Source organism: Williamsia sp. Leaf354, from assembly GCF_001424365.1.
Lineage (GTDB): Bacteria > Actinomycetota > Actinomycetes > Mycobacteriales > Mycobacteriaceae > Williamsia_A.
Map to the genome: position 1 here is coordinate 1 of NZ_LMPL01000005.1, position 461,373 is coordinate 461,373.

A 461,373-nucleotide genomic window follows, 5' to 3' on the forward strand; every position below is an offset into this window, starting at 1 on the left:
ATTCTCGCGGTCGAGAACGAGGTCGGTGCGTTCGACGATCAACCGCACATACCGCGGTGCGAGTTTCCCGTCCCGGAGACACTCGGCCACCTTCGGGAGCCGGTCACGTAACGCGATGGCGGTGTCGACGATCCGCTCCGCCGCGCCCTGCGAGATCGAGTGGGTGACCGCGATCCGGGCCGCGCACTGCATCGTCGCGTCGAACGTCCGACGGTCCGACGTCTCGTGGGGCACCACCAACTGGCGGTGCAGTTCACCGGCATCGCGGTAACGCATCCACTCCAGAAAAGCTTGACCGGCGGCGGCATGAACCATGTTGCCCAACAACGCGTTCACCGGCGCAGCAACGTGATCGGTGAGCAACCCCACCGACCCCGCATCCACCCCAGCCCAACCCCCATCGCGCATGAAACAACCCTAGAACAGGGGTACGACAGAGCCGTTCTCCCCTGAGTCACCCTGTATGCCGGTTTCGTCTTTGTAGAGCGTCGTTGCCTGTCAGGAGTCGGCATCGGTGGCGACATCCCACGACACCGGGGTCTCGGCGACCGTTCGCCGCACATGGTCTCCCTGAACCGAATATGCCGGTCTCAGCGACGTCGAGCGGTTTCTGACTGAGGCGGCCTGCAAACCGTCTCAACCTGGGTCCACGCATCCACGTTGCACTGACCGTCACCGTTCTCGCCGGCACTGACCACAGTTCCGTCGGCACGGAGCCCCAGGGTGTGCTTAGACCCAGCGGCGACGGCTACGAGGCCACTCCATTTGCCTACATCGCATTGACCGTGGCTGTTATCGCCGGCAGCGACAGCACGCCCATCGACGGTGAGACCAACGCAGTGGTGGCTACCTGCGTCCAACTGGAAGATGTCTGTCCATCGGTCAACACTGCGGACGCCCGCGTCTGGTGATCCTGTGGCGAGAACGCAGCCGTCGGCGCGCAGACCGATTGTGTGCATATAGCCGGCTGCCACCGCTGTGACGTTGCTCCAATGGCCGACCGCGCACTGACCTCGCCGATTGGCACCCGCGGCGACAACAGTTCCGTCGACCCGCACTGCGACAGAGTGCCAATCGCCACATGAAAGGGCGGTTATTCCGTGCCACGCGTCCACCTGGCACTGGCCCTCGTCACGTCGACCGGTCGCCAGGACTGTTCCATCGGAGCGGAGCCCGAGAGTTGTTCGCCAGCCTGCCGCCACCGCGACGATGCCTCGCCAGTCATTCGCGCTGCACTGTCCGTTGCCGTTCCAGCCTGACGTGACAACAGAGCCGTCCGACCGCAGGCCCACCGTGTGCGACCGCCCGGTGTTCTTTGCTGAGTGCACGTTCCCCACCGCGACCGACACCACGTCGCGCCAGCCGCTGACATCGCACTCGCCTGCGGCACCGTTGCCGACCGCTACAACCGTTCCGTCCGAATGCCGCCCGACAGAATGGCGTCGACCAGCCGCTATCGCCGTTCCGGCGCGCTCGAGATCGGAAGCGTACATACGTCCATCGTGGAACACCGCGAACAAGCAGTCCAATGGTCGCCGGAGCTACAGCCGCCACCATTCCGTACAAGGCAAATATCGGCCGACTTCCCGATTCACGGCAGTTCAGCCGATGTGGAACACGTACCCGCCGATGAGGATCGCGATGCCTGCGGCGATCGCTCCGATGGCACCGATGCCGATGAACGGCGCTGCGATGATCTGCGCGATGGTGGTGGCGACACTTCCCATGACCGACTCCTCTCGATGAATCGGCACCATGCCGGTTCGGTACCATAGCGTACCAAGATCCTTACCTCTCCGCACGACCGAATCCGGATCGAGGCCTCGCGAGCGGCGCCGTCGAGGTGCGATGGTGGACCCATGGACACCGACATAGTCACGGACACCACCGATCACGCAACGATCGTCACCGATTTCCTCCACGCTCTCCGCGATGAGGACTTCGACGCCGCCGCAGCGCTTCTCGCCGACGACCTCGTGTACGAGAACGTCGGGTTGCCCACCATCCGCGGCGCCCGCCGGGCGATGGCCCTCTTCCGACGGATGGAGGGCCGGGTCGCGTTCGACGTGATCGTGCACCGTTCGACGTCGAACGGGTCGACGGTGATGAACGAGCGCACCGATGCGTTGACCTTCGGGCCGGTGCGGCTGCAGTTCTGGGTGTGCGGCGTCTTCGAGGTGACCGGCGGACGAATCACGCTGTGGCGCGACTACTTCGACCTGGCCGACATGACCAAGGGGCTGGTACGCGGCGTCCTCGGCGCAGCCGTGCCAGCCCTCGGCCGGCCGTATCGGGGGACCCGGCGCCCATCCTGACCGTGCCCCTGCGACAAACACCGTCCCTAGAATGAGCTGATGCGAGCCCTCCCCTTCCTGACCTTCCAACCGTCGTCCGACAGTGTGGCGGCCGCCGCCATGTCCGCCTACGTCCACATCTTCGATGGTCGGGTCATCTCGGATCGTCGCCGAGGCGCGGATGAGCCCGGGGGCGAGGGCACGGTGTTCCTCGCAGAGTTCGAGGTCGCCGGGCTCCGGATCCGGTGCAGCGACTCGGCGATCACGCACGCATGGGATGTCACGCCGGCGATGTCGATCTGGGTCGACTGCGACACCGAGGACGATCAGCGTCGCGTGTTCACCGCGCTGTCAGAGGATGGCCAGGAGTTCATGCCACTGGGCGACTACGGTTTCGGACCGTTCGGCTGGGTACAGGACCGCTTCGGCGTCAGCTGGCAGATCGGGGTCACCGCGGACTGACCGAGACCACCGATCACACAAACAAAAGAGGCCCTCGGAGATGTCCGAGAGCCTCTTCTGCGTAGTAGCGGGGACAGGATTTGAACCTGCGACCTCTGGGTTATGAGCCCAGCGAGCTACCGAGCTGCTCCACCCCGCGTCGGGTGAACACAACGTTACACAGCGGCTCGCGCAGACTGCAAATCGCGCCCTGAGCTGCGGCATCAGCGGTGATGATCGTCCCACCAGGCCATAACTCGGGTCCCGATGAGCGTCAGCCAGCGGGACGGTTCGCCGTGCGGAACGTCGGTCTCGAACCACACCGCGCCGGGATGCCGGCCACCCTGCAGCCACGTCCCGTCAGCGCGACGGGCGGCACGGATGAGAGCGATCGCGTCGGCCATCCGCGGATCGGGACCGACGCCGTCCACAGAGGCGGCCATCCGGAGGTGATCGGCGGCGCCGAGCACGCTGTAGACCCACCGCGCCGGGTACACGAACCGGGTCGCCCACGGGCCGACGACCTCGCCGGCACTGGCCGGCGGAACAGGTTGCGCGACAACAGGTACTCCTCGCCTGCTCGACGGATCGACGCGACGCGGATGTCGCCGGTCGCGATCTCGTAGGACAGCAGACCGCGCAGCGAGTTCAGGGTCGAGTGGAACGAGGAACGCCGCGCGCCCTCAACCCATTCGCAGTTCCATCCCCCGTCGGCAAGCTGGTGTTCGGCGAACCAGTCGACGAGCGCTGCGACGTCGGCCCCGAGCCACTGTCCGTTGGCGAGTGTCATGGCGTTGATGCACGCATCCACCTCACCACCCCAGTACGGCACATCGTCGTACTCCCACCGTGCGTTCGCCACGAGGAGCTCTGCGGGCCCGTGTCGCCTCCCAGACGGCACTCGGCGCACCGACGACGTCGCGCTCGACCTGCCATCGCAGCGTGGGATCGGCGTCGAGCAGCCAGTCGACGGAGACGTCGGGCATCGCCATCGCAGGAACGCTAGTTCCCGGCCGCCGTGTGATCAACGACGACCGGGAAGGCGGTCACTTGGGGAGTGCTTCGTACCTCTCGGTCGCCGCACGGAGGCGATCGAGCGCCTGCCCGTACTGGGTGAAGTTGCCCGAGTTCTGCGCCTGCTGCAGCGCGTCGATGGCGCCGTTCAGCTCGGCGACCGCGGCATCACGGTCGGCGTTCGAGCCGCCGCTGGGTGCGGCGCTCGATGACGGCGGTGTCGAACTCGGGGCCGTGGTGGGCACCTGAGCCTGGCCGTTCTGACCTGTCTGGCCGTTCTGACCCGTCTGGCCCGTCTGGCCGTTCTGCTCCCCGGTGTCCTGACCGTCCGGGACCGAGCTGGGATCGGTCGCGTTGGCGCGGCTGATACCGGCCTGGGCGAGCGCCTCACCGATCGTCGGCGCGTAGCCGATGGTGATCGGCTGGTTGCTCGAGGCGCGGTAGCGGACGATCACGCGGTACAGGCGTGGGAACGTCGCGTCGTTCTTCGCCTGGGCGTAGAGCGGCACCACGTTCAGGATCCCGTTCTGCCCCACCGGGAGTGTGAGCAGATTGCCGAACCGGACGTTGGCCGAGCTCTGCAGGTTACGCAGATCCTCGTTGACCTGACCGAACGTCGACATCGCCGAGAACGCCTGCTTCGGACCCTCGCGCTGCGGGTTGAGCGGGACCTCCCGCACGGTCATCTGCCCGTAGCTGTCCGGGTTCGACGACACCGTCATGTACGACGCCAGGAAGTCCCGGTTGAGGGCGTTGAGCACGCTCGTCAGCTGGAAGGTCGCGTTGCCCGTCCGGGGGTCGGCCGCCACGAAGTAGTACGGCGGCTGATCGAGCCCCTGGGTGACGGCGTTCGGATCGGTCGGATCGGTCGGGACCGACCAGAAGGCGTTGCCCTGGAAGAACGTCTGCGGATCCTTCACGTGGTACTTCTCGAGCAGCGTCCGCTGGATCTTGAACAGGTCCTCCGGATACCGCACGTGCTCCACGAGGCTGGTGTTCTTGTCGAAGTCCGAGCGCGACTTGACCGAACCCGGGAACACCTTCATCCAGGTCTTGAGAACCGGATCCTTGTCGTCGAACTGGTACAGCGTCACCTTGCCGGTGTAGGCGTCGACCGTGGCCTTCACCGAGTTGCGGACGTAGGCGATCTGCTTGTTGATCTGCGTACGACCGGTCTGGCCCTGGTTCAGTTCCTGGGCGTCGGTGGTGGCGTCCTGCAGCGACGTCTTCTGCGCGTACGGGTAGTTGTCGAGCGTGGTGTACCCGTCGACGATCCACTGGATCGACCCGTCGCTCATCACGGCCGGGTAGGTCTTCGAATCGACCGTGAGCCACGGCGCCGCCTTCTTCACGCGATCGCGGGGGTCGCGGTTGTAGATGATCTTCGAGTTCTTGTTGATCGCACCCGAGAGCAGGATGTTCCGCTCGGTGTACTTGATGGAGTACGCGAGGCGGTTGAAGATGTTGCCCAGCGAGACGCCGGCGTCGCCGGTGTAGGTGTAGCGCGGCGAGTTGGCGGTGTCGTACTCGACGCCCTGGCCGCCGTCCGACCCGACGATCGCGTAGTCGGGGTTGACCTTGGAGATCAACTCGCCGAAGTAGATTCGCGGCTGCGTGACCTTGATGGGCGCGTTGGCCTTGTAGTCGGCGCTGTTGATGTTCTCCAGGTCGCTGACGTCGAACTCCGGCTGTCCGCCGTTGTTGACGTCGGTGCCCGAGGACGCCGCCTGCGCGGTCCGGTTCGCCGGCGAGGCGACGAACCCGTTGCCGTGGGTGTAGACGGTGTGCTTGTTGATCCAGTTCTGCTGGTTCTCGGCGAACCGGCTCGGATCGAGCTCACGCACCGCGACGATGTAGTCGCGCAGTTCGTTGTTCACGCGGTAGCGGTCGATCGCCAGCTGCGACGGGAACCCGTAGAAGTTCGCGCCCTGCTGCAGCTGCGTGAACGCCTCGGAGATCACGTTCGGATCGAGCAGACGGATGTTCGACAGTGTCGCGCGGTCGTTGTCGACGGCCTGCTGCACCGCGGGCTGCTGGGTCCAGTCGGTCTGGTACTTGACGTTGTCGTCGCCGATCTTGTACGCCGCCTCGGTGGCACTGATGTTGCGCCCGATGAACTCCGATTCCTTCTGCGCGGCGTTGGGCTTGACGGAGAACTGCTCCATCACCAACGGCCACCCGACACCGATCACCAACGCCGACAACAGCATCAACGCCGTCGCGAGAGCGGGGACACGGAGGTCGCGGAGCACGATGCCACCGAAGAACGCCGCGGCACAGATGACCGCGATGGCCAGCAGGATCAGCTTCGAGGGCAACACCGCGTTGATGTCGGTGTAGCTCGCACCGGTGAAGATCTCCTGCTTACGGGTGCTCGAGAGCAGCGTGTACCGGTCGAACCAGTAGGCAACGGCCTTGAGCAGCAGGAAGAGTCCCGCGATGACGGCCAGCTGGATACGCGCGGCCTTCGTGAGCGTGCCGTTGCGCCCGTTGAGCGCGATGCCACCGAAGATGTAGTGCGTCACCAGACTCGCGATGAACGCGACGACCAGCAGCACGAACAGGAAGTTCAGCACGAACCGGAAGAACGGCAGATCGAACGCGTAGAAGCTGACGTCGTAGTTGAACTGCGGGTCCTTCACGCCGAACGACTCGCCGTGCAGGAACGTCTGGACCGTCGCCCACGACCCCTGCGCCACCAGACCCGACAGCAGACCGATGATGAGCGCGGGCACGATCGCGAACCAGCGGATGCGGGTCATCACCACGGCGCGATACCGCGCGATCGGATCGCCCGGGCCGCTCGTGGGCACGAAGACCGGCCGCGACCGGTACGCCAGCGCCAGCCCCGTGAACACGATCGCCCCGGCGACGAACCCGACGATGAAGAACAACGCCACCCGCGTCCAGATGATGGTGGAGAAGACATTGCTGTAACCGAGATCGTCGAACCACAGCAGATCGGTGTAGAGCCCGATCAGACGCGGACCCACCAGCAGGATGACCAGGAGGGCGACGGCGACCCCGATCAGAACCTTGCTCCGCCTCGACAGTGTCGGCATTCCTGCCGGACCCCGTACGTTCACGTCTCACACTCCCACTCATGGTCCCGCGCCAGACGGCCACGGAGCTGCTTTGCCAACACTTTACTGACGGCCACCTCGGCGAGGAGGCCTCGTGCTCGCGACCGCCGGTGACGGACCCGCCGCGTTCGCGGTGACAGGATGGGTCGGTGACCGACCACAGTCTGCCGCCACTGTCATCTGACGCCCTCGGCGTCGCCGTACGCGAGGTCGTCGAGTTCGTCGACGCCAACGGATGGGGACAGCCTCCCGTGCTGTTCGCGCTCGTGCCCACCGCGCTGGTGATGCAGGCACAGCCCGACCTCGTCGACTCCCTCGACGAGACCGAGTTGACCCTCGTCGAGCAGGACCCGCTGCCGATCTCCGAGGACAGCGGCATGACCGAGCTCGAACACGTCCTGGGCACCACGAGCTGGCCGGGCACCGTCGCGGGATGCGTGCTCGTGCAGGAGATCATCGTGTTGCCACCCGAGGCCGAGACCGACCTCGACGAGGCGCTCGTGCCGCTGCTCGCCGACCGCGACGCCGCCGACGAGGCCGCCCGGCAGACCGCGCTCGAACACCCCGAGGCGAACGAGGCGCGACTGGTGGCCGCGGTCCTGCGCGGTGGTCAGAACCTGTGCCTGCTGCAGCTGCGGCCGCCGCTCGGCGAGGAGGACGCGCCCGTCGAGCTGCTCGCCCACCCCGAACTCGCGCCCAACCTCATCGCCGCGCTCACGACCACCCTCGAGAACGACCCCGAGGACTTCTGAACCCGGCATCCGCGGTGTGCTCAGCACCGGGTGACGTTCTTTCCGTCGCGGATCGCGGCGAGTTCGCCGATCGCGTCGGACAGGGTGTCGACCCGCACCAGGCGTAGGCCGTCGGGGACGTCGGATCGCGCCTCGGCGCAGTTGCCCGCCGGCACGAGGAAGGCGGTGGCGCCGGCCTCGCGCGCGGCGAGGGTCTTGTGGGTGATGCCGCCGATCTCGCCCACCTCGCCGGAATCGCTGATGGTGCCGGTGCCGGCGATGAACTTGCCGCCGGTGAGATCGGTGGTGCCGAGCTTGTCGATGACGGCCAGGGTGAGCATCAGCCCGGCCGAGGGGCCGCCGATGTCGCCGACGTTGAAGTCGATCCGCAGCGACGGGTCGGCGTTGACGACCTCGGGGGTGACGCCCAGATAGCCCTTGCCGGTGTCGCCGGGGCGCGCACCGAGGGTGACGCGGCGTTGCTCGACCGGCGCCGGCGTTCCCGCGGGCACGCTCGCGGCGGGGTTCGGCACACCGAGGGTGACCACGGCGCCGGGCTTGAGCTTCGACACCGCGTCACGCAGTTCGTCCGAGGTGGAGACCGCCGCGCCGTTCACGCTCACGACCCGGTCGCCGGTCTTCAGGCTCGCCGCCGCCGGACCCTTGGGGTCCACGGTCACCGTGAGCTCCGTCGGCCGCTTCAGGTAGCGCAACGCGGCGATGGTGGCCGAATCCTCCGAACCGCCCATCTGTTGCTGATCCTGGCGACGGGTCTCCTCGGTGCTCTGCCCCGGGGGGAAGACCTCTTCCCGCGGCTGCAGCGAGTCGCGGCCCGAGAACCACATCCCGATGGCCTGGAACAGGGTCAGCTGATCGGTCACCGACACCGTCGTGAGATTGAGGTTGCCGTCGGTGGGGCGCACGGGGGCGCCCGAGATCTTCACGACGGGGGTCTGCCCGACGGCACCGAGGGTGTTCACGGTGGGACCCGGTCCGAGGCTGACGTAGGGCACCCGGACAAACGCGCCGACGACGACCAACACCACCAGCAGCACCAGGGTGACGGCCAGCGTCACCATTCGCCGATTCGCCGGGACAACTCTCACGTCGACCACAGTAGAGGTTGCGCGGGACCCGCCCCTCAGCGTCGAGGTCCGAGGGTGACCACGCGCCCCGGGTGCGCCAGCGACGGCGCCGTGACCCGGTTCCCCTTCGCCGCGCGGATCAGCTGCCCCTCGAAGGCGGTGAGGCAGGCTGCGGCCGGCGACTGGTAAGCCGAGGCGAGCGCCGGGGCGACGGCCGCGGCCCATCGCCCCTCGGCGGCGATGAACTGATCGCGGTAGGGACCGTAGAACGGCAGGATCGCCTGCAGCACCACCGTTCCGGCGCCGGCGATCTGGTTCAGGATGGGGGTGAGCCACGGCAGGTTCTGGTGGATCACCGGTTCGAGTTCGGCGAGGAACGGGCCGGCGAGCTGCATGAGCGGCTGGATCGCGGGACCCATCGCGAAGACCTCGGAGGCGAACGGCCCGAACATCGGTGAGAGCTCGACGATCGACGACAGACCGCCGGTCTTGTCGGGTTTCGGCAGTCCGATGGGGCACGCGGCCTGCTCGGTGATCGGTGCGACCGACAGCCCCGCCCCGCCCGCGCCGAGTTGCGTCGACGATCCCGGGACCCCGGCGCCGGGGGCGATGGGGGTGGTGGGGTTCGCGCCGGCGCCGGGCGTGATCGCGGTGGCACCGGGCAGTGTCGCGCCACCCCCGCCGGGGGTGATGGCCACCGCGGCGGCCGGGGCGTTCGCGGCGGGTGCCGCCGATGCGGGCTTCGGCGCTGTCGGTGCCGCGGTCCTCGGGGCAGTGCTGCCCGACGGTGATGCGGGCGCCACCACGGCCGCCTGCTGTGCGACCGCCGGTGTCGTGACCACCACCCGCCGACCGGCGTCGGCGTACCAAGTGGCCGAGGCCAGTACGGCGAGGACCGTGATCCCCGACAGCGCGCGCACCACCGTCGGCGTCGACGGGCGGCGGCGGGTCGCGGGCTGGGCCGGGATCTCCTCGGTGATCGGATCGTCGTGGCTCACTTCAAGGCTCTCTCTCGAGTGTTGGGCGGCGGCATCCACCTGATCGGCGGAGCTCACGCGGACGGCGGTGCGGTCGACGGGGCGGCTGCCTGCGGTTCGTAGACACCCTCGAGGTGCCAGACGCCGGTGAAGCCGTTGAACGGACCGCCGACGATGAGGCTTGTCCACTCCAATGTGTATGCGCGCGTATCGCTGTCGTAGGTGCCGGTGGCCGGGGGGCCGTCACCGGCCGACACCGCGCTCTGCCCGAACCACTTCTGCGACACCCAGTCCCAGGCGCGGGTGGCCTGCGCGACGCCGGGTACGGCCGGGCCGGCTTTCGCCGGCGCCTTCGGGGCGCCCTGATTGAACTCCTGGTTGTTCCACGACGCCGACCACGCGGTGAGGTTCGCCGTGAGCTTTCCGCCCTCGTTGCGCACCGAGGGCGCCACCACCGCGTTGCGGGTCTGGGGGTCGATCGGATTGGTCGAGGCACCGAACTGGACGCCGAAGAACTTGGTGGGCGCCATGATCGACCCGGCCAGGGCGTTGCCGTCACGGAACGCGGGTGTCGGTTCGGACTGATAGCCACCGACGCGCAGGCCGCCCTCGCTCCCCGGGGACAGGAGGGTGACGGTGCCGCCCTTCGCCGGCGAGTCCCCGTTGGGCATGAACGGTCCCTTCTCGGGCGTACCGCCGGGTTGCACCATCGAGAACCACGATCCTGTGACCGTGTCGCCCGACACCGCGCCGGGCGTCAGCCGAAGCAGGCCCACGAGGTCACCGGATTGTGCGGCCGCACCGGAATTCGATCCACATCCGGCGAGCAGACCGGCGCCGAGCGCGAGCGCCACCACGACCGCGGGCAGTGATCGCCGTCGATGGTGCGTCCGCGCCGAACGCGGTCGCACCCGGGTGAGAAGGGAGAGGGTCATCGTGCTCCTGTCGTGCGCCGTGCGGTGCGCCCGAGCGCGCCCACCGCACCGAGAAGGCCGGCGAGCACGCCTGATCCGATGAGGAACCAGGGCAGCAGGGCGAATGCGCCGACGCCCAGGGCGTCGGTGCGGTGGTCGAGCCGGGCGACTCCGGCGTAGTTCTTCACGTTGTCGTTCAGGGTCCCGATCAGACGGGCGAAATCCGACGACATCCGTTGCCACGAGGCGCTGAGCTCGTCGACGCCGGTGAGGTCGGCGCGCGACGAGACGGGGGTGTCGACCGCGGCGCGATAGCTGCTGTCGATCTGTCCGACCGCCCCGACGAGGACGACGAAGTAGCCCTGGACGTCGCGGACCTTCTCGGCGGTGACGACGCCGTCGAAGCGATCGAGCAACGGACTCGCGGCCCGCGAGTGCGACACCATCGACGTGGCCACCGGGTAGGCGACGAGACCGACGGCGACCGCGAGGACGAGAGCGGCCGCGCCGATCCGCCCGGGCACGGTGTGCCTACGACGCAGTCCCCACACCCCGGCCCCGATCAGCAGCAGTCCCGCGCCGACCGGCACGAACGGGATGACATCCAACGGACGCATAGCCGCCAGGTCCCCGAAATCGCGACGCGCGGAATCGATCCGATCGAGCAGTCCGGTCATGTCGGCATCGATGTCGCCGTATCGCGTCTGGAAACCGGCGATCTGCGGGAACCGTCCGGCATCGATCCGGTTGGCCGTGTCGAGACGCACCGTGGCCGCGCGTGCGGCGGCGAGTCGGTCGAGGTCTGCGCGGAAGCCGTCGAGACGATCGGTCGTCATGTACGGCTCGAAGGCGCCGATCATGGCCTGGCCCTGGGCTGCCGGGTAGAACATGCCCCCGGCGAGCGGCGCGACGGTCAGCACCGCACCGAGCAGCAGCACGAGAACCCATGGCCACCGGCGCAACCGTGCCCCCGCGTCGCCGGGGACCGGCGTCGGCACCGACTCCGCGTCGCCGCGCCCCTCCCCCGGGTACGACGGCAGGACGGCGTCGTGCCGTTCGGTCACGCTCACCGCGGGTGGGCGGTCATCGGGCGCTGCGCGCGAGCGCTCATCGGGCACTGCGCCGGCGGAACAGACGGTCGGCGTTGGTGAGCAGCGCGGTCGCGATCGCGGTCACCACGACCAGCAGCGGCAACAGCCATCGGGGGCTCGACGAGTCCGACACCTCGATCGTCTTCGCGGCCAACGCGGGGTCACCACTCACCGCCGCGGGTGCGGCTGCGGCTGCGGCCGGCGCGGCCGCCGGAGTGGCCCCGCCCGCCGCCGGTGCCGGCTGCCCGGGTGCCGGTGCAGCGGGTGCCGACGATGTCGCCGGGGCGCCGGGGACAGGTGCGGAAGCGGGTGCGGCCGCCGCCGGCGCGCCACCGAGGCCCGAGCCCCGATAGGTGCCGGCGAGGTGCCACAGGCCGGTGAAGTTGTTGAAGGGGCCTCCGACGATCTGGCTCGTCCACTCGATCACGAACGCACCGGTGGTGCGGTCGATGGTTCCGCGGACCGCGGAGGTCTTGCCCGGCAGTCCGCCGCCCGGCTTCGGTGCGCCCTGGTTGAACACCTGCTTGTTCCATGTGACGCCGAAGCTGCTCAGGTCACCGGTGAGGCTGGTGCCGTCCGCCCGAAGCTGCGGGAGCGCGGCGGCCGAGCCGGTCTGCGGATCGGTCGGGTTGGTGGCCGTCGCGAACCCGACGCCGTAGAACTTCACCGGCCGGGTGACGCGGCCCGACACGGCGTTGCCGCTGCCGTCGAACGCCTGCGCCGGCTGCGCCTGGTAGGCGCCCGAGGTCAGACCGCCGTCGGTGCCCGCGGCGAGCGGGGTCACCGTCTTGTCGGAGCATCCCGAGTCGCTGTTGGACAGGAACGGACCGCTGGTCGATCCGGCGGGCAGGATCATGCGGAAGAAGGAGCCGGTCACCGAACCGCCCGAGCACACGCCGCCGTCGAGGGCGAACAGGCCGTCGAGGGCGACCGGTTGCGCCGATGCCGCCGGGGCGAACAGTCCGGCCGAGGCCGCGACGATGGCCATCGCGGCGGCGAGCGCCGTCAGACGGCCTCCCCGTCGGCCACGGGGGAGGTCGAAAAGGGTCTTCACGTGTGGTTCTCCGCCTATCGAGGCCGTCGAGGGCGACGGCCGGGTGCACTTCGGCGCTGAAACTACGGACGCGTGCAGCCGTGCAGAACGGTTACGGTCAGCCCGCGCCGAAGGTGACCACCGGCCCGCGGGCGTCATCTCCGCTGACAGCGAAACCCCCGATTGCCGCCTGCTCGTGACCTCGATGGCGGCGTTTCCGCCGGTACCGTGGACGGCATGAATGACCTGCCCTTCGGTTTCAGATCGTCCAGCGACGACGGTGACGACGACGCCGCGCGCAAACGCGGCGACTCCTCGTCGGGCGGCGCGCCGGGATCGGACCCGTTCGGGTTCGGCGGAGCCGGCGGTGGCGCGGGCGGTTTCGACCCGAATGCGCTGGGGCAGATGCTGTCTCAACTCGGGTCGATGATCAGCGGCATGGGCGCGGGATCGGGCTCGGGCGGCGGTGGACCGGTCAACTACCAGGTGGCCACCAGCCTCGCCCGACAGCAGATCGGCGACTTCACCCCGATCGACGCGGGTCAGGAGTCGGCGGTCACCGACGCCGTCCGTCTCGTCGAGGTCTGGCTCGACGGCGCCACCACCCTGCCCGCCGGTGTCACGACATCGGTCGCCTGGACGCCCGTGCAGTGGCTCGAGGAGACGCTTCCCACATGGAAGGTGCTGTGTGACCCGGTCGCCACACAGATCGCGGGCACGTTGAGTGCGGGTCTCCCCGCCGAGGCCCAGCAGTTCGCCGGCCCGATGATGGGCATGCTGAACCAGATGGGCGGGATGGCGTTCGGCACGCAGCTCGGCCAGGGCCTCGGCCAGCTGGCCAAAGAGGTGCTCACGTCGTCGGATGTGGGCCTGCCGCTCGCGCCGACCGGCACCGCGGTGCTGCTGCCCGAGGCGATCGCCGCGTTCGCCGACGGGCTCGAGCAGCCGGCGCAGGAGATCATCGTCTTCTTCGCCGCGCGAGAGGCCGCACACGTCCGCCTGTTCGCGCATGTGCCGTGGTTGCGCCAGCGTCTACTCGCGACCGTCGAGGAGTACGCCCGCGGCATCACCGTCGATTTCTCTGGCATCCAGGAGGCCGCGAACGGCATCGACCCGACCGAACTGCTGTCGAACCCCTCCAAGATCGAGGAGTTGATGGCGTCGGGCACCTCGTTCGAACCCACGACCACGCCGGAGCAGAAGGCAGCCCTGGCACGGCTCGAGACCATGCTGGCGCTCATCGAGGGCTGGGTGGAACACGTCGTCGCCCACGCCCTCGCCGACCGCATCCCCGCCGCGGGAGCACTCGCCGAGACCGTGCGCCGTCGGCGTGCGAGCGGCGGGCCCGCCGAGCAGACCTTCGCGACGCTCGTCGGTCTCGAACTGCGCCCCCGCAAGCTCCGGGAGGCGGCCGATCTGTGGGAGAAGCTACTCACCAGCAGCGACGTCGCCACCCGCGACGGCATCTGGGCCCACCCCGACCTGATGCCCGACGGCGACGACATCGACTCCCCCGCCGGGTTCATCGACCGCGTCATCGGCGGCGACGTCAGCTCGTTCGACGACCCGATGGCCGAGCTCGAGAAGACGATGGCCGACGAGGCCGCTGCTCGCGAGGCGAAGAACTCCGAGTCGACGGACCCCGAGAAGAAGGACCCCGACACCGACGGGGACGATTCGACGGGCTCGGGCGACACCGGCCGCTAGGCCATCCACACCACCTGTCGGCGACATCGACCTGTGGATAACCCGTGCAGGTCGCGACGTCGGGTCCTGCGGCGGTGACATCGTCTGCCCATGGCACGACACGACACCCTCACCGCGCTGCGGACGGGGACCCCGGTGGTCCACCGCGGAAACGGATGTATCCAGGTCGGCTGCGACCCCGACCGGGGCCTGGTGATCCAGCTGCCCACCACCCTGCGCGCCGACGACGTCGTCGGGTTCCTGCGTTTCCTCACCACTGCGCGCACCCCCGCCGAGATCCGTCGGACCGCCGGCCGGTGGGGACTCGACGAGGAGGTCGCGGGCGACCTGCTCGACCGCCTGCGCGACGCCGGGATGGTCGCCGAACCCGATGCCACCGAGCACGCCCGTTCGCTGCGGGTCCGGTTGCACGGCCGCGGCCCACTCACCACGCGTCTGACGACACTGCTGCGTGAGGCGTCCATCCCGGTGACGGTGTCCGCGCAACGTCCGCGTACGGCCCAGGGGGCGGCCGACGCCCCGTTGGCGTCGTGGGACGAGGGACTCGTCGTGCTCACCGACCACCTCTCCCACGACCCCGCCATCGTCGGCGGCCTGATGTCACGCGGCATCGCCCACATGCCCGTCCGTCTTCGCGACGGCAGCGGGGTGATCGGTCCGCTGGTCCTGCCCGGGCGCACCAGCTGTCTGCGGTGTGCTGATCACCATCGGGCCGACCGCGATCCCGGGTGGCCCCTCGTCGCGGGTCAGATGATCGGGCAGGTGGGGCACGCGAGCGCGGCGACGGTCGCGGCGACCGCGGCCCTGGCGATGGAGCAGATCGAACAGGTCGGGCACGGCCTGCAGCGGTCACCGCGCACACCGGACGGCTCCCGCGGCGGGTCCACGGCACCGCAGATCATCGACCACACCCTCGAATACCTGCCGCAGCCTGCGCGGTTGCGGGTCCGACGCTGGGAGCCGCACCCGCTGTGCAGTTGCTTGTTTCGCCGGTGAACTATCCTGGTGATCAGTCGGAAGGGATAGGTGCATGGCTGACATCACCGAGGGGCGCGGGCGGCGTAACGCCAAACTCGCGACGCTCCCGCTGGGCATGGCGGGTCGGGCCGCGGCCGGGTTCGGCAAGCGCCTCGCCGGCGGCGACAAGGACGAGATCAACCAGGAATTCATGGAGAAGGCCGCCGAACAGTTGTTCACGGTCCTCGGTGAACTCAAGGGCGGCGCCATGAAGGTGGGCCAGGCCCTGTCGGTGATGGAGGCCGCGGTCCCCGACGAGTACGGCGAGCCGTTTCGCGAGGCGCTGACGAAGCTCCAGGCCGAGGCGCCCCCGATGCCCGTCAAGAAGGTGCACCAGGTTCTCGACGCCCAGCTCGGGACCGGGTGGCGCAAGCGCTTCACCGAGTTCTCCGACACACCGGCCGCCTCGGCGAGCATCGGTCAGGTCCACCGCGGCACCTGGTCCGACGGCCGCGAGGTGGCGGTGAAGATCCAGTACCCCGGCGCCGATCACGCGTTGCGCGCGGACCTGAAGACGTTGTCGCGCATGTCGAGTCTGATGCAGCGGATGACGCCGGGCACTGACGTGCGGGCGCTGGTCGACGAGCTGATCGCCCGTACCGAGGACGAACTCGACTACGTGGGTGAGGCGAACAACCAGCGGGCGTTCGCCGCCGAGTTCGACGGCGACCCCGACTTCGTGATCCCGAAGATCGTCGCGAGCGCCCCGAAGGTGGTCGTGAGCGAATGGGTCACGGGAACGCCTCTGGCGCAGATCATCTCCTCGGGCACCAAACAGCAGCGCGACGATGTCGCGGCGAAGCTCGCGGAGTTTGAGATCTCCTCCCCGGCGCGGGTGGGGTTGTTGCACGGCGATCCGCATCCGGGAAACTTCCAGATCCTCGACGACGGACGTCTCGCGGTCTTCGATTTCGGTGCGGTGGGCCATTATCCGAACGGATTGCCCGCGGAGACGGGGAAGATCCTGCGTCTGGCGCGTGATCAGGAGTTCGACGGTCTCGTGCAGGCGATGATCGACGCGAAGTTCATCCTCGGCAGCAACCGCGACAAGGTGACGCCGCAGGACATCGAGCGCTACCTGAAGGCGTATGTCGATCCGCTGATGGCGGATTCGTTCCACTTCACGCGAAAGTGGTTGCAGCGCGCGGTCGGCAAGGCGACCGATCTGCGTGGAGATGTGTACAAGACCTCGCGGCATCTGAACGTGCCGCCGGAGTACGTCATGGTGTTCCGTGTGCTGGGTGGCTGCGTCGGCATCGCCGCGCAGCTCGACGCCGAGGCGCCGTATCGCCGGATCATGGAGAAGTGGGTGCCCGGCCTGTCGGCCTGAGACCGTCTCAGCCTGTCGGCCTGACACCCACTTCTCTGATCTCTCATGCGGCGACCGGGTGCTTGCGCGGCCGCCCACGCGGGCGCTTGCGGGCGATGACGACACCTTCGGAGAAGATCTCGCCACCCCATACGCCCCACGGCTCGCCCCGGTCGAGCGCCGAGTTGAGGCACTCACGCCGCAACGGGCACTCGGCGCAGAGGGCCTTCGCCTGCTCGAGATCGCTGGGGCTCTCGGCGAACCAGAGATCGGGGTCGGCCACCCGGCAGGGCAGACGGGTCTCGGTGACGATCGCGGCGCGGGCCACGGCGAGATCGCCGATCGGGTAGGTGCTGGTCGGATCGGTCGACGGGGTTGTCGGCGCGGTCATCGGTGTGTCCTCCACTGTGTGTGACGTGGTCGTTCGGTTGGTTGTGGATTGCCAACCCGGGCGTCACTTGTGGGGTGTTCTCACCGGTTCACAAGAAAGGCCACGGGGTTCGCATCTGCGATTCGCCGTGGCCTCGTGTTCTCGGTCGAGCTGTGCTCAGCTCGTGAGAGGTGGTCGAGGTACGGGAAGCGCGGGGCGCTCGGCTCGTGCGTCGTGGGCTGCGCGATTGCCTGCTGCCAGGGCGAAGCGCGGAGCGCCTGCGACGGCGTATGCCGCCGCGCGAGGCACGGACACCCAGGAGTAGACGTGACGATGACGCGTGCCTGCGATGCAGGGTTGTGCCGACGCGGTCGATGCCGCGGTGGTGACGATTGCGTTGTTCACTGATCCACTCCCTTCTGTGTGTTCGCTTCTACGCTCGACATCGCTGATGCAACCTCTCCCGTACTGATGTGAGAAAGACTAGAAGATCGTTCGCCGATCGCACAACCTTTTTTTGACCTGCGGTTTCGCCGGTCAACCGGTACTGGCGACCAACCCGAGCAACATCTCGCCGTACTGATCGAGCTTCTTCGCCCCGATGCCCGGGATGGCGACGAGGGCCGCCACATCGGCCGGGCGCTGTTCGGCGATGGCGATGAGGGTGTTGTCGGAGAACACCACGAACGCGGGCACCTTCTGTTCCTTGGCCTGTTCGCTGCGCCACTCCTTGAGCGCGATGAACAGGTCCTCGTCGAGGTTGCTCGGACAGCTCTCGCATCGACCGAGCAGCGACGCGGTCTTGCCGAGCAGCTGTTTGCCGCACACCCGGCACTGGGGACGTTTGCGCTGTCGCACGGGTTCGGCGATGCGTGAGGCCGGCGAGTCGTCGGGGACGAGGTCGACCAGGAATCGGGACCGGCGGCGGCTCTTGCGCCCTCCCTCGGCACGCGACAGCGCCCAGGAGATGTGCAGATGTTCACGCGCACGGGTGATCCCGACGTAGAACAGGCGTCGTTCCTCCTCGACGTCCTCGTCGGCGCCGTTGATCGCCTGGTTGATCGGCAGCGAGCCGTCGGTGACGTTGACGAGGAACACCGCGTCCCACTCGAGGCCCTTCGCCGCGTGCAACGACGACAGCGTCACGCCCTGGACAGTGGGCGGTTGCCGGGCCTGGGAGCGTGCGGCGAGCTCGGTGGCCAGGCCGGCGATGTCGATGTCGGGCACGTCGGCGCGGAGGTCCTCGGCGAGGGTCACCAACGCGCGCAACGATTCCCATCGCTGACGCGCCTGGGTGCCGGTCGGCTCGGCGTCGGTGAGACCCAACGGCACCAGCACCGCACGGACCAGCGTGACGAGGTCGGCGTCCTCGGGCAGGTCATCGCGGGCCGCAGCGGAGGAGATCGCCCGCATCGCCTGTCGGATCTCGGCCCGCTGGAAGAACGCCTCGCCGCCGCGCACCTGGTAGGCGATCCCTGCCGCCGTCAGCGCGTCCTCATGGGCCTGCGACTGCGCGTTCACGCGATAGAGGATGGCGATCTCCGCGGCCGGGACCCCCTGCGCCAGAAGCTTCTTGATCCGCGCCGTGACGCCGGCGGCCTCGGCCGGCTCGTCGTCGTACTCGGCGAACTCGGGATCGGGTCCCGGCGGGCGCTGACCGACCAGGGCCAGTCGCGTGCCCGCCACCCGACCGCGCGCCGCGCCGATCGCACGGTTGGCCAACCCGACCACCTGCGGGGTGGAGCGGTAATCGCGTTCGAGGCGCACCATCTCGGCGTCGGGGAACCGACGGGTGAAGTCGAGGAGGTACTTCGGGCTGGCCCCGGTGAATGTGTAGATGGTCTGGTTGGCGTCGCCGACGACGGTGAGGTCGTCGCGTGCGCCGAGCCATGCGTCGAGCAGGCCCTGCTGCGCGGGGGTGACGTCCTGGTACTCGTCGACGACGAAGCAGCGGTAGCGGTCGCGGAACTCCTCGGCGACACCGTCGTTCTCGCGCAGGATCGCGGTCGTCATCAACAGAAGGTCGTCGAAGTCGAGCAGGCGGTCACCGTCGTGGGAGATCTTCGCCTCCTCGTAGGCCTCGTAGACGGCGGCCACCTTCTCCGGCGCCTGGGGCGTCTCGCGGCGGCGCGCTGCGACCGCCGAGGCGTACTCCTCGTAACCGATGAGCGAGGCCTTGGCCCACTCGATCTCCGAGGACAGGTCGCGCAGCGTCTCGGTGGAGGTGTCGAGTCCCGCGCGACGGGCGGCGCGGGAGACCACCGGGAACTTGTTGTCGAGCAGTTCCCAGCGGGTGTCGCCGATGGCCTGGGGCCAGAAGTAGCGCAGTTGTCGCATCGCCGCGGCGTGGAAGGTCATCGCCTGCACGGTGTTGCCCGATTCGGCCAGGCCCAGCGACCGCAGACGGCCGCGCATCTCCCCCGCTGCACGTGCGGTGAACGTCACCGCGAGGACCTGACCACCGCGCACGTGTCCCTCGGTCACCAGGTGGGCGATGCGCCGGGTGATGGTGCGGGTCTTGCCGGTCCCCGCGCCGGCCAGCACGCAGACCGGTCCGCGCGGTGCGAGGACTGCGGCCTGTTGTTCGGGATCGAGGCCGTCGAGCGTGCTCATGGCTCCCAGTATCGCAACGAGGTGCGACAGCGGGCAGCGGGCACCGCGCGAGACGACACCGCCCATCCGGGAACAAGGACACCGTGCCGAGACGTTGGACGGGCCATGAGCAGCGAGAACTCCGCCCTGACCATGTACACGACCTCGTGGTGCGGCTTCTGCGCCCGGTTGAAGACCGGCCTGCGCAGCGAGGGTATCGAATGGACCGAGATCGACATCGAGGCCGATCCCTCGGCCGCCGAGTTCGTCGGCAGCGTCAACAACGGCAACCACGTGGTGCCGACGCTGAAGTTCGCCGACGGCTCCACCGCCACCAACCCCTCGGTGCGCGAGGTGAAGGCCAAGCTCGGCGTCTGAGCGCGACACGAGTCGGGCGTGGGGACGATCAGTCCTTGTCGTGCGCCCAGGCGGTGACCAGCTGGCGGGCGATCGAGATCGATCCGGGGAGACGCAAGCGCGGGGACTCGGTCCCCTCGGCGGGCTCGGGATCGCTGCGCAGCCATTCGTCGCCGGTGGCGAGTGCGGCCAGCACCTCGTCGCGCGGGAACCAGATCGCCTCGGTGATCTCACCGTCGAGGAAGTTCAACGGCTGGTCGCGGTCGGCGCGGGCCTCGAAGCCCAGCATGAGCGACCGCGGGAACGGCCAGGGCTGGCTGCCGAGGTACCGCGGCTCGAAGACGTCGAGGCCGGTCTCCTCGTGCAGCTCGCGGACCACGCACTGCTCGAGGGACTCACCCGGTTCGACAAAGCCCGCGAACGTGGAGAACCACTTCTCGGGCCACCCCGACTGACGGCCCAGCAGGACGTGGTCGGCGCCGTCGTGGACGACGGTGATGATGGCGGCATCGGTGCGGGGGAACTCCTCGCGGCCGGTGACGGTGTTCCGTCGGGTCCAACCCGCCTTGATCGGTTCGGTCGGATTGCCGTCGACTGGCGAGAAGGCCGCGGCGTCATGCCAGTTCAGCATGCCCAACGCGGTGCTGACCAGGCCCGCCTCGTCACCGCTGAGCCTGCCCGCGCTGCGCCGTGCGTCGGCGGTGCGCCCCTCGATGGAGGGGACCCGGATCGCCCACAGGTACACGCCGTCGTCGATGCCCAACAGGACGGCGGTCGCGGGGATCTCGGGGGCGACGTCGGGCGCGGGACGCCAGCGGAGTCCGTTCTCCCCCACGCCGTAGCGGCCCTCGGGGTCGATCTCCAGAACCTTCGCCTGCGGCCACGCGCCGGCCAACAACTCGGTGTCGTGCCGGATCTCGTCGGCCCTGTCGATCGTCGATCGGGACAGCAGAGGGGACTCGACGAACTCGAATGTGGCCACGCCGAGAGCTTAGTGATCGGAGATCGCGGCGGCATCGGCGGCCGAGCGCGGACGCGCGTACCGATCCACGTAGGACACACCGGCAGCTGTCGCGATCGTCTGCATGAGCGCGTCGGTTCTGGCGCGCACGTCGTCGGTGGGGGCCACCCGGATCGGGGGCAGCACACGGATCGTCACGTGCCGTCGTCCCCACGTGCTGCCGACGGTGCCGGAGATCGCCACGGGCACGATCGGGGCGCCGGTGAGCGCGGCGACACGGGCGGCCCCGGTCCGGCCGCGGTGCACCCGGCCGTCGGGCGACCGCGTCCCCTCGGGATGGATCGCCCAGGCGTCGCCGGCCGCGAGCACCTCCTGCGCCGCGGCGAGCGCCGGCGCCGCACCCGATCCACCGGAACGATCGACGGGGATCTGTCCGACCGCGAGGAAGAATCTGCGGCGCAGCGCGCCACCCGTGCCCGGCTGATCGAAGTAGTCGCTCTTGGCCAGGAAGAACACCGGTCGGCGCGCGGCGAGGGCGAGGTGGAACGAGTCGCAGACGGCGAGGTGATTTGCCGCGACGATCACCGCACCCCGTCGCGGGAGGTGTTCGCCCCCGATCACCCGCGGGCGGTGCCACATCCGGAGCGCGGGCCCGATGACGACGTGCCGACACCACCACTGAGCAGCATGCATAGACAGTGTCTACCAAAGGTGGTGGACACTGTCTACGTGGAGTCGACACGGGACCGCCTGATGCGGGTGGGCGTGGAACTGATGGAGGAGAGCGGGTCGGTCGACATCGGCCTGCGCGAGATCGCTCGACGAGCCGGGGTCTCGCACGGCGCGCCCCGGCGGTGGTTCCCGACCCACCGCGCACTGCTGTCGGCAATCGCGGCCGCGGGACTGTCCGATCTCGCGTCGGCGATCGAGACGGCGGGACGGGAACCCGAAGGCCGCGCGAGGATCGATGCGGCGGCGCACGCCTACGTCGACTTCGCCGTCCGTCGGCCCGCCATGTTCGCGCTGATGTTCCGACACGATCTGCTCGTGAGCGGCGGCGAGGATCTCCGGGCCACATCCCGACCGCTGTTCACGTGGCTACGCCGACAACTCGACGACCTGGGCTTCGACGACACCGAGCGTCGCGCGGCCTCGCTGTGGACCGGCGTCCACGGGGTGGCGATGGTGCACTCGACCGGCGCGATGGGGGTCGTCGCGCCGGGGGTCGATCACCGACTCGTCGTGCGCGACATCATCGATTCCGCCTGTCAGGCAGGACCTTTGCGGACGTAGAGCAGGCGGTCGCCCGCCTCGATGGCGTCGACCTCGCTGTCGTCCACACGATGCAGACGTCCCGAACGCACGACCCCGAGGACGATGTCGACGAGGTGCTGCGGCGAGGCGCCGAGCTCGTCGTGCTCGACGTCGCGTTCGGCGATCGCGTAGCCCGCGTCGGGGGTCAGCAGATCCTCGATGACCTCGACGACCGCGGGGGTCGAGGTGGCCAGACCGAGGAGACGGCCGGCGGTCTCCGACGACACCACGACCGAGTTCGCACCGGACTGGCGGATGAGATGGGTGTTCTCCGCCTCGCGGATCGAGGCGACGATCTTCGCCCGCGGCGCCAGCTCGCGCGCGGTGAGCGTGGCCAGGACGGCGGTGTCGTCGCGATTGGTGGCGATGACGATGGCCGAGGCGTGCTGCGCTCCGGCCAGGCGCAACACATCCGAGCGGGTGGCGTCGCCGCGCACGGTGACCAGTCCGTTGGACGCCGCTGAGTCGAGGACGGTCTGATTGGAGTCGACGACGACGATCTCCGACGGCTTGGTGCCGTCGCCGATCATCGCGTTCACCGCGGTCTTGCCCTTCGTGCCGTAGCCGACGACGACGGTGTGGTTGCGCACCTTGCTCCTCCAACGCTGGATCTTCAGGGCCTGCCGCGAACGTTCGGTGAGCACCTCGAGGGTCGTGCCGACCAAGACGATCAGGAACATCACCCGCAGGGGGGTGATGACGAGCACGTTGATCAGTCGCGCCTCGGGGGCGAACGGCGTGATGTCGCCGTAGCCCGTCGTCGACAACGACACCGTCGCGTAGTAGAGGCAGTCGAGGAACGACAGCTCGTTGTCCTGCACGTCGCGGTAGCCGTCGCGGTCGAGGTAGACGATGAAGACCGCCGCGAACAGGGCACCGAGTGCGAACAGGACTCGTCGGCTGATCGCCCTGACCGGGCTCTGCTGCATCTCGGGGATGCGCACCACGCCGACGAGAGCGTGATCGGGTTTACCGGTGAGGTCGTCGGACCGCAGACGGCGACGTAGTGGACCAGGCATCACGGCGACCATATATCGCGGCGGGGCCGACCGTGACCGCTCGTGTCCACATGGTCTGCGGACGCGTCATCGGCCACCGCGGCCGAGCGTTGTGCGACAGTGGTCGGCATGGCGACACTCCTCGACAGACTCCCCCACCGCCGCGACGCCGTCCGCCGCGACGCCACCGTGATGGGCAGCGCGCTGATCGGCATGGGGACCCTGCATTTCGTGGTCCCGGGCCCCTTCGATTCGATCGTCCCGCAGGAGATCCCCGGCAACCCGCGCACCCTGACCTACGCCTCGGGTGTCGCCGAGGCCGCGATCGGTGTCGGGCTGCTCATCCCCCGCACCCGTAAGCGTGCGGCGCTCGCCGCGGTGGCCCTCTACGTCGCGGTGTTCCCGGCAAACATCAACTCGGTGCGCGTCCTGTGGAAGAAGCCCTTGCTGCGCTACGGCGCGATCGCGCGCCTGCCGCTGCAGGTGCCGATGATCACCCGCGCGCTGAAGATCTACCGCGCGACCCCCTGAGTCGGTTCGGGGACAACCACTCTCACACCATCGGCGGCGACAGCCGCGCGAACCCCTCCTGCCGTCGGTACGGAAAGTACGGATACGGCGCCTCGACGGCACTGACGTCGTCGAGCCGGCGGATCTGTTCGGCGTCGAGTTCCCATCCGACCGCGCCCAGGTTGTCGACGAGCTGAGCCTCGGTGCGGGCCCCGACGATGACGCTCGAGACCGTCGGGCGCCGCAGCAGCCAGTTCAGGGCGATCTGCGGGACGGTTCGGCCGGTCTCGGCCGCGATGTCGGTGAGGGTGGCGACGACCTCGTGGAGCAGGTCGTCGTTCACGGGAGGTCCGGCGTCTGCGGTGGTGTGCAGTCGACTCCTGGGCGGGATCGGTTGTCCCGCTGTGATTTTTCCCGTGAGGCGCCCCCACCCCAGCGGACTCCACACGATGGCGCCGACGCCCTCGGCCGCACCCAGCGGCATCAGTTCCCATTCGTAGTCCCGACCCACCAGCGAGTAGTAGACCTGGTGGGCGATGTGTCGCGGCCGGTGGTCGCGATCGGCGTGGGCCAGCGACTGCATCACCTGCCACCCCGAGAAGTTGGACACCCCGGTGTACCGGATCTTGCCCGCGGCGACGAGCGAGTCCAGCGTCGCGAGGACCTCGTCGACCGGCGTGGAGGCGTCGAACCCGTGGAGCGAGAAGAGATCGATGTGGTCGGTCCCGAGGCGTCGGAGTGCGTCGTCGACGACCCGGAGCAGTCGCGATCTCGACACGCCGACGTCGCCAGGGCGATCCGACATCGGCAGTGCCGCTTTCGTGGACAGCACGAAGTCGTCGCGCCGACCGCGGATCGCCGCGCCCAGCACCTCCTCCGATCGGCCCTGTGAATACACGTCGGCGGTGTCGAGAAGGGTGACCCCGGCGTCGCGACAGATGTCGATCAGGCGTCGGGCCTCGGTGACGTCGGTGGCACCCCATGCGCCGAAGAAGTCGCCCACTCCCCCGAACGTGGCTGTCCCGAAGGCCAGTTCGGAGACCACCAGACCCGAGTCGCCCACACGTCGGTAGTCCATGATTCTCCTTAACGGGTCGCTGGTTCCATTACTATCGGGCCGAAGGTATCACCGTTAAAGGAACTGTGAACCCGTTAAGATCGGGGGCGTGACCGACCCAGGAACCGTTCGGCCCGGTGGGCGTACCGCACAGGTCCGCGAGTCCGTTCTCCGCACGGTCGGCGACATGGTGGCCGACCGCGGCTTCGACGCCCTCGAGCTCCCCGTCGTGGCCGAGCGCGCCGGCGTCGGCAAGACGACCCTCTACCGGCGGTGGGGATCGGCGTCTGCGCTGGTGTCGGATCTCCTGGTGGAGATGGCCGCGTCGTCCCGTCCACGCGCCGACACCGGATCACTGCGAGGCGACCTCACCGCCAACGCCGCACTGGTCGTCGACACCCTGGGGTACGCCCGACAGGGCCGACTGTTCCGCGCCATGTTCGCCGCCGCCGCCGCGGACCCGACCACGGCCGAGGCGCTCGCCACCTTCTACGCGGTCCGGGTCACCGAATGGGCGCCGTGCGTCGACGATGCGATCCTCCGTGGCGAGGCCCCGGCCGGGACCGACGCCCACGAGGTCATCCGAGCGGTCTCGGCGCCGCTCTACTACCGGTTCCTGACGACGCTCACTCCGCCGGACGGCGATGACGCCGACCGAGCCGTCGCGGTCGTCCTCGCCGCGGTGGCGGCCGGCGCCTTCACCGCATGACATCTCGTCACCGGTCACCACCGTCGATCATCTGCGCGAGCCGCCGGCGGTCGGGGAGGTCGTCGGGTTCGACCGTGACACCCGAGCGGACGTAGTGGAACGCCGCACGCACCCGCTCGACCGGGATGCCGCTCAGCTCGGCCCACGCGATGCGGTAGGCGGCGAGCTGGATCTGCACCGATGTCGCCTGTGCCGCATCGGGTTGCGCACCGGTCTTCCAGTCGACGACCACGGCGCCGCCGTCGGGTTCGGCGAACACCGCGTCGATACGTCCGCGGATCACGGTGTCGCCGATGACCGTCTCGAACGGGACCTCGACCTCGACGGGGTTGCGCGCCGCCCAGCCCGAGGCGAGGAACGCGTCGCGCAGGGTCGCGAGATCGGCGTCGGTGTCGGAGGTTTCGTCGGCGGCACCGGGCAGCTCGTCCATGTCGAGCAAGCGTGTCGCACCGTAGCGGCGCTCCACCCACGCGTGGAACGCGGTGCCTCGACGGGCCAGACGGTTGGGTTTGAAGGGCATCGGTCGCCGCAGCCTGCGGGCGAACGCCGCCTCGTCACGGTCGAGTTCGACCAGATCGCTCACCGAGAGGTGATGCGGGAGCACCACCTCGAGGTCGATCGAGTTCGCCGCCGCGCGCTCGGCCAGCAGCGCATCGACCTCACGGCGCAGCACATCGCCGTCGAGCTCGTCGGCATCGGTGTCGCTCGTGGCCGGATCACCCGCGGACACGTCGGTGTCCGCAGCGGCACCGGTCGGTTCGAGGCCGGCGTCGAACAGCGTCGGCTGACCGCGGGTGCGCAACGCCTCGAGCACGAGGTCGGCCCCGGCGCGCACCTGCGCACGCCGGTCGCCGAGCGGATCGGGCGGCCACGATGCGGTCACCGCGTGCGCCGAGAGCGGGTTCTCCGCGCCGTCGGCGGGGTCGGGAGCCCACTCGACGAGGTGCATCCCGACCATCGCAGGGTGGGCGTCGTCGGTGTCGGTCTGGCCGAGGTCGGTGACGATCTCGCCGATCTCGGTGAGGAACACCGATGGACCCTTGGGCTTGTCGTGCTTGGCCGTCCAGTGGTGTCCCGAGATGAGCAGCCGCCGTTGGGTTCTGGTCAGCGCCACGTACAGCAGTCGCCGATCCTCTTCCAGTTTGCGGTCACGCAGGGCCTGTTTGTGGTCGGCGATGACCGTCTCGAGTTCCTTGCGGTCGGTGACCGCGGAGGTGTCGAACCGGGGGAACCCCACGCCGGAGGCATCGGCGAGGTCACCACGCAGCGCCGCGGGCAGCTCCCGCGCACTGCCGATCCACGTGCCGTCGGACCGACCACCCGGGAAGATGTCGGTGCACAGATGCGGCACGGCGATCACCTCCCACTCGAGGCCTTTCGCCGCGTGCACGGTGAGGATCTGCACCCGGTCCTCGGCGATCTCGACGGCGCCGGGTTCGAGTCCCTTCTCGATGGCGACGGCGGATTCGAGGAACGCGAGAAGGCCGGGCAGTGTCGCGGCCGATCGCTCGGCGTAGGCCGACACGTGTTCGGCGAAGGCGTCGAGATGCTCACGCCCGGTGATGGTCCCGCGCATCCGGCGCGCCCGGATCTGGGTCTCGATCCCGACACCGAGCGTCGCCTCGACATCGGCCACGACATCGGGCAGTGACTGGCCGATGCGCCGTCGCAGCCCGTCGAGCATCGCGGCGAACTCGACGATCCGCCGGTGGCCCTCGGCGCTGTACTGGGCCTTGTCACCCGGATCGGCGATGGCGTCGCCCAGCCCGGCCTGATCGACCGCGTCGGTCGGCAACGCCGAGTCCAGCGCGTCGTCGAGCGCGGCGAGATCGGCGACAACGCCGGTGACCGCGGCGAACTCGACCGCGGCGAGGTGGCGGGCACGCCGCCACAGAGCCGCGAGGTCGGCCGCCCCGAGCCGCCAGCGCGCCCCGGTCAGCAGTCGCATCGCCGCCGTGCCCGCCATCGGATCGGCCATGAGCCGCAACATCGCAACGACGTCGCAGATCTCGGGAACGAACAACAACCCACCGATGCCGACGACCTCGACGGGGATCCCGCGGCTCTCGAGTTCGGCGGCCAACGGGGCCGAGTCCTCGTTGCGACGCACCAGGATCGCGGTCGTCGGCGGGGCCTCACCCGCCTCCTCGGCCCGGGCGTATTCCGCGGAGATCTCCTCGGCCAGCCAGGTGCGCTCGTCGACCACGGTCGGATGCAACGCCACGTCCACCGCTCCGTCGGGGGCGTCGTCGCGGGGCCGCAGCACGCTGACCGGAATCCCGACCGCGCGTAGATCTTCCGAGATCCGATTGGCCAGCTCCAGCGCCGTCCGTGGGTTGCGCCAGCTCGTCAGCAGCTCCATCTGCTGCGCCGGTGCCCCCGACGAATCCGGGAAGTCGGTGGCGAAACGGGGCAGGTTGGCCGCCGACGCACCGCGCCAGCCGTAGATGGACTGGATCGGGTCGCCGACCGCGGTGACCGCGATCGACACCGGCTCATCCTCGGTCGAGGCCGTGTCGGACGGAGCCTGCAGAGGCCGCCCGAACAGGGTGGAGAGCAGCACGCGCTGGGAGTGTCCGGTGTCCTGGTACTCGTCGAGCAGCACCGCGCGCACGGCCTGTCGCTCCGCGCGCGCCACCTCGGGATGATCGCGAACCAATCTGGCGGCCAACGACATCTGACTGCCGAAGTCGAGGACGTTCTGTTCACGCATGGTCGCCGCGAGGCGTTCGACGAGCGGGACGAAGCGATGGCGTTCGAGGATGACCTCCTGGATCCCGCGCAGCTCCTTCGACGGATCGGCGCGTTGGCGCGGACCCGGCGGCAGTGTGTCGATGAGCTGGTGCAGATCCATGCCGAAGCCGTCGATGTCGCTCGGATCGACGAGATGCTCGGCGGCATCGGAGTACAGCTTGAGCACCGATTCGGTGACCCCCAGCGGCGTCTTGGGGGTCTCGAGGTCGTCGGACCAGCCGGTCACGACCCCGAACGCGAGCTGCCACAGTTCGGTCTCCGACAGCAGGGTCGCGGCCGGTTCCACCGGCAGCAGCAGACCGTAGTCGGCGATGAGGCGACCGGCGTAGGCGTGATAGGTGCTGACCTCGGGATCGGCGCTGCGCAGCAGCGTGCGCATCGACCCGTCGGGATCCCAGCCGATCATCGCCGACGACGCGGCGAGCATCGCGAGACGACGACGGATCCGCGCCGCGAGTTCGGCCGCCGCCTTGCGCGTGAAGGTGAGCCCGATGATCTCGTCGGGGGTCACCATGCGGTTGGCCACCAGCCAAACCACCCGCGCCGCCATGGTCTCGGTCTTGCCCGCGCCCGCACCGGCCACCACCAGCAGCGGTTCCATCGGTGACTCGATGACCGCCACCTGCTCGTCGGTCGGTGCCGGCAACCCCAGCGCCGCCGACAGCGACCGCGCCGAGATGCGCGTGGAGATCGGTGACACGGTCCCGTCAGTCATCGGTCACCGCCTTCCCCGCGATCGACGCCGGACACGACGCGGTGAGCGGGCATCGTACGCATCCGCTGTTCACCGTCGCGACGAAACGCGGGCCGACACTCGCCCTCGCCGCCGAGCGGACGAGTCCGATCCACTCCTCGATCTGATCGCCTGTGAGCGGCGGCTGGACCCGTTCGGTGGCACCGGTTTTCGTCGACGCACTGTTCACGTAGACCAGGCGTCCACCGCCGGGCTCGGCCGGACCGATCTCGGGGGCGCCCCCGAGATGGAGGGCGAGCTGATACGCCGCGAGCTGCGGGTGGACCTGCGCGTCGTCGCGGCTCACGATGGTCTTGCCGGTCTTGACGTCGACCACCACCGGCCGCCCCTGCCCGTCACGTTCGAGTCGGTCGATCCGGCCCCGCAGTCGCACGGCGGGCTCGTCGACGGTGTCGTCGGCGGGGATGACCGCGTCGACATCGACCTCGACCGCGACCTCGTCGAGCTCGGTGCGTGAGCGGGCGAGCCAGTCGGCGAAGTGGGTCAACATGCCTTCGACGCGATCGAGTTCGTGGGCCGAGAACCACTGCGCGCCCACGTCGACCTGATCCCACACGCGGTGCAGGGCCTCGGTGACGTGCGTCGGATCGATCTGCCCGGCGAGCGCCTGGACGAGGGTGTGCACCAGCGTCCCCGCGACCGCGGGCGCCGAATCGCCGTCGCGGCCTCCGTTGCGTTCGAGCATCCAGCGCAACGAACACCGTTGCAGCGCCTCGATCGACGACGGCGACAAGGTCACCGGTCCCCGTTCGGGATCCCACAGCCCGACGTCGCTGCTCGCCTCGGGCAGTCCGAACCACTCGACCGGATGAGCGCCGGGGACACCGGCGTCGGCGAGGCGGGCGAGCAGTTCGGCGGCGTGGGTCTTCTGGTCGGCGTCCACGGCGCCGGGTGTCTCGGGCGCGCACACCTGGGCGCGCAGGGTGGCCACCAAAGACGGCAGCGACAGGACGCGACGGACCGCGGGTGCGACCTCGAGCAGTCCGTCGGCGGACACGGCGGTGTCGGGGTCGAGACCGTCTGCATTGGCGGCCATCTCGATGACGAACCGCGACGGGGCGGAGTCGCCGCTGCCGTCGTCGACCGCCGACACCATCAGGCGCCGACGGGCCCGGGAACACGCCACGAGGAACAGTCGGCGCTCCTCGGCGAGGGCCGACGCCGTCCGGGAGACGGTGTCGAGCGCCTCGGTCGCGACACCGTCGAGCAGGTCGACCAGCTGTGGGGTGGCGAGGATGCTGCCGCGGCTGCGCAGGCTGGGCCACAACCCGTCGAGAACCCCCGCCACCGCGACGACGTCCCACTCCCGCCCGGCCGAGGCGTGCGCGGAGACGATGGTGACCGCCTCGGCGACGACCGCGCGCCGCGACTGCTCCCCCGGGATCTGCAGTTTGGAGACGTGCTCGACGAAGGCCCCGACGGTGGCGGCGGGCAGGTTGTCGGTGAAGCTCGCCGCCACATCGAACACTGCGACGACCGCGTCGAGATCACGGTCGGCCTGATCGGCGGCGGGGCCACCCCGCAGGGCGGTCGCCGCCCAGCGTCGAGCTGCGCCGGTCGACTGCCACGCCGCCCACAACACGTCCTCGACGCCACCGCCGCGTGCGCGTTCCGTGCGCGCGGCCGCCAGCGCCTCGAGAACCCGGGTGAGCGGTGTCCGTTCGGTGGTGGTCAGCGCGTCGGTGTGCGCGCCGGTGTCGGACAACGGCCGGGCCAGGAGGTCGACGACGATGTCGAGGGAATCACGTTGGGCGGCAGGGTCTCCTGATGCGTCCTCGGTGGCACCGGCCGCGTCGCTGAGCGCGGCGTCCACCCGCCGCAGGCCGCGGCGGAGCCGACGCAGCGCGGTCGGGTCGGCGCCGCCGATCGGCCCCGACAGCAGCATCAACGCGTCGTCGGCGGTGAGGATGTCGTCGACTCCGCGCATCACCGTCAGCAGGGCCGCGACCGCTCGCTGCCTGTGCAGCGGGATCTCGTTCGCGGGCGTCGCGACGGGTACGCCCGCTGACCGCAGAGCGCGCCGTAGCGGTGCGATCGCCCGCGGGACCGATCGGACGATGACGGCCATGTCCGACCACGCGACACCGTCGAAGAGGTGGGCTCGGCGCAGGGTGTCGGCGATCGCCGTCGCCTCCTTCGCCGCCGACGAGTACGCGGTGACGCTCACCGCGCCGGTGCCGGTGCCGGCCCCCACCGTCGGCCGCGGCGACCGTGTGCGCGGGAGCCGTGCGGCGATGTCGGCTGCAGCCGTGGCGATCTCGTCGATACTGCGGTGGTTGACCCGCAGCACGATGTCGCGGCGGTCGTCGCCGGCGGGCACCAGCTCGTCGAGGAATCGTGAGCTGGCGCCACGGAACCCGAAGACGGACTGGTCACCGTCGCCCGCGACGACGGTCTCGACCGTGCCGGTGCCGACGAGCCGGATGAGCGCCGCGGCGTGCGGGTCGAGGTGTTGGGCGTCGTCGACCAGGAGATGTCGGATCCGGGCCCGTTCGCGGTCGAGCAGCACGTCGTCGGTCGAGAGCGCGGTGAGTGCCGAGCCGATGAGTTCGGCGGCGTCGACCGCGGGTGCCGACGCCTGCGGCGCCTCGACGCCGACCGCACCGCGCAGCAGCGTCGTCTGCTCGTACTGCCGGTAGGCGATCCCGGCCGACACCCACTCGTCGCGACCGTGTTCTCGCCCCAGTGCGATGAGCTGTTCGGGTCCCACTCCACGTTCGGCCGCCCGCATCATGAGGTCGCGCAGCGCCTGCGCGAAGCCGTCGGTGCCCAGGGCCGGGCGCAGTCGTGCGGGCCAGTTGCGGGCGCCGTCGGCGATGTCACCGGACAGCAGTTCGCGGAGCACGGCGTCCTGTTCGGACCCGGTGATCAGTCGCGGCGGCGGGTTGCCCTGCGCCGAGGCCTGCAACCGCAGGACGGCGAACGCATACGAATGCACGGTGCGCACCAACGGTTCCCGCGTGGAACGTCGCAGCCCGCTGCCGTCGGTGTCGGATGCGCGCAGCACACGTCCGCTGATCTCCTCGCGCAGACGTGCCGCGGCACGACGATCCGATGCGATGACGAGAACCGACTCGGGATCCACACCGGGGTCGGTGAGACGGGCCACGGCGATGTCGACCAGCAACGACGACTTACCCGTGCCCGGGCCACCGGTGATCCGCACCGGCCGCCAGCCATCGCCGCTTCCGGCCTCCTGCCCGGAGGGTCCGGCCACCAGCGTGGCCGCGGCGGGTTCCCACTCGTGGACGACCGTCGGGGTCGGCGGTGCGGCGATGAGCGACGCACGGACCTCGGTCCGCTGTCGAGCCCGCGTCGCCTGCTCGGCCATTCCGCTTCCCTCCCCCGGTTCGTCGCCACCCATGCGTGTGTCGCGTCGGGTCGATCAGATCATCCGACCCCGACACCGCCCGGCGCGACCCGACCGTGAGAACCGGTGCGGGCAGACGGGGCGCGGCGAACAGGAGCTGGGCATCTCGGGCAAGATCGCGGGTATGAGCGAGATGGCGGTCACGATCTTCGGTCCGGCCGACGGGGCAGCCGTTCTGGCGGTGCACGGCATCACCGGACACGGTCGGCGATGGCGCGACCTGGCGACCGGACACCTCCCCGAACTGCGGATCGTGGCGCCCGATCTCCTGGGGCACGGGCATGCGTCGTGGGCGGCGCCGTGGACCATCGAACGACAGGTGGGCGCGCTGATCGAGGTGCTCGACGAGGCGACCGAGGAACCGGTCGTCGTCGTCGGACACTCCTTCGGCGGGGCACTCGCGGTCCATCTCGCCCGGACCGCGCCCGAACGGGTACGGGGACTGGTGCTCCTCGATCCCGCCATCGGCCTCGACGGTGACGTCATGTCGGAGGTCGCCGCGAGCAGTCTCGACAGCTGGTACCTGCGGGACCGACAGGACGCATGGGATCGCAAACGTGCCGAGGCCTGGTGGGAGGTCCCCGACGACCTGTTGACCACCGAGATCGCCGAGCACCTCACCACCGATGACCGGGGGCGTGTCACGTGGCGGGTGCATCCCAGCGCTGTCGCGGCGACATGGAGCGAACTGGCGCGCCCGTTCGTGGTGCCGGCGGTCGCCGTTCCCACGCATCTGGTGATCGCCGACCGCGTGCAACCGCCGTACGTCCGGCCCGAGTTCCTCGACGCGCTGCACGACGTGCTGGGTGACGACCTCACCGTGACCCATGAGGACTGCGACCACATGGTCCCGTTGTCCCGTCCGGAACTCACCGCACGACTCGTCCGCGACATCGTCGCCCGCACCACGCCCTGACCCCACCCCGCGACCGCGCACCCAACCCCGCCGACCGTGCACTTCTTTGCATCGATCGGGCAGGTAACTGCGTCGATCGGGCAGCTAACCGCGTCGAGTGGGCAGGTAACGGCGTCGAGTGGGCATTTCGACGGATCGAACGGGCAGACAGCCGCGTCGATCACGGTGCCGCCAACGGTCAGGCGAACCGGTGCCCGATCGACGTCGTCATCTGCCCAGTCGACGCCAATTACTGCCCAGTCGATGCACCTAAGTGCCCGATCGACGGCGTTACGTGCCCGATCGACGCAGTTAGGTGCCCGATCGATGGCGTTAGGTGCCCGATCGACGCGGTTAGGTGCCCGATCGATGGCGTTAGGTGCCCGATCGACGCATTTAGCCGCCCAGTCGACGCAGTTAAGTGCCCGATGGACGCAGTTAGGTGCCCGATGGACGCGGGGGTCAGTGCACGGTTACGGGGAGGGCCGCCGCGACGAGGCGGGCCACGACGAGGTCGGCGATCGCGGGATCGGCACCGAGGGGTTCGGCCACCCCGTCGGCGCCGTAGCCGGCGAGCCGGGTGTGGAACAGGCCGGGCGCCAGCAGATACGACGCGATGATCACCCTTCGCGCGCCACGACCCCGTGCGGCGGCGACCGCCTCGGGCACCGAGGGCGATGCGGTCGTGACGTACCCGACATCGACGCGGCCACCGGTGAGGTCGCCGAGCATGTCCGCCGCGCGTCGCACGTCGGCACACGCGTCGGGGTCCGACGATCCCGCGGCCGCGAGCACGACGGCGTCGCCGGGTCGCCACCCCGCCTCCCGCAACCGGGCCAGCAGCACCCCGGCGATCACCGGATCAGGACCCAGAGCCTGTGCGACGGAGACGTTCTCCCGTCCCACGTCACGAATGTGTTCGGGGAGGTCGACGCGCACGTGGTACCCCGACGCGAGGAACGCCGGGACCACGACCGCGGGCCCGTCGAGATCACGCAGGACGTCGCTGGGGCTCGGTCCGAGGACGTCGACGAACGCGACGCGGGTGGGGCCGATGCGCTGCGCCACCAGGTCGGCGATGGCGGCCACGGTGGCCACACCCACCGACGACCGCGTGCCGTGGGCGACGACGATCGGTGTCATACCGTCCGGTAGGTGTTGCGGGAGAACGGCTTCGGTCACCGGACGTCCTCGTCCTCGAGATCGACCGACAGCCGGTAACCACGCTTGACCACCGTCTGCACCATCTTCGAGTCGCCGAGCGCGGTGCGCAGTCGGGCCATCGCGGTCTCGACGGCATGGGTGTCGTCACCCCCACCGGGTAGTTCGGCCAGCAGCGCCTGCCGCGACACCACCCGACCGGGCGTGCGCGACAATCCCTTCAGCAGGGCGAGCCCGGCGGCGGTCAGGGTGCGGACCTCGCCGTCGACGACGACGCTGCGGCTGAGGATGGTGACGTCGTGTCCGGCGACTCGTAGCACCGTCGCGCGGCGCGGGAGCTCGTCGGCGATCAGACGGGCGAGGGCGCCGAGCCGGAAACGGTTGGGCTGCACCGTCGGGACCTGCAGCGCGTGAAGCGGCCCCGCGGTGACCGCACCCACGCACATCGGCACCACCGACGTCCGCAGCGCGTGCAGAAGCGGTTCGAGGAGCCCCGTGTCGTGCGCACGTCCCAGCATCGAGGCGACCGCGGGGGCGCTGGTGAAGGTGATGGCGTCGATGCCGCAGCCGATGGCGGCGGCGATCATCTGGTCCATCGGTCCGGTGTCGGCGGGCGGTGTCCAGCGGTAGACGGGGATCGGCACCACGACGGCACCGGCCTCGCGCAACACCTCGCAGAGGTCGGGCAGCGGCTCCCATTCGGTGGTGGCGCCGTGCAGCTGCACACCGATCCGCTTGCCCTCCACATCGCCGGCGAGCAGGTGATCGAGCACCTCGCTCGACGACTCGTTGGGCGGCGACCACTCCTCACGCAACCCGGCGGCGCGGATCGACCCCTTCGCCTTCGGGCCGCGCGCCAGCACGGTGGATCGCGTCAGCGACTCGACGAGGTCCTCGGCCATGCCCCAGCCGTCGGCGGCCTCCATCCACCCACGGAAGCCGATCCCGGTGGTGGCGATCACGACATCGGGTGGGTCGGCGACGATCTCGGCGGTGACGCGCTGCAGTTCGGCGTCGTCGGCGAGCGGGATGATGCGGATCGCCGGCGCGTGCACCACCTCGGCGCCACGACGCACGAGCAGCGCCTCGAACTCGTCGGCACGACGCGCCGCGGTGATCCCGATGGTGAACCCGGCCAGTGGTCGCTCGGCGACGGCGGGCGCCGCGGGAACGGGGATCGAGGGGCCGGGATCTGCGGTCACGTCGGGGCCGGAGGTCAACACGAACACACGTCGACGACGCCGTCGACGACGCGGACCGCATGGGTACCGAGGCCGACACCCTCGTCATCGAGGCACCGACCGGTACGCAGTGAGAACACCTGCTTGAGCAGCGGGCTCGCGACGGTGGGCTCACCGCCACGATCACCGACGAGACCCCGACTCATGACCGCGGCGCGACCGTACGGGTCGATGTTGCCCACGGCGTACAACTCGTCGTCGTGCATGCGGAACAGGGCCACCTGCGTGGCATCGGGCAGCAGCACCGCGACACCTCGGCCGGGGACGAGGTCGGTCAGCGCGCACGCACGTGTCCAGGTGTGGGTGGCGATGTCGGGGCTCTGATGGTCGATGACGGTCATGGGGACGCTCCTGCTCGACTGTCGGATGGCCGGGTACCAGTGTGGTCAGGTCATGTGAATGCCGTGTTTCGGCGGTGTCGGTCGCCGGTAAACCCGCAGCTCGCGGGGATGCCAGGGTGCCGACCACCTCTCAGCTCCGCGCCGGCACGGTCGGCGAACCGAGCAGCACCGGCACCTTCCGACCGGTCGAGGAGTCGAAATCGATGGTCGGATCGGCCTCGGCGGGCGCGTTGACGAACGACACGAACCGCTTGAGTTTCTCCGAGTCCTCGAGCACCGCCGACCACTCGTCGCGGTAGCCGCTGACGTGCGCGTGCATCGCGGCCTCGAGCTGGTCGCAGATGCCGAGGCTGTCGTCGACGACCACCTCGCGGAGGTGGTCGAGACCGCCCTCGAGCGATTCGAGCCACGGCGCGGTGCGCTGCAGCCGGTCGGCCGTGCGGATGTAGAACATCAGGTAGCGGTCGATGTAGGCGACCAACGTGGCGTCGTCGAGTCCGGACGCCAGCAACTGCGCGTGCACCGGACTCTGTCCGCCGTTGCCGGCGACGTAGAGGTTCCAGCCCGACTCGGTGGCGATCACACCGACATCCTTGCCGCGGGCCTCCGCGCACTCGCGGGCACACCCCGACACCCCGAACTTGATCTTGTGAGGTGATCGCAGTCCGCGGTAGCGCTTCTCGAGATCGACGGCCATGCCGACCGAGTCCTGGACCCCGTACCGGCACCACGTGCTGCCGACACAGCTCTTCACCGTGCGCAGGCTCTTGCCGTAGGCCTGTCCCGACTCCATCCCGGCGTCGACGAGCCGGCGCCAGATCTCGGGGAGCTGCTCCACGCGTGCGCCGAACATGTCGATGCGCTGGCCGCCGGTGATCTTGGTGTACAAACCGAAGTCCTTGGCCACCTGGCCGATCACGATCAGCTGATCGGCGGTCACCTCGCCACCGGGCATGCGTGGGACCACCGAGTAGGAGCCGTTGCGCTGCAGGTTGGCGAGGAAGTGGTCGTTGGTGTCCTGCAGGGCGGCCTGCTCACCGTCGAGGATGTGGTCGCTGGAGGTCGACGCGAGGATCGACGCCACGGTGGGCTTGCAGATGTCGCAGCCGGTCCCGGTGCCGTACTGCGCGATGAGCCCGGAGAACGTGCGGATACCGGTCGCGGAGACGATCTCGAACAGTTCCGAGCGGGACTGGGCGAAGTGCTCGCACAGCGACTTGCTCAGCACCACGCCGGATTCGGCGAGGAGCTTCTTGATGCTCGGCAGACACCCGCCGCAGGTTGTGCCCGCGCAGGTCTGCGCCTTCACCGCCGGCACGTCGCAGGCGCCGTCGGCGATCGCCGAACAGATCGCGCCCTTCGACACCGCATTGCACGAACAGATCTCGGCGGCGTCGGGCAGCGCGCCGAGACCGATCGCGGGTCCACCCGACGGTGCGATGAGATCGGACGGATCGCCCGGGATCGCCGACCCCACCATCGGTTTGAGCATCGCGTAGGCGTCGGCGTCACCGACGAGGATGCCGCCGAGAAGGGTGCGCGCGTCGTCGGAGACCACCACCTTGGCGTAGGTGCCGGCGACGGGGTCGCTGAACACCACCTCGAGTGCCCCCTCGGTGGCGGCCATCGCGTCACCGAAGCTGGCCACGTCGACGCCGAGCAATTTCAGCTTGGTCGACATGTCGGCACCACCGAAGGTCGTCGAACCCCCGAGCAGTTGATCGACGACGACATCGGCGGTGCTGTATCCCGGCGCCACTAGTCCGTAACAGCGACCCTCGACCGCGGCGACCTCACCGATGGCGAAGATCTCCGGATCCTCGGTGCGACAACCACTGTCGACCAGAACGCCGCCACGCTCGGCCACGGGGAGTCCGACCTCGCGCGCGATCTCGTCGCGTGGACGCACACCGGCGGAGAACACGACGAGTGCGGCGTCGATGTGCGAGTCGTCGCTGAGCGTGACGCGCAGCGCCTCGGCCTCGGACGCCTCGGCGCGTTCGGCGATCGACGTGGTCGCGACACCGGTGTGCACCGTGAGACCGAGCTCGGTGACGAGGCTCGCGAGCAGGGCTCCACCGCCGTCGTCGACCTGCAGCGGCATCAGCCGCGGCGCGAACTCGACGACGTGGGGGGTGAGTCCCATGAGCTTCAGGGCGTTGGCGGCCTCGAGGCCCAGCAGCCCACCGCCGACGACGACACCGACGGCGCCGGTTCCCGCGCGGTCGGCGGTGGTCCGGATGGCGTCGAGGTCCGACAGGGTCCGATAGACGAAGCAGCGGTCGCCGTCGTGACCGTCGACCGGTGGGACGAACGGGTATGAACCGGTGGCCAGCACCACCGCGTCGTAGGCGACCCGGGCACCGTCGGTGGCGACGACGACGTGGGCGTCCCGGTCGATCGAGGCGGCACCCACGCCGAGCCGGAGGTCGACGTGGGTGTCGCCGGCATAGTCGTTGCCGGCCAGCGCCAGTGACGATCGATCCCAGGCGCCGACGTAGGACGACAACCCGACCCGGTCGTAGGCGGCGTCCTGTTCCTCGCCGAGGACGACGATGCGCCACTGGTCGGTGACGTCACGCTCCCGCAGGCCCTGGACGAATCGGTGGCCGACCATGCCGTGTCCGATGACGACGACGGTTTTGCTGCTCATCTTCGCGTTCTCCTCACGCACTGCTGTTCGACGGCCCGGCGACGCCCGGGATCAGGCGACGACCGCCGAGCCCGAGGCCGCCTCATCGGTCTCGTCCGCCGAATCGGGCTCCGCGGCAAGGGCGTTGGTCGCCTTCTCGTTGCGGGCGTAGAACCACCAGGTGACGACACCGGCGATCACGTAGAAGATCAGGAACACCCAGAAGGCGGTGGTGGCCGACTTGTGCGACTTGTAGCTCGCTCGGAGGACGAGGTTGATGGCGACGCCGCCGAGTCCGCCGAACGCGCCGGCGATGCCGATGAGCGCACCCGACATCGACCGCGACCAGGTGATCTTGCCCAGCGCGTTGAGTCCCTTGTTGGCCTTGGCCTTCGCCTCGAAGACGGCCGGGATGATCTTGTAGACCGAGCCGTTGGCGACACCCGAGATCAGGAACAGCAGGATGAAGCCGACGATGAACCCGGTGAGCTGCGCGCCGCCGATCTTGTGGTTGTTCGCATCGGCCGACATGCCGGCGACCACGAGGATCGACGAGGCCGCGACCATGGCCGCGAAGCAGTACATCGTGACGCGACCGCCACCGACCTTGTCGGCGAGCTTGCCACCGATCGGTCGGGCCAGCGAGCCGAGAAGCGGTCCCAGCCAGGCGATCTGGGCAGCGGCGAGTGCCGGCTTGGCCTCTCCCGACGCCGTGAAGCTGATGTTGAGGACCTGGCTGAAGGCGAACCCGAAGCCGATGAACGAACCGAAGGTGCCGATGTAGAGGAGCGAGATCAGCCAGGTGTCGCGGTACTTGAGGCAGTCGATCATCGCCTTGCCGCTGGAGGTCTGGTGGTCGAGGTTGTCCATGTAGATCGCCGCGCCGACGCCGGCCAGGGCCAACAACACGAGGTAGATCGCACACACGATCTCGGGGCGGTCGGAGGCGATGGAGATGACGGCGAGTCCGACGAGCTGCACGGCGGGGACGCCGATGTTGCCGCCGCCCGCGTTGAGCCCGAGGGCCCAGCCCTTGAGTCGCTGCGGGAAGAAGGCGTTGATGTTGGTCATCGACGACGCGAAGTTTCCGCCGCCGAGACCGGTGAGGGCCGCGACCGTGAGGAACCAGCCGAACCCGAAGTCACCCGGGTTCAGCATCAGCATCATGGTGAGTCCGGTGGGTATCAGCAGCACGATGGCGCTGAAGATGGCCCAGTTGCGACCGCCGAAGCGGGCCGTGGCCTGGGTGTACGGGATGCGCAGACACGCGCCGAAGAAGGTGGCCGTGGCGGCGATGACGAACTTCTGGTCGAGCGAGATGCCGTACGCCGGTCCCATGAACAGGGCCAGCACGGAGAACAGCGACCACACCGAGAAGCCGACGTGCTCGCAGATCACCGACCAGATGAGGTTGCGGTTGGCGATCTTCGCGTTGCCGTTGTCCCAGGCCTCGCGGTCCTCGGGATCCCAATCGGTGATGTGGTGCGAACGTTGACGGGCCGGTGCGGTCACGACGTGGGTCCTCCCTACGGATTCCGACGGGGTGTCGGCTGTTGGTCGGAACAGTAGGAAGCCGGTGTTGCCGGGACTTGTCAGCGCGTGACCCGGCGATCACAGTGTGCTCACGTCCGGGCGGGAGGCCGTGTGAGACGGGTCAGCGGTGGGCCCGGACGGGCGAGAGCCCAGGTCGCGGATCGTTCGGGGCGGGCAAACGAGCGGAAATGCCGGGCGCGCTCGTGCGACATCGTAGAGTCACCGCGAGAGGCTTTGCCGGCACGCGAGGGAGAAACACGTAGATGTTCAGTCGTAGGCGGTTGTCGATGATCGCGGCCGGGATGGCGGCCCTGGCGGCCACGATCGTGACCGCGCCCAGCGCGTCGGCGGCCCCGCTGCCCCGCAACTGCACCCAGGCCCTGTTCCAGTCGACGGTGCTGTGCACCTGGAGCTACACGGGCGCCCAGCAGGTCTTCGTCGTGCCGCGCGGCCTGCGCTCGGTCCTGGTGACCGCGGTCGGGGCCGGCGGCGCCGACACCCGGGCATCGGGCAACTACAAGACCCGCGCACTGCAGATCAGCGCGTACGCACCCGTGGTCGGCGGGCAGCGCCTCTACATCTATGTCGGCGGCAACGGTCAGCACAACGCGCCCGGCAGTCGCTTCGGCGCGGGCGGTTACAACGGCGGTGGCCGCGGCATCCCGAACGGTGGAGGTGGCGCCAGCGACGTCCGCACGGTCGGCGGTCCGGCCCTCTCACCCGCGGGGCTGAACTCGCGACTGGTCGTGGCGGGTGGCGCCGGCGGCTCGTCGACGACCCGCGGTGGCGACGGCGGTCGCCCGGGCGAGAGCAACGGGCTCATGGGCGGCGGCGGCGCGGGCAGCTCCGCACGCGGCGGCACCCCCAGCGGTGACGCCTCGCCCGGCGGACTCGGCGTCGGTGGCAGCGCCTCGGTGTCGACATCCGGCGGCGGCGGTGGCGGCGGCTACTTCGGTGGCGCAGGCGGATTCCGCGCCGGCGGCGGCGGTGGCGGCTCGGCGTTCCCGAGTGATGTCCCACCCACGATCACACCGGGTGGCGCACGCGTCACCATCCGCTACAACGGACCCTGCAACGTCTTCTGCCTCGGCAGCTGATCGTCGCCCGGAGCGCGACGTCCCGACCGGGGCTCACGCCACGAGTCCGCCGCGGAGGGCCTCCATCGCCGCCTCGACTCTCGTGGTGACGCGCAGCTTCGTGTAGATGTGCGAGACATGGGTTTTCACCGTGGTCTCGCTCAGATAGAGATCGCCGGCGATGACGGCGTTCGTGGCACCCGAGGCCAGCGCCCGGAGGATCTCCGACTCCCTGCTCGACAGGGTGCCGACCGCGCGCTCGGCGTCCGATCGCGACGCGGGCGGATGCCCGGTGAGAGGGTGCGCATCGGCGGCCGCGACGATCTCGCGCAGCGACTGCTCGCTGAACAGCGTCGTTCCCGCGGCGACGGCGCGGACGGCCATCCCGAACGTCTGCGGCGGCTCGTCCTTCCGCAGGAAGCTGTGTGCGCCTGCGCGGATCGCCTCGAGGACCAGGTCGTCGACGTCGAGGGCGGTCATCGCCACGACTCGCGGGGGATCGGGCTGCGACATCAGCGCGGTGATGGCCTCGACACCGCCGACGCGGCGCATCTTCAGGTCCATGAGGACGACGCGCGGCCGGTGCCGCGCGACCTTCGACGGCACCTCATCCCCGTCGTCGGCCTCGGCGACGACACGGATGTCCCCCGCCGCGGTGAGGATGTCGAAGAGTCCGCGGCGGACGAAGGGATCGTCGTCGACGACGAGGACGTCGATGGGTGTGGTCATGATGAGGAGATCGTAGGCACCGACCCCGACACGCTCCTGCGACGTCGACGTCGACGTCGACGAGTCAGGAGTACCAGGGCAGCCAGGCGTGCACGACGAACTCGTCGCCGATGTGCTGCGCGCCGAAGGTGCCTCCGGCACCGCTGACCATCTCGTCGATCCCCTGCAGTCCGGTCCCCGTCCCGCTCGGTGTGGGGGCCGCCGCGGTCCGGCGGGTGCGGATCTCGACACGCAGCCCGCGGTCGGGCGTCCCGTGGACCGACAGGTGAACAGGTGACCCGAAGGCGTGCCGTGAGGCGTTGGTGAGCGCTTCGCGCACCACCCGGTAGGCGACGTGTCCCGCCAGCGGGCCCAACGGTTCCGGGGGCACGTCGACGAGCATGGTCACGTGGGCCCCGGCCGATCGGGCCGCCGCGACGAGGTCGGTGACGCCGTCAAGATCCTGTGCGCCCGAACCCATGTCGGCCACGGTGCCACCGCGGAGCACGCCGATGATCCGTTTGAGCTCGTCGAGGCCGTCGTGAGCGGTCTTCTGGATCAGCGACGCGGTGTTCGCGACCCGTTCGGGACCCTCGGTGCTGTTGACCTGTAGTCCCCCGGCGGTCAGCGAGATCCGGCTCAGCGTCGCGGCCAAGGTGTCGTGCATGTCGCGGGCGATGCGGGCGCGGTCGGCGGCCACCGCCATCTCTGCGCGCATCACCTCCGATTCACGCGTGCGGTCGTCGAGAGCCGTTGCGACCACGGTCAACTGACTGCTGGTACGACGCAGGAGTGACACCACGACCACCAGGGTCACCAGCACAGCCGCGACGAGCGGGGCCACCCACAGCGGCAGATTCCAGTCCGGCACCGGCTCGCCCTGGCGGATTCGCACGCCCATCGTGAGCGCCGAGTAGTCACGGCGGCGGAAAGCGTCATAGGTCAACGACACCGTGCAGGCCGCCCACACGACACCGATCGCGACAACGAGTCGCCGATCGCGGATCCGGGTGACGACCGTGAAGAGCGCGACGAGCGCCGCGGTGGCGTCGGTGGGGAAGAACAACGGCCCGGCGACGGCGACCGTGAGGACGAGCATCGGGTGTTCGTGCCGCCGCACGAGTGCCGCCGCCGCGACGACGTTGAGGATCAGGCCGCAGAAGATCAACCCGTCGGGGGTGCCAGCGCCGGCCGCGAGGCCCACGGTCATCAGGGTCGCGAACAGGCTGATGGTGACCAGCGCGATGGTCGTGAGACGGCGTCGGAGATGACCCGGCGACCCGCCCGGCGCCTGCAGCAGCCACGGCGGCAGCTGCGGTGGCGTCACCGGGATCGTGGGCATCATGGCGCCGACGGTACGGGCGGCCACCGACAGGACACCATCGGGCGATCGGGCCTCCCGGTGAGCACCGATCCGACCGATGGGGTGAGGGTGACCGACCGATCGGAGGATGCGGCGGGCCGGATGGACACGCTGGAGTGGTCGGGTACATCGACAACCGAAAGGCCCTGCCATGAGCCAGAACTCGCCCGATCACCCCCAGCCGACGCCCTACGGGTCGCCCTACCCGCCGCCGGCCCCGAAGAAGAACGTCTTCGCGCGGCACAAGGTGCTCACCGGCCTCGGCGTGCTCGTGTTGGCTGTCGTCGTGATCTCGGTCGCGTCGGGCGGGGGCGGGTCGTCGGACTCCTCGGACACCGCCGGGAGCACGACCACGGCCGCCGCGACGGGGTCCGCACCCGGGGGATCGACCGCGGCAGAACGGCCGTCGGCCGCGGCGCCTCGGCCCGGGATCGGCGCCCCCGCGCGTGACGGCAAGTTCGAGTTCGTCGTACGCGGGGTCCGCGACGGCGGGACGACCATCGGTCCCGACTTCATGGCCGAGCGGGCACAGGGCCGCTTCGTGCTGGTCGACCTGACCGTCCGCAACATCGGGGACCGGGCGCAGAGCCTCGACGTCTCGTCGCAGAAGGTGCTCTCGACGCAGGGGACGCAGTTCTCCCCCAACACGACGGCCACTATCTCCGTGGACGACGCCGCGGTGTTCTACGAACAGATCAACCCGGGCAACGCCCTGCAGCTCACGATCGCCTACGACCTGCCCGTCGGCGTCGACCCCGCCGAGATCGAGCTGCACGATTCGATCTTCTCCGGCGGGGTCACGGTCGCCCTGCGCTGACCCGCGGCTCGGCGACCGCGGGACACGCCCGGCATCCGGCGGGGACTAGAGCAGCAGCCGCACCACGTCGACGACGTGGGACAGTCCGGCGAGCGCGCCCGACGACGACCGCGGGTGCAGGGCGTGTACCGCGAGCCGGAACATGACCGCCCGCAACATCATCTGCGGCCACTCGGGCTGATCCGACCAGCGGGAGACGAGGTCCTCGTCGGCCCCACCCCAGGCCAACGCGTCGACGACCACGACGGCCGCGGCCCATGGGGCGGGTCGCCAGTACGGCACGAGATCGGTGATGCCGGGCGCGGCCGCGCCGGCGAACAGCACGGTGCCGAAGAGGTCGCCGTGCACCAGCTGTGACGGCGACTCGATGGGCTTGCGGAGGGTGGCAAGGGTTTTGAGCATCTCGATGCTCTTCACCCCGTCCGGCGACGTCGGCTCGCCGAAGCCGGCCGCACGGGCCGAGCGCAGCGGGGTGTCCTCCCACGCGGCCCGGTCGGCGGCGTTGAACACGTCGACGTCGGTGTAGGGCGGTGCCGGTGGTTGCAGCAGGAAACGCGGACGCTCGAGATCGGCGGTCACCTGGTGCAGGCGGTTGGCCAGCGACACGACCTCGTCGTGACGGGGCTCGGGCGATCCGGCGATGTAGGTGTCGGCACGCCAGCCCGACACCACGTAGCGACCGTCGGTGCCGCGCAGCGGACGGGCGACGCGCACACCGTCGACGTAGAGGTCTTCGCGGATCTTCGCCGACCACGCCGCGCGGGCGTGGTCGGGCACCAGCGACAGCACCACCTCGCCGATGCGCCAGCCGCCCTCCCACTCGCGGGTGAGGGCGATGGGGGTCGATCCGGCGAGACCGAACGTCGCGATGACGTGTTCGGGCGGATCGGGGGCATTCACACCGCTGAGATTACCGACCTCGCGCCTGCTAACCGGGGAGGTGCGGGTCGGCCGTGTTACCGGTCGCGGCGGTCGCTCGCCCGGCGCGTCGTGGCCGCCCCACCGCGGAGCTCGCAGGACGGAGGCCGACGAAGGCCAACACCGCGGCGATGACGAGGGCACCGGCGAACACAGGTACCGCGCGGTCGAAGGTGTCGTCGAAGGCCGGTCCGAGGCCGGCATCGGCCGGGGTCCCGGTGATCAGCGGGATCGCGGCGACCGACAGCAGACCCGCGGCGCGGGCCACGGCGTTGTTCACCCCGCTCGCCAGACCGGCGTGGTCATCGGCCACCGCGGCCAGCACCGTCGAGGTCAGAGGGGCCACGAGCAACACCATCCCGACACCGAGGACCGCGGCGCCGGGCAACACGTCGGTCGGGTAGAAGGCATGCGGACCGATCCGCAACATCAACAGCAGCCCGGTCGCGCACAGAAGGGCTCCGACGGTGAGCGGCCCGCGCGCGCCGACCCGTGCCGCCAACGCGCTCGACCGCGCCGAGAACAGCAGCATCAGCAGGGTCCCCGGAGTGAGCGCGGCGCCGGCCCAGAACGCCGAGTAGCCGGCGACGACCTGCAGCTGCAACGCAACGATGAAGAAGTAGCCGCCGAACGCGGCGTACACCGCGAACGTCATGACGTTGATGACGGTGAACGGACGCGACGCGAACAGGGTCGGCGGCACCATCGGTTCGGGTTGTCGACGCTCCACCATCACGAACGCGACACCCGCCGCGACCGCGACGACCCCCACCACCGCGACCTCGACCGCGCGGCCCCCCTCCGCGGCCCGGATCAGGGCCCACGTCGCGCCGGCGAGGGCGACCGCACCCAACACGGCCCCGACGATGTCGAAGTGCTTCGACGCGTGCGGATCTCGCGTCTCGGGCACGTGCCGTACGGCCACGGCGACGCACACCGCGGCGACCGGGACGTTGATGAGGAACGCCCACCGCCAGCCGGGACCGTCGGCCAACCACCCTCCGAGGAACGGGCCGAGGGCCGCGGCGACGCCCCCGAGCCCCGACCAGGTACCGATCGCCCGGGCCCTGTCGCCGGGGCGCAGCGACGACTGGATCATCGCGAGCGACCCGGGTGTCAGCAGCGCACCGCCGATCCCCTGCAGGCCGCGCGCACCGACCAACACCTCGACGTTCGGCGCCAGACCGCACAGCAGCGAGGCAGCGGCGAAACCGATCACGCCGACGACGAACACCCGTCGACGACCGAGTCGGTCGCCGAGCGATCCGCCGAGCAGGATGAGCGCCGACAGCGTCAGCATGTAGGCGGTGACTGTCCACTGCAGGGGCGCGAGCCCCACGTCGAAATCGTCGGCGATGCGCGGCAGCGCGACGTTGACCACCGTCGAGTCGAGCAACACCATCGACGACCCGAGTACGGCACACGCCACCACCCAGCGCCCACGCGACGACGAGAACTCCACCGACGCACCGGCCGAGGGGGCACCGGCCGGAGGGGAGCCCTCGGGCGTGGGGGTGGTCACGATCAGTAGACCGGCATCGACGGGTCGGTCTGACGCGCCCACTCCACGATCCCGCCGCGCAGGTGGCGCGCGTCGGCGAACCCGGCGCGCCGCAACACCGCCAGCGCCTCGGCCGATCGGATACCGGTCTTGCAGTAGAGCACGGTCGGCCGGTCCTGCGGCACCGCGGCCAGCGCCTCGCCGGAGACCAACTCCCCCAGCGGGATCAGGGTCGCACCGTCGATGTGGACGATGTCCCACTCGACGGGCTCGCGGACGTCGATGAGGGCGAGCGGCTCACCCGCGTCGAGGAGCCGCCGGAGCTCCGCGGCGTCGATGTCCGACCCGGTGGTGGTCGCGCCCTCGTCGGCGACGATGCCGCAGAACGCCTCGTAGTCGACCAGTTCGGTGATCGGCTCGGCCTCGGGATCCTTGCGGATGCGGATCGTCCGGTACTCCATGGCGAGGGCGTCGTACATCATCAGCCGACCCAGAAGCGTCTGCCCGACGCCCGTGATGAGCTTGACCGCCTCGGTCCCCATGATGGAACCGACGGAGGCACACAGGATCCCGAGGACGCCGCCCTCGGCACACGACGGCACCGTTCCCGGCGGCGGGGCCTGCGGGTAGAGGTCGCGGTAGTTCAGTCCGCGCCCGTCGGGGGCGTCCTCCCAGAACACCGACGCCTGTCCCTCGAAGCGGTAGATCGACCCCCACACATACGGTTTGCGCGCCAGCACGGCGGCGTCGTTCACGAGATAGCGCGTCGCGAAGTTGTCGGTGCCGTCGACGATCAGGTCGTAGCGCTCGAACAGGGCCACCGCGTGGTCGGCCTCGAGGCGGTGCTCGTGGAGTTCGACGGTGACGAAGGGGTTGATCTCGGCGATCGAGCCACGGGCACTCGCCGCCTTCGACCGCCCGACATCGGACTGGCCGTGGATGACCTGCCGCTGCAGGTTCGATTCCTCGACGTCGTCGAACTCGACGATCCCGAGCGTGCCGACGCCCGCGGCGGCGAGGTAGAGCAGCGCCGGCGAACCGAGTCCGCCCGCTCCGATGACCAGAACCCGGGCGTTCTTCAACCGCCGCTGCCCGGTCATCCCGATGTCGGGGATGATCAGGTGCCTGCTGTACCGCGCGACCTCGGCGCGCGTCAGTTCCGCGGCCGGTTCGACGAGCGGCGGCAGAGTGGTCTGCCCGGGGGGCATCTGGGGGGTTCCGGTGGTCGCCATGATCACCGCAGACGCTACGCCGCTCAGCTACCGGGGAACGGCCAGGGATTGGCCCGGCACACCAGATCACGGTCGGCCTGCATGTCCGGGTCGATCGCCATGATGTCGCTGTTGGCGACGCCGAAGCTCTGCTGCATCATCACCGGGGCCAACGCGCCCTCCTGGCCACACGGTTGATGCTTCTCGAAGCCGATCGCGTGCCCGATCTCGTGGTTGATCGCGTACTGGCGGTACAGCAGATCGTCACCCTGATACGACACCGCGCCACGCACCCATCGCGCCTCGTTGAGGGTCACGCGCGCCTCGGGCGGGTAGTAGCAGGAGGACTCGAGCTTGATCTGGTAGCCGCACAGCTCGCGGGTCGTGCCGGTCGAGGTCAACGACACCCGGAAGTCGGGGGTGCCGGTCTCGATGCGTCGGAACGACACCTTGCCGCCACCGATCCAGCTCTTCGGGTTGGCCAGCGTGGTGTCGACGAGTTTCGCGAAGATCGCGTCGCTGCCGTAATCGGCGGGCGCGAGACCGTTCTCGACCTCGACGGTGTAGGTGTACACCCGCGGTGCGGTACCCACCGCCCCGGTGGTGCCGGGCACCACACGCCACGATTTCGCGCCGTTCGTCGTGAACGATCCGCCGTCGGGCAACTGCCCCGCGGGCAGCGTGGCCGCGGCGGCGTTGCCGGTCGGCGCGCCGATCGGCGAGGTCTCGGAGTTGACGTCGGTGTTGCGCGACGCGGCGTCGGGTGCCGGTGCGGCCGGGGTCGGCGACGACGAGGTGCCGGTGAGGGTCACCGCCACGAGCACCACGGTGAGTATCGCGAGGACGGGCAGTGCGTAGGCCCGCCAGCCGTAGGTCGCGACGAAGGCACCGATCCGCGTGCGTTTGCGGCGCTCCGGACGCGGACCCCGCCGGCCCCGCGGGTCCTCGGCCGTCGGATCCCAGTGCGCGCGCAACGGCTGATCGTCGCCGGGCCGACCGCGTTCGGCGACCTGGCGCGCGATCGGTCGCCGATCGGGGCGAGGGGCCGTGGGGCGGTCGTGCGGGGCGTCGCCGAGCAGATCGTGGTCCACGTCGCGTTGCGGACGGCCCCGCCCATTCGAACCCCGACCACTCGCAGTACGCGAGGAGCGTTCCCGCGACGACGGGCGGATCGGCGGCGACGCGTTCCCGGGGGGCGCGTACTGCGGCGGCATGCGCCCCGCGGGCAGAGGGCCGGACGGATGCGGCGCAAAGGAGTCGGGTGCAGGTGGGTACGGGGGGTGACCGGGACCCGGGGCGCCGGTCATGGGCGCATCGCGCGGGTCGGGTCCACCGAATCCCGCTCCGGATCTGGGCGGTCCTCCCCCGCCTGGCGCACTCACGTGTTTCACCATCTCACAGCTCGTCGGGCGTTCCGGGGACGCGCGGCCACGTGCACACGTCCACGTTCACCCAGGTGTCCCCGATGTCAGCAGGCCACCAGCGACGCGGGATCGGCGATCTCGACGTGGCGGGCGATCTCTCGCGCCGTCTCCAGCGGGATCTCCATCTGACACACGTGTCCGACGGCACCGAACATCACCAACCGCGACCCCTCGATGGTGCGGATGACGCGCGGTGCGATGGCCGCGCTCACGAGCTTGTCGCGGCCGCCCCACATCACCAGCGTCGGCGAGGTGATCATGCGGGCGCGCCGCCAATGGTCCCGACCCGACATCCACAGCCAACTCGCGACCAGGGCGTTGAGGCTGCCCGACAACGCCGCCGGCGCCCACGGGAGCTCGGCGCGATCGACCGCGTGCTCGACGGCCTGCGCTATCCGGGTGGGCCCGAGGACCTGCGGACGCACCATGATCTCGCGCAGCGTCTGTGCCACCTGCCGTTCGGCGTGCACCCGACCCAGGTAGCCGAACACCGCGGGCCCGACCCGCGGAACCGTCGCCAGGGTCAGCGGGACGAACGACAGGCGCTTGATCCGGGGCCGCAGATCCGGGAACGCCGGCGAGATGAGGGTGAGGGTGGTGACGAGGTCGGGCCGCTGCGCCGCGACACGGGAGGCGATCGCCCCGCCGAGGGAGTTGCCGACCAGGTGGGCGCCGCCGAGGTGTTCGAGCACGGCGATCACCGCGTCGGTCATCGCCGTGAGCGAGTAGTCGCCTCCCGGCGGCGGGTCGGAGAACCCGAAGCCGGGCAGGTCCATCGCGTACCCGTCGAGCACCGGGGCCAGCACCTCACCGAGGTCGGTCCAGTTCAACGACGACCCGCCGAGTCCGTGCACGTACAGGGCCCGACCGACCGGAGCGTCGACATCCGCGGTGCCGGAGTCCGTGTGCACCGGCTCGGGACGGGGTACGTGCCGCACGTGGATGCGCCATCCCGATGCCCTCACCTGCTCCCCCGGCCACAGCGGGGTCGTGCGATCGAGCGGTGCGAGCAGGTCGCGCAGCGAGCGCGGTACGGACGGTGTCCGATCGGTGGTCGACACCGCTACAGCATGCCTCACCTCGAGGGTGTGACGCGTAGGGTCTACCCATGCCAGGCGCCGCTGATCGTGTACCCGTCGACTCGTCGGTGCACGCTGCCCCCGGCCGCACCCGTGGCGACGCCGGTCGCCGCAACACCCGTATGCCGCGCAGCGCCCGGCGCGTGCAACTGCTCGACGCCGCCAGCGAGATCTTCGTCGAACGCGGTTACCACTCGGCGGGCATGGACGAGATCGCGGTCCACGCCGGGGTCAGCAAACCCGTTCTCTACCAACACTTCCCCGGAAAACTCGATCTGTACCTCGCGGTGCTCGAGGAACACGCGGAATCGCTGGTCTCCGAGGTGCGCAAGGCTCTCGAGACGACGACCGACAACAAGCAGCGTGTGCGGTCGGCCGTCGGGGCGTTCTTCGACTTCATCGACCAGGACCACCAGGGCTACCGCTTGATCTTCGAGTCCGACGCCCTCGACCCCGCCGCGATCCGTCGCGTGGAGAGCGCCACCGAGGCCTGCGTCGACGCGGTCTACGGACTCGTCATGCACGACTCGGGGCTCGACCCCTACCGGTCGCGGATGCTCGCCGCCGGGCTCGTCGGTGCCAGCCAGGTGAACGCCCGCTACTGGCTCGACGCCAAACGCCCCATCAGCAAGCGCGACGCCGTGGAGACGACGGTCGAACTGCTGTGGGGCGGGCTGTCACACGTGCCGCTTCTCGAAGGCGGCCTCACCGAGTCCTGACGTCAGCTGTTCTTGGCGCCGAATCCGACGCGCGGACGCTCGGAGGTGCCGACCTCGACGTAGGCGATCTTGGTGACCGGCACCAGGAATCGCGCACCCTTCTCGTCGGTGAGACGCAGCAGCGCCTCCTTACCCGACAGCGCGGCCTCGACGGCGGCATGGACGTCGTCACTGGTCTGCTCGGTCTGCACCACCAGCTCACGCGGGCTGTCGGTGATGCCGATCTTCACGTCAACCGTCACGGTTGTCCTCCTGCTGTCGATGTCGGGCGCCTTCGACGCCAAGGCTAGTGGAGCGCCGACCCCGCACCGCAGGCGCTCCGCTGTGGGCGGAACAGGGGGTGACAGGGCGGGAGTGGGGGCAGACCTCAGCCCAACCCCAGTTCCTGCATGCGGGCGGCGTGGCGGTCCTGGATCGACTCGAAGAACGTGGAGATGCGCGTGAAGTCCGACGCCTCGCTGAACAGCAACCCCGTCAGGTCCTCCTCGGAGGCCAACACGTGCTGGGCCTGCGTGATCGCCTCGCCCAGCAGCCGCCGCCCCCACAGGCGCAGCGGAGAGGTGAGCGACGGATCGGCGGCGACGGCCGCACGCACCTCCGCGCACGCGAACTCGGAGTGACCGGTCTCGGCCATCACGTCCTGCACGATGCCCTCCGCGTCACCGGGCAGAGTGTGGGCGACCTCGAGGTAGAAGTCCGCGGCCAGGCCGTCACCGATGTACGCCTTCACCATCGACTCCAGCCAGGAATTGGGCGTCGTCGACCCGTGGTACTGGTCGAGCACCGGCGCGTAGTGCGCCACCGTGTCGACCACGTCGCGGCCCCGGCGCACGAGTTCGGCGGCCAGCACCTCGAAGTGGGCCATCTCGGCGCCGGCCATCTGTGCCATCGCCACCCGCCCGCGAATGTCAGGCGCCATCTGCGATTCGGCGGTCAAGCGGTAGAACGCCGCGATCTCACCTGCGAGCAGCACCCCGAACAACGACGTGATCCCGGGGTGGTCGTCGGGCAGCGGCGGAAGCTGCGCGTCGTCGTCGATGTGGGTAGGCGCGAGGTCTGCGGTCGACCGGGGCAGGCCGTCCGGAGCGGGTGTCGTGGGGGTGGGTGTCACAGTGGTCTGGGTCACGGGATGGTCGGCCATGCGGCGATCGTACCGACGCCGTCCACCCTGCAACCGGCCCCCGTGACCGGCACCGATGCGTGGTCGACACCCCTCACCACGTACCATCGGGGACGACGTGCAGTGCAGGCGCTGCCACTCGGTGCCGCCCGGCCCGCGCGTCCCCAGTAATGTGCGCGCACTTCTTGCCCGATCTCGAGCCGTCAGACACTTTTCGGCTCCCGCCCACCGCGTTCGAACGCCTGTGGCGGTGTGAAGCCTTTCGTGCGTGCTCCGCGACATCGGAAGGCACCCATCATCAGTACCGACAGCCATACCCACAGCGAGACCACGGCACCCACCGACCCGGTCGTCGTCATCGCCGAGAACCCCGACGACGACAGCCCCCAGACCACCGTCGTCGACACCGAGACCCACGTGGCACCCACCTTCGCCGAGCTCGGTGTGAGCGACGAGATCGTCGCCGCGCTGGCCGCCGACGGCAAGACCCACACCTTCGCCATCCAGGAGCTGACCCTGCCCCTGGCGCTCGCCGGTGACGACCTCATCGGGCAGGCCCGCACGGGCATGGGCAAGACGTTCGGCTTCGGCGTCCCGCTGATCCACCGCATCACCCAGGTCGCCCCCGGGTCGACCGGACCGCTGCGCCCCCTCGACGGCACGCCGCGCGCGCTGATCATCGTCCCCACCCGCGAGCTGTGCATCCAAGTGACCGGTGACCTGCAGGTGGCCGGCGCGAACATCGACGTCGATCCGCAGCCCAACCCGCCGCGGAAGCTGTCGATCGCCTCGATATACGGCGGGCGTCCCTACGAGTCGCAGATCGCCGAGCTGCAGGCCGGCGTCGACGTCGTCGTCGGCACCCCCGGCCGTCTGCTCGACCTCGCCCAGCAGGGCCACCTCATCCTCGGCAAGGTGCAGATCCTCGTTCTCGACGAGGCCGACGAGATGCTCGATCTCGGGTTCCTCCCGGACATCGAACGCATCATGCGGGCCCTGCCCGACGCCCGTCAGACGATGCTGTTCTCGGCGACCATGCCGGGCCCGATCGTCACCCTGGCCCGCACGTTCCTCAACCGGCCGACACACATCCGCGCCGAGCACGCCGGCGACTCGGCGGTGCACGAACGCACCACCCAGCACGCCTACCGTGCCCATGCCCTCGACAAGGCCGAGGTGGTCGCGCGCATCCTGCAGGCGCAGGGTCGCGGCGCCACGATGATCTTCACGCGCACCAAGCGCACGGCGCAGAAGGTGGCCGACGATCTGGGCGAGCGTGGCTTCAAGGTCGGAGCCGTGCACGGCGACCTCGGTCAGGTCGCCCGTGAGAAGGCCCTCGGACGGTTCCGGGACGGCAGCATCGACGTCATCGTGGCGACCGACGTCGCCGCCCGTGGCATCGACATCGACGACGTCACCCACGTCATCAACTACCAGTGCCCCGAGGACGAGAAGGCCTACGTCCACCGCATCGGCCGTACCGGCCGCGCGGGACGCACCGGCATCGCGGTGACGCTCGTCGACTGGGACGAACTGCACAAGTGGGCGGCCATCGACAAGGCGCTCGGACTCGGCATGCCCGAGCCCGTCGAGACCTACTCGAGCTCCGAGCACCTCCGCACCGATCTCGACATCCCCGCCGACGCCACCGGCCGTGTCCCCGGCGCCAAGCCCTCCGAGGACGAGCGGGCCGCGCGCGGTGAGAAGCGTGAGCCGCGGGAGAAGCGCGAGCCTCGCGCCGACCGTCAGCGCCGCCGGACCCGTTCGGGCGGCGCGGCCATGGCCTCGGCCACCGCACAGGCCGAGACCGAGTCGTCCGAGGCGGCCTCGTCGAGTGCCTCGGCCTCCTCGAGCGCGTCGGCGGACGGTGACACCGCCGGCGGCACCAAGCCGCGTCGTCGGCGTCGCCGCGGGCGCGGTGGTTCGGGTTCGTCGAACGTCGCGGCCGGCGAGTCGACGTCTGCGGGTTCCGCCGAGCAGTGAGCGACGCCCGGACGGACACCACGACACCCTCGGGTGGGCCCGCGCGGCCACCCCTCCGACCTGAGCGGCGCACTCGCCTCGACCTGGTGATCAGCGCGCTGATCGTCGTCGTGGTGATCGTCGTCGCCGCGGTCGTCTGGTACGTCAGTCCGTCCCGGCACACCACCTCCGACCCGGCGGGGGTCCCGCTGACCGCGGTCACCCCGGCCGCGGCCGTACCGGCCGGCTTCACGCAGGGGTGGTCGGCGCCCTCGGGGGCGAGCACCACCGCGATCGTGACCGACAGTGCGGTCGTCACCGCCGACCGCGGCACGGTCGAGGCCCACGACCCGGCCACCGGGACGGTGCGGTGGAGCTATCGCCGCAACCTCGACCTGTGCGGCGCGATCGCCGGCTGGGAGGCCTCCCCCGGTGTCGTGGCGGTGTACCGCAACAGCCGTGGGTGCGGTGAGGTCACCTCACTCGACCCCGACGACGGCCACCGCTCCGACACCCGCAGCAGTGACGCCGACGACGAGATCAGACTGTCCGCGAACGCGGATTACGTCGTCTCGCAGGGTCCGACCCGACTCGAGTCCTGGGGGTCGACCCTGGTGCGCGGCGTCGAGTACGGCCGCGTCTCGGCACCGGTGAAGCCGGGCACCCAACCCCGGGCGGGGTGCCGGATGTCCTCCAGCGCCACCGGAGCCGACCAGATCGCCGTCATCGAACGGTGCGGCGACGAACCGGGATATCGCCTGTCGATCTTCTCCGCCGCGCAGGACAAGGACGAGAAGGTCAAACAGCTCGGATCGCGGATCATCACCAGCGGCACCGCGTCACCGCCGCCTCGCGTGGTCGCGGTGTCGTCGTCGTCGGTCGCGGTGTACCTCGGTTCCGGTGGCGCCATCTCCGGCGGCACCGGTGGCCCACAGATCCAGGTGTTCACCACCGGTGCGGTGCTGAGCAGTTCGCACGAGGTGCTCGGTGACGCCCAGGCGCCCGCCGATTCGGTCCCCGTCCGCAGCGACGGTCTGCTGTCGTTCTTCACGGGCAAGGGCACCGTGATCCTCGACGCCTCGGCTCTCACCCCGCGCTACCAGGTGCCGGGCACCCTCGGCCCGGCCGCGGCCATGGGCACCGACCTCATCGTGCCCGGACCGTCGGGGATCACCGTGCTCGAGGCGGCCACGGGACGGCAGTCCCGCACGATCGCGCTGGCACGACCGGGATACAGCGGTGGCACCGTCACGCTCTCGCCCATCGGCGACGACATCGCGATGTTCTACGGCGGGACCGTGCACATGCTGATCGGGAGCTAGGCGCTACACCGCGGTCTCGAGGGTGGCGAGCGCCTTGCCGCCGTCCCAGTGCTGCCACAGGTTGTCGGCGAGTTCGCGGTAGGCCTGCGACCCCTTGTTCTTGCGACCGGTCATCACCGTCGCGCCCGACGCCGACGCCTCCGCGAATCGCACGGTGCGCGGGATCGGTGGGCTCAACACCGGCATCTCGTACCGGTCGGAGACGTCGGCCAGCACGTCACGACTGTGTGTGGTGCGCGAGTCGTAGAGCGTGGGGATCACACCGAGCAGCGTGAGCGCCGGGTTGGTGATCTGCTGGACCTCGGTGACCGTGCGCAGCAGCTGACCCACACCGCGGTGGGCGAGGGTCTCGCACTGCAGCGGCACGGCGACCTCGTCGGCGGCGGTCAGACCGTTGAGGGTGAGCACCCCGAGCGACGGCGGGCAGTCGAGCAGGATGACGTCGTAGTCCTGCGTGACCTGCGCCAGCGCGCGCTTGAGCGCGTACTCGCGTCCAGGCCGCATCAGCAGCAGGGCCTCGGCGCCGGCGAGATCGATCGTCGCGGGCAGCAGGGTCATGCCGTCGTCGGTGGACACCAGCGCGTCGACGATGTCGCTCTCGCCGAGCAGCACCTCGTGCACCGAGACCTCGAGGTGGTCGGGGTCGTGACCGAGGGAGAAGGTGAGACATCCCTGCGGATCGAGGTCGACCACCAGCACCGACAGGTCCATCGCGGCGAGAGCGGCGCCGATGGAGGCGACGGTGGTGGTCTTCGCGACGCCACCCTTCTGATTGGCGACGGCGAGGATCTTGCTCATCGGAGGGCCCGATCGGTGTGCAGGATGATCATGACTGTCCCATTCCCCTCGGTGGCCTCGTGGCGACGGCCGTGTGTGCGCACCGCGCACGTTCTCTGCGGCGGCTCGTGAGATGAGGATATGCCCCCGACGTCGCGACGCGGCGGCGGTGGGAGGATGACGGCGTGGCCACAGCGACGCATCGACTCATCGTCATCCGACACGGCGAGACCGAGTGGTCCAAGAGCGGTAAGCACACCGGTTCCAGCGACATCGACCTCACCGACACCGGCATCGAGCAGGCCCGCAGCCTGGCCGGTCGGGTCGAGGAGTTGTCGCTCACCGACCCGCAGGTCTTCAGCTCCCCGCGGTTGCGCGCCCGCCGCACCGCCGAGCTCGCCGGCCTTCAGGTCGACACGGTCGAACCGCTGCTCGTGGAGTGGGACTACGGCGACTACGAGGGACTCACCAGCCCGCAGATCCACGAGACCGACCCCGGCTGGACGGTGTTCGCCGACGGCGGCCCCGACGGCGAGTCGCCCGACGAGATGAGCGATCGTGTCGACACCGTCATCGAGAAACTCACCCCGTTGCTCGACCGCGGTGACGTCGTGGTGGTGACACACGGACACTTCTCGCGGTCGTTGCTGGCGCGATGGATCGGCTCGCCGATCGCGCGCGGGCGCCACTTCACGATGCTGCCCGCGTCGATCGCCGTCCTCGGGTTCGACGGCGAGTCCCGTCAGCTCACCGCGCTGGGTATCACCGGCTACCGCAGCGCCGATTATGTCGACGCGGGTCGGCCGACGCGTCCCCTGAGCTGACTCACGCCGCGTCGAAGACCACGTCCCGCGGCCAGGTGATGTCGATGCGTGGCGCACGCGGGTGTTCGACATCGATGACCGGTGGCGGCGGTTGGTCGACGTCTGGCGGTTCGACCCACGGGTCACTGTTCGTCGAATGCTGGTGGAGCAGTTCGTCGATGCGGTGGAGGTGGTTGGCGCGGAGCTTCTCGGGTGGGTCGGTGTTGCGTCGCCACCCGTAGCGGCCCTTGTCGGGGCCGTCGGCGATCTTCTCGGTGACCCATTGGTGGGGTTCAGAACCGACGGCCCGGTTGTGGCGTCTACAGGCGGGGGCCATGTGGGACGAGTCGGTGAGTCCGCCGGCGGCCCAATCTTGTTCGGCGTGATGCATTTCGGTGTGCCCGAACGGTGTCGTGCAGTCGTCTTTGCTACAGCCCCGCGGCTGAAGAACAGGGGGCCCGTGACGTCGTCGAACACCGCGAGGTGGGGCTGGGCGTCGGCGGCCAGCTCGATCACGTCATTGGTTCTGGAAAACCGCTGACCGTGCCGAAAAGCGGCATCGAGCGTGCTTCGAACACACGCAGGTCACCTCCGAACAGAGCACGCTCGATCGCGCTTTTCGGCACGGTCAGCGCATCGTCGCGCACCTGGCCAGGTGTGAATGTGAATAGTGTTGAACGTGAGTGTATTTCGGGTGGGTGGTTGGGTTCTACTGCCGCTGACGGTGCGGAAGCCGGCCGTCGAGTGTGCGTTGTTTCGTCGTTGGCGTGCGGTGTGTTGTCAGCACACTCGACGACCGTTTCCACACAGTCAGCAAACGCAGGTCACGCACTCGACGACCGTTTCCGCACAGTCAGCAACCGCGGGTCACGCACTCGGCGACCTTTTCCGCACAGTCAGCACGAGCGCACACTCGACGACCGTTTCCGCACAGTCAGCATCTCTGGACGCATCGTCGGCTGTGTCAGTCCTTCGGGGGCTCCGCGTCGGGGGCGTAGTCGTCGGCGAGCCAGCGGACCGACTTCGGCGAGAACAGCAGGCCCAGCACGATGACCACCACCACGAGCAGCGGCGCACCCAGCCAGGGCTGACCACTGTCGGTGAGCAACGCGAAGGCGACGGGGATCAGCAGGATCTGCGCGACCACGGCGATGGCGCGACCCCAGCGTCGGCCGGTGAACAGCGCGACACCGCCGGCCACCACACCCGAGCCGAGGATCGCGAACCATCCGGCCGTTCCGTAACTGCTGATGAAGCTCTCGTCGGCCCCGGTGGCGCCGTGCACGGCGAGCACGACCGCGATCACCACGGCCACGATGCCCTCGAGCGCGACCACCACGCCGGCCCGACGCACGGCGGTGGGAGGACCGGTGTCCGGACGGCGCTCGGCAGGTGTACGACTCACCGGTCCAGCGTAGTTCGTCGGGCGCCCACGCCGAGAGGCCGCCGATCGGCGGCGGTGTCGCGGCCCCCCGACGATTGTGTCCCCCCTCGCGGCACCCTCTAGGCTCTGCAGATCGTGCGTGCCCTGCTGATCGTCAACCCGTTCGCGACGTCGACCACCGACGCGGGGCGCGACGCGCTGGCCGACACCCTCTCGGCGAAGATCGACCTCACGGTCGAACTGACCACCCATCGCGGTCACGCCGGGGAGATCGCAGCCCGCGCCCGTGCGCAGGGCTGCCCGATCGTGATCGTCCACGGCGGCGACGGCACGGTGAACGAGGTCGTCAACGGTCTGCTCGACGCCCCCGGCGACCCCATCGGCCCGAACCCCGCCCCGGCCCTGGCCGTCATCCCCGGCGGCAGCGCGAACGTGTTCGCGCGGTCGCTGGGCATCGATCCCGACCCCATGAAGGCGACGGCGCAGTTGCTGACGTTGCTCGCCGAGCGGTCACGGCGCCGGATCAGCCTCGGTCACCTCTCCGCCGAGGCCCCGAAGCGCCCGGGGGCCACGCCCTCCCCCGCCGCCGCGTCGGGCCGGTGGTTCCTGTTCAACGCGGGGATGGGTGTCGACGCGGAGGTCGTGGCCTCGATCGAGGACCAGCGCAACGCGGGGAAACCTGCCAGCGACGCCCGCTACATCGCGACCACGGTGCGCCGTTTCATCAGCGCGTCCCGTCGCCCACCGCAGCTGTCGGTGTCGCTGCCCGGTCGCGACACCATCGACGACGTCCACTTCGTCTTCGTCTGCAACGCCAACCCGTGGACCTTCATCGGCCCGCGGCCGGTGTGGACCAATCCCGACACCACCTACGAGTGCGGTCTCGGCGTCTTCGCGTCGTCGTCGATGAGCGTCACACGCAACCTCGGCATCTTCACCCAGCTGCTCACCGGCCGAAAGCCGCACGCGCGGCACGTCCTGACCGACGACGACGTCGCGTCGGTGCGCCTGACGGCGCGCGCCCCGATGGACGTGCAGATGGACGGCGACTACGTCGGCAAGGCGACGACCGCGGCGTTCGGGTGTGTGCGCGACCGACTCGAGGTCGTCGCACCACCGCTGTCCGCCTGAGCCGACACGGGTGCCGACCGGCACGGTTCGTGGGTGTGAGTTTCTGCATGAATGTCGTGAAGACAGCGCAGGATGTTCCCGACAGTAGTACAACGGTGCAGGGAGTTCGCCACGGACCCCCGTTGTCGCAGTGACATTGCCCACGTGTTAACGCGACACCATTGACTTCATCGTGATTCGTGAAAGCATTCACAAGCAACAGTGCGGAAACATTGAGTACGCACAGATGAACGACAAGTGACAACCGGCGCGATCACACACGCGCGAAATCGAAGGAGCACGCACATGGACTGGCGTCACAATGCAATCTGTCGCGATGAGGACCCGGAGCTGTTCTTCCCCGTGGGGACCAGCGGACCGGCCATCGCCCAGATCGCCGACGCGAAGCTCGTCTGCAACCGCTGCCCGGTGACCGCCGACTGCCTCTCGTGGGCACTCGAGTCGGGCCAGGACGCAGGGGTCTGGGGCGGCATGAGCGAGGACGAGCGTCGCGCACTGAAGCGTCGCAACGCGCGCAACCGGACGCGCAGCACCACGGTCTGACGCGTTCACCACGCACCAGGGCCCGGCGGGAAACCGCCGGGCCCTGTGCTGTGTGGGGGCACCCGGCATCCGGCGGTCTCAGCGCAGCGGCACCGTGAGGATCGCCGCCGTACCGCCGCCGTCGGCGGGCGCGAGATCGAGTGTGCCGCCGAGTTCTATACGGACCAGCGTGTGCACGATCTGCAGTCCGAGACGTTCCGAGGCACGGATGTCGAAGCCGGGTGGTAACCCGACCCCGTTGTCGCGCACGGTGACCACGAGTCGACGGGTGTTGCGGTCGGCGTCGATCACCACCTCACCGTCGCGGTGCTCGTCGGTCCCGAAGCCGTGCTCGACGGCGTTCTGGATCAACTCGGTCAGCACCATCACCATCGGCATCGCGAGATCCGACGGCAGCACCCCGAGGGTGCCGCCTCGACGGACCACGGCGTCGCTGTCCCCGGACGCGACGTCGGCCATCACCGGCACCAGCTGATCGACGACGACGTCGAGATCGACCTCCTCGTCGACACTGCCCGACAGCAGTTCGTGCACCAGGGCGATCGCGGCCACCCGGCGGACCGCCTCGGTGAGCGCCCCGCGCGCCTCCGGGTTCTCGGTACGACGGGCCTGCAGTCGCAGCAGCGCCGAGACGCTCTGCAGGTTGTTCTTCACCCGGTGGTGGATCTCGCGGATCGTCGCGTCCTTGCTGATGAGCGCCCGGTCCCGGCGTTTGACCTCGGTGACGTCACGCACGAGGACCGCCGCTCCCGAGGGTTGACCCCGCGGACGCAGCGGGACGGTGCGGATCAGGACGCTCGCCCGCCGCGCGTCGGCCTCGATCCGGCGCCCCGAGCCGCCGGCGACGGCCTCGCGGATCATCGCGATCGTGTCGTCGGCCTCGAAACGATCGGTGAGCAGCTCACCGAGAACGTCGGTCAGGTGGTTGCCGGTGAGGTCGGTCGTCCACCCCATCCGGTGCACCGCCGACAGGGCGTTGGGACTCGCGAACACCACGACACCCTCGTCGTCGACTCGGATGAAGCCGTCGCCGGCGCGCGGCGTCGACAGCCCGCGGGAGTTGCCCTCGTTCTGCGGGTACGCGCCGTCGGACATCATCTGACACAGGTCGTTCGCGCAGTCCTGGTAGGCGAGCTCGAGGTGCGAGGGCATCCTCAGCTGCGCGAGGTTCGCGGTCCGACTGATCGCGGCCACCACCTCGCCCGCGAACCGGACGGGCACGGCCTCGCGGCGGATCGCGGTGTGCCCCAACCACGTCGGGTCCTCCTCGCGGAGGATGCGACCGCTGGTGAAGGCCCTGCGGACCTGCGGGTTGGCGTCGGGCGACCGGTCGTCATCCTCGACGACGACGCGACCGACCTGATCGAAGGGGAACACCGTGGGTGCTGTGTTCGGACGGCACTGGGCGACGCAGATCAGGTCACCGGACTCGGTGGGGACGTACATCAGCAGGTCGGCGAACGACAGATCTGCCATGAGCTGCCACTCGGCGACCACACGCTGTAGGTGCCCGGCATCGGCACCCGACAGCGACGTGTGTTCGGCGAGGAGATCGGTGAGCGTCGACATCTACCGGGGTCCCGCGGCGCGGGAGGGCACCGACACGTGGCGGTGGATCAGTCGATGGTGGCGATGAGGTGGCCGGCCTGGATCACGTCGCCGACGGCGACCTTCACGTCGGTGACCGTGCCCGCCTCCTCGGCGAGGACGGGGATCTCCATCTTCATCGACTCGAGCAACACGATGGTGTCGCCGACCTCGATCTTCTGACCCGGCGACACGACCACCTCGAGCACGCTCGCGACGATCTCGGCCACGACCTCTTCTGCCATGACGACCTCCAGTGCTCTCGGCTCTCCGGTGGCGGCGACTGGGCTTCGCTCGCTGCCGAGGACAACCTATCGCAGACCACGGCGGCACGATTGGAGCCGGGCATCCCCGTCGCGCGTCCGCGCGATTGGGGTCTCACGTGGTGGTCGTGGGAGAATCGATCCCCTGTACCCACCGACGCGGGTCGCGCCGCTCGGATGCCATCACATCGCAGTGCACGGGAAGGAGAACACCATGGGAAAACGTGGACGCAAGAAGCGCGCGCGCAAGAAGAATGCCGCCAACCACGGCAAGCGCCCCAACGCCTGAGAAGTTCGCACAAGAACAGGGCCGGACGTCCACCTCGCGGTGGTGTCCGGCCCTGTTCGTGTCTGCGGTGCTGTCGGGTGTGGTCGATCAGCCCTCGACCGCACGTCCGATCACGGTCTTGCGGATCTCGAGGGTGAGTCGATCGCGCAACCCGCTGGGTGCCTGGTCGCCACCGCACTTGCGGCTGATCAGGCTCTTGAGCTGCGACTCGATGCCGTAGTGCTCCAGGCAGCTCGAGCACCCGTCGATGTGGGACTGCAGGCGACCACGCACCTGCTGGTCACATTCGTTGTCGAGCAACAGCCACACATCGGCGATGACCGCCGAGCAGTCGAGTTGCTCGAACTCGGCCGCCTCGTCTGCTGTCTGCTCGTCGGGGCGGGCCCGTCCGGTGTCACTCATCGGGTCGCCTCCTTCGCTGCGTCGGTGCCCACGGGGTCGGCACGCCGGAATCCGCGCTCGAGGGCGACATCGGCCAACAGCTCACGCAGCTGCTTGCGGCCGCGATGCAGGCGCGACATGACGGTCCCGATCGGGGTGTCCATGATCTGCGCGATCTCCTTGTAGGGCAGGCCTTCCACGTCGGCGTAGTAGACCGCCATCCGGAAGTCCTCGGGCAGTGCCTGTAGCGCCGACTTGATGTCGTCGTCGGGCAGGGCGTCGAGGGCTTCGATCTCCGCCGAGCGCAGACCGGTCGAGGTGTGCTCGGCGCTGGCCGCGAGCTGCCAGTCGGTGATCTCGTCGGTCGGGTACTGCGCAGGCTGACGCTGACGTTTGCGGTAGCCGTTGATGTAGGTGTTCGTGAGGATCCGGTACAGCCACGCCTTGAGGTTGGTGCCCGCCTTGAAGGAATGGAAGGCCGAGAACGCCTTCACGTACGTCTCCTGGACGAGGTCCTCGGCGTCGGCGGGGTTGCGCGTCATCCGCAGGGCAGCGCCGTACATCTGATCCAGCAGCGGCAGCGCGTCACGCTCGAAACGGGCACCGCGCTCCTCGGCGGTCTCCGCCCGCTCGGGTTCGGCCACGGTCGACTCGCCGTCTGCCACCACCGATCGATCGGATTCGGTCACGAGGGTCCCTCCGCGCTCTGCCCCGTAGCGGGACGTCCGAGGCGCCATGGTGTGCGGGCGCCCGTCGTCCGAGCCTACCGATGGGCTCGTCTCGACGAACATCAGCACCGGCGCACCCCCGCCCACAGGCCGGTCCAACACCTGCGTACTCATATGCTCCCTTTCGCGTCGACACGGTCACACATCTCGATTCGATGACGGCGCGGTGAACGGATCGTCCGCGTTCGCCTCGAAACGGTGTCGATGGCTTCAACCCGTGCCCGCGCACGATTGTTCCGTTTCGGTTCACCCCGCGTGTAACCCCGGCGCTAGCGTTGCCGACCATGAGCGCGATGACCCCGGCGGTGGCCGCCGCCCGACGGGCCGGCGTCGAGCACCGGATCCACCGCTACCGAGCCGATCCGCGGGCCACGTCGTACGGCGACGAGGCCGTCGAGCACCTCGCCGACACACTCGGGGTCGACGCCGGTCAGATCCTCAAGACCCTCGTGCTGTCACTGTCGGGTGGTGGGGACGCGGCCGGGTCGCGCGCACGGTTCGCGGTCGCGGTGCTGCCCGTCCCACGGCGACTGTCGCCGAGAGCGGTCGTCGCCGCACTGTCGGATCCGTCGATCTCCCGTGCCGAACTGGCCGAGCCCGCCGCGGCGCAGCGGGTGACGGGCTACGTGCTGGGCGGTGTGTCGCCCCTGGGGCAGCGCACGGCGCTGCCCACCGTGATCGACTCCTCGGCACTGGCGTGGCCGACGGTGCTGTGCAGCGCGGGACGCCGGGGACTCGAGATCGAACTCGCTCCCGCCGACCTGCGACGACTCACCGACGCGGTGGTCGCCGACATCTGTTCCTGACAGGGCCCGCTAGAGCAGCGTCCCCTGCTCGGGGAGCTGCTCCGCCGAGCTGTCGACGGGGTCGAGGAGTTCGGGACCGTTGTTGGCCACCCGGTTGACCAGCGGAGCCACCTCGCGGAGGTCGATCGCATCGACCAGTTGCTCCGACGGCGGCGCCAACAGCGTGTCCGGCGGCGGGTTGTCCGGGTCGAGCCAGGCGTCCCAGTGATCGCTGGGCATCACCAGCGGCATGCGGTCGTGGATGTCGCGGAGCGGTCCGACCGCGTCGGTGGTGATGATGGTGCAGCTCATCAGCGGGGTTGCGTCGCGGTCGGCGTCCTTCGGTCGCCACGTGGTCCAGAGCCCGGCCATGAAGAGACGGGTCCCGTCCACCGGGGACATGAAATACGGCGTCTTCGTGGGCTTGCCGTCGGGTCCGGTCCCCTTGCGCCACTCGTACCAGCCGTCCATCGGCACCAGGCACCGCCGACCTTTCAGCGAGGTCCTGAACGACGCCTTCTCGGCGACGCTCTCCGCGCGGGCGTTGAACAGCAAGGGGCTCTTCGCGAGATCCTTCGTCCACGCCGGGACGAGACCCCATCGCATCGCGCGCACACGCAACGCGGGATCCCCAGAGGAATCCCCACCGTCGGGGTTGTCGTGATCATGACGCCGGACCACCGTCATCACCGTGGTGGTGGGCGCCACGTTGTAGTTCACCCCGGGACGCGAGGGGCCGCGCGCCTCGCCCGTCGTTCCGGTGTCGGGCCGGTTCGGGGTGACCTCGTCGATGGCATCGAGTTCGGCCGCGAGCAACGCGGGATCGGTGGTCACCGCATAACGTCCACACATGACCTCCATGGTGTCACCACGACCGGGGAGACTGCGCCGCAGATTCGTCGACCGCGCGGGGGGTCCGTTGCCCCCGGAACGGGCCTCGGCGCGATTGTCGGCGTACATCTACGGGACCCTGCTGGCCTTGGCCGCGGTCGTGGTCGTCGATCCCGCGGCCGTCGAGAACGGCTCGGCGGTGCTCGTCGTCCTGGGCACCACCGCGACGACCTTCCTGGCGCATGTGTTCGCCGAGATCGTCGCGGGTCACAGCATCCCCGAGGCGACAGCCCACCTCGAGGAGCCGGTACGTCGCCGCGTCGCCCTCGAGGAATTGCGCGACGCGGTGCCGATCGCCTCGGCCGGCGCGTTCCCCGCGTTCTTCCTGGCGCTGGGGTGGCTCGACGTGCTCGACCCGACCTGGGCCGTCGTGCTCGCCGGGGCCGGGCCGGTCCTGCGGATGGCGCTGGTGGAGGTCATGATCACGCGGATCCGTGGCCGGCGACCGACCCTGCGCGTCCTCCTCGGCGGCATCGGCATCGCAGTGGTCGCCGCGGCGATCGTCGCGGCGAAGGTGCTGCTCACGCACTGACGTAACGTTGCGCCGATGCCGGACATCGCATCGCAACCACCGCCCGCACACCCCGGGCCGGTGGCGTTCCTGCGCTACCTCGCGGGCCGGCCGCTGCCGGAACCGATGCGGGCCTGGGTGCGGCGCGATGTGGTGGGACCGGGTCACGTGCGGCGCTACATCACGCGCGGTCTGCTCCCGTTCGTCCCCATCTTCATCGCGTTCGCCTTCGTGCCCGGACCGGTCATCTACCGCCTCGGCATGATCGGCATCCTGCTGTTCCCGCTGGTGTACTTCCAGATCGCACTGACACCGTTCTACCGCCGACACCTGTTGCGCAGCAACGGACTCGACCCCGAGCTCGTCGGCGCCCGTGCGCAACGCCGACGAGACGCCACGCGCGCGGACTACGACGCCATCTACCGCGACCGTCGCGCGCCCTGACCCGCCCCGATCAGCCGTGGGTCAGGCGATGCCGACCGGGAAGTTCAGGGGCAGACCGGTCTCGCCGACACCGACCTCGATGAGCTCGTAGAGGTTGGGCAGCGGGGTGAAGTTCGCGTGGTTGGTGACGATCAACGAGGTCCCGCGGAACGCCGCGGACGCCGGTGTGGAGAACGGTGTCGACCGCAGGTACCGCTGCGGCAGCGGCGGCAGTGCGTCGAGGGTGGCGCCGGTGTTCGGGTCGACCACGGTGACCGAATTGTCCAGCGGGTTCGAGATGGGCAGGTAGATCTTGCCGCTGCGCCCGATGACGAGCCCGTCCCCCAGTCCGGTGATCGCCACACGGTCGAGTCGTCCCGGCCCGCCGGAGGCGGTTACGGGAAGTCGGTACACCACGCCGTGGCCCGCGGTCTGGAGACTCGACACCGACAGCGTGTTGACGAACACCAGGCGGCCCTGGGCATCGAACTGCATGCCGTTGAGGCTGTAGATCGACGCGAAATCGGGGTTCTGGTACCAGATCTGAGCCGCGCCGCCGCCGGCCGGGACCTTCCAGATGGTCGCCTGGTTCAGGTCTGAGACGTACATCGTGCCGTCGGCGGCGAAGGTCGCCCAGTTGGGCCACGCCTGACGGTCGAGAATGCCGGGCTCGCACGGCCGGCCCCGCGCCGCCGAGCAGAGCGGGAGGTCGGCGAAGGTGGCGTACACCTTCTGCGCGCCCGTGGCCGGATCGATCCGCACCGCCCGCGCGCCGCTGTAGTCCAGGGCGTAGACACGACCGTCGCCGTCGAGGGTGATGCCGTTGACACCGTGCTCGGCGGGGCGGTGACCGACGAGGCTGTAGGTCTTGAGGAGCTTGCCCGCGGCGTCGTAGTGCCAGACGTCGGCCGAGGAGTTCGGCCGGTTCGATCCGGTCCACACGCTGCCGTCGTTGGGGTCGATCGCGATGCCCTCGGGTTGCCCCGGCGCCGGCACGCGGGCGAAGTCGCGGGCCTGACCGTAGGCCAGCGGCGGGCCGGGCTCGGGCGCCGCGGCCGCGGGTCCCGCTCCGACAGCGAGCGACGCCACGACGGAGATCGCGGCCGCGACAAGACAAGTGGTGATCGAACCGACGGTTCGCTGGGTGCCCCGGAGAATCATGAGCGCTGACGCTACCCCGGGTCGCACGTGGCAGTCTCTGCGCCGACGCCCAGACATCGAGAGACCGTGTTGTGGTCTTTGACAGGATTTCTCAACATCTGTCACGTATCTGGCACAGTGACCCGGACCACTGTCCGTAGTGAACGTCGGGAGAGAAGAACATGAGATCGCTGTCGCGCGCCGTCGTCGTGGCGTTGTCCGTCATCACCATCGCTGGATCGGTGACCACAACCGCCGCCGCCGGCCCCTCCGTGGCCCCGGCAACCGTGTTGGGCTCGATCTCCGACGGGCCGGGCAGCTTCAACGTCTACCGCACCGTCGACTCCGGCAAGCAGGCCACCACCGTCGACGACGACGCGTGCAACGCCTATTTCGGCTTCCCCCGCCGGTTCACCGTCCTGCAGCGCCTCGACGCCCGGCTCTACACCTTCACCAACAGCGCCACCACCGGCTTCCTGACCGATCCGACGAAGTCCGACGTCGGTCCGATCTACGTCTGCGGCACGCTCGGACTCGACGGGCAGTCGATCTACGAGCAGTACTCGCGGGCAACCGCGCCCGGTATCGGGCCGCTGACCATGAGCGGGCCCTGCGGTCTCACGCCCTACATCGCCGAGGGTCGCGGCGGTGCCGACTGCGTGCAGCGCATCAACCCCAACGCCAACGGCGTGACCGGCGGTGTCGCGAGCAGCAACTCCGTCACCAACCCGATCCGGTTGCCCGGCGGCACCACCGGGTCGCTGTGGACCTTCTACACCACGGGCACCCCCAAGGCGCCGGTGAACGCCCCCACCACACCGCAGGCCCCGGACACCGGATCGGTGAAGTATTCGGTTGGCCGCGAGGTCAACTCGATCTCGAACGGAGCCAAGGCGGGCTGCCCCGGCGGTGTCCGCACCACGAAGATCCACGCGATCTCGGTCGATGCCGCCACCGGCGCCATCGCCGGTGAGCCGTCGGCGACCACCGCCGCCGACGCCTCGATCTGCTACCAGAAGGCGGGACTCCCCGACTTCGGCGCGACGCTCACCATCTCCATCCGCGGTATCGCCCTGACCACCACGAACGGCGGCCACTGCCGACAGAGCGCGTTGCCCGGCACCGCGTCGCGCCAGCAGACCTGCGGCTTCGCCCTCCCGGCGAACTACGGCCGCGGCCTCACCGGCGGTCTCGTGACCCTCAACGGTGTGGTGCCGCCGAACGATCCGGCCGGTTCGGTCAACTCCGCGGTCTGGACCGTCAGCGTGTTGGGATCGATCAAGCCCGCGTTCTAGACCGACGGGTCCGCGACCCCTCGACGATCGGGCCCCAGCGGGTCGAACACCCGCTGGGGCCCGATCGCGTTCTGCCCCAGTCGATCCCCGGGGTTGGCCAGGGCGCAGGTGCTCAGCGACAGACATCCGCAACCGATGCAGTCGGTGAGGTTGTCGCGCAGGCGGGTCATCTCGTCGATCCGCGCCGTCAGATCCGACTCCCACGACCGCGACAGGCGAGCCCAGTCACGCTTCGTCGGCGACCGACCCGACGGCAGTTCGTCGAGCGCGGACCGGATCATCGCCAACGGGATACCGACGCGTGCCGAGATCCGGATGAACGCGATGCGCCGCAACGTGTCGCGGCTGTAGCGGCGCTGGTTACCCGAGGTGCGCCGGCTGGCGATGAGGCCCTCACGCTCGTAGAAGTGCAGCGCCGACACCGCCACACCACTGCGGGCGGCGAGTTGCCCGACCGTGAATTCCTTGCTCTGCGCAGGTGTGCTCATCGGCGACGATGCTACGACTTCTCCCCCACCCGCGCGTGGGACAATCGGATCGTGATCTCGACGAACCCAAGCGCCCCGTACGCCGCACCGATGGCCTCCCGCCCGGTCGACGCCACGGTGAGCGTGCCCGGTTCGAAGTCGATCACCAACCGTGCGATCGTCATCGCCTCGCTCGCCGACACCCCGAGCACCCTGACCGGCGTCCTGCGCAGCCGCGACACCGACCTCATGCTCGACGCGGTCGCCACGCTCGGCGTCACGGTCTCCCCCGATCCGGCCGACCCGACCACCGTCACCATCACTCCCGGCACGCTGACCGGCGGACACGTCGACTGCGGGTTGGCCGGGACCGTCATGCGTTTCGTGCCGCCGATGGCCGCGCTCGCCCACGGCACCGTGACCGTCGACGGCGACGAGCAGATGCGCGCCCGACCGGTCGACACCATCCTGTCGGCGTTGCGCGACCTCGGCGTGGCCGTGGACGGCCGCGCACTGCCCTTCGGTATCGCAGGCACCGGCTCGGTACGCGGCGGCGAGGTGACCATCGACGCGTCGTCGTCGTCGCAGTTCGTCTCCGGGCTGCTGATCTCGGCGGCCCGGTTCGACGCGGGCATCACCATCCACCACGTCGGGAAACCGGTTCCCTCCCAACCGCACATCGACATGACCATCGAGATGCTGCGGACGGCCGGGGTCACCGTCGACGACAGTGTGGCGAACACGTGGCGCGTGGTCCCCGGAACCGTGGCGGCCGTCGACTGGCGGATCGAGCCCGACCTCTCCAACGCGGCGGCGTTCCTCGCCGCGGCAGGCGCCACCGGGGGCAAGGTCTCCATCCCGCTCTGGCCCGACCACACGACCCAACCGGGCGCGCAGATCGTCGATGTCCTCGTGGAGATGGGCGCCACCGCGCACATCGACGACGGCGTGCTGACCATCCGCGGCCCGCGACAGCTGTCGGGTCTCACCGCCGACCTGCGCGACATCGGTGAACTGACCCCGACCATCGCAGCCCTGTGCGCACTCGCCGACTCGACCTCGGTGCTGTCGGGGATCGCGCATCTGCGGGGTCACGAGACCGATCGACTGACCGCCCTCGCCACCGAGATCACCCGTCTGGGCGGTCGGTGCACCGAGACCTCCGACGGGCTGCGCATCGAACCCGCACCCCTGCACGGCGGTCTGTGGCACGCCTACGCCGATCACCGCATGGCCACCGCGGGCGCCCTGCTCGGCCTCGTCGTCGACGGCGTGGCGGTCGACGACATCGCCTGCACGGCCAAGACCATGCCGGACTTCCCCGCGATGTGGCAGCGGATGCTCGCCGGGACGGATCAGTCCTGAGCGGGCGCCAGCTCGACGAGACCGACGTCCGGATACGTCCGGGCAAGGGCAGCCGACCGCGCACCAAGACGCGGCCGGCGCACGACGACGCCCTCGAGGGGATGGTCATCTCCGTCGACCGCGGGCGATGGGGCTGCGTCCTCGACGGTCCCGACGCGACGCGCGTCGTCTGCATGCGCGCCCGCGAACTGGGCCGTACCCCGATCGTCGTCGGCGACCGCGTCGGGGTGGTCGGCGACCTCAGCGGAACCGTCGACACCCTCGCGCGGATAGTGCGCGTCGACGAACGCTCGTCGGTCCTGCGACGCACCGCCGACGACACCGACCCCTACGAGCGGGTCGTGGTCGCCAACGCATCCCAACTGCTGATCGTCACCGCACTCGCCGACCCGCCGCCGCGGACCGGCTTCGTCGAGCGCGCCCTCGTCGCGGCCTACGTCGGCGGGCTGTCGCCCATCCTGTGCCTCACCAAGTCCGACCTCGCCGACGCCGACGAGTTCCGCGCGGCGTTCGCCGACCTCGAGCTGCCCGTCCTCATCGCCGGACGCGACGATCCGCTCGAACCGGTCCTCGACACGCTGCGGGGCCACGTCAGCGCACTCATCGGCCACTCCGGGGTCGGCAAGTCGACGCTGGTCAACCGCGTGGTGCCGGACGCGTACCGCGCGGTCGGGGTGGTGTCGGGGGTCGGCAAGGGACGGCACACCTCGACGCAGTCGGTCGCGCTGGAACTGCCCGGGCGACAGGGCTGGGTGATCGACACCCCCGGCATCCGATCGTTCGGACTGGCCAACGTCGCGCCCGACGACCTCGTGAACGCGTTCGGTGACCTGCGCGACGCCATCGACGAATGTCCGCGCGGCTGTACGCATCTGGGACCGCCGACCGATCCCGAGTGCGCGCTCGACTCGTTGACCGGCGAGGCCGCACGGCGGGTCACCGCGGTGCGCGCGCTGCTCTCGGCGGTGGTGCACACCGACGGGCACGATTCGCCGCGCGGTTAGACCCGACGGTCACCGGCGGTGGTGCCGCGGGACGTCGTCAGGCCGAGGCGGCGACGGCGCGACGGCTTCGACGCGCATCGGCGATGGCCGTCTTGAGGCCACGGCGCAGGGTGCCGCCGCGCTCACCGACCGCCGCCGTCACGGCGGGCACGGCGAAGCGCCGCTCCGATGCGGTCTCGGGCGCGTCGTCGGCGGTGGCCGTGAGGAATCGGTCGGGCAGCGCCAGCTTCCAGATGGTGCGCAGCGACAGCCAGTACTGCCGCGGCAGCGAACCCGTCGTGTAGGGCAGGTCGTAGCGGGCGCAGATCTCACGGATCTCGCGACTCATCTCCGCGTACCGGTTGCTCGGCAGGTCGGGGAAGAGATGGTGCTCGATCTGGTAGCAGAGGTTGCCGCTCATGAACGCCATGGCCTTGCCGGCCTTGAAGTTGGCCGTCCCCAACATCTGTCGGAGATACCACTGGCCCGGCGTCTCGTTCTCGATCGACTCGAGGGTGAACTTCTCCGCACCGTCGGGGAAGTGGCCGCAGAAGATCACGACGTAGGTCCACAGGTTGCGCGCGAGGTTGGCGGTGAGGTTCGCCGAGAGGGTACGTCCGGCACGCTTGCCCGACAGCGCGGGGAACAGGACGTAGTCCTTGGTGAGCTGACGACGGACCTTGTGGAGGAACGGCATCACCTGGGGCTTCGCGTCGGCCCACGAGCGCTTGCCCGACACGACGTCCTTGAGCGCGAGATCGTGCAGCGCGATGCCCCACTCGAACGTCGCGGCGAGGAAGACGTTGATGAACGGCCCGCCGAGGTGCTTGGCACGCCACGGCTCGTCACGGGTGATGCGCATGACGCCGTACCCGAGGTCCTCGTCCATGCCGATCACGTTCGTGTACTTGTGATGGACGACGTTGTGCGAGTGCTTCCAGTCCGGCGCGGCGCACACCATGTCCCACTCCCAGGACGACGAATGCACCTCGGGATCGTTCATCCAATCCCACTGCCCGTGCATGACGTTGTGCCCGAGCTCCATGTTCTCGATCATCTTCGCGACCGCGAGCAGTGCGGTGCCCACAACCCATTCCGACCGGGTCTTGTTGTTCCACAACACGAGTCGGCCCGCGGCCTCCACGAGGCGCTGCGCGGTGATGGTCCGACGCAGATACCGGGCATCGCGCTCGCCGCGGTCGGCCTCGATGCGGCGACGCATCGCGTCGAGCTCACGTCCAAGCTCGGCGACGTCGGCCTCGGAGAGGTGGGCGTAGGTGTTGATGTCGGTGATGGCCATGGGCCGGGCTACTCCTTGTGGCGTGCTCCGCACTGTGTGCTCGCACGCGGATCGGGTGCTCGCTTCATTGTCCACATCGCGCAGTCGTTACGCCACCGTGACCTCGAGACGGCCGTGTCAGCCTGCGGTGTGTTCGGGCGTGTCGCGGCGTCGGTCAGGCGGCGCGGTCGGTGCCCCGGGCCGCCGGGACCAGACGTGACACCTTCGCGAGTGCGCCGTCGCGTCGACGCGCCCGTGCGGTCGCCATGGCGCTGCGCAGACCCCGTCGCTTACCGGTGACCGGGTCGATGGTGGCGACCAGACGGACGGCGGAGTCCTCGCGGAAGCGCTCCTCCGATGCGGTCTCCGGTGCGTCGTCGCGGGTGTCGCGCAGGTACTTGTTCGGCAGCGACAGCTTCGCGATGGTGCGCCACGACTTGGCGTACTGCACCGGGAACGGGCCGATCGTGTACGGCAGGTCGTACTCCTCGCACAGCGCCTTGACCTCGTGGGAGATCTCGCGCAGACGGTTGCTCGGCAGGTCCGGGAACAGGTGGTGCTCGATCTGGAACGACAGGTTGCCGCTCATGAACGCCAGCACCGGGCCACAGTGGAAGTTGGCGCTGCCCAGCATCTGCCGCAGGTACCACTCGCCCTGGGTCTCGGAGTCGACATCCTGCTTGACGAACTTCTCGGCGCCGTCGGGGAAGTGACCGCAGAAGATGATCGCGTTCGACCACACGTTGCGGATCGCGTTGCCCATCAGGTTCGCCGTGAGGGCGGCGCGCCATCCCGACCTCGACCGGGTGACCGCACCGGCGAGCGCCGGGTACACCACGTAGTCCTTGAGGATCTGACGACCCACCTTCTCGCCGACCTCGCCGAGCTTGCGATCGAGCTCGGCGCGGTCGAAGTCCTTGCGACCGATCTTGCCGAGCTCGAGGTGCTGCAGCGCCACGCCGTATTCGAAGCCGAGCGCCAGGACGGTGTTCGACAGGATGTTGGCGAGGTAGATCGGGTGCCACCGCTGGTCGCGGGTGACGCGCAGCAGGCCGTAGCCCACGTCGTCGTCCATGCCCAGCACGTTCGTGTACTTGTGATGCAGGTAATTGTGGGTCTGCTTCCAGTGCTCAGACGGACCCGCGTTGTCCCACTCCCAGCCGGTCGAGTGGATCTCCGGATCGTTCATCCAGTCCCACTGGCCGTGCATGACGTTGTGGCCGATCTCCATGTTCTCGACGATCTTGGCGACACCGAGCGCCGAGGCGCCCAGCCACCACAGCGGCCGGCGTCGCGCGCCGACGGTCAGCGCGCGACCGGTGACCTCGAGGGCGCGCTGGAACCGGATGGTGTTGCGGATGTACTTCGCATCACGCTCTCCGCGGACCTCTTCGATGCGGGCACGGACGGCGTCGAGACGGCGTCCGAGTTCGGCGACGTCGCTTTCGCTGAGGTGCGCGTACTCGGGGACGTTCTTGACTGCCACGATGACTCCTTCGGCGCCGGAACTGCTGACCTACGAAAGCGTAGGTTACGGAACCGTAGGCGTCCAGGGGTCGTCGTAGATGTGTACGAGGACACATCTCGGACTAGTAGTTCCTGGCGTCGAGCCCAACCCGGTCGGGCGCGCACCGGCGCAGCACAGATGCCCTGGTGCTCTGCCGTCAGAGCAGTTCGAGCAGGAACGGGAGCTCCTGCGTGGCATACCAGGCGAGGTCGAAATCGTCGACGTCGCCGATCGCGAGCTCGGCGTCCTCGTCGCCCAGGTCGGCGTCGTCGATCACCTCGATGGCCGCGGCGACGGCGGTCTGGGCCTCGGCCACGTCGACGTGCACCGACGCGATCGCCGAGCGTGGCACCGAGGGGTCGATCTTGACCACCGCGACGTCGAGGTCGGGGCGCAGGGTGACCGGTTCGATGTCGGCGGCGACGACCACCCGCCGCAGCGGCAGGGCCGGCTCGTCGGGGGCACGCGTGTCCGCCTCGGCGGCCATCAGCCGCAACGACGCCCGCGCGGCCTCCCGCATGGCGGCCTCGGCGAGTTCCTCGTCGTCACCGGAGGTGTAGGACTCCCGCAGGCCCGGGGTGAGGGCGAAGGCGGTGCCGCCGACGGAGTCGAATTGCCCCGATGACTCGATCGTGGCCAACATCGCCAACGTGGCCGGTAGGTACACCCTCACTCGACTGCTCTCCTCGCATCTGGTTGATCGATCACCGGGTCGTCACCGGCAGCTCGTCGAACGACTCGGCGAGGAACTCGGTCATGGCACCGAGATCCCACATGATGTCGCGGTCGGCGTTGAAGGCGAAGAACACCTCGCCGTTGTAGGAGTTCAACCCGATCGCGAGTGCGCGCTGCGGCACCAGTGCCGGAACCGGATAGATCTCGGTGATGCGGTTGCCCGCCAGGTACTGCGGGGCGCCGGGTCCGCGCGCGATGCTGACGGGGACGTTGAACGACCGCCCCGACATCGACGCAGCGGCACGCGAGCTCATCGCGTGGAACGTCGCCGGTCCCACGCGCTGGGTCGCGGCGACGGTGAACTCGGGCAGCCAGGCGCGTGTCCCCATCGACATCCGGCGGGTGGAGTGGGAGTGCCGCTCGGTGAGATGGGCGATCTGCGACAGGCGCACGGTCGGATTGGGCTCGCCGACGGGCAGATCGGTGACGAAGCCGCGCAGGCCCTCCGCCATCCACTCGGCGTCGCTGCTCAGTTCGTCGGACTTCGTCGATCCGGCCTCGACCCCGGCGGTGTAGGCACTGAGCGGGACCATCACCCGGACGGTGGCGTGGGCGTCGACGGCGAGATCGCGCGACAGCAGCCAGCGACGCAGGGCGCCGGCGATGGCCGCGAGCACCACGTCGTTCACGGCGCAGTCGTGCGCACGGGCGATCTGCAGACACCGCACCGCGGGTACCGACGCCACGGTGAACCGCCGGGTGCCGGTGGTCGCGCCGTTGAGCGGACTGTCCGGCGCGGGATCGGTGGCGAGCTGCATCACCGAGCCGATGCGGCGCAGCGAACCGGTCACCACCGAGGTGACCGTCGAGACCGGAGCGGAGGCGACCCGCGCGACCGGCGCCGACCGCACCGTCTCGATCAGCTCCCACGGCCGCGTGACCACATCGGCGATCGCGTGGACGACCAGTGCGCCGCTGCTGGGTTCGGCGTCGGGCAGCCACAGGTCCTGCGGGGTCTCGGGGTGCACCGGTTCGTCGTCGACGATGACCTGGTTGATCTCCAGGGCGTCGCGACCGTCGACGAGGGCGCGGTGGGTCTTGGTCAGCACCGCCATCCGGTTGTCGGCGAGCCCTTCTACGAGATACATCTCCCACAGCGGACGGTGCCGGTCGAGCGGCCGCGACATGAGTCGCGCGACGAGGTCGTGGAGCTGGTCGTCGGTCCCCGGGGTCGGCAGCGCCGAACGCCGCACGTGATAGGTGATGTCGAAGTCGTTGTCGTCCACCCACACCGGGCGGGCGAGGCCGAAGGTCACCTCGCGCACACGCTGCCGGTACCGCGGTACCGAGCCCAGACGGCTCTCCACGGTGGCCAGCAGTCGGTGGTATTCGAGGTGGGTTGCACTGCGTTCGAGGACGAGCAGCGATCCGAGATGGGTCGTCGACCCCTCTTCGTCGCGGTAGTAGAAGGTGGCGTCCTGCGGGGAGAGTCGGTTCACCGGGGTCCACACCGCCTTCCTGATCCTTGTGCGACCCCATCCTCCCAGATCGACCGCCCGGCTCAGACGGTGGTGATGTTGACCAACGTCCACCGCAGCTCGGTGACGCGCGGACCGCCCGGGACCGTCGGACGGATCCGCGTGGGCACCCGCGCCACCCGCGCGGCGACGGCGTGGACCCGGTTCCCGCGGCTGTAGCTCGCGGTCACCTCGGCAGCATCGGGACCCGACCACTGCAGGTGAACCCGCAGCAACGACGCTGTCGGCGGGCGGCGACCACCCGTCACCGAGGACGGTGCGGATCGGTGCATCAGGGCCGTCACCTGATCGACGATGTGGGGCGCGGCCACCGCCCCGAGGTGTGCCACCGGGCGGCGTCGGTCGATGACCTCGAGCACGCGGGTGAGTGCGGAGACGGCGAACGCACGCGCCGAGGGATCCACCCGGTCGGCGACCGGGGCGCCCACGGCGGGCGCAGGCGGCCGCTGCCGCGATGTCGCGGGCCCGACCACGCGCGCCACGCCCCTCGGCCCCGTCGCCGGTGTCACCGACAAGGGCTCGGGTTCACACTGCGGAATGGGTCCGATCAGCCAGCCCGTGTCGACGCCGCCCTCCCGGTCGCGCACCGCGACCGTGCCTGTGTCCGTCATGAGCCCCACCCATCGTCCGTGGCGAGCCGACCGGCTGGGTGTCTCCCGCCGACGAGTCGAGTTCGCGCACCTCTTTCGACGCGGCCGCGGGCCGAACGGTTCCGCCGTCGCCCGTCGCAAAGCGCTTAGCATGGCTCAGGTGATCCGCAAGAGTGTCTGTGCCCTCGTCGCGACGATCGGTCTCGCGGCCGCCACGGCCGCATGTTCATCGGGATCCGACACCCCGGCGACGACCACGACCGTCACCGTCATGTCGAACGCCGACACCCGCCCGGTGTCGCCCGACCAGGGCGTTCCCGGGTCTCCGACCGCCGACCCGGGATCGGTGGGCACGTCACCGGCCGACGCGACGGGTGTCGCACGGTGCCGCGCCGCCGACCTGGTGGGCACCGTGACGAATCGGGGCGGCGGAACGGCGGGACCGGAGTACGGGACGCTCGCACTGACGAACACCGGATCAACCGCGTGCACCGTGACGGGTTACCCGGGGGTCTCGTTCGTCGGCGACGGCAACGGCAAGCAACTCGGTGCGGCAGCGGTCCGCGACGGCTCGACGGTGGTGACGTCGTCCATCGCTCCACGCGGCGTGGCCACCGCACGACTCGAGATCGCCGAGGCCGGGGACTTCCCCGGCTGTGACCAGGTCCGCGCGGACGGGCTGAGGATCTATCCGCCCGGTGACCGTGACGCGCTCTTCGTACGGACGACGTATTTCACCGCCTGCCGATCGATGTCCGCCCACCTCCTCACAGTCGGCCCCTTGCGCTGAACCGTCCCGGCTCACGCCGGGAACGTTCCGAAGAGACGAATCCGCCCCCGCGACGATGGTGTCTGTCGCGGGAGCGGATCGGTGATGCGGGAGGGCGTCAGCGCTTCTTGCGCGCCTTCGGCGGCTTGGTACCGGCCGTGCGGGTCCCCGACCGTGCCGCGGCACGACGCTCGCGACGACTCGCCGAGACGCCCGCGGTGTCGGCGCCGTCCGCGATCTGACGGGTGCTGCCGTCCTCGGCGGGACCGGTGTAGACCAGGTCCTGCTGCTCGTCGTCGAAGCCGCGTGCCCGCAGCGCCGTGGGAGCCGCCGACTTGGTCATGGCGACCGCGCTCTGCGCCTCCTCGGTGGGCAGGGGTCGCGGGGCGACCGGCGGGGCGACGGGCGCGGCGGCCGGCGCCGGGGCCTGCTCGGACGGCGCGGCCTCGACCGCGACGTTGAACAGGAAGCCCACCGACTCCTCCTTGAGGCCCTCGAGCATCCCGGAGAACATGTCGAAGCCTTCGCGCTGGTACTCCACGACCGGGTCGCGCTGGGCCATCGACCGCAGGTGGATGCCCTCGCGCAGGTAGTCCATCTCGTACAGGTGGTCGCGCCACTTGCGATCGAGGACGCTGAGCAGGATGGTCCGCTCGAGCTGACGCATCGCACCCTCGCCGGCCATCGCGTCGATCTCGGCCTCACGCTTGGCGTACGCCTCACGCGCGTCGGCGACCAGCTTCTCGGTCAGCTCCTCGGCCGAGACGTCCTCGCGCTCCCCGAACTCGTTCTCGCCGACGATCTCCTTGTAGTCGAGCTCGATCGGGTACAGCGTGCGCATCGCGGTCCACAGCTGCTCGAGATCCCAGTCCTCGACGTATCCGACGGCGGTGGCGCCGGCGACATACGCCGAGACCACGTCGTCGATCATCCGCAGCACCTGCTCACGGTGGTCCTCGCCCTCGAGGATGGTGCGACGCTCGCCGTAGATGACCTTGCGCTGCTCGTTCATCACCTCGTCGTACTTGAGGACGTTCTTGCGGACCTCGAAGTTCTGCTGCTCGACCTGGGTCTGGGCGCTGCGGATGGCCTTGCTGACCATCTTCGCCTCGATCGGCACGTCGTCGGGCAGGTTGACGCGGTTCATGATCGACTCGAGCGCCGCACCGTTGAACCGACGCATCAGCTCGTCGCCGAGGGACAGGTAGAACCGCGACTCACCCGGGTCACCCTGACGACCCGAACGGCCGCGCAGCTGGTTGTCGATGCGGCGCGACTCGTGACGCTCGGTGCCCAGCACGTACAGGCCTCCGGCCTCACGGACCTTCTCGGCGTCGGCGGACACCTCGGCCTTCACCGATTCGATGACCTCGTCCCACGCCGCCTCGTACTCCTCCGGTGTCTCCACCGGGTCGAGACGCTGCTTGCGCAGACGCACGTCGGCGATGACGTCGGGGTTGCCGCCGAGCACGACGTCGGTGCCACGACCGGCCATGTTGGTGGCGACGGTGACCGCGCCGGACCGACCGGCCTCGGCGATGATCTGCGCCTCCTGCTCGTGGAACTTCGCGTTGAGGACCGTGTGCGGGATGCCGCGCTTGGTGAGCTGGCGCGCCAGGTACTCCGACCGCTCGACGCTGGTGGTGCCGATCAGGACCGGCTGGCCCTTCTCGTGCCGCTCGGTGATGTCGTCGACGACCGCGGCGAACTTCGCCTCCTCGGTCTTGTAGATGAGGTCGGTCTGGTCGGCGCGGATCATCGGCTTGTTGGTCGGGATCGGCAGCACGCCCAACTTGTAGATCTGGTCGAGTTCGGCGGCCTCGGTCTGCGCCGTACCGGTCATGCCGGCCAACTTCTCGTACATGCGGAAGTAGTTCTGCAGCGTGATGGTCGCCAGGGTCTGGTTCTCGGCCTTGATCTCGACGCCCTCTTTGGCCTCGATCGCCTGGTGCAGACCCTCGTTGAACCGGCGTCCGTCGAGCACACGGCCGGTGAACTCGTCGACGATGAGGACCTCGCCGTTGCGGACGATGTAGTCCTTGTCGCGCTCGAACAGCTCCTGGACCTTGATCGCGTTGTTCAGGTAGCTGACGAGCAGCGAGTTCGACGCGTCGTAGAGGTTCTCGATGCCGAGCTGGTCCTCGACGAACTCCACCCCGGCCTCGTGCACACCGATGGTCTTCTTGCGGATGTCGACCTCGTAGTGCACGTCCTTCTTGAGGTGCGGCGCGATCCGGGCGAACTCGGTGTACCACTTGCTCGAGCCGTCGGCCGGGCCCGAGATGATCAGCGGGGTACGGGCCTCGTCGATGAGGATCGAGTCGACCTCGTCGACGATGGCGTAGGCGTGGCCGCGCTGCACCAGGTCGGCCAGCGAGTGCGCCATGTTGTCGCGCAGGTAGTCGAACCCGAACTCGTTGTTGGTGCCGTAGGTGATGTCGGCGGCGTAGGCCTCGCGACGCTGGTCGGGCGTCATGCCGGTGAGGATGACCTCGGTCTGCAGGCCGAGGAAGCGGTGCACGCGTCCCATCCACTCGGCGTGGAACTTCGCGAGGTAGTCGTTGGTGGTGACGACGTGGACGCCCGCACCGGTCAGCGCGTTGAGGTAGGCCGGGAGGACACAGGTCAGGGTCTTGCCCTCACCGGTCTTCATCTCGGCGATGTTGCCGAAGTGCAGGGCCGCGCCGCCCATGATCTGGACATGGAACGGCTTCTGACCGAGGACGCGCCAGGCGGCCTCACGGGCGACGGCGAACGCCTCGGAGAGCATGTCGTCGAGCGCCTCGCCCTCGCTGTACCGCTCGGTGAACTCGGCGGTCTTGGCGCGCAGCTCGGCGTCGGTGAGCGCCTCGATCTCGTCGGACAGCGACTCGACGTGTGTCGCGATCGCGTCCAGACGTTTGACCATCCGGCCCTCGCCGACTCGCAGCATCCTGTTGAGCACTGTTGATCCCTCTGTCCGAATTTTCGTGGCTGTGTGGCTTGTGGGTTGCGCGCGCACCCCGATGGGTACGGCCGCAGATCCCCACCATGGTACTGACGGGGTCCCGACACGACGCAGCCGCGACGGTTCTCACCGCCGCGGCTGCGTGTCAGGGGTGCTCAGGCCAGACGGACCGACACGGAGGCCGGAGGCCGCTAGGCGAGACGAATGAGTCCGTAGTCGAAGGCGTGGCGGCGGTAGACCACCGAGGGTCGGTCGCTCTCCTTGTCGTGGAACAGGAAGAAGTCGTGGCCGACGAGTTCCATCTCGTAGAGCGCGTCGTCGACGGTCATCGGGACCGCCTCGTGTTCCTTCACGCGCACGACCTGTCCCGGGGCGTGGTCGTCGAAGGCATCGGCGGGGTCGGTGGAGACGGCGGCAGCGGTGTCGGTGAGATCGAGTGTCTCGATGTCGGCGGTCGCCTCGGCCACCGACACCGGGGTGCGCAGGCCGTGGTGGACGCGGCGTCGGTCCTTGGTGCGTCGCAGTCGCGACTGCAGCCGGTCGACCGCGGATTCGAGGGCGGCGTAGAAGTTCTCCGAGCACGCCTCGGCACGCACCACGGGGCCCTTGCCCCGCACGGTGATCTCCACGCGCTGGCAGACCTTGGCCTGACGGCGGTTGCGCTCGTGGTGCAGTTCGACGTCGAAGGCGTAGATCGTGGGGTCGAACCGCTCGACGCGGGAGAGCTTGTCGCCGACGTGCACACGGAAGTGGTCGGGTACCTCGACGTTGCGGCCGGTGACGGTGACGGTCGCGACCGGCTGACCGGGGATGTGGTCAGGGTCGGCGGACACGAAGGCCGAGCTGCGGTCGAAGGGATCGGGGGCCGCGGGCGCCTGATCGGCGCGGGGCGGGGTGTGCGGGGTGGACGGCTCACGGGGGGTCGGTACAGGGCGCTGGGCGGGGTTGCTCGCCCGGGGCGCCGCATCGGTTCCTGCGCGGGGGGTCGTGTTCAACACGGTCGACACTCGGTTACCTCCTGGTCTGGGGTGTTCCGCGGGCGTCGCGACTCGGGCGAACGAGATGTCGCACGAAAGGGATCGCGGCCGGCCACGGTCGGGGTCGGTGCCGCTGCTCGGCGGGGGCCGGTGTCCGACCTCCGTTGTCGCGCAGACGTCTCACGAACGGGCGTGAGATCGATTGCATCGCAACGACACTTCTGGGGGGAGCGGCCTCACCTCCACAGGTCGGGCGATGGTGTTCGATCACCGCCGACGTGCACCACGCCGTCAGCGCGGGCTGGTCGTCATCACCGGCCGGCACGATGCGTGACGTCGACGAGTGTGTCCCTCAACGTAGTCGCTGCGACATGGCGTCGCCATGATTTGCGGGTCAACATTTCATCGAGTTTTCATGTCGATCCGTTGACCTCACCGCGTGTCGTGCGGTGTGTCGCGCCGGACATGTCGCGTTCGGGCGCTGTCGCCGATCGGCTCGGGACCCGGCTCAGGCACCGGCGACCACGAGGACCGCGTGGACCCCGACGCCGGCCGCCGCGAGCACCCGCAGTGACTCGGTCGCGGTGGCTCCGGTGGTGAGGACATCGTCGAGCAGGACGACGGTGGTGTCGGGCGCCCGCAGCCGCGCCAGCGAGGAGGATCGCGCGGTGAGCGAGATCGCGTGCGCGAGGTTGTCCACACGCGCCCGCGCGGACAGCCCGGCCGAGTCCTGCGCCCACATCGACGTGCGGAGCGCACCGACGACGCCGACCCGCGGGCCGAGGAGGTCGGCGGCGGACCGCGCGATGGCGGTCACCGGGTCGCCACCGCGGCGACGTGCCGCCCACCAGCGGGTCGGTGCGGGGACCAGGATCAGGGAACCGGTCGTGTGCGGCAGCTCCGACCACGCCGCGAGTCGGACGAGGTCGCGCGCCACGGCCGCCCCGAGGATCGGCACCAGGTCACCCCGGCCGTGCTCCTTGAGCGCCAGCACCGCGCCCCGGCACGGTCCGACGTAGCGGCCGACGGCCCAGGTGCTCACCGGCGGCGGCACGCGCGGGCTCAATTCGACGGGGTCGTCGCGCAGGGTCGCGTCGCACCTGTCGCACCAGCGCGTCCCCGGGCGCGCACATCCGCCGCAGTGCAGCGGTACCGCCAGGTCGGCGGCGGCGTGGGCGACCTCCCGGACACCGTCGAGCCACAGGGGCCATCGCGCCATGCCGCGATCATCGCCGGGACGGCCTGCCGCCTCGCTCCCATCCGCCGGTACGGGCGGGGTTGTGCACAGGTGCCCGTTCCCGCGGAGGTTTCAGGGCGGGGGTGTCACTGCGGCAGGACCGGGATGGCCTGCGTCCCCATCGTCGGGGCGACCTCGTTCCAGTACTGGTCGGGTTGACCGTCGGTGCTGCCGAGTCGCAGGACCCCACGACTGTCGGCGGCGTAGAGCGTCGAGCGGTCCCCCACCACCGCGGTGACCGGCGGGGTCAGGTTGCCGCTGAGCAGACCGACCGCCGGCGTCCCGTCCACGCTCACCTGCACGATCGGCGAGTCGGTGGTGCCCCGTGCCACGACGACGGTGTCGCCGGACACCCAGTCGAGTGAGACGGCCTGGCCCCCGATGTTGAACGCGGCGTCGCGCGCGCCGGTCAGCGCTTGGGTGTCGGCGCCGGTGGTCGAGATGACGGCGAGAATCGGTGTGCCGCCGACGATCACGGCGGCGCGCGCACCGTCGCGTGACACCTGGACCTCGGTGATGTCGCCGCGCGCCACGAGCGACAGTGCGCCGGTGTCGACGACCTTCGGCGCCTGCAGGGCACCGGTGGCGTCACGCGACCACCGCTGCAGGCGGCCGTCGACGACGGCCCACACCGTGTCGTCGTCGGGACCGATCGACGGCCGCGAGATCGTGCGTCCCGACGCCACCGTCACCGGCGTCCCCCCGAGATCGCCGAGTTGCAGCTGCATCGCCGGCCCGCCCGCGGGGCCGCGGGTGACGGCCGCGACGCGCTTGCCGTCCGACGACACCGACGCCGAGAGCACGGCGCCGGAGGTCCCGAGCGGCCCGTCGACCGGGGTGAGGCCGGTGGCCGTCACGCGGTCGAGCGACCCCGAGCGGATGACCATGAGCGCAGGCGACGACTGCGCGGTGCCCGAGGGATCCAGCGACGCGACGTCGCCGGTGGTCCAGCCCGACGAGTACCGCTCGTTGAGGGGCGCGCCGTCGGCGTCGATGACGTAGGGACCCGGCACGTCGGCGCGGTCGAGGGTCCAGACGACCTGCGCGGCGAGCAGGGTGCGGTCGCGGTCGGACAGCGAGCTGATCCCGGTCAGCTGCAACCGCTTTCCGCCCGATCCGAGTGATTCGATCGATCCCCGCAGCGCCGCCGCCGATCCGAAGGCCGATGTCACCGCGCGGGAGAGTTCCTCGGAGGGACCGGAGATCAGCATGTCGACCAGCTGGTCGCTGACGTCGTTGCCGGTGGAGTACAGCCACCGCGGATCGGCGACGAGGCGGTCGCCCGACACCGACGGGAAGTAGACGTTGCGGGCGCGGTAGCTCGACACGAACTGGGTGCGGTCGACCATCGCCCCGGCGGGAAGCTGACCGTCGATCCGCCACTGCCCGTTGACCAGTCGCATCGTCAGACGCGACTCCACCTTGCCGGTGGCGGGGATGAGATGTCCGTTGGGCTGCAGGACGCCGGTGTTGTCGGCGATCAGTCGCGCGGTGAAGGTGTCGTCGGTGCGGCCGTCGGTGAGCACGCTGATCGAGTCGAGGATCAGCGAGCCGCCGCGGTCGTCCCAGTTGTCCGACGCCGACGCCGTCAGGTACTGCCGCGCCGCGAGGTGACCCGAACCCGGATTCGCCGAGGCCTTGAGGAAGTCGCGGACCAGCGCCTCGGGGCTCATCCCGGGCACCGGGCTCGGCACCGACACCGCCGGTGCCCGGCTGGGCAGCGTGCCGATCGGCTGCGGGCTCGAACTGGTCGGGATCGATACGCACCCGGCGCTCACGGTCACCGCGACGCAGATCGCGGCCAGCGCGGCGACCGGCGTGCGACGCCGTCGTCGTGGGGTGTCACTCACGACCGGTGGCCTTCCGTGCGCCGAGCGGCTTGAGCGGCAACGGACTTCCCAGCACCTTGTGCCCGCGCACCAACGGCAGCGTCAGCCGGAAGCTGGCGCCCGCGCCGGGTTCGCCCCACGCCTCGAGACGACCGTTGTGCAGGCGCGCGTCCTCGATGCTGATGGCCAGGCCCAGCCCGGTACCGCCGGATCGACGGAAACGTGAGGGATCCGAACGCCAGAACCGGTTGAAGACGAGCTTCTCCTCACCGGGCCGCAGGCCGATGCCGCGGTCGCGCACGGTGATCGCCACCGCGTCGCCGTCGCTGCGCATCGTCAGCGTCACGGGCTTCTGTTCGCCGTGGTCGATGGCGTTGGCCAGCAGGTTGCGCAGGATGCGTTCCACGCGGCGCGGATCGATCTCGGCGATCACCGGTTCGGTGGGCAGATCGAGGACCAACGGGGTGTCGGTGTCGGCGGCGAGGTGTCGGACGGTGGCGAGAGCACCGTCGATGGGGATGCTCATGGGGATCTTCTCGGCGGCCAGTTCGGCGACGCCGGCGTCGTGGCGGGAGATCTCGAGGAGTTCACCGAGCAGCGTCTCGAAGCGGTCGAGTTCGCTGTTCATCAGCTCCACCGACCGCTTGTTCACCGGGTCGAGGTCGTCGCGCGACTCGTAGAGGACGTCGGCGGCCATCCGCACGGTGGTGAGCGGGGTGCGCAGTTCGTGGCTCACGTCGGAGGTGAACTGCCGTTGCAGTCCGCCGAACTCCTCGAGGCTGCTGATCTGTTTGGACAGGCTCTCGGCCATGTCGTTGAACGACATCGCCAACCGGGCCATGTCGTCCTCGCCGCGCACCGGCATGCGTTCCTTCAGTCGGCCGTCGGCGAACCGCACCGCGATCCGCGAGGCCGACCGGACCGGGATCACCACCTGCCGCGACACCAGCATGGCGATGGCCGCCAGCAACAGGATGAGCACCAGACCGCCGGTGAACAGGGTGCCGCGGACCAGCGAGACGGTGCTCTCCTCGTTCGTCAGGGGGAACACCAGGTACAGCTCGAGCCCGGCCACACCGGTCGCCGTCGGTGTGCCGATGATGAGCGCGGGTGACCGTTTGCCGCCGTTCTCGGCGACCGAGGAGTACCGATAGGCGATGCGACCGCCGCGGACCATGGCGCGCAGGTTGTCGGGGATCTCGTCGGCCGGACCCACCGACGCCGAGTCCTGCGGACCGGCGGGCACCAGCAGGACGGTGTCGAAGGTGCCGACCACACCCGACGCCGGGGTGGTCCCGACGTCGCGGTCGGTGAGGATCGATCGGGTCTGCTGCAGCCGGTTGGTGATCGAGGCGTTGGTGTCGCCGCCGGCGAGGTCGCGTTCGACCGAGGTGCGGGCCCGGTCGATCTCCTCGGTGGCCGCCCGCAGCTTCTGTTCGAGCAGCCGGTCGGTGATCTGGCTGGTCAGCACGAAACCCAGGATCAGCAGCACGACGAGCGAGAGCACCATGGTCGACACGACCACCCGCAGCTGCAGCGATCGACGCCAGAGGCGACCGGTGACCCGGCCGGCTGCCGACCACCGGCGCAGGAAACGCGGGAAGGTCGGGTTGATGCGGCGACGGCCGCGCCCCATGCGGGCCGATCGGGAGGGGTTCGTACGGATCACGGCGGGCCGGCCTTGTAGCCGACCCCCCTCACCGTGAGCACGACCTCGGGGTTCTCCGGGTCGAGCTCGACCTTGGCGCGCAGGCGCTGGACGTGGACGTTGACCAACCGGGTGTCGGCGGGATGCCGGTAGCCCCAGACCTGCTCGAGGAGTACGTCGCGGGTGAACACCTGGCGGGGTTTGCGGGCGAGCGCGACCAGCAGGTCGAACTCCAACGGCGTCAGCGAGATCGGGTTGCCGTCGCGGGTCACCTTGTGTGCGGGGACGTCGATCTCGATCGGGCCGATGGACAGCAGCTCGGCGGGTTCGTCGTCGGTGCGGCGCAACCGGGCGCGTACGCGGGCGACGAGTTCCTTCGGCTTGAACGGCTTCACCATGTAGTCGTCGGCGCCGGATTCGAGGCCGAGGACGACGTCGACGGTGTCGCTCTTCGCGGTGAGCATCACGATGGGGACGCCGGAATCGGCGCGCAGGACGCGGCACACGTCGATGCCGTTCATCCCCGGCAACATCAGGTCGAGCAGCACCAGATCGGGTCGGATCTCGCGAACCGCGGCCAGCGCCTGGGTGCCGTCACCGACGACGAACGGTTCGAAGCCCTCACCGCGCAGCACGATCGTGAGCATCTCGGCGAGCGCCGCGTCGTCGTCGACGACAAGAATCCTGGGCTTCATGTCACCCATGGTGACATTGCGACCGGTGAACAGGCGGGTGGCGCGCCGACGCCCGCCGGTCCTCTGACCGGCACATCGCCACACGTCGCCGACGGCGCGCCCGTGTGCAGATGAGCGCAATTGCCGTGTGCGGCTGGCTAGCATCGGCGGTGTGGGAGTTCTCATCGCGGTGGAAGGGCTCGACGGCGCCGGCAAGCGCACGCTGGTCGACGGGTTGACCCAGCGGTGGACCGCCACGGGGCACCGCGTGGCGACGATGGCGTTCCCCCGCTACGGGGAGTCGGTCCACGCCGACATCGCGGCGGAGGCGTTGCACGGCGAGCACGGCGATCTCCGGTCGAGTCCGTACGCGATGGCGATGCTGTTCGCCCTCGACCGACGCGGCGCCGCCGGGCTGATCCGGGAACGTCTCGCCGGGTGCGACGTCCTTCTCCTCGACCGTTATGTCGCCTCGAACGCCGCCTACACCGCCGCGCGGTGCGAGCAGGACGCTGACGGCGAGGCCGTCGCCTGGGTGGCCGAGCTCGAGTACCACCGGTTCGGTCTGCCCGTCCCCGACCACCATCTGCTCATCGACGTCACCGCCGAAGTCGCGATGGGTCGCGCACGCTCACGCGCCGACCTCGACTCGTCGCGCGCCCGCGATGCCTACGAACGCGACGGCTCACTGCAGAACCGCGTCGACGAGCTGTATCGCGCTCTGGCACAGCGTGACTGGATGTCGCCGTGGACGGTGGTCGACAACGCGGGCGCGCTCGCCATCGCCGACGATCTGCTCACCGAGTAGACGTCGCCTCCTGCTCGGCACCCCGCATGAGGAACGGGTAGCGCTCGGAGACCGACGCTGAGAGCAGCGCCTTCGCGGTCACACTCGTGTCGTCGGCGAACACCTCATCGTCGCCCGCCTCGATGGCCCGGAGAACGGCCTCCGCGACGTCGGCCGGGTCGTTCATGGGGATGTCGTAGCCGGCCATCATGTCGGTGTCGGTGGCGCCGAGGAACGCCGTGAGCACCCCGGTGCCTTGAGACGCCAGCTCGATCCGCAGGCCGTCCGCGGTGGACCAGGCCGCCGCCTTCGACGCCGAGTACGAGCCCGCGCCGGGGTAGGTAGCCAGCGCCAGGGCCGAGGTGAGGGTGACCACGACGCCACCCCCGCGTCGGGCCAGGGTGGGCGCGAACGCGCGGGTGACGATCAACGGGCCCCAGTGGTTGGTGTCCATCTCGCGACGCATGACGTCGAGGTCTCCGGTGAGCAGTGACTGGCCGCTGGTGACGCCCGCGTTGTTCACGACGATGTCGACGTCGTCGGCGACCCTCGCGGCCGCCTCCACCGACGCGGGATCGGTGACGTCGAGGACCAGCGCGACGACGCGGTCGTCGTCGACCGGTACCTCGCCCGATCGAGACGTCGCGTAGACGCGGGGCGCACCGGCGTCGAGGAAAGCGCGGACGAGGGATCGTCCGATCCCTCGGTTCGAACCGGTGACGAGGACTGTGGCGGTGGTGAGTTCCATGTTTCGACCGTACGATCTGACATCGATGTGAGGTTCAAGGCCTCGCGTGGAGATGTACGTCACAGGAGGCGACGATGCGGATCGGTGAACTGGCTGCGACGACGGGCGCGTCCGTGCGGTCACTGCGGTATTACGAGGAACAGCAGTTGATCTGCTCGCGGCGCACCGACGGTGGGCATCGGGTGTTCGCCGCCGACACGACACCGCGGGTCGCCATGATCCGCTGCCTCATCGACGCCGGTGTGCCCACGCGCGACATCGGCGCGATGTTGCCGTGCGTCCACTCGGGCACCACCACCCCGACCACGCTGTCGCTGCTCACGGCGGCCCATGCGCGGCTGTCGGCCGAGATCGACGAACGCCTCGCGACCCGCGACCGCCTGGAGGCCATCATCGCGGGCGTGCGCGACAACACCTGTACGACGGCCACGACACCGGCCTGAACTCTGGTGTTGCGATGGGTCGCGCGATGCGCTCTATCGCGCACTGGCGCAGCGCAATTGGATGACACTGCGGTCGGTGGTCGACACCGCGGGCGCACTCGCCGTCGCCGACGACCTGCTCGCCGCAGTAGGTCCCATCCGACGGAAATCTCTTCGCCATCCGCCGTCGGCCCGCAGTAACGTCAGGCCCATGGATCCCGGCAGTCGCTCTCTGGCCGACGGCATGGTGTGGGTCCGGCGGGCGCAGCGGTGAGATGCGCTCCCGCTACCGAAAAACGCTCCCGCGACCATAATTTCGGTCGCGGGAGCGTCTTGTGGTCGCGGGAGCGGTCAGATCAGACCGCGCCGCAGATCAGTACCGCGTCGGCGGGCCGACTCAGTATCGGTAGTGATCGGGCTTGTACGGGCCCTCGACGTCGACGTTGATGTACTCGGCCTGCTCCTTGGTGAGCTTGGTGAGCGTGCCACCGAGTGCCTCGACGTGGATCTTGGCGACCTTCTCGTCGAGGTGCTTCGGGAGGCGGTAGACCTCGTTGTCGTACTGGTCGTTCTTGGTCCAGACCTCGATCTGCGCGATGACCTGGTTCGAGAAGCTGTTGCTCATCACGAACGACGGGTGACCGGTGGCGTTGCCGAGGTTCAGCAGACGACCCTCCGAGAGGACGATGATCGACTTGCCGCTGTCGAAGATCCACTGGTCGACCTGCGGCTTGACGACGACGCGCTTGGCACCGGAGCTCTCGAGGCCGGCCATGTCGATCTCGTTGTCGAAGTGACCGATGTTGCCGAGGATGGCCTTGTCCTTCATCGCCTTCATGTGCTCGAGGGTGATGATGCCGAGGTTGCCGGTCGAGGTGATCACGATGTCGGCCTTGCCGATCGCGTCCTCGACGGTGACGACGTCGAAGCCGTCCATGAGCGCCTGCAGCGCGTTGATCGGGTCGATCTCGGTGACCTGGACGCGGGCGCCCTGGCCGGCGAGCGACTCGGCGCAGCCCTTGCCCACGTCGCCGTAACCGGCGATGAGGACCTTCTTGCCGCCGATGAGGACGTCGGTGGCGCGGTTGATGCCGTCGATCAGCGAGTGGCGGGTGCCGTACTTGTTGTCGAACTTGCTCTTGGTGACCGAGTCGTTGACGTTGATGGCCGGGAAGGTCAGCTCACCGGCGGCGGCGAACTGGTACAGGCGCAGCACGCCGGTGGTGGTCTCCTCGGTGACACCCTTGACCGACTCCGCGATGGTCGACCACTTGGTCTTGTCGGTCTCGAAGCGCTCACGGAGCTGGTTGAGGAAGATCGTGTACTCGGCCGAGTCGTTGTCCTCGACCGGCGGGACGACGCCCGCCTTCTCGAACTGCGCGCCGCGCAGCACCATCATGGTGGCGTCGCCGCCGTCGTCGAGGATCATGTTGCAGGGCTCGCCGGGCCAGGTGAGCATCTGCTCGGCGCACCACCAGTACTCCTCGAGGCTCTCGCCCTTCCACGCGAACACCGGGATGCCCTTGGGCTCCTCCGGGGTGCCGTGCGGGCCGACGACGATGGCCGCGGCGGCGTGATCCTGGGTGGAGAAGATGTTGCACGACGCCCAGCGCACCTCGGCGCCGAGCGAGGTCAGCGTCTCGATCAGGACCGCGGTCTGCGTGGTCATGTGCAGCGACCCGGAGATGCGGGCCCCCTTGAGGGGCTGCACATCGGCGTATTCACGACGCAGCTCCATCAGACCCGGCATCTCGGCCTCGGCCAGGTCGATCTCCAGCCGGCCGTACGCGGCGAGGGACAGGTCCGCGACCTTGAAGTCGATCCCGCCGAGGTTGTCCGCACTGAGGCTTGTCTGCACCGATGTCATCTATCACTCCTGGTTGGCGATCGGACCGGTCAGGCCCGAGTGTCACGTATGAGGCTAACGAACTCGCCGCTCAAGCGCGAAAAACGGCCGGTGAACGACCGGTTTCACCGGTGATGGTGACCGCGGACCGCCGACGGCCCTGTGAACCCCCACAACCGCAGGCCGCTGTTGCGCGATCACGCACGACGGCCCCGGAACACGGTCGGATCAGCTCGGAGGTGACTTCGACAGCGAGGGCGCATCGACCGACGCCACCTCTCCCCGTTCACGCCGACCGACCATCGAATGCCTTCGGCTGTACAGGAAGTAGAACGCGACACCGATCACCATCCAGATGACGAAGCGGATCCAGGTGAGCGCCGAGAGGTTCAGCATCAGCCACACGCACGACACGATCGCCAGGATCGGGATGACCGGCATCCACGGCACGGTGAAGCCACGCGACAGGTCCGGGCGTGTGCGACGCAGCACCAGGACGCCCGCGGCGACGACGACGAACGCGAACAGCGTGCCGACGTTGACCATCTCCTCGAGCTTGTCGATCGGGAAGAATCCGGCGACCACCGCGACGACGGCGCCGACGAGGATCTGGATGCGTGCCGGTGTCCCGCGCTTGCTGGTCTTGCCCAGGCCGCGGGGCAGCAGACCGTCGCGGCTCATCGCGAACAGGACGCGGGCCTGCCCGAGCATGAGGACCATCACGACCGTCGTGAGGCCGGCGAGGGCACCGATGGAGATGGCCTTCTCGGCCCAGGTGATGCCGTTGAGACCGAACGCGTACGCGAGGTTCTTCGGCTCGCCGTTGCCGGCCGATGTCGCGAGGTCCTTGTAGTTGACCATTCCGGTGACGACGATCGTGACCAGCACGTAGAGCACCGTGACGATGGCGAGCGAGGTGAGGATGCCGCGCGGGACGTCACGCTTGGGGTTCTTGGTCTCCTCGGCCGTCGTCGCCACCACGTCGAAGCCGATGAACGCGAAGAACACGATCGACGCCGCGGCGAGCAGGCCGTACCAGCCGTAGTTCGAGTCGCCGCCACCGGTGATGAGCGAGAACAGCGTCGACTCGACCGACTTGCCGCCGCTCTCCGACGGCTCGGAGTCGGGGATGAAGTTCGAGTAGTTCGACGACTTCACATAGAAGAACCCGACGACGATGACCAGGAGCACCACGGTCACCTTGATCGCGGTGATGACCGCACTCACCCGCGACGACAACTTCGTGCCCAACACCAGCAGGACGGTGATGGCGACGACGATGAGCAGCGCACCCCAGTCGACGTCGAGCCCACCGATCTCGGCGGTGCCGCCGGAGAAGCCGAACACCGTGCCGAGGTAACTCGACCAGCCCTTCGACACCACCGCGGCGCCGACCGCGAACTCGAGGATCAGGTCCCAGCCGAGGATCCAGGCGAGGAACTCACCGAACGTCGCGTAGCCGAAGGTGTAGGCCGAACCGGCGACCGGGACGGTCGAGGCGAACTCGGCGTAGCAGAGCGCGGCGAGTCCACAGGCGATCGCGGCCATCACGAACGAGATGGAGATCGCGGGCCCGGCGAGGTTGCCCGCGGTCGACGCGGTGATGGTGAAGATGCCGGCGCCGATCACGACCGACACACCGAAGACCGTGAGATCGACCCAGGTCAGGCTCTTCTTGAGTTGCGAACCGGGCTCGTCGGTGTCGGCCATCGACTGCTCGACCGACTTCGTTCGGGTGAGGGAGTGCCGCAGTGACCGCGACGGTTGGGAGGACTGCGATCGCGTCACGACGATCTCCTGACGGTAGTGCGAGCGAGAAGGGTACGAAACGGACGGCACATGGTGTCGACGACATTGCCATGCCGAGCCGTCGCGGTGTCAGTTTCCGCGGTCCCCGGTGTTTTCTCGATAGATGTCGGGTTCCAGATAGATGACGCGCGCGATCGGCAGCGACGAACGGATGCGCGCTTCCGCGGAGTTGATGGTGTCGGCGATGGTCACCGCGGTCGCCCCGGCGGGGATGCCCAGCTTGGCCGCGACGAGCAACTCGTCAGGCCCGAGGTACTGGGTCTTCATGTGGATGACGCGGTCGATGCCGGGTTCGGCCTCCAGCGCCGCGAACAGCGCGGTCTCGTCGGCGGCGGTCGCCCCCTCGCCGATGAGCAGGCTGTGCATCTCGACGATGAGGATGACCGCGATGACGCCCAGCAGGATGCCGATGGCGAGCGTCCCGATGCCGTCCCAGACCGGGTCACCGGTCAGCGTCGCCAGCCCGACACCACCGAGGGCGAACGCGAGGCCGATGAGCGCGCCGGTGTCCTCGAGCAACACCACCGGCAGCTCGGGGTTGCGGGAGTTGCGGATGAACCGCCACCACGAGGCCGAGCCCTTCAGCGGCTTCGATTCACCGAACGCGGTCCGAAAGCTGTAGCCCTCCAGGCAGATCGCGACCGCCAGGATGACCACGGCCACGATCGGCGACTCGAGTTCGTGCGGGTGCACGATCTTCTCGTACCCCTCGTATATCGCGAACAACGAGCCGAGTGTGAACAGCACCATCGCCACGACGAACGAGTAGAAGTAGCGACTACGGCCGTATCCGAAGGGATGCAGCCGGTCGGCTTTCTTGGCGGCCTCGCGCTGGCCGAGCAGGAGGAGTCCCTGGTTGGACGTGTCCGCCACGGAGTGCACCGCCTCGGCGAGCATCGACGACGAGCCGGTGACGGCGAATCCCACGAACTTGGCGACCGCGATCCCGGCGTTGGCGGCCAGCGCCGCCACGATCGCCTTCTTCGAACCCTCTGCCGACATCGACGTCCCTCCTGCTCACAGCGGACGCGGACGCCCGTTGTGGCCGCCGCGACATGGGATGACCCTACTGCCGCGCGACGACTCCACTTCCTGCACCGAGGGTGTGCGGTAGTAAACTGGCGATCGCCTGTGCGTGAAGCATGCTTCGCGTCGCAGGCAGGGGAGGAACCGTGCGACGCGGTCGTCGAGCCGACGGCGGCGTCGCCGATGACCGCACGACTTAGGGGATGTCCGTTGAGCTACGACAAGAGTGCTATCTCGTCGACCCCGCCGTGGCTGCAGCAGCCGCCGCGGGACGACACCGCCGGTACCGACGACTCGGCCGCACGCGCCGCCGGGCGCCACACCGATCACGAACCGAACGACGACGCCGACGCGGCGGCCGCGGTGGGGCGCGGCACCGGTCACCGACCCCCGCCGCCCTCGTGGCTGGCCGGGTCGCCCGACCCCGCACCCACCCAGGACGCGAGCGACGACGACGTCGCCGACGCGACGCGGTGGGTCACCACCCCGGCGCCCGAACCGCAGGTTCCCGACAGCCACGAACGGGGCCTCGACGAGGTCACTGCTCCCCCGCAGCCCGATCCGGTTGCTCCCGCGCAGGGCTTCGGCCCCCCGCCGGGCGCGCCGACCCAGCCGCCCTCGACCCCGCCGCCGTGGGCCGCACCCGACGCCGAGAGGGGACCCACGCAGGCGCCGCCCGCTCCCTGGGGTCAGCCCTCGGCACCTCAGCCCTCGGCGCCCCCGCAGTTCCAGGGCCCGCCGCAGCAGTTCGACGGACCCCCGCATCACGACGGGCCGGCACCGTTCCAGGGACCCCCCGCGCAGTTCGCTGATCCGCAGCAGTTCGCTGATCCGCAGCAGTTCGAGTCGCCACAGCAGTTCGGGGCACCGGCGCAGTTCGACGGGCCGCCGCAATTCCAGGGTGCGCCTGCGCAGTTCGGTGGGCAGCCCCGGTTCGACCCGGCCCCGCCCCACGGTGCGCAGCAGTTCGACGGCCCTGCGCCGTACCAGGGCCCGCCGCAGCAGTTCGATCACCAGCCACAGTCCGGGCCGCCACAGCAGTTCCAGGCGCCCCAGCAGTTCGAGGCACCCCAGCAGGGTCAGTCCGGACCGCCCGCCGGGTTCGAGCCGGGACCGGCGCCCGAGCAGCCGGTGAACCCGTGGCCCGCACCGCCGGTCGCCCCCGGTGGTCCGCCGCCGATCAGCCCGGCGTCGGATCCCTTCACCGCACCGGGAGCGTTCGCGCCCGCCGGGCCGCCGCCCGGATACGCCCCGCAGGGTTACGCACCGAACGGATACGGGACGCCCACCCAGCCCGGTTACGGCCAGCCGGGTCCTGCCCCGTCCGGTTACACCCAGCCCGGCTTCACCCACACCACGCCCGGTGGCGGCGACGGCCCGTATCCGCCCGCGAACGGCACCGCGTCACTCGATCAGGTCGCGCTCCTGCGCAAGGCACGACGGGCCCCGAACAGTGGGTGGCGTCGAGCGGTGCACCGGATGTCGGCGGGTGCGATCAATCCGGGCGACTCCCCCGATGATCTCGTCCACAACCAGCTCATCGAGCGGGTCAACCGCCCGGTGCGGGGCGACTACCGGATCGCGGTGCTGTCGCTCAAGGGCGGTGTCGGCAAGACGACGACCACCGTGGGCCTCGGTTCGGTGTTCGCGTCGCTGCGCGGCGACCGCGTGATCGCCGTCGACGCCAACCCCGATCTGGGAACGCTGGCACAGCGCATCCCCCAGCAGACGCGGTCGACGGTGCGCGATCTCCTCGCCGACAACTCGATCTACCGCTACAGCGACGTGCGTGCGCACACCTCGCAGGCGCCGAGTCGTCTCGAGGTGCTCGCCTCCGAACGCGACCCCGCGGTCGCCGAGGCGTTCAGCGAGGAGGACTACCGCGGCGTCATGAAGGTGTTGCAGCGCTTCTACAACATCATCATCACCGATTGCGGTACGGGACTGAGTCATTCGGCCATGAACGGGGTCCTCGACCTCGCCAATGCGCTGATCCTGGTGAGTTCGCCGGCCATCGACGGTGCGCGCAGCGCCGGGGCGACCCTCGACTGGTTGCAGGCCCACGGCTACGGCCATCTCGTCAGCCGCGCCGTCGTGGTGCTGAGTTCGTCGCGCTCGGGTGCGTCGACGATCGACACCAATCAGCTGAGCCAGCACTTCCTCACCCGCTGCCGGGCGGTGCAGTCGATCCCCTTCGACGACCATCTGGCCGAGGGTGCCGAGGTCGATCTGGATCTGCTGGGCAAGGGCGCACACCGGTCGTTCGTCGAGTTGGCCGCCACGGTGGCCGACGATTTCTCGGCGACCAACCTGCGTCGCGCCGAGCCCTATCTGCGATAGCGCCTCGAACGGGAGGTCAGCGGCCGGCGTCGATGGTGACGTCGGCCGTCTCCCCGGGTGCCGACTGTGTCGTGAGGGCGTCGGCACGGCGTTCGCGGCGGCGCACCGCGGCGCGGCGGACGAGATGCGCCGACAGCGGGATGATCACGGTGCAGGCCGAGGCCAGGATCATCCAGTCGATGTTGTCGGCGATGAACGAGACGTTGCCGAGCAGGTAGCCGAGCACGATGATGCCCGCACCCCAGAACGCGCTGCCGAGCACGCTGAACACGGTGAACGCCGCCCACCGCATACCGGTGAACCCGGCCAGGAGGGGAACGAGAGTGCGCACGACGCCGATGAAGCGGCCGAAGAAGACGGTCAGTGCGCCGTATCGGTCGAAGAAGCGGCGGGTGCGGTCGACGGGTTCGGGCCCGATGAGCCGCATGACCCGGCCCTGCATCACGCCCTCGCCGAGCCGGCGGCCGATGAAGAAGCCGCACTGATCACCGAGCGCCGCCGAGATCGGCACCACGACGCACGGCAGCCACAGCGGGGCGTAGGGATCGGGTGCGGCGGCGAGGATGCCGGCGGTGAACAGCAGGGAGTCGCCGGGGAAGACGAACCCGATGAGCAACCCGGTCTCGAAGAACACCAGGATGCACAGGCCGATCAGGCCACCCGTCGCCAGGAAAGAGTCCACGTCGAACGGGTTCACGTCCACCGACGATACGCACGCCCACACGCCCTCCCCGCCCTGCGAGAGCGGTTTCACCGCCCGACCATCGGGAGTTCACCGGGCGGCCATCCGAGCCGAAACGCCGCATGGGTCGGCGAAGTGACCGAACCTGCGGTTTACTCGAAACACCCCGCCGCACACACCGCGCTCCGCGCCCGAACACCATGTGCTCCACACCCGAGAGGTCGTCGATGCAGCCCAGGAACCGAATCGTGACGCGCAAGCGGCGGTCGCCGCTGCGTCCGGTCCCGACGCGGGCACAGACACAGCGGGTCGAATACCGCACGATCCACGGGTACCGCCGTGCCTACCGCACCGCGGGCAGCGGTCCGGCGGTCCTGCTCATCCACGGCATCGGCGACAACTCCTCGGCCTGGACCGAGGTGATCGACCTGCTCGCCCCGCACTTCACCGTCATCGCACCCGACCTGCTCGGACACGGCCTGTCGGACAAGCCCCGCGCCGACTACTCGGTCGCCGCCTACGCCAACGGCATGCGCGATCTGATGTCGGTGCTCGGGGTGCGGCGGGTGACGGTGATCGGCCACTCGCTCGGCGGCGGTGTCGCGATGCAGTTCTGCTACCAGTTCCCGGAATTGGTGGAACGGCTCGTCCTGGTGGCCGCGGGCGGTGTCACCCGTGACGTGAGTCCCCTGCTGCGGGTGCTGGCCCTGCCCGGCGTGCACCAGGTGATCGCCGGGCTACGGATGCCGGGCCTGCTGCCCGCGGCGCAGGCGGTCGGACGCCTCGCGGTGCTCGGAACCGTCGTCGCCCGCGTGCAGTCGCTCCCGGCGCCCACCGCGGTGCGTTCGCAACTGCACGACGCGACCGAGGTGATGCGGATCGTCAACGGTCTCATCGACCCGACCGCGCACGCCGCGTTCATGCGGACGCTGCGCGCGGTGGTCGACTGGCGCGGGCAGGTCGTCACCATGCTCGACCGGTGCTACCTCACCGAGCGATTGCCGGTGCTCCTGGTGTGGGGTACCGCCGACACCGTGATCCCCTACGAGCACGCACTCCTCGCGCACTCGGCGATGCCACACTCGATGCTCGAGACCTTCGAGGGCGCAGGGCATTTCCCGTACCACGACGATCCCGATCGGTTCGTCTCCGCGGTGGAGGGCTTCATCGCCGGGACCACGCCGATGGTGCACGACTCGAACGAATGGAGCCGTCTGCTGGCGCAGGGTCCGGTCGGCGACGACCTCACCGGCGGCGCGGCGGTACAGATGGCCGTCCTCGACGCCATGGCCGACGAGCGCAGCGCCACATGACCGGACGACGCGCCACATGAGCGACCGCGACGCCGACAGGGACGAGATCGACTGGGATCCGTGGTGGGACAGCCCGGAGTTCCGACCGCGCGCGCCGCGGGGCTCGAGCGGGTATTCGCTCCCCGGGATGGCCGGGGTCGACGACCCCTGGGCCCCGTGGGGACGGGATCCGGCGACCGGCACGCCGCTGTCGTCGCGGTCGAAGCGCACCGCGGGCCTCCTACAGCTCACGCTCGGCGGCTTCGGCGCCGGGCGGTTCTACCTGGGACACATGGTGATCGGGCTCGCGCAGCTGCTCAGCCTGATCCTGGCCTGGTACCTCGCCCTGACCTACCCGCTGGGCGTCTACGCCCTCCTGGGGCTGGCCACCTGGACGCTCGTCGACTCCATCACGATGCTCTCCGGCGGCACCCGCGACGCCCACGGCCTGGTGCTACGCCCCTGACCGGGTCACTCTGACCGGACGTCGTCGCCTCGCGCATCGCCGCAACAGCCGACGGTGTCGCGGACGTCACGGGTGACCGCGCCGCGCGCCGCCCACTGGTCCGGCGGCGGGTAGTCGACCCCGACCAGCGTGAGACCGCACGCCGGAGCCACCGGCACAGCGCTCGCACGGGAGATCTCCGCCAGCAGGCCGGCACACCAGTCCACCGATCGCCTGCCCTCACCGACGGTGGCGACGGCCCCGACGAGTGAACGCACCATCGACCAGCAGAAGGCGTCGGCGCTGACCTCGGCCACGGCGATGCCGGCGGCGTCCCGTGTCCACGAGAACCGTTGCAGGTCACGGACAGTGGTGGCGCCGTCGCGGCGTTTGCAGAACGCGGCGAAATCGTGCAGGCCGATCAGCGTCGCGCTCGCCTCGTTCATCGCCGACACGTCGAGCCGACGCGACCACGTGGCGGTGTCGCGCGCAGCCACCGGCTCGGCGCCCCACGCGGCATCGGTCAGTCGGTACCGGTAGTGCCGGCGTAGCGCCGCGAACCGGGCGTCGAAATCGGTCGACACCACGGTTGCCGCCTTGATGCGGACGTCGGCGGGCAGCATGCGGGCGGTGCGTCGCACCAGCTGTGCCGGATTGTTCTGCAGAGACCGGGTGTCGAGTGCGGCCGCCGCGACGTCGCAGTGCGCGACCTGTCCGGTCGCGTGGACGCCGGCGTCGGTGCGACCGGCCACCGTCAGCACGACGGGTTCGCGCAGGATCACCGACAGCACCGCCTCGATCTCACCGCACACCGTGCGCTGACCGGGCTGACGCGCCCACCCTACGAAATCGGTTCCGTCGTAGCCGATGTCGAATCGCAGTCGGACGCGGTCGACTGCAGCGCCGACGACGAACCCGCCGCTGACCAGGTCAACGGCGGGTTCGTCGGGATACATCATGTGCGAGCGATCAGCTCACTTGTCGTCGGCAGACTTCTCGTCCGACTTCTCGTCAGCAGCCTTGCCGTCCTGGATCTCCGCGGCGCTCTCGGCCCACGACTCCTCGGTGGTGCCCTCGGCGACGGCGTCGGCGTTCTCGACCGCCGCGTCGTCGGCGTCGGCCTCGACCTGTGCCACCACGTTGTTGTCGTCGGCGGCAGCGGCCTCGGCGGCCTCGGCAGCCGGGGTCGCGGCCTTCTGCGACGCGGCCACACGGGTCGCGCGGCTGGCCTCACTCGACGCGGTGGCGCCGGTGACGAGCTCGATCACGGCCATGGGGGCGTTGTCGCCCTTGCGCGGCAGTGTCTTGATGATGCGGGTGTACCCGCCCTCACGCTCGGCGAACGACGGACCGATCTCGGCGAACAGCTTGTGAACGACGTCCTTGTCACGGATGTCCTTGAGCACCTCGCGACGGTGGGCCAGGTTGCCCGCCTTCGCGTGGGTGATCAGCTTCTCCGCGTACGGACGCAGACGCTTGGCCTTCGACTCCGTGGTGGTGATCCGCTCGTGCTCGAAGAGCGACGTGGCCAGGTTGGCCAGCATCGCCTTCTGGTGCGAGGCCGAACCGCCGAGGCGGCGCCCCTTTGTGGGCTTGGGCATTGATATCTCCTGTAGGTCCGGTCTCCGCGCGTCACGCGCAGACCGAGAAAAGTGGGTTAGAGCTGCTCGGTCTCTGCGTAGTCCTCGCCGGAGTCCGCGTCGCCGAAGGCGGCGGGATCCGACCAGGTGCCGGTGGCGGCGTCGTATCCGGCGACCTGCGACGGATCGAAGCTGGCCGGGCTGTCCTTGAGTGCGAGGCCGAGCGCGTGCAGCTTGACCTTCACCTCGTCGATCGATTTCTGACCGAAGTTGCGGATGTCCAGGAGGTCGGACTCGGTGCGGGCGACGAGCTCGCCCACGGTGTGCACACCCTCACGCTTGAGGCAGTTGTACGACCGGACGGTCAGCTCCAGATCCTCGATCGGGAGGCTGAACGACGCGATGTGGTCGGCCTCGGCGGGCGACGGGCCGATCTCGATGCCCTCCGCCTCGACGTTGAGCTCACGAGCCAGACCGAACAGCTCCACCAGGGTCTTGCCGGCCGAGGCCAGCGCATCCCGTGCGGTGATGGAGTTCTTGGTCTCCACGTCGAGCACCAGACGGTCGAAGTCGGTGCGCTGCTCGACGCGGGTGGCCTCGACCTTGTAGGTCACCTTGAGGACCGGCGAGTAGATCGAGTCGACCGGGATACGGCCGATCTCGGCGCCGGACGCCTTGTTCTGCACGGCGGGGACGTAGCCACGACCACGCTCGACGACGAGCTCGACCTCGAGCTTGCCCTTGTCGTTCAGGGTCGCGATGTGCAGATCGGGGTTGTGCACGGTGACACCGGCCGGGGGGACGATGTCGGCACCGGTGACAGCACCCGGTCCCTGCTTGCGCACGTACATGGTGACCGGCTCGTCCTCCTCGGAGCTCACCACGAGGCCCTTGAGGTTGAGGATGATGTCGGTGACATCCTCCTTGACCCCGGGGACGGTGGTGAACTCGTGGAGCACACCGTCGATGCGGATGCTGGTGACCGCTGCGCCGGGGATCGACGACAGCAGCGTGCGCCGCAGCGAGTTACCGAGGGTGTAGCCGAAACCGGGCTCGAGGGGCTCGATGACGAACTTCGAGCGATCCTCGGCGACGATCTCCTCGGAGAGTGTGGGTCGCTGTGAGATGAGCATGGGTGTTTCCTCCTGTGTGGACGACCGCTATATGACGCCCTCGCGGATGCCGGGCGGCGGTGTGCCGCCCGGCGGGTCAGGTCGAACAGACCTGTTGCAAACGGTGAGGTCTCCGACCTCGTGTTACTTCGAGTAGTACTCGACGATGAGCTGCTCGGTGAGCGGCACGTCGATCTGCGCACGCGACGGAACCGAGTGCACCAGGATGCGCAGGGTCGACGGGACGACCTGCAGCCAGCCCGGCACCACCCGATCGCCCTGGATCTCGCGGGCGATCTGGAACGGCACGGTCTGCAGCGACTTCGGGCGGACGTCGACGATGTCGTACTGCGACACCCGGTAGCTGGGCACGTCGACCTTCACACCGTTGACGGTGAGGTGGCCGTGGGTGACCATCTGACGCGCCTGACGACGGGTCCGCGCGAGGCCCGCGCGGTACACGACGTTGTCGAGACGGGTCTCGAGGATGGCGAGCAACTCGTCACCGGTCTTGCCGTTGCGACGGTTGGCCTCTTCGTAGTAGCGACGGAACTGCTTCTCCATCACGCCGTAGGTGAAGCGGGCCTTCTGCTTCTCCTGCAGCTGCATCAGGTATTCGCTCTCCTTGATGCGCGCGCGGCCGTGCTGGCCCGGCGGGTAGGGGCGACGTTCGAATGCCTGGTCTCCGCCGATGAGGTCGACGCGCAGACGGCGCGACTTCTTGGTTGCGGGTCCGGTATAGCGAGCCATTGTTTTTCCTTAACCTTTCCCGCTTAGACGCGGCGCCGCTTGGGCGGGCGGCAGCCGTTGTGGGGGGCGGGGGTGACGTCGGAGATCGTGCCCACCTCGAGGCCGGCGGCCTGAAGCGAACGGATCGCGGTCTCTCGGCCCGAACCCGGGCCCTTCACGAAGACGTCGACCTTCTTGACGCCGTTCTCCTGGGCCTTGCGGGCGGCGTTCTCGGCAGCGAGCTGCGCGGCGAACGGGGTGCTCTTACGCGAACCCTTGAAGCCGACGTGGCCCGAGGACGCCCATGAGATGACGTTTCCGGCCGGGTCGGTGATCGACACGATCGTGTTGTTGAACGTGGACTTGATGTGCGCCTGCCCGAGCGGGACGTTCTTCTTCTCGCGGCGACGCGACGTGCCCTTCTTGGGGCCCGCAGTACGTGACTTGGGGGGCATTACTTCTTCTTCCCGGCGATGGTCTTCTTGGGTCCCTTACGGGTGCGGGCGTTGGTCTTGGTGCGCTGTCCACGGACGGGCAGACCGCGGCGATGCCGGATCCCCTGGTAGCAGCCGATCTCGATCTTGCGACGGATATCGCCCTGCACCTCGCGACGCAGGTCACCCTCGACCTTCACCGAGGCCTCGATGTACTCGCGAAGCTTCGCGACATCGGCGTCGGTCAGGTCCTTGGCGCGCAGGTCCGGGCTGAGCCCGGTGCCGGCCAAGATCTCCTTGGAAGTGGTACGACCCACCCCGTAGATGTAGGTCAGTGCGATCTCCAAGCGCTTCTCACGCGGGAGATCGACACCAGAAACACGTGCCATCTGGCATTCCTTTTCGTTTCGAAGGTCTGCTCCCAGTCCGTCCCCGCGAGTCGAGATTCGGGGCTCCGGCCTTCGTTCCGGAGGTGGGCGAGGGCGCATGTGCCCTTGCTGGTGCTGGAAGTTTCATGGTGGTGCTCGATATTCAGTTGTTCGTACTCAAGCGATCTGTGATGCGACGCGATGGTCGTATCGAGTGCAGATCAGCCCTGACGCTGCTTGTGGCGCAGGTTGTCGCAGATCACCATGACCCGGCCGTTGCGGCGGATCACCTTGCACTTCTCACAGATCGGCTTGACGCTCGGGTTGACCTTCACGTCGTTGTGCCTCTCGGTGGTGGGGTTCCTCGGGCACGCCGGAGCGCGCCGTCGGGGGTGGTGCCACCCGGGTGGATACCCGGGAAGTCGCTACTTGTAGCGGTAAACGATCCGACCGCGGGCGAGGTCGTAGGGCGAGAGCTCCACGACCACGCGGTCCTCGGGCAGGATGCGGATGTAGTGCTGCCGCATCTTGCCGCTGATGTGCGCGAGCACCTTGTGACCGTTCTCCAGCTCGATGCGGAACATCGCATTCGGCAGGGGCTCGACCACGCGGCCTTCGACCTCGATGGCGCCGTCTTTCTTGGCCATGTCCTCCACAATCTCTGCCGCCGCACGAGGCGACGACATCTCGTTTACCGTGTCGGTACGCACGTCGGCCGGCGATGTGAGCGAGACTGCTGATCACCGAGCCGATTCGCCGGAACCGAGTCCACGATCGACAACCTGTGGACACGGCAGTACCGGCGCGAAGCGCACCAGCGATCCACTTTACGCTCTCTGCGCGCGCCCCTCCAAATCGCAGGTCAGCCCGCGGGCAGCATCTCCAGGACATCGGTGATGTCTGCCTTCTCCCCCGGGGCACCGAGCACCTGGATCGCGACATGGTCGGCGCCGGCCGCGAGGTGCGCGTCGACCTTGGCGCGCACGGTGTCGGCGTCGCCGTGGGCGACCAGGTCGTCGATGAGGGCGTCGCTGCCACCGTTGTCGATGTCGGCGTCGGTGTAGCCGAGTCGCTTGAGGTTGGCCACGTAGTTGCGCAGGTGCAGATAGGGGTTCTCCACCGGCGGGCGGCCGATCTCGCGGGCGGTGACCGCGTCGGTCTCGAGCACGATCTTCTGTTCGGGTGCGAGGAACGCGGCGGCGCCAATCTGCTCGCGCGCGTACCGCGTGTGGTCGGGGGTCGTCAGGTACGGGTGGGCGCCCAGCGACCGGTCGGCGGCCAGGCGCAGCATCTTCGGTCCCAGCGCGGCGAGCACTCGACGCTCGACGGGCAGACCGTTCGCGTCGAGGACGTCGAGGTAGTCGACCATCGAGTCGTACGGCGAGGCGTACTCCTGCGTGGCCTCGCGGTGACCGACACCCACACCCAGGTAGAACCGGCCCGGGAAGTCCTTGTCGAGGTCGGCGAACTCCCCGGCGATGGCCGCGGGGTCGGTGTTCCAGATGTTGGTGATACCGGTGGCCACCCGGATGCCCGACGTCGCCTCGAGCAGGCGCCGAGCGGGGGTCAGCGACGTCGGCGACCCGCCCAGCCAGATGGTGCCGTAGCCGAGTTGCTCGATACGCCCGGCCTGATCGCCGGTGACCCCGGAGAAGGGGGCCCAGATGCCATGGGTGCCGAACGCGTGTCTGCCCGTCGCTGTGGTCATGTCATCACTCAACCCCGGGTCCGGTCGTTTGCTTCCGCCGCCGGCGTCGGATCAGCCGACGTGCAGGTGGGCGACGAGCACCTTCGGCGACGTGACCAGTGCGGCGTCGAGCGCGGTGGCCAGATCTGTCGACACCGCGTGGGCGTCGCCGGCCTCGGCGCCGTCGGCGAGGACGACCAACAGATCGTCGACCGAGCTCATCACCTCCACCCAGTCGGCGATGAGGGTCGCGGACCTCTCGTGGGATCGGGCGTCGATGATCACCAGGTCGACGAGCGGGTGCGCGGTCTGCCAGCACCGCCGCAGCTCCTGGTGATCGGCACCGGCGGGACACACGTGCACCGCACGGACCATCCGACCGAAGCATCGTGCGCGCACGATGGCCTCGTGGCACGGCGCCGCGACGTCGTCGACGGGGACGACGACCACCCCGCGCGCCGACAGCGCGATGTCGGAGGTACAGGTCGGACGGATGCGCTGCGCGGTGGTCACGGTCTCACCATCACCCCCGGCCCCGGGCGGGCGCCAGGATCTGAACGCGATCCTGACGCGGAGCCGCGCGATCTTGACGCGATCGGAGATGTCGGCACGGTCGGCGACACTTTTCGGCACAGTCGACGGCGACTGAAGGCGCGGTCGGCGGGGTAGCGGGTCTCCCCCGCCGACCGTGCCACAACCTTCCACCGAGCGTGCCGAAGATGCTCCACGGGCTAGCGTCGGTTCCCATGCGCGCAGTGGTGACACGGGTGACGGCGGCACACGTCGAGATCGACGACGAGATCGTCGGACGGCTCGACCTCCGGGACGGCGCGCAGGGGCTGGTGGTGCTGGTGGGCGTCACCCACGACGACACCGACGACACCGCGATCGCGCTGGCCGACAAGGTCTGGCGGCTGCGCATCCTCGACGGCGAACGGTCGGCGGCCGACCTCGACGCCCCGATACTCGTGATCAGTCAGTTCACCCTCTACGCGAACGTGGCGAAGGGGCGTCGACCGTCGTGGAACGCGGCGGCCCCGGGCGCGGTGGCCGAGCCCGTCGTCGAACGATTCGCGACCGCTTTGTCCGATCTCGGCGCTACGGTGGCCACCGGCCGGTTCGGTGCCCACATGCGCGTGCACAGCGTCAACGACGGACCGGTGACCATCCAGATCGAGATGTGAGGTCCCGTGTGTCGACGATCTACTACACCGCATCGAGCCTCGACGGCTTCATCGTCGACGACGACGGCAGCCTCGACTGGCTGACCTCGCGCGACATCGACACCGACGGGTTCGGCGGCTACACGCCGTTCATCGCCGGCATCGGCGCGATCGTGATGGGTGCGACGACGTACGAGTGGGTCGTCGAGCACGAGGACGGCGCCTGGCCGTATGAGATGCCTGCGTGGGTCGTGACGCACCGACCCGAGATCGTCCGCCGCGATCACGATGGCGTGCAGGCGTTCTCCGGCGCGGTCACCGACCTGCATCCCCGACTACTCGAGGCCGCGGGCGCGAACCACGTGTGGGTGGTCGGCGGCGGCGACCTCGCCGCGCAGTACGTCGCGGCGGGTCTCATCGACGAGATGTGGGTGCACTTCGCGCCCTGCACGCTGGGCTCCGGACGCCCGGTGTTGCCGGTGCGGTCGGAGTGGACGCTGGCCGACACCGGGCGCAACCGCGACTTCGTCGGGGCGCGATGGCTGCGGGCCTGAGCGCGCAGACCGAGATCTACGCGGCGGGGACTACGAAGTGGGGTCGGGCCGCGGCGTGAGGATGCGGGGGCCGTCGGCGGTGACCGCGACGGTGTGCTCCCAGTGGGCGGCCCGCGAGCCGTCGTCGGTGACGATGGTCCAGTCGTCGTCGAGGACCGAGGTCTCGACGGTGCCGAGGGTCAGCATCGGTTCGATGGCCAGCGTGCTGCCGACCACGAGCCCGGGTCCACGGTTGGGCTTGCCCTCGTTGGCGAGGAACGGCTCCATGTGCATCTGCGTGCCGATGCCGTGTCCGCCGTAGCCGGCCACGATGCCGAACGGACGGCCGTGGGTCTTCTCGGCCTCACGCGTGGCGACCTCGATCGCGTGGGAGACGTCGGTGAGCTTGTTGCCCGCGATCATCGCGGCGACACCGGCGAGCATCGACGTCCGCGTCGCCTCGCTGAGCGCCGCATCGGCCTCGCTGAGGTCGCCGACGCCGAACGTCCACGCCGAATCGCCGTGCCAGCCATCGAGGATCGCGCCGCAGTCGATCGACACCAGGTCACCCTCGGCGAGCACGATGTCCTTCGAGGGGATGCCGTGCACGACGACGTCGTTCACGGAGCTGCAGATCGATCCGGGGAACCCGTGATAGCCCTTGAACGACGGGACCGCGTTCGCCTCGCGGATCACGGTCTCGGCGATCTCGTCGAGCTCGAGCGTGCTGACGCCGACCTTGGCGGCCTCGCGGACCGCGACGAGCGCCTGTCCGACGATCCGGCCGGCCGCCTCCATGGCGTCGAGCTCACCGGCGGACTTGAACGGGACGACCTTCTGTTTGCGCAGACCCATGTCAGTCGAACTCAGGGGTTGAGCGCGCGCAGCACACGCTGGTGGACCTCGCCCACGTCACCGATCGCGTCGATGACGGTGACCTGCTCGCCGTAGTAGTCGAGCAGCGGCGAGGTCTCCTTGATGTAGACCTGCATGCGGTTGCGGATGACGTCCTCGGTGTCGTCGGCGCGTCCACGGGCGAGCATGCGCTCGACCACGACGTCCTCGTCGACCTCGAACGACAGCACGGCGTCGAGCTTGCCGCCCAGGTCGGACAGGATGTGCTCCAACGCATCGGCCTGCTCGGTCGAGCGGGGGAACCCGTCGAGGATGAAGCCCTCCGTGGCGTCGGGCTCGGCGACCCGGGCGCGCACCATGTCGACGGTGATCTCCGACGGCACCAGGTTGCCGGCGTCGAGGTACTTCTTGGCCTCGATGCCGACCGGCGTGCCCTCGGTGATGTTCGCGCGGAACAGGTCACCGGTGGAGATGTGTGGGATGCCGAGGCTCTCCGAGAGCATCTCGGCCTGCGTTCCCTTGCCGGCGCCGGGAGGGCCCAGGATCACGAGTCTCACTTCAGGAACCCTTCGTACTTGCGCTGCATCAGCTGGCTGTTGATCTGCTTCACGGTGTCGAGTCCGACACCGACCATGATCAACACCGCGGTGCCACCGAACGGCAGGTTCTGCACACCGCCGCTGTTGCCGATCTCGAGGAACAGGTTGGGCAGGACCGCGATGACGCCGAGGTAGATGGAGCCGGGCAGCGTGATGCGACTGAGCACGTAGCCGAGGTAATCGGCCGTCGGCTGGCCCGGACGGATGCCGGGGATGAAGCCGCCGTACTTCTTCATCTCGTCGGCACGTTCCTGCGGGTTGAACGTCACCGCCACGTAGAAGTACGTGAAGAAGATGATCATCAGGAAGTACACGGCGATGTAGACGCCGTTGCTGGGGTTCACCAGGTAGGTCTGGATCAGCCGCTGCCACGTGGGCTGCTCACCGGTGCTGCTCTGCGTGAGCTGCACGATGAGGTTGGGCAGGTACAGCAGCGACGACGCGAAGATGACGGGGATGACGCCGGCCTGGTTGACCTTCAACGGTAGATAGGTCGAGGACCCGCCGTACATCTTCCTGCCGACCATGCGTTTGGCGTACTGCACGGGTATTCGGCGTTGGCCCTGCTCGATGAACACGACGCCGGCGATGATGGCCAGGGCCGCGACGAGCACCAGCGCGAACACGAGGCCTCCGCGGGTGTCGAGGATCTGCTTGCCCTCGGCCGGGATCCGGGCGGCGATGCCGGCGAAGATCATCAGCGACATGCCGTTGCCGATGCCGCGCTCGGTGATCAGCTCGCCGAACCACATGACGACACAGGCGCCGGCGGTCATGACGAGCACGATGATGATGAGGCCGAAGATCGACTTGTCGCGGAGGATCTCGCTGCCGGTGGAGCAGTCACGCAGCAGGTCGCCACGATCGGCCAGGGCCACGATGCCGGTCGACTGCAGCAATGCCAGCGCCACCGTCAGGTAGCGGGTGTACTGCGTCATCTTGGCCTGGCCGGACTGGCCTTCCTTGCGCAGCTGCTCGAACCGGGGGATCACCACGGTGAGGAGCTGCACGATGATGCTGGCGGTGATGTACGGCATGATGCCGATCGCGAACACCGACAGCTGCAGGAGAGCGCCGCCGGAGAACATGTTGATCAGCGAGTAGATGCCGGCCGAATCGCCGCGCGAGACCTCGTCGAGGCAGGAACGCACCTGGCGGTAGTCGACACCGGGTGAGGGGATGGTCGCGCCCAGGCGGTACAGGATGATGATCCCGATGACGAAGAGGATCTTCCGTCTCAGGTCCTGTGTCCGGATGGCCGAGACAAAGGCGGAACGCACTAATTCCTCCTGCCGAACGAGCACGCGCCTGCCTGCGGCATCACGCCGGACCCACGGGAAACCGTGGTCGACGCAGTCGCACAGGGGTGATCAGTCGTTATGGTCGGCCGAAACTCCTTGCGCGGGGCGCGAGGACGATCGGCGGTGATCACGGTGGTCTCCGTTCCGGCCCCGAGCGACTCGGGTGTCGGGCGGTGACCGGACAACTCTTGAACTCTAACAGTGGTCCCCGTGGTGCCCGTCTGAACGTCGGACACCACGGGAGACCTCGGTGTCACAGCACCGTGGTGCTGCCACCTGCTGCGCTGATCTTCTCGGTTGCCGAGGAGGAGAACTTGTTGGCGGTGACCTGCACGGCAACCGACAGGTCGCCGTCGCCGAGGACCTTGACCAACTCGTTCTTGCGGACCGCACCCTTGGCGACGAGGTCGTCGACGCCGATGGTGCCCCCCTCGGGGAACAGCCGCGCGATGTCGCCCAGGTTCACGACCTGGTACTCGACGCGGTTGCGGTTGGTGAAGCCCTTGAGCTTGGGCAGTCGCATGTGGATCGGCATCTGCCCGCCCTCGAAGGCGGCCGGGACGTTCTTGCGCGCTTTGGTGCCCTTGGTGCCGCGACCGGCGGTCTTACCCTTGGATCCCTCACCGCGACCGACGCGTGTCTTCTCGGTCTTCGCACCCGGTGCGGGGCGAAGGTGGTGGAGCTTGATGGTCATGACTAAACCTCTTCGACTGTCACGAGGTGGCGCACCACGTTGATGAGGCCGCGGTTGGCCGGGGTGTCCTCGCGGGTGACGGTCTGACGGATCTTCCTCAGTCCGAGGGTCCGCAGGCTGTCACGCTGGTTGCTCTTGGTTCCGACCGTGCCCTTGATCTGGGTGATCTTCAGCTCTGCCATGTCGGTCACACTCCCTGTCCGGCGCGCGCCCGCAGCATGCCCGCGGGTGCGACGTCTTCGATGGGCAGGCCGCGGCGGGCCGCGACCTCTTCGGGACGCTGCAGCATCTTCAGTGCGGCCACGGTGGCGTGGACGACGTTGATGGCGTTGTCACTGCCGAGGCTCTTGGCGAGGACGTCGTGGACGCCCGCGCACTCGAGCACGGCACGCACCGCGCCGCCGGCGATCACACCGGTACCGGGCGAGGCCGGACGCAGCATGACGACACCGGCAGCCGCCTCACCCTGGACCGGGTGGGTGACGGTGGAGCCGATCAGCGGGACGCGGAAGAAGTTCTTCTGAGCCTCTTCGACGCCCTTCTGGATGGCGGCCGGGACCTCTTTGGCCTTGCCGTAGCCGACGCCGACCATGCCCTGGCCGTCACCGACGACCACGAGGGCGGTGAAGGAGAACCGACGTCCACCCTTCACGACCTTGGAGACGCGGTTGATGGCGACGACGCGCTCGAGCCGGTTCTTGTCCTGCTCGCGTCCGCCGCGCTGGCCGTCGCGGCCACCGCCACGACGGTCGCCGCCGCCACCGCGACGGTCGCCGCCGCCTCGGTTGTCGGCTGCGCCCGCGGTCGCGGGTGCGTTCGGATCGGTGCTGGTGGCGGGTCCGGTTCCGCCGTCACGCCGTTGACGTCCCGGCATCAGATGGTCCTTCCGTGTGCACTGAGAGTGCTGGTGTATGTGGTGGTCATCAGAACTGCAGGCCTCCCTCGCGGGCGGCGTCGGCGAGTGCCGCGATCCGTCCGTGGTAGTCGTGCCCGCCACGGTCGAAGACGACCGTCTCGACACCCGCGGCCTTGGCGCGGGCGGCGATCAGCTCGCCGACCTTGCGGCTCTGCGCCGACTTGTCGCCGCCGGCACTGCGCACGTCGGCCTCGATCGTCGACGCGGCGGCAAGGGTGTTGCCGGCCAGGTCGTCGATCAGCTGGACGTGGATGTGCCGCGACGACCGCTTGACCACGAGACGCGGTCGCTGCGGGGTGCCGCTGATCTTCTTGCGCAGCCGGAAGTGGCGACGGCTCGTGGACCGACGGCGGCGGGTCGACACATCTTTGCCGACCGGCACGCGCTTGGTGGTGGTGCTGGTTTCAGTCATGTCACTTACCCGTCTTTCCGACCTTGCGGCGGATCTGCTCACCCTCGTAGCGGATGCCCTTGCCCTTGTAGGGGTCCGGACGCCGCAGGCGGCGAATGTTGGCCGAGATCTGCCCGACCTGCTGCTTGTCGATGCCCGAAACCGAGAACTTGGTCGGGGACTCCACCGCGAAGGTGATGCCCTCGGGGGCCTCGATCGGCACCGGATGGCTGTAACCGAGGGCGAACTCGAGGTCCTTGCCCTTGAGCTGCACGCGGTAACCGACACCGAAGATCTCCATCTTCGTGGTGTAGCCCTGGGTCACACCGGTGACCAGGTTCGCCACCAGGGTGCGGCTCAGTCCGTGCAGCGAGCGGTTGCGGCGCTCGTCGTTGGGGCGGGTCACCACGATGGTGCCGTCCTCGTTGGCGATCGTGATGGGCTCGGCCACGGTCAGCGAGAGCTCACCCTTGGGGCCCTTGACCGAGACGGCCTGCCCGTCGATCTTCACGTCGACTCCGGCCGGGATGGCGACCGGGTTCTTTCCAATACGCGACATTGTGTTGGCCCCTTACCAGACGTAGGCGAGGACTTCGCCGCCGACGCCCTGGTTGGCTGCCTGGCGATCGGTCAGCAGGCCCGAGGACGTGGAGATGATGGCCACGCCGAGGCCGCCGAGCACCTTCGGCATGTTGGTGGACTTTGCGTAGACCCGCAGTCCGGGCTTGGAGACGCGGCGCAGGCCGGCGATGCTCCGCTCACGGCTGGGGCCGTACTTGAGGGTGACGACGAGGCTCTTGCCCACCGCCGCGTCCTCGGTACGGAACTCGGTGATGTAGCCCTCGCGCTTGAGGATCTCGGCGATGTTCACCTTGATCTTCGACGACGGCAGGGTCACCTCGTCATGGAACGCCGAGTTGGCGTTACGCAGACGTGTCAAGAAGTCTGCGATCGGATCAGTCATGGTCATGAGTGACCGTCAACCTTTCTCGTGGCGGTTCCCATGCAGCACGCGCGTGTCGGTTCCGTCGTCGCCCTCAAAGGGCGGCCGGCGGCCTCTCACGTCACGTCGTGGGCCTGCTACGAAGCGTGTTGTGCATGTCCTCACCGACGATCGCCGGTGAGGGGTGGTACCCCGGTGATGCGTGAGCACCACCGGCAATTTCGAGCTGTGACGTTCGAAAATTGTGTGGTCACCTCGAGAGACGGAAGGCACGCGACAGCGCGCCCGAGTCCGGGCAACCGTTCTAGTGTAGGGATCGGCGCCGACCACGCCAAATCGCACGTCAGGACTCGAACACGGTGCGCCGGGTCGGCACGACGTCGATGTTCTCGTGGGCGCCGATCCGGACGACGCTGTCGAGCATCGCGGTCATACGGCGGGTGAGCTCGGCGTCGTCTCCCCCGCTGCCGTAGAACGCGTGGAGGTCGCGGGCCGCGGCGAGGGGGAACAGTTCCTCCACGACGGCGTCGACCTGTTCGGTGTCGGCGGTGACCGATCGCACCACGATGTTCTGGATGTAGCCGGAGGTGGCCTGGGTGGCGATCGCGACCGGCGTGTGGTCGTCGAGCCAGCGGCGGAGCCACTCGTCGCGGTCGATCGACGCCGGTCGTCGCAGGAAGGCGACGTTCGCCATCGCGTCGGCCGGTTCCCCGTCGGGTGTCGGCGGCGGTTCGATCGGCCGACGTTCGACGACCTCCCACCCGACGACGCGGTCGGTGCGGTCGACGAGAACGTCGGCCACCGGTGTCGGGTCGGAGTCGGTCCACACGCTCACCACGGCGTCGATCGGCGGCGTGAGGGTCGACAGCGTCATCGCGCCGTCGAGTTCCGGCGTGCCCCCGATGTTGATCTGCAGCCGCGTCGCACCCGCCACCCGCAGCGCGGCGCGGGTGTCGGGATCGGTCAGGAGCCCACCGAGTCCGCTGCCCCACACCACGTAGATCAGCTTGGCCATGGCCTGAACCTACGGAGATCGTCCGAGCAGCGGGCCGTTGTGGGCAACACAACCACGGTGTCGCACCGTTCGGACGATCTCCGCGCTGGATGCCGACAACAGCCGATCTGTGGACAACCCGATCCGAACCGGCTGCCGGACGGTTCGATTCGTCGGTGGCCGATGGTCCGCTCGAGCTCCCCGAACGAAGGAGACCGACATGACCGACCCGCAACCGAGCTTGCCCGGAATGCCCCGCTGGCACGACGATCCCGTGGTGCGCGACACGATCAGCCGCATCCGGAACTTCGGCCTGGCGGTCACCGTGGTCGAAGATCTGTGTGCAACGCACGCGAAGGATCCGGACGCTCGCGCCGCCGCGTGTCCGTGTGCGTACACCAGTGGCCGGTCGCTCATCGGCGAGCCGGAACTCGCGGTGTACGGCCTCGGCGCCGAGGACGCCGTCGAGGTGCTCTGCGATGTCACCGAAGAACTCGACGTGCGGTCGTGGAAGCGCCTGGTGGCCGAGAAGACCGAGATCTACACCGAGAGCGTCGACCTCGCGGTGACACTCGTCGAGGCCGTCGACACCACCGATCTCCGCGTGCATCGTGCGCTCTTCCCGAACAGCCCTGTGCTGCAGGTGGTGTGGCCCGACGATCACGGGTTCTATCCCTGGGAGCAGCTGTATTCGCTGCGGCCGGCCGACCAGTACCTGAAGGGGGTCGAGGGATTCGCGCGTGACGTCGGCCCACGCGTCATCTCGAGGGCGACCGGTCCCAACCGCGCGCAGCGGCGCAAGAAGAATCGCCGATGACGCGCGGAGGCTGCTGAGATCGTCCGACCAGGGTCCCGCCTCCGGCATGGCGCCGGAACCGGGCCTGTGGACGGACGATCTCCGTCACCGACACCGGTTGACGGGACGCGGAAACGACGAAGGCCCGAGTCCGTACGGACTCGGGCCCTCGCCGTCAGATCAGTAACGCGGTGTCACCAGCTCGACTTCTGCACACCGGGCAGCTCGCCGGCGTGCGCCATCTCGCGCAGGCAGATTCGGCACAGGCCGAACTTGCGGTACACCGAGTGCGGGCGGCCGCAGCGGTTGCACCGGGTGTAGCCGCGGACCTTGAACTTCGGCTTCGCGTTGGCCTTGTTGACCAGAGCCTTCTTTGCCATGTCAGTTGTCCTTCACGCTGTTGTCTTTGAACGGGAACCCGAGGTGACGGAGCAGCGCGCGGCCTTCGTCGTCGAGGGTTGCCGTGGTGACCACCGTGATGTCCATACCGCGGGGCCGGTCGATGTTGTCGATGTTGATCTCGTGGAACATCGACTGCTCGTTGAGACCGAACGTGTAGTTGCCGTTGCCGTCGAACTGACGGTCCGACAGGCCACGGAAGTCGCGGATACGGGGAAGCGCGATCGACACGAGCCGGTCGAGGAACTCCCACATGCGGTCGCCACGCAGGGTGACGCGCGCGCCGATGGGCATGCCCTCGCGCAGCTTGAACTGTGCGATCGACTTGCGGGCCTTGCGGATCTCCGGCTTCTGGCCGGTGATCAGCTCGAGGTCCTTGACCGCGCCGTTGATCAGCTTGGCGTCACGGGCGGCGTCACCGACACCCATGTTCACCACGACCTTGACCACGCCGGGGATCTGCATGACGTTGTCGTACTTGAACTCTTCGTTCAGCGCGTCCTTGATCTCGGCGCGGTAGCGCGCCTTGAGACGGGGCTGCACCTTGTTCTCGGTGGTGGTCATGTCAGATGTCCTTCCCGTTCTTGCGGGAAATGCGCACGCGCTTGCCGGTCTCGTCGTCCGTGCGGTAGCCGATGCGTGTCGGGGTCCCGTCGGCGTCGACGACCATCACGTTCGAGACGTGGATGGGGGCCTCGGTCACGACGATGCCGCCGGACGAGGCGCCGCGCTCGGACTGCGCTGCGGAGGTGTGCTTCTTGATGCGGTTGACGCCCTCGACGAGGACCTTGCTGCGCGTGGGGTAGGACTCGATGACCTTGCCCTTCGCGCCCTTGTCCTTGCCCGAGATGACGATCACGGTGTCGCCCTTGTGAACCTTCATGTCAGAGCACCTCCGGGGCCAGCGAGACGATCTTCATGAAGCGCTTGTCACGCAGCTCGCGGCCCACGGGGCCGAAGATGCGGGTTCCACGCGGATCGCTCTCGTTCTTGAGAATGACGGCGGCGTTCTCGTCGAAGCGGATGTAGGAGCCATCCGCGCGACGGCGCTCCTTGGTGGTGCGCACGATGACGGCCTTGACGACCTCGCCGCGCTTGACGTTGCCGCCGGGGATCGCGTCCTTGACGGTGGCGACGATGACGTCGCCGATGCCGGCGTACCGGCGAGACGAGCCTCCGAGCACACGGATGCACAAGATTTCCTTGGCACCGGTGTTGTCGGCGACCCGCAGGCGTGACTCCTGCTGGATCACTGTTTGATCTCCTCAGACCTGGTGGGTGTGTACGCCGGATTCCGACCCGACGCACGCGGTCCGCTGCCACCGTTCGCACGCCTGACCACGGCCGATGAGGGCCGCGAAGGGTTCGCGCTCGGGTTCGCGACACAACCGTGCCGCAGGCAACCGGTCAAGTGTAGGTGAACCCGCAGGTCGCGAACAAATCCCTCTCGGCACGCCCACTCTGGTCGACACATATGATTCGCCCAGCGAAAGATTCCGGTACGTCGACCGAGAGGCCCTCTGTGTACCCCGATCATCCCCGCACCCCCGACGCGGCCGATGGCTCCGCGACTGCGGTCCCGGCGCTCGAGACCCGCGAACTCACCAAGGTCTACGGCGGCGCGACCGCGATGTACGACGGACAGGTCGCGGTGTCCGGGGTGAGCCTGGTCATCCCTCGCGGATCGCTCTACGGGCTGGTCGGTGCGAACGGCGCGGGGAAGACGACGTGGCTGTCGATGGCCACCGGGCTGCTGCGTCCGTCGCACGGGTCGGCGTTCCTCGACGGCCACGACGTGTGGGCCGATCCGGTCGCCGCCCGCGGACGCGTCGGACTGCTCCCCGACGGCCCCACGATGTCCGAGGCGCTGCCCGGCCATGTGGCCCTGCGCCACGTCGGGGTGTTGCAGGGACTCGCGACCGATGTCGCCGACGCCCGCGCGGCCGACCTGATGGCCGTCTTCGACATCGCAGGCAGCGCCGACAAACCCGTCAGCTCGTACTCGGCGGGCATGAAGAAGAAGATCGGCCTCGCCGCCGCGCTCATCCACTCCCCCCGGCTGCTGGTCCTCGACGAACCGCTCGAGGCGGTCGACCCGGTCTCGGCGGTCACGATCCGCGAGATCCTGCAACGCTTCACCGCCACCGGCGGCACGGTGGTGCTCTCGAGCCACTCGATGACTCTGATCGAACAGATCTGCACGCACGTCGCGATCCTCGACAAGGGGCGACTGGTCACCGCGGGCGAGACCGCCGCCGTACGTGCGGGCACGAGCCTCGAATCGATCCTCGTCGACACGGTGAACAAATCCGCAGCGGACGGCGCTGACACCGCCGCGCCCGGACTCGACTGGCTCGACGGCGGGAACGGCGCCCGATGAGCACCGACACGTCGCGGCCGGCCCCGGACCCGGCGTCGCGCGCGACCCGCGACACCGTCGCCGCGCTGCTCGATCTCGACCGCGCCATCCGTGGCGCCTCGCCCACGCCCGTCGCGCTGCGGATCCTGGTGGGCGCGTTCGCCTTCCTACTACTTGTCGCGATGGCGGGTCTCACGATGGCCACCGACGCCGGCGCGCCTCGCCGCACCACCGCGGCCCTGTGTGCACTCGTCGTGATCGGGGCGCTCGCGATCGCACCGCTCATCGCGAGTCGACCCGCCGGTGTCGCGCCGACCGATGTCCGACATCTGCCGGTGTCCGCGGACGCGCTGCGCACCGCGTCGGGACGGGCGATGCTGCGCGGCCCCGGGCTCTGGTTCGCGATCGTCGCGCTGCTGCTCGTGCCTCTCGCGCTCGCCACCGGACCCGACCTCGACGTGGCCGCGATCGTCGTCGCCGTCGTCGCGATCCCACCCACCGCGGCGATCGGGGTGATCGGTTCGCGCGTGGTGGGACTGACCTACGCGCAGGCCATGCGGTCGCAGACCGGACGCATCGTGGCCACCGTGACCAGTGTCGTGGCGGTGGCGGCGATCTACGTCGTGTACCTGCTGCTGTCGCAGGGCGTCATCGATCCGCGCAACCAGGCGCTGCAGGTGGCCGCGCGCGTGCTCCCGACCGGTTGGCCCGTCGTCGCCGGCGAGTCGGTCCCCTCGGGTCGGTGGTGGCTCGCGGTGCTGGTCGTCGGAGGCCTGGTCCTCCTGGCCGGCGGCCTCTACGTGACGTGGTCACGCCGGATCGATCAGGCGATGTACTCCGACGCGGTCTCGGCGGCCACGAGCACGCGGCGTGGTGAGAGCCCTCGGCGGGTCACCGCATCACCGACGCTGCTCGTGTTGCGCACCGAGGCCCGCATGCTCGTCACCGATCCCCAGCGACTCGGCCTCGCCATCCTGCCGTTGGCGTTCATCGTGATCGGTGTGGTGCTGATGCTCTCGGGCACCGACGCCTATGGCATGCAGTTCGGCGCACCGCTCGTGGTGTTCATGTGCGGGTCGATGCTGGCCAACACCTTCGGGCTCGACCGGTGGGCGTTCGCGGTGTTGATCACGGCCCCCTCCGCCGCGGCCCTCGTCATCCGCGCCCGCATGACACTGGCGGCATCGCTGGCCCTGACCGTCGGCGTCGTCGGCACCGTCGTCGCGCGCCTCGTGCGGCACACCGACCCGGCCACCTGGCCGGTCGCGGTGTCGGTCATCGTCGGCGGCGCGGCGACCGCGGCATCGGTCGCGGCGTTGCTCCCCGCCCTCGCTCCCTACCGGGTGCCACCGGGTTCGTCGATCTCGTCGATGAACTCGCGCGGCTCGATGTCGGGGGCCAGCGTCCGCTGGTCCCTGGCCGCGATCCCGGCGATGGCTCTGATCTGCGCCCCCGGCATCGCGATCGGACTGCTGCTCCCGACCCCGCTGTCGTACCTCGCCGTGGTGGTCGAGGTGGTCATCGCGATACCGATGCTCGCCTGGGCACACCGGCGTGCGGTCAGGCTCGTCGCCGAACGCGGCCCGGAGATCCTCGCCGCGGTCACCGCCACCGCCCCGGTCGCCGCCGACGCCTGAGCGTCAGCCGATCACACGAAAGGCGCACGAATCGGACATCGCCGCCGTCACCTGAGCGCTACGGTCACCTCTCGCGTGGTGACGCCACGCCTGACGAGAAGTGAGCGCGCCGATGACCTTCACCCGCACCATCCGTGTCGTCCTCATCGCCGGCGTCCTCGCCCTCGGCGGCGTGATGGGCGTGGCCCCCGCCTCGGCGCAGACGTACTCCAATTGCGCCGCGCTCAATGCCGACTACCCGCACGGCGTCGGCAAACCCGGCGCCGTCGATTCCACCTCGGGCAGGCCGGTGACGAACTTCGAGATCGACGCGTCCGTGTACTCCGACAACACCAGTCGCGACCGCGACAACGACGGCATCGCCTGCGAGAAGAAGTAGCGCGACAGCCGTCGCCGATTCACCCGACCCACCGGGTGGGGATTCTGTAAGACTGGTCGCCGTGATGGGGAACCGATCGTGACCGCGCTCGCCCGCGGTGAGAACCGTCCGCTGCCGGCCGCGGCGGTGGCCGTGACCGTTACGTCGGCGAACTCCGTCGACGTCTCGGCCCTGCTGCTCGGCGAGAACGGGAAGGTCCGCTCCGACGGCGATCTCGTGTTCTTCAACAACCCCGTCGGGCCGGGCGTCGAGTACCGCCACGGTCGCGGCGCGGGCGACATCGTCGCCGTCGACACCGCCGCGCTGCCCGCCGACGTGAGCACCGTCGTCGTGACCGCGAGCCTCGACGGTTCGGGTCCGGCCACCTTCGCCGGCGCCGGAGAGATCACCGCGACGGTGATCTCGGGCGGCGAACCGCTCACCTTCGCGATGTCGGGCCTCACCACCGAGGCCGCACTGGTCTGCGTCGAGATCTACCGCCGCAACGACGCCTGGAAGGTCCGCGCCGTGGGCCAGGGTTACGACGACGGACTGGCGGGAATCGCGACCGCCTTCGGCATCGACATCGACGACGAGCCGGCGCCGCCCCCGACCCAACCGGTGGCCGCACCGACTCCCCCACCCGCCGCACCGAGCGCGCCCACGTACTCGACACCACCGCAACCGCATTCGACACCTACGCCCGCACCGCAGAACCAGGGAGTACAACCCATGCAGAGCGAACTGTTCGCACCCCAGTACGCCGAGGCGAGCGCGCCGGGCATCCAGAAGCAGGGCAGCAAGATGTGCAAGGTCGCCCTCAACGGGGACGTCATGGCACGGACCGGATCGATGGTCGCCTACCAGGGCGACCTGAAGTTCGAGGCCCTCGGATCGGGCGGCATCGGCAACATGATCCGACAGCGGCTCTCCGGCGAGGGCGTGCCGCTGATGAAGGTCGTCGGACGCGGAGATCTGTTCCTCGCCAACGCATCCACCGATGTCCACCTCATCGATCTCGACGGCACCGACGGCCTCACCATCAACGGGGCCAACGTCCTCGCCTTCGAGTCGACGCTGACGTACAACATCGCACGGGTGCAGGGCGCGGCGATGGCCAGCAACGCGGGCCTGTTCAACTGCGTGTTCACCGGCCGAGGACGCATCGCGATCACCACGGACGGGACGCCGGTGGTGCTCAACGTCGACCAGCCGACCTACGCCGATCCCCAGGCCGCGGTGGCGTGGTCGTCGAGCCTGCGCACCGGGGTCAAGCAGAACGACTCGTTCAACCTCGGCACGCTCATCGGTCGGAGCACCGGCGAGCGGTTCACGCTCTCGTTCTCCGGTCAGGGCTTCGTGATCGTGCAACCCTCGGAGCTCCCGCCGGGCGGGATGATCGGCGGCACGGGCGCCGGTGAGCAGTCGGGGGTCGGCGGCGCACTCGGCGGACTGCTCGGCCGCTGAGGCGCAGCACCGCAACGAGGCCGGGCACCCGACAGGCACCCGGCCCCGCGCACGGAGGATGCGAGACCTAGAGGGCCAGCGGCACCCAGAAGCCGAAGAACCAGAAGCCCCAGCCGTGGTGGTCGGCGCGGAACTGCGGCGTCACACGCTGGCCGCGGAACTCGAACGGTCGGGTGTCGGGCCGGCGGACCGGTCCCGGGGCCACCGTCGGCCGTGACGGCGACGCGTAGCCGATCTGCTCGTGGTTCTGTGTCGATTGATGGCTCGCGACCGCGGTCGGTGCCGCCGACGCGACCCCTGCACCGGCACCCAACGACGCCAGTCCGATACCGCCCGCGGCCACCGTGCCGATCAGGATCTTCTTGATACGCATCGCGTTCCACCCACCTTCGTAGTCGTGTCGCGTCGTCCGGCGTTCTCGCCGGGCGACAACCACAAAGCTAGGAATCGACGCTGGCAGTTCCCTGGCGTAGGACCTGCCGATTGCCTGTGCGCCGGTGTCGCCCGCGACGCGACGCGACGCCACGAAGCGTCGAACTCCCCCGAACCGTCGATTAATTCGCGATGATGAACAGCGAATGTAGATCGGTCCGGCGGAGAGGTGGTTCGCGGTGCGTCTCGTCGCCTACGGTGCCGCCGCGGTCGTCGCCCTCGTGGTGGCCGTGTTCGTGGTCCGATTCATCTGGCAGCGACCCCAGCGTGGGCTACTGCTGCTCGCCGCGCTCACCCCGTTGAGCGGGTTGCTCGTGATCGCGCCGGTGCCCGGCGTCGCGGCCGCATGGAAAGAGGGGCTCCTCGCGGTGACCCTGGTGTGCGCGTTCGCCCGGCGCGGCGTCCGCCGCACCTCACCGCCGGTACATATCCCCTACTGGCCGGCGATCGTCGTGTTCGTCGCCTTCGGACTGGTCTCGGCGCTCGCGGTGTACGGACCGATCGGACTGGTCGGCGCCAAGGTGACGTTCTTCTATCTGCTGGTCCTGGTGGTGCTGTGGTGGGCGCCGTTCGACGCCCGCGACCGCGACCACCTCGTCACCGTCCTGATGGTCATGTGCGTGGTGACCTGCGCGGTCGGCATTTTCCAACAGATCGTCGGACCGGCCCGGCTCGTGGCGTTCGGCTACGACTTCGGCACCCAGGTGCGCACCAGCGGGCCCCTGTTCCGGACGTTCAGCACGTTCAACCAGCCGTTCGGGTTCGGGCTGTACGTGATGGTCGGGCTGCTGGTCGGTGGCGCAGTGGCGCTGGCCGAACCCCATCGACGCCGCAACCGGATCTTCCTCTGGCTCGCGCCGGTGATGGCGGTGGTGATGGCGACATCGGTCGTCCGCGCGGCGATCCTCGGCCTTCTCGTCGGGATCATCTGGCTCGCCGTGATCCGATTCCGTCACCTGTTCGCACCCCTCGGGGCACTGCTCGTGGTGGCGGTGGCGGCGTTCCCGTTCCTGCCGTCGTCGGCGACCTCGGTGTTCTTCTCCTCCAGCAGCCTCGGTCAACGCGGCGCCGGGTGGAGCGAGATCATCTCGAGCATCCTGGTGCACCCGCTGGGTCGCGGCCTGGGCTCGAGCGGTGCCGCCGCCGACCGCATCTCGACAGCCCAAGGACAGTCGCCGGAGACCGTCACGGCGTCGGCAGGCGGACTGACGCAGTCGACGTCGGCGAACTATCAGCCCGACAACTACTACATCAAGACGCTGCTCGAACTCGGACCGATCGGGCTGTGGGCCTTCCTCGCGGTGATCCTCACCGCGCTGGTGTGGTGCGTGCAGTCCGCGCGCCGCCTGCCCGGCCGCGACGGGGCGTTGGCGCTCGGGGTCAGCGCGTCGATCGTGGCGGCGATGGCCGCGAGCCTCGTCGCGACCTACTTCGAGATCTTTCCGCTCGACCTTCATTTTTGGCTTCTCTTGGGAGTGGTGGGATGCGCAACAGCACAGCAGGATTCACGTTCGGCGCGCTCGCACTCCGACCGGGCGGAAGCGGAGTACAGACCTACATCCGCGAGCTCCTGAGGCACATGCCCGACCTGCTCGCACCGACACCGACCACCGCACTCGTCCAGTCCGACGCGGTGGCCGAGCTGCCCCGCGGGATGGCGGCGGTCACGCGCCCGGTGTCCGACGGTGCGCGCCGCGCCGTCTACGGTGCCGTCCCGATGCGGGCGTCGGTCTTCCATGGTCTCGACGTCGACCTCCCCATCGCCGGACCGTCGACGACCGTCGCCACGGTGCACGACCTGTCGGTCATCGACATGCCGTCGGCGTCGAGCCGGTTCCGCGCCGCCGGCGAGAACGTGTTGGTCCGCCGCTCGCTGCGCCGTGCCGACGTCCTCATCGCGGTGTCGGCGTTCACCGCCGAGCGCATCCACGCGGTCACCGGCCGCGACGCGCACGTGGTGGAACTCGCCCCCGCGGGCTGGGCCCGACCGCCGTCGCAGGCCGACGTGGACCGTGTGCGTGCGGCGCATCGGCTGCCCGGGGAGTTCGTCCTGCAGGTGGGCACGGTCGAGCCGCGCAAGAACGTGGCCCTGGTCGCGGCGGCGGCCGACGAACTGGGGATCCCCTGCGTCCTCGCGGGCGCCGGGTCGACCGGACCCGACGCCCCCGCCTCGGCGATCGGGCTCGGATACGTCGACGTCGCCGATCTCCCCGCGCTGTACGCCGCGGCGACGGTGACCGCGTACGCGTCGTACTACGAGGGATACGGCCTGCCACCGGTCGAGGCCATGGCGTGCGGAGGCGCGGTCGTCGCGAGCGCGGTCGGCGCGCTCCCCGAGGTGGTCGGCGACGGCGCGCGCCTCGTGGCCACCGACGACGTCGCCGACTGGGTCGCCGCCATGGCGCCACTGGTGCACGACCCCTCGGCCCGCGCCGAGCTGTGCCGCGCCGCGATATCGGTGATGGCGACGGTGACATGGGAACGCACCGCCCGCGCGACGGTGGACGTGTACCGGGCGGCGGGGATCTGTCCATGAGAACGAGATCCCGGTGAGCACGGAATCGGCCGACCGGGTGGCGACCCCGCCGCCCGATCCCGGTGCCGTCACACCGGAGCCGACGAAACCCGGCTCGGCGCAGGGCGCGGCATCGGACGGTCGGGCCGCGGCGAAGGCGACGGGCGCGATGCTCGCCAGCCGTGTCGTGGTCGCCGCCCTCGGGTGGACCGGCAGCGTGATCATCGCCCGCATCCTGTCGCCGGAGGCGTGGGGTCACTACACCTTCGTCTTCGCCCTGCTCGGACTGATGGCGATCTTCACCGATCTCGGCGTGGGGCGCGCGGTGATGGCGCGGCTCATCGTCGACGACCCCGAGGAGGTGGCGCGCACCGCATCGGCCTTCATCGCCCTGCGCCTGCTGCTCGGCCTCGGCGGGTACGCCATCGCCCTGATCTACGTGGTCGCGCTGGGCTACCCGGGCGAGGTCATCCGCGCGACCGCGGTCGCGGGCCTCGTCGTCGTGGTCGCCACCCCCGGTCACGCCCTGACCGTCGTGTTCCAGAGTCGCCACCGCCTCCTGCTCTCGGCGATGGCCGAGAGCCTCGGGCAGACGGTGCAACTGGCCCTCACCATCGCCGCCGCCCTGTTCGCCCCTTACCTGCTGCTGTTCGTGTTGGCTCCGGTCGTCAACGAGGTCCTCGCCCTGGTGATCAAGGCGGTGGGGATCAGCCGGCGCGACGGCGGGCTGCGACCGTCACGCCATGTGGAATTCGCGCGCTGGCGGCCGATGCTGCTCGACGCCGCGCCGCTCGCCATCGGTTTCGCCCTCACTGTGGCCTTGCAGAAGGTGGACATGGTGCTGCTGAGCCTCCTCGACACGTTCGACGCGGTCGGCGTGTACGGCATCGGCTACAAGTTCTCCGACATCCTCGACACCTTCGTGCTGGCCGCCGCCGGTCCGGTCGCGACGTTGTTGGTGGCGGCGTGGCCGCACGAACCCGGGGTGTTCCGGCGCCGCTGCCGCGGGGCGGCCGCGGCATTCGGTGCGGGCGGTGCGGTCGCGGTGGCGGCGTTCTGGCCGTCGGCGCCACAGGCGATCGGTCTGCTCTACGGCGAGCGCTTCGTGGTCGGCGCGTTCGCCGCGCGCATGCTCGTGCTCGGGGCCACCTTCACCGCGCTGATCGTGCTCGGCATCTACCTGCTGGCCTCGGCGGGTCGGGCGCGCAGCTACCCCCTGGTCGCGCTCGGTGGCCTGGTGCTCAACGTCGTGATGAACGTGATCCTCATCCCGCGCATGTCCTACGACGGCGCCGCGATCGCGACCGTCGCGACACTGGGATCGGTTCTCGTGGTGCTGTGGATCGTCATCGTGCGGACGTTGCCGATCGTCGGGCTGTTCCCGCTGGGGTCGGTGGTGACCCTCGCCGCGGTGACGGCCGTCGCGTGCGCCGTCGGGACGCCGGCTGCACGGATCATCCCGTGGCCGGTGGTGTCGGTGTCGACCGCGCTCGTCGTCGCCCTCGTGGCACTTCCCCTGGTCCGCGCGTCCGCGCGAGCACCGGGCCGACACGCCAAGGTGCAGGAGGTGACGTCATGACCGAGTCGGCGACGGGCCCGTCGGTGGGACGCGTCGTCTTCGTCGCGCACTCCGGGCAGGTGTCGGGGGCCGAGAAGGTGATGCTCGACCTCGCCCGAGCGGCCCTGTCCGACGGCCACGCCGTCACCGTGGCGTGCCCCGCCGGACCGCTCGCGGACCGCCTGCCACCGACGGTCGCGCACCTGGAGATCGATCACCTCGGACTCACCGGTGAGAGCGGCGCGGCGCGGATCGCCGGTGGCGCGCGACTGATCGCCCGCTGGTTCCGCACCGGCCGTCGACTGCGCGCGGCGGCCGCCGAGCCGGGTGTCGCCGTCGTCGTGAACTCCCTCAACGCGTTGCCGGCGGCGCGAATCGCCGCCGGCACGCGTGGGGTGTCGTGGCTGGTCCACGACACCGTCATCACCGCGCGCCAGCGGGCCGTCATCCGCCTCGCCCGCCCCGGGATCCGTCGCGCCGTGGCGGTGTCCGACGCGACGGCGCAACCGCTGCGGGCACTGGGCGTCCCGGTCGTCGTCCGGCACAACGGCGTCGCGTGGCCCGTCGACGCCCTGCCCGAGGTCCTGCACACCCCGCCCGTGGTGGGGATGTTGGCTCTGCTCACCCCGTGGAAGGGACACCGCGTGCTGCTCGACGCCGTCGCCGAGCTGCCCGGGGTCCGGGTCGAGTTCGCGGGCGGCCACTTCCCCGGCGATGTCGAGCACGTCGCCGCGCTGCATGCGCGTGCCGCCGAACCCGATCTCGACGGCCGCGTGGAGTTCCTCGGCCACCGCGACCTGTGCGAGGCGTTGAGCCGATTCGACATCCTCGTCTCGGCGAGCGTCGAGCCCGAGGCCGGGCCGCTGTCGGTGCTCGAGGCGATGGCCTACGGCAGGCCGGTGATCGGGACCGATCACGGCGGCACCACCGAGTTCCTCACCGACGGGGCCGGTGTGCTCGTCCCGCCGGGCGACCCCGTCGCGATGGCCCGCGCGATCTCGCGGGTCCTCTCCGATGCCGGGCTGCGGGCCGACGTCGTGGCCGGCGCGCGTCGTCGGGTGGCGCAACGTCACGACCTGTCGGTCACGGTGCCGGCGATGCTCGGGGCGCTGATCGGGTGACCACCCATGAGGTTCACCTCCGGCCGCGGTGTGTCGGTTCGGCGTTCTCCGGCGTCGAGCATCGTTATGCTTGGCAAACTTTCGGTTTGAAATACTGCACCGCGCGACGACCTGAAGGAGTCCAACGGTGACCGTCGAGTCCGCGACGACCCATCGCGACGCACCACCGCCCATCGACCTCGCCGGGCACTTCCGCGACCTGGCCCGTGTCCTGCTGCCGGCCCTCGTGATCGGCGCCCTCGTCGGCGCCGGGGTGTTCGTCGCCCGGTCGACCCTGGTCGACAAGGAGTACTCGGCGTCGGTCGTCACGCAGATCACGACGTCGGGGGAGATCGTCGCCGGTGACGCGTTCGTGGAGCAGCTACGGGCACCGTTCGAGGAGCTGGCAAGCGACGACGGCGTCCTCACGCAGGCGCTCACCACGGTCGACACCGGCTGGGACACGGGCACGTTGCGCAGTCACCTCACCCTGACCCCCGGCACCTCCCCTGCACTGCTGACCTTCGCCGTCACCGCGGGGAACCCCCGCACGGCCCAGCAGGTGGCGCGGGCCGTGGTCGACGCCGTCGCGCAGGCCAACCAGAGCAACGCCGAGCGCGACGTCTCGCGCCGGGTCGGTCAGATCGACACCTCCATCGACAGCGAGCAGGCCCGCAACGCTCGACTGCCCGCCAACAGCAGCGCCCGCACCGCCTCCGACGTCCGGCTGGCCGAACTGCGAGCCCAGCGCGACCAGGCCGCCGCCGCGGGCGGCAACCAGCTGACGGTGCTGTCGGTGCCCGACGCGTCGTCGACACCCATCTCGCCCAAGCCGGTGTCGGAGGCGCTGGTGGCCGCGGTGGTGGCGTTCATCGTGGCCGCCGAACTGCTCGTCCTCGCCCGGGGGCGACTCGGGCGGCGTAACAACCGCATCTGGGCTCGGCGGGTCGCCCACCGGCACGGCGCCCGGCTGCAGGTCGTCGGCGGTGGTCGGTTCGACCCGTCGAAGGTCCTCTACGGCGAACTGGCGCACCGCCATCGCCGCGGGCGGTCGGCGATCATCCTGCTGGGCGAACAGACCGACGTCGCGTCGGTCGCCGTGCCCGCCGGGCCCGCCGAGCAGAGCGCACAGGACATCGACCACCACGACCTGCACGACGAGTGGTGGCGGACCGCCGATCTCGGGGATCTCGTCGTCGCCGTCGTGGTCCTGTCGACACGCGGGCGCGATCGTGCCGCCACCGAGGCCGCGCTGGCCCAACTCGCCGACCTGGGCGTCAGCCGCCACGTCGTCCTGCAGGGGAGACGGCCGCGACGCGGGTCGGCGGGGGCCTCCGATGCCGACTGAGCGCGTAGCCGTCGTCCACGAACGGCTCACCGAGATCGCGGGTTCGGAACACGTGGTCGAACAGCTCGCCCTCGAATGGCCGCGCGGCGGCGTCCACACGCCGATCGCCCGCGCGCAGGGCATCCCCCGCGACCTGCCCAGCCCACCGCACACCACCTGGCTCAACGGTCTCTACCGCGCCCTCGGCCACCGCTCGTACGCCCCGACGTTGCCGTTCATGCCGATCGCGTTCCGCGGCATGGACCTCCGCGGGCCCGGCGGCGAACCCGAGGTCGTCGTGACCAGCCACCATGCGTTTGCCACCCAGGTGGTGTTCGCCACCGAGGCACCGGTGATCGCGTACGTGCACAGTCCAGCGCGGTGGGCGTGGGACGCCAGCCTGCGCGCAGGTGAGGGGGGCGGTGCGGTCGGTGCGGGCATCCTCACCGCACTGTCGGTGGTGGCACGCCGCTGCGAGGTGGCGGCCGCTCCCCGACTGCACACGGTCGTCGCGAACTCGTCGGCCGTGGCCGACCGCATCCATTCCTGGTGGGGCCGCGACGCCGTCGTGGTGCACCCACCGGTCGACACCGGGGGCTTCACCCCCGACCCGTCGGTCGAGCGCGAGGACTTCTTCCTGCTCGCCGGGCGCCTGGTGCCCTACAAGCGCCCCGACATCGCCATCCGCGCCGCCGCCGAGGCCGACGTCCCCCTCGTCGTCGCCGGCGACGGACGCGCGATGGAGGCGTGCCGCGCGATCGCCGGACCGCGCACGACGTTCCTCGGGCGCGTCCCGCACGCGGAACTCCTCGACCTGCACCGCCGCACCCGCGCGCTGCTCATGCCCGGCATCGAGGACTTCGGCATCGTGCCGGTCGAGTCGATGGCCACCGGCACCCCGGTCATCGCGCTCGGAGAGGGCGGGGCGCTCGACTCGGTGCGACCGGGCGAGACGGGGCTGCTCGTGGAACCCGGCACCGACGACGAGATCGTCGACCGCTTCGCCGCCGCGATGCGCGGGTTCGACCCGGCGGACTTCGATCGCGACGCCATCCGTCGATGGGCGGAGGGGTTCTCCCGCAGCGAGTTTCGACGCCGCATGCGGGAGGTCGTCGATGGGGCGATCTGACCGATCACCGTCGAGGCCCGATCGCCGAGCCGTCCGCCCCGACACCGAGATCGCCGCACACCGGCCGAGTGCCCTCGACCGCGCACTCGCGAACTCGCGCAACGTCGCGATCTTCGGACCGCTCCCCGCACTCGACCGGGACCTGCTGACCGTCCGTCTGCGATCGGTCGCCGCGCAGGTGCCGCGCCTGCGGCTGGACCCCTTCGCCGCGGACGGGGCGTGGACGCGACGGACCGACACCCTGCTCGTCGAGGACCTCGCACCACCGACGGCGACGCGCGATCTCCCCGACACCCCCGGCGGGTACCTGGGCGTGATCGCCACCCATGTGCGACAGCTGGATCCGGTGCCGCTGCGCGTCGCCGTTTGTGACGACCATCTCGTCGTCGACCACTCGCACGGTCTCGGCGACGGTCGACTCGCGCCCGCGCTGCAGGCGGTCCTCCTCGACTCCGCACCGCCCGCCGTGCAGGCCGCGCTCGCCCATGACGCACCGGCCGGCTCGGTCCGACGCGCGCTCGCCGACCAGATCCTCCGCCATCCCCGCCGGCTCGGGGAGGTCCACCGATTGCGCTCCGAGAACGCCCGCACCGACACCGTCGCCGAGCCGGTGGCCGTCGATCCGCGACAGGTACGGACCGTGTCGGCGACGATGCCGCCCGACCGCGTCGCGGCACTGCGCGAGCGTGTCTCGGCGGTGCAGGGTGCGTCCGACGCGTCGGCGACGGTCGCGATGTGGGTGTCGGCGCTGCACCGCGCGGGTGTCGCCAACGACGACCTCGTGCAAGTCCTCATCGACTGCCGGCGCTACCTGCGCCGCGACGACGCCGGCATGGGCAACCTGGCCATCGCGCTCCCCATCCGGATGCCCGACCCGGTGACGGCGGCGTCGGTGCGACAGCGCGTCCGGGCGGCCACCGAATCCGCCTGGCCGCTGGCCGTTCTCGGCATCAACGCCACGCGGGCACGATTGCATCGCGGGACCCCCGATCCCGGTGCGGACACGGCGGTGTCGGTCCGCACGTCGTCGCGGATCCGGCTGTCGGTGAGCGACATCGGTCGGCTCCCGCTCTACGACGGCGTCCTGCCCGGCCCGTCGGGACCGATCCCCCAACTCGGCGCCGGTATCGACCCCGACGGCCCCGAGGCGCTCACCCTGCTCGTCAGCGAGATCGGTGGTGCGCGAACCCTGTCGGCGACGTTCCATCCCGAGGTCGTCGCACCCACTGCGGTCCACGCGGCGCTGGTCGACATCTGTCGCGACCCGATCGCCGTCCTCGAGGCGTCGGAGTCGTGAGCGGGCGCCGGGTACGGACCCCGCGTCGATACGCGACCGACGCACTCGCCACCAGGTCCGATTCGCTATCGTGAAGCCCATGTCCGGTATCTCGCCCACGGTCGACCCGACGATCACCGAGGTGCTGTCGCACGCCGCGCGATCGGCGGGTGAGGGTGTCGACGTCTACATCGGGCGGGCCGTCGCCGCCCGCCTCGCCGCCGACCTCCTCGGGTCCGACGTCCCCGGTCTCGCCGCCGCCGTCACGGCGCTGAAGCGTGACGGGCTCGCCGTCGTCGGTGATGCGGCATCGGATGACGCTGCACCAGACGGCCTGTTTCCCGACGGCCAACCCACCTCCACTCCGCCCGCCATCGCGACCGACCCCGTCATCCGCGACCCGGACCGGTTGCGGGCGCTCTCCGACACCGGCCTCATGGACACCCGAGCCGACGCGGCCTACGACCGCATCGCCCAGATGGCCGTCGACGCGCTGGACGTGCCGAGCGCGGGCGTCTCGCTGGTCTCCGACGAGAAGCAGTGGTTCTGCAGTGCAGCGGGCCTGTCCGGCGACCTCGCCGAGACACGCACCGTCCCGCTGGATCGCTCGCTGTGTCAGTACGCCGTGTCCGCCGGGTCCCCACTCGTCATCGACGATGCCCGCACCCACCCGACGTTGAAGGACCATCCGATCGTGGCCGACGGCACGGTGGTCGCCTACGCGGGTGTCCCCCTGACCGACGCGGCAGGCAATGCCATCGGCACATTGTGTGCCTGGGACGGGAAACCGAAACCGTGGACGGCGGGGCACGTGCAGATCCTCGAGGACCTCGCCACCATCGTGCGCGAGCAGACCTTCGGACCCATCGACCTCGGTGACATGTCCTGAATGTTGCGCAGCAAAACTGTTAATTCACTACAGTGAATCGCATGACAGGCACTCGGTACTGAGCGGCCTGCCATGGCCCTCCAGACCTCCCCGACGACGATCCCGATCTCCGAACCGGCGGTGACCACACAACCGTCGGCGTTCCTCCGCAGCATCCGCAGGGATCCCGGGCATTCCATCGTCACGGTCGTCGTCGACGTCCTCGCCGCCTCGGCCGCCGTGGCCCTCGGCTCGCTGTGGGCCGACGCCACACAGGATCAGCACCCCCCGCTGTGGTCGGTGTGGCTGTTCGTCCCGACGATGATCATGACGTTCGCGCTGCAGCAGATGTATCGCAAACAGTTGCGCCGCAACTTCCTCGACGAACTCCCCCGCGTGCAGACAACATTGGCCGTCGCCGCGGTGCTCACGCTCGGCTTCATCGTCACATTCCTCACCCAGGCCTCCCAGACCGGCGTCACGACGACGAAGGTGTGGGCCTGCGCGGTCGTACTCGTCACCGGCGGTCGTTTCGCGCGGGTCGTGATCCAACGCACTCTGCGCATCCGGCACGGGTCCCTCGCACCGACTCTCGTCGTCGGTGACGGCCTGATCGCACACCAACTCATCCTCCGCATGCGCGAGATGCCCGAGTACGGGCTGCGGCCGGTGGGCATCCTCGCCGCGACTCCGTTGCGGCTCACCGAAGACGTCGCGACGGATGAACCCGACTCCTACGGCGTGCCCCGACTCGGCCCTCCGCAGGCCATCGCCGATGCTATCGCGGCGACGCATGCCGAGGAGGTCGTCGTCGCGGCCGAGGACATCGACGACGCAGAACTCGCCCGCGTCGTCCGCGCGGCGCATCGACGTGGCATCCGGGCGTGGGTGCTGCCCCGCGCGCACGACGCCGTCGGGGCCCGGGCACGCATCGATCATCTCGGCGGCGTGCCACTGCTGATCCTTCCCCGCGTCAACCCGCGCAGTTGGCAGTTCGCGGTGAAGCACACCGTCGATCGCGTGGCCGCGACACTCGGACTCCTCCTCATCTCCCCGCTCTTCCTCACCCTGATGCTGCTGGTCAAGCTGAGCTCACCCGGACCGATCTTCTTCTCGCAGGACCGCGTGGGGCGCAACGGAAAGGTGTTCGGCTGCCTCAAGTTTCGATCGATGCGCCCACCGACCGAGGCCGACGCCGCGTTCGAGCTCACCGCCGGTGCCGCGCCGGGCGGGGTCGAGGGCGTGGACCGTCGGACCAAGATCGGCAAGATCATGCGGTCGACGTCGATGGACGAACTGCCCCAGCTGATCAACGTCGCGCGCGGGGACATGAGCCTCGTCGGTCCCCGTCCCGAACGCCCCGAGTTCGTCGAACTGTTCGACATGCAGATCCGCCGCTACGGTGAACGCCACCGCGTGAAGGCCGGCGTCACCGGATGGGCTCAGGTCCACGGCCTGCGGGGCCAGACCTCGATCGCCGACCGCGCCGAGTGGGACAACTACTACATCGAGAACTGGTCGGTCCTGCTCGACCTCAAGATCCTCGCCCTCACCGTGTTGACCTTCCTGCATCGCGCGGAGTGACAACGCCCGGGCCGGACGGGAACGGCGGCGGTCGGTCCGGTCGCACCCCGTAGGCTCGGCAATCGTGAGTGTGCGCGCAGGAATCGTGGTGACCGGGACCGAGGTGCTGACCGGACGGGTGGCCGACGCGAACGGCCCGTGGCTGGCCGGACGATTGGGCGACGCGGGAATCGAGCTGGCCCACATCACCGTCTGCGGCGACCGACCCGCCGACATGGAGGCGCAGCTGAGGTTCCTCGCCGACGACGGTGTCGACCTGATCCTCACCAGCGGCGGACTCGGTCCCACCGCCGACGACCTGACCGTCGAGATCGTCGCCCGCTTCACCGGCCGCGAACTCGTCCTCGACACCGCGCTCGAGGAGACCATCGGCGCCATCGTGAACCGCTGGATGGCGGCGCGCGGCGACACGACCGGACTCGACTCCGTCGCCGCGGCGACGCGCAAACAGGCGATGATCCCCGCCGGCGCGCAGTGGGTCACCCCGACCGGCACCGCTCCCGGTGTCGTCGTGTCCGGCACCGACTCCCTCCCGACCGTGGTGGTGCTGCCCGGTCCGCCGCCGGAACTGCAGGCGATGTGGCCCGCAGTCGTCGAGGTGCCCGCGGTGGCCGCGATCCTGGCCTCGGCCCCGCAGCAGCGCCAGGAGACCGTCCGCATGATCGGCCTCCCCGAGTCCGAGCTCGCCGTCACGTTGCGGACCGCCGAGTCGACCATCTCCGGGTTCGACCGCCTCGAGATCACCACGTGCCTGCGCCGCGCCGAACTCGAGATCGTCACCCGCATCGACACCGGCGCCGACGACGCCTACGCCGCGCTGCTCGAGCTCCTGCAGGCCGAACACGGTCGCGCGATCTTCTCCGTCGACGGGTCCACCGTCGACGACCAGGTCGCCGCGCTGCTCTCGGGCCGACTCGTCGCCACGGCCGAATCGTGCACCGCGGGACTGGTCGCCGGCCGCCTCACCGACCGGGCCGGGTCGTCGGCGTACGTGGTCGGCGGCGCCGTCGCCTACTCGAACGAGATCAAGACCGAGGTCCTCGGCGTCGACGCAGACCTCATCGCCGCACACGGGGCGGTGTCCGAACAGGTCGCCGCGGCCATGGCGACCGGCGCGCTACGGCGCTTCGGCGCCGACACCGCGATCTCGACCACCGGCATCGCCGGGCCCGGGGGCGGGACACCCGAGAAGCCGGTCGGCACCGTGTGTTTCGGGATCGCGCTCGGCGACGGCACCGTCATGACCCGCACCCTCGTGCTGCCGGGGTCGCGAGCCGACGTCCGCGACCGCTCCACCAGCGTCGCCCTCCATCTCCTCCGCCAGGTCCTCACCGCACAGCCCTGATCAGGCTTGACGGCAGGGTGGTTAGTATTGCCTTACTCGAGTAGGGAACAGGGAGTGGAACACATGCAGATCCGCAGATTCGCCGTCGGCGCCGTCCTCGCAGGAGCGGTGGTGATCGGTGCGACCGCATGCGGTAGCGACGACTCGTCGGACACCTCGGCGAGCAGCGTCGCCGCGAGCGCATCGTCGACCGGCACGGCATCCTCGACGACCGCGCCCGCGCCGGCCGATCTCGACGCCGCCGCCGCACAACAGATCCTGCGCACCGTCGTCGATCCGGCGAGCTCCCCCGAACAGGTTGCCGGACTGGTCGATTCGACCGATCCCGCGATCGGGCAGAAGCTCAACGGATTCGCCCAGGGCGCCAGCGCCGGCGGCTACACCCCGAGCGTGTTCACCGTGGATTCCGTTGCCGCCGACGGCACCGACAAGGCCACGGCGAAGGTGTCGGTCGCCAGCCCGCACACCCCGGCTCCGGTCACGATCCCCTACGGCTACACCAAGTCCGGCGGCAGCTGGAAGCTCTCGTCGTCTGCGGTGACCGCACTGCTGAGCATGGCGAGCGGGCCACGCTGACAACGCTGTCGACGCGGGCCGCCGCGCCGATCCTCGCGCTCGCGGTCGTCGTCACGACGGCCGTCGGGGCGTGCTCCACCGCACCGCTCGACGTCGGGTCCTCGGGGGCGTCGCCGTCGTCGGTGTCGTTGCCCGACGGTCCGCGTACCGCGCGGCTTCCCTCGGCCGATCCGGTGCCGGTGTCGCCCACGCCGGTCCCGCAACTGCCCGTGACGGTGACCACCGCCGACAACCGGCGCGTGACAGTCATCGACGTCAGTCGGATCGTGGCCCTCGATCGCTACGGGACGTACGGCACGGCGGTGTTCGCGCTCGGGCTCGGCCGCAACCTGGTGGGCCGCGACATCGCGACGAAGTTCCCTGCGGCCGCATCGATCCCGGTGGTGACGACCGGCGGCACCGACGCGAACGCCGAGGCGATCATCGCCCTGCGACCCACCGTGGTGCTCACCGACGCGTCGCTGCCGTCGGCGAACGTGTTGACCGATCAGCTCACCGCCGCGGGCATCCCCGTGGTCACCGGCACCGCCGAACGCACCGTCGCCGGAACCGACGCACAGTTGCGAGCGGTCGCGACCGCGCTCGGGATCCCCGCGGCCGGCGACGCCCTCGTCGCCCGCACCGACTCCCAGATCGCCGCGGCCCGCGCGCTGGTCCCCCGCGACGCCGACCGACCACGGATCGCGTTCGTCTACGCCCGCGGTACGGGCCTGCTCATCCTGGGCGGCCCGGGCTCGGGCGCGGACTCCCTCATCGACACCGTCGGCGGACAGGACGCGGGCACCGCGGCGGGGCTCACCGACGCCTTCACCTCGCTCACGTCCGAGGGACTCATCAAGTCCCGGCCCGATGTGCTGCTGATGATGACCGACGGACTGGCGTCGGTCGGAGGTGTCGACGGCCTCGAGAAGATCCCCGGGGTGAGCGAGACACCGGCCGGACGCGATCGACGCATCATCGACATGGACGACGGCGAACTGCTGTCGTTCGGGGCCCGCACGGGCGATGTGGCGGTGGCGCTCGCGCGCACCCTCTACGGACGCCCGTGAGTCCCGCCCTCGCCGAGCGGCTGCGGACGATCCGCGGCGGGGACCGCTCCCCGAGGCTGCGGCGGGTACCGCTGGTCGTCGTGGCACCGGTCGGTCTGGCGATCCTCGCCGTCGCGGTCGTCGTCGCTGCGGGCATCGGGCAGAACCACATCCCGCCGCTCCAGGTACTCGGCTCGCTGCTGCACCACCTGCACATCACCCTCGGCCCGCTGCCCGACCAGGTCGGCGAGAACACGCTGTGGAACGTCCGCCTTCCGCGAGTGGTGTTGGCGCTGGTTGTCGGCGCCGCGCTCGGGTGTGCGGGCGCGGTCCTGCAGGGTGTGTTCGCCAACCCGCTCGCCGAACCAGGGGTGATCGGGGTGTCGTCGGGCGCCGCCGCCGGCGCGTCGGGTGTCATCGCCGTCGGCGGTCTCGGTGTCGCCGGGTACGCGGTGGCCGGCGGTGCCTTCGCGGCCGGACTGCTCACGACCGGCATCGTGTATCTGCTGTCGCGATCCGCGGGACGGACCGAGGTCGTCACCCTGGTGCTGACGGGTATCGCGGTCAACGCCTTCGCCGGCGGGTTGATCGCGTTCTTCACCTTCTCCGCAAGCCCCACCGCGCGCGACCAGATCGTGTTCTGGCAGTTGGGAAGCCTGAACCGGGCGACGTGGGATCAGGTGTACCTGGTGGTCGGGCTCGTCGTGGTCGGCATCATCGCGTCGATGACCATCGCTCGCCGGATGGACCTGCTGGCCCTGGGCGAGTATTCGGCCCGACACCTCGGTGTCGACGTCGAGGGGCTCCGGAGGGTCGCCGTCGTGATCGTTGCGGTGCTGACCGCGGCGGCGGTGTCGTTCTGCGGCATCATCCTGTTCGTCGGCCTCGTGATCCCGCACCTGATGCGCATCGTCGTCGGACCCGCGCACCGCGTGCTGGTGCCGGCGAGCGCTCTGGCCGGCGCGATCCTGCTGGTGCTCGCCGACCTCGCCGCGCGCACCCTCGTGGACTACGCAGATCTCCCGATCGGCATGCTGACCGCTCTCGTCGGCGGCCCGGTGTTCCTGCTGCTGTTGCGCCGCACCCGTTCCCGTCAGGGCGGGTGGGCATGACGGGCGCTGCGCCGGTCCGTCGACCGCTGATCAGCGCGGAGTCGGTGTCGGCGAGCCGCTCCGGACGGCCGGTCCTGCACGGTGTGGATCTCGCGGTCGAGGCGGGCGAGGTGCTGTGCATCGTCGGCCCCAACGGGGCGGGGAAGTCGACCCTGCTCTCGGCGCTGGCCGGGTCGGTGGTCCTCGACTCGGGACACGTTGCGCTGCAGGGCGACCCGATCGACAGTCTGTCGACCCTCGAACAGGCGCGCCGTCGTGCCGTGTTACCGCAGGACCACGTGGTGGGAGGCTCGTTCAGCTGTCGCGAGGTGGTGCAGATGGCACGGCACCCGTGGAACCGCACGCCGGCCAACGCCGACGACGAGACCGTGGTCGCCGAGGCCATGGCCCAGTGCGACGTCGTCGATTTCGCCGATCGGCCCTTCGCCACCCTGTCGGGCGGTGAACGCGCACGTGTCGCGCTGGCGCGGGTCCTCGCCCAGCAGACGCCGGTACTGCTGCTCGACGAACCGACCGCGGCGCTCGACCCGCACTTCCAGGAGACTGTGATGGCCCTGGTCACCGCGCGCGCTGCCCGCGGAGATGCCGTCGTCGCGGTGGTCCACGACCTCACCATGGCCGCGGCCTACAGCGACACCGTCGTGGTGATCGCCGACGGCAAGGTCGTCGCGAGCGGCCCACCCCGCGCCACTCTCACCGCCGAACTCCTCACCACCACATACGGTCTCCCGATGACGGTCTCCCACATCGACGACCACCAAGTGATCCTCCCCCACCGTCCCCCGAAGACGTAGCGCTTCGGCTGACTGAGTGGAAAAGGCCGCCGAGAAGGTGCTGGTTGGGCTGATTGTGACGAAAGTCGAGTCGAGTGTGCAGACTGCGCAGCGCTCGCCGACAGCGAAACGACGCACACTCGGCGAAGAGTTTCGGCACAGTCAGCGGCACTAGAAGATGGCCGCGGCGGGAGTATGCCGACAAGGCTGACTGTGTGGAAACGGCCGTCGAGTGTGCTGACAACACACCGCATGCCAACGACGAAACAATGCACACTCGGCGTCCGGCTTCCGCACCGTCAGCGGCACTAGAACCCAACCACCCACCGAAATACACTCACGTTCAACACTATTCGCTGAAATCAATCCCCCACACCTCGAACACGCGTGCTAGAATAGACGTACAGTCACACCTGGGGAGGGGGCGTACCGTGAGCGATCTCGTAGCGAAATACGCTGCCCTGCAAGCCCTGGTGAAGGAGATCGCCGAAGAGACCTCAGACGCCTGCGACGACGAGACCGTCGCGCAACTGGCGATCGACNTGAGCGATCTCGTAGCGAAATACGCTGCCCTGCAAGCCCTGGTGAAGGAGATCGCCGAAGAGACCTCAGACGCCTGCGACGACGAGACCGTCGCGCAACTGGCGATCGACCACCACACCGTTGTCCGCCAATTCGAATCCATCGGCAACCAGCGGATCCTCGAGGTATCCGACCGCGACGCCCACCGGACCGTGGGATGCGTGACCGTCACCGAGTTCCTGCAGACCAAACTCCGGATCACCCACCCCAAGAAACGCCTGCAGGCCATCCAGGCGCTGGAACCCATGCACGCGATGACCGGTGAGAAGCTTCCGCCGGCGCGTGCCCACATCGCGCTCACGTCGGTGATGGGAATCGTGACCGCCGCGGCCGTCATCGTCGGAGCGGAGTTCCTGCAGACCAAACTCCGGATCACCCACCCCAAGAAACGCCTGCAGGCCATCCAGGCGCTGGAACCCATGCACGCGATGACCGGTGAGAAGCTTCCGCCGGTGTGCCCGAACACCGCTCGCGAGTTGGCCGCCGGAACGATCGGCCCCGATCACGTTCACGCGGTCCTCGACGTGATGAAGAAGATCCCCTCGGCAGTCGATGTGGAACAGCGAGCGCGGGCCGAGGAAGTCCTGGCCGAATTCGCCACCACACTCACGCCCAAAGAGATCGGCGCCGCCGGGGTGCGGATCCTCGCCCACCTCGATCCCGACGGACAACTGACCGACGACCGCGATCGGGCACGCAACCGGAAACTGAACCTCGGTTGCCAGGACTCCCAGTTGATGTCGACACTCACCGCCACGTTGGATCCGGTCACGCGCGCTATGTTCGATGTGGTCCTCGCCAAATGGGCCGCGCCGGGGATGAACAATCCCGATGATGATCAGTCACCCCAGGGTGATCACGGCGATGCCGACCCGCAGTTGCTGAAAGAGGCAGCTGACCGGGACCATCGATCGCAGAGTCAGCGGAACCACGACGCGTTGAAGGCCCTCTTGGATGCCGCGGTCAACGGTGGCCTGCTCGGTGGGTCGCATCGAGGGTTGCCGCCCCAGATCATCGTCTCCATCACCGACGCACAGCTCCGTGAGCATGCCGGTGTCGCACGGACAGCTACCGGTACCGATCTACCGATCAGCGATGTGATCAAGCTCGCTGTCGAAGCACAGCCCCACCTCGCGGTGTTCGACGACGTCACCGGCGAACCCTTGTTCTTTGGCCGCGGCCGGCGATTGGCGTCGCAGGCGCAGCGGTTGATGGCGTTCACCCAGTACGGCGGCTGCAGCAAAGACGACTGTCGTGTCCCGTTCGCGCATACCGAAATGCATCACGCCGAAGCCGATTGGGCCGACGGCGGACTGACCGACTCCACCCACATGGCACCGGCGTGCGGACGCCACAACCGGGCCGTCGGATCCGAACCGCACCAGTGGACCACCGAGAAGATCACGGATGGCCCCGACAAGGGCCTCTACGGCTGGCGTCGCAACACCGACCCACTTGACATACTCCGCGCCAATCACATACATCGCATCGACGAACTGCTTCAACAGCATTCGACGAGCGACGGCCCGTGCACGGACCCGCCGGACATCGACGAGCCACCGACAGTCCTCGGCATCGAACACCAACTCGATCGTATCGCGGTCGAGCGGCTACCTCGTGCCCCGGGTTCCGCTCAGCGATTCGACATCACCTGGCCACGGGACATGGTCATCGACGCAGCCTGAACGCTGGTTCGCGCTCCGATCGCGCGTGGTCGAGGTAACGAAACGCTCTCGGATCGGCTCAGCTTTGGTCACTGACACGGTGATGTCGTGTGACTGGTGTGACTATTGCGTTCGTTCGAGAAGGTTGTGGCCTGTGTGTTCGGGGGGACTGCGCCACAGCCTCTGCAGTAGACGCCCATGCAGCCGCACCGGAGAGGTCCCCCCAATGTCCACTGCACGACCCGCTCGTTCTCGCCGCTCTCTCCTCGCCCGCGCCGCCGCCGTCGTGGCGTTGACCGTCGGCGCCGCAACCGTTCTCGTGCCCACCGCGCACACCGCCGCTCCCGCGGCATGCCAGGGATCGGCCGCCAAGGGCCGCGTCGGGGTGTCACCCGGCGCAGGCATCCTCGGCCTCAACGACTCCGATCTCACCCGTGAACTCACCGCCGCCCGCGACGCCGGCGTCGGACTGGTGCGCGTCGACATCGACTGGTCGGTGATCGAACCCCAGCGCGGCACCCGGACGTGGACGGCCGCCGACCGCGTCGTCAACAAGATCACCAGTCTCGGAATGTGCCCCACAGGTGTTGTCGCCTACACGCCGCGGTGGGCGCAGAACTCTGCCGACAACCCCACCGACAGCCATTTCCGGCCCGCCGACCCGGCAACCTTCGCCGCGTTCGCCAAAGACGCCGCCATCCACTACCAGAGCTCCATCGGGATCTGGGAGATCTGGAATGAGCCGAACCTCAACATCTTCTACAAGCCCGCACCGGACACCGCCGGCTACGGACGAATGCTGGCCGCGGCCTCGGCGGCGATCCGGACCCTGTCCCCGGCGCCCACGGTGATCAGCGGCGGCCTCGCGCCGGCAGTCGACAACGGCCGGGACATCGCACCACTGACCTTCCTCAAGGCGCTCTACGCCGCGAACCTGAAGAACACGTTCGACGCGGTCGCGGTCCACCCCTACACCTTCCCCGCGTTGCCCAACGATCCGTCCACGCGCTCCTACAGCACTTTCCAGCGCATGTGGGACATGCACGACTTCATGACCGCCAACGGCGACGGCGGCAAACTCCTGTGGATGACCGAATCGGGCGCCCCCACCGGCACCAATTCGGTTGCGGTGAGCGAGGACGTGCAGGCGCAAACGATCCAGATCCTGCTCGCCTCGGCACGCGACACCGCCTGGGTCGGCCCCGCCTTCATCTACAACATCCGCGACACCGGGACGAACACGAACGACATCGAACAGAACTTCGGGCTCCTGCGGAACAACTTCACGCCGAAGAAGTCCTATCAGACGGTGAAGGACTTCACGGCCGCGAGCACTCCCCCGTCCACCTCGACACCCCCGTCCACCTCCACCCCGCCGAGCACATCGACGCCACCGAGTACCTCCACCCCGCCGAGCACGTCGACCCCGCCCACCACGGCGCCGCAACCGACCACACCGGTCGCCTCGACGCCCACCACGGCACCGAAGTTCGGGAGCAGCTGACCCCGCGACCCTTTCCGGCACGAAGCCACGGGGTGGCTCAGTCGGTCCCGGCGTCGAGTCGGCGGGCGACCTCGGGTCCGATCACGCGCAACGAGGCGGCGTCGGCCATGCCGAGGTGATGGGTGTCGACATCGACCGTGGTGACCGTCCCGGCGACGTACGATCGCCAACTCTCTCCGACCGCGCCCGGATCGTCCTTGTCGGCGGTCGCGACGAAGACCAGCATCGAACCGTCGAACACCTCGGGCCGATGCGCCGCGACGACCCGCGCGGAGGTGTCGAAGCTCGACATGATGCGGTCGACCTGGTCGCTCGACAGCAGACCCAACCCGGCGATCTGGTCGCGGACCACGGTGGCCACCTGATCGGTGTCCGCGGCCGAGATCGACTCGTCGATGTCGAACAACGTGCGCCATCCGCCCAGCAGGTCCGCGACACCCGACGTCGACGGGGCGTCGGAGACCGACGTATCGGGGGCAGGCGCATCCGGATCGTCGACAGCCGCGTCCATCACCCCGAGGAATGCGACATCGTCTCCCGCGGAACGGAGTTGGGTCGCCATCGCCTGGGCGATGTATCCCCCGACCGACCACCCCAGCAGGTGGTAGGGACCGGTGGGCGCGACCCGTCGGACCTCGGCGACGTAGCGCGTCGCGAGGTCGGCGACCGACGCCGCGGACGGCTCACCGCCGACCACATGCGGGTCCTGCAGGCCGAAGATCGGACGGTCGGCCAGGTACGGCGCGAGGCCACCGTAGAACCAGGCGAGGCCGCCCGCAGGGTGGACGCAGAACAGCGGCGGACGGGATCCGCTCGCGCGCAATGCGATGAGAACCTCATCGGTCAGCCGCGGCCCCGCGGTGTCGGCCATCCGTGCGGCCAGACCACGACTGGTCGGGTCGGCGAACATCCACGGCAACTCCACCTCGAGACCGGTGCGCCGCCGGATCAGAGCGGCGGCACGAGCGGCGGCCAGGGAGTTGCCACCGAGGTCGAAGAAACTGTCGGTCGCACCGACCCGCGCCGCACCGGTCACCTCGGCCATGACACCCGCGATCAGCTCCTCCAGATGCCCTGCGGGCCGGATGAACTGGGTGTGCGTCTCCGACCGAACCGGTGTCGTCGTCACCGTGTCGCGGTGCGCGTCGACCGGGACGTCCGGAACGTCCGGAACGTCCGGGGTCAGCATCGCGTCCGGATCCGCGGTCATCGTGTCGATCGTCGCCGTCAGGGCGTCGGCGAGATCGCGCACCGTCGTCTCGTCGAACAGTGCGGTGGCGTAGGTGATGGAGCCGTCGATCTCGGTGACGCCGTCCGCGGCGCGCTGTGCGAAGCCGACTGCCAGGTCGACCTTGGCGGGCTCGGATCCGGAGTCGACCGGGACCACGGTCAGACCAGCCTCGCCCGATCCGACCCCGGCGAGATCGTCACTGCCCGCACCGTTCTCGACGAGGAAGTTCAGTGCGATCTGGTAGATCGGGGCGTGCGCGGTCGACCGTGTCGGCGTCACCAGGTCGACGAGCACCTCGAACGGCAGATCCGCGTGGGCGAAGGCGTCGACGTCGTCGCGACGCACCCGCGCGAGCAGGGTCGTCGCGGTGTCGTCGCGGCGGTGCTCGGTGCGCAGAGCGAGGGTGTTGACGAACATGCCGACCACGTCGGCGGTCGCGACGTGACCGCGTCCGGCGACCGGTGTGCCGATGACGACGTCGGACACATCGGCGCGGGCGGCGATGGTCGCCGACAACGCCGCGTGCGCCACCATGAACGTCGTCGTGCCGGTCCGACGCGCGAGGTCGACCATGCGGGCGCTGCGATCGGCCCCCAACCGCAACGGGATCCGGCCGCCGGTCGTGTCCATCACCGGAGGGCGGGGACGGTCGGCGGGGAGGTCGATGCGGTCGGCGATCCCTGCCAATCGCCGTGACCAGTAGTGCGCCTGGGCCGCGAGGACCGATGTGGGGTCGTCGAGGTCACCGAGCGTGTCGTGTTGCCACAGTGTGTGATCGGCGTATCCGATCGAGGTCGGCTCCGCGGGCGGGGCCCCGGCGATGCGTCGACGGTAGGCGTCGAAGACGTCGTGGGCGAGAATCTGCAGCGACACCGCATCGCCGGCGATGTGGTGGATCACGACGACCAGTCGATGCGTGTCGGTGTCGGTGCGGACCACCGCGCCGCGGATCGGGAGATCGGTGGTGACGTCGAAACCGCGGTGACACAGCGCCATCGCACGGTCGACGGCCGACCGACTCTCCCCCGGTGCCGGGTCGAGTGCGGTCCACTCGAACACCCGCTCGGCCTCCTCCGGTGACGCGATCCGCTGTACCGGCCGTCCATCGTCGGTGAGCGGGTAGGTGGTCCGCAGGGCCTCGTGTCGCCCGAGGACGTCGATCACCGCGCGCCGCAACGTCTCCGGGTCGAGCGCGCCGTGGACATCGAGCACGACCGGCATGGTGTAGACGTCGGAGGTGACGTCGAACTGGTTGATGAACCAGATGCGGCGTTGGGCGAACGACAGCGGGATGTCGTCGGGGCGAGGACCGCGACGTAGGTCTCCGACCGCCGGACGCGAGGTCTGCAGACGCGGCGCGAGCTCGCGCACGGTGGGGTGGTCGAAGATCTCGCGCACACCGAGATCGGTGCCGAACATCTCGTCGATGCGCGCGATCACACGCATCGCGGCCAGCGAGTTCCCGCCGAGGTCGAAGAAGCTGTCGGTCACCGACACCGGGGGGAGCCCGAGGACGTCACCGACGATGGTGGCGACGGCCTGCTCGACGGCGTCGGCGGGTGGGGTGGGCGCCGAATCGACCGCTGCGGGTGCGGGAAGAGCGCGGCGGTCGACCTTGCCCGAGCTGGTCAGCGGGAACTCGTCGAGATGCACCCACCGCGTGGGCCGCATGTACCCGGGCAGCAGACGGGCCACCTCGTCGGTGACCGAGGAGAGGTCGGCGGTGCCGGCGACATAACCGACCAGCGTGTCCCCCGCCGTGGTGGTGGCCACCGCGGCGGCGGCGTGGGTGACGCCGGCGACCCCGGCGAGCACGGCCTCGATCTCACCGAGCTCGAGCCTCTGCCCGCGCAGCTTCACCTGGAAGTCGCTGCGACCCAGGTACTCCAGCTCACCGTCGCGGTTCCATCGGACGAGGTCGCCGGTGCGGTAGAGCCGTTCCCCGCTTCGGCCGAACGGGTGCGCGATGAAGCGGTCGGCGGTGAGGTCGGGGCGGCCGGCGTATCCGCGGGCGAGCTGTACGCCACCGAGGTAGAGCTCGCCGGTGACACCGATCGGGACCGGTCGGAGGCGCGCGTCGAGCACCCAGGTGCTCGTCGCGGCGACCGGGGTGCCGATGGGCGTGGACATCTCGCCGTCGATGACGGTGTGTCGGGTGACGTCGACGGCGGCCTCGGTGGGGCCGTAGAGGTTGTGCACGCGGGCGTGCGGGGTCACCGCGGCCATCGCGTGCGCCGTGGCCGACGGTAGTGCCTCCCCCGAGGCGAACACCTGACGCAACGAGCCGAGCTCCGTCGCCGCGCTCTCGGCGCCGTGCGGGGCCGGCAGCACGTCGACGAACAGGGCCATCATCGACGGCACGAAGTGCAGCGTGGTCACCCGGTGCCGGGCCACCAGATGAGAGATGTGAGCGGGATCGCCGTGTCGGCCGGGTTCGGCGAGCACGAGGTGCGCGCCGGTGACCAGGGGCCAGAACAGTTCCCACACCGACACGTCGAAGGTGATCGGCGTCTTCTGCAGCACCACGTCGCCGCCGTCGATCGGATGGTCGGACTGCATCCACCGCAGCCGGTTCACGATCGCCCGGTGCGACACCGTGACACCCTTGGGGCGACCTGTCGAGCCGGAGGTGAACAGTGTGTAGGCGCCGCTGTCGGCGGCAACACGACCGAAGGGGGTGTGCGGTCGCGATGCGGCGACACCGACGCCGCACTCGATCGCGAGCACCGTCACCTCGTCGGACACCTCGACCGCGGGCATCGTGGCGCCCTCGGCGACGACCAGGGCCACCACCGCCGCGGTGTCGAGCATCGACCGGACCCGCTCCGCAGGGGTCGCGACGTCGATCGGCACGTACTGCGCACCTGCGGTCACCACGGCGTGGATCGCCACCATCATCTCCACCGACCGGTCGATACAGACGGCGACGGCGTCGTCACGCCGCACGCCGTGTGCCCACAGGCGCGCACGCAGCGCGTCGACGTGGACGGCGAACTCGGCGTAGGTGAGTGTCCGGTCACCGAGGGTGACGGCGGGCGCATCGGGGGTGGCGGTGCGCTGCGCGGCGAGCAGGTCGATCAGTGTGTCGCCCGAACCCTCGTCCGGGGCGCTCGGGCCGGTCGAGAACTCCGCGATGCGCGACCGTTCGTCGGCGTCGAGCAGGTCGATGTCACCGACCGCGACGTGGGTGTGTGACGGCGCGGTCATCACCGCGAGGACGGCCAGGAAGCGATCGGCCATCGCACGCACGGTGTCGTGGTCGAACAGGTCGGTGGCGTAGAGCATCTCGCCGGTCCACGTGCCGCCGTCGGGGGCGGTGGTCAGTACCACCGAGAGGTCGAGTCGCGCGGCGGGATCGCCGGGGTCGACCTCCTCGATCACGAGTCCGCCGGTCGATACGGGTTCGTGCATACCGGGACCGACAGGCTGGGTGAGCGACAGCATGACCTGCGCGAGGGGGGCGAACGCCTCCGACCGGGTCGGGGCGAGCCGGTCGACGAGGAGCTCGAACGGGACGTCGGCGTGGGCGAACGCATCGATGTCGTTCTCGCGCAGCGACTCGAGGAGTTCCGACGGGGTGACCGACGGATCGACGTGCGTGCGCAGCACGAGGGTGTTCACGAACATGCCGACCAGTGCGTCGAGTTCGGCATGCCCGCGGCCCGCGACCGGCGTGGCCACCACGACGTCGTCGGTGGCCGCGAGGCGAGCGATCAGCACCGTCAGCGCTGCGTGGACCACCATGAACTCGGTGGCGCGGTGCGCGCGAGCGGTGCGACGGACCGCGTCGGCGAGTGCGGCCGGCACGGTGAAGGCGACCCGCCGACCGCGGTGGGTCGCGACCGGCGGGCGCGGTCGGTCGGCCGGGAGCTCGATGCTGTCGGCGACGCCCGCGAGACGCCGGGTCCACCAGTCGATCTGGCGCGCGAGGGTCGACTGCGGGTCGTCCGCGGCGCCGAGCACCCGCTGCTGCCACACCGCGTGATCGGCGAACTGGACCGGCAACCGCTCCCACATGGGTGGGGTCCCCGCCACCCGCGCCGTGTACGCGGCGACGAGGTCGGCCACGAGCGGTCGGATCGATTCGCCGTCGACCGCGATGTGGTGCATTGCGAGCGCGACGAGGTGCTCGTCGGCGTCGGGGTCCGCGTGGCCGGTTCCGACAGCCACCACCCGGGCGCGAACAGGAAGCTCGGTCGTGACGTCGAATCCGCGTGCGACGAGTGCGCTGACGGCGGTCTCGTCGTCGGTGACCTGCCAGTCGAGACGCTCGGTGGCGGTGACGATGTCGAGGATCTGCTGACGCGGCGACCCCCCGCTCGCCGGGTAGATCGTCCGCAACACCTCGTGGCGTCCGACGACGTCGAGCAACGCCCTGCGCAGGGCATCGGTATCCAGCGGGCCGCGCAGTCGCAGCACCACGGGGATCGTGTAGGCCGTCGACGCGGAATCGAACCGGTTGAGGAACCAGATCCGCTGCTGCGCATTCGACAGCGGGATGTGGTCGGGTCGCGGCTCGGCGACCAGCGGCATCGCGATCGCGCCGGTGCGGTGGTCGGAACGGATGACGCCGAGCAGCCCGCGGACGTCGGGGTACTCGAACAAGTCGCGGACACCGACGGCGGTGCCGAACGCCTCGGAGGCGCGTGCCGTGACGCGGGTCGCCGACAGGGAGTTGCCGCCCAGGTCGAAGAAGGCTGTGGTGACGCCGATCTCGGCGACCGGCCTGCCGAGCACGTCGGCGACGATGCCGGCGAGCAGACGTTCGTCGCCGTCGGCAGGCGGTTCGAGGGGCAGGTCGTGAGCGCGACCGACGTCGAGGGCTGCGAGCGCCGATCGGTCGAGTTTCCCGACCGGCGTGCGGGGTAGCACGTCGAGGATCGTCAGCGTCGCCGGCACCAGGTGGCCGGGCAGTCGCTCGGCGAGATGGGCACGCAACGTCTCGGCGGTGACAGCGGGATCGGCCGTCTCCACGAATCCGGCGAGTGCGGTCACCGGGTCGCCTACGCCGACGACGCCCGCGGTCCGCACCGCCCGGTGCGATCTCAGGGCCTCCTCGATCTCGCCGAGTTCGATCCGCAGGCCGCGCATCGCGATCTGGAAGTCGCTGCGGCCCGCGTAGATCAGCTCTCCGGAGCGGGTACGACGCACCAGGTCACCGGTGCGGTACATCCGCGCGCCGAGGCGGTCGTCGAACGGGTCCGGCACGAACCGCTCGGCGGTGAGATCGGGACGTCCGGCGTAACCGCGGGCCAATGCCGCACCGCGGACGTACAGCTCGCCCACGACACCGACGGGGACCGGGCGTAGCGCGTCGTCGAGCACCACGACCGCCGATCCCGGCATCGGATGACCGAGGGGCACGGTGTCCTCCGGCGCGATCGGATACGAGGTGAGACACGCCATCGTGGTCTCGGTCGGACCGTACGAGTCGTAGAACGCCCGCGTCGACGCCCACCGTCGCATCTCCGCGTCGGGGACACCCTCGCCGCCGGCGAGGACGTGCCGCAGCGACACCCGCGCGGGGTCGGGCATCGAGGCGAGCACACTGGTGACGATGGCGGTGTGCGTGACGTCGTGGTCGGTGATCCACTGTGCCAGTTCGGTTCCACCGATGATGTCGGGCGGGGTGACCACGAGCGTGCCGCCACCACCGAAGGCGCCGAGCACCTCGAGCATGGCGACGTCGAAGCTCGGTGAGCTGATACCGAGCCACCGCGCGTCGGTGTCACTGTGGTGGCGATCGCGCAGTGTGGCGGCCATACCGGCGATCCCGGTGTGGGTCACGCACACACCCTTGGGCACGCCGGTCGAACCGGAGGTGAAGACGAGGTAGGCGGCGTTGTGTTCGCGCAGCGGCGCGCGGCGATGGGCGTCGGTCAGGGGTGCCGCGATCGACGGATCCTGCGCGGCTCGCGCCCGCAGGTTCTCGATCATGCTGTCGTCGAGCGTGATCCACTCGACGCCCGCCTGCTCCACCGGGAGCGGCTCGGTGCACAGCGCGAGGGTGGCCCCACTGTCGGCGAGGGTGCGCGCGATCCGCGCCGCCGGGTATCGCGGATCGATCGGGCAGTACACGGCGCCGGTTTTGGCGATGGCCCACAACGACACCTGCACCAGTGCGGTGCGGGGCAGCACACTCGCCACGACGTCCTCGGGTCCGATGCCCCGCGCGATGAGGTCACGCGCGAGGACCGAACTCACGGCGTCGAGCTCGGCGTAGGTCATCGACCGCTGTGCGTCGAGGACGGCGACCGCCTCGGGTCGCCGCGCGGCGGCCGAGGCGAGCAGGTCGGGCAGCAGCACCGGGTGGGCTGCCGGTTCCCGTGCCGCGACGAGGCCGGGCATCTCCTCGGGGCGCAGGATGTCGAGGGCGCCGACACGAGTGGTCGGATCGGCGACGATGCCTGCGAGAACCCGCACGAGGCGGTCGGCGAAGGCGGCGACGGTCGACTCGTCGAACAGATCGGTCGCGTAGACGATCGTCCCCCGCCACGGCCCGGCGTCACCCGTGGTGATGCCGACGGTGAGATCGACCTTGGCGCTGGTGGTCTCGGTGGTGACGACCTCGACCTCGACGCCGGTCGACGCAGACAGCCGCTCGGCATCGGAGGGGCCGTCACCCGCGGCGACGGTGAGCAGCACCTGCGCGAGAGGCGCGAACGCACCCGAACGGACCGCACCGACGCGAGAGCCCTCGACCCGGTCGACGAGGTCCTCGAAGGGGACGTCGGCGTGGGCGATCGCGTCGAGGTCGGTGCGGCGGACGTCGGCGAACAGATCGCTGATCCGTGCGGATCCGACGACCGGGGTGCGCAGCACCAGGGTGTTGACGAACATGCCGACGATGTCGTCGAGTTCGCGCCGACCGCGGCCGGCGACCGCGGTGCCCACCACGACGTCGTCGGTGCCGCTCAGGCGCGACAGCAGTACGGCGAGCGCGGTGTGCAGCAGCATGAACGGTGTGAGCCCGTACCGTCGCGCGACGACCCGGGCTGCGTGCGACACCTCGGACGGGATCGTGACCTCGACCTGGGCACCGCGCATCGACGCCGTCGCCGGGCGTGGACGGTCGGTGGGCAGTTCCAGCAGCGGCGGGATCCCGGCGAGCTGGGTGTCCCAGTAGTCCACCTGTGCCGCCACGGATTCCGCGGCCGATCCGTCCTCGTGGCCGAGTATCCGGTTCTGCCAGATGGCGTGGTCGGCGTATTGGAGCGGCAGCGGCGGCCACTGCGGTGCGCGACCGGCGCGACGGGAGGCGTACGCGGCGAACAGGTCACGCGCGAGAACGGGGGTCGACTCGCCGTCGGCGGCGATGTGGTGGACGGTGACGACGAGCAGCGACTCCTGCTCGGTCGTCCGCGCGAGACGGGCGCGCAGCGGCAACTCGGTCCGGGTGTCGACGCCCTGCCCGGTGATGGCGAGCGCATCGGCATCGTCGGCGACCACGGCCCAGTCGATCGCCGACATCGCACGGCCGACAGGCCAGATCTCCTGCCACACCGCGCCGTCGGGACCCTGCGGGTAGGTGGTGCGCAGGGTTTCGTGCCGGGACACGAGGTCACCGACGGCGGCGGCGAGCGCGTCGACGTCGAGCGTTCCGCGCAGCCGCAGCACGAACGGGATGAGGTACACCGGCGACGTCGGGTCGAAGACGTTGATGAACCACATGCGTCGTTGGGCGTCCGAGAGCGGGATGCGGTCGGGGCGCGGGCCGGCCATTAACGGCTCCCCGAGCCGCGACGACCCCGCCGACGCCCGGGCCCGGCGGGCGAGGTCACGCACCGTGGGTGCCTCGAACACGTCGCGCACGCCGATGTCGGCCCCCAGCGCGTCGGCGACGCGTGCGGCCACGCGGGTCGCGGACAGCGAGTTGCCGCCGAGGTCGAAGAAGGAGGCGGTCACCGACACGGATTCGTGCCCCACCACGTCGGCGAACACCTGCGCGACCACGGCCTCGGTCGCGTCCCCGGGGGCGATCTCCTCGGCGTCGCGCACGACGGGTGCCGGGAGGCGACGGCGGTCGACCTTGCCCGACTCGGTCAGCGGCAACGCGTCGAGCACCACCCAGTCGGCGGGACGCATCACGGCGGGCAACAGCCTCGCGACCTGCGCACGTAGGTCGTCGAGATCGACGGCGCCGGCGATGTGGGCGACGAGCCGGTCGTCGCGGACCGAGGCGACCGCACCGGTGACCCCCGGTAGCGCTGCGAGTACCGCCTCGATCTCGCCGAGTTCGATGCGCTGACCGCGGACCTTGGTCTGCGAGTCGTTGCGGCCGAGGTAGTCGAGGTCGCCGTCGCGGGTCCATCGGACGCGGTCGCCGGTGCGGTAGAGACGGGCGCCGGGGGCGCCGAACGGGTCGGCGACGAATCGTTCGGCGGTCAGGTCGGGACGGCCGGCGTATCCGCGGGCGAGTTGCACACCGCCGAGATAGAGCTCGCCGACGACACCGGGACCGACCGGACGCAGCCGGGAGTCGAGGACGCGGGTGTCGGTGTTCCACACGGGGCGCCCGATCGGGATGACCGGCGCGCCGTCGCGGACCTCGTGCCAGGTGACGTCGACGGCCGCCTCGGTCGGCCCGTAGAGGTTGTGCAGCAACGTCCGTGGCATGAGCTCGATGGCCGCGGCCGCGGTCGCCGCCGGCAGGGCCTCGCCCGAGGCGAACACGGCGCGCACCGAGGTGAGGTCCGCACCCGTCGCCGGTCCCGCGATGCCGAGCGACTCGGTGAACGCGGCGAGCATCGACGGCACGAAATGCGTGACCGACACCCGCTCGCGCGCCATCAGGTCGGCGAGATAGCGCGGATCTCGGTGACCATCCGGCCGTGCGACGACCAGGGTCGCGCCGGACATGATGGGCCAGAACAGTTCCCACACCGAGACGTCGAACGTGGTGGGTGTCTTGTGCAGCACCACATCGGATCCGGTCAGCATGAAGGTTGCCTGCATCCACGACAGACGGTTGACGATCGCGGCGTGAGAGACCGTCACCCCCTTGGGACGTCCGGTCGAGCCGGAGGTGAACAGCGTGTAGGCGGCCGAGTCGGGTGTGACGACGCCGAGTCGTTCCATCGGCGACAGCGGTCGGGTGTCCCCCACCGGCACCGCGCAGTCGACGGCGAGCCGCGGAACGCGGCTGTCCCGCAGCGCCGTCGGCTCGGCACCCGCGGCGACGAGGACCAGCGACACCGCGGCGGTGTCGGTCATGTCGGCGACGCGCTGGGGCGGGGCGTCGGTGTCGATCGGGACGAACCGGCCACTGGCGGCGATCACCGCGTGCACGGCGACGATCGACTCCACCGACCGGTCGATGCAGATCGCCACGCCCACATCGGTTCCCACACCGCGGGCGATCAACTCCCGGGCCACCGTGGCGACGTGGGCGGCGAGGTCACGGCGGGTGAGGCGCCGGTCGCCGACGACCAGAGCCACCCGGTCGGGAGACTCGGCGCCCGCACCGAGCACGATGTCGGAGAGCGTCTCGCGCGGTACCGACACCCGCGCACCGCGCGACCAGACCTCCACCGCGGCGCGTTGTGCCGGCGACACCGGATCGATGTCACCGATCGCGGTCCGGGTGTCGGTCGCCATGGCGCGCAGGACCTCGACGTAGGCGCGCGCGATCACGGTCGCGGTGGCGGCGTCGAAGAGGTCGGTGGCGTAGACCAATCGGCCGTCGAGCGTGGTGAGTGTTCCGTCGGCGGCCCGCGTGGTCGACAGTCCGACGGTGAGATCGAACCGGGCGGGTGGCGCGCCGGGGTTCTCGGCCGTCACGGTGAGCCCGGGGACCTCGATCGTGTCGTCGCCGCGCTGAGCGAGGGTCAGCATGACCTGTGCGAGCGGCGCGAACGATTCCGAGCGCACCGGGGACAGGGCGTCGACAAGGTGCTCGAACGGGACGTCGGCCGCGGCGAACGCGTCGAGATCGACCTCGCGGCACCGGGAGATGAGCGCGGCGAGGTCGTCGGTGGGCGCGACGGCGGTGCGGAGCACCAGCGTGTTGACGAACATGCCGATGAGGCCGTCGAGTTCGGCGCGGCCACGCCCCGCGACCGGTGTCGCGACGGCGATGTCGTCGGATCCGCTCAGCGTCGCCAGCATCGCGGCGAGTGCGGCGTGGGCGACCATGAACAGGGTCGCGTCGTGGTCGCGGGCCAGGCGGTCGAGGGCGGAGGCGAGCTCGTCGTCGACGGTGATCGGGACGTCGGCACCCCGGAGCGACGCGACGGCGGGACGGCGTCGGTCGGTCGGCAGGTCGAGGACGTCGGGCAGTCCGGCGAGCCGCTCGCGCCAGTGCTCGGTCTGCGCACCGAGCACCGACGTCGGGTCGTCGGCCGCGCCGAGCACCTCGCGCTGCCACAGGGCCACGTCGGCGTACTGCACGGGCAGTGGGTCCCACTCCGGCGCCGTACCCGCGACCCGCGCCGCGTAGGCGGCGAGCAGATCGGTGACGAGCGGGGTGATCGACTCGCCGTCGGAGGCGATGTGGTGGGCCACCACCACCAGCAGGTGCTCCCCCGCGCCGGTCGCGACGACGCCGGCACGGATCGGTGTCTCGCGGGTGACGTCGAACGGCTCCGACGGCAGGTCCGCGACACCCTCGGTGCGCCAGACGAGGTCGTCAGTGACGTCGACGGGGTCGAGGATCCGCTGGTACGCGACACCCTCGGCGTCGGCCGGGAAGACGGTGCGCAGTGTCTCGTGGCGGGCGATCACGTCGTGCACCGCGGCCCGCAGGGCGTCCACGTCGAGGGCGCCGCGCAGACGCAGCGCGAACGGGATGTTGTAGGCCGGCGACGTCGGGTCGAAGACGTTGATGAACCACATCCGCTGCTGCGCCGGCGACAGGGGTATCCGATCGGGACGGATCCTTGCGACCAACGGCACTGCGTCGACCGTGGTTGTATCCGAGGCGGATTCGGTCCGAGTGGCGTCGATGCGGTGGCCGAGCGTGCGCACCGACGCGTGGTCGAAGAGATCGCGCACACCGACGCGCACACCGAGGGCGTCGGACACCCGCGCCACCACCCGGGTCGCCGACAGCGAGTTGCCGCCGACGTCGAAGAAGCTCGCGGTCACCGACACGCGGTCGACGTCGAGGACGTCGGCCACGATCCCCGCGATCACCGTCTCCGTCGGTGTGGCCGGCGCGTTGTCGACCGACCCGCCGTCGGGGCCCGAGGTGGGGTCGGGTGCCGGGAGGGCCCGACGATCGATCTTGCCCGCCGCACTGCGCGGCATCTCGTCGACGACGACGTAGGTGTCCGGGCACATGTAGGCCGGGAGCTCGGCGCGCACATGCCGTTCCACCGCGGCGAGGTCGATGTCGCCTGCGAGGTATCCGACGAGGCGTTCGTCCCCGCCCGTGCCGACGACCGTCGCTGCGGCGACCGACATACCCGGCACCGCGGCCAGGACGGCCTCCACCTCGCCGAGTTCGAGCCGCTGCCCGCGGATCTTCACCTGGAAGTCACTGCGTCCCAGATAGTCCAGTTCACCGTCAGGTGTCCAGCGCACGAGATCCCCGGTGCGGTAGAGCCGTTCGCCGGGCCCGCCGATCGGGTCGGCGACGAAGCGGTCGGCGGTGAGGTCGGGGCGCGAGGCGTAGCCCCGGGCGAGCTGAGTTCCCCCGAGGTAGAGCTCGCCGACGATGCCCGGCGCCACCGGTCGCAGACGGGCGTCGAGCACCCGGGTCACGGTGTTCCAGCCGGGACGCCCGATCGGGACGGTGGCGTCGTCGGCCGACACCTCGTGATGGGTGACGTCGACGGCGGCCTCGGTCGGTCCGTACAGGTTGTGCAGCCGCGCATTCGGCGTGATCGCCCGCATGGCGTGGGCGGTGGCCGGGGTCAGCGCCTCGCCGGAGGCGAACACCTGCCGCACCGACACCAGGGATGTCGCGCCTCGATGGACATCGACGAACGCCGCCATCATCGATGGCACGAAGTGCGCCGTGGTGATGCGTTCCCGGTCGATCAGGTCGGCGAGGTAGCGGGGATCGCGATGCCCGTCGGGGTCGGCGATCACCATGGTCGCCCCGGTGACTAACGGCCAGAACAGTTCCCACACCGAGACGTCGAAGGTGACCGGTGTCTTGAGCAGGACGGCGTCGTCGCCGCCGATCGGGTAGCGGTCCTGCATCCACGCCAGACGGTTGGCGATCGCGGCATGGGACACCGTGACCCCCTTGGGGCGTCCCGTCGATCCGGAGGTGAAGAGGGTGTACGCCGCCTCTGCTCCGTCCACCGCAGTCCCGTCGAGGCCGTCGGAGTCTCCCGACTCGTGACCGGCCGCGTCGACGTCGACGGGTGTGGTCGCATCGACGACGAGCGCGTCGCCCGACACCCCGATCGCGGCCGGGGCGCCGCCCGGCCCGACCAGGACGATCGAGCTGCCGGCGGTGTCGCGCATGTACGCGATGCGATCGTGCGGGGCGTCGGTGTCGAGGGGGACGTAGTGGCCGCCGGCGGCGACGACGGCGTGCACGGCGACGACCATCTCGATCGACCGCGGGATGGCCACGGCCACTGCGTCTCCAGCACCCACCCCGCGGGTGCGCAGGGTCGCGGCCAGTGTGCCGACGCGCGCCCCGAACTCGGCGTAGGTGACCGCGCGTCCGTCGGCGCGCAGCGCGATCGCGTCGGGGGTGTCGCGGATCTGCCGCCGCAGACCGGCGACCACCGAGGCGGTCGCCATCGACGGAAGCGGGGTGATCGGCCCCGTCGACCAGGCGTCGACGCGGGCGGCGAGGTCGGGGGTCATCAGGTCGAGGTCGGCGATGAGCGCGGTGGGGCGGTGGGCGACGGCGTCGACGAGCGTCGCGACCGCGTCGGTGATCTGTGCGATGCGCGCGTCGTCGAACACCGACGGGAGGTACTTGACCCGGACGACCATCTCGTCGCCGTCGGGCACGGCCACGAGGGTCAGCGGGTAGTGCGTGGCGTCGGCGGAGGTGACACCTCGGATGACGAGTCCCGATGTGGCTGCCCCGGACCCGGCGACCGCGGCGCGGTCCACCGGGAACGATTCGTAGACGACGAGGGTGTCGAACACCGCGGCGTCGCCGGTGGCCGAGGCGATCTCGGCCAGTCCGACGTGCTGGTGGTCGAGGAGCCGCGCCTTCGACTGCTGCAGCGCGCCGAGGAGATCGCCCACGGTGTCATCGGCGCCGACCGTCACCGGGACGGGCAGGGTGTTGATGAACAGACCGATCATCGACTCGACGCCGTCGATCTCCGGCGGGCGGCCCGACACGGTCTCGCCGAACACGACGGTCTCGCGGCCCGTCATGCGCGCGAGGAGGATCGCCCAGACCGCCTGCAGCACCGTCGAGGTGGTGGCGCCGGCGCGTCGACCCGCCGCGCTCAGGCCGCGCACGGTCTCCGCGGTGAGGTGCAGGGACCGTTCCGCGGGCGGCACATCGGTGCGCGGTCGGGCACCGGGGGCGACGAGGGTGGACCCCTCGACCGGCGTGAGGGCGTCGCGCCACGCCGTGAGTGCTGCGTCGCGGTCACGGCGGGACAACCAGTCGAGGAACACGCCGAAGTCACGCCCACCCGCGCGGCGGGTGTCGACGCCGTGGCGCGCGGCGAGAAGTTCGCTGAGCACCAGGGGCGCCGACCACCCGTCGAGCAGGAGGTGGTGGGCCGAGATGATCAGCGATGCGCCCGTCTCCGGTGTGGTCGTGTCGGAAAGCCCGTCGCCGAGGCGATGGCGGACCCACACGAAACGCATCAGTCCCGGCACGGCGAGGTCGAAACGGGTGGCCTGCTCCGCGCGGGCGATGCGCGCCACCTCGTCGGCTGCATCGTCGGGTGTGCGATCGGTGAGATCGACCACCCGCCAGTCCGGTTCGACGGTGGTCGGCACGACGGCGACGACGTGTCCGGCCGGGGTGCGGCGGAACGACGAGCGCAGGACGCGGTGGCGGTCCAGCAGGAGTCGGGCGGCCGCGTGCATCGCCTCGTCGGCGTCGTCGGCAGCCGCGTCCGGGCCGCCGAAGGTGATGACCGACTGCGTGACGTAGACGTCGACCTCGTCGTGCGGGGAGTCGGCGAGGTGCGCGCCGGCGGCGATCTCGGCCTGGAAGTACAGGCCCTGCTGCAGCGGGGTGAGCGGCCAGAGCGTCGCACCGGGTTCGCTCGCACGCAGGGTGTCGATCTCGGACTGCGTCATCGCGGTCGCGGCGAGGTCGGTCTCGCTGGGCCCGGGATCGCCGACGGCGCGGACGTGCGCGGCAATCGCCGTGAGCGCCGACGACCACCGCGCGGCGATCCCGGCGACATCGTCGCGGCCGAGGACGCCTGCGGGGTGGGCGAAGTCGGCGTGCAGCACGCGTCCGTGGGCGGTGGCGATCGTGCTGACCGACACGGTGAGCGCAGCCGTCGCCACCATCGCGCCCGTGACCGACGGCGGCAGGGACGGGCCGTCCGCCACCGGCGTGAAGTCGACGACACCGTTCTTCGCGGTGTCGGTTCCCGTGTTGCCGAAGTAGTTCAGCGTCACCGGGGGCAGGGCCGCGGTACGCAGCGGTGACCCGGGACGCAGGTATCGCAGGGGTCCGAAGGCGATGCCGCGGTCGGGCATCCGTGCCAGCGCGTCCTTGACCGCCTTGACGGTGAGGTCGACCGAACCAGCGTGTCCCGACACCGACACCGGCGCGAACGCCGTGAACCAGCCGACCGTGCCCGCGAGATCGGCACCGGGAGCGACCTGCTCCTCGCGTCCGTGGTTCTCCAGCAGCACCGAGACGCCTGCCTCGTCGGGGAACGCCTCCGTCAGCGCGTCGACCAGCGCGGCCACGAGGACGGCGTCGACGCCCGTGCGGTAGGCGTCGGCGACCGCCCCGAGAATCGCGTCGGTCACGTCGACGGGGACGTCGACAGCCGTCGAGATGACGGTCGACTGTCGGTCGCGTCGGCGATCGAGCGCGAGGCGACCGTTCGAGCGGGCTGCCACGGCCAGATGCTCTGCCCACAGGGGGATCTCGCCGTCCCGCTCGGCCAGGTCGGTCAGCACGCCTGTCCACCGCCGCATCGAGGTGGCCGGCGGGGTCAACCGGATCGGCGCGCCGGATGTGCGCTGCCACCACGCCGTCGCCACCCCGGTCAGCACCGTCGTCCACGAGACGGCGTCGACGCCGATGTGGTGGACGGCCAGCACCAGCCGCCCGGGACGCGACGGATCGGCGTCACGTACGCCCACGGCGGCGACGAGCCGACCCACCTCGGGATCGAGTGCGGTGAGGGCGATCTCGTGCGCCGTGCGGACGGCGCCGGAGAGGTCGGCGTTGGCGAGATGGGGGTCGGGCCCCTCGAGGATGCGGACCACCACGTCATCGGCCGATCCGGCGCCCGCGGTGAGCTGCCACTCCCCCGCGACGCGCCGCAGGCTCGCCGAGAGCATGGCGTGCGTCGCCACGAGCGCGGTGACGATGGCGCGGACGTCGGCCTCGGTCGCCTCGGTGGGCAGCGACAGAACTGCCGACTGCGAGAAGTCGACGTGGTCACGGGAGCCGTCGACGAGGTCGAGCATCCATGCGATCGCCGGCCCGACGGGCATCGGACCGACCGCACCGCCGGGGAGTTCGTCGAGGAGTGCCGAGGCGGCCGTCGCCGCGGCGAGCGCACGGACGGTGCGGTGTTCGAAGATCATGCGGGGACTGATCGCGAAACCGGCTGCGCGCAGCATCGACGACAGGCGGATCGACATGATCGAGTCGCCGCCGAGGGCGAAGAACGACGCGGTGACCGAGACCCGCTCGGCGCCGAGGGTGGCGGCGACGATCTCGCCGATCACCCGTTCGTCGGGTGTCACCGGCGGCACGTGATCGGCGTCGGTGTCGGTGAACTGCGGTCGCGGGAGCGCGCGACGGTCCAGCTTGCCTGCGGTGTTCAGCACGACGTCGTCGAGCGGCACCCACATCGACGGCCACATGTATTCGGGCAGAGCCGCTTCGACGGCGGTACGCACCGCGTCGACGTCGATCGGCGTCCCCGGGGTGCCCGCGACGTGCGCCACGAGGTGCTGGGTCGCGTTCTCGCCTGTCGGGCTCACGGTGTCGCCGGTGACGACGGATGCGGCGGCGTGCACGACCCCGGGCACCGCGGTCATCACCGCCTCGATCTCGCCGAGTTCGATGCGCTGGCCGCGGAGCTTCACCTGGAAGTCGGTGCGCCCGAGGTATTCCAGTGCCCCGTCTCCTCGCCACCGGACGAGGTCGCCGGTGCGGTAGAGGCGGGTACCGGCCGGGCCCTGCGGGTCGGCGACGAACCGTTCGGAGGTGAGGTCGGGACGGGCGGCGTATCCCCGCGCCACCTGCACACCACCGAGATACAGCTCGCCGGGGACGCCGACCGGCAGCGGACGCAACCGGTCGTCGAGGACACGGGTGACGGTGTTGTCGATGGGGCGCCCGATGGGGACGACCGGACCGACGGTGTCGAGGGCCTGGTGGGCGACCTCCACGGCCGCCTCCGTCGGTCCGAAGAGATCGTGCAGGCCGGCCCACGGGAGCCGGTCGCGCACCTGAGCGGCCACACCCGGTGACAGCGCCTCGCCCGAGGCGAACACGAACCGCAGCGCGGTGAGGCGCGCGAGCCGGTGTGCGTCGACCACGTCGAGGAACACCGACAGCATCGAGGGCACGAAGTGCACCGACGTCACGCGGTGGCGGGCGAGGACGTCGGCGAGGTGATCGGGGTCGGTGTGGCCGCCGGGCCGGGTGACGAGCAGTCGCGCGCCGGCCATCAGCGGCGCGAACAGTTCGGGCACCGAGACGTCGAAGGTGGTGGGCGTCTTGAGGATCACCGTGTCGGTCGCGTCGAGCGGGAAGGTCGCGAGCCCCCACCGCAGGCGGTTGAGCACCGCCCGGTGCGACACCGTGACGCCCTTGGGGCGGCCGGTGGATCCCGAGGTGAAGAGCGTGTAGGCGGCGTGGTCGGGCCGCAGCGGTGCGCGGCGCTCGGTGTCGGTGACCGGCCCGGCGATCATGGCTTCGGCCGTGTCGTCGAGGTCCACCGTCATCGTCGGGACACCGGCGACCGACGGCGCGGGCGCATCGGTGAGGACGAGACGGACCAAGGCGGTGTCGATCATGTATCCGACGCGGTCGGCGGGCGCGTCGGGGTCGATCGGCACGTACTGGCCGCCGGCCGCGATCACCGCGTGGACGGCGACGACCATCGCCGGTGTCCGGTCCATCCGGATGGCCACGGCCGTCTCCGGGCCGATCCCGGCGGCGATGAGATGACGGGCCAACCGGTACACGTGGCCACCGAAGGTCGTGTAGTCCATGGCGTCGCCGACGTGGTCGTCGTCGGGAACCAGGGCGACCGCGGCGGGGGTCGCGGTGATCCGGCGTGCGACGACGTCGGCCAGCGTCTCCGCGGGCAGCGCGACATCGGGACCGACGCTGCGCGCGGCGATCATGTGGCGTTCGGTGTCGGTCAGCAGATCGATGTCGCCGACCGCGACGTCGGGGCGGGCCACGGCCTGCAGCGTTCGCACGAACCGACCGGCCAGGGTCTCCACGGTCGTCGCGTCGAACAGGTCGGTGGCGTAGACGATCTCGCCCTGCCAGTCCGATCCGGTCGGGCCGGTGCCGACGCTGACCGCCAGATCGAGTCGGGCGGGCGGTGTTCCAGTATCGGCCAGGTCGATACGCAGCCCACCGGCCGTGATGCCGTCCGACCGGTCACCGGCGGCCGCGACCGACAGCATCACCTGGCTCAGCGGCGCGAACGCCTCCGAGCGGGTGGGAGACAGTCGCTCCACGAGGTACTCGAAGGAGACGTCGGAGCGGGCGAACGCGTCGAGATCGGTGGCACGGATCTCGTCCAGCACCGCACCGATCGTCTCGTGGCCGCGAATGCGGTTGCGCAGCACCAGCGTGTTGACGAACATGCCGACCATCGGGTCGAGGGCGGCCTGCCCCCGTCCGGCGACGGGTGTGGTGACGGCGATGTCGTCGGTCGCCGACAACCGTGCGAGGAGGACCGCGAGCGCGGCGTGCACGGCCATGAAGTCGGTCGCGCCGCGGGCGCGGGAGGCCGCACGGACGGCGTCGGCGGTATCGGCGGGGATCGAGAACCTGATGCGCCCACCGTCGTGCGAGGCCACCGCCGGTCGCGGCCGATCCGCGGGGAGGGTGAGCACGTCGGGCAGGTCGGCGAGGTGGGTCAGCCAGTATCCGACCTGCTGCCCCAGAGCCGACGTCGGGTCGTCGGCCGACCCCAGTACCGCCTGCTGCCACAGGGCCACGTCGGCGAACTGCACCGGCAACGGGGGCAGGGTCGGGCGACGCCCGGCCGCGCGTGCCGCGTAGGCCGCGGCGAGATCACCGACGAGCGGGGGCAGCGACTCGCCGTCGACGGCGATGTGGTGCAGCGACAACACCAGCAGATGGTGATCGGGATCGATGCGCACCAGACGCGCCCGGACGGGCAGATCGATCGTGACGTCGAACCCGGCCGGCAGGAACTCGGCTGGGAGGAACTCGGCTGGGAGGAACCCGTCGACCTCGACGTGGGCGTCGGTCTCCGTCCATTCGAGCATCGACGCAGCGGTGTCGAGGTCGTGGATCCGTTGTCCCGGGCGGCCGTTCGTCTCCGGGTAGGTGGTGCGCAGCACCTCGTGACGGTCGAGCACGTCGAGCAGTGACTGCCGCAGTGCGGCGGCGTCCAGCGGGCCGTGGAGGTGGGCGAGCACCGGGATGACGTACGCCGTCGACGTCGGTTCGAAGCGGTTGAGGAACCAGATGCGCTGCTGCGCGATGGACAGCGGGATGTGCGCCGGGCGGGACATCGGCTGCAGCGGTGACGCGGTCACCCCCGCCCCGGCCATGGTCGTCGATGCGCGCAGCCGCTGCACGAGCCCGCGCACCGTCGGCGCCTCGAACAGATCCCGCACGCCGATGCGAACCCCGAGGGCGTCGGCGACGCGCGCGGTGACCCGCGTGGCCGACAGCGAGTTGCCGCCCAGGGCGAAGAAGTCAGCGGTCACGCCGGTGGCGTCTGCGTCGATACCCAGGACCTCGGCCACGACGGCACGGACGGCGACCTCGTCGTCTCCGCGCGGCGGTTCGGCGTCCTCGTCGGCGGCGCTGCGGGGTTCGGGGGCGGGCAGTGCGGCGCGGTCGATCTTGCCGACCGGTGTCAGCGGCATCGCGTCGAGGACGGTGATGGTGCTCGGCACCATGTGGGCGGGTAGCGACTCGGCCAGATGCGCGCGGATGTCGGCGGCGTCGGGTGCCGGGCCGTCGTGCTCGACGTAGCCCGCCAGCGCCGTGATCGCGCCCCCGTCGGGGTCGGTGGCACCGACGACGACCGCGCGTCGTACCCGCGGGTGCGTCAGCAGCACCGACTCGATCTCGCCGAGCTCGATCCGCTGGCCACGCAGCTTCACCTGGAAATCCAACCGCCCGGCGTAGGACAGTTCGCCGGTCGCGCTGCGGCGCACCAGGTCTCCGGTGCGGTACATCCGGCTGCCCGGTGTCCCGAACGGCGCCGCGACGAACCGCTCCGCCGACAGACCCGGGCGCCGGTGATAACCGCGGGCGAGCGAGGGTCCCATCAGGTACAGCTCTCCCAGGACCCCGGTCGGCACCGGCCGCAGGCGTGCGTCGAGCACGACCGCGTGGGTTCCGGGCATCGGCAGACCCAGCGGCACCGGCGATCCCGGGGTCAACGGCGCCGAGGTGACGCAGATGATCGTGGCCTCGGTGGGACCGTAGGCGTCGAAGAAGTCGCGGGTGCCGGCCCAGCGGGCCATCTCGGCGTCGGTGACGGCCTCGCCGCCGGCGAGCAGGTGGGTCAACGACACCCGCGTGGGGTCGGGAAGCGACGCGGCGACCGACGGGACGAGGAACGCGTGCGTGGCCCCGTGCGCGGTGATCCAGTCGGCGAGTTCGACACCGCCGACGATGTCGGGCGGGGTCACCACCATGGTCGCACCGGCGATGTAGGTGCCGAGCACCTCCAGCATCGCCGCGTCGAAGGCCGGGGAACTGATGCCGAGCCACCTCGACGACGGCTCGCTGCGGTGGTGATCCCGCAGGGTCTGTGCGACGCCGGCGAGGCCGGTGTGGGTGACGAGCACACCCTTCGGCACGCCGGTCGATCCGGACGTGAAGATCATGTAGGCGCCGTTGTCGGGTCGCAGCGGCGCGATCCGGTCGGCGTCGACGACCGGTTCGGCCGAGACCCGACCGGCATCGATCCGGTCGCCGGTCGCGGCGATCATGGTGTCGTCGAGGGTGATCCACCGCGGACCCGTCGGCATCGGCTCGGCGCCCGAGGCGACGTCGGCGCCGACGAACCCGATGGTCGCGGAGCTGTCGGTGACGACCTGGCGGATGCGGTCGGCGGGGTAGCGCGGATCGATCGGGCAGTACACCGCACCGGCTTTGGCAACCGCCCACAGCGCGATCTGCACCGCGGCGGATCGGCGGATGGCGCTGACGACCACGTCGTCGGGGCCGACGCCGGCGGCGATGAGGTCGCGGGCGACGGCCGAGCTCAGCCGGTCGAGCTCGGCGTAGGTCAGCGACATCCGGTCGTCGACGACCGCGATCGCGTGCGGTTCGCGAGCGGCGGCGCGGGCGAGTATGTCGGGCAGCAGCATCGGTGCGGGTACCGGGCCGATGCCGCGCACCGCCAGATGCTCGGCCTCGGTGAGGATGTCGACCTCACCTGTCGGTGTGTGCGGGGCGTCGAGAACGACAGCGAGCAGGCGCATCCACCGGTCGGCGAGTGCGCGCACCGTCGTCTCGTCGAACAGCGCGGTGGCGTAGGCGATGGTCCCTCTCCACGCCCGAGCACCATCGGTCCCCGCGGGTGTCGCCTGCACGCCGATGGTGAGATCGACCTTGGCCGTGGTGATCTCGAGGTCGACCGGTTCCACGATGATGCCATCCGTGTGGAGGGCGGCGGGGTGGAGGGTGCCCGGATCGTCCGGCGTGGTGCCGTCGCCGACGGTGAACAGGACCTGCACCAGGGGGGCGAACGCCTCCGAGCGCACGATATCGAGTCGGTCGACGATGTCGTCGAAGTCGACGTCGGCGTGGGCGAGTGCGTCGAGGTCGATGCGGCGCACTCGGGCCAGCAGGTCGGTGAACGGCGCGGTCGGGTCGACGGGCGTGCGCAGCACCACGGTGTTGACGAACATGCCGATGAGGTCGTCGAGTTCGGCGCGGCCCCGACCGGCCACCGGCGTACCGACGACCACGTCGTCGGTGGCGGCCAGGCGCGCCAGCACCGCGGCCAGGGATGCGTGGAGCAGCATGAACACCGTCACGCCGTGCTCACGCGCGAACCGCGTTGCCGCCGCGGCGATGTCGGCGGGGATGTCGAGGTCGACGCTCGCACCGTCGGTCGAGGCGACCGCGGGTCGGGTGCGGTCGGTGGGGAGGTCGATGACGGGCGCGACGCCGGTGAGCACCTGCGCCCAGTGGTCGAGGCGTGTGCGGTGGGGTCCGTCGACGTTTGCGGCGTCGAGGGTGTCGCGTTCGAGCTGCCACAGGGTGTGGTCGGCGTACTGCACCGACAGCGGCGCCCAGTCGGGTGCGGCACCGCGGCGACGGGCCGCGTAGGCGGTCATCAGGTCGCGGGCCACCACGGGCATCGACTCGCCGTCGGCGGCGATGTGGTGCAACGCGATCACCAGCAGGGCCTGCTGCCCCACCGGCGCGAGGCGCGCCCGCAGCGGGAGGTCGACGGTGAGGTCGAATCCGCTCCGCGCGATCGCCATGGCCTCGTCGTCGGTGTCGACGATCCGCACGTCGAGGGCGCGTGCCCCGTCGGTGACCGCGTCGGGGGTGAGGATCTCCTGGCGTACGACACCGTCGGCGCCGATCGGATAGAGGGTGCGCAGCACCTCGTGGCGGGTGACGAGGTCGGTGAACGCCGCACGGAGGGCGTCGATGTCGAGATCTCCGTGCAGGCGAAGCGCCAGCGGGATCGTGTAGGTGGGTTGCGACGGGTCCCAGGAGTTGATGAACCACATCCGCTGTTGCGCGGCCGACAGCGGGATCGGATCGGGCCGGACCATCGGCCGTAGCGGCGCCGCCGAGCGACCCTCGTGACGGGCACTGTCGGCCACGCGCTGCGCGAGCTCCCGCACCGACGGTGCCTCGAACACGTCGCGGACCCCGACCTCGGTACCGAGCGCATCGGCCACCCGGGCGGCGACCCGTGTCGCCGACAGCGAGGTGCCGCCGAGATCGAAGAACCCGTCGGTCACCGACACCCTGTCCAGACCCAGCACCGTGGCCACGACCGCGGCGACGATCTCCTCGGTCGCGTCGACCGGCGGTGTGTACTCCCCCGCGTCCGGGAGGAGGTCGGGGGCCGGCAGCGCCCGGCGGTCGACCTTGCCGCTCGACGTCAGCGGCAGCGTGTCGAGGACGACCCACCGGGTGGGCCGCATGTGTGCGGGCAGCGCCCGGACCGCGTCGAGGACGGCCGTCGGCGCCCCCGTGGCAGGGTCGAGCGCCGCACCGTCGACATGGCCGGCGATGTGGGCGACGAGGTGGGCGTCACCGGTGGTGTCGGTCAGCACCGACACCACCGCACCACGCACACCGGACGCGGCGGCGAGGACCGCCTCGATCTCGCCCAACTCGATGCGTTGGCCGCGCAGCTTCACCTGGAAATCGCTGCGCCCGAGGTACTCCAGGTCACCGGCGCGGTTCCACCGGACGCGATCGCCGGTCCGGTAGAGCCGTTTCCCGGTGCCGTGGGGGTCGGCCACGAAGCGTTCCGCGGTGAGATCGGGCCGCGATTGGTAGCCGCGGGCGAGCTGCACGCCGCCGAGGTACAACTCGCCGGCGACGCCGACGGGTACGGGCCGCAGCCGGTCGTCGAGGACCACCGTCGTGGTGCCGGGCACCGGGCGGCCGATCGGCATCGGGGTCTCGGTGCCGGTGACCGCGTGGTGGGTGACGTCGACGGCGGCCTCGGTGGGTCCGTACAGGTTGTGCAGGGTCGCGGCGGGAAGGGCGGCCATCGTCGCGCGCGCGGTGGACGCGGCGAGCGCCTCGCCGGAGGTGACCACCAGACGCAGGCTCGCCGGCGCCGCGGTGCCGGAGGTCGCGAGGACGTCGAGGAACGCCGAGAGCATCGACGGCACGAAGTGGGCGACGGTGACCGACCAGCGGTCGGCGATCTCGCACAGGTGGACGGGATCGCCGTGTCGTCCGGGCTCGGCGAGTACGAGTCGCGCGCCGGTCATCAACGGCCAGAACAGTTCCCACACCGAGACATCGAAGGTGACCGGGGTCTTCTGGACCACGGTGTCGTCGGTGGTGAGCGCGAAGCGGTCCTGCATCCATGCCAGCCGCGCCACGATCGCACGATGGGAGACGGTGACGCCCTTGGGTTCTCCGGTCGATCCTGACGTGAACAGGGTGTAGGCGGCGTCGTCGGGATGCAGGGGTGCACGTCGGTCGCTGTCGCGAACGGGGTGGCTGTCGCCGTCGATCGACCCGGAGCAGTCCACGACGAGACGCGCGACGGGGTGCTCGACGAGCGCCTCGGGCGTGTTCCCCGCGGCCACGACGGCGAGCGACACTCCTCCGGTGGAGAGCATCGACGCCGTGCGCGCGACCGGCGCATCGGGATCGACCGGGACCCAGCGTGCGCCCGCGGCGACGATCGCGTGCACCGCGACGAGCATCTCCGCCGAGCGCGGGAGGCAGATCGCCACGGCGGCGCCGGGCCCGATCCCCCGGGCGATCAGAGCGCGCGCGAGACCGGAGACGCGGGCGCCGAATTCGCCGTAGGAGATCTCGCGGTCGCCGTCGATGATGGCCGTGGCCGTCGGCGTCGCCGCGATCTGCCACGCCACCGCCGAGGCGAGATCCGTTGCCTCGGGGAGGATCCGGGGTCCGGGCCCACCGTCGGAGAACTCCGCGACCCGACGGGCCTCGGCGGGATCGACAAGGTCGATGTCACCGACCGGGACCGTGGGTGTCGCGACACCGGCGACGAGGACCGCGCGCAGGCGGTCGGCGAGACGTCGGGCGGTGTCCTCGGTGAACAGGTCGGTCGCGTAGATGAGCCTGCCGCTCAACGAGGTCAGGGCGCCCCGGTCGTCGCGGGCGGCGGTGAACCCGACGGTGAGGTCGTAACGCGCGGGTGGGTCGCCGGGGTCGACGGGCGTGATCTCCACGCCGGCGACGTCGATGGCGGTGGTGGCAGACTGCTCGAGGGTCAGCAGCACCTGTGCGAGCGGCGCGAACGCCTCCGACCGTGTGGGCGCGAGGACGTCCACGAGGTGTTCGAAGGGGACGTCGGCGTGCGCGAACGCGTCGAGGTCGACGTCGCGGACGGCGTCGAGGAGATCGGCGAACGTCGCCGCGGGATCGATCTCGGTCCGCAGCACCAGGGTGTTGACGAACATCCCCACGAGCGGGTCGAGTTCGGCCCGGCCGCGTCCGGCGACCGGAGTCCCCACGGCGATGTCGGTGCTCGCCGACGACCGCGCGAGAACCACCGCGAGGGCGGCGTGCAGCACCATGAACAGCGTGACGCGGCGCCGCGCGGCGAGCGCCTCGAGGGCGGAGAGCATCGCAGAGCCGGGGAGCATCTCGACACCGGGGAGCACCTCGGAGCCGAGGGGGATGTCCACCGCGGCACCGCGCATCGACGCCGCCGGCGGACGCGGGGTGTCGGTCGGCAGGTCACCGACGTCGGGCAGGCCCGCGAGGCGTTCGCGCCAGTGATCGACCTGGGCGCCCAGCGGTGAGGTCGGGTCGTCGACCGCGCCGAGAACGCGCTGCTGCCACAGGGTGACGTCGGCGTACTGCACGCTCAGCGGCTCGAACGCCGGGGCCGTGCCGGTCACGCGGGCCGCGTACGCGGTCACGAGGTCGGCGACGAGGGGCGCGATGGACTCACCGTCGGAGGCGATGTGGTGTATCACCACGTACAGCAGATGGTCACCGTGGCCGTCGTTGCTCGCGGTGTCCGCCGGGACGAGGCCCACCCGGATGGGCACCTCGACGGCGAGATCGAAGGGGCGCGAGGGCAGAGCGGCGACCTCGTCGTCACACCACCACCGGTCGTCGTCGATCGATCTGGGGTCGCCGATCACCTGGTGGGCGGTGCCGTCGGCGTCCTGGGCGTAGGTGGTCCGCAGTGTCTCGTGGCGCCCGATCACGTCCCGCACCGCGGCACGCAGCGCGGCGGTGTCGAGCGTGCCGCGCAACCGGAGCGCGAAGGCGATGTTGTAGGCGGGCGACGTCGGATCGAACCGGTTGATGAACCACATCCGCTGCTGCGCCGGCGACAGCGGGATGCGATCCGGACGGACCTGCGGGACAAGCGGTGCCACGTCCGCACCCGCGGTGCCGCCTCGCCTCTCACCGACGAGCGCGGCCAGTGCGCGGATGGTGGGCGCGGAGAACACGTCACGGACCCCGACCCGCGTCGCGAGGGCGTCGGACACGCGCGCCGAGACCCGCGTCGCCGACAGCGAGTTGCCACCGATGTCGAAGAAGCTGTCGGTCACTGACACCGCGTCGACACCGAGGACGTCGGCGTACACCTCGGCCACGATCGCCTCGAGATCGTCGGCGGGCGCGACGATCTCGTGGTCGGCTCCGGCGCCGGGGAAGGCCGGCTCAGGCAGGGCGCGACGGTCGATCTTGCCCGAGGCGGTGGTCGGCAACGTCTCGGACACCGCGAACAGGGTGGGGCGCATGAACGCCGGGAGGGACTGCGCGACATGGGCGATGACCGCGTCGAGGTCACCCTGGGCGGCCACCGATCCCGCGAGGTGGGCGACGAGGTGGTCGCCGCCGTCGGGACCTCCTGCGACGGTGACCGCGGCGGCCACCACACCGGGCGCGGCGGCGAGAACGGCCTCGATCTCCCCGAGTTCGATCCGCTGACCGCGCAGCTTGATCTGCGTGTCCGCGCGTCCGACGTAGTCGATCTCGCCGTGTGCGGTCCAGCGGACGAGGTCACCGGTGCGGTAGAGACGCGCCCCCGCCGGGCCGTACGGGTCGGCGACGAAACGTTCGGCGGTGAGGTCGGGGCGGGAGGCGTACCCGCGGGCGAGTTGCACACCGCCCAGGTGCAGTTCGCCGACGACACCCGGGGCCACGGGACGCAGCCGGTCGTCGAGGATCCGGGTGACGGTGCCCGCGATGGGTGTTCCGATGGGCACGGTGCGCTCACCGCGCAGCACCTCGTGCCAGGTGACGTCGACCGCCGCCTCGGTGGGTCCGTACAGGTTGTGCAGACGGGCGTTCGGCAGCACGGCGAGCGCGGAGGCGGCCACCGCGGGCGCCAACGCCTCACCGGAGGCGAACACCGCACGCAGGTGGTGGAGATCGACCGCCGACGGGCCGGAGTCGAGGAGGTCGGCGAAGGTCGACAGCATCGACGGCACAAAGTGCGCCACCGTCACCCGTTCCGCGGCCATCAGGTCGGCGAGATGTCGGGGGTCGCGGTGGCCGTCGGGATCGACCACGACGAGGGTGGCGCCGGTCATCAGCGGCCAGAACAGTTCCCACACCGACACGTCGAAGGTGACGGGGGTCTTCTGCACGGCGACATCGGTGTCGGTGAGCGCGAACTCCTCCTGCATCCACAGCAGACGGTTGATTATGGCGGCGTGGGAGACCGTGACCCCCTTGGGGCGTCCGGTCGATCCCGACGTGAACAGGGTGTAGGCCGAGTGGTCGGGTCGCAGGCCGCGACGGTGCTCGGCGACGGTCCGCGACACCGCCGGGTCCGGGCCGGCTGTGGTGGCGCAGTCGATCTCGACGATCGTGCGGCCGACCGCGTCCACCGGTCGCCCCCCGTGCGCGAGCAGCACGATCTGCGCACCGGCGGTGGTGAGCATGTGATCGATGCGATCGGCGGGCGCATCGGGGTCGAGGGGTACGTACTGCCCGCCCGCGGCGACGATCGCGTGGATCGCGACGAGCAGCTCCGTCGACCGCGCGATGGCCACGGCGACCGGCACATCGGGACCGACCCCGCGCTCGATGAGATTGGCGGCGACGCGGTCGACGTGGGCACCGAACTCGCCGTAGGTCACCGACGCGCCCTCGACGCGCAGCGCGACCGCGTCCGGTGTCCGGGCCACCTGCGCGGCGACGAGATCCGGTAGCAGGGCGGAGGCCGGGGATCCCGGGAGCAACGGGGCACCCGTCGACCACCCCTGCATCCGGTCGATCACCGCGGGCGAGCGCAGGTCGATGTCGCCGACACGGATCTGCGGGTCGTGCGCGATCGCGGAGAGCAGCACCACCACGGCGTCGGCGACCACGGCGATCATGTCCTCGTCGAACGCCGACGGCAGGTACTTCAGGGTCAGGGTCAGACCGTCATCGGAGTCCTCGGGGCCGGGTGCGGCGACGAGGTTCAGCGGGTAATGCGTGGCGTCGGTGGACGACACCGCGCGCACGGGCCCCTCTCCCCCGCCGGCCGCGGCGGCGACGGCCGCGTCGACCGGATACGACTCGTAGACCGTCAGGGTGTCGAACAGGACCGGTTGCCCGATCGCATCGGCGATGTCGGCCAGTCCGACGTACTGGTGGTCGAGGACCGCCGCCTTCGAGCGGTGCAGGGCGGCGACGAGCTCGGCCGCCGTCGTACCGGGATCGACACGCGCGGCGACCGGCAGCGTGTTGATGAACAGCCCGATCATCCCGCTCGCGCCGGGCTCGTCGGGCGACCGCCCCGACACCGTCTCACCGAACACCACCGACGTGCGTCCGGTCATGCGGCTCAGCAGGATCGACCACGCGGCCTGCAGGACCGTCGCCATCGTGGCGTCGAGGTCACGCACCCGTCCGGTCAACGCCGACGTGAGATCGGCGCCGAGATGCACCTGCAGATCCCGCGGCGGGGCGTCCGCACTCGGCGTGTGCCCCGGCGCCACCAGCGTCGGACCGTCGACCCCGGCGAGAGCCTCGCGCCAGACGTCGAGTGCGCCCGCGTGATCACGGGTCGCGAGCCAGTCGAGGTGGTCGCCGAAATCGGGACGCACCGGCTCGCTCGTCTCGGGGGGACCGCCGAACAGCGGGGCCAGCAACTCGCCCAGCAGGATCGGCGCCGACCAGCCGTCGATGACGAGGTGATGGGCGGTGACGACGAGCGACACCGCGGGACGGGCCTCGGCGTCGAGATGACGGACGTGCACGAACCGGATGGGCTCGCCGTCGGCGAGGTCGAACCCCGCGACCCGCTCGTCGTGGGCGATCCGCTCGAGACCCCGGGCCGCATCCCCGGGCGCGAGGTCGCCGAGGTCGACGGTCTGCCACCGGGGCGTCACGTCTGGCGCGACGACGCCGACCGCGCGACCAGACGTGCTGCGCACGAACGCGGTCCGCAGCACACGATGCCGAGCGACGAGCGCCTGCGCGGCACGGCGGGCGGTGTCGGCCTCGAAGGCGTCGGTCACGGTGATCGTCGACTGCGTGATGTAGACGTCGGCGCCGCCGGCGAACTCCGACTCGAAGAACAGGCCCTGCTGCAGCGGGGTGAGAGGCCAGAGTTCGGCCCCGGGATGCGCGGAGAGCACCGCGTCGATCTCGGACTGGGTGAGCCCGGTCGACGCGAGGTCGGTCTCGCTGGGTCCCACGGGACCCTCACGCAGTGTCTCGACGACGGTCTGCAGGTGCGTCGCCCATCGGTCGGCGATCGCGGCGACCTGCGCGCGGTCGATCGCTCCCGGCGCGAAGGTGAACTCCGCCTGCAGTTCTCGATCCCCGACGGTCGGGATGACCGCGCCGATGGTGACGGTGAGGGCGGCGAGCGCCGCCATGTCACCGCGCACCGACGGGGGCAGGGTCGGTGTGCCCGCGACCGGCGCGAACGACGACTCGGTCCGGACCGGACCGGACCGTGCGCCCAGATAGTTGACGCTCACCGACGGCAGGGGGCGCTCGCGCAGCGGCGACCCGGGTCGCAGATACCGCAGCGGTCCGAACGCGATACCGCCGTCGGGCATCCGCGCGACGGCGTCCTTGACCGCCTTCACCGTCGCGATGACCGATGTGCCGTGTTCTGCGTCGGGGCCCGCGGGCGACACCTGCAGCGTGAGCGGGACGAAGCTGGTGAACCACCCCACGGTCTCCGACAGGTCCGCTCCGGGGGCGAGATGTTCCTCGCGCCCGTGGTTCTCGATGAGCACCGACACACCCGGATCGGATCTGTCGGGGGTGTTCGGTGACAACACATCGGCGACCGACTGCATCAAAGCCGCGATGAGTGCGGTGTCGACGCGGGTGCGCAGCGCCTCGGGGACCGAGGTGAGGATCGGGTCGGCGATCGCGGCGGGGACGGTCACGCCGATGGTCTCGACCGACGCGAGACGGTCACGGTCGTGGTCGGTCGTGATCGTCGTCGACACACCGTGCGCGGGCAGGTGTCGATCCCACAGGGCCAGTTCCGATGCGCGCTCGGCGAGGTCGGCGAGGACGCCGGCCCACCGGCGGAACGAGGTGCCGGCGGCGGACACGGTCGGCGGCTCGCCGGAGCGCACCTGCCACCACGCCGTACCGATCCCCGACACGATGGTCGGCCACGACACGGCGTCGACGCCGAGGTGGTGGATGACGACGACGAGACGACCGATCCCCGTCGCGTCGCGGACACCGACCGCGGCGACGAGACGACCGCTCGACGGGTCGAGGCCGTCGGAGGCCCGACGGTGTGCGTCGAGGATTGCGCCATCGGTCGCTGCATCGGCGGTGTGGAGGATCTCGATATGCATGTCATCGATGCGACCGGCCCCCGCGATGACCGTGGGTACTCCGTCGTCGACGGTGAGCGACGCGGTGAGCATCGGATGGGCGGTGGCGACCGCGCCGATCACCGCGCGTAGCTCGGCGACCTCGGCGTCGGGCGGGAGCACCAGGACCGCGGACTGGGAGAATTCGGCGATCTGCTCGGGATCGTCGACGAGGTCGAGCATCCATCCGACGCCCGGGGTCGGTGCGACCGGTCCGACTGCGCCGCCCTCGTATTCGGTGAGTGCGTCGGCGGTGTCGCGGACTGCGTTGTGTGCCAACGCTCGGACGGTGCGGTGGGTGAAGATGTCGCGCGGGCTGATCGCGTAGCCGACGCCGCGGAGCAGCGACGTCAGCCGGATCGAGAGGATCGAGTCGCCACCGAGCGCGAAGAACGAGTCGGTCACCGAGACGCGGTCCGCGCCGAGCACGGCGGCGACGATGTCGGCGATGACGCGTTCGTCGTCGGTGCCCGGTGCGACGTGATCGGCCACGGCCGCACCGAAATCGGGGGCGGGCAGCGCCCGTCGGTCGAGCTTGCCCGCGGCGCTGCGCGGGATGTCGTCGAGGGTGATCCAGATGCCGGGCCGCATGTATTCGGCGAGCGAGGAGTCGGCCTCCGCGCGGGCCGCGGCCACCATCGCGTCGCCGTCGCGTCCGGCGAGGTAGGCGACGAGATGTCGGGATCCGCCCGGTGCGGTCACGACCGACGCGGCGGCGTGGACGACGCCGGGCGCGGCGGCCAGTACGGCCTCGATCTCGCCGAGCTCGATGCGCTGCCCGCGCAGCTTCACCTGGAAGTCGCTGCGCCCCAGGTATTCCAGCTCACCGGCGCGGTTGCGGCGGACGAGATCGCCGGTCCGGTACAGCCGCTCGCCCCCGCCCGCGGGGTCGGCGACAAACCGTTCGGCGGTGAGGTCGGGGCGTGCGGCGTATCCGCGTGCGAGTTGCGGTCCGCCGAGGTACAGCTCGCCGACGACACCCGGACCGACCACCTGCAGCCGCGTGTCGAGGACTGTCGTGCGCGTGTTCCACACCGGTCGTCCGATCGGGACGACCTCGCCCACGACGTCGATGTGATGGTGGGCGACCTCGACGGCGGCCTCGGTGGGGCCGAAGAGGTCGTGGAGTCCGGCCCGCGGCAGCGCTGCGCGTGCGGCGCGCGCGAGACCCGGTGACAACGCCTCGCCGGAACAGAACAGGTATCGGACCGACGACATCCAGGCCAGGTCCGCCGGGTCGACGACGTCGAGGAACACCGACAGCATCGACGGCACGAAGTGCACCGACGTCACCGCGTGGGTCGTCAGCACGTCGGCGAGGTGCTCGGGGTCGGTGTGCCCGCCGTCGGCGGCGATCACCATCCGGGCCCCGGACATCAGGGGGGCGAACAACTCCGGGACCGAGACGTCGAAGGTGCACGGCGTCTTGAGCAGGACGGCGTCGTCGGACCCCAGGGGGAACGTCGCCAGTCCCCACCGCAGCCGGTTGAGCACGGCGCGGTGTGACACCGCCACACCCTTGGGGCGGCCGGTCGAGCCCGAGGTGAACAGCGTGTAGGCGGCGTGGTCGGGGCGCAGCGGGTGCCGTCGGTCGGCATCGGTGACCGGCGCGGCGCGATCGGCGACATCGCCTGCCCCGATCACCATCTCGGCCGTGGTGTCGACGATCAGCACCGTGAGACGGTCATTGGTCGCCACCTGCGATATCCAGTCGGGCCGTCGGTCGCGGTCGACGAGCACGACGGCGGCGCCGGAGGTGGCGATCATGTACCCGGCGCGGTCGGCGGGGGTCGCGATGTCGAGGGGCACGTACTGGCCGCCGGCGGCGAGGACGGCGTGGACGGCGACGACCAGTTCCGGCGAGCGCGGCAGGCACAGCGCGACAGCGACGTCGGGACCGACACCGGCGTCGATGAGGTCGCGGGCCAGCACCGACACCCGCGCCCAGAACTCACCGTGGGTCAGGGTGCGCCCGGACCCGTCGGTCGTCACCAGGGCGATCGCGTCGGGGTGGGCGTCCCCGTGGCGACGGCTCTCGTCGACGAGCGTGGTCGCCGGCAGCATCACCTCCGGTCCGCACGATGCGGCCACCTGCTCGGCGATCGCCGTATCGGGGAGGATCGCGATGTCGCCCACCGGACGCGCCGGGTCGGCTGCGAACGCGGTCAGGAGGCGACGGAATCCGTCGGCGACGCGTGCGACGGTGTCGTGGTCGAACAGTGCTGCGGCGTAGATGAACACACCCGTCAGCGCCGTGTCGTTGTCGGTGACGCCGACGGTGAGGTCGAACTTGGCGACGTCGTCGCCGACCCGCTCGAGGTCCATCGTGACGTCGCCGAGGTCGGCCGACACCGGGCGGTCGGTGTCGTGCACGAAGAGCACCGAGGCCAACGGTTCGAAGGCCTCCGACCGCACCGGGTCCACGGCGTCGACCACGCGCTCGAACGGCACCTCGGCGTGTGCGAACGCGTCGAGGTCGACGCGACGGACGTCTCCGAGCAGGTCGGTGACGTCGGCGGCGGGGTCAACCTCGGTCCGGAGCACCAGGGTGTTGACGAACATGCCCACGAGCGGGTCGAGTTCGGCGTGGCCTCGACCGGCCACCGGGATGGCGACGGCGATGTCGGTCGACGACGACAGGCGCGCGAGCAAAGCCGCCAGGGCCGCGTGCACCACCATGAACGTGGTGACGCCGGCGTCGGACGCGAGCTGTCGCACCGCGCGGGTGGTCTCGGCGTCGAGGGCGACCTCGACGGCGCCGCTCACGCCGTCGGGTGCGGGGGGACGCGGCCGGTCGGTGGGCAGTCCGAGCACCTCGGGCAACCCGCCGAGGGTGGAGCGCCACCAGGCGAGGTCGCGTGCCATCGGCGACCCAGGATCGTCGACCGACCCGAGCCGGTCACGTTGCCACAGTGCGTAATCGGCGTACTGGACGTGCAGAGGGGTCCACTGCGGCGCAGCTCCACCGACCCGCGCGGTGTAGGCGAGTGCGATGTCGCGGGCGAGGACCGGCGCGGACTGACCGTCGGCCGCGATGTGGTGGACGACGACCACCAGCAGGTGGTGTGTGGCGTCCACGCTGTGGAGTCGCACCCGCAGCGGCAGCTCCGTCGCGACGTCGAACCCCCGACCGATGATCGATCGGGCCTCGTCGTCGGACGAGGCGACCGTCCAGTCGAGTCGGTCGCGCGCGTGGTCGGGTGTGTCGATGACCTGGACCGGTGCGCCGTCGCCGCCGGTCGGATAGGTGGTGCGCAGCACCTCGTGCCGGGCGACCACGTCGCCGACGGCGGCGCGCAGCGCGTCGACGTCGAGGGGTCCGCGCAGGACGGCGACGACAGGGATGTTGTAGGCGGCCGACGTCGGGTCGAACTGGTTGATGAACCACATGCGGCGCTGGGCGTAGGACAGGGGGATCTCGGTCGGGCGTTCCCGGGGCGTCGGGGGTGTCGCGGTCGCGGGGTCGTCCGTACCCAAATCGGTGGTACCGGAGTCGATCGCTGCCGCCCACCCGCGCGGGGTGGGGTGGTCGAACAGGTCGCGGACACGCAGGTCACGACCCAGACCCTGTCCGACCCGGGCCACCACACGGGTCGCGGCGAGAGAGTTCCCGCCCAGGCCGAAGAAATCCGCCGTCACCGACACCTCGTCGAGCCCGAGGACCTCGGCGTACACGCCACTGATGAGTCGTTCGGTGTCGGTGGCCGGTGCCACGACATCGCCGCTGTCGACGACGGGCGCAGGCAGCGCGCGGCGGTCGAGTTTGCCGGTGGGCGACAGCGGTACCGACGCGAGCACCATGATCGACGACGGCACGAGGTGGCGCGGGAGGCGATGGGCGACACGGGCCCCGAGATCGGCGGTGTCGAGCGCACACCCGGGCCTCGGGTGCACGTACGACACCAGCATCGTCTGCCCGGACTGCGGATGCGTGCGGGCCAGCGTGGTCGCGAACGCTACGTCGGGATGGGCGCCAAGGACGGCGTCGACCTCACCGGGCTCGATGCGGAAACCGCGGATCTTCACCTGGAAGTCGTTGCGACCCCGGAACTCCAGTTCGTGCGACGACGCACCGTCGACCTCGGAAGCGCCGCGGCGCAGACGCACGAGGTCGCCGGTGCGGTACAGGCGGCCACCGGGCGGACCGAAGGGGTCGGCGACGAAGCGTTCGGAGGTCTGCCCCGGCCGACCGAGGTAGCCGCGGGCCAGCGCGGGACCGGAGAGGTAGAGCTCGCCGGCGACCCCGAGCGGAACCGGGCGCAGTCGGTCGTCGAGGACATGGGCGCGTACCCCGGTGACAGAGACGCCGATGGGGACGGTCCGCGGCGCCCCCGGGGGCCGATCGTCGGTGTCCACCGCGCGGAGCGGAGTGGTCGACGTCGACCAGATCGTCGCCTCCGACGGGCCGTAGAGGTTGAACATCGCCCGGCCCGGCGCCCACCGCTGCACCAGTTCGGGCGGGCAGGTGTCGCCGGCGACGCAGAGGACGGCCAGCTCGTCGAGCCCGTCGGCGGGGACGGTCGCGAGCGCGGCGGGTGTGACGAAGGCGTGGGTGATGCGTTCGGCGGCGAGGAAACTCGCCAGCTCGTCGCCTCCGACGATGTCGGTCGGCGCGATCACCTGGGTCGAGGCGGCGGTGACCGCGAGGAGCGTCTCGAAGACGGACGCGTCGAAACTCGGTGAGGCGAACGCCAACACCCGCGCGGTCGGGGTGAGGGCGAACCGACCGCGCATCTCGGCCACGACGTTCGCGAGTCCACAATGGGTGACCGCGACGCCCTTGGGTCGCCCGGTCGATCCCGAGGTGAAGATGACGTACGCGATGTCGTCGATGCGGGCCGCGGTCGGCGCCTCGCCGTCGGCGGGGGCCGACTGTGCCAGGGCCTCGAGGTCGAGCCAGTCGACATGCGGGGGCAGCGCACTCGCCGTGCCACCGGACACCGTCACACCGATACGCGCGTCGCTGTCGGCGAGCATCTGCGTGATGCGGTCGGCGGGGTGATCGCGGTCGATCGGTAGCACCGCACCGCCCGCGCGGACCACGCCCCACAGCGCGAGTGTCGCCTCCGGGGATCGCGGTATCGCACACGCCACCACGTCTCCCGGACGCACCCCGCGGCGATGTAGCTGGGCGGCAACGTGATCGGCGCGCGTGGCGAGCTCGCGATACGTCCAGCGTGTCGTGGCGTCGGAGACCGCGATGCCGTCGGGATTCGAGGCGACGGCGGCGTCGAGGATCTCGGCGAACGTCCGCGGCGTGACGTCCCCGCCCCCGTCGAGCGCTGCTGTGTCCTGCAGGTCGGATCCGGCCAGGTCGAGGTCGCCGACGGGTCGGCCGGGGTCGGCGACCGCGGCGGCGGCCAGGGCCACGAACCGGTCCGCGAAATCGGCGATGGTGGCCTCGTCGAAGAGGTCGGTGGCATAGGTGAACACCATCCGCGGACTGCCTACCGCGTCCCCGTCGCCGGTGGACACGGTGAGCGACAGGTCGAATTGCGTTGTCGTGACCGGTGGGTCGACGGCGCGGACGTCGACACCGGGTAGCGAGAAGGCGGACCGGTCGGCGTCGACGAGGTTGAGGGCGACCTGGAACAGCGGCGAGTGGGCGGAGCTGCGGTCGGGCGACAGTTCCTCGACGAGCCGCTCGAACGGGAGGTCGGTGTGGGTGAGCGCCGCGACGTCGGTGGCCCGCACGTGCTCGAGCAGGGTGGCGAAGTCCGCCGACCGGTCGACGCGGGTGCGCAGCACCAGGGTGTTGACGAACATCCCGATGAGGTCGTCGAGAGCGGCGTCGCCTCGGCCGGCGACGGCGGTGCCGATCGCGATGTCGTCGTCGGTGCCCGACCGCGCGAGCAGGGCCGCGAACACCGCGTGCACCGCCATGAACGGCGTCGCGCCCCGGGCCTGCGCCAGGCCGAACAGACCGTCGACGACGTCCGGGGCGGGGTCGAGGTGGTACTGCGCCCCGCGTCCCGATGCCACCGCCGGGCGGGGCCGGTCGACGGGGAGGTCGGTCACCTCGGGCAGGTCGGCGAGCTGCTCGCGCCAGTAGTGCCACTGCCGTGCCGCCGTCGACGTCGGATCGTCGATGTCGCCGAGCAGTGTGTGCTGCCACACGGTGTAGTCGGCGTACTGCACCGGCAGCGGGGCGAGGTCGGGTGCGCCTCCCTCGACCCGAGCGGCGTAGGCCGCCATCAGGTCTCGTGCGAGCGGTGCGAGTGACGCCGCGTCGGCGATCACGTGGTGGGCGACGAGGACGAACACGAACTCGTCTCCCCCGCCCACAGCGGCCCCGGTGGTGTCGGGCGCGACGCGCAGCAGCCGGGCGCGCACCGGTGGGTGCGCCTCGAGATCGAAGGGTGCGGTGACGATCTCGGTGATCTCGCGCTCGACGGACTGCGCGTCGACGGCGGTGAGATCGCGTGGCGGGTCGATGAGCGTGTCACTGCGATGTCCCGCGGCAGGGACCACGACCTGTGCGGGAACACCGTCGGTGGTGACGAACCGCGTGCGCAGGGACTCGTGGCGGGCGATCACGTCATCGACGGCGGCGGCGAGGGCCGCCGGTCGCAGATCACCGGAGAAGCGCAGCACCAACGGGATCGCGTAGGCGGCGCTGTCGGGATCGAGCCGGGACAGGAACCAGATCCGGCGCTGGGCGTCGGACAGTCCGACCGTGTCGTGGCGTTCCACCGGCAGCAGCACGGGCCGGTCGGCAGCGCCGCGATCGGTCACCACGCCGGCGAGACCGCGCACGGTCGGCTGGGCGAAGACGTCGCGCACGGTGATGTCGACGTCGAGCTGCCGCGCCACCTGGGCGGCGATCCGAGCGACCGCCAGCGACGTCCCACCGAGATCGAACAACGATGTGGTGACACCTATCCCGTCGAGTCCGAGCACCTCGGCGACGACCGCGGCGATCACCCGTTCGGTGTCGGTGGCGGGTGGTTCGGTGCGGCCGACCTCGACCGGCGCATCCGGGGTCGGCAGTGCGTCGCGGTCGATCTTGCCGTTGACGGTCAGCGGAAGCGCGTCGACAACCATGACCACCGACGGCACCATGTACTCCGGCACCCGTGCCGCGACCGCTGCCCGTGCCGCGGCGGCCACCGCGGCATCCCGGTCGACGTCGCTCGGATCCTGTTCGGCCACAGCGCCCTCGCGGTCGGGGCCGGTACCCGCGACGATGTAGCCGACGAGCTGTTCGGGCTGGTCGTCGCGGGCACGGACGGCGGCCGCGGCGGCGTCGACACCGTCGACGGCGGCGAGCGCGGCCTCGATCTCGCCCAGTTCGATGCGGAAGCCACGCAGTTTGACCTGGTCGTCACCCCGGCCGAGGAACTCCAGCGATCCGTTGCGCTCGAGCACGAGATCACCGGTGCGGTACATCCGCGCACCCGGCGGACCGAACGGGTCGGCCACGAACCGGCCCGCGGTGAGATCACCGCGGCCCAGATAGCCGCGGGCGACCTGGGGCCCGGACACGTAGAGCTCGCCGGGCACACCCTCGGGCACCGCGGCCAGGCGCGCGTCGAGGACGACCGTCCTGGTCCCGGGGAACGGTCCCCCGATGTCGGACACGGTTGTCGCCTCGGCGAACTCGGGTGTCGCGGCCCGTCGCGTCATGTACACGGTGGTCTCGGTGGGCCCGTACATGTTGTTCAGTGCGGGACCGGTGCGACCGTCGACGGCGACGCGATCGCGATACCAGCGGCGTACCTGGTCGAAGTCGAGTCGCTCCCCTGCGAACATGATCTCGCGCACCGACTCCGACAGCCGGGGTGTGCTCGCGTCGTCTCGCCCGCCACCGCGCAGCGCGGCGGCGAGCTGGTAGAACGCCGACGGGGTCAGGTTGAGAATGGTCACCTGTTCCCGCATCAGGACCGCGACCATGTCGTCGGGTGATCGCGTGGTCAGGTGGTCGAGGACGACGAGGCGCCCTCCCGCGGCGAGTGCGGGCCAGATCTCACCGACCGACACGTCGAAGGCGTAGGAGGCGAACATCGTCCACACGTCGTCGGCGGAGGTCTCGTAGAGCTCGTCGAGGGCGTTCAGCATCGCCACAATCTGCTCGTGGGTGATCACGACACCCTTGGGCACACCGGTCGATCCCGACGTGAAGATCACGTAGGCGGCGTTGCGACTGTCGATGACCTCGGGCAGCGTCGGCGCCGATTCGTCTGTACCGCTGGCGATCTCGGTGACCGTGGCGGTGGGCGCGCCGATCTCCTCGCGCCACTGCGACGCGGTGTCGTCGGCGGTGAGGATGATCAATGGGCGCGCCGCGGCGACGATGGTCTGCGAGCGGCGTACCGGGTGGGTGCGGTCCAGCGGGAGGTAGGCGGCACCGGATTTCAGCACGCCGAGCAGGGCGACGATGAGGTCGACGTCGCGCGGCAGGGCCACACCGATGAGTGTCTCGGGTCCCGCGCCCGCCCGGATCAGGCCACGGGCCAGCCGGTCGGACCGTTCATCGAGTTCGGGATAGGTCAGCGCCACGCCACGCAGGTCCGACACCGCCACCCGGCCCGCCCCGTGCACCCCGCCCCCGTGCGTGTGCATCGCCGATCGGCGCACCGCGGCGCGGAAGCGGCCGGGGACCGAGCCCCAGTCGGAGGTGCCGGCGACCTCGTCGACGGTGGCGGCGATCCGCGCGAGAGTCTCGGCGGTCGCCGAACCGATCTGGGCCGGCGACAGGCCCGCTCGCGGGAGCAGCCCGGTGACCGTGGCACTCACCGCCGCCTCGGTGCCGATGCCCCGTGCGGTCAACATCGGGACCGTCGCCGCGATCTTGGCCGAGAGCACGGCCAGCGTGACCGGTCCGGTCGCACCGACGAACACCACCCGATCGGGCGCGAGATCTGCGGCGAGCGCCACGAGGTGCGGCGTCGACGGGCGGGCCGTCGTGCGGTGGGCGACACGACGAGGTGGCGAGGCGCCGGGCACGCCTGGTCCGGTGGTCGTCACTCCCGGCCGGTTCCGTCCGACGGTTGCGTCTGCGCGGGCGGGCCGGACGCGGCGGGCGTGCCGGCGACTCCGGCGACGCGGCGGGCGTTGGACTGCAACTGATCGAGCGCCTCGTCGAGGATCCTGACGTCACCGTCGCCGAGAACCGGCACCACCGTCGTCAGCGCCACGGTGAGTGCGGTGTAGGCGTCCCCGTCGGGCAGCGTGATCTGCATGGCCGCCGCCATGGAGTCGATCTCCCCGAAACTGACCGTGGTCCCGTCGAGGTCGACGGCGACCGCATCGGGGTCGACCGACGACGCGACGGCCACCAGATCGGGCAGCGCGCCGATCTCGGAGACCGGTTCGGGCGTGGGTGCGTCCTCGAGCACGAGGTCACCGACGACCCGGTCGGGATGCGACGCGATGTCGGCGAGCAGACGCACCCAGCGGTCGACGAGACGCCGCACCGTCTCGGCGTCGAAGAGGTCGGTCGCGTAGATCATGCGACCGGCCATCGCGCCGTCGGCGGTGCGTCCGGTGGGGTCGGTCGGGAACAGGATGAGCTCGAGATCGACCTTCGCCGAGACGGTGTCGGCGACGCGTGGCGTGATGCGCAGTCCCTCGACCTCCACCACCGGGAACTCGAGGTTCTGGAACGCGAGCATGACCGAGAACAGCGGGTTGTGCGTGCCCGCCCCCGATCCCGTTCCCGACACCCGGGCGACGACGTCGTCGAACGCGACGTCGGCGTGGGCCATGTCGGCGAGGTCGTCGGCGCGGACGCGTCCGAGGAGATCGGTGAACCGCTCCCCCGGCTCCACCGCCGTGCGCAGGGCGAGGGTGTTGACGAACATGCCGACGACGTCGTCGAGCGCCTCGTCCCCGCGACCGTGCAGTGGTGTACCGATGACGATGTCGCCGCGTCCGCTCAACCGGGACAACAGCACCGCGTAGGCGGCGTGGACGACCATGAACAGCGTGGTGCCCGTCGAGCGTGCGACGGTCGAGAGCGCCGCGACGACGTCGGCCGGGATCGCGAGGTCGACCGCCGCGGCGGACGACGTCGGTACGGGCGGACGCGGACGATCGGTCGGCAGCGCGACCGGTCCGGGAGCGCCCCGCAGACGTCGCGCCCAGTGGTCGAGTTGGCGCTGCGCCCGCGTCACCCCGTCGGCGTCGGGTGCGGCGAGTCGCTCGCGGTGCCACGACGCGTAGTCGGCGTACTGCAGCGACAACGCCGGCCAACGCGGCGGTGTCCCGTCGCGGCGGGCGAGGTAGGCGTGCACCAGATCCCGTCCGAGCGGACGCAGCGACACACCGTCGGCGCTGATGTGGTGCACCACGAACACGAGCTCGTGGTCGTCGGTTTCCCGGCGCACGACCGCCGCCCGCACCGGCAACTCGGCGGTCAGATCGAATCCCCCGGCGCACAACTCGGCCACCGCGACGTCACCGGCCGAGTCGTCGGCGGCACCGTCGGACGGGTCGATCACCGACACCTCGAACTGGGATGCGACGAGCTCGGCGGGCAGGATCACCTGTGCCGGTTCCGATCCCACGAGCGGGTAGATCGTGCGCAGCGTCTCGTGTCGGGCGACGAGGTCGACGACGGCCGCGCGCAGCGCATCGACGTCGAGCGCGCCCGCGAGGTGCAGCGACAACGAGATGTTGTGCGCCCCGGACGTGGGATCGGCGCCGTTGACCAGCCACATGCCCCGCTGAGCGCCGGAGACCGGAACCACCTCGGAGCGACGCCGGGTGGTCAGCGGCGCCTCGTCTCCCGCGACCGACGCCCCCGACCCGGGTGCGTCCGACCCCAACGCACCGACGAGTGTTGCGACGCTCGGGTTCTCGAACAGGACCCGCAGCGCCAGGCGGCGATCGAGCAGTCGCTCGAGGCGCGAGATCACCTTGGTCGCCGACAACGAGTTGCCCCCGATGGCGAAGAAGTCGTCGTGGACACCCACCTGGTCGACGCCGACGACCGACGCGAACACGCCGGCCACGATCGTCTCGAGTTCGCTGCGGGGAGCGACGAAGTCGTGCCCGGAGTGCAGCTCCACCGGGGGCAGCGCCGACCGGTCGACCTTGCCGGAGCGGTTGCGCGGCAGGTCGTCGATCACCATCACGGTGTGCGGCACGAGGTGCGCGGGGAGGTGTCGACGGGCGTGCTCGACGATCTGCTCGGGGACCAGAACCGCGCCGGCACGCGGCGTGACGTAGGTGACGAGCACGGTGTCTCCGTGACCGGTCGTGGCACCGACGCTCACCGCACGGTCGATGCCCGGGTGGCGACGCAGGACGCCGTCGACCTCGCCGGGCTCGATCCGCATGCCGCGTAGCTTGATCTGGAAGTCGTTGCGGCCGTGGTAGACGAGGGCGCCGTCGCGGTTGCGGGAGACGAGGTCGCCGGTGCGGTACATCCGCGCGCCGGCCAGGAACGGGTGCGCGACGAAGCGCGTCGCGGTCAGCGCCGGGCGCTCGTGGTAGCCGCGTCCCACACCGGCGCCCGCGAGGTAGAGCTCGCCGATCACCCCGGTGGCCACGGGGCGCAGCCAGTCGTCGAGGACGAGGGCGGCGAACCCGGGGACCGGGCGGCCGATGGTGACGGGGGCGTCGGGACGCAGACGGGCCACCGTGGTCCAGATGGTGGCCTCACTCGGCCCGTACATGTTGAACAGCGACCGGTGCGGGGCGTCGAAGGTCTCGACCAGTTCCGGCGGGACCTTCTCGCCCGCGAAACCCATCAGGGTCAGCTCGGTGAGCGCGGCCGGGTCGAGGGTCGCGGCGACCAGTGGTGTCACCACCGCGTGGGTCACCCGATGCCGGACGAGCAGTGCGGTCAGCTCGTCGCCGGCGAACACCTCGGGCGGACTGATCACGAGTTCGCCACCGGCACACAGGGCCATGAGGATCTCATACACCGACACGTCGAAACTCGGCGACGCCACGTGCAGATACCGGCCGCCCGGGTGCGCGCCCATGATGGAGCGCTGTCCGTCGACCATCGCGGTGAGTCCGGCGTGGGTGATGGCGGCGGCCTTGGGCCGCCCGGTGGATCCGGAGGTGTAGAGCAGGTACGCGAGGTCGTCGATGTGGACCGGGCGTCGGATCTCGTCGTCGCCGACCGGTGTGCCGCTGTAGCCCGCGAGCGCCAGCTCGAAGGCGACGTCGTCGATCGCGACCCACGGCACGGTGTCGTCCCCCGGTGCCTCCGCGAGAGCGGCCCGCACCGACAGACCGAGTACCGCCGCGCTGTCGGCCACGAGCTGGGTCCGCCGGGCCGGCGGGTGGGCGGGGTCGATCGTGACGAACGCGGCCCCGGTCTTGGCCACCGCGACGAGTGCGGCGACCGAGTGCGCCGAGCGCCCGATGCTGATGGCGACGACATCGCCGGGTCCGATGCCGCGGGCGATGAGTTCCCGGGCCATCTGGTTGGTCCACGCCTCGAACACCGACCACGCCATGGTGATCTCTCCCGACACCGCGGGCGCGTCGTCGTCGGCGACGCGCGCACCGGTCGCGAGGAGTCGGCGGAGCGGTTGGGGAGACGGCGACACCAGGGGCGGCGCGGCGAGCGCACCGATGCGATCCGGTGCGACGAGATCGATGCGTCCGACCGGACCGGTGGGCGCGTCGACCATGGTCTGCAGCACCCGGTGCAGCTGCCGGCCGAGCTCGACGGCGGTCGTGCGGTCGAACAGGTCGGTGGCGTAGGCGATCTCGAGGCGGTAGGCGGCGTCGGATCGTCGGTCCGCCGACTCGGTCAGCGTGAGCGTCAGATCGTATTTCGCGGCGCGGACGCGTGATTGCGCCGTGAGCGGGATCGCGCCGGACTCGGCGAGCGCGGCCAGCGGGTCGACCTGCATCGTCAGGGCGACGCCGACGAGCGGCGGATGCGCGGATCCGCGTCGCTGGGCGACGGCGTCGACGACGCGCTCGAACGGGATGTCGCCGTGGGCGATCGCCCGTGCCGCGGTGCGGTGCGAGGCGGCGATGTGGTCGGCGATCGAGACCGACGGATCGATCCGGCTGCGCAACACGACGGTGTTGACGAACATGCCGATCAGTCCGGCGGTGGCCGGATCGTCACGACCGGCGACGGCGGTGCCGATGCACACGTCTTCGGTGCCCGCGAGACGGCCGAGGACGACGGCCAGCGCGCTGTGCACCACGGCGAACGGCGTCACCGACAGGTCCCGAGCCAGGTCACGGACGGCGGTGGCGAGCTCGGCGGGGATGACGGCATCGACGTGATCGCCGTTGCCGCTGGGGATCTGCGGTCGCGGGCGGTCGGTCGGCAGGGTGAGGATCTCGGGGGCGCCGTCGAGTTCGGCACGCCAGAATTCCAGCGCAGCGCGCGCCGCGGGCGTCGGGTGGTCCGCGTCACCGAGACGTGCACGGGCACGCAGGGTGACGTCGGCGTACTGCCACGCGAGCGGCGCGAACTCCGGAGCGCGGTGGGCACGGCGCGCGGTGTACGCGGCCATCAGGTCGGCCAACAGCGGCGGCAGCGACTGGCCGTCGGCCGCGATGTGGTGCACCACGAGGACCACGACGAGATCCGCGGCGGTGGAAGAACTCTCGTCGGAGATCGTGGTGGCGATGTCGGCGACGCCGGGGTGGTCGACGACGCTGGGGGCGGGGACACGCAGCAGCCGCGCACGGACGGGCAACTCACGGGTGAGATCGAAACCACGGGCCACGATCTCGCCGATCGCGTGGTCGAGCCGGTGAGCCGCGACGGTCACGACCTCGCCGATGTCGGCCGTGACGGCGGCAACCGCGTCCGTGCTGGCGGCGATCTCCTGCGTCGGCTCGCCGTCGACCGACGGGAACCGGGTACGCAGGATCTCGTGACGCGCCAGGACATCTCCGACCGCGGCGACGATCGCATCGGCGTCGGTGTCACCGGGCAGGCGCAGTGCACCGGGCATGTTGTAGGTCGGCTCGTGCGGCGCCATCCGGTTGATGAACCAGAGGCGGGTCTGCGCCGGCGACAACGGCAGGACCGCGGGCCGGGTCGCCACGGCCGCCACCTCGGACTCGTTCGCGCCGGGGGCCGCGTCGGTGACACGCAGGGTCCTCTCGGCCAGTTCGCCGATGGTCGCGGCGTCGAAGACGTCGGTGAGCGCGAGATCGAGACCGTGGCGGGACCGCATCGTCGACACCAGTCGTGCGGCGACCAGCGAATCGGCGCCGAGCGTGAACAGGTTGTCGCGCATACCCACCCGCTCGCGGCAGAGCAGTTCGGCGATCGTCGCGGCGAGGGCGATCTCGGTCTCCGTCCGGGCCTCGGCGTGCTCGACTCCGGTCCGGACGGTCGGCTCGGGCAGCGCGCGACGATCGACCTTGCCCGAGGAGGTGACCGGGAACTCGTCGAGCACGACCACCGCACCGGGCACCATGTGGGCGGGCAGTCTGCGCCGGGCCAGGGCCATCACCCGGTGGTCGTCCTCGTCGAGTGCGCAGCCGCGCAGGTAGGCGACCAGCACGGGCGCGGGCCCGAGGTCGGTGCGCGCGACGACCGTCGCCGCATCGACCCCCTCGACGGACTCGAGCACCGACTCGATCTCGCCGAGCTCGACGCGTTGGCCGCGGATCTTCACCTGGTGATCGCCCCGGCCGAGGTACTCCAGCTCACCGGAGTCGTTCCAGCGCACCAGATCACCGGTCCGGTACATGCGATCACCGGGTGCGCCGTAGGGGTCGGCGACGAAGCGTTCGGCGGTGCGGTCCGGGGCGGCGACGTAGCCGAGGGCGAGTTGGCGGCCGGCGATGTGCAGTTCGCCGACGACGCCGACCGGGACCACCCGCAGCGCGGGGTCGAGGACGTAGACGTCGGTGCCGGTGACGGGCCGACCGATGGGCACGGTGTCGGCGGGCGCGTCCACGGCGTGGGCGGTGACGTCGACGGCGGCCTCGGTGGGGCCGTAGAGATTCGTCAGCGTGGCCGACGAGCCCATGAGCAGGCGCCGCGCCGCTGTGACCGACAGGGCCTCACCGGAGGTGAAGACCTGACGCACCGAGGCCGGTAGGGCCGGCTCGGCGTCGAGATACACGTCGAGCATGGCGGGGACGAAGTGGACGGTGGTGACACCGTGGCGGGTCATGGCGTCGTGCAGGTACCGCGGGTCGCGGTGGCCCCCGGGTCGGGCGATGACCATGCGGGCTCCGGTCATCAGGGGCCAGAACAGTTCCCAGATGGAGACGTCGAACGTGGTCGGCGTCTTGTGCAGGATCGCGTCCGCCGTCGACACCGGGTGGTCGTCCTGCATCCACCGCAGCCGCGTGAGAACCGCGTCGTGGTCGACCACGACACCCTTGGGGGTCCCGGTCGATCCCGAGGTGAAGATGACGTACGCGGGCCCGACGGCGACGAGTCGATCCGCCACTCGGCGCGCGTGATCGGTGGGTGTGCGGCCCGACGTCGACGCGTCCGCGGTCCACGCGCGATCGACGATCACCCGGGGCGCGACGATCCCGGCGATCGCGGCCCGGCGATCGGCGGCCTCGTCGGGATCGACCGGGACGTACACCGCCCCCAGTCCGAGCACCGCGTAGACCGCGCACACCTGGTCGACGCCGCGGTCGAGTGCGATGACCACGCGGTCACCCGGCACGACACCGGAGTCGACGAGCAGGGCGGCCAGTGCGCGCCGCCTGTCGTCGACGTCGCGGTAGGTCAGCACGGCGTCGTCGGTCTCCAGCGCCGGGGCATCCGGGGTGCGCTCGACCTGATGGAGGAACGGCGCGAGCAGATGTGTGTCGATGGGCCGATCATGCTGCGACGCAGCGTCGGTGCGTCCGAGTGAGAGAACCGCGTCGCGTTCCCCGGGCAGCAGCAGCTCGACGTCACGCACCGGCCGGTCGAGATCGGCGAGCAGACGCTCGACGACGACGAGCAGACGCGTGAGATGGTCGTCGAGTTCACTGCGGGAGTACAGATTCGGGTTGCCGTGCAGGTCGACGACGAGCCGCTCGCCGGGTCCGGCCGAGTACAGATTGACCCGGAGGTCGTCGAGGATCCCCGACGACAGGATCTGGTACTCGGTGCGCGCCCCGTCGATCGCGATCGGTCGGTCGAAGAACACGAGGTTCACGATCGGACCGAAGGAGGCCGCGCTCGCGTCGGTGAGTCCGGCGTGGCCGCGGATGTCCTCGTAGCGGTAGCGCTGATGGCGGAGCACGCCGGTCAGTTCGGTCTGCACGTCGCGGATCAACGCCCGCCCGGAGATGGTGCCGAGGTCGCGGGCGCGGACGGGCAGCATGTTCGACACCATGCTGCTGGCACGTTTCATCTTCGCCGCGGCCCGGCCGGTGACGGGCAGGCTCAGCACGACGTCGTCGGTGCCGGTGACCGCGGCGAGGTAGGCCGCGAAGGCCGCGGTGAGCACGGTCGCCACGGAACTCGAGGTCTGCGCCGCCGCGGCCTCGAGGGCCTCCTGCGCATGAGGTGTCAGGCGGGTACTGGCCACCACGTTCGCCGGGGAGAGTCGGGCCGATGTCGCGCGACGGGCCAGGGTGACCCGTTCGGGCAGGTCCGCCGCGCGGTCGACCCAGTACGCGCGATCACCGGCGCGACGGCTGCTGTCGGCGTAGGCGGCGTCGTCCGCGGCGACCTCGGCCAGCGATGCACGGGGCGGGTGGACGTACTCCTCCCCGCGGGACATCGCGTTGTAGCGGTGGACCGCCTCGTGGAGGCTGTTCAGCGCCGAGTAGCCGTCGAAGGCGATGTGATGGCCGCGGAGGTACCACAACGCCCGGTCGTCGGCGACGCGGATGAGGACCGAGATCGCGATCGGGTCGCGCAGGAGATCCATCGGCCGGCGGTGGTCGTCGGCCATCCACGCCTGCGCGGCGGCCATCGGGTCGGGCTCGGCACGCAGATCCATCTCGGTGACGTCGAAATCGATGTCGGGGTCGACGACCACCATCGGCACGTCGTCGACGAGGTCGATGCGGGTGAACGCCGACTCCAGCGAACGGGCGGCGTCACGGACGGCGCGGCGGAACAGGTCGCGGTCGAGCGGGCGGTCGACGTCGACGATGTCGAGGTAGTGGGCCACGGTGACCGAGTAGTCCCGTTGCAGGCTCTCGGCGAACCACATCCCACGCTGCGCCGCGGTCAACGGGATGCGGTCACCTCGACCGCTGGTGCCGGGGCTCACACCCCCATCGCTGTACGCACACATGGTTTGTTCATCGTTTCTGTCGGGACCTACGTAACCGATTGCTCGGGTCGATTTCTCTACGCATGCCCCCGCCTGCGCTTTCTGGCACGGTCAGCATACCGAGCGCGACTGTGCAGTTGTCCAAGGTTCACTCGTTCGCAGGACGTGTTCACGGCGAAAATGGTGTGATCAGTTCCTACCCCTTCGCGGGGCGAAACATATTGCGCCACATGCGTGTCTCCAGCCCCAGCACCCCCGTGCGCACCGAGCATTCGATCTGTGCACATGGGTGTTCTCAGGCAATCCGGGCCGGTGCGATTGACAGGTGACTCTCAGCGGACGGTCAGCCCGCCGCTGATCATCGACCCGATGGCGGCGATCGGATCGCCGGGGCGGGCGAGGAACTCGTCGAGAAACACCAGGAAGGCGTCGAGGTGCGCGGCGATCTCGGCCTGGGAGTACATGGTCGAGTTGCCGTGCAGGTCCACGCGGATCGGCAGACCCGCACCCGCCTGGTAGAGATTGATCCGCAGGTCCTCGAGGATCCCGGAGGACACGATGTGGTAGCTCACGCGGGCACCGTGCAGTTCCAGCGGCTTCTCGAAGAACACGAGGTTCACGATCGGGCCGAACGTCACGCGGCGCTCGTCCAGACCGGCGATCCTGGCGATGTCGGCGAACCGGTACCGCTGGTGGCGCAGGCAGCCGGTCAGCTCCGAACCGACCGCGGCGACCAGGGATTCGGGCGTGTGGCGGGCGACGGCGTCGACTCGCACCGGCAGCATGTTGGCCACCATCCCGCCCGCACGTTTGATCTTCGCCGTGACCCGCCCGGTGATGGGCAGCGTCAGCACGACGTCGTCGCGGCCGGTCACCAGGGCGAGATGCGCGCCGAACGCCGACGCGAGCAGCCCCGCGGCCGACCCGCCGAACTGCTCGGCGCGCGCGTCGAGAATGGTGCGGGTGTCGGCCGAGAGCTCGCGGCCGGCGATCGCGTGGTCGGGATGGAGCCGACCGGATTGCGCGGGTGCCAACGACACCGGCGCCGGGAGATCGGTCACCCGTTCCGACCAGTAGGCCCCGTCGGCGTCGCGTCGCGACCCCGATCGGTACCGCTCGTCGTCGGCGGTCACCTCGGCCAGGGTAGCCCGCGGCGCCACCTCGTAGGTCTCTCCCGACATGGCGGCGTTGTAGCGGTCGACGCCCTCGTGCAGGCAGGTCAGTGCCGCGAACCCGTCGAAGGCGATGTGATGTCCGCGTAGGTACCAGAAGGTCCGGTCGTCGGCCACGCGGATGAAGGCCGACACCGCCATCGGGTCGGCGGTGAGGTCCATCGTCGCGGTGTGGTCGGCGCGCATCCACTCGTGCGCCGCGGCGAGCGGATCGGGCTCGGAGCGCAGATCGACCGTCGTGACGTCGAAGGCGACGTCGGGGTCGACGAACTGTCGTGGTGCGCCGTCGACGAGCACGAACCGGGAGTACGCCGTCTCGAGCAGCCGCGCGCCCTCGATGACACCGCGGCGGAACACCTCGGGATCGAAGGGGTGGCCGTCCTCGCCCACGACATCGGTGATGTCGAGGTAGTGGGCGACGGTGACCGAGTAGTCGTCCTGCAACTGCTCGGCGGCCCACATCTCCTCCTGGGCGGCCGTCAATCCGAAGGTCTTCTGCTCGACCACGCCGGGCTCGCCCGGTCCGTCCACGACCTCGGTCACAGCCATCCCCTCCTGCGCCGACTCCCCCGTCGGCACGAGGAACGATGGTAACCGACGACGCTCCGGCGGAACCGGTGTCGGTCATCTGTCCTGTGGTACAACGCTTCGATGAGCACACCCCACGAGCCCTGGTCGAACGGCGACGAGAAGCCCGACCTCCAGAAATCCACTCCGCCGCCGTATCCCGGTGCCTCCGACCCGAGTTACCCGCCGCCGCCCGGCCCGGGACCGTATCCCGGCGCAGGATACGGCGAGACCCCCTACGGGCAACCCCAGTATGAGCAGCCCCAGTACGGACAGCAGCCACCCTTCGGACAGCCCCAGTACGGACAGCAGCCGCCGTATGGCCAACCCCCGTACGGCCAGGCCCCCTACGGTCAGGCGCAGTTCGGTGCGCCCGCTTTCGGTGCACCACAGAACAACACGCTCGCGGTGGTCTCGCTGGTCACGGGCATCCTGTCGATCCCCGCGCTGCTGCTCTGCTACCTCGGGGTGCCGCTGGCGATCGCAGCGCTCATCACCGGTTTCCTCGCTCGAGGTCAGATCACCCGTGAGCCCGCGCGCTTCCGCGGTACCGGTCAGGCGACGGCCGGGATCATCTGCGGCGCCATCAGTCTCGTGTTGCTGGTACTGCTGATCGTCCTCATCGTCGCGGTCGGTCTGAGCTCACCCACCGACTTCTGAGGTCGGTCGCGACACCGTTTCGTACATACAGAACGACCCGCCACCGTGATCCGGTGGCGGGTCGTTCTGCTCTACGTGGGTCGTGATGCGAGAGGGCTTACTTGGCCTTCTCGAGGACCTCGACGAGGCGCCAGCGCTTGGTGGCGCTCAGCGGGCGGGTCTCCATGAGGCGCACGCGGTCGCCGATGCCGGCGATCTCCTGCTCGTCATGGGCCTTCACCTTCGAGGTGGTGCGGATGATCTTGCCGTAGAGGGGATGCTTCACGCGGTCCTCGAGCTCGACCACGATCGTCTTCTGCATCTTGTCGCTCACGACATAACCGACGCGCACCTTGCGCTGTGCGCGCGGCTTCGTTTCGGGTGTTGTCACAGTGGTGTCCTTCTCGCTCATGCGTCGTCACCGACCGTCGCGTCGGAGTCCGGGCCGCCGGCGAGTCCGAGCTCGCGCTCACGCATCACGGTGTAGACGCGTGCGATCTCACGACGGACCAGCCGCAGACGGCGGTTGTTGTCGAGCTGTCCGGTCGCCATCTGGAAGCGCAGGTTGAACAGCTCTTCCTTCGACTCGCGCAGACGCTCGAGGAGTTCTGTGTCACCGAGCTCGCGGAGCTCGGCGGCAGCGATACCGAGTGCCATCAGAACGACTCCTCTCGTGTCACGATGCGGGTCTTGATGGGCAGCTTGTGCTGCGCGCGGCGCAGGGCCTCGCGAGCGGTGTGCTCATCGGGGTAGCTCATCTCGAACAGCACGCGACCGGGCTTGACCGGCGCGACCCACCACTCGGGCGAACCCTTACCGGAACCCATGCGGGTCTCGGCGGGCTTCTTGGTCAGCGGGCGGTCGGGGAAGATGTTGATCCACACCTTGCCGCCACGCTTGATGTGCCGGTTGATGGCGATACGCGCGGACTCGATCTGACGGTTGGTGATGTACGCGCTCTCCAGTGCCTGGATGCCGTAGTCACCGAACGTCACCTTGGTGCCGCCCTTGGCCTGCCCCTTGAGGCTGGGGTGGTGCTGCTTGCGGTGCTTGACCCGGCGTGGGATCAGCATGGGTCAGCCCTCCTGGTTCTCTGTCGGCGCCGTGGCGGTGTCGACCGCGACCGGGGCCTCGGTGGCGACCGCGGTGGCGGTGTCGGCCGCTGCGCGGCCGGCCTCGGTGCTGGTCGCGGTGGTGCCCGAGGCACCGCTGCGACGCGGACGGGCCGGACGCTCACGACGGGGACGGTCGCCGGCCGGGGCCGACGCGGCGGTGAGCTCGCGCTTGCCGCCGACGATGTCGCCCTTGTAGATCCAGACCTTCACGCCGATACGGCCGAAGGTGGTCTTGGCCTCGTACAGCCCGTAGTCGATGTCGGCACGCAGCGTGTGCAGGGGCACGCGGCCCTCGCGGTAGAACTCGCTGCGGCTCATCTCGGCACCGCCCAGACGACCCGAGCACTGCACCCGGATCCCCTTGACGTTGGGCTGGCGCATGGCCGACTGGATCGCCTTGCGCATGGCGCGACGGAACGCGACACGGTTCGAGAGCTGCTCGGCGACACCCTGCGCCACCAGCTGCGCCTCGGACTCGGCGTTCTTGACCTCGAGGATGTTGAGCTGCACCTGCTTGCCGGTCAGCTTCTCCAGGTCGCCACGGATCCGGTCGGCCTCGGCGCCGCGGCGACCGATGACGATGCCCGGACGGGCGGTGTGGATGTCGACGCGGACGCGGTCACGCGTGCGCTCGATCTCCACCTTGGCGATGCCGGCGCGCTCGAGGCCGGTGGCCAGGAGCTTGCGGATGGCGACATCCTCTTTCACGTAGTCCGCGTACTGCTTGTCGGCGTACCACCGCGACTTCCAGTCGGTGGTGATACCCAGACGGAAGCCGTGCGGGTTGATCTTCTGGCCCACTACTGAGCTCCCTTGCTTGTCTTCGCGGCGGCCTTCTTGGGTGTCTTCGACCGGCTGCGACCCGACGGGGCCGAGGCGGTGACGCTCTCGACGACCACGGTGATGTGGCTGGTGCGCTTGCGGATCCGGAACGCGCGCCCCTGGGCACGCGGACGGAAACGCTTCATCGTGGGGCCCTCGTCGGCGAACGCCTGCGAGACGACCAGCGTGCGCCGGTCGAGTCCCAGGTTGTTCTCCGCGTTGGCCGCGGCACTCGCGACGACCTTGGCGACGGGCTCGCTCGCGGCCTGCGGCGCGAACAGCAGGATGTCGAGCGCCTCGTCGACGTTCTTGCCACGGACGAGATCGATGACGCGGCGAGCCTTCATCGGCGTGACGCGAACGAACTTCGCGGTGGCCTTGGCCGTCGGGTTCAGAGTCTCCGGGCTCTTGGCTGCACTCATCGCCTCTTCGCCTTCCGGTCGTCCTTGATGTGTCCCTTGAACGTGCGCGTCGGTGCGAACTCACCGAGCTTGTGTCCGACCATCGAATCCGAGACGAACACCGGCACGTGCTTGCGACCGTCGTGGACGGCGAAGGTGTGACCGATGAAGTCGGGGATGATCGTCGAGCGGCGCGACCAGGTCTTGATGACCTGCTTGGTGCCCTTCTCGTTCTGGACGTCCACCTTCTTCAGGAGGTGGTCGTCGACGAACGGGCCTTTCTTCAGACTGCGTGGCATCTGCTACTCCCTCCTGCTTATCGCTTGTTCTTGCCGGTACGGCGGCGGCGGACGATCAACTGATCACTGGGCTTGTTGCGGCGGGTGCGGCCTTCCGGCTGTCCCCACGGGCTGACCGGGTGGCGACCACCGGAGGTCTTGCCCTCACCACCACCGTGCGGGTGGTCGACCGGGTTCATGACGACACCACGGACGGTGGGGCGCTTGCCCTTCCAGCGCATGCGGCCGGCCTTGCCCCAGTTGATGTTGCTCTGCTCGGCGTTGCCGACCTCGCCGACGGTGGCGCGGCAGCGCACGTCGACGCGGCGGATCTCACCCGAGGGCATGCGCAGGGTGGCGTGTGCACCCTCCTTGCCCAGCAGCTGGATCGAGGCGCCGGCACTGCGGGCCATCTTCGCGCCACCACCGGGACGCAGTTCCACGGCGTGGATCTGGGTACCGGTCGGGATGTTGCGGAGCGGCAGGTTGTTGCCGGGCTTGATGTCGGCGGTTGCCCCCGACTCCACGACGTCGCCCTGGTTGAGCCCCTTCGGCGCGATGATGTAGCGCTTCTCGCCGTCGAGGTAGTGCAGGAGCGCGATGCGCGCGGTGCGGTTGGGGTCGTACTCGATGTGAGCGACCTTGGCGTTGACGCCGTCCTTGTCGTTGCGACGGAAGTCGATCAGTCGGTAGGCGCGCTTGTGCCCGCCACCCTTGTGCCGGGTGGTGATGCGTCCGTGCGCGTTACGACCGCCGCGACCGTGCAGCGGGCGGACGAGCGACTTCTCCGGGTGGTCACGGGTGACCTCGGCGAAGTCGGCGCCACTGGCGCCGCGGCGGCCCGGTGTCGTCGGCTTGTACTTACGAATGGCCATGAGTCTTCTTGTCCTCTACTTCTTCCCAGGGGTACCGGCGGCGTCAGCCGACCGGCCCTCCGAAGATCTCGATGGGCTTGCTGTCTGCGGTCAGCGTGACGATGGCGCGCTTGGTGTCCTTGCGCTTGCCGTAGCCCGACCGGGTGCGCTTGCGCTTGCCCTGACGGTTGGCGGTGTTCACGCTCACGACCGAGACATCGAAGATCTTCTCGATGGCGATCTTGATCTGGGTCTTGTTGGACTCCGGGTGCACGATGAACGTGTACACGTTGTCCTCGATCAGTCCGTAGGACTTCTCCGAGATCACCGGCGCGAGGATGATGTCGCGCGGATCTGCCTCAACAGTCATCTCAGGCCTCCTTCTCGTCTGTCTTCACCGCGCGCGAGACGAACGCGTTGAGCGCCTCGACGCTGAACACGACCTCGTCGGAATCGAGCACGTCGTAGGTGTTGAGCTGATCGGGCGTGATCGGCAGCACGTACTGCAGGTTCGCGACCGACTTCCATGCCGCGGTGTCCTCGCGGCCGATGACGACCAGGAACTTGCGGCGATCCGACAGCGCCTCGAGGAACGTCCGCGCGGCCTTCGTCGACGGGTCCTGCCCGGCTACGAGTTCGGTGATCACGTGGATGCGCTCGTTGCGCGCCCGGTCCGAGAGGGCTCCGCGCAGGGCGGCGGCCTTCATCTTCTTGGGCGTGCGCTGGCTGTAGTCGCGCGGCTTCGGGCCGTGCACGACGCCACCACCGGTGAACTGCGGGGCGCGGGTCGAGCCCTGACGGGCGCGACCGGTTCCCTTCTGGCGGTACGGCTTCGCGCCACCGCCGGAGACCTCGGCGCGGGTCTTGGCCGAATGCGTGCCCTGCCGTGCGGCGGCCTGCTGCGCGATGACCACCTGGTGCATCAGCGCGATGTTGGCCGGCGCGTCGAAGATCTCGGCGGGGAGCTCGACGGTGCCGTCGGTCTTGCCGTCGGCGGTCTTGACGTCGAGGGTCAGCTTGGTGGCTGCGTCGCCCGTCGACTTCGTGGTGTTGACGCTCATACGGTCACACCGCCTTTCACTGCGTCGCGGACGATCACGACGCCGCCCTTGCGACCCGGGATCGCTCCCTTGATCAGCAGGAGGCCGGCCTCGGCATCGACCTTGTGCACGGTCAGGTTCTGGGTGGTGACGCGCTCGTTGCCCATGCGTCCGGCCATCCGCATGCCCTTGAACACGCGACCCGGGGTGGCGCAGCCACCGATCGAGCCGGGTGCGCGGTGCACGCGGTGGGCACCGTGGCTCGCGCCCAGGCCCTTGAAGCCGTGGCGCTTCATGACGCCCGCGAAGCCCTTGCCCTTCGAGGTGCCGGTCACGTCGACGACGGCTCCGTCGGCGAAGATCTCGGCGGTGAGCTCCTGGCCCACGGTGAAGGAGGACGCGTCGTCGACGCGGAGCTCGGCCAGGTGGCGGCGCGGCGTGACGCCGGCCTTGGCGAACTGTCCTGCGACCGGCTTGGTCACCTTCCGCGGATCGATCGCACCGAAGGCGAGCTGGACGGCGACGTAGCCGTCGGTCTCCTTCGTGCGGATCTGCGTGATCACGTTCGGTCCGGCCTTCACGACGGTCACCGGCACGACCCGGTTGTTCTCGTCGAAGACCTGGGTCATCCCGAGCTTGGTGCCCAGGATTCCCTTTCCGTTCTTCTGTGTCATATCTGTGTCAGTCCCTCTTCGGCGCTCTGGCTCGTCTACTGGATGTTGACGTCGACGCTGGCCGGCAGATCGATGCGCATCAGAGCGTCAACGGTCTTGGGCGTGGGGTCGAGGATGTCGATCAGACGCTTGTGCGTCCGCATCTCGAAGTGCTCGCGAGAGTCCTTGTACTTGTGCGGCGAACGAATCACGCAGTACACGTTCTTCTCGGTGGGCAACGGCACCGGGCCGACCACGCGAGCCCCGGTACGGGTCACGGTCTCCACGATCTTGCGCGCCGAAGCGTCGATCGCCTCATGGTCATAGGCCTTGAGCCTGATGCGGATCTTTTGTCCCGCCACGCTGTGTCCTCTTCCGTCTGGTGTCTAGTCGGCAGATCGCCGCGCGAGCGCGGCCACAGATGACCACCGCACGCAGGCGTCCTGCGCGCTACCGGCGAACCCTCGCCGGAGGTGATCGACACTGTTCATCTGTCGTTGTGCGTTCGACCCGTCACGACGTGCGTCGATACGGGCCTGGTCGAGCTGGCCGGGTGCGGATCTCTCCGACACCCGAGGTCGGGCGTGTCGTTTGCTCGAACACATCTGTGGCGACATGTCCGGGCCATTGCGTCATCTGCCGTGAACCTCACCGATCCGGCCACTTGGTGGCGCCGAGATCGGAAATCCGTGCTTGTCGAACGAGTGCGGTCCGATGCCCCGAGCAGTTCGTCTCCGCTTGCTCCGTCAGCCACACTCGTACCCGATCGAGGCCGCACGAGAGCGCGTACCCGATCAGGGCAACCCGAACAGTATGCAACAGATGCCGGGCGGGGCCAAATTGCCTCCCGTGGGCGGACCACCCGGCGACAGCGGGGTCTTCACAGAGTCTGCACATGATCTGCGCGGCATGTGGACAACCGGTCACTACCGTCTCAGCCATGGAGCCAGCGGAGAACGGGACAGGCGAGATCGGGGCGGGCCCGTCGGTGCTCGTGGTCGACGACGAACCGGTCATCCGGACGTCCATCGCCGAGCGGATGCGCGCGGAGGGGTTCGTCGTCCGCACCGCCGACACCGGCCCCGACGCCCTCGACCGCCACCGCGAGTCGGTGCCCGACGTGGTGATCCTCGACCTGATGCTCCCCGGGATCGACGGCCTCGAGGTGTGCCGGCAGATGCAGGCCCACACCCCGACCCCGGTGTTGATGCTGACCGCGCGATCCGAGGAGACCGACCTCGTCATCGGACTGGGGGTCGGCGCCGACGACTACCTGGCGAAGCCGTTCTCCATGCGCGAGCTCGTCGCCCGCACTCGCGCGCTGCTGCGTCGGGTGGAGCGTTACCCCTCCCCCGACACCACCGCATCGGCCGAGGCGGACGTCGCGACGTTCGGGGATCTGCGCATCGACCACAGCGCCCGACAGGTCACAGTCGCCGCCGCGGCCGTGCATCTCACGCGCACCGAGTTCGACCTGCTCGCCACACTCGCGCGCCATCCCGGTGCGGTCCTCAGTCGTGGGCAGCTGCTGGAGACGGTGTGGGGGTGGGCCGAGGCCGGCGAGACACGCACCGTCGACTCCCACATCCGCTCGCTGCGCCAGAAGGTGGGCGCACATCGCATCCGGACCGTGCACGGGGTCGGCTACGCGCTCGACGCCCGCCCCGACGCGACCGACCGGCCGTGACGCCCGGCCTTCCGCGACCGCTCGACGCGATGCGGTCGTTCAAGTTCAAGACCGCCGTCGTGGTCGGCACCGCACTGTTCACCTCGAGCGTGTCGTTCTGGGTGACCGCGCAGTGGCAGTTCCGGTACGCGTTGCTGATGGCCCTGGCCGTCGCGTTCGTGGTGACGTGGGTGCTGGCCCACGGCATGACCTCACCGCTGCGGGAGATGACCGGCGCGGTGCGGCGGATGTCGCAGGGCGACTACACCGGTCGCGTACGGGCCACCTCACGCGACGAGATCGGCACCCTCGCCACGGCGTTCAACCAGATGGCCGCCGACCTCGCCGAGACCGACACCTACCGCCGGGAGGTCATCGGCAACGTCGCCCACGAGCTGCGCACCCCGGTCGCGGCGCTGCACGCCGTGTTGGAGAACCTCGTCGACGGCGTGGCGACCCCCGACCGCGAGACCCTCGACCTGGCACTGAACCAGACCGAGCGGCTAGGGCGACTCATCACCGACCTCCTCGACCTCTCCCGTGTCGAGGGCGGCGCGGTCGCCCTGCACCGGGGTCCGGTCCACCTGCACGGCTTCGCCTCCGACGCCGTCGCCGAGTGCCGCCTGCGCAACCGCAGCAGCGGATCCCGCACCGACGTCACCTTCCACAACGCCGTCCCCGTCGACCTCACGGTCGAGGCCGACGAGGCGCGGCTGCACCAGGTGTTCGCCAACCTCCTCGACAACGCGACCCGCCATTCCCCACCGGGCGGCACCGTCGCGATCGCGGCGCGGTCCGAACCGACGGCCACGGTCATCGAGGTGGCCGACCAGGGTCCCGGCGTCGCACCCGCCGAGCGCAGCCGCATCTTCGAGCGGTTCACCCGCGGCGGTTCGCGCGACGGCCAGACCGGGTTGGGACTGGCCATCGCACGCTGGGCGATCGCCCTCCACGACGGCGAGATCGAGGTCGTCGACGACCCCGACGGCTGCCGGATCCGCGTGCGACTCCCGGCCGCCCGCTGACCGCACTCCCCTGATCTGGCTCACCTCCTCCGGAGACCGCGCCGCCCGGCGCACACCACACCCGTTCGACGAGAGGCGATACCCCCATGCCCGAATCAGTCCAGCCCGACACGACGCCGCCCTCGCCGGGCCTGCCGTGGGGAGACGAACCGTACGACGACACGCGGTGGTGGATGGTCGACACCGAGCCCGACACCCCGGCCGCCGCCCCACGCCGCGTGCTCGTCGTGGTGGTCCTCACCGCGATCGCGGCAGCGGTGTCGATGCCGTCGCAGGCCTCGGGGATCGGGATGACGCTCATCGGCATCGCCGTCATCGCCGCGGTGCTGGTCGGATCGCCGCGTCGCCCCTCGATCGCCGGCATCCTCGCCGTCGTCGCGGTCGTGGCCCTGCTGTCGGTGACGGCGTGGCGCAGCGCCGGGTGGGTGAGCGCGACGTGCCTCGCGCTCGCCGTCGTCACCGCTCTCGCGGTGGTGGTCGACGCGCGGTCTGCGCGGGAGACGGCGCTCGGAGCGGTCCTGCCGATCGTGTTCGCGCCGCAGGCCGTGCGGTGGGTGTCGCGCACCGTGGCCGACGCCCGGGCCGGGCGACGCATCGACAACGTCCGCGGTGTCGCGGCCGTCGCCGCACTGACGGTCGTGCTGGCCGTGGTCTTCGGCGCCCTGTTCGCGACCGCCGACACGCGGTTCGCCGACCTCCTCGACGACGTCACCCCCGACCTCGGCCCGGTGAGCGTCGGGCCGCAGGTCGTGGTGGGGCTCGCGGCGGCGCTCGTGGTCACCGTCGGTGTCCACCTGCGCTGGGTGCGGCCGCGGTCGCCGCATCGGCCGGCCGCACCGCGCCCGCTGGGCGACACCTGGATGTGGGCCGTCCCCGCGGGCACGGTCCTGGGAATCAGCGTCGCCTTCCTCCTCACCCAGGCCCCGACGCTGTTCGGGGGCGACGACTACGTCCAGACCACCGCCGGACTCACCTACGCCGACTACGCCCGCTCGGGCTTCTGGCAGCTGTTCGTCGTCACGGCCCTCACCATCGTCGTGGTCTCGGTCGCGTGGCGCCGCAGCGCCCGCGACACCCGCACCGAACGGGCCCTCGCCCGGGGGATCCTCGGTGGCCTCTGCCTCGCGACGCTGGCCGTCGTCGCCTCGGCACTGCACCGCATGGACCTCTACACCGGGGCGTTCGGTGCAACCCGGCTGCGAGTCGGGGCGAGCGCCGTCGAATGGTGGTTCGCGGCCGTGGTGGTCGTACTCATGGCCGCGGGCGTCGGGCTCCGGACCCGACACCTGCCCCGGATCATCGCTGCGGTGACGATCGGCGCCGCCCTGGCCTTCGCGGTGTCGAACCCCGATGCCCGCATCGCCGCGACGAACGTCGACCGCTTCGCCGACACCGGCCGCATCGACATCGACTACCTCGCCGGACTGTCACCCGACGCGACCGAGGAACTGCTGGACCTGCCGCGACCGATCCGCGACTGCGCGCTCGCCGCGATCGCCGCCGACGTCGCCGACACCGGGCGGTGGACCGACCTCGACCTCGGACGGGCTCACGCGCGCACCGCCCTCGACGGCGCCGGCATCGCACCGACGGCCACGTGCCCTCCGCGGTGAGCGGTACCGTGTCGGCCATGACCGAGGCCTCCACCACCCCCGTCCGCCCCGCGAGCACGAACCCGACCTACGCGCTGTGGCGCCGACTGCCGCAGAACGCGATCGGCGCCGCCGTGTTCTCGCTCGGCATGGTCGCCCGCGTCCCCTACTTCGGCACCATCGTTCCGTCGGTGAAGGAGCTGTCCCCGGGACGCTGCGTCGTCACCGCACCCAAGTGGTTCGGCGTGCACAACCACATCGGCACCTTCCACGCCATCGCCGCCTGCAACCTCGCCGAGTGCGCCATGGGCATGCTGATGGAGGCCACCGTGCCCGACGGTCTGCGCTGGCTGCCCAAGGGCATGCAGTCGCAGTACCTCGCGAAGGCGACCACCGGACTGCGTGCCGTGGCCACGCTCGACGAGCCGATCGATCCCGCGACCATCGGCAGCGGAGCCGACGTCGTGGTCGCCATCGCCATCACCGACAAAGCCGGCCTCGAGGTCGTGCATTGTGACATCACCTGCTGGGTGACGCCGACGTAGAGTCCGGCGCCCACCTCACGAGCACGAGCGGCATCTCCAGCGGAGATCACCTGCTGGGTGACCCCGAAGTAGCACCCGCTTCACCCGGCGACCGACGGCGGGAGTTGCGACAATCGTCGCGTGTGCGGCGGGGTGGTCGTCGCGACGGGAGGAGCGCAGATGCTGCCGGGACGAGGGCGCCACATCGTGTTGCTCGATGCTCTGTCGGCCATCCCGACGGGGCCCTCGCAGGCGAGCGTCCTCGACGGGTTGCGGCGGGTCATCCTCGACGGTGTCGCGGTGCCCGGGTCACCGATCCCGGTCGGTGAGGTCGCGGGAGTCTTCGGGGTCAGCCCCATCCCGGTCCGCGAGGCGCTCAAGACGCTCGTCGGCGAGGGCCTGGTGGGACACGAGACGAACGGCGGATACTTCGTCGCCCAGCTGACCGGTGACGAGCTCCGCGAGATCTATTACGTACGAGGCGTTCTCGAGCGGGCGGCACTGGGGCGGGCGATCGAGCGGGTGACCGCCGACGACCTCGACGCCGCACGCGCGGCCAACGATGCCCTCCTCGAGGCGACAATGACCGCGGATCTTCGTGCCTACCAGGTCAATTCACGCCGCTTCCACCAGGCGCTGATCGCGCCGTGCGGAATGCACCGCCTCATCAACATGTTCGAGTCGACCTGGAACATCACCGAACCGTTCCAACTCATGCGGACCGCGACCCCGCAGATGCAGACACGTCTGCACGCCGACCACGAGGCCATGATGACGGCGATGGCGCAGCGGGACACCGCCTCGTTGCTCGCCGCCGCCGGCGACCACCACGCACGACTGGAGACGATGATCGTCGGTACCGCAGGCGATCCGGACACCGCCGACCAGCGATGACACCGGCCTGACGCGGCCGGCGAAAATATACTCTCGAAGTAACCCGTCAGAAATAACGCGGCCCTAATCTCAGTGGAATTCCACGAATCCAGGAGATGCCATGACCGACGTCGGGACAACGAATGCGGTGGTCGAACCGACGCGCACCAGCGCGGCCGGTGAGAGCGTCATCAAGATCTGCTACCACCAGAACCTCACCAACGAAGACCTCGCGCCGCTGAAGAAGCAGCACTGGACCTCCTACAACATCTTCGCGTTCTGGATGTCGGACGTGCACAGCGTCGGCGGCTACGTGTTCGCGGGAAGCCTGTTCGCACTGGGCATCTCGGCGTGGCAGGTGCTCATCGCACTGCTCGTCGGCATCTTCATGGTGTATTTCCTGTGCAACCTCGTGGCCCGCCCCTCCCAGCAGGCAGGTGTGCCCTACCCGGTGACCACCCGCATCGCCTTCGGCGTACGCGGCGCCAACCTCCCCGCCATCCTGCGCGGCCTCATCGCCGTCGCCTGGTACGGCATCCAGACCTACCTCGCGTCGGTCGCGTTCGGCCTGCTGGCCCTGAAGTTCTGGCCGTCGCTGGCGAAGTTCGACTCGGTCGACGACTACGGCTTCCTCGGCCTGTCGCTGCTCGGTTGGGGCGGGTTCGTCCTGATGTGGGTGCTGCAGGCGATCGTGTTCTGGAACGGCATGGAGACCATCCGCAAGTTCATCGACTTCTGCGGACCCGCCGTCTACGTCGTGATGGTGATCCTCGCCGGCTATCTGATCTACAAGGCGGGCTGGAGCAACGTGCACTTCGATCTCTCGTCGGGCCCGAACAAGAGCGGTTGGGCGTCGATCACGGCGCTGATCAGTGCGATCGCCCTGGTGGTGTCGTACTTCTCCGGACCGATGCTGAACTTCGGCGACTTCTCCCGCTACGGACGCACCTTCGCCGACGTGAAGAAGGGCAACTTCCTCGGCCTGCCGGTGAACTTCCTGTTCTTCTCGATCCTCGTGGTCTGCACGGTCTCCGCCGGCGCCACGGTCATCGGCCGCGACACCGACGGCAACATCATCACCGACCCGGTGCACATCGTCGATCGCATCGACAACACCACGGCCGCGGTCCTGGGCGTGCTCACCTTCGCCATCGCGACCATCGGCATCAACATCGTCGCGAACTTCGTCTCCCCCGCGTTCGACTTCTCCAACGTGGCACCGACGAAGATCACCTGGCGTATGGGCGGCATGATCGCCGCGATCGGTTCGGTGCTGATCACCCCGTGGAACCTGTTCAACAACCCCTCGGCGATCCACTACACACTCGACACCCTCGGCGCCGTCATCGGACCGCTGTTCGGCGTGCTCATCGCCGATTTCTACCTGGTGAAGAAGAAGCAGATCGTCGTCGACGACCTGTTCAGCATGTCGCCGACCGGGCGATACTGGTTCCGCAGCGGCGTGAACCCGGTGGCCGTGATCGCCACCGTCGTGGCCGCGGCCGCGGGCATCGCGATCGTCATCGAGGGCACCACCTACATGGCGAGCTACACCTGGTTCGTCGGTGCCGGGCTCGGCTTCGCGATCTACTCGCTGGGGATGCGTCTGCTGCCACCGAGCTTCATCCACGACAACCCGCCCACGCCGGCGGCGTCGGTCGCACCCGCCGCCGACGTGTCGGCCTGAGAGGAACAGACTCCAGTACATGCGGATCTGCCTGATCAACCCGAACACCACGACCTCGATGACCGACCTGATGGTCCGCGCCGCGCAGGCGGCCGCCGGATCGGGCACCGAGATCGTCGGGGTCACCTCCTCGATGGGCCCGGCGTCGATCGAGAGCCACTACGACGAGGCCCTCGCGGTGCCGGGTGTGCTCGCGGCCATCACCGCCGACCGCGCCGCCGAGACCCCGTGTGACGCCTACGTGTTGGCGTGTTTCGGGGACCCGGGCCTCGACGCGGCCCGCGAGATCGCCGACGCGCCGGTGCTGGGCATCGCGCAGGCCGCCATGGCCCTCGCCGCCCTGGTCGGCGGCGGTTTCTCGGTGGTGACCACGCTGTCGCGGACCATCGGTCGCGCCGACGAACTGACCCACCGCTACGGGGTCGCCGGCCTGTGCCGCGGCCTGCACGCGTGCGACATCCCGGTGCTCGAACTCGAGACCGACCCCGACACCGAGGCCGTCCTCACCGATGCCTGCGCGCGTGCTCTCGCCGACGACGGTGCGGAGTCGGTCGTCCTGGGGTGCGGCGGGATGGCCGACCTGGCCGCGCGCATCTCGGCGAAGATCGGGGCGCCGGTGATCGACGGCGTCGCGGCCGCCGTCCGCCTGGCCGAGGCCCTCGTCCCGGTCGCCGGATACCCCGGACCGGCCAGTGGCGAGTACTCGCGTCCCCCTGCGAAGCGCTACACCGGGATGCTCGCGGGCTTCGAACGACTGTGACAAGTCAAGGATTCTTCGTCTGTTCAGATGAACATTGCTAATTTGCAACACTTACGGTGCGTATGTGCGAAAGACTGTGCAATATGTCGAAGTCTCTCCTTGTGACCGTTCCCGTATACGGCCAGATCGAGTACACCCACGCTCTGGTGGGCGACCTCGAGCAGGAGAAGGTCGACTATCTGATCGTCGACAACAAGGGTGACTACGAACCGATCGGTGACGAGCGGGTGGTCACGCCGGGTCAGAACACCGGCTGGGCCGGCGGTTCCAACCTCGGACTCCGCACCGCGTTCGTCGAGGGCTACGACGCGGCGATGACGCTCAACAACGACGTCCGGCTGTCGCACGGCTACTTCACGGGGCTGCTGGACGACCGTCTCCCCTCCGACGCGGGCGCGATCGTGGGCCTCTACGACGACGCTGGCGCCCATCCGGCCCTGCTCGCCGACTACGAGGGTCCGGCTGCCGACTACACACCGCGCGACGCCTACCGCCGACTGCCCGCCGTCGACGGCACGGCGCTGCTGCTCACCCGCGACGCGTTCGTGGCGACCGGCGGGCTCGACGAGCGCAGCTTCGGACGCTTCGGATGGGGCGCCGATCTCGACCTGTGCATGCGGCTGCGCGCGGCGGGGTTCGGCATCTACGCGACCGAGCGGAGCTTCCTCAACCACTTCGGCCGCAAGACCGCCGATGCCGTCGCCGGTCGCCGTCGCTACCAGTTCTTCGGCGGCAAGGAGATGGCCCGAGGCCTCAAGAAGCTCTACGGCAACAAGTGGCGCAACGACGTCGTCACCCAGCGCTTCGAGGTCCGCAGTCTCGCCGACCACTCGGTCCTGCGCACCGAGACCCCGCGCATGGTGTTCAAGGCCGACCCGGTTCCCGCCGGCGCCCACTGACCGGCACGACGCCTCCGTTCCCGGCGCGCGAGCCCATGCCGCCACATCACGCGTCGGCAACCATCCGATAGCGAATCGATGCACCACCGTGCTCGTGGTGGGCAGCCCTCCCCCGCATCGGTAGCCTCGGTCTCGGTTGGGGCTGATGTTGCTGGAGGTACTGATGAGGCGTGTGAGACTCGTGTTCGATCGTGCGCGCGTAGCCCGACTCCTCGTGATCGCCCTGCTGTCGATAGCCGGACCACTCGGTGCGATCGGCTCCGCCGGCGCGGCACCGGCCCCGGCGACGCCCGCGACCGGCGGATACAACTCCTCCTCGTGTCGACCCGCACCCGCGCATCCGCGCCCGGTGATCCTGGTGCACGGGACCTGGACCGATTCGGCACAGACCTGGCAGGCCCTCGCGCCGGCGCTCGCCGGTCAGGGCTACTGCGTGTTCGCGATCGATTACGGCCGACGTGCGGCCGGCAGCACCGAGAACCTGATGGACCTCGCCGGCGGTGACACCATCACCCGCTCGGCCACCACGTTGGCGCGCTTCGTCGACCGCGTGCGCCGCGAGACCGGCAGCGCGCGGGTCGACATGGTCGGCCACTCACAGGGCGCCCTGGTCATCCGGCAGTACCTGAAGTTCGACGGCGGCGCCCCGGGCGATCCCGCGCGCAACGCCGTGAACACCGTCGTCACGTTGGCGGGCACCAACCACGGCACCACGTTCGACCTGAACCAGACCATCGGCGCCATCGGCGAGATGCTCGGTATCCCCGTGGTCCGCCTCGCCGCCACCACCGTCGGCCCGTCCTACGTCGAGCAGATGGTGGGGTCGCCGTTCCTCGATCGGCTCAACGCCGGCGGCGACACCCGGCCCGGGATCCGCTACGTCGTGGTCGGCACCCGCGACGACACGGTGGTCACACCGCCCGAACGCACCTTCCTGCGGGCCGGGCCGGGCGCGACGGTCCGCAACACCTGGGTGCAGGACGGCTGCGGGACGCGCCAGGTCGATCACATGCAGATGACGAGCGACGCGCGTGCGGTGTGGATCGTGCTCGACGCACTCGACCCGACCTATCGGGCCACGCACCCCGCGCCCTGTCGCTGACGTACCCACGCACCTCGGGGCGGTGGACGCGCCGACGATCTGAGCCGACTGTCAGCTCCGGTCGGCGTCGGGTCGGTCGCCCGCGGCGCGATCGGCGATGGCGCGCAGGGCCAGCATCCAGTGCTCGAACAGCTCGTCGAGGTCGCCGCGGTCGATGGCGTCGTCGAGGTAGGTCACCAACGCCCGCACGATCGGACCGTCGGAGGTGACGGTCGACAGCGACTGGATGTCGATCTCGGCCTGCGCGGGCATGCGGTTGCCGCGGGCCAGGGCCTCGGGATCGTGCACGTCGAGCAGTTCCGGCCCGCGCATGTCGGGGAACCACGGCACCTCGTCGACGTCTGCTGTGACGCCAGATCCGGGGACATCGGATCCGGGAATCGCGCCGATGTAGTTGAAGACGATCTGCGAATCGGCGAACCCACCGAGTCGCTCGCGACCCTCGGGATCGAGGTGGCGCAGCATGCCGTACCCGATGCCGCGGTCGGGATGCGCGGTCATCGCGGCGCGGGTGCGTGCGACGACCTCGTCGGCGACCTCGGGGCGATCGAAGATCTCCGGCAGGGCCAGCCCGTCGAGGTCGACACGCGTGGGGAACATCGACGTGAACCAGCCGACGGTCCGCGACAGGTCGGCGCCGTCGACGACGGCCTCCTCCCGGCCGTGGCCCTCGAGGGTCAGCAGCGTCGAGGTGACGTCGTATCCGCGGTCACGACGCCAGCCGACGACCGCGGTGGCGAGACCCGCGACGAGCAGGTCGGCCATCGTGGTGCCCTCCTGACCCGGTTTCCCCTGTGCTGCCGGGAGACTCGCGGCCAGCGGGCCCACGATCTCGGCGGGCAACACCAGCTCGGCGCGAGCGAGGCGGTCGACGCGGTCGGTCGTGAGGTCGAGGCGCCGGGTGCCCAACGCCGGGTCGGGTCCGTCGAGAACGGAGACCCAGTGGTCGAGTTCGGTGCGCCGCCCGGCGGCCGCGGCCTGCTGGCCCGCGCTCCACGCGATCCAGCTCGTACCCGCGTCGGGGAGATCGACGGTGTGACCCGCCGACACCTGGCTGCCCGCGACGGCGATGTCGGACTGCAGGATCCGCCACGACACCGCGTCGACGACGAGGTGGTGGGCGACCACGGCCAGACGTCCCGTCTGCCCCTCCGACGCGGGGGCCAGCCACACGAGCCGGAGCATCGCACCGGCCTCGGGATCGAGCTCGTCGATCGCGTCGGCCACGGCGGTGCGCAACCGCGCGGTATGGGCGTCACTGCCCGGCCCCTCACCGGCGGCCAGGTCGATCCGGGTGAGCGCGTCCGACAGGTCGACGGTGCCCGGGGCGCCGATCTCCAGTGTCCGCGATGCGATGTCGAGCCGTGAGCGCATCACGTCGTGTCGGTCGACGACGGCGGTCATCGCCGCGACGATCTGCTCGGAGGTCACCTCGGCGGGAACGGTGAACACCATCGGCATCACGAAGCGGCTGATGTCACCGCCGCGCTCGAGGAGCTTCTCGATGACCGGCGTCAACGGCGCCGAACCGGCATGCGCGTCAGCACGATCGGTAGCCGTGCCCGATCCGTGCGTGGACGCGACGGCTGCGAGCGCGGAGATGGTGCGCTTCTCGAGCACGTCGCGTGCGGTGAAGCGGATCCCGGCCGACCGCGCCCGGGTGACCAGCTGCATCGCACCGATGCTGTCGCCACCGATGTCGAAGAACGAATCGTCGGCCCCGACGTCGGTGCCCAGCAGATCGGCGACGATCCCGCACAGGATCGCCTCGGACTCGGTGGCCGGTGCCCGCCGTTGCGCGTGCTCGATCTGCGGCAGCGGCAGTTCACGGCGCGCGATCTTGCCCGAGCGGCCGCGCGGGAACTCGTCGAGCACGACGATCACGTCGGGAACCATGTACGGCGGCAGCACCCGACCGGCGTGGTCGCGGACACCGACCGCGTCGACCTCGGCGTCGCCGTGACCGATCACGTACCCGATGAGTCGGGTACGCCCCTCGGTCTCGTGGGCGATGACGGCCGATTGCGCGACCGAATCGTGCTGCGCGAGAACGGTCTCGATCTCCTCGAGCTCGATGCGCAACCCGCGGACCTTCACCTGGAAGTCGACGCGTCCGACGTAGTCGAGCGTCCCGTCGGGCAGTCGGCGGACGAGATCGCCGGTCCGGTACATCTGTGCGCCGGCCGGCCCGAACACGCTGGGCACGAACCGTTCCGCGGTGAGGTCGGCGCGTCCGAGGTACCCACGGGCCAACTGGTCACCGGAGAGGTACAGCTCACCGACGGCGCCGAGCACACACGGGCGCAGCCACCGGTCGAGGACCCAGCCGCGGGTGTTCCACACCGGCCGGCCGATCGGCACCACGTCGGTGGCCCCCGCCGTCGCGACACTCGCCGTCGTGGCACCGGCGGCCGCGACGACCACCGCCGACGTCGCGTCGACGGTGACCTCGGTGGGCCCGTAGAGGTTGACCACCTGGGCACCCGACGTCGATGCCACCTGCTGGGCCAGCGAGATCGGCAGGGCCTCACCGCCGGAGAAGACCGTGCGCAGCGAGTCGAGGGAGTCGGGTCCCGCGGATTCGGCGAACACCGCGAGCACCGACGGGACGAACTGCACCACGGTGACGGCGTGGGCCTCGACGAGCGCGACGAGTTCGGTGGCGTCGGTGTGCGCGCGCGGACCGGCGATGACCGTGCGTGCACCGGCCAGTGCCGGCGCGAACATCTCCCACACCGAGGCGTCGAAGGTGAACGGCGTCTTGAGGAGGACGACGTCGTCGCGGCCGAGTCGGTATTCCTCGGCGATCCACCGCACCTGGTTGGCCAGGGCGCGCTGGGTGATCGCGACCCCCTTGGGGCGACCGGTCGATCCCGAGGTGAACAGCACGTAGGCCAGCGATGCGGCGCGGACGCGACCCCGCATCTCGGTCGGTTGGATCGGCGCGTCGGAGATGTGGCGCAGACCCGGTGCCGCGAGGTCGAGACACGCGATCGGCGCCACGAGTGTGCGGATGGCGGCGAGGCGACCGGCGTCGGTGACGACGCAGCGCACACCGGCCTCGGCCACCAGCGTGGTCATGCGGTCGGCGGGGGCGTCGACGTCGATGGGCAGGTACGCCGCGCCGGCCTTGCCGACGCCGTAGACGGTGGCGACCTGCTCCAGCGACCGCGGCATCGCGACGGCGACGAGGTCGTCGGGGCCGACGCCGTAGGCGATCAGCACGCGGGCACGGCGGTTGGCCATGGCGTCGAACTCGGCGAAGGTCACCGTCCGGGCGCCGTCGGTGAACGCGACGTCGTCGGGCGTCTCGCGGACGCGGCGGGCGAACATCTCGGTCACCGTCGCGTCGCCGACCGTGACGGAGGTGTCGTTCCACGACTCGAGTTGTCCGGCGACCTCGTCGGCATCGAGCAGGTGGAGGTCGCGCACCGGTGTCGCACCGGCGCGGGCGAAGGCGCGCAGCACCCGGAGCACGCGCTGTCCGAGGTCGTCGGCGCGGTCGTGGCCGATGAGGGCCGGGACGTATTTCAGGGAGATCGACAGGTGCGGATCCGACTGCGCGAGAACGGTCATCGGGTAGTGCGAGGCGTCGTTGATCTGGGCACCGTCGACCGACATGCCGTCGATCTGCGAGCCGCTCTCCAGCGCCTCGCGGTCCACCGGGTACGACTCGAACACCACGAGGGTGTCGAACAGGGCGGGCACCCCGAGGTCGCGCTGGATGGTGGGGAGACCGATGTGGTGGGCCTCGAGGAGTCCGGCCTGCTCGGACTGCACGCGCTCGAGGAGCCCGATCACCGTCTCGCGCTGGTCGAGACGGACACGTGCCGGGATGGTGTTGATGAACAGACCGAGCATCCCGGAGATGCCTGGCAGCTCGGGCGGTCGACCTGAGACGGTGACACCGAACACGACGTCGTCGGCGCCGGTGGATCGGGCCAACACGAGCCCCCACGCGGTCTGCACCATCGTGTTCATGGTGAGCCCGCGTTCGCGGGACAGCTCGGCGAGGCCGGCCGCGGTCTCGGGGTCGATGGCGAGCGCGTACTCCACCGGCACGATGTCGTCGGGCCGCATCTGCGCGGGGTCGGCAGGGCGTTCGACGAGCAGGGTCGGGCTCTCGAGGTCGGCCAGGGCGTGGCGCCACGAGGTCATCGCGGCCTCGGGGTCGCGACGCGACAACCATCGCAGGAAGTCGCGGTAGTCGTTGTCGGCCACCGGCAGATGGTCGACTCCGCCCATCGCGTAGAGCGCGAACAGCTGCTGCAGCAGGATCGGACCCGACCAGCCGTCGAGCAGGATGTGGTGGTTGGTCATCGACAGCCGCGCCACCGGGATCCCGTCGTCGCCGGCCGGCACGTGCAGCATGAGGAACCGCATCAGCGGCGGCGCCGACATGTCGAACCGGTCGAGTCGGTGGGCGCGGAGGAGTCGGTCGACCTCGGCGTCGGCATCGCGGTGCGCGGTGAGATCGACGACGCGCCAGGGCACCTCGACCGCGTCCGCGATCGCGGTCACCGGGGTGCCGTCGCCGGCGGTGTGGAAGGCGCTGCGCAACACCGGGTTGTGGGCGACGAGGGCGGTGACCGCCGCACGCATCCGGTCGTCGTCGACCGGGCCACGCAGTTCCAACACGACCTGCGCGGTGTAGATGTCGACGGCATCGTCGCCGGCGAGTTGGGAGTGGTAGAGCAGACCGGCCTGCAGTGGGGCGAGCGGCCAGATGTCCTCGACACCGCCGTGCGCGGCCTCGATGACGTCGATGTCGTTCTGCGACACCGGTACCAACGGGACGTCGGACGGGGTCAGTCCCCCGGCGTCGGCGCTGGTGCCATGCGCCGCGAGACCCGCGGCCGCGCGCTGCCACTCGTGCGCCAGCGCCACGACGTCGTCGTGGTCGAGGAGGTCGCCGGCGTAGGCGAACGAGGCCGACAACCGTGGGCCGTCGGGGGTCTCGTCGGTGACGGCGTTGATCGTCAGCACCGCCGGGACCACCATGGCGTCGTCCATCGCACCGCCGAGGGGTCCACCGTCGTCGGCGGCCTGCCACCCGAAGTCGGCGTCGTCGGCCGCGGCATCGGTGGTCCCGGATTCGTTGCGGCCCAGATAGTTGAACGCGATCTGCGGTTCGGGGCGGGTGCGCAGGACATCGGCCTCGGGGCCGCCGAACGCGGTGAGCAATCCGAACCCGATGCCGTTGTCCGGGACCGATGCCAGTTGCTCCTTGACGGCCTTGAAGGCCGTGCCCGCGGCGGGGCCGCCGGCGAGGGCGTCGTCGACGTCGATGCCGTCGAGATCGATCCGCACCGGGTACTTCGAGGTGAACCACCCGACGGTTCGGTACAGGTCGGCGCGTGCGCCGTCGGCCGCGTCGGCGACGACGTCCTCCTCACGCCCGTGGCCCTCGAGCTCGACCACCAGAGACGAGGTGTCGGTGCCGCGCGTCTGTCGCCACCGCCGCACGGCCAACGCCAGCGCGGTGAGCAGTGCGTCGTCGGTGCCGGCCCGGTACGTCGCGCTCACGCCGCTGAGCAGCGACTGCGTGACGTCGACGTCGAACGCGACCTCCACTCGACGCAGAGTCGCAGCGACGTCGCGTGCGGGATCCATGGGCCGGTCGCCGAGATCGGGATCGTCGGCGCCCACCACCGCGGTCCAGTGGACCAGCTCGTCGTGACGGGAGCGCACGGCGTCGGGCAGGGCGTGGGCCCAGGTCCGCAACGACGTCCCGATCGGGCGGACGGCGTCCGATGGCGTACCGTCCGGTCCCGTCAGTCCCCACGCCACAGCGAGGTCGGGCAGCAGGATCCGCCACGAGACACCGTCGACGACGAGGTGGTGGATCACGACGTAGAGACGTCCGCGCGCACCCGCGCCTAGTTCGGCGGCGGGGTCGAACCAGACGACGGAAATCATCCGGCCGGCCGCCGGGTCGAGGCGATCGATCGCCTCGGCCGCCGCGGCCTGCACCGTCGCGGTGAACGCGTCGGAGCCGGGCAGGTCGTCCACCACGACACGGGTGAGCACGTCACGCGCGACAACCGCACCCGCAGGCGGGATCTCGAGACGCCCCGCAAGCGCGGCATCGTCCCCGTCGAGGACCAGACGGGCCCGCAGCGCGTCGTGGCGCTCGAGAACCGCGTCGAGCGCCGCGACGAGTCGGTCGTGACCGGGATCGGCGGGCAGGGTCAGGAACGTCGCCTGGGAGAAGGTGCGGTACTCCCCGCGGGTGTCGACGAGCCACCGCATGATCGGCGTCAACGGCATCGATCCGACGCCGCCACCGTCGAGTTCGGGCAGCACCGCGTCGGCGGCCCCGCCCTCGGTGTCGACGATCGGCGCGAGTTCGGCGACCGTACGGCGGTCGAACACGTCGCGCGGGGCGAAGGTGAGGCCGGCGTCGCGAGCCCGCGACACCAGTCCGATGGCCATGATCGAGTCGCCGCCGAGCGCGAAGAAGGAGTCGTCGACCCCGACCTCGGGCACCCCGAGCGTCTCGGCGAACAGCGCACACAGACGTTCCTCGATCTCCGAGACCGGCGCCCGGGAGGGACGGTCGGCCGCGACGAACGTCGGCGCGGGCAACGCCTTGCGGTCGAACTTGCCCGCCGGGGTCAGCGGCACGGTGTCGAGGACGACGATCGCCGTCGGCACCATGTGCGACGGGAGACGCTGCGCGATCCGCGCGGTGAGGTCGGCGGTGTCGACCTCACGCCCGTCGTGACCGTGGACGTAGGACACGAGCATCGTCTGACCCGACACCGGGTGCGGCACACCGAGCGTCGTGGTGAACCCGATGTCGGGCTGGCGACCGATGACGGCGTCGATCTCACCGAGTTCGATGCGGAATCCGCGCACCTTGACCTGGAAGTCGTTGCGTCCGTTGAATTCCAACTCCCAGCGTCCGTCGGCGCCGATGCGCCAGCGGACGAGGTCGCCGGTGCGGTACATCCGCGAGCCGGGCGGACCGAACGGGTCGGCGACGAACGCCGTCGAGGTCTGCGCGGTCCGGGTGAGGTACCCCAGGGCCACGGCGGGACCCGACACGTACAGCTCGCCGGGGACGCCGGGCGGCACCAACTGCAGGCGCTCGTCGAGCACGGTGGCCCGCACGCCACTGATGGGCCCGCCGATGGTCAGCGGCAGCGCCGGGTCCATCGCGGCGCTGCGGGTCGACCAGATCGTCGCCTCCGACGGGCCGTACAGGTTGTACATCGAGCGGCCGACGGCCCAGCGCCGCACCAGGTCCGGCGGGCAGGCGTCGCCGCCGACGCAGATGACCCGCAGCGCGTCGACGCCGTCGGTGGGCACGGTGGCCAGCGCCGCCGGTGTGACGAACGCGTGGGTGACGTGACGGTCGATGAGCAGTCGGGCCAGTTCGTCACCGCCGAACATGTCGGCGGGGGCGATCACCTGGGTCGACGCCGCGGCCACCGCCAGCAGCATCTCGAGAACCGACGCGTCGAAGCTCGGCGAGGCGAAGTGCAGCACCGTCGAGTCCGGACCGAGGTCGAAGGTGTTCGTCATCTCCGCCACGACGTCGGCCAGCCCGCGATGGGGCACCGCGACACCCTTCGGGCGACCGGTGGACCCGGAGGTGAAGATGACGTACGCGGTCGCGTCCAGATGCGCGACGGGCACCGGCGGACGCTGTGCGGCAAGGGTGTCGGTGTCGACTCCGTCAGCGCCACCGATGTCGACTCCGTCGAGCGCGAGCCACTGCGCGGCGTCGGGCAGGCGGTCCCGCAACGCGTCGACCGTGAGGCCGATCCGGATGGCCGCGTCGTCGACCATGAAGCCGATGCGGTCGGCCGGATAGTTCGGGTCGATGGGCACCACGGCACCACCGGCCCGCACGATCGACCAGAACCCGACGACCGACTCGATCGACCGTCCGATCGCCAACCCCACCGGCGAGCCCGTGCGAACTCCCCGATCGTGGAGCACGGCAGCCAGATCGGTGATGTGACGGTCGAGTTCGCGATAGGTGAGCATCCGACCGCCGGCGACGACGGCGGTGCCGTCGGGGTTGGCGGCGATCGCTTCGTCGAGGATCTCACCGAACGTGCGCGACGTCGCCGCGGGAGTCCCCGTCATCGACGACAGCTGCGCGGTCCGCGCCGGCGACAGCAGGGCGATGTCGCCCACCGGCACGGTCGGGTCGCTCACCGCGGCCCGCAGGACCGCGACGAACCGCTCCGCCATCGCCTCGATGGTCTCGCGTTCGAACAGCGCTGTGGCGTAGGTGAACACCGCATCCAGCCCGCCGGGGGCGTCAGCGGTCGGCGCGACCGTCAGCTGCAGGTCGAATTTGGTCGTCGTGATGTCGGTGTCGAGTCCCGACACGGTGAGCCCGGGCAGCTCGAACTCGGCGTCGCTCGCGGTGTTGCCGAAGGCCAGGACCACCTGGAACAGCGGCGAATACGCCGTGGTGCGTTCGGGTGCGAGCTTCTCCACCAGTCGCTCGAAGGGGATCTCGGTGTGGGTGAACGCCGCGATGTCGGTGCTACGGATCCGGTCGAGCAGATCCCCGAATCCCTCGGCCGGGTCGATCTCGCTGCGCAGCACCAACGTGTTGACGAACATGCCGACGAGGTCGTCGAGATCGGCGTCGCCCCGACCGGCGATCGCGGTGCCGATGGCGACGTCGTCGGTGGTGCCCGATCGCGCGAGCAGCACCGCCAATGCGGCGTGCACCACCATGAACAGCGTCGCACCGTGCGCTCCGGCCAACCGCGTCAGACCGGCGTGGGTCTCCGGGTCGACGGAGAACTCGACGTTCGCGCCGGCGGTGGAGGCGACCGCGGGCCGCGGGTGGTCGGTCGGCAGGTCGATCACGTCGGGCAGACCGTCGAGATGCGTGGTCCAGTAGTCGATCTGGCGCGAGGCGAGGGATTCGGGATCGTCCTCCGAACCGAGCAGCTCGCGCTGCCACAGCGCGTAGTCGGCGTACTGGACGGGCAGCGGAGGCCACCCGGGCGCCTCGCCGCCGCGACGCGCGCTGTAGGCGGTCATCACGTCGCGCGCCAGCGGCGTGACCGATGACCCGTCGCCGCTGATGTGGTGCACGACGACCACGAGGACGTGTTCCTCGCGACGGGGGACGTCGGCGTCGTCGACGGAGGCGGCATCCGCGCCGGGGCCGGAGCCGACCGACAGCAACGCCATCCGCAGCGGCACCTGGGCGGCGACGTCGAAACCGGTCGACACGAGACGGATCAGCTCGGCGTGCAGCGCGTCGTGGTCGGCGACCGCCCCCACCGACAGCAGGGCCCGGGCGGCCGCGTCGTCGTGGTCGGCGATCGACTGGCGCGGGGCGCGATCGTTGCCACCGATCTGCGCGTCGGCCGGGTAGTGCGTGCGCAGGATCTCGTGTCGGGCCACGACATCGGCCACCGCGGCCCGCAGCGCGTCGACGTCGAGATCGCCGACGAGCCGGATGATCGACGGGATGTTGTAGGCCGGCGACGACGTGTCGAACTGGTTGATGAACCACATCCGACTCTGCGCCGGCGACAACGGGATCTGCGTCGGCCGCGGGCCGGCGACGAGGCGCGGACGGTTCGACGAGGCGCTGCGTTCGGCGGCAGCGGCGACCCCGGCGACGGTCGGGTCGGTGAACAGGTCGCGCACCGTGAGGTCGGTTCCCAGCGCCGCGTTGATGCGTGCGATCGCCCGCGTCGCCGACAGCGAGTTGCCGCCGATGGCGAAGAAGCTGTCGTGGGCACCCACGGTCTCGACGCCGGTGAGGTCGGCGTAGAGACCGGCGACGATCTCCTCGACAGGCCCGCTCGGCGGCGTGTGGTCGGCGCCCCCACGGAGCTCCGGCTCGGGCAGTGCACGGCGGTCGAGCTTGCCGTTGATGTTGAGCGGCAACGACTCCAGGACCATCGTGACGGTCGGGACCATGTACGACGGCAGGTCGGCGGCGGCGGCGTCGAGGACGGCGCGCTCGTCGATGCTCGCCCCGGGTGCGGGCACGAGGTAGGCGACGAGGTGTTCGCCCGAACGTGCGTCGCGGTGCACGGTGACGACGGCGCTGCGCACCGACGGCGCGGTGCCGAGCACCCGTTCGATCTCCTCGAGCTCGATACGCAATCCACGGACCTTGACCTGGAAGTCGCTGCGTCCCATGTAGACCAGGGTCGGGACGGTGTCGTCGCCGACGCGCGCCCATCGCACGAGGTCACCGGTGCGGTACATGCGTGTGCCCGCCGGTCCGAACGGATCGGCGACGAAGCGGTCGGCCGACAGGTCCGGGCGGGCGAGGTATCCGCGGGCCAGCTGATCGCCCGCGAGGTACAGCTCACCGGTCACGCCGTCGGGGACCGGGTGCAGGCGGTCGTCGAGGACGTGCACGCGGGTGTTCCACTCGGGTCGACCGATTCCCACGACGGACTCGACGTGTGCGGGCACCGGTTGGTGGGTGACGCTGACCGCCGCCTCGGTCGGGCCGTAGAGGTTGTGCACGTGCGCCGACGACACCGCGCGGAGCCGGTAGACGACATCGGCGGTCAACGCCTCACCGATACAGAGGATCTGGCGCAGTCCGGCGACCTGTTCGGGCCGCACGTCGGCGAGGAACGCCGCGAGCAGCGACGGCACGAAGGTCGTCACGGTGACGCGGCGCCGCTCAATGAGGTCGGCGAGGACGGCGGGATCGCGGTGCGCGGTCGGCCCGGCCACCACCAGGCGGACACCCGCGGTGACGGCCCACCAGAACTCCCAGACCGACAGGTCGAAGGTGGCCTGGGTACGCAGGAGCAGCGCGTCGTCGGAGGCGAGCCGGAACTCCACCGACAGCCAGTTGAGCTGGTTGACGATCGCCGAGTGGGGCACGGCCACGCCCTTGGGCCGCCCGGTGGAGCCCGACGTGTAGATCACGTACGCGGTGTTCCACGGCCGCAGCGTCTGCAGTCGCTCGGAGTCGTCGACCTCGGTCGCGGCGTAGGCCCCGAGATCGACCTCGGCGAGGTCGATGACGTCGACGTGCCCTGCGACCACCTCGGGGGTGCCGTCGGAGACCAGCACCACCGACGGAGCGGCGTGGTCGAGGATGTACGCCACGCGGTCGGCGGGGTGGTCGGGATCGATGGGCAGGTATGCGCCACCGGCCACGGTGACGGCGTACATCGCGACGACCAGGTCGATCGACCGGTGCATGGCCAGTCCGACGACGACCTCGGGACCGACCCCGTGATCGATGAGCGCACGGGCGAGGCGGTTGACGCGGGCGGCGAGCGCGGCGTGGTCGAGCGACCCGTTCTCGGAGTCCAGCGCGACGCGCGTCGGGTAGGCGGCGAACGAGGACGCGAGGATGTCGGCGAGGGTGGTGGGCGCCAACACGACCGCGGTGTTGTTGCGGCCGTGCACGACATCCTCGATCTCGGTCGGCGACATCAGCGGCAGATCGCCGACCGGGGTGCTCGGCGCGGCGAGGAGCGAGTCGAGCAGGGTCGTGAACCGTTGTGCCACGGCGACCACGGTGTCGCGGTCGAAGAGATCGTCGGCGTAGGTGAACACCGCCTCGACCTCGGCCGGGGCGCCGTGCTCGTCGAACTCCGGCGACAGGATCAGGTGCAGGTCGAACTGCGCCACGCCGTCGGGCAGTTCGACGGGTTCGATGCGCAGGCCGGCGAGGTCGAGGGCGGCGCGGTCGATGTTCTGGAACGACAGGCCCACCTGGAAGATCGGGTGGCGCGCGGTGGACCGCGCCGGGTTGATGACCTCCACGAGCCGCTCGAACGGGACGTCGGAGTGGCTGAACGCCTCGGCGTCGCGATCGCGGGTCGTCGCGAGAAGGCCGTCGAACGGCGCGGCGGGATCGACGTCGACCCGGAGCGCGAGGGTGTTGACGAACATGCCGATGACGCCGTCGAGTTCGCGTTCGGTGCGCCCGGCCATCGGTGTGCCGACGATGATGTCGCGACTGCGCGAGAGCCGTCCGAGCAGCACCGCGAACGCGGTGTGGAACGCCATGAACGTGCTCGCGTTGTGGGTGCGGGCGAGGTCGGCCATGCGACGGTGGACGTCGGCGGGGACGGTGAACGCGTGCTGGCTGCCGCGCAGCGACTGCACGGGCGGGCGCGGTCGGTCGACGGGCAGCTCGAGCTGATCGGGCAGCGCCGCGAGAGTCGTCTTCCAGAAGGCGATCTGGGCGCTGAGCAGGCTGGTCGGGTCGTCCTCGTCCCCGAGGAGCTCGCGCTGCCAGATGGCGAAGTCGGCGTACTGCACCGGGAGTCGGTGCCACGCCGGTTCGGTCGCCTCGACGCGCGCGGCGTAGGCCAGGGCCAGGTCGGTCACGAACGGCACCATCGACTCGCCGTCGGCGACCACGTGGTGCACGGCCATCGCCAGCACGTGCTGGTCGGCGGCGACGCGGAGCACGGTGATCCGCACGGGAACCGAGTCGGTGACGGTGAATCCGGCCGACAGGAACGCCCGCAGGCTCTCCGGCACGTCGGCGACGGCCACGTCGATGACCGACACCTCCGGCGTCGCCTGGTCGACGGGCAGGATCACCTGGTGTGGACCGGCCGCGGAGTCGGGGTACACCGTCCGCAGCGACTCGTGCCGTGCGATGACGTCGCCGATCGCCGCCCGCAGGGCATCGAGGTCGAGGGGGCCGCGCAGCGTGACCGCGGCCGGGATGTTGTAGGCCGCCGACTCGGGGTCGAACTGGTTGAGGAACCACATGCGGGTCTGCGCCAGCGACAACGGGATCCGGTCGGGACGGGGCCGCGCGACGAGCGGCGGGCGGGCACGACGACCGACCTCGCCGGCGGCGAGGCGCGCGGCGAGTCCGGCGACGGTGGGCGCGGCGAAGAGCTCACGGACCCCGATGGCGGTGTCGAGTGCGGCCGATGCGCGACCGACGACCTTCGTCGCGCTCAGCGAGTTCCCGCCGAGATCGAAGAAGCTGTCGTCGACACCCACGTTCTCGACGCCGAGGACCTCGGCGAACACCTCCGCCAGGGCCTGCTCGACCGCGGTCCGCGGCGCCCGGTACTCGCGTTCGACGACGACGAACTCCGGCGCGGGCAGCGCGCGTCGGTCGAGTTTGCCGATCGGGGTGAGCGGGATCTCGTCGAGCACCGTGATCACCGCGGGCACCATGTGCTGCGGCAGACGGGCCGCGACGGCCTCGCGCAGGGCGTCGGGATCCGGTGTCGCACCGGGTGATCCGAGGACGTAGGACGCCAGCGCCGTCTGACCGTCCGGTCCGGTGGCGCCGATCGTGACCGCGTACTCGACGTCGGCGGAGTCGGCGAGCGCGCGGTCGATCTCGCCGAGTTCGACGCGGAAACCGCGCACCTTCACCTGGAAGTCGCCGCGGCCCACGTACTCCAGCGAGTTGGCCGGCAGCGCGGGATCGATGCTGACCCGCACGAGGTCGCCGGTCCGGTACATCCGGGCCCCGGGGGCGCCGAAGGGATCGGCGACGAAACGTTCGGCGGTGACGCCGGGGCGCTCGTGGTAGGCGCGGGCCAGTCCGGGGCCGGCGAGGTAGAGGTCACCGACGATGCCCTTGGGCACCAGGCGCATGCGGGCGTCGAGGACGCGCACGCTCACCCCGCGCAGCGGTGACCCGATGGTCACCCGTTCCCCGGGGTGCAGGCCGGGGGTGATCGTGGTGATGACGGTGGTCTCGGTGGGGCCGTAGGCGTTGCGCAGGCGACCGGTCCACCGGGCGGCGAGTTCGGGCGGACACACGTCGCCACCGACGACGACGGAGGTGACCGTGTCGAGCCCGCTCGGGTCGACCGTCATCAATGCGGTGGGGGTCATGACGACGGTGGTGACCGATTCCGCGGCGATGAGTGTCGCGAGTTCGTCGCCGCCGAACACGTCCTGCGGCGCGACGACGAGCGTTGCGCCGGCGGAGAACGCCGCGAGCAGTTCGCCGACGGAGGTGTCGAAGCTCGGCGACGCGACGTGCAGCACCCGCGAACGCTCGGTGGTGTCGTAGTGCTCGCGGACGTCGGCGGCGAGGTTCGCGAGACCGGCATGGGTGACGACGACGGCCTTGGGTGTCCCCGTCGATCCCGAGGTGTAGATCAGGTAGGCGGCATGGTCGGGTCGCAGGACCGTGGTGCGCTCGACATCGGTGACCGGCGCGGGGTCCAGATCGGCCGTCGCCGAGGCGATCTCGTCGAGATCGGCCCAGGCGACGGTGTCGGGGAGATCGACGAGGTCGGTGGCGACGGTGACCCCGAACAGGGCGCGGGAGTCGGTGAGCATGCCCGCGATGCGCTCGGCGGGGTATTCGGGGTTGATCGGCAGGTAGGCCGCGCCGGTCTTGGCGATCGCGATCGTGCCCACCACCGACGACAGGCTGCGGCGCATCCCCAGCGCCACCACGGAATCGGGTCCCGCTCCGCGCGAGATCAGATCGCGGGCAACGCGATTGCACAGCTCGTCGAGCTCGCGGTGGGTCAACGACCGCCCGTCGAAGGTGATCGCGACGCGATCGGGGTCGATGCCCGTGCCACGGGTCAGCAGGTCGGGCAACAGCGCGTCGGCGACGGGTTCGCCGCCGGTGATGCCGAGCAGGTCGCGTCGTTCCGATGCGCCGAGGATGTCGATCGCGCCGATGGTGGTCGTCGTGTCGTCGGCGATCGCGGTGAGGATCCGCAGGAACCGGTCGGCGAAGGTCGCGACGGTCGACTGGTCGAACAGGTCGGTGGCGTAGGTGAACGTCGCCGGCGCCGCCTCGTCGGGCGGGGCGGTGTCGCCGACGGACAGTTGCAGGTCGAACTTGGCGACCTCGAACTCCGCCTCGACGACCTGCACGCGCAGATCGGGCAGCGTGAGGTCGGGGGCCTCGTTGTTGTCGAACGACAGCGCCACGGTGAACAGCGGGTGGTGCGCCGTGGAGCGGGGGACGTCGAGCACCTCGACGAGGCGCTCGAACGGGATGTCGGCGTGCGCCATCGCGTCGACGTCGGCGGCGCGCACCGCGGCGAGCAACTCGGTGGCGCCGGCCTCGGGATCGACCTCGGTGCGCAACACGACGGTGTTGACGAACATGCCCACGAGGTCGTCGAGGGCCTCCTCACCGCGACCGGCGACCGGGGTGCCGACCACGATGTCGCGCGACCCGGACAGCCGTTCGAGCAGGATCGCCAGCGCGGCGTGCAGGACCATGAACAGGCTGACGTCGTGGATACGGGCCACGGTCGCCAGGCGGGCCCGCAGCTCGGCGTCGATCTCGAACCGCACCATGTCGCCGCGCAGCGACTGCACCGCCGGACGTGGCCGGTCGGTCGGCAGGTCGAGCGACTCCCCCACCCCGGCCAGGGTGGTGCGCCAGTGCTCGATCTGGTGCGCCGCAACCGATGTCGGGTCGGATTCGTCACCGAGCAGATCGCGCTGCCACAGCGAGAAGTCGGCGTACTGCACCGGCAGCGGCGGTCGCGGTGCGACCGCGCCGGACCGTCGGGACTCGTACGCCACCACCAGATCCCGGAAGAGCGGGGCGAGCGACGACCCGTCGGCGCTGATGTGGTGGGCGACCACCATCAGCAGGTGCTCGTCGGCGGCGTCCACCGAGGACGCCTCGCCGCGCCCGATGGTCATCAGCACGATGCGTACGGGGAAACCGGTGGTGACATCGAACCCGGCGATCGCCATGCGGGTGACCTCGTCGGTGACCGACTCGGGGGCGACGGTGGTCTCGGAGAAGATCTGCGGCAACGCGGAATCGGTCGGGTGGATGACCTGACACGGGCCGTCGGCGGAGTCGGGATGGGTGGTGCGCAGCGACTCGTGCCGTTCGAGGACGTCGCCGACCGCCGCACGCAACGCGGCGAGATCGAGGGTTCCGGTCAGACGCAGGGGCAGCGGCAGGTTGTAGGCCGGTGACGAGGTGTCGAACTGGTTGATGAACCACATGCGGGCCTGTGCCGGCGACAGCGGGATGTGATCGGGGCGGGGGCGGGCGACGAGCGCCGGACGCGTGACATCGGAGTCGCGGCCGCCGATCGCGGCGGCGAGTTCGGCGACGGTCGGGTGATCGAAGACGTCGCGCACGCCGACCGACACACCGAGCGCGGCCTGCACCCGTGCCGCCACCCGGGTGGCGCCGAGCGAGGTGCCGCCGATGTCGAAGAACGAGTCGTTCGCCCCGACGCGGTCGCGGCGGGCGATGTCGGCGAACACCTGCGCCACGGCGCGCTGCGCGTCGGTGCTCGGCTCGACGTAGGCGACCTCGGTGGAGGCGAAGTCGGGTACCGGGAGCGCACGGCGGTCGAGTTTGCCGTTGGGGGTGAGCGGGAAGTGCGGCAGCACGATGATCGCCGCGGGCACCATGTACGCGGGCAGGCGTCTGCGCAGGGCCGCGGAGACCTCCGCCACGTCCGGCTGCGCTCCCCCGGATCCGACGACGTAGGCCACGAGTTGCTGGTCGCCGGCCGCGTCCACCACCACCGCGACGGCGTCGGAGATCTGCAGGTCGTCGAGGAGGGCCGCCTCGATCTCGGTCAGCTCGATACGGAGTCCGCGCAGCTTCACCTGGAAGTCGGTGCGGCCGATGTAATCGATCTCGCCGTCGGGACGTCGACGCACGAGATCGCCGGTGCGGTACATCCGTTCGCCGGTCGCCGAGGTGATGTCGGCGACGAAGCGGTCGGCGGTGAGGTCGGGGCGGCCGACGTAGGCGCGGGCCAGTTGCACACCGGTGATGTACAGCTCGCCGGCGACGCTGGGCGGGACCGGGCGCAGACGTTCGTCGAGGACGTGGACGCCGGTGTTGGCGACCGGACGGCCGATCGGGACGGTCTCGACGTCGGCCGCGGAGTAATGGTGGTAGGTGACGTCGACCGCCGCCTCGGTCGGTCCGTAGAGGTTGTCGACCGAGATCGAGGTGAGTGCGGCGAGCCGGGCCGCGACGGTCGGGGGCAGCGCCTCGCCACTGGCGAACACGCGGCGCAACGACGCGAGCCTGCGGTCACCACGCTCGCGGTCACCGAGAGCGGCGGTGAACGCCGACAGCATCGACGGCACGAAATGCGCCACGGTGACGTCGTTCTCGGCGATGATGCGGGCGACCTCGGCGGGATCGCGGTGGGCGTCGGGTGCGGCGATGACGAGTCGGGCGCCGACCTGCAGCGGCCAGAAGAACTCCCACACCGACACGTCGAAGGTAGCCGGCGTCTTCTGCAGGACGGCGTCGGTGGCGTCCATCGGGTACTCGGCCTGCATCCACCGCAGCCGGTTCACGATGGCGCGGTGGGTGATCGCGACGCCCTTGGGCCGCCCGGTGGACCCGCTGGTGTAGATCACGTATGCGGTGTTGTCGGCGTGCAACGGTCGGCGGCGGTCGGCATCGGTGACCACCGCGCCGGACACCCCGGACAGGTCGAGGGTGTCGACGGCGAGAACGGTCCGCCCGTCGACACCGTCGCCCATCATCTCCGCGACTCCGTCGGCGGTGGTGGTGAGCACCATCAGCGGGTCGGCGCTGTCGAGGATGTAGGCGATCCGGTCGGCGGGGTGGTCGAGATCGATCGGCACGTAGGCACCACCGGCATCGACGATCGCGTACATCCCCACCAGGAGGTCGATCGATCGTCGCATCGCCAGTGCCACATGGACGTCGGGGCCGACGCCGGCGTCGATGAGATGACGCGTCAGCCGGTGCACACGGTCGGCGAACTCGGCGTAGGTGAGTTCCTGCGGCGCGGACCCGACGGGCGCGAAACGCAGGGCGGGTGCATCGGGCGTACGGCCGACCTGTTCGACGAACAGGTCGACGAGGGTCAGGTTGTCCTCGGCCGGGGCCTGCCCCGACTCGGCGATGACCGCGGCGAGCATGCCGGAGAACCGCTGCGCGAAGGCGCCACCGGAGCCGTCGTCGAGCAGCCCGGGCAGCAGCGTCGACAGCGCCACGGTGACCGCGGCCTCGGGTCCGATCCCGACCGAGCCCAGCGTCGCCGCCATCTCGGCCGACTTCGCCTGCAGTGCCCCGTAGGTGACGTCGACACCGTTGTGCGACAGCGCGATCCCGTCGGGGTTGATGCGCGCGGCGGTCGCCAGCAGCTGGTCGAGGGAACGGGCATCGGTGTCGACGGGCCGGAGGTCGGTCGACACCGGCTCACCGGTGCTGGAATCCGCGAGCTGGTTGCGTTCGGTCTCGGTGAGGATGTCGATGTCACCGATGACGACGTTCTCGTCGTCGGCGACGGCGGCGAGGATGGTGAGGAACCGCTCGGCCATGGCCTCCACGGTCGCGTGGTCGAAGATGTCGACGGTGAAGTCGAGGACCGCGTCGATACCGCGGCCACGACCGTCGGCGCCGAAACTCTCCGAGATGGTCAGGCCGAGATCGGACTTGGCGACCCGGATCGGCAGGTCGAGCGCACTGACCTCGAGGCCGGGGAGGGTGACGGTCGGGACCTCGATGTTCTGCATCGTCAGTGTCGCCTGCACCAGCGGGGCGTACTTGCGCGACCGGGCGGGGGCGAGGACCTCCACCACCTGTTCGAACGGCAGGTCGGCGTTGCCGAACGCGGCGAGGTCGGACTGTCGTGACGCAGCGAGGGATTCGACGAAGGTCGCCGAGCTCGGCACCGTCGTGCGCAACACCAGCGTGTTGACGAACATGCCGACGAGTCCCTCGGTCGCCGAGGCGGTGCGACCGGCGATGGGTGTGCCGACGGCGACGTCGCCGGTGCCCGACATCCTCGACAGCAGGGCCGCGTACGCGGCGTGCAGGACCATGAACATGGTGGCATCGTGCTCGCGCGCGAGCTGCGAGAGCCGTTGCTGGAGTTCGGCACCGACGGTGAAGGTGACCTCGCCGCCCTCGATGGAACGGCGGTCGGTGCGGGGCCGATCGGTGGGGATCGCCAGCAGCTCCGGCAGGCCGGCGAGATGCTCGCGCCAGAACGCGATCTGCCTGCTCGCCGACGATTCCGGGTCGTTCTCGTCACCCATCACCGCGCGCTGCCAGATGGCGTAGTCGGCGTACTGCACCGACAGCGGGCGCAGGTGCGGACGGTCCCCGGCGGCCCGAGCGGTGTAGGCCGACATCAGATCGGTCGCCAGCGGCACCAGCGACGATCCGTCGGCGGCGATGTGGTGGATCACCAGGAGCAGCACGTGGTCGTCGTCGGACAGGCGGAACAGGCAGGCGCGCAACGGCGGTGCCGCGGTGACGTCGAACCCGGCCGAGGCGGTCGCGAGTGCCGCGGCGAGCAGGTCGTCCTCGCCGGCGACGTCGATGATCTCCAGGTCGGGGGTGTACTCGTCGACACCGAGGACCCGCTGGAACGGTTCGTCGTCGGAGTCGGGGTAGACCGTCCGCAGGATCTCCTGACGGGCCAGCAGATCGGCCAGCGCGGCGTGCAACGCGTCGAGGTCGAGCGTGCCGCGCAGCCGGAGTCCGAGGGGGATGTTGTAGTCGGCGACATCGGGGTTGAGGCGGTTGAGGAACCACATCCGCTGCTGCGCGAGCGACAGCGGGACCCGGTCGGGGCGGGGGCCCGCGGTGAGCGGGAGGGCGGTGATGCCGTCGGCGGTGTCCAGTGCGGCGACCGCGGCGGCGAGGTCGGCGACCGTCGACGACTCGAAGAGGACACGCACGCCCAGACGCACGTCGAGGTTCTCGTTGATGCGCGCGATGACACGGGTGGCGGCCAGCGAGTTGCCGCCGAGGTCGAAGAACGAGTCGTCGGCGCCGACGCGGTCGAGGTCGAGGACCTCGGCGAAGGCGTGGGCGATCGCGCGTTCCAGCGGCGTCTCGGGGTCACGGGCCGAGGTGGCGGCCGCGATGAACTCCGGCGTCGGGAGGACCCGTCGGTCGAGCTTCCCGGTCGGCGTCAGCGGGACCTCGTCGAGAACGGTCACCGCGCTGGGCACCATGTACTGCGGCAGGAACCGCGCGGCGTACGACGTCAGGTCGCTCGGTCCGACCGTCGAACCCGCCACGAGCGTCACGTAACTCGCCAGCGCCGTGCCACCGCCCGGTCCGTCGACGCCGAGCGTGGCGGCGAACTCGACCGCCGGGTGCGCGGCGAGGACGGAGTCGATCTCGCCGAGCTCGATGCGGAACCCGCGGACCTTCACCTGGTGATCCGACCGCGACAGATAGACGATCTCGAGCCCACGGTCGGCCGTGCGCACCCACCGCACGACGTCGCCGGTGCGGTACATCCGCTCACCCGGTTCGGCCGGGTTGGCCACGAATCGCTCGGCGGTGAGTCCGGGGCGGTCGTGGTAGGCGCGGGCGACTCCCGGTCCGCTGACGTAGAGCTCGCCCGGGACACCGACGGGCACCGGCTGCAACCGTGCGTCGAGCACCAGTGCGCTGACGCCGGTGATCGGACCGCCGATGGTGATCTGCTCGCCGGGGACCACCGGCGCGCTGATGTTGGTCATGATGGTGGCCTCGGTCGGACCGTAGCCGTTGTAGACGTTGCGGCCGGGTGCCCAGCGCGCGAACAACTCCGCAGGCACGGCCTCACCGCCGACGGCGATCTCGGTGAAGTCGGGCAACCCCTCGGGGTTCACCGACGCCAGCGCGGCCGGGGTGATGAAGGCGTGCGTGACGCGCTCGCGGGCCAACAGGTCGTGGAGTTCCTCGCCGCCGTAGACCGTGGTGGGGACGATGACCATCGTCGCCCCGACAGAGGTGGCCAGCAGCAGCTCGAGAACCGAGGCGTCGAAGCTCGGCGACGCGACGTGCAGGGTCCGCGAGGCGGGGGTGATGCGGTACCGGTCGGCGATCTCGGCGGCGTACGGCGCCATCCCCCGGTGGGTGAGCTCGGCGCCCTTGGGCTTCCCGGTGGTCCCCGAGGTGTAGATGATGTACGCGCAGTTCTCCGGCCGCGGGGTGCGCAGCAGTTCCTCGGGTCGGATCGGCGCATCGTCGTGCCGGTCGACGGCGGGGTCGTCGATGTCGATCGACGCGACACCGTCGGGGAGCACGAGGCCACCGTCGGCGGCCCTCGTGATCACCAGTCGCGCACCGGAATCGGTGAGCATGTGGGCGACGCGGTCGGCCGGGTAGTTCGGGTCGACGGGCACGAACGCGGCGCCGCTGCGCACCACACCCCACACGCCGAGCACCGAGGAGATGCTGCGCCCGATGGCCAGGGCCACCACGTCCTCGGTTCCGAGGCCACGATCGATGAGCTCGCGGGCGATCCGGTTGGAGCGCTCGTCGAGTTCGCGATAGGACATCGACTCCTCGCCGCACACCAGTGCCGTGGCGTCGGGGTCGACACGCGCGGCGTCGTCGAGGATCTCCGAGAGCAGGCGCAGCGGCGGTGCGGGCCGGCCGCGTACGGGGGTGACCTCCGCGCGCTCGACACCGGTCATGATCGGCATCTCCCCGACCGGTCGATCCGCGGCGTCGGCATCGACGAAGCCCGTGAGGATGGCGGTGAGACGCGCGCCCAACGTGGCGGCGGTGTCCGCGTCGAAGATGTCGGTCGCGTAGCCCACGAAGCCGGTGACCCCGGCGGGGGCGCCGTCGTCGGTGAACTGTTCGCCGAGATCGATCGTGAGGTCGAACTTGCTGTACTCGGTGTCGATCGAGCCCAGCGCCACCCCGAGGCCGTCGATGTCGAGAGTGGTTGCCGCGGCACCATTCACGCCGATCACGACCTGGAAGATCGGCGTGTGCGAGGCGGTCCGCGTCGGGGCGAGGGCATCGACGACACGCTCGAACGGGACGTCGCTGTGCCCGAACGCGTCGAGGTCGGTGTCACGCGCCGCGATCAACAGGTCGGCGACCGTCATCGCCGGGTCGACCTCGAGCCGTAGCGCCAGGGTGTTGACGAACATGCCGACCAGTGCGTCGAGTTCCGGGCTGCCACGACCGCCGATCGGTGCGCCGACCACGATGTCGGTGTCGCCGCTGTGGCGCGCGAGCAGCGCGGCGAGGGCGGCGTGGAACACCATGAACCGCGAGACCCCGTGGGAGTTGGCGGTCGCGACGATCGCGCGGTGCAGTTCCGGCGACAGCTCGAACACCTCGGTGGCGCCGATACCGGTGCGGCTCTGGCCTCGTGGGCGGTCGGTGGGGATGCCGGTGATCTCGGGGGCGTCGGCGAGCACGGTGCGCCAGTGCTCGAGTTGCCGCGCGGCGATCGAGTCGGGGTCGGTCTCGTCGCCGAACGTCGCGGACTGCCAGATCGCGAAGTCGGTGTAGTGCGCGGACAGCGGGGCGAGCAAGGGCCGTTCGCCGTGCAGCCGGGCCTCGTAGGAGCCCAGCAGGTCGGCCGCGAGCGGTTGCATCGACAACCCGTCGGCAGCGATGTGGTGGATGACGAACACCAGGATGTGCTCGGGCGCCTCGTCGGGCCGGTCCTCGTTGAGGCGCCACAGCGCGGTCCGCACCGGGACGGTGGTCGTCACGTCGAAACCCGGTCCTGCGAACTCGCGTAGACGAGCCCACAGCTCGTCGCGGCGGATCGAGTCGAGCCGCACCGGCGGCAGGGCGTCGATGGTGGGGACGACGACCTGGTGCGGACCGTCGGCCGTGGAGGGGTAGATCGTGCGCAGCACACGCTGACGGTCGACGAGGTCGACGAGCGCGGCGCTCAGTGCGTCGATGTCGAGGTCACCGGTGAACACGAACGTCAACGGGATGTTGTAGGCGCCCGAGGTCGGGTCGTAGGTGTTGATGAACCACAGTCGCTGCTGCGCCAACGACAGTGGCACGGGCAGGGACTCGTCACGAACGATCGGCCGGAAGCGGGCGACCATCGCCGACCCGGACTCACCCGAGTCGCGTCGCTGCGTGATCAGGCGGGCGAGCTGCGCGACGGTCTGGGCCTCGAACAGGTCGCGGATGCCGATGGCGACACCGAGGGTGTCGTGGACGCGCACCGAGAGCTGCGCGGCCATCAGGGAGTTGCCGCCCAGTTCGAAGAACGAGCGCACGGTGCTGACGCGGTCGACGCCGAGCATGTCGCCGAACAGTCCGGCGACGATCTCCTCGACCGGGTCGGTCGGCGCCACGTACTCGGCGTCGTCAGTGTCGGGGATCTCGATCTGCGCGAGTGCCGTCCGGTCGAGCTTGCCGTTGGCGTTGACCGGCATCTCGGGTACGGACACGAGGACCGCGGGCACCATGTACTCCGGGAGCACGGTCGCCAGCGCGTCGCGGGTCGCCTCGACGTCGACGACCGTGCCCGGGGCGGGGACGACGTATCCGACGAGCCGGGCGCCGACACGGTGTTCGACCACGAGGACCGCGGCGGACGTGACGGAGTCGAGCGCGGTCAACGCCGTCTCGATCTCCCCGAGCTCGATGCGCAGGCCGTGCAGCTTCACCTGGAAATCGGTGCGTCCCAGGTAGTCCAGCTCGCCGTCGGACCGCATCCGCACGAGGTCGCCGGTGCGGTACATGCGTTCGCCGGACGCCGCGGCGATCGCGGCGGGCGCGGCCAGGAACCTGTCTGCGGACAGGTCGGCGCGGCCGAGATACCCACGCGCCAGCTGCGCGCCGAGCAGGTACAGCTCACCGGCCACCCCCGCCGGTACCGGACGCAGACGGCGGTCGAGGACCGCGACGCGGGTGTTGGCGACGGGCACGCCGATCGGGACGGTGACCTCGTCGGCGGGAACCCACTGGTGGTGGGTGACGTCCACGGCGGCCTCGGTGGGGCCATAGAGATTGTGGATCTCGGCCGACGAGGTCTCGCTCATAACGCGCGCGACGTCGGCTCCCAGTGCCTCACCGCTGGTGAAGACCAGCCGCAGCGACCCCAGCGACGCGGGGTCGGTCCCGGCGACGAAGACCCCCAGCATCGAGGGCACGAAGTGGATGGTGGTGATCGACTCGGCGGCGATCAGACCGGTCAGGTAGGCGACGTCGCGGTGGCCGCCGGGTTCGGCGACGACCAGACGCGCACCGATCTGCAACGGCCAGAAGAACTCCCACACCGACACGTCGAAGGTCGCGGGGGTCTTTTGCACGACGACGTCGTCGGTGGTGAGCCGGTAGCGGTCCTGCATCCAGCGCAGGCGGTTGACGATCGCGCGATGGCTGACCGCCACACCCTTGGGCATGCCGGTCGAACCGGAGGTGAAGATGACGTACGCGACGTTGTCGGCGCGCAGCGGCGATGTGCGCTCGGCGTCGGCGATCGGCGTGGCCGGCAGCGACCCCAGATCGATTGTGTCGAGCGTGATCGCGGGGATCTCGAACGCCGGTGCGTCGACGTCGAGAGCGAGCGCCTCGGCGGGCAGCGGCGCGTCGGAGACGGTCAGCACACACGCCGGACGTGCGGTGCGCAGGATGTGCGCGATGCGGGCCGAGGGGTGCTCGAGATCGATGGGCACGTAGGCACCGCCGGCGGCGACCACGGCGTACATGCCCACGAGCAGGTCGACACTGCGGCCGATCGCGAGTCCGACGGTGACGTCGGGGCCCACACCGATCGAGATCAGGTGCCGCGCCAGTTGATTCGACCGGGCCGCGAGGTCGGCGTAGCTGAGCGACTGAGCACCCACGGTCTGGGCACCCACGGTCTGGGCACCCACGGTCTGGGCACCCACGGTCAGGGCGATCGCGTCGGGTGTCTCCCGGACGCGATCGGCGAAGATCGATGCGAGCGTGTCCGCCGAGTCCGGGGACCACGTCGACTCCTGCGTCGCGGGCGCGGTGGCACCTCCTGCGGCCCTGCGTGCGGCGGTGTGCACCTCGTCGATCAGCTCGACGAGGCTGCCGCCCGATCCCGGAGCGGCAGCGGCGGCCGCCGGGATCATCGTCGACAGCGCCACCGACAGCACCGCGTCGGGGCTCAGCCCGCCCGCGGCCATCGGCGCCAGCGGCACGAGGCGCTCGGCGATGTCGGCGAAGGTGTAGCGGCCCGACTCGTGCTCGACGGCGACCGTGGCCGGCTCGGCGCTCGCCGCGCGGCCGATGAGGTCGAGCAGGTCGCCGCGATCGGGCGTGACCGCGACCGGCGGTGCAGGAGTGAAGATCTCGAGGGCGGGTGCCTCGATCGCGGGCGCGCTCACGCCCCAGATGTCGATGTCGGCGACGGTTGCCTCGGTGTCGGCGACCATCGACCGCAGGGTCGAGGTGAACCGGTCGGCGAGGGTCCGGGCGGTCGACGTGTCGAACAGGTCGGTCGCGAAGGTGAGGGATCCGGCCAGGGCGGCCACACCCGACCCGTCGGCGGCCTCCACCTCGGAGAGGTTGACCGCGAGGTCGAACTGCGCTGTGCCGGTGAGGCTGTCGGCGTTGATCTCGGCGTCGAGACCGGCGAGGGAGAACCGCACCGGTTCGGTGTTCTGGAACGACAGCAGCACCTGGAAAACCGGGGAGTACGCGGCGGTCCGAGGACGACCGAGCGCGTCGACGACGGCCTCGAAGGGCAGCTCGGCGTGGTCGAGGGCATCGAGGTCGACGGTGCGGACGCGGGTGAGGAAGTCCCCCACCGTCGCGGCCTCGTCGACGATGACCCGCAGCGGCACGCTGTTGACGAAGACGCCGACGACGTCGGCGATCTCGGGGACACCGCGACCGGCGACGGGGGTGCCGATGACGACGTCGTCGCTGCCGGTGGTGCGCGCCAACATCGCCGTGAGCGCCGCATGGACGACCATGAACACCGATGTGCCGGTGTCGCGGGCGACCGCGGCGACCCGGGTGTACGTCGCCTCGTCGATGTCGAAGTGCACGATGTCGCCGCGCAGGCTCCGCGTCGGCGGCCGCGGGCGGTCGAGCGGGAGGTCGATGATCTCGGGGCTGCCCGCCAAGGTGGTGCGCCAGAACTCGATCGAGCGTGCCGCCGTCGACCCGGGGTCGCCGGTGTCACCGAGTGACGCGCGGAACCACGCCGCGTAATCGACGTACTGCACCGGCAGAGCCGCCCAGGCAGGCTCGTCGCCGTCGGCGCGCGCGGCGTAGGCCGTCATCACGTCGCGTGCGAGCGGTGCCATCGAGGAGCCGTCGGCGCTGATGTGGTGGACGACCACGACCACGTGGACGTCGTCGGGCGCGACCTCGAACAGCGCGAACCGCACCGGGAACTCGCAGGTGAGATCGAATCCGGTTGTCGCGGCACCGGTGACGGCGGCCTCGACCGAGTCGGCGGTGACCGGCTGGGCGGTCAGGTCGATCTCGACCTCGTCGGCGTCGCGCACGTCCTGGTACGGCCCGGTGGCGGTCTCGGGGAAGATGGTGCGCAGCGTGCTGTGCCGTCCGACGACGTCGCGCGCGGCCGCGGTCAACGCCGGTCGGTCCAGGGGTCCACGCAGGTGCACCACCATGGCGATGTTGTAGGCGGCGCTGCGCGGATCGATCCGGTTCAGCAGCCACATCTGTTGCTGGGTCGGCGACAGGACCGGGCGTGCCGACGCGAGACCGGGACGCAGGGCCGGGAGCCCCTCGGATGCCGGGGAACCCGATCCCGGGGTCGCGACGGTCGCACCCTCGTCGCCGAGATGGTCGGCGAGCGCGGCGACGGTCGGGTGGTCGAACAGTTCGCGGACCGCGACCCGACGACCGACCGCCGATCCGATCCGCGCGGCGGCCTTGGTCGCCAGCAGCGAGTTGCCGCCGACGTCGAAGAACGAGTCGGTGACACCGACCGCGGGCAACCCGACGACGTCGGCGACGATCTCGGCCAGCGTCCGCTCGAGATCGGTTCGGGGCTCGACCGATTCGGCGGCCATCTCGGTCAGGTCGGGTGCGGGCAGGGCCGCGCGGTCGAGTTTGCCGGTGCGGGTGAGCGGGATGGTGTCGAGGGTGACGATGATCGACGGGACCATGTGCGGCGCGAGCCGGCCGGCCACGAAGTCCTTCAGCGAGGCGGCGGTGACACCCTCGGCGCCGGCCGCGGGGACGACGTAGGAGACGAGAGCGGTTGCGCCCGAGGGCAGCGCGGTGCCGACGGTGGTGGCGAACGTGATGTCGGGGTGTGCGGCCAGCGCGGCGTCGATCTCGCCCAGCTCGATGCGGAACCCGCGGATCTTGACCTGGAAGTCGCGGCGGCCCACGTAGAACACCTCGAGGCCGGCGTCGGTGCGTACCCACCGCACGACGTCGCCGGTGCGGTACATCCGGTCGCCGGGGCCGCCGTGCGGGTTCGCGACGAACCGGTCGGCGGTCAGTCCCGGGCGCCGATGGTAACCGCGTGCGACGGCGGGACCCGAGAGGTAGAGCTCACCGTCGACCCCTTCGGCGACCGGCTGCAGTCGACGGTCGAGCACGAGCGAGGTGAGGCCGCGGACGGGACGTCCGATGGTGATGTCGCGACCGGGCACCATCGGCCCGGCGATGTCGGCGAAACACGTTGCCTCGGTGGGTCCGTAGCCGTTGAACATGCGTCGACCCGGAGCCCACCGCGCCACGAGCTCGGGCGGGCAGGCCTCGCCGCCGACGACGACGGTCTCGAACTCGTCGAGGCCGCCGGGGTCGACCGACGCCAGGGCGGCCGGGGTGACGAAACCGTGGGTGACGCCGTATTCGGCGAGCAGGTCGTGCAGTTCCTCGCCGCCGTAGATCTCCGACGGCGCGATCACCATGGTCGATCCGTGGGCCAGGGCCAGCAGCATCTCCAGCACCGAGGCGTCGAAGCTCGGTGACGCGAAGTGGAGGGTGCGCGACGACGGTGTGAGGACGAAGCGTTCGGACTGTTCGGCCATCAGCGCGGCCAGTCCACCGTGGGTGACCGCGACGCCCTTCGGCAGTCCGGTGGTGCCCGACGTGTAGATCATGTAGGCGAGGTTGCCGACCGACACCGGACGCAGACGGTCGGCATCGCGCACAGGTGCCGACGCACTCGCGTCCGTGACGCCGGGGACGTCGATGTCGAGCCACTCCACCGTCGTCGGGCGCACGTCGTGCCACGTCGAGGTCGACAGGCCGTACACCGCACCGGAATCGGTGAGCATGTGTTCGATGCGCGCCGTCGGGTAGCGCATGTCGACGGGCAGGTACGCGGCGCCGGTCTTGGCGACCGCCCACAGTCCCAGGACGAACTCGACCGAGCGGTTCATGCCGAGCGCCACGATCTGCTCGGTGCCGATCCCCTGCGAGATCAGGTGACGCGCGAGCGCATCGGAGCGACGGTCCAGCTCGGCGTAGGTGATCGAGCCCGCCGGGGACACGACGGCATCGCGGTCACCACCGGCGGAGGCCGCGGCGGCCAGGAGGTCGGGCAGCGGGGTGGGCGCGGGGAGGCGATCGACGTTGCCGGCCTGCTGCAGGAGTCGGGTACGGGTGTCACCGTCGAGGACGTCGACGTCGACCACCCGCATCTCGCGGTCGTGGGCGATCTGCTCGAGCACCGAGGTGAGCATCGCGAGGATCTCCGACGCGCGCTCGGCGTCGATCATCGACGGCAGGTACTTCACCGACAGCCGTAGATCCGGGTCGGTGATCGCGATGACGGTCAGCGGGTAGTGCGTCGCGTCGACGACGTCGGCGTCGGTGACGGTCATCCCGTCCACCGATGCCGCGGCGGCCAGCGCCTCGCGGTCGAGAGGATACGACTCGTAGACCATCATCGTGTCGAAGAGGACGTCGAGATCGGCGGCGGCGGTGATGTCGGCGAGCCCGGCGGTGTGGTGGTCGAGGAGGTCGGCCTGCTCGTGGGCGACCCGCTTGCACAGGGCGGCGACGTCGTCGGAGTCGTGCATCGTGACGCGCACGGGGACGGTGTTGATGAACAGTCCGAGCATGGTCTCGACGCCGGGCACCTCGGGCGGACGGCCGGAGACCGTGGTGCCGAACACGATGTCGTCGCGTCCCACCAGTCGGGCAAGGACGATCGCCCAGCTCACCTGGAGCATGGTGTTGAAGGTGATGCCGGTCTCGCGGGCGTGTTCGGTGAGGCGATCGGTGACCTCGGCGGCGACGAGAACCTCGACGCGCCCGGGGATCTCGGACACCTCGGTACCGTGCACACCGCGGTCGCCGTCGCCGACGAGCAATGTCGGTTCGTCGAGACCGCCGAGCGCCGTCGACCACGCCGCGATCGACGCCGCGGTGTCCTGCGCCGCCAGCCACGACAGGTAGGTGCGGTAGGCCGGCGGTGCGGGCAGGGTCGTCGCCTCGCCACCCGCGGCGTAGAGGGTGAACAGATCGCTCATGAACACCGGCATCGACCAGCCGTCGAGCAGGATGTGGTGGTTCGTCGCGATCATGCGGAAACGGTTGTCGCCGAAGGCGATCAACGCGAACCGCAGCAGCGGCGGCGCCGACATGTCGAAGGCGGTGACCCGATCGGTGTGCGCGACCTCGGCGGCGCGGGACGGGGCGTCGTCGCCGGCGGCGGAGAGGTCGTGGACGGCGAACGCGACCGGCGCCGAGGCGACGACCACCGAGACCGGGGTCCCGTCGGCGGCGGTGACGAACGCGGTGCGCAGTGTGGGATGACGATCGACGAGTGCCTGTGCGCTGCGGCGCATCCGGTCGACGTCGACGCCGGTGAGCTCGAGAACCATCTGCGCGGTGTAGAGGTCGACCGAACCGACCGACAGCTCCGAGTGGAACAGGAGTCCGGTCTGCAGGGGCGCCAACGGCCACACGTCGACGACGTCGTAGTGCGCCTCGACCGAATCGACGTCGGCCTGGGTGAGCGAGACGAGATCGAGGTCCGACGGTGTGAACCCGCCCGCGTCTGCCGACGCCGCGTGACGTGCGACGGCCTCGAGTGCGCGGTGCCAGAGGTCGGCGAGCTCATCGGCCTCCTCGTCGGTCAGCACACCGTCGGGGTGGTCGAGGGTGGCGCGCAGCTGGGGTCCTGCGGCGGTCTCGACGACCGATGCGTTGATGTCGAGCGCATGGCGCACGGGCACGTTCGCGCCGCGGCATCCGCGCAACGCCTGATCGCCCTCGGGTGTCCATGGGCCCGCCGCGCCTGTCCCGGCGAGGCGGCCGAGGTAGTTGACGCTGATGGAGGGTTCGGGCGCTGCCGCGAGCACCTGCGCACCCTCCGCGTCGAGGTGACGCAGCACGCCGTACCCGACCCCGCGGCGCGGAACGGAGGCGAGCTGTTCCTTGACCGTCTTGACGGCCACCCCGGCGGCCTGGCCACCGGAGAGCGCGGCCGCGACGTCGACCCCGGTGAGGTCCAGCGCGACGGGATAGACGGTGGTGAACCAGCCGACGGTGCGCGACAGGTCCGAGCCGGCCAGCAGCTCCTCCTCGCGGCCGTGCGCCTCCATGCTGACGAGGAATCGTCGCCCGGCGGCGGAATCGGGGTCCCGCCACGCGGAGACCGCCAACGCCAGCGCCGCCAGCAGGCCGTCGTTCACACCGGCATGGAAGGCCTGTGGGACCCGCGTCAGCAGGGTCTCGGTGAGTTCCGGGGTCAGGTGGAGTTCGCGCCGCTGCAGCGTGGCGACGACATGCTGTCGCGGATCCAGCGGCAGCTGTACCGCGTTGGGGCCCGCGGTGACCTCACGCCAGTGCGCGAGCTCGGCCCGGATCGCCGGTGTCGCGGCGAGGTCGGTCATCCCGCGCGCCCACCGTCGCATGGAGGTGCCCACCGGCGCGAGGTCGACGACCGCCCCCGCGCTGTGCTGGGCCCACGCGGTCGCGAGGTCGGGCAGCAGGATGCGCCACGACACGCCGTCGACGACGAGGTGGTGCAGCACGATGACCAGACGCCGTGCGCCCGTGTCGGATCCGGCCGTGTGGGACTGCATCAGGATGAACTGCGCGACCCGCCCGGCCGCCGGGTCGAGGGCCTCGGTCGCCGCACGGACGGCCGCATCGACGCCCGCGGCGAACGCGGCACCACCGGGCTCGGCCATCACGTCGACGGTGGTGATGTCGGGCATCTCGGACCGGTCGGTCGCCTCGTCGACGACGTGGTGCCATCGACCCTCGTCGTCGACCGACAACCGTGACCGCAGGATGTCGTGCCGGTCGATGACCGCGCGCACCGCCACCTGCAGGGTGTCGGGATCGTACGGCTCGGGCAGCGGCACCTCGACCGACTGGGCGAAGGGGCCGACCGATTCCGGGATCTCGATCATCGACCGCACGATCGGTGTCAGGTCGACCTCGCCGACCGCCCCGCCGGGAAGTTCCACGGCCGTGACGGCATCGTCGTCGGTCCGGACGACCGCGGCGAGATCACCGATCGTCTTGTGCTCGAACACCTGTCGGGAGGTGAAGTGCAGTCCGGCGGCACGGGCGCGCGAGACGAGCTGGATCGACATGATGCTGTCGCCGCCGAGCCCGAAGAACGAGTCATCGAGGCCGACCCCGTCACGTCCCAGCAGGTCTTCGACGAGACCCACCACCGCGCGCTCGACGTCGGTGGTCGGCGCCCGGAACGGCGCCGCGTGCGCCGAGAAGTCGGGTTCGGGCAACGCTTTCCGGTCGACCTTGCCACTGGCGCCCAGTGGCATCTCGTCGAGCGTGACGACGGCGTCGGGGACCATGTAGGCGGGCACGCGGGCACGGACGGCCCCGACGACGGTCGCGGTGTCGACGGTCTGTCCCACCGCGGGGACCACGTAGGCGACCAGACGCTGTCCCTGGGCGCTCTGGTGGACCGTCACGACGGTCTCGCGGACCCCGGGGGCGCCGAGCACGGCCGACTCGATCTCGCCCAGTTCGATCCGCAGACCGCGGACCTTCACCTGGAAGTCGCTGCGGCCCACGTAGTCCAGTGAACCGTCGGGTGTCCAGCGGACGAGGTCGCCGGTCCGGTACATCCGCGCGGGACCCGGCTCGAACGGGCACGCCACGAATCGTCCGGAGGTCTGCACCGGGTCACCGACGTATCCCCGGGCCAGTTGCACGCCACCGAGATACAACTCCCCGACCGCACCGACGGGCACCGGACGCAGCGCGCGGTCGAGCACCCACACCCGGGTGTTCCACACGGGTCGGCCGATGGGGACCGAGTCGACGTCGTCGGCGGTGTGTCGGTGGTAGGTGACGTCGACGGCGGCCTCGGTGGGGCCGTAGAGATTGTGCAGCGCGGCATCGGTGATGGCCGCGAGTCGCCCGGCGATCGACGGCGTGAGCGCCTCGCCGCTCGCGAACACCGCGCGCAGACTCCTCAGCGACTGCGCGGGCGCCGACTCGACGAACAACGCCAGCATCGACGGCACGAAGTGCAGCGCGGTGACACCACGGTCGGCGATGAGACCGGCGAGGTACTCGGGGTCGCGGTGCCCGTCGGGCACGGCGATCGCCACCGAGGCACCGACCTGTAGGGCCCACAACAGTTCCCACACCGACACGTCGAAGGTGACCGGCGTCTTGTGCAGGACGACGTCGTCGGCGGTGAGCGGGTACTCCCCCTGCATCCACCGCAGTCGGTTCACGATCGCCCGGTGGCTCACCGCGACACCCTTCGGTGCGCCGGTGGAACCGGAGGTGTAGATGACGTAGGCGGTGTTGTCGGGGTGCAGCACGCCGTTGCGCTCGTCGGGTGACAGCGGCGTGCCGGCGTGATCGTCGAGATCGACCGCGTCGACCTCGACGACGGTCGGGATCTCCGACAGACCGTCAGGGAGGACGAAATCATCTGTGCGCGTGGTGAGCACGACCGATGCCGCGCTCCCGCGCAGGACCGCGGCCTGTCGCCCGCCGGGGCTGTCGAGATCGAGCGGGACGTACGCGCCGCCGGCCTCGAGCACCGCGTGGACCGCGACGAAGAGGTCGAAGGATCGTCGCATGGCGATCGCGACGTGGCGGTCGGGGCCGATTCCCAGCGTGATCAGGTGACGGGCGAGGCGGGCGACGTCGGCGCCGAACTCGGCGTACGACCGTGTCCGCTCACCGAAGTGCAGGGCCGGTGCGTCGGGGGTCGTCTGCGCCTGACGGCGCCAGATGTCGCCGAGCACGTCGGACTCGACCGGATGGTCGGTCGCATTCCACTCGTCGGTGATCATCGCGATCTCGCCCGCCGAGCCGACGGTGATCTCGCCGACCGGCGTCGCGCGGTCGCTGCCGAGCATCCGCTCGACGAGGTCGACGAACCGGTCGAGGTGGCGTCGCAGGTCGTCGTCGGAGTACAGGCGGGGGTTGGCCTCGAGATCGAGGCGCAGGGCGTTGCCGTCGGCACCGGGGTAGATGTTGACCGCGAGGTCCTCGACCGGCCCGGTCGTGAGGACGTGCATCTGTCCGACGGTGTCGCCGAGGGCGACCTCGGACTGGAACATCATGAGGTTGACCGACGGTCCGAAGAGTCCCCGTTCACCGGTGCCCTGACCGATGTCGCGGCGCATGTCCTCATGGCGGTACAGCTGACGGCGCAGTGCGCCGGTCAGCGCGGTCTGGGCGTCGGTGATCAACCGACCGACGGACACCTCGTCGGACACCCCGATGCGCAGCGGCACGACGTTGGAGACCATGCCCGCCGCCAGCCGCAGCTTCGCGGTGTTGCGCGCCGACACCGGCAGGCTCAGCACCACGTCGTCGGTGTCGGTCATCCGCGACAGGTAGGTCGCGAACGCGGCGATGACGGCCGGCGCCGCGCTCCCCGAGGACTCCGCCGCCGCGGCGTCGACGAGCTCACCGACACGGCCCCGGAGCTCGACCGACGCCAGGCGGGAGAAGGCTCCGGGCGGTTCACGACGCGCCGCCAGCGACACCGCGCCCGGGAGTCCCTCGTTGCGTTCGGCCCAGTACGCGCGATCGTTGTCGAAACGTGAGGAGTCGCGATAGGTCCGCTCCCCCTCGACCAGGTCGGTCAACGATGCGCCGCGCCAGGCCGGTGGCTCGCCACCACCGAGCCGCGCGGAGTAGATGGCGGCCACCCTGGAGAGCATCGCGGTGGCGGCGAACCCGTCGGTGGCGATGTGGTGGGCGCGCCAGTACCAGAAGTGACGATCGGGACCGACACGGATGAGGGCGCTGACGGTCAGCCGGTCGGTGAGGACGTCGATCGGGCGGCTGTACTCGGCGCGCATCCACTCCAGCGCACGGTCGACCGCATCGGGATGATCGGAGAAGTCGAGCCAGGATATCGAGTCGTCGTGGTCGGACTCGACGACCTGCATCGGTACGTCGCCGGTGTCGACGAGACGGAGGAACCCGGATCCGGCCTCGCGGCCGGCGACATTGGACGCCGCGGTCAGGGCCTCGGCATCGACCGGACCGAAGAGGTCCACGTATTCGGCGATGTTGATCGGGATGGAGCCGAGTGCCTGCTGGGCGAACCAGATCCCCCGCTGGGCCGCCGAGAGCTCGAACGCGCCTGCCGGCACCTGCGCCCGACCGTCGGAGCCACCCGCAACCAAGATTCTCGTGCTCCGATCCCGTCCGAAGTCCGCCGTGACATCCACCGGCGATGACTGCGGACCTTCATCCGCATCACCTCACGATGGTTTCACCAACGCACCTCGCCGGGCATGGTGACACGCCTGACGCGGACGGGCGATTTCGCCGACTTCTCGACCTCACATCGCGGGTCGTGATGCCAACATTCACGATGACAAAACGACTTCCGATGCTACACGAGCATGAACGGACGATGGAGTACAGGCGACCCCGGAACGGAGCCGCGAAAGGGGCCGGGCGCTCAGGCGCCGGCAAGCCTGCTGGCAATACCCCGCAGGTCGATCTCACTGGTCCGCATGGTGCGGACGGGCGTTGCGGCGGCAGCGATCTCGAGCTCGGCGAGATCCTGCATGATGCGGGCGAAGGTACCGTCGACGACGGAGGCGACGGTGGCGGGATCGCGCTCGGTGGACAGGGCGGGCATACCGGCGAAGACAGCGGCCACGACGGCGGCACGGTCGTCCATCTGCTGGCTGCGCGTGACCGGCACCATCAGTTCGATGGCGGCGTCGAGTTCCCGGTAGTTCAGCGACCGGTAGTTGTAGCGGCACACGACCCGAGTGGGGGCGGACTCCGCGATCCGACGAACCGTGCCGATCAGATCCGAGGCTGCGACGCCGCGCGCCTCGTCGAGATCATGTTCCATGGTCGTTCCCCCCGACCGAACTGCTGCGAATGCCATGCTGAACCCCTGATTCCCGGTCACCGTGCTTGGTGTAGAGACACAGTAACGGGTGGTAGGGGTCGTTTGGGTATCCGTTTCGTTACAGAGTGGAACGGTGAACGCTGGTGGTTCTCCACAAAAGGTGCTCTCAGCAGCGCTTTCGTGTCCGAGATCGATGTCGATCTCGTTACATTGACAGGTGATCCGTGTCACATTCGACGGTGAATCGTGTCCTTGGGCGGGCGTGTCGACCCCCCGCGAGGGGTGCCGGCACCTCAGATCACCGGGCGGAATCGGCCTCCATGGCCTCGATCAGGCTCTTGGGGCGCAGATCGGTCCAGTGTTCGTTGACGTAGTCGAGGCACTCCGCGCGCGAGGCCTCGCCGAACACCTTGTCCCAGCCCGCGGGGATGTCGACGAAGGTGGGCCACAGGGAGTGCTGGTTCTCCGCGTTCACCAGCACGAAGAAGCGGCCGTTCTCGTCGTCGAAGGGATTGCTCATCGGTGCGGTCCCACTCTCTGTCTGGTCTCGACCCGCGCACCGGGCGCGGTGAAAGGTTCGTGGATCGGGCGGTGTCGGGTGACCCCGGTCGGGCTCAGGCGCGCTCGGCACCCGCGAGGGCCACCGACGCCTGCACACGCAACGAGATCAATGTAGCGGCCAGGCCGGTCGGACCCGACAGGGCGAGGCCGGGCACGTTCATCATGAGGGCGACGGTCAGGGCGGAGTCGTCGATGACGTCCCCACCCGACATCGCGCCGACGGCGCCGAACGCCGAGGTGGCCAGCTGACCGAAGGTGATGGTGAGACCGGGCTTGCAGATCGCCGGCTGTCCCGGGGCGATCGCGGCGGCTGCGCCGACGAGCTGGCCCAGGGTGCGCGTGTCGTCGATCTGGCCCACACGGACGCGGCCGCTGGTACTCGTCTTCTGCGAACGAAGCTGCATCGCCACGTTGCTCTCCCATTCCTCCGCCGCGAGTCCGATCACCGGTCGTCGGTGCTCACACATCACGGTCGTCGATCTCCGTGCGCGGGCCGATAAAAGCGTACCGGTAATCCCACGACCCAAAACTAATCGGTCAACACTTTCTTTTTCCGATTTCGATATCGGCGAAATGTCACGGAGCGTTACACACCGCGCCGAACGCACGGACCACGTTCGCCGGACGAATACACTCGCCACCGGGTCGGCGGGTGGCCGGCCCACGGGACGCCGTCGACCCCGCGTTCCCCACTCCCCCGACGACAGGACCACAGATGCAGGGCAGCCAGTCCGGTGGATGGATCGCGGCCGGCGGCACGGATCACTCGGGGACGCGGCCCAGTGTCGTCGCCGACGGTCTCGTGAAGCGGTTCGGCGACTTCACCGCCGTGGACGGCGTGTCGTTCGAGGTCGCCCCGGGGACGGTGCTCGGACTGCTCGGACCCAACGGTGCGGGCAAGACCACGACGGTGAACATGCTGGCCACCCTGCTGATCCCCGACGCCGGGTCGGCGCGCATCGCCGGTCACGACGTGGTGCACGACCGCGCCCAGGTACGTCGATCGATCATGTTGACCGGCCAGTTCGCGGCCCTCGACGAGTCCCTGACCGGCCAGGAGAACCTCGTGCTCTTCGGGAGGCTGATGGGCCTGGACAAGAAGGCGGCACGACTGCGCGCGGCGGAACTGCTCGAGGCGTTCAACCTCACCGAGGCGGCCGGGCGGCGGGTCGGCAAGTTCTCCGGCGGCATGCGCCGACGCATCGACATCGCCTGCGGACTCGTCGTGCGACCCGAGGTGGTGTTCCTCGACGAACCGACCACCGGACTCGACCCGCGCAGCCGTCAGGACGTGTGGAACATCGTCACCAACCTCCGTGACCTGGGCATCACCACGCTGCTGACCACCCAGTACCTCGAGGAGGCCGACCTCCTCAGCGACAACATCGTGGTGATCGACAAAGGACGGGTGATCGCCGAGGGCACCGCCGACGAGCTGAAGGAACGCGTCAGCGGGACCTTCTGCGAGGTCATCCCCAGCTATCCCGACGACATCGAGAAGATCACCGAACTGCTCGCCGATCTCGTCCCCCGCGACCAGATCCGCAGCGCCTCGGGTGGCACCGCGTTGACCGTCCCCGCGGTCCGCGGCACCTCGACGCTCGTCGAGATCGTCCGGCGGCTCGACGACGCCGAGATCGAGTTGTCGGATGTCGGGCTGCGGCGTCCGTCCCTCGACGACGTCTTCCTCAAGCTCACCGCCCCGACCGACACCGACGCCCCGACACCCGCGGGGGTCGCCTCGGAACACGAGGAGGCGCGGTGACGACCACGGCCCCACGGCCGCTGGTGATCGGGGGGCTCGCGGCCGGGACGATCAACCCGGTGGGCCAGACGCTCGCCCTCACCGAACGATCACTGCGCGGGATGCTCCGTCAGGGCGAGTTCGTGCTGGGAATCGTCGCCCCGGTGATGTTGACCATTTGTTTCTACGTGCCGTTGCGCAGCATTTTCGACGCTTTTCCCGGCGTCAACTATGCACAGTTCCTGATGCCGGTCATCCTTTTGCAATCGGTGGGTTTCGTGGCGACGTCGGCGGCGATGCGCGCCGCCACCGACGGCAGCGCCGGCATCACCGACCGACTGCGCAGCATGCCGGTCAACGCGGTGATCCCGATGTTGGCGCGCCTGGTCGCCAACGCGATCCTGTTGGTCATCTCGTTGTTCTGGGCGGTCGTCTCGGGACTCGTCATCGGGTGGCGACCCGAACACGGGCTGATCTACATGGCCGGTTTCCTCGGCGTCGCGTTCGTCGTCGGCCTGTTGCTCGCGCTCGGGGCCGACGCGATCGGCGTCGTCGCCAGCAACCCGGAGGCCACAAGTCAGGCGCTGGCACTCCCCCAGCTCATCCTCGGCATGCTCTCGACCGGATTCGTGCCCGAGGCGTCGTTCCCCGAGTGGATCCGTCCGTTCGCGCGCAACCAGCCGATCTCGCAGTTCACCGAGTTGATGCGGGCATTCGACAACGGCCGCGTCACCTGGGATGTCGCGCAGGCACCGCTCATCTGGGCCGGCAGTGTCGCGGTCCTCGCCGTCGCGGGCGGCGCCTACGTGATCGTGCGGGGTGCGCGCCGATGAACTGGGAGATCACCGGTACGCCGTCGGGCGACGAACCCACCACCCGTCTCCCGCGTCGGCCGCGTCACCGATCGCCGGGACAGACCGACCACGACCACTGGTGGCGGTCGGAGAACCGACCGGTCTCGCGCAGGTCGGTCGACCCCGACGACACCGAGACCCGCCGTACCGACATGACGCCGGGACGGCAGGTGCTCTTCCCGGGCACCGGGTCGATCCGTGCGGTCGTGGGTCCGTGGACCGTTCTCGCACCGGATCACGCCGATCGGCCGACCACCAGGATCCCCGTGCGCGACCGCGGCGCGACCGCCGTCGACGATGCGCCCACGACCCGCCTGCATCCGATGCGTCCCGACGCCGAGCCGGTCGATCGGACCGACGTCGCCGTCGTCAAGCGAACGTCGGGCACGGGCACGGGCGACCTGATGGTCACGCGCTTCCCCGAGGTGGGCCGCCACAGCGAACGCGGGCTGCGCGCGTGGTTCACCCACACCGGCATCCTCACCGGGCGACAGACCCTCGTCGTCCTGCGGGACCGGGTCACCCTCTTGCAGACCCTGCTGTTCCCGGCCCTGAGCATGATCATGTTCAAGGTCGTCCTCGGCGACGCCATCGGTCAGGCGACCGGCCAGAACAGTGCGTTCGGCACCGTGCCTCTGGTGGTGCTCGTCGGAGCGATGTTCGGTTCCATGGCCGGCGGTGTGCGGCTGACGACCGAGCGCAAGTCCGGCCTGCTGACCCGGCTCTATGTCCTGCCCGTCCACCGCGGGGCCGATTTCAGCTCCCGGATCGCGGCCGAGCTCATGCGCATTCTGGTCGGAACGGTGATCCTGACCCTGTTCGGGATGATCATCGGGTGGCGGTTCAACCAGGGCGTCGTGCCCGCGCTGGGCATCTTCGCGGTGGCGCTTCTCTACGGGGCCGCGTTCTTCACGATCGTGCTCGCACTCGCTCTGTCGTCGTCGAACATCCCGCTCGTACCGATCCTCTCGCTGGTCGCGAGCCTGTTCATGTTCTTCAACTCCGGGTTCTCCCCGGTCAGCGCCTACCCCGGGGTCCTGCAGCCGCTCGTCGCGAATCAGCCGATGACGTGCGCGATCGACACCATGCGCGCCCTGGCGATCGGCGGTCCGGTGACCGACAGCCTCGTCAAGACGGTGCTGTGGGCCGTCGGCGGTCTCGTCGTGTTCGGCTATCCGGCGCTCCGCGCCTACCGCCGCGCCGCCGTGTCACGGGACTGATGACATTGACCTATCCGTTCGACTGGGTAAACATGCGTCTGTGCTGACTTCGGCGATCTCGGTGATCATCCCCGCCTACAACGAGGAGTCCGACATCGCGGCCTGCCTCGATGCGCTCCTCGGCCTGGACGAGCCCGTCCACGAGGTGCTCGTCATCGACAACAACTCGACCGACGGCACCGCCGCCATCGCGGAGTCGTATGCGCGGCAGTCGCCGACCGTCCGTCTGATCACCGAGCGACAGCAGGGTGCGCTGCATGCCGCGGCCAGGGGAGTCCGGGAGGCCACCGGGGACCTGATCGCGAAGATCGACGCGGACACCGTCGTCAGCCCGCAGTGGACCGCGGCGATCCGCCGCTTCTTCGACGCGGTGCCGCCCGACGTCGCCGGCGGCAGCGGCCTGTGCTCCATGCACGACATGCCCGCCCAGTGGCTGTTCCGCTCCGCACAGGCCCGGTTCACCGCGAAACTCCAGGCGGGGATGCGGGAGGGGTCGATCACCGAGATGGCCGACACCTTCGGCGCCAACTGTGTGATGCGGGCGTCGGTGTGGGCCGACATCGCGCCGCACACCAGCACCCGCGACGACATCCAGGACGACCTCGACATCGGCATCACCGTGGTGGACCAGGGGTGGAGGCTCGCGTGGGTGCCGGGCATGGACGCCCGCATCTCCGGGCGTCGACTCTGCACGACGCCGGTCAGCTACTGGAAGTACACCGCCCGCACGCCACGCACCTTCCGCATGCACGGCAGGCGCAGGCAGTGGTTCGGGTCGTTGGTCGGCATCCAGTTCGCACGACTCGCGCAGGCCTTGGCGTGGCCCGTGCTGGCGTTCTGGGATCCGCGCGACCGCAGCTTCGCCATCAGTCCGCGTCGCGAGGAGCAGCGCGTCCTCCCCTGACCGCGGGCGGTGCGGCTGCGGCGTCAGGCGCTGACGTCGAGGGAGGCGATCACCTTCGTCGGTTCGATCCACAACACCAGTTCGCCCGGGACCCCGTTGCGCGCACCGAACTCCTCGGCACGGTCGGCACCCATGTAGCGCCCGCCCGCCGCCGTGGCGATGCGTCGCACCTGGTCGAGGTCGTCGCTGATGTGCACACGCCCCTGGACCTGGACGAAGCCGTACGGCGGCTCGGGCAGGTCGACACAGAGCACCACCCGCGGATCGCGCCGCAGCGCGCGCCCTTTCGCGGTGTCGGCACCGGTGTTGAAGGCGATGCGAGGATCGGCCCCACCGCCGCCGGGTGCGTGTTCGTCGAGCACGAACCAGACCGGGGCGATGAGCGGACGCCCGTCGGACGCGGTGAAACCCAGCATGCCCGTGCGGGTTCCGGTGGACAAGAACTCCCGGACCGCCGGGTCGCCGAGTGAGGTCACGATCCGACGATACCGCTGCGCGCCGAGAGCGGTTCGGCAATGGCGTCGGCGATCCGCGCCGCCATCATCATCGTCGTCGCGTGCGGCCCGCTCGACAGCGCGCCCGGGAGGATCGATCCGTCGACGACACGCAGACCCTCGACACCGATCACCCCGCCGAGCGGGTCGGTCGCCGCCCCCATCGGCAGCGTGCCCCAGGCGTGGTGCGACGTCGCGAGCACCGGATCGATCCACACGCTGCCCGGCTCGACGAGATCGGCGTGGTCGGGTCCCTCGAGCATCTCGACCACCCGGTGTGACCACCGATCCATGGTGTCGGTGATCGCCGCGGCATCGCCCACACCGATCGTCACGGCGCCGTCGGTGGCGACGCTCAGATGCCCGGTCGCACCCGGCACCATGCCCGCTATCCCGACAGCCGGGCCCGACGGTGGTACGCCGGCGATGTGGTCGGCGAAATCTGCGTTGTAGCAGCGGATCTCGACACCGTCCTCGGTGTGCAGAACCGTCGGCAACAGCGGGATCCCGCGGCCGGCCCGGGGAGCCCGGTCGGTGGGGCGGTAGCGGACGAGGATCTCGCGGTGTTCGCCCAGCGGGAAGGTCGACGATCCGCCGCCCGCCGACCGCGCGAGGAGCGTCGCGCTCGCCAGGGTGCCCGCGCAGAGGATCACCTCGTCGCCGGGGATCGTCTGTCCGCCTGCGCGCACACCGGTCGCCACACCGTCGGACACGAGCACCTCGTCGACCGTGGTGTCGGCGAGGAGGCGCAACGAGGGGCGGGCGCGGACCGCGTCGGTGAGGAACGCCCGACCGGCGGACACCCGCCGGACACCGTCGGCGTTGACGCGTACGCGGTTGACGCCGACGGCCGGCCACTCGCCGTCCACGTTGTCGCATCCTGCTGCCCTCCAATGGTTCTCGAAGGCCGCTGCACGTGGATGGAGCTCCGTGTCGGCGACGCGACGCACACCCATCATCCCGCCCGACCCTCCACCGTCGAGGGCGCGATGAAACCGCTCGACGGTGTCGGCATCCCACCAGTCCTGATCCCAGCCGTCGAGGTCGGTGCGATGACCGCGCAGGAAATAACCGCCGTTGACCACCGACGACCCGCCCACCCCGGATCCGCGGACGAGGTCGAGGCCGTCGATCGTGCGATGTCGCCGTACCCGCGTCGCGTCGGGGCCGACCGGGAGTCGGGCGAGGAGCAGATCTTCATCGGTCGGCGCGTCCACGCCCGCCTCGACGAGGGTCACGACGACGTCGTCGCCGCGCGAGAGACGTTCGGCCACCACGCAACCGCAACTACCGGCACCGACCACCACGACGCGGCGGGTGTTCACGACCACCCGTTCACGAATGCGACGGGGCGGTCCGCTCGGTGACCGCGCGTCGGTCCACGATTCGTCCCGACACCGCGTGCCGCTCCGCGGCGTGGACCGATCCGATGACCGGACGCAGCGCGCCCCCAGCACGCGCGGCGAGAACGCCCTCCCAGAGACCGGCGCCGTAGGCGAGGTCGTCGAGGCGTTTGAGGACCACGAACCGGGCGACGCCCAGGCGTTGCACCGGGTCGGGGTTGAGCATCTCCGAGCGCACCCATTCGACGAGGCCGTCGGCGAGGGCGACGGCGAGCAGCACCTGCCGGAACCGCGCCGAGAACACCGCGAGCACGACCGACAGCGGCCAGTAGTGCCGACACAGCGCCGAGGCGAACTGCAGGAACCCGAAACCCATCGACTGCGCGGTCAGCTTGGCCGCCACGGAGAACGCGTCGGGGACATGCGAGACCCGGCCGTGCAGACGTCGTCCGATGATCGCGACCATCGCCACCAGCAGGCCCAGCCCCCACCGCGATCGGGTCAGGACGCCGAGTGCCGCCACCGCCATGGGGACCGTCATCACGATCGGGGCCGCGAGGGTGGGATGGCGATCGCTCAACAGTGCCGCGCCGGTCCCGTAGAAACGTCGGCGTCGCAACGCCGGTCCGAGTCGGTCCCGGTGATCGTGTGCGGCGACCGCGATGGGGTCGTACCGGATGACCCAGCCTGCGGACGTGATGCGCCAACACAGGTCGACATCCTCGGCCACGTGCAGCGACTCGTCGAAACCGCCCTCGGTGACCTCGCGGAACACACTGCGGCGCAGGATGATCGCGGCACTGGGGACGTACGGCACCCGTGTGCCCGGCGCCACCGCACTCTCGCGACGGCCCATGTCGAGGGAGGAACACAGCGCCTCGTAGCGGGCCATGGGGCCGCCGTCGGGGGTCATCGCCACGATGCGCGGCGCCACCATCGCGACGCGGTCGTCGGAGAAATGGGCGAGAAGCTTGAACAGCCAACCGGATTCGGGGACGACATCGGAATCGACGAAGGCGATGAGCTCGGTCTCGACGTGGCGGGCCCCGAGGTTGCGCGCCGCCGCCGGTCCGACACTGCGATCGAGGCGGATGAGCTCGACACCCCCCGTACACCCGGCGTCCCCGACGACGACCGGTGTCACCGATCCGTCGTCGACCACGACGACACGGACGCCGATCAATGCCCGCAGCAGACGATCGATCCCGGATTGGTTGTCGCGCACCGGGATCACGACGGTCACGTCGTCGGCGTCGGGTCCGAACATGGGTCGCGGATGGGCCACCCCGGCATCGAGCAACCGCCGACCCAGCGTGGCCGAGGCGGGACCCGAGATCACCAACCGACCGTCGGCGTCGATCATGTCGACCGCCGCGGGCGACAGGGTCAGCAGACGCATCGGGGATCCCCCGAGGAGGTGCCTCCGCGAGGCCGGGTTGACGACGGTGGCCATGTCGAGCTGCACCTGGAACCCGTCGGGCAGCTCCTGCGGCGCCCGCACCGGCGTGTCCTCCGCCGTCTCCTCGGTATCGCCCTCGGTGCCGCCGTCGGTCGCGGTCGCCGCGTCGGTCGGGTCGACGTCGGTGCGATCGGCTCGACGGGTCATCGCAGGACGCCGTGTTCGTCGGGCGACCATCGACGCACCGCGTCGGCCAGTCGCGTCGCCATCGCGTCGAGGTGAGCGCGCCCGTCGTCGAGATGTCCGCTGCGCGGATCCCCGAGGACCCCGTTCGGGCTCACCGCACGCACACCCGAGGAGCGCAGTGCCGGCATGAGGTCGGCGACGGCACCGGTGTTACCGACGGCGACCGCGTCCGGACGGACCGATTCCGGCGAGATGTGCAGCAGCAGTGACGTTTCGGTGGCACCGGCGTGCGCGTCGGCGCCGGCCACCGCGCAGGGGAACCAGGCCGCGTCGCGCCCCTCGACACGGAGCAGGCCGACCGCGTCGATCAGGGTGGCGACGTTGCCGCCGTGGCCGTTGACGAAGACGATGCGCGCGGCCCACCGACAGGCGCTGCGGCCGTACTCGACGAGGACCTGTCGTAACGCCTCGTGTCCGATGGAGATCGTCCCCGGGAAGTCCTCGTGCTCGCCGCTGGCACCGTAGGCGAGCGCCGGGGCGATCAACATCTGCGTGTCGTCGGACCCGAGCGCGGCGCGGGCGCCGTCGGCCACGGCACCGGCGATCCGTGTGTCGGTGTCCAACGGGAGATGGGGGCCGTGCTGCTCGACCGAACCCACGGGGACCACGAGCGTGACCTGTCGGTCGTCGAGTTCGGTCCAGGTCGCCGCGCCGAGCCCACCGGAGCAGATCATTCGGACAATGCTAGCCACCGCAAGCGCTTCTGAACACATGAAGCGGCGAACGCTTTTCACCCTTCTCGGCGTTTCGCGGACCGGCGCGCCGCACCGGGCGGCAAACCACCCGGTGACAGCGATCACCACGGTCGCATGCGATGCTGGAAGCGACGGAGCGAGCGCTCGGTCAATCCATCGGCAACCGACGACGAGGTACTTCGATGAGTTCGAGTGAGCAGCCGCGCGAGGAGCGACGCCAGGGCCCGCTGACGGGCATCCGGGTCGTGGAGTTCGCCGGCATCGGGCCCGGTCCGCACGCAGCGATGATGCTGGCCGATCTCGGGGCCGACGTGGTGCGTGTCCAACGGGCCGGGACACTGCCCGCGGCGGGGCGCAACGCCGATCAGCTCCTGCGCGGGCGGTCGGCGGTCGTGGAGGCCGATCTCAAATCGGCCGAGGACAAGGCCGAGGTGATCCGGCTCGTGGAGCGTGCCGACGTCCTCCTCGAAGGGTTCCGACCCGGGGTGATGGAGCGGCTCGGCCTCGGGCCCGACGACCTGCTCGCGGCGAACCCTCGACTGGTCTACGGGCGCATGACCGGCTGGGGCCAGGACGGCCCGATGGCCGACCGCGCCGGGCACGACATCAACTACATCTCGATGACCGGCATGCTGCACGCGATCGGCCGGGCCGGTGAGCGGCCGGTGCCGCCGCTCAACCTCGTCGGCGACTTCGGCGGCGGGTCGATGTTCCTCGTGCAGGGCGTGCTGGCCGCGCTCGTCGAGCGGGCGGTCTCGGGCACCGGACAGGTCGTCGACGCGGCCATGGTCGACGGCGCTTCGGTTCTGGGACAGATGATGTGGGCGTTCCGCGGCACCGGCCTGTGGCGCGACGAGCGCGGCGTGAACATGCTCGACACCGGCGCGCCCTGGTACGAGGTCTATGAGACCTCCGACGGGAAGTACATGGCCGTGGGCGCGATCGAACCCCAGTTCTACGCGCAGTTGATCACCGGTCTCGGTCTCGAGGGGGCCGACATCCCCGACCAGAACGACATCGCCCGCTGGGACGAGCTGCGCGCGGTGTTCACCGAGACGTTCGCCTCGCGCACCCGCGACGAGTGGGCCGCGGTCTTCGCCGGCACCGATGCCTGCACCACCCCGGTACTGACCTTCGCCGAGGCCCCGACCGACCCGCACATGGCCGCACGCGCGAACCTGCAGGAGTGGGACGGCGTGACGCAAGCCGCTCCGGCACCGCGCTTCTCGCGTACCGGGACCGGCGCGCCGGTGCCCCCCGCGCGGGCCGCGACCGATCTCGCGAGCGTCTGGACCGCCTGACCCGACCGGGTCGGGGGTCTAGACCTTCACACTCCCCTGGTCCATCGAGAAGGTGGATGCGGTGATGGTGCGCGCGTCGTCGCTGCACAGGTACATCACCAGCGAGGTCACCTCGTCGCGGGTGGAGAAGAACGGCTCGTTGAGGATCGGCGCGAAATGCGGTTGGTACTTCTCGATGGTGAAGGCGTGCTGGGCGGAGGTGTCCTCGAACGCCATCGGGGTGTCGACCGCGTAGGGGTGGATGGTGTTGACGCGGATCTTGTACTCCCCCACCTCTTTCGCCACCGTCTGCGCCATACCCGTGATCGCGAACTTCGAGGCGGTGTACGAGGCCTGCAGCGGCATGGCCTTCAGGCCCGCCGACGAGCTGACCACCACTATCGATCCACCGTTGCCCGCGGCGATCATCGTCGGCAGGGTCGCCCGGAGCGTCTTCCAGGTGCCGCCGACATTGACGTCGATGACATCGGAGAACTGCGCCTCGGTGAGCTCCCACGATTGGCCCCAGGTGAGGACGCCGGCGTTCGCGATGACGAGATCGATGGCCCCGAACTGCTCCACACCGTCGGCCACCAGCTGCTCCTGGAACGCGAGATCGCGTGTGTCGCCCTGGCGCGCAAGGATCTTGCCGCCCACCCCCTCGACCGCGGCGATGGTCTCGGCGAGGTCGGCTGCGGTCGCGTGCGGGTAGGTCGTGTGATCGGCCACCGGCCCGGCGATGTCGAGACCGACAACGGCGGCACCCTGCTCGGCGAAGCGGATCGCGTGGTTTCGACCCTGCCCACGGGCGATACCGGTGATGTAGACGACCTTGCCGTCGAAACGTCCCATCGCGTCAGACTACCCCAAACTGAAACGTGTTCTAGTTTCTTTCCGCGGAGACGTCGGCGGTCTCCCGGTCGGTGGTGTCGCCGAAACGACGCTCGAATCCCTCGGGGATGATGATGTCGCCGCGGGTGAGCTCGTGGATGCTCTTGCGACCCAGTCCCATCAGGGCGGAATCGATGCCGCCGCGCAGGATGTCGAGGACGTTCTCGACGCCGGTCTGACCGTTGGCGGCCAGACCCCACAGATAGGCCCGGCCGATCATCACCGCGTCGGCACCCAGGGCGAGGGCCTTGACGACGTCGCTGCCGCGACGGATGCCGCCGTCGAGCAGGACCTGCATGTCGCCGCCCACCGCGTCGGCGATGGGCCCCAGCATGCGGATGGTGGCCGGCGTGCCGTCGAGGTTGTTGCCACCGTGATTCGACACCGACAACGCCGTGGCACCGATGTCGCGGGCCCGTTTCGCGTCGTCGAGACGGGTGATGCCCTTGACCATGAACGGCCCACCCCACTGCTCACGCAGCCACGCGAGGTCCTCCCACGACGGTGGCGCGGTCGCCATCCACTGTCCGTAGGCACCGAAGAAGGTGGGGCCGGTCTGCCCCTTGTCGACGACGTTGGGGGCGGTGAGATCGGGGATGATGGGCTTGCCCCTGTTGAACCAGTCCCACGCGTAGCGCGGACGCATCGCGATCTCGGGCGCCAACTTCAGCAGCGCCTTGAGGTCGACCTTCTCGGGGATCTCCGGCGAACCCCAGTCGCGTCCCATCGAGAACGACCAGTCTGTCGTCACGATCAGCCCCTTCGCGCCGGCCGCGCGAGCGCGTTCGGCGCGTTTGAGGATGTCCTCCCGCGAGTTCAGCCAGTAGGCCTGGAAGAAGATCTTGTCGTTGACCGCGGTCACGTCCTCGATGGGCTTGCTGGCGAAGCTCGACAGCCCCATCGCGGTACCGCGGGCCGCCGCGGCACGGGCGACGGCCACCTCGCCCTCCTTGTCGACGGCCTGCACTCCCGTCGGCGAGATGAGGACCGGCATCGAGATCTCCTGGCCCATGATCGACGTCGCCTGCTCACGCTCGGCGTGCGCGCCGACGACGTGCGGGGCGAAACCGATCTCGCCGAACGCCTCGACGTTGTCGTGCAGCGTGATGCCCTTCTCGCTACCGGCCACCAGCGATGAGTACACCGACTTCGGTAGCCGCTTCTTCGCGCGACGCTGCGCCTCGAGGACGGTCTCGAACCAGGGATTGACCATGTGGATCAACTACTTTCGTGTACGGCGGAGTCAGACGGGCGCGAAACCGGCGAGCGGATTCTCGTCGCAGTCGCGCGACGGCGGCCGGGTCATGAGGGTGAGTGGCACCCCACGGGAGTGGTCCTTGTTCGCCGTCGGGGCCGTGCGGTCGCCGGCCAGCAACTGCTCGCCGAAGCCCTGCACGCACTCGGGGTCCGGACCGGCGAGCGGCAGGCCGGTGAAGAACTTCGCCGCCATGCACCCACCGCGGCAGGCATCGAAGTGCGCACACTTGGTGCACGCGCCCGCGTTCTGCGGTTCCCGGAGCTCGAGGAACAGATCCGACTGCTGCCAGATGGTCTGGAAACCGCCGTCGGACAGGATGTTCCCGGCCAGGAAGTTCTCGTGGATCGCGAACGGGCAGGCGTACACATCCCCGATCGGGTCGATCAGACACACCACCCGGCCCGCGCCGCAGAGATTCAGACCGGGAAGTCCACCCTGCCCGGGCTCGGCGAACGCCGCGAGGTGGAAGAACGAGTCGCCGGTCAGGACACCGTCACCGCGGGCGACGAGCCAGTCGTAGAGCTCACGCTGCTGCGACGGCAACGGGTGCAGGTCGTCCCACACATCGGCGCCCCGACCCGACGGACGCAGGCGCGTGATCCGCAGCGTTGCACCGAACCGGTCGGCCAGATCCTTGAACTCGTCGAGCTGTGAGACGTTGTGGCGGGTCACCACGACGCTGATCTTCGCATCCTTGAATCCGGCCTCGGCGAGGTTCTCCAGTGCGCGGATCGCCATGTCGAACGACCCCGGCCCTCGTACAGCGTCATTGACCTCGGCGGTCGCACCGTCGAGCGAGATCTGCACATCGACATAGTCCGACGCCGCGAGCCGCGCGGCGACGGCCTTGTCGATCTTCAGACCGTTGGTGGAGAACTTCACCCCCACCTGGTGCGACGTCGCGTAGTCGACGAGCTCCCAGAAATCCGAACGGACCGTCGGCTCACCGCCGCCGATGTTCACGTAGAACACCTGCATCCGCTGCAACTCGTCGATGATCGCCTTGCACTGCGCGGTGTCGAGCTCGCGGGGATCACGCTTTCCCGACGACGACAGACAGTGCACACACGACAGGTTGCAGGCGTAGGTCAGTTCCCACGTCAGGCAGATCGGGGCGTCGAGGCCCTTCTCGAACTGATCGACGAGACGACCCACCGGAGCCGGTGCGGGACGGTCGAGCATGGCGGTCATACGGACTCCCGGGGACGGTCGGCGGGCACGATCGTCGCGGACGCCGCGAGCGAGGTGAGCGCCTGGAGATAGAGGGGGCGATCGGCGTCGGCGATCGGCGCCGCGGCGAGCGCCGACTCGGCACTCGGGTGGTCGGCGAGCGACCGCACGAGGTCGACGACGACCAGGTTCTTCAGGAACGACAGCTTGCGCGTCCCGAAGTGGTACAGCAACGCCCCGAACGGCTCCGGTCGCAGCGCCACACTGGGATTCAGCATCCAGGGGGCACTCAGATCGAACCGGTCGGTCGTGACGGCGGCCGTCATGTCAGTAGACGCCGCACATGCCGTCGATCGAGACCTCTTCGACGAGACTCTCGGTCACCAGTTCAGCGTCGTCGGTGACGGGCGCGGTGACGTCGGCGGTCGGGACGGTGGTGTTCTCGCTCATGATGTCCTCTCGATGGTGACGTGGGTCACGTCGGACTATAATGGCACCGAGTGCAGAAAAGCTAGACCCGAGCGATCACTCGCACGGATTCGGACGCGGCGAAAGGTGTGGGCGTGGTGTCACCGCAGCTCGGACGTCGTCCGAGTACGACGCGCGCGGTGATCAGCGAGGTCGCGATCGATCTGTTCACCCGACACGGATTCGACGAGACGAGCGTCGACGACGTCGCCGAGGCCGCGGGGATCGCCCGCCGCACCCTCTTCCGCTACTACCCGTCGAAGAACGCGATCCCCTGGGGAGACTTCGACGTCCACCTCGAGGCGATGCGCTCCCACCTCGACGCGCTCGGGGACGACCTGCCCGTCGCGGTCGCCCTGCAGACGGCGCTGGTCGAGTTCAACCGTGTCGACGCCGACCACCTGGACAGCCACCGGCGTCGCATGCGGTTGCTCCTGGAGGTCCCGGCGCTGCAGGCACATTCGATGCTGATGTACACCGGCTGGCGCGACGTGATCGCCGATTTCGTGGCCCGACGCACCGGGGTGTCGCGCGACGAGCACCTCCCACAGACCGCCGGGTGGCTGATGCTCGGGGTGGCGCTCGCCGCCTACGAGCAGTGGCTGACCGATCCCGCGGCCGACCTCGCAGCCCTCCTCACCGATGGCAGCCGTATTCTCGATCGGGGTCTTCGGGCGCTGTAGTCGACGGTGCTCCCGCGGCTGCCGGCGCTCCGGCCGACCGGGTCCGCGCACCACCGGTGGCGGATGGCACCGCACGGTGGGTACCCTCAAAACTAGAACGTGTTCTCATTTTGCGAGAGAGGTGGCCGATGACGGCGATCACGCCCCACAGCACCAGGAGCGTCGTCCTCACGATCGCCGAGGTGATCGAGGAGACCGCCGACGCCCGGTCGCTCGTCTTCGACGTGCCCGCCGAACACACCGACCGCTTCGGCTACAAGCCCGGCCAGTTCCTCACACTGCGGATCCCCAGCGACCGGACCGGATCGGTCGCCCGGTGCTACTCGCTGGCGTCGTCGCCGTCGACCGACGCCAAGCCGAAGGTGACCGTCAAACGCACCGCGGACGGATACGGGTCGAACTGGTTGTGCGACAACGCCTCACCCGGCGACGAGGTGGAGGTGCTCCCACCGTCGGGCGTGTTCACCCCCGCCGACCTCGACGCACCCCTCCTGCTGCTGGCCGCGGGCAGCGGCATCACACCGATCATGTCGATCCTCAAGGCCGCGCTCGCGACCGGCTCGGGATCGGTGGTGCTGTTCTACGCCAACCGCAGCCAGGACGACGTCATCTTCGCCGACGAGATCCGGACCCTGCACGCAGCGCACCCGGAGCGCCTCTCGGTCATCCACTGGCTCGAGACCGTCCAGGGGCTGCCCGGAGTCGCCGCGCTGACCGCGCTGCTGCGGCCCTACGCCGCCCACCACGCGTACATGTGCGGACCCGGACCGTTCATGGACGCCGTGCACACCGCGCTCGCCGACGCCGGGTTCGGCCACAAGCAGGTGCACGCCGAGGTGTTCACCTCGCTGTCCGGAGACCCGTTCGACGACCCCGACGTCGCGGTCGTCAGTGCCGAGGAGACCGCCGACGCCGCGTCGGTGTCGGTGGCCCTCGACGGCACCGTCCACGAACTCTCGTGGCCCCGCAGCCAGACACTCGTCGACATCATGATGGCCGCCGGACTCGACGTCCCGTACTCGTGCCGTGAGGGCGAATGTGGTTCCTGCGCATGCACCGTCGTCGACGGCACCGTCGAGATGGCGAACGTCGGTGCCCTCGATCAGGAGGACATCGACGACGGCTACATCCTGGGCTGCCAGGCCCGCCCCACCTCCGACCACCTCACGATCGAATTCTGAGCCGGCCCGCCGGCGTGAATTCTGAGCCGGCCCGCCGGCGTGAATTCTGAGCCGGCCCGCCGGCGCGAATTCTGAGCCGGCCCGCCGGCGCGAATTTCAGCGGGTAGTGAGCCAGGTCAGCACGGACTGCGCGGCCTTCGGGTCGCCGTACTGCGTGCCGATCGCGCCGGCCACGGTCGCACCGATCGCGGCTCCGGCCGCGGCTGCGGGGATGATCAGGAGGCAGGCGCCGAGAATCGAGCAACCGACGACGAGTCCCACCGCGGCGCCCACGACCGTCCCGACACCCGCACCGGCGGCCGCCGACACGGTGCCCGCACGGTTCAGTCCGTTCGCGACGTGGAACAGCATCGCGTAGTAGGCGCGATCCTTGCGCGCCGAGACCGGGTGGGCACCACGCTTGATCGCGGCACTCACCGCCGGTGTCAGTTCCGGAGCGATCGTGGCGGAGCGACCGTCCGCGGCGACCGTCGTCCGCATCGGGACATCGACACCGTCGAGAGGCATCGCCGCGGGGACACGGTCGATCGCACGACCACGGTCGTCGACGACGACGAGGCCGTCGGCGGTTCGCGTGAACGCGGCGCCGGACAGAGTGGACGTCATCGCGCCGTCCTGGCCGACCGTCACCGTGTAGCTCGGAACCGGAGCGGCGTTCGCCACCGCCGTCGTGGCCCCGGACACCGTCACGACCGCGGTGACCACCAGCGCGGCGATCGACCCCGCCCGCCCGGTCGCATGCACGAGTCCACCCCGCATGATCCCCCCTCAGACTTGCCGTCGGTTCGGATGCTAGCCGACGCGACGACCGTCGGAGGGCACGCGGCGCGAACTACCGCTTCGCCCGCAGCGCGGCGCGGTGATCGGCGTCGAGGTGCTCGGTCGCGTACGACAGGGCCGTGCGACCCATCTCGGCGGCGTGGGTCTCGAGAAAACGCACCAGTTCGTCTCGATCGCACCGCTTCCCGGCCTCCCGCAGCATCCAGCCGAACGCCTTCTGGATGAGGTCGCGGCGATCGGCGACGACCAGCGGCGCGATCTCGTACAGCGCCGAGGGGTCACCGCGCCGGATGAACGCGAACGTGGCGACGATGCCGACGCGTCGACACCACAGGTCGTCGTCGGAGGCGAACCGCGTCAGCAGGTCCCGCGGACGATCGAGGAGCCACATGCCGAGGATCGGATCGGCGGAACTGTCCACGAGATCCCAGTTGTTCACCCGGCCGCGTGTGACGGCGTCGAGATAGAGCTCGACCCAGTCCCGCCGCGCGGCCTCGGTGTCGCTGCGCTCGAAGCCGTCGCGCAGCAGGAACAGGCCCATCAGTCGGTGTTCGTGCATCGGACTGTCGAGCAGGTCGACGACCCCGCGCGCATCGAGGCCCCGGAACGACGCCACCAGGGAGCGCAACCGTGGCACCGGTACCCCGACGAATCGATCCCCCTCGCCGTACTGTCCGGGACCGGACTTGAAGAACCGCGACGACCCGGCGGCCCGCTCGGGGTCGGCGAGGGCATCGACCGCGGCCATCACCGATGGCGCGTCCACCCGATCGGCGACCACCGCTGCGGTCCTAGGAGATGAGGTCGGCGATCGGGGTGTCGGCGGCGACGGTGGCGCGCATCTTCATGACCGCGCCCGCCCGGCCCGCACCCACGACGCCGGTGAGCACGCCGTCGCGGCTGAAGTAGGCGAGGAACTTGTCACCGTCGGAGTCGACCATGTGCACGTCGTCGTCGGCGGAGGGGGTACCGAGGCACTGGATCTTGATGTCGAACTGGTCGGTCCAGAAGTAGTGCACCACCGGTGTCGTCGAGGCCCGCTCGCCCCCGACGAGGGTGTCGGCGAGCACCTTCGCCTGCTCCACCACGTGATTCCAGTGCTCGACCCGGTGGCCGAACACGCCCGACTCGTCGGACCAGATGGCGACGTCGCCGAGCGCGTAGATCCCGTCGACCGACGTCGCCCCCCGTGCGTCGCAGGCGATCCCACCACCGTGCGCGCGATCGGCGAGATCGAGACCGATCGACTCCGCGAGTCCCGTCATCGGGGTGGACCCGATGCCCAAGACCACGATGTCGGTCTCGATCCGGGTGCCGTCGTCGAGCGCGACCGCGGTCACGCGACCGGACTCGGCGACGATCTCGTCGACACCCACCCCGGTGCGCACGGTGACGCCGCGGTCGGTGTGCAGCTTCTCCACCCGCTTGCCGATCACCGGTCCCAGCGCCGCGTTCAGCGCGGTCTCGGCGGGTTCGACGATGGTCACCGACGCACCCGCGGTCGACAGGCTCGCGGCGACCTCGCACCCGATGAAGCCGGCCCCGACGACCACCACGCGCGCGCCGTCGGTCGCCGCGGCGCGCAGGGCGACGGCGTCGTCGTAGGTGCGCAGCACGTGCACGCCCGTCAGATCCGCGGTCCCCGGCAGCATGCGCGGGTCGAGACCTGTTGCCAACACCAGGGAGTCGTAGTCGACGGTGACGCCGTCACCCACCGACACCGTGCGGGCCTCGGGATCCACGTCGGTCACCTCGACGCCCAGGGTGAGGGTGACGTGGTTGTCGGCGTACCACTGCTCGGGCTTGAGTTCCACGAGGTCACGGTCACCGCGCAACACGGCCTTCGAGAGCGGCGGACGGTCGTACGGGATGTGCTCCTCGCGACCGATCAGCGTGATGGCGTCGGAGAATCCCGCCTGCCGAAGGTTTTCCGCGAGACGGGCACCCGCGAGTCCCGCACCGACAACGACCACTCCACCGCTCATGCGCGTCTCCTCGAATCGAGGGCGTGCGCACCACTCACCCGTCTATCGGGTCATCCCTCGACACCGACGGGGTACAGATCGGCCATGCGCCACCCGTCTCCGACTCTACGCATCACGACCCACCGCGCGATCGGCACCGTGGCGCGAGACGGGGCGGCCGTGGGGATGTCGATCGTCTGGGTGGCGAACACCAGCAACCGCACGGTCTCGCCACCGGTGGTGGTCGGGGCGACACCGACCCCGGTCACCGCGATCGACGACGCGGCGCCGGTCTCGACGGCCGAGGCCAGCGCGACGTTCGGTCCCTGACTGCGGTAGTCGGCGAGCAACCGGCCCGTCAGCAGCGGCGTGATCCGTGCGGCGCGGCGGGTGGCGGGGTCGGCGGCGAAATCGGCCGGGGTGAAGTCGAACAGCGCGGTCATCGTCGACCGTGTCGTGTCGAGCAGGGTCGGATCGGGTCCGGTGTCGTCGCGGGTGGGGCGCAGCGATGCGCCCGCGAGGGTGGTCACCAGCGCCGCCAGCGCGACGGCCGTGACCACCGCATCGCGTCGGTGGACGGGGCCCTGATCTGAGGGGTCCTGATCGGAGGCGCGCCACCGGACGACACCGGTCCACAGGTGCGCGACCACCCCGAGCGCGACGGCGACCGCGGGCGGCCACACCCAGGTCGGCGCGCCGAGGACGACCAGCGCGGAGACGATGCCCGCGACCGCGGACAGGCAGATCACGCCGCGGGCGGCGCGGGTCGGGGCCGACACCGGTGTCGCGGCGGTCATCGCAGCTGCGCCCGGTCGATGGTCCACCCGCGCGCGCCGTGGATCATGCGGACGTCGAGCACGAGTCGTCCGTCGGTCGCCGATCCACCGAGCAGCGCGGGGTTGGTGGCCTCGGCGACGACGAGCAGGTCGACCGAAGAGCGGGCCGCATCGCCGACGACGCCGGCCGCGACGACCTGTCCGGTTCCCGGTAGCCGTTGTGCCGCAACCGCCGCGGTGATCTCGGCGGCCGCACCGTCGATCCGGCGGAGGAAATCCCCGCTGCTCACCCGGCGGACCGATGCCAGGTACCGCTCGGGGTCGCGGGGGTCGGCGGTGAGCACGGTGGTCACCGCCGCACGCGTCGCGGCGACGACGGACTCGGCTCGGCCGCGTCGGTCGTCAGCCCGGACCGAGACGACGGTGAGGACGACCCCGGCGACGGCCACGGTGACCATCACGACGATGGCGATCACCGCCGCGACACGGGGAATGCGCGGAGTGCCACCACCGCCGCTGGAGTGCCCCGCCTCCGTGTCGGCGGTTGTCGCCGCCACCGCGGCCTCGGCTCGTCCCACGCGTTCGCGCGCGGCGGTGACGCGGGCCGATTCGGATGCGCTCACCGCAGCACCTCCAGCGTCGCGACCCGCCAGCGATCGTCCACGCGGCGAAGGTGGGCGGCGAGAACCCTTCCCACCGTGGCCGTGTCGGCACCCTGTCGCTCGGTGACGTTCACCGCGACCACCACATCCGCGCCCTCACCGGACACGGCGGCGACACCGGCCTCGACGGGCACGCACCCGGCGGTGACGTCGGCACCGGACGACTGCGGCCCGTCGAGGGCGCCCGCGCCCGACCGCAGCCGGTCGGCCAGATCGGCGGTCGCGGCATCGATGGCCGTGGCGCGGGCGGCGGCGGTTCCGCGGTCGACGACCCGGCACACCAGCGGCCCGGCGTCGCGCGCAGCGGTGGCGGCCGCGTGGTCGACCGACCGACGATCGACCAGGTGCGTCGCGCTCACCGCGACGACCGCGCCGAGGGTCATCGCGAGCACGAGAGTCGTTGCCGCGAGCAGGTTCCGGCGCCGGCGGGACACCGGCCCCACCCCGCCGACGACGACTGCGACGAGGAGCAGGACCACCACGACGGTCACCACCGACGACACCCACCACAGGGCCCACCCGACCAACGCCCCGAGCCACACCGCCGCCGCACCCGCCCCGATCACCGCGCCGGGCAGCGACAGCCGGGATCCGACGGCGGTCACGGGAGGAACTCCACGCGCGACAGCTTCAGCTCACCCGAATCGGGTTCGATGCGCACCATGAGTCGGAAGCGGTTCGGCGCCGCCGCTGCCGTGTCCGCCTCTCCCGGCGTGGATTCGCCTGTCCCCGAACGGGTGAGGACGACGGCGGTGACCAGGACCTCGGCGGTGTCGCCGTCACGACCGGCCACGGCGACACCGTCGACACTGCCGGTCGCGACGGTGCCCAGGCGGGTCACCAGGGTGCGGTAGGCACCGGTCGACTGGGCGAACTCGTCGCGGAACGATCCGGTCGAGGAGTCCAGGATCTGCCGCGCGCGGTCGGGGTCACGGGCGTCGGGCAGCAGCAGCGCCGACACGGTGGTCTGCGCGGCGGCCGTGAAGTCGGTGTCGCGGTACACGGTCTGTGTTCCCCGCACCATCAGGACGACGACCGTGGCGACGACGAGCGCGACCACGACGACACCCGCGGCGAGAAACCATCGGGGGGTGCGGGCGTGCGGATCGCCGGTGCCGAGGAGTCGGTCGAGGTCTCGACGTGCCGCCGACAACTCGCGTCGTGCCTCTCGGCGGGCAGAACGAGCCGAGCGCGCCACGATCACCTCCACGCCCACCTGCGGTACCGACCCCGCGCCAAGAGTAGCGGCGCGGTCTGCATCCACTGTCGCATCCACACCGCGCGGACGTCCCCGTGATGCTTTGATGGTCTCTCGACCGTCGTCGAGCGTCCCGTCGGAGGAGTCGCAGTGGCCACACGATCACCCCACCCCGCGCCCCTCACGCGCGCGACGCTGCTGCGCCGCAAACCGATCCCCACCGGATGGAAGGCCGAGGCCGACACCGGTCTCAAACGCAACATCACCACCGTGCAACTCGCGAGCTTCGGCATCGGCTCCACCATCGGCACCGGCATCTTCTTCGTGATGGCCGAGGCCGTCCCCGAGGCCGGTCCCTCGGTCATCATCTCGCTCGTGTTCGCGGGCATCGCCGCCGGACTCGCCGCGCTCTGCTACGCCGAGATGGCGTCGTCGGTGCCGGTGTCGGGGTCGACGTACTCCTACGCCTACGCGACCCTCGGCGAGTTCGCCGGCATGGCCGTCGCCGGGTGCCTGCTCCTCGAGTACGGGGTGTCGACGGCGGCGGTGTCGGTCGGCTGGAGCGGCTATCTGAACGAACTCCTCGGCGACCTCCACATACCGCAGATCCCGCACGCCCTGACCGCGGCGCCCTTCGACGACGATCCCGGCGCGATCAACCTCCCGGCGATGATCCTCGTCGGGATGTGTGCGATCCTGCTGATCCGCGGGGCCAGCGAATCGGCCCGCGCCAACGCGATCATGGTGTTCATCAAGATCGGTGTCCTCGCGATGTTCGCGGTCATCGCCTTCACCGCGTTCAACGACGACAACCTGACGCCGTTCTTCGCCGACGGGGCGCACGGGGTGACGCTCGCGGCGGGCACCATCTTCTTCTCCTTCATCGGCCTCGACACCATCTCGACCGCCGGCGAGGAGGTGAAGGATCCGCAGAGGACGATGCCGCGTGCACTGATCGCGGCGCTGATCACCGTCGTGCTGGTCTACGTGCTGGTGTCACTGGCCGCCGTCGCGGCCCAGCCGTCGAGCGAGTTCGCCGCCCAGCAGGACGCGGGCCTCGCCCAGATCCTGAACAACGTCACCGGGGCGACATGGCCGTCGCTGGTCCTCTCCGCGGGTGCGGTCATCTCGATCTTCTCGGTGACCCTCGTGACGCTGTACGGCCAGACCCGCATCCTGTTCGCGATGGGTCGCGACGGCATGCTTCCGGCCTTCTTCACCCGCGTGAACCCTCGGACCCTGACCCCGGTGAACAACACCATCGTCGTCGCGGTCGTCGTGGCGATCCTCGCCGGCTTCATCCCGCTGGACTACCTCGCCGACATGGTGTCGATCGGTACCCTCGTCGCCTTCATCGTGGTGAGCCTCGGCGTGATCATCCTGCGCCGTCGCGAACCGGATCTCGAACGACCGTTCCGGGTGCCGCTCTACCCATTCACCCCGATCCTCGCCATCGCCGCGTGCGGTTACATCCTCTACGGATTGCACTGGTACACCTTCGTGTTCTTCGGACTCTGGGTGTCGGCGGTGCTCGTGTTCTACCTGGTGTGGGGACGCCACCACTCCGCGCTCAACACCGGCGATCCCGATCCCCTGCGGGCCGCGCCGTGACGGTCGTCGTCGGGTACCGGCCCGGGGTCGGCGGCGAGGCCGGCCTCGCACTGGCGACCGAGCTGTGCCGGTCACTGCGGCGCGACCTCGCCGTCGTCATCGCGCTCCCCCGCCCCTGGTCGGTGCCGTCGATGGCCAAGGTCGACGCCGAGTTCGCCGCGTACGCGCAACGTCTGGGCGACGACGCCGAATCGTCGGCACGCGCCGCCCTCGAACGGCACCCGGTCCCGACGGCGGTGACGGTGTACCGCGTCGCCGACCGGTCGGTGAGCGCGGCGCTGGCGACCGCCACCCGCCGACTCGGCGCGACGATGCTCGTCATGGGCACCCGACGCCAGACCGGCGGCCACATCACGCTCGGCTCGACGACGGGGCGGATGGTGCACTCCAGCGAGATCCCGCTCGCCCTCGCCCCGCCCGGACACGAGGTGGCTCCCGATCGGCCGGGTATCGCCGGGATCACGTGCGCCTACTCGGCGACGTCGGAGGGCGACTCGGCCGTCGCGCGCGCCGCGGAGATGGCGGCCGACGCCGGGGTTCGCCTGCGGGTGGCCAGCTTCGGCGTCGCACCGACCGACATGTATCCGCCCGAGGTCGGTCTCGGTGCCGAGCGGGGCGTGCTCGCCGCATGGCGAGAACAGGCGGGTGTCGCTCTGGCGCGGCTGGTCTCGTCGGGCGTCGTCGACGCCGACACCGACACCGTCGTCGCCACCGGCACCGACTATGCGGCCGCCCTCGCCGCCGTCGACTGGCCCGCCGGAGAGGTGCTCGCGCTGGGCACCACCCCGCGTAGCGGCGTCAAGCGGGTCTTCCTCGGATCGACCGCGACCCGGATCCTCGGCGGTGCAACGGTTCCCACGATCGTGCTGCCCGGCTGACGTGCGGCAGTGCCCGTCAGCGACAGGTCGGTCGGTAGGTGTCGACCGGGAGGAACCGTGACCACTCGGCCTCGGTGATCGGCGCTGTGCCCGACGCGCAGACCTGCTCCACGATGGCGTCGGGGTCCATACCCCAGGCCTGGATGATCCCGCGTGCGCCGGTGGCGAGGACCGTGCGGTCGTCGGGACCGAACATCACGTCGTAGATCCGTCCCGGGTAGGCCTGCAGCTGCGCCCGCACCTGCGCGTGCCCCGGTCGGCGCACATCCCAGATCCACACCTTCCCGTCGGCGCCACCGGCGGCGACCAGCGTCCCGTCGCGGGAGAAGGCGCCACCGTAGATGGTGCTGCTGGGCCCGGTCATGGTGTCGGTGACCACCGGCTTCCGGGGGTCGGCGAGGTCGAGGACCTTCACCTCCTTCGTCGAGGAGGTGACCACCAGACGACGCTGGTCGGGACTGAACCGTGCGGCGAGTGCGTAGGAGGCGAACAGTCGGGTGCTCGACAGGATGCTCGGCCTCGCCGGGTCGGTGAGGTCGACGAGGACCGCATCGCCGCTCGTGGTGGACACCACCGCGCGGCGACCGTCGGGGGCGAAGGCCGTCCACGCGACCGCCGACCCGACGTCGACCGCGGAGACACGACGTGGGCGGGCGCGATCGGCGACGTCGATGACGACCAGCGAATTCGACGCCAGCGTCCCGACGAGCGCCAGGCGCGACCGGTCGCTGACATCGACGGTCTCGGTGAGACCGCCGAGCGCGGGCGCGGTCGCACCGACGATGCGCGGACGAGCGGGATCGGAGTAGTCACCGAGATAGAACTGTCCGTCCCCGGAACCGATGGCGGCCGTGGCGCCGTCGGCGGTGTACGACAGCGACGTGAACTTCTGGCCGGGCGGCGCGGCGAGGAGCGGCCCCCGGCGGGTGATGGTCACGCCGGGACCGACCGTCCACTGGCTGACCGAGCCGTCGACGGCGGCGTTGGTGGTGACGAAGTGCGACCCGTCGGCGTCGAAGGCGAACTGGAATGTCGAGTCGACGCCCGCCTGCACAGACGGGTGACCGGGCGGCCACACCTTCACCGTCCCGTCCTCCGACGCCGCGACCACCGTGTTACCCACGAACACCGCGGAGTCGACCACGGCCCCGCTGCGCAGCACCCGGGGGTCCTCACCACCGGTGAGGTCGAAGACGCGGGTGGTGTTGTCCGAGCTGGCGCCGAGCACGTATCGGCCGTCGGCGCTGAAATCGACCCCGTTGACGTAACTCTCGAACGACGTCAGATCCCGGGTCAGGCCGGGGCGGGTGGGATCGGCGAGAGAGTAGATCTTGACGTCACGGCTGTTGACCCCGACCGCGAGGTCGCCCGAGGGCGAGAACGCGAGGTCGGTGGCGGTGACGTTGATCGCCCCCGGCAGGACCACCGAGGCAACACTTCTCACGCTCGGGGTGTCGAGGGAGTAGATGTCGAACCGGTTCTTGCCGCTGGCGGCGGCGAGGAGACGACCGTCGGGCGAGAACGCGACCGTGGTCCCGTCCCCGACGACGCTGTCGGGCAGCGTCACCGGGTCCCAGCGCGTCCGCGAGACCATCGCGGCCGGCGTCGAGCTCGCCGGGATGGCCGCCGAGAGCCGGAACAGGAGCACCCCCGCACCGTCGACGGCGACCGCGAGGAGGTTTCCCCGGCGGTTGACCGCGATGTCGCGGATGACACCGCTGACCGACGGGGCGTCGGTGGTGAGCCGCGGAGCGGTCGGGTTCGACAGGTCCCACAGCGACAGGGTGTCGCTGCCCCCGACGAACAGCTGGCGGGAATCGGCGCCGAAGGCGACGCCGTAGAGCGGCTTGTCCTTCTGCGCACCGCCGAACATCGCGATCTGCCGGTCGATCCCCCGGGAGCCGGTGCGGTAGAGCCGGATGCGGTCGTCGGAGCCGACGACCGCGACCAGTGATCCGTCGGGAGAGGCCGCGACCTTGGCGGGCCCCTCGGCGGTGAGCAGTCGGGTCGGGATGGGCGCTGCGGTGTTGTCGATCAGTGCCGATCGCGCCTCGACCGTCGGCGATATCCGATAGGCGACCATGGCCAGCTGCATCGACAACGCTGGGTCGATGAGGCGCTGCTGGTCGGACTGCACCGCGAGGCGCGTCGACAATGCGTCCTGCCGCAGCGTCTCGGCGGTCTCCTTCTGGTCGACGGCGTCGGTGCGGGCGACGACCGCCAGCACCGCGGCCAGCAGCGCGACGACGGCGAACACCGTCGCGGCCCCGGCGACGGTGCGGAGCTGTCGGATCCGGCGACGGTCGACCGACTGCAGGCGGGCGCTACGGGCGTTGGCGAGATCGAGGAAGCGTTGTTCGTCGGCACTGATTCGCGCACCGTTCTCGGGTGACTGTGCGAACTCGTTGAACAGGTCCAGACGACCGCCGTACGGGAGCAGCTCGGGGGCCTCGTCGGTGTCGGACCACACCGCCAGCTGTGCCTGCAGACGCCGGTGCTCGAGCAGGTTGTCGCGATCCTCCGAGATCCACTGGCGCAGGCGCGGCCACGCCGACAGCAGCGCCTCGTGGGTGACCTCGGCGTAGGTGTCGCCCACGGTGACCAGTCGGGCGGCGGCGAACCGGTCGAGAACAGCGGCCGCGCGTCGTTCTCGGACGTCTCGGCGCGTCTCGGGCAATTCGACGTTCGGCGGGAACCCCAGCTCGGAGAGAGGCGCCCGCCTCCGTGACGCGGAGTCCTCGTCGACGTGGGCCATGGCGAGCAGCTGACGTCGTGCGACGCCCTTCTCGGCGTAGTCGAGTTCGGCGTACACCCGCTCTGCGGTCTGCTCCACGGCGCCGCTGATCCGACCGGTGGCGAGGTAGTCGCCAACGGTCAGGGTGCGTTTGTCCGACCGCGTCCAGGTCGACAGCAGCGCGTGCGACAGCAGCGGCAGTGACCCCGCGCCGATCCCCGCGGCCCCGGGACGCACATCGCTCAGCAGGAGATCCACGAGGTCGTCGGCGACCTGGAGTCCGGCCACACGCGCAGGCTCGAGGATGACCTCGCGAACCTGGCTCTCGGCGAGGGCGGGCACCAGGATGTGGGCGTTCTGCAGCGGGCGGGTGAACCGGGGCAGGGAGGCCAGGACGCCGTAGAAATCGGCGCGCATCGTGGCGACCACCACGAGTACCTCGCACTGCGTGCTGAGCTCGACCAGACCCGCCTCGAAGCGGTCGCGGCGGGCGACGTCGTCGGAGAGCGTCCACACCTCTTCGGCCTGGTCGAGGGCGAGCAGCACCGGACCGTCGCCCGGCGGCAGCTGCGCGATCGCGGCGTCGAGGGACCCGACGGGGTCGGTGCCGGGGGTCATCAGGATGCTCCGCCAGCCGGCGAAACCGCTCTCGGTCTCCATCTGGGCGAGCAGCCCCGCCCGCAGCACCGACGACTTGCCCGCCCCCGACGGCCCGATCAGCGTGACGATCGGCATGCGGTCGGCGCCCGGCATGGTCGCCGTCGGGTGGTCGGCCTGCTCGAGGACGGTGCCGATCACGAGATCGGTGATGTCCTCGCGCCCGAAGAACCAGTCGTGGTCCTCCACGCCGAAGGCGGCGAACCCCAGATACGGGGTGCGGGGTGAGGCTGCCCGTCGTCCGCCCGGTCGGCGGGCGCGTTCGGCGGCGGCGATCCACGGCGCCTGGTCCTCGGCCCCCTCGACACCGCAGGCCTCCAGCACCTTGCGCAGGACGGGCTCACTCGACGCGGTGGGGGCGTGCTGGCCCGAGAACCAGCCGCCCACCGTGGGGGTCAGCGCCCCCGCCCGCGCGGCAGTCTCACGGATCGAGAGACCGGCCGCCGAGCGGATCTCGGTGAGGGCGCGGGCGAGGTCCTCGCGTGTACGGACATCGTCTGGTCTCACGACCCACCCTCCCCTGACGTGCAGCGTTCCCGCAGGAAACGTATGGACCTTCGTATGGACTTGGCGTGAAGCAAGCGTCCAGCTGGCGCCTCGAACGACCGCGAAGGATCATTTCTGCATCGCACATGTGTGCAGCAGTTCAATCGGGAGGATCGTACCCATGTCCGTCGCCCACGACTTCGACGACTCGGATTCCAGCGCGCAGCCGCATCGGCCCCAGCGCACCCTGCGCGTCGTCTCCGACGACCGCCCGGCGCTCTCACGCCGTGAGATCGAGGTGCTCCTCGGCTGGCTGGCCGCGGACTCGAAGGCCGAGGCCGCCGAGCGCCTCTACATCACCGCCTCGACGGTCAACACCCACCTGACGCGTATCCGCGCGAAGTACACCGCCGCCGGTCGTCCGGCGCGCTCGAAGGCGAACCTGTTCGCCCGCGCGATCCAGGACGGGTACACCACCCTCGATCAGTGGTGACCCACCGGCGCTGACGCAACACGCAGACGAGGCCCCCTCCCGATGTCCGGGAGGGGGCCTCGTCTGTCGCGGTGGTGCGTGCGGTCAGGACTTGCCGGGGGCGGCCGGGACGCCGTTGACCCGCTTGAGGTACTCGGCCCGCTCGACGTCGTCGTAGCTGAGGAACATGCGGTCCATGCCGGTCAGTTTGCTCGAGGAGCGCTTCATCGCCGGCGGCATCACCGCGTTGGCGTGGACCCACGCCATCGACCGCGGGACGGTCAGGTGGGTCTTGGTGCCCTCGATGCTGTTGACGACCTGTTCGGCGACCTGCTCGGGTCCCACGGTCTGGACGAAGCGGTTCGTGGTGATCCCGGAGATCAGTGCGGTACGGGTGAACGTCGGGTTGACGGTCTTCACCCGGACGCCCTGCGGCGACAGCTCGTTGTCGCACGCCTCGGAGAACACGATGACGCCCGCCTTCGCGGCGTTGTAGATGGTGAGTCCGGGCACGGGCAGCCGGCCGGCCACCGAGCCGATGTTGATGATCTGACCGCCGCCGCGCGCGATCATCCGCTTGGCCGCCTCCTGGGTGCCGATGACGACACCGAGCAGGTCGATGTCGAAGTTGCGCTTGACGACGTTGAGGTCGTAGCTCAGGAGCGGACCGGTCGGCATGATGCCCGCGTTGTTGATGAGGACATCGATGGGTCCCGCGGCGGCCTCGGCGGAGTCGAGGAACGCGGCGAACGAGGCCGGGTCGGTGACGTCGAGGGAGAAACCGTCGTGACCGAGATCGGCGGCCGCCTTGCCCACGGCCTCCTCGTCGATGTCGCCGATGACGACGGTCGCGCCGAGGTCGCGCAGCCGGGTCGCGGTCTCGAACCCGATGCCGCGGGCGGCGCCGGTGATCGCGATGACGAGGCCGCGTACGTCGGTCGTCTTCTTGTTCCTACGTGCCATGGGTGACTCCTAGTTCGGCGCGCGACGACGCGTCGCGCGCGGTGGGGTGGGTGCGGTCGTTCGGTGGGACCGGTGGGTCAGGTTCGGCAGGTCACCAGATCATCGGGGCGAGGTGCGTGGCCGCGAAGGCACGGACCCATTCGGGCTCCTGCTTCATCGGGTCCGACGCCGGGACCTCGAGTTGCGAGATCACCAGACGCACCACGATCTCGACCGCGTCGCGCAGGTCGGGATCGGGGCGGGTCGCGCCGACGCTGCGCAATGCGCGGACGGTGCGGTCGGTGACCGCGTCGATGAACATCGACGTCACCGACGACGACGTGATGCCCTTCATGTCGGCGTCCTCGATCACGAGGCGATGCATCAGCGGATCCTTCTGGATCAGCTGCGCCCCGACCGAGAACGCCTCGGCGATGGCCTCTTTCGGCGACAGACCGGTGATCGACAGTTCCAGCGCGTGCATCCCGTCCTGATAGAGACGCGTGGCGACCGCGAGCAGCAGCGACTCCTTGTTCGGGAACCGCCGGTACAGCGTGCTGCGACTGACGCCGGCGCGTTTGGCGATCTCGTCGACCGAGGCGCGGCGCACACCGGTCTCGGTGAACTCCGCGGCCGCGGCGGAGAGGATCGCGTCCTCCTGGTCGCCGGGACTGTCGGTGTTGCGGGTCTTGCGACCGGACGCCGAGACGTCCGAGCTCACCGGCGGCGCAGGGTGACGGGGAGCCGATCCTTCGGGATCGGCAGCGAGCTGTAGTCCATCGGCATCTCGTAGTCGGCGGGGACCGACCACTCGAAGTCGCGGACCAGCTGATGCATGATCGTCTTGATCTCCATCTGCCCGAAGTAGAGGCCGATGCACTTGTGCACGCCACCGCCGAAGGGGCTCCAGCCCATACGGAACTTCTTGTCCTCGGCGCGGTCGGGTCCGAAGCGCTCCGGATCGAAGGTCCACGGGTCGGTGTAGATGCGCTCGTCGTAGTGGTTGAACAGCGACGGCACGGTCACCATCGACCCCTCGGGCACGAAGTAGCCCTGGATCTCGGTGTCGGCCACGGCCATCCGCGGATGCGCGGGCACCGGGGTGCACATGCGCAGCGACTCCTTGAACACCGCGTCGAGCACGGTCAGCGATCCGAGGTCGTCGTAGGTGAGTTCGGAGTCGAGGGTCATCGACTGCTCATGCGCCTTCTCCTGCCACTCCGGCGATTTCGCCATGCGATAGCACATCTGGGTCATCGAGATCGTCGAGGTGTCGTGCGCGGCCATGAGGATGAAGATCATGTGGTTCACGATGTCCTCATCGGAGAACGTCGCGCCCTCTTCGCTTTCCGCGTGACACAGCACCGAGAACAGGTCGGGGGTCGCGGTGGCCCGCTTGGCGGGGATGTGGGAGTAGAAGAACTCCTCGAGGATCTTGCGCGAACGGATCCCCTTCCACCACCGCGTGCCGGGGACCGGCTTGCGGATCACGGCGACACCGGCCTGCACGGTGTCGAGGAAGGCACCGTTGATGCGGTCGGCCTCGGCCTTGGGCAGTTCGAGTCCGAGGAACACCTCGAGCGCGACGTCGAGGGTGAGGGCCTTGAACTCCTTGAACAGCAGGATCTTCCCGGTGGGGAAATCCTGCATCCGCTTGGCGATCATCGGCTGCATGAGATCCATGTACTGCCGGATCGCGACCGGGCTGAAACCCTGCTGCAGGATGAGCCGGTGGCTGCGGTGCTCCTCGAAGTCCATCAGCATCACGCCACGGTTGAAGAACGGGCCGATGAGGTACGACCACGCCGGCGCGTTGGCGAAGGAGCGCTTCTTGTTCATCAGCACCTCCTCGGCCGCCTCGGGACCCGACGCGACGACCCACTTGCGACCGAACGCGCTCATGCCGGACACCTCGCCGAACTCGGCGACACGCTTCTCGTGGAAACCGAAGGGATCGCGGCGCATCCCGAGCACCGTCCCCATACCGCTGCGGGTCGAGAACGGCACCTTCTTCAGTTCGCTGCCGGCCGGGACGTCCGAGTCAACCGTTGTCATCGCTGTGCACCTCCATTGGAACAGATACCAGCAACTGTATCTTTGGGCCTCGCGAATGTCTACTGGGTCACATCACGACCGCCCGGCCGGATGGCCGTCGGCGAGCAGAGCGTGCACCCGGCGGACCCGGTCGATCCACCAGTCACGACGGTGCTGCGCAGCCAACGGGGCGCGTCCGTCGGGCACGACGGTGCGGGTCGCGAGCACTCCCCCGACCGACGGCGGCGTCGTCGCGACGTCGACCTCGAACAGGCTCCCGGTGCCGAGGCCGCACGCCGGCGGGGCGATCGGGAGGGCGGCCGCGGTCGCGATCCCCGCCGAGATCCCGACGGCGGTGTCGAGCGCACTGGAGATCACGACGTCGAGGTCGATCTGTTCGGCGAGGGCCAGCACACGGCGCATGCCCCCGAGGGGCGCCACCTTGAGGACCGCGACATCGGCCGCGCCCGCACGCACCACACGCAGCGGATCCTCGGCACGACGAATGCTCTCGTCGGCCGCGATGCGGGTCGTGACCGCGGCGCGCACGGCCGCCAGCTCCTCGATCGACGCACACGGTTGCTCGACGTACTCGAGCTCACCCAGTGCACGGATCGCGGTGATCGCCTGCGACACCGACCATTTCCCGTTCGCGTCGACCCGGACGGTCGGCACGACCGCGCGCACGGCCTCGATGCGCGCCACCTCGTCGTCGAGGGTGTCGCCGGGTTCGGCCACCTTGACCTTGGCCGTCGTCACACCGGGGTGACGAGCCAGGATCGCCGCAACCTCGTCGGCCGCAACCGCCGGCACGGTCGCGTTGATCGCCACCTCGTCTCGCGATGCCGCGGGAGGACCCTGGTGTGCGGCCTCGATGCCGGCGGCGAGCCACCACGCCGCCTCGGCGTCGTCGTATTCGGTGAACGCACCGAACTCCCCCCAGCCCCGGGGGCCCTCGAACAGCAGGGCCTCGCGCACGGTGATGCCGCGGAACCGTTGCCGCATCGGGAGGGCCACGACGACCGCGGTGTCGAGGATCGCCTCGACCGGGGGGATGTTCACATCGCCCACGCTGCCACATGAGACGAATGCTAGGATCCGTCTCATGAGCGACGGTGTGGCCTCGGCACGCAGTGACTTCGACGTACGGATCCGCGAGGCGGAGCCGGTGCTCGCCGATGGGGGTGCGCAGTCACCCACGGCGACACGCCTCGGTCCGGACACCCTGATCTGGAAGTTCTACGGCGACATGCGCGGACTGCTGGGTTTCCAGCGGCTCGCGGGCACCGAGAACTGCATCGAACAGCTCGGGCAGGGCGTCGCCGACCACTCGGTGATCTTCGACGACTTCCTCGGTCGGGCGCGACGCACCGGGCCGCCGATCATGCGCACGGTCTACGCCGCCGACGCACAGCACTGGGGTGCGACGGTCCGCGATTTCCACCGCGACATCAAGGGCACCATCAGCGACGGGTCGCGGTATCACGCGCTCAATCCCGAGTTGTTCTACTGGGCGCACGCGACATTCGTCGATCAGGTGCTCTACGTGACCGACACCTTCATCCGGCGCCTGTCGTACGAGGAGAAGTGCCGGATCTTCGACGAGAGCAAGACCTGGTACGCGCTCTACGGGATCAGCGCCCGCGACCAACCACAGACCTACGACGAGTTCTGCGCCTACTGGGATCGCATGTGCGAACGTTTCGTCCCGCACAAGACGATCGTGTACGCGACCGGCTATCTGCGACATGGCCTTCCACGACCGCGTCGAGTGCCGGCGCCGGTCTGGCGGGTGCTGTCGGTGCCGTTGAACTCCGCACTGCGCACCATCGTCATCGGGACACTGCCGCAGCAGATGCGGACGGTCTGCCGTCTGGAGTGGTCACCACGTCAGGAACGTCGGTTCCAGCGATTCGCGGCGTTCATGCGCGCGATCAACCCCGTGGTGAACCGGCTGCCGCAGAAGTGGCTCTACACGCCCTGGGCCCACGAGGCCTGGACCGCGGCGGGTATCGACCCGCGCCCCCTGCACAACCACGCCGACACGTAATCCCCCAGGCCCCTCCCCCGAGCGTGCCACAACACCCCACCGACTGTGCCGAAAAGCGCCACCGACCGTGCCAAAAGCGCCATCGAGTGGGCCGACGGCGTGAGCGCTCGCATCGAACGGGTGACATCGGCACGTTCAGGGTGACGTTTCGGCACGCTCGGGATGACGTTTCGGCACGCTCGGCGGATCAAGGTTGGCGGAAGACCGCCAACTCGTCGGCGCGGGGATCGGTCACGACGGCGTCGGCACCGAGTGACGCGTCGCCGAAGGTGCGCACCGGGCGCGTGTCGCCGACACGGTCCCACCCCGGATCGCCGGTGGTGGCGAACCGCACCCAGGTGGCGTGCATGTCGTCGGCGAGGTCCTGCGGCGGCGTGGGGCCGGTGAGCTGCGCCGACCCGCCGAGGTTGTCGAAGACGAAGGCCAATTCCAGTGCGTGACAGGCGCGCAGATCGCGGACTGGGGTGGGCCAGGCGAACTCGTACTGCCAGGCCGACTGGTCTCGCGCCGCGATCGCGTCGACGAGATCGGCTGTGCCGGAACGGAACGAGTAGTCGGTGAACATCGCACACATCACGTCACCGGGCGATTCGTCGGGTCGGTTGCGGGTGTAGGTCGCCACCGCATCCGCCCCGACACCGAGTCGCCCCACGATCCCGGGGAGCATCTCGGCGGTCACCACGGCGGCCAGGCCGCTGGGGACGAGGAAGAAACGCATCTCCTCCCGTGTCGTGCCCGCGAGCACCTCGACGCCGCGGCCGGCCCCCGCGCGGATCGCGTCGATGGGGAGCGCGGGCAGGATGTCACCGTCGACGGTCGGGAACATGCTCATCACCCCGAGTCCGCGAGCGACGGTGCTCGCGCCCCATCGGTTCGGATTCGGGTCGCCGACGAGCGCGAGACCCACCGCGTCCTGCGCCCTCTGCAGGGCGTCGGTGGGCAGGTCGGCGACACCGACGACGGTGGGCGGCAGACCCAGCGTCTCGGTGAACTCACTCGCGACGAGCCGCGCGTCGCCCAGATCCGACGCGGACACCGCGTTGCCGCTCTGCACGATCGCGCGACGGAACAGGCCCTCGGCGTGCGGCGATGACAGCAGCGCCGCGATGCTCATCGCGCCCGCTGATTCGCCGAACACCGTGACCTGATCGGGGTCGCCACCGAAGGCGGCGACGTTGTCGCGCACCCATTCCAGGGCCTTGATCTGATCACGCAGTCCGCGGTTGTCGGGCGCCCCGGCAAGGCTGAGGAACCCCAGCGCCCCGAGCCGGTAGTTGATCCCGACCACCACGACACCGTCGCGGGCGAACGCGGCGCCGTCGTAGGTGGGCAACCGGTGCGTGCCGCGCGTGAACGCACCGCCGTGGATCCACACCATGACGGGCAGTCGGCCGGTACCCGGCTCGGGTGTCCACACCGACAGGTTGAGCGACTCGTCGCCGTCGACGATCACGCTGGGCAGCAACTCCGAGGTGGGCGCCGGGTAGGGCCCCTGCGGCGGGGTCGGACCGTGCTCGGTCGCGGGACGTTCACCCTCCCACGCCTCGACCGCACTCGGCGCCGCGAACCGCGCGGCACCCACCAGAGGCCCCGCGTACGGGATGCCGAGGAAGGCATGCACCTCGGCGTCGCCGGTGCGGACGCGGCGACCCCGCACCACACCTGCCGTCGTGGACACGCGGACACCGGTCATCGTCTCGTCATCGCTCACGCGGTCCAGCCTGCCATGCGAGAGTGACCCGATGATCGTCGAACACGCTCTGCTGCAGGTGACACCGGGCCGTGGCGAGGAGTTCCTCGCGGCGTTCGCGGAGGCGAAGTCCATCATCTCCGCCATGCCCGGGTTCTCCGGTCTGCGACTGTCGCGCGGCATCGAGAGCCCCGACACCTACCTGCTCCTCGTCGAGTGGGCCACGCTCGCCGACCACACCGAGGGCTTCCGCTGCTCACCCGAATACGCGCGGTGGCGGGAACTGCTGCACCACTTCTACGACCCGTTCCCCGAGGTCACTCACTTCGACCCCGTCGCCGCGGTCTGATCGCGCGACTCGGTGAAGCGCCGGTCGACGCGCGCGAGACGGTAGTAGAGCAGCGCTCCGATCCACGCGACGACGAACGTCGCGACGACGAACTGCCCGATGCGCTCGAGATCGAACGATGCGACCACGTCGAAGACACCGCCCGCGAGACCGAGTTCGTCGGCCAGCAGCGTGAGGATCTGCAGTGTCCCGACGACGAGGGCGAGGAACACCGTCAGCCCGGTCATCGTGATGTTGTAGTAGATCTTGCGGGCCGGCGTCACGAACGCCCAGCCGTAGGCCTTCGACATGAACACGCCGTCGATGGTGTCCATCGTGGTCATCCCGGCGGCAAACAGCACCGGTAGCGCGATGATCGCCAGCGGCGGGAGCCCGCCGGCGATGGCGGTGGTGCCGGCGATCGCGAGCAGCCCCACCTGGGTGGCGGTGTCGAAGCCCAGTCCGAACAGCAGTCCGAGCGGGTACATCTGCCACGAATGGTTGATCAGCCTGTCGTAGCGTCCCCGGAACAGGCGGTTCATGAGGCCGCGCCGGGCCAGCAGCTCGTCGAGCGACGCCTCCGAGAACTGGCCGCGCCGCGCCCGTCGCCACACCCGCACGATGCCCACGAGCACGACGATGTTCAGCGCGGCGACGAGGTAGAGGAACGTCCCCGACACCAGCGTCCCGATGAACCCGCCGGGACCGGCGAACGCCTCTCCGACGGCCGTGGCGCGACTGGCGAGGAAGGCGATGGCCGTGACGAAGACGAGGACCACCGTGGAGTGCCCGAGGGAGAAGAACATGCCCACGGCCAGCGGCCGCCTGCCCTTCTGGAGGAGGAAGCGGGTGGTGTCGTCGATGGCGGCGATGTGGTCGGCGTCGAAGGCGTGCCGCATGCCGAGCGTGTAGGCGAGAAGGCCGGCGCCGGCGTAGACGAGGCCGCCGTCGGGGCCGGTCAGGTGATGGATTCGCGGGATCGCGTTGTAGTGGGCGAACAGTCCCCACCCGATGAGGTGCAGCACGACGAGCACGCCGAGAAGGGCGAGGAGACGCGGCACCTCGTCACGCGTGAAGCGGCCCACCGAGGACGTGATGGCACCCACCTCGGGGCCGTCGACGTCGGAGAGGGTCACGGTTGTCGACACTATTCGACGTCGCCGTCGTCGGCGCGGCGTCGGCCCCGACGCACAAGAACGCCCGACCCCTCGAGGGGATCGGGCGTTCTCGGTGGTGCGTTCCCGCGTCAGGCGCGGGAGGGTGTCACTTGTCGAGCTGTGTCACTTGTTGATCTTGGTGACGCGGCCGGCACCGACGGTGCGGCCACCCTCACGGATCGCGAAGCGCAGGCCCTCGTCCATGGCGACCGGCTGGATCAGCTTGACGCTCATCTCGGTGTTGTCACCGGGCATGACCATCTCGGTGCCCTCGGGCAGGGTCACGACGCCCGTCACGTCCGTCGTACGGAAGTAGAACTGCGGACGGTAGTTGTTGAAGAACGGGGTGTGGCGACCGCCCTCGTCCTTCGACAGGATGTACGCCTGGCCCTCGAACTCGGTGTGCGGGGTGGTGGTACCCGGCTTGATGATGACCTGGCCACGCTCGACGTCCTCGCGCTTGAGGCCACGCAGCAGCAGACCGGCGTTGTCGCCCGCCTCGGCCGAATCGAGCAGCTTGTGGAACATCTCGATACCGGTGACGGTGGTCTTGGTCGACTTCTCGCGGATGCCGACGATCTCGACGTCCTCGTTCACGTTGACCGAACCACGCTCGACACGACCGGTGACGACGGTGCCACGACCGGTGATCGTGAAGACGTCCTCGACGGGCATGAGGAAGGGCTTCTCGGTCTCGCGGACCGGGTCCGGCACCGAGTCGTCCACGGCCTGCATCAGCTCGGCGATCGACTCGCCCCACTTCTCGTCACCCTCGAGGGCCTTGAGAGCGGAGACCTTCACGACCGGAGCGTCCTCGTCGAAGTCCTGGGCGGCCAGCAGTTCGCGGACCTCCATCTCGACGAGCTCGATGATCTCTTCGTCGTCGACCATGTCGGCCTTGTTCAGCGCGACCAGGATGTAGGGCACGCCGACCTGGCGGGCGAGCAGCACGTGCTCACGCGTCTGGGGCATCGGGCCGTCGGTGGCCGCCACGACCAGGATCGCGCCGTCCATCTGGGCGGCACCGGTGATCATGTTCTTGATGTAGTCGGCGTGACCGGGGGCGTCGACGTGCGCGTAGTGACGCTTCTCGGTCTGGTACTCGACGTGGGAGATGTTGATCGTGATACCACGAGCCTTCTCCTCCGGCGCCTTGTCGATCTGGTCGAACGCGAACGCGGCGTTGAGGTCCGGGTACTTGTCGTGCAGAACCTTGGTGATGGCCGCGGTCAGCGTGGTCTTGCCGTGGTCGACGTGACCGATGGTGCCGATGTTGACGTGCGGCTTGGTCCGCTCGAACTTCGCCTTACCCACTTGATGTCCTCCTGGACTGTCATGCGCCTGAGGCTTTCTCAGCCGCAAAGTTTGTGTTTGATAACTGGTGCGCCGCGACGGGTGTCACGACACGGTGCGAGTGCTCGCGTGTCGCGAATTACTCGCCGGTCGCCTTCGCGATGATCTCCTTCGAGACGTTCGCGGGAACCTCCGCGTACGAATCGAACACCATGGAGTAGTTCGCCCGGCCCTGGGTCTTCGACCGGAGGTCTCCGATGTAGCCGAACATCTCCGACAGCGGGACCTGCGCCTTGACGACACGGGCACCGCTGCGCTCCTCCATGGCCTGGATCTGGCCACGGCGCGAGTTGAGGTCGCCGATCACGTCACCCATGTAGTCCTCGGGTGTGATGACCTCGACGGCCATCAGCGGTTCGAGGATCACGGGGCCGGCCATGCGGGCGGCCTCCTTGAGTGCCTGCGAACCGGCGATCTTGAACGCCATCTCCGAGGAGTCGACGTCGTGGTACTGGCCGTCGAGAAGGGTGAACTTCAGGTTGACCAGCGGGTAGCCGGCCAGCACGCCGTACTGCATGGCGTCCTGGGCTCCGGCGTCGACCGACGGGATGTACTCGCGGGGTACGCGACCACCGGTGACGGCGTTGACGAACTCGTAGGTCGCGCCGTCTTCGGCGTCGACCAGCGGCTCGAGCTTGACGATGACCTTCGCGAACTGGCCCGATCCACCCGTCTGCTTCTTGTGGGTGAAATCGTGCTTCTCGACGGTCTTGCGGATCGTCTCGCGGTAGGCCACCTGCGGCTTGCCGACGTTGGCCTCGACCTTGAACTCCCGCTTCATGCGGTCGACCAGGATGTCGAGGTGGAGTTCGCCCATGCCGCCGATGACGGTCTGACCGGTGTCCTCGTCGAGCTTGACCGAGAAGGTCGGGTCCTCTTCGGCGAGCTTCTGGATCGCGGTGCCCAGCTTCTCCTGGTCGGACTTGGTCTTGGGCTCGATCGAGACCTGGATGACCGGGTCCGGGAAGCTCATCGACTCCAGGATCACCTGATCCTGCGGATCGCACAGGGTGTCACCGGTGGTGGTGTCCTTCAGTCCGATCACGGCGTAGATGTGTCCGGCGGACGCGGTCGGGACCGCGTTCTCCTTGTTGGAGTGCATCTGGAAGAGCTTGCCCAGACGCTCCTTCTTGCCCTTGGTCGAGTTGATGACCTGGGCACCGGAGTCGACCTTGCCCGAGTACACCCGGACGTAGGTCAGCTTGCCGAAGAAGGGGTGCGTGGCGATCTTGAACGCCAGCGCCGCGAACGGCTCGTCCGACGACGGCTTGCGGGTGAGGAGCTTCTCCTCGTCGCCCACGGCGTGGCCGGTGACCGACTCGACGTCGAGAGGCGACGGGAGGTAGTCGATGACCGCGTCGAGCATGGGCTGCACGCCCTTGTTCTTGAACGCCGAGCCACACAGCACCGGGTAGATCTCGGAGTTGACCGTCATCTTGCGGATGGCGCCCTTGATCTCCTCGATCGTCAGCGGCTCGCCGCCGAAGTGCTTCTCGAGAAGCTCCTCGTCGGACTCGGCCACCGTCTCGAGCAGCTCCTCGCGGTACTGCTCGGCCCGCTCGACCAGGTCGGCCGGGATGTCCTGGGTGTCGTACTTCTCGCCCAGCTTGGTCTCGCCCGACCAGACCTTCGCCTTCATCTCGACCAGGTCGACGATGCCCTCGAAGTCGTTCTCGGCACCGATGGGCAGCTGGATGACCAGCGGCTTGGCGCCGAGGCGGTCCTTGATGGTCTGCACGGTGAAGTAGAAGTCGGCGCCGAGCTTGTCCATCTTGTTCACGAAGCAGATGCGCGGCACGTCGTACTTGTCGGCCTGACGCCACACCTGCTCGGACTGCGGCTCGACACCCTCTTTGCCGTCGAACACCGCGACCGCGCCGTCGAGGACGCGCAGCGAGCGCTCGACCTCGACGGTGAAGTCGACGTGGCCCGGGGTGTCGATGATGTTGATCTGGTTGTCGTTCCAGAAGCAGGTGGTGGCAGCAGAGGTGATCGTGATGCCACGCTCCTGCTCCTGCTCCATCCAGTCCATGGTGGCTGCGCCGTCGTGGACCTCACCGATCTTGTACGAGATACCGGTGTAGAAGAGGATGCGCTCGGTGGTGGTGGTCTTGCCGGCATCGATGTGGGCCATGATGCCGATGTTGCGGACCTTGTTCAGGTCGGTCAGCACGTCCTGTGCCACTTATCTGCCTCGCTCTTTCGCGTAGAAGATGTTGATAGGGATTGTCACCAGCGGTAGTGCGCGAACGCCCGGTTGGCCTCGGCCATCTTGTGGGTGTCCTCGCGACGCTTGACTGCTGCGCCGAGACCGTTGCTGGCGTCGAGCAGCTCGTTGGCCAGACGCTCGACCATGGTCTTCTCGCGACGCTGCCGGCTGAAGGTGACCAGCCAGCGCAGGGCGAGGGTGTTCGCACGGTTGGGCTTGACCTCGATGGGCACCTGGTAGGTGGCACCACCGACGCGGCGGCTCTTGACCTCGAGCGCGGGCTTCACGTTGTCGAGAGCGCGCTTGAGGGTGATGACCGGATCGGTGCCGGTCTTCTCGCGAGCCTGCTCGAGTGCGCGGTAGACGATGCGCTCGGCGGTCGACTTCTTGCCGTCGAGGAGGATCTTGTTCACCAGCTGGGTGACCAGCGGCGACCCGTAGACCGGGTCGTTGATGAGGGGACGCTTCGGGGCGGGTCCTTTACGTGGCATCAGCCCTTCTCCTTCTTCGCGCCGTACTTGCTGCGTCCCTGCTTGCGGCCCTTGACACCCTGGGTGTCGAGCGAGCCGCGGATGACCTTGTACCGCACACCCGGGAGGTCCTTCACACGACCACCGCGGACGAGCACCATCGAGTGCTCCTGCAGGTTGTGACCCTCACCGGGGATGTAGGCGGTGACCTCGACCGAGCTCGTCAGGCGCACGCGGGCGACCTTGCGGAGCGCGGAGTTTGGCTTCTTGGGGGTGGTGGTGTACACGCGGGTGCACACGCCACGCCGCTGCGGGCTGCCCTTCAGCGCTGCCGTCTTCTGCTTGGCAGGCTTGTCGTGGCGGCCCTTGCGGACCAACTGATTGATTGTTGGCACTGGTTGTTCGTCCTTAGGTTCGGCGGTGTTCGTTGTCGACTGTGGTTGGTGCTCCGGGCAGGTGAACCGGAGATGAACTCCGACGCAACTCCACAGTTCGCCCCACCAGGCTCGAAAGCGCTGGTCAGTACTAGTTTGTTCACCCCACTGTCGGGCGTGTCGAATCTGCCGACAGGTGGTGGTCGTGTCACCCGCACACTGCCCTCGCCGGCGGAAACAGACCGGCGATCGATGGCATACGGATCAGCCCGGCTGTTGCCAGGCACCAGCGGTCAACTGTACCGACCGCATCAGGTCAGGTCAAAAACGATCCCCCGACCCCTCCGCGCCCGATTCCACCTCGGCGTATGCGCTGTTGGACGTATGTTTCGGACATGTCCGAGATCGTCCGCGCCGAGATCGCCAGCTCGTGGCAGCGCGCGCGTCGGGCGGGGTTGCGGCCAGCCGACTCGGCGACCCTGTTCAGTGTCTCCGAGGTCGACCGGCGCAGTCGACTCCTCGCGGCCGCGACGCCGGTTCTCGACCGGATGGAGAACATGCTCGCCGGCACCGGGTTCTGCGTGCTGCTCGCCGACCGGGACGCCCGCCTGGTCGACATGCGGTTCGGCTCCCACCAGGTCCACGACGTGGTCGCCGAGGTCGGTGTCCAGATCGGGCGGTCGTTCACCGAGGAGACCTCGGGGACCAACTCGATCGCCACGGTGCACGCGCTGCGGTCGCCGATCGCCGTGCGCGGCGGCGAGCACTACATCGACGAACTGAAACGATTCAGCTGTTACGGCCACCCGTTGCACCACCCGGTGAGCCACCGCATCGAGGGCATCCTCGACATCACCTTCCTGCAGTCCGACGACAATCCGCTGCTGGCTCCCCTGCTCGCGCAGGCCGCCCACGACATCACCGAGCGCCTCCTCGAGCAGACCCGCACCGGTGAGCATCTGCTGCTCCGGCACTTCCAGCGCGCCGGCGCACGGCGGCGGGGCGCACCGGTCGTCGCGATCGCCGACGAGATCGTCCTCGAGAACGCCTCGGCCGGTCAGCTGGTCGGTCCGGCCGACCACACGGCCCTGCGCGCACTCACCGACGGCGCGATGAACCGCCGTGGCCACGTCCCCCGCGTGATGCTGAGCTCGGGGTACGCGGCGTCGTTGCGGTGGGAGCGTCCCGAGGGCGGTGGCTTCGTCATCGAGATCGACCTCCTCGACGACGGGACCGCGGTGCTCAACGCACTCGACCGCGCGACGCGCGACGCCATCGTCTCCGAACTCGACCGCCACGAGGGCAACAAGCGTGGCACCGCCGAGGCCCTGGGGATGAGTCGCACCACCCTCTACAAGCGGATGCGCGAACTCGGTATCGACGGCTGAGCCGTCCGGACAGCACCGACGGCTGAGCTGTCCAGAAGTTGGACACCACCCGACAGTGACGCGCGTCACCATGGCTTCAGAGCGCGCACACGACACCGCCGGTGCGCCGATGAGGAGGGACTTCGACGATGAAGACCAAGGCAGCCGTTCTCTACGACGCGGGCAAACCGTTCGAGATCATCGAGCTCGATCTGGACAAGCCGAAGGAGGGCGAGGTCCTCATCAAGTTCGTCGCCGCGGGCCTGTGCCACTCCGATCTCCACCTCACCGACGGTGACCTGCCGCCGCGCTTCCCGATGGTCGGTGGCCACGAGGGCGCCGGGATCATCGAGGAGGTCGGCGCGGGCGTCACGAAGGTCAAGCCCGGCGACCACGTGGTGTGCAGCTTCATCCCGAACTGCGGGACGTGTCGCTACTGCTCGACCGGTCGGCAGTCGCTGTGCGACGTCGGCGCGACCATCCTCGACGGCTGCCTGCCCGACGGCACCTACCGGTTCCACGCCGGCGACGACGATTTCGGTGGCATGTGCATGCTCGGGACGTTCTCCGAACGGGCGGTCATCTCGCAGTACTCGGTGGTGAAGGTCGACGACTGGCTGCCCCTGGACAAGGCCGTCCTCGTCGGATGCGGCGTGCCCACCGGCTGGGGGTCGGTCGTCTACGCGGGCAACGTGCGCGCCGGCGACACCGTCGTCATCTACGGCATCGGCGGCATCGGCATCAACTCGGTGCAGGGCGCCGTGCACGCCGGCGCCAAGTACGTCGTCGTGGTCGACCCCATCGCGTTCAAACGCGACACGGCCACGAAATTCGGTGCGACGCACACCTTCGCCGATCCCGCCGAGGCGCAGGAGAAGATCACCGAACTCACCTGGGGTCAGGGCGCGGACTGCGCGATCGTCACCGTCGGCACCGTCGAGGAGGACGTCGTGTCGGCGGCCATCGGCGCGATCGGCAAGGGCGGCACGGTCGTCCTGACCGGGTTGTCGAGTCCCGAGAAGTTCACGGTGCACTGGCCCGGGATCGACCTGACCCTGAACGAGAAGACGATCAAGGGGTCGCTGTTCGGGTCGGCCAACCCGCAGTACGACATCGTGCGGCTGCTGCGCCTCTACGACGCCGGTCAGCTCAAACTCGACGAGCTGGTGACCTCGACCTACACGCTGGAGCAGGTCAACGAGGGTTACCAGGACCTGCGCGACGGCAAGAACATCCGCGGGGTCATCCTCCACGACAGCTGACCGCACCCATCCGACCCCCGCGGGGTCGTGTGCCCCGGGACCACCCACGGGTTCCGGGGCACAGTGCGCTCGTGGGCCGACCGGGAACAGTCGGCCGCCCACCGTGGTTGATCCGTCCATGGCACGCACCCCACTCGTCCCCGGTCCCGACCACCCGATCAGCGTGGCGCCCACCGGTGCGCAGGTGACCGTGAGCGTCGACGGGCACCAGATCGCCGCATCCGAATCGGCGCTGACCCTGCGCGAGGCGAGTTACGCGCCGGTCCAGTACATCCCGATCGCCGACGTCGACCCGGCCGTGCTGCGGGCGTCGGATGCGCACACGTACTGCCCCTACAAGGGCGACGCGTCGTACTACGACCTCGTCGTCGACGGCGCCGAACAGGCCGACTCGGTCTGGGTCTACCGCGAGCCCTATGCGGCGGTGTCCGACATCGTCGACCACGTCGCGTTCTATCCCGACCGCGTGGACATCACCGTCGGCGGGTGACCATCGCCGGGAGGACCTCGGGGGAGACTGTCGTCGTCGCCGGCGCCGGTCGGTCGTCGAGCTCGCGCGGTGGCCGCGACGCGACCTGGCTGATCGCCGTGTCGGCGGCGCTGTGGGGGCTCGACGGCCTCCTGCGCAAACCGCTGGCGTCCGATCTCGCCGCGGGCACGATCGTACTGTGGGAGCACATCATCCCGATCGTGGTGCTCGCGCCGTTCTTGCCGTCGGCGCTCCGCGCCTTCGTCCGACTCGGCCTGCGCGACAAGGCGGCGGTGGTGGTCATCGGCATCGGGTCGTCGGCGGTGGCCACGGCACTGTTCACGCGGGCGTTCACGATCGCCGGGAGCAGCGGCGACTTCATCACCCCGCTCGTCCTGCAGAAGTTGCAGCCCGTCCTCGCCATCGCCCTGGCGGTGATCATCCTGGGCGAACGACTGCGGCCCCGATTCGCGCTCTATGCGGTTCCCGCCCTCGTGGGCGCCTGGCTGCTGGCCTTCACCGACCCGCTCCACCTCACCGTGTCCGAGCTCGAGCCTGCGCTGCTCGCGCTCGGCGCCGCCGCACTGTGGGCCGTCGGGACCGTCCTCGGGCGGCTGGTGTCGCCGTCGTTGTCACCGCGTCACCTCACCACCCTGCGACTCGGGTTCGGCACGGTCGGGGCGTTCGGCGTCGTCGGTGTCACCGGCGCACCCGTGTTGCCGGCGTGGGGCGACGCGATCGGTCTCGTACTCCTGGCTCTCATCCCCGGTCTGCTCGCCCTCACGCTGTACTACCGGGCGTTGCAGTCGACCCCGGCGTCGCGCGCGACGCTCGGCGAGCTCGCCTTCCCGGCCACCGCCGCCCTGATCGGGGTGCTGGTGCTGGGCACCAGCCTGGCCTGGTCGCAGTGGACGGGGCTCGCGATCGTCGCCGTGACGGTCACCGTGATGGGCGTCCGCGAGGCGCGTACCCGCCGCGGCGCCGTCCTCGGGAAGACCACCGTCAGCGGCTGACTCAGGTCGGGTCGGGCCCCTGTCGAGCGCGCCACACCGAGATCGAGTTCCCCTCCGCGCGAACGATGTCGCCGCCGGAACCCGAGACCGAGGTCAGGCTGATCGCGCCCGGGGACGGCGATCGCGACGCCACCGACCACACGATGCGACCGTTGACCGCGTCGATCGAGTGCATACCGGTGGTGTCGCCGAAGACGAAGAACCGCCCGTCGGTGATCCCGGACCGGACGTAGAAGGCAACCGGCAACGGAGTGGTCCACATCCGACGGCCGGTGCGGGTGTCGAGACCGATCAGGTTCCCGTCCAGCGACGCCGCGATCAGCGTGGAGCCGACGACGGCCGGGCTGATGCCGCCGTCCTGCTTGCCCCAGTCGAGTACCGGATCACGCCAGAGCAGGGCACCGGTGCGCGGGTCGAACACCCCGTTCCCCATCACCACCGGGGCGAAAGCCGTTGCCGTCACCTGCGGTTGAAAGGAGCCGTCGGGAAGGCTCAGGCGCTGGGTCACGACGGGCGCGCCGGTGTCGTCGAGCAGCCGTTCGATCCCCTGGGGATAGGTCTCCGAGCGGAACAGTGTGTCGCCTATCGCGGTGACGATGCCGTCGGCGGCAAAGCGCCGCACCCCGGTGTCGAGGGAGTACACCGCCGAGGCGAACCCGATGTCCTGACCGGCCGTGGCCCGGACGATGACGACGTTCCGGTCGGGCACCACGTCGCTGATCGACGCCCCTGGTGTGGCATCGGCGATGGTCCGGGTGCTCGCGACCGGCGTGCGGACAGTGCCCGTGGCCAGGACCACCGATGCCGCGGGTCCGGTCCCCCGGGTGCCGCTCACATAGGTCGCGTCGCCGGACACCGTCACACTCGCGACCGTGAAGTCCGTTGTCGCAGAACCCCGTACGTCACCGGTCGCGGTGTCGACGATGGTCACCCTCGTCGGCGACCAGCAGGCGATCGACTCCGTGACGGGATCGTCGGTGCAGTTCGCCACCGGTCCGACAGGGCGCCTCCAGATCGGATGCCCGTCGGCGCGATCGATCCCCACGAGCGTGATGTCGGCGATCTCGTTGAACGCTCTCCGACGACCCGCCGCCGCGATCAGGTTCTCGGCCGCGTCGACGAGAACCCCGTACCCGTTCGCGTCGACGCCGGGGCTCGCCACCGAGAGGAGCACCTCACCCGGCCCCGTCGCCACGCGCGCGGTGTCGAGTGTCCAGAGCGGGGTCGGGAGGACGCCGAGTCCGAGCGAACGCATCGCCCTCGCCTCACGGCGTTCGTCATAGCGATGGCCGACCACGTAGCTCGTCACGCCGGAGGCGACGGTCGCCAGTGCGACGAGGGAGATGACGAGGATTCGTTTCGTACGCACGGACAGTGACGCCATGTCGGTGAACCTAGCCGGTGAAAAACGATTGCCCGCCCGCAGTCGGCATGTTCACACTGTTCGGCGATGACACTCAGTGAACGCGAACTCGAGACCTTCGCCCGCGACGGATACGTCGCGATTCGCGGCGCGGTCGACCGGGAGACCATCGACGACTGTCGAGCGCAGCTGTGGGATCTGCTCGACGAGTCCCCGGACGATCCGACGACCTGGACCGAGCCGGTACGTCGCGTCGACAGTCCGATGACGCCGTCGTTCGCGGCCGCGGCGCGCGCATCGGCGCTGACCGAGGCCTACGACCAACTCGTCGGCCAGGGGCGCTGGATGCAGCGGATAGAACTGGGCAACGTCGCGGTCCGCTTCCCCACCGGTACCGACGCCGGCGACACCGGCTGGCACATCGACGCGAGCTACCTGCCGCCCGGCGCGAGCCGGTACTTCGTCAACGTGTCGTCCCGCGACCGCGGACTGCTGATGCTGTTCCTGCTGTCCGATGTGGGTGACGACGACGCACCCACCCGGATCCGGGCGGGCTCGCACCGCGACATCCCCTCGGTGCTCGCGCCGTTCGGCGAGACCGGTCTCGACATGTTCGACATCGTCGACCAGCTCGACGCCATCGGGTCCCGTGACACGAGCGAGCGTCCCGAGGTCCTCGCCACCGGCGCCGCGGGCGATGTCTTCCTCTGCCACCCCTTCCTCGTCCACGCCGCGCAACGCCATCGCGGCACCCGACCACGGTTCCTGTCGCAACCGGGACTGATGCTCACCGAGCAGTTCGATCTCGACCACCCGCGATCACCGGTCGAACGCACGATCGCCGCCGCGCTCGCCCAGCACTAATCGGTCCGCACTCGCCACCGCGACCGTCACCACACCCACCGGGCACAGTCACGCCTCACGCGCCCCCGCACCGCCAGGCCACCACGACTCCGAGGCGGCATGATCACTTAGTGCCGCTAAGCTTTGACGTCATGCGGATCCTGTTCTCGTCACTCGAGGCCTATGGCCACACCTTTCCGCTCGTCCCGTTGGCGCTCGCCGCGCAGCGCGCGGGTCACACGGTGCACTGGGCAGTCGGCGAACGGATGCATCCCGTGCTGGCCGACCAGGGCTTCACCCCGTGGGCGGCGGGGATGTCGATCCGGGCCGCGTTCGATCAGGCGGTCTCCGAGGACCCCTCGGTGTCGTCGACCGAGGCGGTCAAAGCCGACACGGTGGCGCACCGCGACCTGGTGCGGCGGGCGTTCACCGAGCTCATCCCGCAGGCGTTCGAGACCGACCTGGTCCCCGTCATCGATCGGGTCGCACCCGATCTCGTCGTGTCGGAGGCCGCGTCGTTCGGCGCCGTCAAGGCTGCGCAGGTCGCCGGGATCGGCGTGGTCACGCACGGATTCGGTCGTGGGATCGCCTTCGAGCGCGACACCCCCGAGGTGACACTGCTCGACATCTGCCCACCCTCGCTGCAGGAACCCGAGGTGCTCACACGTCGCGGTCGTGTGCCACTGCGTCCCGTCGCCTTCGCCGCCGACGGTCCGCTACCGTCCATCGTCGCCGACGGCGACGACCACCGGCCGCTCGTCTACGTGACGCTGGGCACGGAATTCGGCAATGCGCGCGTGCTCGGTGAGGTGGCCACCGGGATCGCGTCGCTGGGCACACGGGTCCTTGTCGCACTGGGTCCGTCGGTGCCGGTCGACGCACTGGGGCCACTCCCCGATGGGGTCGTCGTCGAGGCGTGGGTGCCGCAGGCCGCGGTGCTCCCCCACGCATCGGCGATCGTGCACCACGGCGGGTCGGGCACCACGCTGGCCGCACTCGCCGCGGGACTCCCCCAACTACTGCTGCCGCAGGGCGCCGATCAGTTCGACAACGCCGCCGCCCTCGTCGCGGCCGGCCTGGGAACACAGCTGATCGGACCGCAGGCCCACCCGGAATCCATCCGAGCCGCCGTCGCCGAGCTCCTCGCACCGACGGCCGCGGCGGCGGAACGTCGCCGCGCCGTGGTCACCGAGATCGACTCGATGCCGTCGCCCGACGCGATCGTCGCCGATCTGCGCGACCTGGCGAGACCCGTCACCGACCTCAGTTCAGTGCCGCGGCAAGAACTTCCGACCACGTAGCGATGACCTGCTTGCGGCGTGCCGAATCGTCGGACAGCGTGTCCGCGAGGCCCAGGCCACGCGCCATGTCGAGGGTGGCCTGAACGAGCCGGTGCACGGCCGGGTCGGTGGAACCACCCGCCAGCGACTGCATCGTGAGGCGGTGTGCGGCTCGGGCGAACTTCCGCTCCATCGGCAGGATCGTCTCGCGCAGAGCGGGATCGGACGCCGCGGCACTCCACACCTGCAGGAGCGCCTTGAACTGGGTGCCCGTGTAGACCTCCACGGCACGGGTCACCACGGCCTCGACCCGACCCGGACCCTCGGGCAGGGTCTCCTCGCCGTCGGCCGCACGCGTCGTCAGCTCGTCGAACGTCTGCTCCAGGGTCGCGATCACCAGTGACTCGCGCGTGGGGAAGTGGTGCTGCGCCGCACCGCGCGACACCCCGGCACGTTCGGCGATCACCGACACCGTCGCCGCGGCCCATCCGTCGGACGCGAGGACGTCGATCGTCGAGGCGATCAGTCGCTCCCGGGTCGCGCGCGACCGATCCTGCTGGGGAAGCCGGGTGTTCACGACACCGCCGGGTCGAGTGCCCATCGAGGCGGACGCTTCTCGAGGAACGCCGACATGCCCTCGCGGGCCTCGTCGGAGGCGAACAGTTCGGCCGATTCGGCGCGTCGCTGATCGGCGTACCGCTCGAACAACTCGGTCACCACGCTGTTGACGACTTTCTTCGACTCCCGCAGACCCTGGGGCGAGGCCTTCGCGATGTCGGCGGCCAACCGCTCGACCGTCGCTGCGACAGCATCGGATTCGGATTCCGCGATGGTCACCAGACCGATCTCGGCGGCCTCCTGCGGCCCGAACTTCTCCCCGGTGAGGAAGTAGCGGCTCGCGGCACGCGAGTCCATCTTCGTCAGCAGGGTCAGCGAGATCATCGACGGAGCGAGGCCCAACCGCGCCTCGGTCAGCGCGAACGTCGTCGCAGGACCGACGACCACGATGTCGCAGGCCCCCACGATCCCGAGGCCACCGGCACGTACGTGGCCGTCGATGCGGGCGATCACGGGTTTGGTCGACGTGATGATCGCCCGGAGGATCGCGATCATCGCCTCGGTGCCGGCCGCCGACGCCTCCTGCGGGGAGAGACCCGACGAGATTGCCGCGGCGAGATCGGCTCCGGCACAGAAGGTCCCACCGCTGTGGGTGAGCACCACCGATCGCACCGACGGATCGGTGTCGACCGCCGCGAGATGCTCGCGCAGCTGACCGGTCAGCGCCGGCGACAGCGCGTTGCGGTTGCCCGGCGAGTCCAGGGTGATGGTGGCGACGCCGGACACGTCGGACCGGGTGACGACGACCTGGGTCCCGGCGGTGGCGGTCGAGGGTGTGGTCGACACGGCGCTCAGTACGACTTGGGCAGGCCCAGGCTGGTCTGCGCGACGAAGTTGAGGACCATCTCACGGCTCACCGGGGCCACCCGGGCGACACGACAGAGGTTGAGCAGCGGAGCGATGCCGTACTCGGTGGACAACCCGTTGCCGCCCATCGACTGCACCGCCTGGTCGACGATCTTCACACACGCCTCGGCCGCGGCGTACTTGCTCATGTTGGCCGGCTCCGCGGCACCCCAGTCGTCGCCCGCGTCGTACATGGTGGCGGCCTTCTGCATCATCAGCTTCGCCATCTCGAGCTCGATCTTGCCCTGTGCCAACGGATGTGCGATCGCCTGGTGCGCACCGATGGGCGTCTTCCACACCGTGCGGTTGTTGACGTAGTCGACGGCCTTGCCCAGTGCGAAGCGTGCCATGCCGATGGCCGACGCGGCCGCCATGATGCGTTCGGGGTTCAGGCCCGCGAAGAGCTGGCCGAGCGCGGCGTCCTCCGACCCCACGAGCGCATCCGACGGCAGCCGCACGTCGTCGAGGAACAGCTGGAACTGCTTCTCGGGGTTGATCAGCTCCATGGCGATCTGCTTGTACTCGAAGTTCTCCGCGTCGGTCGGCACGATGAACAGGGCGGGCTTGAGCTTGCCGGTCCTCGCGTCCTCGGTGCGCGCGACGATGAGCACCGCGTCGGCCTGGTCGACCCCGGAGATCCACACCTTGCGGCCGGTCAGCAGCCAGTCGGACCCGTCGCGGCGGGCGGTGGTGGTGATCTGGTGCGAGTTCGATCCCGCCTCGGGTTCGGTGATGCCGAACGCCATGGTGATCGAGCCGTCGGACAGGCCGGGCAGCCAGCGCTGCTTCTGGTCGTCGGTGCCGAATCGGGCGATGATGTTGCCGCAGATGGCCGGTGAGACCACCATCATGAGCAGCCCCACACCCGACGCCGACATCTCCTCCATCACGATGGCGAGCTCGTACATGCCTGCACCACCGCCGCCGTACTCCTCGGGCAGGTTCACCCCGAGGAACCCGAGCTGTCCTGCCTCACGCCACAGTTCGTCGGTCTTCTTGCCGGTCCGGGCGCACTCCATGAAGTACTCCTGGCCGTATCGCTTGGCCAGGGCGGCCACCGAGGCACGCAGCGCCGCGCGCTCGGCGGTCTCGACGAACGGGTTCACCGGGGCGGCGTCGGTCGGGGTGTCGGCGAATGTGGTCATGGGGTCTCCTTCGGGTCGGACTGTTCGATACTGCCTGATGCCTCGTGTGCGCGGTCGCCGATCACGGCCAGGACGTCACCGACGGCGAGTTGCTGCCCGGCGGTCACGGCCAACTCGGTGACCACCCCGTCGGACGGAGCTGCCACGGTGTGTTCCATCTTCATCGCCTCCAGCCACAGCAGGGGCTGGCCCTGGGTCACCTCGTCACCGACGGCCACCGCGATACGGATGACCGACCCCGGCATGGGGGCCAGCAGCGAACCCGGTGCGCCCACCGCCGACGGGTCGACGAACCGGGGGCGGGCGACGAGCGTGACCGACGACGTGTCGGAGTCGACGAACCACACCGTGCGGCGCTGGGCGTCGGTGTGGCGATCGGCGGTGAACCGTGTGCGCACACCGTCGATCTCGAGGGTCACCGCGGTCGGCTGCACATCGACGACCGTCACGGTCGGGTCGTCGGGCAGCTCGACGCCGGATCGCGCGAACCGATACCGCACCTCGATGTCGGTGTCGGGGTCGGCGGGGTCGGCGAATCGCTTCGTCGCGTGCTGGGAGAACAGGTTCCGCCACCCGGCAGGAACCCGGGGTTGCACCGACGCCTGCTCGCGGTTGGCCTGTGCCGCGGCCACGGTCGCCGCGACCGCGGCGAGGCGCACCGCGGCGGCATCGGCACGGGGCCGCGCCAGCACGTCGAGACCGATCTGGTCGATGAAGCCGGTGTCGGTGTCGCCGCCGAGGAACTGCGGATGCCGCAGGATCGTCACCAGCAGATCGCGGTTCGTCCCCGGACCGTGCACGCGGGCGCGACCCAGCGCCCCGGCGAGCATGGCGCTCGCCCGCCGTCGATCGGGTGCCCAGCTGATGACCTTGGCCACCATGGGGTCGTAGAACACCGAGATCTCACTGCCCGACTCGATACCGGAGTCGACGCGGACGCCCGCGCGCGACAGCGGTCCGAAGCGGACGTCGGCCGGCAGGTCGAGATCGAACACGGTGCCCGACTGCGGAGCCCACCCATGGGCCGGGTCCTCGGCGTAGAGACGCGCCTCGATGGCGTGGCCGGTGGTGGGCGGGGGCGTCTCGCCGAGCCGCTCACCGTCGGCGATCCGGATCTGCCATTCCACGAGGTCGAGCCCGGTGGTCGCCTCGGTCACCGGGTGCTCGACCTGCAGGCGGGTGTTGGCCTCGAGGAAGTAGAACCGTCCGGTGCCGTCGGCCAGGAACTCGACCGTGCCGGCGCCGACATAACCGATGGCGGTCGCCGCCGCCCGCGCGGCGTCGTAGAGCCGCTCACGCAGGTCGCCGCCGAGTCGTTCGACCAGGGGGGCCGGCGCCTCCTCGATGATCTTCTGGTGTCGGCGCTGGATCGAGCACTCGCGCTCGCCGACCGCCCACACCCCGCCGTGCGTGTCGGCGAGGATCTGCACCTCGATGTGGTGGCCGCATTCGACGTAGGGCTCGCAGAAGACCGTGTCATCGCCGAACGCCGAGGCTGCCTCGCGGGCGGCCGCGGTCAGTTCGCCGGTCAGTGCACCGATCTCGCGGACGATGCGCATGCCGCGTCCGCCGCCTCCGGCCGAGGCCTTGATGAGGACGGGCAGGTCCGAGGGTTCGAGGGTGTCGGGGTCGAGATCACCGAGGACGGGAACACCCGAGCCCGCCATGATCTCCTTGGCGTTCACCTTCGACCCCATGGCCGCGATCGATTCCGGTGGCGGCCCGATCCAGGTGAGTCCGGCGTCGATCACCGCCTGCGCGAAAGCGGCGTTCTCGGAGAGGAATCCGTATCCGGGGTGGATGGCGTCGGCTCCGGCCGCGATCGCGGCGGCGATGATGGCCGAGCCGTCGAGGTAGGTCTGCGCCGAGGTCTCCCCGGGAAGGCGGACCGCGCGGTCGGCGGCGGTGACGTGCGGGGCGTGCGCGTCGGGGTCGGAGAAGACCGCGACCGTCGACAGACCCATCCGCGTACATGTCGCGAAGACGCGTCGGGCGATCTCACCACGGTTGGCGACGAGCACGGAGGTGATCGCGGAGGAGTCCATCACGGCGCTCACATCCGGAAGACGCCGAAGTTCGACGTCCCCTCGACCGGCGCGGAGTCGATGGCCGACAACGCGATCCCCAGGATCGTGCGGGTGTCTCGGGGGTCGATGACCCCGTCGTCGTAGAGCATGCCCGAGAGGAACGCGGGCACCGACTGCGCCTCGATCTGCGCTTCGATCATCGCCCGCATCCCCTTGTCGGCCTCCTCGTCGACCACGCCGCCGCGGGCCTCCGTCGCCGCCCGCGACACCATCGAGATGACACCGGAGAGCTGGGCGGCGCCCATGACGGCCGATTTCGCACTCGGCCAGGCGAACAGGAAGCGCGGGTTGAAGGCGCGCCCGCACATGCCGTAGTGGCCGGCGCCGTAACTCGCACCGACCAGCAGGGAGATGTGCGGCACGGTCGAGTTCGACACGGCGTTGATCATCATCGAACCGTGTTTGATGATGCCGCCCTGTTCGTACTCCTTGCCGACCATGTAGCCGGTGGTGTTGTGCAGGAACAGCAGCGGCGTGTTCGAGCGGTTCGCCAGCTGGATGAACTGGGTGGCCTTCTGCGCCTCGGCGGAGAACAGCACGCCCTGGGCGTTGGCGAGGATGCCGACGGGATAGCCGTGCACGCGGGCCCATCCGGTGCACAGCGACGAGCCGTATTCGGCCTTGAACTCGTCGAAGTCGCTGTCGTCGGCGACCCGGGCGATGACCTCGCGGGGATCGAACGGGATCTTCAGATCGCCCGGCACGATGCCGACGAGTTCCTCTGCGTCGAAACGAGGTTCGATCGACTCGGCGACCGGTCCGGGTCCGGCCTTGCGCCAGTTGAGCCGTTCGACGATGCGGCGGCCGATGCGGATGGCGTCCTGTTCGTCGCGGGCGAAGTAGTCGGCGAGTCCGGACTGGCGGGCGTGCATGCCCGCGCCGCCGAGTGACTCGTCGTCGCTGTCCTCACCGGTCGCCATCTTCACCAGCGGCGGACCGCCGAGGAACACCTTCGACTGGTTCTCGATCATCACGACGTGATCGGACATGCCAGGAACGTAGGCGCCACCGGCGGTGGAGTTGCCGAAGACCAGCGCGATGGTGGGGATCCCGGCCGCCGACAGCTGGGTGAGATCGCGGAACATGCGTCCGCCGGGGATGAACACGTCCTTCTGCGTCGGGAGATCGGCGCCACCGGATTCCACCAGCGAGATGCACGGCAGACGGTTCTCCATGGCGATCTCGTTGGCGCGGAACCCCTTGCGCAGGGTCCAGGGGTTCGAGGTGCCGCCGCGCACCGTCGGGTCGTTGGCGACGATCATGCACTCGACACCGGCGACCACGCCGATGCCGGTGATGATCGATGCACCGACCTGGAAGTCCGAGCCGTACGCCGCGAGCGGGCACAGCTCGAGGAACGCCGAGTCGGGGTCGATGAGCATCTCGATGCGTTCGCGGGCGAGCATCTTGCCGCGTTCGTGGTGGCGGGCGACCTTCTTCGTGCCGCCGCCCTCGAGCGCGGTCGCGAACTCCGCCTCCAGTTCGGCGAGTTTGGTCTCCATCGTCGCCGCGGCGTCGATGTATCCGGGGTCGGCGGGGTCGAGCCCGGAACGCAGCGCGGTCATGCCTGCCTGCCCTTCATGCCTGGTATCCGAGTCGTTTCGCGGCGAGGCCGGTGAGGATCTCGGTGGTGCCGCCGCCGATGCCGATGATGCGCATGTCGCGATACTGCCGTTCGATCTCCGACTCGGCCATGTAGCCCAGCCCGCCGAAGAGTTGGACTGCTTTGTTGGCCACCCATTCACCCGCCTCCACGGCGGTGTTCTTGGCGAAGCACACCTCGGCGATGAGATCGTCGGACCCGCGGCGGGCCGCGCCCTGTTCCACAGCGACCTTCCGGTCGACGACCGCGCGGGTGTAGGTGCGGGCGATGTCGATGCGGCGTGCCATCTCGGTCACGCTGTCCTGCACCGACTGTCGGGCGATCAGCGGTTTGCCGAAGGTCTCGCGCGTGCGGACCCATTCGAGGGTGATGTCGAGACACCGCTGCGCGCTGGCGTAGGCCTGGGTGGCGAGCCCCGCGCGTTCGGTGACGAACGCCGCGGCGATCTGGGTGAAGCCGCTGTTCTCGGCGCCGACCAGATTGGCCACCGGGACGCGGGCGTCGACGAAGCTGAGTTCGGCGGTGTCCGAGCAGCGCCAGCCCATCTTGTCGAGTTTGCGACTGACCGAGAATCCCGGTGTGTCGGTGTCGATCACGAGCAGCGACACACCGCCCGCACCGGGGCCGCCGGTGCGGACCGCGGTGACGATGAAGTCGGCGCGGACCGCGGAGGTGATGTAGGTCTTCGCGCCGTTCACCACGAAGTGGTCACCGTCGCGCACGGCTTTCGTGGTCAGGTGACCGACGTCGCTGCCGCCACCGGGTTCGGTGATGGCGAGGCTGCCGATCTTCTCACCGGCCAGCGTCGGCCGGACCCAGCGGTCGATCTGGTCGGGGTCGCCGGCGGCGATGAGGTGGGGCAGCGCGATGCCGTGGGTGAACAGCGACGCGTAGATGCCGCCGGCCGCACCGCGCTCGTGCAGGACCTCCCCGGCGATGGTCGCGTCGACGAGGTCACCGCCCGAGCCGCCCACGGCCTCGGGGAACCCGACGCCGAGCAGTCCGAGCTTGGCCGCCTCGAGGTGCAGTTCGCGCGGGATGAGTCCGTCGCGCTCCCAGTCGTTCTGGAACGGCAGGATGTGCCGTTCGACGAATCCGGCGACGGTGCTGCGCAGTTCGCGGCGCTCCGGGGTGTCCCAGGCGGGTGTCGCAAGACTCATTCAGATGACCTCGAATCGTTGGGGGATGTCGACCACGCGGGAGCGCAGCCATTCGCCGAGACCCTTGCCCTGCGGGTCGAAGCGCACGTTGTCGGCGACGCCGCGGCCGAGGATCTCCTCGACCACGAAGTTCACCGCGAGCAGGTTGGGAAGGCGGTACCGGGCGATCCGCAGGTGCTCGGTCTCGGGGAGCAGTCGGCGCAGCGCGTCGACGGTGAGCGTCTCCTCGAGCCAGGCGTAGTGTTCCGGATCGCGCACCCACACACCGATGTTGGCGCTACCGCCCTTGTCGCCGCTGCGGGCGCCGGCGATCAGCCCGAGCGGCGCCGGCGTGGTCGGGCCCCAGTCGCGGACGGGTGACGCCGTCTCGGGCGCATCCGGGGTCGACGGGCCGCGCAGCGGACTGGGCTCGATCACCGTCACCGAACCGTCGGGAAGCGTCACCCGGTGGTGCACGGCGTCGGCGGGGACGTACCCCGGCTCGAACACACCGTAGGGAGCGCCCTTGCCGGGCGGGGCGGTCATGGTGAACCCGGGGTAACTCGCCAACGCCAGTTCGACTGCGGCGGCGGAGAAGTGACGACCGACGACGTCGGCGTCGCGACTCTTGCCGATGACCCGCAGGAGTGCACTCGACTGCGCCTCGGTGGCGCCGTCGGCGCGATCGGTGCGCGACAGCTCCCAGGTGAGGGTCTCGGGTTTCGTCGCCAGCGACGACTCGAACTGTTCGGTGACCAGGCGCGCCTTGGCATCGATGTCGAGGCCGGTGAGCACCATGGTGACCTCGTTGCGGAATCCCGCGAGCATGTTCAGCGACACCTTCAGGTCCTCGGGCGGCGCCTCGCCCCGCACGCCGCTGATGCGGACGCGGTCTGTGCCGACCTGTTCGAGCGCGATCGAATCCATCCGCGTGGTCACGTCGGGCCCGAGATATCGGGGGCCGGTGATCTCGTAGAGCAGCTGCGCGGTGACGGTTCCCACCGTGACCGCTCCCCCGGTGCCGGGGTGCTTGGTGATGACCGAGCTGCCGTCGGAGGCGATCTCGGCGATCGGGAAACCCGGTCGCGAGAGGTCGTCGATCTCGGTGAAGAAGGCGTAGTTGCCGCCGGTGGCCTGGGTTCCGCACTCGATGACGTGGCCGGCGGCGACGGCGCCGGCCAGGGCGTCGAGATCGTCGTGGCGCCACCCGAAGTGGCTCGCGGCGGGGCCGACCGCGAGCGATGCGTCGGTGATGCGCCCGGTGACCACGATGTCGGCACCGGCGTCGAGGGCCGCGGCGATCCCGAAGGCCCCGAGGTAGGCGTTGGCGGTCAGCGGCGTGCCGAGGCCGAGCTCGTCGGCCCTCTCGACGAGGTCGTCGCCGTCGACGTGGGCGATCGCCACCGTCACGCCGAGGTCGGCGGCGAGTTCGCCGAGATCGGCGGCCAGGCCCTTCGGGTTGAGGCCGCCGGCGTTCGCGACGATGCGCACGCCGCGTTCCTGGGCGAGGGCGAGGCACTCCCGCATCTGCCGCAGGAAGGTCGAGGCGTACCCGCGGGACGGGTCGCGCAGCCGGTCGCGGCCGAGGATGAGCATGGTCAGTTCGGCGAGGTAGTCGCCGGTGACGAAGTCGAGCTCACCGCCGTCGAGCATCTCGCGCATCGCCGAGAAGCGGTCGCCGTAGAAGCCCGACGCATTGCCGATCCGTACCGGTGCGATGGTCGTGTCGTGGTTGGTCATCACTGTCCTGCCGTCGAGTCGGCGCCCAGCGGTGCGCGGCCGGTGCCGGGTGCGCCGGCGAAACACTGTGCGATCTGCGACCATTCGACGGCGTCGGCGCCGCTGATGGCGAGATCGAGGTCGGCCGCGGCCCGGCGTTGGGTGACCAGGCGACAGAAGTCCTCGGCGCTGCCGGTCACGCGGTTGTCGGCGTCGGCCGGACCCCACTCCCACGTGGCGCCGTCGGGTGCGGCGAGTTCGACGCGAAGCGGTGTGCTCGGCGGCGTGCGCCCGTGGAGGATGTAGGCGAAGTCCCGTGTGCGGACGCCGATGTGGGCGACGTTGCGCAGTCGCGAAGTCGGCGGGCGTCGCACTCCGAGCGTGTCGGCGACATCGAGTCCGTGGGCCCAGGTCTCCATGATGCGGGCCGTCGCCATCGACGCCGCCGACATCGGTGGCCCGAACCACGCCAGTTTCGTGCCGTCGGGGACCGACACCAACGCCTCGGCGACCGCCGCACGGCCTTCTCGCCACCGCGCCAGGAGGTCCGCCGGTGCGATCTGCGCGGCCTCGGCGGCGCCGTCGTCGACGAACGTCGCCGGGTCGTTCGCGGCGACGACGAGCATGTCGTCGAATCCGCTCGGATCGGTCGCCGAGAGTGTCGCCATCCGGTCGGTCCACCAGAGGTGGCCGATCTGGTGGGCGATGGTCCAGCCCTCGGCGGGGGTCGGGGTCGCCCACCCGGTGGCATCGAGTCCGGCGACCAGGTCGTCCAGCGACGCGGCCTCCGCGGACATGTCGGCCACGAGGTCGTGCACAACGCTCATGGGTCGAGGGTCACAGGTGTCCCCATAAAAAGCAAGCACGCTTGCTTGTTTTGGCGCCGGGCGCGCTCGATCAGCCGAACCGCACGTTCGCGGTGGCGCTCGCGAGCAGCGTCCCGTCGGCCTGGGTGAACGTCGCCGAGACGGCGCCGAGACGTCGACCGATCCGCTCGGGGCGCGTGGTGACCAGCAGGTCGCCCGCGTCGAGGGGCGGCGATCGGAAGAAGTCGACCGCGAAGTCGGTGATGGTGTGGGTCTGGCCGGGCGCGGTGTGGGCCTGCCCGGCGAGCGAGCAGCCGTGGGCGACGATGGCGGCGATGACCCCGCCGTGCATGGTGCCCAGCGGGTTGGCCATCCACGGTGCGGGCGTGCACACGACGCCGGGTCCGAGGCCGCGGGCGGGATCGCCCGGGGTGATCGACAGCGCCAGGAGTTCGGCGAGAGGGCCGGAGGCGAGCCGACCGCCCGCGACGGCCTCGACCACCTGGGCGCCGGTGAGTGCGGGATCGATCCGCGGCGGCGCATCCGTCGCGGTGCCGAGGGTGTCGGGGACCGCGCGTCCGGCGTCCGCGCCCTGCGGGTCACGACCGCGGGCGAGCAGATCCGGATCGAACACGCGCCCCGTGCGGGCGTTGCGGACGAGGACCGATCCGCGCAGGCGACCCGCCGGATCGGTCACCTCGACCGTGGTCAGGCCGAACTGTCCGCCGTCGTCACGCAGCGTCGCCTCGGCGGTGAGCAGCCCCTCAGGCTCGATGGGGTCACCGGCGGTCGCGAACGCCAGACGGGCCTGCACCACGCCGCGGTCGGGGCCGGTGGCCACCACGAACGGACCGCCGCCGACGGTGTCGACCAGGACCGCGTAGGCGGCGAGCTCGATCCGTCCGCGGTGGTCGACCAACGCCGGGCCGAGACGTTGGTGCATCGTCGCGACGGTGCCCGACGGGGCGTCGCCGCCGACTCCGAATGCGGCCAGGGCGTCCACGGGGGATGTCATGGCTACACTCGTATCCCACAGCGGTTCGGACCGACGATCGGGGAGGTGGCGAATGAGGGAGAGAACACACTCGCCCGCGTCCCGCACACCTGCCGCGCTCCTGCCCGCCACATCAGCGATCGCGACCGCGGTTCTCGCCGGCGCATGGTGGCTGACCATGATCGGCCTCACCACGCCGACACTCCCGCACATCGGAGTCGCGGTGACATCGGCCGCGTTCGGAGCCGCCGTCGTCGCGGTCGCATCGCACCCGCACGTGCGATCACTGTTGTCGCGCTGGGTGTTCCGACAGATCACGCGAGGCAGAGAAGTCCTCCCGCCGGGCGTGAGCCAGAGGTGGGCCCGTGCCCACACCGCGGTCCGTTCGCCGGCATCCCATGAGCTCGCACTCGTGCGGGTCGCTCGTCCCCGCGCGCCCGGTCAGGTGTTCATCACCGCCTGACCGCGACTCTCGCTGCGTCAGGTGGCCCCTTCCCACCCCTGACCCCACGCACCGAAAGTCCTGCCGTGTTGCACATCGACCGTCTCTGCCTGTCCGCCGGTGACAGTGACCTGTTCACCGATCTCACCCTTCGTCTCGAGGCAGGTCGCTGCCTCGCCGTCACCGGAGCCAACGGTTCCGGGAAATCGACACTCCTGCGCGCCATCGCCGGTCTCCGGCATCCCGATTCGGGCACCGTCACCGTCGACGACGTGGTCGCCGACGACACCGACAGCCGGTTCCGTGCCCTCGTGGCCGTCGAACTCGGTGACGACGCCACGTTCGCCGAACTCACGGTGGCCGAACACCTCCGACTCGTCACCGCGGCCCACGAGACCGATGACGACGCCGTGGCCGACGTCCTCTCCGATGCGGGTGTCGCCCATCTCGCAGACCGCTTCCCCCACACGCTCTCGACCGGTCAGCGACAGCGGTTCGCCCTGTGCGCGGCGTGGATTCGACCGGCACGGCTGATCGTGCTCGACGAACCCGAGGCCGGCCTCGACGTGGCCGGACGGGACTGGGTGGCGCACCGGATCGAGCGGGCTGTCGCCGAGGGACAGTCGGTCGTCGTCGCCACCCACAGCGCCGAGCTCGTGGAGCGGTGCGCCGACGCGACGGTGACGGTGGGCCGATGAGCGTCACCCGCGACGACGCCCCCGGGATCGTGCTGACGGGCGCGGTTGTCGCCGGTTTCGGGTGGTACCTCCTGCAGCCCGAGCGCGTCGCGTCGGTGATCGGTGTCGCCCACGGCATCGCCCACCCGACGGTGGTGCTCGTCGGGTGGGCGATCGCGCTGTGCGCGCTGGTGGTCGGGACCGCGGTCTGGTGGTGGGGGCCGATCCGACTCTCCCGCGCCGAGGCGATGTGGCACCTGACCGGTCCGGGCGATCGCGGACCGGTTCTCGCGAGCCGTCGTCGGAGCGCCGTGGTCGCCGCCCTCCTCGGTTGCCTGGTGACCGCCGCCATCGTCGCCGTCCTGGACTGGTCGTCGACGCCGGCCGTCCTCGGCGCGGGTGTCGTGGCCGCGGTGATGATCGTCGCCGCCGGCACCTGGCACCAGCATCGATCGAGCGACCGCCTGTCGGGTCGACCACGACGGGGGCGTCAGCGGTGGGCACCGGCCCTGCTGCACCGCGACGCGTTCGCGCCCGACGACGGCTTCATCGCCGCGGCGCGCCTGGCCGCGGTCACGCTCGATTTCAGTTGGATCGACACGGCGCGAGTCGTACGGTGGCAGCTCGGCCATGCGTGGACGCGCAGCCGACGGCTCGGCGGCGGTCGTATCCGCGCGATGATCCTCGCCGATGTGCTCCGATTGTCCCGTCGGCGAGGCGATCTCGCGCTCAGTGTGGTGGTGCTCGCGGTGACCGTGGCCCTACCGTCGACGCTGTACCTGACCTCGATCGCGCCGGTGGTCGCGACGGTCCTCGCCTATCGCGCCGGCTGCGCGTGGGCGTGCGGACTGCGACGACTGACCGAGGTCCCGGCGTTGCGGCGGGCGCTCGGCGGGTCGGACCCGGAGGTGACCGCGATCCACGCCGTGGTCCCGGTGTCCGGCGTCGTACTGTGTTGCGCTGTCATGGCCCTCACCTGGCAACTGTCGCTGCCGGCGGTGCTCGTCGTCGCCGTCGGATCGGCGTTCGCGACGGTGCGTCGCGCCACCCGCCCCGACCTCCCGTTCGACGCCCCGGTGTACGTGACCGGCCAGGGAGGCGCGACGCAGCCACTCCTGCTGCTGGCGATGGTCCGCGGGCTGGTCGCAGTGGTGGTCACCAGCCTGCTCGCCGTCCTGATCGGGTGAGCTGTCAGCAAAGTTTCCCACTCAGCGGGAAACTCTGCTGGCCAGTGGAACCGAGTGCGCGTCCACGAAGTCGAAGAGGTCATGACCCCCGAGATTCGGGCGCTGTTGGTCGCGTATGACGGCGTCATCACTCGTCACCAAGCACTCGGCGCGGGACTGAGCAGTTCGGCGATCGGACGACTCATCGACAGCGGAACCTGGCAGCGCGTGGGCAACGGCGTCTACTTCGCGGCCGACAGAGCCATGTCGCATCGCGCACGGATGCGGATCGCCTGTGCGAGAACGGGGATCCGCGCGGTGCTGTCCGGTCCATCCGCGGCGTGGTGGCACCGACTGGAGTCGCGACCGCCCGAGACGGTCACGGTGACCGCGCCGCGCTCGCGACATTCCGCGCGCATCCCCGGGGTGAGCGTGCTTCTCCGGGACCTCCACGACATCGATATCGTGGATCGGGCAGGTCTGACGGTGACGTCGGTCCCACTGACGGTTCTCGACGCCGCCGGGGTCACCGGCAGCAGGGTGCTGGACGCCGCTCTCTTACGGGGCCATGTGTCACTCGAGCAGCTCGTGGCCGCGCATCGTCGCTACCCGGGACGGCGTGGCGCAGGATTGTCGGAGCGCATGCTCTCGGCCGCAGCCAGCGGCGCTCGATCGGAGGCCGAACGACTCCTGCTCGACCTCCTGCGTCGATTCGCGATCGGCGGCTGGGTCGGCAACGAGACGGTGTGCGGGTACCCCGTCGACGTGATGTTCGCCGAACAGAAGGTGATCGTGGAGGTCGACGGGTTCGCATTTCATTCCGATGCGCACGCGTTTCAGCACGATCGAACCAGGCAGAACGTACTGGTCGCGAACGGGTGGACGATTCTGCGTTTCACCTGGGCCGACCTGACGGAGCGTCCGGACCACGTTGTCGCCCAGATCCGGTCGATGGTCAGCAGAAGTTCCCGCTGAGCGGGAACAATGCTGACTATGTCGCCTGGCCGGCGAAGGCGGCGTGGATCTCGTCCGGGGTGTACGGCGGGGTGTCGGTGTGGTCGCGGTAGGCGATCAGTGACATCGGCGACGGTCCGTGGCGGCCGATGACGTTGCCTGCGGCGGTGAAGATCTCCCCCGTCACGTCGGCGGCCGCATCGGAGACGAGGTAGGCGTAGAGGGCTGCGACGTAGTCGGGCGGCGCGGGGTCGGCCGCCATGGCGTGGACGCCGGGATCGAGCACGCCGCGGTCCCGGAGATCGTCGATGTGCGCGTGGTAGTCGGGACCCGTCGACAACCGGGTGCGGGCCCCGGGCATCACGACGTTGACCCGCACACCGGTCGAGCGGAGATCGGCGGCCACCGCCGAGGCGAGCGCGGCCACGGCACCTTTCGCGGCCGGGTAGCCGGTGCCGCCGAACATGCCCGACGCCGCCGCCGACCCCGACAGCACGATCGAGCCGTGGCGCTGGGCCACGAAGACCTCCGCGGCGGCGCGGGTCAATTCGAAGGCGCTGACGAGGTGGGCGTCGATCTGTGCCGCGAACTCCTCGGAGTCGATCGTCAGGATGCTCGAGCCGGGCGGTTCGGCGACACCCGCGCAGTTGACAGCGCCGTCGACGCGTCCGAAATGCTCACGCGCCGCGTCGAGCATCGCGAAGGCCACACCGGGCCGGGCGAGTGACCCCACGACACCGACCGCACGACCCCCGCCGGCCGTCACCTCGGCGACCGCGGCGCCTAGCACGTCGTGTTCGCGTCCGTTCATCACCACCGAGGCGCCCTCGGCGATCAGCCGGTGCGCCACCGCGAGGCCGATCCCGCGGCTCGAACCACCGATCACGACGACGCGATCGTCACTCGCCACGATCGTCCCGCGCCGGGTTCTGTGATGTCGAGACCGACTGCGCCCAGCGATAATCGGGCTTGCCGCTGGGAGTCCGTCGGATGTCGTCGACGAGCCACCACACGCGGGGAACCTTGTATCCGGCGAGTGTCGTGCGCAGGTGAGCGGCCACGACGTCGAGGTCGATGGGGCCGCGCGCGGCGACCACCGCGGCCACCCGGTGTCCGTAACGGTCGTCGGGGACACCGAGGACCGTGGCGTCGCCGACCGACGGGTGCGACTTCAGCACACCTTCGACCTCTTCGGCGAACACCTTCTCGCCGCCGGTGTTCACCACCTGCGACCCGCGTCCGAGCAGGGTGATGGCGCCGTCGGACTCGAGACGCGCACGGTCGCCGCTGACGACCATCCGAACACCCTCGTGTTCGCGGAAGATCGCGGCCGTCTTCACCGCATCGCCGTGGTACCCGATCGGTAGGTGCCCGGTCTTGGCGAACCACCCCTCCCCCGGCCCGGTCAGGGGTGCGCCGTCGTCGTCGATCACCGTCGCGCCCCGACCCGCCGGCACCCGCGGACCGCCCGCGTGGTCGGCGGTGACGAACCCCGTGTCGGCCGCCGAATAGACCCGGATGCCACCGAAACCCGTCTCCGACGAACCGATGGAGTCACTGATGGCCACGGTGGGCACGAGCTCCAACAGGCGCGCCTTGAGCGCCGGGGAGAACAGTGCGGCACCGGAGCTGACCGCCAACAGACTCGACGTGTCGACCGGATCGCCGGCGTCGGCGCGCGCCACGAGCTCATCGATCAGGGGCCGCCCCATCGCGTCACCGGTGATGACCATGATGTTCGGCCGACACCGGTCCACCACCCGCCATACCCGCGACGCGTCGAACCGGGCCTGCAGGATCACGGTGTTGCCGGAGAACAGGGCGCCCAACGTCGGCATCAGACCCGAGACGTGGATCAGCGGCGGCAACATGAGGAACCGCATGCCATCGGCACTGTCGGCCGCGCGCGCCGACTGCGCCCACTCGTCGGGCAACGGCTCGCCCGAGTAGAAGTCGATGCCGCCGCCGAGAACCCGCCACATGTCCGCCTGGCGCCACATCACGCCCTTCGGGGCCCCCGTGGTCCCACCGGTGTAGAGCAGGAACAGGTCGTCGTCGCTGCGGTCGACGGGCTCCCGGTCCGCCGAGTACCCCTGCAGTTGCTCGTCGAGATCAGGGCCGGTGACGATCACCGTCGGTCGGATGTCGCCCGCGAGCGTGGCGGCCTCGTCGGCCACCTCGGCCCATGCACGCTGGGTCACCACCGCCACCAGCCCGGCGTCGGAGTAGATGTGGGCCGCCTCGTCGGGTCGGTACCGGTAGTTGACGTTCACCGGGACCGCACGGATCTTGTAGGCGGCGAGGAACACTGCGAGAGCATCGATGTCGTTGTGCATGTGCACGCCCACGTGATCGCCCCGACGGACACCACGGTCGGCCAGCAGACGCGCCCAGCGGTTGGCCCTGCTCTCGAGCTGCCCGTAGGTGTACTGGGCGTCGCCGTCGATGACCGCCGGCCGGTCGGCGACGGCATCGACGGCGTGCTCGAACAGATCGGCCAGGTTCTGCGCCACGGGAGACCTCTCCTAGACCGGGGTGATCGACAGGGGCGTGATCGATCCGGGCGCACCGCGATCGTCGAACCGGAAGCTCGCGCCACCGCTGAACCGGACCACGGCGACCTCCTTGCGTTCGCGTTGCTCGGCGCCCCACCCGATGTCGACCGTGAGGAAACCGTCGTCCACGCGGGCGCCCTGCACGACCCAGTGCGGATCGACCGCGGTCGCGATCGCCTGCAGCGGCAACAGGTTGTCGGGGTCGAGATGGACGAGCCAGCTCCCGTCGGCGACGGCGGCGCTGCCCTGGGGGATGCGCACCGACACGATCGCCTCGGCGCCGTCACCCTCGGCGATCACCCCGAGGCCCACGTACTGCTCCGGTCCCAGGGCCGGGTGCAGCGACAGCACCCGCGCCAGACCGGCTGCACCGCTGTCGATCCCGAGAGCCGACCGTATGCGCTCCGCGGTCAGTCCGGCGATACCGGTCACCGCCTTCACGACGAGTTCGCGGGCGTGTTCGGCCGATGTACGACGCGACACCGCGCCGATGAACCCCATGATGAGCAGCTGGTGCTGCACCGCGACCTCTTCGGCCGTGCGCACGAGTGTGCTGTGCGCCCAGTCGCGGAACTGGAGATCGTCGAGCAGGTCACCCGAGTAGTCGTTCCACCCCTTCTCCGAGTGGTCGATGGCCGAGAGCTCGAGATCGGCGGCACGGGTGGCGAACATCGCGTGGGTGTAGTCCGGGAGATCGAGTTCCTCGCGGTCGGGTTCGATGGTGACGAGCCACTCGCAGTGCGGGGTCCGGTTCTCCGGACGGCGGGGCGGTCGGTGCACCGGGCGGATGCGGGCCCGACGGTTGGTGGCGATGGCCGTGGCGTCGAACGTCGGGTCCTCGATGTCGTGGCACATCGCGGTCACGTAGTCCTCGCCCATCGGTTCGACGTCCATCAGGGCGCCACAGTGGTCGAGCACGAAACTGCCGTGGTACTCGTCGACCACCGAGTAGCGGAAGTCCATGAACTGCGGCGGGGCACCGATGTCGAGCTGCAGGCACTTGAACATGTCCACGACGCCGTCGCCGTCGACACCCATGGCGCGACGCATCCGCGCGGTGTACACCGGGCTCGCGGCCATCCACTCCTCGATGGCCACCTGCGCCATCACGTCCCGACCGAAGTCGCCGATGACGTGCGCCATCGCGCTGCGGTCGATCAGCTGTCCCGCCAACAACAGTTCGGGGACGAGTGTCGCGAGTTCGTTCTGCGACAGTTCGGAATACGACACGTCAGGCGTTCCTCACCACATCGGGACGGGGGTCTTGCCGAGCGGGTACCAGCCCGGCAAGCGTTCGGTGGCGTTCGCGACGCGGTTCATCCGCGCGCTCATGCCCTCGGTGAGGACACCGTCACCGATCATCTCCATGAACAGCGCGACGACGTTGCCGTAGTCGAAGAAGTCGCGTTGCCAACGGAATTGGAAGTCTCCGCCGTATTTGAACCAGCTGCCCTGGATGCCCTCGAGCGCGTAGCGGGTACCGTCGGCGCGCTGCCCGTCGAACACCTGCTTCCACAGTCCCAGCATGTCGCCGGTCTTCTCGTCGATGACCCACGACTGGTAGGGGTAGGTCCAGCCGTCGAGTCCGTCCATCTCGTATCCGATGGCGTAGTCGCGGATCTCGTCGCGACCGACGGCCATGAAGTCGTCTTTCGGTCCGTAGTTCCACCCGTAGGTCGCGTCCTCGGTGTAGAACTCGGCGAGGTTGCGCCAGTCCCCTGCCTTCTCGCCGTCTCGGTTGGCCTGCAGCCAACGTTCCACCATCTCGTCGAGCTCTGCGCGTTCGAATGCCATGGTCGTCAATCCTTCTCATCGTCGATGATGCGTAGGGCCTGGGTCGGGCAGTACTGGACCGCGCGCTCGACGGCGTCGCGGTGCGATGCGTCCGGCGACGCGTCGAGGATGTCGACGGTGTCGACCTGTGCCCGGAAGATGTCGGGGGCCTCCATCTCGCACATGCCGTGCCCCTGACAGATGTCGCGATCGACCTCGATCCTCACCGTCGCCTCTCCCGTCACCTGGTGCGCCGCCGGTACCGGACCCGGCACGGCTGCTGGAGCTGGACCACCATCTTCGAGTGGTCGTTGCGGTAGGAGTCCGCGGGTTGCGCCATCTCGAACTCGTAGTTCTGCAGCAGTACCGAGAAGATCGCCTTGAGCTGCATGATGGCGAATTGCGCTCCGACACAACGGTGTCGGCCGGCGCCGAACGGGATCCAGGTCCACCGGTTGGCGATGTCCTCCTGGCGAGGCTTCTGGTAGCGGTCGGGGTCGAAGGCGTCGGGATCCGGGAAGTCCTCGGGCAGCCGGTTGGAGATCGCGGGCGAGACCGCGATCGACTGCCCGGCCGCGATCTCCACGTCCTCGATGTGGATGTCGTTCTGCACCACCCGCATGAGGATGATCAGCGGCGGGTGCAGGCGCAGAGCCTCTTTCAACGCGGCCTCCACCTTCGGCATCTGCCGGGTGTGGGCGAAGGTGTACTCCGGACGCTCGCCGGCGGGTGTGTCTCCGTAGATGTCGTCGAGCTCGGAGACCACCTGCGCCATGTAGTCGGGATGGCGGAGAAGCTCGATGAGCGTCCACGCGGCGGTGCCCGAGGTGGTGTGGTGCCCCGCGAACATCATCGAGATGAACATCCCGGTGATGGTGTTGGAGTCGAAACCGACCGACACCAACACGTCCATCAGGTCGCGATCCTCCTTGCTCTCCGGAGGGTTGGCGATCCGATCGTTCATCACCCCCTGGATGAACTCCTGCAATTCGGTGCGGGACTCGTCGCGTTTGCGGAAGCTCTCGATGTCGGCGTGGTAGTCGACGTAGGCGATGGGGTCGGTGCCCTTCTCCAGGTCGTGGAAGAGGTGGGCGATGTGACCGTTGAGCTGCTCACGGAACTTTCGTCCGATCAGGCACGCCGACGACGTGTAGAGGGTCAGCTCCGCGAAGAACTCCAGCAGGTCGATCTCGCCCTCGTCGCCCCACTCGGCGATGATCCGCTCGACCTCGTTGGGGATGGTGATCGCGTGCTGTTTCATGTGCTGCGCCTTGAGCGCCGAGTTGTGGATCGCCTGCGACCGTTCCTCGGGACTCGCGTCGAACACGACTCCCTCACCGAAGATCGGCGTCATGAACGGGTAGGCCGCCGCCTGATCGAGATCCTCCTCCGGGGCGCGGAAGAACTCCTCGTTGGCCGTCGCCCCGGTGACCAGGACGACCTCACGGTCAGCGAGCTGGAACTGCCCGACGTCGCCGCACTCGGAGCGGATCCGCCAGAACAGGCCGATGGGATCCGAGGCGAGCTCGTCGAGGTGGCCGTGCTCACCCTCTCCCCCGGACACACGGGCGGGTTTGGTCAACGTCATCAGTTGTCTCCTTGCTGGGGGTCGTCCTGCTGGGCAGGAGCGACGATGGGCGCCTCGGCCTCGACCTCGACCAGGCGCATGTGCGAACCACGGGGCATCGTCACGACGGTCGTGATCGCGGTCGCGAGGTGGACCGGCTTGAGGAAGAATCCGTGTCGCGCGAAACCGAACGCGACCCAGTCGTTGAGCATGGCCGCGGCGGTCTCGGCGTCGAAGTTGGTGCCCATCCCCGTCATCGTCTGACCGGGCCGGACCAGGCTGGCGCGAACCCCGGTGCCCTCGAGCTCCTGACGGGCCACCAGGGCGAACGCCTCCACCCCGGCCTTGGCGGCGGCATAGGCACCCATGTGCGGTCGCGGATCGGCGGCCACGTCGGAGCTGATGAACACGAAATCCCCACGGCGACGGTCGATCATCTCCGGCACGATGCGGCGGTAGAGCTGCTGCGCCCCGAGCAGATGGATGGTGACCTGGTCGGCGAACGCGTCGTCGGACATCTCATAGGTGCGGCCCGGCCACAGATCGCCGGCGCCGGACACCACGACCTCCAGCGACCCCAATTCGGCCTCGGCTTTGGTCACGCACTCGTCGATCGAGGCGGCGTCGGTGATGTCGAGCGGGACCGCGATCGCCTCACCACCGGCGGCGATGATCGTGTCGACGAATTCCTGCGACTTCTCGACGCGGCGGGCGCCGAGGGCGACGGGATGTCCTGCGGCGGCGAGCATCACACCGGTGGCCGCGCCGATACCCGACGAGCCTCCCGCGATGAGCACGGGACGACGCTCGGGGTGTCCTGGATAACGGGGCATCTACCGCGCCTTCACGGTCATGGGGAGGTTGGCGAAACCGCGGACGTTCACCGAGTGCACGCGGACCGCCCGGTCGAGATCGAGATCGATCGTCGACGCGGACTTGACGATCTCGGCCAACGCGACGTTGGCCTCCAGTCGTGCGAGATGGGCGCCGAGGCAGAAATGCGTTCCCAGACCGAAACTCGTCAGTGCCTGCGAGCTGTCCCGTCCGATCTGGTAGGAATCCGGGTCGTCGAAGACGTCGTCGTCCCGGTTGGCCGAGCCCAGCAGCAGGAGGACACGTTGCCCGGCCGGGATCGTGTACCCGCCGTACTCGACATCGGACAGCACACGGCGCAACACGATCTGCGTCGAGTTGTCGTAGCGCAGGGTCTCCTCGGTCCACGCCGGCGTCTCCTCCGGGTCGGCCAGCACCTTCGCGAACTCGTCGGGGTTGACGTGGCCCCAGTAGATCGCGTTCGCGAGCAGTTTCGTCGTCGTCTCGTTGCCCGCGACGATCATGAGGATGAGGAACCCGATGATCTCGTCGACGGTCAACCGCGTCGGCTCACCGGTGGCCTCGTCGGTGATCTCGGCGTCGATGAGGACCGAGACCATGTCGGTGCCCGGGTTCGTGCGCCGGTCCTCGATGAGGTCCGAGTAGTACTGGGCGAGCGCGAAATATGCCTCGACGGCGGCGGGTGGGACGTCGTAGACCCCCTCGTCACGGTGGATCAGGTCGTCGGAGAGTTGACGTAGGCGGGCCCGATCCGCCTGCGGGACCACCAGCAGCTCCGAGACCACGTCCATCGGCAGCAGACCGGCGAAGTCCGACACGTAGTCGAACTCGCCCTTCTCCAGGCACACATCCCAATGCTGGTGCGTCAGTGCGGTGATCCGCTCGGTCAGCTGGTTCACCCGGTTCGGCGTGAACCCCTTCGACACCAACTTGCGGATACGCATGTGCTTCGGGTCGTCGAGGGCGAGGAACGACATCGACATGTGCGCGTCGGGGCCGTAGGCCGCGGGATCCATCGACACACCCCAGCTGCTCGACAACGCCGGGGTGTCGCGGAACGCCGCTCGGACGTCGGCGTGCTTCGACAACGCCCAGAAGTCCTTCTCCGCGTTGTAGTACACCGGCGCCTCGCTGCGCAGCCGGGCGTAGGTCGGATACGGATCCTCGTGGAACGCATAGTCGTACGGATCGAACGGGACCCGGCTCTCCATCCCCGCGGTGTCGGTCCCGCCACCGGTGCCGACGGTCACGACAGATCCTCCAGGAGGAGCTTCGCGGCGTCGGCCAGCCGGTCGGCCATGTCGGAGTAGGACCCGTAGCCCATACCCGCGCGCACCAGGGCGCCGGAGTACAGCATCTCGAGAAGCTCGATCCGCCGGTCGTCGGAGTCCATCGGCACGCCCAGCGCGGTCGCGAGACGTTCCCGGATGAAGCCGCCGACCCGCAGACGCAGATGCTCGACATCGGGGTCGGTGCCCAGCAGGGCGACCGTGACCGCGCCGGCGAGTTGGTCCTCGCCGGCGACCACGAGCGCGACGTGACGCAGCACGTCGGCCGCGCGTGCCGCCGGCGGCGACGACGTGTCGGGTTCGGGCACGGAGGTGACCAACATGCGCCAGAACAGCTCTGCAACGATGTGGTTCTTCGAGCTGAAGTAGGTGTACGCGGTCGCCGGGGCGACGCCGGCGCGCTTGGCGACCGACCGGATCGTCATGCCCTCGAAACCGTCCTCGCCCAACACCTCCCGCGCCGCCTCGGTGAGCTTGGCGACGGTCTCGGCCTGCTGGTTCGTCAGCCGACGACGCGTGGACTCATGCGAACTGGGGCCGGATTCACCGAATACGGGGGTGGACATGTCGGCAACGCTACATTAGCTTTGAACGCGAGTCCAGACACGTGTCCAGATAGGAGTTCGGCCCATGGTGCAGCCCGACGTCGCCGTACGGAACCTCCGCCCGGCGGTGAGCTCGGACCTCCTCATCGACGGGGAACTCCGCCCCGGTTCGGGCGGAACGTTCGAGATCGTCAACCCGGCGACGGAAGAGGTCATCGGCCTCGCCGCCGACGGCACCGCCGACGACATGGACGCCGCTATCGCCGCCGCCCGCACCGCGTTCGACACCACCTCGTGGTCCCGCGACCACGCCTTCCGCGCCCGGTGTCTGCGCCAGCTGCGGGATGCGTTGCAGGGCCACATCGAGGAGCTGCGCGAGATCACCATCGCCGAGGTCGGCGCGCCGGCGTTCCTCACCTCCGGTCCCCAACTCGAGGGGCCCATCAACGACCTCGGGTACTGCGCCGATCTCGCCGAGAACTTCGCCTGGGAGACCGACCTCGGCCGCGCCGAACCCATGGGCATCCCGAACCAGCGGATCATCAAGCGCGAGGCCGCCGGTGTGGTCGGCGCGATCACGCCGTGGAACTTTCCCCACCAGATCAACTTCGCGAAGATCGGCCCCGCGCTGGCGGCCGGCTGCACCGTCGTCCTCAAGCCCGCTCCCGACACCCCGTGGTGCGCGGCCCTGGTCGGCACGGTCATCGCCACCGAGACCGACATCCCCGCCGGCGTGATCAACATCGTCACCTCCAGCGACCACGCCGTCGGCGCGCTCCTGTCGACCGATCCTCGCGTCGACATCGTGTCGTTCACCGGCTCCACCGCCACCGGCAAGGCCGTGATGACCGCCGCCGCAGCCAGTCTCAAGAAGGTCTTTCTCGAGCTGGGCGGAAAGTCGGCGTTCATCGTGCTCGACGACGCCGATCTGAAGGCGGCCTGCTCGATGGCCGGGTTCAGCGTCGTCACCCATGCCGGTCAGGGGTGCGCCATCACAACCCGCCTGCTGGTCCCGCGTGAGCGCTACGACGACGCCATCCGGTACACGCGAAAGTCCATGTCCGGCCTCGAGGCCGGCGACCCGACCGACCCAGGCACCATCTGCGGCCCGGTCATCTCGGCCGTGCAGCGCGATCGGGTGGAGTCCTACATCGCACTCGCCAGGGAGGAGGGCGGGACCGTCGAGATCGGCGGCGGGCGACCGGCCAACCACCCCACAGGGTTCTTCGTCGAACCCACCCTCATCTCGGGCCTGGACAACTCCGCACGCGCGGCGCAGGAGGAGATCTTCGGTCCCGTGCTCGTGATCATCCCGCACGACGGTGACGACGACGCGATCCGCATCGCCAACGACTCGCCCTACGGGTTGTCCGGCGCGGTGTGGGGCACCGACCCCGACCGGATCGCCCATGTCGTCGACGGAGTGCGCACCGGGACCATGAGCGTCAACGGCGGCATCTGGTACGGCGCCGACGTCCCCTTCGGCGGCTACAAGCAGTCGGGTATCGGACGCGAGATGGGCGCGCTCGGTTTCGAGGAGTACCTCGAGACCAAAGCCGTCGCGACCCCGGCCTGACCGGCCTCCCGCCATCAACACCACAGCAGAGAAGGACAATTCATGAGGTTCGAAGGAAAGACCGCCATCGTCACCGGAGCCGCGGGCGGTATCGGCGAGGGCTATGCGCGTGCACTGGCCGCCGAGGGTGCCAACGTGGTGATCGCCGACCTCTCCGACGAGGCGGGTGCGAAGGTCGCCGCCGACGTCGGTGGGCTCTACGTCCACACCGACGTCGCCGACGAGGATTCCGCGAAGGCACTGGCGCAGGCCACCCTCGACGAGTACGGCCAGATCGATTACCTGATCAACAACGCCGCCATCTACGGCGGCATGCAGCTCGACTTCCTCATCACCGTGCCGTGGGACTACTACAAGAAGTTCATGAGTGTGAACCTCGACGGGGCACTCAACGTGACCCGCGCGGTCTACGGCCACATGAAGCCGGGTAGCGCGATCGTCAACCAGTCCTCCACCGCGGCATGGCTCTACAGCGGCTTCTACGGACTTGCGAAGGTGGGCATCAACGGCCTCACACAGCAACTCGCGACCGAGCTCGGCGGTTCCGGGATCCGGGTCAACGCGATCGCGCCCGGGCCCATCGACACCGAGGCCACCCGCTCCACCACACCGGGCAAGATGGTCGCCGACATCGTCAAGCGGCTGCCGCTGTCGCGGATGGGCACGCCGAAGGACCTCGAGGGCACCTGCCTGTTCCTGCTGTCCGACGAGGCCTCCTGGATCACCGGGCAGATCTTCAACGTCGATGGCGGACAGATCATCCGGTCATGACCGCTGCAGATACGGACACGACGTTCCCCATCGGGTTCATCGGTCTGGGCAACATGGGTGCGCCCATCGCCCAACGATTCGTCGCGTGGCCGGGTGGCCTGGTGGTCTGCGATGCCCGACCCGAGGCGACGGAGAAGATGGTCGCAGCGGGCGCCACCGCCGTGGCGACGGCCGCCGAGGTCGCAGCGACCGCACGCGTCATCTCGATCACGGTCCTGAACGACGAGCAGGTGCGGTCGGTGATCACCGGGCCCGGCGGGATCCTGGAGACCGCGACCTCGGGGACGGTCGTCGCGGTGCACTCGACGATCGCCCCCGACACCGCCGTCGAGCTGGGCGAGATCTGCGCCGCCCACGGTGTCGATCTCGTCGACGCACCCGTCTCCGGTGGCGCACCCGGCGCCGAGCAGGGGCGCCTGGCGATCATGGTCGGCGGTCCCCGCGCCGCCTACGAGAGGGTCAAGCCGGTGTTCGCACTCGCGTCCGACATGACCATCCACGCGGGTGATGTCGGTGCGGGTACGCGGATGAAGTTGGCGCGCAACCTGCTCCACTTCATCTCCTTCACCGCGGCCACGGAAGCCAGTCGGCTCGCCGAGGCCGCTGGTGTCGACATCGTCAAGCTCGGCAAGGTCGTCCGACACACCGATGCGATCACCGGTGGTGCCGGCGCGATCATGTTGCGTGACAACACCGCACCCATCGCCGACGACGACTTCTGGCATTCGGTCTTCACCCACGTGCGCGGACTCGGCGAGAAGGACGTGGCTCTCGCGCTCGATCTCGCCGAGGAACTCGGCGTCGATCTCCCCCTGGGCCGTATCGCGCTCGAACGGCTCGGTGACGGACTCGGCGTCGGCCCCGGTGAGATCGCCGCCTCCCACCCGAACGGAGTTCCCCGATGACCGAGATGAGCGACCAGCGCCGCAAGGGCCTGGACAAGATGGCCGAGGTGTACGGCTTCGACCTGTCCGACGGACCCGGCGACTACTTCGCCCACACCGCCGACCACCTGTTCGGCGAGGTGTGGACCCGGGAGGGACTCACCGTGCGCGACCGTCGACTGCTCCTGCTCGGAGCGCTCGCGGCATCCGGCCTCGACGACGTCGCCGAGATCCAGGCCGGCGCCGCGCTGGGCAACGGGGAGCTGACCCCAGATCAGCTGCGTGAGATCGCGTTGTTCCTCTGCTACTACATCGGGTGGCCGCTCGGCACGAAGCTGAACTTCACGTTCGGCAAGGTCATCGGCAACTTCGAGAAGAACCGTTGAGGCAGTTCGTCTTCGAGGACATCACGTCCGAGGAGGTCGCCCGGCGCACCGGTGTCTACACTCCGCTGACCAATTCGGTACGCGAGTTGCTCGACGCCACGATTCGCACCGAGGTCGATCCCGACACCATCTGCGCGGCCGGTGAGCTGATCGACCGGGCCACCGAGATGCTGCGATCGGCGCAGAGCGACGGTCCGCACGGCGTGCGCTACACGGCCGACGGCACCGGGATGCCCTGGGGCAACCCGGCGATCGGGATCCGCAACGCGATCGCACCGCCGATGGTTGTGAAGCGTGAGGGCGATCACCGGCGCGTCGCCGACGTCGTCCTGGGCGCGGCGTACGAGGGACCGCCCGGGCTCGTGCACGGCGGGATCTGCGCCCTGCTGCTCGACCACATCCTGGGCGAGGCCGCGAGCGCCATGACCGGCACCCTGACACTGCGGCTCGAGCGGGCGACCCCGCTGGGGCCGGTTCATCTCGAAGCGGCGGTCACCGGGACGGACGGCCGCAAGAAGACCGTTCGCGGTTCGCTGTCGGACGCCGACGGCATCACCGTCACCGCCGAGGGCATCTTCATCATGCCCCGAACATTCGACGACCCGGAAGGATCCCCATGACCACTGATCTGCCCACCCGCTGTCCGTTCGGGGCCGGCTGGGACCTCACCGATCCCGCCCTGCTCGAGAACGGCATGCCCCATGCCGAATTCGCGCAGATGCGGCAGACGCGACGCATCTTCTGGATCGACCAGGATCCCGAGGTCGGTCCGTTCCGCGACAGCGGGTACTGGGTCGTCACCCGGCACGCCGACATCCGTGCCATCTCGAAGAACTCGGTCGACTTCTCCAGCAACACCCAGGGTGCGGTCATGCGACTGCCGGACATGATGACGCCCGAACTGCTCGAGTACACCGAGGCGATGTTGATCAACCACGATCCGCCCGAACACACACGCCTGCGCAAGGTGGTGTCGCGGCTGTTCACCCCGCGTGCGGTCAACGCGCTCCACGAGGTGCTCGATGCCCGCGCGCGCGAGATCGTCTCCGCCGCGATCGCCGGTGGCACCGGCAATTTCGTGGACGATGTCGCCGTGGACCTCCCGCTCTCGGCCATCGCCGATCTCATCGGGGTACCCGCCGAGGACCGGGAGAAGCTCTTCACGTGGACCAACGCCGTGATGAACACCGACGACCCCGACTACGGCGACATCGACGCCGCCGAGGCCAACGCGCAGCTACTGGGCTACGCCTACGCGATGGCCGAGGACCGCCGGAAGAACCCGGCCGAGGACATCATCACCACGCTGGTCAACGCCGACGTCGACGGGGAAGCGCTCGACGAGGCCGAGTTCGGCTTCTTCGTCATCCTCATCGCGGTGGCGGGCAACGAGACCACCCGCAACGCGATCACCCACGGCATGAACGCGTTCCTCGACCACCCCGAGCAGTGGGAGCTGTTCAAGCGCGATCGCCCCGCGACCGCCGCCGACGAGGTCATCCGCTGGGCGACACCGGTGCACTGCTTCCAACGCACCGCCATCAACGATGTGACGCTCGGCGACGTCACCGTCCGCGCCGGCGAACGGGTCGGGATGTTCTACAGCTCGGCGAATTTCGACCCCGAGGTCTTCGACGACCCGCGAACGTTCGACATCACCCGGAACCCCAACCCGCACCTGGCGTTCGGGGGCAGCGGCGCGCACTACTGCGTGGGCGCGAATCTGGCGCGGATGGAGGTCGACATCATGTTCAACGCCATCGCCGACCTCGCACCCGACATCACCAAACTGGCCGACCCCACCCGACTGCGTTCCGGGTGGATCAACGGTGTGAAGGCACTTCCGGTCGACTACCGCGGTTGACCGGCCGCGCGGGCGGCGATGCGCGCCTGCACCTCCGGCCGCCGCAGGGGTGGCACCGTGCGGGGCGGCTGGCGTCGGGCCGGCAGCGCGTCGAGCAGAGCGGTGGTCGCCGCGGTCACGGTCGCCACCGCCGTCTCGAAGGCCTCGGCGTTGGCCGGGGAGGTCTTGGCGATCCCGCTGACCTTGCGCACGTACTGCCGTGCCGCGGCCTCGATCTCGACCGCCGTCGCCGGTGGCTCGAGTCCGCGGAGCTCGGTGATGTTGCGACACATGATGTCTCCTGCCCCACTCAGAGGTGTGACTAGTCGGCGATGTGGATGACCGCCTTGCCGAGGATCTGCCCGTTCTCGAGGTCCGAGAGTGCCTGCGGCAGTTCGGCGAGCGGGTAGGTCCGGTTGACCGGCGGGCGCATGCCGTCGGCGATCATGGTGGTCAGCTGCTCGTGCAGCTCGGTCGGCAGGTTCGGGTGGGTACGCAGGTACTCACCCCAGGCCGCGCCAACGACCGCGATGTTGCGGAACAGCACTCGGTTCAACTTCACCTGCGGGATGCCGCCGGCGGCGAACCCGATGACGACGAACCGGCCGTCGGTGGCCACCTGCCGCAACGCCTCGTCGAACACCTCGCCACCCACGGGGTCGATCAGCACGTCGACCCCGGCACCACCGGTGAGCTCCTTCACGCGGTCACCCCACCCGTCGGTGAGGGACACGACCTCGTCGGCCCCGGTGGCCCGCAGCATCTCCTCGGCGCCGTTGCGGTGCACGATCGCGATGACCCGCGCGCCGAGTGCCTTGGCGACGGCGATGGTCGCCACGCCCACGCCGCCGGCACTGCCCAGTACACCGACGGTCTCGCCGGGCTGCAGGTGCGCACGTGTCTGCAACGCGAACAGGGCGGTCTGGAAGTTGATGCCGAGCGCCGCGCCCTCGTCGAACGTCAGTCCCTCGGGGATCGGCAGGAGCTGTGTGGGCGCCGCGGCGACCTTCTCGGCGAAGCCACCGACCACCGACATCACCAGCACCCGGTCGCCCACCGCGTACCCCGATCCCTCGGGCGCCTCGGCGACGACGCCGGCCACCTCGGTACCGGGCGTGAAGGGCGTGGGCAGGCGGAGCTGGTACTTGCCCTGCGACATCAGCAGGTCGGGGAAACACACCCCGCAGGATTTGATGTCGACGAGGACCTGCCCGTCAGCGGGGGTCGGATCGTCGACGTCGGTCAGCGCCAGCCCGCTCGGGCCGGTCTCGGAGTTGAGCACCTGTGCCTTCATGCGGGTAACCCTACGCGGGCTCCGCCGATAGGATCAGCGCATGACCACACCCCGTGTCGACGCCGGCGTCGCACCGACCGACGCCCAGATCGCCGCCGCCGACGCCGCCCCCGGCTTCATGCCCGCCGATGAGGCCATGGCCCTGTACGACGTTGCGCGACAGTATCTGTCGACGGACGACGCGGTGGGCATCGGCGTCGAGATCGGCACCTACTGCGGGAAGTCGACGGTGTACCTCGGCGCCGCGGCGCAACCCCTCGGCGCCACCGTGGTCACCGTCGATCACCATCGCGGATCCGAAGAACACCAGCCCGGGTGGGAGTACCACGACACCGCGCTGGTCGACCCGCACACGGGCACCCTCGACACCTCGGCGCGGTTCCGCCGCACCATGTTCGACGCCGGTCTCGAGGAGACGGTGATCGGCATGCTGACGCGGTCGACCACCGCCGCGCGGGTGTGGGGTCGCCCGGCGGACTTCGTGTTCATCGACGGCGGCCACAGCAGCGAGGCCGCCCAGGCCGACCTCGCCGCGTGGTCACCGTGGGTACGGGTCGGTGGCGCCCTGCTCATCCACGACGTGTTCCCCGATCCCGCCGACGGCGGTCGACCGCCGTTCGAGATCTACGAGAAGGCCCTCGCCTCGGGCGATTTCACCGAGGTCGGCGTCCACGGCTCACTGCGCGTGCTCGAGCGGATCCGCTGACCTCGCGACCGAGATCGTCCGTGGGGAGCGCCGCCTCCGGCATATAGCCGGAACTGCCCCCGTGCTCGGACGATCTCGGTGGATCCTCCGTGTCTCCCCCGGCGTCCAAGAGACATGGACCACGGAGTGTTCACCACCGCCCGACTTCTCCAGCTCGGGGCCACCGCATCCCAGATCCGCCGCGCAGTGCGTGTCGGCGACCTCGCCCGTCTCCGTCCGGGCTGGTACGCCCGAGCCGACGCAGACCCCGCCGTGGTCGCGGCCGTGCGTACCGGCGGCGTGCTCGGATGCGTCTCCGCGTTGCGTGCCCACGGAGCCTGGGTCGCTCCCGGTCACGACAGCCTGCACATCCGCACCAGCAAGAGCCTCCGCGGGTCCGTCTCCCGGAGCTGCCGCGGTGATGGACCGCCGGCACCCACCGAGTACGCGGTCGACCCCGTCGACGTCGCCCTCGGGTGCGCACTGCGATGCATGACCGATGAACACTGGATCGCCGCGTGCGATTCGGTGCTGGAATCGGGCCTCGCCCATCGCGCCGACATCGTGTCCGTTCTCGGTCCGCGTGGCCGGAAGCTGTTGGACAAGTGCGACGAGAGATCGCAGTCGGGCACCGAATCGCTTGTGCGCGTGCGGTTGCGCGCGCTCAACTTTGCCGTCATCGTGCAGCCGCGCATCGCCGGCGTCGGACGGGTCGATCTGCGGGTCGGGAGACTGCTCATCGAATGCGACAGCAAGTCGCACCACACCAGTCTCGAGAACTATCAGAAAGACCGGCACCGAGACCGCAACGCCCTCGTGCGGGGATGGCTGAAGATGCGACTCACCGACGACGACACGCTGTTCGGTTGGGAGGAGTCCCTCGAGGCGATCCGGGGCGTCACCCTGCCCGAACGGCACCGGATTCGCGGCAGAGATCGTCCGTGGTGAGCGCCGGCTCCGGCATATAGCCGGAACTGCCCCCTTGCTCGGACGATGTCGGTCGGTTCTAGGCGAGTCCCAGCTGACCCGCGCGCTTCGCCAGATAACCACGGGCGGTGTCGACGTCCTGGTCGGGGACGCCGTACAGCGCGAGCGTGACCCCGAGGTCGTCCCAGCGTGCGAGCTTCTCGGGATCGGGCCTGCCGTCGAGCGCGACGATCTGCGGCGTCCCGGTCCGCCCGTGATCGGCCCAGATCTTGTGGAGCAGGCGCACCGAGTCGTCGATGTCGGTGTCGGTGGGGGTGGTGAGCCAGCCGTCGGCGTTCTTGGCGATCCAGGTGAAGTTCTTCTCAGTGGCGCCGGCGCCGACGATGACGGGGACACCGGGCTGTTGAACGGTCTTGGGCCACGCCCAACTCGGCCCGAACTGCACGAACTCCCCGGAGTACTCGGCCTCCTCCTGCGACCACAGCGCACGCATCGCCTCGAGGTACTCGCGCAGCATCGTGCGGCGCCGACCGGCGGGCACGTGGTGGTCGCCGAGCTCGTCGAGGTTCCACCCGAATCCGACACCGAGGGTGACGCGGCCGTCGGAGAGGTGGTCGAGGGTGGCGATCTGCTTGGCGAGGGTGAGCGGATCGGACTGCACGGGCAACGCGACCGCGGTGCCGAGACGGATCCGCGTGGTCACCGCGGCGGCCGCGCCGAGCGACACCCACGGGTCGAGGGTGCGCATGTAGCGGTCGTCGGGCAGCGAGGCGTCACCGGTCTGCGGGTGCGCCGCGTCGCGGCGGGTCGGGATGTGGCTGTGCTCGGGCACGAAGTACGCGGCGAATCCCGCCTCCTCCACGAGCGGGGCCAGGACCGCGGGGCGCAGACCGCGATCACTCGTGAACTGCACGATTCCGTATTCCATCGGTCCTCCGGAGTCCGCACCCGTCAGCTTGACGCGCGTCTGGACACCAGTCTAGGCAATTGTGCAGTCGCAGGAAAGACCGGGTACGTCGCCGGCCGAGACGGTGACGTCGCGCAGCGGATCGGCGTCGCGGAAGATGCCGTTCGCGGCCGATGTACGGCTCAGCGCATCCGCGGCGAGCACCACCGCCGCCGAGGTCCAGCAGCTCTTCTCCACCGGCCACCGCTTGCCGTCGGAGAACACCAGACCCGTCCAGTAGGAACCGTCGGGGTCGCGCAGGTGCTGCATGTCGGCGAACAACCGGCAGGCGTCGGCGTCGTCACCCAGACAGTTCATCGCCAACACCAGCTCGCACGTCTCCGCGCCGGTCACCCACGGACGGTGGTCGACGCACCGGATGCCGAGACCGTCGACGACGAACTCGTCCCACCTCTGCGCGATGAGCTCCTGGCCCGCCCGCCCGCGCACCGCGCCTCCCAGCACCGGGTAGTACCAGTCCATGGAGTGATCCGACGGCGGCAGGAAGTGACCGGTGTGCCGGCGCAGCGCATGCCCGAGTCGCATCTGCGCATCGCGCCAGGCCGGGGCCGGCTGACCGACCGCCTCGGCGATGAGTGCGGCGCATCCGAGCGCCTGATGGATGCTGGCGCTGCCGGTGAGCATCGCCGATTCGAACACGCCGTCGGCGAGACCGAACTGCCCGCCGGTGTGCGGCAGGGGATGCCCGCCGCCCCAGTACATCTGGCCACTCGGCGCCTGGAAGCGCAGCACCAGTTCGATCGCCGCCCACACCGTCGGCCACATGTGGTCGAGGAACGCCCGATCACCGGTGATGAGGTGGTGATGCCACACCCCGACGGCGATGTAGGCGCAGAAGTTCGCGTCGGTGTTGGGATCGGCGACGCGACCGTTCACGAACTTGATGGGCCACGACCCGTCCGGGCGTTGGGTGCGCCGCGACCACTCGTAGGCCTTCTCGGCCTCGGCGAGCATTCCCGTCACCGACAGAGCCATCGCCGACTCGATGTGATCCCAGGGGTCGGTCTGGCCGCCGGGGAACCACGGGAGTGCGCCCGACGGCTCCTGCATCGCGGCGATCGCAGCACCGGTCTCGAGGCACTGTTCGGAGGTCAGGACGCCCGGTACCGAAGGTGTCCGGGCCATACCTCAGGCGGGTTTCGTGAGGTACAGGACGACGGACTTGCCGACCAGCGGGTTGAGCGCACGCTCGGCGACCCGCGTGAGCGCCGGGGCACTCATCATGTCCCACACCAGCATCCGGTGATAACCCTTGACCAGCGGGTTGTCGTTGTTCTCCACACCGACAGCACATTTGAGCCACCAGTACGGCGCGTGCAACGCGTGACGGTGGTCGGTGCCGGTCACCTGCAGGCCGGCGGCGCTGAGCTTGTCGGCGAGTTCGGAGGCACGGTAGATACGCACGTGCCCGCCCTCCACCTCGTGGTAGGCGTCGGAGAACGCCCAGCAGATCTTCTCCGGCCAGTACCGGGGCACGGTCACCGCGGCGCGACCGCCGGGCTTGAGGATGCGCACCATCTCGGCCATGGCCTCGGTGTCGGCGGGTACGTGTTCGAGGATCTCCGACATCAGCACGACGTCGAAGCTGTTGTCGGCGTAAGGCAGATGCAGCGCGTCACCGACCTCGGTGCGCGCCTTGGCCGACGCCGGGACCTGCTTCTCGGCGATCATGGCGTCGAACATCTCCGACACCTCACCCATGTCCGACTCGGACTGGTCGAAGGCGATGACGTCGGCACCGCGCCGGAACATCTCGTAGGAGTGGCGTCCCTGGCCGGCACCGATGTCGATCGCCGTGGTTCCCGACGTCACGCCGAGGCGGTCGAAATCAACTGTCAGCACGAGCATCTCCTGTTGTCTTCGCGGCTATCGCACGCGTGTAGTGGGCGGCGGTCCGCGCGGCGACGGCGGACCAGCTGTAGCGCGACTGCACCCGGGCGCGCCCTCCGGCGCCGAGCCGGGTCCGCAGGGCGGGGTCGTCGAGCAGTCGTCCGATCGCCGACGCGAGGGCGCCGGAGTCCATGGGCGGCACGTGCAGTGAGGCCTCGCCGTCCGCGCCGGCGACCTCGGGGATCGCCCCCGCGGTGGTGACCACGAGGGGCGTTCCGCAGCTCATGGCCTCGATGACCGGCAGCGAGAACCCCTCGTAGAGCGACGGCACGCACGCGACCTCGGCCGACGAGATCAGTTCGCCCAGTTCGGCGTCGGTCAACCCCGACACCACCGACACGCGGTCGGCGATCGCCAGATCGTTGATCATCCGCGCGCTCGGACCCTCGGGGTCGAGCTTCGAGACCAGAACCAGCTCGACCGCGCGCTCGGCCCCCAGCTTGCCGACCGCCTCGAGCAGGTACGACACCCCCTTGAGCGGGGCGTCGGCACTCGCGACACACACCACACGACCGGCAGCGCGCTCTCCACGCGGCCGGAAGATCTCGGTGTCCACGCCGAGCGGGATCGTCTCGATGACACCGGGTTCGATGTCGAAGGCCTTGCGGATGTCGACCTCGCTGCTCTTCGACACCGTGAGCAACGCAGGGATCCTCCGCGAGACGCTGCCCTGCATGCGGGCGAAGGCATGCCAGCGGATCGCGGTCAGCTTCCGCCATCCGCGCGCGGCCTTCACCGCGAGCGTGCGGTCGCGGGTGATCGGGTGGTGGATGGTCGCGACGACGGGAAGCCCGCGGCGCTGGATGTCGAGCAGACCCCAACCGAGACACTGATTGTCGTGCACGACGTCGAAATCATCGCGGCGCGCCTTGAGGATTCGCGCCATCCGCAGGCTGAACGTCAGCGGCTCGGGGAAACCGGCGGTCCACATCGTCGCCACCTCGAGCACGTCGATCCAGTCGCGGATCTCGCGCGGGCGCGGGGTGCGGAACGGGTTCGGCTCGCCGTAGAGGTCGAGGCTGGGCACCTTCGTCAGGCGCACGCCGTGGTCGAGTGCGACCGCGTCGAGGTCGGGGTAGGGCTGACCGGAGAACACCTCCACGCTGTGGCCGAGAACGGCGAGTTCACGCGCGAGATGGCGGACGTAGACGCCCTGGCCACCGCAGTGGGGTTTGCTCCGGTAGGACAGCAGAGCGATGCGCACGCACGACCCTCTCTCTGGTGGAAGTCTTTTCTCGGATGGGGCGGGGCGATCAGCCCGCCGCGGCGCCCTCGAGCTCGTGGACCCGCACGAGTTTCACCCGGCGGCGGCCTGCCTCGCGTCCCGCGGACTTCTCTGCGGCGTCGATGCTCTTCCATCCGCTGCCGTCGATACGATTGGCGCCGCGACCGGACACGAGCTCGGCGATCTTGTCACGCGGTGACGACGGCTCGGCCAACACACCCTCGGTGAAGTCGGCGAGCACCGCGAGCGCGGTCTGCTGACCGTCGAGGCGGTTCATGCCGATACCACCGGTCGCGCCGCGCTTGATCCATCCGGTGACGTACACCCCGGGAAGCACGTCTCCGTCGACCTCGGCGAGCACGCGTCCCTCGGTGTTGGGGACCACGCCGTGTGCATCGTCGAACGGCAGATCGGTCACCGGGACCCCGCGATATCCGATGGCGCGCATCACGATCGAGGTCTCGATGTCGAAGGTCTCCTCGGTCGGGGTGACCCCGACCCGCTCACCGTCCACGAGGGCATTGCGCACGCAGACCAACTTCGAGACCGCACCCGCCTCACCCTCGGCGCCGTCGGCACTGAGTTCCACCGGCGACACCAGGTAGCGGAACACCACGCGCTTGGCCGCGCCGGTCTCGCCGCGCTCGGAGAACTCGCGGGCGATCCGGATCTTGGCCGCGATGGTGGAGTCGAGCGACCCGTCGGACAGGCCCTGCTCCGACGCGGCGTCGAGGGTGAGCTCGGCCGGATCGATGACGACGTCGACGCCGGGCAGGTCACCCATCGCGAGGAACTCGGCGTTGGTGTACGCCGCCTGGGCGATGCCGCGGCGACCCAGCAGCACGACCTCGGTGACGTTGCTCGTCCGCATGCGCTCGATCGCGTGGTCGGCGATGTCGGTCTTCGCCAGGGTGTCGGGGTCGGTCAGCAGGATGCGCGCGACATCGAGGGCGACGTTGCCGTTGCCGACGACCACCGCACGTTCGCTCGACAGGTCGAAGTCGAGATCGGCGTAGTCGGGGTGGCCGTTGTACCAGGCCACGAACTCCGTCGCCGGGATGGACCCGGGCAGGTCCTCGCCGGGGACACCCAGCTTCTTGTCGGTCGACGCGCCGACGGCGTAGATGACCGCCGAGTAGTGGCCGAGAAGCTCGTCGTGGGTGACGTGGGTACCGACCTCGACGTTGAGGAAGTACTCGAAGGTCTTCTTGTTCGCGGTCGCCGCGAACTGCTTCTCGACACCCTTGGTCGAGGGGTGATCGGGCGCGACACCGGCGCGCACCAGTCCGTACGGGGTGGGAAGACGGTCGAACATGTCGACGCGGACCGCGGAGTGACGCACCAGTTCCTCGGCGGCGTAGAACGCGGCGGGGCCGGCACCGATGATCGCGACGTGGAGTTCCTTGCCCTGCGGCAGCGGCGGCTGCTTGCGCGGGGGCACCAGGCCGCCGGACACGTCGTGGTCGGTGTAGTAGTCGGCGTTGATCTGCAGGTACCGCTCACCCTTGGTGTCGAGCTGGTCGTCGGGGAAGATCGCCTCGACCGGACATTCGTCGATGCACGCGCCGCAGTCGATGCAGGTGTCGGGATCGATGTAGAGCATCTCGGCGGTGACGAACTCCGGTTCGTCAGGTGTCGGGTGAATGCAGTTCACCGGACACACGGAGATGCAACTGGCATCGTTGCAGCACGGCTGTGTGATCACATGCGCCATGAGAGTCTCGACCTCGGCTCGCTCGCCACGCGCCCACCCGAGGTGGAACGTGTTCTAGTTGTATGCGTTTTGTCCACTGTAACCGGGGCCTGCAAGCAGGCCTGAACACCGGTCCGTGTCCCCGTTGAGCCTATGCTCCGAGGGTCGAGCAGGGCGTGCCGAGGGTCACAAGACACTCCTGGCCACGCCCATCCCCCAGCGGTGAAGAAGGTGTTCTGCGTGACCGAGGCCCCCCACGACCCCGCGAGTGCCGCCACCGGGTCGGGATATCCGTTCGATCCCGAACTGGCCGATCGACTGGCCAAGGCGCAATACTTCGAGGCCTCCTACCGCGTCCGGACCGGCGACGTCGACCAGGAGATGCGTGTGCGTCTCGACGGCGCCGCCCGCTACCTGCAGGACATCGCCAACGACAACATCGAGGCCACCGACTTCCACGACTCCGATCCGTTCTGGATCGTGCGTCGCACGGTGATCGACGTGATCGAGCCCATCACCTGGCCCGCCACGGTGACGCTGCAGCGCTGGTGCGGCGCGTTGTCGACCCGGTGGACCAACATGCGGGTGCGGATCACCGCCGAGCACGAGACGAACCGGTTCAACCCCGAGATGCGTCCGCCGGGTCTGATCGAGACGCAGGCGTTCTGGATCAACGTCAACGATCAGGGGATGCCGTCCCGCATCACCGACGAGGCGTTCGAGAAGCTGGCCGAGATGACCGACGAGCACCGGCTGCGGTGGAAGACGATGCACCCGGTCCCGCTGCCCGACGACGACGGCACCGACCGCATCCACGTGCTGCGCAGCACCGATTTCGATCCGTTCAAGCATCTGAACAACGCGGCCTACTGGGAGGCCGTGGAGGACGAGTTGATCGATCACCCCGACCTCGTCGGGCGACGCCACCGCGCGATCATCGAGTACCTGCGTCCGGTGACGCCGGGCGCGCAGATGACGCTGCGACGTCGTCGTGTCGGCGACGAGTTGCTGATGTGGCTCATCGTCGACGCCCACGTCGCGGCGACGGTGAGTGTCACCGCGGCCGTCTGAGCCCGGTCAGGTGATCACTGACCGCCGGTGAGAACCAGCTCCATCAGCTTGGTCGGCGCCGCACAGGGGTCGGCGGCCGCGGCGGTCGTGCGCGGTTCCACCCACCACGTGTAGACCCCGCGCGCCGGCGAGTTCGCGGTCACGCCGCACGCGGCGGGGCGCCGGGGATCGCGCTGGGTGAACGCGGCGGTGCTCGCGATCCGCACGTTCTCGGTCTCGTAGCCGAGCTTCTTCGCGGTCTCCTTCTCGACCGAGACGGTGCCGGTCTCGAACCAGTTGAACGTGACGCCGGTGACGACCGCGCCGGTGACGACCCACCGGCAGATCGCTCCGTTGAAGGTCGACTCGGCGGTGGTGCCGCCGACGGTGGTCGCGATCTGGTCGAGGCTCAACAACCGGGTGCACTCGAGGGTCAGCCCGTCGTACTTGTCGGTGTCGACCGATCCGGGATCGGTCCCCGACCCGCCGCCCAGCGGAACCGCCGTGCCGTCGACCGACCGGCTGCATCCGGTGAACACCAGCAGGCACACACCGAGCACCGCGATCATCACCGCGACGGTCCGCCGCGTCACTTCGCACGCTCGATCGACATCGTGGACAGCTGCTTGGCCGCGCCGCACACTTGATCGGTGGAACGCTGCGCCACCCCCGGGGCGGGCAGGCCGTAGCTGACCGACCACTCGAAGAAGTCGCCGCCGAACTCCATACCGATCTCGCAGATGCCGACGTCGGAGGCGATGAACCCCTTGGCGCCGTTGATGGTCAGGTCGGAGACGGATTCACGGGAGAGTTGTTCGGTGGCGCGTTCGCGGCCGATCGGACTGCCGCGGTACCAGTTGAACGAGAACTGCGGCCCGAGCTGATCGGCGCTGGTGACCCATTCACAGCCCGACGAGTTGTTCGTGGTGTTGGTGAGTCCCGCGATGCCCACGATCTGCGACACCTCCGCGGTGGTGACCCCGCCGCACTCGCCGAAGAAGGGCCCCGTCCCGGCCGCGGTGGCCGCGCTCGACGACGCCGACGCCGAACCCCCGTCGCCGGAGTCCGAACAGCCCGCCAGCAGCGCCACCGCGGCGATCACCACGGCCACGATCGCGACGAACGGCCGCGGGGCTGCTGGGGGTCGGTGCACACCGCCGAGTGTAGGGCCGCCGTCGGCGATCACGGAGAGTTCTCGCGTCCGCGCAGACGGTCGGTGTCGCGGCGTTCACGTTTGGTGGGACGACCCGCACCCCGATCGCGCGACGGGATCGACGCCAGGACCTCCCGGGGCGGCGGAGGCGGGCTGCGGTCGATCATCGCCGCCGCGGCCACCGGCGGTCCCACGCGCTTGGACAGCACGGTCACGACCTCGACGATGCGGTCACGGCCACCGACGCGCAACCGCACCTCGTCGCCGGGGGCGACGTGCTGGGCGGGTTTCGCGGGCGTGCCGTTGACTTTCACGTGCCCGCCACGACAGGCCGATGCGGCCTGCGATCGCGTCTTCGTCAGCCGCACCGCCCAGATCCAGCTGTCGACGCGCGTACTCGGGGGCGGGCCGGACATGACTCCCACGATAATGCTCGCGCGATCTGTCGCCGTCGGTTACGGTTCACGGCAACTGGGTCACTTGACCCACTTGCTGTGAACCAGGAGCCGATCATCGCCCGCATACCCGTCGACGAGCGTCGCGACCGCCTCGTGGCGGCCGCGTTCCGGGTGGTCGCCGAGCACGGTGTCGACGCCGCGACGACCCGACGCATCTGCGCCGAGGCCGGGATGTCGCTGGCGAGCTTCCACTACGCGTTCGATTCGCGGGCGGCGTTGCTCGAGGCATTGGTGGTCGCGGGATTGTCGAGCGAGGACACCGCGGTCCACGCCGTGCTCACCACCCCCGACGGCGCGCCGAGCGCCGACCCGACCGACCGTCCCCACATCGACGACCTCCTGCGCGGCGGCCTGACCGGATACCTCGACAGCCTTCTCGCCGACCCGGCACGCGAACAGGCCATGATGGCGCTGGCCCGGTACGCACGTCGCACACCGGGTCTCGAGGCGCTGGCCGCGCGGACCTACGAGCGCTACTACCAGCTCGCCGCTCGCGCACTGACCGCCGCGACCGAGGCGTCCGGGCGACGCTGGCGCACCCCGCCGGAAGAACTCGCCCCCATCGTGGTCGCGGCCACCGACGGCCTCACCGTCGCCTACCTCACCACCGGCGATCTCGTGAACGCCCGGCGGATCGTCGACGCCTGTGTGACGGTGCTGCTCACCCACCTGGAGCCGGCGTGACCCGGCCCGACACCGCGACACCGGCCCGTGTCGACGCGCGGTGGATCGGACTGTTCGCCGTCGCCTGGCTGGGGATCTGGATGGCGCAACTGACCCCGTTACAGCTCACCCTGCCCGAGCAGATCAACGACCGACTCGGTATCGGCGACACGATCACCGACGACACCTGGCAGCACAGCGTCACCACCTTCGGTGTCGTGTCGGGGATCTCGGCGGTCTTCGCACTGATCGCGTTCCCACTGACCGGCGCGCTGTCGGATCGCACCACGAGCCGCTTCGGCCGCCGCCGTCCGTGGATCGTGGGCGGGGTGCTCCTGTTCGCCGGCGCCCTGGCGATCCTCGGCACACGACACGGCCTGGTAGGCATCACCGTCTGCTGGTGTGTGGCCATCGTGGGCTTCAGCACCGCGTCGGCGGCACTGACCGCCCTGATCGGCGATCGGGTGCCGGTGGCGCAGCGCGGCGTGGTCTCGAGCTGGGTGTCGGCACCGCAGGCGATCGGCGTCATCGTCGGCATCGGACTGATCTCCGCGCTCGGACTCTCCACCGGCGCAGGCTCTCTCGTGGTCGCCGCCCTGCTGGTCGTGTGCGTGCTCCCCTTCGTGATCACCGTCGACGATCCACCACACCCGGCCCGGGATCGCGAGCGCCTCACCGTCGCCGGCGTCATCGGCGAACTGTGGGTGTCGCCGCGCGAGCACCCCGACTTCGGGTGGACGCTGCTCGGTCGGATCCTCGTCAACGTCGGCAATGCTCTGGGCACCTCGCTGCTCCTCTACTACCTGCAGTTCGGGCTCCGGGTCGACGACGCGCAGGGTGATCTGTTGCTGCTCACCGCGATCTACATGGTGTTCGTGATCTCGGCCGCCATCGGGTCGGGCATCCTCAGCGACCGGATCGGGCGCCGCAAGCCGTTCGTGCTGGCCGCCGGTGCGTTGCAGGGCCTCGCCGCCGCGGCCATCGCGATCTCCACCGGCGTCCCCACCACGATGGTGGCCGCAGCCCTGCTCGGAGCGGGGTTCGGCAGCTTTCTCGGCGTCGACCAGGCGCTGGCCACCCAGGTACTCCCCTCCGCCGATCACACCGGAAAGGACCTCGGCATCATGAACATCGCCATGGCCGTGCCCCAGGCGCTCGGGCCCCTCATCGGCGCCGGGATCGTCGCCGCGACAGGCGGGTTCGTCGCCCTGTTCGCCGTGTCGGCGATCCTCGGCATCGCGGGCGGACTGTCGGTGCTGCGCGTCCGGTCGGTCCGATGACCACCGCCGCCACCCACATCGATCAGTGGGACCGGATCGACCGCGCCACGGCACACCTCGACGGTCCCGTCGTCGCACTCGACCGCACCGCGTTCGAGGCGAACGTCGCCGACCTGCGTCGCCGTGCCGGCGGTGTGCCCATCCGGGTCGCGTCGAAGTCGCTGCGGGTGCGGTCGGTGATCGACGAAATCCTCGCGCGCGACGGCTTCGCCGGGGTGTTGGCCTACGACATCGACGAGGCCATCTGGTTGGCGACACGATCCGGCGTGACCGATGTGCTCATGGGGTATCCGACCGCGCGGCGCGCCTCGATCGCGGTCCTGGCCGCCGACGAGGTCGCCGCGTCGCGGGTGACGTTGCTCGTCGACTCGACCGACCACCTCGACCTCATCGATGCCGCCGCACCCGTTCCCGCACATCCGATCCGGGTCGCCATCGACCTCGACGCCTCGCTGGACGCCCCCCTCGTCGGTCACATCGGTGTCCACCGCTCCCCCGTCCACAGCGTCGACGACGCGGTCGCTTTGGCGAGGGCGATCGCGGCCCGTCCCGGGGTGACCCTGGTCGGCGTGATGTCGTACGAGGCCCAGATCGCCGGGGTCGGCGACGCCGCACCCGGCGGCCTGCGACGCGGCGCACCTCTGCGCAATCGGTTGATCCGCGCGATGCAGACGGCGTCGATGGTCGAACTGCGCCGTCGCCGTGGCGCCGCCGTCGCCGCGATCGGCGAACTCTGCGACCTCGAGTTCGTCAACGCAGGTGGCACGGGATCGCTCGAGGCGACCGCAGCCGACCCCTCGGTGACCGACATCGCCGCGGGCAGTGGGTTCTTCGGCGGGCACCTGTTCGACACCTACTCGCATTTCCGGCCCGCACCGGCACTCGGGTTCGGGCTGCAGGTGGTGCGCCGGCCGCGCCAGGGCATGGTCACCTGTCACGGGGGTGGGTGGATCGCCTCGGGTCCACCGGCGCCCGACCGACTCCCCCTGCCCGTGTGGCCGCCGGGTCTGGCCTACATCGACCGCGAGGCGGCCGGTGAGGTGCAGACTCCTCTGCGCGGCCATGCCGCCGACGCGCTCGCGATCGGTGACCGGGTCTGGTTCCGCCACACCAAGTCCGGCGAACCCGCCGAGCACTGCGCGACGATCGTGATCGTCGACGGCGACGAGGTCGTCGACACCGTGCCGACCTACCGAGGTGAAGGGAAGTGTTTCCTGTGACGACGACTGTGCCGTGGACGAACTGGGGTCGCACGCAGGCGGTGACACCCCGCGAGGTTGTCCCCGTGACCGACGCCGACGACGTCGCGGCGGTGGTGCGTCGCGCGCGCTCGGAGGGGGCCACCGTGAAGGCGGTCGGATCCGGACACAGCTTCAGCGGTCTCGCCGTCGCGCGCGACATCCAGATCGACACGACCGCGATGAGCGGGATCGTCCACGCCGACCCCGCCACCCGCCGAGTCACCGTTCGCGCGGGCACCCGGTTGCACGACCTGCCGGCTCTGCTCGAACCGCTGGGCCTCGCCATGCCCAACCTCGGTGACATCGACGCACAGAGCATCTCCGGTGCGACCTCGACCGGAACACACGGCACCGGGAGGAACTTCGGTGGCCTCGCCACCCAGATCGTCGGACTCACGTTGGTCACCGGCACCGGCGAGACGGTCACCGTGACCGACGACGACCGGGCGACCCTGCAGGCCGCCGCCCTCGGCCTCGGCGCCCTCGGCATCCTCACCGACATCACCCTCGCGTGCGTCCCCGCGTTCGCCCTCGAGGCGGTGGAACGACCCGTGCACGTCGACGACGCCATCGGCGGCTTCCTCGACGCCGTCGCGACCAACGACCACCACGAGTTCTACTGGTTCCCGCACACCGACGTCGCGCTCACCAAGACCAATCGACGACTACCGGCCGACACCCCCGCCGAGGGCCCCGGCAAGGTCCGCCGCTACCTCGACGACCAACTGCTCAGCAACGGGGTGTTCGGGGCCATGTGTTCGGCCGGGGCCCGCATACCCTCGCTCACACCACGATTGGCGCGGATCGCCGGTGGAGCCCTGTCGGCGCGACGGTTCGTCGACGCCTCGCACGACGTGTTCGTCTCCGACCGGCGGGTGCGGTTCCGTGAGATGGAGTACGCGATCCCCCTCGCGGAGATCCCCGAGGCCGTCGCCGAGATCCGGCACCTCATCGGGACACGGGGATGGAAGGTGTCGTTCCCGATCGAGGTGCGGGCCGCCGCGGCCGATGAGTTGATGCTGTCGACGGCGTCGGGCCGCACCACCGGGTACATCGCGGTGCACCGGTTCCACGGCGACCGCCCCGACGACTACTTCACCGAGATCGAGAAGGTCCTGTTCGCCCGCGACGGGCGACCGCACTGGGGCAAGATGCACACACGCACCGCCGACGACCTGCGCACGGTGTACCCCCGCTTCGACGAATTCCTCGCCGTGCGTGACATGTTCGATCCCGACCGCGTCTTCGCCAACGATCACCTGACAGGAGTTCTGGGCCGATGACCCCCGAGGTGAGCGCCGGCGAGACCTCGTCGACAGAAATCCCACGCAGGACCGTTCTCGGTGGCCTCGCCGCGGGCGCCGCGATCGGCGCCGCCGGCTCGGTGGCCGGCCGCGCTACCGCGACGCCGGTGACCGGGCTGTTCGTCGGGGCCGGGAAGGCCGACGTCACCGGCGCCGTCGCCGGCGAGGGGATGATGGGGTACTCCGAGCAGGAGCAGGTGTCGACCGGGCTCCTGTCGCGGTGCTGGGCGCGGGCGTACATCGTGGTCGACCGCGCCACCGATGAGCGGATCGCGTTCGTCAACGTCGACATCGCGTGCCTGTTCCAGTCGGTGCACATCGGCGTGATCGCCGCGCTGCGAACGCGTCTCGGCGGCGTCTACACCGAGCGCAACGTGAACCTCAACGCGACGCACAACCACAATTCGTGCGGCGGGACGGCCTGGGACTACGCCTACACGCTCGCCGCATACGGCTTCAAGAAGCGATCCTACCGCGCGGAGGTCGACGGCATCGTCACCGCGATCGAGCGGGCTCACGCCGCCCTCGCGCCCGGCTCGATCACGCTGGGCCGCACCGAACTCGGTGACGCGAGCGCCAACCGGTCGCGGATCGCGTTCGACCGCAACCCCGCCTCCGACCGACGCGTCTTCCCCCGCGCCATCGACCCGGCCGTCACGTCGCTACGTCTGCGCCGCGACGACGGCACCGACATCGGGCACATCACCTGGTTCGCCACACACGGCACCTCGCTGACCGACCGCAACACCCTCATCTCCGGCGACAACAAGGGATACGCCAGCTACCGCGCCGAGACCGAGAACCCCGGTGTGATCGCATCGTTCCCGCAGACCAACGCCGGTGACATGACACCCAACCTGTGGGTGCGTCCGTTGCGGCCGGGCGGGCCGACGGCCGACAACCGCACGAACTGCCTCATCATCGGCGATCGGCAACATCGTGCAGGCACGACGGCCCTCGGTGGCGCCCGCAGGATGTCGCGCAACGGTGTCGCCTCGGCCGTCACCTACGTCGATTTCTCCGCGGTCGCGATCGACGGCCGCTACACACCCGACGGCCGACCGGCGCGGACCGGTGCCGCGTGCATGGGTGCCGCCGCGTTCGGGACCAGCCGAGAGGACAACTGGAATCTGCCCGTGCCGCTGTTCGACGAGGGCCAGAGGACACCGATCCCGCCGTCGTTGCGCGACATCCAGGCCCCGAAGCTGATCGTGGCGCCGTTGGGTCTGCTGCCGCCGTGGCCGTGGATCCCGCAGATCCTCCCCATCCAGCTCATGCGCATCGGTGATCTCGTGCTGGCCTGCGCCGCAGCGGAGTTCACGATCGTCGCCGGGTTACGGGTGCGGCGCACCGTCGCGGCCGCGCTGGGCATCGACATCGACGACGTGCTCCTGCAGGGCTACGCCAACGGCTACAGCCAGTACGTCACGACGCCCGAGGAGTACGACGCCCAGCAGTACGAGGGCGGCGAGACCCAGTTCGGCCGGTGGACGTTGTCGGCCTACCTGCAGGAGTTCGACCGCCTGGCGCGATCGATGGCCTCGGGGTCGGCGATCGGCCGGGGTCCGGCGCCGCTGGACAAGTCCTCGATCCAACCCGATCTGCTGCCCGCCGTCCCACCGGACACCGCCGTCGCGGGCCGTCGGTTCGGCGACGTGCTGACCGCGCCGCGGGCGTCGTACGCCCCCGGGTCGACGGTGGTGACCGACTTCGTCGGCGCGCACCCGACCAACGACTTCCACACCGAAGACACTTACCTCGCGATCGAACGATCCGACGACGGTCGGTGGACGCGGGTGTTCGACGACGACGACTGGTGCACCGAGTTCCACTGGCGGCGACCCGCCGGATCGGCGACGGCGTCGGTGGTGAGTGTGCGATGGACGGTTCCCCAGGGCACGCGGGGACGGTTCCGCGTCCGCTACTTCGGGAACCGCAGGGCCGCGAGCGGCGCGGTCACACCGATCGCCGGGACGAGCGCGGTGTTCACCGTTGCGTGACCTCCCGTTTGCTGACCGCGGCTAATGTTCGCCGGATGCGTATGCGTACCGCCCTCCTGGCCGCGCTCGTCGTCGGTCTCGGCACCATGACGGTGACCCCGGCCGTGGCCGCACCCGGGTTCGGATCGTCCGGGGAGGCGTCCACGGTGCGCGTCGCGACGTACAACGCGAGCCTCAACCGCGGCTCGGACGGCGCCCTGCTGACCGACCTCCGATCGGGGACCAACGCCCAGGCGAAGGTCATCGCGCAGATCGTCCAGATCAACCATCCGGACATCCTGCTGCTCAACGAGTTCGACTACTACCCGGGTCTCGAGGCCGCCAAGGCGTTCACCACGAACTACCTCCAGCGGTCGCAGAACGGGCACGCACCCGTCGACTATCCCTTCATGTACACCGCGCCGGTCAACACCGGCGTGCCGACCGGTCGCGATCTCAACGGCGACGGTCGCACCGACGGCCCCGACGGCCCCGACGACGCTTACGGGTTCGGGGCCTTCCCCGGCCAGTACGGGATGCTCGTGCTCTCGAAGTTCCCCATCGACACGGCGAAGGTGCGCACGTTCCGGAACTTCCTCTGGAAAGACCAGCCGGGCAACCTCATCCCGCGCGACTACTACGGCGTGAACGCCGACATCCTGCGGTTGTCGAGCAAGTCGCACTGGGATCTGCCCATCGACGTCCACGGTCGCCGGATTCACCTGTTGGCGTCGCATCCCACTCCCCCGAGCTTCGACGGACCCGAGGACCGCAACGGACGTCGCAACCACGACGAGGTGCGGTTCTCCGCCGACTACATCGCCGGAGGTGCACGCGCGCAGTACATCCGCGACGACGCCGGCCGCCGCGGCGGTCTCGAGTCCGGTGCCTCGTTCGTGATGGTCGGCGACCAGAACAGTGACCCTGCCGACGGTGGACCGCCCGGACCCGGTGTCGGGGCTATCGGGCAGGTGTTGTCGTTGCCACGGGTGCGCGACCCGCAGCCCACCTCGGCCGGCGCGGTGGTCGCCTCGGTCGGCGAGACCGGTCACCGCACACCGCCGCAGCTGCGGACCGCGGACTTCTCCGACCCGGTTCCCGGCAACCTGCGGGTCGATTACGTCCTGCCGTCGAAGGATCTCCCGGTGGCCGGTGCCGCGGTCTTCTGGCCCGCTCCCGGGCAGCCCGGCGCAGAACTGATGCCGCCAGCCGTCAGCAGCGATCACCGGTTGGTGTGGGTCGACCTGCGGATCTAGATCGCAGGGTCGGCGTCGATGTCCGATCGAGCTGCCAGGATGGCGCGATGACCACACCGGGACCCTCCACCGACCCGATCATGGATCGGATCACCGCCGCGGTCGGGGCGCATCGCGTCGACGGCGACCCCCGCCACCGCGACACCCTCGTCGACCTCTGGGCGGAGATCACCTCCGGCGGTGACCCGTTCCACCGGTGCGTGCTCGCCCACTACCTCGCGGACATGGTCGACGATCCGGCGCAGGCGCTGATGTGGGATGTACGTGCGCTCGACGCCGCCGACGTCCTCGACGACTCGCGCGCACAGGAGCACCACGTGAGCCTGCAAGTGGGGGCGTTCTATCCGTCGCTGCACCTCAACATCGCCGACAATCTCCGGCGGCTCGGATCGTTCGACGCCGCGGCCGATCACCTCGACGCCGCGCGGGCGCGCGCCGGTGCGCTCTCCGATCTCGGCCCGGAGCAGTCGGGCTACGCCGAGATGATGACGACGCTCATCGACGACATCGGCGTGATGATCCGGGACCGGTCCTCGGAGGCACGCTCGACGCACCCGGCCTGATCGGACCGCCGCGCCGCGAGAAGTGACTGAGAATTCCCTCTGAGCGGGTCGGCATCGCTGTGGGGACGACGCCGAGCCGCTGGGCGCGAAATCCCAGCAGCAGAGTCAGCTCCCGAGGGCGCGCAGAACGTTCACGCTGCGGTGCGAGCGCCTCGGCGCGTGGAGATCACATAGCCCACGGTCACCCCGGCGAACCAGATCGCGCCGACGACGACCGCGATGCGGCCCGAGTCGCTGAAGAACAGCAGCACGACCACCATGGCGAAGAACGCCAGCGCGATGACGGTGCTGACGGGCGCCCAGGGCAACCGGTAGTCCGACGCCTCGACCGTTCCCGCCGCCACCCGTGAGCGATAGACCATGTGGCTGATCAGGATCGAGCTCCACACGAAGATGATGCCGACGGTGGAGACCGACGTGATGTAGGCGAACGCGCGATCGGGGCTGATGATGTTCACGATCACGCCGATCACCATCACACCGGCCGACAGGACGATGCCGCCGATCGGTACCTGCCGGCTCGACATCACCGACAGCTTCCCCGGCGCCTCACCCCGTTGCGACAGGCTGCGCAGCATGCGTCCGGTCGAGTAGATGCCGGAGTTGCACGACGACAGGGCCGCGGTCAGCAGGATGAAGTTGACGATGCCGGCGGCGCCGGGGATGCCGATGTAGCCGAACACCTCGACGAACGGGCTGTTGCCGTCGGAGAACTCGCGCCATCCGCGCACCGACAGGATGACCACGAGCGCACCGACGTAGAACAGGCCGATGCGGAACGGCAGCGTGTTGATCGCCTTCCGCAGGGTGACCTTCGGGTTGGCGGCCTCGCCCGCGGTGACGCCGACGAGTTCGACTCCCACATAGGCGAACACGACGATCTGCAGGCTCAGCAGCGCCGAGCCGAACCCGGTCGCGAAGAAGCCACCGTCGTTGTAGAGATTGGTCAACGAGGGTCCCGTCTCGGGGCCGATGCCCGCGATGGGCAGCAGTACCAGCGTGCCGATGCCGATCATCGCGATGATGGCGGCGACCTTGATCATGGAGAACCAGAACTCGGCCTCGCCGAACACCTTGACCGAGATCAGGTTCGCCGCGAACAGCGCGATGAGGACGACGAGAGCCGTGACCCACACCGGGATCGAGGGGAACCAGTAGTTGACGTACTTGCCGGCGACGGTGATCTCGGCCATGCAGGTGGTGGTCCACACCGCCCAATAGGTCCATCCGTTGGTGAAACCCAGGTAGCGGCCGAGGAATTCGTGAGCGTATTCCGAGATGGACCCGGCGACCGGTCGATAGATGAGCAGCTCACCGAGGGCGCGCATGACGACGAAGATCGCGAGTCCGGCCACGAGGTAGGCCAGGATGAGCGCTGGACCGGCGTCCTCGATCGCGCCGCCGGCGCCGTAGAAAAGGCCCGTCCCGATGGCGCCGCCGAGGGCGATCATCTGCACGGTGCGGGCCGAGAGGCCGCGCTGGTAGCCGTCGTCGATCTCGTCGACCGTGTTGGAGGTCATTTTGCAAGGGTAACGGCGCGGTGATGCGCGTCACGTCGCGGGTCGGACGCCCGTGTAGACACCTTCGGGCCGGAATCGCAGGCGCGGCGCGCGGTACTCCTCGATGGCGTGGGCGACCCACCCGGCGATACGGGCGATGGCGAAGATCGTCTCGGCGGCGTCGGGCACCATGCGGTATCGCAGCGTGAACGCGGCCAGCGCGAGATCGGAGTTGACGAAGCCCCGGGGGCGCCCGGTGACTCCCGCGCGCACGGCATCGACGGCCGCGGCGACGTCGCGGCGACCACCCTCGGCCTCCAGCGCTCGGAGCAGCGCGTCGGCGCGCGGATCGTGATCGCGGTAGACGATGTGACCGCACCCGGGGGGCAGTTCGTGACCCCGCTGGTACTTCGCGACGCGGTGTTCGGGCCCGTCCGGATGGGCGAGCACCGAGGCCAGGAAGTCATAGGCCAGGGTGGTCGCTCCGCCGTGCAGGGGCCCGTCGAACGCGCCCAGTCCGGCCGAGATGACCGCGTAGATGCTGCCGCGTGCACTGGCCGCGACACGGGCCGCGACCGTGCCCGCGGCGAGGTCGTGATCGGCGAGCAGGATCAGTGCGGCGTTGAGCAGCCGGATCCGTGGGGCCGTCGGTGCCATGGGCGACAACCGACACCACAAGCGTTGTGCCACCGTCGAACCCGCACCGGTCTCGGCCACCATCGGCAGGGTGTCCACGACGGCGTCGATGACGCCCCTTGCCTTGTGGGCCACGTCGTCGGCACCGATGCGGCCACGGGATCCGTCGGCGGCTCCCAGGAGGTCGACGGTGACCCGGATCCGGTCCAGTCGCCGACCGGCTCCGGGCAGGGTCGGAAGGGTGACGGCCTGCGCCGCCGGGCGATCGGACCCGGTGGACGTCGTTCCCCAGAGGAGGTCGACGACCTCGAGGAAGTCGGCGGTGAAGGCGAGTTCGGTGGCGTCGTGCCCGCGGTAGTAGAGGTGGTCGTCGGCGAGCAGGGTGATCTCGGTGCGGATCCGTTCCACGACCCCGGCCGGGGGCCGTTGCTGGGTGCGGCGGCGCAGGGCCTCGACCTCGCCGACGGCGAACAGGCTGCCGCGGATGCCCGCGATGCGGACGCTCTCGAGCTGCCCACGACTGACGTACGCGTACACCGACGCAGGTTTGATCCCCAGCGCGCGGGCCACCTGAGCGGTCGTCAGGTAGTCGCGGCCGTCGTGTCGCATGGCCGTGGGCCACCGGTGTGGATGTCGTCGTGCCACGGTCGGACCTCCCTCGCCGATGTTGATCCGATCAACATTGACCGGCGTGCCTCGTGCGTCGAATGTAGGGCCAGAACGCCTGAGCAGTCGAGAAGAAACGAGAGATCATGAGTGTCATCGTGGCCGAACCGGGTCTGTCCAATGTGTCTGTGGCACACACCGAGATCGGGGATGTGCGCGGTGAGGAGGGTTTCTACCAGTACCGGCAGTACAACGCCGTCTCCCTCGCGCGGTACCGGACGTTCGAGGAGGTGTGGTTCCTGTTCGTGCACGGTCGCCTCCCCGAGGCGTACGAGCTCGACCGCTTCGTGAACGAGGTGCGGTCGCTGCGCACGATCGGCGACGACCTGATGTCGGTGATCCGGGTGGTCGCCGCCACCGGTGGCGGTCGTCGGCCCCTGATCGGCCTGCGTACCGTGCTGTCGTCGCTCGCCGAGCTCGAGGGGATGGCACCGCTGTGGGACGCCGATCCCGACACGCGCGTCCGGCATGCCCTACGGGTCTGCGCGGTGACCCCGACCATTCTGGCTGCCCTGCATCGCATCTCGAACGGCGACGAACCGGCGCCGGCCCGCGACGATCTCGACACCGCCGCCCACTGGCTGCACGCGATCACCGGCGAGGTGCCCACACCCGAACACGCCCGGGCCGTCGAGCAGTACCTGATCGCGACCATCGACCACGGTTTCAACGCGTCGACCTTCACCGCGCGCGTGATCGCCTCAACCGGCGCCGATCTGGTGTCCGCGGTCTGCGGCGCCATCGGCGCGTTCTCCGGGCCGCTGCACGGCGGCGCACCCGACCGAGCGCTCGACTCCCTCGACGAGATCGCGCTGACCGGTGGCGCCGAGACGGCCACCGACTGGGCCCGTGGACAGATCGCGGCGGGCGCACGCATCATGGGTTTCGGTCATGCGGTGTACCGCACCGTCGATCCCCGGTCGGAGCTGTTGCGGGACATCGCTATCGTTCTGGGTGGCGACACGGTCGACCTGGCCGTCGAGGTGGAGCGCGCAGTGGTGTCGGAGCTGGCCCGATCGCATCCCGACCGTCCGCTGTACGCCAACGTCGAGTTCTACGCGGGCGTGGTGATGGACCGCTGCGGGATCCCGCGAACCATGTTCACCCCGACCTTCACCGTGAGCCGGGTGGTCGGTTGGTGCGCCAACATCCTCGAGCAGGCCCAGAGCCGCAAGATCATCCGACCCCGCGCGACGTACGTGGGGCCGGAGGTGGTCGAGCTCGTGAGCTGATCGATCTCGATACGATGCGGCCATGATGTTGCCACCGCGGGTGAGCGCGATCGTGTTCGATTGCGATGGTCTGCTTCTCGACACCGAGAGCTGCTGGTCACGCGCCGAGGCAGCCTTGTTCGCCGAGCACGGCCACGAATTCGGGCCGACCGAGAAGGACATGCTCATCGGACGATCGGTCCCCGCCGCATGTGCAGAACTCGCGCGGTTCTTCGGCCGTCCCGATGACAGTCCGCTCATCGAGGTGGATCTCCTCGCGCGAGTGGCCGGCGAGTTGTCCGACGGCGTGGCGCCGATGCCCGGGGCACGTGTCCTGCTCGATGCGGTCGCGGGCCGCGTGCCGGTCGCGGTCGCGACCAACAGCCCGCGACAACTGTTGTCGGCGGCTCTGAGCACATCGGGGTTGGGTCGCTACTTCGAGGTCTCGGTGACCGCCGACGATGTCGCCCACGCCAAACCCCATCCCGAGCCCTACCTCGTGGCGTTCGAGCGGCTCGGCGCTCGACCGTCGGACGGTGTGGCCCTCGAGGATTCGTCGACGGGTGTGGTTGCGGCGCAGGCGGCGGGCGCCTTCGTGATCGCGGTGCCCTCGCAGGCGGGGAAGGCGTTGACCGCGGACTTCGTCACCGACGCGCTGACCGATCCGGAGATCGTGGCGTGGGGAAGGACTGTGCGGGAACTCGAATGAGGTGGGAATGGATCGGCGGCGTCACGCCTCTTTCCACTCTCAAGATATAGCGCAGTGGGGGTCTTGCCGCAAGACCCTGTGCTCGTTGCATACTCGCTGGCCACACCGCCGATCGAGTGAATCGAGACCCTTACGTGCCGTCACCGACTCTGCCCGCGTTCGCCCTTCCCGACAGCCGCGCCGCGAAGGCCGATCCGTTCCTCATCGGAGGCGACGAGCAGCACTTCGCGGATATCGCGGCGACACTGGACGCGTCGATCACCGAGCTCACAGGTCGGCTCGCGGTCCTGCGGTCGAGTCCGGGTGGCACCGGTCGCGCCGCGATGGATCGCGATATGGAGATCCATCGCCTGACCGCGCGCCTGCGGACCCTGCGTCGTTACGGCATCGACCTGTGTCTCGGCCACATGGTCGCCGAGGACGATCCACAGCCGGTGTACATCGGCCGGCTCGGACTGACCGACGAGTCGGGGCGGACCCTGCTGCTCGATTGGCGCGCCCCCGCCGCCGAACCGTTCTTCGGTGCCACCCATGCCCGGCCGATGGGACTGGCGCGACGGCGTCGATTCCGATGGGAGCTTGGCCAGGTCACCGACTACTGGGACGAGGTGTTCCTCGCCGACGGTGCAGGGCGTGGTCACCCGGAGCCGGCACTCGACGATCAGTCCGCGTTCATCGCGAGTCTCGGCGCGGACCGATCACCGCGAATGCGCGACGTGCTGGGCACGATCGCTGCCGATCAGGACGCGATCATCCGCGCGGGGTCGCGGGGCGCACTCGTCGTCGACGGTGGGCCGGGCACCGGCAAGACCGTGGTGGCGCTGCATCGCACGGCGTATCTCCTCTACTCCGATCCACGGCTCGGCCATCATCGTGGCGGCGTGCTCTTCGTCGGTCCGCACGATCCGTATCTCGCCTACATCGGTGATGTGCTGCCCAGCCTCGGCGAGGAAGGGGTGCAGACCGCGACCCTGCGCGATCTGGTCGCCGAGGGCGCCGACGCCGAGGTCGAGTCCGATCCCGTTGCCGTCGCGGTGAAGTCGTCGCTGCCGATGCTCGACGCTGTCGAGTCCGCGGTGGCGTTCTACGAGGAGCCACCCACCGTTGCCATGACGGTCGAGACCGAGTGGGCCGATGTCCGACTTCGGGCGTCGGACTGGGCGGCAGCGTTCGACGCCGTGGAGCGGGGCACACCGCACAACGAGGCGCACGACAGCATTTGGGATGCGCTGGTCGACATCGTCGGGGCCGCCGTCGACGACGTGCCGCCTGCGGAGGTACGGAAGTCGTTGCAACGCAACCGCGACCTGGCCTCGGCGCTCGTGCGGGCGTGGCCGATGATCGAGGCGGCCGATCTCGTCGGCGACCTGTGGTCGGTGCCGGCATACCTCCGTGCGTGCGCTCCGTGGCTCGGTGCGCAGGAGCTCGCCGCGGTGCGACGAACGGCCGGCGGGCCGTGGACCGACGCCGATCTCCCCCTGCTCGACGCCGCGCGGCGTCGGCTCGGCGATCCCGAGGCGTCACGGCGTCGGTTGTCGCAACGCGGCGCGATCGAGGCCGAACGCGCGCGCAGGGCCGCCGTGGTCGACGACCTGATCGCCGCCGACAGCGCGGACACCAACGGCGGGGACTCCGACGGCGACGGTGACAGCACGAGTCTGGTGACGATGTTGCGCGGTGGTCATCTCCACGAGGTCCTCATCGACGAGGCCGCCCGCCCGACGGCCGAGCCCGACCGGTTGGCGGGCCCGTTCGCGCACATCGTGGTCGACGAGGCGCAGGAGCTGACCGACGCTCAGTGGCGGATGCTCGTCTCCCGATGTCCGTCGGGGAGTTTCACGATCGTCGGGGATCGGGCCCAGGCTCGCGGCGGGTTCGCCGAGAGCTGGGAGCGGCGCCTCGGACGGATCGGTCTCGATCGCGTCGAGTCGGCATCGCTGCGCATCAACTACCGCACCCCGGGTGAGGTGATGGACCTCGCTGCGCCGACGATCCTCGCAGTGCTGCCCGACGCGAACGTCCCGACCTCGATCCGCCGCAACGGCATCGCGGTGGATCACCGGCCTCGTCGAGACGTGTCCGCGATCATCGACGCATGGCTGGCCGAGCACGAGGCGGGCGTCGCCTGCGTCATCGGCGACCCGACGTTCCCGGGGACCGCGAGGGTCCGATCGTTGCCGCCGGAGCTGGTCAAGGGCTTGGAGTTCGACCTGGTGGTGCTTGTCGAACCCGAGTCGTTCGGCGACGGCATCACCGGCGCGGTCGACCGCTACGTGTCGATGACCCGGGCGACCCAGCGATTGGTCATCGTGAGCGGCGAACCCTGAGAGTGCTGCCGCGCGGCGTAGCGTCGGGGTGTGACTCGTTTTCGCGACCTCGCGGCGCTCGATGAGGCCGTCACACAGTGTCGGGCATGCCCGCGGTTGGTCGAGTGGCGCGAGCGCGTCGCCCGCGAGAAGCGTCGCGCCTTCGCCGACGAGACCTATTGGGGCCGGCCGGTACCCGGCATCGGACCGGCCGACGCCGCGTTCCTCATCATCGGACTCGCACCGGCGGCGCACGGCGCCAATCGCACGGGCCGGATGTTCACCGGCGACCGCAGCGGGGACGTCCTCTTCGCGGCGCTGCACGCGGTGGGCCTCGCCAACCAACCGACATCGGTCTCCGCCGACGACGGACTGACCCTGCGCGGCACACGGATCACCGCTCCGGTGCACTGCGCTCCCCCGGCGAACAAGCCGACACCCGCCGAACGCGACGAGTGTTCGCACTGGCCGGACTCGGAACTGACCTTGCTCGCCCCGACGGTGCGGTCGGTGATGTCGCTCGGCGCCTTCGGATGGCGGGCCGCTCTCACCGCGCTGGGCGAGCACGGTTACGCGATACCCGCGCCGCGGCCGGTGTTCGGTCACGGCGTGTCGGTCGACCTCGTCGGCGACGGCCTGCCCCCGCTCCGTCTGTTCGGCAGCTATCACGTGAGCCAGCAGAACACCTTCACCGGTCGGCTCACGCCGGCGATGCTCGAGGCCGTGTTGCGTGAGGCAGCCGATTACGCCGGGTTGTGACGCCGGACGGGGCCGTCGGGGAGAATGACGACATGTCCCCCGACGGCCCCACCTTCGACCCGATAGCGAAGGCGCGCGACAACTGGTCGAACGCCGGATGGGGCGACGTCGCCGACGGGATGGTCGCCGTCACGTCGGTGATGCGCGCCCACCAGATCCTGCTCGCGCGCGTCGAGGCCGCACTGCGTCCGTTCGACCTGAGCTTCTCCCGCTTCGAACTGCTGCGGCTGCTCGCCTTCAGCCGCACCGGCGCGCTGCCCATCACCAAAGCCAGTGTGCGACTGCAGGTGCACGTCACCAGCGTCACCCACGCCATCCGGCGTCTCGAATCGGCCGGCCTCGTCGAGCGAATCCCCCACCCCACCGACGGGCGGACCACCCTCGTGCGCATCACCGACATCGGGCGCTCCACCGTCGAAGAGGCCACGAACACCCTCAACGACGACGTCTTCGCCGACATCGGGCTCCCAGCTGACCAGTCGCGTGCCCTCGTCGACGCCATCGAGACACTCCGCCGCTCGGCCGGCGATTTCTGATCCCGTTGCCCGACTGAGCGGTTGGGCACCACCGTCGATCGGGCACTTGTCTGCGTCGATCGGGCAGGTAAAGCGATCGATCGGGCAGGTGCCTCAGCCGGCCTGTGGATGAACGCGCCGCCGCGAACCTTTCCTGTCGCACCCCCTCGGTAGCGTGGTGATCGGGGGCGTCGCCCGCACGTAGATCACCTGTCTATCAACATGATTCGTAACATTGACTCTTGCGATCCCATTCGAACGAATGTACGATCGGGGCATGACCGGGGGATCATTCATCACTCTTGCCGACCGTCTGATCGACGAGTTCGGGAGCCGAGACAACGTCGTCGGTGACGACGACGCAGAAATCGTCGCCGCCATCCGTGGGGCTGTCGCTCTGCGCGCAGTCGCCGACGACCTGGTGGCGCGGTTGACCGCACAGGCCGATCGCGTGGGCACAGCGAAGCGGTGCGGCGTCACACTGCGCGAACTGCTCTGCCGCAACGGTCTCGCGCCCGCGGTCGCATCGCGGATGATCAGGCTGGGGCGCGCCCGCCACTCTCTGTCCCTGCTCGCACGCCACGCCCGCGACGGATCACTCTCGGCTGAACATCTCGATGCCGTCGCCCGCGGAGTCGAACACGTCGCACGCCGCACCGGGGAAGCGGTCGAGTCCGACCTGATCGCCGGCGTCGAACAGCGGTTGATCGCGCAGGCCATTGCCGGCGCGACACCGACGGAGATGATCGCCGATGCTCGCGCCGTGGCGATCGCGCACACCCGTGATGAGGAACCTGACCTCCCGATCGCCGAAGACCCGGCGCACAACGAAATGCAATATCACCAGGGTGACGACGGACGCCTCCACGGCACATTCGATCTCGACGTCGCGACCGGCGAACGACTGATCACCGCGATCGACAGAGCTTCGAGGCCGCGACCCCGACCTGACGGAACACCCGACGAGCGATCAGCCGCACAGCGACGGGCCGACGGGTTCGGGCAGTTGTTGGAGTTGGCCACGCGCGGACTCGCCCCGGACGCGTTGTCGGGGCCGCCGTCCACCGAACTGGTCGTCACCGTTCCTCTGCAGGGGCCCCAACCGGCCCGCTTGAACTGGCTGGGACCCATCGGTGATCTCACGGCGAAATTGTTGCGGTGTGACGCGAAGCTGTTGGGTGTCGGCGTCGACCTCAATGGCGCACCCATCAGCGTTGCAGCGGAACAACGCACCTTCACCGGGCACGCACGGAAAGTCGTTCTGGCTCGCGACAGATGCTGCATCAAGTGCGGAGCACCCGCCGCATGGTGCGACGTTCACCACATCACCCACTACGCCGACGGCGGCACGACCGTCGTCGACAACGGATGCCTCCTGTGTCGCCGCTGCCACGTCGCCGTCCACACCGCAGGCTGGGACATCGTCATGGGCCACGACCGACACCCCTGAGACGGAACGCGCTACCCGCCTACACCAGAAGAACATTGACCGTCATGGAACCGATGGCGGCCTAGCGCCGTCATAGACCCAACGCCCCGCCCAGCAGCGGGAGCGCTACGAACATTGACAACTCCACAGTGTGAACCGCAGGCCCGCTCGTTGCGCAGCGGTCAGCGCAGGGTCTCGATGATGGCGCTGAAGTCCTTGCCGCCGTTGCTCTCCGCGAATGCGGCATAGATCTCGGCGGCATGGGTGCCCAGAGGTGCGGTGGCACCGGTGGAGCTGACTGCGTCCATGGCCAGACCGAGGTCCTTGTGCATGAGGGCGGTCGCGAAACCTGGGCGGAAGTCGTTGTTCGCGGGCGACGTGGGGACCGGGCCGGGTACCGGACAGTTGGTGTGCACCGACCAGCAGTTGCCGGTGGCGCCGGTGATCACGTCGAACAACGATTCCGCCGACAGTCCGAGTTTCTCGGCCAGCACGAACGCCTCGCCGACGACGATCTGCTGCACGGCGAGCACCATGTTGTTGCACACCTTCGCCGCCTGGCCGCTTCCGGGACCGCCGCAGTGGATCACCTTGCCCGCCATGGGTTCGAGGACGGGTGAGGCGGCGGCGAACGCGTCGTCGATTCCACCGACCATGAAGGCGAGGGTTCCGGCGACCGCGCCTTTCACGCCACCGGAGACCGGGGCGTCGACCTGGGCGAAGCCGAATTCCGCGGCGAGGGTGTTCATGTCACGGGCGTCGTCGACGGAGATGGTGGAGCTGTCGATGAAGACCGCCCCGTCCTGGGCGACGGGGAGGATCTCCGCGTACGCCGACCGCACCAGTGCACCACTGGGCAGCATCGTGATCACCACCGCGGCCCGTTCGACGGCCTGGACGGCGGTCTCGGCGAGCAGGACACCGTTCTCGGCGGCAGCGGCCGCCGCGGCGGGCACCGGGTCGTATCCGGCGACGGTGTGCCCGGCGGCGACGAGATTGGCGGCCATGGGTCCACCCATGTTGCCCAGTCCGAGGAACGCGATGGTGGTCATGGGTTCTCCTTGGCGATGGCACGGCCTATGACCATGCGCATGATCTCGTTGGTTCCCTCGAGGATTCGGTTCACCCGCAGATCGCGGACGATCTTCTCCAGCCCGTAATCGTGCAGGTACCCGTAGCCGCCATGGAGCTGCAACGCCTGGTCGGCGACGGTGAAACACCGCTCGGTGACGAAGCGTTTCGCCATCGCGCAGCTCGTCACCTTGTCGGGGTGGTCGGCGTCGAGGGCGGCCGCGGCGTTCCACAACATCAGGCGTGACGCCTCGAGGTCGATTGCCATGTCGGCCAGGGCGAAACGGATGGTGGGTTCGTCGATGAGACTGCCTCCGAAGGCCTCCCGCTCACGCAGGTACCGGCGGGTGCGAGCCATCGCGTCCTGCGCTCCGCCGAGCGAACACGCCGCGATGTTGATGCGGCCGCCGTTGAGACCGTTCATCGCGATACCGAAGCCCGTCCCCTCGCCGGCATCGCCGCCGACCATGTTGGCCGCGGGGATGCGGACGTCGTCGAACACGACCGCAGCGGTCGGCTGGGCGTGCCAGCCCATCTTCTTCTCCTGCGCGCCGAAGGACAGCCCGGGTGTGCCGTTCTCGACGATGAAGGTGGAGATGCCCTTCGGACCGTCGCCGCCCGTGCGTGCCATCACGATGTAGACATCGGATGTACCTGCGCCGGAGATGAACTGCTTGACACCGTTGAGCACGAAATCGTCGCCGTCTCGGTCGGCGCGGGTCCGCAGGGCCGCCGCATCCGACCCCGCGGACGGCTCGGTGAGGCAGTAGCTGGCGATGGACTCCATGCTCGCCATCCGCGGAACCCACGTCGCCCGCTGCTCGTCCGTCCCGTAGCGGTCGACCATCCAGGTCGCCATGTTGTGGATCGACAGGAATGCCGCGGTGGTCGGGTCGGCGGCGGCGAGCTCGGTGAAGATCCGCACGCCGTCGAGACGCGTCAGCCCGCTGCCACCGAACTCCTCGGAGCAGTAGATCGCCGCCATCCCCAGTTCCGCCGCCTCGCGGAGTTCCTCGGCGGGGAAGTGTTTCTCGGCATCCCAGGCGAGCGCGTGCGGAGCGATCCGTTTCGCGGCGAACGCCGCGGCGGTATCGGTGATCACGCGGTCGTCGGCCGACAGCGTCGCGTCGAGGACGCTCACTGCATCGTGGGGATGGAGAACTCGGCCCCGTCCTTGATGCCCGACGGCCATCGGGTCGTGATGGTCTTGACCTTGGTGTAGAACTGGATCGCGGCCGGCCCGTGCTGGTTGAGGTCACCGAATCCGGAGCGCTTCCAGCCGCCGAAGGTGTGGTACGCCACCGGAACCGGGATCGGGACGTTGACGCCCACCATGCCGACCTGGACCCGCGCGCAGAAGTCGCGGGCGGCGTCGCCGTCCTGGGTGAAGATCGCGACACCGTTGCCGTACTGGTGATCCGACGCCAGCGCGAGCGCCTCCTCGTAGTCACCGGCCCGCACGATGCACAGCACCGGGCCGAAGATCTCGTCGGTGTAGATCGACATCTCCTTGGTGACGTGGTCGAACAGGGTGGGTCCGATGAAGTAGCCGGCCTCGAGCTGCTCGTCGCCGAAGGTGAGGTCGTCGCTGGCGCGGTCGCGTCCGTCGACGACGAGGTCCGCGCCTGCGTCGACGCCCTGACCGATGTAGTCGCGCACGCGCTCGAGCGCAGCGCCGCTGACCAGCGGGCCGTAGTCGGCCTTCGGGTCGTGGCTGTGACCGACGCGCAGCGCGGTCACACGGTCGATCAGCCTGTCGCGCAGGCGGTTCGCGGTCTCCTCGCCGACCGGGACGGCGACGCTGATCGCCATGCACCGTTCACCGGCGCTGCCATAGCCGGCGCCGATCAACGCGTCGACGGCCTGATCGAGGTCGGCGTCGGGAAGGATGATCATGTGGTTCTTGGCGCCGCCGAAGCACTGCGACCGCTTGCCGTTCGCCGCGGCGGTCTCGTAGATGTACTGCGCGATGTCCGACGACCCGACGAATCCCAGCGCCTGGACGTCGGGGTGGGTCAGCAGGGCGTCGACGGCGACCTTGTCGCCGTGGACCACCTGGAAGACCCCGGCGGGCAGTCCCGCCTCGAGGAACAATTCCGCCAGCCGCAGCGGGACCGACGGGTCGCGCTCGCTCGGCTTGAGGATGAAGGCGTTGCCGCACGCCAACGCCGGGCCGGCCTTCCACAGCGGGATCATCGCGGGGAAGTTGAACGGCGTGATGCCGGCGACGACACCAAGGGGCTGGCGGACCGAGTGCACGTCGATGCCCGTGCCGGCCCCCTCGGTGAACTCGCCCTTGAGCAGGTGCGGGATCCCGATGGCGAACTCGATGACCTCGACACCACGCTGGATGTCGCCGTGGGCGTCGGCGATGGTCTTGCCGTGCTCGATCGACAGCAGCTCGGCGAGCTCGTCGGCGTTCTGGTTGACCAGGTCGACGAAACGCATCATCACCCGCGCCCGCTTCTGCGGGTTCCATGCGGCCCACACCCGCTGGGCGGCGACCGACGACGCGACGACCTCGTTGACCTCGTCGACCGAGGCGAGAGGGACCGTCGCCTGCACCGCGCCGGTGGACGGGTTCATCACGTCGGCGCTCCGTCCGGACGTGCCCGGCCGACGTGCACCGTCGACGAAATGCGGGATCTCTGAGGTCATGGTGTGTCTCCGACTCGATGTGGTGAGAGTGGGCGGGGTGTGTCCCCGATCACGGTATACTTGCATATCCTAGTGTTTGCCCGCCAGGTGTCCAACCCGGCCGAAAATCCGACTCCAGAGGTGGCCCGTGTCCCATTCGCAGGAATCCAGAACCGAGACCTTCCGTTCGGCGCGCGACCTCCTGGTGCGCCACGCCGACGACTACGAGACCGCGGTCGCCGAGTTCCGGTGGCCGCAGTTCGACGAGTGGAACTGGGCGCTCGACTGGTTCGACGCGATCGCCCGCAACGCCGACGGGTCGCCGAACGAGGCACCGGCACTGTGGATCGTCGAGGAGGACGGCAGCGAATCGATCCACAGCTTCGCCGACATGAGTACCCGCTCCACGCGGGTCGCGGGGTGGCTCGACGGACTCGGCGTCGCGCCCGGTGACCGCATCCTGCTGATGCTGGCCAATCAGGTCGAACTCTGGGAGGTGATGCTCGCGGCGATGAAGATCGGCGCCGTCGTCATCCCCGCGACCACGTTGCTCTCCGAGGCCGACATCGCCGACCGCATCGACCGCGGCGGTGTCGCCCACGTGATCGCCCGCAGCGAACTCGCGCCCACCTTCGACGCGGTCGGCGCCCGTCACACTCGGATCGCGGTCGGCGACGCCGTCGACGGCTGGACCTCCTACGCCGACTCCGCCGACGCGCCACCCGAGTTCACGCCGAGCCACACCACCCGCGCCGACGACACGCTGCTGCTGTACTTCACCTCCGGCACCACCTCGAAGCCGAAGTTGGTGGAACACACCCACGTCTCGTATCCGGTGGGCCACCTGTCGACGATGTACTGGATCGGTCTGCGCCCCGGCGACATCCACCTCAACGTCAGCTCCCCCGGCTGGGCGAAGCACGCGTGGTCGAACGTGTTCGCGCCGTGGAACGCCCAGGCGTGCGTGTTCATCTACAACTACGCGCGGTTCGACGCGAAGGCGCTGATGGATCAGATGCAGCGCTGCGGCGTGACCAGCTTCTGCGCCCCGCCGACGGTGTGGCGCATGCTGATCCAGTCCGACCTGTCGCATCTCACGACCCCGCCGCGGGTGGCGGTCGGCGCCGGGGAGCCGCTCAATCCGGAGGTCATCGACCGCGTGCGCCGGGCGTGGGGGGTCACGATCCGCGACGGCTTCGGACAGACCGAGACCACGGTGCAGATCGCGAACTCGCCGGGTCAACCACTCAAGGACGGATCGATGGGCCGACCGTGCCCCGGCTACCGGATCGAGCTCGTCGACCCCGCCACCGGGACCCCGGGCATCGACGAGGGCGAGATCTGCATCGACCTCGCGCACCGGCCGCTCGGACTCATGGTCGGCTACCACGGCGACCCCGAACGGACGGCGACGGCGATGGCCGGCGGCTACTACCACTCCGGCGACGTCGGCAGCCGCGACGCCGATGGCTACATCACCTACGTCGGCCGCACCGACGACGTCTTCAAGTCGAGCGACTACCGGATCAGTCCATTCGAGCTGGAATCGGTTCTGCTCGAACACGATGCGGTCGCCGAGGCCGCCGTCGTACCCGCCCCCGACGAGCTCCGTCTGTCGGTGCCGAAGGCGTACATCGTGCTGGCCCCGGGCCACGAACCCACCGAGGAGACGGCCAACGCGATCTTCGCCCACAGTCGCGCCCAGCTCGCCGGCTACAAGAGGGTCCGCCGCATCACCTTCGCCGAGCTGCCCAAGACCATCAGCGGCAAGATCCGTCGGGTCGAACTGCGGGCGGCGGAGGTCGCCGGTGACGTCGCCGAGTTCCGCGAGGAAGACGCGCGTTCCGCCGGTGCGAACCGCGGTTAGCATGATGTGATGACTGACGAGATTAGATGCCATCCGACAGTCGTCGCTGTAACGAAACGCGACCGGGATAACCACACTTAGGGCTTCTTCGGAATTTGGCGGGTTAACCTATTACACACTGCCCGAGGGGCGCTGTTGTCTATATTGAGCCGAGGTGTCGATTGCCGTCGTTAGATGATTTCCATGCCCGTTTGCGAACTGCAATCATTGATGCTGATCGTCAAATACACTTCATCATCGGCGCCGGAATGTCGAAAGGCGCAGTCCCAGACGTCCGGGCAATGGTAGAGATATTCATAAACGCCTTGCCCCCGGCTGAACGAAAATCCGTTCGCCAGCTGGTCGAGCCTCTTAGCCCAGGTGCCGAACAGTACCAAGAGGCCGCCAGCTTACTGCTCGCTCGCGGGGGGGCCAAGCGTGTCCGCGAGGCGCTTTGTGTTGCAACCCTCAAGGCGAGCCTGGTTGAACCAGAGCGACTGGCAAATATTCTCGAAAGCTTGTCCACAAACGAATTGCGACAGATCGAGAAAGATGAAAATCTTTGGCGAATTACGGATTCCCACCGCGCGTTCGCTGGCTTCTACGCGATGCTCCCTTCCAATATTCGCGGGCATATTTACACCACAAATTTCGACCCTTTGATCGAGGTCGCGCTCGCCGCTCGCGGAATGGAGTGCGAGCCTCTGCCTATCGCGGGTACAGCCATGCCCACCCGGGAGCAACTGGCCGAGAAGACCGCAACACCCGTTTTCCACCTTCACGGTTTCTGGCGATCTTCGAATAGCCTACATACAACCGCCCAATTAGCGCGGGTAAGGCCAGCGATAGAGCAGCTGATTAACCAATCCTTCTCCAATTCAATCATTATTTCCGTCGGATATGGCGGTTGGGAAGACGTATTCATGCGCGCCCTCAAATCAGCGATTGTGGACGGGCAGCTCTACGATTCCGAGTTATGCTGGACCGTATATTCGCAGGACCATTCGTCTATTCAGAAACATCCCGAACTCGCAGGCCTATACGGACTTCCTGGCTGCAATTTCTACTTCGACGTAAGTGGTCAGAACGCCTTTACGCTGCACGATTTAGGGCGCGAATTCATTGATGAGATTTCGGCCGGTGACCAGGCGTCACCGGACGGGTATACCATCATTAAACCAAGCGAGGAAGTCAGGCGCGGCGCATTCAGGGACGCGGAAAATCTCTCTTTCATCGACGGTTACGACCCGGAATGGCGTGATGCTGTACCGGATGTTTGGCCAGCGCTCACAGCGACTACAGACCTAGCTAACAAGGCGCGAAACAAGCTGCAAAACCTCTCAGGATGTGTCGCAGCAATCGGCCCGATTGGCGAAGGTAAATCGCTGGCTTTGAGGCAGGTCGCACTCACCCTCGCTGCAGAGCGCGAAGATTGGACGTTCCTTTGGCGCGAACACGGTGCCCCGCGCCTTACGGGCGAGTGGCTGAAGGACGCCTGGAACCGTTTCGGCGCAATCTGCGTAATGGTCGATTCAGCAGACCTAATAATCGAGGAGGTGGCATCAGCGTTTTCTGCCATCGCCGAGCAGGAAGGTATCGTCCTCCTAGTGGCCTGCCACGATCGCGTCTGGTGGACCTCTGGTCGCGCGATCGCGGCGAAAGCCGTCGATGTACTGTTCCACGGAATCACGAATGCCGACGCGATGGGCATTGCAAAAAAATGGTCTGAGCTAAATGCGCTCCCGCCCGCCTTTGCATTGCTGCCTCAAACGGACGCCATCGAAAAAACTGCGAGCAAGCTGTACGCAAATTCGCGGGGAATCGAGGGATCCAACGAAACAACGTTGATTGGCGCGATTCTGTCTACCAGGTCGGCCGAGGGATTGCAGAATCGCATTGGGGATTTGCTCGATAAATTCTCTTCGATTCTCCTACTCGAAGACGAATCCATCACGATGCTTCATGTTTTCGGCGCAATTTGCGTTATTCAAGACGTACATGACCCAGACGGGACCAGGGGCCAAGGGATAAGTCGCGAAGTTTTGGCAGCCCTCGTTGATGCGAACGGCGACTCTCCGAACACGAAAATAATTACTATCCTCGGACGCGAAGCGTTGGTTACATTCGCTGGCGAGCGAATCTACTGCCGCCACGCCTCAATTGCTCATCATGCGGTTCTGAGGCTCCGTCTTTTGGGTGAAATGAGTCGTGTTTGTTGGCTTATCGGACGAGCAGGCGCCCGAATCCGCGCGAAGGGCGAAGTTAACAGAAACCTCTGGACTTCTGCATATCAAATTTCGAAGTCACTAGCAGATCCCGATGAGGCGCTGGCAGCGGCTGATGGCGTCTTGCGAGGCGCTCCGAAGAGCTTTCAAGCCCGTCTCGACAGAATTACAGTCCTCAGGGGGAAAAAGCCCCAGTACGCTCTCGATCAGGCAAAAGTTACATTGCGCAACCGATCGGAGTTTGACGACGTCGATGAATGCATCAGAATATTCCTAAATGAGGTAGCAAGGTGTGCCATTCAGGTAGGGGAGCCTGAATCGGCACTAGGTGCGGCCGCCATTGGGCTCGGTGGGCGTTTTCGATACGAGCTCGGAACGTCCCCTACAGGTTACTTTTTCAAGTCGTTTCTGGATGCCTCGATGATGCTTCGGCGACAGAATGGCCCGCGTTCTAGTAACATACCTGAGTTGTCATGGGGGGCCGCCCGATCTTTCTGCTCCTCCACCGAACAGCGTCAGGTGGCGGGAACTCATGCCGTCTCGGAACTTCAGATTGAACAGTCCTCGTCCTCGATTCTGGCTAGCCTTCAGCGAGAACTCCTGCCGTTTGCGCGATCTGCGGCCGTCGATCTGTCAGTCCAACAGCATTTCGCGGGAAGTTTGAACTTCTCGTGGCTAGGCACAAATAAGTGAAGACAGTCGCAAGACGACGGTGTGGACGGTTCGCGATCGCAATGGCTATGCCAGTTGCGAACCGCGGTTAGCCTGGGGTCATGACGCGCACACTCGCCCTCGACGACCTCATCGCGGCGCTCCCCGAGGGGATGGTCGTCACCGATCCGGACATCTGCGGCGGGTACCGACAGGACCGCGCGCTCGACCCCGACGCGGCGATCCCGCTGGCCGTGGTGCGTGCGGAGTCGACCGACCACGTCGTCGCGGCCGTGCAGTGGTGCGCGGCGAACCGTGTCGCGATCGTGCCCCGCGGCGCGGGCACCGGTCTGTCGGGCGGGTCGGGTGGCGTCAACGGCGCGATCACGATCTCGACCGAGCGCATGCGCGCCATCGAGATCGACCCCGTGATGCGGGTGGCCGTCGTCCAGCCAGGGCTCCTCAACGCCGAGGTGAAAGCCGCTGCCGTACAACACGGCCTGTGGTATCCGCCCGACCCCTCGTCATTCGAGATCTGCTCGATCGGCGGCAACGCGGCGACGAACGCCGGTGGGTTGTGCTGTGTGAAGTACGGCGTGACGACCGATTACGTGCTGGGCATGCAGGTCGTGCTCGCCGACGGTCGTGCCGTGCGGCTCGGCGGTCCGCGCCTGAAGGACTCCGCGGGGTTGTCGTTGACGAAACTGTTCGTCGGCAGCGAGGGCACCCTCGGCATCATCACCGAGGTCACGCTGCGACTGTTGCCGCCGCAGCCGGCCGCGTCGACGGTGGTCGGCAGTTTCGCCAGCGTCCACGACGCCACCGAGGCGGTGCTCGCGATCACCGATCGGATACGTCCGGCGATGCTCGAGTTCATGGACTCCGTCGCCATCAACGCCGTCGAGGATCACCTGAAAATGGGCCTCGACCGCTCGGCCGGCGCGATGCTCGTCGCCCAGAGCGACTCCCCCGGCGCTGCGGCCGCCGAGGAGATCGCCGTCATCACAGCGGCATTCGAGGCGAACAACGCCTCCGAGGTGTTCGCCACCGACGACGCCGACGAGGGTGAGGCGTTCACCGTGGCCCGACGCGTGGCCATCCCCGCGGTGGAGAAGCTCGGGTCACTGTTGCTCGAGGACGTCGGGGTGCCGCTGCCGAAACTGCCCGACCTCGTCGACGGGATCGCGGCGATCGCCGCCCAGCGCGAGGTGATGATCTCGGTCATCGCCCACGCCGGCGACGGGAACACCCACCCTCTCATCGTGTTCGACCCCGACGACACCGACCAGGCCGCCCGCGCGCAGGTCGCGTTCGGCGAGGTCATGGATCTCGCGATCGGGCTCGGCGGCACCATCACGGGCGAGCACGGCGTGGGTCGGCTGAAGAAGCCGTGGCTGCCCGATCAGGTCGGCGCCGACGTCATGGACATCAGTCGTCGCATCAAGGACGCCCTCGACCCCCACCACCTGATGAACCCCGGCACCATGTTCTGACCGGCCGCGATCTAGTAGCCGAAGTACTTCTCCAGCAGTCGAAGCCAGATCTCGCTGCCCGTCGGGTACGACGGGACGGCGTGCCAGAGATCGTCGACGGTGACCTTGCCGACGATGGCGATGGTGGCCGCGTGGATGAGCTCACCGACCTCGGGGCCGACGAAGGTGGCGCCCACGAGCGTGCGTGTCTCGTCGTCGACGACGATCTGCGCGGTGCCGGTCGCGTCGTCGCGCAGCAGTCCGATGCCCGATGCGGCCGTGATCGGCTGGCTCACCACGGTCACCGGCCGTCCACGCTCGCGCGCGTCGCGGGCGGTGAGCCCGGTGCTGCCGACCTGCGGATCGGTGAACACCGCCTGCGGCACCGGCACGTCGTCGCGGACCGGCGGCGGCGTGCGGCCCTCGGCGCGGGCCGCGATACGCGCACCGACGACACGCGCCTGGTACTTACCCCAGTGGGTGAGCATCGGCCCGAACGACACGTCGCCCACGGCGTACAACCAGTCGTGGCCGCCCGGGTCGACCGCGGACAGATCGGACGGATCGTCGATGCCGACCGAGTCGAGACCCAGTCCGTCGGTGGCGGGTGTGCGGCCTGCGGCGACGAGGATCTCGGCGGCGGTGAGGTCCTCACCGTCGACAGACACGGTGACCGGACCGCCATGGGCGACACCGACCGACGAGCCGTCACCGGCGTCGGGGGTCACGTCGTCACGCCGTGGGTCGGAGATGCTGACACCGGTGCGCACCTCGACGCCCGCCGCGCGCAGCCCCTCGATCACCGCCTCACCGACGAAGTCGTCGAGGGCGCCGAGCACCTGTCCGCGCACGAGCATCGTCACCGCGGTGCCCAGCGCGTTCATCCACGTCGCCGCCTCGCAGGCCACCACGCCGCCGCCGATCACGATGAGCGACTCGGGTACCTCGCGAACGCCCGTCGCGTCGCGCGACGTCCAGGGGTGCAGGTCGGCGAACACGCCGGGGATGCTGGCGGTGCTCCCGGTCCCGAGGACCACCGCCTGCCGCGCGGTCAGGGTGCGTTCGCCGTCGTCGGTGGTGACCCGGACGGTGCGGTCACCGGCGAGCGCGCCGCGGCCGGAGATGACGTCGATGCCGGCACCCTGGGCCCACGACCGCTGTCCGGAGTCGTCGTAGCCGCTCACCCAGGTGTCACGCCGCGCGAGCAGGGCGGCGGTGTCGAGATCGCCGACCGACACACCGTCGAGGTGTCGACCCGCGGCGGTCACCTCCACCGGCCGCAGGAGCGCCTTGCTCGGCATGCACGCCCAGTAGGAGCATTCGCCGCCCAACAGATCGGCCTCCACGATGGCGGCGGTGCGGTCGGATCCGGCGATGGCGAACTGGGCGGCCACCTCACCGGCGGGCCCACCGCCGATGACGATGACGTCGTAGGTGTCGTTCATCGACCCAGCCTGCTACGCGATGAGCTCGCTGTCACGGGGGGTCGTCGACGCGGGCGTGTCGACACCGCGTACCGCCGACAGGGTGGCGAGGGTGATGACCGCGCGGACCATGACGACGAGCACGATGACCATCACGGTGGTCTGCCACCAGCCGACGACGACCGCCTCGCCCAGCAGGGTCACGCCGAGCGCCATCGACACCGCGGGTTCCATCACCGTCATCGCCGGGAACGAGGTCTGCAGTTCACCGGCGACGAAGCTGCGCTGCTGGGCGACGACGCCGCCGATCGCGACGACGACGAACAGATAGACCTCGGGGCGCGCGTAGAGGTTGAGCGGATCGTGCAGCGCCACGTAGACGACGGTCTTGATGAGCAGTGCGCCGATGCCGAACAGCGTGCCGGCGACGAGGCCGTAGAACAGGGCGCGGTTGTGGTCGCTGGATCGTTCGGCGATCACGACCAACACGATCAGCAACGCGATGATGGCGGCGATCGTGGCGACGATCAGGGCGTGGTCGGGTCGACGATCGACCTCGCGGGGGTCGGCGATGAGCAGGAAGATGCCGACGCAGGCGACGAGCACGCCACCCCACGCCCACTCGTAGCGGCTGGGGTGCCGGTGATCGAGCCACGCCTCGAGCGGCAACGCGAACAGCACCGCGAGGACCACCAGCGGCTGCACGAGCAGGATCGATCCGAGGCCCAACGCCGCCGCCTGCAGGCCGAACCCGCCGAGCGCGATACCCGCGCCGAGACACCACACGAGCGTGATCGCGCCGCCCTCGCACGAGGCGCGTTGACGCAGCACGGTTCCCGCCGCGATCAGCGCTGCCGCGCCGACCGCCAGCAGCGCGGGGAGCCAGGTGTGCACGAGTTCGAGGTTAGTGGCCGGCCCGGGATGTGCCACCCAGGGAAACGCCCGTGGCGTTCGCGGACACGAGTTCCGGCGGCGCCTCGAACTCCGTTTCGCGAGCTGCGGCGTGCTTGGCCAGCACCACCACCGCATAGAACATGAGGATCAACACACCACCGGCGAACACGCCCTCGACGACATCGACGTCGGCGCGCTCACCGAGCAGGAGCACGCCCAGCGCCATGGCGACCGCGGGTTCCATGACGGTCATGGCCGGGAACGAGGTCTGCAGGTCGTGGGCAGCGAAGGCGAGCTGTTGCGCCCACACCGACCCTCCCGCGACGACGACGATCAGGTAGAGCTCGGGGTGGACGAAGATGTGCGCGATCCCGTCACCCATCTGGGTCGTGACGCCCTTGACGAGGAACGACTGCACGCCGGTCAGCAGCCCCGACGCCGAACCGAAGAGCAGCGCCCGGTAGTGCAGCGACACGAACTTCGCGCCCACCACCAGTCCGGCGAGGACGACGAGGACCGCGACGACGGTGCCGACGAACACCCACGGGCCCGGGGAGGACTCCGACGGGGTCGGCATGGCGATCAGCACGAACGCGGCGATGCACAGGGTGAGGACGATGCCCCACTTCCACTCCTGGAACGTGAGCCGCCGATGGTCGAGGTAGGCCTCCATCGGCAACGCGAACAACACCGACAGCACGATGAGCGGCTGCACCAACAGCAGGGTGCCCAGCCCCAGGGCGACGGCCTGCAGCGCGAACCCACCCGCGGCGATGAGCACCCCCAGCCACCAGCGCCGGGTGATGCCACCGGTCGGCGTCGACGACCGCTGCCGCACCAGGGTTCCCGTCGCGACCAGCAACGCCGACAGCACGGCGAGCGTCGCGGGCAGGAACAGGTGCATCGCGCCCACGCTACTGGCCCACACGGGGCGCCGCGCCGTCCTCGGGGGCCCGGGATCGGATTCTCAACGAAGTCTTATCGAGCACCCCGGACAGGTGTGCGACCGATCACCCGACGATCGGCAGGACCGGCAGGCACGGAACGGGCCGCGGGTGTGCGGGATCGAGTGCGTTGAGGACGTAGGTCGCCGCGCGTCGCGACGCGGCGACGGCGACATGGTCACTGTGGTCGACCGAACACCCGTTCTGCACAACGATGTTGGTGACGTCGTCGCCGGGCCGGCCCGCCACCTGACCGGACGTGTACGGGATGACCGCTTCGTCGTACATGGTGGAGATGTTCGTGTACGCGATCCCCGGGACGTAGGGGCCGCCGCCGGCGTTGACCTTCGCCAGCAGCGCCGACCCGGTCTGCATCTGGCCGCACGCCGCGCACACGGGCAATCCGGTCTCGGTGATCCCGAGACGCCGCGCCACCACGCCCGCCTGTGCACCCACCGCACCGCCGGTGCCGTTCCACAGCGGTGCGATCGACACGTACCGACCGACCGAGGACGCACCGCCGAGATATCTGACGAACCAGGTCGGCATCAGGGTGCCCTGCGAGTGGCCGACGATGTCGACCTTGGCCGCTCCGGTGGCCTGACGGACACGGTCGACGAAGGTGCGCAGCTGCGCGGCGCTGGTCTCGATGCGCCCCATGCCCCCGACCTGGTCGAACGGCGCGATCGACGTCACCGTGCCGTAGGTGAGGGCGAACACGCAGTAGCCCTCGTTGCGGAGCAGCGGGACGTAGGTGCCCCAGTTGGTCATGCTGCCGCCGCCGGTGCCGTGGACCAGGACCACCGGATTCGGGTGTTCGGCCGTCGGTCGGCACCGGAAGTCGTTCGATCCGGGCAGCGATCCACCGGGGTGGCCCAGCGCGTAGGGGATGCCGGAGAAGAAGTTGTACGACACCGGGAGCGGGGCCGCACTCGCCGGTGCGACCGACGCGGTGACCGCACCCGCCGCGAGCAGGAAACCGAGGATCGTCCGCACCAGACCCGAACTAGAACGTGTTCTCATCCGCGGAAGGTAACACTCCGCCATCGGGGGATGTCCACGATCGCGGGACGCACCTGCCGCGACTTCGCGCCACGCCGTGGCAGGTGTTTCGCCGATGTCGGTCATCGGATCTACCGTCATCGGGTGGCATCACGCAGGACGGGAACGCGCGGGATCTCCGACGAGTTGGAGCGACTCCTCACCCTGTCGCGCGCGCAGATCGACCGTGCGCTGACCGACGACGGTGCCCGTGACGGCCTGATCGAGCTGAGTCTCGACGAGGATCTCGAACTCCGTGAGGCCGCGGCGGCGGCACTCGATCGCGGCGACGACGAGCACGCCCGGGCCTGCGAGCAGGAGGCGTCGGCGTGGCGACACACCGCGCGGCTCCTGCGTGGGGAGCCCGGTTCGGATCGGTCCGTGCGATCGCGCACCGCATGACGCGCACGCTGATCCTCATGCGGCACGGCAAGTCGGGGTACCCCGAGGGCGTCGGCGACCACGAACGTCCGCTCGCCGAACGTGGCATCGCGCAGGCCACTCTCGCCGGCGAATGGTTCGCGCGTGACGGCCTCACCGTCGACGCCGTCGTCTGCTCGACTGCTACCCGTACCCGCCAGACGCTGCAGTGCACGGGGGTCGACGCCGCCTCGGTCGATTTCGTCGATGACGTGTACGGCGGTATGCCCGAACACATCCTCGCCGCCATCCGCGATCACGTGCCCGCCGACGCCGAGACGGTGTTGGTGGTGGGTCACGAACCGGGGATGCCCGCGACCGCCGTCACCCTCGACCCGTCGGCCGACATCGACGGGTTCCCGACGTCGGCCTATGCGGTGCTGCGGATCTCGGTCCCGTGGGATCAGATCGGTGCGGCCGCCGGATCCGACACCGCGACGCTGGTGTCGATGAACATCCCCCGCTAGGCGAACTCAGGCGTCGCGGCGCGCGATGATCGCGGCCGCGAGATCGGCGCCCGAACGCCACGCACTCTCGACCCGCGGCGACCCCTCCGGGCACCACTGGTCTCCCGCGAGACCGACGAGCCGACCGTCGATCTGCTGCAGGGAGTGGGTGGCGTCGTGGGCGCCGGTCGGCTTGGCGAACGTCCAGCGGTGCGCGTGGGTCCACTCGATCGCCGACCGGCCGATCCCGAGCAATTCGGTCACCGCGTCCTCGACCTCTCCGATCACCTCGGTGGGATCGTCGAGGTGGGCGGCCGCGAGGTCGGGTGTGGTGTGGGCGACGAACACCGCCGCACCGTCGCCACGGCGCGAGCCGTCGTCGGCGATGAACGACACCGACGGGTGGTCGTTGACGAACGCGGCGTGGGTGAACGGCAGGTCCCGCATCGACTCCGGCTCGAATCCGACGGCGACCGCGATGACCGGGTCGTAGCCGACCGGCTCGGCGATCTCGGTCAACCGCGCGGCCTGCGGATCGGGCATCGCGATCACGACGTCACCGTCGGGCAGCGCGTCGAGGTCGGCGGTGGTGACCTCGATGTCGCCGAGGACGTCGCGGACGAGCGATCGCAGGCCACCGGGGGTGGCCCAGCGCATCGGACCGGTCGAGGTCGAGGGCTGATCGTCGGCGGCCAGCACCCCGAAGGTGTCGGTCCACTCGCGGGCCAGACCGCGGTCACGCCACTCCCCGACCACCGCCTCGAAACCGTTGTCGCGCACGGTGAAATACCCGGCCCCGACATCGACCCGGCGGCCGTGCAGCTCGGGGGAGGCCATCCGTCCCCCGGGGGCGCGCCCGCGGTCGAGCACGCGCACCGGCACGCCCGCGACGACCAGCGCGGCGGCACACGCCGCGCCCGCCATCCCCGCACCGACGACGGTCACCGGCGTGCCCAGGGTGTGTTCGGTGCTCATCGATTCACCGTACGTGCTGTGACCACACGTGCTGGGGCCATGGGTTCTCGCCGTCGAGCAGCCAGCGCAACGAGTCGGCCCAGAAGTCGTCGCGGTGACGACTGTGGAACAGCCCGAAATGTCCGATGGCGCTGCGGCCGAGCGCATCCGGTGACAGCTGGACGAACTCGTGCGGCGCGGCGGGCAGGTAGTCCAGCACCCGCAGGACGGCCGCGGGCGTGGCGTACTCGTCGTCGGTGGTCGCGACGGCGAGGACGGGTGCGGTCAGGGCTGCGGCGACGGCCACGACGTCGGCGCGTTCGGCGCGGGGGTAGTTGTCCTCCATGCGTGGGCGACGGCGCGCGCACTCCATCGCGACGCCGCGCGGCAGATCCTCCATCCAGCCGAGACGCCGCGCCGGGAAATAGCCGCACGCGAGGGTCAGCAGCGGACCCACCACGCGCCAGCGCCAGATCAGTCGACGCCGCGCCCAGGGCGCGAAGTCGCCTCGCCACGCGTACTGGCCACCGACGCTGAGCACGCGCGCGATATCGGTGTTGCGCGGCGCCCACAGCGGCACCACCCCACCGACGCTGTGCCCGACCACCGAGATCGGCGCGCCGGGCCATCGGCGCCCGGCCTCGCCGAGCACCGCGTCGAGATCTTTCCGGCCCCAGTCCTGCCAGCGACATCGCATGCCGCGCAACCGGTTCGGCCGCGAGTCCCCGATACCGCGGTAGTCGAAGGTGACGACGTCGAAACCGGCGCCGGCGAGGAACGCCGCGTAGCGGTGGTAGTAGCGGGCGAGCACGCCCGTCGCGGCGGTGATGATCGCGACCCCCGGCCTCGCGACGGAGGTGTCGGAAGCGGGCCAGTGGTGGCCGTGCAGCACGAACCCGTCGTCGCAGGTGATCTCGATGGGGACGGCGGTCATGCGCGCGAGGACGCCGGTCGGTCACTCGCGATGGTCACCGGTTCAGCGTATCCGCGGCCGCTGTCGCATCGGCCTCCCTAGGATCGCGGCATGACGATCACCCACTCCGCCGTTGACACCGTGACGAAGAAGCTGTCCCGGAAGTCCCGCTCCACCGACCGCGCGAAGACCGTGCTCCCTCTGGTCCTCGGCGGTGGCCGTGCCGCGCTGGGGCTGTCGATGCTCCTGGCACCGGCCAAGACCAATGCACTGCTCGCCGGCGCCGACGCGGAGCTGCCGATGATGAAGGTGACCACGAGGCTGTTCGCGGCGCGCGAGGTCTTCGTCGGCGGCGGTGTGTTGGCGGCGACGTCGGCGAGTCCGGCGGTGCTCACCTCCACCATCGAGGCCGGCGTCGCGCTGGATGCCGTCGACGCCGTGTCGTTCGCCGTCACCAAGGGGGTGCCGCTGACCACCCGTCTGCTGACCGTGACCGCGGCCGTCGGCTACGCCGCACTCGGGATCTACACGCTGCTGGTCCTCGAGGACTGAACCCTGCCCGTCGCGGGTGGTGCTGCGAGGATGGAGCGGTGACCACCGCACTGTTCCTCGCCCACGAAGACGACCGTGAACGCGGACGCGTCGAGGCCGGATCACTGGCCGACACCACCCGCGCCCGCGGCTTCGACGTCGTCGTGGCCCATCCCGGCGATGACCTGCCCGACCCGACGAGCGTCGACTTCGTGACGGTGCTCGGGTCGGCGCACGCCGCCGACGACGACTCCCTGCCGTGGCTGGCGCCCGAACGCGCCTACGTGGCCGCCGTCGTCGACGCCGGCACGCCGGTGCTCGGGGTGTGTTTCGGCGGTCAGCTGCTCAGCCGCGTGCTCGGTGGTGTCGTCACGCGCTCGCCGCACCCGGAGGTCGGGTTCGTGACGGTCGAATCGACCCGCGACTTCATCGACGCCGGGCCCTGGATGCAGTGGCACTTCGATCACTTCACCGTGCCGCCCGGTGCCGAACTGATCGCTGACAACGCCAGCGGCGCACAGGCGTTCGTCTCCGGCCGGAACCTGGGCCTGCAGTTCCACCCCGAGATCTCCGCGGGGTCGTTCGCGGCGTGGCGCCTGGGCTGGACCCGCGAGTCCGAGCTCGAGGTCGAGCGCGACTTCGGCATCGACGTCGACGACCTCGCCGACCGCATCGCCCGCGACGCGACGACCCTCAGCTCCCGGTGCGGCCGACTGCTCGACGGGTTCCTCGCGTTGTAGATCCGGGCTCAGGCGAACAACGCGATGCTGATCCCGCCGGCGACGAGGCAGTAGGCGACGAACGGGTAGAGCGTGCGCGTGCGGAAGAACCGCGCGAGGAACGCGACGGCGGCGAGCGCGGCAACGAACGCGCACACCGACCCGACCAGCACCTGCCCGCCGATGCCGTCGCCGGCCGGTCCGAACAGCTCCGGGATCTTCAGCACACCGGCGGCCGATATCACCGGCGTGGCGAGCAGGAACGCGAACCGCGCGGAGTCCTCGTGGTCGAGTCCGCGCAGGATGCCGCCGGAGATCGTGGCGCCCGACCGCGAGATGCCCGGCAGCAGCGCGAGGATCTGGAACGCGCCGATCAGCGCGCCGTCGGGATAGCTCAGATCGGTGACGTCGTCCTTCGCGTGTCCGGACCCGCCGGCGCCCGAGGTGGCGTGCCTGCCCGAGGTCGCCGATGTCCGGCGGCGCAGCACCTCGGCGGCGAGCAGCACCAGACCGTTGAGGAAGAGGAACACCGCGGCGATCAACGGCGTCGCGAACACCTCGCGCAGCGGTTTCTCGGCGACGAGCCCCACGATGCCGACCGGGATTGTCGCGATCACGATCAGCCACCCGAGCTTCGCCTCGGGAGTGTCCACCGAGCGGGTTCGCAGCGAGCCGATGAGTCCTCCGATGATCGCGACCCAGTCGCGGCGGTAGAACACGATCAGCGCGAGCGCGGTCGCCACGTGCAGCGCGACGAGGAACGCGAGGAACGGGGTGTGCCCCGGGCTGTTCGACTCGGTGACGAGCTTCTCCCAGCTACCGCCGATCCAGGCCGGGACGATCAACGAGTGCCCGAGGCTCGACACCGGGAACAGCTCGGTGACGCCCTGGAGGAGTCCCATGACGACGGACTGCGTGTAGGTCAGCGTGCTCACGGGAGCCATCGTGGCCTCCCGCACGCGGCCGTGTCATATCGCCGGGGCGACTTGTCGCGAAGGTCGCGATCACGTGTCCGGATCGGTCAATTCGAGTCGGACACCGAGCAATCGGACGGGTCGGTCGAGGTCGAACTTGTCGAGCAGCACGTGCACGGAGGGCTCGATGTCGGCGAGCGACGTCGTCGGTGCGGGGAGCTTGCGCGACTTCGTGCGCGTGAAGAAGGTCGTGGTGCGCACGGTGACGGCGACCCGGAACACGACGCGCCCCTCGGCCACGATCTGGGCGAGCAGGGCATCGGTGAGCTCGGCGAGCCGGCCGTGCATCTGCGCGACATCGGTCAGGTCGGTCGGGAACGTGTGCACCTTCGAGTGCGACCGTGCCGGTTCTGGTTCGGTGGTGATCGTGCCGTCGCCGCCACCGCGCGCCAGCACATAGAGCCAGGTGCCCTGGTGCGGACCGAACATCTCGATCAACGTCTGCCGCGGTGTGTCCACGAGGTCGTCGACGGTGTCGACGCCTGCGGCGGCGAGCTTCGCCGCGGTCTTCGGTCCGACGCTGTGGAGGTCGCGGGTGGGGCGCTCACCCATCTCGGCCATCCAGTTCTCGCCGGTCAGCACGAACACCCTCGCCGCGGGGTCGCCGTCGACGGGATACTTCTTCGCGATGTTGGTGGCCATCTTCGCGCGCTGCTTGTTGTCGCTGATCCCCACCGCGCTGCGCAGTCCGGTGGCCGCGGCGACCGTCTCGCGGATCGCGGCCGCGACCGGCACCGGATCGTCGGCGTCGACACCGACATAGGCCTCGTCCCACCCCCACACCTCCACCGGATGCCCGAGCGAGGCGATCGCCTCCATCACCCGTGCCGACGCGGCGTCGTAGGTCGCGTGGTCGGTCGGCAGGAACACCGCGTCGGGTGATCGCTTCAGCGCCGCCCGCATCGGCATACCCGCCCGCACCCCCAGGTCACGCGCCTCGTACGACGCGCAGGTCACCACGGTGCGCGGTTGTTCCGGGTCACCCGAACCGCCCACGATCACCGCGACACCCTCCAGACCGGGGTCGCGGATGCGCTCCACCGACACCTGGAACTGGTCGAGATCGACGTGGAGGATCCACCGGTGACGCGCCGACGGTGACGCGGCCGGGGGCGACGCACCACCTGTGAGTTCGGGGACCTGCACAGCCCGATTGTCCCCCGTATGCCATCCTCCACGGGGGAGTCCGTACGGGCGGGGATGCACGAATGCGGACGAATCGTGGAAAAATCTGCCTGCGAATCAAAACAGGAGTGGTGTGTGTGATGACGTCTGAGGGTGGCCGAACGATGACGCGAACCGGTGTGATGTCCCGACCGCGGCCGCTCGTCGGCCTGATCGTGTCGCTGCTGCTGGCCGTCGGCATGCTCGTCGTCGGGACCGGCACCGCCTCGGCATGGGGCCCCAACCCCGCCCCCACCTTCCGCGCCGCGAAGATCGACGGCTACGGCATGGGCGACCCGGTCATCCGCACCTGGGCCTCGACCACCACGAAGCCGTCGGCCGCACCGACCATCATCTTCCTCGATGGCCTGCGTGCACGAAACGACGTCAACGGCTGGGAGAAGGAGACGAACGTCGCCTACCTCAGCCAGCGCGGATACAACGTCGTCATGCCCGTCGGCGGGCAGTCGAGCTTCTACGCCGACTGGGACAACCCGAGTCCCAGCGCCGGCCAGACGCGTCCCTACCGCTGGAACAGCGTGCTCACCGGCAGCCTGCCCGCCTACCTGAACTCGCTGGGATTCTCGCGTAACCGCAGCCTGGTCGGCCTGTCGATGGCGGCCAGCCCGGCGATCATGCTGGCGACCACCCGCCCCGACCTCTACTCGCGGGCCGCGTCGATCTCGGGCTTCCCGCACCTCACCGCACCGGGCATGCAGACCATGTTGCGCGCGGCCGCGATCGATTCCGGCCGCTTCGATCTCAACAACATGTGGGGCATCTTCCCCAACGTGCGCGCCTTCCAGAACGACCCGCTCCTCAACGTCGGCGCGATGCGCGGCAAGCATCTCTGGATCTACGCCGCCGCGGGCGTCTGGAACGGGCCGCCCACCAGCGTCGCCACCTTCGGAACCGGTCTGTCCGGCTCGGCGCTCGAGGTGGTCTCGATGGAGCAGTCGCAGACCTTCGCCCTCGCCGCGCGCGCGGCCGGCGCGAACGTGCGCAGCAGCTTCTGGCCCATCGGCATCCACGCCTGGGAGTTCTGGCAGACCGAGATCGGGCGCATCGAGCGTGCCGGTTGGTTCCGCAACGGCTGAGCCGAACCGTTTCGAGATCGCGGTTCATCGAGGACCGTATCTGTCCTCGATCGTCGAGAGACTGGTCACACCAGTTCATCGACGAGAGGACCCGATCATGACCAGCAGTGTCGACAGCCCCACGAGCGCAGCCACCGTCCCCGGCGGCCCTTGGACGCTCGAGGTGATCACGCTGCCCGTGTCCGACGTGGATCGCGCCAAGGCCTTCTACACCCGCGTCGGCTTCACCGCCGACCATGATCAGGTGGTCCCGGCCGGCTCCCCGGGCAACGCCGGCGACACCGACATCCGGTTCGTGCAGATGACGCCGCCCGGTTCGGGCTGCTCGATCACGTTCGGCGTCGGACTCGTCGAGGGCGAACCGGGATCGGTCAAGGGCCTGATGATGTGCGTGACCGACATCGAGGCCGTCCGCACCCATCTGCTCGACGCCGGCATCGACGTCAGCGAGGTCGCGATCGAGCCGTGGGGCCATTTCGTCTACTTCGCCGATCCCGACGGCAACGCGTGGTCGGTGCAGTATCTCCCCTACCGACACGGCTGACGGGGCAGACTGTGGCCCATGGCATCCACCACTGATGACGCCCTGGGCCGACTCCGCAGCGCCGGAACGCAGTTCCTCGTCGGGACGGTGGTGAACCCGGCCGGACTGGTCCACGCCAAGACCGTCGACATCGACCGCGCCGAGGGTTTCGCCGAGACCGGTCTCGGTGTCAGTCCGGTGTGGCACGTGTTCACCACCGACCGCGTCGGTATCGCCTACACCGATCGCTTCGGCGCCGTCGGCGACGAACGCATCCGCGTCGATCTCGGGGCCGCACGCGTGATCGGCGACGGGATGGCCTGGGCACCGGCCGATTTCGTGGACCAGGACCTGGCGCCGGTCGCCGCGTGCGCGCGAACCACGCTGCGGCGCACCACCGAACGCCTCGCCGAGCGGGGGCTGACGACACTGGTGGGCCACGAACTCGAGTTCGGGTTGTTCGGCCCCGACGCCGCGCCGATCCCGGCGACGCTGTGGGCGCAGTACGGCCTGGCCGGGGTGCTCGAACACGAGGGCTTCGTACGCGACGTCCTCGCCGCGGCTCGCGACGCCGACGTCGACATCGCGCAACTGCACCCCGAATACGGCGGCAACCAGTTCGAGGTGTCGCTGAGTCCCCTGCCGCCGGTCGCCGCGGCCGACCAGCTCGTCGCGGCCCGGCTCGTCATCGGTCGGGTCGCCCGGCGGCACGGACTGCGCGCGTGTTTCTCGCCCAAGCCGATCGCCGACGGTGTCGGCAACGGTGCGCACCAACATTTCTCGCTCGCCGGCGCCGACGGTCCGCTGTTCTCCGGGGGCGACGGTCCGCACGGTCTCACCGACACCGGCGCCGCGGCCATCGGCGGTGTCGTGGCCGGCCTGCCCGACATCCAGGGCGTCCTGTGCGGCTCGATCGTGTCGGTGCTGCGGATGCTGCCGGGTTACTGGGCCGGGGCGTACGCGTGCTGGGGCACCGAGAACCGCGAGGCCGCGGTGCGGTTCATCGAGGCCCGCCCGGCGAACCCCCACGGGGCGAACGTCGAGGTGAAGATCGTCGACCCGTCGTCGAACCCCTACCTCGCGACCGCGGCCATCCTCGGCACCGCGCTCGACGGCATCGACCGCGGTCTCGCCCTGCCCCCGGAGACCCTCGTCGACCCCGCGTCGCAGACCGACGCGCAACGGGAGTCGGCCGGGACCGTGCTGCTCCCGGTCGATCAGGGCGCCATCATCGACGCCCTCGACGCGTCGAATGTGGCCCGCGCCGTCCTCGGTGACGACGTCGTCGACGCCACGGTCGCGGTGCGACGGTACGAGGCCGAGAACTTCGGTCACCTCTCCCCCGGCGAGATCGCCGAGACGTTCCGGATGACCTGGAGCGTCTGATGGGTGCGATCGCCGAGCACGCCGCGTCGGTGTCGCTCATCGACCACCACGTGCACGGGTTCTGGGCCTCCGCCGCCCCCGGTGATCCCGATGCCTCCGACATCCGGTTCGCCTCGGCGCTCCTCGAGGCCGACACCGCCGGAGTGCGGTCGCTCGACGACGGCTTCGACACCCAGGCGGGTTTCGCGGTCCGTGCACACTGCGCACCGCTGCTGGGCCTGGAGCGTCACTGCTCTCCGGTCGACTACCTGCGCCGCCGCCGCGAGCTCGGCGAGACCGGTGTCGCGAACACGCTGCTCCCCGCGGCCGGCGTCGCACAGTGGTTGGTGGACACCGGTTTCGACATCGGCCTGGTGTCGCCCGACGACCTCGCGGCGGCCGGCGGGGGTGTCGCACACGAGGTGGTGCGCCTGGAACAGATCGCCGAGGAGGCCGCGGCCGCCGCCGGTGGCTACGCCGAGGCGTTCGTCGAGATCCTGCACCGCCGGGCGGCGGGTGCCGTCGCCACGAAGTCGATCCTCGCCTACCGGGGCGGGTTCGGCGGTGACCTGTCCGACCCGCCGCCCGCGCTGGTGGAACTCGCCGCACAGCGCTGGCGCGACGAGGGCGGCCGACGGGTCACCGACCGGATCCTGCTGCGGTTCGGGCTGCATCGCGCGCTCGAGCTCGGGTTGCCGCTGCAGTTCCACATCGGTTTCGGTGACCGCGACGCCGACCTCGCGGCCTCGAATCCGTTGCTGCTGAACGACTTCCTCCGCAGCAGCGGCGCCACACCGATCATGCTGCTGCACTGCTATCCCTTCGAACGCGAGGCCGGGTACCTCGCGCAGGCGTTCGGCAACGTGTATCTCGACGGCGGCCTCGCCATCCACCATCTCGGCGCACGGTCGGGGGCGTTCATCACGCGTCTGCTCGAGATGGCGCCGTTCTCGAAGCTGCTCTACTCGTCCGACGGCTGCGGCCCGGCGGAGTTCCACCACCTCGGCGCGGTGTTGTGGCGGTCCGGGATCGCCCGCGCGGTACAGGGTTTCGTCGACGCCGACGAGTGGTCTCAGCTCGACGCGACACGCGTGATCGACATGATCGCCCACGCCAACGCCAGGCGCGTCTACCGCCTCTAACCCCGCCGACCGTGCCACAGTTCGCCGCCGACCGTGCCAGAGTTTCCCGCCGACCGTGCCAAAGTTCGCAGCCGACTGTGCCGATGACATCGATGGATCCATGCGAGGCTGCCGCGCGTCCAATGATCATGACCATCGACGGGAACCAACCCTTTCACCTGAGTGACACCGGACTGCCGGAGTCGATGACCCCGCGCGCCATCGCCCGGGATTTCCGGCGCGTGCATCGGGGCGTGTACGCCGATCCGGCGACCGAGCTCGGCCCCATCGAGACGATCCGCGCGGCGTGGTTGCGATCGGGGCCTGATGCCGTCGTCGGCGGTGTCAGCGCGTCAGTTCTGCACGGCGCACAGTTCTTCGACTATCGCGACCACGTCGAACTTCTTCGCCACCCGACCGGTCAGGGCCGGCGGACGCGACATGTTCGCGTGGTACGTGCCGACATCGATCCCACCGACATCGTCGAGATCGACGGAATGCCCACCACGACCGCGATGAGGACCGCCTACGACCTGGGCCGTCGAGGACCCGCGTGGCTCGGACTGGCATTCCTCGACGACCTGACCGCAGCGACGGAACTGGATCTGGGCGAGTTGTGGCGGTACATCGTCGACCACCCGGGAGTGCGGGGAATCCGACAGATCCGCGGCCTGATCCCCTGGATCGACGCCGGCGCTGAATCTTCGGGTGAGAGCTGGATGCGGCACCTCATCCTCGCCGACGGTCTTCCGCGGCCGGAGACCCAGGTCGTGTTGCGCGACGAGCGCGGGATCACGGTCGCGAAGTTCGATCACGCGTACCGAGCGGAGAAGATCGGTGTCGAGTTCGACGGCTTCGACTATCACTACAGCGACGAACAGCGGGCTGCCGACGCGGCACGGGACAGGGAATCCGCCCGGCTGGGCTGGGTCACCCTGCGGCGCAACAGCGCACAGCTCTCCCTCGACCCGATCGGTTTCCTCACCCGACTCGACCGATTGCTCGACGAACGTGCACGCCGTAGGTGACGCGAGGTCGGCACGGTCGACGGCGAGTTTCGGCACGGTCGGCGGGACTTATCGGCACGGTCGGCGGGGTGTTTCGGCACGGTCGGCGGGACTTTTCGGCACGGTCGGCGGGACTTATCGGCACGGTCGACGGGGTGTTTCGGCACGGTCGGCGGGACTTATCGGCACGGTCGGCGGGGTGTTTCGGCACAACCGGCGAATGCAGAACGACCCCCACCCGAGGGTGGGGGTCGTTCGCGTCAGATCTCTACCGACTAGCGGTAGTCGCTCGAGAAACCGTAGTCGTCGAGCGGAACCGCAGCGCCGGCCGGAGCACCGAAGGTGCCGTCCGGGCTGTAGTAGGTGTCGTCGTACGACGGCACGGCGTACGCCGCGGCGCGCGCCTCCTCGGTCGGCTGCACCGTGATGTTGCGGTAGCGGTTGATACCGGTACCGGCCGGGATCAGCTTTCCGATGATCACGTTCTCCTTGAGGCCCACCAGCTTGTCGCTGCGGCTGTTGATGGCCGCATCGGTCAGCACTCGGGTGGTCTCCTGGAACGACGCCGCCGACAGCCACGACTCGGTGGCCAGCGATGCCTTCGTGATACCCATCAGCACCGGACGTCCGGCCGCGGGCTCGTTGCCCTCGGACACGACGCGACGGTTGGCCGCCTCGAACTCGGCGCGCTCGGTGAGCGAACCGGGCAGGAACTCGGTGGCACCGGAGTCGATGATCGTCACGCGACGCAGCATCTGACGAACGATCGTCTCGATGTGCTTGTCGTGGATCGACACACCCTGGCTCCGGTAGACCTCCTGGACCTCGTTGACCAGGTGCACCTGCACCTGACGGGGACCCATGATCCGCAGCACCTCGTGCGGGTCGGCAGCACCTTCCATGAGCTGCTGTCCCACCTCCACGTGGTCGCCGTCGGTCAGCAGGCGCTCCGAGCCGTCCTCGTGCTTGAACACACGCAGACGCTGACGCTTGGAGATCTTGTCGTAGACGACCTCCTCCGAACCGTCGTCGGGAACGATGGTGATCTTGTAGAAACGATCGTCGTCCTCGAGGCGGATGCGTCCGGTGACCTCGGCGATCGGGGCCTTGCCCTTGGGGACACGGGCCTCGAACAGCTCCTGGACACGCGGCAGACCACCGGTGATGTCGTCGCCGACACCACCCTGGTGGAACGTACGCATGGTCAGCTGGGTACCGGGCTCACCGATCGACTGGGCGGCGATGATGCCGACCGCCTCGCCGATGTCGACGAGCTTGCCGGTGGCCATCGAGCGGCCGTAGCAGGACGCGCAGACACCGGTTCCGGTGGTGCAGGTCAGCACGGAGCGGACCTTCACCTCGGTGATGCCGGCGGCCAGCAGGGCCTCGATCGCGGGGTCACCGAGATCCTGGCCACGCTCGACCACGACGGTGCCGTTGGCGTCGACCGCGTCGGTCGCCAGGGTGCGCGCGTACGACGAGGTCTCGACGTGGGCGTCCCGGATCAGCGTGCCGTCGGCCTGCTTCTCGGCGAGCGTGGTGATGATGCCGCGCTCGGTGCCACAGTCGGTCTCGCGCACGATGACGTCCTGGCTGACGTCGACGAGTCGACGGGTCAGGTAGCCCGAGTCGGCGGTACGAAGCGCCGTGTCGGCCAGACCCTTACGGGCGCCGTGCGTGTTGATGAAGTACTCCGCGACGGTCAGACCCTCACGGAACGAGGACTTGATCGGGCGCGGGATGAACTCACCCTTCGGGTTCGTCACCAGCCCCTTCATGCCCGACAGGTTCCGAACCTGGGTCATGTTGCCCGTCGCACCCGACTTCGGGATCATCGCGATCGGGTTGTCCTCGGGGTAGTACGCCTCCATCGCGGCACCGACCTCTTCGGTGGCCTGCTTCCAGACCTCGACGAGGGCGTCACGACGCTCTTCCGGCGTGAGCGCGCCACGGGCGTACTTCTTCTCGAGACCGTCGGCCCGCTCCTCGTACTTGTCGAGGATCGCGCCCTTGGTCGGCGGCACGAGCACGTCGGCCATCGACACGGTGACACCCGAACGGGTGGCCCAGTAGAAGCCGACGTCCTTGAGCTTGTCGACGGTCTGGGCGACCACGATCATCGGGTAGCGCTCGGCGAGATCGTTGATGATCACGGCCTGACGCTTCTTCGGCATCTGCTCGTTGACGAACGGGTACTGGACCGGGAGCAACTCGTTGAAGAGCACCCGACCCAGAGTGGTCGCGATCGTCCACGGCTGACCGAACTTCCAGCCGTCGGGGAACTGCTCGGCCTCGATGTCGGCGGGCGGACGCTGATCGGTGAGACGCACCTTGATCGGCGCCTGCACCGACAGCGCACCGCGGTCCATCGCCATGATGGCCTCGGCCGGGGTCGAGTAGACACCGCGCTCGACGTCGTCGTTCGACGACGCCGTGTACGCGCCGACCTTGTCGTCCTTGAGTGCGGTCAGGAAGTACAGACCCGTGACCATGTCCAGACGCGGCATGGCCAACGGACGACCCGATGCCGGCGACAGGATGTTGTTGGACGACAGCATCAGGATGCGTGCCTCGGCCTGGGCCTCGGCGGACAACGGCAGGTGGACTGCCATCTGGTCACCGTCGAAGTCGGCGTTGAACGCCTCACACACCAGCGGGTGCAGCTGGATGGCCTTGCCCTCCACGAGCTGCGGCTCGAACGCCTGGATGCCCAAGCGGTGCAACGTCGGCGCACGGTTCAGCAGAACCGGGTGCTCGGCGATGACCTCTTCGAGGACGTCCCACACGGCCGGGCGCTGACGCTCGACCATGCGCTTGGCGGACTTGATGTTCTGCGCCTGGTTCAGATCGACCAGTCGCTTCATCACGAACGGCTTGAACAGCTCGAGCGCCATCAGCTTGGGCAGACCACACTGGTGCAGCTTGAGCTGCGGGCCGACGACGATGACCGAACGGCCCGAGTAGTCGACGCGCTTGCCGAGCAGGTTCTGACGGAAACGACCCTGCTTGCCCTTGAGCAGATCGCTCAACGACTTCAGCGGGCGGTTGCCCGGCCCGGTGACGGGCCGGCCACGACGACCGTTGTCGAACAGGGCGTCGACCGACTCCTGCAGCATCCGCTTCTCGTTGTTGACGATGATCTCGGGGGCACCCAGATCGATCAGTCGCTTGAGGCGGTTGTTGCGGTTGATGACGCGGCGGTACAGATCGTTGAGATCCGAGGTCGCGAAACGACCACCGTCGAGCTGGACCATCGGGCGCAGCTCCGGCGGGATCACCGGCACCGCGTCGAGGACCATGCCCAGCGGCGAGTTGCCCGACTGCTGGAACGCCGCGACGACCTTGAGTCGCTTGAGCGCACGCAGCTTCTTCTGGCCCTTGCCGTTGCGGATGGTGTCGCGGAGGCTCTCGCCCTCGGCCTCGATGTCGAAGGTCTCGAGGAGCTTCTTGATCGCCTCGGCACCCATCGCGCCGGTGAAGTACTCACCGTAGCGATCCTGCAGCTCACGGTAGAGCCGCTCGTCGATGATCATGTCCTTGGGAGAGAGCTTGGTGAACTTGTCCCAGATCTCCTCGAGGTCGTCGAGGGCACGCTGCGCGGTGTCGCGGATCTTGCGCATCTCGCGCTCGCCGCCGTCCTTCACCTTGCGGCGGGCATCGGCCTTCGCGCCTTCGCGCTCGAGCTCGGCCAGATCCTCTTCGAGCTTCTTTGCGCGCTCCTCGAGGTCGGAGTCGCGGGTGTCGGCGACACCCTTCTTCTCGACCTCCATCTCGGCCTGCAGCGTCGACAGCTCGTTGTGACGGAGCTCGTCGTCGACCGCGGTGATGACGTAGGCGGCGAAGTAGATGATCTTCTCGAGATCCTTCGGCGCCAGGTCGAGGAGGTAGCCCAGACGCGACGGGACACCCTTGAAGTACCAGATGTGGGTGACCGGCGCGGCGAGCTCGATGTGGCCCATGCGCTCACGACGCACCTTGGCGCGAGTGACCTCGACGCCGCAGCGCTCGCAGATGATGCCCTTGAAGCGCACACGCTTGTACTTGCCGCAGTAGCACTCCCAGTCGCGAGTCGGTCCGAAGATCTTCTCGCAGAACAGGCCGTCCTTCTCGGGCTTGAGCGTGCGGTAGTTGATCGTCTCGGGCTTCTTGACCTCGCCGAAGCTCCACTTGTGGATGTCGTCGGCGGTCGCCAGACCGATCTTCAGTTCGTCGAAAAAGTTGACGTCGAGCAAGTTGTAACCTTCCTAGCTCTTAATCAGAGGTGATCAGTTGGCGAGATCGTCGACTGTGGCGGATTCGTTGCGCGACAGGTTGATGCCGAGGTTGGCCGCTGCGCGCTCCAGGTCCTCGTCGTCTCCGTCACGCATCTCGATCGCGGCACCGTCCGAGGACAGGACCTCGACGTTCAGGCACAACGACTGCAGCTCCTTGAGAAGCACCTTGAACGACTCGGGGATACCCGGCTCGGGGATGTTCTCGCCCTTGACGATCGCCTCGTAGACCTTCACGCGGCCCACCACGTCGTCGGACTTGATGGTCAGCAGCTCCTGCAGCGTGTACGCCGCGCCGTAGGCCTGCATGGCCCAACACTCCATCTCGCCGAAACGCTGGCCACCGAACTGGGCCTTACCGCCGAGGGGCTGCTGGGTGATCATCGAGTACGGACCGGTCGAACGGGCGTGGATCTTGTCGTCGACCAGGTGGTGCAGCTTGATGATGTACATGTAGCCCACGGCCACCGGGTACGGGAACGGCTCGCCGGAGCGACCGTCGAACAGCGTCGCCTTGCCGTCGCCGTTGACCATCACCTCGCCGTCACGGTTCGGGAGCGTCGAGGACAGCAGTCCGGTCAGCTCGTCGTCACGCGCGCCGTCGAACACCGGGGTGGCGGTGTTCGTGTCGGGACCATTGGACAACATGTCCTCGGGGAGTCCCTGCGCCCACTCCGGGGTGCCCTGCGCGACGTCGATGTTCCAGCCGGTCTTCGAGATCCACCCCAGGTGGGTCTCGAGGATCTGACCGATGTTCATACGACGCGGCACACCGTGCGTGTTCAGGATGATGTCGACCGGGGTGCCGTCGGGCAGGAAGGGCATGTCCTCGGCGGGGAGGATCTTGCCGATGACGCCCTTGTTGCCGTGACGGCCGGCGAGCTTGTCGCCGTCCTGGATCTTGCGCTTCTGCGCCACGTACACGCGCACGAGCTCGTTGACACCGGGGGGCAGATCGTCGTCGTCATCGCGCGAGAACACGCGGATGCCGATGACCTTGCCGGTCTCACCGTGGGGCACCTTGAGCGAGGTGTCGCGCACCTCGCGCGCCTTCTCACCGAAGATGGCGCGCAGCAGGCGCTCCTCGGGGGTCAGCTCGGTCTCGCCCTTCGGCGTCACCTTGCCGACCAGCACGTCGCCGTCACGGACCTCGGCACCGATGCGGATGATGCCGCGCTCGTCGAGATCGGCGAGCACCTCGTCGGAGACGTTCGGGATGTCCCGGGTGATCTCCTCGGCACCGAGCTTGGTGTCGCGGGCGTCGATCTCGTGCTCCTCGATGTGGATCGAGGTGAGGACGTCCTCCTCCACGAGGCGCTGCGACAGGATGATCGCGTCCTCGTAGTTGTGGCCCTCCCACGGCATGATCGCGACGAGCAGGTTCTTGCCCAGCGCCATCTCACCCTGATCGGTACACGGACCGTCGGCCAGGACCTGACCGACCTCGACCCGCTGACCCTCGTCCACGATCGGACGCTGGTTGGCGCAGGTGCCGTGGTTCGAGCGCGCGAACTTGCGCATCCGGAACGTGTCGCGGGTGCCGTCGTCGGCCATCACGGTGATGTAGTCGGCGGAGACCTCCTCGATCACGCCGGCCTTCTCGGTGGTGATGACGTCGCCGGCGTCGATCGCGGCACGCAGCTCCATGCCGGTACCGACCAGCGGCGACTCGCTGCGGACCAGCGGCACCGCCTGACGCTGCATGTTGGCACCCATCAGGGCGCGGTTGGCGTCGTCGTGCTCGAGGAACGGGATCATGGCCGTGGCCACCGACACCATCTGGCGCGGCGAGACGTCCATGTAGTCGACACCGTCGGGTCCGACGAACTCGACGTCGCCACCCTTCTTGCGGACGAGGATGCGGTCCTCGGTCAGACGGTTGTCGTTGTCGAGGACGGCGTTGGCCTGGGCCTTGACGTACCGGTCCTCCTCGTCGGCGGTCAGGTAGTCGATCTGGTCAGTGACCTGTCCGTCGACGACCTTGCGGTACGGCGTCTCGATGAAGCCGAACGGGTTGACCCGCGCGTACACCGACAGCGAACCGATCAGGCCGATGTTCGGGCCCTCAGGGGTCTCGATCGGACACATGCGGCCGTAGTGCGACGGGTGGACGTCACGGACCTCGAGGCCGGCACGCTCACGCGACAGACCACCGGGGCCCAGCGCCGACAGGCGACGCTTGTGGGTCAGACCCGACAGCGGGTTGTTCTGGTCCATGAACTGCGACAGCTGGGAGGTCCCGAAGAACTCCTTGATCGCGGCCACGACGGGACGGATGTTGATCAGGGTCTGCGGCGTGATGGCCTCGACGTCCTGGGTGGTCATCCGCTCGCGGACCACACGCTCCATGCGGGACAGGCCCACGCGGATCTGGTTCTGGATCAGCTCACCCACGGTGCGCAGACGACGGTTGCCGAAGTGGTCGATGTCGTCGACCTCGACGGGCACCTCGACGCCGCCGGGGACGGTCATCATCGCGGGCACGTTGGGCTCGGACTCGTGCAGGCGGACGAGGTACTCGACCGTCGCGACGATGTCCTCCTCGGTGAGCACCGAGGACCCGACCATCGGGTTGTCGGTGAGACCGAGCTTCTTGTTGAACTTGTAGCGACCCACGCGGGCGAGGTCGTAGCGCTTCTCCTTGAAGAACAGGTTCTCCAGCAGGGTCTGCGCCGACTCCTTCGTGGGCGGCTCGCCCGGGCGCAGCTTGCGGTAGACCTCGAGGAGCGCCTCGTCGGTGCCGGCGGTGTTGTCCTTCTCCAGCGTCGACATCATGATCTCGGAGAAACCGAACCGCTCGGTGATCTGCTCGGTGGTCCACCCGAGCGCCTTGAGCAGCACGGTGACCGACTGGCGACGCTTGCGGTCGATGCGGACGCCGACGGTGTCGCGCTTGTCGATGTCGAACTCGAGCCATGCGCCACGACCCGGGATCACCTTGACGCTGTGCAGCGTCTTCTCGGTGGCCTTGTCGATGTTGGCGTCGAAGTAGACGCCGGGGCTGCGGACGAGCTGGCTCACCACGACACGCTCGGTGCCGTTGATGATGAAGCTGCCCTTGTCGGTCATGATCGGGAAGTCGCCCATGAAGACGGTCTGCGACTTGATCTCACCGGTGTTGTTGTTGATGAACTCGGCGGTGACGAACAGCGGCGCCGCGTACGTCATGTCCTTGTCTTTGCACTCCTCGACCGAGGCCTTGACCTCGTCGAAGCGGGGATCGGAGAACGACAGCGACATGGAGCCGGAGAAGTCCTCGATCGGGGAGAGCTCGGCGAGGATGTCGTCGAGGCCTCCGCTGGGGTTCTCTTCGCCGCGCGCGAGTGCGCGGGCGTGCCACTCCGGTGCGCCCACGAGCCACTGGAACGACTCGAGCTGCACGTCGAGCAGACCGGGAACTTCGAGAGGCTCGCTGAGCTTTGCGAACGATGCACGGCGCGGAGCGCCGGGAATGGTTGATGTGGACTGGCGGGAGACTGCCAAGATGCGTCCTTCCAACACGAAATCTTTGAGGTGCCGAGCTTCTGTGTGCCGTACGACGCGGAATGCGTCTGCGGGCGTTGGTGGCGGCGCCGGAAGCGACCTTGGTCGTCATCGGCGACGCCCGAACGCAGCACACAGATGTGGCCGAGAAAGGAAATCGTGATGTGGACAGGAGGCAGCCAGCGCAACGTCCAACTGTATCAGAAAAACGACTCCGCGTGTCAAGCCGCGGGGAGGTCGTCAGATGACCTCGTGCGCTGGGGATCTACCAGTGGCTGCCGGTGCTCCGTCGCTGCAGACAAGCGTGCAACCACAGGGCGGTTGAGTCAAGAGGAACGCGCAGGTCGGTGTGGAGAAATTACGTCAAGACGCTCAGAAATCGGCGAAGTTGCTGATCAACCATTTGCCGTTGACCTGCTTCATCGACACCTGGTAGCGCTTGGTACCGCTGCCGGCGGCCTGCTGGTCCTGCGTCTGGCTGATGATCAGGTTCACGATCAGCAGCGCGTTGCCGTCCTGGATCGACTTCACACCGACCGAGTCGACACGGCAGTCGACACCACCCGCGGTGAGACCCGTCTGCTGCAGAGCGTCACGCACCGCGGTGTTGTACTGCGAGAAACGCTGGGCGGCCTCGCCGGTCACGTTCGCCGCGGCGGTCGCCTGCCACTGGTCCATCTTCGCGTAGTTGACCGCGAACACCGAGCAGATGCGCGACTTGGCCTGCGAGGTGACCTCGCTGGTGATGCCGGGGTCGACGAAGGCCTGGTTCGCGCTCAACGAGACACCGGGCTTGGCCGCCGAGACCGCGGCGATGATGCCGAAGACCACGGCGAGCGCGGCGACGATCGACACCGCGCGCCATCCGGGCGCGGCGAGTCGGAACCGGCGTGACGATGTCGTCGTGTCGCCCGCGGTGGCGGGGCTGCTCGGCGACGCCGATCCGGCCCGCTGGGGCTTGATGGTGGAGACCTTCGCCGCGGGGGGTCGTTTGCCGCGCGGACCGGTCGCCGTGTCGGGGTCGGCCGTGTCGGCGGCCGCCTCGGGTGTGGCGGTGTCGGCGACCGTGTCGGCGGTCTCGGTCGTGCCGGTGGCGTCGGCCGACGTCCACTCCCCTGCCTCGGGCTCCGGGGTCGCGGCCGGCTCCGGCGCGGGCGCGGGTGTCGGTCGGGTCTTCTCCGCGACCGGCTCCGGTTTCTTCGGCTCGGGTTTCTTCGGCTCGGGCTTGCCGGGCTGGACCTTGGCCGGCTGTGCCTTCTCGGGGACGGCCTTGGCGGGGGTGTGGCCTGCGACCTTGGGGACGCGTTTGCCGGTGGTTCCGCGACGCGGCGGACGAGGGGTGGTCATCAGTTTCCTCCGGGCGCGGGGGTCGCGGGTGCAGACGCAGCCGGGGACAGTGGCGCACCCGACGCTGCGGGAGCGGCGCCGCCGGCGGCGGGGTCGGTGCTGTCGATGGCGACGGCGTCGAGCGGCTGGATGTTGCTGGCCTTCCAGATGCCGCCCTCCTTGGTCACCTCCACCTGGAACCCCATGGTCTGACTCGAGGACGCCTCGTTGGGACGCGACGAGGTCACGGCGATGAACACGAGGGTCTTCGCGCTGTTGTCGTCGGTGTTGAGCTCCACGACCGAACTCCGCAGGAGCTTGGCGCTGAGAGTGGCCGCCTTCGACGGGTCGCCGGCCTGCTTCTGCAGCTCGGTGAGACCGGTGCTGCCGAGCAGCTGGGTGCGGGCGTTGCCGGTGACGGAGTCCTGCAGCCGGGCCTGGTACCCCTTGCTGTCCTTGAGGTCGATGTTGAGCACGTTGAGCATGGCCTGCTCGGCACCACCGAGGGCGTCGTCACGTGCCGATTGCACGGGCTGCTTGTTCACCGCGTCGTCGTACCAGCGGTATCCGAAGATCCCGGTGAACACGATGGCGGCGATGAGACCGGCCACGGCGACGACACCGGCCACCGGCAGTCCCGCCTTGGCGAGGCGGCGCCGCCACACCGACTCCGTGGCAGCCTCCGGCTCGTTCGGTTCAGGAGAGTTCACACGCTTCTTCGACTTCATCGGGCGCCACTGTAGTCAGTCAACCTGTGTGCACCATCACCCGCGTGCGCGCGGGTGACGGTGACGCCTCAGCGCGGGACGACGCCGAGCAGGTAGGACAGCTGCGTGGCCAACGGGTTCAGGTTGAGCTTGTCGGGATCCTTCTTGGGGTTGCGATCCCAGGGCTGCGTGTAATACGGATCGGCGTACTTCGCGTTCTCGGCACCACGCACCGCAGTCGGATTGCCCTGCGCCACGGCACACTTCGCGTCCTTGTTGAACGGGAAGTCGTCGTAGTTGATGTCGAAGTTCGGGTTCTTGCGCTTCTCCTCGGCGATGATCGCGTCGGTGCTCTCGTAGCCGATCGTGCACGACGCCGGGTTGTTGGTCTCGAGCACCGCACCGAAGTGGATGGTGCCGTCGCCGGGCGCCGGGGTGTAGCTGCCGCTCGACAGGGCCGAGAGCATCGCGAGCCCGGGACCGACACCCTGGTAGGTGCCCTTCACGTTGCGGACGTCGAGCGCGAGGTTGCGCACGACCGACGTGAGGTCGCCGCCACTGCGTTCCAGGAGCGCCGAGATCTGGGTGGCGCTCGTCTGGCCGGTGGTCAGCAGGCGCCGAAGATCGGGATCGCTCGAGGCGAGCTGCGCGGTCACCAGGCCGAGGTTCTTCGACCAGTCCAGAATCGCGTCGGACTGATCGGCCTGGGTGCCGAGCACCGTGTCGCTGTTGCGGATCAACGAGATCGTCTGCGGCAGGCTGTCGTTGCCCGACTTCGACAGGTTCGCCAACGAGTCCACCAGCACTCGCAGGTTGCCGCCGTTGCCGTTGAACGCCTTGCCCAACTCGGTGATCACCGTGTTCAGATCACCCAGCGGCACCGAATCGGTGAAGTCGACCGCCGAGGCGATCACGTCCTGCACCGGGGTCGGGATGGTCGTGTTCGAGATGACCGACCCGTCCTTCAGGTACGGCCCGCCGACACTCGAGGGACGCAGGTCGACGTACTGCTCGCCGATCGCCGACCGGTTGGCCACCACCGCCTGCGCCGTCGCCGGCACCTTCGGCCCACCCGAGTCGAGCTGCAGGTTGACGCGCACCCCGTCCGGACGCAGCTGCAGCGACCCGACACGACCCACCGGGACGCCCTGGTAGGTCACCTCGGCGTTGGTGAAGATGCCGCCGGAGTCCTTGAAGTCGGCGTGCACGGTGTAGAGCCCCACACCGACGAGCTTGTCGAGACGGGCGTAGGTGGCACCGACATAGATGATGGCCAGCACGCCGACGAGCGTGAAGACGATCAACTGCCATTTGACGAGCCTCGACATCATCGGCCGGTCCCCCCGTTCGCACCCTGCAGCATCGCCATGGGACCGGTCAGTGCCGTCTGCCCCTGCTTCGGCGAGGGCAGCAGGGCGTACTGGCCACCCGACGGCGGCGTGTTCGGACCCGGGCGGGAGTTGAGCAGCGGCAGCAGCGTGATGGTCGGGAAGCCCAACCGGGCGCCGTTGCCGTTGTAGTACGGGTTGCGCGGATCGATGCGCGGCTGGATCCCCGAACGCACCTGGGAGTACTTCGGCTCCGGCTGACCCACACCGAGCGCCTCGAGCTGGTTGAGCAACCGCAGGTCGACGCTGAGGAACAGGTTCGTCGAGCTACCGCGCACACCGGGCAAGAGATCGTCCGGGAACGGGTAGGTCGGCAGCAGCGGCAGGGCGGTGATGATGTCGGGCGCCGCCGAGGCGAGAGCCGACAACGTCGGCCGCAGCGATCGGAGGTCGGTGATGATCTCCTGGCGGGCGCGCCCGAGGATGTCGACACCGACCTGGCCGAGACCGTCGAGCTTCTGCAGCAGGTTCACGAACTGCGGACGCTGGTCCTCGAGCACCTTCACGCCGGCGGGCAGCTGATCGAGGATGCGGTTGATCTGCGCGGTCTGCGCCTCGGTCCGCGTCGACAACGTCGCCAACCCGTCGATGGCCCGGGTGATGTTGTTCTTCTGGTCGTCGAGGGTCTTGATCAGTCGCGACGTCTGGTTGAGCAACGACTTCACGGTCGAGGTGCGACCGTCGAACGCGTTGTTCAGCTCGTCGACGATCGGCTTGATCTGCGCGATGCCACCACCGTTGAGCAGCATCGACAACGCGCCGAGGACCTGCTCGATGTCGGTGGCCGTGCGGGTGCGGGCCACCGGGATGGCCTGCTGCGACGACTGCCTCGGCGCCGAGGCGTTGTCCTTCGGATCCACGAGCGCGATGAACTTCTCACCCAACAGGTTGGTCTGCGAGACGTTCGCCTCGGCCTTGTCGGAGAGGTCGATCTTGTTCTTGACCTCGACGGTGACCTGGGCCGACCACTGATCCGGTGCGATCCCGATGTCGGTGACCTTGCCGACGGTCACGCCGTCCAACTTCACGGCCGACTGGGGTACCAGGTCGAGGACGTCGGAGAACTGGATCTTGTAGGTCCGCGGGTTGTCGCCCACGTCGGCACCACCGGGCAGCGGCAGCGAGTAGACGCCGTTGGAACACCCGGTGAGCACGACCATCGACGTCATCGCGACGGCTCCGGCCGCGACGAGGCCGCGACGGCTCAGGACCGACTTCACGCGGATCGGTGACTTCAGAGAGGACATCGGGTCAGCCACCTGTCAATCCGGGCGAGGGCGTACCGGGGCGGGTCCCGGGGACCGGTCCACGCCGCTGCTGGTTCTCGCCGCTCATGATGCCGAACGGGAGGTTGAGCGTCGGGGTGGTGATGCCCTTGTTGATCTGGTCGGTGATGTTGCCGCACTGGTCGAGCAGCGGACGCAGCGTGTTGCTGAACTGCGTGAACGCGGGATCGCCCGGCTTGAGCTTGCCCAGGTCGAGCAGCTTGCACCCGGCACCGGCGAGGTTCTGCAACTCCGGCAGCACCACACGCAGGTCGAGGGTTCCCGACTCGGCGTTGTAGGCGTTGATCAGGTTGTTGATCGTCACCGGGAGCACCGTCAGCAGTTCCTTCTGCTGGTCGGTGGTGTCGGCCAACGTCTGCGCGGTCGGGATGAGCTCCTTCACGCGGTCGCCGAGCGCGATGCGGTTGTCCTGCACGAATCCGGCGACGTCGCCGAGGGCTACCGACAGTTTGTTCAGGGCCTCACCGAGCTGGGACCGCTCTCCGGCGAGGAACGAGGAGAACGAGTCGAGCTGGGTGTTGAACTGACGCACCTGCGCGTCGTTCTCGGCCAGTGCACCGACGAACACGTCGAGGTTCTTGACGGTGTCGACGAGGCTGCCCCGCGAGTCGCTCAGGGTGAGAGCGGCCTTGGAGAGCTGATCGATGGTGGCACCGAGCTTCTCGCCGTTGCCCTTCAGGTTCTTCGCGCCGGTCGTGATGACCTGGCTCAGTGCGCCGGTCTTGTTGGCGCCCTGCGGGCCGAGGGAGTTCGACAGCTTCTGCACGCTCGAGTACAGCTGGTCGATCTCGACCGGGACCATCGTCTCGTTGAGGCTCAACGTGATGTCGTCGCCGGCCTTGGCCATCCCCTTCTGGTAGGTCGGGGTGAGCTGGATGTAGCGATCGGCGACCACCGACGGGGTGATCTGTACCGCGCGCACGTCCTTGGGCAGGTCGTGTCCGCCGTCGACGGTGAACGTGATCTTCACCTTGTCGCCCTGCGGCTCCACGTTGTCGACCGATCCGACCTTGACGCCCATGATGCGGACGTCGGTACCGGAGTAGATGCCGACGCTGGACTTGAAGTACGCCGTCACCTTGGTCTGGTTCAGCGAGGTGAACAGCCACCACAGCGACCCGGCGATGATCAGTGCCACCACGACACCCACCACCAGGAAGGCGATGTGGCGCGGGGTGAACCAGCGACCGGGACCCGAGGAATCGCGCAGGTCGTGGCGGGGTGCGTTCGTCGTCATCATCCTGTCGCCCCCGTTCCACCGTTGTTGAGCTGCTGGTTCTTGTTCGGCGGCCGCGTGGTGTTCTGCGCGGGCAGACCCGGCGGCAGGATGTTGGTGATCACCGAGTCGAACCAGCGGCCGTTGCCGAGCACGTTGGCGTAGAGCCGGTAGAACGGCGCGAGATTGGTGATGGAGTCACGCAGGTTCTGATCCTGTTTCTGCAGCAGGTCGGTCACGCCCTTGAGCGATTCCAGGGCCGGGCCGATCTGCTTCTCGTTGTCGCGGACGATGCCGGTCAGCGTCGTCGACAGCTGCGACGTGCTGCTCAGCAACCGGGAGATGGCCGACTGGCGAGTGTTGAGTTCCTGCAGCAGGTCACCGGCACCGGCGATGAGGCGGGTGAACTCCTGGTTGCGGTCGGCGAGGATCTTCGAGGTGCCCTTGGTCGCGTCGAGGAGCTTGCGCACCTCCTGATCGCGGCTGGCGATCGTCGTCGACAACCGGGTCAGGCCGTCGAGCGAACCACCGAGTTCGGCGGGCGTGCCGGAGAACGCGGCCGACAGCGTCCGGAAGCTCGTCGCGAGCTGGTCGGTGTCGATCTCCTGGATGTTCTCCGAGGCGTCGTTGAACGCCTCGATCACGTCGTACGGCGACGTGGTCTGGGTGATCGTCTTGCCCGGGTCGGCGAGCTTGTCGCCACGCGGCTCGATGGCGAGGTACTTCTGCCCGAGCACGGTCTTGATCTGGATCGACGCCGAGGTCTGGTCGCCCACCCAGGTGTCACCGACACCGAAGGCGACCTGCACCTTGTTGTCGACGATGTCGACGCTCTGCACGGTGCCGACCTTCACGCCGGCGACACGCACCTCGTCGCGCGGCTTGAGCCCCGCGGCCTCGGTGAAGTCGGCCTTGTAGACCGTGCCCGCGCCCACCAACGGCAGATTCGCCAGGTAGAACGACGACAGCGCCGCCATGATCAGGATCGCCAGGCCCAGGGCCCCGACGGTGACCGGGCTCCGCAGAGGAGCATCCGGACGGCGATTTTCTTTCTTGTCAGCCATGGTTCACTCCCCTCAGCTCGGCGGATCGTCGTTGGCCCAGCATCGCGTCGCGACGTTGGTGTAGAGCACGTAGTTGATGTCGGGCAGCGGGATCAGCGGCTGGCTCAGCATCGTCGACTTGCCGTTGCCGGCCACCAGGTCGATACCGCAGAGATAGAACTGGAACCACGAACCGAAGGTCGCCGCGCGGCCGATCTTCGCCGCCTTGATCGGCAGGTTGGTCAGCGTCTTCTCGACCTCGCCGCGGCGCTCGTTGATCCGCTGCGACAACTGATCGAGGCTGGCGATCGACCCCTGCAGCGACGGACGGACCGGCGTGAGGATCGAGTTGGTCACCGCGGTCAGGTTCGACACCGACGTGATCGCCGAACCGACCGAGTTGCGCTGGGCGGCGAGGCCGGTCACGAACTTCTCGGTGGTCGTCAGCAGCGACGTCAACTGGTCATCGTGTTGGTTGATGTTGTCGAGCACCGTGGTCAGGTTCGTGATCAGCTCACCGATCACCTTGTCCTTGTCGGCGATCGTGTTGGTCAGATCGGCGGTGTCGGACACGAGGTCGGTGATGGTGCCGCCCTCGCCCTGGAAGACCTTGATGATCTCGTCGGACAGCTTGTTGACGTCCTCGGCGGTCAGCTGCTGGAACAGCGGACGGAAGCCGTTGAACAGGTCGGTGAGGTTGACCGAGGGGTGGGTGTTGGCGATCGAGATCGTCGACCCCTTCGACAACATCGCGCCGTTGTCGCCGGGCCCGCGCTCGAGGGCCAGGTACCGCAGGCCCGTCAGGTTGCGGAACTTGATGTAGGCCTGCACACCGTCGGGGAGCTTGTCGCGGTTGATGGAGAAGCCCACCATCGCCTTGTCGTGGTCGTAGACCTCGACCGACGTGACCTGCCCGACGCGCACACCGGCGATACGGACGTCGTCGCCCTGGTTGAGCAGCGACGCATCCGAGAAGACGGCCTTGAAGTCGTTGCTGCCGCCGGCGCCGGAGTTGGCGATGGTGATGCCCAGGGTCGCGGTCGCGATCACGGTGATCACCGCGAAGATGATCAGCTTGATCAGCGGCGAGTAGAAGTTGTTCTTCACTTGACGGTCACCTGCGCCCCCTGCATGCCGGGGGCGACGATCTGTGCGATCCAGCCGGGAACCTGATCGGGCGTGGTGCCCGCCTCCGAGGCCATGATCGCCTGGAGGGCGACCTTGTTCTGCGGGTCGTCGTAGACGCTGGGCGTGATGGTGCCCGCCGGGGTACCGGAGAAGTCCGGGGTCGGCAGCTCCTGCACGTTGCGCGGGCCGGGGTTACGCGACGGCGGCTGGTAGGAGCCGTCGTTGAGCGATCCGCCCGGGTACTGCGGGAACGGGCGACCCGACTGGTAGTGGTGCGGGTAGCAGATCGGTCCGCGGTTCTCGAGCAGTCGCGGCTCGTCCTGGTTCGGCAGGTAGCGTCCGCGCGGGTTCGAGAACGTCAGGCTCACGCGCACACCCGGGTTCTTCGTCCCCTTGCCGACGATGTTGCCGACCTCGGGGATGAGACCCGCGAAGTTCTTGAACGTGCACCCGAAGGCCGGCGACTGCTCGGCGATCGCCGAGAGCAGCGGCTCGGAGTCGATCGCCAGGGTCAGCAGGTCGCGACGGTTGGTGGCGAGGAAGTCGGTCGTGTCGACCGCCGCCTTGGTCACCGTCGAGATGAACCCGCGCAGGTCGCCCTGCTTCTCCACCAGGGTGTTGGTGGTGGTGCGCAGCGAGTCGAGCGCGTCGACGATGTCGGGGAGCGCCTCGGAGTAGGTCTGCGAGAACGACGCCAGACCGCGCAGGGTCCCCTGCAGTTCGGGCATGTTCCGGTTGAACTGGGTGAAGATGTTGTTCAGCTCCTCGAAGCTGGTCCCCAACCGCTCACCGTTGCCGGTCAGCGCCTTCGAGAGGGATCCGAGCGTGACGCTGAGGTCCTGCGGCGGGATCGCCTCGAGGACCGGCAGCAGCTTGTCGAACAGTGCCTGCAGTTCCAACGCGTTGCCGCTGGAGTCGGTGCGGATGGTCGAGCCGTTCGTCAGGGTGGGGCCCGCGGTGTCCGACGGCAGCTGCAACGCCACGTACCGCTCACCGAACAACGTCTTCGGGAGGATGCGTGCGGTCGTGCCGGCGGGCAGCATCTTCGCCTTGTCGGGCTGGAGCCCGAGCTCGACGGTGACAGCGCCGTTGTCGGATGCGGTGACCTTGTTGACCTGTCCGACGATGAGGCCGCGGACCTTCACGTCGGCCTTGTCGGGCAACGCGTTACCGGCGGAATCGGTGGTCAGGTTGACGTCGGTGAACGACTGGAAGGTCTGGTTGAACTTGAGGATGGTTCCGCCGATGAACAGCGCGACCACGATGAAGAACACCAGGCCCAGCAGGCGGGTACGGATGACACTCATGGATCAGCCCGCCACCCTCACGCTCGTGCTGGTTCCCCAGATCGCGAGACCCAGGAAGAAGTCGAGGACCGCGATCAGGACCAGTGCCGATCGGACGGCACGTCCGACCGCCACGCCGACGCCGGCCGGGCCGCCGCTGGCGTAGTAGCCGTAGTAGCAGTGCACCAGGATGATCACGAAGGCGAAGACCAGCACCTTGCCGAAGGACCACAACACGTCGGCCGGTGGCAGGAACAGGTTGAAGTAGTGGTCGTAGGAACCCGACGACTGCCCGTTGAACTGGGTGTTGACCACTCGCGTGGCGATGTACGCCGCGAGCAGACCCAACACGTAGAGCGGGATGACGGCGATGAAGCCGGCGATCACGCGGGTCGTGACGAGGAACGGCACCGACGGGACGGCCATGACCTCGAGGGCGTCGATCTCCTCGGAGATGCGCATGGCGCCGAGCTGGGCGGTGAAGCCGCAACCGACCGTGGCCGACAGGGCGAGACCGGCGACCAGCGGGGCGACCTCACGGGTGTTGGCGTAGGCCGAGAGGAAGCCGGTGAGTGCCTGCGAGCCGATCTGGTCGAGGGCCGCGTAGCCCTGCAGACCGACGACGACACCGGTGAACCCGGTGAGCAGCACCATGACGCCGATCGTGCCGCCGATGATCGCGAGACCGCCTGCGCCGAAGGCGACCTCGGCGAGCAGGCGCAGCAGCTCTTTCGGGTAGTGCTTGATGGTCCGCGGCGTCCAGGCGACGGCGCGACCGTAGAACGACATCTGCGTGCCGGCGCCGTCGAGAACCTTCAGCGGTGCCGCGACACCCTTGCGGATGCGGTAGTTGAGCAGGTCGGCCCTGCTCTTGGCGATGGTCATCTATGCACTCCCCTACGAACCCTTGGCGGGGACGATCTGCAGATACACCGCAGTGATGATCAGGTTGGCGAAGAACAGCAGCAGGAACGTGATGACCACGCTCTGGTTGACCGCCTCGCCGACACCCTTCGGGCCGCCCTTGGGGGTGAGGCCCTTGTAGGCGGCGATGACACCGGCGATGACACCGAAGATCGCGGCCTTGAGGGTGGCGACGTACAGGTCGGGCAGCTGCGCGAGCGCGCTGAACGACGCGAGATACGCACCGGGCGTGCCGTTCTGGACCACCACGTTGAAGAAGTAACCGCCACCGATGCCGACCACACACACCAGGCCGTTGAGCAGCGCGCCGACGAGCACCATGGCCAGCACACGGGGCACCACCAGACGCTGGATCGGGTTGATGCCGAGCACCCGCATCGCGTCGATCTCCTCGCGGATGGTGCGCGAACCGAGGTCGGCGGCGACCGCCGAACCGGCGGCACCGGCGATCAGCAGCGAGGTGATGATGGGCGCCGCCTGCTGCAGCACGATCAGGACGCTCGCGGCACCGGTGAACGACTCCGCACCGAGCTGCTTGATCAGCGACGACGTCTGCAGCGAGACGATGGCGCCGAACGGGATGGCGATCAGTGCCGTCGGCAGGATGGTGACGCTGGCGATGAACCACGCCTGCTGGATGAACTCCCGCAACTGGAACGGGCGCACGAAGATGTTGCGTGCGACGTCGATGAAGAGCTGGACGATGTTGCCCGTCTGCGACAGGGCCCCGTGACCGGCCTGCTGCACCTTCTCGACGCCACGCGTGGTGGCTGAGCTCATCGACGACCCTCGATCGAGCGGCCGCGCGGTGATGCGACGGTCATTCAGTTGCCTCCGCGGTAGGCGGGGAACTGCTCGGTGTTGTCGTTGGACCCGGCGAACTGCTTCTCGGTGTTCACCGACCCCTGATCCGAGCCGTTCTGGTTCTCTGAGACAGCGCGGTTCTCGGCCTTGAGTTCGTCTTCTTTGGCCATGCTGTTGCGGATCGCGGTCTGGGCGCCCTCGGGCAGCTCGTGGAGCATGTCCTCGACACGCTGACGATGACGCGCCGACGCCTTGCGCTCGGGCATACCCGGGTTGGGCTGCACCTGCGCGATGATCTCGCTGAAGTCGTCCTTAGTACCGCCACCGGAGATACCGGCGTCGGCGAGCTCCTGCTCCTGCGCGGCGGTCGCGTCGTCCTTCTCCTCCGACATGCCGATCGGACCGAAGCGGTCACCGGCGAGGAACTGCTTGACCGCGGGCTCCTCGGAGGTCAACAGCACCTCACGCGGACCGAACATGACCAGCTCCTTGCGGAACAGCATGCCGATGTTGTCGGGGATGGTCCGGGCGATGTTGATGTTGTGCGTGACGATCAGGATCGTGGCGTCGATCTGCGCGTTGATGTCGATCAGCAGCTGCGAGATGTAGGCGGTGCGCACCGGGTCGAGACCCGAGTCGGGCTCGTCGCACAGGATGATCTGCGGATCGAGCACCAGGGCGCGGGCCAGGCCGGCGCGCTTGCGCATACCACCGGAGATCTCACCGGGAAGCTTGTCGCCGGCGTCGGCGAGACCGACGAGGTCGAGCTTGTCCATCACGATCGACCGGATGTCGCTCTCGGACTTCTTCGTGTGCTCACGCAGCGGGAAGGCCGTGTTGTCGAACAGGCTCATCGAGCCGAACAGCGCGCCGTCCTGGAACAGGACACCGAAGAGCTTGCGGATCTCGTAGAGCTCCCGCGACGAGCACTTGGTGATGTCGGTGCCGTCGACGATCACCGAGCCCTGCTCCGGGTGCAGCAACCCGATGAGGGCCTTGAGGAACACCGACTTGCCGGTACCCGACGGCCCCAGCAGTGCGCTCACCTCACCCTCGGGAAGCGTCAGAGAGACGTCGCGCCAGATGTTCTGCGATCCGAAAGACTTGGTGAGTCCCTCGACGCTGACCTCCACACCCACGTAAAACTCCCTCTGCTGTGCCACCCCGGCTTGTGGTTGGAGTCACTCTAACCCACGGTTCGCCATCGACGAACATCAACTCGACAATTCGTGCACGACCCAGAAAAAACCGTCATGACCTGCAGATACGACAAGGCCACCCCGCGCTGCGGGGTGGCCTTGTGCAGTCTGGCGGAATAAACCGTCCAGACGGGATTACTTGACGGAGACCTTGGCGCCGGCCTCTTCGAGCTTCGCCTTGGCGGCCTCGGCGGCATCCTTGTCGACCTTCTCGAGGATGGCCTTCGGGGCGCTCTCCACGAGGTCCTTGGCCTCCTTCAGACCCAGACCCGAGACGACCTCACGGACGACCTTGATGACCTGGATCTTCTTGTCGCCCGCGCCCTCGAGCACGACGTCGAACTCGTCCTGCTCGGCAGCGGCCTCGGCGCCACCGGCGGCCGGGGCACCGGCAGCGGCAACGGCGACCGGGGCGGCCGCGGTGACCTCGAAGACCTCTTCGAACTTCTTCACGAAATCGCTGAGCTCCAGCAGGGTCAGTTCCTTGAACTGATCGATGAGCTCGTCAGCACTGAGCTTCGCCATGGTGGCGTCCTTCCTGTTGTCCCCCGTGGGGGTGAACCCACACACGGGGAATGGTGTGGTGTCGGTGGGTGGTGCAAGAACGGCGAGTTATTCGCCGGCCTCGGTCTTCTTCTCCTGCAGGGCCGCGGCGAGACGCGCGACCTGCGATGCGGGCTGGTTGAACAGCCCGGCAGCCTTCGCCAAATTGCCCTTCATGGCACCGGCGAGCTTTGCCAGCAAGATCTCTCGGGTCTCGAGGTCGGCGATCTGCTCGATCTCGGCCACGGACAGCGCGCGGCCGTCCATGTAGCCGCCCTTGATGATGAGAGCCTTGTTGTCCTTGGCGAACGTCTTGATCGCCTTGGCGGCGTTGACCGGTTCACCTTCGATGAAGGCGATCGCGGTCGGGCCGACGAACAGCTCGTCGAGTCCAGCAACGCCCGCTTCCGCTGCGGCGCGCTTGACCAGGGTGTTCTTGGCGACGGAGTAGGTTGCGCCCTCGCCGAGTGAACGACGCAGGTCAGAGAGCTGCTTGACGGACAGGCCACGGTATTCCGTGATGACTGTCGCCGTGGAGCCCTTGAACTGCTCGGTGATCTCCGCGACTGCGGTGACCTTGTCGGACTTGGCCATACTTCGCCTCCTCTCATGTCGATTCGGTGTCGGCCGGAAGGGCCCACTCACGACGAACGCCCCGAGCGCAGGGCATCGGGGCGTAGAGGAAAGACGGCCGCGAACGGCCACCGAACTTCACACGTCCACCCTGCGTGGGTCGCCGGCGATGAGCCGGACCTTCGAACACCTCCCGGATGGGAGACGTCGACCGACGGTCTCTGGTTGAACAGATGGTGCCGCGGGGGTGAGCCCGCGGAGTACATCGAGGTCCAGAGTAGCGGCGCAGGCCGCCATGGACCAAATCGATGCAGGTCCGAGGCCTTCGATCGGCCGGACGCACCTCGGAATCCGGTACGCGCGTTCCAAGATATAGACATCGTTACCAAAGCATGGACGTCCATCCCGCTCTGGTCACAAGTTCCTACGGTGCCGTATCCATACCCAATAGGCTGGGTTACATTCGGCTGGAGCAGCTGACGTGACCTGCGCCACATGACGGGGTGCGCACGCCAGACCACGACGGAGTGGACACAGTGAGATCCCGGCCTGCGCCGGCCTCGCTCCCCACAGCGAGGCGACACCGATGAGCGTGCAGGTCGATCCACCGGAATTCCCCATGACCGACGGGCTCGGCTCGGCGATGCCCGCCCCCACCCATCCCGCGTCCGCGCCGGGCACCGACCGCCGTCCGCGTCCCACCCCGCTTCCGACCCTGCCGCTCGGCGACCCCACCGGCGGCGCTGCCGCCATGCAGTGGCGCCAACTCGTCGACGGCCCCCTGCGCCACCCGCACGTCAGCATCGACCGCGACGTCGAGATCCGGATGTCCGACGGTGTCCTGTTGCGCGCCACCGTGATCCGGCCTGCCGATCACCACCGCCGCGCGGTGTCGACGGTGTACCCGGCCGTGGTCAACATCAATCCCTACAACCGGGCGCTGCTCGACGTGATCGACACCGCCATCCACTCGCCCGTGGTCGGACGCGGCGTCCGCGGCCTCGCGGGCACGGTGAACATGACCGGCACACCGCTGTCCGGGGTCACCGACGTGACCCGGACGCTCTCCGGCGGGGCCCTCGACGTCTTCGGCATCAACCGCAACCTGGTGCGCAGCGGCTACACCCAGGTGATCGTCGACGTCCGGGGAACCGGTGCGTCGCACGGGAAGTGGCAGATCCTCGGCGCGCGCGAGCAGCAGGATTCGGTCGAGATCTGTCGGTGGGTGGCCGCGCAGCCGTGGTGCGACGGCACCTACGGCATGGCCGGCTGGTCGTATTCGGCGATCAACTCGCTGCAGGCCGCCGACAAGCGACCCGAGGGACTCAAGGCGGTGTTCGCCGTCGAGGGGTGTGAGGACATCGTCCGCGACATCTACATCACCGGCGGACTGCCCTCGGCGTTCATCCCGATGTGGCTGTCGATCGTCAACGTCCTCAAGTGGATCCCGAACCCGGCGACGTCGGTGCGGGACATCCTGCGCGGCAACGCCGTCAAGTGGTTCGCCGACCGCGTGGCCTCACCGGCGACCGAGGTCGGCTCCCTCGCGTGGGGTTTCCTCACCGGACACGACGACCGCGTCTACGACGACCCGTACTTCGACGAGCGCGACCCGGTGGTCGACCGCATCGACGTACCGACGTTCCTGTTCGGCGGATGGCACGACCTGTTCGGTCGCAGCGCCACCTCCATCTACTCACACCTCGACATGGAGCCCGGCCGCAAGCAGCTCGTGGTCGCCGATGGCTATCACGTCGACGCCGGATCGGGCTTCGGTGGACCGACCCATCCGCCGCGGGTCGACGTGCTCGAACGCGCGTGGTTCGACAAGTGGCTCAAGGGGATCGACAACGGTGTCGACAACTACGGTCCGGTGACCCTCGAGCAGCAGGGCGGCTCGTGGACCTCCGGGGACTGCTTCCCGCGCGCCGGGGCCACGGTGCGTCGCCTCTACCTCGACGACAGGCGTTCGGGCACCGCGTCACACGCCGTGCACGACGGCACCCTCGGCGGATCACCGGTCGTGAAAGGCCGATCGCTCGGCGTGCGCCCCGACATGCGCGGCCTGAAGTCGCGTGACATGACGCAGGTGACCGCGGGCATCACCGCGATGTTCGGCAAGGACTTCACCACCGACGCCCGCCATCAGGAGGGCGGGGCGCTCGCGTTCACCACGCCGCCGGTCACCGAGCGCACGCAGATCAGCGGTGCGATGAACCTGCGACTGCACGTCTCGACCTCCGGCCAGGAGGGCATCTGGGCGGTCACCGTCAACGACGTCGCCCCCGACGGCACCTCGCGGGTCCTCACCAACGGCGCGCTGACAGTGTCGAACCGGGCGATCGACCACGACCTGTCGGAGTACGCCGAGGACGGCACGCTGCTGGTGGCGCACCACTATCTCAGCCGCAAGCGCAAGCTCCCGGTGCCCGCCGACGTCGCCCTGCCCATCGACGTGGACCTCGTCCCCACCGACGCCGTCCTCGAGATCGGGCACCGGTTGCGCGTCGACGTCTACGCCGGCAGCGTCCCGCGCTATCTCACGGTGATCCCCGACCTCATCCGCGCACACGGTCGCAAGCAGGATCTCGTCCTCGATCCGAAGCACCCCAGCTACCTGACCTTCCAGGCCATCGGCTCCCCCGGCTGGTGACCCCTCCCCAGTTGGGCACGTAACGCCCCCAGTTGGGCACGTAACGACGCCGGTTGGGCACGTAAAGACGTCAGTTGGGCACGTGACGACGGGCACCTCGACCGCGCGATCCGTCAGCTCAACGCGATACCGCTGTCGGTGAGGATCACGCGGTAGACGAAGCCCGCCTCGGGGCCGAGAACATCGGCGACCAGATCGACGAGTGTGGTCGCGAACTCCGGTCCGTGGGGCACGACACCGGGTTCGGTCAGGTGATGCGACACCTCGTGCAACACGACCAGCTCCCGCAAGGCCCATCGACCTTCTGCCGATTCGGGCACGGCGATCACCGGCGACGGTGCGGATTCGTAGTGCGCACTACGGTCTCCACGACGGGCCCGGACCGCGACCGGGAGATCCGCACGCGGGAACCGCCCCCGCACCGACGGACGCGCCAGCACCCGATCGACGTAGCCGCGGACCGACTCGACCGACCCGAATCGACCCTCCGGCGGGAGGGTGATCGAGGTGCCCGCGAGTTCCACCGTCGGCCGCTCCGAGGCGAACAGCGACAGCACCATCGCCTCGGCGGCATACAGCGCCGAGCGCTGGGTGTCACGGCCCCTCGGGTGGCTCACCCCGATTCCAGTGCGCCGCGGCTCCCGTCGAGGTGGCCCTGCTCACCGAGCCGGGCACGACGCCCCGCGGAGTCCCCCGCGCGCCGTGCGGCCTCGGAGTACCCCGCGCTAGCGCTCGCCCCCCGCCACGTGCCGCGCGCCGTCGACTCCGCACGATGGAAGTCGACGACGGCGATCTCCTTGTCGCGCAATGCGATCTGAGTCGACGACGACCGTGTCGACGTCGCTGCGACGGCTTCGGCTCGCGCCTCGTCGCGCGCCTCGGTGAGGCGCAGACCGATCCGTTCGGCGAAGGCCGACTGGAAGTTGAGACGTGCGGTGATCGGCGACAGCGGGGTCTGCTCGACCACACGCCGGGTGCGCCACCGCGAATGCTGGGTGACCACCTTGTGCGCGACCTCGTTCTTGTAGCCGCCGGCCTTGAGATACGCGTCGCTCGCGGCGACCATCTGCACCACCAGCGAGCTGTAGAGCGCCTCGGTGCTGTCGATGTCGCCGGAGAACCCGTAGGCGAGGACGAACGTGGAATTGCTCGCGACGTCGACCTTGACGTCATTGGCGTGGGCGATCGCGACGAACAGCGCCACGTAGGTACGCAGGCCACGCTTGCCCTTCGTCCCGATCGCGATCTGTCGCGCCACCGGCGCGGTCCGGGCCGCGGCCGGATCGTGTGCCCGGGCGACCGCCAGATCGATCGATGCCGCCGTCGCCAGACGCTGCGCGGCCTGCATGAAGGTCTGCGCCTCGTGCTCGTTGTCGGTGCCCTCGGCCTGGCGGAGCAACCCGGCGATCCGGGTCAGCAATTTGTCGTCACGCATATCTCTCAGACTATCGAGAGCACCGAACGGTTCCCTCCGTCGCAGGGATACTCGAATGCGACCTCCGAATCACCCAGACATCGAGACGGGAGCACCGCCGTGACCACATTCCTTCTGATCCCCGGAGGGGGATCGGACCCCTCGTACTGGCGCTTCCTCGTCGCCGAACTCGAGACCCGCGGACACCGCGCGGTCGCGATCGACCTGCCGTGCGAGGACGACGCCGCCGATCTCACCGCCTACGCCGCCGCGGTCGTCGCACAGACACCCGACGACACCGAGGCCCCCATCGTCGTCGCACATTCCTACGGCGGGTTCACCGGACCGCTCGCCTGCCCCCTGGTCGGCGCGTCGAAGCTGGTCTTCGCCTCGGCGATGATCCCGCGACCCGGCGAGCGCCCCGACGAGTGGTGGGGCGCGACGGGCTGCGGACAGGCACAGCGGGAGGCCGCGGCGGCCGGTGGCTACGACCCCGACGACATCGACGCCCTGTTCTACAACGGCGTGGCACCCGAGGTCGTCGCCGAGGAGATCGAGCGAGCGCAGTCCGACACCCCCGGGACGCAGGTGTGGCCGGCTTCGGCACTGCCGGACATCGACACCCACTTCCTGCTGTTCGCCGACGACCGGTTCTTCCCGGAGCCGTTCATGCGGGGTGTGGTCGCCAATCGGTTGAACGGTGTCCGGCCCGCCGTGATCGACGGGGGCCACATGGCGATGCTGTCGCACGCCGGAGATCTCGCCGACCACCTCGACGGGCTGGTCGGCTGAACACACAACAGCCGCGACACCGGGGAGGTGTCGCGGCTGCTGGGCAGACCGAAGCGGTGTGCTTACGCCTGGGCGTCGGCGGGAACCGCGTAGTTGCGGGTCACGGCCGGATCGACCGGGATGCCGGGGCCCGAGGTGGTCGAGACGGTGACCTTCTTGAGGTACCGGCCCTTCGCCGCGGACGGCTTCGCACGGAGGATCTCGTCGAGCGCGGCGCCGTAGTTCTCGGCGAGCTGCTCGGGCGCGAACGACGACTTGCCGATCACCAGGTGCAGGTTCGAGGCCTTGTCGACACGGAAGTTGATTTTTCCGCCCTTGATCTCGTTGACGGCCTTGGTGACATCGGGGGTCACGGTGCCGGTCTTCGGGTTGGGCATGAGACCACGCGGGCCGAGGACGCGTGCGATACGTCCGACCTTCGCCATCTGATCCGGCGTCGCGATCGCGGCGTCGAACTCGAGCCAGCCGCCCTGGATCTTCTCGATGAGATCCTCGGCACCGACCTCGTCGGCACCGGCGGCGGTCGCCTCGGCGGCCTTGTCGCCGACGGCGAACACGATGACGCGGGCGGTCTTGCCCGTGCCGTGCGGCAGGTTCACGGTGCCGCGGACCATCTGGTCGGCCTTGCGGGGATCGACGCCGAGACGGATGGCGACCTCGACGGTGGCGTCGTACTTCGACGAACCGGTGGCCTTCGCCAACGCTGCAGCCTCCAGCGGGCTGTACAGGTTGTCCTTGTCGATCTTCTCGGCCGCGGCCAGATATGCCTTGCTCTTCTTGCTCATGTGTTCATTCCTTCTCCGCAACTACTGCGGATGGGTGGTGTGCGGACCGAGCCGGTCCTCCCACGCTTGCTGATTGATTGGTGGAGACGGCTGCGCCGTCCCCGGGTCGTGCGACCTCGCGAGCTCAGTCGACCGTGATGCCCATCGACCGGGCGGTGCCGGCGATGATCTTCGCGGCCTGCTCGACGTCGTTGGCGTTGAGGTCTTCCTGCTTGGTCTTGGCGATCTCACGGACCTGGTCCATGGTGACCTTGCCGACCTTCTTGCTGTGCGGCTCTCCCGAACCCTTCTGCAGACCGGCCGCCTTGAGCAGCAGCTTGGCCGCGGGCGGGGTCTTCAGCTTGAAGTCGAACGAGCGGTCCTCGTAGACCGAGATCTCGACCGGGATGACCGTGCCACGCTGCGACTCGGTCGCGGCGTTGTAGGCCTTGCAGAACTCCATGATGTTCACGCCGTGCTGACCGAGCGCCGGACCCACGGGCGGGGCGGGGTTGGCCGCACCGGCCTGGATCTGGAGCTTGATGATCCCGGCGAGCTTCTTCTTCTTGGGGGGCATCTCTCTTTTACCTTCGTGTTGTCTTCGTGTGTGTCCGACGACCCGGTCGCACCCGGTGTCGGACGTCCCGCGTCCGCTGGAGACGCGAAGTCGTGGAAAAAATCAGATCTTCTCGACCTGGGCGAAGCCGAGTTCGACCGGGGTCTCGCGACCGAAGATCGACACCAGCACCTTCACCTTGCGCTGCTCGGCGTTGACCTCGGAGATCGAGGCGGGCAGCGTCGCGAACGGTCCGTCCATGACGGTGACGCTCTCGCCGACCGTGAAGTCGACCTCGATGATCGACGCCGACGAGGTCTCGCCACCCTCGGAGGTCGCGCCCGTCTTACCGGCGACGGGCTTCTTGGCCTCGGCGCGCGGCAGCAGGAACTGCAGGACTTCCTTCATCGACAGCGGCGACGGCTTCGAGGTCATGCCGACGAATCCGGTGACGCCGGGGGTGTTGCGCACCGCGCCCCACGAGTCGTCGTTGAGCTCCATGCGCACCAGGATGTAGCCGGGCAGCACCTTGCGCTGCACCTTCTTCTGCTGGCCGTTCTTGACCTCGGTGACCTCTTCGGTGGGGACCTCCACCTGGAAGATGTAGTCGCCGACGTCGAGGTTCTGCACGCGGGTCTCGAGGTTGGCCTTCACCTTGTTCTCGTAGCCGGCGTAGGAGTGGATCACGTACCAGTCACCCGGTGCGCGACGCAGTTCCTTCTTCAGCTCCTCGACCGGGTCGACCTCTTCCTCGGGCTCGGCAGGGGTCTCGTCGGTGGGTGCCTCGTCGGTGCTCGGGGTGTCGTCGACGATGGATCCGGCGACGGCCTCGGTCAGCTCTTCGGTCGCGGCGACGTCGACCGGCGCGTCCAGGACATCACTGCCCGACTCGATCGCCTCGAGGTCGGCATCCTGGATGCTCTCGGTGTCGTGCTCAGGGGTGCTCACTGCAGCCCACGCTCCCTTTCATTGCTTACCGTGTGTGCCGCTGCGCGACGCACACCATGGTTGGCGCGAACGCCCGCCGTGATGTCTTCCGAACGGTCGGTGTCAGCCGAACAACCAGAGCACGGCCTTGGCGAAGCCGAGGTCGATGCCCGAGATGAACGCTGTCATCACGACCACGAAGATCAACACGATGATCGTGTAGCGGACCATCTCCGACCGGGTCGGCCAGATGACCTTCTTCAGTTCTCCGACGACCTGCCGCAGGAACGTCCACAGTCGGACGAACGGGTTGCGGCTGGTGGCCGTCGAGGTGTCGGTCCGGGTGGACCGTTCCTTCAGGGCGACGCCGCCGGCGGTGGTGGCACCGTCGACATCGGTCGCGGCGCCACGCTTGCCACGCGGGGTGGACGAGCGCTTGCCGCTGGGCCGGGCGTCGGAGTCCGCGGAGGTGGCGTCGGCATTGTCCGTGCCGGCGGTGGTGTCGGCGTCGGTTGCCTCGGCGTCGGGAGTCGACCCCTTCGCACGGGCAGCTCTGTCGCGTCTGCTCACCTTCATCCTCTCGTCGAACGTGTGTCCGTCACGCGGCCGGGCCGCGTGATGTCCTGCGGTTCACCGAGAGCCGTGTTGACACCGTTCTCGGCGAGGGCAGGGGCGACAGGACTTGAACCTGCAACCTGCGGTTTTGGAGACCGCTGCTCTGCCAGTTGAGCTACGCCCCTCTGGGCCGGTGACTGCACCGACCCGGTGGACACGACTCGCCCGCGCACGACCATGGTCGCACCGGAAGAGTCGATTCCATCTTCGTTCCACACAATCAACGCGCCACCCGTGGGCAGCGCGCAGCTCGGTGAACCTCAGACATCCGAGTGTACGACACCCGATCGTGCGAACTCCAATTCGCTCCGAGGTCACGGGCCGAAAACGCCTCCCGGCGCCGCGGGCCGGGTCAGGAGAACTGGACGCTGGCCAGCGCGCGGCCGAAGATCTTCTTGCCGTTCGACTTGGCGGTGAGCGCGATCTGCCCGCGACGGGTCTCCGGATCGAGCGACTTCACCTTGGCGGTGAGGTCCATCTGGCCGTAGCCGTCACGCGGGACGTAGACCGGCGCGGTGAAGCGCACGTTGTACTCGTAGACCGCGCCCGGGTCGCCGACGAAGTCGGTGACGTAGCCCGCGCTGATGCCCATGGTCTGCATGCCGTGGGCGACGACGGTGTCGAGGCCGACGATGTCGGCGATCTCGTCGCTGAAGTGGATCGGGTTCGGGTCGCCGGCGACACCGGCGTAGTTGATGAGGTTGCCGCGGGTCAGCTTCACCGTGCGCGGTTCGAGCTCCTGGCCGACGGTGAGGCTGTCGAAGCTGATCGCCCCGTACGCCTTGGGCTCGACGGCCGGATCGGGCTCGGTGAAGAAGCCGCTGTGGTCGGGGATGGTCTGGCCGTGGTCGTAGGTCGCGCCCTCGACGAGCATCGTGTGGGCGACGGTCTGCATGAACGACGGCGCCGGGGACTCGCCGGCGCGGGCGACCAGCGTGGTCCAGGTGGTCATGACCGGCACGTCGTGCTGGTTGTGGATCTGGTTCTTGGTGACGAGCACGTCCGCGCCACCCATCTGGCGGTACGAGTCGAGCGACACGACGCAGATCAGGCGGTCACCGACCTCGACGGGCTTGTGGAACACCAGGCGCTGGTCGGTCTGCAGCATCTTCCAGAGATCCCAACCCTCCACCATCTCCTCGAAGAGACGGCGCTGGGCGATCATGCCGGGGATGGCGACGAACGACAGCGGAGCGATCAGCGTCGAGTGTCCGTTCGCGGTGGCCGCGGCCTCGTTCCAGTGGACCGGGTTGCCGTCCTGCACGGCGCGGGCGTACTCGCGGACCTTCTCGCGGCCCACCTCGTAGTAGTCCTCGACCGTGTAGTGGAAGCCGACCTGAGCGGCGGTGCGCTCGGCGATCTCCTCGGGCGACAGGCTCGTCTGGTTGGCCATGATCGCGAGGCGTTCCTCGACCGAGGCAATGGACTGATCACTCATGTGTCACCGACCTGATCTGTGTTGATTCTCGACCGTGGGGGCGTCCGTCGCGGCACACGCGCCGTGGTCGCCGGATCGCCGACTCCCGCGGGCGGTCGGGCACGCGGCCCGATCGAGACTCAGGAGACGGCGCGTCCCGCCGGTGCTACCGGCGGGACGGGTGGGTCAGCGCGATTCCTTGTGGCCCTGATGCTTGCCGCAGTTCGGGCAGAACTTCTTGATCTCGAGCCGGTCGGGATCGTTGCGGCGGTTCTTCTTGGTGATGTAGTTGCGGTGCTTGCAGACCTCGCAGGCCAAGGTGATCTTGGGGCGCACATCTGTTGAGGAGGCCACGGGGCTGCCTTTCGGGTGGATCGTTCTCGGGTACGGATGCCGGCACCGGTGGGCGCCGCGTCCGCTGAGCTTGTCTCTCGCAGTAGCGATGGCCGGACTCGAACCGGCGACCTAACGATTATGAGTCGTTCGCTCTAACCAACTGAGCTACACCGCCATGGCCGCCCAGGCCGGTGACGGTCTGGGAGTCCAGCGAGCCCCCTAACGGAATCGAACCGTTGACCTTTTCCTTACCATGGAAACGCTCTACCGACTGAGCTAAGGGGGCGGGACCCGAGGCGTTGTTCGACGCCCCGAGAGCCTTGTCGAGGTTACACAGCAGCCCCGAGTGTCGCCAAATCGCTGGGGTCCGATGCGCTCTGCGGGCTGGTCGAGTCCGTATAAGCGCAGCTCACAAGGACTTTCAGAAGTCCTTGATGAGTGGTGGCACGTGTAGGATTCGAACCTACGTAGCTTTCGCGACGGATTTACAGTCCGCTCCCATTGGCCGCTCGGGCAACGTGCCGTGTGTCGGACCCGCGCTCAGCGCGATTTGGCGACGCGATGAAGATTACAACGTCACCCCCACGGTTGCGAAAACCGGTGGTCACGCGCTGTTCGAGGCCTGCTGCCCCTCGTCCGCAGGGCTGATCACCGTTCGCATGCTCGATCACCTCTCGCGCGCCGCCGAAGGCATGCGATCGGTCACCGGGCATGCGACCGCCTCGATCAGCTCACACGCCGTAGGGCTCGGGCCCGGTTGATCGCGCGTTCGATGCGAGCGAGCACGACATCGGGCCGCCGGAGGAGCTCATCCCAGCTCCACCGCACCACGATGTACCCGAGGTCGACGAGTTCCTGCGCACGAAACTTCTCCTCGTCGAGGACCTCACGCAGCGATTTCTCCGAGTACTCGCCGAAGTACTTCCCCATCCCGTCGCACTCTCCGACGACGCCGGACTCCTCCCACCAGAAGTCCACCCGCGCGACGAGCCGGCCGCGATCACGGATCTCGTGCTGGGTGTCGGGGCTGGGGAGATTCGAGCGGGCGATGACGAGCCTGCTCCACGATTCCAGCGGGCTCTCGGCGCGGCCGTCGAGCATCGCGACGATCTCCCGCGCACGGCGTGCACCGCGCATCGGTCCCGCGGCGGCGAGCCGATGCTCGAGCTCATGCGGCGTGGCCAGCCCGCGATGCAGGGCCGCATCGCCGACGACCACCGCGGTACGGACCGAGTCACGCCGGGCGAGATCGACGACGGTGCGCGTGACGGTCGTGGTGAGGCAACCGTCGACGAAGACGAGCTCGTCGTCGGTGACGTTGCGGGTCAGCACGCTGACGGAGGTGCGCTGCGTGCCCGATGCGGTGCCGCCCGGGCGCACCAATCGCACGCGGGACAGGTCGGCGCCGACCACGGGCAGTCCGTGGTTGATCGCGGCCGCGACCTCGGCGAGCGCGGTACCCGGCGACATCCCGGCCAACACCGCGCGGGCGAGAGCGAGGTGTTCGTGCTGGGGGAACGTGCCGATCGATGCGGGCCGCATGTAGTAGCCCGGCGCCACCGACACCAGCGAGCCGCTGCGCAGCGCCGCGGTGATGCGGTCACGCGACACCCCCATCCGCTCGAGGTCGCGACGCGTGGCCACCGTGGTCAGGTTCGACAGGTCCATGCGCCCACCCTCGGACCAGGCGAGGTGCCGAGGTCGCCGCCGACCCGCGACCGCGGGCACCTGTCCACAGGTGCCGCGCCATCCCCACATCGCGCGGCCCGCGCGCCGTTCGCGTGGTCGCGCACTGTTCGCATGCTGGCGACGGCACGCGAGACGTGCGGCGGCATGCGAGAGATTCGACGGCGTGCGAACGACACGAGGCGAAGCGAACCGAATCGGAAATCCGCGCGGGGCTGACTACCCTGGCGACATGGCAGATTCATCATTCGACGTGGTCAGCAAGATCGATCGACAAGAGGTCGACAACGCTCTGAACCAGGCCGCGAAGGAACTCTCGCAGCGCTACGACTTCCGTGGCACCAACACCAAGATCGACTGGTCGGGCGACGAGACCATCGTGATCACCTCCGACACCGAGGAGCGCACCGAGGCCGCGCTCGAGGTGTTCAAGGAGAAGTTGATCCGACGCGACATCTCGCTCAAGGCATTCGACGCGGGCGAGCCGGCGTCGTCGGGCAAGGGCTACCGCCTGTCCGGAACCCTGGTCCAGGGCATCGACTCCGAGAAGGCCAAGAAGATCACCAAGGCCATCCGCGACGAGGGACCCAAGGGCGTCAAGGCGCTCATCCAGGGCGACGAGCTGCGGGTGTCGAGCAAGAAGCGCGACGACCTGCAGGAGGTCATCTCGCTGCTGAAGGGCAAGGACTTCGAGATCGCCCTGCAGTTCGTGAACTACCGCTAGCCGCGCCGCGACCGGTCAGCGCAGCGAGATCAGCGTGCGGGCGTCGTCGACCACCGCACGCGCCTGCTTGATCTGCTGCAGGATCGGTACGAACTCGAGGTCGTCGGTGCCGGGGATGGCGCCGAACTTCTCGGTGATGATCGTGTGCAGATGCAGGGTGTCGCGCGCCTGGATCGACGCCATCAGGTTGCTCGCACCGGTGGTCGCGCAGACGAAGGTCACCTCGTCGATGGCGCCGATGGCAGCGCCGGTCGACGGCAGCAGCCTGCTCGGCACACGTCCGAACACGATCACCGCCATCGGGCTGCCCAGCGCTGTGTTCGCCAGGTCGACGTCGAGGTAGAGCGCACCGTCGGCCACGAGCTCCTTGATGCGTGACGCCACCCGCGTCGGGGTGAGGGACACGCGAGAGGCGATGCGCGTGAACGGCATTCGCGCGTCGCGGGCCAGTATCGCGATGATCTCGCGGTCGGTGGCGGTCAGTACGGGCGGGTCGCCCACCCGGTCCCGATCGCGCTCGCTGTTGTCCGCCATCGCGAAGTCCGGGTCGGCGACGTCGTCGAGACGGGCCAGCTGCTCGGCCGAGAACAGCCCGGACGCCCCGAACAGCTCGGTGGTGATCGGGTATCGCGAGATCACCAGGTGCGCCGAGAACGACTGCACCAGCGACGTCTTCGGCAACCGGTCGATGAGCATCCGCTCCTGATCGGCGGTGTTCTCGGAGCGGTGCACGCAGATGACCTCGGAACTGGCGAGGCTGACCCAGCTCATGTCGGGATGCTGCGCGAGCGCCGCGGCGAGCGTGCCACCGCGACCGGGGAGCGGCGTGATCCGCAGCAGCGCCTGCGTGCCGCCGAGCAGAACGGGGTCCACCAGGGCCGTGCACCGGATGACGCCACCTCCGACGAGCATCTGATAGCGCCGGGCCACCGTCTGCTCGGACAGACCGATCACCGATCCGATCTGCGCGAACGGCATTCGGATGTCGCGGCTGAGGCAATGGATGATCATGCGGTCGAACACGTCGATCATGGAGGAATGGTCGCACGATCGACGTGCTGACGAGGGATCACTGCCGAATGGCGTCCTGCGTGCAGGGGATCGCACTGCTGCGCCGCACGATGGATCCCGTTCGGGCACATCGCCCACATCCACTGCGGCGATCAGCAGATCGCCTCCCTCTGAAAGGCATTGCCATGCGCAAGTGGACACCGCTCGTCGCGGCCTGTCTGGGCACGTTCATGCTGCTCATCGACGTCACCATCGTCAACGTCGCGCTTCCCGACATCCGCTCCGACCTCGGTTCCAGCTTCAGCGAAATGCAGTGGGTGGTGGACGCGTACGCGCTCGTCCTCGCCGCACTCGTGCTCGCCGCCGGGAGCATCGCCGACGGCATCGGCCACAAGCGCGTCTATCTGGTGGGCCTCGTCGTCTTCGCGGGGTCGTCCCTCGCGGCGGGGTTGGCGCAGGATCCGACCGCCCTGATCGCGGCGCGCGCGGTGCAGGGTGTCGGTGCGGCCGCCATGTTCGCCACCACCATCAGCCTGTTGCACGCCACGTACACCGGTCGCGACCGCGGCACCGCCTTCGCGGTCTGGGGTGCGGTCAGCGGCGCCGCGGCCGGCGTCGGGGTCGTCCTCGGCGGGGTCCTCACCGATGTCCTCGACTGGCGGTGGATCTTCTTCGTCAACATCCCGATCTCGGTGGTCACGTTCTGGCTGTCGACCATCGCCTTCCGATCGGGTGCGCGCGGCCGACTGCGGGTCGACATCGCCGGCGTCGTCACGTTCAGCGCGTTCGCCGCCGCGACCACCTACGGCATCATCGAAGGCGGCGAGTCCGGCTGGTCGACCACGACCACGATCGTGTCGTTCGGTATCGGTGCAGCGGCGCTCGTCGCGTTCGTGATCGTCGAGTCGGTCCAGAGCGCGCCGATGTTCCCGCTCGGACTGCTGCGCATCCGCGTGTTCACCGGCTGCATCATCGCGGCCGCGATCTTCAGCGTGGCCGCTTTCGCCTCGCTGCCGCTGCTGTCGATCTGGATGCAGGGGCGCCTCGGCCTGACCCCGTTGCAGACGGGTCTGGCGATGCTGCCCATGCCGGTGGTCGCGTTCGTCGTCGCGGGCGTCGGCGGGAAGCTGCTGCACGACGCCCCGCCACGGACGACGGTGGGCGGCGGCCTGCTGTTCGTCGGCGCCGGCTCGCTGGGGCTGCTGCTCATCGGCCCCGGGTCCGGCTGGGCGACAACGATTCCCGGCATGGTCATCGTCGGTGTGGGCGTCGGCCTGGTGGGGCCGGCCCTCAATGCGGCCGCGCTCGCCGCGGTCCCGGCGCGTCAGTCGGGCATCGCGTCCGGAGCGGTGAACACCGCGCGTCAGCTCGGGTTCGCACTCGGTATCGCGGTGCTGGGGTCGGTGTTCTCCACCGTCGCCGGCAGCTCCACACCCCGCGCCATCGGCGACTTCGTCGACGGTCTCGACGCGGCCTTCGCCATCGCGGGAGTCGTCGGCGTGGTCGGCGGCATCGTCACGATCGCCCTGCTGGGCCGTCGCTCCGGCCATGTCGTCCCGGCGGCCGACGCTGCGCCGGTCGACGAGACGCGCTCGGTCACGATCGGCTGATCACCAGACGAATCGACCCCGTCGCGCCGTGCGCAACGGGGTCGATTCGTCGTCGGGGGGTCAGCGCGGGCCGCGGGCCATCTCCTCGAGGCGCGCGATGCGCTCCTCCATCGGCGGGTGCGTCGAGAACATCCGGCCGATGCGCTCGCCGCCGCGGAACGGGTTGGCGATCATCAGGTGGCTCTGCGCGGCGATGTCGGTCTGAGGCGGTAGCGGCGCGGCCTGCACCCCGCCGGAGATCTTGCGCAGCGCCGAGGCGAGTGCGAGCGGGTCGCCGGTGAGCTCGGCACCCGAGGCGTCGGCCTGGAACTCCCGCGACCGCGACACCGCGAGCTTCACCACGGTCGCCGCGATCGGGCCCAGCAACGAGATGAGGATGAGCGCGAACGGGTTGGGCCCGTTGTCGCGGTTGCCGCCGAACATCCCGGCGAACATCGCGAAGTTGGCCAGACCGCTGACCACGGCGGCCATGGCGCCGGCGATCGACGAGATCAGGATGTCGCGGTTGTAGACGTGGCTCAACTCGTGTCCGAGCACCGCGCGCAGCTCCCGCTCGTCGAGGATCTGCAGGATGCCCTGCGTGCAGCACACGGCCGCGTTCTTCGGGTTGCGACCGGTCGCGAAGGCGTTCGGCGCCTCGGTGGGGCTGATGTAGAGCTGCGGCATCGGCTGGCGCGCGGTGGTCGCGAGCTCACGCACGATGCGATAGATGACCGGCGCCTGTACCTCGGTGACGGGCTGCGCGTGCATCGCCTTCAGCGCCATCTTCGCGCTGTTGAAGTAGACGTAGGCGTTCATGCCGACCGCGAACAGGACCGCGACCAACAGGATCGCCGGGCTCCGGAACGCGGCGCCGATGGCGACGATGATCGCCGACATGGCGCCCAGCAACAGCACCGTCTTCAAGCCGTTTGCGTGCCCGTGCATGGTGGTCGTTCTCCTCGGGGTGAGCGGTGGGATTCACCTGCTCAACGGTCGAGGTGGCCTCGTGAGTTCCGAGGGGCGGAGTACTCAGCCGATGCGGTCGACGGTGTAGGTCACCAGCGACGTGAGTGCGTCGGTCGACGGGCTCGCCGGCAGCGCGGCGAGCTCGGCGAACGCCTTGTCGGCGTAACCGCGCAGCGTCTCCCGCGCGCGATCCATGCCCGGCGAGGCGTTGAGGAGGGTGAGCGCCTCGGTGACGTCGGCGTCGTCGACGAGCGGGATGCGCTCACCGGAGTCGCTGACGAGCAGGGCGCGCAACCGGTCCGCGTCGGGACCGGAGTCGCGCAGCGCGTACAGGACGGGCAGCGTGTGGACACCCTCACGGAGGTCGGTGCCCGGGTTCTTGCCGGAGTCGTCGGACTGCGAGCTGATGTCGATGATGTCGTCGGAGACCTGGAACGCGGTGCCGATGGCGTCGCCGAGGCGCGAGAGTCGTTCGATGTCCTCGGAGGTGGCGCCCGAGGTCATGCCGCCGAACCGTCCGGCCGCGGCGATCAGCGACGCCGTCTTCTCCCACACCACACGCAGGTAGTGGTCGACGGGGTCGGTGCCGGCCTGGTTGCCGATGGTCTCGCGCATCTGACCGGTGACCAGTTCGGCGAAGGTGTCGGCGATGATGCGCACCGACTCGGGGCCCAGCGTCGAGACGAGACGCGAGGCGCGGGCGAAGAGGAAGTCGCCGGCGAGGATGGCGACGCTGTTGCCCCACCGCGAGTTGGCGCTCACGGTGCCGCGCCGCATGTCGGCCTCGTCCATGACGTCGTCGTGGTAGAGCGTCGCGAGGTGGATCAGCTCGACGACGGTGGCCGCGGTGATGACCTCGGTCGCGTCTGGGCGCGGCCCGAACTGCGCGGCGAGCAGCGCGAACAGCGGGCGGAAACGTTTGCCGCCGGCCTTGGCGAGGTGCGTGGCCGCCTCGGTGAGGAAGTCCTCGCCCGACGACAGCTCGGCCAGGAGCAGCTCCTCGATACGTGCGAGCGAACCGCCGATCTCGTCCGAAAACTGCTCGGAGCCCATGTCGAGCCCCATGAACGTCGTCTTCACGACGCGACTCCCGTGAACCTCGTCTGCACGACTCGGCGCTCCATCTCCCACTGGGTCCTGGCTGTTGTCACCGACTGATGTCACCGGACCGTCTACGACCGAGCGTAATCGTTGCGTCGAACGTTCGGTGATACTGGATCAGGTGACCTCCATCGCCGACGCGGACCAGCAGTCCCCCGCGCCCCTCCCGACCCACGCCGACGTGCTGGTGGTGGGCGCCGGGCCGGGCGGTTCGGCCACCGCCGCGCACGCCGCCGCCGCGGGCCATCAGGTCGTGTTGCTCGACAACGCCGTGTTCCCGCGCGACAAGACCTGCGGTGACGGATTGACCCCGCGCGCGATCGCCGAGATGGAGCACCTCGGCCTCGGCGCGTACCTGTCGTCGCGGCCGAAGATCGTCGGCCTGTCGATGCGCGGGTGGGGCGCCTCGCAGCAGATCCGGTGGCCGTCGGGGCGTTTCCCCGCACACGGAAGTGCCGTTGCCCGAACAGAACTCGACGATCGCATCCGCGTCGCCGCACTCGACCGAGGCGCGTCGATGGTGCAGGGCGTCAAGGCGGTCGGGGTGGTCCGCGACGGTGATCGGGTGAGTGCGGTCGAGGTGATCGGACCGCAGGGGCCGGCGCAGATCCGGGTCGGTCAACTCATCGTCGCCGACGGTGTGCGCTCCCCGCTCGGGCGCGAGCTCGGCCGAGAATGGCACCGCGACACCGCCTATGGGGTCGCGGCGCGCGCCTACGTGCGGTCCGATCGCGCGGGCGACGAGTGGATGGGTTCCGATCTCGAACTCCACGACGGCGACGGCGGCCTGCTCCCCGGATACGGATGGGTGTTCCCGCTCGGCGGGGACGACGGCCTGGTGAACATCGGGGTCGGCGCGCTGGCAACCGGAAAACGTCCGGCGCACATGGCGTTACGGCCGATCGTCGAGCACTACACGAACTCGCAGCGTGCGCGTTGGGGGCTGCACGGCGAGCCGATGCGGGTCGCCTCGGCGCTGCTGCCGATGGGTGGCGCGGTGTCGGGGGTGGCCGGGCGCAACTGGATGCTGGTCGGCGACTGCGCGGCGTGTGTGAACCCGCTCAACGGTGAGGGCATCGACTACGCCATGGAGACCGGTCGCTTCGCCGCCGCCCGACTCGGTGAGCCCGACCACACCGACGACTGGCCCGCCCTGCTCGCCGACCACTACGGCGCCGCGTTCTCCGCGGCCCGTCGCCTCGCGGGGGTCCTGACCGTGCCGAAGGCGGTGCCGGTGCTGGGACGACCGGGCATCCGCTCGGCGGCGCTGATGTCGATGGTGGTGCGCGTGATGGGCAACCTGATCACCCCCGAGGACACCGACCTCGTCGCGCGCCTGTGGCGCACGGCCGGTCGCGCATCGACGACGATCGACTCCCGACCGCCCTTCCGCTGACCGGGCACCTATCCGCGTCGATCGGGCAGTTGATTGCGTCGAGTGGGCACTTATCCCCGTCGGTCGGGCAGGTAGTCGCATCGAGTGGGCAGATCCACGGATTGATCGTGCATCTGGCGCCGAGGGTCTCAGAAGTGCCCGATCGACGCAGTTTGGTGCCCGATCGACGCGATCAAGTGCCCGATCGACGCAATCAAATGCCCGATCGTCGGAGGGGCGGGGCTACTTGACGGCGCGGTGCAGCGCGGCGATGCCGCCGGTGAGGTTGCGCCAACGGACGCTGTCGAACCCGGCCGAGGCGATCTTGGTGGCCAGACCGGCCTGATCGGGCCAGGCGCGAATCGACTCGGCGAGGTAGACGTACGCCTCGGGGTTGCTCGACACCTTCGTCGCGACCGACGGCAGCGCCTTCATCAGGTACTCCATGTACACCGTGCGGAACGGCCCGAACACTGGTGTCGAGAACTCGCAGATCACCAGTCGCCCAGCCGGTTTCAGCACGCGGTACAGCTCCGCGAGTGCAGTGTCGACCGAGGCGACGTTGCGCAGACCGAACGAGATGGTGGCCGCGTCGAAGCTCTCGTCGGCGAACGGGAGGGTCAGCGCGTCGGCCGCGACCTTCGGCACCGGCCGCTTGTGTCCCGCCTTGAGCATCCCCAGCGAGAAATCCGCGGCGATGCAGTGCGCGCCCGACTGCGCGAGTTCCTCGGTCGAGACGGCCGTACCCGCGGCGAGATCGAGCACGACATCACCCGGCCCGAGACCGAGCGCGTGGCGGGTCGCGGTGCGCCACCCACGGTCCTGCCCGAAGGACAGCACGGTGTTGGTGATGTCGTAGCGGCGCGCCACGCCGTCGAACATCGCGGCGACATCGGCGGGTGCTTTGTCGAGGCCGGCGCGGGTCGAGGTCATGGGCTCAACGTTACGTGGCCATCGGCGCCGAACGCACCGAGAGGCCCACCACACACGGGCCGCGCAGCCCGTGGATCAGGCAGAACGACGCACGCCGAGGCTGCCGGCGCGGCCGAGGACGGCGTCGTAGTGGCCGAGCAGCTGATCGCAGATCGACGGCCACGTCTTGCCCGCGACACCGCGTCGCGCGGCCGCACCGAACTCGGTGCCCACGGTCGAGTCGACGAGGGTGTCGACGGCGTCGGGCAGGCGCTGCGAGAAGGTGGGTACGTCCAGCAGGTAGCCGGTGCGGAAGTTCGCGATGAGGTCCTTCGGGCCGCCGGCGTCGGGGCCGATCACCGGGATGCCGCTGGCCTGCGCCTCCTGCACCGCCTGACAGAAGGTCTCGTGCTCTCCGGGGTGCACGAACACGTCCATGCTGGCGTAGGCGCGGGCGAGTTCGAGACCGCCGAGTTCGCCGGTGAACACCGCATCGGGCATCAGTTTCTCGAGGCGGGCGCGCTCGGGGCCGCCACCGACGATGACGAGTTGCCGGTCGCGCCGGCCCGAGAGCACCGCGAGGCGCTCGACGTGCTTCTCCGGCGCGAGCCGTCCGACGAACCCGACGATCGGCACGCCGTTCGGGCTCCACTGCGCACGCAGATCCTGGTCGCGACGATCGGGGTGGAAGCGTTCGGCATCGACACCGCGACCCCAGCGGAACACGCGCGGAACCCCATGGTCCTGCAGCGCTTTCACCGACACCGTCGACGGCGCGAGGGTGCGGTCGCACGCGGCGTGGAGGCGCCGGGTCCACGACCACGCGGCACGCGTCCCGATCCCGATGCCGTAGCTGGCGGCGAATCCGGCGACATCGGTCTGGAACACCGCGACAGTGGGGATGTCGAGTCGGCGCGCAGCGTGGGCACCGACGGCACCGATCACGAACGGCGAGGCGAGGTGGACCACGTCGGGCGCGAAATCGGCCATGGCGCGGTACAGCGAGCGATGCGGCACGCCGACCGGCAGGCTCGACACCTTCGGCACCATCAGCGACGGCACGAGATGCACCGGCACACCGTCGATCTCGCGAGGAGCCGCCGGCATCCCACGCGGGGTGTCGGGAGCGAAGATCATCGCCTCGTGCCCATGCGCCGTGAGGTGCTCGCAGACGCGCAACACCGAGTTCACGACACCGTTCATGTTGGGCAGGAAGCTCTCTGCCACTATCGCCACTCGCACGCATCCAGTGTGTGCAGCGCACCTGTCTCCCACGGCACCTCGACGTGACGCCGGCCGTAATGCCCGGTGAACGTCGCGCGGGTCAGTTCACCGGTTGTTCGTCGGGTGCTCGCACGGAATCCGGTGCGGCGGCGGCTCCGACGACCCGTCCACGACGGCGCGTGATCTCGGCGAGCAACACCATCACCACCACGATGAGCAGCCAGGCGTAGCCCACGATCGACACCGCCGGGATGATCGCCAGGCTCGCGTCACGTCCGGCGACACGCACGAGATCGGGGTTCGTGCTGTCGTACTCGACGCTGATCCGTTGTCCGGCAGTGAGTTCCGTGGGATAGAAGATGCCGAGGCGAGGGCTGCGGAGTTCGCCGCTCTCGGTGTAGAACCGGACCGTCGACTTCGTGGCGCCCGCGGTCACGACGTCGGCGGTGGCGGTCGCCTTGCGGGCGTCGATCGAGGAGTCGTCGCGGTAACAGCCGGCCACCACCACGATCATCATGATCGTCACGATCGCGCCGATCAGCAGCAGCGTGATCTGCGTGCGTCGCAGGGCGGTGGCGGACATGCGGGCCAGACTACCGACGCCGCCGGCGGGCGGCGGCCATCCACACGACGGGCAGGGTCACAGGCCTGCGCCGATGGCGGCGTGCAGGTCGCGGAGCCGATCGCGATCGGTCGACACCTCGATCACCCGGACCCCGCCGTCGGAATCGGCCGCCAGGGCCGACGGCAGCTCCGCCACCGACACCTTCCGGTGCGGCACGGAGAACCCGGCGCACACCGCGGCGAGGTCGGTGCGGTGCGGCGTGCCGAAGACGCGTTCGTAGGCGCCGTCGTACTCGGCTCCGCTGAACCGACGTTCACCCTGCTCGAGCAGCGCAAAAATACCGCCGCCGTCGTCGTTGGCGACGACGATCGTGAGGTCGCGCGGACGCGGTTCGGCCGGTCCGATCAGCAGCCCGGTCGCGTCGTGCACGAAGGTGAGGTCGCCCATGAACGCGACCGTGCGGCGATCGTCGGCGCTCAGCGCGGCACCGATCGCGGTCGAGACGGTGCCGTCGATGCCGGCCACTCCCCGATTCGACAGCACCCGCACCTCCGGCGACACGCGCCCGGCCAACGCGACGTCGCGGATGGGGTTCGACGCCCCGACGACGAGTTGCTCCCCCGGATGCATCGCCGCGCTCACCACCCGCGCGACATGCAGGCCGGTCACAGGGCCGGGGCGGTCCAGTTCGGCGTCGACGGAGCCGACCGCGCGCTGGTTGGCATCGGCACAGTCCTTGAGCCATTGCTCCGACGGCGTGCCCGACACCACCGCACGGGTACCGGTCGCGAGCACGTTGCCCGAGACGTCGGGCCAGCGCGGTCCGGTGGTCAGGGCGTACACCCGCACGGTCGGGTCGGCCAGCAGCCGCGACACCCCGCGGTGCAGCGTCGGACGACCGCAGATGATCGCCTGCGTGGGGCGCACCAGCCCCAGCGCGAGCGGGTGCAGCGCGGTCTCCGGCGCCGGTGCGGTCGGTTCGGCGACCGTCGGGATGCCGGCGAGCTCGGGTCGGACGCCCGCACCGTGACCGGAGACCACGACGGTCGGTTCGGTCAGGTCGATGTCGACCGGCACGTCGAGGCGGCCGAGGGCGGCCGTGGTCCACGGTGCGCCGTTGTCGCGGCCGGCGAACCCGTCGAGCGGGTCCTCGGGTCCCACCCCCGCCTCGGGGACCAGCGGCTCGCGCAGCGGGATGTCGAACTGGACCGGCCCGGGGTTGCCGGTGCGTGCACCGCGGGCGGCGGCCAGGGCGCGCCCGACCCCCGACCGCCACTGGCTGTTGGTGTCGAGGTCCTGCTCGGCGAGTCCGAGGCTGATCGCGAGTCGGACCTGCGTGCCGAATATGCCGAACTGCTCGATGGTCTGGTTCGCACCCGATCCGAGCAGCTCATAGGGCCGGTTGGCACTCACCACGACCAGCGGGACGCGCGCGTAGTTGGCCTCGAAGACCGCCGGGCTCACGTTGGCGACGGCGGTACCGCTCGTCATCACGATCGGCACCGGCTGCCCGGACGCGACGGCCAGACCCAACGCGAGGAAACCCGCGGTCCGCTCGTCGATCCGCACGTGCAGGCGGATCCGGCCGGCGGTGTCGGCGGCGTGCAGCGCGAAAGCGAGGGGCGCGTTGCGCGACCCGGGGCACAGGACCGCCTCGCGTACGCCGCCTCGGATCATCTCGTCGACGATCACGCGGGCCTGCACGGTGGACGGGTTCATCACTCCAGGTTAACGACAGATCACCGGTGGTCGACGCGATGTGCCCCACACCCGCGCCCCGCCAGTTGGGCACATGACGACGCCAGTTGGGCACCTGACGACCGCAGTTGGGCACTACGTGGTGATCGCCGCGCTTGTCAGGCCCCGCCGCCGCCGTCGACCGGCAGGATCGCACCGGTGACCATCGAGGCGCGGTCGCTGAGCAACCACGCGGCCGCCTCGGCGACTTCGCGCGGCTCGGCCATACGGCCCATCGGGGACGCCGCGATCGTCGCGTCGATCACACCCGGCGACCGCGTGTCCCAGTCGAGCATCATCTCGGTGGTGGTGCCGCCAGGGGTGATGGCGTTGACCCGGATGCGATCCGGAGCCCAACTGACCGCGGCCGACTCGGTGATGCTGTTCAGTGCGCGCTTCATGGCGCCGTAGGCGGGGAGCATCGGGTTGGCGCGGCGGCTACCGATACTCGATGTGTTCACGATCGCCCCGCCACCACCGGTGCGCATCACGGCGACCTCGGCGGCCATAGCGACCCAGTGCGCCCGGAAGTTGACGGTGAACTGGTCGTCGAGGTCGATGTCGCTGGTGACCTCGAGCGGACCGGGTTGCTGCACGATGCCGCCGTTGTTGAACGCACCGTCGAGCCGTCCGTGCAGATCGGCGCCACGTCCGACCGCGGCGCGGATACTCGCGGCCTCGGCGAGGTCCACGGTCACGGCGTCGGCGACACCGCCGTCGGCCCTGATCTCGGCGACGATGCGATCGAGTGCGTCGGTGCTGCGGGCGGCGAGGATGACCGACGCCCCTTCCGCCGCGAAGAGGTGGGCGGCCGCCGCACCGATGCCGCGACTCGCGCCGGTGATGAAGATGACCTTGTCGGCCAACAGTCCGATGGGCGTGCTGTCGTGTGAGTTCGTCATGCCACCACTCTGGGACCGCGACCGGATCGTAGGCAGGCACAGTCGGTACTACCGTGAGCCGTCGCCCGTCGCGCACACTCGAGACATGGACAAGCAGGAGTTGGGCGCCTTCCTCCGCAACCGACGGGAACGCCTTCGGCCCGAGGACGTCGGCCTGCCGTCTGGCCCACGGCGACGCACGCCGGGTCTACGTCGCGAGGAGATCGCCGTGCTCGCGCACATCTCCACCGAGTACTACGTACGGCTCGAACAGGGCCGGGCCCCACGCCCGTCTGCAGACGTGCTCGCCGGGATCGTCGGAGCGCTCCGGCTCACCGGTCCCGAGTCCGATCATCTCCATCTCCTCGCCGGTACCGCCCCGAACCGATCGGATCTGCATTCTCGACAGGTCAGACCGAGTATCACCGGGCTGCTGCATCGCATTCCGTCGACTGCCGGGTTCGTGATGTCCGCCGCATTCGACGTACTCGCCTGGAATGATCTCGCCGCGGCGCTGATGGAGAACTTCGCCGCCCGCACCCCGGACGACCGGAACCTGGCCCGAAACGCCTTCATGCCGCGGGTGTCCGACGACGCGACGATGTACGGCCTCTCCGACGTTGCCGAATTCCGACAGAGCGCGGTGATGGGGCTGCGCAGTGCATCGGCCCGCTATCCCGACGATCCCTCGATCCGAGCGCTCGTCGACGAACTACGTTTCGGTAGCAACGAATTCGCACGACTCTGGGAGCGGAATGACGTGCAGCCGCCCTCGATGCTCACGAAGACCTTTCGTCACCGCGTCGTCGGCGAGATCACCCTCGACTGCGATGCCCTGCACCTCGTCGATGGCGACCAGCACCTGGTGCTCTACACCGCGCCGGTCGGATCCGCCGCCGCACAGAGCCTCGCGTTCCTCGACGCGCTCGGCGCAGACGGTGTCGGGGTGCGCTGAGTCCAGTGTGGATGCGCCACCGCCGGCATCACGTGCCCAACCGGCGGGCGGGGGTGTCGTCGCCACCGGCACCGACGCCCATCTCCTTGGCCCAGGCCCCGTGTTCCTTGCGGGCCCAGCTCGCCGAGACACGACCGGTGCGCATCCCACGACGCGCCTCGGGGTCACCGAAGGCGAAGGCCATGTGTCCCAGCACCAGCAACCCGACGCCGAACGCGAACCAGTCGTGGGCGAAGGTCGCCCCGGTGCGATACGAGAGACCCACCAGCGACGGGAAGTACATCAGCACCCCGGTCACGAACAGCACGATGATCGACCCGGCCGACAGGGCACCGTTGAGCTTCTGTCCGGCGTTGAACTTCCCCACCGGGATGGTGCCGTCACGACGCGTCTTCGACCGCAACCACCGACGGTCGGTCGGCGCGAAACGGTTCAGCCGACGCAGGTCGTCGCGATACGACGACGACGCCAAGCCCACCACGATCGGCACCGGAAGCGCGAAACCCGCGTAGACGTGCACGATCTCGACGATCTGCCGGTGTCCGACGAGCACCGCCAACGAGGACACGTACAGGATGGCCGCGGTCACGATGCACACGGTCATCAGCACCGCGACCGTGCGGTGCACCCAGCGCGCGGTCGGGCCGAAGCGGGGGACGTCAGTCGTCGATGGTGCCGTCGAGCTCATACCCGCGCCTTTCCCAGTAGCCGGGGATCTCCTGGGTCGTGAGCTCGATACCCGACAACCACTTCGTGCTCTTGTAGCCGTACTGCCCGCCGACGTACATGCGCACGGGCCCACCGTGGTCGTGCGTGACGGGGGCGTCGAGCATCCGCAGCGCGACGATCACGCGGTCGCCGCGCGCCTTGTCGATCGGGAGGCTCTCGGTGTACGTCCCGTCGAACGAGCGGAAGCGCACCGCGGTCGCCGTCCGCGTCGGGTCGGCGCGGTCGAGCAGCGTCGACAGGCGCACGCCGCTCCAGGCGACGTCGGGAACGGTCCACCCGGTCACGCAGTGGAAGGTCTCGGTGAACGCGGTCTGCGGCAGCTGCGCGAGTTGCGCCATCGTGTACTCGGCCGGTGCCGCGACCTCGCCGCCGACGGAGAGCCGATAGTCGGTCGCCGATTTCTCGTCCACCGATCCGACGACGGAGTAGAAGCGGAAGTTGTTGCCCAGCGGCAGCAGCGCGAGGAGCCCGGTGGGGTCGCGGACCTGTGCCGGCGCAAGCAGTTTCGACAGTCCGTCCTGGGCGGCGGGTCCGGCGACGATGCCGAGTCCGCCGAGTCCGATCAGCCCGAGGATCACCCGGCGACCCACCGGCGTCCCGGTGGTGCGGGTGTCCCGATCGGGCGAGTCCACGAGGTCGCTACCGGAGCTTGCCGCGCACGCCGACCACCACGAGCGCGAGTCCCACGATCACGATGATCGGCCCGAGCACCGACCACAGCACGGTGTCGCTCATGGCGCTGCCCTCGAGTACGCCGAAGCCCTGCAGGGCGAACACGAGTCCGAAGAGCGCGAGGACCACTCCGACGACGGCGACGATGGGTTTGCGCATGTCGTCGAGGGTACGCGTGCAGAGCAGGGGCCCCACCGATGTGAACGACGGCCCAAATGGGGAAACGACGGCCCAGCCGGCGGGGGTGGCGTCAGCGACCGCGTTCGCTGGCGAGGCGTTCGAAGAGCGGGACGCAGAGCATCATCAGGCCGCGTTCGGTGTCGTCGAAGTTGTCTGCGAACGACTGCGCGAGCCAGGCGTCGCGCTGGGCGCGGTCGTCGAGGATGAGGGCGCGGCCCGCCTCGGTGAGTTCGACGAGCTGCCGCCGACGGTCGACGGGATCGGTGCGACGGACGATCAGACCGCCGTCGTCGAGCTTGTTCATGCTCACCGTGAGCGACTGCACGCGGACGTGCATGCGGTCGGCGAGTTCGGCGACGGTGGTGGTGCCCGATCGGTCGAGGTAGCCCAGCACGGTGATCTGCGTGAGCGGGAGGCCGTGGTCGGGTCGGTGGGTTCGCGCGGCCCGGGCGACGGACATGATCGCCTCGCGCAGACGGGTCGCCGCGGCGACGTCGATCGTGGTCATGGCAAGACAATAGTTCACATTTACCCCGCCGTCACGGGTTTACATCGCAGTATTACCAAGCATAGTCTTGGCATCATGGTGTGGCGCTGGCTCGGACTGATCGTGGTGACCGCGGCGGCGACCGTGGTTCTGGACGAACTCTCGGTGCCGTCGGCGGCCCTGTTCGCGGGGCTCGTGGTGGCCGCCGCCCTCGCGCTCGCGGGTCTCGCCCCACGCGAACGACACCTCTCCGACGGCGCGGGGACGAAGCCACCGCTCCCCCGCCCGATCGGCATCGCCGGGCAGGGCGTGCTCGGCGTCTACATCGGCACGATGGTGCAGCCGTCGGTGCTGGCCGGCCTCGCCGACTCATGGCTCCCGGTGATCGTGATCGCACTGGGGACGCTGGTGTTGTCGGTCGCGGGCGGGGCGCTGCTCGGCCTGCACCGCCGCGTCGACCCGCTCACCGGGTCGCTGGCCCTCGTCGCGGGCGGCGCATCCGGTCTGGTCGCGCTCACCCGAGAACTCGGCGGCGACGAGCGGATGGTCGCCGTCGTGCAGTACGTCCGCGTCGGTCTGGTCACCGTGAGCCTGCCGATCGTGGCGACCACCGTGTTCGGGGCGCACACCGGTTCGGCGACGTCCACGCACTCGGCGTCGGCGGGCGATCAACTCTGGGGCCTGCTCCTCTGTGCGGGTGCGATGGCCGTCGGCATCACCGTGGGTCGTCTGATCCGGCTGCCGGCCGCCGGTCTGCTCGGGCCGCTGATCGTCACCGTCGTCGCCGAGCTGACCGGCGTCGCGGGCAGCGCGGCGGTCCCCGTCGTGCTGGTGACGGCCGGGTACGCGGTCATCGGGTGGCAGGCCGGTCTCGGTTTCACCCAGGAGAGCCTGCGCGCGATCGGTCGCGTCCTCCCCCACGCCGTCGTCCTCATCGTCCTCATCGGCGTCGGCAGCGCGGGACTCGGTGCGGCACTGAGCGTCTGGACCGGCGAGTCGATGTTCGACGGGTACCTCGCGACGACACCCGGTGGCATCTACGCCGTGCTGGCCGCGGCCGCGGCGTCGGGATCCAACATCACGTTCGTGCTCGCATCGCAGATCGTGCGCGTGCTGCTGATGTTGTTCGTCGCCCCGTTCGCCGCGCGGCTGTACAACCGCTGGCGGCTCCGCCGCGACAACCGCAGGGCCGGGCAGCCCGCGCCGGTGTCTGCGGCCGACGAGCCGGTCTACCCTCATGTGTCATGACCGATTCTTCTCGTGAGTTCGATGTCGTCGTGTTCGGTGCCACCGGTTTCGTGGGCGTCCTCACCGCCGATTACCTGGCCCGGCACGCGCCTGCAGGCACCCGCATCGCGCTGGCCGGTCGCAGCCAGGACAAGTTGACGAAGGCACGCAGCACCCTGCCCGCCTCGGCGCAGGACTGGCCGCTGATCGTCGCCGACGCCGATTCCGCGTCGTCGCTCGACGCGATGGCCGCCCGCACCCGCGTGGTGTGCACCACCGTCGGCCCGTACCTCAAGTACGGCGAGCTGGTGCTGGCCGCCACCGTGAACGCCGGATCCGATTACGTCGACCTCACCGGCGAGGTGCCGTTCGTGCGGTACTCCATCGACAAGTTCGGCGAGCAGGCCGAGGCCAACGGTGCGCGCATCGTGCACTCGTGCGGGTTCGATTCGGTGCCGTCCGACATCGGCGTCTACCTGCTCCACAAGGCGGTGTCGGAGGCCGGCGAGGGCGAGCTCACCGACACCACCCTGGTCGTCAGCTCGTTCGCGGGCGGCGTCTCCGGCGGCACCGTCGACTCCATGCGCGTGATCGCCACCGAGGCCCGCAACCCCGAGACGCGCCGCATCCTGCTCGACCCCCAGGCGCTGTCCACCGGGCCGGGCGAGCACCGACTGCGCACCGCGGTCAAGCAGCCCAGCGACGCCATGCTCGTCAAGGGCTCGAGCATCGACCCGTCGATCAAGGGCACGCTGGCGCCGTTCGTGATGGCCGCACACAACACCCGCATCGTGCGCCGCACCAACGCACTGCTCGGCAACGCCTACGGGGCGAATTTCCGCTACGGCGAGGCCATGGCGGTCGGCAAGAACCCGGTGCTGTCCGCTGCGACCGCAGGTCTGGTCAGCGTCGGGCTCGGCGGGTTCCTCGGCCTCATGGCGATGGCCCCGACTCGCAAGGTCCTCGACCGCATCCTGCCCAAGGCGGGTGACGGACCGAGCGAGAAGACCCGCGAGAACGGCCATTTCACCGTCGACGTCTACACCCGCACCACCACCGGCAAGCGCTTCAAGTCTCGCGTGAAGGCGAAGGGCGACCCCGGCTACAAGGCGACCGCGGTGATGCTCGGCGAGAGCGCACTCACCCTGGCCCTCGACCGCGACAAGCTGCCGAACCGCACCGGCGTGCTCACCCCGGCCGCGGCCATGGGCAACGCCCTCGTCGACCGACTCCGCAGCGCGGGTCTCACCCTCGAGGCCGGTCCGCTCGCCTGAGACGGCGCGCGGTGGTCAGTAGGCGCCCGAGCGACCGATCACCGCGCGCACGGTCCGCCACACGATCATCGCGTCGGTCATGGCCGACCAGTTCTCGACGTAGGTGAGATCGAGCCGTACCGACTCCTCCCATGACAGGTCCGATCGTCCCGACACCTGCCAGAGTCCGGTGATCCCCGGTTTCACCAGCATGCGGCGCACCACCGGCCCCTCGTACCGCTCCACCTCGGCGGGCAGCGGAGGCCGCGGGCCGACGAGGCTCATCGATCCGCCGAGCACGTTGAACAGCTGCGGCAGCTCGTCGAGGCTGAAGCGCCGGATCACCTTGCCGACGCGCGTCACCCGCGGGTCGTCGCGGATCTTGAACAGCAGACCCTCGCCCTCGTTGAGCACCGAGAGGTCGGCGAGGCGTGTGTCGGCGCCCACCTCCATCGACCGGAACTTCCACATGCGGAACGGCACGTTGTTGATGCCGATGCGCTCGGCCTTGTAGAACACCGGTCCGCGGGAGTCGAGCTTCACCGCGACCGCGCACGCCAGCATCACCGGCGCGGCGAGCACCAGGGCAGTGAGCGCACCCGCCTTGTCGACGAGGACCTTGGCGAGTCGGTTCGCGCCGTGATAGCTGGGCTTGTCGACGTGGAGGAGCGGCAGTCCCGCGACCGGTCGCACCAACATCCGCGGTCCGGCGACGTCCATCACGCCGGGGGCGACCAGCATGTCGACGTGGAGACCCTCGAGTTCCCAGGACAATTCGCGCATGGCGGAGTGCCCGAGCACCTCGGCCGAGGTGACCGCGACGGTGGTGGCACGCGACTCCACGACCGCTCGGCGCGCGTCGGTGAACTCACCGAGCACCGGCACGCTGCGCTCGCCCACGTCGATGGTCTCGTACCGCGAGGTCTCCTCGGGCGACACGCACACGCCGACCACCTCGAACCCCAGCGACGGGTTCCGGTCGAGGTGGGCGATCAGCGGACGCGCCGAGACGGCACTGCCGACCACCACCACGTGGCTCATGCACTTGTGGTGGCGACGCTCGCGCATCAGGGCGACACGCAGCAGGAGATGGGTCAGCAGCAGCAGGCAGGTGCCGAGCGGGAACGCGATGGCGATGAACCCTCGGGCGATGTTGAGCTTGAAGAGCAGGTCGATGATCGCCAGCACGCCGAACACCAGGAAGCTGGCCTTGATCACCCGGCTGAACTCCGCCGGCCCGGATCCGAGGATGCGGAGGTCGGCGACGCGGCACACGTTGAGCGTGGCGATCCACAGGAAGCTCACCAGTCCCGAGACCATGAACACCGGCGCCTGCGTGGACGCGACGGGCACGGTCGGGCTGATCCCGAAGCGGATCACCTGCGCGGCCACCACCGCGATCACGACGACGACGGCGTCGGCCCACAGCAGGCGGCTCCGGTGACGATCGGCCCACGTCTGCATCCGTTCGCGGGTCTGCAGCCGTTCGCGGGACCCGATGTGCGCCGTCGACCGTGCTCGTTCGGATCCCGTCCTCACGTCCGACGTCACTTGGCTCCCCCCAGACACCCTCTCGCGCGTATCGCTCGCCCCACGCAACTCACTGATGACGGTATTTCACCGAGGCGCCCGTGTCGCGCCGACGACCGTCGATTGGAACGATCGGATGAAGGTCAGGGTTGTCCGGGGTTGAGGGCGATGAACAGCCCGTCGGCCTCGGCGCAGAGCCGGTCGCCGTCGCGCATCTGGGCGGCGACGAAGATCTTGCGGCCGTCGACCTTCGTCACCTGGGTCGTCACCGAGAGATCGGTGTAGAGCGGCGTGATCGACCGGTAGTTGACCGTGAGATAGGCGGTGCGGGTGACCTTTCCGGTCGCCAGCGCGCCGGTCATGCCGAGCAGGTCGTCGAAGGCGGTGCCGATGTATCCGCCGTGCGCCGCGTTGTTGCCACCGAGGTGGAAGCGCGTGAACCGCAGTGTCGCATCGACTCCCGTCGCGTCGGCACGGTTCACCAGGTACGGCGGCAGCGTGATGTTCCCGCGGGCGGGCAGGTCGATCCGCGTGCCCGAGGGCGAATTCCACTCGTCGATGGCGACCGCCTCAAGCTTGGCGTTGATCGCCGCCAGCTCGTCGATGAGGTCGTCGACCAGCTCCTCGGTCGGCATCGCCGCCCGCACCCGGTCCATGAACAGACGCGCCGACTCCACGAACTCGCCGTAGCGGGGTCCGCCCTTGTCGACGCTGATCGCCATGTCGGTGCGGAAACCGCCCTCGTGCTGCTCATCGGTCATCTGCGCAACGTTATCGACCCAGGTGAGAGACCCGGACACGGGCCACCATTACGCTCGGAACCCATGAGCGATGACGCCGTGAACCCTTTCACCCCCGAGCACTGGAGCGTGGTGAGCGGCTTCGAGGACCTCACCGACATCACCTATCACCGCCATGTCGGGTCGGGTCGCGAGAACGGCATCGTCCGAATCGCTTTCGACCGCCCCGAGGTGCGCAACGCGTTCCGGCCGCACTCGGTCGACGAGCTGTACCGCACCCTCGATCACGCCCGCCGCACCCCCGACGTGGGCACCATCCTGCTCACCGGCAACGGTCCGAGCGCCAAGGACGGCGGATGGGCCTTCTGCAGCGGCGGCGACCAGCGCATCCGGGGTCGGTCGGGCTATCAGTACGCCGGGGGTGAGACCACCGACACCGTCGACACCGCCCGCGTGCAGGCCGAGGGCGGTCGACTGCACATCCTCGAGGTGCAGCGGCTCATCCGCACCATGCCGAAGGTCGTCATCGCCGTGGTCAACGGCTGGGCCGCAGGCGGCGGCCACTCGCTGCACGTGGTGTGCGACCTCACCATCGCCTCGCGCCAGCACGCGCGGTTCAAGCAGACCGACGCCGACGTCGGCTCGTTCGACGCCGGCTACGGCAGCGCCTACCTCGCCAAGCAGGTCGGTCAGAAGTTCGCGCGCGAGATCTTCTTCCTCGGCCGCGCCTACGACGCGGAGACGATGCAGCGCATGGGTGCGGTCAACGAGGTCGTCGACCACGCCGACCTCGAGGACACCGCGATCGAGTTCGCCCGTGCGATCAACGCCAAATCACCCACGGCACAGCGCATGTTGAAGTTCGCGTTCAACCTCACCGACGACGGTCTGATGGGCCAGCAGGTGTTCGCCGGCGAGGCCACCCGCCTCGCCTACATGACCGACGAGGCCGTCGAGGGCCGCGACGCCTTCCTCGAGAAGCGCGACCCGAACTGGGACCCGTTCCCCTACTACTACTGACCGACGGCCGTCGAGTGCGTGACCCGCGGTTGCTGACTGTGTGGAAACGGTCGTCGAGTGCGTGACCCGCGGTTGCTGACTGTGTGGAAACGGCCGTCGAGTGTGCTGACAGCGCACCGTGAGCCGACGACGAGACAACGCACACTCGGCGTCCGGCTTCCGCACCGTCAGCGGCAGTAGAACACAACCACCCACCCGAAATACACTTACGTTCAACACTATTCACCATAATCAATCTCCCACACCTCGAACACGCGTGCTAGAATAGACGTACAGTCACACCCGGGGAGGGGCGTACCTTGAGCGATCTCGTAGCGAAATACGCTGCCCTGCAAGCCCTGGTGAAGGAGATCGCCGAAGAGACCTCAGACGCCTGCGACGACGAGACCGTCGCGCAACTGGCGATCGACCACCACACCGTTGTCCGCCAATTCGAATCCATCGGCAACCAGCGGATCGTCGAGGTATCCGACCGCGACGCCCACCGGACCGTGGGATGCGTGACCGTCACCGAGTTCCTGCAGACCAAACTCCGGATCACCCACCCCAAGAAACGCCTGCAGGCCATCCAGGCGCTGGAACCCATGCACGCGATGACCGGTGAGAAGCTTCCACCGGTGTGCCCGAACACCGCTCGCGAGTTGGCCGCCGGAACGATCGGCCCCGACCACGTTCACGCGGTTCTCGACGTGGTGAAGAAGATCCCGTCGGCCGTCGATGTGGAACAGCGGGCGCGGGCCGAGGAAGTCCTGGCCGAGTTCGCGACAACGTTGACACCGAGAGAGATCGTCGCCGCCGGTGTACGAATTCTGGCGCATCTTGATCCGGACGGCGCTTTGACCGACGACCGCGATCGCGCACGCAACCGGAAACTGAACCTCGGTTGCCAGGACTCGCAGTTGATGTCGAAGCTGACCGCCACATTGGATCCGATCACCCGCGCCCTGTTCGACGTCGTCCTCGCGAAATGGGCGGCGCCTGGGATGAACAACCCCGACGACGACCAGTCACCGAAGGGCGATCACGGCGACGTCGACCCGGAACTGCTGAAACAGGCAGCTGACCGGGATTGCCGCAGCCAGTCCCAACGCAACCACGACGCGTTCAAGGCTCTCTTGGATGCCGCGGTGAACGGCGGACTGCTCGGCGGCTCGCATCGCGGGTTACCGCCACAGATCATCGTCTCCATCACCGACGCACAGCTGCGCGAACATGCTGGTGTCGCACGCACCGCCACCGGCAGCGATCTCCCGATGTCTGACGTGATCAAGCTGGCCGCCGACGCCCAGCCCCACCTCGCGGTATTCAACGACGTCACCGGCGAACCCCTGTTCTTCGGCCGGTCCCGGCGGCTCGCGTCGCAGGCGCAGCGGCTGATGGCGTTCGCTCAGTACAAGGGTTGCAGCAAAGACGACTGCACGACACCGTTCGCGCACACCGAAATGCACCACGCCGAAGCCGATTGGGCCGACGGCGGACTCACCGACTCGCCACACATGGCGCCCGCGTGCGGACGCCACAACCGGGCCGTCGGCCCTGAAACCCACCACTGGACCACGGAGAAGATCACCGACGGCCCTGACCGCGGCCGCTACGGGTGGCGACGCAACACCGACCCACCCGACAAGCTCCGCGCCAACCAGCTACACCGCATCGACGACGTCCTACAGCGGGACTCGGCGAGTGATGATCCGTGGATCGACCCGCCGGGGGAACCGGAACCACCACCGCAGCTGTTCGATGTCGAACACCAGCTCGCCCGCCTCGCAGCCGAGCGGTTACCGCGTACCCCGCGCATCGACATCACCTGGCCACAGGACATGGTCTTCGACGCAGCGTGAACGCGGGGTGATCCGGCGAACGCGGGTTCCCAGGCGCTCGCGTTCACCGATTCGCCCCGCGAACGCGGCTATCGAGGTCCGGGAAACCGATTGGCGCGGCGACCCCGACCCCGACGCCATTCAGCCGCGCAACCAGCCCGCCAATCGGTCGATCAGTGGATCGAGCTCGGCGGCGAGGGTGTCGAAGGCGACGGGCGGTTGATGCATGGGGTCGGCGATGTCGAGGTCGTCGCGGTTGCGGTCGGCGGCGATCTGCGGGGTGGAGGTGAGCGCTCCCCCGCCGGCGATGTAGGTGTCGAGCTCGCGCAGTGTCACCACGCGTCGCCACGACATCGGCGCGGCGGCCGTGGCGTGGTCGCGGTGTTCGCGCGACAGCCCGATCACGAGGTCGGAGCCGGCCACGAGGTCGGCGGTGAGATAGCGGGCACGGAAATCGTCTACAGAACCGATGCCGCGCTCGCGCAGCACGCGCTCGGTCTGGACGTGCATCGGATAGTCGGTCAGGGCCGCGGTGCCGGCGCTCGTCACCGAGAATCCGGCGCCCAGACGGTCGGCCAGGAAGTACTGCGCCATGGGTGACCGACAGATGTTGCCGGTGCAGACGAACAGGATTCGGGTCGGGACCACCGGGGCGCTCATGCCCGCGACAGTAGCGGTCGCGCCCCGCTCAGTACGCGCCCGAGCGGCCCACCACCGCACGTAACGTCCGCCACAGGATCATCGCGTCGCTCATCGCCGACCAGTTCTCGACGTAACTCAGGTCCAGTCGCACCGACTCCTCCCAGGTGAGGTCCGATCGACCCGACACCTGCCAGAGGCCGGTCATGCCGGGCCGCACCAGCATCCGGCGGGCGATCGCACCGTGGTACCGCTCCACCTCCTCAGCCAGCGGCGGCCGAGGACCGACGAGGCTCATCGACCCGCCGATGACGTTGAACAGCTGGGGCAGTTCGTCGATGCTGAACCGCCGGATCACCTTCCCGACCCGGGTGACGCGCGGGTCATCACGGATCTTGAACAGCGCACCGGCCCCTTCGTCGAGGTCCGCCAGGTCGGCTTTCATGCGGTCGGCGCCGGTCACCATCGACCGGAACTTCCACATCAGGAACGGTTCGTTGCCGAGCCCGATCCGTTCGGCGCGATAGAACACCGGGCCACGGGAGTCAATGCGAATCGCGATCGCGCAGATCAGCAGGATCGGCGCTGCGAGGACGACGAGCGCCGCGGCGCCGACCCGGTCGAGCACGCCCTTCGCGAGCCGATTGGCGCCCTTGTAGCCCGGCTTGTCGATGTGCAGCAGCGGCAGACCCGCGACCGGCCGCATGCTCATGCGGGGTCCGGCGACATCGAGCAGGCCCGGTGCGACGACCATGCTGACGTCGAGACCCTCGAGATCCCACGAGAGTTCGCGCATCGCCGAATGTCCCAGCGCCTCGGCCGAGGTGACCGCGACGGTGCTCGCCCCCGAGAGTTCGACGACGGCGCGGGCGTCGGTGAACTCCCCGAGGATCGGCACCGACCGCGCGTTGACGGCGACGGGGCCGATCACCATCGACTGTTCCGGCGGCACGCACACCCCGATCACGTCGTAGCCGAGTTCGGGGTTGCGGTCGAGGTGCTCGATCAGCGGCTGCGCGGTGGCGAGGCCGCCGATGACGAGCACCCGATCGAGATCGAGTCGGCGACGCCGACGATGGGTGAGCCGCGATCGCCACAGCCAGTGCGACGCGAGCAGCAACAGGGTCCCGACAGGGAACGCGAGCGCGACGAACGACCGCGCGATGTTCAGCACGAACAGCAGATCGACGATCGCCAGGGTGGCGAAGGTGAGAAAGCACGCCGAGACGATGCGGCTGTACTCGGTGGGCCCGGCCGCGATCACGCGTCGGTCGAGGCACTGGCGCATCCGCAACATCACCAGCCACGCCGCCACGATCCCAACGCTCACGAGCCCGACGGGAACGTGCGCACGTCCGACACGGTCGTCGAACGAGATGGGGCCGTACCGCAGCATCTGCGCGCCGAACACGACGATGACCACGATCAGCGCGTCGGTGATCATGACGCGCCGGATGTAGCCCTCGATCCACGGCGTCTGTCGGGCGGCGCTACGGGCGACACGCGCCCGGGCGTTGCGCCGGGCGCGGGCGCGGCCCTTCACGGGGACGGGCGCGATCTCGACCCTGCCCTGTGTCACTCACACCACCTCCGGTAGGTGCCCCGACCGATGGTCAGGGTAGGCCCCTGCGACCGCGTCGACCCCGGCTTTCACCGACTTGTGTGGGGGTGGGCATCATCGGGCGGCCGCCCGTCGCAGCAGTCGGGCGGTCACCGGCACCATCACCGCCACGATCACCGCCGAGCAGATCAGCGTGTAGGCCTGGGCGTGCTGCGACGCCCACGTGACCGGCTCCCCGACGAGAGGGTTCACCGAGATCGGGTTGCCGAACCCCTGCCGGAAGCTGCGCGCCACCGCCGACACCGGGTTCCAACTCGCGATCACCTCCAGCGGACCGGGCAGCAACCGCGACGGGATGAACGCCGACGACACGAAGCACAACGGGAACACGATGGTGGTGAGCAGACTCTGGGCCGCCTCGGCGGTGGTGGTGACCAGGCCGATGATCACCGCCGCCCACGACAGCGCGTACCCGAACACCAGCGCCGTCGCGTACGAGCCGATCGCGAACCAGGCGCCGTCGGAGATCCGCCAGCCGACCACCAGGCCCGCCAACGACATCACGGTCAGACCGATGAGGTTGATGGTGAGATCGGAGACGGTGCGGCCGACGATCAGACCCAGGCGCGACATCGGCAGCGCCCGAAAGCGTTCGGCCATACCGGAGTTGAGGTCGGCGTTGAGTCCCAGGGCGGTGAAGCCCGAGTTGAACACCACCGTCTGCGCCATGATCCCGCCGATGAGGAACTCGCGGTAGCGGTCGCCGCCGAGGGCATCACCGAACACGTAGGAGAACAGCAGCACGAACATCAACGGCTGCACCACCGCACCCAGCAGCATCTGCGGGGTGCGCAGCAGCGTGGTCAGGTTCCGCCGGATCATCACCTCGCAGTCCACGGCGAACGGGATCGGACCCCGGCCGCGCGGAGGCAGCGGCCGCGCCTGCGCTGTGGCGGTCACGAGGCCGCCTGCTCGCCGGCGCCGGTGAGGTGGACGAACACGTCATCCAGCGACGGGGTCGCGGTGCGGGTGTCGACGACCTCGACGCCGGCGACCGCGAGCGCGCCGACGAGCTGAGCGGTCGCGGGACCGGGGTCGTCGGTGGCGACCGTGACACAGGTCGGGTCCGCCTCCGGGCCGTGCAGCACGATCCCGCGGTCGGCGAGTACCTGTCGCGCACGGTCGCGGTCGATGGGGTTCGCCAGCACCACCGTCACCGTCGCAGTGGCAAAGTCGGCCTTCAGTTGCGCGGGCGTGCCGCGCGCGATGACCGTTCCCCGGTCGATGACCGTGGCCGCGTCGGCGAGCTGGTCGGCCTCCTCGAGGTACTGCGTCGTCAACAGCACCGTGCTGCCACCGGCGACGAGCTCGCGCACCGCGGCCCACAGCCCGAGACGGCTCGTGGGATCGAGACCGGCGGTCGGTTCGTCGAGGATCACCACCGGCGGGCTCGCGACGAGGGCACCGGCGAGGTCGAGGCGTCGTCGCATACCGCCGGAGTAGCCCGCGACCCGACGCGTGCCGGCGTCGGCGATGTCGAACTGCTCGAGCAGGTCGAGGGCACGTCGGCGTGCGGCCCGGCGGGTGTACCCGGCGAGGCGGGCCACCATCGTGAGGTTCTCGACGCCGGTCAGCACCGGGTCGACGGCGGCGAACTGGCCCGAGAGCCCGATCAGTCCGCGCACGCGATGCGGATCGGCGGCGGTGTCGACCCCGGCGACGGTCACCGTGCCCGAGGTCGGGGTGAGCAGGGTCGAGATGATCCGCACGGCGGTGGTCTTGCCCGCCCCGTTGGGTCCGAGCAGCGCCATCACCGTCCCCGGCGCGACGTCGAGATCGATCGAACACAGCGCCTCGACCGCGCCGAAACGCATCACGAGGTCACGGACCTCGATGCCGCCGGACCCGGACGCCGGTGCGCTGTCCGCGCTCATCTGTGACCCCGGTCATGCCCACGGCGAGGGGTCCGAGGAGTCGATACGCTCGGCCCATGAGGCGACGGTGGCGCAGGATCGTGCTGTGCCTGATCGCCCTGGTGGTGGTGATCGGCGGCGCGGGCCTGCCCGTGTACGTGTTCCCGCAGGTCGCCGACAGTCCCCGCAAGGTCGACGTGATCATGGTCCTCGGCGGCCGGCAGGACGGTCGCGAGGACTACGGGATCTCGCTGGCCGAGCGTGGACTGGCCTCGACCGTCCTCGTCTCCAACCCGTACGACGAACCCGACGAGTACATGGACGCGATCTGCGATGCGCCGCATCGGGTTCGGGTGATCTGCTTCCGTCCGTCGCCCAAGACCACGCGGGGCGAGGCACGGTTCCTGCGTGATCAGGCGAAGGCCAACGGGTGGCGTTCGGCGATGGTCGTCACCTTCACCCCGCACGTCACGAGATCGGACTACATCGTCTCGCGGTGCTTCACCGGCGACCTGATGATGGTGGACTACAAGTCCCACATCCCGCTGTTCTACTGGGCGTACATGTACCTGTACCAGACCGGCGGGTTCATCCGCGCCGTCGCGCAGGACGGCTGCTGAACACCGGATCCCACCAGACGTCAACGGCACTGGGGAACGTCGACGGTCACGGCCGGCTCGTCGACGAGCGGCTGCACCGGGACCACGGCCGCGCCCCGCGCCGAGGTCGGTTCCAGGAACGTGTACTTCACGACCGCGGTCGCGCCGGGCTTGATCCGCAGCTGCGTCATCACATGCAGGTGCCCCAGTTCGGTCCCGGTGCCGTACAGCGGGGCCTGGCCGTCGACCGTGATCGTCTGCAGCACCGCGCCGTTGGTGAGGTTGGCGGTGAGGTTCGCGTAATTCGTACCCGGCCGGATCCGCTTGTCGGGGTTGCCGAGACCGCCGATCACGTACGCGGGCAACGACAGATCGGTCGCGGTGTTCGTCAGCGACACCGTCAGCGTGCTCTGGCGCATGTCACCGGTGCACGAGCCGGATTCGTAGCGCACCGCACGACGCAGGTAGTAGTCGATCTTGTTGCCGGCGAGGTTGCCGACGGTCACCTCGGCGTACGGAGCATCGGTCTGCGTGACCTCGTGGGCCAGGCCGGAACTCACCAGCAGCGCCTGCTCCTCGGGCCGCGTGCTGTAGACCATCAGGCGTCGCTCGTGCACGGCCCGGCCCAGGGCCTCGAGCACCCCACCGGTGTTGCCGCGGGCGGTGGTCAACGTGGTGATGGCCTTGCTCGCGATCTCCTGCAGGTAGGCCTTGCGCGCGGGGTTGTCACCGCCGAAACGCTTGTAGGAACTCGACAGGGTCACCTCCACCACGTTGTCGCCGGTGATGCTGTCGCCGTTGGACAGCGTGATCGGTCCGGTCGCCTTCAGCAGGTAGCTCAACGCGATCGGGTCGGTGGCCAACGCGCCGTCGAGTCGGGTGTTGGTCTGCTGGCGCCACATCGACATCCAGATCTGCGCGGCGTACGGGAAGTGCGGGCTCGCGTTGCTGTTGCGGTCATCGACGTAGGGACGGTTGATCGCGTAGTTGCTGTCGAACTCGGCGCCGAGATCGATGGGTCGCGCCGGGGCGCGCAGCGTGGAGTTCGGTCCGAGGTTGTCGACGTTGATCCGCCCGTTGCGTGCGCTGATCACAGCGTAAGCACCGAGAAGCCCACCGGTGGCACGCGATTCGGCCGGGGTCTGGAAGGCGAAGAAGTAGCGGCGCACGCCGTTGTTGCCCAGCATCGGGGGCAGCAGTTTCGCGGCGGTGTCCGTGCCGCGGATGAAGCGACTGGTCTTGGTGGTCTGGCCGACGAGCTGGTCGCGCGCGTCGGCGACGGTGGAGAACCACGACCCGTCGATGTCGGCGGCGCGGGCGTCGATGCGTTCGGCGACGTCGGCGATGGTGCCGAGCTTCGCCTCATTCTCGCCCAACAGGGTCGTGTTGATGCCCTTGTCCCCGGTGCGCAGCGTGGTGGGATCGAGGGTGGTCGCCAGGTCGGCGATGGGGCTCAGCACGTCCGTGGACAGGTCGGCGACCACATCGGAGATCTGCGCGACCGAGTCGAGCGGCGATCCGAGCCACGGGATGGCCGCCGCGGCCGACCACACGATGTTGTGGGTCTTGGATCGCGCCGACTCCGACGACGACTGCGCTTGCGCGGCGGCTGCTTTGGCCTTCGCGACGTCACCGTCGAGGACGGCGGCGCGGGCAGCGGTCGCCTGGGTGCGGGCGGTCTCGAGGTCACCCTTGGCCTTGTAGGCGAGGTATCCGAGGTAGAGCCCGACGACCACCAGCAGCACGATGATCGCCGCGAGGACCCACAGGATCCGGCGGCGCCGTCGCCGCGGGCGGGCGGGTGCGTCGGCAGATGGTGCGGTCATCGGTGTCCCCTGTTCGCGGTCGGTTCGTCGGTCGGTCCGCCCGGGCGGTCTGCGGCGGCGGCGATCTCGGACATGGCCATCGAGAGCATCTCACCGATCGCGCGCATCGTCGCGGGCTCGCCCATGTCGGCGTGTACGGCATCGACACGCTCGACGGTGACGCGGGCCGGTCCATCACGCCACCGGTCGACGGCTGCGTCGGTCGTGTCCGACGCCGCGACCATCACGAGGTCGGCGATCGGGGTGGGCGTGGGCGCGAACGCGGCCGCCGAGGCGGCGATCTCCTCGACACGTCGGGTGTAGGCGGCGAACCGTGTCGCGTCCGCTCGGCTCAGCGCCTCGGCGGTGTCGGGATCGATCGTGAGTGCCTCGGCACCGGCCTCGGCCACGTCGACACCGACGCGCGCGTCGAGCAACACCACGATGTCGACGGTCTCGCCGGCCACCGCGGCGAGGTGGGCCATCTCGTGCGCGACCTGCCCTCCCACCGACCAGCCACCGAATCGGTACGGCCCGTGCGGTTGTCGTGACCGGACGGCCTCGAGGTGTGCTGCGGCGAGCTCCGACACCGTCCTGGGTGAGGTGGGTGTCGTGTCGAGCAGGTCGGGCAGTTGCAGCCCGAACACCGGCCCGATCCCGGTGACCACCTCGGCCAACGGTCGGTACATCGACGCCACCCCGCTGGCCGGATGCACCATCCACAACGGGGTTTCTGCACGATCGGCGGGGTTAAGTGCCCGATCGACGGAGTTAACTGCCCGATCGACGGGGTTAAGTGCACGATCGACGGAGTTGAGTGCACGGTCGGCGGGGCTGAGGTCGATGACGTGGCTCAGCAGTGCGGCGATCTCGGCGGGGATGTCGGTGTCCGAGGCGACACCGGCGTCGATCGCCGCGGCGAGGGCGGCCGGGGTCGGGTGCGTGAACACCGCGGTCAGAGGTGGCGCCGAGAGCCCGCGCGACCGCAATTCGCTCGCCACCGACACCAGCTGCAGCGACGTGCCGCCGACAGCGAAGTAGTCGTCGTCGACGCCGATCGACGGGTTGTCGAGCACGTCGCGGAACACCGCGAGCACCGCGGTCTCGGTGGGGGTGGTCGGTGCGCCACCGCGTACCGCGTCCCACTGCGGCGCAGGCAGGACCGCGGTGTCGACCTTGCCGACCGGGCTCAGCGGTAACTGGTCGAGGTCGATGATCCGGGCGGGCACCATGTGCGCGGGCAACCGGTCGGCCACGGCGTTGCGGAGATCGCCGGGGCCACCCACCACGTACGACACCAGCACGTCACCGGCGGGTCCGGCGACCACCACCGTCGCGGCCTGTGCGGCGCCGGCAGCGACGAGTGCGGCGTTCACCTCGCCGGTTTCGACCCGCAGACCCCGGATCTGGCGCTGCCCGTCGGATCGGCCCTCGAAGGCCAACCCGGTCGCGGTGCGGCGCACACGGTCACCGGTGCGGTACATCCGGTCGCCGCCGGGTGTCGCGACGAACCGTGAGGCGGTGAGGCCCGCGTCGTGGTACCCCTGCGCCAGAGCCGGTCCCACCAGATACAGCTCACCGACGACACCGTCGGGAACCGGTCGCAGGTGGTGGTCGAGGACAAGTGACCCCACGGTGTCGTAACTGTCGCCGATGAGCACCGCATCCGCTCGCTTGTCGGTCGCCACCCAGTGCGTGGCGAAGATGGTTGCCTCGCTGGGTCCGTAGCCCACTTCGAAGCGCCGATCGACGTTCCATCGGTTCACCACGTCCGGGGTGACGGCGTCGCCGCCTGCCCAGATGGCCGTCACCCCTGCGAGAGGCGCGGGGTCGAGGGTCGCGAGGACGGCGGGGGTGACGAACAGGGCGGTGACACCGCGGTGCGCGAGTTCGGTGGTCCCCTCCTCGCCGCCGACACGGTCGGGCGACACGATCATCAGGCGGGCACCGACCGCGGTGGCCATCAGGATCTCCAGCAGCGCCGCGTCGAAACTGGGTGTCGCCATGTGTGCGACACGATCGTCGTACCCCAGCCCGAATGTCGCGGGGTCGGCATACAGCGAGAGCCCGCGGTGGGTGACCGACACCGCGTTGGGGGTGCCGGTACTGCCGGAGGTGAACACGATGTAGGCGGGCGCGTCCACCGGCACCGGCCGGGGCGCACTCACCGTGCGACGGCCGGCAGGTCTGGGCGGCAACGACATCGACACATCGCTCGATCCATCGCCGATCTCGACGCGGGCACCCACGATGTCGACCATCCGACGGATGCGATCGGTCGGGTAGCGGGGATCTATCGGCGCGTACGCGGCCCCGACGCGTGCCACCGCCCACATCGCGACCACCGACTCGGTCGATCGCTCCAGGCGTACCGCCACAACGTCCCCCGGGACCACCCCGGCACCGAGCAACGCGTCGGCGACCTCGTCCGACCACTGGTCGAGGTCGTCGTAGGTCAGCACCGTGGTGCCGTCGTCGAGGGCGACGGCGTGGGGGTGGTCGTGCACGGTGCGGGCGAGGATCTCGGCCAGAATCACCGGGTCGGCGATCGGCGGTACCGCGGCGAGCGCCGCGTGACGGGCGATCTGGCCGGCCGGTCTCAGGTCGATGTCGTCGACGGTCGCCGGACGGGCGTCGGTCCGGTCGAGCAGCGCGTCCATCTGCAGGAGTGCGCGCTGCCAGCGGTCGGCGATGTCGGCGATCCTGGCGTGGTCGAACAGGGCGGTCGAGTACGTCCAGACGGCGCCCACACTGTCCTCGCCGGCCGAGACGGTCAGCTGGAGATCGAATTCCGAGTCCGGCCCCGGTGATCCGTCGGCCGGGGCGAGCGCTCCGAGACCGGTCAGCCCGTCGGTGTCGACGAGCGAGATCATCACCTGCACGAGAGGGTGACGGCCCGCGTCGCGCGGGGGGTTGAGTGCGCCGACGATGGCGTCGAATCCGAGGAGTGTGTGGTCGAGCGCGGCCGCGTCGGTCGATCGCACCCGCCCGAGCGCGTCGCGCAGCGGTGTCCCCGCCGCGATCCGGGTGCGCAGCACCACGGTCGAGACGAACATGCCGACCATGCCAGCGGTCTCGGGGTGGCGCCGCGACGACACCGGGGCCCCGATGGCGACGTCGTCGGTGCCCGCCCACTGGCCGAGCACCAGCGCGAGTGCCGCGTGCAGCGTGCCGAAACGGGTGAGTCCGGTTGTGGCGCCGATGCGCTCGACCGCCGAGGCCACCTCTGCAGGGAGTTCCCGCACCACCATCGCGGTGTCGAGCGGACGGTCGCCGGTACGCGGCCGATCGGTGGGGAGGTCGAGGACGCCGGGGTGACCGTCGAGTGCAGTGGTCCAGAACGCGAGGTCGTCGGCGCGGCGGGCGTCGGCGGTGACCGCCTCCCACAGTGCGTGGCGCGGATACCCGACGTCGAGTGGTGGCAACCACCGGCCAACCATGGCGTCGCGCAGTTCGGCGGTGAGGATCGGTACCGATTCGCCGTCGATCGCGATGTGGTGGGCGACGACGAGCAGCACGCGGTGGTCGTTCCCGCCGATGAGCACCGCGCGTATCGGCGGGTCCGTCGAGATGTCGAACCCGCGTCGCAGCACCGTCGACACAGCCACGTCGAGATCGGTGATCGCGCCCATCTCCTCGACCTCGGGCCGAACGGTGCCGCGCACCACCGCGTACGGCCCGTCCGGGCCGTCGGGGTACACCGATCGCAGTGGCGCGTGTCGATCGGCGACCGCACGCAACGCCGACCGCACCCCGTCGGTGTCGACGCCGTCGGGCACCTCGACGACCAGCGGCACCACGTTCATCGACGACGTGCGTTCCAGCAGTCGGTCGACGAACCAGATGCGGCGCTGCGCCGAGGTGAGCGGGATCGGGTCACCGGTACGCGGCACGGGCATCGAGGACGGCGTGGCGCGGCCCGTCGTCTCGGCCCCCGACCGGGAGTCGAGTGCGCGGGCGAGTCCGCGGGCGGTGGGATCGTCGAACACCGCGGCCACCGAGACGCTCGCGCCGAGTCGCCGGTCCACCAGGGAGACGACCTGCGTCGCCGACAGTGAGGTGCCGCCGAGGGCGAAGAAGTCGTCGTCGGCGCCGACGTCGGACACCCGCAGCGACAGGACCTCGGCGAGGACCGCGCGCATCGCGGTGACGTCGTCGCCCGAATCCTCCTCGGGCCGTGCCACGATGGCGTCGGCGGCGCGGTGGGCGCCGGTGGGGCGCCGGGTGGGTGCCGAGGGGGATCCGACACGCAGCGGCGCGTCGGGATCACCGGCCGCGGCGTGTAGCTGGGCCACGATCTCGTCGAGCAGCGCGTGCGCCGTGGTCGGCGGGATCACCGCGGAGTGGATCACCGTGATCGACCACGGTTCACCAGGGCGTTGGGCGAGCACCACCTCGACGTCGAACTTGGCCGCCACCAGGGCGTCCGGGTCACCGGCGAGACGCACGCGCAGGCCGTCGACGGGCGCGTCGGTCCACACCGTCGAGTCGTCGAGAACGGCGCGGAGCTCCTGCTGCACCAGCAACACCGACACCAGCGGATCGCCGCGGCCGTGGTGACGCGGGCGCACCGCGCGGGCCACCGCGTCGTAGGGCACGTCGTCGTGGTCGGTGGCCGCGAGATCGGTGTCGCGCACACGGCGCAGCGTCGCGCGCAACGGATCATCGGGGGCGACCGCGGTCCGCAGCGCCACGGTGTTCACGAACATGCCGACCACCGGCTCCCAGGCCGGGTCGGATCGGCCGAGAACCGGTGCGCCGATGACGATGTCGTGCCGACCGGTCCACTGCGCCAGCACCGTCGCGAGGACGGCGTGCACGAGGTGGAACACCGACGCCGACTCGGCCTGCGCCACGGTGCGCATCCCGTCCATCACGGCGTCGTCGAGGTCGACCCAGGCGCGGCCCCCACCACCGGGTAGCGGGGTGGCCAGCCGACCGGGCAGGGCGACCGGGTCACCCGCTCCGGCGAGGGTGCGGGTCCAGTAGCGCATCTGGCGCGCGAACTCGGAGGTCTCGTCGGCGGGATCACCGAGCCGATCGAGCTGCCATCGGGTGAAGTCGGCGTAGGTCAGGGTGGTCAGCGGATCACGGCCGGGCCCGTCGGCGTAGGCGGAGACGAGTTCGGCCATCACGGTCCGCATCGACCAGCCGTCGATCGCGACGTGGTGCGTCGCGGCGACCAGCACCCATTCGGCCGCGTCGGTGCCCGCCGGGTCGACATGGAGGATCTCGGCGCGGAACGCCGGAGCACGGGTGAGATCGAAGGGCGCGGAGACGATCTCGGCGATCACCGCCGACACGGAGTCGCGTTCGACCTCGCGCACCGGGGGCGGCGTGACGGCATCGGTCGGCAGCACCTGCTGTCGGGGTCCGTCGGGGGTGTCGGGGTACACCGTGCGCAGGCTGTCGTGGCGTCGTTGTAGTTCGGCGACCGCGGTCCGCAGCGCCTCGACATCCAGGGCGCCGTCGATACGCAGCACCAGGGGCACGGTGTACGCGGTCGAGGTCGGGTCGATGCGGTGCAGGATCCACAGGCGCCGTTGCGGATACGACAGCGGCAGCGGACCGGTCACCTCCTGGTGCACCGGCACTCCGCTGCCGGCATCCGTGGTCGCGAGGGTCGGCGCGACATCGAGGAGCGCGGCGAGATCGGCCACGGTGCGCGCGTCGAACAGGTCGCGCACGCTCACGGTCCGTCCCGTGTGTTCGGCGAGACGCCCCACGACCCGCGTCGCCGACAGCGACGTACCGCCGAGCGCGAAGAAGTCCGAGCGCATGTCGATCTCGTCGGCCTCGACACCGATCACCTCGGCCCACACCTTCGCCACGGCGAGCTCGGTACCCGTGGTCGGCGGGTGCGATGCGGGGTCGGTGTCGAGCGCGGGCCGAGGTAGCGCGGCTCGGTCGAGTTTGCCCGACCCGGTGCGGGGGATCTCGTCGATCACCACGATCACCGCCGGCACCAGTGCGCGCGGCAGCATCTGCCGCAGTTCGGACCGCAGCGTGTCGGCGTCGAGTGCGTCGTGAATGTCGCGGTCGGCCATCACCCAGGCGGCGAGCACATCGGTGCCCGATCGGGTGCGGTGCAGGCCGGCGACGGCATCGGCCACCCCTGGCAGGCGGGTGAGAGCGGCGGTGATCTCGCCGGGCTCCACGCGCACCCCACGGACCGCGAGCTGGTCGTCGGCGCGACCGTCGATGACGAGGACGCCGTCGGCGGTGCGATGCACGAGGTCACCGGTGCGGTACATGCGGTCGGGCTGCCCGGGTGCGGCCCACGGATCGGCGACGAATCGCTCGGCGGTCAGATCGGGGCGGCCGAGATAACTTTGCGCCACGGCCGGTCCCGTGATGTACAGCTCGCCGACGGTGTGCGCGGGCACCGGCCGCAGCCGCGCATCCAGCACGCGGATGCCGACGCCCGGCAACGCACCACCGATCGTCACCGGCCCGCCGCCGACGGCGGTGTCGCCGGTGACCGCCACGGTGGTCTCGGTCGGTCCGTAGAAGTTGATCATCCGCCGGCCCGACGACCACGCCGCCGCGGTGTGCCGCGGCAGCGCTTCGCCACCGACGATCACCGCGCGCACCGCGGACAGGTCACCGGGATCGAGCGTCGAGAGCACCGACGGGGTGGAGAAGAAGGAGTCGACTCCGGACCGGGTGATGAGGTCGCGCAGCTCGTTCCCGCCGATCACCTCGGGCGGACAGATCACCACGCGCGCCCCGGCGGCGAAGGCCGGGAGGAGTTCGATGAGGTGGGCGTCGAAGGACGGCGAGTAGTTGTGCAGCACGACCGACGCGTCGGTCACCGCCGCGCGCTCGGTGACCGTCTCGACGAGCGGTCCGATGCCCCGATGGGTCACCTCGACACCCTTGGGGTCGCCGGTCGATCCCGACGTGTACGTCACGTAGGCGCGTGCGTCCGGTGGGACACGCGGTGGCGCATACCCGTTCGGTGAGGCGACCTCGTCGATCGGTATCCACCCGACGGTGTCGGCTCCGAGGTCGTCCGGTCGTGAGGCCGGGTCGTGCAGGACGGCTGCGACGCCCGAGTCGGAGAGGATGCGACGGCGACGAGCGGGCGGGTCGGCGGGATTGAGGTGCACGAACGCCGCACCGACACCCGCTGCGGCCCACATACCGATCACCGACCACAGCGACCGCGGCGCGTGGATCCCCACCAGATCACCCGGACGCACCCCGGCCTCGGTCAGGCGCGCACCGACACCCGCGGCGCGTGCGGCGAGCTCGGCGTACGTCACGTCCTCCCATTCGTTCCCTGACGCACCGGGTCCATCGATGCGCCAGGTCAGCGCGGCCCGGTCGGCGAACGTCACCGTCCCGGCCAGCATCTCCCCCAGAGTGGTTGCGGATACAGGCGAGCCGTCACGGTCGATGTCCCCGACGAGCAGATTCGCGACCGGCTCGTCGGACCGGGTGATCACGGCGGTGAGCAGCGTGGCGAGGTCATCGACGAGCCCTCGGGCCAGGTCGGTGTCGACGAGCGCGAGCCGGTGGAGCAGACGCAGCTGCAACGCCGAGCCCGCATCGGTGTCGACCGGCGCGAACAACACGTCGAGGCCGAATCGTGCCCGCGCCGAACCGATGTCGTCGCCCGCGAGCCGGGTGTCGCCGGTGGAGCTGACATCGGCGAGGAACACCGGGGTGATGGGGCGTCCGGCGGCGGTGCGGGAGGGGTCGGCGAGGTGCGCGATCTCGGCCGCGGGGAGGTCGGCGTGGGCGAACGATGCGAGGTCGGCGCCGGTGACCGCGGCGAGCAGGTCCGCGAACGTCCGCTCCACATCGACGGTGGTGCGCAGCGGCACGGTGCGCGCGAACATTCCCACGGTGTGCACCAGGTTCTCGTGCACACGCCCCGAGGTGGCGGTGCCGATCACGATGTCGTCGGTGCCGGATCGTCGCGCGAGCAGGGCGGCCAACGCAGTGTGCACGGTCATGAACAGCGTGGTGTGATGCGCGGCGGCGAAGGCGCGCAACGCAACGTGGGTGCGCGCGTCGATCTGGGTGCTGACCACCGAGCTCTCGGTGAGGTGCTGCCCTCGGACGCTGTCGTCACCGAGACCCGGCAGGCGCAGCGGCGTGACCGGTGTCGCGAACGTCGTCGACCAGAATCGCGTCAGGACCGCACGGCGGGCGGCGAGGGAGTGCGTGAACCATGTGGTGTACGAGGCGAAGTCGAGTGCCTCGGGCAGCGCGGCACCGGGCGTCTGGAGGAGGGTGCGGAGCTCCGATTCGATGAGGGCGATCGAGTGGCCGTCGCCCGCGATGTGGTGGATGGCCGCACCGAGGAGACGCTGCGGCGGCGTTACCGCGTCTTCGGGCACCTCGGCGACCAGCACCCGCCAGGGCACCTCGGTCGCGAGATCGAACGGTCGGTGCAACTGCGCGACCGCCTCGTCGAGGTCGGTCACCGGTGTGGGTGTGAGGTCGGGAAGCACCGCCTCGGTCGACCAGAGCCGTTGGTGCGGCCCGTCGGCGTCGGCGGGGTAGCTGGTGCGCAGGGCGTCGTGACGGTCGATGACGGCCCGTACGGCGTGGGCGATGCGGTCGGCGTCGCCCGCGACGTCCACCGAGGTCAGCGGCACCAACGTCGCCAGGTGGTAGCCGGTGTCGGTCGGGTCGAGCTGCCACTCCGACCAGATCTCCTCCTGCTGCGGGGTCAGCGGCAGCCGCTCGGGGCGCGCAACGGGGACGGGCGGTGTCCCGATGTCGACGGCGTCGGCGCGGGGCCGGTCGACCAGTGTCGCGAGCATGGCGATGGTGGGGTGTTCGAACACAGCGCGCACCGAGACCGACGCCCCGATGTCGGTGAGTGCGGCCGCCAACCGCGCGGCCGACAGCGAGTTGCCGCCGAGTTCGAAGAAGTTGCTGTCGGCGGTCAGTGTGCCGGGGGTCGGGCCGTCGGGGGTGTCGAGGCCGGTGACGTCGGCGACCACGGCCGCGACGACCGCTTCGGTGGCGGTCAGCGGCCGGGCATCGACACCTGTCGCGGCGAGATCGTCGAGAAGTGCTGCGGTGTCGAGCTTCCCCGACGTCGTCAGCGGCCAGTCGGTCACCTCGACCACGGTGGCGGGCACCAGATGTGCGGGGAGGGTCGCCGCGCACCTCTCGGCCACCGCCGCGGTGTCGATGGCGGCGGCCCCGAGATCGGGCCGCGCGGGCGCGTGATCGGGGTGGGCGATCACGAAGGCGACGAGCGTCTCCTCGCCGCGGCGCACGCCGGGCCGCAGCACCACACGGACGTCGGCCACCTGCGGGTCGGCGCGCACCGTGGCGATCACCTCGCCGAGTTCCACGCGGTGACCGCGCAGTTGGACCTGCTGATCGACACGGCCGAGGTATTCGATGGTGGTGGCGTCGACGCGCCGGACGTGGTCTCCGGTGCGGTACATCCGCGATCCGGGTACTCCGACGGGGGCGGCGACGAATCGGGTTGCGGTCAGCGGGGTGTCATCAAGGTATCCCGCCGCGACTTGTGCGCCCGTCACGTACAGCTCGCCGCGGGCGCCGAGGGGAACCGGTCGCAGTCGGCGGTCGAGCACGTGCAGTCCGACACCCGGCAGCGCGTCGCCGATGAGGCTGCGACGGTCGTCGGTCCGTACGCGGCCGTGCGTGAGATGCACCGTGGTCTCGGTGATCCCGAACATGTTCAGCAATCCCACGTTCGGGTGGCGGATGCGCCAGTCGGCGAGGGCCGCGGGCATCAGCGCCTCGCCGCCGAACACCACCCAGCGCAGATGGCCGAACGGGTCGGTGTCGGTGGGCAGCGCGGTATCGAGGTCGGTGAGGCGGGTGAACGCCGTCGGTGTCTGGCTGAGGACCGTCACGCGATGGGTCTCGAGGGTGAGGGCGAACTCCGCCGGTTCGCGCGCGACGTCGGCGTCGATGACCACCAGCGATCCTCCGGTGACCAACGGCGCGAACATCTCCCACACCGAGAAGTCGAACGCCGGGGAGTGGAACCACGTCCACACGTCGTCGGGGCCGGCGTCGATGGTGCCGGGGGCGGCGGCGAGCATCGCGGCCAGGTTGCCCCGCGTGACCACCACACCCTTCGGTGTGCCGGTCGATCCCGAGGTGTAGATGACGTAGGCGGGCAGGTCCGCACCGAGAACGTCAGGTGCCGCAGGGCGCGGGTGCGCGGCCTCGATCGTCACGGTGGCGCCGAGCATCACGACGGCGTCTGCGCCCGAATGCCGTTCGGGACGGACGGTCACCACCGCGTCGGGCTGCGAGGCTGCGCGGATCAGGTCGATGCGCCCGCTCGGGTAGTCGCTGTCGATCGGGACCAAGCATGCTCCGAGCTCGAGGACCGCGACCGCCAGCGCGACGGCCGCCGGGGTCCGTGGCGACACCACCGCCACCCGACTCCCGACGCCGATACCGTTGCGCCGCAGGGCTGCCGCACCGGAGTCCACGGCGTCGACCAGGTCGCGATAGGACACCTGCGTGGTGCCGTGCAGGATCGCGGGGTGGTCGGGCTGCTGATCGGACCATCGACGGATCGCGTCGACCGGGTCGGTCGTCGGCACAGCGGGGAGATCGGTCATCGGCGTATCGACGGCGACTCCGTCGAGCACCTCGAGCATCGATGCGGTCGCATCGGTCTCGGCCAGCGCCGCGAGTGTGCCGGTGAGGTGACGCAGGATGCGTTGTGCCGCACCGAGGTCGACGTGCCAGGTCCCGACGGTCAGCGTGATGGCGAGACCCGCGTCGGCGCCGCGGTCGGTGACGCTGAACTCCAACGGGACCCGGGCGTGCGGCACCCGGATCGGGGTCACGGCGCGCACGAACGAATCCTGCGACCCGATGCGCGCGGTCGGCTCCATGTCCTGCTGCGCGAAGGCGAGCAGCACGTCGAGGTAGGGGTCGGTGTCGGTGGTGCGTGCGGGCGACAGGACGCTGATGATCTCCTCGTACGAGATCGCGCTGTGGGCAACGGCATCGGCGAGGAGCGCGGTGCTCGCGGCGAGAGCCGATGTCACCGGGGTGTCTGTGCCGACTCGGGATCGGAGCACCACCATGCGGACGTACATGCCCACGCCCGAGAGGTCACCGGCGGTGTCGCGGCCGGCGGTGGGCGTACCGATCACGATGTCGTCGGCGCCGGTGAACGTCGCGAGCGTGTACGCCAGCGCGGTGTGCACCACGTGGAACACGGTGGTCCCGGTGTTCTCGGCGAGCCGCTCGATCCCCGCGTGCACGCCCGGGGCGATGGTGGTGTCGATGTGCTCGGCCGGTTCGGGACCGGAACGATCGGTGGGTGCCGACGCCGGTCGCGGCAGCGAGAAGTGGATGGGCGCGTCGTCGAGGACGGCCCGCCAGTGGTCGAGTTGCGCGGCGCGCACGGGGTCGGCCACGGACCGCGTCGCGTGATCGCGGTAGCCGGCGGCAGGCCCGTCCCACACAGGCGGATGACCAGCCGCTCGCGCCTGCAGCGCCCGGTCGAGGTCGCCCGCGATCACCTGCAGCGACCATCCGTCGGCCACGGCGTGGTGCACCACCACCGCCAGGGCCAGGTGGGGCACGCCGTCGGTGACTGCGAAAGCACGCACCCGCCAACCGACATCGGCGGAGAGGTCGAAGGGCGCCAGAGCGAAGCGGCGAGCCGCGTCGGGGAGGTCGGCGGCGGCGATCGCGGTCGGCGTCGTGAGTTCGTGACGCGCCTGTTCCTGGATGGCGGCCGGCTCGCCGATCGTGGCGAGCGGGATCCCGTCGCGCTCGGAGATGGTCGTGCGCAGGGCGTCGTGTCGGGCGATGACGTCGCCCAGGGCGGCGGCGACCGTCGCCGGGTCCACGTCTGCGTCGAGCTCGACGAGTGCGGGCAGGTGGTACACGGTCGACACCGGGTCGACGCGGTTGAGGACCCACAGGCCCTGCTGTTGCGGGCTGGGGCGATAGTCGCCGGTCGGGACGGTGTCGTCGACGGCGTGTCGGACAGGGGCATCGGCCAGGGCGGCCGCGAGCGCACGGACAGACGCCGCACGAGCGATGGTCGCGATCGGGACCTGCCGGCCGGTCGACTCGGCCAGCACCACCGCGATGTGCATGTACGACAACGAGTTCGCACCGAGCTCGACCAGCGAGCGGTCGATGTCGATGTCGGCCGGGGCGATCTCGAGCACGTCACCGATCGCCGTCGTCACGGCGCGGAGGTCGGTGTCGGCGACCGGTGTCATCGGAGCCGAGTCGACGCCGGCCGGATCCGCCGCCGGCAACCGCGACCGGTCGAGCTTGCCCGAGGACGTGACCGGCCACTCGTCGAGGACGATCACCGCGGCGGGCACCTCATGGGTCGGCAGGACCGAGGCCAGCGCGTCACGGATCCGCTCGGGCCGCACCGTCGCACCCGCCGCAGCGATCACGTAGGCGGTGAGGACTCCCCCGTCGGGTCGGTGCGGATCGCGGACGATCACCTCGGAGTCAGCGACCTCGCCGAGTGCCCGTGCCGCAGCTGCGACGGCGCCGAGTTCCACCCGGAACCCACGGAGTTGCACCTGGTTGTCGAGTCGGTCGCCGTATTCGATCCCGGCGTCGAGGGTCTGGCGGACGCGGTCACCGGTCCGGTACATGCGGTCGCCGGGGGCACCGAACGGGTCGGCGACGAAACGCGACGCGGTGAGCGCCTGCCGGTCGAGGTACCCGTCGGCGAGCTGCGGACCGGTGATGTACAGCTCGCCCCACACGCCGCGCGGGACGTGGCGCAACCAGCGGTCGAGGACGCTCACCCCCATCGCACCGATCGGGGCACCGATGAGCGACCGTGCGTCGGCGGTGTCGACAGCGGCGGCGGTGACGTGCACCGCGCCCTCGGTGATGCCCCAGAGGTTGTCCAGGCGGACGGCGTCACCGAACCGGACCGCGAAGTCCGCGATGCGCGAGGGGCGCAGCGCTTCTCCCCCGAACACGATCTGCCGCAACGCCGCGGGACCGACCGGCTGCGCCACCGCCTGCACCGCGAGCGGCGTGAAGGCCGACGGTGTCTGCGACAGCACCGTCACTCCGTCAGCGATCACCTGCGTCCACAGTGCCGCGGGGTCTGCGGCGGTGTCGGCGTCGATGAGCACCACCGAAGCCCCGGCGTGCCAGGCGGCGAACACCTCGAAGACCGAGAAGTCGAACGACAGCGAATGGGTGCAGGAGAAGACGTCGGTGGCGCGGTAGCCGTACAGGGCGTTCGTGGCTTCGAGCATTCCGACGACGCCGCGGTGCGAGACGGTGACGCCCTTGGGTGGACCGGTGGTCCCCGACGTGTAGATCACGTAGGCGGCGGCGACGGCGTCGACCAGGTGCGAGACCGTCTGTGCCGCTGCGTCGATGGCGTCGCGGATGGTGACCCGTGGGTAGGCGACGTCGATGGAGCTGTCGGTCGCGGCGGTCACCAGTACCGCCGAGGGGCGGCAGTCGCGCAGCAGGGTGTCGACGCGGGCACGCGGCAGCGCCACGTCGATGGGCACGAACGCCGCACCCGCCATCAGCACGGCGAGGTGACCGATCAGGGCAAGGCGGGTACGTCCCGCGGCGACTGCCACGCGGTCCCCGGCCACGACTCCGGCCGCCGCGAGGTCGCCGGCGAGACTCGCTGCGGCATCGACCAGTTCTGCGTAGGTGACGACGGTGCCACCGGATCGGATCGCCGGCGCGTCGGGGTGCTGTCGCGCCGATCGGCGCACGACGTCGACGAGGCTGAGATCGGAGACAACGCCTGACGGACCCCGCGCAACCGTGTCACCGGGTAGCGCTTCGTGCAGCCGTCGATGTGGGTCGACAGCCATCTGGTTCACCACCGACGACAACGCGTCCAGCAACGTGTTCACCAGGTCGCCGGAGAACAGGTCGGCGCGGTAAGTCAGCGACACCGCGACACCGTCACCGCGACGATCGAGGTTCCACTGCAGCGGGACGCGGGCGTGCGTCGCCGGTTCCTCGGTCACCGTGACCGACACGCCGCCGAGGTCGAGGGCGTCGCGCGGTGTCTCGCGGTAGCTGATGAGGACGTCGGTCAGCGGCGCCTCGGTCACGTCGCGACCGGGCTCGACCGCGCGAGCCACATCGCCGAACGGGGTTGCACTGTGGCGCTGGGCCGCTCGCAGCTGTGCTGCGGTGGTCTCGGCCAGCGCCGCCAGGGTGGTCTCGGCGGGCACGCGGGTGCGCACCACGATGGGGTTGGCGAACATGCCGACGGCGGGTCGCGCGGGCAGCAGGTCTCGTCCGGCGTGGGCGACGCCGATCCACACGTCGTCGGTGCCGGTGTAGCGGGCGGTGACCGCGGCGATCGCGGCGTGCAGGTGGCTGTAGACGCCGCGGCCCAGGTGGTCGAGCACTGCGTCGCCCACGTGGGTCGACACGACGGCCGCGGGTCGTCGGCCCGTCACCGACGGTGGCATGTCGACGGGCAGTCGGGGTCGCTCAGCGCGCGCCGCCAACTGCGTTGTCCACCAGTCGAGATCTGCGGCCCCGTCGTGCTGGGCGAGGAGGTGGGTGGCGTCTGCGTACTGGAGCGCCCGGGCGGTGAACGTCGGGGCGCGGCCGACGACACGCGCCGCGAACGACTCGGCGAGGTCGTCGATCAGCACGTCGATCGATCGGTCGTCGATGAGGATGTGGTGGATCGCGATGTCGACGCGGACGCGGTTGTCCGTCGCGGTGTCGACGTCGTGGACGGCCACCCGTGCCGGGATGGTCGCGGTGGGGTCGAGCACGTCGGCGACGTCGGGCCGAGACGCCGCCATGATCTGCTCGAGTGCCGCGTCGGGGTCGATGACGTCCTGCCACAGCGTCGCCGAACCGACCCGCACGATGGTGCGCAGCGCCTCATGTCGTGAGACCACGTCGGCGATCACCGCGCGCACGATCTCCGCGTCGACACCGGGGCCGCTGATCTCGAGGCTGCCGCGGAGCACGTTGGCCGTCGAGTCGGGATCGGTGCGGGCGTCGATGACGAGCGCGGTCTGCTGCGGCGATGCCGGTGGCTGTGAGGGCCGTGCGAACTCCACTCCCCCATCGACAGCGCGGTCGCTGATTGCAGCGGCGAGGTCGGCCGGCGTGGTCGCCTGCAGGACGTCGCGCACGGCCACCGTGGTGGCGAGGCGCTCGGACAGGGCGCTCGCGATCTGCGCTGCGTTCAGCGACGTCGCGCCGAGTTCGATGATGTCGGCGAGCACCGACGGGGTCGAGATGCCGAGGGTGTCGGCGATGGCGTCGGCGACCGCGGTCTCGACCCGACTCCGTGGTGGCTGATGCGCTTCGTCGAGCTGTGAAGCCGGCGAAAGAAGTTGTGCGCGATCGACCTTACCGGTGCTGGTGACAGGGAGCTGGTCGACGGTCATGATCCGCGACGGCCACATCGCTGGCGGGAGGCGGGTGGCGAGGTGGCGTCGCACCCGCGATCGCATCACGCCTCCGGTGACCGCCGTCGCGATGTGGAGGGTGATGGTGCCGTCGGCGATGACCGCGGCCGCCGCCCGGACACCGGTGAGTCCGGTTGCGGCGAGTTCGATCTCGGCCGGTTCCACACGGACGCCGCGGATCTGGACCTGGTCGTCGGTGCGGCCGATGTAGCGCAGTGACCCTGTGTCATCCCAGGCCGCGATGTCGCCGGTGCGATACATCCGGGTGCCCTCACTCCACAGGCAGGGGACGAAGCGAGTCGCGGTGAGCGACGAGTCGCCTCGATACCCCTGCGCCAGGGCCGGGCCGGCGAGGTACAGCTCACCGGCGGCGCCGGCCGGCACCGGTTGCAGCGCGGTGTCGAGCACGTAGGCGCGCATCGCGGTGACGGGGCGTCCGATGGCGGGCGCGTCGGCGGGGGCGTTGGGGTCGGTCACCGCATCCGACGGCGCGAGCGGCGCGCCGGCGGTGGCCATGACGGTGGCCTCGGCGGGTCCGTAAAGGTTGACCATGGTGCGGCCTGGCGACCACTGGCGAACGAGTGCGGTCGACAGTGCCTCGCCCGCGGTGAGCAGCACTCGCAGTTGGCTGTGCGTGGCGAACTGCGCAGGCACAGTGGACAGGACGCTGGGGGTCACGACGGCGTGGGTCACCGCGTTCGCGGTCAGGTGGTCGGCGAGCGCGGCACCGATCACCGTTCCCGGTGGGGCCGGGACGAGGCGTCCGCCGAGAGCGACCGCCAGCAGGTGTTCGAAGTAGGTGGCGTCGAAGGTCGGGGATGCGAGTTGCGCGACGACGGCGTCGTGCCCGTCGTCGAATCGCGCCGCGAGGTCGGCGGTCAGCGCGGCGAGACCGCGATGGGTGACCGCAACACCTTTCGGGGTGCCGGTGGTTCCCGAGGTGTAGACGATGTAGGCGACGTCGTCGATGTGTGGTTCCGACGAGTTCGCGCCAACCGACGGTTCGGTGGTGCTCCACATCTCGATGTCATCGGTGGTCACTGTCACGATGGGCGCTGCGTCGGCGAGAATTGTCTCGCTGCGGATCGGGGGCAGGTCAGGATCGAGCAGGAGGATCGACGCACCGGTACGAGCGACGGCCCACAATGCGCGGGCCTGTGCGGTGCCCCGACCGGTGGCGATCGCGACCGTGGCCCCGGGGCGAGCTCCTCGCTCACGAAGATGCCCCGCGATGCGGTCGGCATCACGAGCGAGTTCGGTGTAGCTCCAGCTGCGTTCGCCGTCAGCGAGTGCGATCGATGGGCCATGTGTCGCAGCGGCGTCGGCGAGGATCTGCGGGAGCGTGCGCGGTGGCGGCCCGCTCGGTCCGGTGACCGAGACGAGGTCGAAACGTTGCTCGTCGGTGAGCAGTGGGAGCGACGCGACGGTGCGGGTGGGTGCGGTGACCAGCGCGTCGGCCACTGTGCCGATCATCCGGAGGATGCGTTGATGGTGTGCCGCGGTCTCGGTGTCGGTGTAGCGCCGGGGGTTGGTGTCGAGGTCGAGTTGGATGTCGATGGTCTCGTCGGGTGCGACGCGGTAGTAGAGGGTGAGCGCGAGGTCGTCGACGGGTCCGGTGGTGACGATCTGGATGGTGCCGACGGCGTCGCCGAAACGCACCGACGGTTCGAAGAGCATGAGGTTGAGGACCGGTCCGCTGACGCCGGGCGCGAGACCCAGGGACGAGGCGTCAGGTTGCTGGTCTCGGAGCATGTCCTCGTAGCGGTAGCGCTGATGTCGAAGCGCGCCGATCATCGAGGACTGTGTGGCGGCGAGGACGTCGAGGACGGAGTCGGCGGTGGCCACCGGGACGCGGATGGGCGCGATGTTCGACACCGGAAGCGTCGCGGTGCGCAGCGCCGCCGTGGTTCGCGCGGCGACGGGCAAGGCGATGACGACGTCGTCCTGAGAGGTCATGCGAGCCGTGTACACAGCGAGTGCGGTGGCGATGATCGCGGGAAGCGATGTGCGGTGGAGCGTTTCGGCGTCGCGGAGGGTGGCGAGTGTCGTCCGGTTGATGATGTCGCTGACGTGGCGGGTGGTCGCCGCCGGCCGCGCGCTTCGGCGCGACAGACTCACCGGCGCGGGCAGGCCGGCCAGTTGTGTGCGCCAGTATGCGGCGTCACGGTCGCGTCGCGGGGACCGCTGGTAATCGACGTCGGCGGCAAGTGCTGCCGAAAGATCCACCGGCGGTGGATAGGTCGGCTCGCGGCTGGCGAGGGCGTCGCTGTAGATCGATGCCCAGGTGTTGAAGGCGGTGATGCCGGTGACGCCGTCGGCGAGGGTGTGGTGGCTGCGGGTGTAGACGAACAATCGGTCGTCGGCGATCTGCAGGTAGGCGAACCGCACCAGTCGATCGGTGAAGAGATCAGGGCGGGTGGCGGCGTCGGCGACCATCCAGTCCCATGCAGCACTTTCGGGATCGGCGGCATCCCGGAAGTCGAGACGGTCAGCACCCATCCACAGGTCAGGGTCGTGAACGAGAACCGGACCGGCTTTGGATCGTTCGAAGCGCGACGACATGACGAGCATGCGGTCGAAATACCGTCGACCGACGCGATCGATCGTCACGATGTCCGCCGGACCTCGCAGGTCCAGGTATTGAGCGACGTTGACGGGTCCGTCAGGCAGTGACTCCTGGAGATCCCACAGCGCCTGCTGGGCCCGGGTCAGCGTTTGCCGCTGCGCGCCAGGCACACTCGTTCTCCTCAGTGCTTGGGCTTGCGTTTCGGTTCGAGAACCTGCTCGATGGCTTTCGGCTCCCGGCTTCTACCGAAGAGCGACTTCTTTTGCGCCGGGTTCACGGCGTAGTAGCCGTATCGCCCCTTGGAGGTGGGCGCCTCGGTGAGGACGAACCCGATGATCACCGTTCCGCTGTTCGACAGCTGGTCGTGCGCGTCGGACAGGTCGCCGAACTTGGTGCTCCCGGAGCGCGCAACCAGAAGGATGCCGTCGACCCACTGGGCGAGCACGGCGGCGTCGGTGACCGGCAGCACCGGGGCGGAATCAACGATCACGTAATCGAACGAGGTGGCGAGTTCGGAGAGCGTCACACCGGCTCGTTTGGAAGCGAGTAGCTCAGCAGGGTTGGGCGGGCGCGGCCCGGATGCCAGGACCCACAGCCCATCGACCGCACTGGGCTGGACGAGGTCGGAGAGATCACCGTCGCCACGGAGAGCGTTGGTGAGTCCGATGTCGCCGAGAAGCCCGCTACGGGTGTCGACCTGAGGACGGCGCAGATCCGCGTCGACCAGTACGACTCGGTTGCCGGCCTCCACCAGCGCCGCAGCGAGATTCATCGCTGTGGTGGTCTTGCCCTCCACGGCGATCGGGCTGGTCACCAGAATGATCTTGGGCGGACTGTCCACGTTGGCGAACGCCAGATTCGTGCGGATCTTTCGGAACGCCTCGGCCGATGGCGTGGCCCCGCCCTTGAAGTCGATTAACCCGCGCTTCTTCAAGAGCTCATCGGTGGGGATAGAGCCCAGGACGGGGGTGTCGCTCACGCCCGCGATATCCGACTCATCGCGGATCTTGTTGCTGAACCGCGCCCGCGCGAGAACCCCGAGGACACCCAGCAGCAGGCCGACCACAACGCCGAGACCCACGTTACGAGTGGTCTTGGGTGTGACGGGCGAATCGCTGGCATCGGCCGGCGTCACGAGTGTCAATTTGGCGAGGGGTTGACCGCCGCCGCTCGGGGTCTCGAGACGGGATACATAACTCGTCATGGCGGTCGAGATCGCATTGGCCAGCTTTTCCGCTTCGGCCCGATCCTTGTTCACCGCCGAGATGTTGAGGAGAACTGTTTCCGTTGTCGATGTGGCAGACACATCAGCCTTGGCGTCCTCCACGCTGAGGTCGAGGTTCGCGCTCTGTAACGCTTGGCGCACGACCGCATCCGAGTTCACCAGCTTGGTATACGAGGTGACCCTCTGCTGCGACGCCAGCGATCCTTGGTAGGCGGTCTGAGAATTGTCGTCCGTGCCCGACGTGACGTACAGCGTGGCGGTCGCCTGATAGATCGGTGTCTGCAGAAGGCAGTAACCTAACGCCAGCAGGCCGACGACGACCGCGCATGCCACGATCGCGAGCCATCCACGACGCAGTGCGCCGAGAACGTCCCGTACGGATTCACCTTCGGTTGTCGAAGATCGAGAGTCCGACAAGGCCACCGAATCAGTCATAGCTAATGGAACCATCCTCGTCACCAGTGCGCAGACTGTCTGCACTTTCGTTGAGGCCGGGGATAGCGGTCGGTACCCCGTACATCAAATCGCTGTAGCTTCGGCACACCGATTCCCAGCTGTAGTGACGCTTGGCGCGGTCCCGGGAAGCCTCAGCCATGTCTCTCTGCGCAGCATGGTCTGCAATCAAATCAGCGATCGAATTTGCGATCGCACGCGGTGACGGTTGGACGAATCGCCCGACGTCTCCAAGGACTTCGCGGTTATAGGAGGTGTCGCGAGCGATGGTGGGCGCTCCGCATGCCATCGCCTGCACGAGAGCCGGGTTGGTTCCTCCCACACTGTGTCCATGAAAGTAAGCCCCGCAGTTCTCCCAGAGGGAGAACAACAACGCATCGTCTTTGACATGGCCTAGCCAGTGCACGTTGTCGCGGCTCTCGTCCAACCGCTTGAGCGCCTCGTCGAACTCCCCGCCGTATCCCGACGAACCCACCACCACGACCGGCAGATCTTCGAGTATCTGCACTGCATGGATGAACTCGCGGATGGAGTTCTCGGGCACGAAGCGAGCCACCATGAGAGCGTAGGTCCCTGGCTCGAACTTCGGCGCGTCCAACGTCGGGTAGTCAGGCTCGCCACCGTAGGGGATGAACGTGCCCGATCGCCCAAACTCTCGAATCCAGTAGTCCTTGATGGCCTCGGCGTCGAACACCAGCTCGTCGGCGTAGCGAGCCGTCATCTTGGCGCCTAGCCGGAACACCCGGCGAGCTGACGGGCCCCACTTTGCACGCTCCCACTCGATCCCGTCGACGTTCACGACAGTACGGATACCGCGCGCCTTCAGGATCGGCAACCAGAATCCATTAGCAACGTTCATGATAAGTGCGACATCGACGCCCGCCAATGCGGCATCGATTGCAGCAGTAAACCCGTACGAGATCGTACTCAGCGATTTGCTCTCGAGCCCCTTGGTTGTTCTGACCTTAACTCTCGCGTCGACGCCAGGGTCGTCGCCTCTTGTAGCACCCGGTCGTCCGTAGACCGTCAGATCCCACTTGTCATCCACGAGAAACGGAGCCAAGCGTCGAACGAGCGTCTCGAAGCCGCCGTAATAGCTGGGGTAACCGCGCGTGCCAATGACAACGGCCGTTCCCCTGCATCCATTCGAACCGTCGTCAGCCGGCCGCGCTTGCGGCGCGTTACCTCCCACGGAAGTCCCACCGGTCTGGCCAGGCCTCACTCGTCACCGTCCCGAACCCTTGAAATACTTTGCCCACGATTTGCATCCGAACTGCCGCACCACTAGGACGCGAACTACTTCGCCTTCAGCCGGTATAAGACCCTCAAATCGCGTGTAGGCAAGTCGTAAATAAAGAAAACAAACCTTGAAGCTACGGTGGACCGGTCGCCCTGAATGAGTCCCATTCTGAACGAGACACAACCAGCTTTCTAAGTCGTTCAGAAGTGACCACCGTGCCGCTTCCCGCCTGAACGCAACCGCATTGCTCACGAATATGAGCCAATTTGTCAGAATCATTCAGACACAAAATAGCTAGCCGAGCCCGACACCGCAACTCGTAGCCGGTGAAGCCACACGGAAAGGCACTCCGTGGACGCAACCCAGACCTGAGCAACTTTTCCAAGAAAACATCCCTGCAGCACCCTCCGCAAGTCGAGCGATCGTATGAACCTCCCTCCCGCAATGTCAGAGATCTTTAATACTGGCTAGGCTGACATTGCCAGCATCTATTGCTCGTTCTCCTCGCTCGCGCTCCCGCTAGACCAGCTAGGCTGCTTCATCACCGCGTGGTGCTCGCCGCGCCCTCGTACGGTCCAGACGGTACGGTCGGCAACGAGTTCACGTCGGCCGACCCGAAGACTCGTCTCGCTGGCCGATAGTCCTTTCGGGTGAGGAGCACTCTATCGAGCAATTAGGACAACGTTTCGGCCAGGTACTACGGCCTCGGAAACAGATTAAAGGAGACAGATGCGCTACCTCGTCACCGGTTGTGCGGGCTTTATCGGGAGCACGTTAACCGAATATCTCGTCTTCAATGGACATAACGTGGTCGGGGTGGACTCTTTCACCGGATACTATTCGGCCGCGCAAAAGGTGGCAAACCTCAAAAGTGTTCACGATCACAAATCCTTTGACCTGTTGCAAAAGGACGTCCGAGCGCTGTCAACGCCGGACATGGCCGGCGTTGACGCGGTAATTCATCTAGCAGCACAGCCCGGGGTCAGAGATTCATGGGCGGAATTCTCTAAATACCTCGATCTCAACTTGGAAGCTACACAGCACATTCTGCAGCTGTGCTCCGATTCCGACATAGCGCGAATGGTATTCGCAAGCAGTTCCTCCATTTACGGAAATCAAGACCAATACCCCGTGTCTGAAGACGCACCCACGACGCCACGCAGCCCCTATGGTGTCACCAAGCTTGCCGGTGAGGCGTTGTGCAAGGCATACAGTCTAAATCTGGGCTTACAAGTCGTCTGCCTTCGATTCTTCACTGTTTACGGTCCTCGGCAACGTCCAGATATGGCAATTCACCGAATCTTGTCCGCTGCATATTCCGGTGAAACATTTCGCCTCTTTGGCGACGGCAGTGCACGCCGAGATTTCACATACGTTGACGATGTCGTGCAAGCATGTCAGCTTGCCGCGTCGAGCGAAGTACTAGAACGGTTCCTGCCTCTTAACATTGGCGGAAGCGGAGACATATCCATGAGGCAACTCATAGAGATGGCAGAGGTCGCCACTGGGCGGACCGTGCGCCTCGACCACCAGCCATCGCAACTTGGAGACGTAGATCGCACTGGCGCGGACTGCAGTCGCGCGCGCGCCCTTCTCGGATGGACTCCGAAGACACCAGTCGACGAGGGGCTGAGGAAACAAGCCCTCAGAATCAGCGCTGCGTTGTGAACCACCAACCGTCCGCCCTGCGTGCCCGAGTTCGCGCTTGGCGAACCCAAATCGGGATTGCGCTGTCAGCCCTATTAGTACCCCCATTGTCGCTTCGCCGCGCACGCGCAGTCTTTATACGGATCGCTATCGGAGCCGACATAGCAATCGGTACAGAAATTTGTGGCGGCATAAAATTCACGAGTAACAAAATTTCGGTTGGCCGCGGAACTTACATCGGGCCCTATTGCCTGTTCGAAGCCAACACAGCAAGCAGAATCCGAATTGGCCAAAACGTTGCTATCGGTCCACAATGCAGTTTTATTACTAGCTCCCATAGATACGGATCGCCGAAACGTCGAGCAGGACAAAGTTTCTCGAACGATGTCGTGATCGAAGATGGGGTGTGGCTTGGCGCCCGAGTCCTTGTCTTGCCGGGTGTTCGCGTCGGAGCCGGTTCGGTCGCCGCGGCGGGATCTGTTTTAACGATCGACGTCCCCCCATCAGTTTTGGTCGCTGGCTGCCCAGCTACGGTTATTAAAGCGCTGGGCGATGAGTAGGTCGAAGGCGGGTTCAAGCGAACACGAACGGTTCTCCGTGAACGCAGCCTCCGCTGGACTCATCACCACAGCTTTGACAGTCACGAACCTGTTGATTGGTTTTGCCTTTCAGTCGCTCATAGCGTTCGCGCTCGGGTTAGGGACGTTGGCAGACCAATTTCAGCTGACGTGGGCCGTTGTAACCTTCGGCGCTACCGTCTTTCTAACACTCGTTTCGAGTGTCTTAGTACCACGCATGCACAAGGGAACCCACCAGCACTACACCGGAGATCGGCTTTACCTAGCTGGTTGGGGATTTCTGTTGGCGAGCGCACAGGCCGTTTTCGGTATCTGCACCAGCGGGGATCTTGGCACCCTGCTTATTGCATCGGCGCCATGTCACGTACTCGCCGCGCTGACCGCATCACCGATAGCAATGGCTTACCTCAACAACAGATTTGCCATTGCTGCAGCCGGCAACATATTCAACGGCCTGGGTCTAGTGGCAGCTACGGCCGTCGCGTACGCGATCGAAATCAACCCATTCAGCCTGGGGTTCGCCCTCACTGTCGGATACGCTGTTCAATACCTCTTAACAGCATTTCCAATGCGCCACACAATGCGTTCCGCCAATACTGAATCACTTATCGGCCTCAAGACCCTGTCCGCTCTCATAATTTTTACGATGCTTACGAAGCTCCAACCATTGCTGGAGCGAGTTCTCGCAGAATCTCTAAGCATTGGATCGACAGCTGCACTAGGTTTCGGACAGAAGATTTCTCAGGGCCTACTGCTTCTAGGGGCATTTGGCCTCGCGCTCACCGCCACAGGCTCGCTATCAAAAGCATACGCGAAGAAGGATCAGGACCTCATAGACTCGATTCTCAGCCGAACCTTGGTTACTACCGTAGTGGCAACACTGACAGTCATGGCAATCTTTATTCCAGTAAGCCACATTGTCATACGGGTGCTATTCCAACGAGGGCAGTTCACCCCATCCGACACCGACGAGGTGTTGACCATCTTCCTGGCACAGACGCCATGGATAATCGCATGTGCACTTACTGGAGTCCTTACGTCGTTTATGTACGTTGCCCGGCAGTACGTCAATGTCGCAATTTGCTCCGCACTTGGGCTGACTGCAACAGCCGTGGCTTCGGTAGGATTGCGTTCAGTCTATCCAGACCAAGCCGTTGCGTTATCCAGTAGCATTGGAGCAATGTCCACGCTTCTTTATGCGTACATCTGCGTGTGGCGTGACCCGGTAGGAAAACGCGGACTCTCGGCAGCGGGTCGGTTCAAAACACTGACAATAACCGCAGTTACCATGTTCACCACCGTAATGGTCGCCTACTTTGTCGGCCGAGATTTACTCAACTTGGAATTGACTTCCACGTTTGCGCTTCTGGTGATTCCAATCACGTTGTCTGCCAGCTACTTTCGTGCCGGATTTCGCGGCAAAGTCAAGGAACTGGTCGATGCCAGACTTGATTAAAAATCGACGCCGATCGGAGTCGCGACGAAACTTTTCGAAGATTCTTTCGGTAGTTGTCGGCGACCAGAATCTGGCTAGCTCGAGGGTTAGAGCACACGACTCGCTGGAGTTGTTAGGCACCCTTGGACACAAGATCAGAGTGGTCAATACCAGCAGAACGCGCATGTGGCCTATCCGCGCAGTTGCCCTGCTAATCTATGTACGCCCAGACGTCACACACTTACAGAAGGTAATCCCTCCGAGTGCTGTGTCACTTTTTATAAGGCGAACCTCAAGATTTTTGATCTACGAACTCGACGACGCAATCTACTTCGGCTATCCAGGCTCTTCGCAAGCTGTTCGCGCTCGCAGCGCCAAGCGTGTTCTGAGACTCGCGAACGCTGCGGACCGCGTCGTGGTCAGCTCACCCGAGATCGCGCGAGACCTCGAAGCATTCGTCGCTACCGAGATTTGTGTGTTCCCGGGACCCGCGCCAGCTCGACCCCGCCCCGCACCAGCCGATGAGGTTGGCGACGATCCCCTGTCTCCCGTTACGCTTTGGCTTGGGAGCCCTTCTACAAAATACTATGTTGAATCTATCGAGACCACCTATACAGAAAGAGTCAGCAACTCGGAGCGATTCGGACGACTAGTCTTAGTCGGTTCAGACCGCGACAGGTCGGGGGACGTCCAGCACGAAGTGTGGACGCAGAGTAGAGAGAGTTTCTGGCTGCGGCGAGCCAGCGTAGGCATTATGCCTATCGCGGACGACGAGTGGTCTAGGCGCAAGGCTGCGTACAAGATACTTGTCTATCTAGCGCATGACATTATTCCGGTCACTACACGAAACTCTGTCTCCAAAAATGTCCTCGGAGCGTCCTTTGAACAGCTCTGTGAAGTGGTTGCCGCACCAGCGGACGAAACAGAGTGGCTGAGAGCGATTAGCCGCGCACACGCCAGGTCAATAGATTCCGAATGGGTCACGGTCCGAGATGAGCTATTTGCTGCGCTCAGTTTGCGTCGGTACACAGCTGTTCTTATACCATTGATGCCCACACCGTCAGCAAAAGGGTAGTGCGATGACTCAAGATCACGTCATAATGGTTGCATCTCAGTATCCTCCTGTTTATGGAGGCGCTGGCCAACAAGCCCAGCTTCTAGCAACGCGCCTCGTACGAAACGGCTTGCGTGTTACAGTCGCTACCCTCGACCAGCAAAGCGTGCGGTCGAAAATCGAGGATGGCGTGTCGGTTAGGCGGTACCTGAAAGGCATTAAGCCGGACGGGCCACTGACGCGAGCTCTGACGACTACCCTTCTCGGAGTCAGTGCATTCTTCCTTACATTGATTCATGGGCCTACCGCGGTACATATTCACGGCGCTTACTGGTGGTCAATCTTGCCAGCGGTAGCGGGGAGGCTCAGGGGTAGTCGGGTCGTGGTGAAAGTAACGCGTGACGGCGAGGACGATCCCAATACAGTGTTTGGCCGCCGCATCCGAGGCATTCCAGTCGGGTCCATTTACGGGTTGAGCTTTAGACTGGCAACAGACGTGATATTTCTAAGCGACGAATCGTATGCGCGTGGCCGCGTCAGAGGACTCGAGTCGACGGCACGGCGAGTCAACAACGGAGTGGATTCAGAAGTCTACTATCGGTCCGAAGCGCGCAACGTGAAATCCCGTCAATTATTCAACGTCCCTCAAGAACGCGCTGTTGTCCTGTTTGTAGGATACCTTGTGCAGCACAAGGGCGTCATCGACCTTTTGGATGCTTGGGACTTGGTAAGAGTCTCCGCAGACGCGGAATTGTGGCTGGTGGGACCTTACGGCGACTTCTACCGTGAACTCGACCGCGCAACGGGAGAACGCATCCGTAGCTCCCATCTCGATTACTCCAAAAATATTAAGCTCTTTGGAGCGTTACCCAATAAGGAACTACCTCTGATTTACTGTGCTGCAGATGTCTTCGTTCTGCCTAGTTACCGTGAAGGCATGCCGAATAGTATGGCCGAGGCGATGATGTCTGGCTGCTCAATAGTCGGGACGCGAATACCTGGCATCGTGGACCTTGTCAGGTCCAGCCACGACACCAAGCTTGTCGATCCCGGTGACGTGCCGGCCCTGGCGAAAGCAATGTTGTCGGCACTTGCTCATCCCACCCAGTCCACACCACACGAACTCCAAGCCATTGATATTGACTCAGTAGCCGCTACATATCGAGACATCTATAGAGGAGCGTCTCAATGAGGTACCTACCGTGGCTTTTGCTAGCCGGCCTGACAGTGGGCTTCGTCCTATACATTTGCCGATCAGACGACTACCGCTTGGTTTTGCTTGGACTTGTCTCAATAAGCATACTTACCAGCATTGCCTACTATAGACGGACAAGCCTCGTTCCTAACGGCGCGATGGCTCTATCGTTATCGGTTGTAACAGCAATATACGTAATCGGGTTGCAGCGGCGCCAGCTGCCCGTTCTGAACATCAATCCGTCTCTTGAAGTCGCTACGTTGGTATTGGTTGGCAGCGTAATGACACTTCTCGGGTTTATTACTTGGACTGCAATTTTTGCGCGGCGGTCTACGGCCACGGTCCAGTACACGACGCCAGATCTTCTAGGTGAACGAGCGCTGACGACGATCGTTATAGCCGGGATTGTCGCAGGTATTGCGAATTACGCGACGGGCACTATCCCACTTCTGCAAGCCAATATCGACTCGGCGCGCTTCGCGTCGGACGATGGTCTGTTTGGCCGTGCCTGGCCTCTAATTATTGCCGCTCTACAAATAAGTATTGTTTGCGCCGCGACTAATGCGATACGTAATCGATGGAACCGACTGAGTGCCTCGCTTGCTATTTTT

354 protein-coding genes, 5 tRNA genes and 2 pseudogenes (1 of these 361 only partly in view) are annotated in these 461,373 nt (G+C 69.3%); 138 read left to right on the top strand and 223 right to left on the bottom strand.

The genetic code is table 11. The features are described from left to right. The 3 genes from ASG12_RS16980 to ASG12_RS22270 all read right to left on the bottom strand — a co-directional run. Positions 1 to 408: DUF222 domain-containing protein (locus ASG12_RS16980; protein ID WP_156378158.1), on the bottom strand; the 408-nt coding region annotated here is incomplete at its 3' end. Positions 409 to 590: 182 nt separating this feature from the next. Next, positions 591 to 1,493, bottom strand: coding sequence for an RCC1 domain-containing protein (locus tag ASG12_RS21365; protein ID WP_082502117.1), 903 nt, complete (start codon positions 1,491 to 1,493; stop codon positions 591 to 593). A gap of 108 nt (positions 1,494 to 1,601) precedes the next feature. Beyond that, the gene (locus tag ASG12_RS22270; RefSeq protein WP_268810454.1) at positions 1,602 to 1,727 is read right to left on the bottom strand and encodes a hypothetical protein; all 126 of its coding nucleotides are present in this window, start codon (positions 1,725 to 1,727) and stop codon (positions 1,602 to 1,604) included. 132 nt (positions 1,728 to 1,859) lie between these two features. Here ASG12_RS22270 and ASG12_RS16985 point away from each other — a divergent pair, with 132 nt between their 5' ends. Both ASG12_RS16985 and ASG12_RS16990 read left to right on the top strand, forming a co-directional pair. Further along, positions 1,860 to 2,315 (top strand): limonene-1,2-epoxide hydrolase family protein, encoded by a 456-nt coding sequence (locus ASG12_RS16985; RefSeq protein WP_055792313.1) that lies wholly within the window; start codon positions 1,860 to 1,862, stop codon positions 2,313 to 2,315. 39 nt (positions 2,316 to 2,354) lie between these two features. Continuing rightward, positions 2,355 to 2,756, top strand: a complete 402-nt coding sequence (locus tag ASG12_RS16990; protein ID WP_055792315.1) for a VOC family protein — start codon at positions 2,355 to 2,357, stop codon at positions 2,754 to 2,756. Between the two features lie 65 nt (positions 2,757 to 2,821). Here ASG12_RS16990 and ASG12_RS16995 read toward each other — a convergent pair. From ASG12_RS16995 to ASG12_RS17005, 4 genes are all read right to left on the bottom strand, one after another. After that, a tRNA-Met gene (locus ASG12_RS16995) sits at positions 2,822 to 2,895 on the bottom strand. 64 nt (positions 2,896 to 2,959) lie between these two features. After that, on the bottom strand, positions 2,960 to 3,232 hold the full coding sequence (locus tag ASG12_RS22150) for a hypothetical protein (protein ID WP_235457284.1): 273 nt from the start codon (positions 3,230 to 3,232) through the stop codon (positions 2,960 to 2,962). Between the two features lie 315 nt (positions 3,233 to 3,547). Then, positions 3,548 to 3,727, bottom strand: coding sequence for a hypothetical protein (locus ASG12_RS22155; RefSeq protein ID WP_235457293.1), 180 nt, complete (start codon positions 3,725 to 3,727; stop codon positions 3,548 to 3,550). A 54-nt stretch (positions 3,728 to 3,781) separates the two neighbouring features. Beyond that, positions 3,782 to 6,835 (bottom strand): UPF0182 family protein, encoded by a 3,054-nt coding sequence (locus tag ASG12_RS17005; RefSeq protein WP_055792318.1) that lies wholly within the window; start codon positions 6,833 to 6,835, stop codon positions 3,782 to 3,784. A 146-nt stretch (positions 6,836 to 6,981) separates the two neighbouring features. On the opposite strand from ASG12_RS17005, the gene ASG12_RS21785 reads away from it, so the two are divergent. Then, the gene (locus ASG12_RS21785) at positions 6,982 to 7,584 is read left to right on the top strand and encodes a PPA1309 family protein (RefSeq protein WP_055792320.1); all 603 of its coding nucleotides are present in this window, start codon (positions 6,982 to 6,984) and stop codon (positions 7,582 to 7,584) included. 20 nt (positions 7,585 to 7,604) lie between these two features. Here the strand turns inward: ASG12_RS21785 and ASG12_RS17015 are convergent, their stop codons facing one another. From ASG12_RS17015 to ASG12_RS17035, 5 genes are all read right to left on the bottom strand, one after another. After that, entirely contained in the window at positions 7,605 to 8,642 is a 1,038-nt protein-coding gene (locus ASG12_RS17015) for a YlbL family protein (RefSeq protein ID WP_055792323.1), read from the bottom strand. Between the two features lie 62 nt (positions 8,643 to 8,704). Beyond that, entirely contained in the window at positions 8,705 to 9,646 is a 942-nt protein-coding gene (locus ASG12_RS21790; RefSeq protein WP_055792326.1) for a hypothetical protein, read from the bottom strand. A gap of 53 nt (positions 9,647 to 9,699) precedes the next feature. Next, the gene (locus ASG12_RS17025) at positions 9,700 to 10,560 is read right to left on the bottom strand and encodes a hypothetical protein (protein ID WP_055792329.1); all 861 of its coding nucleotides are present in this window, start codon (positions 10,558 to 10,560) and stop codon (positions 9,700 to 9,702) included. Continuing rightward, a complete protein-coding gene (locus tag ASG12_RS17030; RefSeq protein WP_156378159.1) occupies positions 10,557 to 11,603 on the bottom strand; it encodes a hypothetical protein in 1,047 nt (348 codons plus the stop codon). The genes ASG12_RS17025 and ASG12_RS17030 overlap by 4 nt, the downstream gene beginning before the upstream one ends. Before the next feature lie 43 nt (positions 11,604 to 11,646). Beyond that, positions 11,647 to 12,618 carry a hypothetical protein gene (locus ASG12_RS17035; RefSeq protein ID WP_055793764.1) on the bottom strand — a complete coding sequence of 324 codons (972 nt, stop codon included), beginning with the start codon at positions 12,616 to 12,618 and terminating at the stop codon, positions 11,647 to 11,649. Between the two features lie 282 nt (positions 12,619 to 12,900). Here ASG12_RS17035 and ASG12_RS17040 point away from each other — a divergent pair, with 282 nt between their 5' ends. The 3 genes from ASG12_RS17040 (at position 12,901) to ASG12_RS17050 (ending at position 16,717) form a co-directional block, all read left to right on the top strand. After that, the gene (locus ASG12_RS17040) at positions 12,901 to 14,370 is read left to right on the top strand and encodes a zinc-dependent metalloprotease (RefSeq protein ID WP_055793765.1); all 1,470 of its coding nucleotides are present in this window, start codon (positions 12,901 to 12,903) and stop codon (positions 14,368 to 14,370) included. 90 nt (positions 14,371 to 14,460) lie between these two features. Then, positions 14,461 to 15,366 (top strand): hypothetical protein, encoded by a 906-nt coding sequence (locus ASG12_RS17045; RefSeq protein WP_055792334.1) that lies wholly within the window; start codon positions 14,461 to 14,463, stop codon positions 15,364 to 15,366. Positions 15,367 to 15,400: 34 nt separating this feature from the next. After that, a complete protein-coding gene (locus ASG12_RS17050; RefSeq protein ID WP_055792337.1) occupies positions 15,401 to 16,717 on the top strand; it encodes an ABC1 kinase family protein in 1,317 nt (438 codons plus the stop codon). A gap of 43 nt (positions 16,718 to 16,760) precedes the next feature. Here the strand turns inward: ASG12_RS17050 and ASG12_RS17055 are convergent, their stop codons facing one another. Beyond that, entirely contained in the window at positions 16,761 to 17,087 is a 327-nt protein-coding gene (locus ASG12_RS17055; protein WP_082502207.1) for a WhiB family transcriptional regulator, read from the bottom strand. 516 nt (positions 17,088 to 17,603) lie between these two features. Continuing rightward, the gene (locus ASG12_RS17060) at positions 17,604 to 19,679 is read right to left on the bottom strand and encodes an ATP-dependent DNA helicase UvrD2 (RefSeq protein ID WP_055792341.1); all 2,076 of its coding nucleotides are present in this window, start codon (positions 19,677 to 19,679) and stop codon (positions 17,604 to 17,606) included. A gap of 105 nt (positions 19,680 to 19,784) precedes the next feature. Between ASG12_RS17060 and ASG12_RS17065 the strand changes: the two genes are divergently transcribed. Beyond that, positions 19,785 to 20,036 (top strand): mycoredoxin, encoded by a 252-nt coding sequence (locus tag ASG12_RS17065; protein ID WP_045823561.1) that lies wholly within the window; start codon positions 19,785 to 19,787, stop codon positions 20,034 to 20,036. A 28-nt stretch (positions 20,037 to 20,064) separates the two neighbouring features. On the opposite strand, the gene nudC is transcribed toward ASG12_RS17065, so the two are convergent. Beyond that, complete coding sequence (gene nudC / locus ASG12_RS17070; RefSeq protein WP_055792343.1) at positions 20,065 to 20,997, bottom strand: NAD(+) diphosphatase; 933 nt, start codon at positions 20,995 to 20,997, stop codon at positions 20,065 to 20,067. Between the two features lie 9 nt (positions 20,998 to 21,006). Further along, positions 21,007 to 21,669, bottom strand: coding sequence for a lysophospholipid acyltransferase family protein (locus ASG12_RS17075; protein WP_055792345.1), 663 nt, complete (start codon positions 21,667 to 21,669; stop codon positions 21,007 to 21,009). Between the two features lie 21 nt (positions 21,670 to 21,690). Here ASG12_RS17075 and ASG12_RS17080 point away from each other — a divergent pair, with 21 nt between their 5' ends. Next, positions 21,691 to 22,269 (top strand): TetR/AcrR family transcriptional regulator, encoded by a 579-nt coding sequence (locus tag ASG12_RS17080; protein WP_327197958.1) that lies wholly within the window; start codon positions 21,691 to 21,693, stop codon positions 22,267 to 22,269. Here the strand turns inward: ASG12_RS17080 and ASG12_RS17085 are convergent. After that, positions 22,245 to 23,309: a potassium channel family protein gene (locus ASG12_RS17085; RefSeq protein ID WP_156378160.1), complete on the bottom strand. Its 1,065-nt coding sequence runs from the start codon at positions 23,307 to 23,309 to the stop codon at positions 22,245 to 22,247. The two genes, ASG12_RS17080 and ASG12_RS17085, sit on opposite strands and share 25 nt — an antisense overlap. Before the next feature lie 108 nt (positions 23,310 to 23,417). Between ASG12_RS17085 and ASG12_RS17090 the strand changes: the two genes are divergently transcribed. After that, on the top strand, positions 23,418 to 23,819 hold the full coding sequence (locus tag ASG12_RS17090) for a DoxX family protein (protein ID WP_055792354.1): 402 nt from the start codon (positions 23,418 to 23,420) through the stop codon (positions 23,817 to 23,819). A 22-nt stretch (positions 23,820 to 23,841) separates the two neighbouring features. Here ASG12_RS17090 and ASG12_RS17095 read toward each other — a convergent pair whose 3' ends face one another. Next, positions 23,842 to 24,876 carry an aldo/keto reductase gene (locus tag ASG12_RS17095; protein WP_055792357.1) on the bottom strand — a complete coding sequence of 345 codons (1,035 nt, stop codon included), beginning with the start codon at positions 24,874 to 24,876 and terminating at the stop codon, positions 23,842 to 23,844. Positions 24,877 to 25,042: 166 nt separating this feature from the next. On the opposite strand from ASG12_RS17095, the gene ASG12_RS17100 reads away from it, so the two are divergent. Beyond that, complete coding sequence (locus tag ASG12_RS17100) at positions 25,043 to 25,564, top strand: TetR/AcrR family transcriptional regulator (RefSeq protein ID WP_082502208.1); 522 nt, start codon at positions 25,043 to 25,045, stop codon at positions 25,562 to 25,564. A gap of 7 nt (positions 25,565 to 25,571) precedes the next feature. On the opposite strand, the gene ASG12_RS17105 is transcribed toward ASG12_RS17100, so the two are convergent. Both ASG12_RS17105 and ASG12_RS17110 read right to left on the bottom strand, forming a co-directional pair. Continuing rightward, positions 25,572 to 29,033 carry an ATP-dependent helicase gene (locus ASG12_RS17105; protein ID WP_055792365.1) on the bottom strand — a complete coding sequence of 1,154 codons (3,462 nt, stop codon included), beginning with the start codon at positions 29,031 to 29,033 and terminating at the stop codon, positions 25,572 to 25,574. After that, positions 29,026 to 32,403: an ATP-dependent helicase gene (locus ASG12_RS17110; protein ID WP_055792368.1), complete on the bottom strand. Its 3,378-nt coding sequence runs from the start codon at positions 32,401 to 32,403 to the stop codon at positions 29,026 to 29,028. Before ASG12_RS17110 ends, ASG12_RS17105 begins: the two co-directional genes overlap by 8 nt. 163 nt (positions 32,404 to 32,566) lie before the next feature. Between ASG12_RS17110 and ASG12_RS17115 the strand changes: the two genes are divergently transcribed. Continuing rightward, positions 32,567 to 33,358, top strand: a complete 792-nt coding sequence (locus ASG12_RS17115; RefSeq protein ID WP_055793767.1) for an alpha/beta fold hydrolase — start codon at positions 32,567 to 32,569, stop codon at positions 33,356 to 33,358. Positions 33,359 to 33,799: 441 nt separating this feature from the next. On the opposite strand, the gene ASG12_RS17120 is transcribed toward ASG12_RS17115, so the two are convergent. From ASG12_RS17120 to ASG12_RS17140, 5 genes are all read right to left on the bottom strand, one after another. Continuing rightward, positions 33,800 to 34,480 carry a sirohydrochlorin chelatase gene (locus ASG12_RS17120; protein WP_055792370.1) on the bottom strand — a complete coding sequence of 227 codons (681 nt, stop codon included), beginning with the start codon at positions 34,478 to 34,480 and terminating at the stop codon, positions 33,800 to 33,802. Positions 34,481 to 34,515: 35 nt separating this feature from the next. Further along, positions 34,516 to 35,676 (bottom strand): uroporphyrinogen-III synthase, encoded by a 1,161-nt coding sequence (locus tag ASG12_RS17125; protein ID WP_443089108.1) that lies wholly within the window; start codon positions 35,674 to 35,676, stop codon positions 34,516 to 34,518. Positions 35,677 to 35,714: 38 nt separating this feature from the next. Continuing rightward, complete coding sequence (nirD, locus tag ASG12_RS17130) at positions 35,715 to 36,080, bottom strand: nitrite reductase small subunit NirD (protein WP_055792374.1); 366 nt, start codon at positions 36,078 to 36,080, stop codon at positions 35,715 to 35,717. A 130-nt stretch (positions 36,081 to 36,210) separates the two neighbouring features. Next, the gene (gene nirB, locus ASG12_RS17135) at positions 36,211 to 38,733 is read right to left on the bottom strand and encodes a nitrite reductase large subunit NirB (protein ID WP_055793769.1); all 2,523 of its coding nucleotides are present in this window, start codon (positions 38,731 to 38,733) and stop codon (positions 36,211 to 36,213) included. 51 nt (positions 38,734 to 38,784) lie between these two features. Beyond that, complete coding sequence (locus ASG12_RS17140; RefSeq protein WP_055792377.1) at positions 38,785 to 40,224, bottom strand: nitrate/nitrite transporter; 1,440 nt, start codon at positions 40,222 to 40,224, stop codon at positions 38,785 to 38,787. Positions 40,225 to 40,508: 284 nt separating this feature from the next. Here ASG12_RS17140 and ASG12_RS17145 point away from each other — a divergent pair, with 284 nt between their 5' ends. Then, positions 40,509 to 41,342, top strand: a complete 834-nt coding sequence (locus ASG12_RS17145; RefSeq protein WP_082502120.1) for a glycine-rich protein — start codon at positions 40,509 to 40,511, stop codon at positions 41,340 to 41,342. Positions 41,343 to 41,375: 33 nt separating this feature from the next. On the opposite strand, the gene ASG12_RS17150 is transcribed toward ASG12_RS17145, so the two are convergent. Both ASG12_RS17150 and ASG12_RS17155 read right to left on the bottom strand, forming a co-directional pair. Then, positions 41,376 to 42,050 (bottom strand): response regulator, encoded by a 675-nt coding sequence (locus ASG12_RS17150; RefSeq protein ID WP_055792383.1) that lies wholly within the window; start codon positions 42,048 to 42,050, stop codon positions 41,376 to 41,378. Between the two features lie 64 nt (positions 42,051 to 42,114). Then, the gene (locus ASG12_RS17155) at positions 42,115 to 43,398 is read right to left on the bottom strand and encodes a sensor histidine kinase (RefSeq protein ID WP_235457326.1); all 1,284 of its coding nucleotides are present in this window, start codon (positions 43,396 to 43,398) and stop codon (positions 42,115 to 42,117) included. A 145-nt stretch (positions 43,399 to 43,543) separates the two neighbouring features. Here ASG12_RS17155 and ASG12_RS17160 point away from each other — a divergent pair, with 145 nt between their 5' ends. After that, a complete protein-coding gene (locus ASG12_RS17160; RefSeq protein WP_055792385.1) occupies positions 43,544 to 44,209 on the top strand; it encodes a DUF4352 domain-containing protein in 666 nt (221 codons plus the stop codon). A 45-nt stretch (positions 44,210 to 44,254) separates the two neighbouring features. Here ASG12_RS17160 and ASG12_RS17165 read toward each other — a convergent pair whose 3' ends face one another. From ASG12_RS17165 to ASG12_RS17185, 5 genes are all read right to left on the bottom strand, one after another. Further along, a complete protein-coding gene (locus tag ASG12_RS17165; RefSeq protein WP_055792388.1) occupies positions 44,255 to 45,109 on the bottom strand; it encodes a TIGR02569 family protein in 855 nt (284 codons plus the stop codon). Between the two features lie 28 nt (positions 45,110 to 45,137). Then, the gene (locus ASG12_RS17170) at positions 45,138 to 46,649 is read right to left on the bottom strand and encodes an MFS transporter (RefSeq protein ID WP_082502211.1); all 1,512 of its coding nucleotides are present in this window, start codon (positions 46,647 to 46,649) and stop codon (positions 45,138 to 45,140) included. A gap of 2 nt (positions 46,650 to 46,651) precedes the next feature. Further along, a complete protein-coding gene (moeZ, locus tag ASG12_RS17175) occupies positions 46,652 to 47,860 on the bottom strand; it encodes an adenylyltransferase/sulfurtransferase MoeZ (RefSeq protein WP_235457336.1) in 1,209 nt (402 codons plus the stop codon). Positions 47,861 to 47,883: 23 nt separating this feature from the next. After that, positions 47,884 to 48,930, bottom strand: coding sequence for a DUF3152 domain-containing protein (locus ASG12_RS17180; RefSeq protein WP_443089106.1), 1,047 nt, complete (start codon positions 48,928 to 48,930; stop codon positions 47,884 to 47,886). Positions 48,931 to 49,307: 377 nt separating this feature from the next. Next, positions 49,308 to 50,324 (bottom strand): alpha/beta fold hydrolase, encoded by a 1,017-nt coding sequence (locus tag ASG12_RS17185; RefSeq protein ID WP_235457338.1) that lies wholly within the window; start codon positions 50,322 to 50,324, stop codon positions 49,308 to 49,310. Between the two features lie 47 nt (positions 50,325 to 50,371). On the opposite strand from ASG12_RS17185, the gene ASG12_RS17190 reads away from it, so the two are divergent. Next, complete coding sequence (locus tag ASG12_RS17190; RefSeq protein ID WP_082502122.1) at positions 50,372 to 51,061, top strand: TetR/AcrR family transcriptional regulator; 690 nt, start codon at positions 50,372 to 50,374, stop codon at positions 51,059 to 51,061. Positions 51,062 to 51,063: 2 nt separating this feature from the next. On the opposite strand, the gene ASG12_RS17195 is transcribed toward ASG12_RS17190, so the two are convergent. Further along, the gene (locus tag ASG12_RS17195; RefSeq protein WP_045823609.1) at positions 51,064 to 51,303 is read right to left on the bottom strand and encodes a DUF3107 domain-containing protein; all 240 of its coding nucleotides are present in this window, start codon (positions 51,301 to 51,303) and stop codon (positions 51,064 to 51,066) included. A gap of 125 nt (positions 51,304 to 51,428) precedes the next feature. Beyond that, complete coding sequence (locus ASG12_RS17200; protein WP_082502123.1) at positions 51,429 to 52,202, bottom strand: ferritin-like fold-containing protein; 774 nt, start codon at positions 52,200 to 52,202, stop codon at positions 51,429 to 51,431. Between the two features lie 336 nt (positions 52,203 to 52,538). Between ASG12_RS17200 and ASG12_RS17205 the strand changes: the two genes are divergently transcribed. Beyond that, positions 52,539 to 54,164, top strand: a complete 1,626-nt coding sequence (locus ASG12_RS17205) for a DEAD/DEAH box helicase (protein ID WP_055793781.1) — start codon at positions 52,539 to 52,541, stop codon at positions 54,162 to 54,164. Then, positions 54,161 to 55,465 (top strand): Rv3212 family protein, encoded by a 1,305-nt coding sequence (locus tag ASG12_RS17210; RefSeq protein ID WP_055792393.1) that lies wholly within the window; start codon positions 54,161 to 54,163, stop codon positions 55,463 to 55,465. The genes ASG12_RS17205 and ASG12_RS17210 overlap by 4 nt, the downstream gene beginning before the upstream one ends. Positions 55,466 to 55,468: 3 nt before the next feature. Here the strand turns inward: ASG12_RS17210 and ASG12_RS17215 are convergent, their stop codons facing one another. Next, complete coding sequence (locus ASG12_RS17215) at positions 55,469 to 56,263, bottom strand: ParA family protein (RefSeq protein WP_045823610.1); 795 nt, start codon at positions 56,261 to 56,263, stop codon at positions 55,469 to 55,471. Between the two features lie 164 nt (positions 56,264 to 56,427). Between ASG12_RS17215 and ASG12_RS17220 the strand changes: the two genes are divergently transcribed. Further along, on the top strand, positions 56,428 to 57,066 hold the full coding sequence (locus ASG12_RS17220; protein ID WP_055792395.1) for an acid phosphatase: 639 nt from the start codon (positions 56,428 to 56,430) through the stop codon (positions 57,064 to 57,066). A gap of 1 nt (position 57,067) precedes the next feature. On the opposite strand, the gene ASG12_RS17225 is transcribed toward ASG12_RS17220, so the two are convergent. The 3 genes from ASG12_RS17225 to ASG12_RS17230 all read right to left on the bottom strand — a co-directional run bounded on the left by ASG12_RS17225 (position 57,068) and on the right by ASG12_RS17230 (position 58,450). After that, positions 57,068 to 57,436 carry a hypothetical protein gene (locus ASG12_RS17225; protein WP_055792398.1) on the bottom strand — a complete coding sequence of 123 codons (369 nt, stop codon included), beginning with the start codon at positions 57,434 to 57,436 and terminating at the stop codon, positions 57,068 to 57,070. A 121-nt stretch (positions 57,437 to 57,557) separates the two neighbouring features. Continuing rightward, positions 57,558 to 57,692 (bottom strand): hypothetical protein, encoded by a 135-nt coding sequence (locus tag ASG12_RS22275; RefSeq protein ID WP_268810455.1) that lies wholly within the window; start codon positions 57,690 to 57,692, stop codon positions 57,558 to 57,560. A gap of 317 nt (positions 57,693 to 58,009) precedes the next feature. After that, the gene (locus ASG12_RS17230) at positions 58,010 to 58,450 is read right to left on the bottom strand and encodes a hypothetical protein (protein ID WP_055792400.1); all 441 of its coding nucleotides are present in this window, start codon (positions 58,448 to 58,450) and stop codon (positions 58,010 to 58,012) included. A 114-nt stretch (positions 58,451 to 58,564) separates the two neighbouring features. On the opposite strand from ASG12_RS17230, the gene ASG12_RS17235 reads away from it, so the two are divergent. Then, the gene (locus tag ASG12_RS17235; RefSeq protein WP_235457350.1) at positions 58,565 to 59,560 is read left to right on the top strand and encodes a diacylglycerol/lipid kinase family protein; all 996 of its coding nucleotides are present in this window, start codon (positions 58,565 to 58,567) and stop codon (positions 59,558 to 59,560) included. A 285-nt stretch (positions 59,561 to 59,845) separates the two neighbouring features. Beyond that, entirely contained in the window at positions 59,846 to 60,103 is a 258-nt protein-coding gene (locus ASG12_RS17240; protein WP_045823614.1) for a WhiB family transcriptional regulator, read from the top strand. Between the two features lie 78 nt (positions 60,104 to 60,181). Here ASG12_RS17240 and ASG12_RS17245 read toward each other — a convergent pair whose 3' ends face one another. Then, on the bottom strand, positions 60,182 to 61,672 hold the full coding sequence (locus ASG12_RS17245) for a sensor histidine kinase (protein ID WP_055792403.1): 1,491 nt from the start codon (positions 61,670 to 61,672) through the stop codon (positions 60,182 to 60,184). A gap of 47 nt (positions 61,673 to 61,719) precedes the next feature. After that, positions 61,720 to 61,935, bottom strand: coding sequence for a biotin/lipoyl-binding carrier protein (locus tag ASG12_RS17250; protein ID WP_055792405.1), 216 nt, complete (start codon positions 61,933 to 61,935; stop codon positions 61,720 to 61,722). Between the two features lie 232 nt (positions 61,936 to 62,167). On the opposite strand from ASG12_RS17250, the gene ASG12_RS22355 reads away from it, so the two are divergent. Further along, complete coding sequence (locus ASG12_RS22355) at positions 62,168 to 62,242, top strand: 50S ribosomal protein bL37 (protein ID WP_369758845.1); 75 nt, start codon at positions 62,168 to 62,170, stop codon at positions 62,240 to 62,242. An 87-nt stretch (positions 62,243 to 62,329) separates the two neighbouring features. Here the strand turns inward: ASG12_RS22355 and rsrA are convergent, their stop codons facing one another. Both rsrA and ASG12_RS17265 read right to left on the bottom strand, forming a co-directional pair. Continuing rightward, the gene (gene rsrA / locus ASG12_RS17260; protein ID WP_082080308.1) at positions 62,330 to 62,644 is read right to left on the bottom strand and encodes a mycothiol system anti-sigma-R factor; all 315 of its coding nucleotides are present in this window, start codon (positions 62,642 to 62,644) and stop codon (positions 62,330 to 62,332) included. Next, positions 62,641 to 63,360 carry a sigma-70 family RNA polymerase sigma factor gene (locus ASG12_RS17265; RefSeq protein ID WP_082502212.1) on the bottom strand — a complete coding sequence of 240 codons (720 nt, stop codon included), beginning with the start codon at positions 63,358 to 63,360 and terminating at the stop codon, positions 62,641 to 62,643. Before ASG12_RS17265 ends, rsrA begins: the two co-directional genes overlap by 4 nt. Positions 63,361 to 63,635: 275 nt before the next feature. Here ASG12_RS17265 and ASG12_RS17270 point away from each other — a divergent pair, with 275 nt between their 5' ends. Continuing rightward, entirely contained in the window at positions 63,636 to 64,157 is a 522-nt protein-coding gene (locus ASG12_RS17270; RefSeq protein WP_055792412.1) for an aminoacyl-tRNA deacylase, read from the top strand. A gap of 9 nt (positions 64,158 to 64,166) precedes the next feature. Here the strand turns inward: ASG12_RS17270 and ASG12_RS17275 are convergent, their stop codons facing one another. Then, positions 64,167 to 64,988, bottom strand: coding sequence for an SOS response-associated peptidase (locus ASG12_RS17275; protein ID WP_055793788.1), 822 nt, complete (start codon positions 64,986 to 64,988; stop codon positions 64,167 to 64,169). Here ASG12_RS17275 and ASG12_RS17280 point away from each other — a divergent pair. Together ASG12_RS17280 and ASG12_RS17285 are read left to right on the top strand one after the other, a co-directional pair. Continuing rightward, positions 64,987 to 65,559 (top strand): hypothetical protein, encoded by a 573-nt coding sequence (locus tag ASG12_RS17280; protein WP_055792414.1) that lies wholly within the window; start codon positions 64,987 to 64,989, stop codon positions 65,557 to 65,559. The two genes, ASG12_RS17275 and ASG12_RS17280, sit on opposite strands and share 2 nt — an antisense overlap. Positions 65,560 to 65,574: 15 nt before the next feature. Then, positions 65,575 to 65,982 carry a DUF5313 family protein gene (locus tag ASG12_RS17285; protein ID WP_055792416.1) on the top strand — a complete coding sequence of 136 codons (408 nt, stop codon included), beginning with the start codon at positions 65,575 to 65,577 and terminating at the stop codon, positions 65,980 to 65,982. 21 nt (positions 65,983 to 66,003) lie between these two features. On the opposite strand, the gene ASG12_RS17290 is transcribed toward ASG12_RS17285, so the two are convergent. Further along, positions 66,004 to 67,050 carry an SMP-30/gluconolactonase/LRE family protein gene (locus ASG12_RS17290; protein WP_162243437.1) on the bottom strand — a complete coding sequence of 349 codons (1,047 nt, stop codon included), beginning with the start codon at positions 67,048 to 67,050 and terminating at the stop codon, positions 66,004 to 66,006. A 233-nt stretch (positions 67,051 to 67,283) separates the two neighbouring features. Between ASG12_RS17290 and ASG12_RS17295 the strand changes: the two genes are divergently transcribed. Continuing rightward, complete coding sequence (locus ASG12_RS17295) at positions 67,284 to 68,396, top strand: hypothetical protein (RefSeq protein WP_055792421.1); 1,113 nt, start codon at positions 67,284 to 67,286, stop codon at positions 68,394 to 68,396. Here the strand turns inward: ASG12_RS17295 and soxR are convergent. Then, positions 68,393 to 68,884 (bottom strand): redox-sensitive transcriptional activator SoxR, encoded by a 492-nt coding sequence (gene soxR, locus ASG12_RS17300; RefSeq protein WP_055792424.1) that lies wholly within the window; start codon positions 68,882 to 68,884, stop codon positions 68,393 to 68,395. The two genes, ASG12_RS17295 and soxR, sit on opposite strands and share 4 nt — an antisense overlap. Before the next feature lie 90 nt (positions 68,885 to 68,974). Between soxR and aroA the strand changes: the two genes are divergently transcribed. Continuing rightward, complete coding sequence (gene aroA / locus ASG12_RS17305) at positions 68,975 to 70,228, top strand: 3-phosphoshikimate 1-carboxyvinyltransferase (RefSeq protein ID WP_055792427.1); 1,254 nt, start codon at positions 68,975 to 68,977, stop codon at positions 70,226 to 70,228. Beyond that, positions 70,192 to 71,232 (top strand): ribosome small subunit-dependent GTPase A, encoded by a 1,041-nt coding sequence (gene rsgA / locus ASG12_RS17310; RefSeq protein ID WP_235457375.1) that lies wholly within the window; start codon positions 70,192 to 70,194, stop codon positions 71,230 to 71,232. Before aroA ends, rsgA begins: the two co-directional genes overlap by 37 nt. Before the next feature lie 37 nt (positions 71,233 to 71,269). On the opposite strand, the gene ASG12_RS17315 is transcribed toward rsgA, so the two are convergent. From ASG12_RS17315 to ASG12_RS21795, 5 genes are all read right to left on the bottom strand, one after another. Beyond that, positions 71,270 to 72,511 (bottom strand): fatty acid desaturase family protein, encoded by a 1,242-nt coding sequence (locus ASG12_RS17315; protein ID WP_055792430.1) that lies wholly within the window; start codon positions 72,509 to 72,511, stop codon positions 71,270 to 71,272. A gap of 154 nt (positions 72,512 to 72,665) precedes the next feature. After that, a complete protein-coding gene (locus ASG12_RS17320) occupies positions 72,666 to 73,976 on the bottom strand; it encodes a fatty acid desaturase family protein (protein ID WP_045823626.1) in 1,311 nt (436 codons plus the stop codon). Between the two features lie 178 nt (positions 73,977 to 74,154). After that, positions 74,155 to 74,670, bottom strand: a complete 516-nt coding sequence (locus ASG12_RS17325; protein ID WP_055792433.1) for a DUF6912 family protein — start codon at positions 74,668 to 74,670, stop codon at positions 74,155 to 74,157. 31 nt (positions 74,671 to 74,701) lie between these two features. After that, entirely contained in the window at positions 74,702 to 76,171 is a 1,470-nt protein-coding gene (locus ASG12_RS17330; RefSeq protein ID WP_055793791.1) for a wax ester/triacylglycerol synthase family O-acyltransferase, read from the bottom strand. Between the two features lie 62 nt (positions 76,172 to 76,233). Beyond that, positions 76,234 to 76,821, bottom strand: coding sequence for an Rv3235 family protein (locus ASG12_RS21795; protein ID WP_055792437.1), 588 nt, complete (start codon positions 76,819 to 76,821; stop codon positions 76,234 to 76,236). A 139-nt stretch (positions 76,822 to 76,960) separates the two neighbouring features. On the opposite strand from ASG12_RS21795, the gene ASG12_RS21800 reads away from it, so the two are divergent. After that, positions 76,961 to 77,590 carry a DUF4232 domain-containing protein gene (locus ASG12_RS21800; RefSeq protein WP_156378161.1) on the top strand — a complete coding sequence of 210 codons (630 nt, stop codon included), beginning with the start codon at positions 76,961 to 76,963 and terminating at the stop codon, positions 77,588 to 77,590. 97 nt (positions 77,591 to 77,687) lie between these two features. On the opposite strand, the gene secA is transcribed toward ASG12_RS21800, so the two are convergent. The 6 genes from secA to mtrA form a co-directional block, all read right to left on the bottom strand. Next, positions 77,688 to 80,513 (bottom strand): preprotein translocase subunit SecA, encoded by a 2,826-nt coding sequence (secA, locus tag ASG12_RS17345; protein WP_055792443.1) that lies wholly within the window; start codon positions 80,511 to 80,513, stop codon positions 77,688 to 77,690. A 194-nt stretch (positions 80,514 to 80,707) separates the two neighbouring features. Next, positions 80,708 to 81,514 (bottom strand): ribosome hibernation-promoting factor, HPF/YfiA family, encoded by an 807-nt coding sequence (gene hpf / locus ASG12_RS17350; protein ID WP_235457384.1) that lies wholly within the window; start codon positions 81,512 to 81,514, stop codon positions 80,708 to 80,710. A gap of 487 nt (positions 81,515 to 82,001) precedes the next feature. After that, positions 82,002 to 82,712, bottom strand: a complete 711-nt coding sequence (locus ASG12_RS17355) for a ComF family protein (RefSeq protein ID WP_055792448.1) — start codon at positions 82,710 to 82,712, stop codon at positions 82,002 to 82,004. Between the two features lie 104 nt (positions 82,713 to 82,816). Next, complete coding sequence (gene lpqB / locus ASG12_RS17360; protein WP_055792451.1) at positions 82,817 to 84,580, bottom strand: MtrAB system accessory lipoprotein LpqB; 1,764 nt, start codon at positions 84,578 to 84,580, stop codon at positions 82,817 to 82,819. After that, entirely contained in the window at positions 84,573 to 86,195 is a 1,623-nt protein-coding gene (mtrB, locus tag ASG12_RS17365; protein WP_055792454.1) for an MtrAB system histidine kinase MtrB, read from the bottom strand. The genes lpqB and mtrB overlap by 8 nt, the downstream gene beginning before the upstream one ends. Positions 86,196 to 86,224: 29 nt before the next feature. Next, on the bottom strand, positions 86,225 to 86,911 hold the full coding sequence (gene mtrA / locus ASG12_RS17370; protein ID WP_200932806.1) for an MtrAB system response regulator MtrA: 687 nt from the start codon (positions 86,909 to 86,911) through the stop codon (positions 86,225 to 86,227). Positions 86,912 to 87,053: 142 nt separating this feature from the next. On the opposite strand from mtrA, the gene ASG12_RS17375 reads away from it, so the two are divergent. Beyond that, entirely contained in the window at positions 87,054 to 87,689 is a 636-nt protein-coding gene (locus tag ASG12_RS17375) for a dTMP kinase (RefSeq protein WP_055793792.1), read from the top strand. Here ASG12_RS17375 and ASG12_RS17380 read toward each other — a convergent pair. After that, complete coding sequence (locus ASG12_RS17380; protein WP_055792457.1) at positions 87,679 to 88,416, bottom strand: SDR family oxidoreductase; 738 nt, start codon at positions 88,414 to 88,416, stop codon at positions 87,679 to 87,681. The two genes, ASG12_RS17375 and ASG12_RS17380, sit on opposite strands and share 11 nt — an antisense overlap. Positions 88,417 to 88,490: 74 nt before the next feature. Between ASG12_RS17380 and ASG12_RS17385 the strand changes: the two genes are divergently transcribed. After that, the gene (locus tag ASG12_RS17385) at positions 88,491 to 88,859 is read left to right on the top strand and encodes a MerR family transcriptional regulator (RefSeq protein ID WP_055792461.1); all 369 of its coding nucleotides are present in this window, start codon (positions 88,491 to 88,493) and stop codon (positions 88,857 to 88,859) included. 76 nt (positions 88,860 to 88,935) lie between these two features. Then, on the top strand, positions 88,936 to 89,112 hold the full coding sequence (locus ASG12_RS21805; RefSeq protein ID WP_235457386.1) for a hypothetical protein: 177 nt from the start codon (positions 88,936 to 88,938) through the stop codon (positions 89,110 to 89,112). A gap of 123 nt (positions 89,113 to 89,235) precedes the next feature. On the opposite strand, the gene ahcY is transcribed toward ASG12_RS21805, so the two are convergent. The 3 genes from ahcY to ASG12_RS17400 all read right to left on the bottom strand — a co-directional run bounded on the left by ahcY (position 89,236) and on the right by ASG12_RS17400 (position 93,495). Further along, positions 89,236 to 90,705: an adenosylhomocysteinase gene (gene ahcY / locus ASG12_RS17390; protein ID WP_055792464.1), complete on the bottom strand. Its 1,470-nt coding sequence runs from the start codon at positions 90,703 to 90,705 to the stop codon at positions 89,236 to 89,238. Between the two features lie 207 nt (positions 90,706 to 90,912). Continuing rightward, a complete protein-coding gene (locus tag ASG12_RS17395; protein WP_055793793.1) occupies positions 90,913 to 92,436 on the bottom strand; it encodes an APC family permease in 1,524 nt (507 codons plus the stop codon). A 126-nt stretch (positions 92,437 to 92,562) separates the two neighbouring features. Beyond that, on the bottom strand, positions 92,563 to 93,495 hold the full coding sequence (locus tag ASG12_RS17400) for a cation diffusion facilitator family transporter (RefSeq protein WP_055792467.1): 933 nt from the start codon (positions 93,493 to 93,495) through the stop codon (positions 92,563 to 92,565). 234 nt (positions 93,496 to 93,729) lie between these two features. On the opposite strand from ASG12_RS17400, the gene ASG12_RS22160 reads away from it, so the two are divergent. Next, positions 93,730 to 95,859, top strand: coding sequence for a MinD/ParA family ATP-binding protein (locus ASG12_RS22160; protein WP_235457388.1), 2,130 nt, complete (start codon positions 93,730 to 93,732; stop codon positions 95,857 to 95,859). 16 nt (positions 95,860 to 95,875) lie between these two features. Here ASG12_RS22160 and ASG12_RS17410 read toward each other — a convergent pair whose 3' ends face one another. Beyond that, on the bottom strand, positions 95,876 to 96,556 hold the full coding sequence (locus tag ASG12_RS17410; RefSeq protein WP_055793794.1) for a DedA family protein: 681 nt from the start codon (positions 96,554 to 96,556) through the stop codon (positions 95,876 to 95,878). 233 nt (positions 96,557 to 96,789) lie between these two features. Between ASG12_RS17410 and ASG12_RS17415 the strand changes: the two genes are divergently transcribed. Together ASG12_RS17415 and ASG12_RS17420 are read left to right on the top strand one after the other, a co-directional pair. Further along, positions 96,790 to 97,854, top strand: a complete 1,065-nt coding sequence (locus ASG12_RS17415; RefSeq protein ID WP_235457390.1) for an alpha/beta fold hydrolase — start codon at positions 96,790 to 96,792, stop codon at positions 97,852 to 97,854. 16 nt (positions 97,855 to 97,870) lie between these two features. Further along, complete coding sequence (locus tag ASG12_RS17420) at positions 97,871 to 98,299, top strand: NINE protein (RefSeq protein ID WP_082502127.1); 429 nt, start codon at positions 97,871 to 97,873, stop codon at positions 98,297 to 98,299. Positions 98,300 to 98,304: 5 nt separating this feature from the next. On the opposite strand, the gene truA is transcribed toward ASG12_RS17420, so the two are convergent. From truA to ASG12_RS17470, 10 genes are all read right to left on the bottom strand, one after another. After that, on the bottom strand, positions 98,305 to 99,237 hold the full coding sequence (truA, locus tag ASG12_RS17425) for a tRNA pseudouridine(38-40) synthase TruA (RefSeq protein ID WP_082502128.1): 933 nt from the start codon (positions 99,235 to 99,237) through the stop codon (positions 98,305 to 98,307). A 15-nt stretch (positions 99,238 to 99,252) separates the two neighbouring features. Next, positions 99,253 to 99,879 carry a 50S ribosomal protein L17 gene (gene rplQ, locus ASG12_RS17430; RefSeq protein WP_055792472.1) on the bottom strand — a complete coding sequence of 209 codons (627 nt, stop codon included), beginning with the start codon at positions 99,877 to 99,879 and terminating at the stop codon, positions 99,253 to 99,255. Between the two features lie 56 nt (positions 99,880 to 99,935). After that, entirely contained in the window at positions 99,936 to 100,991 is a 1,056-nt protein-coding gene (locus ASG12_RS17435; protein ID WP_045823654.1) for a DNA-directed RNA polymerase subunit alpha, read from the bottom strand. A gap of 123 nt (positions 100,992 to 101,114) precedes the next feature. Next, positions 101,115 to 101,720 (bottom strand): 30S ribosomal protein S4, encoded by a 606-nt coding sequence (rpsD, locus tag ASG12_RS17440; RefSeq protein WP_045823655.1) that lies wholly within the window; start codon positions 101,718 to 101,720, stop codon positions 101,115 to 101,117. 23 nt (positions 101,721 to 101,743) lie between these two features. Then, on the bottom strand, positions 101,744 to 102,154 hold the full coding sequence (rpsK, locus tag ASG12_RS17445) for a 30S ribosomal protein S11 (protein WP_045823656.1): 411 nt from the start codon (positions 102,152 to 102,154) through the stop codon (positions 101,744 to 101,746). After that, the gene (rpsM, locus tag ASG12_RS17450; protein ID WP_045823657.1) at positions 102,154 to 102,522 is read right to left on the bottom strand and encodes a 30S ribosomal protein S13; all 369 of its coding nucleotides are present in this window, start codon (positions 102,520 to 102,522) and stop codon (positions 102,154 to 102,156) included. The genes rpsK and rpsM overlap by 1 nt, the downstream gene beginning before the upstream one ends. Positions 102,523 to 102,722: 200 nt before the next feature. Beyond that, on the bottom strand, positions 102,723 to 102,836 hold the full coding sequence (gene rpmJ, locus ASG12_RS17455; protein ID WP_013127970.1) for a 50S ribosomal protein L36: 114 nt from the start codon (positions 102,834 to 102,836) through the stop codon (positions 102,723 to 102,725). A 90-nt stretch (positions 102,837 to 102,926) separates the two neighbouring features. Then, on the bottom strand, positions 102,927 to 103,148 hold the full coding sequence (gene infA / locus ASG12_RS17460) for a translation initiation factor IF-1 (RefSeq protein WP_007616247.1): 222 nt from the start codon (positions 103,146 to 103,148) through the stop codon (positions 102,927 to 102,929). A gap of 215 nt (positions 103,149 to 103,363) precedes the next feature. Beyond that, on the bottom strand, positions 103,364 to 104,209 hold the full coding sequence (locus ASG12_RS17465) for an LLM class F420-dependent oxidoreductase (protein ID WP_055792477.1): 846 nt from the start codon (positions 104,207 to 104,209) through the stop codon (positions 103,364 to 103,366). A gap of 51 nt (positions 104,210 to 104,260) precedes the next feature. Beyond that, positions 104,261 to 104,701 (bottom strand): hypothetical protein, encoded by a 441-nt coding sequence (locus ASG12_RS17470; RefSeq protein WP_156378163.1) that lies wholly within the window; start codon positions 104,699 to 104,701, stop codon positions 104,261 to 104,263. A gap of 233 nt (positions 104,702 to 104,934) precedes the next feature. Here ASG12_RS17470 and dtd point away from each other — a divergent pair, with 233 nt between their 5' ends. Further along, on the top strand, positions 104,935 to 105,372 hold the full coding sequence (dtd, locus tag ASG12_RS17475; RefSeq protein ID WP_055792485.1) for a D-aminoacyl-tRNA deacylase: 438 nt from the start codon (positions 104,935 to 104,937) through the stop codon (positions 105,370 to 105,372). An 8-nt stretch (positions 105,373 to 105,380) separates the two neighbouring features. Next, positions 105,381 to 105,905, top strand: coding sequence for a dihydrofolate reductase family protein (locus tag ASG12_RS17480; protein WP_055792488.1), 525 nt, complete (start codon positions 105,381 to 105,383; stop codon positions 105,903 to 105,905). A 30-nt stretch (positions 105,906 to 105,935) separates the two neighbouring features. On the opposite strand, the gene map is transcribed toward ASG12_RS17480, so the two are convergent. The 10 genes from map to ASG12_RS17530 all read right to left on the bottom strand — a co-directional run bounded on the left by map (position 105,936) and on the right by ASG12_RS17530 (position 112,598). Continuing rightward, positions 105,936 to 106,739, bottom strand: a complete 804-nt coding sequence (map, locus tag ASG12_RS17485; protein ID WP_055792491.1) for a type I methionyl aminopeptidase — start codon at positions 106,737 to 106,739, stop codon at positions 105,936 to 105,938. Positions 106,740 to 106,750: 11 nt separating this feature from the next. Next, a complete protein-coding gene (locus ASG12_RS17490; RefSeq protein ID WP_055792494.1) occupies positions 106,751 to 107,296 on the bottom strand; it encodes an adenylate kinase in 546 nt (181 codons plus the stop codon). Then, positions 107,293 to 108,618: a preprotein translocase subunit SecY gene (secY, locus tag ASG12_RS17495; RefSeq protein ID WP_045823664.1), complete on the bottom strand. Its 1,326-nt coding sequence runs from the start codon at positions 108,616 to 108,618 to the stop codon at positions 107,293 to 107,295. The genes ASG12_RS17490 and secY overlap by 4 nt, the downstream gene beginning before the upstream one ends. Before the next feature lie 274 nt (positions 108,619 to 108,892). Beyond that, complete coding sequence (rplO, locus tag ASG12_RS17500) at positions 108,893 to 109,333, bottom strand: 50S ribosomal protein L15 (protein ID WP_045823665.1); 441 nt, start codon at positions 109,331 to 109,333, stop codon at positions 108,893 to 108,895. 2 nt (positions 109,334 to 109,335) lie between these two features. Beyond that, complete coding sequence (gene rpmD, locus ASG12_RS17505) at positions 109,336 to 109,515, bottom strand: 50S ribosomal protein L30 (RefSeq protein ID WP_045823666.1); 180 nt, start codon at positions 109,513 to 109,515, stop codon at positions 109,336 to 109,338. Positions 109,516 to 109,520: 5 nt separating this feature from the next. After that, complete coding sequence (gene rpsE / locus ASG12_RS17510) at positions 109,521 to 110,207, bottom strand: 30S ribosomal protein S5 (RefSeq protein WP_045823667.1); 687 nt, start codon at positions 110,205 to 110,207, stop codon at positions 109,521 to 109,523. A gap of 49 nt (positions 110,208 to 110,256) precedes the next feature. After that, a complete protein-coding gene (gene rplR / locus ASG12_RS17515; protein ID WP_045823668.1) occupies positions 110,257 to 110,661 on the bottom strand; it encodes a 50S ribosomal protein L18 in 405 nt (134 codons plus the stop codon). Between the two features lies 1 nt (position 110,662). After that, positions 110,663 to 111,199 carry a 50S ribosomal protein L6 gene (gene rplF, locus ASG12_RS17520; protein WP_055792496.1) on the bottom strand — a complete coding sequence of 179 codons (537 nt, stop codon included), beginning with the start codon at positions 111,197 to 111,199 and terminating at the stop codon, positions 110,663 to 110,665. Between the two features lie 12 nt (positions 111,200 to 111,211). Next, positions 111,212 to 111,610, bottom strand: coding sequence for a 30S ribosomal protein S8 (rpsH, locus tag ASG12_RS17525; RefSeq protein ID WP_045823670.1), 399 nt, complete (start codon positions 111,608 to 111,610; stop codon positions 111,212 to 111,214). A 316-nt stretch (positions 111,611 to 111,926) separates the two neighbouring features. Further along, positions 111,927 to 112,598 (bottom strand): EthD domain-containing protein, encoded by a 672-nt coding sequence (locus ASG12_RS17530; RefSeq protein WP_055792499.1) that lies wholly within the window; start codon positions 112,596 to 112,598, stop codon positions 111,927 to 111,929. A gap of 199 nt (positions 112,599 to 112,797) precedes the next feature. Between ASG12_RS17530 and ASG12_RS17535 the strand changes: the two genes are divergently transcribed. Beyond that, positions 112,798 to 113,394, top strand: coding sequence for a DUF4262 domain-containing protein (locus ASG12_RS17535; protein WP_055792504.1), 597 nt, complete (start codon positions 112,798 to 112,800; stop codon positions 113,392 to 113,394). Positions 113,395 to 113,567: 173 nt separating this feature from the next. On the opposite strand, the gene ASG12_RS17540 is transcribed toward ASG12_RS17535, so the two are convergent. The 4 genes from ASG12_RS17540 to rplN are packed head-to-tail and all read right to left on the bottom strand — an operon-like array spanning position 113,568 to position 115,025. Further along, the gene (locus ASG12_RS17540; RefSeq protein WP_045823673.1) at positions 113,568 to 113,753 is read right to left on the bottom strand and encodes a type Z 30S ribosomal protein S14; all 186 of its coding nucleotides are present in this window, start codon (positions 113,751 to 113,753) and stop codon (positions 113,568 to 113,570) included. Between the two features lies 1 nt (position 113,754). Then, positions 113,755 to 114,336 (bottom strand): 50S ribosomal protein L5, encoded by a 582-nt coding sequence (rplE, locus tag ASG12_RS17545; protein WP_055792507.1) that lies wholly within the window; start codon positions 114,334 to 114,336, stop codon positions 113,755 to 113,757. Between the two features lies 1 nt (position 114,337). Then, positions 114,338 to 114,655: a 50S ribosomal protein L24 gene (rplX, locus tag ASG12_RS17550; RefSeq protein WP_045823675.1), complete on the bottom strand. Its 318-nt coding sequence runs from the start codon at positions 114,653 to 114,655 to the stop codon at positions 114,338 to 114,340. Between the two features lies 1 nt (position 114,656). Further along, positions 114,657 to 115,025 (bottom strand): 50S ribosomal protein L14, encoded by a 369-nt coding sequence (gene rplN / locus ASG12_RS17555; RefSeq protein WP_045823676.1) that lies wholly within the window; start codon positions 115,023 to 115,025, stop codon positions 114,657 to 114,659. A gap of 269 nt (positions 115,026 to 115,294) precedes the next feature. Between rplN and ASG12_RS17560 the strand changes: the two genes are divergently transcribed. The 4 genes from ASG12_RS17560 to ASG12_RS17575 all read left to right on the top strand — a co-directional run bounded on the left by ASG12_RS17560 (position 115,295) and on the right by ASG12_RS17575 (position 119,593). Beyond that, a complete protein-coding gene (locus ASG12_RS17560) occupies positions 115,295 to 116,152 on the top strand; it encodes an ABC transporter ATP-binding protein (protein ID WP_162243438.1) in 858 nt (285 codons plus the stop codon). Continuing rightward, on the top strand, positions 116,149 to 117,768 hold the full coding sequence (locus ASG12_RS17565; protein ID WP_055792510.1) for a hypothetical protein: 1,620 nt from the start codon (positions 116,149 to 116,151) through the stop codon (positions 117,766 to 117,768). Before ASG12_RS17560 ends, ASG12_RS17565 begins: the two co-directional genes overlap by 4 nt. A 175-nt stretch (positions 117,769 to 117,943) precedes the next feature. Further along, entirely contained in the window at positions 117,944 to 118,147 is a 204-nt protein-coding gene (locus tag ASG12_RS17570) for an excalibur calcium-binding domain-containing protein (RefSeq protein WP_443089109.1), read from the top strand. Between the two features lie 78 nt (positions 118,148 to 118,225). Continuing rightward, on the top strand, positions 118,226 to 119,593 hold the full coding sequence (locus ASG12_RS17575; RefSeq protein WP_055792515.1) for an AIM24 family protein: 1,368 nt from the start codon (positions 118,226 to 118,228) through the stop codon (positions 119,591 to 119,593). A gap of 67 nt (positions 119,594 to 119,660) precedes the next feature. On the opposite strand, the gene ASG12_RS17580 is transcribed toward ASG12_RS17575, so the two are convergent. Next, positions 119,661 to 119,966: a hypothetical protein gene (locus ASG12_RS17580; RefSeq protein WP_055792518.1), complete on the bottom strand. Its 306-nt coding sequence runs from the start codon at positions 119,964 to 119,966 to the stop codon at positions 119,661 to 119,663. Between the two features lie 238 nt (positions 119,967 to 120,204). Here ASG12_RS17580 and ASG12_RS17585 point away from each other — a divergent pair, with 238 nt between their 5' ends. The 16 genes from ASG12_RS17585 to ASG12_RS17660 all read left to right on the top strand — a co-directional run bounded on the left by ASG12_RS17585 (position 120,205) and on the right by ASG12_RS17660 (position 139,966). Continuing rightward, the gene (locus tag ASG12_RS17585) at positions 120,205 to 121,599 is read left to right on the top strand and encodes an O-antigen ligase family protein (RefSeq protein ID WP_055792521.1); all 1,395 of its coding nucleotides are present in this window, start codon (positions 120,205 to 120,207) and stop codon (positions 121,597 to 121,599) included. Positions 121,600 to 121,604: 5 nt separating this feature from the next. Continuing rightward, the gene (locus ASG12_RS17590) at positions 121,605 to 122,561 is read left to right on the top strand and encodes a glycosyltransferase family 4 protein (protein ID WP_235457400.1); all 957 of its coding nucleotides are present in this window, start codon (positions 121,605 to 121,607) and stop codon (positions 122,559 to 122,561) included. 13 nt (positions 122,562 to 122,574) lie between these two features. Continuing rightward, on the top strand, positions 122,575 to 124,119 hold the full coding sequence (locus tag ASG12_RS17595; protein WP_235457420.1) for an oligosaccharide flippase family protein: 1,545 nt from the start codon (positions 122,575 to 122,577) through the stop codon (positions 124,117 to 124,119). Then, complete coding sequence (locus ASG12_RS17600; RefSeq protein ID WP_055792525.1) at positions 124,116 to 125,219, top strand: glycosyltransferase family 4 protein; 1,104 nt, start codon at positions 124,116 to 124,118, stop codon at positions 125,217 to 125,219. The genes ASG12_RS17595 and ASG12_RS17600 overlap by 4 nt, the downstream gene beginning before the upstream one ends. A gap of 127 nt (positions 125,220 to 125,346) precedes the next feature. Beyond that, positions 125,347 to 126,546 (top strand): hypothetical protein, encoded by a 1,200-nt coding sequence (locus ASG12_RS17605; RefSeq protein WP_055792528.1) that lies wholly within the window; start codon positions 125,347 to 125,349, stop codon positions 126,544 to 126,546. Beyond that, a complete protein-coding gene (locus ASG12_RS17610) occupies positions 126,536 to 127,654 on the top strand; it encodes a glycosyltransferase (RefSeq protein ID WP_055792531.1) in 1,119 nt (372 codons plus the stop codon). The genes ASG12_RS17605 and ASG12_RS17610 overlap by 11 nt, the downstream gene beginning before the upstream one ends. Further along, the gene (locus ASG12_RS17615; protein WP_055792534.1) at positions 127,641 to 128,951 is read left to right on the top strand and encodes a hypothetical protein; all 1,311 of its coding nucleotides are present in this window, start codon (positions 127,641 to 127,643) and stop codon (positions 128,949 to 128,951) included. The genes ASG12_RS17610 and ASG12_RS17615 overlap by 14 nt, the downstream gene beginning before the upstream one ends. Before the next feature lie 79 nt (positions 128,952 to 129,030). Further along, the gene (locus ASG12_RS17620) at positions 129,031 to 129,819 is read left to right on the top strand and encodes a GAF domain-containing protein (RefSeq protein WP_055792537.1); all 789 of its coding nucleotides are present in this window, start codon (positions 129,031 to 129,033) and stop codon (positions 129,817 to 129,819) included. A gap of 72 nt (positions 129,820 to 129,891) precedes the next feature. Further along, positions 129,892 to 131,382, top strand: a complete 1,491-nt coding sequence (locus tag ASG12_RS17625; RefSeq protein WP_055792539.1) for a sugar transferase — start codon at positions 129,892 to 129,894, stop codon at positions 131,380 to 131,382. A gap of 64 nt (positions 131,383 to 131,446) precedes the next feature. Continuing rightward, positions 131,447 to 132,727 carry a competence/damage-inducible protein A gene (locus ASG12_RS17630; protein ID WP_055792542.1) on the top strand — a complete coding sequence of 427 codons (1,281 nt, stop codon included), beginning with the start codon at positions 131,447 to 131,449 and terminating at the stop codon, positions 132,725 to 132,727. Positions 132,728 to 132,790: 63 nt separating this feature from the next. After that, positions 132,791 to 133,303, top strand: a complete 513-nt coding sequence (locus ASG12_RS17635) for a DUF4878 domain-containing protein (protein WP_156378164.1) — start codon at positions 132,791 to 132,793, stop codon at positions 133,301 to 133,303. Positions 133,304 to 133,308: 5 nt separating this feature from the next. After that, complete coding sequence (locus ASG12_RS17640; protein WP_443089110.1) at positions 133,309 to 134,352, top strand: heme/hemin ABC transporter substrate-binding protein; 1,044 nt, start codon at positions 133,309 to 133,311, stop codon at positions 134,350 to 134,352. Positions 134,353 to 134,423: 71 nt separating this feature from the next. Further along, a complete protein-coding gene (locus ASG12_RS17645; RefSeq protein ID WP_443089111.1) occupies positions 134,424 to 135,443 on the top strand; it encodes a FecCD family ABC transporter permease in 1,020 nt (339 codons plus the stop codon). Beyond that, the gene (locus ASG12_RS17650) at positions 135,440 to 136,237 is read left to right on the top strand and encodes a heme ABC transporter ATP-binding protein (protein WP_055793800.1); all 798 of its coding nucleotides are present in this window, start codon (positions 135,440 to 135,442) and stop codon (positions 136,235 to 136,237) included. Before ASG12_RS17645 ends, ASG12_RS17650 begins: the two co-directional genes overlap by 4 nt. Positions 136,238 to 136,800: 563 nt before the next feature. Then, a complete protein-coding gene (locus ASG12_RS22360) occupies positions 136,801 to 138,483 on the top strand; it encodes a DUF222 domain-containing protein (RefSeq protein WP_443089112.1) in 1,683 nt (560 codons plus the stop codon). Positions 138,484 to 138,688: 205 nt separating this feature from the next. After that, positions 138,689 to 139,966: a cellulase family glycosylhydrolase gene (locus ASG12_RS17660; RefSeq protein WP_200932807.1), complete on the top strand. Its 1,278-nt coding sequence runs from the start codon at positions 138,689 to 138,691 to the stop codon at positions 139,964 to 139,966. A gap of 37 nt (positions 139,967 to 140,003) precedes the next feature. On the opposite strand, the gene ASG12_RS17665 is transcribed toward ASG12_RS17660, so the two are convergent. From ASG12_RS17665 to ASG12_RS17675, 3 genes are all read right to left on the bottom strand, one after another. Then, on the bottom strand, positions 140,004 to 179,918 hold the full coding sequence (locus tag ASG12_RS17665; RefSeq protein ID WP_156378166.1) for a non-ribosomal peptide synthase/polyketide synthase: 39,915 nt from the start codon (positions 179,916 to 179,918) through the stop codon (positions 140,004 to 140,006). After that, a complete protein-coding gene (locus ASG12_RS17670; protein ID WP_235457443.1) occupies positions 179,915 to 188,071 on the bottom strand; it encodes an amino acid adenylation domain-containing protein in 8,157 nt (2,718 codons plus the stop codon). The genes ASG12_RS17665 and ASG12_RS17670 overlap by 4 nt, the downstream gene beginning before the upstream one ends. Before the next feature lie 335 nt (positions 188,072 to 188,406). Further along, entirely contained in the window at positions 188,407 to 189,795 is a 1,389-nt protein-coding gene (locus ASG12_RS17675; RefSeq protein ID WP_055792559.1) for a condensation domain-containing protein, read from the bottom strand. Positions 189,796 to 189,897: 102 nt separating this feature from the next. Here ASG12_RS17675 and ASG12_RS17680 point away from each other — a divergent pair, with 102 nt between their 5' ends. Continuing rightward, positions 189,898 to 190,473 (top strand): DUF4190 domain-containing protein, encoded by a 576-nt coding sequence (locus ASG12_RS17680; RefSeq protein WP_055792562.1) that lies wholly within the window; start codon positions 189,898 to 189,900, stop codon positions 190,471 to 190,473. A gap of 97 nt (positions 190,474 to 190,570) precedes the next feature. Here ASG12_RS17680 and rpsQ read toward each other — a convergent pair. From rpsQ to rpsJ, 11 genes and pseudogenes are all read right to left on the bottom strand, one after another. Then, a pseudogene (gene rpsQ / locus ASG12_RS17685) lies at positions 190,571 to 190,837 on the bottom strand (30S ribosomal protein S17); the annotation flags it as partial. Positions 190,838 to 190,860: 23 nt separating this feature from the next. Beyond that, positions 190,861 to 191,109, bottom strand: coding sequence for a 50S ribosomal protein L29 (rpmC, locus tag ASG12_RS17690; RefSeq protein WP_045823697.1), 249 nt, complete (start codon positions 191,107 to 191,109; stop codon positions 190,861 to 190,863). After that, entirely contained in the window at positions 191,109 to 191,525 is a 417-nt protein-coding gene (rplP, locus tag ASG12_RS17695; protein WP_045823698.1) for a 50S ribosomal protein L16, read from the bottom strand. The genes rpmC and rplP overlap by 1 nt, the downstream gene beginning before the upstream one ends. 3 nt (positions 191,526 to 191,528) lie before the next feature. After that, positions 191,529 to 192,368 (bottom strand): 30S ribosomal protein S3, encoded by an 840-nt coding sequence (rpsC, locus tag ASG12_RS17700; protein WP_045823699.1) that lies wholly within the window; start codon positions 192,366 to 192,368, stop codon positions 191,529 to 191,531. Continuing rightward, positions 192,368 to 192,811, bottom strand: coding sequence for a 50S ribosomal protein L22 (gene rplV / locus ASG12_RS17705; RefSeq protein ID WP_055792565.1), 444 nt, complete (start codon positions 192,809 to 192,811; stop codon positions 192,368 to 192,370). Before rplV ends, rpsC begins: the two co-directional genes overlap by 1 nt. Then, positions 192,808 to 193,089, bottom strand: a complete 282-nt coding sequence (gene rpsS / locus ASG12_RS17710) for a 30S ribosomal protein S19 (protein WP_045823701.1) — start codon at positions 193,087 to 193,089, stop codon at positions 192,808 to 192,810. Before rpsS ends, rplV begins: the two co-directional genes overlap by 4 nt. Before the next feature lie 17 nt (positions 193,090 to 193,106). Next, a complete protein-coding gene (gene rplB, locus ASG12_RS17715; RefSeq protein ID WP_045823702.1) occupies positions 193,107 to 193,943 on the bottom strand; it encodes a 50S ribosomal protein L2 in 837 nt (278 codons plus the stop codon). A gap of 43 nt (positions 193,944 to 193,986) precedes the next feature. Further along, entirely contained in the window at positions 193,987 to 194,292 is a 306-nt protein-coding gene (gene rplW, locus ASG12_RS17720) for a 50S ribosomal protein L23 (RefSeq protein ID WP_045823703.1), read from the bottom strand. A 1-nt stretch (position 194,293) separates the two neighbouring features. Continuing rightward, on the bottom strand, positions 194,294 to 194,983 hold the full coding sequence (rplD, locus tag ASG12_RS17725) for a 50S ribosomal protein L4 (RefSeq protein ID WP_045823704.1): 690 nt from the start codon (positions 194,981 to 194,983) through the stop codon (positions 194,294 to 194,296). Then, entirely contained in the window at positions 194,980 to 195,636 is a 657-nt protein-coding gene (gene rplC, locus ASG12_RS17730; protein ID WP_045823705.1) for a 50S ribosomal protein L3, read from the bottom strand. Before rplC ends, rplD begins: the two co-directional genes overlap by 4 nt. A gap of 35 nt (positions 195,637 to 195,671) precedes the next feature. Continuing rightward, entirely contained in the window at positions 195,672 to 195,977 is a 306-nt protein-coding gene (gene rpsJ / locus ASG12_RS17735; RefSeq protein WP_003938093.1) for a 30S ribosomal protein S10, read from the bottom strand. Between the two features lie 578 nt (positions 195,978 to 196,555). Here rpsJ and ASG12_RS17745 point away from each other — a divergent pair. From ASG12_RS17745 to ASG12_RS17785, 9 genes are all read left to right on the top strand, one after another. Further along, positions 196,556 to 197,302 carry a response regulator transcription factor gene (locus ASG12_RS17745; protein ID WP_055792568.1) on the top strand — a complete coding sequence of 249 codons (747 nt, stop codon included), beginning with the start codon at positions 196,556 to 196,558 and terminating at the stop codon, positions 197,300 to 197,302. A 29-nt stretch (positions 197,303 to 197,331) separates the two neighbouring features. Further along, entirely contained in the window at positions 197,332 to 198,306 is a 975-nt protein-coding gene (locus ASG12_RS17750) for a HAMP domain-containing sensor histidine kinase (protein ID WP_055793801.1), read from the top strand. An 86-nt stretch (positions 198,307 to 198,392) separates the two neighbouring features. Beyond that, positions 198,393 to 199,919: a DUF4153 domain-containing protein gene (locus ASG12_RS17755; protein WP_055792570.1), complete on the top strand. Its 1,527-nt coding sequence runs from the start codon at positions 198,393 to 198,395 to the stop codon at positions 199,917 to 199,919. Positions 199,920 to 199,936: 17 nt separating this feature from the next. Continuing rightward, positions 199,937 to 200,443, top strand: coding sequence for a hotdog fold domain-containing protein (locus tag ASG12_RS17760; RefSeq protein WP_055793802.1), 507 nt, complete (start codon positions 199,937 to 199,939; stop codon positions 200,441 to 200,443). Positions 200,444 to 200,602: 159 nt separating this feature from the next. Continuing rightward, positions 200,603 to 201,316, top strand: coding sequence for a GntR family transcriptional regulator (locus ASG12_RS17765; RefSeq protein WP_055793804.1), 714 nt, complete (start codon positions 200,603 to 200,605; stop codon positions 201,314 to 201,316). 100 nt (positions 201,317 to 201,416) lie between these two features. Further along, positions 201,417 to 202,982: an NCS1 family nucleobase:cation symporter-1 gene (locus ASG12_RS17770; protein ID WP_055792572.1), complete on the top strand. Its 1,566-nt coding sequence runs from the start codon at positions 201,417 to 201,419 to the stop codon at positions 202,980 to 202,982. 19 nt (positions 202,983 to 203,001) lie between these two features. Further along, positions 203,002 to 203,742, top strand: coding sequence for an aspartate/glutamate racemase family protein (locus tag ASG12_RS17775; RefSeq protein ID WP_055792575.1), 741 nt, complete (start codon positions 203,002 to 203,004; stop codon positions 203,740 to 203,742). A 101-nt stretch (positions 203,743 to 203,843) separates the two neighbouring features. Next, entirely contained in the window at positions 203,844 to 204,641 is a 798-nt protein-coding gene (locus tag ASG12_RS17780; RefSeq protein WP_200932808.1) for a glycosyltransferase family 2 protein, read from the top strand. A gap of 163 nt (positions 204,642 to 204,804) precedes the next feature. Beyond that, the gene (locus ASG12_RS17785) at positions 204,805 to 205,743 is read left to right on the top strand and encodes an esterase/lipase family protein (protein ID WP_055793806.1); all 939 of its coding nucleotides are present in this window, start codon (positions 204,805 to 204,807) and stop codon (positions 205,741 to 205,743) included. Positions 205,744 to 205,794: 51 nt separating this feature from the next. Here the strand turns inward: ASG12_RS17785 and ASG12_RS17790 are convergent, their stop codons facing one another. From ASG12_RS17790 to ASG12_RS17805, 4 genes are all read right to left on the bottom strand, one after another. Beyond that, the gene (locus ASG12_RS17790; protein ID WP_082502131.1) at positions 205,795 to 239,889 is read right to left on the bottom strand and encodes a non-ribosomal peptide synthetase; all 34,095 of its coding nucleotides are present in this window, start codon (positions 239,887 to 239,889) and stop codon (positions 205,795 to 205,797) included. Positions 239,890 to 240,203: 314 nt separating this feature from the next. After that, positions 240,204 to 240,608 (bottom strand): hypothetical protein, encoded by a 405-nt coding sequence (locus tag ASG12_RS17795; protein WP_055792578.1) that lies wholly within the window; start codon positions 240,606 to 240,608, stop codon positions 240,204 to 240,206. A gap of 298 nt (positions 240,609 to 240,906) precedes the next feature. Beyond that, positions 240,907 to 241,128: an MbtH family protein gene (locus ASG12_RS17800; protein WP_055792581.1), complete on the bottom strand. Its 222-nt coding sequence runs from the start codon at positions 241,126 to 241,128 to the stop codon at positions 240,907 to 240,909. Between the two features lie 94 nt (positions 241,129 to 241,222). Further along, positions 241,223 to 241,615, bottom strand: coding sequence for a hypothetical protein (locus ASG12_RS17805; RefSeq protein WP_156378168.1), 393 nt, complete (start codon positions 241,613 to 241,615; stop codon positions 241,223 to 241,225). A 269-nt stretch (positions 241,616 to 241,884) separates the two neighbouring features. On the opposite strand from ASG12_RS17805, the gene ASG12_RS17810 reads away from it, so the two are divergent. The 4 genes from ASG12_RS17810 to ASG12_RS17825 are packed head-to-tail and all read left to right on the top strand — an operon-like array spanning position 241,885 to position 245,891. Then, on the top strand, positions 241,885 to 242,934 hold the full coding sequence (locus ASG12_RS17810) for an ATP-binding cassette domain-containing protein (RefSeq protein WP_082502132.1): 1,050 nt from the start codon (positions 241,885 to 241,887) through the stop codon (positions 242,932 to 242,934). After that, a complete protein-coding gene (locus ASG12_RS17815; RefSeq protein ID WP_235457474.1) occupies positions 242,931 to 243,746 on the top strand; it encodes an ABC transporter permease in 816 nt (271 codons plus the stop codon). The genes ASG12_RS17810 and ASG12_RS17815 overlap by 4 nt, the downstream gene beginning before the upstream one ends. Beyond that, positions 243,743 to 244,987, top strand: coding sequence for an ABC transporter permease (locus ASG12_RS17820; RefSeq protein ID WP_327197959.1), 1,245 nt, complete (start codon positions 243,743 to 243,745; stop codon positions 244,985 to 244,987). Before ASG12_RS17815 ends, ASG12_RS17820 begins: the two co-directional genes overlap by 4 nt. Before the next feature lie 40 nt (positions 244,988 to 245,027). After that, positions 245,028 to 245,891 carry a glycosyltransferase family 2 protein gene (locus tag ASG12_RS17825; protein WP_055792587.1) on the top strand — a complete coding sequence of 288 codons (864 nt, stop codon included), beginning with the start codon at positions 245,028 to 245,030 and terminating at the stop codon, positions 245,889 to 245,891. A 23-nt stretch (positions 245,892 to 245,914) separates the two neighbouring features. Here ASG12_RS17825 and ASG12_RS17830 read toward each other — a convergent pair whose 3' ends face one another. The 4 genes from ASG12_RS17830 to mftE are packed head-to-tail and all read right to left on the bottom strand — an operon-like array spanning position 245,915 to position 250,047. Further along, positions 245,915 to 246,367, bottom strand: coding sequence for a PPOX class F420-dependent oxidoreductase (locus ASG12_RS17830; RefSeq protein ID WP_055792591.1), 453 nt, complete (start codon positions 246,365 to 246,367; stop codon positions 245,915 to 245,917). After that, positions 246,364 to 247,710: a mycofactocin system GMC family oxidoreductase MftG gene (mftG, locus tag ASG12_RS17835; RefSeq protein WP_235457477.1), complete on the bottom strand. Its 1,347-nt coding sequence runs from the start codon at positions 247,708 to 247,710 to the stop codon at positions 246,364 to 246,366. The genes ASG12_RS17830 and mftG overlap by 4 nt, the downstream gene beginning before the upstream one ends. Before the next feature lie 10 nt (positions 247,711 to 247,720). Continuing rightward, complete coding sequence (gene mftF / locus ASG12_RS17840; RefSeq protein WP_156378169.1) at positions 247,721 to 249,334, bottom strand: mycofactocin biosynthesis glycosyltransferase MftF; 1,614 nt, start codon at positions 249,332 to 249,334, stop codon at positions 247,721 to 247,723. Next, on the bottom strand, positions 249,331 to 250,047 hold the full coding sequence (gene mftE, locus ASG12_RS17845) for a mycofactocin biosynthesis peptidyl-dipeptidase MftE (protein ID WP_055792596.1): 717 nt from the start codon (positions 250,045 to 250,047) through the stop codon (positions 249,331 to 249,333). The genes mftF and mftE overlap by 4 nt, the downstream gene beginning before the upstream one ends. Positions 250,048 to 250,250: 203 nt before the next feature. Between mftE and ASG12_RS17850 the strand changes: the two genes are divergently transcribed. After that, positions 250,251 to 251,369: a CaiB/BaiF CoA transferase family protein gene (locus tag ASG12_RS17850; protein WP_055792600.1), complete on the top strand. Its 1,119-nt coding sequence runs from the start codon at positions 250,251 to 250,253 to the stop codon at positions 251,367 to 251,369. An 18-nt stretch (positions 251,370 to 251,387) separates the two neighbouring features. Here ASG12_RS17850 and ASG12_RS17855 read toward each other — a convergent pair whose 3' ends face one another. From ASG12_RS17855 to mftA, 5 genes are read right to left on the bottom strand one after another with little or no spacing between them, the layout of a single operon-like run. Next, the gene (locus ASG12_RS17855) at positions 251,388 to 252,200 is read right to left on the bottom strand and encodes a mycofactocin-coupled SDR family oxidoreductase (RefSeq protein WP_055792603.1); all 813 of its coding nucleotides are present in this window, start codon (positions 252,198 to 252,200) and stop codon (positions 251,388 to 251,390) included. 31 nt (positions 252,201 to 252,231) lie between these two features. Beyond that, positions 252,232 to 253,452, bottom strand: a complete 1,221-nt coding sequence (gene mftD, locus ASG12_RS17860; RefSeq protein WP_045823729.1) for a pre-mycofactocin synthase MftD — start codon at positions 253,450 to 253,452, stop codon at positions 252,232 to 252,234. A 30-nt stretch (positions 253,453 to 253,482) separates the two neighbouring features. Next, a complete protein-coding gene (mftC, locus tag ASG12_RS17865) occupies positions 253,483 to 254,688 on the bottom strand; it encodes a mycofactocin radical SAM maturase (RefSeq protein WP_055792606.1) in 1,206 nt (401 codons plus the stop codon). Then, a complete protein-coding gene (gene mftB, locus ASG12_RS17870) occupies positions 254,685 to 254,993 on the bottom strand; it encodes a mycofactocin biosynthesis chaperone MftB (RefSeq protein WP_055792608.1) in 309 nt (102 codons plus the stop codon). Before mftB ends, mftC begins: the two co-directional genes overlap by 4 nt. Position 254,994: 1 nt before the next feature. Then, a complete protein-coding gene (mftA, locus tag ASG12_RS22365; RefSeq protein ID WP_443089113.1) occupies positions 254,995 to 255,054 on the bottom strand; it encodes a mycofactocin precursor MftA in 60 nt (19 codons plus the stop codon). Positions 255,055 to 255,230: 176 nt separating this feature from the next. On the opposite strand from mftA, the gene mftR reads away from it, so the two are divergent. Together mftR and ASG12_RS17880 are read left to right on the top strand one after the other, a co-directional pair. Then, positions 255,231 to 255,818 (top strand): mycofactocin system transcriptional regulator, encoded by a 588-nt coding sequence (mftR, locus tag ASG12_RS17875; RefSeq protein ID WP_082502216.1) that lies wholly within the window; start codon positions 255,231 to 255,233, stop codon positions 255,816 to 255,818. Between the two features lie 128 nt (positions 255,819 to 255,946). Further along, positions 255,947 to 256,999, top strand: a complete 1,053-nt coding sequence (locus ASG12_RS17880) for a ferredoxin--NADP reductase (RefSeq protein WP_055792613.1) — start codon at positions 255,947 to 255,949, stop codon at positions 256,997 to 256,999. A gap of 96 nt (positions 257,000 to 257,095) precedes the next feature. Here the strand turns inward: ASG12_RS17880 and ASG12_RS17885 are convergent, their stop codons facing one another. The 7 genes from ASG12_RS17885 to ASG12_RS17915 all read right to left on the bottom strand — a co-directional run bounded on the left by ASG12_RS17885 (position 257,096) and on the right by ASG12_RS17915 (position 262,379). Then, positions 257,096 to 257,758 (bottom strand): hypothetical protein, encoded by a 663-nt coding sequence (locus tag ASG12_RS17885; RefSeq protein WP_055792616.1) that lies wholly within the window; start codon positions 257,756 to 257,758, stop codon positions 257,096 to 257,098. 73 nt (positions 257,759 to 257,831) lie between these two features. Next, positions 257,832 to 258,527 (bottom strand): DNA alkylation repair protein, encoded by a 696-nt coding sequence (locus tag ASG12_RS17890; RefSeq protein ID WP_055793813.1) that lies wholly within the window; start codon positions 258,525 to 258,527, stop codon positions 257,832 to 257,834. A 43-nt stretch (positions 258,528 to 258,570) separates the two neighbouring features. Further along, positions 258,571 to 259,764 (bottom strand): NAD(P)/FAD-dependent oxidoreductase, encoded by a 1,194-nt coding sequence (locus ASG12_RS17895; protein ID WP_055792617.1) that lies wholly within the window; start codon positions 259,762 to 259,764, stop codon positions 258,571 to 258,573. Positions 259,765 to 259,814: 50 nt separating this feature from the next. Then, positions 259,815 to 260,540 carry a hypothetical protein gene (locus tag ASG12_RS17900; RefSeq protein ID WP_055792620.1) on the bottom strand — a complete coding sequence of 242 codons (726 nt, stop codon included), beginning with the start codon at positions 260,538 to 260,540 and terminating at the stop codon, positions 259,815 to 259,817. Beyond that, a complete protein-coding gene (locus ASG12_RS17905) occupies positions 260,537 to 261,142 on the bottom strand; it encodes a hypothetical protein (RefSeq protein WP_055792624.1) in 606 nt (201 codons plus the stop codon). Before ASG12_RS17905 ends, ASG12_RS17900 begins: the two co-directional genes overlap by 4 nt. Continuing rightward, positions 261,139 to 261,786 (bottom strand): hypothetical protein, encoded by a 648-nt coding sequence (locus ASG12_RS21815; RefSeq protein WP_055792626.1) that lies wholly within the window; start codon positions 261,784 to 261,786, stop codon positions 261,139 to 261,141. The genes ASG12_RS17905 and ASG12_RS21815 overlap by 4 nt, the downstream gene beginning before the upstream one ends. Next, positions 261,783 to 262,379, bottom strand: coding sequence for a hypothetical protein (locus ASG12_RS17915; protein WP_156378170.1), 597 nt, complete (start codon positions 262,377 to 262,379; stop codon positions 261,783 to 261,785). The genes ASG12_RS21815 and ASG12_RS17915 overlap by 4 nt, the downstream gene beginning before the upstream one ends. Positions 262,380 to 262,574: 195 nt before the next feature. Here ASG12_RS17915 and ASG12_RS17920 point away from each other — a divergent pair, with 195 nt between their 5' ends. Beyond that, entirely contained in the window at positions 262,575 to 263,990 is a 1,416-nt protein-coding gene (locus ASG12_RS17920; protein WP_055793814.1) for an amino acid permease, read from the top strand. Beyond that, a complete protein-coding gene (locus tag ASG12_RS17925; RefSeq protein WP_055792632.1) occupies positions 263,987 to 264,868 on the top strand; it encodes a universal stress protein in 882 nt (293 codons plus the stop codon). The genes ASG12_RS17920 and ASG12_RS17925 overlap by 4 nt, the downstream gene beginning before the upstream one ends. A gap of 16 nt (positions 264,869 to 264,884) precedes the next feature. Here ASG12_RS17925 and ASG12_RS17930 read toward each other — a convergent pair whose 3' ends face one another. Next, entirely contained in the window at positions 264,885 to 268,766 is a 3,882-nt protein-coding gene (locus ASG12_RS17930) for an nSTAND1 domain-containing NTPase (protein WP_055792635.1), read from the bottom strand. Between the two features lie 160 nt (positions 268,767 to 268,926). Here ASG12_RS17930 and ASG12_RS17935 point away from each other — a divergent pair, with 160 nt between their 5' ends. Then, positions 268,927 to 269,238: a LuxR C-terminal-related transcriptional regulator gene (locus ASG12_RS17935; RefSeq protein WP_055792638.1), complete on the top strand. Its 312-nt coding sequence runs from the start codon at positions 268,927 to 268,929 to the stop codon at positions 269,236 to 269,238. A gap of 84 nt (positions 269,239 to 269,322) precedes the next feature. On the opposite strand, the gene ASG12_RS17940 is transcribed toward ASG12_RS17935, so the two are convergent. The 4 genes from ASG12_RS17940 to ASG12_RS17955 form a co-directional block, all read right to left on the bottom strand. After that, positions 269,323 to 270,180, bottom strand: coding sequence for an SDR family oxidoreductase (locus ASG12_RS17940; protein WP_055792643.1), 858 nt, complete (start codon positions 270,178 to 270,180; stop codon positions 269,323 to 269,325). Positions 270,181 to 270,271: 91 nt separating this feature from the next. Then, positions 270,272 to 270,880 carry a TetR/AcrR family transcriptional regulator gene (locus ASG12_RS17945; protein WP_045823740.1) on the bottom strand — a complete coding sequence of 203 codons (609 nt, stop codon included), beginning with the start codon at positions 270,878 to 270,880 and terminating at the stop codon, positions 270,272 to 270,274. Further along, the gene (locus ASG12_RS17950) at positions 270,877 to 272,214 is read right to left on the bottom strand and encodes a cytochrome P450 (RefSeq protein ID WP_055792645.1); all 1,338 of its coding nucleotides are present in this window, start codon (positions 272,212 to 272,214) and stop codon (positions 270,877 to 270,879) included. The genes ASG12_RS17945 and ASG12_RS17950 overlap by 4 nt, the downstream gene beginning before the upstream one ends. 72 nt (positions 272,215 to 272,286) lie before the next feature. Further along, positions 272,287 to 273,198 carry an o-succinylbenzoate synthase gene (locus tag ASG12_RS17955; RefSeq protein ID WP_443089114.1) on the bottom strand — a complete coding sequence of 304 codons (912 nt, stop codon included), beginning with the start codon at positions 273,196 to 273,198 and terminating at the stop codon, positions 272,287 to 272,289. 100 nt (positions 273,199 to 273,298) lie between these two features. Here ASG12_RS17955 and ASG12_RS17960 point away from each other — a divergent pair, with 100 nt between their 5' ends. Beyond that, positions 273,299 to 274,243: an oxygenase MpaB family protein gene (locus ASG12_RS17960; RefSeq protein WP_055792651.1), complete on the top strand. Its 945-nt coding sequence runs from the start codon at positions 273,299 to 273,301 to the stop codon at positions 274,241 to 274,243. Positions 274,244 to 274,430: 187 nt separating this feature from the next. Here ASG12_RS17960 and ASG12_RS17965 read toward each other — a convergent pair whose 3' ends face one another. After that, on the bottom strand, positions 274,431 to 275,936 hold the full coding sequence (locus ASG12_RS17965) for a carboxylesterase/lipase family protein (protein ID WP_055793815.1): 1,506 nt from the start codon (positions 275,934 to 275,936) through the stop codon (positions 274,431 to 274,433). Positions 275,937 to 275,985: 49 nt separating this feature from the next. Between ASG12_RS17965 and ASG12_RS17970 the strand changes: the two genes are divergently transcribed. Next, entirely contained in the window at positions 275,986 to 276,282 is a 297-nt protein-coding gene (locus tag ASG12_RS17970) for an antibiotic biosynthesis monooxygenase family protein (RefSeq protein ID WP_055792653.1), read from the top strand. Here the strand turns inward: ASG12_RS17970 and ASG12_RS17975 are convergent. From ASG12_RS17975 to rpsL, 5 genes are all read right to left on the bottom strand, one after another. Beyond that, positions 276,255 to 277,397, bottom strand: coding sequence for a HoxN/HupN/NixA family nickel/cobalt transporter (locus ASG12_RS17975; RefSeq protein WP_235457482.1), 1,143 nt, complete (start codon positions 277,395 to 277,397; stop codon positions 276,255 to 276,257). The two genes, ASG12_RS17970 and ASG12_RS17975, sit on opposite strands and share 28 nt — an antisense overlap. 144 nt (positions 277,398 to 277,541) lie before the next feature. Then, positions 277,542 to 278,732: an elongation factor Tu gene (gene tuf, locus ASG12_RS17980; protein ID WP_045823745.1), complete on the bottom strand. Its 1,191-nt coding sequence runs from the start codon at positions 278,730 to 278,732 to the stop codon at positions 277,542 to 277,544. A gap of 118 nt (positions 278,733 to 278,850) precedes the next feature. Beyond that, the gene (gene fusA / locus ASG12_RS17985; RefSeq protein ID WP_045823746.1) at positions 278,851 to 280,956 is read right to left on the bottom strand and encodes an elongation factor G; all 2,106 of its coding nucleotides are present in this window, start codon (positions 280,954 to 280,956) and stop codon (positions 278,851 to 278,853) included. A 44-nt stretch (positions 280,957 to 281,000) separates the two neighbouring features. Next, the gene (gene rpsG / locus ASG12_RS17990) at positions 281,001 to 281,471 is read right to left on the bottom strand and encodes a 30S ribosomal protein S7 (protein WP_045823747.1); all 471 of its coding nucleotides are present in this window, start codon (positions 281,469 to 281,471) and stop codon (positions 281,001 to 281,003) included. After that, positions 281,471 to 281,845 (bottom strand): 30S ribosomal protein S12, encoded by a 375-nt coding sequence (gene rpsL, locus ASG12_RS17995; protein WP_045823748.1) that lies wholly within the window; start codon positions 281,843 to 281,845, stop codon positions 281,471 to 281,473. Before rpsL ends, rpsG begins: the two co-directional genes overlap by 1 nt. 374 nt (positions 281,846 to 282,219) lie before the next feature. On the opposite strand from rpsL, the gene ASG12_RS18000 reads away from it, so the two are divergent. The 4 genes from ASG12_RS18000 to ASG12_RS18015 all read left to right on the top strand — a co-directional run bounded on the left by ASG12_RS18000 (position 282,220) and on the right by ASG12_RS18015 (position 285,935). Further along, entirely contained in the window at positions 282,220 to 283,212 is a 993-nt protein-coding gene (locus tag ASG12_RS18000) for a helix-turn-helix domain-containing protein (protein ID WP_055792656.1), read from the top strand. A gap of 128 nt (positions 283,213 to 283,340) precedes the next feature. Beyond that, complete coding sequence (locus tag ASG12_RS18005; protein ID WP_055792659.1) at positions 283,341 to 284,453, top strand: NDMA-dependent alcohol dehydrogenase; 1,113 nt, start codon at positions 283,341 to 283,343, stop codon at positions 284,451 to 284,453. A 118-nt stretch (positions 284,454 to 284,571) separates the two neighbouring features. Then, positions 284,572 to 284,943, top strand: a complete 372-nt coding sequence (locus ASG12_RS18010; protein ID WP_055792662.1) for a DUF427 domain-containing protein — start codon at positions 284,572 to 284,574, stop codon at positions 284,941 to 284,943. Beyond that, positions 284,940 to 285,935 carry a DMT family transporter gene (locus ASG12_RS18015; protein ID WP_200932809.1) on the top strand — a complete coding sequence of 332 codons (996 nt, stop codon included), beginning with the start codon at positions 284,940 to 284,942 and terminating at the stop codon, positions 285,933 to 285,935. Before ASG12_RS18010 ends, ASG12_RS18015 begins: the two co-directional genes overlap by 4 nt. A gap of 1 nt (position 285,936) precedes the next feature. On the opposite strand, the gene ASG12_RS18020 is transcribed toward ASG12_RS18015, so the two are convergent. Then, entirely contained in the window at positions 285,937 to 287,319 is a 1,383-nt protein-coding gene (locus tag ASG12_RS18020) for an outer membrane protein assembly factor BamB family protein (protein WP_055792665.1), read from the bottom strand. A gap of 66 nt (positions 287,320 to 287,385) precedes the next feature. On the opposite strand from ASG12_RS18020, the gene ASG12_RS18025 reads away from it, so the two are divergent. Both ASG12_RS18025 and ASG12_RS18030 read left to right on the top strand, forming a co-directional pair. Beyond that, on the top strand, positions 287,386 to 288,162 hold the full coding sequence (locus tag ASG12_RS18025) for a phytanoyl-CoA dioxygenase family protein (protein ID WP_055792668.1): 777 nt from the start codon (positions 287,386 to 287,388) through the stop codon (positions 288,160 to 288,162). A 131-nt stretch (positions 288,163 to 288,293) separates the two neighbouring features. Then, the gene (locus tag ASG12_RS18030) at positions 288,294 to 289,442 is read left to right on the top strand and encodes a glycosyltransferase (protein ID WP_055792671.1); all 1,149 of its coding nucleotides are present in this window, start codon (positions 288,294 to 288,296) and stop codon (positions 289,440 to 289,442) included. On the opposite strand, the gene ASG12_RS18035 is transcribed toward ASG12_RS18030, so the two are convergent. The 9 genes from ASG12_RS18035 to ASG12_RS18075 form a co-directional block, all read right to left on the bottom strand. Then, positions 289,405 to 290,022 carry a TetR/AcrR family transcriptional regulator gene (locus ASG12_RS18035; protein ID WP_045823756.1) on the bottom strand — a complete coding sequence of 206 codons (618 nt, stop codon included), beginning with the start codon at positions 290,020 to 290,022 and terminating at the stop codon, positions 289,405 to 289,407. The genes ASG12_RS18030 and ASG12_RS18035 overlap by 38 nt on opposite strands. Further along, positions 289,995 to 290,765 carry an enoyl-CoA hydratase family protein gene (locus tag ASG12_RS18040; protein WP_055793819.1) on the bottom strand — a complete coding sequence of 257 codons (771 nt, stop codon included), beginning with the start codon at positions 290,763 to 290,765 and terminating at the stop codon, positions 289,995 to 289,997. The genes ASG12_RS18035 and ASG12_RS18040 overlap by 28 nt, the downstream gene beginning before the upstream one ends. Positions 290,766 to 290,830: 65 nt before the next feature. Then, positions 290,831 to 292,030, bottom strand: coding sequence for an acyl-CoA dehydrogenase family protein (locus ASG12_RS18045; protein WP_055792673.1), 1,200 nt, complete (start codon positions 292,028 to 292,030; stop codon positions 290,831 to 290,833). Further along, positions 292,027 to 294,075 (bottom strand): ATP-binding protein, encoded by a 2,049-nt coding sequence (locus tag ASG12_RS18050; RefSeq protein WP_055793820.1) that lies wholly within the window; start codon positions 294,073 to 294,075, stop codon positions 292,027 to 292,029. Before ASG12_RS18050 ends, ASG12_RS18045 begins: the two co-directional genes overlap by 4 nt. Positions 294,076 to 294,083: 8 nt before the next feature. After that, positions 294,084 to 295,682, bottom strand: a complete 1,599-nt coding sequence (locus tag ASG12_RS18055) for an acyl-CoA carboxylase subunit beta (RefSeq protein ID WP_055792677.1) — start codon at positions 295,680 to 295,682, stop codon at positions 294,084 to 294,086. A gap of 13 nt (positions 295,683 to 295,695) precedes the next feature. Further along, on the bottom strand, positions 295,696 to 296,880 hold the full coding sequence (locus ASG12_RS18060; protein ID WP_055792680.1) for an acyl-CoA dehydrogenase family protein: 1,185 nt from the start codon (positions 296,878 to 296,880) through the stop codon (positions 295,696 to 295,698). Next, complete coding sequence (locus tag ASG12_RS18065) at positions 296,881 to 298,599, bottom strand: acyclic terpene utilization AtuA family protein (RefSeq protein WP_055792683.1); 1,719 nt, start codon at positions 298,597 to 298,599, stop codon at positions 296,881 to 296,883. Continuing rightward, positions 298,599 to 299,405 carry a TIGR03084 family metal-binding protein gene (locus ASG12_RS18070; RefSeq protein ID WP_055792686.1) on the bottom strand — a complete coding sequence of 269 codons (807 nt, stop codon included), beginning with the start codon at positions 299,403 to 299,405 and terminating at the stop codon, positions 298,599 to 298,601. Before ASG12_RS18070 ends, ASG12_RS18065 begins: the two co-directional genes overlap by 1 nt. Positions 299,406 to 299,475: 70 nt before the next feature. After that, on the bottom strand, positions 299,476 to 300,399 hold the full coding sequence (locus tag ASG12_RS18075) for a PaaI family thioesterase (protein WP_055792689.1): 924 nt from the start codon (positions 300,397 to 300,399) through the stop codon (positions 299,476 to 299,478). 52 nt (positions 300,400 to 300,451) lie between these two features. On the opposite strand from ASG12_RS18075, the gene ASG12_RS21910 reads away from it, so the two are divergent. From ASG12_RS21910 to ASG12_RS18095, 4 genes are all read left to right on the top strand, one after another. Further along, positions 300,452 to 300,841: a hypothetical protein gene (locus tag ASG12_RS21910; RefSeq protein ID WP_055792692.1), complete on the top strand. Its 390-nt coding sequence runs from the start codon at positions 300,452 to 300,454 to the stop codon at positions 300,839 to 300,841. Positions 300,842 to 300,906: 65 nt separating this feature from the next. Then, positions 300,907 to 301,518 (top strand): heme ABC exporter ATP-binding protein CcmA, encoded by a 612-nt coding sequence (ccmA, locus tag ASG12_RS18085; protein ID WP_055792695.1) that lies wholly within the window; start codon positions 300,907 to 300,909, stop codon positions 301,516 to 301,518. Beyond that, positions 301,515 to 302,684 (top strand): DUF6297 family protein, encoded by a 1,170-nt coding sequence (locus ASG12_RS18090; RefSeq protein ID WP_156378173.1) that lies wholly within the window; start codon positions 301,515 to 301,517, stop codon positions 302,682 to 302,684. Before ccmA ends, ASG12_RS18090 begins: the two co-directional genes overlap by 4 nt. Positions 302,685 to 302,765: 81 nt before the next feature. Then, a complete protein-coding gene (locus ASG12_RS18095) occupies positions 302,766 to 303,638 on the top strand; it encodes a DUF559 domain-containing protein (protein ID WP_055792701.1) in 873 nt (290 codons plus the stop codon). 16 nt (positions 303,639 to 303,654) lie between these two features. On the opposite strand, the gene ASG12_RS18100 is transcribed toward ASG12_RS18095, so the two are convergent. From ASG12_RS18100 to ASG12_RS18140, 9 genes are read right to left on the bottom strand one after another with little or no spacing between them, the layout of a single operon-like run. Next, positions 303,655 to 304,527 carry an SDR family NAD(P)-dependent oxidoreductase gene (locus tag ASG12_RS18100; RefSeq protein WP_235457490.1) on the bottom strand — a complete coding sequence of 291 codons (873 nt, stop codon included), beginning with the start codon at positions 304,525 to 304,527 and terminating at the stop codon, positions 303,655 to 303,657. Beyond that, positions 304,517 to 306,130 carry an acyl-CoA synthetase gene (locus tag ASG12_RS18105; protein ID WP_055792704.1) on the bottom strand — a complete coding sequence of 538 codons (1,614 nt, stop codon included), beginning with the start codon at positions 306,128 to 306,130 and terminating at the stop codon, positions 304,517 to 304,519. Before ASG12_RS18105 ends, ASG12_RS18100 begins: the two co-directional genes overlap by 11 nt. Positions 306,131 to 306,142: 12 nt before the next feature. Continuing rightward, a complete protein-coding gene (locus ASG12_RS18110) occupies positions 306,143 to 307,402 on the bottom strand; it encodes a hypothetical protein (RefSeq protein WP_055792706.1) in 1,260 nt (419 codons plus the stop codon). Between the two features lie 12 nt (positions 307,403 to 307,414). Then, positions 307,415 to 307,966 carry a hypothetical protein gene (locus ASG12_RS18115; protein WP_055792709.1) on the bottom strand — a complete coding sequence of 184 codons (552 nt, stop codon included), beginning with the start codon at positions 307,964 to 307,966 and terminating at the stop codon, positions 307,415 to 307,417. A gap of 5 nt (positions 307,967 to 307,971) precedes the next feature. Further along, positions 307,972 to 308,172, bottom strand: coding sequence for a ferredoxin (locus ASG12_RS18120; protein WP_045823830.1), 201 nt, complete (start codon positions 308,170 to 308,172; stop codon positions 307,972 to 307,974). Positions 308,173 to 308,186: 14 nt separating this feature from the next. Further along, positions 308,187 to 309,533, bottom strand: a complete 1,347-nt coding sequence (locus ASG12_RS18125; protein ID WP_055792712.1) for a cytochrome P450 — start codon at positions 309,531 to 309,533, stop codon at positions 308,187 to 308,189. After that, entirely contained in the window at positions 309,533 to 310,345 is an 813-nt protein-coding gene (locus ASG12_RS18130) for an SDR family oxidoreductase (protein WP_055792715.1), read from the bottom strand. Before ASG12_RS18130 ends, ASG12_RS18125 begins: the two co-directional genes overlap by 1 nt. Next, a complete protein-coding gene (locus tag ASG12_RS18135) occupies positions 310,346 to 311,557 on the bottom strand; it encodes a cytochrome P450 (RefSeq protein ID WP_055793822.1) in 1,212 nt (403 codons plus the stop codon). Positions 311,558 to 311,592: 35 nt separating this feature from the next. Next, positions 311,593 to 312,201 (bottom strand): TetR/AcrR family transcriptional regulator, encoded by a 609-nt coding sequence (locus ASG12_RS18140; protein WP_055792718.1) that lies wholly within the window; start codon positions 312,199 to 312,201, stop codon positions 311,593 to 311,595. Positions 312,202 to 312,265: 64 nt separating this feature from the next. On the opposite strand from ASG12_RS18140, the gene ASG12_RS18145 reads away from it, so the two are divergent. Genes ASG12_RS18145 through ASG12_RS18170 form a run of 6 tightly spaced genes read left to right on the top strand, consistent with a single transcriptional unit; the run spans position 312,266 to position 317,661 of the window. Beyond that, entirely contained in the window at positions 312,266 to 313,756 is a 1,491-nt protein-coding gene (locus ASG12_RS18145) for an aldehyde dehydrogenase (protein ID WP_055792720.1), read from the top strand. A gap of 42 nt (positions 313,757 to 313,798) precedes the next feature. Beyond that, positions 313,799 to 314,527: an SDR family oxidoreductase gene (locus ASG12_RS18150; protein ID WP_055792723.1), complete on the top strand. Its 729-nt coding sequence runs from the start codon at positions 313,799 to 313,801 to the stop codon at positions 314,525 to 314,527. Continuing rightward, positions 314,524 to 315,432, top strand: coding sequence for an NAD(P)-dependent oxidoreductase (locus tag ASG12_RS18155; protein ID WP_055792726.1), 909 nt, complete (start codon positions 314,524 to 314,526; stop codon positions 315,430 to 315,432). Before ASG12_RS18150 ends, ASG12_RS18155 begins: the two co-directional genes overlap by 4 nt. Further along, positions 315,429 to 315,797 carry a carboxymuconolactone decarboxylase family protein gene (locus ASG12_RS18160; protein ID WP_055792729.1) on the top strand — a complete coding sequence of 123 codons (369 nt, stop codon included), beginning with the start codon at positions 315,429 to 315,431 and terminating at the stop codon, positions 315,795 to 315,797. Before ASG12_RS18155 ends, ASG12_RS18160 begins: the two co-directional genes overlap by 4 nt. Further along, positions 315,794 to 316,417, top strand: coding sequence for a PaaI family thioesterase (locus ASG12_RS18165; protein WP_055792732.1), 624 nt, complete (start codon positions 315,794 to 315,796; stop codon positions 316,415 to 316,417). The genes ASG12_RS18160 and ASG12_RS18165 overlap by 4 nt, the downstream gene beginning before the upstream one ends. Next, complete coding sequence (locus tag ASG12_RS18170) at positions 316,414 to 317,661, top strand: cytochrome P450 (RefSeq protein ID WP_055792735.1); 1,248 nt, start codon at positions 316,414 to 316,416, stop codon at positions 317,659 to 317,661. The genes ASG12_RS18165 and ASG12_RS18170 overlap by 4 nt, the downstream gene beginning before the upstream one ends. Here the strand turns inward: ASG12_RS18170 and ASG12_RS18175 are convergent. Further along, a complete protein-coding gene (locus tag ASG12_RS18175; RefSeq protein ID WP_055792737.1) occupies positions 317,649 to 317,933 on the bottom strand; it encodes a DUF2277 domain-containing protein in 285 nt (94 codons plus the stop codon). The two genes, ASG12_RS18170 and ASG12_RS18175, sit on opposite strands and share 13 nt — an antisense overlap. Before the next feature lie 29 nt (positions 317,934 to 317,962). Next, positions 317,963 to 318,934 (bottom strand): NADPH:quinone oxidoreductase family protein, encoded by a 972-nt coding sequence (locus ASG12_RS18180; RefSeq protein WP_055792741.1) that lies wholly within the window; start codon positions 318,932 to 318,934, stop codon positions 317,963 to 317,965. Positions 318,935 to 318,974: 40 nt separating this feature from the next. Between ASG12_RS18180 and ASG12_RS18185 the strand changes: the two genes are divergently transcribed. Together ASG12_RS18185 and ASG12_RS18190 are read left to right on the top strand one after the other, a co-directional pair. Then, positions 318,975 to 319,640 (top strand): class I SAM-dependent methyltransferase, encoded by a 666-nt coding sequence (locus ASG12_RS18185; protein WP_055792743.1) that lies wholly within the window; start codon positions 318,975 to 318,977, stop codon positions 319,638 to 319,640. A gap of 126 nt (positions 319,641 to 319,766) precedes the next feature. Then, on the top strand, positions 319,767 to 320,567 hold the full coding sequence (locus tag ASG12_RS18190) for a type IV toxin-antitoxin system AbiEi family antitoxin domain-containing protein (RefSeq protein ID WP_235457499.1): 801 nt from the start codon (positions 319,767 to 319,769) through the stop codon (positions 320,565 to 320,567). 58 nt (positions 320,568 to 320,625) lie between these two features. On the opposite strand, the gene ASG12_RS18195 is transcribed toward ASG12_RS18190, so the two are convergent. From ASG12_RS18195 to ASG12_RS18215, 5 genes are read right to left on the bottom strand one after another with little or no spacing between them, the layout of a single operon-like run. Continuing rightward, entirely contained in the window at positions 320,626 to 321,474 is an 849-nt protein-coding gene (locus ASG12_RS18195) for an LLM class F420-dependent oxidoreductase (protein WP_055792748.1), read from the bottom strand. Between the two features lie 51 nt (positions 321,475 to 321,525). Then, positions 321,526 to 322,638, bottom strand: a complete 1,113-nt coding sequence (locus ASG12_RS18200; RefSeq protein ID WP_045823780.1) for a prenyltransferase — start codon at positions 322,636 to 322,638, stop codon at positions 321,526 to 321,528. 3 nt (positions 322,639 to 322,641) lie between these two features. After that, positions 322,642 to 323,355 carry a class I SAM-dependent methyltransferase gene (locus ASG12_RS18205; protein WP_055793823.1) on the bottom strand — a complete coding sequence of 238 codons (714 nt, stop codon included), beginning with the start codon at positions 323,353 to 323,355 and terminating at the stop codon, positions 322,642 to 322,644. Then, positions 323,342 to 324,607 carry a glycosyltransferase family 4 protein gene (locus ASG12_RS18210; protein WP_055792751.1) on the bottom strand — a complete coding sequence of 422 codons (1,266 nt, stop codon included), beginning with the start codon at positions 324,605 to 324,607 and terminating at the stop codon, positions 323,342 to 323,344. The genes ASG12_RS18205 and ASG12_RS18210 overlap by 14 nt, the downstream gene beginning before the upstream one ends. 49 nt (positions 324,608 to 324,656) lie before the next feature. After that, the gene (locus ASG12_RS18215) at positions 324,657 to 326,342 is read right to left on the bottom strand and encodes an FAD-dependent oxidoreductase (RefSeq protein ID WP_055792754.1); all 1,686 of its coding nucleotides are present in this window, start codon (positions 326,340 to 326,342) and stop codon (positions 324,657 to 324,659) included. Between the two features lie 285 nt (positions 326,343 to 326,627). Between ASG12_RS18215 and ASG12_RS18220 the strand changes: the two genes are divergently transcribed. Further along, positions 326,628 to 327,392 carry an acyl-[acyl-carrier-protein] thioesterase gene (locus ASG12_RS18220; protein WP_055793824.1) on the top strand — a complete coding sequence of 255 codons (765 nt, stop codon included), beginning with the start codon at positions 326,628 to 326,630 and terminating at the stop codon, positions 327,390 to 327,392. Between the two features lie 14 nt (positions 327,393 to 327,406). Here the strand turns inward: ASG12_RS18220 and ASG12_RS18225 are convergent, their stop codons facing one another. From ASG12_RS18225 to ASG12_RS18235, 3 genes are read right to left on the bottom strand one after another with little or no spacing between them, the layout of a single operon-like run. Then, the gene (locus ASG12_RS18225) at positions 327,407 to 327,940 is read right to left on the bottom strand and encodes a DUF3558 domain-containing protein (RefSeq protein ID WP_055793826.1); all 534 of its coding nucleotides are present in this window, start codon (positions 327,938 to 327,940) and stop codon (positions 327,407 to 327,409) included. Positions 327,941 to 327,960: 20 nt separating this feature from the next. Next, positions 327,961 to 328,524, bottom strand: coding sequence for a DUF3558 domain-containing protein (locus ASG12_RS18230; protein WP_235457522.1), 564 nt, complete (start codon positions 328,522 to 328,524; stop codon positions 327,961 to 327,963). A 29-nt stretch (positions 328,525 to 328,553) separates the two neighbouring features. Continuing rightward, positions 328,554 to 328,940 (bottom strand): RNA-binding S4 domain-containing protein, encoded by a 387-nt coding sequence (locus ASG12_RS18235; RefSeq protein ID WP_055792756.1) that lies wholly within the window; start codon positions 328,938 to 328,940, stop codon positions 328,554 to 328,556. 78 nt (positions 328,941 to 329,018) lie between these two features. Between ASG12_RS18235 and ASG12_RS18240 the strand changes: the two genes are divergently transcribed. The 7 genes from ASG12_RS18240 to ASG12_RS18270 are packed head-to-tail and all read left to right on the top strand — an operon-like array spanning position 329,019 to position 337,268. Beyond that, the gene (locus tag ASG12_RS18240) at positions 329,019 to 329,666 is read left to right on the top strand and encodes a TetR/AcrR family transcriptional regulator (protein WP_235457524.1); all 648 of its coding nucleotides are present in this window, start codon (positions 329,019 to 329,021) and stop codon (positions 329,664 to 329,666) included. Next, the gene (locus ASG12_RS18245) at positions 329,663 to 330,925 is read left to right on the top strand and encodes an MFS transporter (protein ID WP_055792759.1); all 1,263 of its coding nucleotides are present in this window, start codon (positions 329,663 to 329,665) and stop codon (positions 330,923 to 330,925) included. The genes ASG12_RS18240 and ASG12_RS18245 overlap by 4 nt, the downstream gene beginning before the upstream one ends. Further along, positions 330,922 to 332,145, top strand: a complete 1,224-nt coding sequence (locus ASG12_RS18250) for an alanine racemase (RefSeq protein ID WP_055792762.1) — start codon at positions 330,922 to 330,924, stop codon at positions 332,143 to 332,145. Before ASG12_RS18245 ends, ASG12_RS18250 begins: the two co-directional genes overlap by 4 nt. Then, positions 332,133 to 333,449: a D-arabinono-1,4-lactone oxidase gene (locus ASG12_RS18255; protein WP_055792763.1), complete on the top strand. Its 1,317-nt coding sequence runs from the start codon at positions 332,133 to 332,135 to the stop codon at positions 333,447 to 333,449. The genes ASG12_RS18250 and ASG12_RS18255 overlap by 13 nt, the downstream gene beginning before the upstream one ends. Next, positions 333,446 to 335,470, top strand: a complete 2,025-nt coding sequence (locus tag ASG12_RS18260; protein ID WP_055792766.1) for a neutral/alkaline ceramidase — start codon at positions 333,446 to 333,448, stop codon at positions 335,468 to 335,470. The genes ASG12_RS18255 and ASG12_RS18260 overlap by 4 nt, the downstream gene beginning before the upstream one ends. Before the next feature lie 35 nt (positions 335,471 to 335,505). After that, the gene (locus ASG12_RS18265; RefSeq protein WP_055792769.1) at positions 335,506 to 336,705 is read left to right on the top strand and encodes an endonuclease/exonuclease/phosphatase family protein; all 1,200 of its coding nucleotides are present in this window, start codon (positions 335,506 to 335,508) and stop codon (positions 336,703 to 336,705) included. Between the two features lie 47 nt (positions 336,706 to 336,752). Further along, positions 336,753 to 337,268, top strand: a complete 516-nt coding sequence (locus ASG12_RS18270; protein WP_055792772.1) for a hypothetical protein — start codon at positions 336,753 to 336,755, stop codon at positions 337,266 to 337,268. Positions 337,269 to 337,399: 131 nt separating this feature from the next. Here the strand turns inward: ASG12_RS18270 and ASG12_RS18275 are convergent, their stop codons facing one another. Both ASG12_RS18275 and ASG12_RS18280 read right to left on the bottom strand, forming a co-directional pair. Beyond that, positions 337,400 to 338,788, bottom strand: coding sequence for an amino acid permease (locus tag ASG12_RS18275; protein ID WP_055792775.1), 1,389 nt, complete (start codon positions 338,786 to 338,788; stop codon positions 337,400 to 337,402). A 30-nt stretch (positions 338,789 to 338,818) separates the two neighbouring features. After that, a complete protein-coding gene (locus ASG12_RS18280; protein WP_055792778.1) occupies positions 338,819 to 340,048 on the bottom strand; it encodes a citrate synthase in 1,230 nt (409 codons plus the stop codon). Between the two features lie 107 nt (positions 340,049 to 340,155). On the opposite strand from ASG12_RS18280, the gene ASG12_RS18285 reads away from it, so the two are divergent. From ASG12_RS18285 to ASG12_RS18310, 6 genes are all read left to right on the top strand, one after another. Then, positions 340,156 to 341,301 (top strand): citrate/2-methylcitrate synthase, encoded by a 1,146-nt coding sequence (locus ASG12_RS18285; protein ID WP_055792781.1) that lies wholly within the window; start codon positions 340,156 to 340,158, stop codon positions 341,299 to 341,301. A 22-nt stretch (positions 341,302 to 341,323) separates the two neighbouring features. Next, positions 341,324 to 341,989, top strand: coding sequence for an HAD family hydrolase (locus ASG12_RS18290; protein WP_055792783.1), 666 nt, complete (start codon positions 341,324 to 341,326; stop codon positions 341,987 to 341,989). A 134-nt stretch (positions 341,990 to 342,123) separates the two neighbouring features. After that, positions 342,124 to 344,316, top strand: a complete 2,193-nt coding sequence (gene helR, locus ASG12_RS18295) for an RNA polymerase recycling motor ATPase HelR (protein ID WP_055792787.1) — start codon at positions 342,124 to 342,126, stop codon at positions 344,314 to 344,316. 30 nt (positions 344,317 to 344,346) lie between these two features. Further along, a complete protein-coding gene (locus ASG12_RS18300) occupies positions 344,347 to 345,054 on the top strand; it encodes a uracil-DNA glycosylase (RefSeq protein WP_055792788.1) in 708 nt (235 codons plus the stop codon). A gap of 32 nt (positions 345,055 to 345,086) precedes the next feature. Continuing rightward, positions 345,087 to 345,590, top strand: a complete 504-nt coding sequence (locus tag ASG12_RS18305; RefSeq protein ID WP_045823841.1) for a MarR family winged helix-turn-helix transcriptional regulator — start codon at positions 345,087 to 345,089, stop codon at positions 345,588 to 345,590. A 256-nt stretch (positions 345,591 to 345,846) separates the two neighbouring features. Beyond that, positions 345,847 to 347,019 (top strand): HNH endonuclease signature motif containing protein, encoded by a 1,173-nt coding sequence (locus ASG12_RS18310; RefSeq protein WP_162243439.1) that lies wholly within the window; start codon positions 345,847 to 345,849, stop codon positions 347,017 to 347,019. 161 nt (positions 347,020 to 347,180) lie between these two features. On the opposite strand, the gene mmsB is transcribed toward ASG12_RS18310, so the two are convergent. The 3 genes from mmsB to ASG12_RS18325 are packed head-to-tail and all read right to left on the bottom strand — an operon-like array spanning position 347,181 to position 350,727. After that, positions 347,181 to 348,050 carry a 3-hydroxyisobutyrate dehydrogenase gene (mmsB, locus tag ASG12_RS18315; RefSeq protein ID WP_055792794.1) on the bottom strand — a complete coding sequence of 290 codons (870 nt, stop codon included), beginning with the start codon at positions 348,048 to 348,050 and terminating at the stop codon, positions 347,181 to 347,183. Next, entirely contained in the window at positions 348,047 to 349,210 is a 1,164-nt protein-coding gene (locus ASG12_RS18320; protein ID WP_055792796.1) for an acyl-CoA dehydrogenase family protein, read from the bottom strand. The genes mmsB and ASG12_RS18320 overlap by 4 nt, the downstream gene beginning before the upstream one ends. Continuing rightward, a complete protein-coding gene (locus ASG12_RS18325; RefSeq protein WP_055792799.1) occupies positions 349,207 to 350,727 on the bottom strand; it encodes a CoA-acylating methylmalonate-semialdehyde dehydrogenase in 1,521 nt (506 codons plus the stop codon). The genes ASG12_RS18320 and ASG12_RS18325 overlap by 4 nt, the downstream gene beginning before the upstream one ends. Before the next feature lie 127 nt (positions 350,728 to 350,854). On the opposite strand from ASG12_RS18325, the gene ASG12_RS18330 reads away from it, so the two are divergent. From ASG12_RS18330 to ASG12_RS18335, 3 genes are all read left to right on the top strand, one after another. Continuing rightward, positions 350,855 to 352,573 carry an AMP-binding protein gene (locus tag ASG12_RS18330; protein WP_055792802.1) on the top strand — a complete coding sequence of 573 codons (1,719 nt, stop codon included), beginning with the start codon at positions 350,855 to 350,857 and terminating at the stop codon, positions 352,571 to 352,573. Between the two features lie 161 nt (positions 352,574 to 352,734). Beyond that, complete coding sequence (locus ASG12_RS21390; protein ID WP_162243440.1) at positions 352,735 to 355,470, top strand: P-loop NTPase; 2,736 nt, start codon at positions 352,735 to 352,737, stop codon at positions 355,468 to 355,470. Between the two features lie 80 nt (positions 355,471 to 355,550). Then, entirely contained in the window at positions 355,551 to 356,921 is a 1,371-nt protein-coding gene (locus ASG12_RS18335; protein WP_055792805.1) for an FAD-binding oxidoreductase, read from the top strand. Positions 356,922 to 356,932: 11 nt separating this feature from the next. Here ASG12_RS18335 and ASG12_RS18340 read toward each other — a convergent pair whose 3' ends face one another. The 4 genes from ASG12_RS18340 to ASG12_RS18355 form a co-directional block, all read right to left on the bottom strand. Further along, positions 356,933 to 358,345 carry a dihydrolipoyl dehydrogenase family protein gene (locus tag ASG12_RS18340; protein WP_055792808.1) on the bottom strand — a complete coding sequence of 471 codons (1,413 nt, stop codon included), beginning with the start codon at positions 358,343 to 358,345 and terminating at the stop codon, positions 356,933 to 356,935. 12 nt (positions 358,346 to 358,357) lie between these two features. After that, the gene (locus tag ASG12_RS18345; protein ID WP_055792810.1) at positions 358,358 to 359,218 is read right to left on the bottom strand and encodes a DMT family transporter; all 861 of its coding nucleotides are present in this window, start codon (positions 359,216 to 359,218) and stop codon (positions 358,358 to 358,360) included. 10 nt (positions 359,219 to 359,228) lie between these two features. After that, positions 359,229 to 360,122 carry a DMT family transporter gene (locus ASG12_RS18350; RefSeq protein ID WP_055793829.1) on the bottom strand — a complete coding sequence of 298 codons (894 nt, stop codon included), beginning with the start codon at positions 360,120 to 360,122 and terminating at the stop codon, positions 359,229 to 359,231. A 106-nt stretch (positions 360,123 to 360,228) separates the two neighbouring features. Continuing rightward, positions 360,229 to 361,185, bottom strand: coding sequence for an esterase/lipase family protein (locus tag ASG12_RS18355; protein WP_055792813.1), 957 nt, complete (start codon positions 361,183 to 361,185; stop codon positions 360,229 to 360,231). A gap of 123 nt (positions 361,186 to 361,308) precedes the next feature. On the opposite strand from ASG12_RS18355, the gene ASG12_RS18360 reads away from it, so the two are divergent. After that, a complete protein-coding gene (locus tag ASG12_RS18360; RefSeq protein ID WP_156378177.1) occupies positions 361,309 to 361,605 on the top strand; it encodes a hypothetical protein in 297 nt (98 codons plus the stop codon). After that, the gene (locus ASG12_RS18365; RefSeq protein ID WP_055792819.1) at positions 361,602 to 362,090 is read left to right on the top strand and encodes a SixA phosphatase family protein; all 489 of its coding nucleotides are present in this window, start codon (positions 361,602 to 361,604) and stop codon (positions 362,088 to 362,090) included. The genes ASG12_RS18360 and ASG12_RS18365 overlap by 4 nt, the downstream gene beginning before the upstream one ends. Before the next feature lie 6 nt (positions 362,091 to 362,096). Here ASG12_RS18365 and ASG12_RS18370 read toward each other — a convergent pair whose 3' ends face one another. Both ASG12_RS18370 and ASG12_RS18375 read right to left on the bottom strand, forming a co-directional pair. Then, positions 362,097 to 363,044 (bottom strand): NAD(P)/FAD-dependent oxidoreductase, encoded by a 948-nt coding sequence (locus ASG12_RS18370; RefSeq protein WP_055792822.1) that lies wholly within the window; start codon positions 363,042 to 363,044, stop codon positions 362,097 to 362,099. Between the two features lie 4 nt (positions 363,045 to 363,048). Beyond that, on the bottom strand, positions 363,049 to 363,957 hold the full coding sequence (locus ASG12_RS18375; RefSeq protein ID WP_055792825.1) for an alpha/beta hydrolase family protein: 909 nt from the start codon (positions 363,955 to 363,957) through the stop codon (positions 363,049 to 363,051). 90 nt (positions 363,958 to 364,047) lie between these two features. Here ASG12_RS18375 and ASG12_RS18380 point away from each other — a divergent pair, with 90 nt between their 5' ends. Beyond that, positions 364,048 to 364,488 (top strand): hypothetical protein, encoded by a 441-nt coding sequence (locus ASG12_RS18380; RefSeq protein WP_055792828.1) that lies wholly within the window; start codon positions 364,048 to 364,050, stop codon positions 364,486 to 364,488. A gap of 38 nt (positions 364,489 to 364,526) precedes the next feature. Beyond that, positions 364,527 to 365,207, top strand: coding sequence for a type 1 glutamine amidotransferase (locus tag ASG12_RS18385; RefSeq protein WP_055792831.1), 681 nt, complete (start codon positions 364,527 to 364,529; stop codon positions 365,205 to 365,207). Between the two features lie 8 nt (positions 365,208 to 365,215). Here the strand turns inward: ASG12_RS18385 and ASG12_RS18390 are convergent, their stop codons facing one another. Then, positions 365,216 to 366,121, bottom strand: coding sequence for an undecaprenyl-diphosphate phosphatase (locus ASG12_RS18390; RefSeq protein WP_055792833.1), 906 nt, complete (start codon positions 366,119 to 366,121; stop codon positions 365,216 to 365,218). Between the two features lie 69 nt (positions 366,122 to 366,190). After that, the gene (locus tag ASG12_RS18395; RefSeq protein ID WP_055792835.1) at positions 366,191 to 367,306 is read right to left on the bottom strand and encodes a DNA polymerase IV; all 1,116 of its coding nucleotides are present in this window, start codon (positions 367,304 to 367,306) and stop codon (positions 366,191 to 366,193) included. 143 nt (positions 367,307 to 367,449) lie between these two features. Here ASG12_RS18395 and ASG12_RS18400 point away from each other — a divergent pair, with 143 nt between their 5' ends. The 5 genes from ASG12_RS18400 to ASG12_RS18420 all read left to right on the top strand — a co-directional run bounded on the left by ASG12_RS18400 (position 367,450) and on the right by ASG12_RS18420 (position 372,458). Further along, positions 367,450 to 368,421: an alpha/beta hydrolase gene (locus ASG12_RS18400; RefSeq protein WP_235457536.1), complete on the top strand. Its 972-nt coding sequence runs from the start codon at positions 367,450 to 367,452 to the stop codon at positions 368,419 to 368,421. Between the two features lie 97 nt (positions 368,422 to 368,518). Continuing rightward, positions 368,519 to 368,965 (top strand): VOC family protein, encoded by a 447-nt coding sequence (locus ASG12_RS18405; protein WP_055792837.1) that lies wholly within the window; start codon positions 368,519 to 368,521, stop codon positions 368,963 to 368,965. Positions 368,966 to 368,983: 18 nt separating this feature from the next. Continuing rightward, complete coding sequence (locus ASG12_RS18410; RefSeq protein WP_055792840.1) at positions 368,984 to 370,330, top strand: glutamine synthetase family protein; 1,347 nt, start codon at positions 368,984 to 368,986, stop codon at positions 370,328 to 370,330. Next, positions 370,330 to 371,451: an amidohydrolase family protein gene (locus ASG12_RS18415; RefSeq protein WP_055792843.1), complete on the top strand. Its 1,122-nt coding sequence runs from the start codon at positions 370,330 to 370,332 to the stop codon at positions 371,449 to 371,451. Before ASG12_RS18410 ends, ASG12_RS18415 begins: the two co-directional genes overlap by 1 nt. 128 nt (positions 371,452 to 371,579) lie before the next feature. After that, complete coding sequence (locus tag ASG12_RS18420) at positions 371,580 to 372,458, top strand: hypothetical protein (RefSeq protein WP_156378178.1); 879 nt, start codon at positions 371,580 to 371,582, stop codon at positions 372,456 to 372,458. Positions 372,459 to 372,712: 254 nt separating this feature from the next. Here the strand turns inward: ASG12_RS18420 and ASG12_RS18425 are convergent, their stop codons facing one another. The 15 genes from ASG12_RS18425 to rplJ all read right to left on the bottom strand — a co-directional run bounded on the left by ASG12_RS18425 (position 372,713) and on the right by rplJ (position 393,635). Further along, positions 372,713 to 376,669, bottom strand: coding sequence for a DNA-directed RNA polymerase subunit beta' (locus tag ASG12_RS18425; protein WP_055792847.1), 3,957 nt, complete (start codon positions 376,667 to 376,669; stop codon positions 372,713 to 372,715). A gap of 33 nt (positions 376,670 to 376,702) precedes the next feature. After that, a complete protein-coding gene (gene rpoB, locus ASG12_RS18430) occupies positions 376,703 to 380,191 on the bottom strand; it encodes a DNA-directed RNA polymerase subunit beta (RefSeq protein WP_055793831.1) in 3,489 nt (1,162 codons plus the stop codon). Positions 380,192 to 380,563: 372 nt separating this feature from the next. Then, positions 380,564 to 381,538, bottom strand: a complete 975-nt coding sequence (locus ASG12_RS18435) for a hypothetical protein (protein WP_055792850.1) — start codon at positions 381,536 to 381,538, stop codon at positions 380,564 to 380,566. After that, a complete protein-coding gene (locus ASG12_RS18440) occupies positions 381,538 to 382,245 on the bottom strand; it encodes a hypothetical protein (protein WP_055792853.1) in 708 nt (235 codons plus the stop codon). Before ASG12_RS18440 ends, ASG12_RS18435 begins: the two co-directional genes overlap by 1 nt. 68 nt (positions 382,246 to 382,313) lie before the next feature. Further along, positions 382,314 to 383,555, bottom strand: coding sequence for an MCE family protein (locus ASG12_RS18445; RefSeq protein WP_055792856.1), 1,242 nt, complete (start codon positions 383,553 to 383,555; stop codon positions 382,314 to 382,316). Beyond that, complete coding sequence (locus ASG12_RS18450; protein ID WP_156378179.1) at positions 383,552 to 384,859, bottom strand: MCE family protein; 1,308 nt, start codon at positions 384,857 to 384,859, stop codon at positions 383,552 to 383,554. Before ASG12_RS18450 ends, ASG12_RS18445 begins: the two co-directional genes overlap by 4 nt. A 4-nt stretch (positions 384,860 to 384,863) precedes the next feature. Beyond that, positions 384,864 to 386,138 carry an MCE family protein gene (locus tag ASG12_RS18455; protein ID WP_055792859.1) on the bottom strand — a complete coding sequence of 425 codons (1,275 nt, stop codon included), beginning with the start codon at positions 386,136 to 386,138 and terminating at the stop codon, positions 384,864 to 384,866. After that, on the bottom strand, positions 386,135 to 387,178 hold the full coding sequence (locus ASG12_RS18460; protein WP_055792862.1) for an MCE family protein: 1,044 nt from the start codon (positions 387,176 to 387,178) through the stop codon (positions 386,135 to 386,137). The genes ASG12_RS18455 and ASG12_RS18460 overlap by 4 nt, the downstream gene beginning before the upstream one ends. 12 nt (positions 387,179 to 387,190) lie before the next feature. Beyond that, positions 387,191 to 388,264 carry an MCE family protein gene (locus ASG12_RS18465; protein ID WP_055792864.1) on the bottom strand — a complete coding sequence of 358 codons (1,074 nt, stop codon included), beginning with the start codon at positions 388,262 to 388,264 and terminating at the stop codon, positions 387,191 to 387,193. Further along, positions 388,261 to 389,592 (bottom strand): MCE family protein, encoded by a 1,332-nt coding sequence (locus ASG12_RS18470; protein WP_055792867.1) that lies wholly within the window; start codon positions 389,590 to 389,592, stop codon positions 388,261 to 388,263. The genes ASG12_RS18465 and ASG12_RS18470 overlap by 4 nt, the downstream gene beginning before the upstream one ends. A gap of 3 nt (positions 389,593 to 389,595) precedes the next feature. After that, the gene (locus ASG12_RS18475) at positions 389,596 to 390,456 is read right to left on the bottom strand and encodes an MlaE family ABC transporter permease (RefSeq protein WP_045823813.1); all 861 of its coding nucleotides are present in this window, start codon (positions 390,454 to 390,456) and stop codon (positions 389,596 to 389,598) included. Between the two features lie 12 nt (positions 390,457 to 390,468). Then, on the bottom strand, positions 390,469 to 391,275 hold the full coding sequence (locus tag ASG12_RS18480) for an MlaE family ABC transporter permease (protein ID WP_055792870.1): 807 nt from the start codon (positions 391,273 to 391,275) through the stop codon (positions 390,469 to 390,471). 44 nt (positions 391,276 to 391,319) lie between these two features. Further along, on the bottom strand, positions 391,320 to 392,438 hold the full coding sequence (locus tag ASG12_RS18485; RefSeq protein WP_055792872.1) for an ABC transporter ATP-binding protein: 1,119 nt from the start codon (positions 392,436 to 392,438) through the stop codon (positions 391,320 to 391,322). 195 nt (positions 392,439 to 392,633) lie between these two features. Beyond that, positions 392,634 to 393,023 carry a 50S ribosomal protein L7/L12 gene (gene rplL, locus ASG12_RS18490; protein WP_045823850.1) on the bottom strand — a complete coding sequence of 130 codons (390 nt, stop codon included), beginning with the start codon at positions 393,021 to 393,023 and terminating at the stop codon, positions 392,634 to 392,636. Positions 393,024 to 393,110: 87 nt separating this feature from the next. Further along, positions 393,111 to 393,635 (bottom strand): 50S ribosomal protein L10, encoded by a 525-nt coding sequence (gene rplJ / locus ASG12_RS18495; RefSeq protein WP_045823816.1) that lies wholly within the window; start codon positions 393,633 to 393,635, stop codon positions 393,111 to 393,113. 565 nt (positions 393,636 to 394,200) lie between these two features. Here rplJ and ASG12_RS18500 point away from each other — a divergent pair. Then, entirely contained in the window at positions 394,201 to 396,267 is a 2,067-nt protein-coding gene (locus ASG12_RS18500; protein WP_082502142.1) for a CocE/NonD family hydrolase, read from the top strand. A 113-nt stretch (positions 396,268 to 396,380) separates the two neighbouring features. On the opposite strand, the gene ASG12_RS18505 is transcribed toward ASG12_RS18500, so the two are convergent. Both ASG12_RS18505 and ASG12_RS18510 read right to left on the bottom strand, forming a co-directional pair. Beyond that, on the bottom strand, positions 396,381 to 396,884 hold the full coding sequence (locus ASG12_RS18505; RefSeq protein WP_268810456.1) for a TIGR04338 family metallohydrolase: 504 nt from the start codon (positions 396,882 to 396,884) through the stop codon (positions 396,381 to 396,383). Then, positions 396,881 to 397,702, bottom strand: a complete 822-nt coding sequence (locus tag ASG12_RS18510; RefSeq protein ID WP_055792874.1) for a DUF2786 domain-containing protein — start codon at positions 397,700 to 397,702, stop codon at positions 396,881 to 396,883. Before ASG12_RS18510 ends, ASG12_RS18505 begins: the two co-directional genes overlap by 4 nt. Before the next feature lie 99 nt (positions 397,703 to 397,801). Here ASG12_RS18510 and ASG12_RS18515 point away from each other — a divergent pair, with 99 nt between their 5' ends. Then, positions 397,802 to 398,473 (top strand): alpha/beta hydrolase, encoded by a 672-nt coding sequence (locus ASG12_RS18515; RefSeq protein WP_055792877.1) that lies wholly within the window; start codon positions 397,802 to 397,804, stop codon positions 398,471 to 398,473. A gap of 62 nt (positions 398,474 to 398,535) precedes the next feature. Here ASG12_RS18515 and rplA read toward each other — a convergent pair whose 3' ends face one another. The 11 genes from rplA to ASG12_RS18570 all read right to left on the bottom strand — a co-directional run bounded on the left by rplA (position 398,536) and on the right by ASG12_RS18570 (position 404,756). Further along, a complete protein-coding gene (gene rplA / locus ASG12_RS18520; protein ID WP_055792882.1) occupies positions 398,536 to 399,258 on the bottom strand; it encodes a 50S ribosomal protein L1 in 723 nt (240 codons plus the stop codon). Positions 399,259 to 399,382: 124 nt separating this feature from the next. Further along, on the bottom strand, positions 399,383 to 399,814 hold the full coding sequence (gene rplK / locus ASG12_RS18525) for a 50S ribosomal protein L11 (RefSeq protein WP_045823855.1): 432 nt from the start codon (positions 399,812 to 399,814) through the stop codon (positions 399,383 to 399,385). A gap of 102 nt (positions 399,815 to 399,916) precedes the next feature. After that, a complete protein-coding gene (gene nusG / locus ASG12_RS18530) occupies positions 399,917 to 400,741 on the bottom strand; it encodes a transcription termination/antitermination protein NusG (protein ID WP_055792885.1) in 825 nt (274 codons plus the stop codon). 102 nt (positions 400,742 to 400,843) lie between these two features. Continuing rightward, positions 400,844 to 401,290 (bottom strand): preprotein translocase subunit SecE, encoded by a 447-nt coding sequence (gene secE, locus ASG12_RS18535; protein ID WP_055793838.1) that lies wholly within the window; start codon positions 401,288 to 401,290, stop codon positions 400,844 to 400,846. A 97-nt stretch (positions 401,291 to 401,387) separates the two neighbouring features. Beyond that, a tRNA-Trp gene (locus tag ASG12_RS18540) sits at positions 401,388 to 401,460 on the bottom strand. A gap of 227 nt (positions 401,461 to 401,687) precedes the next feature. Next, positions 401,688 to 402,773, bottom strand: coding sequence for a fused (3R)-hydroxyacyl-ACP dehydratase subunits HadA/HadB (locus ASG12_RS18545; protein ID WP_055792888.1), 1,086 nt, complete (start codon positions 402,771 to 402,773; stop codon positions 401,688 to 401,690). Positions 402,774 to 402,938: 165 nt separating this feature from the next. Beyond that, a complete protein-coding gene (gene rpmG, locus ASG12_RS18550; protein WP_045823858.1) occupies positions 402,939 to 403,106 on the bottom strand; it encodes a 50S ribosomal protein L33 in 168 nt (55 codons plus the stop codon). 83 nt (positions 403,107 to 403,189) lie between these two features. Further along, positions 403,190 to 403,263: transfer RNA gene (locus ASG12_RS18555), tRNA-Met, on the bottom strand. A 38-nt stretch (positions 403,264 to 403,301) separates the two neighbouring features. Further along, positions 403,302 to 403,374: transfer RNA gene (locus ASG12_RS18560), tRNA-Thr, on the bottom strand. A 153-nt stretch (positions 403,375 to 403,527) separates the two neighbouring features. After that, positions 403,528 to 403,611, bottom strand: a tRNA-Tyr gene (locus ASG12_RS18565). Between the two features lie 203 nt (positions 403,612 to 403,814). After that, the gene (locus ASG12_RS18570; protein ID WP_055792889.1) at positions 403,815 to 404,756 is read right to left on the bottom strand and encodes a type IV toxin-antitoxin system AbiEi family antitoxin domain-containing protein; all 942 of its coding nucleotides are present in this window, start codon (positions 404,754 to 404,756) and stop codon (positions 403,815 to 403,817) included. A 250-nt stretch (positions 404,757 to 405,006) separates the two neighbouring features. On the opposite strand from ASG12_RS18570, the gene ASG12_RS18575 reads away from it, so the two are divergent. Beyond that, entirely contained in the window at positions 405,007 to 405,498 is a 492-nt protein-coding gene (locus ASG12_RS18575; protein ID WP_045823859.1) for a YajQ family cyclic di-GMP-binding protein, read from the top strand. 15 nt (positions 405,499 to 405,513) lie between these two features. Here the strand turns inward: ASG12_RS18575 and ASG12_RS18580 are convergent, their stop codons facing one another. Next, complete coding sequence (locus ASG12_RS18580) at positions 405,514 to 406,530, bottom strand: Lrp/AsnC family transcriptional regulator (RefSeq protein ID WP_055792892.1); 1,017 nt, start codon at positions 406,528 to 406,530, stop codon at positions 405,514 to 405,516. 164 nt (positions 406,531 to 406,694) lie between these two features. On the opposite strand from ASG12_RS18580, the gene ASG12_RS18585 reads away from it, so the two are divergent. After that, positions 406,695 to 408,119 (top strand): MFS transporter, encoded by a 1,425-nt coding sequence (locus ASG12_RS18585; RefSeq protein WP_055792895.1) that lies wholly within the window; start codon positions 406,695 to 406,697, stop codon positions 408,117 to 408,119. 60 nt (positions 408,120 to 408,179) lie between these two features. Here ASG12_RS18585 and htpX read toward each other — a convergent pair whose 3' ends face one another. Continuing rightward, a complete protein-coding gene (gene htpX / locus ASG12_RS18590) occupies positions 408,180 to 409,046 on the bottom strand; it encodes a zinc metalloprotease HtpX (RefSeq protein WP_055792896.1) in 867 nt (288 codons plus the stop codon). Positions 409,047 to 409,130: 84 nt separating this feature from the next. Beyond that, positions 409,131 to 410,147, bottom strand: coding sequence for a polyprenyl synthetase family protein (locus ASG12_RS18595; RefSeq protein ID WP_055792899.1), 1,017 nt, complete (start codon positions 410,145 to 410,147; stop codon positions 409,131 to 409,133). Positions 410,148 to 410,289: 142 nt separating this feature from the next. Here ASG12_RS18595 and ASG12_RS18600 point away from each other — a divergent pair, with 142 nt between their 5' ends. Continuing rightward, entirely contained in the window at positions 410,290 to 411,564 is a 1,275-nt protein-coding gene (locus ASG12_RS18600; protein WP_327197960.1) for a geranylgeranyl reductase family protein, read from the top strand. 222 nt (positions 411,565 to 411,786) lie between these two features. Here ASG12_RS18600 and ASG12_RS18605 read toward each other — a convergent pair whose 3' ends face one another. From ASG12_RS18605 to ASG12_RS18625, 5 genes are all read right to left on the bottom strand, one after another. Beyond that, complete coding sequence (locus ASG12_RS18605) at positions 411,787 to 412,476, bottom strand: demethylmenaquinone methyltransferase (protein ID WP_055792901.1); 690 nt, start codon at positions 412,474 to 412,476, stop codon at positions 411,787 to 411,789. Positions 412,477 to 412,551: 75 nt separating this feature from the next. Further along, positions 412,552 to 413,697 (bottom strand): glycosyltransferase family 4 protein, encoded by a 1,146-nt coding sequence (locus ASG12_RS18610; RefSeq protein WP_055792904.1) that lies wholly within the window; start codon positions 413,695 to 413,697, stop codon positions 412,552 to 412,554. An 82-nt stretch (positions 413,698 to 413,779) separates the two neighbouring features. Then, positions 413,780 to 414,262, bottom strand: a complete 483-nt coding sequence (locus tag ASG12_RS18615) for a DUF3592 domain-containing protein (protein ID WP_055792907.1) — start codon at positions 414,260 to 414,262, stop codon at positions 413,780 to 413,782. Positions 414,263 to 414,319: 57 nt separating this feature from the next. Further along, positions 414,320 to 415,963: a 2-succinyl-5-enolpyruvyl-6-hydroxy-3-cyclohexene-1-carboxylic-acid synthase gene (gene menD, locus ASG12_RS18620; protein WP_055792911.1), complete on the bottom strand. Its 1,644-nt coding sequence runs from the start codon at positions 415,961 to 415,963 to the stop codon at positions 414,320 to 414,322. 137 nt (positions 415,964 to 416,100) lie between these two features. Continuing rightward, positions 416,101 to 416,883 (bottom strand): SDR family NAD(P)-dependent oxidoreductase, encoded by a 783-nt coding sequence (locus tag ASG12_RS18625; RefSeq protein WP_055792914.1) that lies wholly within the window; start codon positions 416,881 to 416,883, stop codon positions 416,101 to 416,103. A gap of 85 nt (positions 416,884 to 416,968) precedes the next feature. On the opposite strand from ASG12_RS18625, the gene ASG12_RS18630 reads away from it, so the two are divergent. Then, positions 416,969 to 417,817 (top strand): helix-turn-helix transcriptional regulator, encoded by an 849-nt coding sequence (locus ASG12_RS18630; RefSeq protein WP_055792918.1) that lies wholly within the window; start codon positions 416,969 to 416,971, stop codon positions 417,815 to 417,817. Positions 417,818 to 417,845: 28 nt separating this feature from the next. Here the strand turns inward: ASG12_RS18630 and ASG12_RS18635 are convergent, their stop codons facing one another. From ASG12_RS18635 to ASG12_RS18650, 4 genes are all read right to left on the bottom strand, one after another. Beyond that, positions 417,846 to 418,505 (bottom strand): cytochrome b/b6 domain-containing protein, encoded by a 660-nt coding sequence (locus ASG12_RS18635; protein WP_055792921.1) that lies wholly within the window; start codon positions 418,503 to 418,505, stop codon positions 417,846 to 417,848. Further along, positions 418,477 to 419,178, bottom strand: a complete 702-nt coding sequence (locus tag ASG12_RS18640; RefSeq protein ID WP_055792924.1) for a molybdopterin-dependent oxidoreductase — start codon at positions 419,176 to 419,178, stop codon at positions 418,477 to 418,479. The genes ASG12_RS18635 and ASG12_RS18640 overlap by 29 nt, the downstream gene beginning before the upstream one ends. Before the next feature lie 7 nt (positions 419,179 to 419,185). Beyond that, entirely contained in the window at positions 419,186 to 419,377 is a 192-nt protein-coding gene (locus ASG12_RS18645) for a hypothetical protein (protein ID WP_045823869.1), read from the bottom strand. Between the two features lie 91 nt (positions 419,378 to 419,468). Then, positions 419,469 to 419,906, bottom strand: a complete 438-nt coding sequence (locus ASG12_RS18650) for a MarR family winged helix-turn-helix transcriptional regulator (RefSeq protein WP_055792926.1) — start codon at positions 419,904 to 419,906, stop codon at positions 419,469 to 419,471. Positions 419,907 to 419,981: 75 nt separating this feature from the next. Here ASG12_RS18650 and ASG12_RS18655 point away from each other — a divergent pair, with 75 nt between their 5' ends. Both ASG12_RS18655 and ASG12_RS18660 read left to right on the top strand, forming a co-directional pair. Further along, positions 419,982 to 421,133 carry an AbrB family transcriptional regulator gene (locus ASG12_RS18655; RefSeq protein ID WP_055792930.1) on the top strand — a complete coding sequence of 384 codons (1,152 nt, stop codon included), beginning with the start codon at positions 419,982 to 419,984 and terminating at the stop codon, positions 421,131 to 421,133. After that, entirely contained in the window at positions 421,130 to 422,386 is a 1,257-nt protein-coding gene (locus ASG12_RS18660) for a saccharopine dehydrogenase family protein (RefSeq protein ID WP_055792933.1), read from the top strand. Before ASG12_RS18655 ends, ASG12_RS18660 begins: the two co-directional genes overlap by 4 nt. A 15-nt stretch (positions 422,387 to 422,401) precedes the next feature. On the opposite strand, the gene ASG12_RS18665 is transcribed toward ASG12_RS18660, so the two are convergent. Beyond that, entirely contained in the window at positions 422,402 to 423,829 is a 1,428-nt protein-coding gene (locus ASG12_RS18665; RefSeq protein ID WP_055793840.1) for a sugar transferase, read from the bottom strand. A 209-nt stretch (positions 423,830 to 424,038) separates the two neighbouring features. Beyond that, complete coding sequence (locus tag ASG12_RS18670; RefSeq protein WP_055792936.1) at positions 424,039 to 424,656, bottom strand: PaaI family thioesterase; 618 nt, start codon at positions 424,654 to 424,656, stop codon at positions 424,039 to 424,041. Positions 424,657 to 424,719: 63 nt separating this feature from the next. Here ASG12_RS18670 and ASG12_RS18675 point away from each other — a divergent pair, with 63 nt between their 5' ends. Beyond that, positions 424,720 to 425,655: a 1,4-dihydroxy-2-naphthoyl-CoA synthase gene (locus tag ASG12_RS18675; RefSeq protein ID WP_055792939.1), complete on the top strand. Its 936-nt coding sequence runs from the start codon at positions 424,720 to 424,722 to the stop codon at positions 425,653 to 425,655. 299 nt (positions 425,656 to 425,954) lie between these two features. Continuing rightward, the gene (locus ASG12_RS18680; RefSeq protein ID WP_082502143.1) at positions 425,955 to 427,496 is read left to right on the top strand and encodes an HNH endonuclease signature motif containing protein; all 1,542 of its coding nucleotides are present in this window, start codon (positions 425,955 to 425,957) and stop codon (positions 427,494 to 427,496) included. A gap of 120 nt (positions 427,497 to 427,616) precedes the next feature. Here ASG12_RS18680 and ASG12_RS18685 read toward each other — a convergent pair whose 3' ends face one another. The 4 genes from ASG12_RS18685 to ASG12_RS18700 all read right to left on the bottom strand — a co-directional run bounded on the left by ASG12_RS18685 (position 427,617) and on the right by ASG12_RS18700 (position 431,609). Then, positions 427,617 to 428,135, bottom strand: a complete 519-nt coding sequence (locus ASG12_RS18685) for an arsenate-mycothiol transferase ArsC (RefSeq protein ID WP_055792945.1) — start codon at positions 428,133 to 428,135, stop codon at positions 427,617 to 427,619. Positions 428,136 to 428,163: 28 nt separating this feature from the next. Further along, positions 428,164 to 429,558 (bottom strand): sugar transferase, encoded by a 1,395-nt coding sequence (locus ASG12_RS18690; RefSeq protein ID WP_082502222.1) that lies wholly within the window; start codon positions 429,556 to 429,558, stop codon positions 428,164 to 428,166. A 231-nt stretch (positions 429,559 to 429,789) separates the two neighbouring features. Then, entirely contained in the window at positions 429,790 to 430,635 is an 846-nt protein-coding gene (locus ASG12_RS18695) for an ABC transporter permease (RefSeq protein ID WP_055792950.1), read from the bottom strand. Beyond that, on the bottom strand, positions 430,632 to 431,609 hold the full coding sequence (locus ASG12_RS18700; RefSeq protein ID WP_200932811.1) for an ABC transporter ATP-binding protein: 978 nt from the start codon (positions 431,607 to 431,609) through the stop codon (positions 430,632 to 430,634). Before ASG12_RS18700 ends, ASG12_RS18695 begins: the two co-directional genes overlap by 4 nt. A gap of 56 nt (positions 431,610 to 431,665) precedes the next feature. On the opposite strand from ASG12_RS18700, the gene ASG12_RS18705 reads away from it, so the two are divergent. Next, positions 431,666 to 432,208: a YdcF family protein gene (locus tag ASG12_RS18705; protein WP_055792953.1), complete on the top strand. Its 543-nt coding sequence runs from the start codon at positions 431,666 to 431,668 to the stop codon at positions 432,206 to 432,208. Positions 432,209 to 432,228: 20 nt separating this feature from the next. Here the strand turns inward: ASG12_RS18705 and ASG12_RS18710 are convergent, their stop codons facing one another. Genes ASG12_RS18710 through ASG12_RS18725 form a run of 4 tightly spaced genes read right to left on the bottom strand, consistent with a single transcriptional unit; the run spans position 432,229 to position 454,661 of the window. Further along, positions 432,229 to 434,013 carry a DUF4012 domain-containing protein gene (locus ASG12_RS18710; protein ID WP_055792955.1) on the bottom strand — a complete coding sequence of 595 codons (1,785 nt, stop codon included), beginning with the start codon at positions 434,011 to 434,013 and terminating at the stop codon, positions 432,229 to 432,231. Further along, positions 434,010 to 452,105 carry a non-ribosomal peptide synthetase gene (locus ASG12_RS18715; RefSeq protein ID WP_055792958.1) on the bottom strand — a complete coding sequence of 6,032 codons (18,096 nt, stop codon included), beginning with the start codon at positions 452,103 to 452,105 and terminating at the stop codon, positions 434,010 to 434,012. The genes ASG12_RS18710 and ASG12_RS18715 overlap by 4 nt, the downstream gene beginning before the upstream one ends. 11 nt (positions 452,106 to 452,116) lie before the next feature. After that, positions 452,117 to 453,595, bottom strand: coding sequence for a polysaccharide biosynthesis tyrosine autokinase (locus tag ASG12_RS18720; RefSeq protein WP_082502144.1), 1,479 nt, complete (start codon positions 453,593 to 453,595; stop codon positions 452,117 to 452,119). Beyond that, a complete protein-coding gene (locus ASG12_RS18725; protein WP_235457561.1) occupies positions 453,588 to 454,661 on the bottom strand; it encodes a glycosyltransferase in 1,074 nt (357 codons plus the stop codon). The genes ASG12_RS18720 and ASG12_RS18725 overlap by 8 nt, the downstream gene beginning before the upstream one ends. Positions 454,662 to 455,582: 921 nt before the next feature. Here ASG12_RS18725 and ASG12_RS21395 point away from each other — a divergent pair. The 5 genes and pseudogenes from ASG12_RS21395 to ASG12_RS21415 form a co-directional block, all read left to right on the top strand. Continuing rightward, complete coding sequence (locus ASG12_RS21395) at positions 455,583 to 456,521, top strand: NAD-dependent epimerase/dehydratase family protein (RefSeq protein WP_082502146.1); 939 nt, start codon at positions 455,583 to 455,585, stop codon at positions 456,519 to 456,521. A gap of 576 nt (positions 456,522 to 457,097) precedes the next feature. Then, positions 457,098 to 458,534 (top strand): lipid II flippase MurJ, encoded by a 1,437-nt coding sequence (locus tag ASG12_RS21405; protein WP_162243442.1) that lies wholly within the window; start codon positions 457,098 to 457,100, stop codon positions 458,532 to 458,534. A gap of 1,079 nt (positions 458,535 to 459,613) precedes the next feature. Beyond that, positions 459,614 to 460,144 (top strand): annotated as a pseudogene (locus ASG12_RS22370) (glycosyltransferase); the annotation flags it as partial. Next, positions 460,145 to 460,759 (top strand): glycosyltransferase family 4 protein, encoded by a 615-nt coding sequence (locus ASG12_RS22165; protein ID WP_235457563.1) that lies wholly within the window; start codon positions 460,145 to 460,147, stop codon positions 460,757 to 460,759. 206 nt (positions 460,760 to 460,965) lie between these two features. After that, positions 460,966 to 461,373, top strand: the 5' portion of a protein-coding gene (locus ASG12_RS21415; RefSeq protein WP_162243443.1) for an O-antigen polymerase. The gene runs 756 nt beyond the window's last position; only the first 408 of its 1,164 coding nucleotides appear in the window; its start codon is at positions 460,966 to 460,968; its stop codon lies beyond the right edge, outside the window.

Coding starts and splice junctions, on each gene's coding strand:
- ASG12_RS18500 (WP_082502142.1), top strand. CDS start 394,201: ATGAGCGTGCAGGTCGATCCACCGGAATTCCCCATGACCGACGGGCTC.
- ASG12_RS18405 (WP_055792837.1), top strand. CDS start 368,519: ATGACCAGCAGTGTCGACAGCCCCACGAGCGCAGCCACCGTCCCCGGC.
- ASG12_RS18685 (WP_055792945.1), bottom strand. CDS start 428,135: ATGAGCGCCCCGGTGGTCCCGACCCGAATCCTGTTCGTCTGCACCGGC.
- ASG12_RS18350 (WP_055793829.1), bottom strand. CDS start 360,122: ATGCACCTGTTCCTGCCCGCGACGCTCGCCGTGCTGTCGGCGTTGCTG.
- ASG12_RS17680 (WP_055792562.1), top strand. CDS start 189,898: ATGAGCACACCCCACGAGCCCTGGTCGAACGGCGACGAGAAGCCCGAC.
- ASG12_RS17755 (WP_055792570.1), top strand. CDS start 198,393: ATGCCCGAATCAGTCCAGCCCGACACGACGCCGCCCTCGCCGGGCCTG.
- ASG12_RS18140 (WP_055792718.1), bottom strand. CDS start 312,201: ATGTCCACCCCCGTATTCGGTGAATCCGGCCCCAGTTCGCATGAGTCC.
- ASG12_RS17095 (WP_055792357.1), bottom strand. CDS start 24,876: ATGGACTACCGACGTGTGGGCGACTCGGGTCTGGTGGTCTCCGAACTG.
- ASG12_RS21365 (WP_082502117.1), bottom strand. CDS start 1,493: ATGTACGCTTCCGATCTCGAGCGCGCCGGAACGGCGATAGCGGCTGGT.
- ASG12_RS18710 (WP_055792955.1), bottom strand. CDS start 434,013: ATGACCGCACCATCTGCCGACGCACCCGCCCGCCCGCGGCGACGGCGC.
- rplF (WP_055792496.1), bottom strand. CDS start 111,199: ATGTCGCGTATTGGAAAGAACCCGGTCGCCATCCCGGCCGGAGTCGAC.
- ASG12_RS17950 (WP_055792645.1), bottom strand. CDS start 272,214: ATGACAACGGTTGACTCGGACGTCCCGGCCGGCAGCGAACTGAAGAAG.
- ASG12_RS17810 (WP_082502132.1), top strand. CDS start 241,885: ATGCAGGGCAGCCAGTCCGGTGGATGGATCGCGGCCGGCGGCACGGAT.
- ASG12_RS18035 (WP_045823756.1), bottom strand. CDS start 290,022: ATGGGCACTCGACCCGGCGGTGTCGTGAACACCCGGCTTCCCCAGCAG.
- mtrB (WP_055792454.1), bottom strand. CDS start 86,195: ATGGGGCGCGGCCGTCGCCGCATCAACCCGACCTTCCCGCGTTTCCTG.
- ASG12_RS18615 (WP_055792907.1), bottom strand. CDS start 414,262: ATGTCCGCCACCGCCCTGCGACGCACGCAGATCACGCTGCTGCTGATC.
- ASG12_RS17635 (WP_156378164.1), top strand. CDS start 132,791: ATGCAGATCCGCAGATTCGCCGTCGGCGCCGTCCTCGCAGGAGCGGTG.
- ASG12_RS17935 (WP_055792638.1), top strand. CDS start 268,927: ATGTCCGTCGCCCACGACTTCGACGACTCGGATTCCAGCGCGCAGCCG.
- ASG12_RS17590 (WP_235457400.1), top strand. CDS start 121,605: ATGCCCGACCTGCTCGCACCGACACCGACCACCGCACTCGTCCAGTCC.
- ASG12_RS18545 (WP_055792888.1), bottom strand. CDS start 402,773: ATGAGTGATCAGTCCATTGCCTCGGTCGAGGAACGCCTCGCGATCATG.
- ASG12_RS18095 (WP_055792701.1), top strand. CDS start 302,766: ATGACCCCCGAGATTCGGGCGCTGTTGGTCGCGTATGACGGCGTCATC.
- ASG12_RS18115 (WP_055792709.1), bottom strand. CDS start 307,966: ATGGCATTCGAACGCGCAGAGCTCGACGAGATGGTGGAACGTTGGCTG.
- ASG12_RS17785 (WP_055793806.1), top strand. CDS start 204,805: ATGAGGCGTGTGAGACTCGTGTTCGATCGTGCGCGCGTAGCCCGACTC.
- rplE (WP_055792507.1), bottom strand. CDS start 114,336: ATGACCACCACCGAGAACAAGGTGCAGCCCCGTCTCAAGGCGCGCTAC.
- rplD (WP_045823704.1), bottom strand. CDS start 194,983: ATGAGCGTCAACACCACGAAGTCGACGGGCGACGCAGCCACCAAGCTG.
- ASG12_RS17770 (WP_055792572.1), top strand. CDS start 201,417: ATGACCGACGTCGGGACAACGAATGCGGTGGTCGAACCGACGCGCACC.
- ASG12_RS17660 (WP_200932807.1), top strand. CDS start 138,689: ATGTCCACTGCACGACCCGCTCGTTCTCGCCGCTCTCTCCTCGCCCGC.
- ASG12_RS17275 (WP_055793788.1), bottom strand. CDS start 64,988: ATGTGTGGACGTTATGCGGTGACCACCGATCCCGCGTTGCTCGCGGCC.
- ASG12_RS17620 (WP_055792537.1), top strand. CDS start 129,031: ATGTCCGGTATCTCGCCCACGGTCGACCCGACGATCACCGAGGTGCTG.
- mftF (WP_156378169.1), bottom strand. CDS start 249,334: ATGACCCGTCGAGCCGATCGCACCGACGTCGACCCGACCGACGCGGCG.
- ASG12_RS18195 (WP_055792748.1), bottom strand. CDS start 321,474: ATGGAATACGGAATCGTGCAGTTCACGAGTGATCGCGGTCTGCGCCCC.
- ASG12_RS18030 (WP_055792671.1), top strand. CDS start 288,294: ATGCGGATCCTGTTCTCGTCACTCGAGGCCTATGGCCACACCTTTCCG.
- ASG12_RS17420 (WP_082502127.1), top strand. CDS start 97,871: ATGAGCGACCGCGACGCCGACAGGGACGAGATCGACTGGGATCCGTGG.
- ASG12_RS17960 (WP_055792651.1), top strand. CDS start 273,299: ATGAGCGACGGTGTGGCCTCGGCACGCAGTGACTTCGACGTACGGATC.
- ASG12_RS18365 (WP_055792819.1), top strand. CDS start 361,602: ATGACGCGCACGCTGATCCTCATGCGGCACGGCAAGTCGGGGTACCCC.
- ASG12_RS18290 (WP_055792783.1), top strand. CDS start 341,324: ATGATGTTGCCACCGCGGGTGAGCGCGATCGTGTTCGATTGCGATGGT.
- ASG12_RS17530 (WP_055792499.1), bottom strand. CDS start 112,598: ATGGCCAAGCTGATCTACGTGGTGTGGGGCAGCGGACTCGGTGGGCTC.
- ASG12_RS18170 (WP_055792735.1), top strand. CDS start 316,414: ATGACCACTGATCTGCCCACCCGCTGTCCGTTCGGGGCCGGCTGGGAC.
- ASG12_RS17385 (WP_055792461.1), top strand. CDS start 88,491: ATGCGGATCGGTGAACTGGCTGCGACGACGGGCGCGTCCGTGCGGTCA.
- ASG12_RS18450 (WP_156378179.1), bottom strand. CDS start 384,859: ATGTCCTCTCTGAAGTCACCGATCCGCGTGAAGTCGGTCCTGAGCCGT.
- ASG12_RS17400 (WP_055792467.1), bottom strand. CDS start 93,495: ATGTCGGCAGAGGGTTCGAAGAAGGCGATCGTGGCGGCGCTGGCCGCC.
- ASG12_RS17015 (WP_055792323.1), bottom strand. CDS start 8,642: ATGGTGACGCTGGCCGTCACCCTGGTGCTGCTGGTGGTGTTGGTCGTC.
- ASG12_RS17675 (WP_055792559.1), bottom strand. CDS start 189,795: ATGGCTGTGACCGAGGTCGTGGACGGACCGGGCGAGCCCGGCGTGGTC.
- htpX (WP_055792896.1), bottom strand. CDS start 409,046: ATGCACGGGCACGCAAACGGCTTGAAGACGGTGCTGTTGCTGGGCGCC.
- ASG12_RS17760 (WP_055793802.1), top strand. CDS start 199,937: ATGACCGAGGCCTCCACCACCCCCGTCCGCCCCGCGAGCACGAACCCG.
- ASG12_RS17540 (WP_045823673.1), bottom strand. CDS start 113,753: ATGGCAAAGAAGGCTCTGGTCAACAAGGCCAACGCGAAGCCGAAGTTC.
- ASG12_RS18250 (WP_055792762.1), top strand. CDS start 330,922: ATGACCACCGCCGCCACCCACATCGATCAGTGGGACCGGATCGACCGC.
- ASG12_RS18625 (WP_055792914.1), bottom strand. CDS start 416,883: ATGACGAACTCACACGACAGCACGCCCATCGGACTGTTGGCCGACAAG.
- ASG12_RS18415 (WP_055792843.1), top strand. CDS start 370,330: ATGGGTGCGATCGCCGAGCACGCCGCGTCGGTGTCGCTCATCGACCAC.
- ASG12_RS18270 (WP_055792772.1), top strand. CDS start 336,753: ATGACCACACCGGGACCCTCCACCGACCCGATCATGGATCGGATCACC.
- ASG12_RS18400 (WP_235457536.1), top strand. CDS start 367,450: ATGACGCGAACCGGTGTGATGTCCCGACCGCGGCCGCTCGTCGGCCTG.
- truA (WP_082502128.1), bottom strand. CDS start 99,237: ATGATGTATCCCGACGAACCCGCCGTTGACCTGGTCAGCGGCGGGTTC.
- ASG12_RS17295 (WP_055792421.1), top strand. CDS start 67,284: ATGAGATCGCTGTCGCGCGCCGTCGTCGTGGCGTTGTCCGTCATCACC.
- ASG12_RS17100 (WP_082502208.1), top strand. CDS start 25,043: ATGGTGGCCGACCGCGGCTTCGACGCCCTCGAGCTCCCCGTCGTGGCC.
- ASG12_RS18045 (WP_055792673.1), bottom strand. CDS start 292,030: ATGACCACATTCGCCGACACCCCGACCGACGCCGCCCCGGTGAACCCG.
- ASG12_RS18460 (WP_055792862.1), bottom strand. CDS start 387,178: ATGGCTGACAAGAAAGAAAATCGCCGTCCGGATGCTCCTCTGCGGAGC.
- ASG12_RS18215 (WP_055792754.1), bottom strand. CDS start 326,342: ATGGCGCATGTGATCACACAGCCGTGCTGCAACGATGCCAGTTGCATC.
- ASG12_RS17200 (WP_082502123.1), bottom strand. CDS start 52,202: ATGGCCGACCATCCCGTGACCCAGACCACTGTGACACCCACCCCCACG.
- ASG12_RS18020 (WP_055792665.1), bottom strand. CDS start 287,319: ATGGCGTCACTGTCCGTGCGTACGAAACGAATCCTCGTCATCTCCCTC.
- ASG12_RS17955 (WP_443089114.1), bottom strand. CDS start 273,198: ATGCGGCAACGGTTCCGCGGCATCACCGTGCGCGAGGCCCTGCTGTTC.
- ASG12_RS18645 (WP_045823869.1), bottom strand. CDS start 419,377: ATGCGCAAACCCATCGTCGCCGTCGTCGGAGTGGTCCTCGCGCTCTTC.
- ASG12_RS18070 (WP_055792686.1), bottom strand. CDS start 299,405: ATGAGCGTTGTGCACGACCTCGTGGCCGACATGTCCGCGGAGGCCGCG.
- ASG12_RS17970 (WP_055792653.1), top strand. CDS start 275,986: ATGATCGTCGAACACGCTCTGCTGCAGGTGACACCGGGCCGTGGCGAG.
- ASG12_RS17890 (WP_055793813.1), bottom strand. CDS start 258,527: ATGGCCGCGGTCGATGCCCTCGCCGACCCCGAGCGGGCCGCCGGGTCG.
- ASG12_RS18720 (WP_082502144.1), bottom strand. CDS start 453,595: ATGACTGATTCGGTGGCCTTGTCGGACTCTCGATCTTCGACAACCGAA.
- ASG12_RS17225 (WP_055792398.1), bottom strand. CDS start 57,436: ATGCATCACGCCGAACAAGATTGGGCCGCCGGCGGACTCACCGACTCG.
- ASG12_RS17750 (WP_055793801.1), top strand. CDS start 197,332: ATGCGGTCGTTCAAGTTCAAGACCGCCGTCGTGGTCGGCACCGCACTG.
- ASG12_RS18510 (WP_055792874.1), bottom strand. CDS start 397,702: ATGCGTGACGACAAATTGCTGACCCGGATCGCCGGGTTGCTCCGCCAG.
- aroA (WP_055792427.1), top strand. CDS start 68,975: ATGGCCTCCCGCCCGGTCGACGCCACGGTGAGCGTGCCCGGTTCGAAG.
- ASG12_RS18285 (WP_055792781.1), top strand. CDS start 340,156: ATGAGTGTCATCGTGGCCGAACCGGGTCTGTCCAATGTGTCTGTGGCA.
- ASG12_RS18155 (WP_055792726.1), top strand. CDS start 314,524: ATGACCGCTGCAGATACGGACACGACGTTCCCCATCGGGTTCATCGGT.
- ASG12_RS17900 (WP_055792620.1), bottom strand. CDS start 260,540: ATGACCGCCGCGACACCGGTGTCGGCCCCGACCCGCGCCGCCCGCGGC.
- ASG12_RS18700 (WP_200932811.1), bottom strand. CDS start 431,609: ATGAGCGCGGACAGCGCACCGGCGTCCGGGTCCGGCGGCATCGAGGTC.
- ASG12_RS17435 (WP_045823654.1), bottom strand. CDS start 100,991: ATGCTCATCTCACAGCGACCCACACTCTCCGAGGAGATCGTCGCCGAG.
- ASG12_RS17035 (WP_055793764.1), bottom strand. CDS start 12,618: ATGGCCATCGTCGCGGCCTCGGCCGGACTGTTCGCCCCGGCGGCATCG.
- ASG12_RS18670 (WP_055792936.1), bottom strand. CDS start 424,656: ATGACCGATGAGCAGCACGAGGGCGGTTTCCGCACCGACATGGCGATC.
- ASG12_RS18705 (WP_055792953.1), top strand. CDS start 431,666: ATGAGGCGACGGTGGCGCAGGATCGTGCTGTGCCTGATCGCCCTGGTG.
- ASG12_RS17110 (WP_055792368.1), bottom strand. CDS start 32,403: ATGGCCGAGCAGGCGACGCGGGCTCGACAGCGGACCGAGGTCCGTGCG.
- ASG12_RS18125 (WP_055792712.1), bottom strand. CDS start 309,533: ATGACGTTGACCAAACCCGCCCGTGTGTCCGGGGGAGAGGGTGAGCAC.
- nirD (WP_055792374.1), bottom strand. CDS start 36,080: ATGACCGTCATCGACCATCAGAGCCCCGACATCGCCACCCACACCTGG.
- mftC (WP_055792606.1), bottom strand. CDS start 254,688: ATGACCGCCATGCTCGACCGTCCCGCACCGGCTCCGGTGGGTCGTCTC.
- ASG12_RS18650 (WP_055792926.1), bottom strand. CDS start 419,906: ATGACCACGATCGACGTCGCCGCGGCGACCCGTCTGCGCGAGGCGATC.
- ASG12_RS17745 (WP_055792568.1), top strand. CDS start 196,556: ATGGAGCCAGCGGAGAACGGGACAGGCGAGATCGGGGCGGGCCCGTCG.
- ASG12_RS18180 (WP_055792741.1), bottom strand. CDS start 318,934: ATGAAGGCACAGGTGCTCAACTCCGAGACCGGCCCGAGCGGGCTGGCG.
- ASG12_RS18335 (WP_055792805.1), top strand. CDS start 355,551: ATGACGCGCACACTCGCCCTCGACGACCTCATCGCGGCGCTCCCCGAG.
- ASG12_RS18185 (WP_055792743.1), top strand. CDS start 318,975: ATGACCACACCCCGTGTCGACGCCGGCGTCGCACCGACCGACGCCCAG.
- ASG12_RS17240 (WP_045823614.1), top strand. CDS start 59,846: ATGGACTGGCGTCACAATGCAATCTGTCGCGATGAGGACCCGGAGCTG.
- rplP (WP_045823698.1), bottom strand. CDS start 191,525: ATGCTGATCCCACGCCGGGTCAAGCACCGCAAGCAGCACCACCCCAGC.
- menD (WP_055792911.1), bottom strand. CDS start 415,963: ATGAACCCGTCCACCGTGCAGGCCCGCGTGATCGTCGACGAGATGATC.
- ASG12_RS17565 (WP_055792510.1), top strand. CDS start 116,149: ATGAGCACCGACACGTCGCGGCCGGCCCCGGACCCGGCGTCGCGCGCG.
- ASG12_RS17250 (WP_055792405.1), bottom strand. CDS start 61,935: ATGGCAGAAGAGGTCGTGGCCGAGATCGTCGCGAGCGTGCTCGAGGTG.
- ASG12_RS17265 (WP_082502212.1), bottom strand. CDS start 63,360: ATGGCGCCTCGGACGTCCCGCTACGGGGCAGAGCGCGGAGGGACCCTC.
- rpsK (WP_045823656.1), bottom strand. CDS start 102,154: ATGCCCCCCAAGTCACGTACTGCGGGCCCCAAGAAGGGCACGTCGCGT.
- nirB (WP_055793769.1), bottom strand. CDS start 38,733: ATGAGCAGCAAAACCGTCGTCGTCATCGGACACGGCATGGTCGGCCAC.
- ASG12_RS17600 (WP_055792525.1), top strand. CDS start 124,116: ATGACCGAGTCGGCGACGGGCCCGTCGGTGGGACGCGTCGTCTTCGTC.
- dtd (WP_055792485.1), top strand. CDS start 104,935: ATGCGCGCAGTGGTGACACGGGTGACGGCGGCACACGTCGAGATCGAC.
- ASG12_RS18005 (WP_055792659.1), top strand. CDS start 283,341: ATGAAGACCAAGGCAGCCGTTCTCTACGACGCGGGCAAACCGTTCGAG.
- ASG12_RS17285 (WP_055792416.1), top strand. CDS start 65,575: ATGCCGGACATCGCATCGCAACCACCGCCCGCACACCCCGGGCCGGTG.
- ASG12_RS17580 (WP_055792518.1), bottom strand. CDS start 119,966: ATGCGTATCAAGAAGATCCTGATCGGCACGGTGGCCGCGGGCGGTATC.
- ASG12_RS17060 (WP_055792341.1), bottom strand. CDS start 19,679: ATGAGCACGCTCGACGGCCTCGATCCCGAACAACAGGCCGCAGTCCTC.
- rpsE (WP_045823667.1), bottom strand. CDS start 110,207: ATGCCGGGACGTCAACGGCGTGACGGCGGAACCGGACCCGCCACCAGC.
- ASG12_RS17150 (WP_055792383.1), bottom strand. CDS start 42,050: ATGACCACACCCATCGACGTCCTCGTCGTCGACGACGATCCCTTCGTC.
- ASG12_RS18660 (WP_055792933.1), top strand. CDS start 421,130: ATGACCGATTCTTCTCGTGAGTTCGATGTCGTCGTGTTCGGTGCCACC.
- ASG12_RS18065 (WP_055792683.1), bottom strand. CDS start 298,599: ATGACCAACCACGACACGACCATCGCACCGGTACGGATCGGCAATGCG.
- mftD (WP_045823729.1), bottom strand. CDS start 253,452: ATGGTCAATCCCTGGTTCGAGACCGTCCTCGAGGCGCAGCGTCGCGCG.
- rplO (WP_045823665.1), bottom strand. CDS start 109,333: ATGACCATCAAGCTCCACCACCTTCGCCCCGCACCGGGTGCGAAGACC.
- ASG12_RS17075 (WP_055792345.1), bottom strand. CDS start 21,669: ATGCATGCTGCTCAGTGGTGGTGTCGGCACGTCGTCATCGGGCCCGCG.
- ASG12_RS18310 (WP_162243439.1), top strand. CDS start 345,847: ATGACCGGGGGATCATTCATCACTCTTGCCGACCGTCTGATCGACGAG.
- ASG12_RS18440 (WP_055792853.1), bottom strand. CDS start 382,245: ATGAAGTCGAAGAAGCGTGTGAACTCTCCTGAACCGAACGAGCCGGAG.
- ASG12_RS18145 (WP_055792720.1), top strand. CDS start 312,266: ATGGTGCAGCCCGACGTCGCCGTACGGAACCTCCGCCCGGCGGTGAGC.
- ASG12_RS18630 (WP_055792918.1), top strand. CDS start 416,969: ATGGACAAGCAGGAGTTGGGCGCCTTCCTCCGCAACCGACGGGAACGC.
- ASG12_RS18570 (WP_055792889.1), bottom strand. CDS start 404,756: ATGGACCTGTCGAACCTGACCACGGTGGCCACGCGTCGCGACCTCGAG.
- ASG12_RS18075 (WP_055792689.1), bottom strand. CDS start 300,399: ATGACATCCCCCGTGGACGCCCTGGCCGCATTCGGAGTCGGCGGCGAC.
- ASG12_RS18585 (WP_055792895.1), top strand. CDS start 406,695: ATGCGCAAGTGGACACCGCTCGTCGCGGCCTGTCTGGGCACGTTCATG.
- ASG12_RS22270 (WP_268810454.1), bottom strand. CDS start 1,727: ATGGGAAGTGTCGCCACCACCATCGCGCAGATCATCGCAGCGCCGTTC.
- ASG12_RS17280 (WP_055792414.1), top strand. CDS start 64,987: ATGACCTCCATGGTGTCACCACGACCGGGGAGACTGCGCCGCAGATTC.
- ASG12_RS17040 (WP_055793765.1), top strand. CDS start 12,901: ATGAATGACCTGCCCTTCGGTTTCAGATCGTCCAGCGACGACGGTGAC.
- rplA (WP_055792882.1), bottom strand. CDS start 399,258: ATGAGCAAGAAGAGCAAGGCATATCTGGCCGCGGCCGAGAAGATCGAC.
- ASG12_RS18325 (WP_055792799.1), bottom strand. CDS start 350,727: ATGACCTCAGAGATCCCGCATTTCGTCGACGGTGCACGTCGGCCGGGC.
- rplB (WP_045823702.1), bottom strand. CDS start 193,943: ATGGCCATTCGTAAGTACAAGCCGACGACACCGGGCCGCCGCGGCGCC.
- ASG12_RS17570 (WP_443089109.1), top strand. CDS start 117,944: ATGGGCGTGGCCCCCGCCTCGGCGCAGACGTACTCCAATTGCGCCGCG.
- ASG12_RS18055 (WP_055792677.1), bottom strand. CDS start 295,682: ATGACCGCGCTGCGTTCCGGGCTCGACCCCGCCGACCCCGGATACATC.
- map (WP_055792491.1), bottom strand. CDS start 106,739: ATGGGTCTGCGCAAACAGAAGGTCGTCCCGTTCAAGTCCGCCGGTGAG.
- ASG12_RS18200 (WP_045823780.1), bottom strand. CDS start 322,638: ATGGCCCGGACACCTTCGGTACCGGGCGTCCTGACCTCCGAACAGTGC.
- mtrA (WP_200932806.1), bottom strand. CDS start 86,911: ATGGGTGACATGAAGCCCAGGATTCTTGTCGTCGACGACGACGCGGCG.
- rpmC (WP_045823697.1), bottom strand. CDS start 191,109: ATGGCACTCGGTATCGCTGCCGCCGAGCTCCGCGAGCTCGGTGACACA.
- ASG12_RS18130 (WP_055792715.1), bottom strand. CDS start 310,345: ATGCCCCGTTATCCAGGACACCCCGAGCGTCGTCCCGTGCTCATCGCG.
- ASG12_RS17065 (WP_045823561.1), top strand. CDS start 19,785: ATGAGCAGCGAGAACTCCGCCCTGACCATGTACACGACCTCGTGGTGC.
- ASG12_RS17650 (WP_055793800.1), top strand. CDS start 135,440: ATGACGGGCGCTGCGCCGGTCCGTCGACCGCTGATCAGCGCGGAGTCG.
- ASG12_RS21910 (WP_055792692.1), top strand. CDS start 300,452: ATGAGGGAGAGAACACACTCGCCCGCGTCCCGCACACCTGCCGCGCTC.
- ASG12_RS17615 (WP_055792534.1), top strand. CDS start 127,641: ATGGGGCGATCTGACCGATCACCGTCGAGGCCCGATCGCCGAGCCGTC.
- ASG12_RS17795 (WP_055792578.1), bottom strand. CDS start 240,608: ATGGAACATGATCTCGACGAGGCGCGCGGCGTCGCAGCCTCGGATCTG.
- ASG12_RS17115 (WP_055793767.1), top strand. CDS start 32,567: ATGAGCGAGATGGCGGTCACGATCTTCGGTCCGGCCGACGGGGCAGCC.
- ASG12_RS17215 (WP_045823610.1), bottom strand. CDS start 56,263: ATGAGCAAGATCCTCGCCGTCGCCAATCAGAAGGGTGGCGTCGCGAAG.
- ASG12_RS18370 (WP_055792822.1), bottom strand. CDS start 363,044: ATGAGCACCGAACACACCCTGGGCACGCCGGTGACCGTCGTCGGTGCG.
- soxR (WP_055792424.1), bottom strand. CDS start 68,884: ATGAGCACACCTGCGCAGAGCAAGGAATTCACGGTCGGGCAACTCGCC.
- ASG12_RS18050 (WP_055793820.1), bottom strand. CDS start 294,075: ATGGACTCCTCCGCGATCACCTCCGTGCTCGTCGCCAACCGTGGTGAG.
- ASG12_RS17090 (WP_055792354.1), top strand. CDS start 23,418: ATGGCGACACTCCTCGACAGACTCCCCCACCGCCGCGACGCCGTCCGC.
- ASG12_RS17270 (WP_055792412.1), top strand. CDS start 63,636: ATGAGCGCGATGACCCCGGCGGTGGCCGCCGCCCGACGGGCCGGCGTC.
- rpsG (WP_045823747.1), bottom strand. CDS start 281,471: ATGCCACGTAAAGGACCCGCCCCGAAGCGTCCCCTCATCAACGACCCG.
- ASG12_RS18470 (WP_055792867.1), bottom strand. CDS start 389,592: ATGAGTGTCATCCGTACCCGCCTGCTGGGCCTGGTGTTCTTCATCGTG.
- ASG12_RS18635 (WP_055792921.1), bottom strand. CDS start 418,505: ATGAGCTCGACGGCACCATCGACGACTGACGTCCCCCGCTTCGGCCCG.
- ASG12_RS18160 (WP_055792729.1), top strand. CDS start 315,429: ATGACCGAGATGAGCGACCAGCGCCGCAAGGGCCTGGACAAGATGGCC.
- ASG12_RS18455 (WP_055792859.1), bottom strand. CDS start 386,138: ATGATGACGACGAACGCACCCCGCCACGACCTGCGCGATTCCTCGGGT.
- ahcY (WP_055792464.1), bottom strand. CDS start 90,705: ATGACATCGGTGCAGACAAGCCTCAGTGCGGACAACCTCGGCGGGATC.
- rsrA (WP_082080308.1), bottom strand. CDS start 62,644: ATGAGTGACACCGGACGGGCCCGCCCCGACGAGCAGACAGCAGACGAG.
- rplJ (WP_045823816.1), bottom strand. CDS start 393,635: ATGGCCAAGTCCGACAAGGTCACCGCAGTCGCGGAGATCACCGAGCAG.
- ASG12_RS18135 (WP_055793822.1), bottom strand. CDS start 311,557: ATGGAGAGCCGGGTCCCGTTCGATCCGTACGACTATGCGTTCCACGAG.
- ASG12_RS18235 (WP_055792756.1), bottom strand. CDS start 328,940: ATGTCCGGCCCGCCCCCGAGTACGCGCGTCGACAGCTGGATCTGGGCG.
- ASG12_RS18260 (WP_055792766.1), top strand. CDS start 333,446: ATGACCCCCGAGGTGAGCGCCGGCGAGACCTCGTCGACAGAAATCCCA.
- ASG12_RS18375 (WP_055792825.1), bottom strand. CDS start 363,957: ATGACCGCCGTCCCCATCGAGATCACCTGCGACGACGGGTTCGTGCTG.
- ASG12_RS17965 (WP_055793815.1), bottom strand. CDS start 275,936: ATGACCGGTGTCCGCGTGTCCACGACGGCAGGTGTGGTGCGGGGTCGC.
- ASG12_RS18380 (WP_055792828.1), top strand. CDS start 364,048: ATGACGATCACCCACTCCGCCGTTGACACCGTGACGAAGAAGCTGTCC.
- ASG12_RS17190 (WP_082502122.1), top strand. CDS start 50,372: ATGCCAGGCGCCGCTGATCGTGTACCCGTCGACTCGTCGGTGCACGCT.
- ASG12_RS18655 (WP_055792930.1), top strand. CDS start 419,982: ATGGTGTGGCGCTGGCTCGGACTGATCGTGGTGACCGCGGCGGCGACC.
- ASG12_RS18410 (WP_055792840.1), top strand. CDS start 368,984: ATGGCATCCACCACTGATGACGCCCTGGGCCGACTCCGCAGCGCCGGA.
- ASG12_RS17885 (WP_055792616.1), bottom strand. CDS start 257,758: ATGCGGGGTGGACTCGTGCATGCGACCGGGCGGGCGGGGTCGATCGCC.
- ASG12_RS22155 (WP_235457293.1), bottom strand. CDS start 3,727: ATGGCGATGCCCGACGTCTCCGTCGACTGGCTGCTCGACGCCGATCCC.
- ASG12_RS17610 (WP_055792531.1), top strand. CDS start 126,536: ATGCCGACTGAGCGCGTAGCCGTCGTCCACGAACGGCTCACCGAGATC.
- ASG12_RS18665 (WP_055793840.1), bottom strand. CDS start 423,829: ATGCAGACGTGGGCCGATCGTCACCGGAGCCGCCTGCTGTGGGCCGAC.
- rpsD (WP_045823655.1), bottom strand. CDS start 101,720: ATGGCTCGCTATACCGGACCCGCAACCAAGAAGTCGCGCCGTCTGCGC.
- ASG12_RS18480 (WP_055792870.1), bottom strand. CDS start 391,275: ATGAGCTCAGCCACCACGCGTGGCGTCGAGAAGGTGCAGCAGGCCGGT.
- infA (WP_007616247.1), bottom strand. CDS start 103,148: ATGGCCAAGAAAGACGGCGCCATCGAGGTCGAAGGCCGCGTGGTCGAG.
- ASG12_RS17050 (WP_055792337.1), top strand. CDS start 15,401: ATGGCTGACATCACCGAGGGGCGCGGGCGGCGTAACGCCAAACTCGCG.
- rpsH (WP_045823670.1), bottom strand. CDS start 111,610: ATGACCATGACTGATCCGATCGCAGACTTCTTGACACGTCTGCGTAAC.
- ASG12_RS17940 (WP_055792643.1), bottom strand. CDS start 270,180: ATGGCACGTAGGAACAAGAAGACGACCGACGTACGCGGCCTCGTCATC.
- ASG12_RS18690 (WP_082502222.1), bottom strand. CDS start 429,558: ATGATCACCGACGCGCTGATCGTGGTCATCGTCGTGTTCGGCGCGCAG.
- ASG12_RS18060 (WP_055792680.1), bottom strand. CDS start 296,880: ATGAGTCTTGCGACACCCGCCTGGGACACCCCGGAGCGCCGCGAACTG.
- ASG12_RS17085 (WP_156378160.1), bottom strand. CDS start 23,309: ATGCCTGGTCCACTACGTCGCCGTCTGCGGTCCGACGACCTCACCGGT.
- ASG12_RS18265 (WP_055792769.1), top strand. CDS start 335,506: ATGCGTATGCGTACCGCCCTCCTGGCCGCGCTCGTCGTCGGTCTCGGC.
- ASG12_RS18675 (WP_055792939.1), top strand. CDS start 424,720: ATGAGCGATGACGCCGTGAACCCTTTCACCCCCGAGCACTGGAGCGTG.
- ASG12_RS16990 (WP_055792315.1), top strand. CDS start 2,355: ATGCGAGCCCTCCCCTTCCTGACCTTCCAACCGTCGTCCGACAGTGTG.
- ASG12_RS18305 (WP_045823841.1), top strand. CDS start 345,087: ATGTCCCCCGACGGCCCCACCTTCGACCCGATAGCGAAGGCGCGCGAC.
- ASG12_RS17105 (WP_055792365.1), bottom strand. CDS start 29,033: ATGACTGACGGGACCGTGTCACCGATCTCCACGCGCATCTCGGCGCGG.
- ASG12_RS17465 (WP_055792477.1), bottom strand. CDS start 104,209: ATGACCACAGCGACGGGCAGACACGCGTTCGGCACCCATGGCATCTGG.
- mmsB (WP_055792794.1), bottom strand. CDS start 348,050: ATGACCACCATCGCGTTCCTCGGACTGGGCAACATGGGTGGACCCATG.
- ASG12_RS18010 (WP_055792662.1), top strand. CDS start 284,572: ATGGCACGCACCCCACTCGTCCCCGGTCCCGACCACCCGATCAGCGTG.
- ASG12_RS17245 (WP_055792403.1), bottom strand. CDS start 61,672: ATGTCGACGCTCACCGATCTCCTCGCCGAACACACGTCGCTGTCGGGT.
- ASG12_RS18000 (WP_055792656.1), top strand. CDS start 282,220: ATGTCCGAGATCGTCCGCGCCGAGATCGCCAGCTCGTGGCAGCGCGCG.
- ASG12_RS17625 (WP_055792539.1), top strand. CDS start 129,892: ATGGCCCTCCAGACCTCCCCGACGACGATCCCGATCTCCGAACCGGCG.
- ASG12_RS17800 (WP_055792581.1), bottom strand. CDS start 241,128: ATGAGCAATCCCTTCGACGACGAGAACGGCCGCTTCTTCGTGCTGGTG.
- rplV (WP_055792565.1), bottom strand. CDS start 192,811: ATGAGTGCAGCCAAGAGCCCGGAGACTCTGAACCCGACGGCCAAGGCC.
- ASG12_RS21395 (WP_082502146.1), top strand. CDS start 455,583: ATGCGCTACCTCGTCACCGGTTGTGCGGGCTTTATCGGGAGCACGTTA.
- ASG12_RS17145 (WP_082502120.1), top strand. CDS start 40,509: ATGTTCAGTCGTAGGCGGTTGTCGATGATCGCGGCCGGGATGGCGGCC.
- ASG12_RS18435 (WP_055792850.1), bottom strand. CDS start 381,538: ATGACCACCCCTCGTCCGCCGCGTCGCGGAACCACCGGCAAACGCGTC.
- ASG12_RS18475 (WP_045823813.1), bottom strand. CDS start 390,456: ATGACCATCGCCAAGAGCAGGGCCGACCTGCTCAACTACCGCATCCGC.
- rplC (WP_045823705.1), bottom strand. CDS start 195,636: ATGACACAGAAGAACGGAAAGGGAATCCTGGGCACCAAGCTCGGGATG.
- ASG12_RS17775 (WP_055792575.1), top strand. CDS start 203,002: ATGCGGATCTGCCTGATCAACCCGAACACCACGACCTCGATGACCGAC.
- ASG12_RS17895 (WP_055792617.1), bottom strand. CDS start 259,764: ATGAGCGGTGGAGTGGTCGTTGTCGGTGCGGGACTCGCGGGTGCCCGT.
- mftE (WP_055792596.1), bottom strand. CDS start 250,047: ATGATCTGCTCCGGTGGGCTCGGCGCGGCGACCTGGACCGAACTCGAC.
- ASG12_RS17380 (WP_055792457.1), bottom strand. CDS start 88,416: ATGGAACTCACCACCGCCACAGTCCTCGTCACCGGTTCGAACCGAGGG.
- ASG12_RS18275 (WP_055792775.1), bottom strand. CDS start 338,788: ATGACCTCCAACACGGTCGACGAGATCGACGACGGCTACCAGCGCGGC.
- ASG12_RS18175 (WP_055792737.1), bottom strand. CDS start 317,933: ATGTGTCGCAACATCACCGAGCTCCGCGGACTCGAGCCACCGGCGACG.
- ASG12_RS18605 (WP_055792901.1), bottom strand. CDS start 412,476: ATGACCTCGACCCGCGCCGGCCTCGACAAAGCACCCGCCGATGTCGCC.
- ASG12_RS16985 (WP_055792313.1), top strand. CDS start 1,860: ATGGACACCGACATAGTCACGGACACCACCGATCACGCAACGATCGTC.
- ASG12_RS17315 (WP_055792430.1), bottom strand. CDS start 72,511: ATGGCCATCACCGACATCAACACCTACGCCCACCTCTCCGAGGCCGAC.
- ASG12_RS17160 (WP_055792385.1), top strand. CDS start 43,544: ATGAGCCAGAACTCGCCCGATCACCCCCAGCCGACGCCCTACGGGTCG.
- rplQ (WP_055792472.1), bottom strand. CDS start 99,879: ATGCCCAAGCCCACAAAGGGGCGCCGCCTCGGCGGTTCGGCCTCGCAC.
- ASG12_RS18445 (WP_055792856.1), bottom strand. CDS start 383,555: ATGATGTCGAGGCTCGTCAAATGGCAGTTGATCGTCTTCACGCTCGTC.
- ASG12_RS18355 (WP_055792813.1), bottom strand. CDS start 361,185: ATGAGAACACGTTCTAGTTCGGGTCTGGTGCGGACGATCCTCGGTTTC.
- rplK (WP_045823855.1), bottom strand. CDS start 399,814: ATGCCCCCCAAGAAGAAGAAGCTCGCCGGGATCATCAAGCTCCAGATC.
- ASG12_RS18340 (WP_055792808.1), bottom strand. CDS start 358,345: ATGAACGACACCTACGACGTCATCGTCATCGGCGGTGGGCCCGCCGGT.
- rplW (WP_045823703.1), bottom strand. CDS start 194,292: ATGACTGTTGAGGCAGATCCGCGCGACATCATCCTCGCGCCGGTGATC.
- rpsS (WP_045823701.1), bottom strand. CDS start 193,089: ATGCCACGCAGTCTGAAGAAAGGCCCGTTCGTCGACGACCACCTCCTG.
- rpsM (WP_045823657.1), bottom strand. CDS start 102,522: ATGGCACGTGTTTCTGGTGTCGATCTCCCGCGTGAGAAGCGCTTGGAG.
- rplL (WP_045823850.1), bottom strand. CDS start 393,023: ATGGCGAAGCTCAGTGCTGACGAGCTCATCGATCAGTTCAAGGAACTG.
- ASG12_RS18575 (WP_045823859.1), top strand. CDS start 405,007: ATGGCAGATTCATCATTCGACGTGGTCAGCAAGATCGATCGACAAGAG.
- rplX (WP_045823675.1), bottom strand. CDS start 114,655: ATGAAGGTTCACAAGGGCGACACCGTGATCGTCATCTCGGGCAAGGAC.
- ASG12_RS17025 (WP_055792329.1), bottom strand. CDS start 10,560: ATGACCCTCTCCCTTCTCACCCGGGTGCGACCGCGTTCGGCGCGGACG.
- ASG12_RS18225 (WP_055793826.1), bottom strand. CDS start 327,940: ATGATCGCGGTGCTCGGTGTGTGCCTGCTGGTGTTCACCGGATGCAGC.
- ASG12_RS17850 (WP_055792600.1), top strand. CDS start 250,251: ATGAGTTCGAGTGAGCAGCCGCGCGAGGAGCGACGCCAGGGCCCGCTG.
- ASG12_RS17120 (WP_055792370.1), bottom strand. CDS start 34,480: ATGACACCGATCGTCGTCGCCCACGGCACGCGGTCGTCGGTGGGTGTG.
- ASG12_RS18150 (WP_055792723.1), top strand. CDS start 313,799: ATGAGGTTCGAAGGAAAGACCGCCATCGTCACCGGAGCCGCGGGCGGT.
- ASG12_RS17880 (WP_055792613.1), top strand. CDS start 255,947: ATGACGGCGATCACGCCCCACAGCACCAGGAGCGTCGTCCTCACGATC.
- ASG12_RS17855 (WP_055792603.1), bottom strand. CDS start 252,200: ATGGGACGTTTCGACGGCAAGGTCGTCTACATCACCGGTATCGCCCGT.
- ASG12_RS17765 (WP_055793804.1), top strand. CDS start 200,603: ATGCTGCCGGGACGAGGGCGCCACATCGTGTTGCTCGATGCTCTGTCG.
- rplR (WP_045823668.1), bottom strand. CDS start 110,661: ATGACTGAAACCAGCACCACCACCAAGCGCGTGCCGGTCGGCAAAGAT.
- rpmD (WP_045823666.1), bottom strand. CDS start 109,515: ATGGCAGAGCTGAAGATCACCCAGATCAAGGGCACGGTCGGAACCAAG.
- ASG12_RS18420 (WP_156378178.1), top strand. CDS start 371,580: ATGACCATCGACGGGAACCAACCCTTTCACCTGAGTGACACCGGACTG.
- ASG12_RS18025 (WP_055792668.1), top strand. CDS start 287,386: ATGACACTCAGTGAACGCGAACTCGAGACCTTCGCCCGCGACGGATAC.
- ASG12_RS18580 (WP_055792892.1), bottom strand. CDS start 406,530: ATGATCGACGTGTTCGACCGCATGATCATCCATTGCCTCAGCCGCGAC.
- ASG12_RS21795 (WP_055792437.1), bottom strand. CDS start 76,821: ATGACGGACACAGGCACGGTCGCGGTGCGCGACCGGGAGGGCGGCGTC.
- ASG12_RS17355 (WP_055792448.1), bottom strand. CDS start 82,712: ATGGCGCGATGGCCCCTGTGGCTCGACGGTGTCCGGGAGGTCGCCCAC.
- ASG12_RS18090 (WP_156378173.1), top strand. CDS start 301,515: ATGAGCGTCACCCGCGACGACGCCCCCGGGATCGTGCTGACGGGCGCG.
- mftB (WP_055792608.1), bottom strand. CDS start 254,993: ATGACGGCCGCCGTCACGACCGACCGGTTCGATCTGAGTGCCCCCTGG.
- ASG12_RS17535 (WP_055792504.1), top strand. CDS start 112,798: ATGACCGACCCGCAACCGAGCTTGCCCGGAATGCCCCGCTGGCACGAC.
- ASG12_RS17045 (WP_055792334.1), top strand. CDS start 14,461: ATGGCACGACACGACACCCTCACCGCGCTGCGGACGGGGACCCCGGTG.
- ASG12_RS17055 (WP_082502207.1), bottom strand. CDS start 17,087: ATGACCGCGCCGACAACCCCGTCGACCGATCCGACCAGCACCTACCCG.
- ASG12_RS17820 (WP_327197959.1), top strand. CDS start 243,743: ATGAACTGGGAGATCACCGGTACGCCGTCGGGCGACGAACCCACCACC.
- moeZ (WP_235457336.1), bottom strand. CDS start 47,860: ATGGCGACCACCGGAACCCCCCAGATGCCCCCCGGGCAGACCACTCTG.